This is a genomic window from Xylophilus sp. PBN-3R, from assembly GCF_057747805.1.
On the sequence record NZ_CM173225.1, the window covers coordinates 1,396,794 to 1,839,631 of the forward strand.

At 64.4% G+C, this 442,838-nt stretch carries 441 protein-coding genes, 8 tRNA genes, 3 rRNA genes, 3 pseudogenes and 1 riboswitch (2 of these 456 cut by a window edge); of the genes and pseudogenes, 231 read left to right on the forward strand and 224 right to left on the reverse strand.

The features are described from left to right. Positions 1 to 354, reverse strand: partial view of a phage Gp37/Gp68 family protein gene (locus AC3ANW_RS06325; protein WP_488344341.1) — the 5' portion only. 561 nt of this gene lie to the left of the window's left edge; the window shows 354 of its 915 coding nt (coding positions 1–354); the start codon lies at positions 352 to 354; its stop codon lies off the left edge, out of view. A 638-nt stretch (positions 355 to 992) separates the two neighbouring features. Continuing rightward, positions 993 to 1,154: pseudogene (locus AC3ANW_RS06330) on the reverse strand (DNA cytosine methyltransferase); the annotation flags it as partial. 146 nt (positions 1,155 to 1,300) lie between these two features. Between AC3ANW_RS06330 and AC3ANW_RS06335 the strand changes: the two are divergent. After that, positions 1,301 to 1,558 carry a hypothetical protein gene (locus AC3ANW_RS06335; protein ID WP_488344342.1) on the forward strand — a complete coding sequence of 86 codons (258 nt, stop codon included), beginning with the start codon at positions 1,301 to 1,303 and terminating at the stop codon, positions 1,556 to 1,558. Between the two features lie 99 nt (positions 1,559 to 1,657). Continuing rightward, complete coding sequence (locus tag AC3ANW_RS06340) at positions 1,658 to 1,936, forward strand: hypothetical protein (protein ID WP_488344343.1); 279 nt, start codon at positions 1,658 to 1,660, stop codon at positions 1,934 to 1,936. 38 nt (positions 1,937 to 1,974) lie between these two features. Here AC3ANW_RS06340 and AC3ANW_RS06345 read toward each other — a convergent pair whose 3' ends face one another. From AC3ANW_RS06345 to AC3ANW_RS06385, 9 genes are read right to left on the reverse strand one after another with little or no spacing between them, the layout of a single operon-like run. After that, the gene (locus AC3ANW_RS06345; protein ID WP_488344344.1) at positions 1,975 to 3,780 is read right to left on the reverse strand and encodes a YqaJ viral recombinase family protein; all 1,806 of its coding nucleotides are present in this window, start codon (positions 3,778 to 3,780) and stop codon (positions 1,975 to 1,977) included. A gap of 10 nt (positions 3,781 to 3,790) precedes the next feature. Then, a complete protein-coding gene (locus AC3ANW_RS06350; RefSeq protein WP_488344345.1) occupies positions 3,791 to 4,849 on the reverse strand; it encodes a RecT family recombinase in 1,059 nt (352 codons plus the stop codon). Further along, complete coding sequence (locus AC3ANW_RS06355) at positions 4,846 to 5,142, reverse strand: hypothetical protein (RefSeq protein WP_488344346.1); 297 nt, start codon at positions 5,140 to 5,142, stop codon at positions 4,846 to 4,848. The genes AC3ANW_RS06350 and AC3ANW_RS06355 overlap by 4 nt, the downstream gene beginning before the upstream one ends. After that, positions 5,139 to 5,312: a hypothetical protein gene (locus AC3ANW_RS06360; protein ID WP_488344347.1), complete on the reverse strand. Its 174-nt coding sequence runs from the start codon at positions 5,310 to 5,312 to the stop codon at positions 5,139 to 5,141. Before AC3ANW_RS06360 ends, AC3ANW_RS06355 begins: the two co-directional genes overlap by 4 nt. Then, positions 5,312 to 5,581: a hypothetical protein gene (locus AC3ANW_RS06365; protein WP_488344348.1), complete on the reverse strand. Its 270-nt coding sequence runs from the start codon at positions 5,579 to 5,581 to the stop codon at positions 5,312 to 5,314. The genes AC3ANW_RS06360 and AC3ANW_RS06365 overlap by 1 nt, the downstream gene beginning before the upstream one ends. A gap of 23 nt (positions 5,582 to 5,604) precedes the next feature. Beyond that, positions 5,605 to 5,805, reverse strand: coding sequence for a hypothetical protein (locus AC3ANW_RS06370; protein WP_488344349.1), 201 nt, complete (start codon positions 5,803 to 5,805; stop codon positions 5,605 to 5,607). Further along, complete coding sequence (locus tag AC3ANW_RS06375; RefSeq protein WP_488344350.1) at positions 5,802 to 6,206, reverse strand: hypothetical protein; 405 nt, start codon at positions 6,204 to 6,206, stop codon at positions 5,802 to 5,804. The genes AC3ANW_RS06370 and AC3ANW_RS06375 overlap by 4 nt, the downstream gene beginning before the upstream one ends. Next, on the reverse strand, positions 6,203 to 6,637 hold the full coding sequence (locus AC3ANW_RS06380; RefSeq protein WP_488344351.1) for a hypothetical protein: 435 nt from the start codon (positions 6,635 to 6,637) through the stop codon (positions 6,203 to 6,205). Before AC3ANW_RS06380 ends, AC3ANW_RS06375 begins: the two co-directional genes overlap by 4 nt. Beyond that, entirely contained in the window at positions 6,634 to 6,876 is a 243-nt protein-coding gene (locus tag AC3ANW_RS06385) for a hypothetical protein (protein WP_488344352.1), read from the reverse strand. Before AC3ANW_RS06385 ends, AC3ANW_RS06380 begins: the two co-directional genes overlap by 4 nt. A 188-nt stretch (positions 6,877 to 7,064) precedes the next feature. Between AC3ANW_RS06385 and AC3ANW_RS06390 the strand changes: the two genes are divergently transcribed. Continuing rightward, the gene (locus tag AC3ANW_RS06390; protein WP_488344353.1) at positions 7,065 to 7,244 is read left to right on the forward strand and encodes a hypothetical protein; all 180 of its coding nucleotides are present in this window, start codon (positions 7,065 to 7,067) and stop codon (positions 7,242 to 7,244) included. 183 nt (positions 7,245 to 7,427) lie between these two features. On the opposite strand, the gene AC3ANW_RS06395 is transcribed toward AC3ANW_RS06390, so the two are convergent. From AC3ANW_RS06395 to AC3ANW_RS06405, 3 genes are read right to left on the reverse strand one after another with little or no spacing between them, the layout of a single operon-like run. After that, positions 7,428 to 8,222 (reverse strand): DUF3800 domain-containing protein, encoded by a 795-nt coding sequence (locus AC3ANW_RS06395; protein ID WP_488344354.1) that lies wholly within the window; start codon positions 8,220 to 8,222, stop codon positions 7,428 to 7,430. Between the two features lie 32 nt (positions 8,223 to 8,254). Next, the gene (locus AC3ANW_RS06400; RefSeq protein WP_488344355.1) at positions 8,255 to 8,497 is read right to left on the reverse strand and encodes a hypothetical protein; all 243 of its coding nucleotides are present in this window, start codon (positions 8,495 to 8,497) and stop codon (positions 8,255 to 8,257) included. Beyond that, positions 8,497 to 9,213 (reverse strand): LexA family transcriptional regulator, encoded by a 717-nt coding sequence (locus AC3ANW_RS06405; RefSeq protein ID WP_488344356.1) that lies wholly within the window; start codon positions 9,211 to 9,213, stop codon positions 8,497 to 8,499. Before AC3ANW_RS06405 ends, AC3ANW_RS06400 begins: the two co-directional genes overlap by 1 nt. Positions 9,214 to 9,279: 66 nt before the next feature. Here AC3ANW_RS06405 and AC3ANW_RS06410 point away from each other — a divergent pair, with 66 nt between their 5' ends. The 15 genes from AC3ANW_RS06410 to terL all read left to right on the forward strand — a co-directional run bounded on the left by AC3ANW_RS06410 (position 9,280) and on the right by terL (position 17,212). Then, the gene (locus AC3ANW_RS06410; RefSeq protein WP_488344357.1) at positions 9,280 to 9,588 is read left to right on the forward strand and encodes a YdaS family helix-turn-helix protein; all 309 of its coding nucleotides are present in this window, start codon (positions 9,280 to 9,282) and stop codon (positions 9,586 to 9,588) included. A gap of 3 nt (positions 9,589 to 9,591) precedes the next feature. Continuing rightward, positions 9,592 to 9,717, forward strand: coding sequence for a hypothetical protein (locus tag AC3ANW_RS06415; protein WP_488344358.1), 126 nt, complete (start codon positions 9,592 to 9,594; stop codon positions 9,715 to 9,717). Between the two features lie 132 nt (positions 9,718 to 9,849). Further along, complete coding sequence (locus AC3ANW_RS06420) at positions 9,850 to 10,074, forward strand: hypothetical protein (RefSeq protein WP_488344359.1); 225 nt, start codon at positions 9,850 to 9,852, stop codon at positions 10,072 to 10,074. A gap of 262 nt (positions 10,075 to 10,336) precedes the next feature. Next, a complete protein-coding gene (locus tag AC3ANW_RS06425) occupies positions 10,337 to 10,696 on the forward strand; it encodes a hypothetical protein (RefSeq protein WP_488344360.1) in 360 nt (119 codons plus the stop codon). Continuing rightward, positions 10,693 to 11,673 (forward strand): hypothetical protein, encoded by a 981-nt coding sequence (locus AC3ANW_RS06430; protein ID WP_488344361.1) that lies wholly within the window; start codon positions 10,693 to 10,695, stop codon positions 11,671 to 11,673. The genes AC3ANW_RS06425 and AC3ANW_RS06430 overlap by 4 nt, the downstream gene beginning before the upstream one ends. Continuing rightward, a complete protein-coding gene (locus AC3ANW_RS06435) occupies positions 11,660 to 12,310 on the forward strand; it encodes a DUF6475 domain-containing protein (protein ID WP_488344362.1) in 651 nt (216 codons plus the stop codon). Before AC3ANW_RS06430 ends, AC3ANW_RS06435 begins: the two co-directional genes overlap by 14 nt. Further along, positions 12,307 to 12,645 (forward strand): hypothetical protein, encoded by a 339-nt coding sequence (locus AC3ANW_RS06440; protein ID WP_488344363.1) that lies wholly within the window; start codon positions 12,307 to 12,309, stop codon positions 12,643 to 12,645. Before AC3ANW_RS06435 ends, AC3ANW_RS06440 begins: the two co-directional genes overlap by 4 nt. Next, on the forward strand, positions 12,642 to 13,163 hold the full coding sequence (locus tag AC3ANW_RS06445) for a DUF1367 family protein (RefSeq protein ID WP_488344364.1): 522 nt from the start codon (positions 12,642 to 12,644) through the stop codon (positions 13,161 to 13,163). Before AC3ANW_RS06440 ends, AC3ANW_RS06445 begins: the two co-directional genes overlap by 4 nt. After that, on the forward strand, positions 13,160 to 13,669 hold the full coding sequence (locus AC3ANW_RS06450; protein ID WP_488344365.1) for a nuclease domain-containing protein: 510 nt from the start codon (positions 13,160 to 13,162) through the stop codon (positions 13,667 to 13,669). Before AC3ANW_RS06445 ends, AC3ANW_RS06450 begins: the two co-directional genes overlap by 4 nt. After that, positions 13,666 to 14,070, forward strand: coding sequence for a hypothetical protein (locus AC3ANW_RS06455; protein WP_488344366.1), 405 nt, complete (start codon positions 13,666 to 13,668; stop codon positions 14,068 to 14,070). Before AC3ANW_RS06450 ends, AC3ANW_RS06455 begins: the two co-directional genes overlap by 4 nt. Then, complete coding sequence (locus AC3ANW_RS06460; RefSeq protein ID WP_488344367.1) at positions 14,070 to 14,213, forward strand: hypothetical protein; 144 nt, start codon at positions 14,070 to 14,072, stop codon at positions 14,211 to 14,213. The genes AC3ANW_RS06455 and AC3ANW_RS06460 overlap by 1 nt, the downstream gene beginning before the upstream one ends. A gap of 68 nt (positions 14,214 to 14,281) precedes the next feature. After that, the gene (locus AC3ANW_RS06465; RefSeq protein WP_488344368.1) at positions 14,282 to 14,704 is read left to right on the forward strand and encodes a hypothetical protein; all 423 of its coding nucleotides are present in this window, start codon (positions 14,282 to 14,284) and stop codon (positions 14,702 to 14,704) included. Positions 14,705 to 14,742: 38 nt separating this feature from the next. Continuing rightward, the gene (locus tag AC3ANW_RS06470; RefSeq protein ID WP_488344369.1) at positions 14,743 to 15,330 is read left to right on the forward strand and encodes a putative metallopeptidase; all 588 of its coding nucleotides are present in this window, start codon (positions 14,743 to 14,745) and stop codon (positions 15,328 to 15,330) included. 17 nt (positions 15,331 to 15,347) lie between these two features. Beyond that, positions 15,348 to 15,815 carry a DUF2280 domain-containing protein gene (locus AC3ANW_RS06475; RefSeq protein ID WP_488344370.1) on the forward strand — a complete coding sequence of 156 codons (468 nt, stop codon included), beginning with the start codon at positions 15,348 to 15,350 and terminating at the stop codon, positions 15,813 to 15,815. Next, positions 15,812 to 17,212, forward strand: a complete 1,401-nt coding sequence (terL, locus tag AC3ANW_RS06480; RefSeq protein WP_488344371.1) for a phage terminase large subunit — start codon at positions 15,812 to 15,814, stop codon at positions 17,210 to 17,212. The genes AC3ANW_RS06475 and terL overlap by 4 nt, the downstream gene beginning before the upstream one ends. Here terL and AC3ANW_RS06485 read toward each other — a convergent pair. Beyond that, complete coding sequence (locus tag AC3ANW_RS06485) at positions 17,183 to 18,094, reverse strand: hypothetical protein (RefSeq protein ID WP_488344372.1); 912 nt, start codon at positions 18,092 to 18,094, stop codon at positions 17,183 to 17,185. The genes terL and AC3ANW_RS06485 overlap by 30 nt on opposite strands. Before the next feature lie 52 nt (positions 18,095 to 18,146). On the opposite strand from AC3ANW_RS06485, the gene AC3ANW_RS06490 reads away from it, so the two are divergent. After that, positions 18,147 to 19,541 carry an anti-CBASS protein Acb1 family protein gene (locus AC3ANW_RS06490; RefSeq protein WP_488344373.1) on the forward strand — a complete coding sequence of 465 codons (1,395 nt, stop codon included), beginning with the start codon at positions 18,147 to 18,149 and terminating at the stop codon, positions 19,539 to 19,541. Continuing rightward, a complete protein-coding gene (locus AC3ANW_RS06495) occupies positions 19,538 to 20,470 on the forward strand; it encodes a phage minor head protein (RefSeq protein WP_488344374.1) in 933 nt (310 codons plus the stop codon). The genes AC3ANW_RS06490 and AC3ANW_RS06495 overlap by 4 nt, the downstream gene beginning before the upstream one ends. A gap of 5 nt (positions 20,471 to 20,475) precedes the next feature. Here the strand turns inward: AC3ANW_RS06495 and AC3ANW_RS06500 are convergent, their stop codons facing one another. Continuing rightward, positions 20,476 to 21,123 carry a hypothetical protein gene (locus AC3ANW_RS06500; protein WP_488344375.1) on the reverse strand — a complete coding sequence of 216 codons (648 nt, stop codon included), beginning with the start codon at positions 21,121 to 21,123 and terminating at the stop codon, positions 20,476 to 20,478. Positions 21,124 to 21,184: 61 nt separating this feature from the next. Here AC3ANW_RS06500 and AC3ANW_RS06505 point away from each other — a divergent pair, with 61 nt between their 5' ends. From AC3ANW_RS06505 to AC3ANW_RS06570, 14 genes are all read left to right on the forward strand, one after another. Then, on the forward strand, positions 21,185 to 22,498 hold the full coding sequence (locus tag AC3ANW_RS06505; protein ID WP_488344376.1) for a hypothetical protein: 1,314 nt from the start codon (positions 21,185 to 21,187) through the stop codon (positions 22,496 to 22,498). A gap of 3 nt (positions 22,499 to 22,501) precedes the next feature. Continuing rightward, positions 22,502 to 22,960, forward strand: a complete 459-nt coding sequence (locus tag AC3ANW_RS06510) for a hypothetical protein (protein WP_488344377.1) — start codon at positions 22,502 to 22,504, stop codon at positions 22,958 to 22,960. Between the two features lie 9 nt (positions 22,961 to 22,969). Continuing rightward, positions 22,970 to 23,968 (forward strand): major capsid protein, encoded by a 999-nt coding sequence (locus tag AC3ANW_RS06515; RefSeq protein WP_488344378.1) that lies wholly within the window; start codon positions 22,970 to 22,972, stop codon positions 23,966 to 23,968. Between the two features lie 10 nt (positions 23,969 to 23,978). Next, the gene (locus AC3ANW_RS06520) at positions 23,979 to 24,425 is read left to right on the forward strand and encodes a hypothetical protein (RefSeq protein WP_488344379.1); all 447 of its coding nucleotides are present in this window, start codon (positions 23,979 to 23,981) and stop codon (positions 24,423 to 24,425) included. Further along, positions 24,422 to 24,790, forward strand: a complete 369-nt coding sequence (locus AC3ANW_RS06525; RefSeq protein ID WP_488344380.1) for a DUF7370 family protein — start codon at positions 24,422 to 24,424, stop codon at positions 24,788 to 24,790. Before AC3ANW_RS06520 ends, AC3ANW_RS06525 begins: the two co-directional genes overlap by 4 nt. Positions 24,791 to 24,806: 16 nt before the next feature. Beyond that, a complete protein-coding gene (locus tag AC3ANW_RS06530; protein WP_488344381.1) occupies positions 24,807 to 25,109 on the forward strand; it encodes a hypothetical protein in 303 nt (100 codons plus the stop codon). Continuing rightward, positions 25,109 to 26,512 carry a hypothetical protein gene (locus tag AC3ANW_RS06535; RefSeq protein ID WP_488344382.1) on the forward strand — a complete coding sequence of 468 codons (1,404 nt, stop codon included), beginning with the start codon at positions 25,109 to 25,111 and terminating at the stop codon, positions 26,510 to 26,512. Before AC3ANW_RS06530 ends, AC3ANW_RS06535 begins: the two co-directional genes overlap by 1 nt. A 676-nt stretch (positions 26,513 to 27,188) precedes the next feature. Then, positions 27,189 to 27,530, forward strand: a complete 342-nt coding sequence (locus AC3ANW_RS06540) for a hypothetical protein (protein WP_488344383.1) — start codon at positions 27,189 to 27,191, stop codon at positions 27,528 to 27,530. 24 nt (positions 27,531 to 27,554) lie between these two features. Then, entirely contained in the window at positions 27,555 to 27,926 is a 372-nt protein-coding gene (locus tag AC3ANW_RS06545; protein WP_488344384.1) for a hypothetical protein, read from the forward strand. Next, a complete protein-coding gene (locus tag AC3ANW_RS06550) occupies positions 27,923 to 28,270 on the forward strand; it encodes a phage tail termination protein (protein WP_488344385.1) in 348 nt (115 codons plus the stop codon). Before AC3ANW_RS06545 ends, AC3ANW_RS06550 begins: the two co-directional genes overlap by 4 nt. Positions 28,271 to 28,280: 10 nt before the next feature. Then, a complete protein-coding gene (locus AC3ANW_RS06555) occupies positions 28,281 to 28,736 on the forward strand; it encodes a phage tail tube protein (protein WP_488344386.1) in 456 nt (151 codons plus the stop codon). Between the two features lie 8 nt (positions 28,737 to 28,744). Next, complete coding sequence (locus AC3ANW_RS06560; protein WP_488344387.1) at positions 28,745 to 29,089, forward strand: hypothetical protein; 345 nt, start codon at positions 28,745 to 28,747, stop codon at positions 29,087 to 29,089. Between the two features lie 3 nt (positions 29,090 to 29,092). Then, a complete protein-coding gene (locus AC3ANW_RS06565; RefSeq protein WP_488344388.1) occupies positions 29,093 to 29,653 on the forward strand; it encodes a DUF6246 family protein in 561 nt (186 codons plus the stop codon). Beyond that, on the forward strand, positions 29,646 to 32,495 hold the full coding sequence (locus AC3ANW_RS06570; protein ID WP_488344389.1) for a tape measure protein: 2,850 nt from the start codon (positions 29,646 to 29,648) through the stop codon (positions 32,493 to 32,495). The genes AC3ANW_RS06565 and AC3ANW_RS06570 overlap by 8 nt, the downstream gene beginning before the upstream one ends. Here the strand turns inward: AC3ANW_RS06570 and AC3ANW_RS06575 are convergent. After that, positions 32,492 to 32,767 carry a hypothetical protein gene (locus AC3ANW_RS06575; protein WP_488344390.1) on the reverse strand — a complete coding sequence of 92 codons (276 nt, stop codon included), beginning with the start codon at positions 32,765 to 32,767 and terminating at the stop codon, positions 32,492 to 32,494. The two genes, AC3ANW_RS06570 and AC3ANW_RS06575, sit on opposite strands and share 4 nt — an antisense overlap. 137 nt (positions 32,768 to 32,904) lie before the next feature. Between AC3ANW_RS06575 and AC3ANW_RS06580 the strand changes: the two genes are divergently transcribed. From AC3ANW_RS06580 to AC3ANW_RS06630, 11 genes are all read left to right on the forward strand, one after another. Continuing rightward, the gene (locus AC3ANW_RS06580) at positions 32,905 to 33,300 is read left to right on the forward strand and encodes a hypothetical protein (RefSeq protein ID WP_488344391.1); all 396 of its coding nucleotides are present in this window, start codon (positions 32,905 to 32,907) and stop codon (positions 33,298 to 33,300) included. Beyond that, on the forward strand, positions 33,300 to 33,782 hold the full coding sequence (locus tag AC3ANW_RS06585; protein WP_488344392.1) for a DUF1833 family protein: 483 nt from the start codon (positions 33,300 to 33,302) through the stop codon (positions 33,780 to 33,782). The genes AC3ANW_RS06580 and AC3ANW_RS06585 overlap by 1 nt, the downstream gene beginning before the upstream one ends. 20 nt (positions 33,783 to 33,802) lie before the next feature. Then, a complete protein-coding gene (locus tag AC3ANW_RS06590) occupies positions 33,803 to 34,216 on the forward strand; it encodes an NlpC/P60 family protein (RefSeq protein ID WP_488344393.1) in 414 nt (137 codons plus the stop codon). Continuing rightward, entirely contained in the window at positions 34,201 to 36,660 is a 2,460-nt protein-coding gene (locus tag AC3ANW_RS06595; RefSeq protein WP_488344394.1) for a host specificity factor TipJ family phage tail protein, read from the forward strand. Before AC3ANW_RS06590 ends, AC3ANW_RS06595 begins: the two co-directional genes overlap by 16 nt. Before the next feature lie 85 nt (positions 36,661 to 36,745). Further along, complete coding sequence (locus tag AC3ANW_RS06600; RefSeq protein ID WP_488344395.1) at positions 36,746 to 38,605, forward strand: hypothetical protein; 1,860 nt, start codon at positions 36,746 to 36,748, stop codon at positions 38,603 to 38,605. Positions 38,606 to 38,613: 8 nt separating this feature from the next. Then, the gene (locus AC3ANW_RS06605) at positions 38,614 to 38,943 is read left to right on the forward strand and encodes a hypothetical protein (RefSeq protein WP_488344396.1); all 330 of its coding nucleotides are present in this window, start codon (positions 38,614 to 38,616) and stop codon (positions 38,941 to 38,943) included. Then, positions 38,940 to 39,149, forward strand: coding sequence for a DUF7940 domain-containing protein (locus AC3ANW_RS06610; protein WP_488344397.1), 210 nt, complete (start codon positions 38,940 to 38,942; stop codon positions 39,147 to 39,149). Before AC3ANW_RS06605 ends, AC3ANW_RS06610 begins: the two co-directional genes overlap by 4 nt. A gap of 37 nt (positions 39,150 to 39,186) precedes the next feature. Continuing rightward, a complete protein-coding gene (locus AC3ANW_RS06615) occupies positions 39,187 to 39,645 on the forward strand; it encodes a lysozyme (RefSeq protein ID WP_488344398.1) in 459 nt (152 codons plus the stop codon). After that, positions 39,642 to 40,001, forward strand: a complete 360-nt coding sequence (locus tag AC3ANW_RS06620; protein WP_488344399.1) for a hypothetical protein — start codon at positions 39,642 to 39,644, stop codon at positions 39,999 to 40,001. The genes AC3ANW_RS06615 and AC3ANW_RS06620 overlap by 4 nt, the downstream gene beginning before the upstream one ends. Positions 40,002 to 40,361: 360 nt before the next feature. Next, entirely contained in the window at positions 40,362 to 40,736 is a 375-nt protein-coding gene (locus AC3ANW_RS06625; RefSeq protein ID WP_488344400.1) for a hypothetical protein, read from the forward strand. Beyond that, positions 40,733 to 41,623 (forward strand): hypothetical protein, encoded by an 891-nt coding sequence (locus tag AC3ANW_RS06630; RefSeq protein ID WP_488344401.1) that lies wholly within the window; start codon positions 40,733 to 40,735, stop codon positions 41,621 to 41,623. The genes AC3ANW_RS06625 and AC3ANW_RS06630 overlap by 4 nt, the downstream gene beginning before the upstream one ends. A gap of 37 nt (positions 41,624 to 41,660) precedes the next feature. Here the strand turns inward: AC3ANW_RS06630 and AC3ANW_RS06635 are convergent, their stop codons facing one another. Together AC3ANW_RS06635 and AC3ANW_RS06640 are read right to left on the reverse strand one after the other, a co-directional pair. Further along, positions 41,661 to 42,122 (reverse strand): hypothetical protein, encoded by a 462-nt coding sequence (locus AC3ANW_RS06635; protein ID WP_488344402.1) that lies wholly within the window; start codon positions 42,120 to 42,122, stop codon positions 41,661 to 41,663. Beyond that, on the reverse strand, positions 42,104 to 42,331 hold the full coding sequence (locus AC3ANW_RS06640) for a hypothetical protein (protein WP_488344403.1): 228 nt from the start codon (positions 42,329 to 42,331) through the stop codon (positions 42,104 to 42,106). Before AC3ANW_RS06640 ends, AC3ANW_RS06635 begins: the two co-directional genes overlap by 19 nt. Positions 42,332 to 42,756: 425 nt before the next feature. Between AC3ANW_RS06640 and AC3ANW_RS06645 the strand changes: the two genes are divergently transcribed. Both AC3ANW_RS06645 and AC3ANW_RS06650 read left to right on the forward strand, forming a co-directional pair. Next, positions 42,757 to 42,999: a hypothetical protein gene (locus AC3ANW_RS06645; protein WP_488344404.1), complete on the forward strand. Its 243-nt coding sequence runs from the start codon at positions 42,757 to 42,759 to the stop codon at positions 42,997 to 42,999. A 101-nt stretch (positions 43,000 to 43,100) separates the two neighbouring features. Next, positions 43,101 to 43,190, forward strand: a tRNA-OTHER gene (locus AC3ANW_RS06650). A 59-nt stretch (positions 43,191 to 43,249) separates the two neighbouring features. On the opposite strand, the gene AC3ANW_RS06655 is transcribed toward AC3ANW_RS06650, so the two are convergent. After that, positions 43,250 to 43,480, reverse strand: a complete 231-nt coding sequence (locus AC3ANW_RS06655; RefSeq protein WP_488344405.1) for a hypothetical protein — start codon at positions 43,478 to 43,480, stop codon at positions 43,250 to 43,252. A 31-nt stretch (positions 43,481 to 43,511) separates the two neighbouring features. Here AC3ANW_RS06655 and AC3ANW_RS06660 point away from each other — a divergent pair, with 31 nt between their 5' ends. From AC3ANW_RS06660 to AC3ANW_RS06670, 3 genes are all read left to right on the forward strand, one after another. Further along, a complete protein-coding gene (locus tag AC3ANW_RS06660) occupies positions 43,512 to 43,718 on the forward strand; it encodes a hypothetical protein (RefSeq protein ID WP_488344406.1) in 207 nt (68 codons plus the stop codon). Between the two features lie 30 nt (positions 43,719 to 43,748). After that, positions 43,749 to 43,824, forward strand: a tRNA-Gly gene (locus AC3ANW_RS06665). 216 nt (positions 43,825 to 44,040) lie between these two features. Next, positions 44,041 to 44,673 carry a DUF6806 family protein gene (locus AC3ANW_RS06670; protein ID WP_488344407.1) on the forward strand — a complete coding sequence of 211 codons (633 nt, stop codon included), beginning with the start codon at positions 44,041 to 44,043 and terminating at the stop codon, positions 44,671 to 44,673. A gap of 49 nt (positions 44,674 to 44,722) precedes the next feature. Here AC3ANW_RS06670 and murI read toward each other — a convergent pair whose 3' ends face one another. Both murI and AC3ANW_RS06680 read right to left on the reverse strand, forming a co-directional pair. Further along, positions 44,723 to 45,565, reverse strand: a complete 843-nt coding sequence (gene murI, locus AC3ANW_RS06675; protein ID WP_488344408.1) for a glutamate racemase — start codon at positions 45,563 to 45,565, stop codon at positions 44,723 to 44,725. Between the two features lies 1 nt (position 45,566). Further along, a complete protein-coding gene (locus tag AC3ANW_RS06680) occupies positions 45,567 to 47,129 on the reverse strand; it encodes a fumarate hydratase (protein ID WP_488344409.1) in 1,563 nt (520 codons plus the stop codon). Between the two features lie 120 nt (positions 47,130 to 47,249). On the opposite strand from AC3ANW_RS06680, the gene AC3ANW_RS06685 reads away from it, so the two are divergent. From AC3ANW_RS06685 to AC3ANW_RS06700, 4 genes are all read left to right on the forward strand, one after another. Then, a complete protein-coding gene (locus tag AC3ANW_RS06685) occupies positions 47,250 to 47,624 on the forward strand; it encodes a hypothetical protein (protein ID WP_488344410.1) in 375 nt (124 codons plus the stop codon). Between the two features lie 106 nt (positions 47,625 to 47,730). After that, on the forward strand, positions 47,731 to 48,069 hold the full coding sequence (locus AC3ANW_RS06690; RefSeq protein WP_488344411.1) for a hypothetical protein: 339 nt from the start codon (positions 47,731 to 47,733) through the stop codon (positions 48,067 to 48,069). Between the two features lie 141 nt (positions 48,070 to 48,210). Next, complete coding sequence (gene fumC, locus AC3ANW_RS06695) at positions 48,211 to 49,596, forward strand: class II fumarate hydratase (protein ID WP_488344412.1); 1,386 nt, start codon at positions 48,211 to 48,213, stop codon at positions 49,594 to 49,596. Between the two features lie 125 nt (positions 49,597 to 49,721). After that, complete coding sequence (locus tag AC3ANW_RS06700; RefSeq protein WP_488344413.1) at positions 49,722 to 51,527, forward strand: hypothetical protein; 1,806 nt, start codon at positions 49,722 to 49,724, stop codon at positions 51,525 to 51,527. Between the two features lie 32 nt (positions 51,528 to 51,559). Here AC3ANW_RS06700 and AC3ANW_RS06705 read toward each other — a convergent pair whose 3' ends face one another. Beyond that, a complete protein-coding gene (locus tag AC3ANW_RS06705; protein WP_488344414.1) occupies positions 51,560 to 52,162 on the reverse strand; it encodes a TIGR00645 family protein in 603 nt (200 codons plus the stop codon). Positions 52,163 to 52,331: 169 nt separating this feature from the next. On the opposite strand from AC3ANW_RS06705, the gene acs reads away from it, so the two are divergent. Together acs and AC3ANW_RS06715 are read left to right on the forward strand one after the other, a co-directional pair. After that, the gene (gene acs / locus AC3ANW_RS06710) at positions 52,332 to 54,329 is read left to right on the forward strand and encodes an acetate--CoA ligase (RefSeq protein ID WP_488344415.1); all 1,998 of its coding nucleotides are present in this window, start codon (positions 52,332 to 52,334) and stop codon (positions 54,327 to 54,329) included. A gap of 91 nt (positions 54,330 to 54,420) precedes the next feature. Then, positions 54,421 to 54,912 (forward strand): LapA family protein, encoded by a 492-nt coding sequence (locus AC3ANW_RS06715; RefSeq protein ID WP_488344416.1) that lies wholly within the window; start codon positions 54,421 to 54,423, stop codon positions 54,910 to 54,912. 15 nt (positions 54,913 to 54,927) lie between these two features. Here AC3ANW_RS06715 and AC3ANW_RS06720 read toward each other — a convergent pair whose 3' ends face one another. Further along, entirely contained in the window at positions 54,928 to 55,257 is a 330-nt protein-coding gene (locus tag AC3ANW_RS06720; RefSeq protein WP_488344417.1) for a c-type cytochrome, read from the reverse strand. Positions 55,258 to 55,314: 57 nt separating this feature from the next. Here AC3ANW_RS06720 and AC3ANW_RS06725 point away from each other — a divergent pair, with 57 nt between their 5' ends. The 3 genes from AC3ANW_RS06725 (at position 55,315) to AC3ANW_RS06735 (ending at position 57,294) form a co-directional block, all read left to right on the forward strand. After that, positions 55,315 to 55,554, forward strand: coding sequence for a TIGR04438 family Trp-rich protein (locus tag AC3ANW_RS06725; protein WP_488344418.1), 240 nt, complete (start codon positions 55,315 to 55,317; stop codon positions 55,552 to 55,554). Between the two features lie 19 nt (positions 55,555 to 55,573). After that, entirely contained in the window at positions 55,574 to 56,485 is a 912-nt protein-coding gene (locus AC3ANW_RS06730) for an EamA family transporter (protein ID WP_488344419.1), read from the forward strand. Positions 56,486 to 56,592: 107 nt separating this feature from the next. After that, positions 56,593 to 57,294: a glycosyltransferase family 2 protein gene (locus tag AC3ANW_RS06735; protein WP_488344420.1), complete on the forward strand. Its 702-nt coding sequence runs from the start codon at positions 56,593 to 56,595 to the stop codon at positions 57,292 to 57,294. Positions 57,295 to 57,301: 7 nt separating this feature from the next. Here the strand turns inward: AC3ANW_RS06735 and AC3ANW_RS06740 are convergent, their stop codons facing one another. From AC3ANW_RS06740 to ilvD, 4 genes are all read right to left on the reverse strand, one after another. Further along, positions 57,302 to 57,904 (reverse strand): methyltransferase domain-containing protein, encoded by a 603-nt coding sequence (locus tag AC3ANW_RS06740; RefSeq protein ID WP_488344421.1) that lies wholly within the window; start codon positions 57,902 to 57,904, stop codon positions 57,302 to 57,304. Then, entirely contained in the window at positions 57,901 to 58,677 is a 777-nt protein-coding gene (locus AC3ANW_RS06745; RefSeq protein WP_488344422.1) for a PIG-L deacetylase family protein, read from the reverse strand. The genes AC3ANW_RS06740 and AC3ANW_RS06745 overlap by 4 nt, the downstream gene beginning before the upstream one ends. After that, positions 58,665 to 59,603 (reverse strand): acyl-CoA dehydrogenase family protein, encoded by a 939-nt coding sequence (locus AC3ANW_RS06750; protein ID WP_488344423.1) that lies wholly within the window; start codon positions 59,601 to 59,603, stop codon positions 58,665 to 58,667. Before AC3ANW_RS06750 ends, AC3ANW_RS06745 begins: the two co-directional genes overlap by 13 nt. A 197-nt stretch (positions 59,604 to 59,800) precedes the next feature. Continuing rightward, positions 59,801 to 61,483, reverse strand: coding sequence for a dihydroxy-acid dehydratase (ilvD, locus tag AC3ANW_RS06755; RefSeq protein ID WP_488344424.1), 1,683 nt, complete (start codon positions 61,481 to 61,483; stop codon positions 59,801 to 59,803). 122 nt (positions 61,484 to 61,605) lie between these two features. Here ilvD and AC3ANW_RS06760 point away from each other — a divergent pair, with 122 nt between their 5' ends. The 5 genes from AC3ANW_RS06760 to AC3ANW_RS06780 all read left to right on the forward strand — a co-directional run bounded on the left by AC3ANW_RS06760 (position 61,606) and on the right by AC3ANW_RS06780 (position 68,544). After that, positions 61,606 to 62,535, forward strand: coding sequence for a LysR family transcriptional regulator (locus tag AC3ANW_RS06760; protein ID WP_488344425.1), 930 nt, complete (start codon positions 61,606 to 61,608; stop codon positions 62,533 to 62,535). Between the two features lie 33 nt (positions 62,536 to 62,568). Then, positions 62,569 to 63,414, forward strand: a complete 846-nt coding sequence (gene lgt / locus AC3ANW_RS06765; RefSeq protein WP_488344426.1) for a prolipoprotein diacylglyceryl transferase — start codon at positions 62,569 to 62,571, stop codon at positions 63,412 to 63,414. Positions 63,415 to 63,577: 163 nt separating this feature from the next. Next, positions 63,578 to 64,873, forward strand: coding sequence for an HD-GYP domain-containing protein (locus AC3ANW_RS06770; protein ID WP_488344427.1), 1,296 nt, complete (start codon positions 63,578 to 63,580; stop codon positions 64,871 to 64,873). Next, a complete protein-coding gene (locus AC3ANW_RS06775; RefSeq protein WP_488344428.1) occupies positions 64,870 to 67,296 on the forward strand; it encodes a putative bifunctional diguanylate cyclase/phosphodiesterase in 2,427 nt (808 codons plus the stop codon). The genes AC3ANW_RS06770 and AC3ANW_RS06775 overlap by 4 nt, the downstream gene beginning before the upstream one ends. A gap of 120 nt (positions 67,297 to 67,416) precedes the next feature. Then, positions 67,417 to 68,544, forward strand: coding sequence for an acyltransferase family protein (locus tag AC3ANW_RS06780; protein ID WP_488344429.1), 1,128 nt, complete (start codon positions 67,417 to 67,419; stop codon positions 68,542 to 68,544). A 267-nt stretch (positions 68,545 to 68,811) separates the two neighbouring features. Here the strand turns inward: AC3ANW_RS06780 and AC3ANW_RS06785 are convergent, their stop codons facing one another. Next, positions 68,812 to 69,126: a cell division protein ZapA gene (locus AC3ANW_RS06785; protein WP_488344430.1), complete on the reverse strand. Its 315-nt coding sequence runs from the start codon at positions 69,124 to 69,126 to the stop codon at positions 68,812 to 68,814. Then, on the reverse strand, positions 69,123 to 69,359 hold the full coding sequence (locus AC3ANW_RS06790; protein ID WP_488344431.1) for a DUF904 domain-containing protein: 237 nt from the start codon (positions 69,357 to 69,359) through the stop codon (positions 69,123 to 69,125). Before AC3ANW_RS06790 ends, AC3ANW_RS06785 begins: the two co-directional genes overlap by 4 nt. A 79-nt stretch (positions 69,360 to 69,438) precedes the next feature. Further along, positions 69,439 to 69,686: riboswitch (cobalamin riboswitch) on the forward strand. 96 nt (positions 69,687 to 69,782) lie between these two features. Between AC3ANW_RS06790 and AC3ANW_RS06795 the strand changes: the two genes are divergently transcribed. The 18 genes from AC3ANW_RS06795 (at position 69,783) to AC3ANW_RS06880 (ending at position 88,691) form a co-directional block, all read left to right on the forward strand. Next, positions 69,783 to 71,618, forward strand: a complete 1,836-nt coding sequence (locus AC3ANW_RS06795; RefSeq protein ID WP_488344432.1) for a TonB-dependent receptor domain-containing protein — start codon at positions 69,783 to 69,785, stop codon at positions 71,616 to 71,618. Beyond that, positions 71,603 to 72,955 carry a cobyrinic acid a,c-diamide synthase CobB gene (locus AC3ANW_RS06800; RefSeq protein ID WP_488344433.1) on the forward strand — a complete coding sequence of 451 codons (1,353 nt, stop codon included), beginning with the start codon at positions 71,603 to 71,605 and terminating at the stop codon, positions 72,953 to 72,955. Before AC3ANW_RS06795 ends, AC3ANW_RS06800 begins: the two co-directional genes overlap by 16 nt. Next, entirely contained in the window at positions 72,952 to 73,521 is a 570-nt protein-coding gene (locus AC3ANW_RS06805) for a bifunctional adenosylcobinamide kinase/adenosylcobinamide-phosphate guanylyltransferase (RefSeq protein ID WP_488344434.1), read from the forward strand. The genes AC3ANW_RS06800 and AC3ANW_RS06805 overlap by 4 nt, the downstream gene beginning before the upstream one ends. After that, positions 73,518 to 74,390, forward strand: a complete 873-nt coding sequence (locus AC3ANW_RS06810; RefSeq protein ID WP_488344435.1) for an ABC transporter substrate-binding protein — start codon at positions 73,518 to 73,520, stop codon at positions 74,388 to 74,390. Before AC3ANW_RS06805 ends, AC3ANW_RS06810 begins: the two co-directional genes overlap by 4 nt. After that, positions 74,390 to 75,388 carry a FecCD family ABC transporter permease gene (locus tag AC3ANW_RS06815; protein WP_488345371.1) on the forward strand — a complete coding sequence of 333 codons (999 nt, stop codon included), beginning with the start codon at positions 74,390 to 74,392 and terminating at the stop codon, positions 75,386 to 75,388. The genes AC3ANW_RS06810 and AC3ANW_RS06815 overlap by 1 nt, the downstream gene beginning before the upstream one ends. Next, entirely contained in the window at positions 75,385 to 76,158 is a 774-nt protein-coding gene (locus tag AC3ANW_RS06820; protein WP_488344436.1) for an ABC transporter ATP-binding protein, read from the forward strand. The genes AC3ANW_RS06815 and AC3ANW_RS06820 overlap by 4 nt, the downstream gene beginning before the upstream one ends. 25 nt (positions 76,159 to 76,183) lie before the next feature. Beyond that, complete coding sequence (gene cobO, locus AC3ANW_RS06825; protein ID WP_488344437.1) at positions 76,184 to 76,753, forward strand: cob(I)yrinic acid a,c-diamide adenosyltransferase; 570 nt, start codon at positions 76,184 to 76,186, stop codon at positions 76,751 to 76,753. Further along, the gene (gene cbiB, locus AC3ANW_RS06830; protein WP_488344438.1) at positions 76,750 to 77,697 is read left to right on the forward strand and encodes an adenosylcobinamide-phosphate synthase CbiB; all 948 of its coding nucleotides are present in this window, start codon (positions 76,750 to 76,752) and stop codon (positions 77,695 to 77,697) included. The genes cobO and cbiB overlap by 4 nt, the downstream gene beginning before the upstream one ends. Then, a complete protein-coding gene (locus tag AC3ANW_RS06835) occupies positions 77,694 to 78,692 on the forward strand; it encodes an aminotransferase class I/II-fold pyridoxal phosphate-dependent enzyme (RefSeq protein WP_488344439.1) in 999 nt (332 codons plus the stop codon). The genes cbiB and AC3ANW_RS06835 overlap by 4 nt, the downstream gene beginning before the upstream one ends. 11 nt (positions 78,693 to 78,703) lie before the next feature. Next, a complete protein-coding gene (locus tag AC3ANW_RS06840; protein WP_488344440.1) occupies positions 78,704 to 79,507 on the forward strand; it encodes an NYN domain-containing protein in 804 nt (267 codons plus the stop codon). Further along, complete coding sequence (locus AC3ANW_RS06845) at positions 79,504 to 80,952, forward strand: cobyric acid synthase (RefSeq protein ID WP_488344441.1); 1,449 nt, start codon at positions 79,504 to 79,506, stop codon at positions 80,950 to 80,952. Before AC3ANW_RS06840 ends, AC3ANW_RS06845 begins: the two co-directional genes overlap by 4 nt. Before the next feature lie 40 nt (positions 80,953 to 80,992). Further along, positions 80,993 to 82,030 (forward strand): nicotinate-nucleotide--dimethylbenzimidazole phosphoribosyltransferase, encoded by a 1,038-nt coding sequence (gene cobT / locus AC3ANW_RS06850; protein ID WP_488344442.1) that lies wholly within the window; start codon positions 80,993 to 80,995, stop codon positions 82,028 to 82,030. 409 nt (positions 82,031 to 82,439) lie between these two features. After that, a complete protein-coding gene (locus AC3ANW_RS06855; RefSeq protein ID WP_488345372.1) occupies positions 82,440 to 82,997 on the forward strand; it encodes a GspH/FimT family protein in 558 nt (185 codons plus the stop codon). Further along, positions 82,997 to 83,554: a type IV pilus modification PilV family protein gene (locus AC3ANW_RS06860; protein ID WP_488344443.1), complete on the forward strand. Its 558-nt coding sequence runs from the start codon at positions 82,997 to 82,999 to the stop codon at positions 83,552 to 83,554. Before AC3ANW_RS06855 ends, AC3ANW_RS06860 begins: the two co-directional genes overlap by 1 nt. Beyond that, positions 83,551 to 84,282 (forward strand): PilW family protein, encoded by a 732-nt coding sequence (locus tag AC3ANW_RS06865; protein WP_488344444.1) that lies wholly within the window; start codon positions 83,551 to 83,553, stop codon positions 84,280 to 84,282. Before AC3ANW_RS06860 ends, AC3ANW_RS06865 begins: the two co-directional genes overlap by 4 nt. Then, positions 84,279 to 84,914 (forward strand): pilus assembly PilX family protein, encoded by a 636-nt coding sequence (locus AC3ANW_RS06870; protein WP_488344445.1) that lies wholly within the window; start codon positions 84,279 to 84,281, stop codon positions 84,912 to 84,914. Before AC3ANW_RS06865 ends, AC3ANW_RS06870 begins: the two co-directional genes overlap by 4 nt. Positions 84,915 to 84,922: 8 nt before the next feature. Continuing rightward, positions 84,923 to 88,198 carry a pilus assembly protein gene (locus tag AC3ANW_RS06875; RefSeq protein WP_488344446.1) on the forward strand — a complete coding sequence of 1,092 codons (3,276 nt, stop codon included), beginning with the start codon at positions 84,923 to 84,925 and terminating at the stop codon, positions 88,196 to 88,198. 19 nt (positions 88,199 to 88,217) lie between these two features. Then, positions 88,218 to 88,691, forward strand: a complete 474-nt coding sequence (locus tag AC3ANW_RS06880; RefSeq protein WP_488344447.1) for a type IV pilin protein — start codon at positions 88,218 to 88,220, stop codon at positions 88,689 to 88,691. Positions 88,692 to 88,706: 15 nt separating this feature from the next. Here the strand turns inward: AC3ANW_RS06880 and AC3ANW_RS06885 are convergent, their stop codons facing one another. Next, complete coding sequence (locus AC3ANW_RS06885; protein ID WP_488344448.1) at positions 88,707 to 88,994, reverse strand: hypothetical protein; 288 nt, start codon at positions 88,992 to 88,994, stop codon at positions 88,707 to 88,709. On the opposite strand from AC3ANW_RS06885, the gene AC3ANW_RS06890 reads away from it, so the two are divergent. The 3 genes from AC3ANW_RS06890 (at position 88,983) to AC3ANW_RS06900 (ending at position 91,959) form a co-directional block, all read left to right on the forward strand. Further along, on the forward strand, positions 88,983 to 89,702 hold the full coding sequence (locus tag AC3ANW_RS06890) for a hypothetical protein (protein ID WP_488344449.1): 720 nt from the start codon (positions 88,983 to 88,985) through the stop codon (positions 89,700 to 89,702). The two genes, AC3ANW_RS06885 and AC3ANW_RS06890, sit on opposite strands and share 12 nt — an antisense overlap. A gap of 123 nt (positions 89,703 to 89,825) precedes the next feature. After that, positions 89,826 to 90,680, forward strand: a complete 855-nt coding sequence (locus AC3ANW_RS06895; RefSeq protein WP_488344450.1) for a class I SAM-dependent methyltransferase — start codon at positions 89,826 to 89,828, stop codon at positions 90,678 to 90,680. Positions 90,681 to 90,747: 67 nt separating this feature from the next. After that, complete coding sequence (locus AC3ANW_RS06900) at positions 90,748 to 91,959, forward strand: PrpF domain-containing protein (RefSeq protein ID WP_488344451.1); 1,212 nt, start codon at positions 90,748 to 90,750, stop codon at positions 91,957 to 91,959. Here the strand turns inward: AC3ANW_RS06900 and AC3ANW_RS06905 are convergent. Further along, the gene (locus AC3ANW_RS06905; RefSeq protein ID WP_488344452.1) at positions 91,943 to 92,944 is read right to left on the reverse strand and encodes a tripartite tricarboxylate transporter substrate binding protein; all 1,002 of its coding nucleotides are present in this window, start codon (positions 92,942 to 92,944) and stop codon (positions 91,943 to 91,945) included. The two genes, AC3ANW_RS06900 and AC3ANW_RS06905, sit on opposite strands and share 17 nt — an antisense overlap. Before the next feature lie 155 nt (positions 92,945 to 93,099). Between AC3ANW_RS06905 and AC3ANW_RS06910 the strand changes: the two genes are divergently transcribed. Beyond that, positions 93,100 to 93,870 carry a class II aldolase/adducin family protein gene (locus tag AC3ANW_RS06910; RefSeq protein WP_488344453.1) on the forward strand — a complete coding sequence of 257 codons (771 nt, stop codon included), beginning with the start codon at positions 93,100 to 93,102 and terminating at the stop codon, positions 93,868 to 93,870. A 21-nt stretch (positions 93,871 to 93,891) separates the two neighbouring features. Here the strand turns inward: AC3ANW_RS06910 and nth are convergent, their stop codons facing one another. After that, positions 93,892 to 94,548: an endonuclease III gene (nth, locus tag AC3ANW_RS06915; RefSeq protein ID WP_488344454.1), complete on the reverse strand. Its 657-nt coding sequence runs from the start codon at positions 94,546 to 94,548 to the stop codon at positions 93,892 to 93,894. Between the two features lie 86 nt (positions 94,549 to 94,634). On the opposite strand from nth, the gene AC3ANW_RS06920 reads away from it, so the two are divergent. Together AC3ANW_RS06920 and AC3ANW_RS06925 are read left to right on the forward strand one after the other, a co-directional pair. Further along, positions 94,635 to 95,822, forward strand: coding sequence for an aminotransferase-like domain-containing protein (locus AC3ANW_RS06920; protein WP_488344455.1), 1,188 nt, complete (start codon positions 94,635 to 94,637; stop codon positions 95,820 to 95,822). 22 nt (positions 95,823 to 95,844) lie between these two features. Beyond that, on the forward strand, positions 95,845 to 96,174 hold the full coding sequence (locus tag AC3ANW_RS06925; RefSeq protein ID WP_488344456.1) for a DUF6172 family protein: 330 nt from the start codon (positions 95,845 to 95,847) through the stop codon (positions 96,172 to 96,174). Here AC3ANW_RS06925 and AC3ANW_RS06930 read toward each other — a convergent pair whose 3' ends face one another. After that, the gene (locus tag AC3ANW_RS06930; RefSeq protein WP_488344457.1) at positions 96,175 to 97,449 is read right to left on the reverse strand and encodes a DEAD/DEAH box helicase; all 1,275 of its coding nucleotides are present in this window, start codon (positions 97,447 to 97,449) and stop codon (positions 96,175 to 96,177) included. 194 nt (positions 97,450 to 97,643) lie between these two features. Between AC3ANW_RS06930 and AC3ANW_RS06935 the strand changes: the two genes are divergently transcribed. The 8 genes from AC3ANW_RS06935 to AC3ANW_RS06970 all read left to right on the forward strand — a co-directional run bounded on the left by AC3ANW_RS06935 (position 97,644) and on the right by AC3ANW_RS06970 (position 109,274). Continuing rightward, complete coding sequence (locus AC3ANW_RS06935) at positions 97,644 to 98,942, forward strand: Glu/Leu/Phe/Val family dehydrogenase (RefSeq protein ID WP_488344458.1); 1,299 nt, start codon at positions 97,644 to 97,646, stop codon at positions 98,940 to 98,942. Positions 98,943 to 98,984: 42 nt separating this feature from the next. Beyond that, complete coding sequence (locus AC3ANW_RS06940) at positions 98,985 to 99,893, forward strand: EamA family transporter (protein WP_488344459.1); 909 nt, start codon at positions 98,985 to 98,987, stop codon at positions 99,891 to 99,893. Positions 99,894 to 100,289: 396 nt separating this feature from the next. Continuing rightward, a complete protein-coding gene (gene apbC, locus AC3ANW_RS06945) occupies positions 100,290 to 101,387 on the forward strand; it encodes an iron-sulfur cluster carrier protein ApbC (RefSeq protein WP_488344460.1) in 1,098 nt (365 codons plus the stop codon). Positions 101,388 to 101,460: 73 nt separating this feature from the next. After that, on the forward strand, positions 101,461 to 102,402 hold the full coding sequence (locus AC3ANW_RS06950; protein ID WP_488344461.1) for a LysR substrate-binding domain-containing protein: 942 nt from the start codon (positions 101,461 to 101,463) through the stop codon (positions 102,400 to 102,402). A gap of 170 nt (positions 102,403 to 102,572) precedes the next feature. After that, positions 102,573 to 104,207, forward strand: coding sequence for an OFA family MFS transporter (locus AC3ANW_RS06955; RefSeq protein WP_488344462.1), 1,635 nt, complete (start codon positions 102,573 to 102,575; stop codon positions 104,205 to 104,207). A 42-nt stretch (positions 104,208 to 104,249) separates the two neighbouring features. Continuing rightward, complete coding sequence (locus AC3ANW_RS06960; RefSeq protein ID WP_488344463.1) at positions 104,250 to 106,580, forward strand: FdhF/YdeP family oxidoreductase; 2,331 nt, start codon at positions 104,250 to 104,252, stop codon at positions 106,578 to 106,580. Positions 106,581 to 106,855: 275 nt separating this feature from the next. Continuing rightward, positions 106,856 to 107,716: a formate dehydrogenase accessory sulfurtransferase FdhD gene (gene fdhD / locus AC3ANW_RS06965; protein WP_488345373.1), complete on the forward strand. Its 861-nt coding sequence runs from the start codon at positions 106,856 to 106,858 to the stop codon at positions 107,714 to 107,716. 79 nt (positions 107,717 to 107,795) lie between these two features. Next, the gene (locus tag AC3ANW_RS06970; protein WP_488344464.1) at positions 107,796 to 109,274 is read left to right on the forward strand and encodes a methyl-accepting chemotaxis protein; all 1,479 of its coding nucleotides are present in this window, start codon (positions 107,796 to 107,798) and stop codon (positions 109,272 to 109,274) included. An 11-nt stretch (positions 109,275 to 109,285) separates the two neighbouring features. Here the strand turns inward: AC3ANW_RS06970 and AC3ANW_RS06975 are convergent, their stop codons facing one another. Continuing rightward, positions 109,286 to 110,203: a LysR family transcriptional regulator gene (locus AC3ANW_RS06975; protein WP_488344465.1), complete on the reverse strand. Its 918-nt coding sequence runs from the start codon at positions 110,201 to 110,203 to the stop codon at positions 109,286 to 109,288. Positions 110,204 to 110,464: 261 nt separating this feature from the next. Here AC3ANW_RS06975 and AC3ANW_RS06980 point away from each other — a divergent pair, with 261 nt between their 5' ends. From AC3ANW_RS06980 to AC3ANW_RS06995, 4 genes are all read left to right on the forward strand, one after another. Further along, positions 110,465 to 111,349 (forward strand): alpha/beta hydrolase, encoded by an 885-nt coding sequence (locus AC3ANW_RS06980; RefSeq protein ID WP_488344466.1) that lies wholly within the window; start codon positions 110,465 to 110,467, stop codon positions 111,347 to 111,349. 204 nt (positions 111,350 to 111,553) lie between these two features. Next, entirely contained in the window at positions 111,554 to 112,762 is a 1,209-nt protein-coding gene (locus AC3ANW_RS06985; RefSeq protein WP_488344467.1) for an efflux RND transporter periplasmic adaptor subunit, read from the forward strand. A gap of 49 nt (positions 112,763 to 112,811) precedes the next feature. Beyond that, positions 112,812 to 116,057, forward strand: a complete 3,246-nt coding sequence (locus AC3ANW_RS06990) for an efflux RND transporter permease subunit (protein WP_488344468.1) — start codon at positions 112,812 to 112,814, stop codon at positions 116,055 to 116,057. Positions 116,058 to 116,075: 18 nt separating this feature from the next. Beyond that, complete coding sequence (locus AC3ANW_RS06995) at positions 116,076 to 117,485, forward strand: efflux transporter outer membrane subunit (protein WP_488344469.1); 1,410 nt, start codon at positions 116,076 to 116,078, stop codon at positions 117,483 to 117,485. Positions 117,486 to 117,503: 18 nt separating this feature from the next. Here the strand turns inward: AC3ANW_RS06995 and AC3ANW_RS07000 are convergent, their stop codons facing one another. Continuing rightward, the gene (locus AC3ANW_RS07000) at positions 117,504 to 117,803 is read right to left on the reverse strand and encodes a hypothetical protein (protein WP_488344470.1); all 300 of its coding nucleotides are present in this window, start codon (positions 117,801 to 117,803) and stop codon (positions 117,504 to 117,506) included. 133 nt (positions 117,804 to 117,936) lie between these two features. Between AC3ANW_RS07000 and AC3ANW_RS07005 the strand changes: the two genes are divergently transcribed. After that, positions 117,937 to 120,492, forward strand: a complete 2,556-nt coding sequence (locus AC3ANW_RS07005) for an ABC transporter permease (RefSeq protein ID WP_488344471.1) — start codon at positions 117,937 to 117,939, stop codon at positions 120,490 to 120,492. A gap of 33 nt (positions 120,493 to 120,525) precedes the next feature. Here the strand turns inward: AC3ANW_RS07005 and AC3ANW_RS07010 are convergent, their stop codons facing one another. The 5 genes from AC3ANW_RS07010 to hemA all read right to left on the reverse strand — a co-directional run bounded on the left by AC3ANW_RS07010 (position 120,526) and on the right by hemA (position 125,225). Further along, positions 120,526 to 121,419 (reverse strand): hypothetical protein, encoded by an 894-nt coding sequence (locus AC3ANW_RS07010; protein WP_488344472.1) that lies wholly within the window; start codon positions 121,417 to 121,419, stop codon positions 120,526 to 120,528. A 107-nt stretch (positions 121,420 to 121,526) separates the two neighbouring features. Further along, complete coding sequence (gene grxD / locus AC3ANW_RS07015) at positions 121,527 to 121,844, reverse strand: Grx4 family monothiol glutaredoxin (RefSeq protein WP_488344473.1); 318 nt, start codon at positions 121,842 to 121,844, stop codon at positions 121,527 to 121,529. Between the two features lie 48 nt (positions 121,845 to 121,892). Then, complete coding sequence (gene prmC, locus AC3ANW_RS07020; protein WP_488344474.1) at positions 121,893 to 122,729, reverse strand: peptide chain release factor N(5)-glutamine methyltransferase; 837 nt, start codon at positions 122,727 to 122,729, stop codon at positions 121,893 to 121,895. Continuing rightward, positions 122,729 to 123,817: a peptide chain release factor 1 gene (gene prfA, locus AC3ANW_RS07025; RefSeq protein ID WP_488344475.1), complete on the reverse strand. Its 1,089-nt coding sequence runs from the start codon at positions 123,815 to 123,817 to the stop codon at positions 122,729 to 122,731. Before prfA ends, prmC begins: the two co-directional genes overlap by 1 nt. 109 nt (positions 123,818 to 123,926) lie before the next feature. After that, complete coding sequence (gene hemA / locus AC3ANW_RS07030) at positions 123,927 to 125,225, reverse strand: glutamyl-tRNA reductase (RefSeq protein WP_488344476.1); 1,299 nt, start codon at positions 125,223 to 125,225, stop codon at positions 123,927 to 123,929. Between the two features lie 108 nt (positions 125,226 to 125,333). Between hemA and AC3ANW_RS07035 the strand changes: the two genes are divergently transcribed. Continuing rightward, the gene (locus AC3ANW_RS07035) at positions 125,334 to 125,606 is read left to right on the forward strand and encodes a hypothetical protein (RefSeq protein WP_488344477.1); all 273 of its coding nucleotides are present in this window, start codon (positions 125,334 to 125,336) and stop codon (positions 125,604 to 125,606) included. On the opposite strand, the gene AC3ANW_RS07040 is transcribed toward AC3ANW_RS07035, so the two are convergent. Genes AC3ANW_RS07040 through ugpB form a run of 6 tightly spaced genes read right to left on the reverse strand, consistent with a single transcriptional unit; the run spans position 125,607 to position 131,088 of the window. Next, the gene (locus tag AC3ANW_RS07040) at positions 125,607 to 126,239 is read right to left on the reverse strand and encodes a GDSL-type esterase/lipase family protein (protein WP_488344478.1); all 633 of its coding nucleotides are present in this window, start codon (positions 126,237 to 126,239) and stop codon (positions 125,607 to 125,609) included. A gap of 21 nt (positions 126,240 to 126,260) precedes the next feature. Next, positions 126,261 to 127,010: a glycerophosphodiester phosphodiesterase gene (gene ugpQ / locus AC3ANW_RS07045; RefSeq protein ID WP_488344479.1), complete on the reverse strand. Its 750-nt coding sequence runs from the start codon at positions 127,008 to 127,010 to the stop codon at positions 126,261 to 126,263. Further along, positions 127,007 to 128,023: a sn-glycerol-3-phosphate import ATP-binding protein UgpC gene (locus AC3ANW_RS07050; RefSeq protein WP_488344480.1), complete on the reverse strand. Its 1,017-nt coding sequence runs from the start codon at positions 128,021 to 128,023 to the stop codon at positions 127,007 to 127,009. Before AC3ANW_RS07050 ends, ugpQ begins: the two co-directional genes overlap by 4 nt. Before the next feature lie 12 nt (positions 128,024 to 128,035). Next, positions 128,036 to 128,887 carry a sn-glycerol-3-phosphate ABC transporter permease UgpE gene (ugpE, locus tag AC3ANW_RS07055; RefSeq protein WP_488344481.1) on the reverse strand — a complete coding sequence of 284 codons (852 nt, stop codon included), beginning with the start codon at positions 128,885 to 128,887 and terminating at the stop codon, positions 128,036 to 128,038. Continuing rightward, positions 128,887 to 129,774 carry a sn-glycerol-3-phosphate ABC transporter permease UgpA gene (gene ugpA, locus AC3ANW_RS07060; RefSeq protein ID WP_488344482.1) on the reverse strand — a complete coding sequence of 296 codons (888 nt, stop codon included), beginning with the start codon at positions 129,772 to 129,774 and terminating at the stop codon, positions 128,887 to 128,889. Before ugpA ends, ugpE begins: the two co-directional genes overlap by 1 nt. A 3-nt stretch (positions 129,775 to 129,777) precedes the next feature. Further along, positions 129,778 to 131,088 carry a sn-glycerol-3-phosphate ABC transporter substrate-binding protein UgpB gene (gene ugpB / locus AC3ANW_RS07065; RefSeq protein ID WP_488344483.1) on the reverse strand — a complete coding sequence of 437 codons (1,311 nt, stop codon included), beginning with the start codon at positions 131,086 to 131,088 and terminating at the stop codon, positions 129,778 to 129,780. A gap of 261 nt (positions 131,089 to 131,349) precedes the next feature. Here ugpB and serA point away from each other — a divergent pair, with 261 nt between their 5' ends. From serA to AC3ANW_RS07095, 6 genes are all read left to right on the forward strand, one after another. Beyond that, the gene (gene serA / locus AC3ANW_RS07070; RefSeq protein ID WP_488344484.1) at positions 131,350 to 132,597 is read left to right on the forward strand and encodes a phosphoglycerate dehydrogenase; all 1,248 of its coding nucleotides are present in this window, start codon (positions 131,350 to 131,352) and stop codon (positions 132,595 to 132,597) included. A 118-nt stretch (positions 132,598 to 132,715) separates the two neighbouring features. After that, positions 132,716 to 133,243 carry a 2,4'-dihydroxyacetophenone dioxygenase family protein gene (locus tag AC3ANW_RS07075; protein WP_488344485.1) on the forward strand — a complete coding sequence of 176 codons (528 nt, stop codon included), beginning with the start codon at positions 132,716 to 132,718 and terminating at the stop codon, positions 133,241 to 133,243. Then, positions 133,240 to 133,971 carry an SDR family NAD(P)-dependent oxidoreductase gene (locus AC3ANW_RS07080; RefSeq protein ID WP_488344486.1) on the forward strand — a complete coding sequence of 244 codons (732 nt, stop codon included), beginning with the start codon at positions 133,240 to 133,242 and terminating at the stop codon, positions 133,969 to 133,971. The genes AC3ANW_RS07075 and AC3ANW_RS07080 overlap by 4 nt, the downstream gene beginning before the upstream one ends. Positions 133,972 to 134,025: 54 nt before the next feature. Then, positions 134,026 to 135,030: a tripartite tricarboxylate transporter substrate binding protein gene (locus tag AC3ANW_RS07085; RefSeq protein WP_488344487.1), complete on the forward strand. Its 1,005-nt coding sequence runs from the start codon at positions 134,026 to 134,028 to the stop codon at positions 135,028 to 135,030. Positions 135,031 to 135,034: 4 nt separating this feature from the next. After that, complete coding sequence (locus AC3ANW_RS07090; RefSeq protein WP_488344488.1) at positions 135,035 to 135,760, forward strand: SDR family NAD(P)-dependent oxidoreductase; 726 nt, start codon at positions 135,035 to 135,037, stop codon at positions 135,758 to 135,760. A gap of 78 nt (positions 135,761 to 135,838) precedes the next feature. Continuing rightward, the gene (locus tag AC3ANW_RS07095; protein WP_488344489.1) at positions 135,839 to 136,690 is read left to right on the forward strand and encodes an IclR family transcriptional regulator; all 852 of its coding nucleotides are present in this window, start codon (positions 135,839 to 135,841) and stop codon (positions 136,688 to 136,690) included. A 303-nt stretch (positions 136,691 to 136,993) separates the two neighbouring features. On the opposite strand, the gene AC3ANW_RS07100 is transcribed toward AC3ANW_RS07095, so the two are convergent. The 4 genes from AC3ANW_RS07100 to AC3ANW_RS07115 all read right to left on the reverse strand — a co-directional run bounded on the left by AC3ANW_RS07100 (position 136,994) and on the right by AC3ANW_RS07115 (position 141,606). Beyond that, positions 136,994 to 138,607: a GGDEF domain-containing protein gene (locus AC3ANW_RS07100; RefSeq protein WP_488344490.1), complete on the reverse strand. Its 1,614-nt coding sequence runs from the start codon at positions 138,605 to 138,607 to the stop codon at positions 136,994 to 136,996. A gap of 102 nt (positions 138,608 to 138,709) precedes the next feature. After that, a complete protein-coding gene (locus AC3ANW_RS07105; RefSeq protein ID WP_488344491.1) occupies positions 138,710 to 139,522 on the reverse strand; it encodes an IclR family transcriptional regulator domain-containing protein in 813 nt (270 codons plus the stop codon). A 5-nt stretch (positions 139,523 to 139,527) separates the two neighbouring features. Next, a complete protein-coding gene (locus AC3ANW_RS07110) occupies positions 139,528 to 140,505 on the reverse strand; it encodes a Bug family tripartite tricarboxylate transporter substrate binding protein (protein WP_488344492.1) in 978 nt (325 codons plus the stop codon). A 57-nt stretch (positions 140,506 to 140,562) separates the two neighbouring features. Continuing rightward, positions 140,563 to 141,606, reverse strand: coding sequence for a CDP-6-deoxy-delta-3,4-glucoseen reductase (locus tag AC3ANW_RS07115; RefSeq protein WP_488344493.1), 1,044 nt, complete (start codon positions 141,604 to 141,606; stop codon positions 140,563 to 140,565). A 61-nt stretch (positions 141,607 to 141,667) separates the two neighbouring features. Here AC3ANW_RS07115 and AC3ANW_RS07120 point away from each other — a divergent pair, with 61 nt between their 5' ends. Further along, positions 141,668 to 142,582 (forward strand): SDR family oxidoreductase, encoded by a 915-nt coding sequence (locus AC3ANW_RS07120; RefSeq protein WP_488344494.1) that lies wholly within the window; start codon positions 141,668 to 141,670, stop codon positions 142,580 to 142,582. A 9-nt stretch (positions 142,583 to 142,591) separates the two neighbouring features. Here the strand turns inward: AC3ANW_RS07120 and AC3ANW_RS07125 are convergent, their stop codons facing one another. Then, the gene (locus tag AC3ANW_RS07125) at positions 142,592 to 145,204 is read right to left on the reverse strand and encodes a chemotaxis protein CheW (protein WP_488344495.1); all 2,613 of its coding nucleotides are present in this window, start codon (positions 145,202 to 145,204) and stop codon (positions 142,592 to 142,594) included. Between the two features lie 142 nt (positions 145,205 to 145,346). Here AC3ANW_RS07125 and rlmD point away from each other — a divergent pair, with 142 nt between their 5' ends. After that, positions 145,347 to 146,915 carry a 23S rRNA (uracil(1939)-C(5))-methyltransferase RlmD gene (rlmD, locus tag AC3ANW_RS07130; RefSeq protein ID WP_488344496.1) on the forward strand — a complete coding sequence of 523 codons (1,569 nt, stop codon included), beginning with the start codon at positions 145,347 to 145,349 and terminating at the stop codon, positions 146,913 to 146,915. Between the two features lie 10 nt (positions 146,916 to 146,925). Here the strand turns inward: rlmD and AC3ANW_RS07135 are convergent, their stop codons facing one another. Next, positions 146,926 to 147,300, reverse strand: coding sequence for a hypothetical protein (locus AC3ANW_RS07135; RefSeq protein WP_488344497.1), 375 nt, complete (start codon positions 147,298 to 147,300; stop codon positions 146,926 to 146,928). A 125-nt stretch (positions 147,301 to 147,425) separates the two neighbouring features. Further along, positions 147,426 to 148,091: a Bax inhibitor-1/YccA family protein gene (locus tag AC3ANW_RS07140; protein WP_488345374.1), complete on the reverse strand. Its 666-nt coding sequence runs from the start codon at positions 148,089 to 148,091 to the stop codon at positions 147,426 to 147,428. Between the two features lie 322 nt (positions 148,092 to 148,413). On the opposite strand from AC3ANW_RS07140, the gene AC3ANW_RS07145 reads away from it, so the two are divergent. Beyond that, complete coding sequence (locus AC3ANW_RS07145; protein WP_488344498.1) at positions 148,414 to 148,821, forward strand: GlcG/HbpS family heme-binding protein; 408 nt, start codon at positions 148,414 to 148,416, stop codon at positions 148,819 to 148,821. Positions 148,822 to 148,980: 159 nt separating this feature from the next. On the opposite strand, the gene hemP is transcribed toward AC3ANW_RS07145, so the two are convergent. From hemP to AC3ANW_RS07170, 5 genes are all read right to left on the reverse strand, one after another. Continuing rightward, positions 148,981 to 149,214, reverse strand: coding sequence for a hemin uptake protein HemP (hemP, locus tag AC3ANW_RS07150; protein WP_488344499.1), 234 nt, complete (start codon positions 149,212 to 149,214; stop codon positions 148,981 to 148,983). A gap of 128 nt (positions 149,215 to 149,342) precedes the next feature. Beyond that, the gene (locus AC3ANW_RS07155; protein WP_488344500.1) at positions 149,343 to 149,756 is read right to left on the reverse strand and encodes an ExbD/TolR family protein; all 414 of its coding nucleotides are present in this window, start codon (positions 149,754 to 149,756) and stop codon (positions 149,343 to 149,345) included. Position 149,757: 1 nt separating this feature from the next. Continuing rightward, positions 149,758 to 150,471: a MotA/TolQ/ExbB proton channel family protein gene (locus tag AC3ANW_RS07160; RefSeq protein ID WP_488344501.1), complete on the reverse strand. Its 714-nt coding sequence runs from the start codon at positions 150,469 to 150,471 to the stop codon at positions 149,758 to 149,760. 31 nt (positions 150,472 to 150,502) lie between these two features. Continuing rightward, positions 150,503 to 151,228, reverse strand: coding sequence for a TonB family protein (locus AC3ANW_RS07165; RefSeq protein ID WP_488344502.1), 726 nt, complete (start codon positions 151,226 to 151,228; stop codon positions 150,503 to 150,505). An 89-nt stretch (positions 151,229 to 151,317) separates the two neighbouring features. Then, the gene (locus tag AC3ANW_RS07170; RefSeq protein ID WP_488345375.1) at positions 151,318 to 151,590 is read right to left on the reverse strand and encodes a (2Fe-2S)-binding protein; all 273 of its coding nucleotides are present in this window, start codon (positions 151,588 to 151,590) and stop codon (positions 151,318 to 151,320) included. Positions 151,591 to 151,785: 195 nt separating this feature from the next. Between AC3ANW_RS07170 and AC3ANW_RS07175 the strand changes: the two genes are divergently transcribed. Beyond that, the gene (locus AC3ANW_RS07175; RefSeq protein WP_488344503.1) at positions 151,786 to 152,196 is read left to right on the forward strand and encodes a hypothetical protein; all 411 of its coding nucleotides are present in this window, start codon (positions 151,786 to 151,788) and stop codon (positions 152,194 to 152,196) included. A 12-nt stretch (positions 152,197 to 152,208) separates the two neighbouring features. Here AC3ANW_RS07175 and AC3ANW_RS07180 read toward each other — a convergent pair whose 3' ends face one another. The 13 genes from AC3ANW_RS07180 to AC3ANW_RS07240 form a co-directional block, all read right to left on the reverse strand. Next, positions 152,209 to 152,415, reverse strand: coding sequence for a hypothetical protein (locus AC3ANW_RS07180; protein ID WP_488344504.1), 207 nt, complete (start codon positions 152,413 to 152,415; stop codon positions 152,209 to 152,211). Between the two features lie 93 nt (positions 152,416 to 152,508). Beyond that, positions 152,509 to 153,795, reverse strand: a complete 1,287-nt coding sequence (locus tag AC3ANW_RS07185) for an amidohydrolase family protein (protein WP_488344505.1) — start codon at positions 153,793 to 153,795, stop codon at positions 152,509 to 152,511. A gap of 80 nt (positions 153,796 to 153,875) precedes the next feature. Beyond that, positions 153,876 to 156,611 carry a polysaccharide deacetylase family protein gene (locus AC3ANW_RS07190; protein WP_488344506.1) on the reverse strand — a complete coding sequence of 912 codons (2,736 nt, stop codon included), beginning with the start codon at positions 156,609 to 156,611 and terminating at the stop codon, positions 153,876 to 153,878. 76 nt (positions 156,612 to 156,687) lie between these two features. Beyond that, positions 156,688 to 157,614, reverse strand: coding sequence for an ABC transporter permease (locus AC3ANW_RS07195; protein ID WP_488344507.1), 927 nt, complete (start codon positions 157,612 to 157,614; stop codon positions 156,688 to 156,690). A 4-nt stretch (positions 157,615 to 157,618) separates the two neighbouring features. After that, positions 157,619 to 158,689, reverse strand: coding sequence for an ABC transporter permease (locus AC3ANW_RS07200; protein ID WP_488344508.1), 1,071 nt, complete (start codon positions 158,687 to 158,689; stop codon positions 157,619 to 157,621). Next, positions 158,686 to 160,260 carry an ABC transporter ATP-binding protein gene (locus tag AC3ANW_RS07205; RefSeq protein WP_488344509.1) on the reverse strand — a complete coding sequence of 525 codons (1,575 nt, stop codon included), beginning with the start codon at positions 160,258 to 160,260 and terminating at the stop codon, positions 158,686 to 158,688. Before AC3ANW_RS07205 ends, AC3ANW_RS07200 begins: the two co-directional genes overlap by 4 nt. A 15-nt stretch (positions 160,261 to 160,275) precedes the next feature. Next, positions 160,276 to 160,509: a phosphorylase family protein gene (locus AC3ANW_RS07210; protein WP_488344510.1), complete on the reverse strand. Its 234-nt coding sequence runs from the start codon at positions 160,507 to 160,509 to the stop codon at positions 160,276 to 160,278. Next, positions 160,455 to 161,030 carry a hypothetical protein gene (locus AC3ANW_RS07215; protein ID WP_488344511.1) on the reverse strand — a complete coding sequence of 192 codons (576 nt, stop codon included), beginning with the start codon at positions 161,028 to 161,030 and terminating at the stop codon, positions 160,455 to 160,457. Before AC3ANW_RS07215 ends, AC3ANW_RS07210 begins: the two co-directional genes overlap by 55 nt. Continuing rightward, positions 161,030 to 162,031 carry a BMP family protein gene (locus AC3ANW_RS07220; protein ID WP_488344512.1) on the reverse strand — a complete coding sequence of 334 codons (1,002 nt, stop codon included), beginning with the start codon at positions 162,029 to 162,031 and terminating at the stop codon, positions 161,030 to 161,032. The genes AC3ANW_RS07215 and AC3ANW_RS07220 overlap by 1 nt, the downstream gene beginning before the upstream one ends. A 71-nt stretch (positions 162,032 to 162,102) precedes the next feature. Then, the gene (upp, locus tag AC3ANW_RS07225; protein WP_488344513.1) at positions 162,103 to 162,732 is read right to left on the reverse strand and encodes a uracil phosphoribosyltransferase; all 630 of its coding nucleotides are present in this window, start codon (positions 162,730 to 162,732) and stop codon (positions 162,103 to 162,105) included. A gap of 30 nt (positions 162,733 to 162,762) precedes the next feature. Continuing rightward, positions 162,763 to 164,019, reverse strand: a complete 1,257-nt coding sequence (locus tag AC3ANW_RS07230) for a URC4/urg3 family protein (protein ID WP_488344514.1) — start codon at positions 164,017 to 164,019, stop codon at positions 162,763 to 162,765. Next, positions 164,016 to 165,335 carry a GTP cyclohydrolase II gene (locus AC3ANW_RS07235; RefSeq protein WP_488344515.1) on the reverse strand — a complete coding sequence of 440 codons (1,320 nt, stop codon included), beginning with the start codon at positions 165,333 to 165,335 and terminating at the stop codon, positions 164,016 to 164,018. The genes AC3ANW_RS07230 and AC3ANW_RS07235 overlap by 4 nt, the downstream gene beginning before the upstream one ends. 70 nt (positions 165,336 to 165,405) lie before the next feature. After that, the gene (locus AC3ANW_RS07240; RefSeq protein ID WP_488344516.1) at positions 165,406 to 166,953 is read right to left on the reverse strand and encodes a helicase HerA-like domain-containing protein; all 1,548 of its coding nucleotides are present in this window, start codon (positions 166,951 to 166,953) and stop codon (positions 165,406 to 165,408) included. A gap of 139 nt (positions 166,954 to 167,092) precedes the next feature. On the opposite strand from AC3ANW_RS07240, the gene AC3ANW_RS07245 reads away from it, so the two are divergent. From AC3ANW_RS07245 to AC3ANW_RS07290, 10 genes are all read left to right on the forward strand, one after another. Then, positions 167,093 to 167,818, forward strand: a complete 726-nt coding sequence (locus tag AC3ANW_RS07245) for a YebC/PmpR family DNA-binding transcriptional regulator (RefSeq protein WP_488344517.1) — start codon at positions 167,093 to 167,095, stop codon at positions 167,816 to 167,818. An 8-nt stretch (positions 167,819 to 167,826) separates the two neighbouring features. Then, entirely contained in the window at positions 167,827 to 169,107 is a 1,281-nt protein-coding gene (gene purD / locus AC3ANW_RS07250) for a phosphoribosylamine--glycine ligase (protein WP_488344518.1), read from the forward strand. Then, positions 169,104 to 170,036 (forward strand): oxygen-dependent coproporphyrinogen oxidase, encoded by a 933-nt coding sequence (gene hemF / locus AC3ANW_RS07255; RefSeq protein WP_488344519.1) that lies wholly within the window; start codon positions 169,104 to 169,106, stop codon positions 170,034 to 170,036. Before purD ends, hemF begins: the two co-directional genes overlap by 4 nt. 17 nt (positions 170,037 to 170,053) lie before the next feature. Beyond that, a complete protein-coding gene (gene nadD, locus AC3ANW_RS07260) occupies positions 170,054 to 170,647 on the forward strand; it encodes a nicotinate (nicotinamide) nucleotide adenylyltransferase (protein ID WP_488344520.1) in 594 nt (197 codons plus the stop codon). Continuing rightward, a complete protein-coding gene (rsfS, locus tag AC3ANW_RS07265) occupies positions 170,647 to 171,501 on the forward strand; it encodes a ribosome silencing factor (RefSeq protein ID WP_488344521.1) in 855 nt (284 codons plus the stop codon). Before nadD ends, rsfS begins: the two co-directional genes overlap by 1 nt. A gap of 24 nt (positions 171,502 to 171,525) precedes the next feature. Beyond that, positions 171,526 to 171,993, forward strand: a complete 468-nt coding sequence (rlmH, locus tag AC3ANW_RS07270; RefSeq protein ID WP_488344522.1) for a 23S rRNA (pseudouridine(1915)-N(3))-methyltransferase RlmH — start codon at positions 171,526 to 171,528, stop codon at positions 171,991 to 171,993. Positions 171,994 to 172,098: 105 nt separating this feature from the next. Further along, entirely contained in the window at positions 172,099 to 172,482 is a 384-nt protein-coding gene (locus AC3ANW_RS07275) for a hypothetical protein (protein ID WP_488344523.1), read from the forward strand. After that, positions 172,379 to 172,984, forward strand: a complete 606-nt coding sequence (locus AC3ANW_RS07280) for a Maf family protein (RefSeq protein WP_488344524.1) — start codon at positions 172,379 to 172,381, stop codon at positions 172,982 to 172,984. Before AC3ANW_RS07275 ends, AC3ANW_RS07280 begins: the two co-directional genes overlap by 104 nt. Before the next feature lie 57 nt (positions 172,985 to 173,041). Continuing rightward, the gene (rng, locus tag AC3ANW_RS07285) at positions 173,042 to 174,523 is read left to right on the forward strand and encodes a ribonuclease G (protein ID WP_488344525.1); all 1,482 of its coding nucleotides are present in this window, start codon (positions 173,042 to 173,044) and stop codon (positions 174,521 to 174,523) included. A gap of 44 nt (positions 174,524 to 174,567) precedes the next feature. Next, positions 174,568 to 175,605 (forward strand): sterol desaturase family protein, encoded by a 1,038-nt coding sequence (locus tag AC3ANW_RS07290; protein WP_488344526.1) that lies wholly within the window; start codon positions 174,568 to 174,570, stop codon positions 175,603 to 175,605. Between the two features lie 16 nt (positions 175,606 to 175,621). On the opposite strand, the gene msbA is transcribed toward AC3ANW_RS07290, so the two are convergent. Next, the gene (gene msbA / locus AC3ANW_RS07295; RefSeq protein ID WP_488344527.1) at positions 175,622 to 177,460 is read right to left on the reverse strand and encodes a lipid A export permease/ATP-binding protein MsbA; all 1,839 of its coding nucleotides are present in this window, start codon (positions 177,458 to 177,460) and stop codon (positions 175,622 to 175,624) included. Positions 177,461 to 177,690: 230 nt separating this feature from the next. Between msbA and tolB the strand changes: the two genes are divergently transcribed. From tolB to AC3ANW_RS07325, 6 genes are all read left to right on the forward strand, one after another. Next, positions 177,691 to 178,956, forward strand: coding sequence for a Tol-Pal system beta propeller repeat protein TolB (tolB, locus tag AC3ANW_RS07300; RefSeq protein ID WP_488345376.1), 1,266 nt, complete (start codon positions 177,691 to 177,693; stop codon positions 178,954 to 178,956). An 81-nt stretch (positions 178,957 to 179,037) separates the two neighbouring features. Next, positions 179,038 to 179,568: a peptidoglycan-associated lipoprotein Pal gene (pal, locus tag AC3ANW_RS07305; RefSeq protein ID WP_488344528.1), complete on the forward strand. Its 531-nt coding sequence runs from the start codon at positions 179,038 to 179,040 to the stop codon at positions 179,566 to 179,568. Continuing rightward, the gene (gene ybgF, locus AC3ANW_RS07310; RefSeq protein ID WP_488344529.1) at positions 179,568 to 180,347 is read left to right on the forward strand and encodes a tol-pal system protein YbgF; all 780 of its coding nucleotides are present in this window, start codon (positions 179,568 to 179,570) and stop codon (positions 180,345 to 180,347) included. The genes pal and ybgF overlap by 1 nt, the downstream gene beginning before the upstream one ends. Further along, complete coding sequence (locus AC3ANW_RS07315) at positions 180,344 to 181,138, forward strand: tRNA threonylcarbamoyladenosine dehydratase (protein ID WP_488344530.1); 795 nt, start codon at positions 180,344 to 180,346, stop codon at positions 181,136 to 181,138. The genes ybgF and AC3ANW_RS07315 overlap by 4 nt, the downstream gene beginning before the upstream one ends. Positions 181,139 to 181,183: 45 nt before the next feature. Next, positions 181,184 to 181,259: transfer RNA gene (locus AC3ANW_RS07320), tRNA-Lys, on the forward strand. 483 nt (positions 181,260 to 181,742) lie between these two features. After that, positions 181,743 to 182,060 (forward strand): hypothetical protein, encoded by a 318-nt coding sequence (locus AC3ANW_RS07325; protein WP_488344531.1) that lies wholly within the window; start codon positions 181,743 to 181,745, stop codon positions 182,058 to 182,060. Positions 182,061 to 182,189: 129 nt separating this feature from the next. Here AC3ANW_RS07325 and AC3ANW_RS07330 read toward each other — a convergent pair whose 3' ends face one another. Then, complete coding sequence (locus AC3ANW_RS07330) at positions 182,190 to 182,438, reverse strand: hypothetical protein (RefSeq protein WP_488344532.1); 249 nt, start codon at positions 182,436 to 182,438, stop codon at positions 182,190 to 182,192. Positions 182,439 to 182,563: 125 nt separating this feature from the next. On the opposite strand from AC3ANW_RS07330, the gene AC3ANW_RS07335 reads away from it, so the two are divergent. Both AC3ANW_RS07335 and AC3ANW_RS07340 read left to right on the forward strand, forming a co-directional pair. Beyond that, the gene (locus AC3ANW_RS07335; RefSeq protein ID WP_488344533.1) at positions 182,564 to 182,773 is read left to right on the forward strand and encodes a hypothetical protein; all 210 of its coding nucleotides are present in this window, start codon (positions 182,564 to 182,566) and stop codon (positions 182,771 to 182,773) included. Positions 182,774 to 182,779: 6 nt separating this feature from the next. Next, positions 182,780 to 182,947 carry a hypothetical protein gene (locus AC3ANW_RS07340; protein ID WP_488344534.1) on the forward strand — a complete coding sequence of 56 codons (168 nt, stop codon included), beginning with the start codon at positions 182,780 to 182,782 and terminating at the stop codon, positions 182,945 to 182,947. Between the two features lie 320 nt (positions 182,948 to 183,267). On the opposite strand, the gene AC3ANW_RS07345 is transcribed toward AC3ANW_RS07340, so the two are convergent. Continuing rightward, entirely contained in the window at positions 183,268 to 183,732 is a 465-nt protein-coding gene (locus AC3ANW_RS07345; RefSeq protein WP_488344535.1) for a hypothetical protein, read from the reverse strand. A 128-nt stretch (positions 183,733 to 183,860) separates the two neighbouring features. Then, the gene (locus AC3ANW_RS07350; protein WP_488344536.1) at positions 183,861 to 184,148 is read right to left on the reverse strand and encodes a hypothetical protein; all 288 of its coding nucleotides are present in this window, start codon (positions 184,146 to 184,148) and stop codon (positions 183,861 to 183,863) included. 541 nt (positions 184,149 to 184,689) lie between these two features. On the opposite strand from AC3ANW_RS07350, the gene AC3ANW_RS07355 reads away from it, so the two are divergent. Then, on the forward strand, positions 184,690 to 184,896 hold the full coding sequence (locus AC3ANW_RS07355; RefSeq protein ID WP_488344537.1) for a hypothetical protein: 207 nt from the start codon (positions 184,690 to 184,692) through the stop codon (positions 184,894 to 184,896). A gap of 384 nt (positions 184,897 to 185,280) precedes the next feature. On the opposite strand, the gene AC3ANW_RS07360 is transcribed toward AC3ANW_RS07355, so the two are convergent. Next, positions 185,281 to 185,520: a hypothetical protein gene (locus AC3ANW_RS07360; protein WP_488344538.1), complete on the reverse strand. Its 240-nt coding sequence runs from the start codon at positions 185,518 to 185,520 to the stop codon at positions 185,281 to 185,283. 128 nt (positions 185,521 to 185,648) lie between these two features. Between AC3ANW_RS07360 and AC3ANW_RS07365 the strand changes: the two genes are divergently transcribed. Beyond that, a complete protein-coding gene (locus AC3ANW_RS07365) occupies positions 185,649 to 186,053 on the forward strand; it encodes an RNA-binding protein (RefSeq protein ID WP_488344539.1) in 405 nt (134 codons plus the stop codon). A gap of 19 nt (positions 186,054 to 186,072) precedes the next feature. Here AC3ANW_RS07365 and AC3ANW_RS07370 read toward each other — a convergent pair whose 3' ends face one another. Genes AC3ANW_RS07370 through AC3ANW_RS07380 form a run of 3 tightly spaced genes read right to left on the reverse strand, consistent with a single transcriptional unit; the run spans position 186,073 to position 187,885 of the window. Further along, positions 186,073 to 186,558, reverse strand: a complete 486-nt coding sequence (locus tag AC3ANW_RS07370; RefSeq protein ID WP_488344540.1) for a tripartite tricarboxylate transporter substrate-binding protein — start codon at positions 186,556 to 186,558, stop codon at positions 186,073 to 186,075. A 28-nt stretch (positions 186,559 to 186,586) separates the two neighbouring features. Continuing rightward, positions 186,587 to 187,519 (reverse strand): YihY/virulence factor BrkB family protein, encoded by a 933-nt coding sequence (locus AC3ANW_RS07375; RefSeq protein WP_488344541.1) that lies wholly within the window; start codon positions 187,517 to 187,519, stop codon positions 186,587 to 186,589. Positions 187,520 to 187,522: 3 nt separating this feature from the next. Continuing rightward, positions 187,523 to 187,885 (reverse strand): DUF6321 domain-containing protein, encoded by a 363-nt coding sequence (locus AC3ANW_RS07380; protein ID WP_488344542.1) that lies wholly within the window; start codon positions 187,883 to 187,885, stop codon positions 187,523 to 187,525. Between the two features lie 326 nt (positions 187,886 to 188,211). Here AC3ANW_RS07380 and AC3ANW_RS07385 point away from each other — a divergent pair, with 326 nt between their 5' ends. Both AC3ANW_RS07385 and AC3ANW_RS07390 read left to right on the forward strand, forming a co-directional pair. Then, on the forward strand, positions 188,212 to 190,362 hold the full coding sequence (locus tag AC3ANW_RS07385; protein WP_488344543.1) for a TonB-dependent receptor: 2,151 nt from the start codon (positions 188,212 to 188,214) through the stop codon (positions 190,360 to 190,362). Between the two features lie 172 nt (positions 190,363 to 190,534). Then, positions 190,535 to 191,110, forward strand: coding sequence for an ATP-dependent Clp protease proteolytic subunit (locus AC3ANW_RS07390; protein ID WP_488344544.1), 576 nt, complete (start codon positions 190,535 to 190,537; stop codon positions 191,108 to 191,110). A gap of 13 nt (positions 191,111 to 191,123) precedes the next feature. Here AC3ANW_RS07390 and cls read toward each other — a convergent pair whose 3' ends face one another. Next, the gene (gene cls, locus AC3ANW_RS07395; protein ID WP_488345377.1) at positions 191,124 to 192,374 is read right to left on the reverse strand and encodes a cardiolipin synthase; all 1,251 of its coding nucleotides are present in this window, start codon (positions 192,372 to 192,374) and stop codon (positions 191,124 to 191,126) included. Between the two features lie 251 nt (positions 192,375 to 192,625). On the opposite strand from cls, the gene AC3ANW_RS07400 reads away from it, so the two are divergent. The 3 genes from AC3ANW_RS07400 to AC3ANW_RS07410 all read left to right on the forward strand — a co-directional run bounded on the left by AC3ANW_RS07400 (position 192,626) and on the right by AC3ANW_RS07410 (position 194,206). After that, positions 192,626 to 193,030, forward strand: a complete 405-nt coding sequence (locus tag AC3ANW_RS07400) for a hypothetical protein (protein WP_488344545.1) — start codon at positions 192,626 to 192,628, stop codon at positions 193,028 to 193,030. Between the two features lie 98 nt (positions 193,031 to 193,128). After that, a complete protein-coding gene (locus AC3ANW_RS07405) occupies positions 193,129 to 193,341 on the forward strand; it encodes a hypothetical protein (protein WP_488344546.1) in 213 nt (70 codons plus the stop codon). Positions 193,342 to 193,417: 76 nt separating this feature from the next. Then, positions 193,418 to 194,206, forward strand: a complete 789-nt coding sequence (locus AC3ANW_RS07410; RefSeq protein ID WP_488344547.1) for an ankyrin repeat domain-containing protein — start codon at positions 193,418 to 193,420, stop codon at positions 194,204 to 194,206. 3 nt (positions 194,207 to 194,209) lie between these two features. Here AC3ANW_RS07410 and AC3ANW_RS07415 read toward each other — a convergent pair whose 3' ends face one another. Genes AC3ANW_RS07415 through AC3ANW_RS07465 form a run of 11 tightly spaced genes read right to left on the reverse strand, consistent with a single transcriptional unit; the run spans position 194,210 to position 206,809 of the window. After that, positions 194,210 to 195,142 carry an electron transfer flavoprotein subunit alpha/FixB family protein gene (locus tag AC3ANW_RS07415; protein ID WP_488344548.1) on the reverse strand — a complete coding sequence of 311 codons (933 nt, stop codon included), beginning with the start codon at positions 195,140 to 195,142 and terminating at the stop codon, positions 194,210 to 194,212. Continuing rightward, the gene (locus tag AC3ANW_RS07420; protein ID WP_488344549.1) at positions 195,142 to 195,891 is read right to left on the reverse strand and encodes an electron transfer flavoprotein subunit beta/FixA family protein; all 750 of its coding nucleotides are present in this window, start codon (positions 195,889 to 195,891) and stop codon (positions 195,142 to 195,144) included. Before AC3ANW_RS07420 ends, AC3ANW_RS07415 begins: the two co-directional genes overlap by 1 nt. Positions 195,892 to 195,925: 34 nt before the next feature. Continuing rightward, the gene (locus AC3ANW_RS07425; protein ID WP_488344550.1) at positions 195,926 to 196,900 is read right to left on the reverse strand and encodes an NAD(P)H-dependent flavin oxidoreductase; all 975 of its coding nucleotides are present in this window, start codon (positions 196,898 to 196,900) and stop codon (positions 195,926 to 195,928) included. A 7-nt stretch (positions 196,901 to 196,907) separates the two neighbouring features. Further along, on the reverse strand, positions 196,908 to 197,909 hold the full coding sequence (locus AC3ANW_RS07430; protein ID WP_488344551.1) for a Bug family tripartite tricarboxylate transporter substrate binding protein: 1,002 nt from the start codon (positions 197,907 to 197,909) through the stop codon (positions 196,908 to 196,910). 34 nt (positions 197,910 to 197,943) lie between these two features. After that, positions 197,944 to 198,951, reverse strand: a complete 1,008-nt coding sequence (locus AC3ANW_RS07435; protein ID WP_488344552.1) for a Bug family tripartite tricarboxylate transporter substrate binding protein — start codon at positions 198,949 to 198,951, stop codon at positions 197,944 to 197,946. 51 nt (positions 198,952 to 199,002) lie between these two features. Then, on the reverse strand, positions 199,003 to 200,250 hold the full coding sequence (locus AC3ANW_RS07440; protein WP_488344553.1) for a CaiB/BaiF CoA transferase family protein: 1,248 nt from the start codon (positions 200,248 to 200,250) through the stop codon (positions 199,003 to 199,005). 49 nt (positions 200,251 to 200,299) lie between these two features. Then, positions 200,300 to 201,106, reverse strand: coding sequence for an oxepin-CoA hydrolase, alternative type (locus tag AC3ANW_RS07445; RefSeq protein WP_488344554.1), 807 nt, complete (start codon positions 201,104 to 201,106; stop codon positions 200,300 to 200,302). Then, a complete protein-coding gene (locus AC3ANW_RS07450) occupies positions 201,103 to 202,242 on the reverse strand; it encodes an acyl-CoA dehydrogenase family protein (protein ID WP_488344555.1) in 1,140 nt (379 codons plus the stop codon). The genes AC3ANW_RS07445 and AC3ANW_RS07450 overlap by 4 nt, the downstream gene beginning before the upstream one ends. A gap of 10 nt (positions 202,243 to 202,252) precedes the next feature. Further along, positions 202,253 to 203,449 (reverse strand): acyl-CoA dehydrogenase family protein, encoded by a 1,197-nt coding sequence (locus AC3ANW_RS07455; protein ID WP_488344556.1) that lies wholly within the window; start codon positions 203,447 to 203,449, stop codon positions 202,253 to 202,255. Positions 203,450 to 203,463: 14 nt separating this feature from the next. Next, the gene (locus AC3ANW_RS07460; RefSeq protein ID WP_488344557.1) at positions 203,464 to 204,645 is read right to left on the reverse strand and encodes an acetyl-CoA C-acyltransferase; all 1,182 of its coding nucleotides are present in this window, start codon (positions 204,643 to 204,645) and stop codon (positions 203,464 to 203,466) included. A gap of 31 nt (positions 204,646 to 204,676) precedes the next feature. Beyond that, the gene (locus AC3ANW_RS07465) at positions 204,677 to 206,809 is read right to left on the reverse strand and encodes a 3-hydroxyacyl-CoA dehydrogenase NAD-binding domain-containing protein (protein ID WP_488344558.1); all 2,133 of its coding nucleotides are present in this window, start codon (positions 206,807 to 206,809) and stop codon (positions 204,677 to 204,679) included. Between the two features lie 133 nt (positions 206,810 to 206,942). Here AC3ANW_RS07465 and AC3ANW_RS07470 point away from each other — a divergent pair, with 133 nt between their 5' ends. Then, a complete protein-coding gene (locus AC3ANW_RS07470; RefSeq protein WP_488344559.1) occupies positions 206,943 to 207,833 on the forward strand; it encodes a LysR family transcriptional regulator in 891 nt (296 codons plus the stop codon). A 15-nt stretch (positions 207,834 to 207,848) separates the two neighbouring features. On the opposite strand, the gene AC3ANW_RS07475 is transcribed toward AC3ANW_RS07470, so the two are convergent. Beyond that, on the reverse strand, positions 207,849 to 208,757 hold the full coding sequence (locus AC3ANW_RS07475) for a LysR family transcriptional regulator (RefSeq protein WP_488344560.1): 909 nt from the start codon (positions 208,755 to 208,757) through the stop codon (positions 207,849 to 207,851). 118 nt (positions 208,758 to 208,875) lie between these two features. On the opposite strand from AC3ANW_RS07475, the gene AC3ANW_RS07480 reads away from it, so the two are divergent. From AC3ANW_RS07480 to AC3ANW_RS07495, 4 genes are all read left to right on the forward strand, one after another. Beyond that, positions 208,876 to 209,553, forward strand: a complete 678-nt coding sequence (locus tag AC3ANW_RS07480) for an RraA family protein (RefSeq protein ID WP_488344561.1) — start codon at positions 208,876 to 208,878, stop codon at positions 209,551 to 209,553. Beyond that, complete coding sequence (locus tag AC3ANW_RS07485; protein ID WP_488344562.1) at positions 209,553 to 210,614, forward strand: hydroxyacid dehydrogenase; 1,062 nt, start codon at positions 209,553 to 209,555, stop codon at positions 210,612 to 210,614. Before AC3ANW_RS07480 ends, AC3ANW_RS07485 begins: the two co-directional genes overlap by 1 nt. 77 nt (positions 210,615 to 210,691) lie before the next feature. Next, positions 210,692 to 211,702 carry a tripartite tricarboxylate transporter substrate binding protein gene (locus AC3ANW_RS07490; RefSeq protein WP_488344563.1) on the forward strand — a complete coding sequence of 337 codons (1,011 nt, stop codon included), beginning with the start codon at positions 210,692 to 210,694 and terminating at the stop codon, positions 211,700 to 211,702. Continuing rightward, positions 211,699 to 212,685: a Bug family tripartite tricarboxylate transporter substrate binding protein gene (locus AC3ANW_RS07495; RefSeq protein WP_488344564.1), complete on the forward strand. Its 987-nt coding sequence runs from the start codon at positions 211,699 to 211,701 to the stop codon at positions 212,683 to 212,685. Before AC3ANW_RS07490 ends, AC3ANW_RS07495 begins: the two co-directional genes overlap by 4 nt. Before the next feature lie 7 nt (positions 212,686 to 212,692). On the opposite strand, the gene AC3ANW_RS07500 is transcribed toward AC3ANW_RS07495, so the two are convergent. Further along, entirely contained in the window at positions 212,693 to 213,052 is a 360-nt protein-coding gene (locus AC3ANW_RS07500; RefSeq protein ID WP_488344565.1) for a hypothetical protein, read from the reverse strand. Between the two features lie 36 nt (positions 213,053 to 213,088). Then, entirely contained in the window at positions 213,089 to 214,954 is a 1,866-nt protein-coding gene (locus AC3ANW_RS07505; RefSeq protein WP_488344566.1) for a sigma-54-dependent Fis family transcriptional regulator, read from the reverse strand. 251 nt (positions 214,955 to 215,205) lie between these two features. On the opposite strand from AC3ANW_RS07505, the gene adh reads away from it, so the two are divergent. Beyond that, positions 215,206 to 216,726 carry an aldehyde dehydrogenase gene (gene adh / locus AC3ANW_RS07510; RefSeq protein WP_488344567.1) on the forward strand — a complete coding sequence of 507 codons (1,521 nt, stop codon included), beginning with the start codon at positions 215,206 to 215,208 and terminating at the stop codon, positions 216,724 to 216,726. A gap of 14 nt (positions 216,727 to 216,740) precedes the next feature. Then, complete coding sequence (locus tag AC3ANW_RS07515) at positions 216,741 to 217,112, forward strand: DUF779 domain-containing protein (protein WP_488344568.1); 372 nt, start codon at positions 216,741 to 216,743, stop codon at positions 217,110 to 217,112. Between the two features lie 34 nt (positions 217,113 to 217,146). Here the strand turns inward: AC3ANW_RS07515 and AC3ANW_RS07520 are convergent, their stop codons facing one another. The 5 genes from AC3ANW_RS07520 to AC3ANW_RS07540 all read right to left on the reverse strand — a co-directional run bounded on the left by AC3ANW_RS07520 (position 217,147) and on the right by AC3ANW_RS07540 (position 223,182). Next, complete coding sequence (locus AC3ANW_RS07520; RefSeq protein ID WP_488344569.1) at positions 217,147 to 218,223, reverse strand: NAD(P)H-dependent flavin oxidoreductase; 1,077 nt, start codon at positions 218,221 to 218,223, stop codon at positions 217,147 to 217,149. Between the two features lie 35 nt (positions 218,224 to 218,258). Beyond that, the gene (locus AC3ANW_RS07525) at positions 218,259 to 219,392 is read right to left on the reverse strand and encodes a glycosyltransferase family 4 protein (protein WP_488344570.1); all 1,134 of its coding nucleotides are present in this window, start codon (positions 219,390 to 219,392) and stop codon (positions 218,259 to 218,261) included. A 123-nt stretch (positions 219,393 to 219,515) separates the two neighbouring features. After that, complete coding sequence (locus AC3ANW_RS07530; protein WP_488344571.1) at positions 219,516 to 221,150, reverse strand: GMC family oxidoreductase; 1,635 nt, start codon at positions 221,148 to 221,150, stop codon at positions 219,516 to 219,518. After that, positions 221,147 to 221,725, reverse strand: coding sequence for a sugar dehydrogenase complex small subunit (locus tag AC3ANW_RS07535; RefSeq protein ID WP_488344572.1), 579 nt, complete (start codon positions 221,723 to 221,725; stop codon positions 221,147 to 221,149). Before AC3ANW_RS07535 ends, AC3ANW_RS07530 begins: the two co-directional genes overlap by 4 nt. 17 nt (positions 221,726 to 221,742) lie before the next feature. Then, on the reverse strand, positions 221,743 to 223,182 hold the full coding sequence (locus tag AC3ANW_RS07540) for a c-type cytochrome (RefSeq protein WP_488344573.1): 1,440 nt from the start codon (positions 223,180 to 223,182) through the stop codon (positions 221,743 to 221,745). Between the two features lie 325 nt (positions 223,183 to 223,507). Between AC3ANW_RS07540 and AC3ANW_RS07545 the strand changes: the two genes are divergently transcribed. Beyond that, positions 223,508 to 224,065: a PEP-CTERM sorting domain-containing protein gene (locus AC3ANW_RS07545; RefSeq protein ID WP_488344574.1), complete on the forward strand. Its 558-nt coding sequence runs from the start codon at positions 223,508 to 223,510 to the stop codon at positions 224,063 to 224,065. A 5-nt stretch (positions 224,066 to 224,070) separates the two neighbouring features. Here AC3ANW_RS07545 and AC3ANW_RS07550 read toward each other — a convergent pair whose 3' ends face one another. Continuing rightward, on the reverse strand, positions 224,071 to 225,855 hold the full coding sequence (locus tag AC3ANW_RS07550; RefSeq protein WP_488344575.1) for a putative bifunctional diguanylate cyclase/phosphodiesterase: 1,785 nt from the start codon (positions 225,853 to 225,855) through the stop codon (positions 224,071 to 224,073). A gap of 185 nt (positions 225,856 to 226,040) precedes the next feature. On the opposite strand from AC3ANW_RS07550, the gene AC3ANW_RS07555 reads away from it, so the two are divergent. Both AC3ANW_RS07555 and AC3ANW_RS07560 read left to right on the forward strand, forming a co-directional pair. Then, positions 226,041 to 226,841, forward strand: coding sequence for a DNA/RNA non-specific endonuclease (locus tag AC3ANW_RS07555; RefSeq protein ID WP_488344576.1), 801 nt, complete (start codon positions 226,041 to 226,043; stop codon positions 226,839 to 226,841). 116 nt (positions 226,842 to 226,957) lie between these two features. Next, positions 226,958 to 227,344: a DUF3597 domain-containing protein gene (locus tag AC3ANW_RS07560; RefSeq protein WP_488344577.1), complete on the forward strand. Its 387-nt coding sequence runs from the start codon at positions 226,958 to 226,960 to the stop codon at positions 227,342 to 227,344. A gap of 22 nt (positions 227,345 to 227,366) precedes the next feature. Here AC3ANW_RS07560 and AC3ANW_RS07565 read toward each other — a convergent pair whose 3' ends face one another. Beyond that, a complete protein-coding gene (locus AC3ANW_RS07565) occupies positions 227,367 to 227,693 on the reverse strand; it encodes a hypothetical protein (protein ID WP_488344578.1) in 327 nt (108 codons plus the stop codon). A gap of 132 nt (positions 227,694 to 227,825) precedes the next feature. Between AC3ANW_RS07565 and AC3ANW_RS07570 the strand changes: the two genes are divergently transcribed. Then, positions 227,826 to 228,512 carry an SOS response-associated peptidase gene (locus tag AC3ANW_RS07570; protein ID WP_488344579.1) on the forward strand — a complete coding sequence of 229 codons (687 nt, stop codon included), beginning with the start codon at positions 227,826 to 227,828 and terminating at the stop codon, positions 228,510 to 228,512. A 9-nt stretch (positions 228,513 to 228,521) separates the two neighbouring features. Here the strand turns inward: AC3ANW_RS07570 and AC3ANW_RS07575 are convergent, their stop codons facing one another. From AC3ANW_RS07575 to paoA, 5 genes and pseudogenes are all read right to left on the reverse strand, one after another. Beyond that, the gene (locus tag AC3ANW_RS07575) at positions 228,522 to 229,619 is read right to left on the reverse strand and encodes an ATP-binding protein (RefSeq protein ID WP_488345378.1); all 1,098 of its coding nucleotides are present in this window, start codon (positions 229,617 to 229,619) and stop codon (positions 228,522 to 228,524) included. A gap of 36 nt (positions 229,620 to 229,655) precedes the next feature. Beyond that, positions 229,656 to 229,964, reverse strand: a pseudogene (locus AC3ANW_RS07580) (PAS domain-containing protein); the annotation flags it as partial. Positions 229,965 to 230,313: 349 nt separating this feature from the next. After that, entirely contained in the window at positions 230,314 to 232,530 is a 2,217-nt protein-coding gene (gene paoC / locus AC3ANW_RS07585) for an aldehyde oxidoreductase molybdenum-binding subunit PaoC (RefSeq protein WP_488344580.1), read from the reverse strand. A gap of 4 nt (positions 232,531 to 232,534) precedes the next feature. Next, positions 232,535 to 233,488 (reverse strand): FAD binding domain-containing protein, encoded by a 954-nt coding sequence (locus AC3ANW_RS07590; RefSeq protein WP_488344581.1) that lies wholly within the window; start codon positions 233,486 to 233,488, stop codon positions 232,535 to 232,537. Then, positions 233,485 to 234,174, reverse strand: coding sequence for an aldehyde dehydrogenase iron-sulfur subunit PaoA (gene paoA / locus AC3ANW_RS07595; RefSeq protein WP_488344582.1), 690 nt, complete (start codon positions 234,172 to 234,174; stop codon positions 233,485 to 233,487). The genes AC3ANW_RS07590 and paoA overlap by 4 nt, the downstream gene beginning before the upstream one ends. 971 nt (positions 234,175 to 235,145) lie before the next feature. Between paoA and AC3ANW_RS07600 the strand changes: the two genes are divergently transcribed. The 5 genes from AC3ANW_RS07600 to rrf all read left to right on the forward strand — a co-directional run bounded on the left by AC3ANW_RS07600 (position 235,146) and on the right by rrf (position 240,476). Beyond that, positions 235,146 to 236,678, forward strand: a 16S ribosomal RNA gene (locus tag AC3ANW_RS07600). A gap of 92 nt (positions 236,679 to 236,770) precedes the next feature. After that, positions 236,771 to 236,847 (forward strand) — tRNA-Ile (locus tag AC3ANW_RS07605). Positions 236,848 to 236,890: 43 nt separating this feature from the next. Then, positions 236,891 to 236,966, forward strand: a tRNA-Ala gene (locus AC3ANW_RS07610). Between the two features lie 385 nt (positions 236,967 to 237,351). After that, positions 237,352 to 240,230, forward strand: a 23S ribosomal RNA gene (locus tag AC3ANW_RS07615). Positions 240,231 to 240,363: 133 nt separating this feature from the next. Further along, positions 240,364 to 240,476: ribosomal RNA gene (rrf, locus tag AC3ANW_RS07620) — 5S ribosomal RNA — on the forward strand. The 16S, 23S and 5S rRNA genes sit together here with 2 tRNA genes alongside, the layout of an rRNA operon. 78 nt (positions 240,477 to 240,554) lie before the next feature. Here the strand turns inward: rrf and AC3ANW_RS07625 are convergent. After that, the gene (locus AC3ANW_RS07625) at positions 240,555 to 240,806 is read right to left on the reverse strand and encodes an oxidoreductase-like domain-containing protein (RefSeq protein WP_488344583.1); all 252 of its coding nucleotides are present in this window, start codon (positions 240,804 to 240,806) and stop codon (positions 240,555 to 240,557) included. A gap of 82 nt (positions 240,807 to 240,888) precedes the next feature. On the opposite strand from AC3ANW_RS07625, the gene AC3ANW_RS07630 reads away from it, so the two are divergent. Further along, the gene (locus AC3ANW_RS07630; protein ID WP_488344584.1) at positions 240,889 to 241,128 is read left to right on the forward strand and encodes a hypothetical protein; all 240 of its coding nucleotides are present in this window, start codon (positions 240,889 to 240,891) and stop codon (positions 241,126 to 241,128) included. Positions 241,129 to 241,140: 12 nt separating this feature from the next. Here AC3ANW_RS07630 and AC3ANW_RS07635 read toward each other — a convergent pair whose 3' ends face one another. Next, positions 241,141 to 242,127 (reverse strand): tripartite tricarboxylate transporter substrate binding protein, encoded by a 987-nt coding sequence (locus AC3ANW_RS07635; RefSeq protein WP_488344585.1) that lies wholly within the window; start codon positions 242,125 to 242,127, stop codon positions 241,141 to 241,143. Positions 242,128 to 242,263: 136 nt separating this feature from the next. Here AC3ANW_RS07635 and ylqF point away from each other — a divergent pair, with 136 nt between their 5' ends. After that, positions 242,264 to 243,199, forward strand: a complete 936-nt coding sequence (ylqF, locus tag AC3ANW_RS07640; protein WP_488344586.1) for a ribosome biogenesis GTPase YlqF — start codon at positions 242,264 to 242,266, stop codon at positions 243,197 to 243,199. On the opposite strand, the gene AC3ANW_RS07645 is transcribed toward ylqF, so the two are convergent. From AC3ANW_RS07645 to AC3ANW_RS07660, 4 genes are read right to left on the reverse strand one after another with little or no spacing between them, the layout of a single operon-like run. Further along, the gene (locus AC3ANW_RS07645; RefSeq protein WP_488344587.1) at positions 243,183 to 244,223 is read right to left on the reverse strand and encodes a Rieske 2Fe-2S domain-containing protein; all 1,041 of its coding nucleotides are present in this window, start codon (positions 244,221 to 244,223) and stop codon (positions 243,183 to 243,185) included. The two genes, ylqF and AC3ANW_RS07645, sit on opposite strands and share 17 nt — an antisense overlap. Before the next feature lie 3 nt (positions 244,224 to 244,226). Further along, positions 244,227 to 244,481 carry a DUF1653 domain-containing protein gene (locus tag AC3ANW_RS07650; RefSeq protein WP_488344588.1) on the reverse strand — a complete coding sequence of 85 codons (255 nt, stop codon included), beginning with the start codon at positions 244,479 to 244,481 and terminating at the stop codon, positions 244,227 to 244,229. Positions 244,482 to 244,520: 39 nt separating this feature from the next. After that, positions 244,521 to 244,919: a hypothetical protein gene (locus AC3ANW_RS07655; RefSeq protein WP_488344589.1), complete on the reverse strand. Its 399-nt coding sequence runs from the start codon at positions 244,917 to 244,919 to the stop codon at positions 244,521 to 244,523. Between the two features lie 26 nt (positions 244,920 to 244,945). Then, positions 244,946 to 245,803, reverse strand: coding sequence for an SDR family oxidoreductase (locus AC3ANW_RS07660; RefSeq protein ID WP_488344590.1), 858 nt, complete (start codon positions 245,801 to 245,803; stop codon positions 244,946 to 244,948). Positions 245,804 to 245,964: 161 nt separating this feature from the next. Between AC3ANW_RS07660 and AC3ANW_RS07665 the strand changes: the two genes are divergently transcribed. The 4 genes from AC3ANW_RS07665 to AC3ANW_RS07680 all read left to right on the forward strand — a co-directional run bounded on the left by AC3ANW_RS07665 (position 245,965) and on the right by AC3ANW_RS07680 (position 250,135). After that, positions 245,965 to 246,357 (forward strand): winged helix-turn-helix transcriptional regulator, encoded by a 393-nt coding sequence (locus AC3ANW_RS07665; protein WP_488345379.1) that lies wholly within the window; start codon positions 245,965 to 245,967, stop codon positions 246,355 to 246,357. Positions 246,358 to 246,439: 82 nt separating this feature from the next. Next, positions 246,440 to 247,510: an AbrB family transcriptional regulator gene (locus AC3ANW_RS07670; protein WP_488344591.1), complete on the forward strand. Its 1,071-nt coding sequence runs from the start codon at positions 246,440 to 246,442 to the stop codon at positions 247,508 to 247,510. Positions 247,511 to 247,551: 41 nt separating this feature from the next. Then, positions 247,552 to 248,790, forward strand: a complete 1,239-nt coding sequence (locus tag AC3ANW_RS07675) for a GAF domain-containing sensor histidine kinase (RefSeq protein ID WP_488344592.1) — start codon at positions 247,552 to 247,554, stop codon at positions 248,788 to 248,790. A gap of 46 nt (positions 248,791 to 248,836) precedes the next feature. Continuing rightward, positions 248,837 to 250,135 (forward strand): ATP-binding protein, encoded by a 1,299-nt coding sequence (locus AC3ANW_RS07680; protein ID WP_488344593.1) that lies wholly within the window; start codon positions 248,837 to 248,839, stop codon positions 250,133 to 250,135. A 3-nt stretch (positions 250,136 to 250,138) separates the two neighbouring features. Here the strand turns inward: AC3ANW_RS07680 and AC3ANW_RS07685 are convergent, their stop codons facing one another. Both AC3ANW_RS07685 and AC3ANW_RS07690 read right to left on the reverse strand, forming a co-directional pair. Then, positions 250,139 to 250,834 (reverse strand): response regulator, encoded by a 696-nt coding sequence (locus AC3ANW_RS07685; RefSeq protein ID WP_488344594.1) that lies wholly within the window; start codon positions 250,832 to 250,834, stop codon positions 250,139 to 250,141. Continuing rightward, positions 250,831 to 253,557, reverse strand: a complete 2,727-nt coding sequence (locus tag AC3ANW_RS07690; RefSeq protein ID WP_488344595.1) for a DUF4118 domain-containing protein — start codon at positions 253,555 to 253,557, stop codon at positions 250,831 to 250,833. Before AC3ANW_RS07690 ends, AC3ANW_RS07685 begins: the two co-directional genes overlap by 4 nt. 128 nt (positions 253,558 to 253,685) lie before the next feature. On the opposite strand from AC3ANW_RS07690, the gene AC3ANW_RS07695 reads away from it, so the two are divergent. Continuing rightward, the gene (locus tag AC3ANW_RS07695) at positions 253,686 to 254,153 is read left to right on the forward strand and encodes an Lrp/AsnC ligand binding domain-containing protein (protein WP_488344596.1); all 468 of its coding nucleotides are present in this window, start codon (positions 253,686 to 253,688) and stop codon (positions 254,151 to 254,153) included. Positions 254,154 to 254,166: 13 nt separating this feature from the next. Here AC3ANW_RS07695 and AC3ANW_RS07700 read toward each other — a convergent pair whose 3' ends face one another. Genes AC3ANW_RS07700 through AC3ANW_RS07720 form a run of 5 tightly spaced genes read right to left on the reverse strand, consistent with a single transcriptional unit; the run spans position 254,167 to position 260,566 of the window. Beyond that, positions 254,167 to 255,903 carry an ABC transporter ATP-binding protein gene (locus AC3ANW_RS07700; RefSeq protein WP_488344597.1) on the reverse strand — a complete coding sequence of 579 codons (1,737 nt, stop codon included), beginning with the start codon at positions 255,901 to 255,903 and terminating at the stop codon, positions 254,167 to 254,169. 13 nt (positions 255,904 to 255,916) lie between these two features. Further along, positions 255,917 to 256,822 (reverse strand): ABC transporter permease, encoded by a 906-nt coding sequence (locus tag AC3ANW_RS07705; protein WP_488344598.1) that lies wholly within the window; start codon positions 256,820 to 256,822, stop codon positions 255,917 to 255,919. Between the two features lie 11 nt (positions 256,823 to 256,833). Continuing rightward, complete coding sequence (locus AC3ANW_RS07710) at positions 256,834 to 257,820, reverse strand: ABC transporter permease (RefSeq protein ID WP_488344599.1); 987 nt, start codon at positions 257,818 to 257,820, stop codon at positions 256,834 to 256,836. Beyond that, positions 257,817 to 259,505 carry a rhodanese-like domain-containing protein gene (locus AC3ANW_RS07715; RefSeq protein ID WP_488344600.1) on the reverse strand — a complete coding sequence of 563 codons (1,689 nt, stop codon included), beginning with the start codon at positions 259,503 to 259,505 and terminating at the stop codon, positions 257,817 to 257,819. The genes AC3ANW_RS07710 and AC3ANW_RS07715 overlap by 4 nt, the downstream gene beginning before the upstream one ends. 38 nt (positions 259,506 to 259,543) lie before the next feature. Next, the gene (locus AC3ANW_RS07720; protein WP_488344601.1) at positions 259,544 to 260,566 is read right to left on the reverse strand and encodes a tripartite tricarboxylate transporter substrate binding protein; all 1,023 of its coding nucleotides are present in this window, start codon (positions 260,564 to 260,566) and stop codon (positions 259,544 to 259,546) included. A gap of 232 nt (positions 260,567 to 260,798) precedes the next feature. Here AC3ANW_RS07720 and AC3ANW_RS07725 point away from each other — a divergent pair. Beyond that, positions 260,799 to 262,376, forward strand: a pseudogene (locus AC3ANW_RS07725) (rhodanese-like domain-containing protein); the annotation flags it as partial. A 29-nt stretch (positions 262,377 to 262,405) separates the two neighbouring features. Here the strand turns inward: AC3ANW_RS07725 and metC are convergent. The 18 genes from metC to andAc all read right to left on the reverse strand — a co-directional run bounded on the left by metC (position 262,406) and on the right by andAc (position 279,541). Further along, positions 262,406 to 263,629, reverse strand: a complete 1,224-nt coding sequence (gene metC, locus AC3ANW_RS07730) for a cystathionine beta-lyase (RefSeq protein ID WP_488344602.1) — start codon at positions 263,627 to 263,629, stop codon at positions 262,406 to 262,408. After that, entirely contained in the window at positions 263,626 to 264,276 is a 651-nt protein-coding gene (locus AC3ANW_RS07735) for a cysteine dioxygenase family protein (RefSeq protein WP_488344603.1), read from the reverse strand. The genes metC and AC3ANW_RS07735 overlap by 4 nt, the downstream gene beginning before the upstream one ends. A gap of 28 nt (positions 264,277 to 264,304) precedes the next feature. Next, positions 264,305 to 265,141, reverse strand: a complete 837-nt coding sequence (locus AC3ANW_RS07740) for an amino acid ABC transporter ATP-binding protein (RefSeq protein ID WP_488344604.1) — start codon at positions 265,139 to 265,141, stop codon at positions 264,305 to 264,307. Then, a complete protein-coding gene (locus tag AC3ANW_RS07745) occupies positions 265,128 to 265,952 on the reverse strand; it encodes an amino acid ABC transporter permease (RefSeq protein ID WP_488344605.1) in 825 nt (274 codons plus the stop codon). Before AC3ANW_RS07745 ends, AC3ANW_RS07740 begins: the two co-directional genes overlap by 14 nt. Further along, on the reverse strand, positions 265,942 to 266,685 hold the full coding sequence (locus AC3ANW_RS07750) for an amino acid ABC transporter permease (RefSeq protein ID WP_488344606.1): 744 nt from the start codon (positions 266,683 to 266,685) through the stop codon (positions 265,942 to 265,944). Before AC3ANW_RS07750 ends, AC3ANW_RS07745 begins: the two co-directional genes overlap by 11 nt. Continuing rightward, a complete protein-coding gene (locus AC3ANW_RS07755; RefSeq protein WP_488344607.1) occupies positions 266,682 to 267,950 on the reverse strand; it encodes an aminotransferase class I/II-fold pyridoxal phosphate-dependent enzyme in 1,269 nt (422 codons plus the stop codon). Before AC3ANW_RS07755 ends, AC3ANW_RS07750 begins: the two co-directional genes overlap by 4 nt. After that, positions 267,947 to 269,410, reverse strand: coding sequence for an FAD-binding oxidoreductase (locus AC3ANW_RS07760; protein ID WP_488344608.1), 1,464 nt, complete (start codon positions 269,408 to 269,410; stop codon positions 267,947 to 267,949). The genes AC3ANW_RS07755 and AC3ANW_RS07760 overlap by 4 nt, the downstream gene beginning before the upstream one ends. A gap of 8 nt (positions 269,411 to 269,418) precedes the next feature. Continuing rightward, entirely contained in the window at positions 269,419 to 270,255 is an 837-nt protein-coding gene (locus tag AC3ANW_RS07765; protein WP_488344609.1) for a transporter substrate-binding domain-containing protein, read from the reverse strand. Positions 270,256 to 270,259: 4 nt separating this feature from the next. After that, on the reverse strand, positions 270,260 to 271,123 hold the full coding sequence (locus tag AC3ANW_RS07770) for a transporter substrate-binding domain-containing protein (protein WP_488344610.1): 864 nt from the start codon (positions 271,121 to 271,123) through the stop codon (positions 270,260 to 270,262). Next, complete coding sequence (locus AC3ANW_RS07775) at positions 271,120 to 271,962, reverse strand: transporter substrate-binding domain-containing protein (RefSeq protein ID WP_488344611.1); 843 nt, start codon at positions 271,960 to 271,962, stop codon at positions 271,120 to 271,122. Before AC3ANW_RS07775 ends, AC3ANW_RS07770 begins: the two co-directional genes overlap by 4 nt. A gap of 891 nt (positions 271,963 to 272,853) precedes the next feature. After that, on the reverse strand, positions 272,854 to 273,570 hold the full coding sequence (locus AC3ANW_RS07780) for an ABC transporter ATP-binding protein (protein ID WP_488344612.1): 717 nt from the start codon (positions 273,568 to 273,570) through the stop codon (positions 272,854 to 272,856). After that, a complete protein-coding gene (locus AC3ANW_RS07785; RefSeq protein ID WP_488344613.1) occupies positions 273,567 to 274,325 on the reverse strand; it encodes an ABC transporter ATP-binding protein in 759 nt (252 codons plus the stop codon). The genes AC3ANW_RS07780 and AC3ANW_RS07785 overlap by 4 nt, the downstream gene beginning before the upstream one ends. Beyond that, positions 274,322 to 275,278 (reverse strand): branched-chain amino acid ABC transporter permease, encoded by a 957-nt coding sequence (locus AC3ANW_RS07790; protein WP_488344614.1) that lies wholly within the window; start codon positions 275,276 to 275,278, stop codon positions 274,322 to 274,324. The genes AC3ANW_RS07785 and AC3ANW_RS07790 overlap by 4 nt, the downstream gene beginning before the upstream one ends. A gap of 9 nt (positions 275,279 to 275,287) precedes the next feature. After that, a complete protein-coding gene (locus AC3ANW_RS07795; protein WP_488344615.1) occupies positions 275,288 to 276,208 on the reverse strand; it encodes a branched-chain amino acid ABC transporter permease in 921 nt (306 codons plus the stop codon). A 7-nt stretch (positions 276,209 to 276,215) separates the two neighbouring features. Further along, entirely contained in the window at positions 276,216 to 277,400 is a 1,185-nt protein-coding gene (locus AC3ANW_RS07800) for an ABC transporter substrate-binding protein (RefSeq protein WP_488344616.1), read from the reverse strand. A 53-nt stretch (positions 277,401 to 277,453) separates the two neighbouring features. Continuing rightward, positions 277,454 to 277,771 (reverse strand): anthranilate 1,2-dioxygenase ferredoxin subunit AndAb, encoded by a 318-nt coding sequence (gene andAb / locus AC3ANW_RS07805; protein ID WP_488344617.1) that lies wholly within the window; start codon positions 277,769 to 277,771, stop codon positions 277,454 to 277,456. Between the two features lie 23 nt (positions 277,772 to 277,794). After that, complete coding sequence (gene andAd / locus AC3ANW_RS07810; RefSeq protein ID WP_488344618.1) at positions 277,795 to 278,271, reverse strand: anthranilate 1,2-dioxygenase small subunit AndAd; 477 nt, start codon at positions 278,269 to 278,271, stop codon at positions 277,795 to 277,797. 4 nt (positions 278,272 to 278,275) lie between these two features. Further along, entirely contained in the window at positions 278,276 to 279,541 is a 1,266-nt protein-coding gene (gene andAc, locus AC3ANW_RS07815; RefSeq protein ID WP_488344619.1) for an anthranilate 1,2-dioxygenase large subunit AndAc, read from the reverse strand. A gap of 166 nt (positions 279,542 to 279,707) precedes the next feature. Here andAc and AC3ANW_RS07820 point away from each other — a divergent pair, with 166 nt between their 5' ends. Then, positions 279,708 to 280,457: an SDR family NAD(P)-dependent oxidoreductase gene (locus AC3ANW_RS07820; RefSeq protein ID WP_488344620.1), complete on the forward strand. Its 750-nt coding sequence runs from the start codon at positions 279,708 to 279,710 to the stop codon at positions 280,455 to 280,457. Positions 280,458 to 280,555: 98 nt separating this feature from the next. Next, the gene (msuE, locus tag AC3ANW_RS07825; protein WP_488344621.1) at positions 280,556 to 281,122 is read left to right on the forward strand and encodes an FMN reductase; all 567 of its coding nucleotides are present in this window, start codon (positions 280,556 to 280,558) and stop codon (positions 281,120 to 281,122) included. Here the strand turns inward: msuE and AC3ANW_RS07830 are convergent. The 10 genes from AC3ANW_RS07830 to AC3ANW_RS07875 all read right to left on the reverse strand — a co-directional run bounded on the left by AC3ANW_RS07830 (position 281,119) and on the right by AC3ANW_RS07875 (position 289,321). Then, positions 281,119 to 282,042 (reverse strand): cation diffusion facilitator family transporter, encoded by a 924-nt coding sequence (locus AC3ANW_RS07830; RefSeq protein WP_488344622.1) that lies wholly within the window; start codon positions 282,040 to 282,042, stop codon positions 281,119 to 281,121. The two genes, msuE and AC3ANW_RS07830, sit on opposite strands and share 4 nt — an antisense overlap. Positions 282,043 to 282,215: 173 nt before the next feature. Further along, positions 282,216 to 282,740 (reverse strand): Spy/CpxP family protein refolding chaperone, encoded by a 525-nt coding sequence (locus AC3ANW_RS07835; protein ID WP_488344623.1) that lies wholly within the window; start codon positions 282,738 to 282,740, stop codon positions 282,216 to 282,218. A gap of 84 nt (positions 282,741 to 282,824) precedes the next feature. Further along, on the reverse strand, positions 282,825 to 283,190 hold the full coding sequence (locus AC3ANW_RS07840) for a GFA family protein (RefSeq protein WP_488344624.1): 366 nt from the start codon (positions 283,188 to 283,190) through the stop codon (positions 282,825 to 282,827). A gap of 4 nt (positions 283,191 to 283,194) precedes the next feature. Then, a complete protein-coding gene (locus AC3ANW_RS07845; protein ID WP_488344625.1) occupies positions 283,195 to 283,776 on the reverse strand; it encodes a TetR/AcrR family transcriptional regulator in 582 nt (193 codons plus the stop codon). A gap of 114 nt (positions 283,777 to 283,890) precedes the next feature. Beyond that, complete coding sequence (locus AC3ANW_RS07850; RefSeq protein ID WP_488344626.1) at positions 283,891 to 285,288, reverse strand: GntP family permease; 1,398 nt, start codon at positions 285,286 to 285,288, stop codon at positions 283,891 to 283,893. 98 nt (positions 285,289 to 285,386) lie between these two features. Beyond that, entirely contained in the window at positions 285,387 to 285,860 is a 474-nt protein-coding gene (locus AC3ANW_RS07855) for a GNAT family N-acetyltransferase (RefSeq protein ID WP_488344627.1), read from the reverse strand. 27 nt (positions 285,861 to 285,887) lie between these two features. Further along, positions 285,888 to 287,486, reverse strand: coding sequence for a rhodanese-like domain-containing protein (locus AC3ANW_RS07860; protein ID WP_488345380.1), 1,599 nt, complete (start codon positions 287,484 to 287,486; stop codon positions 285,888 to 285,890). Between the two features lie 298 nt (positions 287,487 to 287,784). Next, positions 287,785 to 287,875: transfer RNA gene (locus AC3ANW_RS07865), tRNA-Ser, on the reverse strand. A 46-nt stretch (positions 287,876 to 287,921) separates the two neighbouring features. After that, complete coding sequence (locus tag AC3ANW_RS07870; protein ID WP_488344628.1) at positions 287,922 to 288,836, reverse strand: SPFH domain-containing protein; 915 nt, start codon at positions 288,834 to 288,836, stop codon at positions 287,922 to 287,924. Between the two features lie 38 nt (positions 288,837 to 288,874). Further along, positions 288,875 to 289,321 (reverse strand): NfeD family protein, encoded by a 447-nt coding sequence (locus tag AC3ANW_RS07875; protein WP_488344629.1) that lies wholly within the window; start codon positions 289,319 to 289,321, stop codon positions 288,875 to 288,877. A gap of 183 nt (positions 289,322 to 289,504) precedes the next feature. Here AC3ANW_RS07875 and AC3ANW_RS07880 point away from each other — a divergent pair, with 183 nt between their 5' ends. Then, complete coding sequence (locus AC3ANW_RS07880) at positions 289,505 to 291,865, forward strand: Orn/Lys/Arg family decarboxylase (protein ID WP_488344630.1); 2,361 nt, start codon at positions 289,505 to 289,507, stop codon at positions 291,863 to 291,865. Between the two features lie 24 nt (positions 291,866 to 291,889). Here AC3ANW_RS07880 and AC3ANW_RS07885 read toward each other — a convergent pair whose 3' ends face one another. Both AC3ANW_RS07885 and fabI read right to left on the reverse strand, forming a co-directional pair. Then, a complete protein-coding gene (locus tag AC3ANW_RS07885; RefSeq protein WP_488344631.1) occupies positions 291,890 to 292,768 on the reverse strand; it encodes a DNA ligase in 879 nt (292 codons plus the stop codon). A gap of 5 nt (positions 292,769 to 292,773) precedes the next feature. Continuing rightward, positions 292,774 to 293,574: an enoyl-ACP reductase FabI gene (gene fabI / locus AC3ANW_RS07890; protein ID WP_488344632.1), complete on the reverse strand. Its 801-nt coding sequence runs from the start codon at positions 293,572 to 293,574 to the stop codon at positions 292,774 to 292,776. 46 nt (positions 293,575 to 293,620) lie between these two features. On the opposite strand from fabI, the gene AC3ANW_RS07895 reads away from it, so the two are divergent. The 13 genes from AC3ANW_RS07895 to typA all read left to right on the forward strand — a co-directional run bounded on the left by AC3ANW_RS07895 (position 293,621) and on the right by typA (position 310,030). Then, complete coding sequence (locus tag AC3ANW_RS07895; RefSeq protein ID WP_488344633.1) at positions 293,621 to 295,417, forward strand: extracellular solute-binding protein; 1,797 nt, start codon at positions 293,621 to 293,623, stop codon at positions 295,415 to 295,417. Positions 295,418 to 295,447: 30 nt separating this feature from the next. After that, positions 295,448 to 296,482 (forward strand): microcin C ABC transporter permease YejB, encoded by a 1,035-nt coding sequence (locus tag AC3ANW_RS07900; protein ID WP_488344634.1) that lies wholly within the window; start codon positions 295,448 to 295,450, stop codon positions 296,480 to 296,482. Next, entirely contained in the window at positions 296,448 to 297,509 is a 1,062-nt protein-coding gene (locus AC3ANW_RS07905; RefSeq protein ID WP_488344635.1) for an ABC transporter permease, read from the forward strand. Before AC3ANW_RS07900 ends, AC3ANW_RS07905 begins: the two co-directional genes overlap by 35 nt. Next, complete coding sequence (locus AC3ANW_RS07910) at positions 297,506 to 299,128, forward strand: ABC transporter ATP-binding protein (protein ID WP_488344636.1); 1,623 nt, start codon at positions 297,506 to 297,508, stop codon at positions 299,126 to 299,128. The genes AC3ANW_RS07905 and AC3ANW_RS07910 overlap by 4 nt, the downstream gene beginning before the upstream one ends. A 7-nt stretch (positions 299,129 to 299,135) precedes the next feature. Then, positions 299,136 to 299,831: a c-type cytochrome gene (locus AC3ANW_RS07915; protein ID WP_488344637.1), complete on the forward strand. Its 696-nt coding sequence runs from the start codon at positions 299,136 to 299,138 to the stop codon at positions 299,829 to 299,831. Then, complete coding sequence (locus AC3ANW_RS07920; protein ID WP_488344638.1) at positions 299,828 to 301,120, forward strand: c-type cytochrome; 1,293 nt, start codon at positions 299,828 to 299,830, stop codon at positions 301,118 to 301,120. Before AC3ANW_RS07915 ends, AC3ANW_RS07920 begins: the two co-directional genes overlap by 4 nt. Before the next feature lie 45 nt (positions 301,121 to 301,165). Further along, on the forward strand, positions 301,166 to 301,528 hold the full coding sequence (locus AC3ANW_RS07925) for a thioredoxin family protein (protein WP_488344639.1): 363 nt from the start codon (positions 301,166 to 301,168) through the stop codon (positions 301,526 to 301,528). Positions 301,529 to 301,706: 178 nt separating this feature from the next. Then, positions 301,707 to 302,348, forward strand: coding sequence for a ribosome maturation factor RimP (gene rimP, locus AC3ANW_RS07930; protein WP_488345381.1), 642 nt, complete (start codon positions 301,707 to 301,709; stop codon positions 302,346 to 302,348). Between the two features lie 72 nt (positions 302,349 to 302,420). Beyond that, positions 302,421 to 303,905, forward strand: a complete 1,485-nt coding sequence (nusA, locus tag AC3ANW_RS07935) for a transcription termination factor NusA (RefSeq protein WP_488344640.1) — start codon at positions 302,421 to 302,423, stop codon at positions 303,903 to 303,905. Between the two features lie 25 nt (positions 303,906 to 303,930). Next, positions 303,931 to 306,822, forward strand: coding sequence for a translation initiation factor IF-2 (infB, locus tag AC3ANW_RS07940; RefSeq protein ID WP_488344641.1), 2,892 nt, complete (start codon positions 303,931 to 303,933; stop codon positions 306,820 to 306,822). 21 nt (positions 306,823 to 306,843) lie between these two features. Then, positions 306,844 to 307,215 (forward strand): 30S ribosome-binding factor RbfA, encoded by a 372-nt coding sequence (gene rbfA, locus AC3ANW_RS07945; protein WP_488344642.1) that lies wholly within the window; start codon positions 306,844 to 306,846, stop codon positions 307,213 to 307,215. 2 nt (positions 307,216 to 307,217) lie between these two features. Further along, complete coding sequence (gene truB / locus AC3ANW_RS07950; RefSeq protein ID WP_488344643.1) at positions 307,218 to 308,216, forward strand: tRNA pseudouridine(55) synthase TruB; 999 nt, start codon at positions 307,218 to 307,220, stop codon at positions 308,214 to 308,216. Next, positions 308,213 to 310,030, forward strand: a complete 1,818-nt coding sequence (gene typA / locus AC3ANW_RS07955) for a translational GTPase TypA (protein WP_488344644.1) — start codon at positions 308,213 to 308,215, stop codon at positions 310,028 to 310,030. The genes truB and typA overlap by 4 nt, the downstream gene beginning before the upstream one ends. A gap of 76 nt (positions 310,031 to 310,106) precedes the next feature. Here the strand turns inward: typA and AC3ANW_RS07960 are convergent, their stop codons facing one another. Further along, on the reverse strand, positions 310,107 to 311,432 hold the full coding sequence (locus tag AC3ANW_RS07960; protein ID WP_488344645.1) for a PQQ-dependent sugar dehydrogenase: 1,326 nt from the start codon (positions 311,430 to 311,432) through the stop codon (positions 310,107 to 310,109). An 80-nt stretch (positions 311,433 to 311,512) separates the two neighbouring features. After that, the gene (smpB, locus tag AC3ANW_RS07965) at positions 311,513 to 311,992 is read right to left on the reverse strand and encodes an SsrA-binding protein SmpB (RefSeq protein WP_488344646.1); all 480 of its coding nucleotides are present in this window, start codon (positions 311,990 to 311,992) and stop codon (positions 311,513 to 311,515) included. 78 nt (positions 311,993 to 312,070) lie between these two features. Between smpB and AC3ANW_RS07970 the strand changes: the two genes are divergently transcribed. Together AC3ANW_RS07970 and AC3ANW_RS07975 are read left to right on the forward strand one after the other, a co-directional pair. Further along, on the forward strand, positions 312,071 to 312,514 hold the full coding sequence (locus AC3ANW_RS07970) for a type II toxin-antitoxin system RatA family toxin (protein ID WP_488344647.1): 444 nt from the start codon (positions 312,071 to 312,073) through the stop codon (positions 312,512 to 312,514). Next, complete coding sequence (locus AC3ANW_RS07975) at positions 312,504 to 312,809, forward strand: RnfH family protein (RefSeq protein WP_488344648.1); 306 nt, start codon at positions 312,504 to 312,506, stop codon at positions 312,807 to 312,809. The genes AC3ANW_RS07970 and AC3ANW_RS07975 overlap by 11 nt, the downstream gene beginning before the upstream one ends. Here AC3ANW_RS07975 and AC3ANW_RS07980 read toward each other — a convergent pair. Continuing rightward, the gene (locus AC3ANW_RS07980; protein ID WP_488344649.1) at positions 312,806 to 313,336 is read right to left on the reverse strand and encodes a DUF4124 domain-containing protein; all 531 of its coding nucleotides are present in this window, start codon (positions 313,334 to 313,336) and stop codon (positions 312,806 to 312,808) included. The two genes, AC3ANW_RS07975 and AC3ANW_RS07980, sit on opposite strands and share 4 nt — an antisense overlap. 84 nt (positions 313,337 to 313,420) lie before the next feature. Here AC3ANW_RS07980 and guaB point away from each other — a divergent pair, with 84 nt between their 5' ends. The 11 genes from guaB (at position 313,421) to AC3ANW_RS08035 (ending at position 327,439) form a co-directional block, all read left to right on the forward strand. Further along, a complete protein-coding gene (gene guaB / locus AC3ANW_RS07985; protein ID WP_488344650.1) occupies positions 313,421 to 314,890 on the forward strand; it encodes an IMP dehydrogenase in 1,470 nt (489 codons plus the stop codon). A gap of 89 nt (positions 314,891 to 314,979) precedes the next feature. Next, complete coding sequence (gene guaA, locus AC3ANW_RS07990; protein WP_488344651.1) at positions 314,980 to 316,599, forward strand: glutamine-hydrolyzing GMP synthase; 1,620 nt, start codon at positions 314,980 to 314,982, stop codon at positions 316,597 to 316,599. A gap of 694 nt (positions 316,600 to 317,293) precedes the next feature. Beyond that, the gene (locus tag AC3ANW_RS07995; RefSeq protein WP_488344652.1) at positions 317,294 to 317,788 is read left to right on the forward strand and encodes a type IV pilin protein; all 495 of its coding nucleotides are present in this window, start codon (positions 317,294 to 317,296) and stop codon (positions 317,786 to 317,788) included. Between the two features lie 2 nt (positions 317,789 to 317,790). Next, entirely contained in the window at positions 317,791 to 320,379 is a 2,589-nt protein-coding gene (locus AC3ANW_RS08000) for a putative bifunctional diguanylate cyclase/phosphodiesterase (RefSeq protein ID WP_488344653.1), read from the forward strand. 280 nt (positions 320,380 to 320,659) lie between these two features. After that, positions 320,660 to 320,821, forward strand: a complete 162-nt coding sequence (locus AC3ANW_RS08005) for a hypothetical protein (RefSeq protein ID WP_488344654.1) — start codon at positions 320,660 to 320,662, stop codon at positions 320,819 to 320,821. Positions 320,822 to 321,078: 257 nt separating this feature from the next. Then, positions 321,079 to 321,507 carry a GtrA family protein gene (locus AC3ANW_RS08010; protein ID WP_488344655.1) on the forward strand — a complete coding sequence of 143 codons (429 nt, stop codon included), beginning with the start codon at positions 321,079 to 321,081 and terminating at the stop codon, positions 321,505 to 321,507. Then, positions 321,500 to 322,309: a glycosyltransferase family 2 protein gene (locus tag AC3ANW_RS08015; RefSeq protein WP_488344656.1), complete on the forward strand. Its 810-nt coding sequence runs from the start codon at positions 321,500 to 321,502 to the stop codon at positions 322,307 to 322,309. The genes AC3ANW_RS08010 and AC3ANW_RS08015 overlap by 8 nt, the downstream gene beginning before the upstream one ends. After that, complete coding sequence (locus tag AC3ANW_RS08020) at positions 322,306 to 323,073, forward strand: NTP transferase domain-containing protein (RefSeq protein ID WP_488344657.1); 768 nt, start codon at positions 322,306 to 322,308, stop codon at positions 323,071 to 323,073. Before AC3ANW_RS08015 ends, AC3ANW_RS08020 begins: the two co-directional genes overlap by 4 nt. A 10-nt stretch (positions 323,074 to 323,083) precedes the next feature. Further along, positions 323,084 to 325,027, forward strand: coding sequence for a lysylphosphatidylglycerol synthase transmembrane domain-containing protein (locus AC3ANW_RS08025; RefSeq protein ID WP_488344658.1), 1,944 nt, complete (start codon positions 323,084 to 323,086; stop codon positions 325,025 to 325,027). Further along, positions 325,020 to 325,613: an HAD family hydrolase gene (locus AC3ANW_RS08030; protein WP_488344659.1), complete on the forward strand. Its 594-nt coding sequence runs from the start codon at positions 325,020 to 325,022 to the stop codon at positions 325,611 to 325,613. Before AC3ANW_RS08025 ends, AC3ANW_RS08030 begins: the two co-directional genes overlap by 8 nt. Continuing rightward, entirely contained in the window at positions 325,610 to 327,439 is a 1,830-nt protein-coding gene (locus AC3ANW_RS08035) for a hypothetical protein (protein WP_488344660.1), read from the forward strand. Before AC3ANW_RS08030 ends, AC3ANW_RS08035 begins: the two co-directional genes overlap by 4 nt. Here AC3ANW_RS08035 and AC3ANW_RS08040 read toward each other — a convergent pair whose 3' ends face one another. The 4 genes from AC3ANW_RS08040 to AC3ANW_RS08055 all read right to left on the reverse strand — a co-directional run bounded on the left by AC3ANW_RS08040 (position 327,440) and on the right by AC3ANW_RS08055 (position 332,236). Next, entirely contained in the window at positions 327,440 to 328,735 is a 1,296-nt protein-coding gene (locus tag AC3ANW_RS08040; RefSeq protein WP_488344661.1) for a TRAP transporter large permease, read from the reverse strand. Positions 328,736 to 328,748: 13 nt separating this feature from the next. Beyond that, positions 328,749 to 329,261, reverse strand: coding sequence for a TRAP transporter small permease (locus AC3ANW_RS08045; protein WP_488344662.1), 513 nt, complete (start codon positions 329,259 to 329,261; stop codon positions 328,749 to 328,751). Between the two features lie 121 nt (positions 329,262 to 329,382). After that, positions 329,383 to 330,324, reverse strand: coding sequence for a TRAP transporter substrate-binding protein (locus tag AC3ANW_RS08050; RefSeq protein WP_488345382.1), 942 nt, complete (start codon positions 330,322 to 330,324; stop codon positions 329,383 to 329,385). 208 nt (positions 330,325 to 330,532) lie between these two features. Then, positions 330,533 to 332,236 (reverse strand): electron transfer flavoprotein-ubiquinone oxidoreductase, encoded by a 1,704-nt coding sequence (locus tag AC3ANW_RS08055; RefSeq protein WP_488344663.1) that lies wholly within the window; start codon positions 332,234 to 332,236, stop codon positions 330,533 to 330,535. Between the two features lie 239 nt (positions 332,237 to 332,475). Here AC3ANW_RS08055 and AC3ANW_RS08060 point away from each other — a divergent pair, with 239 nt between their 5' ends. From AC3ANW_RS08060 to AC3ANW_RS08070, 3 genes are all read left to right on the forward strand, one after another. Next, positions 332,476 to 332,988 (forward strand): sigma-70 family RNA polymerase sigma factor, encoded by a 513-nt coding sequence (locus tag AC3ANW_RS08060; protein WP_488344664.1) that lies wholly within the window; start codon positions 332,476 to 332,478, stop codon positions 332,986 to 332,988. Then, positions 332,985 to 333,959, forward strand: coding sequence for a FecR domain-containing protein (locus AC3ANW_RS08065; RefSeq protein WP_488344665.1), 975 nt, complete (start codon positions 332,985 to 332,987; stop codon positions 333,957 to 333,959). The genes AC3ANW_RS08060 and AC3ANW_RS08065 overlap by 4 nt, the downstream gene beginning before the upstream one ends. Positions 333,960 to 334,051: 92 nt before the next feature. Continuing rightward, positions 334,052 to 336,559, forward strand: coding sequence for a TonB-dependent siderophore receptor (locus AC3ANW_RS08070; RefSeq protein ID WP_488344666.1), 2,508 nt, complete (start codon positions 334,052 to 334,054; stop codon positions 336,557 to 336,559). 12 nt (positions 336,560 to 336,571) lie between these two features. Here AC3ANW_RS08070 and AC3ANW_RS08075 read toward each other — a convergent pair whose 3' ends face one another. The 6 genes from AC3ANW_RS08075 to AC3ANW_RS08100 all read right to left on the reverse strand — a co-directional run bounded on the left by AC3ANW_RS08075 (position 336,572) and on the right by AC3ANW_RS08100 (position 341,785). After that, entirely contained in the window at positions 336,572 to 337,384 is an 813-nt protein-coding gene (locus tag AC3ANW_RS08075) for a M90 family metallopeptidase (protein WP_488344667.1), read from the reverse strand. Next, positions 337,381 to 338,154 carry a UDP-2,3-diacylglucosamine diphosphatase gene (locus AC3ANW_RS08080; RefSeq protein WP_488344668.1) on the reverse strand — a complete coding sequence of 258 codons (774 nt, stop codon included), beginning with the start codon at positions 338,152 to 338,154 and terminating at the stop codon, positions 337,381 to 337,383. Before AC3ANW_RS08080 ends, AC3ANW_RS08075 begins: the two co-directional genes overlap by 4 nt. Continuing rightward, the gene (locus AC3ANW_RS08085) at positions 338,144 to 338,650 is read right to left on the reverse strand and encodes a peptidylprolyl isomerase (RefSeq protein ID WP_488344669.1); all 507 of its coding nucleotides are present in this window, start codon (positions 338,648 to 338,650) and stop codon (positions 338,144 to 338,146) included. Before AC3ANW_RS08085 ends, AC3ANW_RS08080 begins: the two co-directional genes overlap by 11 nt. A gap of 34 nt (positions 338,651 to 338,684) precedes the next feature. After that, on the reverse strand, positions 338,685 to 339,281 hold the full coding sequence (locus AC3ANW_RS08090; RefSeq protein WP_488344670.1) for a peptidylprolyl isomerase: 597 nt from the start codon (positions 339,279 to 339,281) through the stop codon (positions 338,685 to 338,687). A gap of 42 nt (positions 339,282 to 339,323) precedes the next feature. Continuing rightward, entirely contained in the window at positions 339,324 to 340,568 is a 1,245-nt protein-coding gene (locus tag AC3ANW_RS08095) for a L,D-transpeptidase family protein (protein ID WP_488344671.1), read from the reverse strand. Positions 340,569 to 340,663: 95 nt separating this feature from the next. Beyond that, positions 340,664 to 341,785, reverse strand: coding sequence for a L,D-transpeptidase Cds6 family protein (locus AC3ANW_RS08100; protein WP_488344672.1), 1,122 nt, complete (start codon positions 341,783 to 341,785; stop codon positions 340,664 to 340,666). A 222-nt stretch (positions 341,786 to 342,007) separates the two neighbouring features. On the opposite strand from AC3ANW_RS08100, the gene cysS reads away from it, so the two are divergent. The 7 genes from cysS to AC3ANW_RS08135 all read left to right on the forward strand — a co-directional run bounded on the left by cysS (position 342,008) and on the right by AC3ANW_RS08135 (position 349,417). Next, positions 342,008 to 343,384, forward strand: a complete 1,377-nt coding sequence (cysS, locus tag AC3ANW_RS08105; protein WP_488344673.1) for a cysteine--tRNA ligase — start codon at positions 342,008 to 342,010, stop codon at positions 343,382 to 343,384. Positions 343,385 to 343,590: 206 nt separating this feature from the next. Further along, positions 343,591 to 344,274, forward strand: a complete 684-nt coding sequence (locus tag AC3ANW_RS08110; RefSeq protein ID WP_488345383.1) for a DNA-3-methyladenine glycosylase family protein — start codon at positions 343,591 to 343,593, stop codon at positions 344,272 to 344,274. A gap of 82 nt (positions 344,275 to 344,356) precedes the next feature. Further along, the gene (locus AC3ANW_RS08115) at positions 344,357 to 345,340 is read left to right on the forward strand and encodes an acetyl-CoA carboxylase carboxyltransferase subunit alpha (protein WP_488344674.1); all 984 of its coding nucleotides are present in this window, start codon (positions 344,357 to 344,359) and stop codon (positions 345,338 to 345,340) included. Positions 345,341 to 345,457: 117 nt separating this feature from the next. Beyond that, entirely contained in the window at positions 345,458 to 346,390 is a 933-nt protein-coding gene (tilS, locus tag AC3ANW_RS08120) for a tRNA lysidine(34) synthetase TilS (RefSeq protein ID WP_488344675.1), read from the forward strand. Between the two features lie 78 nt (positions 346,391 to 346,468). After that, positions 346,469 to 347,734 carry an aspartate kinase gene (locus tag AC3ANW_RS08125; protein ID WP_488344676.1) on the forward strand — a complete coding sequence of 422 codons (1,266 nt, stop codon included), beginning with the start codon at positions 346,469 to 346,471 and terminating at the stop codon, positions 347,732 to 347,734. A 48-nt stretch (positions 347,735 to 347,782) separates the two neighbouring features. Continuing rightward, a tRNA-Ser gene (locus AC3ANW_RS08130) sits at positions 347,783 to 347,875 on the forward strand. 486 nt (positions 347,876 to 348,361) lie between these two features. Continuing rightward, complete coding sequence (locus AC3ANW_RS08135; RefSeq protein WP_488344677.1) at positions 348,362 to 349,417, forward strand: acyltransferase family protein; 1,056 nt, start codon at positions 348,362 to 348,364, stop codon at positions 349,415 to 349,417. Positions 349,418 to 349,519: 102 nt separating this feature from the next. On the opposite strand, the gene AC3ANW_RS08140 is transcribed toward AC3ANW_RS08135, so the two are convergent. Genes AC3ANW_RS08140 through AC3ANW_RS08205 form a run of 14 tightly spaced genes read right to left on the reverse strand, consistent with a single transcriptional unit; the run spans position 349,520 to position 365,792 of the window. Then, positions 349,520 to 350,506, reverse strand: coding sequence for an acyltransferase family protein (locus AC3ANW_RS08140; protein ID WP_488344678.1), 987 nt, complete (start codon positions 350,504 to 350,506; stop codon positions 349,520 to 349,522). Positions 350,507 to 350,549: 43 nt separating this feature from the next. Continuing rightward, entirely contained in the window at positions 350,550 to 351,779 is a 1,230-nt protein-coding gene (locus AC3ANW_RS08145) for a glycosyltransferase family 4 protein (protein ID WP_488344679.1), read from the reverse strand. Positions 351,780 to 351,792: 13 nt separating this feature from the next. Then, entirely contained in the window at positions 351,793 to 352,935 is a 1,143-nt protein-coding gene (locus AC3ANW_RS08150; protein WP_488344680.1) for an acyltransferase family protein, read from the reverse strand. Next, a complete protein-coding gene (locus tag AC3ANW_RS08155) occupies positions 352,932 to 353,555 on the reverse strand; it encodes a serine O-acetyltransferase (protein ID WP_488344681.1) in 624 nt (207 codons plus the stop codon). Before AC3ANW_RS08155 ends, AC3ANW_RS08150 begins: the two co-directional genes overlap by 4 nt. Before the next feature lies 1 nt (position 353,556). Next, positions 353,557 to 355,434: a hypothetical protein gene (locus AC3ANW_RS08160; RefSeq protein ID WP_488344682.1), complete on the reverse strand. Its 1,878-nt coding sequence runs from the start codon at positions 355,432 to 355,434 to the stop codon at positions 353,557 to 353,559. Beyond that, on the reverse strand, positions 355,435 to 356,901 hold the full coding sequence (locus AC3ANW_RS08165) for an oligosaccharide flippase family protein (protein ID WP_488344683.1): 1,467 nt from the start codon (positions 356,899 to 356,901) through the stop codon (positions 355,435 to 355,437). 1 nt (position 356,902) lies between these two features. Continuing rightward, the gene (locus tag AC3ANW_RS08170; RefSeq protein ID WP_488344684.1) at positions 356,903 to 358,147 is read right to left on the reverse strand and encodes a glycosyltransferase family 4 protein; all 1,245 of its coding nucleotides are present in this window, start codon (positions 358,145 to 358,147) and stop codon (positions 356,903 to 356,905) included. Then, a complete protein-coding gene (locus tag AC3ANW_RS08175; protein ID WP_488344685.1) occupies positions 358,144 to 359,289 on the reverse strand; it encodes a glycosyltransferase family 4 protein in 1,146 nt (381 codons plus the stop codon). The genes AC3ANW_RS08170 and AC3ANW_RS08175 overlap by 4 nt, the downstream gene beginning before the upstream one ends. Next, the gene (locus tag AC3ANW_RS08180) at positions 359,286 to 360,422 is read right to left on the reverse strand and encodes a glycosyltransferase (RefSeq protein WP_488344686.1); all 1,137 of its coding nucleotides are present in this window, start codon (positions 360,420 to 360,422) and stop codon (positions 359,286 to 359,288) included. Before AC3ANW_RS08180 ends, AC3ANW_RS08175 begins: the two co-directional genes overlap by 4 nt. Beyond that, a complete protein-coding gene (locus AC3ANW_RS08185) occupies positions 360,419 to 361,525 on the reverse strand; it encodes an acyltransferase family protein (RefSeq protein WP_488344687.1) in 1,107 nt (368 codons plus the stop codon). Before AC3ANW_RS08185 ends, AC3ANW_RS08180 begins: the two co-directional genes overlap by 4 nt. Continuing rightward, complete coding sequence (locus AC3ANW_RS08190; protein WP_488344688.1) at positions 361,518 to 362,972, reverse strand: hypothetical protein; 1,455 nt, start codon at positions 362,970 to 362,972, stop codon at positions 361,518 to 361,520. Before AC3ANW_RS08190 ends, AC3ANW_RS08185 begins: the two co-directional genes overlap by 8 nt. Positions 362,973 to 362,980: 8 nt before the next feature. Then, positions 362,981 to 363,922 carry a polysaccharide biosynthesis tyrosine autokinase gene (locus AC3ANW_RS08195; protein WP_488344689.1) on the reverse strand — a complete coding sequence of 314 codons (942 nt, stop codon included), beginning with the start codon at positions 363,920 to 363,922 and terminating at the stop codon, positions 362,981 to 362,983. Positions 363,923 to 363,969: 47 nt separating this feature from the next. After that, positions 363,970 to 365,328 carry a GNVR domain-containing protein gene (locus AC3ANW_RS08200; RefSeq protein WP_488344690.1) on the reverse strand — a complete coding sequence of 453 codons (1,359 nt, stop codon included), beginning with the start codon at positions 365,326 to 365,328 and terminating at the stop codon, positions 363,970 to 363,972. Then, complete coding sequence (locus AC3ANW_RS08205) at positions 365,325 to 365,792, reverse strand: hypothetical protein (RefSeq protein WP_488344691.1); 468 nt, start codon at positions 365,790 to 365,792, stop codon at positions 365,325 to 365,327. The genes AC3ANW_RS08200 and AC3ANW_RS08205 overlap by 4 nt, the downstream gene beginning before the upstream one ends. A gap of 574 nt (positions 365,793 to 366,366) precedes the next feature. Between AC3ANW_RS08205 and AC3ANW_RS08210 the strand changes: the two genes are divergently transcribed. The 3 genes from AC3ANW_RS08210 to epsE all read left to right on the forward strand — a co-directional run bounded on the left by AC3ANW_RS08210 (position 366,367) and on the right by epsE (position 369,827). Then, positions 366,367 to 367,338 carry an NAD-dependent epimerase/dehydratase family protein gene (locus AC3ANW_RS08210; protein WP_488344692.1) on the forward strand — a complete coding sequence of 324 codons (972 nt, stop codon included), beginning with the start codon at positions 366,367 to 366,369 and terminating at the stop codon, positions 367,336 to 367,338. Positions 367,339 to 367,707: 369 nt separating this feature from the next. Beyond that, complete coding sequence (gene epsL / locus AC3ANW_RS08215; RefSeq protein ID WP_488344693.1) at positions 367,708 to 368,922, forward strand: XrtB/PEP-CTERM-associated polysaccharide biosynthesis outer membrane protein EpsL; 1,215 nt, start codon at positions 367,708 to 367,710, stop codon at positions 368,920 to 368,922. Positions 368,923 to 369,020: 98 nt separating this feature from the next. After that, entirely contained in the window at positions 369,021 to 369,827 is an 807-nt protein-coding gene (epsE, locus tag AC3ANW_RS08220; RefSeq protein WP_488344694.1) for a polysaccharide export protein EpsE, read from the forward strand. A gap of 74 nt (positions 369,828 to 369,901) precedes the next feature. On the opposite strand, the gene AC3ANW_RS08225 is transcribed toward epsE, so the two are convergent. Both AC3ANW_RS08225 and AC3ANW_RS08230 read right to left on the reverse strand, forming a co-directional pair. Next, complete coding sequence (locus tag AC3ANW_RS08225) at positions 369,902 to 371,086, reverse strand: glycosyltransferase family 4 protein (RefSeq protein ID WP_488344695.1); 1,185 nt, start codon at positions 371,084 to 371,086, stop codon at positions 369,902 to 369,904. Positions 371,087 to 371,138: 52 nt separating this feature from the next. Beyond that, a complete protein-coding gene (locus tag AC3ANW_RS08230; protein ID WP_488344696.1) occupies positions 371,139 to 371,816 on the reverse strand; it encodes a sugar transferase in 678 nt (225 codons plus the stop codon). Between the two features lie 492 nt (positions 371,817 to 372,308). Here AC3ANW_RS08230 and AC3ANW_RS08235 point away from each other — a divergent pair, with 492 nt between their 5' ends. The 4 genes from AC3ANW_RS08235 to AC3ANW_RS08250 all read left to right on the forward strand — a co-directional run bounded on the left by AC3ANW_RS08235 (position 372,309) and on the right by AC3ANW_RS08250 (position 378,249). Beyond that, positions 372,309 to 374,510 carry a hydantoinase/oxoprolinase family protein gene (locus tag AC3ANW_RS08235; protein WP_488344697.1) on the forward strand — a complete coding sequence of 734 codons (2,202 nt, stop codon included), beginning with the start codon at positions 372,309 to 372,311 and terminating at the stop codon, positions 374,508 to 374,510. Next, on the forward strand, positions 374,507 to 376,213 hold the full coding sequence (locus tag AC3ANW_RS08240; RefSeq protein WP_488344698.1) for a hydantoinase B/oxoprolinase family protein: 1,707 nt from the start codon (positions 374,507 to 374,509) through the stop codon (positions 376,211 to 376,213). Before AC3ANW_RS08235 ends, AC3ANW_RS08240 begins: the two co-directional genes overlap by 4 nt. Before the next feature lie 45 nt (positions 376,214 to 376,258). Next, a complete protein-coding gene (locus AC3ANW_RS08245; RefSeq protein WP_488344699.1) occupies positions 376,259 to 377,854 on the forward strand; it encodes an ABC transporter substrate-binding protein in 1,596 nt (531 codons plus the stop codon). A 146-nt stretch (positions 377,855 to 378,000) separates the two neighbouring features. Next, positions 378,001 to 378,249 carry a GlsB/YeaQ/YmgE family stress response membrane protein gene (locus tag AC3ANW_RS08250; protein WP_488345384.1) on the forward strand — a complete coding sequence of 83 codons (249 nt, stop codon included), beginning with the start codon at positions 378,001 to 378,003 and terminating at the stop codon, positions 378,247 to 378,249. Between the two features lie 88 nt (positions 378,250 to 378,337). Here the strand turns inward: AC3ANW_RS08250 and AC3ANW_RS08255 are convergent, their stop codons facing one another. From AC3ANW_RS08255 to AC3ANW_RS08355, 21 genes are all read right to left on the reverse strand, one after another. Then, positions 378,338 to 379,609 carry an aspartate aminotransferase family protein gene (locus AC3ANW_RS08255; RefSeq protein WP_488344700.1) on the reverse strand — a complete coding sequence of 424 codons (1,272 nt, stop codon included), beginning with the start codon at positions 379,607 to 379,609 and terminating at the stop codon, positions 378,338 to 378,340. After that, a complete protein-coding gene (locus tag AC3ANW_RS08260; RefSeq protein WP_488344701.1) occupies positions 379,602 to 380,726 on the reverse strand; it encodes a phosphotransferase in 1,125 nt (374 codons plus the stop codon). The genes AC3ANW_RS08255 and AC3ANW_RS08260 overlap by 8 nt, the downstream gene beginning before the upstream one ends. Further along, a complete protein-coding gene (locus AC3ANW_RS08265) occupies positions 380,723 to 381,751 on the reverse strand; it encodes a histone deacetylase family protein (protein ID WP_488344702.1) in 1,029 nt (342 codons plus the stop codon). Before AC3ANW_RS08265 ends, AC3ANW_RS08260 begins: the two co-directional genes overlap by 4 nt. A 38-nt stretch (positions 381,752 to 381,789) precedes the next feature. Continuing rightward, positions 381,790 to 382,494, reverse strand: a complete 705-nt coding sequence (locus AC3ANW_RS08270; protein WP_488344703.1) for an SDR family NAD(P)-dependent oxidoreductase — start codon at positions 382,492 to 382,494, stop codon at positions 381,790 to 381,792. Positions 382,495 to 382,497: 3 nt separating this feature from the next. Next, positions 382,498 to 383,211, reverse strand: coding sequence for a GntR family transcriptional regulator (locus tag AC3ANW_RS08275; protein ID WP_488344704.1), 714 nt, complete (start codon positions 383,209 to 383,211; stop codon positions 382,498 to 382,500). After that, positions 383,208 to 384,143, reverse strand: a complete 936-nt coding sequence (locus AC3ANW_RS08280; RefSeq protein WP_488344705.1) for a DMT family transporter — start codon at positions 384,141 to 384,143, stop codon at positions 383,208 to 383,210. Before AC3ANW_RS08280 ends, AC3ANW_RS08275 begins: the two co-directional genes overlap by 4 nt. Position 384,144: 1 nt before the next feature. Then, a complete protein-coding gene (locus AC3ANW_RS08285; RefSeq protein WP_488344706.1) occupies positions 384,145 to 385,416 on the reverse strand; it encodes a Zn-dependent hydrolase in 1,272 nt (423 codons plus the stop codon). Continuing rightward, on the reverse strand, positions 385,413 to 386,468 hold the full coding sequence (locus AC3ANW_RS08290; protein ID WP_488344707.1) for a histone deacetylase family protein: 1,056 nt from the start codon (positions 386,466 to 386,468) through the stop codon (positions 385,413 to 385,415). Before AC3ANW_RS08290 ends, AC3ANW_RS08285 begins: the two co-directional genes overlap by 4 nt. Before the next feature lie 11 nt (positions 386,469 to 386,479). Beyond that, positions 386,480 to 387,859 (reverse strand): aspartate aminotransferase family protein, encoded by a 1,380-nt coding sequence (locus tag AC3ANW_RS08295; RefSeq protein WP_488344708.1) that lies wholly within the window; start codon positions 387,857 to 387,859, stop codon positions 386,480 to 386,482. A 35-nt stretch (positions 387,860 to 387,894) separates the two neighbouring features. Continuing rightward, entirely contained in the window at positions 387,895 to 388,854 is a 960-nt protein-coding gene (locus tag AC3ANW_RS08300) for a 2-hydroxyacid dehydrogenase (RefSeq protein WP_488344709.1), read from the reverse strand. 8 nt (positions 388,855 to 388,862) lie between these two features. Then, positions 388,863 to 390,509 carry a dipeptide ABC transporter ATP-binding protein gene (locus AC3ANW_RS08305; RefSeq protein WP_488344710.1) on the reverse strand — a complete coding sequence of 549 codons (1,647 nt, stop codon included), beginning with the start codon at positions 390,507 to 390,509 and terminating at the stop codon, positions 388,863 to 388,865. Position 390,510: 1 nt separating this feature from the next. Then, positions 390,511 to 391,353 (reverse strand): ABC transporter permease, encoded by an 843-nt coding sequence (locus AC3ANW_RS08310; RefSeq protein ID WP_488344711.1) that lies wholly within the window; start codon positions 391,351 to 391,353, stop codon positions 390,511 to 390,513. 15 nt (positions 391,354 to 391,368) lie between these two features. Continuing rightward, positions 391,369 to 392,343, reverse strand: coding sequence for an ABC transporter permease (locus tag AC3ANW_RS08315; RefSeq protein WP_488344712.1), 975 nt, complete (start codon positions 392,341 to 392,343; stop codon positions 391,369 to 391,371). Positions 392,344 to 392,425: 82 nt separating this feature from the next. Continuing rightward, entirely contained in the window at positions 392,426 to 393,991 is a 1,566-nt protein-coding gene (locus tag AC3ANW_RS08320; protein ID WP_488344713.1) for an ABC transporter substrate-binding protein, read from the reverse strand. Between the two features lie 74 nt (positions 393,992 to 394,065). Further along, positions 394,066 to 394,854 (reverse strand): class II aldolase/adducin family protein, encoded by a 789-nt coding sequence (locus AC3ANW_RS08325; protein ID WP_488345385.1) that lies wholly within the window; start codon positions 394,852 to 394,854, stop codon positions 394,066 to 394,068. A 203-nt stretch (positions 394,855 to 395,057) separates the two neighbouring features. Continuing rightward, positions 395,058 to 395,687, reverse strand: coding sequence for a glycerol-3-phosphate 1-O-acyltransferase PlsY (plsY, locus tag AC3ANW_RS08330; RefSeq protein WP_488344714.1), 630 nt, complete (start codon positions 395,685 to 395,687; stop codon positions 395,058 to 395,060). Positions 395,688 to 395,731: 44 nt separating this feature from the next. Next, positions 395,732 to 396,226, reverse strand: coding sequence for a Cys-tRNA(Pro) deacylase (gene ybaK, locus AC3ANW_RS08335; RefSeq protein WP_488344715.1), 495 nt, complete (start codon positions 396,224 to 396,226; stop codon positions 395,732 to 395,734). A gap of 41 nt (positions 396,227 to 396,267) precedes the next feature. Beyond that, positions 396,268 to 397,296, reverse strand: a complete 1,029-nt coding sequence (locus AC3ANW_RS08340) for a GGDEF domain-containing protein (RefSeq protein WP_488345386.1) — start codon at positions 397,294 to 397,296, stop codon at positions 396,268 to 396,270. A gap of 207 nt (positions 397,297 to 397,503) precedes the next feature. Continuing rightward, on the reverse strand, positions 397,504 to 398,241 hold the full coding sequence (gene trmB, locus AC3ANW_RS08345; RefSeq protein ID WP_488344716.1) for a tRNA (guanosine(46)-N7)-methyltransferase TrmB: 738 nt from the start codon (positions 398,239 to 398,241) through the stop codon (positions 397,504 to 397,506). 19 nt (positions 398,242 to 398,260) lie between these two features. Continuing rightward, the gene (gene gluQRS, locus AC3ANW_RS08350) at positions 398,261 to 399,157 is read right to left on the reverse strand and encodes a tRNA glutamyl-Q(34) synthetase GluQRS (RefSeq protein ID WP_488344717.1); all 897 of its coding nucleotides are present in this window, start codon (positions 399,155 to 399,157) and stop codon (positions 398,261 to 398,263) included. Further along, positions 399,157 to 400,104 (reverse strand): LysR family transcriptional regulator, encoded by a 948-nt coding sequence (locus AC3ANW_RS08355; protein WP_488344718.1) that lies wholly within the window; start codon positions 400,102 to 400,104, stop codon positions 399,157 to 399,159. Before AC3ANW_RS08355 ends, gluQRS begins: the two co-directional genes overlap by 1 nt. A 133-nt stretch (positions 400,105 to 400,237) precedes the next feature. Here AC3ANW_RS08355 and AC3ANW_RS08360 point away from each other — a divergent pair, with 133 nt between their 5' ends. From AC3ANW_RS08360 to AC3ANW_RS08370, 3 genes are read left to right on the forward strand one after another with little or no spacing between them, the layout of a single operon-like run. Further along, entirely contained in the window at positions 400,238 to 400,939 is a 702-nt protein-coding gene (locus AC3ANW_RS08360; protein ID WP_488344719.1) for a pirin family protein, read from the forward strand. Positions 400,940 to 400,986: 47 nt separating this feature from the next. Continuing rightward, complete coding sequence (locus AC3ANW_RS08365) at positions 400,987 to 401,547, forward strand: flavodoxin family protein (RefSeq protein WP_488344720.1); 561 nt, start codon at positions 400,987 to 400,989, stop codon at positions 401,545 to 401,547. Positions 401,548 to 401,551: 4 nt separating this feature from the next. Beyond that, positions 401,552 to 402,445, forward strand: a complete 894-nt coding sequence (locus AC3ANW_RS08370; RefSeq protein ID WP_488344721.1) for a pirin family protein — start codon at positions 401,552 to 401,554, stop codon at positions 402,443 to 402,445. Between the two features lie 42 nt (positions 402,446 to 402,487). Here the strand turns inward: AC3ANW_RS08370 and AC3ANW_RS08375 are convergent, their stop codons facing one another. Both AC3ANW_RS08375 and AC3ANW_RS08380 read right to left on the reverse strand, forming a co-directional pair. After that, positions 402,488 to 403,543 carry an SGNH/GDSL hydrolase family protein gene (locus tag AC3ANW_RS08375; protein WP_488344722.1) on the reverse strand — a complete coding sequence of 352 codons (1,056 nt, stop codon included), beginning with the start codon at positions 403,541 to 403,543 and terminating at the stop codon, positions 402,488 to 402,490. A 126-nt stretch (positions 403,544 to 403,669) separates the two neighbouring features. Beyond that, positions 403,670 to 405,316, reverse strand: a complete 1,647-nt coding sequence (locus AC3ANW_RS08380) for a Na+/H+ antiporter (RefSeq protein ID WP_488344723.1) — start codon at positions 405,314 to 405,316, stop codon at positions 403,670 to 403,672. 80 nt (positions 405,317 to 405,396) lie between these two features. On the opposite strand from AC3ANW_RS08380, the gene AC3ANW_RS08385 reads away from it, so the two are divergent. Then, complete coding sequence (locus tag AC3ANW_RS08385; protein WP_488344724.1) at positions 405,397 to 407,067, forward strand: MDR family MFS transporter; 1,671 nt, start codon at positions 405,397 to 405,399, stop codon at positions 407,065 to 407,067. Here the strand turns inward: AC3ANW_RS08385 and AC3ANW_RS08390 are convergent, their stop codons facing one another. Both AC3ANW_RS08390 and AC3ANW_RS08395 read right to left on the reverse strand, forming a co-directional pair. Continuing rightward, positions 407,068 to 408,318, reverse strand: coding sequence for an Hsp70 family protein (locus AC3ANW_RS08390; RefSeq protein WP_488344725.1), 1,251 nt, complete (start codon positions 408,316 to 408,318; stop codon positions 407,068 to 407,070). A 61-nt stretch (positions 408,319 to 408,379) separates the two neighbouring features. After that, complete coding sequence (locus tag AC3ANW_RS08395) at positions 408,380 to 409,168, reverse strand: sulfurtransferase (protein ID WP_488344726.1); 789 nt, start codon at positions 409,166 to 409,168, stop codon at positions 408,380 to 408,382. A 68-nt stretch (positions 409,169 to 409,236) separates the two neighbouring features. Between AC3ANW_RS08395 and dnaE the strand changes: the two genes are divergently transcribed. The 3 genes from dnaE (at position 409,237) to clpA (ending at position 415,609) form a co-directional block, all read left to right on the forward strand. Then, positions 409,237 to 412,746, forward strand: coding sequence for a DNA polymerase III subunit alpha (gene dnaE, locus AC3ANW_RS08400; protein WP_488344727.1), 3,510 nt, complete (start codon positions 409,237 to 409,239; stop codon positions 412,744 to 412,746). 74 nt (positions 412,747 to 412,820) lie between these two features. Further along, positions 412,821 to 413,195, forward strand: a complete 375-nt coding sequence (gene clpS, locus AC3ANW_RS08405; RefSeq protein ID WP_488344728.1) for an ATP-dependent Clp protease adapter ClpS — start codon at positions 412,821 to 412,823, stop codon at positions 413,193 to 413,195. A gap of 77 nt (positions 413,196 to 413,272) precedes the next feature. Then, positions 413,273 to 415,609, forward strand: a complete 2,337-nt coding sequence (gene clpA, locus AC3ANW_RS08410; RefSeq protein WP_488344729.1) for an ATP-dependent Clp protease ATP-binding subunit ClpA — start codon at positions 413,273 to 413,275, stop codon at positions 415,607 to 415,609. 120 nt (positions 415,610 to 415,729) lie between these two features. On the opposite strand, the gene AC3ANW_RS08415 is transcribed toward clpA, so the two are convergent. Then, positions 415,730 to 415,894 carry a hypothetical protein gene (locus AC3ANW_RS08415; RefSeq protein ID WP_488344730.1) on the reverse strand — a complete coding sequence of 55 codons (165 nt, stop codon included), beginning with the start codon at positions 415,892 to 415,894 and terminating at the stop codon, positions 415,730 to 415,732. 42 nt (positions 415,895 to 415,936) lie between these two features. Here AC3ANW_RS08415 and AC3ANW_RS08420 point away from each other — a divergent pair, with 42 nt between their 5' ends. The 3 genes from AC3ANW_RS08420 to AC3ANW_RS08430 all read left to right on the forward strand — a co-directional run bounded on the left by AC3ANW_RS08420 (position 415,937) and on the right by AC3ANW_RS08430 (position 419,052). Then, positions 415,937 to 416,227 carry a hypothetical protein gene (locus AC3ANW_RS08420; protein WP_488344731.1) on the forward strand — a complete coding sequence of 97 codons (291 nt, stop codon included), beginning with the start codon at positions 415,937 to 415,939 and terminating at the stop codon, positions 416,225 to 416,227. A 93-nt stretch (positions 416,228 to 416,320) separates the two neighbouring features. After that, complete coding sequence (gene sbcB / locus AC3ANW_RS08425) at positions 416,321 to 417,790, forward strand: exodeoxyribonuclease I (RefSeq protein ID WP_488344732.1); 1,470 nt, start codon at positions 416,321 to 416,323, stop codon at positions 417,788 to 417,790. Between the two features lie 23 nt (positions 417,791 to 417,813). Beyond that, on the forward strand, positions 417,814 to 419,052 hold the full coding sequence (locus tag AC3ANW_RS08430) for a cystathionine gamma-synthase family protein (protein ID WP_488344733.1): 1,239 nt from the start codon (positions 417,814 to 417,816) through the stop codon (positions 419,050 to 419,052). Positions 419,053 to 419,132: 80 nt separating this feature from the next. Here AC3ANW_RS08430 and AC3ANW_RS08435 read toward each other — a convergent pair whose 3' ends face one another. Beyond that, a complete protein-coding gene (locus AC3ANW_RS08435) occupies positions 419,133 to 419,474 on the reverse strand; it encodes an SWIB/MDM2 domain-containing protein (protein WP_488344734.1) in 342 nt (113 codons plus the stop codon). Between AC3ANW_RS08435 and AC3ANW_RS08440 the strand changes: the two genes are divergently transcribed. From AC3ANW_RS08440 to AC3ANW_RS08490, 11 genes are all read left to right on the forward strand, one after another. After that, positions 419,359 to 420,048, forward strand: a complete 690-nt coding sequence (locus AC3ANW_RS08440) for a gamma-glutamylcyclotransferase family protein (RefSeq protein WP_488344735.1) — start codon at positions 419,359 to 419,361, stop codon at positions 420,046 to 420,048. The two genes, AC3ANW_RS08435 and AC3ANW_RS08440, sit on opposite strands and share 116 nt — an antisense overlap. Positions 420,049 to 420,292: 244 nt before the next feature. Continuing rightward, the gene (aceA, locus tag AC3ANW_RS08445) at positions 420,293 to 421,612 is read left to right on the forward strand and encodes an isocitrate lyase (RefSeq protein WP_488344736.1); all 1,320 of its coding nucleotides are present in this window, start codon (positions 420,293 to 420,295) and stop codon (positions 421,610 to 421,612) included. A 255-nt stretch (positions 421,613 to 421,867) separates the two neighbouring features. Then, positions 421,868 to 423,775 (forward strand): threonine--tRNA ligase, encoded by a 1,908-nt coding sequence (gene thrS, locus AC3ANW_RS08450; RefSeq protein ID WP_488344737.1) that lies wholly within the window; start codon positions 421,868 to 421,870, stop codon positions 423,773 to 423,775. Positions 423,776 to 423,947: 172 nt separating this feature from the next. After that, the gene (gene infC / locus AC3ANW_RS08455) at positions 423,948 to 424,475 is read left to right on the forward strand and encodes a translation initiation factor IF-3 (RefSeq protein ID WP_488344738.1); all 528 of its coding nucleotides are present in this window, start codon (positions 423,948 to 423,950) and stop codon (positions 424,473 to 424,475) included. A gap of 177 nt (positions 424,476 to 424,652) precedes the next feature. Beyond that, the gene (gene rpmI, locus AC3ANW_RS08460; RefSeq protein WP_488344739.1) at positions 424,653 to 424,856 is read left to right on the forward strand and encodes a 50S ribosomal protein L35; all 204 of its coding nucleotides are present in this window, start codon (positions 424,653 to 424,655) and stop codon (positions 424,854 to 424,856) included. A 26-nt stretch (positions 424,857 to 424,882) separates the two neighbouring features. Then, positions 424,883 to 425,242 (forward strand): 50S ribosomal protein L20, encoded by a 360-nt coding sequence (gene rplT, locus AC3ANW_RS08465; protein WP_488344740.1) that lies wholly within the window; start codon positions 424,883 to 424,885, stop codon positions 425,240 to 425,242. Positions 425,243 to 425,348: 106 nt separating this feature from the next. Continuing rightward, the gene (pheS, locus tag AC3ANW_RS08470) at positions 425,349 to 426,401 is read left to right on the forward strand and encodes a phenylalanine--tRNA ligase subunit alpha (RefSeq protein ID WP_488344741.1); all 1,053 of its coding nucleotides are present in this window, start codon (positions 425,349 to 425,351) and stop codon (positions 426,399 to 426,401) included. A 38-nt stretch (positions 426,402 to 426,439) separates the two neighbouring features. Continuing rightward, positions 426,440 to 428,878, forward strand: coding sequence for a phenylalanine--tRNA ligase subunit beta (gene pheT, locus AC3ANW_RS08475; RefSeq protein ID WP_488344742.1), 2,439 nt, complete (start codon positions 426,440 to 426,442; stop codon positions 428,876 to 428,878). Next, positions 428,875 to 429,219 carry an integration host factor subunit alpha gene (locus AC3ANW_RS08480; protein ID WP_488344743.1) on the forward strand — a complete coding sequence of 115 codons (345 nt, stop codon included), beginning with the start codon at positions 428,875 to 428,877 and terminating at the stop codon, positions 429,217 to 429,219. Before pheT ends, AC3ANW_RS08480 begins: the two co-directional genes overlap by 4 nt. Before the next feature lie 97 nt (positions 429,220 to 429,316). After that, complete coding sequence (locus AC3ANW_RS08485; RefSeq protein ID WP_488344744.1) at positions 429,317 to 429,808, forward strand: MerR family transcriptional regulator; 492 nt, start codon at positions 429,317 to 429,319, stop codon at positions 429,806 to 429,808. A 17-nt stretch (positions 429,809 to 429,825) separates the two neighbouring features. Further along, a tRNA-Pro gene (locus AC3ANW_RS08490) sits at positions 429,826 to 429,902 on the forward strand. 101 nt (positions 429,903 to 430,003) lie between these two features. On the opposite strand, the gene AC3ANW_RS08495 is transcribed toward AC3ANW_RS08490, so the two are convergent. Genes AC3ANW_RS08495 through AC3ANW_RS08525 form a run of 7 tightly spaced genes read right to left on the reverse strand, consistent with a single transcriptional unit; the run spans position 430,004 to position 433,820 of the window. Beyond that, a complete protein-coding gene (locus AC3ANW_RS08495; protein WP_488344745.1) occupies positions 430,004 to 431,140 on the reverse strand; it encodes a site-specific integrase in 1,137 nt (378 codons plus the stop codon). Then, positions 431,118 to 431,303, reverse strand: a complete 186-nt coding sequence (locus AC3ANW_RS08500) for a hypothetical protein (RefSeq protein WP_488344746.1) — start codon at positions 431,301 to 431,303, stop codon at positions 431,118 to 431,120. Before AC3ANW_RS08500 ends, AC3ANW_RS08495 begins: the two co-directional genes overlap by 23 nt. A gap of 38 nt (positions 431,304 to 431,341) precedes the next feature. Continuing rightward, entirely contained in the window at positions 431,342 to 431,713 is a 372-nt protein-coding gene (locus AC3ANW_RS08505) for a DUF4326 domain-containing protein (RefSeq protein WP_488344747.1), read from the reverse strand. Continuing rightward, on the reverse strand, positions 431,706 to 432,002 hold the full coding sequence (locus AC3ANW_RS08510) for a Lar family restriction alleviation protein (RefSeq protein ID WP_488344748.1): 297 nt from the start codon (positions 432,000 to 432,002) through the stop codon (positions 431,706 to 431,708). The genes AC3ANW_RS08505 and AC3ANW_RS08510 overlap by 8 nt, the downstream gene beginning before the upstream one ends. Further along, positions 431,999 to 432,328 (reverse strand): Lar family restriction alleviation protein, encoded by a 330-nt coding sequence (locus AC3ANW_RS08515; protein ID WP_488344749.1) that lies wholly within the window; start codon positions 432,326 to 432,328, stop codon positions 431,999 to 432,001. Before AC3ANW_RS08515 ends, AC3ANW_RS08510 begins: the two co-directional genes overlap by 4 nt. Next, entirely contained in the window at positions 432,325 to 433,350 is a 1,026-nt protein-coding gene (locus AC3ANW_RS08520; RefSeq protein WP_488344750.1) for a hypothetical protein, read from the reverse strand. Before AC3ANW_RS08520 ends, AC3ANW_RS08515 begins: the two co-directional genes overlap by 4 nt. Next, on the reverse strand, positions 433,347 to 433,820 hold the full coding sequence (locus tag AC3ANW_RS08525) for a hypothetical protein (RefSeq protein WP_488344751.1): 474 nt from the start codon (positions 433,818 to 433,820) through the stop codon (positions 433,347 to 433,349). Before AC3ANW_RS08525 ends, AC3ANW_RS08520 begins: the two co-directional genes overlap by 4 nt. A gap of 26 nt (positions 433,821 to 433,846) precedes the next feature. Here AC3ANW_RS08525 and AC3ANW_RS08530 point away from each other — a divergent pair, with 26 nt between their 5' ends. Then, positions 433,847 to 434,173, forward strand: coding sequence for a hypothetical protein (locus AC3ANW_RS08530; RefSeq protein ID WP_488344752.1), 327 nt, complete (start codon positions 433,847 to 433,849; stop codon positions 434,171 to 434,173). Positions 434,174 to 434,181: 8 nt separating this feature from the next. Here AC3ANW_RS08530 and AC3ANW_RS08535 read toward each other — a convergent pair whose 3' ends face one another. Next, on the reverse strand, positions 434,182 to 436,662 hold the full coding sequence (locus AC3ANW_RS08535) for a DNA cytosine methyltransferase (protein WP_488344753.1): 2,481 nt from the start codon (positions 436,660 to 436,662) through the stop codon (positions 434,182 to 434,184). 71 nt (positions 436,663 to 436,733) lie between these two features. On the opposite strand from AC3ANW_RS08535, the gene AC3ANW_RS08540 reads away from it, so the two are divergent. Together AC3ANW_RS08540 and AC3ANW_RS08545 are read left to right on the forward strand one after the other, a co-directional pair. After that, positions 436,734 to 436,931 carry a hypothetical protein gene (locus AC3ANW_RS08540; RefSeq protein ID WP_488344754.1) on the forward strand — a complete coding sequence of 66 codons (198 nt, stop codon included), beginning with the start codon at positions 436,734 to 436,736 and terminating at the stop codon, positions 436,929 to 436,931. Positions 436,932 to 437,009: 78 nt separating this feature from the next. After that, positions 437,010 to 437,234, forward strand: coding sequence for a hypothetical protein (locus AC3ANW_RS08545; RefSeq protein WP_488344755.1), 225 nt, complete (start codon positions 437,010 to 437,012; stop codon positions 437,232 to 437,234). An 82-nt stretch (positions 437,235 to 437,316) separates the two neighbouring features. Here the strand turns inward: AC3ANW_RS08545 and ssb are convergent, their stop codons facing one another. The 10 genes from ssb to AC3ANW_RS08595 form a co-directional block, all read right to left on the reverse strand. Continuing rightward, positions 437,317 to 437,787 carry a single-stranded DNA-binding protein gene (gene ssb, locus AC3ANW_RS08550; protein ID WP_488344756.1) on the reverse strand — a complete coding sequence of 157 codons (471 nt, stop codon included), beginning with the start codon at positions 437,785 to 437,787 and terminating at the stop codon, positions 437,317 to 437,319. Then, positions 437,787 to 439,592, reverse strand: coding sequence for a YqaJ viral recombinase family protein (locus tag AC3ANW_RS08555; protein WP_488344757.1), 1,806 nt, complete (start codon positions 439,590 to 439,592; stop codon positions 437,787 to 437,789). The genes ssb and AC3ANW_RS08555 overlap by 1 nt, the downstream gene beginning before the upstream one ends. A gap of 10 nt (positions 439,593 to 439,602) precedes the next feature. Continuing rightward, complete coding sequence (locus AC3ANW_RS08560) at positions 439,603 to 440,661, reverse strand: RecT family recombinase (protein WP_488344758.1); 1,059 nt, start codon at positions 440,659 to 440,661, stop codon at positions 439,603 to 439,605. Then, positions 440,658 to 440,954 (reverse strand): hypothetical protein, encoded by a 297-nt coding sequence (locus AC3ANW_RS08565; protein WP_488344759.1) that lies wholly within the window; start codon positions 440,952 to 440,954, stop codon positions 440,658 to 440,660. Before AC3ANW_RS08565 ends, AC3ANW_RS08560 begins: the two co-directional genes overlap by 4 nt. Next, a complete protein-coding gene (locus AC3ANW_RS08570; RefSeq protein ID WP_488344760.1) occupies positions 440,951 to 441,124 on the reverse strand; it encodes a hypothetical protein in 174 nt (57 codons plus the stop codon). The genes AC3ANW_RS08565 and AC3ANW_RS08570 overlap by 4 nt, the downstream gene beginning before the upstream one ends. After that, complete coding sequence (locus AC3ANW_RS08575) at positions 441,121 to 441,420, reverse strand: hypothetical protein (RefSeq protein ID WP_488344761.1); 300 nt, start codon at positions 441,418 to 441,420, stop codon at positions 441,121 to 441,123. Before AC3ANW_RS08575 ends, AC3ANW_RS08570 begins: the two co-directional genes overlap by 4 nt. After that, a complete protein-coding gene (locus AC3ANW_RS08580; RefSeq protein ID WP_488344762.1) occupies positions 441,417 to 441,740 on the reverse strand; it encodes a DUF6197 family protein in 324 nt (107 codons plus the stop codon). Before AC3ANW_RS08580 ends, AC3ANW_RS08575 begins: the two co-directional genes overlap by 4 nt. Further along, positions 441,737 to 441,976: a hypothetical protein gene (locus AC3ANW_RS08585; RefSeq protein WP_488344763.1), complete on the reverse strand. Its 240-nt coding sequence runs from the start codon at positions 441,974 to 441,976 to the stop codon at positions 441,737 to 441,739. The genes AC3ANW_RS08580 and AC3ANW_RS08585 overlap by 4 nt, the downstream gene beginning before the upstream one ends. 152 nt (positions 441,977 to 442,128) lie before the next feature. Further along, positions 442,129 to 442,737, reverse strand: coding sequence for a hypothetical protein (locus tag AC3ANW_RS08590; RefSeq protein WP_488344764.1), 609 nt, complete (start codon positions 442,735 to 442,737; stop codon positions 442,129 to 442,131). A 4-nt stretch (positions 442,738 to 442,741) separates the two neighbouring features. Beyond that, positions 442,742 to 442,838 carry the 3' end of a LexA family transcriptional regulator gene (locus AC3ANW_RS08595; protein WP_488344765.1) on the reverse strand. The gene runs 620 nt beyond the window's last position, so the window shows 97 of its 717 coding nt (coding positions 621–717); its start codon lies beyond the right edge, outside the window; the stop codon is at positions 442,742 to 442,744.

A 442,838-nucleotide genomic window follows, 5' to 3' on the forward strand; every position in this document is an offset into this window, starting at 1 on the left:
CAGCCAGTCGAGATTCGGCGTGGTGCGGATCAGGTCGAACAGGTCGGCGCGCCAGGCCGGATCCACGGCGTTGTCGAACACATCGGCCAAGCTGGCACAGAACACCCGACGGCGCCGGCCGTGCTGGGCGAAGAACTCGGCATGCTCGCGGTCCCAGCGCTTCGGCAGGTTCCAGTTCGACACGCTGGTGCGGCGCCGCGGGGCACCTGGCCCCCAGTTGACCGCGACACCACCGCCGAAGCGGGCGTTGCGGGTCTCGGCGTAGCAGTGGTCACAGCCCGGGCCAACCTTCTGGCAGCCTTCCCACGGGTTGAACGTGGCGTCGGTCCATTCAATGGCGGTGGTTTCGCTCATACTGCGCCCCCTAGGGAGATGCGGACATGAAGAACGTGTGGGGGTGGGTCTGCGAAGGTCGCTGGTGGATTGGTCTTGGCGTTGGCGTTGGTGTGCTCGGGGCCGGCTATTGGGCCTGTATTGATGCGAAATTGGACGCGCAAGCATGGGCTGCTTGGGTGCAAGCCTTTTTTTCTGTAGTCGCTGTTGCTGGCGCTGGCGCGGGCATATGGTGGCAAGTTCGCGCGCAGCAAATCCAGACGAAAACCGGGCGCGCTGACCAAGCCATTTTGATTTTGACCGCCGTTGCTTCTTGCCGAGCAAGCGCGATGGCGATGAACATTACTGGCCAGTTGATGCCCAATAGTGGATTCGGAGTTGACGAGCTGAAAGGCTGGGCGAATTTGCTGCGCGGGGTACCGCTGCTTAGCTATCCGGATGCCGCTGTGCTTGGAGCAGTAAATCTCACGCTTGAGAAAATCAACTGGGTCGAATCGCTTGAGCGTCCTAGCGTCGACGAACTCCACGAGTTGCAGTGGCATGTCACAGAGCGAAATGCCGCCCTTATCGAACGTTGTGACGTAACGGAGCTGATGATCGAGGCGTGGCTTAAAAAACAGGGTGTCGACGGCGGCATCGTGCGAGGCGGGAGCAAATTCGTGCCGCACCGTGGCCGCCGATAGTTGCAACGGAGTGGTGTTATCCACCGGGCGGCCGAACGCGGCTTCCAGGCCCGTCGACGTGCCGCCGCCGCCGGCGAAGTTGTCGATGATGAGTTCGTCGGCAAAGGGTAGGCCGAGCGAGATGAGGTCGCGCTTCATGCCGCGCCTTTCTCCAGGCTAACCAGAAGCCTGAATGCGGACGAGCGGCTTAGTTTTTTTCCTACGAAGCAGGCAATGTGTGAGTAACTACTGTTCGCGCAAACATGTGGAGCGCAGCGGTGGAAACGAGAACAAAGTTCGAGGGCATGATGAAAGACGAGGCCGGGACTGATGTCCGCTTTGTGGTGTTTTTGACTTTCGATAAAGGCGTTGGCCGATGGCACGGACAGACCGAAACAGCGGACGGCAAGTGGCTTCCGTTGATTGGCGGTGAGGTTGTTGGGGACAGTGAGGCAGCCATGCGCGAGGCGGCAATGACGGACTTCCAGACCCGTTTCAAGTTGAGGCTGATCGATCAGACGTTCACGAATTGGCGTGGAGAAGAGACCGAACACCTTCGTTGATTGGCCTCTGGTGATTGCCAAGGCGCTGACAACGGCAGTTACGTCGCTCGGATGAGCCGGTGCTACGGTGCGTTCATCCCCTATTTGCGTACATCCGTGATGAGCAAAATTGACGAGAGCTACCGGAATTGGTCCGATGTCTACACGCGATGGCAAATTGCGAACTGCCAGGCGCGCGCGGCTCGGGCAGCCATCGTGCATGCTTACCAGGAGTTTTCGCGTGGACAGGGTGAGTTGCCGAGACCTTCCGTTCTGGATGAGTGCATTGCACTGGAGCGGTATGCGGACATGATTGCGGAGGCGCTCGGCGACCAAATTTCCGAAGTCGCTTCGGTTCTTGCCATCACGAATGCGGGATGCACCTCGCAAGGACGCTGAGCGGCTGCAGGTGTTATGTAAGGTCGTGACGTGCGCCATCAGGCCACCACCATTTCCGTGATGCGCAAGGTGTGCGCAGCGATCGCACGACCGATGCGCGGCAGGTCGCTGTCGAGGTAGAAGCGGCGGGCGCCGTCGATGCGGGCCGGCTCGAAGCCGAGCGACTTCAGAAACACCGCGCTGACGTCGTAGCCGAGACGGCGATTGATGCCGCCGATCAGCAGCGTGGCCGGGCCGGGTTCGTCGGCGGCCCGGGCAGGCGCGGCTGCGGGCCGCTGAGCGCTGGCGATGACTTGGCCGGCGTCGATTTTGGAGACGGTCTCTGCACAGACATGAGCGGCCGTGTCGGCCAGTGCCTCCAGCAGCGGCGCGGGAAGCGCGGCGGTGGCGCGCGCTTCGGCAATGCCGGCCTGGGCCCGCTTCTCCGCGTCGATAGCTTCTTGACGGGCGGTGGTTTGGCGCTGGCGCTCATCAGCTTCTTGTTGCTCCCGGGCCAGCCGGTTGGCGCGTTCTTCTTCCTCGCGGCGGATGCTGGCGCGGGTGGCGGTTTCCTTCTCTTCTTCCTGGCGCTTGTGCTCGGCGAGCCGGTTCTGCACCAGGGCAGTGAGGTCGTCGTTGGCTTTCAGCACTAGCTGCGGCGCATCGGCAAACAGTAACGGGTGCTCGGCGGCCAGCGTGCGCAGCGTGTTCAGGTTCGCCTGGATCAGGTCGGCCTTTTCGTTGGCCGCGATCTTGGCGTTGGCCAGCATTGTGTCGACGGCATCCTGCATGCTCTCGAAATTCTTCTTGCCCTTGATGGCCGAAGCGAAGTCAGCGCCTGCGGTCGCGGCCGGCATGTAGGCCTTGCCGAGTCGAGTGTTCAGGTCATCGACATGCTTGCGCAGCGCGGCTATGCCGCCGGCAACGATTTCACCGCGGCGCTGTTCCTTGCGGGTCTTGACCAGCTTGTCCAGTTCGAGGCGCACCGTGCGGGCTTCGGCCGAGATCTCATCGATGGTGCGGAAGAGGGCGTCGATGCTCTCCGTCTGGCTCAGCGCATGGTCCTTCGCGGCAGCCAGGCGCTCTTCCACGAAACCGCACCACTTCACCGTCTTCTCGGCGTCCGCGAAGTGCTGGTCTGTCACCAGCGTGCGGTTGATGCCGCCGAACACGGCCAGGGCGTGTTCCTTGAACGCCGACAGGTTGCTGGTGGTCACCGCGCCGGTGAGTTCGATGCGCAGGGCTGGCAGTGTCTCCGGCGTGCGGCCAACCGCTTCAGGCTCGGCGGTGCCCGGCAGGACATATGCGGCCAGGTCGGCGTCGAACTGCGCCCAGCCAGCCCGCAGGCGGTCGAACCATGCGCGATTGGGATACACCCACATCCACACCATGCGATCGGGCGTCCCATCGGACACGACGAAGATGAGCTTTTCAGCCTTCGTCACCATCAGCACTTGCTGGCACTGGGGCATGTGCTCGGGCGGTACTTCGCCGGCGGTCACCAGCGCAGCGATGCGCTCGTTCCACTGCTTGTGCTCGAAAGCGATGTCGCGGGCCATGGTCAGTCCGTCGCAGCTGGCCGAGATTGCGCCGTCCGAGCAGGTCACCGGGTAGAGGTCGTCGCCGATGATCGATTCGACATGCGGCAGAGCGTTGTGCTCGACCTGGTGGCCGTGGTCGAGGATGTTCCTCTGCACCCAGTCGCCGAACTCTTTGGCGATGCCGGTGTGCTTCATGCGGAGCAATTCGCTGCGCTTTGTGGTGAGAGAGAGGCCCAGCATGGCGGCTGCCTCGCTGGCGCCGTGGTGCCGCAGGCGGAATTCGTTCCAGGCTTCGGAGCCCTGTTGGAGTTGGTGGGTTTGCATGGCAGTGCCTTCAGGTCAGGTCGAATTGGCGGGCTTCGTGCTGGGCTGTCAGCTCGGCACGTTGTTCGGCGTCAGGGATTTCGCCGATGAGGTCAGCGGCCTCTGCCAGCTGATCGAGGTTGGTAGCCAAGCGGATGCCGTCGCTGACCTGGGCAAAGGTGACCTTGACCACCGCCACGGCGGTTGGCCGGAGTGCGCGGATCGTGGTCTTCTGCTCTTCGCTGAGCAGGCCTTTGCTTTCGGCGAACCGGATGATTTCTTCGTGACTGCTGCCGCCGTCGACGGCCTTCTGCCACTTCGGCAGGCGGGCCTTGAAAGACGCATCCGGCCAGGCTTCGACTGCGGCCGGGGCGGGCGGTGCCGGTGTTGCGCCGACCACTTCGGCCATACCCATAAAGCGCTCAGCGGGCTCTGCCAGTTCGTCAGGGGTATAGACGCCCAGGATGACGTCTGGTGTGAAGAGGCGGGCCCAGCGCTTTTGCGCCAGGTAGGCGATCTGCTGCTTCGGATCTTCCGTCCACAACGTGCTGTTGCGGGTGCGTGCCTGGGTCATCAGCAGTTCCAGCACACGGGGCTCGGCCTCGCCTTTTATAGTGGCCCAGACGCGAACGCCCAAGCCCTGCTCGTCGGCCTGCTGCCACGCGGGCACGATGTATTTTTTGAAGTTGCCGTTGTCGTCCTTCTTGGTCTTCGACTCGACCTCCTTGAACTTGCCGACGATCTTTTCCCACGCGCCGAACCACTCGAAATGGAAACGGTCGTGCACGGCACCGCTGCTGTTGATCACCGCGGCCACCAGCTGGGCCTCGTACCCCAACACGCCGCTAACCAGAAAGGTTTTCTGTGCGACCGCGAACGGGTTCATCCCCCACTGCATGGACTGCAAAGCGATGGCGAAGCAGTCGCCGTGGCTTCCGCGCAGGTGTTGGGGCACCGACACCTTGCCACTGGCCATGAGCGTGCCGAGGCGCTCGAGGCGCTCCATGCTCGCGCCGTCCATCAGGAGGGCGCCTGCGCTGGCGCTGCGGACGGCCAGAGCGGAGGTTTCGGTTTGAGTGATAGCGGTCATTCGGCGCTTTCTGGATGGGTAGATGGATGCCGGCGGCGTGCGGGCTGCACAGCGCTGGGGTGTTGGGAGCGGTAGGCGAGGGCGGTGGCCGGCAGCGGCTTGGCCCATGCGCTGGCGGCCATCACCAGCCCGGCAAGAAGCGCAAAGCCGACGACGACCAGCAGTCGCCAGACGACGGCGCGAAGGTGCGGGTCGACCTCCACGGCAGTCGGTGGGACGTCGGTGGGGCGGCTGATGCCCCAGCACCGGCCAGCGCAATCGCCGCCGCAGGTTTCGCAGTAGTGGCGGGTCATGGTCGGACCTCCGCAAACAGCACATCAGCCTGCAGTTGCGCCGACTCGGCAGCGCGGTCCAGCACCGTGTCGGCCGTAGCGTGCTCGGTCTCGCTGTCGTGGTTGGTCTCCCAGGCAGTCGGGAGGATCAGCGCCAGGGCGATGAAGGCGGTGAGGGTGGCGCGGTTCATTACGCGGCTCCGGCCACCATGGCGATGGCGGCAGCACGCTCGTGATAACGAGTCAGACCTTCGGGGCTGATGTCAGCCAGATCGCCACGCCGCATCAGGCGGAATTTCTGCTCGCTGGTCATTTCGGCAAGCAGGACCGGGAAGATGCGGTGAGCGGCCTTGAGCTCGACCAACAGCATGTCGCGCTGGTCTTCTGCCAGCTTGGCGCGGTGCCGGAACTGCTCAGCAGTGGCGCCCATGGCAGCCAGGTCCTGGCGGCGGTCAGCCACGCGGCGGTCTGTGTTGGCACCGGTCATGCGGCCTCCGCAGCAATTTCGGCGCGGGCGTCCAGTGCCCAGCCGCATTCCGGGCGGCTGCAAACAGCGGCGCCGGTCAGCTTCGGATGCCAGTGCAGCACGTTGTCAACGCCGCAGTTGGAACAGCGGTACACGGTCTCGTTGTGCCGGTGGCTCACGTCGTCCGGCAGTTCGCCGTGTCGAGGGGCGAAGCTCATGCGGTCACCTCATTGCGGCTGTCGGCGGTGGCTTGGACCTGCGCGGCGTACCGGTCGTAGACATCGGCGAAAGCGGTAGCCAGCCGGGCGCGGTTTTGGGGATCGGCGCTGAGCCAGGCCCGGGCGATGTGGTGAACGAAGGCACCGCCCTGTTGAACCATCAGGTGCAGAACGCGGCAGTCGTCACGAACAGGGGAGGGGGTGGCGACCACCACAGCAGCGGGCACGGCAGCCGGCGTCTGAAAGAATCGCGACGGCGACCAGTCGCAATAGGTGTCCGTCTCGGTGTGGCCGTAGATGGCCTTGCAACGGCGGATGTGCCCGCAGTCACCGCATGCGACGCCGGCCGGCAGGCGCATCTTGTCCGGGTCGGTCGGGTCGTAGTTGAGTGGCTGGCTCATGCTGCACCGCCAGTCGTGGTGATTTGTGCGGCAACCCAGGCACGCATGCGCGACCAGCGCTCGGCATCGGTCTCCTTGGGCTTGTCCCAACGCAACGCGTCGCCGGCCTCATCGTTTTCATAAACGACCTCTCGGACCAGGGCAGGAGCCACGTTAAAGGCCTTCGCCACGGCATTCCAGTCTTCCGGGTCGATGGCTTTCATGTCGATGCCGCGCACGGCACCGAGTGCGCCCAGCGTGCAGTACTGGCCGTCGGCGGTGACCAGCGATTCGAGTGCCAAGACCTTCACCGGCATCGCATCGAGTGCAGCCAGCAGATCGGTCAGCATTGCTTGTCCGCGCTTGCCCTTGAGGGCGCGGGTCACAGCACCACGCCAAAGACCGCCGGTGCCGTCTTCGTCGTAGTCGTCGGAATAACCGCTGCGGCTCATGCCACACCGCCCATCGCGACCAGGTGGCGAGCGGTGGCCGGTGCGCGGTGCGCTTCTTCAACGTGGAACGGAGCGCGGCGGGCAGCAGCGGCCAGGGCTTCCATGTCGCAGTCATCGACCGCGTGCTTCGAGCGGAAGTCAGCAGCGATCTGCGCTGCGTTGCCTGCGGCGGCAAGGATTGCCAGAGAGGCGGGGTAGGCGGCGCGGAGGGCCGGCTGGGTGCGGGTGTTGGTGTGCAAGGTGCGCTCCATCAGGTTGATAGGCGCAAGAATAAGGCGACGCCTTACTGAGTGTCAATAGGCATAGCCTTATTTATTTATGAGCAACGCCTTACTTCCGACATAGGTTCAGCTGTGGCGCGTGACACGTTGCTGAAACTTGCCCGACTCACAGTCGCGACATGTGCCCAAACCAACTTCTCCAGCGCATGACCAAGCCCGCCGGCCCGGTCTCCTATGTGCGTGACCTGCCGGCATCGCTGGCGTTCAACCTGGCGTTGATCGCAGATCGGTTGACCGAGGCAGAGCTGCAGCGCTTCATTGACCTCGGCACCGTGATCAATGAGCGGACGGCGATGATGGCGCCTCGTGTGTACGTCGCTCGGTAGACGAAAAAAAGCCGCCCCGGTGGGCGGCCTAGCTTTGCACAACTTCTTTGGCGACGTTACCTCATGGTGTAGCAGGGGCTATCGTATCCACATACAATTGCCGGGACAGTCAAGCGCAGCACCTTGTAGAGGTCGTCGAAAGACGGCAGCCCTAATGGGTGGGATCCTCGAAGCTGGGGGCTGTCACCAATTCCCAAATGCCACACCAACGTGTGGCATTTTTTCTTTCAGGTCGCCGAAGTCCGAAACAAACTTCAGGCCGTAGCCTAGCCGCCTCCCTCGGTGTCGGTACGCGTGGCCTTTTAGGATCTGTGCGTAGCTTGGTTCGGCGAAGCCGTATGGGCTGAAGTGCAAGGCGAAGAACATGCTTGAAGCCACGGCGTCAGCGACTTGTAGACCGGCCAACTGAGCGTGTGCAGCTGCTCTTATTCTTGTCGTGTCGACGGTTGGCCAATGGATATTGACCTGCCCAGATGCGGATTGAACCCTCAATAAATCGATGTACTGCTTAAGGTCTTCGTAAGACATCGCAGCCCGATCTGAAAAAATAAATTCCACACACCCATCGCCGTCGCCATCTTTTGGGTTATCGCGGCATAACCATGAAACGCGCTCGAGAAGAAGTCTGGTGAGGTAATGATACAGCATGCTTTTTTGCTGCTGAAATTTTTCGGGGTCTGGAATATCCGGCTTGTAGCTGATTATGGTTATTGTGCGAAATGGATATTTCGCAAGGGTGTTGACGTATGCAACACGATGCTCGTGTCTCAGATCCCTAAAGTGCAATGCTTTTTTTGCGTCTTTATTTAATAGAATTCGGCTCTCTTTGAGCGCCTCTACTGGCGCAAGACGCGCGCTTGATCTGAATACTGCAGCGGAAAGAACAAACCACCGGGAGCTACCCTTGTGATCTGGCAAAAAAGTAAAGCCCTCATCCCCTGATTCATCGATATAAGCGGTAAAACTCGCCGATGTCATCGTGGGTCCGCGATTAAATCAACATGCAAGGTTCATGACTCCCGCCGGTCCAGCAGGGCGGCTAACGATTTCCGCTGCTCGTCTGACGACCGTGCTAGATGCTCCAGCGCGGCCGTTGCCTTCTTTTGCTCCGCCAATAGCTCGCGCAGGATCGGCTTGGTGCCAAAGATGGCGAACGGCAAGATGATCCAGACCACGGCAAGCACCAGGCACAGGATGAAGACCACGGGGCCGAAAAAGGCGAACAGTGGAACGCCTGCAGTTGGATCAGTCATCACATCTTCTTTCCGTTCCAGCACCAAACAACCCGGCCGTGAATTTCGACCTGGTGGTCGCCATTCAGCACATCGACCGTCTTCACATTGACGTTGTCGCTACTAATCTCGAACGAGCCGTCCATGCGCTGACGGACCCGTTTGATATAGATCCGGTCGTTGGCCTCCATAACGTAGACACCGTCGACCTTCGGATCCTTTACCCCAACATCGACAAGCAGGATGTCGCCGTCTACGAAGGTCGGGTCCATGGAGTCACCGTAACCGTGGATGAACCGCAAGTTTTTCAGGTCAGTCGGCTTGACGTGCTGCTGTGCCCACTGCGGCGAGACGGTCAGCCGGCCGCGGACAACATCACTCGGCAATGAATCCGACCCAGGACCCATTGAACCTGACTGCGCCAAGACGGGGATGCTGAGTTCTTCGAACCCAGGCAGGAATTGGGCAACAGGCGCTGCATCAGGAAATTCACGGAATGACTGCCGCTGCATCTGCCACTGTGGGTAGCGGTCCAATCCCCAATGCTCGGGACCAACAACGTCTTGGAAGTACTCCCATAGAGCCGGCAGCTTGTCTTTGCCGATGGTCCCCTTGTTCATCCAGTCCTGGATTGATGGCGGCTTCACGTCGAAAGCAAGCGCGAGCGCGCGCTGGGTCACGCCCTTTTTTTGGATGGCCTCACGAATGGCGACGCCTAGTTCTTTGCCAGTAAGCATTGCCTTACTGTCTCAGGTGAAATATCGATAAGGCAATGCCTTGACTAAGTAAGGCGACGCCTTATCATGTCGGTCATGAGCACAACCGCAATCAAAGCCGCCGCTGCAGTCGTTCTCGGCCAGGCCGCGCTGGCCCGCATCCTTGACGTCAAGCCGCCTACCGTCAACCAATGGGCGAACGGCGAGCGCCGCATCCCCGACGACAAGTGCCCGCCTACTGAGCGCGCCACCGACGGCAAGGTGACGTGCGAAGAATTGCGGCCTGACCTCAAGTGGGTCCGCGTTCAGGACGCCGGCTGGCCGCACCCATGCGGTCGACCCCTTCTCGATTTCGCGCAAGCCACCCCCGCCGAGCCCGCCAGAGCAGAGGGCTGAGCGATGGGCCCCGCCGTTGCCTTCTTCGCAAGCCTGGCCATTGGCCTGCTGCTCGGCCTGGGTCTGGGCTGTTTTGCCGGCTTGGCCATCTTCCTTTTTGCGCGCGGTGTAAGCCGCGTTGAAGGCTGAGTCGTGGCCCAGAAGCCAGTCCAGCGCCTCCGCTGCTTCTTCGTGCGCGGTGAGCCATCCCTTTCCACGCCGCCCGCCTGACGTGCCGCACCCCACCAATTTCTGCAAACCCTTTGCACCTGAAAGCAAGCCATGTATTCCGACCCAACTTTGATCCGCAAGCATTTCGTGAAGCTGAGCCTCAGCGACCGCGAGGCGGCGCTGGTCGAGGCCCTGTGCGCCTACACCGGCGAACAGAAAGCGGCGCTCATTCGAGAGATGGTTTTGCGCAAGGCTGAAGAGGTGTTGCATGTGGGCAATTCTGGTCAGTACGGCTCCGATTTGCGAGGCGCTGGACAGTCACTCATAGCGGCCTGAAGAGGCACTCGTTGGTCTCTTCTCGCCACCTCTTCGGCATCTCTGCAGCCACTTTCCGGTAACTCCTTTTGAACTCAAAAGAGACCCTTATGGCACTCACTGAACGTGAGCTTGCGCAGGTCCAACGTGTGGCTCAAGAGCGCGGCGTGACCGTGGAGGTGGCCGCATCAGACCTTTTCCATGAAGCCATGGCTCAGCGCTTCCGTCGGGGTTTGGGCCGAGGTCCTGCCAAGGTCTATCCAATTAAGGACGGGAGTTCGACATGACCACCCACCAAATGCAACTCGGCATGAGCCTGCCCATCCCAATGGACGCTGCGCATGCCGCTGGTGTTGTCGGCGCCACCCTGGCCGCAGAGAAGGCCGAGGGCATCTGCCCGAACTTCGCCGAGCGCGCCTACCGCTTCGTCCTCGACTACATCGCGGAGCACGGCCCCATCTCCGGCGAACTGGTGACCCTGGCCTGCGTGGCGGCCGGCATCGATCCTGGCGAGCGCCGGGCTTTCGGTTCTATCTACGCGCGCGCCCTGCGTGAAAAGGAAGTTCGCGTCGTGGGCTCGGTTCAACGCATGTTCGGCCACGGCACGGCCGGCGGCAGCATCTACGCGAGGAACGGCGCTTGAGCGACTGCCCCGCACCGCTAACCCCTGCCGGCTGCACCCTGCAGGACTTTCCGCACACGCCGCTGTTCCGCGCGCGCCTGTTCGGCTCATCGTTCCATGCCCAGGCCACCGATGGCGAATGGCGTGCGGGCGTGACTCTATGGCTGAAGTCGTGGGACCAGGTGCCAGCAGGCAGCCTGCCGGACAACGACATCGAACTGTGCCGCCTGGCCGAACTGGCGCGCGACACCAAGACCTGGAAAAAGCTGAAGGTAGGTGCGCTGCGCGGCTGGGTGCTGTGCAGCGATGGACGCCTGTATCACCCGGTGGTGGCCGAAGGCATCAACAACGCCATCGAGAAGAAGGCAGCCCAACGTGCCAAGACCGGAAAGGCCCGCCTCGCAGCGCTCGAAAAGCGCCTGAAGGATGCCAAGACAGACGCCGAGCGGTCGCATGTTGCAGATGAGATCAGGAAGCTTCAACAGACCCTGTCACAGACTTCAAAAGAGCCTGTCACAGACCTTGCGACTGAATCCAAGAGAAGAGAAGGAGAAGGGAAGGAGAAGGGAAATAGTTCCGTATCTGACGATACGGACGGCGGGGCGCCGTCACCAACCCCACCGGCACCGCCTCCGCCAGCCCTACCCCCGGCACCCACGCCAGCCCCCAAGCCGCCCAAGACGCCGGAGGAGTTGGCGAAGGCCGAACTCTGGCGCGCCGCCGTTTCGCTGCTGGACGGGCAGGGCATGCCGGAGCCACAGGCCCGAGCCTTCATCGGAAAACTGGTGAAGGACCACCCCCACGGCGACACGGTGATGACCGCCATCCGCAACGCCGTCGCCGAGCAGCCGGCCGATGCCCGCTCGTGGCTCACCGCGACCTGCCAGCACCTCGCCGGCGAGCGTCGCCAACCCAACAAGCAGGAGGCCCTGGAGGCGCGCGGCCAAGCCGTGGTCGACGCCTGGGCGAACCAAGGAGCAGTCGATGCAGCAGCGTGAAAAGGCCGCGTTCGGCCAACTGGTCAAAGACGTCATGGCGTACTACCGCCAGGACACGAGCGGCTTCCTGCTCGACACCTGGTGGGGCGCCTGCCAAGGCTTTGCGCTGGAGCAGGTGAAGACCGCCATGCAGCGGCACGCCACCGATGCGGAACACGGCCAGTTTGCCCCGAAGGTGGCGGACGTCGTGCGCATCCTGGCCGGCACGGCGACGGACCGCGCCGCGCTGGCCTGGGGTAAGACCCACGACGCCATGGCTCGTGTCGGCGCGTACACCGATGTCGTGTTCGATGACCCGGCGATCCATGCCGCGGTAGAGGACCTGGGCGGCTGGCCGAAGCTGTGCCGCACAGAGATTGCCGAACTGAGCTACCTGCAGCACCGGTTCCAGCAGTCCCACCGTGCCTACACCGAGCGCCGTGATTTCGACTACCCGCGCCGACTGCCGGGTGACCGCTCGCCGGACCACGAATACGAAAAGAAGGGCATTCCGCTGCCGCGCCCAGCGCTGATCGGGGATCCGGACCGGTGCCGCGTGGTCTACCAAGGCGGCGGCGCCGCGAAGACCGCCATCACCTACACGTCGGTCGCCGACTTGGCCATGCGTGGCCTGCCAACGCTTGGAGGCCGGCAGTGAAGGTGGTGGTCCCGCTCAAAACCGGAACCGGCCAGAACGACCGCGAGCATTTCCGCGCCCGGGCCCGCCGCGTGAAGCACGAGCGCCTGGGCGTTGCCTGGATGCTGGCCGTGCACAAACCGCCCGCCGGCCCGGTCACCGTGACGTTGTGCCGCGTATCGCCGGGCAATGGTCTGGACGCCCACGACAACCTGCCCGCCAGCCTGAAGGGGCCAGTCGACCAGGTGGCTGAGTGGCTGGGCCGCGACGACCGCGATCCGTCCATCACCTGGAAATACGACCAGCGCCGCGGCAAGCCCGGCGAATGGAAAGTGGAAATCGAGGTGACGCCGTGAGCGACATCACCCTTGTTCGCCAGGAAGCAATCGAGATCAGCGAGGCCGACCGCGCCATCGCCCGCCGGGTGATCTTCGGAATCATCGACGGCTTGGGCGAGACCGGCCGGCGCCAGTGGCGCGGCCTCTGGAATCGCATCTTCAAGCTGGAGCCGGGCGAGATGGTCGACATCAAGACCCACCAGGCCCGGCTGGGCTGGTTCCACCGCAAGCACATGGCGCTGGAGCAGGCCGTGTTCGAAGGACAGGAAAAGTTCGAGGCCTTCGAATCCTTCCGCACATGGCTGAAGGTCGGCAGCGGTTTTGTGGATTGGTTCCCGGGACCAAAGGGCGGGGTCATTCCCGTGCCGAGGTCGATCAGCTATTCGAAGTTGGAGCAGGGCGAGATGGAGGTTTTCCACCGGGCCGCCGTTGAGTTCCTCCGCACCGAACACGCCGGCAAGACGCTGTGGCGCCACCTCACGCCGGCTCAGCGTATCGAGTCCATCGAGACGATCTTGGGGAGTTTCCGCGAATGAGCTTCAAGCGCCCATCAGCCCGCGTACGCCAGGTCGATGAACCCGGTCGCCTATCCATCGCTTTCACGCCCGCCCAGCGTCGAGCCGTGTTTGGCCCGGCAGCGCTGCGGGCTCAGCCCAAAACCGTCGCACGCCGCAACCCGCATCTCCTGGCCATGGCACGCGGCCGCGCGTGTCTGCTGCAGGTGCCAGGCGTCTGTAACGGTGATCGCGAAACCACCGTCGCGTGCCATTCCAACCTGGCCGAGCACGAGAAGGGCGGCCACCGCAAAGCCGACGACTGCTACTCGGTCTGGGGCTGCGCCCGCTGCCACACCTGGCTCGACAGCAGCTACAGCGCCACCGGCGCCGAGCGCGAGGCCGCCTTCATGGCCGCCCACCTTCGCCAGGTGAACGTGTGGCGGCTGCTGGTCACCCTGCAAACGATTCCTGAAGCCGACCGCCGCGCCGCGCAGTGGGCGCTAGACAACCTCAACGCCACGCCCGTGGCCCTGGACCTCCTATGACCACTGCCCGCACCATGTCCTTCGCATCGGACAGCGCACAGGAAAAGCTCTGCACGATCTTGGCCGCGCTGGAGTCGCGCGACCTCGAGGCCCTGGAGTTGGCCAACACGCTTGGAGTGAGCCGGCGGCTGATCTACCTGTACCTGCATCACCTGCAAGACACCAAGCGCATTCGGGTTGCCAGAACGCTGATGCGGCAGGGTCGGGTGACCGCCGTCTACGCGCTTCTCGATGCTCCACGCGAGACTGTGCAGTCGCTCGCGGTGCAGCCTTGGCAGATGCCTACCCCCGAGGCGGTGGCTGCCGTGCGCCGGCGCCTGCTAGCGCAGCACAGCGCCAAGCCGCGGCCTGCACAACGGCACGCCTTTGACAGGATGCTGTTCGGTGAGGCCGGCGCCTGATGGATTGCGAAGACTGCGCTCAGGCCGCCCGCGAGCAGTGGGACTGCTACTCCAGCGGCTGCGCCGGCTGCGAAAAACGCATGGTCGACGCCATAGCGGCGGCACGCGCGGACGAAGGTCCGGCCGAGGAGTGCCCATCGTGAAAGTCCGCGGCCGGATGGTTATGCGCTCCTCCCTAGCATCGGCATTGCTCCGCAAAAGGACGGGCAGGATGTTCTTTGATAGCCGGCAACTCGCGTTCGATTTCGTCACCCAGGTGGAGGAGGAACGCGCGCCGGCCGCCGCAGCACAAACGCACGACGACAGCCACGACGAATGGGCCTCGGCTCCATCCATCCGCCGCATCGTCAGCGCCGCAGCCGTGAAGCGCGAGAAGTGCAGGGCGCCAGCATCGGTGTTCGATCTGGCTCACCGCCCGGTCACCGTGAAGCTGGAAGGGCACGACACCCGGGCCGTGATCTACCGCACCACCACGCACGACGGCGTGACCCGCTGCGTCAGCGTCCGCGAGCAAGACACCCAGGAGTGGCAGGAGAAGGAGCAGGCCCGCCGGGCTCGCCAGCGACCACCGCGCCCAACCAAACAACGATTCAAGATGAGGAACAGCCGGGTATGGGCCGACGAACCGAAATAAGGGCAGGGCAGAGCCGCCCGCGTCCTCCCGCATCCCTCATGGACAACCTCTACACCGCGCTGGCCCCGGCCCCTGAGGTGCTGGAGTGGATCACCCGCGAGGTGTTGAACGAGGGCGGTTCGATCTACAACCCCGACCACCGCCACATACTCGATGCCGACCTGCAGGTGCTGTGGGCCAACGGTGGTTTCGCCAAGCAGGGCCGATCCGTCATCGGTCAGACCGAGCAGGTCATGTTCCGCGCCGGCGGCTGGCAGAAGGCCCGCCAGGAGCAGCAGATGCGGGAATGGTTCGGCGACACGCCCACCTTCTTGATCACCTTCGACGGCCGGTACGCCCAAGAATGCACCGACACCGACTGGTGCGCGCTGGTCGAGCATGAGCTGTTCCACCTGGCTCACCTGAAGGATGCGTTCGGCGCTCCGTCGTTCACCAAGGACGGCCTTCCTAAGATCGGGCTCCAAGGCCACGATGTCGAGGAATTCGTTGCGGTGGTCCGCCGGTACGGTGTCGGTGATCCCAACGGCGCGATCGCGCAACTGGCAGCCGCAGCCAGGGGCATGCCTGAGGTCAGCCGCTCATCCATCGCTGGGGCATGCGGCACTTGCCTGCTGCGATCCGCGTAGGGCGACGGAAGGGATACATGGCCGTTCTCACCGAAGACGCAAAAATCACGCTGGTTCAGTCGCTGGCGTGCTTCGACACGCCCACCCAGGCCGCGGAGGCTGTATCCCAAGCGCATGGCATCAAGATCGAGCGCATGCAGGCGGGAAAGTACGACCCGACGAAGCCCGGCGGCAAAGGTCTCAGCCCGAAGCTGAAGGCGCTTTTCGAGGCGACCCGTGAAAAGTTTCTCGCCGACGCCAGTGTGATTCCCATCGCCCAGCAGGCTTTCCGGCTCCGTGTGCTGCAACGTATGCTCGCCAAGGCCGAGGAGCGCGGCAACATGGCCCTGGCTTCCCAGCTGCTCGAGCAGGCCGCCAAGGAATACGGCGGCGCGTTCACGAATCGGCGGGAGCTGACCGGCAAGGGCGGCGGTCCGATCCAGCAGGCCAACCTTACGCCGGCCGAGTTCGCCGAGACAGCGCGCCGCATCGCTGCTGAGGTGTGAGGCGCGAATTCACGGCCGGCGAATCGCTGGCGGCGGCCGAGATGGCGCGCCAGGATCTTTACTTCTTCAGCCGGTGGATGTTCCTGCGACGCAAGGGCTTCACATGGCGGCGGGCCAGGCACCACAAACTGATCTGCGACGCACTGATGCGGGTGTTCCGTGGCGAGTGCAAGCGCCTGGTGATCAACGTCCCGCCGCGGTATTCCAAGACCGAACTGGCAGTGGTGAACTTCATCGCCTGGGCGTTCGGCAAAGTGCCGGATTCCGAGTTCATCCACGCCAGCTACAGCGCCGACCTGGCCATCAACAACAGCGCGGGCGTACGCGGTGTGGTGCAGCACGAGGTCTACGCGGAAATCTTCCCCGAGGTGGAACTGGCCACCGATGCGCGCCACCACTGGAAGACGACGAAGGGCGGCGTGATGTACGCAGCCGGCACCGGCGGCACGATCACGGGCTTCGGCGCCGGCAAACACCGTGAAGGTTTCGGTGGGGCAATCATCATCGACGACCCGCACAAGGCTGATGAGGCGCGCTCGGACGTCATGCGTCAGAACGTCATCGACTGGTTCCAGAACACACTGGAGAGCCGGAAGAACAGCCCCCAGACGCCCATCATCGTGATCATGCAGCGCCTGCACGAAGGCGACCTGGCCGGGTGGCTGCTGGGAGAGGAGCCAGGCGTCAAGGCCGGGGGGAACGGCGAGGTCTGGGAGCATGTATGCCTACCGGTGTGGAATGAGGACGGCACACCGCTCTGGCCGGAGACACACAGCGCCGACGTGCTGCGCGCCATGGAGAAGGCCGCGCCCTATGTGTTCGCCGGCCAGTACCGGCAGAGCCCTGCGCCACCCGAAGGCGGGGTGATCAAGCCCGACCTGATGACGGTGGTCGACGTCATTCCGCCGGGCGTGGTGGAGTGGTGCCGCGGCTGGGACCTGGGCGCATCAGCATCCGGCGACTTCACCGCAGGGGTGAAGGTGGGGCGCATGCAGGACGGGCGATACGTCATCGGCCACGCTGTCCGCGAGCAGTTCGAAACCCACCAGCGGGACATGCTCATCAAGAACACGGCCACCAGCGACGGCCGGGCGCTGAAGCAGAGCATTCCGCAGGATCCAGGGCAGGCCGGTAAGAGTCAGGTGCTAGCGTTCGCCAAGCTGCTGGCTGGGCATGCGGTGCACTTCAGCCCGGAGTCGGGCGACAAGGTGACCCGGGCCACGCCGCTCGCCAGCCAGATCAATGCCGGCGCGGTACTGCTGTTGAAGGGAGGGTGGAACCAACATTTCATTGATGAGTGCCGGCTATTTCCGAACGGGAAATACGACGACCAGGTGGATGGGGCGGCAAGGGCGTTTAACGCGCTGCTACATCCCGCGGCCGGAATATTTATGTAAAACAGTATCTCCTATATATATTTGCACCGCGGCAGCAATAGGTGATGACTTTTGTGGTGGCGTGAAATGCTCACCTTCAACAGTGACTATAAGCTCTTTCATATCTGCGTATGTTCGGGATTCTTCAAACTTGTGAGTATGAACTATGGTTTTTTCACTGTTTCCAAGAAACATGTTTTTGTACTTTTGCGAAAAAACGATGTCTCTCGGTAGTAAAATCTGCGCGATGAAGCCATCCATGTATATTCTTGCGCGAGTGTAAGGCTTTTCCTTTGGCCCATCTAGGTCATCCACTTCAAAGTGCTCGATTATTGGCGTTCTGTTGAAGTTTGGGCCGCGTGTGCTGCATTGGTAAAGAAAAACTGGAAATTCATCTGGCGATCCAGGATCTTTTTTAATCAATTTATCCCTGATGCTCTCCTCTTCGCTAGGCAATAGCTTGAAATCTTTAAATTCTGGTCGTTTGCTTGCGGATGCTCTCCATAATATGCTAAGCAAAAATAGACGAAGTTCGACCTGTTTGCTGAATATGAGAACGCGCGGGCCGTCTGTTATGGGGAGTTGATCCCACTTCGTGGCCACTAACGCATTCGCAAGCGGATCCCAGCCGCTCCAGACCAGGTTGAGTTCGCGAAGTATCTCAATGCCGTGAGTGTCAAATCTTTCAAGAATTGACTCGCCTTCGGCTGTACAGAGTTGATCGTCATACCATGTGTCCAAGCGTTGTGATTTTCCCCCGCCTATTCTTGCTTGAATGATTTTGGATCCGTTTGTGGATATTTTGGTGAGTGCTCTCGGTAAAATGTGCGACTTCACATATTTGCCCGATTGTTTTGTTAGAGCGCAGAAGCCGAGTCGGTAGTCATCGCTTTTGGTTGACATGGTGGTTATTAAGTTGATTAGCAAAAGTTCTGGCTCCGTAGCATCGGAGTTTATGAGCAAACTAACTGTCAATGAGCATGATGTGATCCGCGCCCGCGAGAGCGCGCTTGCCGTTTGGGGCAGTCTCGACGCCAAACGCCCAACGGCATGGGCCCAGTACGGATATAGGACCGATCTCACCTTCACGGACTTTAAGCAGGCCTATGACCGAGGCGGCGCGGCCCACGGTGCCGTCCACCGCCTGCTCGATGGCTGCTGGCAAAAGCTGCCCCGCATCAAGCAGCCCAATGCCGACAAAGAGACGCCGTGGGAGACGGCGGTGGGCAAGGTCCTTCGCTCTATCAAAGGCTGGCAGAAGCTGCGTGACCTGGACCGCCGCAACCTGGTCGGCAGGTACTCCGCGCTGATTTACCGCATGGCCGACAGCCAGCCTCTTAGCGCGCCGCTGGTGACTGCTTCAAAGCTGGTCGACCTGATCCCGGTGTTCGAAGACCAGATCAAGGTGACGAAGTGGGATGAGGATGAAAACTCCGACCGCTACGGCCAGCCGGTCACGTACCAATACCTCACGCGTCCCATCGGCGCCGTCGACACCCAGGCCCAGCCGGCGACCTGGCGCGACGTCCACCACACCCGCGTGCAGATACTGGCCGAGGGCAGCGTGGGTGACATGTTCGAAGGCGTACCGCTGCTGCGGGCCGGCTTCAACAACCTTGTCGACATCGAGAAGCTCAGCGGCGGCGGGGCTGAGTCGGCGTTGAAGAACAGTGCCCGGACCATCGTCTTCAAGTACGACGCCAATTCGACGGTCCAGCCCATCACCACGGCCAACCCGGACGGCAGCGTTTCCACGCAGTCGGTGCGCGAGGTCCATGAGTCGCAGACCCGTTCCCTGAACCGCAATCAGGATTCATCCATCGTGCTGCAGGGCGGCGAGGCCACCACGCTGCAGACCATCGTATCGGACCTGTCGCCACAGTTCGAGATCGCGGCCAATCTGTTTGCCGCGTCGATCCGGGTGCCCTTCACCATCCTTTTCGGCCAGCAGACAGGCCGCCTGGCCAGCGACGAAGACAAGGCCGACTTCGGTGCGCGGTGTGCATCGCGGCAGGCCAACGACCTGACGCCCATGCTGGAAGAGTTCATCCGGCGCATGCAGGCCGCCGGGGTGATCGATGCCGGCGACTTCGAAGTGGAATGGCCGCCGGTGAATGCTCCGAGCGACCTGGACAAGCTGACCAACCTGGGCAAGGCCACGGCCGCCATGCAGCAGGCATTCCAGGCGGGCCTCTCGGAGCCATTGTTTGACGCAAATGAGTTGCGGCAAATGGTCGGCTTCGAACCTCGCGCCGATGACGGCATGCCGGAGGAGGGCGACCCTGATCCGGAAGACCCGGCAGCCAATCCCGCCGCCGACCCGAAGGGCGCCACGAAGACCAGACCGTGAGCGAGCGCGTCCGAAATCCAGTAATCCCGGGCAACCCACGCGAGCGCACCGGCAGCAGCGGCATCCTCCGCCGCAGCCTGGCCGAGATCAACCGCCGGTGGCGTGGCCTGCAGGTTGACGTGCTTGCGGTTTTCGAGCGGATCCCGGTCTACCAGATGAACGAGGACGACAAGGGGTCGGAGACGTTGCCCCCGGTGCGCTACGGCGCCACGCCCCAGGTGCTGAACCAGACCACGGCTGACCTGCAGGCGGCGCTCGATCGGTGGGTGCTGGATGGCCGCCAGGCCGATTACGTCGCCTGGTGGGATGTCTATGCGCAAGAGGCTGCCCAGCTGGGCACGGCGCAGACGGTCGCCAACCTGACCCAGCTGTCAGCCAGTTACGCCGCCACGCGGACGCTGCAGTCGGTGGTGTTCAGCCAGCCCTACCGCAACCGCGCCGAGATCGCCCGCACGCTGGCCCGCGAGCACTGGACCGGCCTGTCCAGCAAGGCCCGCACCGACCTGGCCGGCGTCATCGGCCGCGCTGTGGTGGATGGGAAGAACCCGAAAGCCGTGCGCTCGGAAATCATGCAGGTGCTGGACGTGTCGAAGTCGCGGGCGGCCTTGTATGCCCAGACTGAAATCACCGGCACGCTGCGCGAGGCGCGCTGGGCGGAAGCAGACGACGCGGAGGCCGAGCTGGGCATCAAGACCGCCATGCTGTGGACGTCGGCGCTGATCCCGACCACCCGTGCATGGCATGCCAGCCGCAACGGCAAGACCTTCAGCACTGCCGAGGTGCGTGCCTTCTATGCCACCAACGGCAACCGCTACCGGTGCCACTGCGCGCAGACCGAGGCGCTGCTGGATGCCGGCGGCGAGCCTATTCTCACGAAGGCGCTGCAGTCGGCTATGGCGAACGAACTAAGAGCCTGGAAAAAAATATAAATTCATCATCCTTTCTTTAGCGCCAATAGATATTTGTCTGTAAGCTCGTCTTTATCAATTTTTGATATCAAATATCCATTTGCGAACAATTCTTTGACGCGATTGATGGCCAATTCTGCCAATGCTTTAAATGCTGGATTTCCGATGGTTGTATATGGAGCCGCGCCCCATCCGCCATTCCATGGGGCTGGCGGATGGGCTACCAAGAAATCGCCCTGACTATCGAATGCATAACGTCGATACGGTCCTTTGCCGTTCGCCCCCCGATCTACAACACTTGCGTCATGGATCATTGCATTGCGCAGCCCGTATAGCGCCTTTGCATCGTCTGACTGCCAATGAATGCCGGCAAAATGGTGTAGCGCTCTTTTGATTGCGGGTGTTTTGGATTCGGTGATTTGCTCGCAAGTTGGGTTTTCGTATGTCGACCCCAACTGGTCTAATATTGCAAAGGTGGCCAGGATCGGTGTAATGACGTTATTGCGTCTCACGTTGATGTGGCGTAATTCTGCTAATGTGGTGCCCAGCGTGGAAAGTATCAAACCATCGGCACAGGCAAACGGTGACACGGTATGAAGATGGATCCATATCAAGTCGTTGAATGAGAGGTCGACCCAATTTGTTTTGTGGATGTCAGCCGGGGTGTAAGGCATAAAAGATTTTTAGCGGGAACACTCCCTAGCATAGCCATGCATCTCCACAAGGGGCATGCACATGGCAGGCAAGAATCAGAAGCGGGTCCACATCCGAAGCGTCGTCAACGCGGCAAACGTTTCCAAGACGGACAAGAACTACACGATCCGCGATGTTTGCGGCGCCACGGACGACATAGTGATGAACCGCCGGCTTTACCCGGCCGCCGAGCTGGCGACGGGCGCACCCAGCTTGTCCGGCAAGCCGGCGCCGGCCGGCCACCCGAAGAACGCCGCCGGTCAGCACATCAGCGCGGCTAACGGTGAAGCCCTGGCCTCGGCCTGGATCGGCGCGTACTGCACCAACGTGCGCCACGAAGCCGGCCGCACCCTCACCGATGTGATCGTGAACGCCGAGCAGGCCCAGGCATCCGCCGCCGGCCGGTCGCTGATCGAGCGCCTGGATGCCGCCATTGCCGGCACCAACGCCGAGCCCATCCACGTCAGCACCGGCGTGCTGCTGCGCGAGGTTGCCGCCAACGGCGAGAGCCGTGGCAAGAAGTACGACTCGATTGCCACGGAACTCCAGTACGACCACCTGGCCATCCTGCTCAACGAGTCAGGCGCCGGCACGCCAGGCGAGGGCGTCGGCATGTTCCTGAATTCCGCCGGCCAGCCCGAAGAGGTCGAGACGGTCGAGGTGAACGCCGCGCCGGATGACCTCCGCGGCAAGGGCTTGGCCGGCTGGCTTTACAAGCTGCTCGGCAACGGCTCCGAACTGTCTTTCGAGCAGATTGACACCGGCCTGCGCAACCTGCTGCCAGACGGCGGCTGGCCGCGCGAGGTCTATGCCCGCGAGTTCGTGTGGACTGACCGCGAAGGAAACCTGTGGAAGCAGGGCTATGCGGTCTCCGCAGACGGCTCCCTAGCATTTGTCGGCGAGGCCATGGCGGTGAAACGCAAGGTCGATTACGTCCCCATCACCAACTCCCAAGAGGATGACCAAGTGAAAGAAACCATCATCGCCGCGCTCAATCAGGCCGGCATCAGCGGTGTCGCGGCGATGACCGACGCGCAACTGCTCGCTTCGTATGAGGCCGTGAAGGCCAAGCCTCACGTTGACGCGCTCAACGCTGAGAAAGAAAAGCTGGTCGCGGCCAACAGCCAGATCGCTGGCTTCGAAGCTGACAAGGCCAAGGTCGAGAACGCGGAGCGTGATGCCCTCGCAAACAAGCTCGCCGTCAACTCCTCGCTGACCGCTGACGACTTCAAGGCCATGCCCCTGGCGCGCCTGAAGGAACTGGACGCCAAGGCCGCACCGGTGGTGATCGGCAACAGCGCGAAGAACTCGGCCAGCGAGTTCGACGCCTACGACATGAACAAAGTGGAGGCCTAAGCCATGAACCGTGTTTTCCGTTCCGGCAGCGGCGTGCCGCGCCCCCGCACCATCTCCGACAAGACCGTTTCGGGTGCGCTCCTGCCCGGCACCGCCGTCTTCATCGGTGCCACCCAGCTGACCCAGGCGACCGCCGTCAGCGGTGGTCGCCTCGCCATCCTGGGTGATCGCGACTTCTACGCTTCCGGCGGCATCGGCCTGGCCACCTCGCCGTTGCTAACCCCGTACGCATCGGGTGAGACCGGCATCGCCTACCTGCCCAAGCCGGACGACGAGTACGCCATGGCCCTGGCCGCCGGCACCTACACCACCGGCCAGGAACTGACCGTTGCCGCTGCTGGCCGCCTGGCCGCTGCTGTCTCCGGAAACATCGTGGTTGCCCACTACGACCAGGCCGGCAAGACCGTCGCCGCTGGTGAGCTGGCCGATGTGGTCATCACCAACTTCTACACCAAGGCCTAAGGGGTCAACATGCTCAAGTTCACCGAAGACCAACAGGCCCGAATCAGGGCCGCCCGTGTCAGCTTCAACGCCCGGGCGGTAGCCATGGCCGCCAACGCTGCCATGCACATCGAAGGCAACTCGCTGGCGATCCCGCTGGACGCATGGCGCCGGATCGATACCCGCGCGCAGATGCTGGCGCGCAGCCGCCTGCCGATCTTCAATAAGCTCGCCCAGGCCAGCACGATCCCGGTCAGCATCGCCGACCTGGTGAACTACTACCCGCAGATGGGCGACTCGGGCGAAGTGCTGGTGTCGATGGACGGCCGCAACGCTGCCAAGGCCGACACCCCGGAGATGACCTTCGCCGGCACCCCGGTGCCCATCCTGACGTCGAACAGCCGCATCGGCTGGCGCCAGATGGAAGTCATGCGCAAGGGCGGCGGCATGTTCGACACCGCGGCCATCGGCAACAACCAGCGTCGTATCGCCGAGAAGATGGAAGACATGGTGCTGAACGGCCTGTCGAGCATCAACGTCGGCGGCAACACCATTTACGGCCTGCGCAACCTGCCGACCCGCAACGCATTCACCCACGGCTTCACGCTGGCGACCGCCACCGGGGCGCAGTGGCTGACCATGGTGAAACAGGCAATTGCCCAGGCGCTGGGCGACAACCAATACGGCCAGATCACCCTGTTCGTGAACCAGGGCGACTACACGGCCGCAGACACCACCGATTACGCCACCAACTACAGCGGCACGATCCTGGAGCGTCTGCGCGCCATCAGCCAGATCAAGGAAATCCTGCCGGCTTCGTCGCTGCCGGTGAACGAGCTGATCGGCATCGTGGATCTGGATGCGGGCGAGTGGGGCGGCATCCTGTCGGCCATGCCGCTCACCACCCGGCCCAAGACCCGGATCGAGCCGGAAGACGATTACGTGTTCGGCGTGATCGCTGCAGCTGCGCCGCAGTTCCGCAGCGACTTCGCCGGCCAGTCGGCCTTCATCCACGGCACCCAGGCTTAAGGAGCGCGCCATGCTGTACGAAATCAAGTTTCTGAAGGCTCCTTGGCCTGCTGGCGCCAAGGTGGGCGATGTGGTCGATATGCCCTACCTGCCTGCCTGGGCGCAGGGCAAGTGCAGCATCGCTCCGGATGGTGCTCGGGCGACCGTCGAGTTTCCGGAGCCAGTTGCGCCGGACGGGGTGAATCGACCGCCGACCGGTGCCAGCCAAGCGCTGCCGACCATTGAAGCGATCGCTGCCGACATTGCCGACCTCCGCGAAAAGCTGGCTGCTGCTGAGCAGGCGAAGGACGATCTGCAGCTGCAACTGCAGGGCGCCGCCGAAGCCTTTAACGAAATGTCGGAGGCCCGTGGTGCGGCGGAAAAGGAGGCGGCTGACCTCCGCGAGAAGCTGGCTGCTGCTGAGGCTGCTGCAGTCGATGCGGCAGCCAACGGCAACACGACTGCGAAGAAGAAATGATCACGGCCACGCAGGCGCAGGCGTATCTGAGCGACTCGCTCGGCGTCAGCGTGCCGTCTTTCATCGTGGACGCGGCAGTGGCAACCGTTGCCACGGTCGAGCAGCGCATGGTCGACGCCGGCTACGACGCCACCAGGCGCCTGCTGATCCAGACCTATGCGGTGGCCATCATCGCGGCGGCTGGCGCACCCCGGCGCATCGCTTCACAGGGCGCTCCCTCCGGCGCTTCGCAGAGTTTCAAAAACTTCGACAACAGCCTGACCCAGCTGCGCCGCACGCTAGCAGGCCTCGACACCGCCGGCATCACCGGCCCACTGGTCGGCGCTGATCCAGCAACCAACACTCTTTTCATGGTGGTCTGCTGACCGCCGGAGCCTTCACATGCCTGACCTCTCTCAGGGCTCTCAAGCCAAAGTGTTCCTGCCTGCAGGCCGGGTGTTGCGGGTTGCCGCGGCCGGTGTTGCTACCGTGAAAGCGGATGGATCCGCCCTGGTGAACGTGACGTCCAACACGCAGGACTTCGGGCCGTTTGCGACGGTGATCCGCCACCGCGTCACTGCCGCCTCCGGACCATGCAGCCACCACATCGTGTCCCGTGACATTCGTGAGGTTGTCGTGGCGGCAGCAGTCCCGCCCGACGCTGACGGTCGTCCTGACGGCACTATTTACCTGCCGAGCGCGTAATGGGTGCGAGCGTTAAGAAAAACGGCGTTTATGCCGCAGTGGCCGGGATGTTCGTCAAGGCCGCAGGAGCTTACCTAGGTGTCCTGCCCTCCGTGATGGCACTTCCGGCGGGCATCTTGCGGGACTTCACAATCACTCGCACTGCTCCGGGTGTCTACGCAACTTCTGCCACGGCGGAAAACCTGAAGCCGACCGGCGGGGTCGTAAAGCAGTATTGGACGGATTCCGTCAATGGCGTGAATACAAATGCCGGCACGCAGGCGGCTCCGCTGCTGAACGTTGGCACAGCTCTTGCCAAAACCGATGCTGATGTTTTGGACATCATCATGGTGCCGCCGCCTTCCCGCATCCTGTGGTCAACACGCGGGACTGGCGGCATCAGCCCGACAAAATCGGTAATGCTGCGCGCCTCAGACGGTGGCCGCATCTGGATCAGCAAGCACACCCTGCCGGTCTGGACTAAAGACGCAACGTACAACTTCTACAGCACGCCGGGTGCCACAGGTACAGCGAACACCGGGCCGGCAATCGATCTTCGCCCGGCTGTCCTGAACGGCACGGAGGAGCTGATGCTTACGGCTGTCGCAAGTCTTGTGTCCATGCAAACCGCGCCGGCTGGTTCGTATTTCCACGACACCACCGCAGGCGTGGTGTATGTCCGTGCGCACGACGACCGGAATCTGGTGGGCGATGCGTACATGCAGGTGCAGAACAGCGCCGCGGGCAACAACGGCGCAGCAAACGTTACTGCAGCGGCCACTGCGGGATTTACCTTCTGGGCGTCTCAAGTAACGTTTGTCGGTGGCAACGCCTTTAACGCCACCAACCTGCAGACCGCAGTCGGCATTCGAGGCCGCCTGGTTATGGACCGTGTGAACTTCATAGGATCAGGCGGTTCCAACGGACTGGCAATTACGGGGGCCTATGACTACTACTCGTTCTATGAGCGTCTGTCGTGGAACTTCCGTGATGCCGAGAACATCCATGCGAATGCTTCGGGCGTGACGCATGCGAGCTATTTCTACAGCACGGTGCTCTCACGAAACGGTTACAGCGGCACCGCAACAGACAATGCGACGACGGGGCATGAAGGCTGCACCGCGCTCATGATGATGTGCAAATACGGCGGCAGTGATGGCCGTGTGGTGGCCTTCATCGACGCATCCCGTTTTGTGATGTATGGCGGTGAGGTGCGCCCATCTGCGCGGACCGATGTTGCCAGCGCCAGCGTCCAGATTGCTGGCACTGGTGCGGCATTCCTGTATGAGGTCAATGTGCTGCCAGCCCCTGGCGTACCCATCGTCCTGGATGCGAGCAGTGGCGGAACAATGGACTGCTATGGCATGGACATTTCGGCGCTGGCGAAAGCGGGCGTTGTCAACTCCAATGCGATGCCGGCCTAAGCGCGTTCCATCTCTACAAAACTCGGCGCTGGTAATCCTGCAGCGTGTTTTGTTAATGCTTCTTGACGGGGGCGTCCCGGCGCCTCGCAGAGCTTCAAGAGCTTAGACAACAGCCTGACCCAGTTGCGCCGGACTCTGGCAGGCCGGGACACTGCCGGCATCACCGGCCCGCTTATTGGCGCAGACCCGGAATCCAATATTCTTTTGCTAGTGGTCTGACTGCATTACGCACTTATGTTGCACGGGCGGCCGCATTCCGTTTCCGGGTCGCCGCAGCTTTTCGCGCGGAAGCCGATCGCTCTTCAGCTGTGCGAGCAGATGCCGCAGCACCGCCGAGCTTTCCACCCTTGTGAGCCGGTTCCTTATTTGTTGCGTGACCGACGCCAGAGCCGCTTTTACGACCGCCACCTGACTCCTTGTTTACGGTGGACCAGGCCCTTCGTTCCGCCTCATCTTTTGCCACACCGCGGGATTCGTACCCTTTTTCAATGTGTTCAGCTTCGCGTTTCTGTTTATCGGTATATGCAGTCTTTTCACCTCGTGGCATGTTGTGCTCCTTGTCGGATTAATTTGACGATCCGACAGGTTGCAACGCGGCGGGAATGAAGCTGTCGGTCTGAGCTCTACGACCATGTCAGAAATGTGCCAATGCTTGCACCTTCCTACTATTGCGGCCATGTCCGCCGCCGCACGTTTCTCGTACACCTCCCGGGCCACCATCTGGCCCAACCTTGGTCGTGACGACTGGCTGGGCACCAGCACCTACGGCCCGCCCCAGGTCTTCGCCTGCGACTACAGCGCTGAATCCGTCCGCATGACCGATGCGAAGGGCGTGGAGTTCACCACCCGCCAGATCCTGTTCACCGAACTGTCGACCGCCAAGCAGGGCGACATGGTGCTGATCGGGGAGTCGGCGGTGGTCAGCCCTATTCAGGCCGGCGCGCTCGAGGTGAGAGCCGTGACGCGGTATGCCGACACGTTCAAGAATGAAGCGGACGATTTCAAGATCATGTCGTAGGGCGGTCTTCCTAGCATTCGTTGGATGGCTTTCAACGGCGTCAACATCAACAAGGTCAAGCTGACCAACAACCTGCCGAAGTTCGTCTCGGAGGTTGAGCGCAAAGCCGCTCGGTCGGTGCTGCAGTCGCTGATTCTGGGCGGATCCGAAGCCAGCGTGCTGACGCCCATCGCCACCGGCAACCTGATCAACAGTCGATACAACCAGGTCTCAAAGGACGGTTCCAAGATCGTCGGCAGCACGGGTTACACCGCGGAATACGCCATCCCGGTCAACGACCCGGATGTGAAGCAGAAATTCCGCAGGCCCACAGCGAAGAAAGACTTCCTGCGCCTGGGCTTCGAGAACGCCAAGCCGCTGATCGATGCCGTCATCAAGGGCACGTTGAAAACATGAGCGCCGCCGACTCCATGCGCGACTTCATCGCCCCGCTGCTACCCGGTTGGCGCATCCAGTTCGGCCGCTGGGTCGACGGCGGGAAAACCGACCGCTTTGCCGTCATCAAGCCGGCGGGCGGCCTACCCGCTGAGTTGGTCCGCCGACCGAGCTTCACGCTGATTCTGGTCGGCGCCATCGATCAAGCTGCAGCAGAGGTTTCTGCCGCTGCAGACGCAGTCATCGAGGCCATGCGCGTCAGCAGTGGCGATCTGGTCTTCATGCAGCCGGCCGAGCCGGTCTTCCAGGCGACCGATGACGGCCGCCCTGTTTTCGAAATCGCCGTCTCGGCAATCACCAACTGAGGAACACACCATGTCTGGAGCTTTCACCGGCCGCGACACCATCGTTAATTTTGCAATCGCCCTGGAGGATGCCGATCCGGCCACCCTGACGTTTCGACGGCTGGGGATGATGCGTGGCAAATCCATGAAGACCAGCTGGGACACCGTCGACACGACGGCAGACCAGAGCCCCGCGTTCACCAAAACCAACCTGGTGACGTTCAAGTCGGGCGAGTTCTCCGGAGATGGTGTCACCTACGGCGACGACGTGTACAGCCAGAAGGACTTTAAGGCGCACGCCATCAGCCCCGACGTCGCCACCGGCAACCAGCCAAAAGTGTGGATTCAGCTGATCGACCCGGACGGCGACATGTACCAAGGCCCGTTCATCGTGAGCGAATGGTCTGACGACCGGCCTTACTCCGATGCGGCCACCTGGTCGATGACCGCCATGAGCAACGGCGAAATTTCCTACATCCGCGCCTAAGGAGAATCATGGCTGCCATCACCTCCATCAACGCCGCCCAGGCGGGCGTCTTCGCCTCTCCGATCGCCACACTGACCGCCGACGACACGATCACCTTCAAGTCGACCAAGAAGCAGATGCTCCTGCTGACCAACACCACGGCCGGCGCGCTCACCGCCAAGCTGGACGGTGACGGCGCCACGACGGTTGCTGTGCCGGGCCTGGGTACCGTGTCGGTCGCTGCTGGCCTGGACATCCCGCTGGCCGCCGGCGAGTCCAAGGCCGTGATTCTTTCCACCGTCAGCGCCTACTGCAAGGGCGTGGTGCACCTGCTCGGCGGCGCGGGCATCAAGGCTCAACTCTTCGACTTCTGAGCCATGTTGGTCGAATCCGGGTTCGTCCGGGCCATAACCCCGGACGGCTCGGAATTCACCTTTTGCCCTTCGTTTGGGCGCATCGCTAGCCTGGGCGCCCCGCAGGCCATCGTCTTGCTATATGCCGGTCTTTTCGGTGCCGACGCCGAGGCGAATGCCCGATATGTGCTCGGCTGCCTCTGTGAGCAGGACGACCCGACCGCTCTATTGGGTTGGGCGGCGGCAGGCGAGGGCGCGGCCTTGGAGTGGCATTCCGGGTTGATGCCGCCGGCAGAGCAAGTGCTGATCGCCCGCCACCTGATGCAGCACGGCATTGCTGGCAAGGCTAGGCCAGAAGGCAAAGACGACGGGAAGTATTCCGACCGCTTCGACGCCGCCGAATACGTTTCCGCCGCGCGCGTGCACCTGGGCCTGTCCAGCGCTGACGCCGAAGCCCTTTCGATGACCGAATTCCAGACCATGCTGGAAATGAAGTTCCCAGAGCAAAACAAGAAGCGCGACGTCCCCAGCCGCGAGGAATACGCGAAGGCGCTGGCCAACCTGCAGGAGAAACGACGTGGCTGAAAAAGTCGGGGAAATATATTACGACGTCACGCTGGACACCGGCAAGCTGCTGGTGGAGGTGCGTGTTGTCACCGATCAATTGAAGAAGGTCGGCAGTGAGGCGGACAAGCTGCCCAGCAAGTTCAACGCGATAGCTGCGGCCGCCAAGATCATGGCCGCTGCGTTCGCAGTCGTGAAAGCCGCTGAGCTTGCGGACAACTTGCGCCTGCTCGCGGCCCGGGTGCAGGTCGCCGCCGGCAGCCTGGAATCAGGCGTCACTGCAATGGCCGCCCTGATCGCCATCAGCAAGGCGACCAGCACTGCCGTAGCCGCCAATGTGGAGGTCTTCACCCGCCTCAACCAGTCGATCATTGCCATGGGCGGCAACCAGAACGACACGCTGCGCGTCACTGAGCTACTCGGCAAGGCCATCAAGGTGTCGGGCGCATCGGCGGAAGAGGCCAAGAGCGCAATGCTGCAGTTCGGCCAAGCGCTAGGTTCGGGCAAGCTGCAAGGCGATGAACTGCGCTCGCTCATGGAGAACGCCCCCTACCTGATGAAGCAGCTGGCCGATGGCCTGGGTGTGCCCATAGGTGCGCTGAAGAAGCTTGGCGAGCAGGGCAAGCTGACGTCCGACGCCGTGGTCAACGCACTTGGCAAGGCAGCCAAGCAGATCGAGGCGGATTTTTCCACCTTCCCGCAGACCGTGGCCGGCGCCTTCCAGGTGGCGCTCGATGCGGCCGGGCGTGCGACTGAAAAGCTGGATCAACTTACCGGTACCAGCACCTTCCTCACTGGTGCGGCGAAAGGCCTGGGCGAGGTACTCGAAAAGCTTGGCGACCAATTTGGTGCATCAAACGATGAGGCGGGCAAACTTGGTCGCAACACCGCCATCAAAGGCTGGGCGGACCAGACGAAGGTAGTGCTCTCGTATGTAGTGGATGCGGCTGATCTTGCTTGGCAGACCCTGAGTGTCCTGGGCCGGAACGTCGCCTTTGTATTCACGGGCATCGGTAAAGAAATCTATGGCATCGGGTCTCAGATCGCGGCCGTCATGAAAGGCGATTTCGCTGGTGCGAAAGCCATCGGCGAGGCGATGACCGCTGATTCCCAGCAACGCCGCGCGGTGCTGGATGCAGCAGACGCAAAGACCCTGGCGAAGCGGCAGTTGTTCGGCGAGCAGATGCGCGAGGCGTGGGAGAAGGGTGCCGGCGGTGGTCGGGGTAGCAAGGATCCTAAACCGGCGGCATCCAAGCTTCACGGAACAGCTGGCGCCGACGACAAGGAAGCCCGGCAACTCGCGGCTCGCGCTCAGGCTGCCCAGGCGTATTACGAAGGCTTGGTGGCTGAGAACTCGACGGCGCTTGCGAAGATCGACGCCGAGGAGCGCAAGGCGCTGGCCGAGAACCAGAAGCGCGCCGCGCTGGATCAGAACAATCAATCCGTGTACGCGAAGGCCCGCACTGAGATCCATAAAAAGTACACCCGTGAGCGCGCGAAGCTCGAGGAAAAGACCACCCAGGAGGTGGCGGACTTGAACATCGCCATCACCACCGACGAGGCGGCAAAGATTTCAGCCGTGCAGGCCGAGGCGATCCGCCGCGCTGACGCTGCCGAAAATCTGGGCACCATGTCGCATGGTGAGGCCGAGCGAGCGAAGACCTTGGCGACCTTCCAGGCCGAGCAGCAGCGTGCCGCTCTGCGCGAGAAGCTCACTCAGACGACGGCCGAGACAGTCATTGCTGCCACGGTAGACGAACTCACCCGTATCGACCTGATTCGCCAAGAGAACTTCCGCCGGGCTGATGCGGCCGCCAAGGCAGGATCGATCACCTTCGCCCAGGCTGAAGCCGACAAGGCCCGCGCCTCGGTAGAGGCGCAGAACTCCATTCGCCAAGCGCTGGCCAGTATCAACCCGGTTGCGCAACTGCAGGCGGAGTACCAACAGAAGCTTGCAATCGTGCAGTACTACGAGGCAGCGATGGCGCAGGCCGGCGTCGATGGCGCCACGTTCGTGGAGGCGAAACGCGCCCAGCTGGCCGAGCAGTACCGCTTGCAGCGCCAAGCCCTGGCCGAGCAAGAGTTCACCCAGCAGAGCGCCAGCAACAAGCTGCTGATGGACTCGCTCAACAGCATGGCCAACACGGCAACATCAGCCATCACGGGGCTGATCAATGGCACTGCCACGGCGGCGGACCTGATGCGTGGGCTGGCAAACGTAGTGCTCAACGAGACAGTAGGAGCGCTGGTGCAGATCGGCCTGCAGTACGTCAAGAATGCGATCATGGGCGCGACTGCAGAAAAAGCGCTGGCGGCTTCGAAGGCTGCCAACGGGCTGGCTTATGCGGCTGCTGTCGGCGCCCAGGTAACAGTCAACACAGCGTTGGCAGCGCAGGGCGCTTTTGCTGCGACGGCGGCAATTCCCTTGGTGGGGCCGGCGCTGGCTCCAGAAGCTGCTGCGCTGGCTGGTGCGTCCGCCGCCGCCCTTGGTGCCCCAGCTGCTGCTGCCGCACCTTTAGCTGGCGCGCGGCAATATGGCGGCTCAGCCACTGGGGGCAGCATGTACCGGGTAAACGAAACTGGCGCGCCGGAAATGTTCACGGGCAGCAACGGGCAGCAATACATGCTGCCGACCAAGTCGGGGAAGGTCACCCCGGCCGATCAAATTGGCGGAGTCAGCGCGCCGACAATCATTATTCAAAATACCGGCACGCCTCAGCAGGTGACATCCCAGAGCTATGACCAGCAGACCAACACGATGAAAATGGTGATGGCCGACCTGGCGTCTCAGTTCAGCAGCAACACAGGTCCCGTTTGGAATGCGCTGAAGGGCTCCAGCAACGTGCGGGGAGCGGGGCTTTAAATTGCTGGCCCGCCGAGGGTGCCCTTGATTTCACCGTCACGAATTGCCCGGGCCAATGTGCTGATGCTGTCGAGCGTCTTCATTGCCTCGTGCAAGACGGTCATCTGGTAGACATCGGGGTGACCCGACGACTTGGCGTCCAGGTCCACAAGCATGGCGCGGCCGATGTTGTTGAGCGCGTCCAACTGGAGCTTGTCTTGGGATGCCAGCAGCATCGCGATAGCGGTGTGCAGCCCAAGATTCTCGCCGGCCTGCTTCAACTCGTCGTCCATCAGTCTTCCTCATGTTGGTGATGGGCAGATGATAGATGCGACTCCCTAGCATCCCTCAGGTGCCAGTCGCCTACCCCTCAACCCTCCCACTTCTCCAGCGCGCGGCGAAGAGCCGAACCCAGCCGGCTGCGTTCTCGATGGCTGACCCTCGGCGTGGGCCCGGCTTTGCGCAGGCTTCGGGAACCGATACGCCCGTCTTCTGGGTCGCGCAATTCAAGTTCAGCACGGACCAGGCGGTGGCCTTCCAGCTGTGGTTCACCCAGCAGATCGCGCGCGGGCTGGACTGGTTCACGATGCCGATCAGCACCGAATTCGGCCTGCAGACCTTCCTGTGCCGTTTCCTGGCTGACGGTCTCGGCGACGCAACCGAAGACGGCGGCGTGTGGACGTACAGCGTCAAGCTGATGACGCGCAAGCAGCTGATCCCGCAGAGTTTCATCGACGCGCAAGACATCATCCTGGGCCTGCCCGACTGGCGCGGCTGGGCAGAGTTCCTCGACCGCACGGTGAACGAAGCGCTTCCGGAGGCCTGATGGACCGAAAGGAATTTTGGTCCTCGAAGAGCCCGCTGCCGGTCTATCAGACGGTGGTCTTCGAACACCCGGCCTGGGTCTCGCCGTTCCGGCTGGTTGCCGACCAGTTCGAGTCTGTCACGCTCGGCGGCCAGGTGCACCAGCCGGCGCCCATGACGATCAAGCCACCGGACCAGTCGGGCGATGCCACGGCCAAACTGACCCTGGCATTCCCCCGCATCGTGGTGGGCCGCGAGTTCAAGAAGCAGCTGCGCATGGTGCGGGCCTATGGCACGCGCGATCCCATCCGGTGCACCTACAGCGTCTACCTGGATGACCTGACCACACCGGCCATCACCTGGCGGCTGTACGTCTCCGATGCGGGCGGCGTGACGTTCAACACCGACTCGGTGCAAGTGTCGGCCACTTTGGACAATCCCATGCGTCGATCGGCCGCGGTGATCTACACGCCTGACGTCTTCACGGGTCTCGAGCTAGTCTGACGTTCGTAGCATCTGGCAGGGTGGAAGCACTACTCACACCCGACCAATTCGCCGCGCGCACCGTCGGCATCCCGTGGGTCCGCTGGCGCTCCGACTTCGACGCCTGCGACTGCTACGGGTTGATTGTCCTGTGGTTCCGCCATGTGCTGGGCGTCGACCTGGGCGCCGTGCCGCAGACCGACATTGCCGAAGGATTCAGCCAGGCCACCGGCTGGATTGAATGCCCACCCGAAGCAGGCGCCACCTGCTGGATGGCCTGGCGCGATGGTGCCCCATCACATTGCGGTGTGCTGCTCACGAGCGACATGGTTCTGCACGCGCAGGAGAACGATCGGCAGCCGCCCGGCAGCGTACGGGTAACCCGCCTCTCCATGATCGAGCGCGCGTATGGCCGCCTCACTTTCTACCGGTACGCGCCTTGCTCACCATCCTGAATGACCCGGCCGGCGCTTCCGGCCGCCACCGCCACCCGTGGGACTTCACCGTCTCCATCCAGGCCAACATAGAACGCCATCTGCTCGCTGGCGGCGAATGCAAGGTGCTGGCCAACGGCTGCGAAATCGACCCGGCCACGGATCCGTTGATGGACCGCTACCCGACGATCGCCGACTTCATCACCGTGCAACGCCGACCGGAAAGCGGCGTTGAACTCGGCTGGTGGGTGCTGGCTGCGGTGGTGGCTTCGGTCGCAGTCACCTTTGCCCTGATGCCCAAGGTCGCCGGCACCACCACCGGCAACGACAGCCCCAACAATCAGCTGACGGCCCAGACCAATCGGCCGCGCGCCTACCAGGCTATCCCAGACGTCTACGGGTTGCGCCGCGTCTGGCCCGACATCATCCAGCCGGGCACCGTCGAATACATCGACAACATCAAGTACGTCACGGAGTGGATGTGCGTCAGCCTGGGCAAGGGCACCATCACCGCAGTCAACTACGCCGAGACGCCGATCGGAGACATCGATGGCGCGAGCTACGAACTGTTCGAGCCGGTCCCGTCCGGCGGCTATCCCGAGCTGGGAGCCACGACGCTGCTCGACGTGCTGGAGACGTTCGAAAGCGACGAGGTGAACGGCCAGGAGCTGGGGTACGCCGTCCCTTATGCGAATGTCATAGCCGTCGGCAACTATGTCGCGGTCACTGATGAAGATTCTTTCACGATCACCGTCCCCAATGGGAGCCACCTCGACCAGCTGAAGAGCATGGCGCCCGACGGCACGGTGTCGGTGGCCTTCACTGTTGAAAGCGGCGGCGAAGATGGGCCCGTCATCCGCAACCTGACGGGTGTTCTGCTTTCGTATGAGGTTGTCGGCAGCTCCTGCGTTTTCACGATCTCGAGCGAGACCTGGACGGAAGACGAGACGTTCGCGGGCGTCGGCCTCACGATCACCCTCGACCGCGTTACCGAAATCACGCTCGGCCCGTACACGCTGCCGGTGACCGCCTCGCGGATGCGCTGGAACACGGTGTTTCTCCGCGGCCTCAAAGGCTCGGTCGACATCCGCGCCGAGTGGTGGCGGGTCGACAGCAATGGCGCTGAAGTGGCCGGCACCCGGCAGAGCCAGATCAACACCTATGCGGCGGACAGCTACGACCAGCAGTTCCGCACCACCGATGTGGTGCCGTTTGGCGGGAATGGCCGATACCAGATCCAGTTCACCAGGTTGACGCCACAACTTGGCGATGGCGGCACTGATGTGGCAAAGCTAGAAGAGCTATACGCGGTCCGCCACTACCCAACCAAGGTGCTGCCAGGCGTGACCGTGATCCGGGTGACCACCAAGGCCACCACCGAGGCCACGGGCTTCAGCGATCGGAAGTTCAACGTGCGGTGGGCGCGCCATGTCCGGACGCTCACGTCCGATGCTCTCAGCGCATCGCGCAACTTCGGCCGGGCCATGGCGCACATATGGACCTTGGCCGGAAACAGCATCACCGAGCTCGACACCGACAAGCTGGCGGCGATCAATGGCGAACATGGCGAGGACGCTTACGTACTGCGTTTCGACGCCAGCCTGGACGATGCCGACATGAGCCTCGGCGAGCGCATGCAATTGGCGGCCGATTCAGCCCGTTGCGCGCTGTGGCGTGATGGCCAGAAGTGGACGGTTACCCGCGACCAGGCGCGCAGCTATCCCGAGCTGCAGCTGGATTACCGAAACCTGGCCGCCGGCGGCGAATCGGCCATCAGCTATGCCGCGCATCTGCCTGCCAGCAATGACGGCGTGGAGGTCGAATATGTGGACGAGACCACACAATCGAAGAAGGCCTATGTCCGTCTGGACATATCCACCGGCGCCGTGGTCGTGGGCGAATCCGCCAATCCACTGAAGATCAAGATGGCCGGCTGCACGACGCTGTACCAAGCGAACGACCGCGCCCAACTGGAAGCCCGCAAGCTGCTGTACCAGCGCGAGAGCGTCAGCGACACTGCGCTGAACGACGCTGCATCGCTGGGCGTGGGCAGTCTGGTCCGATGGATCGACCCCAACGACTTCGCCGGGGACGACGGCCTGCAGGCGGGCGAGGTGCTCGCGATCAGCGGCAACTTCATCGCCACCAGCGAGCTGCTGGACTGGAAGGGCCAGGCGGAGGGCCGCATCTTGTTCACCGGAGCCGACGGCCGGCATATCGGATCGCCGCTGCCTTGCTATCCGGCCGGCGACCTGGTGGAAGTCGCTCCGCTGCCGGCTGGCGTCTATATCGCCGACGCCGAACGCCAGCTGGGCAGTCGCTACGCCTTCGCGGTGGGCCTGACGGATGCTGAGGTGGAGTCGGCCGGCCTGTACGTGGCCACCTCGATCAAGCCCAACTCAGCAGGGGAGTTCGCCCTGGCGCTGGCGCAATACGACGGAAGGGTTTACGCAGCGGACAGTTAGCAGCGACCCACTCCGAACCTATGGGCGACTTCCGCGATTTTCGCGGCGGTCGCTTTTGCACGCCCCTACCTAGCATCTGTTGTCCATGACGACACCAACCACTAGCCAGGTCCCGAGCACGGCTCCTCAGGACTTGCTTTTCAATGCCGAAAAGCTGGATGAGGTAGTCAATGCTCCGAGTCCAACATTTCGCGATCGGTTCGGCCGGGTTAGGCAAACGCTCTCCGGTGTTTTCACTTGGATCGTCTCCGAAGCTCAGATCGTGCTGGGCGGACTGGGGTATTTGCCGCCTGTAGCCTACGCGGCTGGCATCTTGATAAACAACTCCCGAAAGACCGTCACTTTCGGCGGTGTCACCTTTGCGGCCAATGCCGACGCGATTCCTTTCACCACTTCCGGGACTTTCGAGGCCGACAAGTTCCGCGTTGTTCAGGGCGCCACCTGGACTGATCTGGGCTTGCCAGGCGCTGCCGACCGAGTCGCTTTTGCGCGCGCCGCCGCAGGTGCTGTGCCTGGCGATGTGGGCAGCGAGCTGCGTCAGACGGTCAGCGTCAAGCAATGGGGCGCGAAGTGCAATGCGTACTTTAAGAACGATTCCGGCTTTTGGCAGGACGAAGGTTGCACGGTCCCGGCTACCGATGACACGGCTGCTGTGCGCGCTGCGGCTGTCTGGGCCATCGCAAACCGCATGGATATCGAGGTGCCAGGCAAGTGCCTGATCCGCGACAGTATTTACGTCAATCAGCCCGAGCCGGCCCGTACGTTTCTTCGATATTTCCGGGTTAAGTCGATGTCGGGTGGTGGCCTTGTCACCGACCGACCGATCAAGCTTTTTTCTTCGACAGTGGCGGGTTTTGTTGCCTCGCACCTGCTGTCGCTGGTCGATCTGACCTTTGAAACGCACATTGCGGATCTTGATGCGCACGTCTTAGACGTCGACAAAATTCTTCGGGCCGAATTCCGACACTGCGACTTCGTCAAGGTGAAGGCTTTCAAGGGAGCAAGTGACTTTGGCGTCGATGGCGGCGGCCAACCGGTCGAAGGCTACGTGCAGTCCGTTTACTTCTACGGTTGCAACGCTCGCCATTGGAAAGGTCGCTTTGCGTTCGGACCACGCTCTTACGACGTGCAAGTCATTGGCGGCATGTATGAACAAGGTGACGGGGATGCATTCGTCCTGTACGAAACCCGGGGCTGTAAGTTCTTCACCATCATCGAGGGCCTGGAGAATGGCACGGCTATCGTTGCCACGCGCGCACGCGGCATCGATATCTGCCTTTACGCCGAGAAGAACCGCTGCGACATCGACCTGCGGAGCGTTGAAGCTGGCGACACCGCCGGCAATGAGGCTCGAGCTGTGTGCATTCACGGCAGCTACTTCGTCAACAGCATGGGCCTTCCGCACATTCTATGGGGCGCCGCAACGGCCTGCGTCAGCCTGGCGAACTGGGGAACGGACGCGACCCACGTATTGCACGACCTGCTCCCCAATTCTCAGGTCGAGATCAACGACAAGATGGACGGTGGGGCGGCCACTTCCAATCGTGATGCCATCGCTCACCGCGGCATCCGCCAGAAGGCCAATTACACCGGACTCTCGGTGCGCACGACGGATTCCCCGTCTTACACCGTCTCCCAACTGGACTGCGAGTACACCACCGCTGGCAACCACGTCACGCTCTACCTGTCTTGCGTGCTGACCGCGACGGCAAATACGACGGCTGGCTATTTGTGGTTGTCCGGCTTCCCGTATGACATCAAGGCGGCGGGCCGCGCGTGTGGCACGGCTCGAATCAACGGCGTCATGTATCCGATGGCGACTGTCAGCGTGCCACCCATCAGCGCGCTTTCCATCGAACGAATCATCCCAGCTCTCACCGCCGGCCAGTCTGTGGCGGTCATGGCCGAGATTCTTTACATCTCCGCTGCGGACACCACCACCTAAGGCAAGCAATGACTATCTCCAACAACACGAGGCACCAGGTGAAATTCGACGGAACCATCAACCTGGGGCACGTCCTCAGTGCCCTGGCAATGTTGGCCGCTGGCTTCGGCGCGTACAGCAATCTCGACAAGCGAACTGACATGAACACAGCGGCAATCACGGCCGCCGCAGCAGACAGCACCGCCAGCGAGACCCGCCTGATGGCAGCAATTACCGAGGTGAAGAACGCCCAGGCTGACACCAGCAAGAAGCTGGAAACCATTCAAGTAACCGTCGCCGTGTTGCGCGACCGGACTTCCACGCCGGCACCCCCGGCCTATCACGGAGAAAAACGATGAAACTAATCGACGACTGGAAGGCCATCGCACCGAAGCTCTGGAGCGTTCGCCTGTCTCTGTTGGCCGCCGCCGGATCGGCCGCCGAGGCAGCTTGGCAGACCTATGCGACCGGCCAGAAGCCTGTCATCGCGCTCATCACCATGGCGGTGTCGCTGGGGGCTGCGGTGTCTCGCATCGTGGCGCAGCCGGGTTTGTTCGATGGCTGAGGTTCGGCAGCAGCCTAGCTTCAAGGGCAGGGCTGCCGTGGCCGCTGCGGCGGTGGTTGTTGCTGCCGCCATCGCAGCACCGGCCGAAGGCCTCTTCACAAAGGCCTACCGCGATCCCGTTGGCATCCCGACGATCTGCATGGGTTCGACCCGTGGCGTGCGGATGGGTGACACGAAGACGATGGCTGAGTGCCAGGCGATGCTGACCGTAGAGATGCGCGAGGCAATCGACCAGGTCGAACGTTGCAGGCCCGGGCTGCCGGTGGGTGTTCTGGCAGCGTTCGGTGACGCTGTCTACAACCTCGGCCCGGCCATTGCCTGCGACTCGATGAACTCGACCGCCGCCCGCTACCTGCTTGTAGGCGACTACCAGGGTGCTTGCTACCAGTTGCCGCGCTGGAACAAAGCGCGCGTCATGGGCGTGCTGGTGAGCTTGCCGGGCTTGACGAAGCGCCGCGGCGTTGAAATGGATGTGTGCCTGAAAGGGCTGGCATGACTACCGGCCGGGTCATCCTCCTTGCGTTTCTCGGCATGGCCATGGCCTTCGCCGCCGGCACTTGGTACGGCGCCGGCGTTGGCGAGGACCGCGAGTTCGCCAAGCGCGCCCGTGAGGACGCCATCGTCGCCAGGGCAGGGGAGGCCGCGCAACAGGCCGCTGCCAAGGCCATCGCCGCTAATCGACCGCGGCTGGTCACCATCAAGCAGGAGACGGAACGTGAAATTCAGACGAACACTATCTACGCTCAGTGCCGCCATTCTCCTGAGCAGCTGCAGCGCCTCAATGAAGCCCTCACCGGCCGGGCCGTCGGCGCTGGTGGTGGCGAGTTGCCCGGAGTTGGCGCCGCTCAGTGATGACAGCTTCGGGACCACGACAGCGAAGCTGATGGAGGTGGGCGGGCAGTACCGTGAGTGCCGCACCGCAGCTCTCGGAGGCACAGAAGCGTTGTCGAAATGAGATAGGCCGCAGGCGCAGCCTACATGCGGCTGTACGCACATCAATACCGCTATAAGTTTTTGATGCGCCCTACACCGTAGATTAGTGGATTGCAAGTGCGATTGCTGACGTTCGCAAGCGCGAGGCCTGCGAAAACGAGTTGATAGTGGCCTCGTCGGGCGTGTAACGCCTCCGCAGTGAACAATTCGGGATTGAATCCAGTCGGTGTATGTAAGGGATGTGTTACAACCGGGCGGTCATTGCTGCCAATTATAGATATGAAGACCCTCCAGGAATTAAGTTCTGATGGATTTACCAATAATGGCGCGTCTCGTTATCATACAATTATTAATGATTATGCTGATGAGCTTTATGAGCGCTCCCTTCGGACGGCTGATTTGGCAAAAGAAAAAGCTATGGCGAGGGAGGTTACTTTTGACCACGTTCGACAGGCTGCTGAATTAATCAAGCATAAATCTCCTGAGGTTCCCAGGCATTTAATAGTGATGCAGGTTGTTGAATCGGCATTAACTGTTGGTGTTGGAGTGACTGGTGGTTTGCTTCCTAATCTGTTTGCGATGGGGGGGTTTCTGTTTTGCTTCGTAGGTGCTAGTTGCTTGTTTATTTGGAGAACTTACGGGGGTTCAAAATGAAAATTATTTACACCGAGTCGGGTGAGGCTCAACTCAAAACGTTTTTGAAGTCGCGGCAAGCAACTTTAGAAAAAATTTTTGTAGAGAAAAAGGCGGCTCCAGGAGATAAATTTGTTGAGGTGACCGGTAAAGATGTACTTGAAGCGGTTGCGCAGCTGGGCGAGGTAAAAGCCCGCAGGCGAAGCAGTGTGTTGTTGCTTACTGGCTGGGCCTATATGAGCGGCGGCGTGCTCGCGATAACAGGTGGCTTGTTTTTCCCGTATTTGAGAGAGATGTTAAAAACAAATCCAGTCCAGTTGGGGACACTGGTTGTAGGAATTTTTTCCGTGCTTTTAGGATACTTTGCGGTACGGATGAACTCGGTAAACACGCGCCGCAGGTTGGAGGATCAGTTGGAGGTGAGTGAACAAATTGCTGCCGCTGCCGCAACAATAAATCCGTTATATTTTTCCGAAATGAGCCAAGAGTCATTGCGGATTTGGCACAAGCCTGCACACATGATGAGTCGTGAGGAGATCGAGCTTGCTACTGATCAAAGCATGGCGCAAACCTATGTAAGTCCTGGGTCCAAGAGAAGTAATAAAAATGTTGCTCCCCGTGATGGGGTTGATCTTGATAAACTAAATAAAGAAATTTTTGCGAAGTACGGCGTGTCGCCTGGCCGGCAGCATCTTCTTGCATCAGTATATCTGGCGGAACTAGGGCCGGAATTTGTAGCTTCGGCATCGGATGCTGATCTCAAATCTGCATTTGACAGTATGGTGGGGCAAGGTTACTTCAGTACTGGGTTGAGGAGCAGCAAAGTTGCATCGCCCAACGGCGAACTAACTGCTAATGGAGTCGCGACATTGAAAGAACTCGCTCAAAACTATCGAATAATCGACTAGTTCATCGGGACTTCTTTGATTTTCAAAGTAATGCCGATCAGAGGCGACGGGTGGGGGTCCGCAGCAAAGTTTGTCGCACGCTTCGCACTTCAAACCATGCACCTGGCACTGGCCCCAGCCCCTCCACGCCAGCCCCATGCGCCCGCGGCATCGCCGTCACCCACTCATCCGCCAGACGGCGCTCAGTCTCAGACAACTCTTCCGGCTCGCTTTCCCTGGCCATTGAAAAGGCACGAAACGCCTGCACCACGGCAAGCGCGCCGCCCAGTGCCCGCTCCAACGCCTTTCGATACCGCCACGTTGCCGCCGGCACTTCGTGTGTCATGTCGCCCCAGTAGTCTTCCAAGGTGATGCTGATCAGCTTGCGGGCCCAGGCGGCCTGAGCGTCACCACGGTGGTCGATCTTGTCTACCGTCCGGCCGCGCGTCTCTGCTGCAGCCATGGCGATGGCATCCAGCACGTCATCGATGTTGCGTTTGATCAGAACGGGACCGGGCATTCCACCAACTCCACGGGACCGTCGCCCTGGTAGATCACCTCACCGGTGGCCGCAACGCGAACAGACCAGCCGTCGGGCGCCCGGACCACCTGGTAGGCGTGCGGCTCGAGCGGCAGGTGATTCGCCTCCGGCCAGGTCGCCATGACATTCAGGTCGACCGTATCGCCGAGCTCTGGTGTGCGAAGGAGGGTGGGGTAGGGGACGGCCATGTCAGTTCCTTTCTGGTTTGGCTGGTGGTTGGTCTGGAGCGATCACGTTGCCGTGTGCATCGATCCTGTCGGCCCAGCACGCACCCCATCTCCAGAAGCGGCAGCGATAGTGCGTATAGCTGCTTGCCTCGTACCGGATGCGCACCATGCCCAGATCAGGCACCACGATGTCTGTGAAGCGTGGGCTTTGCGCCCGCTCGGGTTTAGGGAACCCGTTCGAGCCTGCCGATACAAAGCTGCCTGGCACGGCCGCCAACCAGCCGTTATGGGGCTGCCACCCGCTTGTCGCGGGCTCGTTAGGTGGCGGCAAGATTCTGAATTTTGGGTTCGGCACTGTTTAAATATACAGTGCTTTTTCGCCGTAGCGGTTGGTCACGTTCCAGGCCGCGCCAGGCTTCACAGTGGGCCGAACTACTGGAGCCACCATGACCTATGCCCTGCACGTTGTTGATGAAGAGCCGGACGCCTATCGCTGGGTGCTGGTGGAACTCGACGGGGACACCTTCACGCCGAACAGCCATTCGGACTGCGACTTCGGGACGTACGCCGATGCGCTGAATGCAGGCACCTTGGCGCTGGCGGCGGCCGACAGCCAGCCTTATGAGAACGAGGCGGCGGATCCGGTCGGAGATTCGGACTGCGCCGCAGCGGTTGAGCCGCTGGGTTGAGCCAGGCGGAAAACTATTCCGCAAAGCAAAATTGGGCCGCGCCGATGCTGGGTTTGCGGCCGATACCAATTCGCCGATTGCGGAACAAAACGCGGGCTAGCGCGTTGATTTGCAACGACTTATCCACGGACTTAAAATCCGCCGCTTTCCTTGATCGGAGCGTACCGGTTCGATTCCGGTTCGAGGCACCATTTGCGGTCCATGCTGCCTGGCGCAGCAGTGTCCAGATTCCGCGGCGCCCCCATTGGGGCTAGCGGTGGCCGACCTGCCCGCAGGCCTCTTGCAGAATGCGGGCAAGCACTTTCATTTCGACTCGTGCATAAGCCACGGCAATGGCTTCGGCGGGATAGCTGTTTCTGGAGCGATGTAGCGTGATGTGCCCATCGCCGGTCACCACATGAATGACGGGATACCAGCAGTCTTCGAGGTAGCAAGCCCTCGGAAAAAATGTTGAGCCATGAATGTGGATCGGGAAATACATGCCGTAAGTGTCTGTCGCTGCTGCGTTTTCGATGGCACGCAAAGCATGGGAAATTCAGGCTTGTTCAGCCTGCTGGGGCTTTCGCGCTGTGAAGCAAGTGTCGGGACATGGCGGCGGCACTTATCCGGTTTTCCGACGGGACGAGTTAAAAGTTTCGAGCAAAGTTGCAGTTGCCGTATTTCTTGGTATAGAATTCGAGTCTCTGCTGATGACGAACTGTAAAAACAACAATTCATGAAGCCAGCAGATAGGCAGCAATGCTGAAAATGCGGGAGTAGCTCAGTTGGTAGAGCGCAACCTTGCCAAGGTTGAGGTCGAGAGTTCGAGACTCTTCTCCCGCTCCACATTCGAAAAAGGGAAGCCCATCGGCTTCCCTTTTTTTCGTCCATTTTTTGACTGGATCGCGTCGTTTCCGATGTCGCCGCGGCTTTGTACCGGGCCGGGGCCGTGCGAAAATAATTGTGCGGCGATCTAGCTGACGGTCCATTCATTTCATTTCCGGTCGCGCTGCCACGATCGACCTGTCGAGGTCGGAGCGAGGCCCAAGCCAAGAAGCATTCATGTCCAGCTACAACGCTCCCTTTGAAATCCATGTCCATGGCGACGTGGTGCTGCGTCCCGATGTCACCTTCGAGCAATTGCAAGAAGCGCTCAAGCCCTTGTGGAAGTACGCGGGCGCCCGTTCGCTGGCCGACGGCGCGGCAAGTGCCTACGAAGACGAACCTGGCATCGAATTCGATGCCAAGGACCACGTGCTGCACATCTGCTGGACGGTGAATGGGGACGAGGATTTCCGTCAGAACCTCGATGAGATGTGCATGAGCCTCAACGAACTGTCCGGTCAGGGCGCGGCGATCGAGGTGAGCTTCTACGACGCAGATTTCGACGACGAGGAAGAGCCGGAAAACGCCGAGGCCCGCGACGATTTCGTGATGCTGTTCGTCGGCCCCACGCCGGCCGCCATCATGCAGGTCCAGCGGGACCTGCTGGTGGAAGACGTGGTGAACATGATGGAACGCCATTTCGACGGCGCCGAACTGGGCGGTGTGGTGTCGGAGATCGACAAGCTGTTCAGCGAACGTTTCGAAGCACTGGTCAACTCGCTCGAGATAGGCAAGCCGCCGCGCGGTACCGGCGGCAGCGGCCCGGCGGGCGGCCACGGCGGTGGTCGCCGTCCACGGCACCTGCATTGAGCCGCGCTGGCCTCCTGCTAAAGAAAAACGCGCCTGAGGGGCGCGTTTTTCATGGGGGTGTTCCGCTGCAGATACCGATGCCCAGCCAGCGGTCCGCAGCGGCTTCGAGCAAGTGTGCGTCGCCTGTGCTCTGCAGGATCACCTGCGCTTGCCCGCCGCGTCCCAGCAGCCCGCGTTGCTCCAGCAGGCGCTTGGTCTGGCGTGCGACGGCATCGCCGGTTTCGATCAACTGAACCTTTGCACCGCGCAGCGCACGTTTGATGGAAGGTTCGGCAAAGACATAGTGGGTGCAGCCCAGCACCAGGGTGTCCATCTGGTCGGGACCGTCGCCGAATTCACCCATGCCACGAATGTATTGCTCGCACAGCGCATCGGTCGCCGCGATGGATTTCAGACCGGGTTCAGAGATCTCGTCTTCGATGGCGATGGCCAGGCCGTCGCAAGGCTGCGCCACGATTTCACCCCGGGCCGACCAGGATTCGATCAGTCGCGCAAAACGTCCGCTGGCCAGCGTTCCCCGGGTGCCGATGACACCGACCCTGCCGCTGCGACTGCTGGCCAGCGCCGGCTTGATCGCTGGCTCGACCCCCACCAACGGCAGATCGGCATGTTCCGTGCGCAGCAGGTCGATGGCCGCGGTGGTGGCGGTGTTGCAGGCGATCACCAGCGCCTTGATGCCGTGCTGCCGGCGCAGATCTTCCGTCACGGCGAAGGCGCGGGCGACCGCATGTGCCTCGCCGCGTTCGCCATAGGGCGCATAGCCGCTGTCGGCGAGGTAGACGAACCTCTCGTCCGGGAGCAGGGCGCGCAATGCCCGTAGGACACTCAGGCCGCCGATCCCGCTGTCGAACACGCCGATGGGCGCATCGGCAGAAAGCGGCGGCCGTTGCATGTCAGGCCGAGGCAACCTCGATGCCCTTGAATTCGCCGGTGGCGATGCGTTTCTGCCATTCGGCAGGCCCGGTGATGTGGGCGCTGGTGCCGCCCGAATCGACCGCCACGGTAACGGGCATGTCGACCACGTCGAACTCGTAGATGGCTTCCATGCCGAGGTCGTGGAAACCGACCACTTCGGCCTTCTTGATGGCCTTGCTGACCAGATAGGCAGCGCCGCCGACGGCCATCAGATAGGCGCTCTTGTGCTGTTTGATGGACTCGATGGCGACCGGGCCGCGTTCGGCCTTGCCGACCATGGCGATCAGGCCGGTCTGCTCCAGCATCATGTCGGTGAACTTGTCCATCCGGGTCGCGGTGGTGGGGCCGGCGGGGCCCACGGCTTCGTCACGCACGGGATCGACCGGGCCGACGTAGTAGATGACGCGATTGGTGAAGTCGACGGGCAGCTTTTCGCCTCTGGCCAGCATTTCCTGGATGCGTTTGTGCGCGGCGTCGCGGCCGGTCAGCATCTTGCCGTTGAGCAGCAGCGTGTCACCGGGTTTCCAGCTGGCGACCTCTTCCTTGGTGAGCGCGTTCAGGTCGACCCGGCGGCTCTTGTTGTAGTCGGGCGCCCAGTCGATCTTGGGCCACAGGTCGAGCGAAGGCGCTTCCAGAAATGCCGGGCCGGAGCCGTCCATCACGAAATGTGCATGGCGGGTGGCGGCGCAGTTGGGGATCATCGCGACCGGCTTGCTGGCCGCGTGTGTGGGATACATCTTGATCTTGATGTCCAGCACGGTGGTCAGGCCGCCCAGGCCCTGTGCGCCGATGCCCAGGGCATTGACCTTGTCGAACAGTTCGAGCCGCAGTTCCTCGACCTGGCTGAGCTTTTCGCCCTTGCCTGCCTTTTCCTGCAGTTCGTACATGTCGATATCGTCCATCAGGCTTTCCTTGGCGGACAGCACGGCCTTTTCAGCGGTGCCACCAATGCCGATGCCCAGCATGCCCGGCGGGCACCAGCCGGCGCCCATGGTCGGCACGGTCTTCAACACCCAGTCGACCAGCGAGTCGCTGGGGTTGAGCATGACCATCTTGCTCTTGTTCTCGCTGCCGCCGCCTTTGGCCGCCACGGTGATGTCGAGTTTGTCGCCCGGCACGATCTGCGTGAAGATCACCGCGGGTGTGTTGTCGCCGGTGTTCTTGCGGGCGAACTGCGGGTCGGCCACGACCGATGCACGCAGCATGTTGTCGGGGTTGTTGTAGCCGCGCCGCACGCCTTCGTTGATGGCGTCCTCAAAGCCGCCGGTGAAGCCTTCCAGGCGCACGTCCATGCCGATCTTGACGAACACGTTGACGATGCCGGTGTCCTGGCAGATGGGGCGCTGGCCGGTGGCGCTCATCTTGCTGTTGGTCAGGATCTGCGCGATGGCATCCTTCGCCGCCGGGCTTTGCTCGCGCTGGTAGGCCCGGGCCAGGTGGGCGATGAAGTCGGCCGGGTGGTAGTAGCTGATGTACTGCAGGGCAGCGGCGACGGACTCGATCAGGTCTTCCTGACGGATGATGGTTTGGGGCGTGGTCATCGTGGTCTTTTGTGTGGGAGCGCAACGGAATTGGCGGCGGAATTATCCCCCACGAGGCCCGGAGCGGCGCCCGCCCGCTTCCCCTATGCTTGCCGACTTTTGATTTCTGAAGGGGCGGAGATGTCGCAGGCGAAGATTCGGTGGGACTGGCGGGTAAAGGACGGCAGGGCGCTTCTGGGCCGGCTTTGGGATCCGCGCCTGCGGGCCGACACCGATGCGCGGGCCATGGCGGCTGTGCAGGAGGCGCTGGACGCGGTGGAAGGTGTCTGCGGACCCAACGCCAACAAGGCCGGCCCGAACGGCGACGGCTGGTACTACTCGATCTTCCGCGAGGACGCACGGCGCGTGCCCTACGGCGTCCACCCCGATGGCGGCCTGCGCGCCGGCGATGCACACGAGCATGTGCAGTATTCCTTTCACCTCTGGCTGGTGTTCCCGACCGAGACCGAAATGCTGGCGGTGCAGGCGGCCCTGCCGGGGGAAACACGGGTGTAGGCAACCGGCGTTCCGGAAGGGTATGCGCGCGGTCGGTGAAAATGGAGGGCCGCGCTCGGATTTGTTTACGTTGTGCGTTTACTGTGTCACCATGTATCCGCGAGCCATGAACGCATTCGACCAATTACTTTCTCAGCTCGCTGTGTCGATGCGTTCGGACAGCCAGGCCTCTGCGGTCATGCAGGTCGCGTTTGAAGCCAAGGCGGCCTTCGACCAGGAGTTCGGACTGGGCAATCGCCGCTCGCGTTCCATCACCCGCCTGATGCTGCGCCTGAACCAGCCGCTGGATCGCCGCCGCCGGGTGGATACGATCTACCGCATGGCCGAACTGCTGGCAGCGACCGCCAACGACCTCAACCGCAGCCTGGGCAAACCGGTGGCCACGCGCGGTGTCGAGTTCCTGGACAGCATGCCGCACGACGAGGACGAAGGCCGCGCAGTTTGAAGGGGCACGACGGTTTTCATCCCTGCGCAGGCCACGACTTACCCGCCGGGATTAAGCTCGCCGCTGACTTTTTTTCCGCCGCGTACCAGCCGCCGCCAGTGCAAGGCTTCCTTGACCGTTCCAACAAAAGGCCAGAACCCTGTGGAATTCCGTACTGAAAAAGACACCTTCGGCCCGATCGACGTGCCGTCAGACAAGCTCTGGGGCGCCCAGACGCAGCGTTCGCTGCAGAACTTCGACATCTCCGGCGAGCGCCAGCCGGTAGAGATCATCAAGGCGCTGGCCCAGGTCAAACGTGCCTCGGCCGTAGTCAACCATGCGCTGGGCCTGCAGGACCAGAAGAAGACCGAAGCCATCGCCGCCGCCGCCGACGAAGTCATCGCCGGCCAGCATCCGGGCGAGTTCCCGCTGGTGGTGTGGCAGACCGGTTCCGGCACCCAGACCAACATGAACGTCAACGAGGTGCTGGCCAACCGCGCCAGCGAATTGCTGGGCGGCCAGCGCGGCGAATCGCGTTCGGTGCATCCCAACGACGATGTCAACCGCAGCCAGTCGAGCAACGACGTTTTTCCTACCGCCATGCATGTGGCCGCCGTCGAGGCACTGACCCACAAGCTGCTGCCGGCCATCGCAAAGCTGCGGGCCACGCTGGAGCAGAAGTCGAGGGACTTCGACGACATCGTGAAAATCGGCCGAACCCATCTGCAGGATGCGACACCGCTGACGCTGGGCCAGGAAATCTCCGGCTGGGTGGCGCAACTGGCGCATGGTGAAAAACATGTGCGCGACACCCTGCCGCACCTGTGCGAACTGGCGCTGGGCGGCACCGCGGTCGGCACCGGGCTGAACGCTCCCAAGGGTTACGCCGAACAGGTGGCTGCCGAGCTGGCCCGCCTCACCGGCCTGCCTTTCGTGACGGCTCCTAGCAAGTTCGAGGCGCTGGCTTCGGTGGACGGCCTGGTGTTCGCCCACGGCGCACTCAAGACGCTGGCTGCCAGCATGATGAAGATCGCCAACGATGTGCGCTGGCTGTCGAGCGGCCCTCGCAGCGGCATCGGCGAATTGAGCATTCCGGAAAACGAGCCGGGCTCGTCGATCATGCCCGGCAAAGTCAACCCGACGCAGAGCGAAGCGGTGACGATGCTGGCCGCGCAGGTCTTCGGCAACGATGTCGCCATCAACTTCGGCGGTGCTTCGGGCAACTTCGAACTGAACGTGTTCCGGCCGATGGTGGCGCACAACTTCCTGCAGAGCGTGCGCCTGCTGGCCGACGGCATGGTGAGCTTCAACGACCACTGCGCGGTGGGCATCGAACCCAACCGCGACCGCATCGCCGAACTGGTGTCGCGTTCGCTGATGCTGGTGACCGCGCTCAACACCCATATCGGCTACGACAAGGCAGCTTACATCGCCAAGAAGGCGCACAAGGAAGGCAGCAGCCTGCGCGAGGCTGCCGTGGCTTCGGGCCACCTCACCGGCGAGCAGTTCGACCAGTGGGTGGTGCCGGAGAACATGACCGGCCGCTGAGCCTGTCTAGCGCTGCGCCTGCCGTGCCGGGCTTGCGCATACGGAGACGGGCGCCGGGGTGGCGCAAGACTACGGTCGTGGGCATGGACTCACGATTCAACATATGCGCCGGCGGGGCTCGACCGATGGCCCCGTTTTTTCCACCTGCGCCCGGTCCGTTGCCGGTGGGCATGCCGGTACCGCAGGACGCGTCGCCGGCGGCGCTGGTGCCGTGGGCCGAGGCGGTGCATTCGGCGGCAACGCCCACCATGTTGGTCCAGCACTTCATGGTTCCTTTGCCGCCCCCGCCGCTCGCCGCCTCGCTACCTGCACCACGCAGCTTCGGCGACCTCATGGAGCAGCGGACCCCGCCCGGCGATGAAGACAATGCCCGCATCGTCGATCGGTTCAATCAGGGCCAGGCAACCATCGAAGACGTGCTGCGTGTGACCTCCTCGTGCATGAACCGGTGTGGCCCCAACTTCAATGCGGCACTTGCCTGCGTGCGGGCCCTGGACCAATGCGGCCGCCGCAACCGGCAAACCGGGCAGTGGGAATCGGTATGCCCCGACACCATCACCTACAACGTCCTGATCACTTCCTGCCAGAGGGCGAACCGGCCTGAAAAGGCGCTGGCGGTTTTCGAACACCTGTTGCGGCACGGACCGCAGATGCGCCCACCGGTCTATCCGGACACCATTACGTACAACGCGGCGATCGCGGCCTGCGGCAAGAGCGAAAACGCGGCCGGCGTGCAGAGACTGTTCGAACACCTGGTGCGGGACGGGCCGCATTTCCCGGTGCCGGCGTATCCCGACATCGTCACCTACTGCACGACGATGTCGGCATGCGAGAGGTGCGGCGAGGTAAACGAGGCGTTGGCGCTGTTCCAGCACCTGCTGGTGTGCGGTCCGCATCTTCCGTCGCCGGTGTACCCGAGCGTCGTCGTCTACAACATTGCCATCGTCGCGTCCGGCAAGGCAGGGGATGCGGATGCGGCGCAAGGGGTGTTCGACCACCTCTTGCAGTACGGTTCTCAATACCCCGAGCCGGTGCAACCCAGCTCGATCATGTACAACGCGGCCATGTCCGCCTGGGAGAAAGCCGGCAATGCAGCCCGCTCCCACGCCCTGTTCGATCACATGCTCGAAAACGGCCCGCGGCAGGTGCCTCCGGTGCTGCCGGACACCATCACCTACAACGCCCTGATCAGCGCATATGGCAACGCCGGCCGCCCCGACAAGGCACAGCAGTTTTTCGACCACCTGATGCAGCACGGCCCGCAGTCGAAGCAGCCGGCATACCCCGACACCATCACCTACAACGCCCTCATGGCGGCGTATGGCAAGGCTGGACCGGCCAGCCGGGCGCGTGTGGTGTTCGACCATCTTCTGCAATACGGCCCGTCGTTTCCCGAACCTGCCTACCCGGACGCCATCAGCTACAACGTGGTGCTGTCAGCCTGCGCCAAGGCCGGCGACACCCATTGTTTTGCGGCCTTGCTGCGCCACGGCATCGACGGCTTCGGCGGTCTGCAAGGTACGCGTGCGTTCCATCCGTCGCTGGGTTTCGATGCCGGGCGCAACCAGCTCGACCTGCACCAGTCGGCCGTCCTGATGCAGCAGACCAATCCGCAGGGGCGCAGCCCCGTGGTCAATACCGCGCTGGCCCGGGCAATTTTTCATTGCCTGATTTCCGACCCCGCCGACGTGTGCGGGCAGGGCGCCACGGGTATCGATATGAACACCGAGTTCGTGGTCGGCCAGCACGGTAGCAATGCAGTGAAGGACTGCATCGCGGAGTGCATGCGTGAACAGGGCTGGACGCCGGTCGAATGCCAGCTGAATCCCGGCCGCCTGCGAGTGTTGCCGCCGTCGGGGGCGCCGCTGTCCGACAACGGTGCGGCGGGGCCCGCGCTCAACCCGCTCGCCGCGGTGTTCATGCCGCGGTGAGCGCACGGCGCCTCCGTGGCGTCTCAATGGTGTCAGTGACTCTTGTCGCTGTGGCTGTACATCAGCTTGTCGGTATAGGCGATCGCCATCGCCGACAGCAGGAACGCGATGTGGATGCCGGTTTGCGCCAGCAGCACCTTGTCGGTGTAATTATCGGCGTTGATGAAGGTCTTCAACAGGTGGATGGAGCTGATGCCGATGATCGACATCGCCAGCTTCACCTTCAGCACCGAAGCGTTCACATGGCTCAGCCATTCGGGCTGGTCGTTGTGGTTTTCCAGGCCCAGCCGGCTGACGAATGTCTCGTACCCGCCGACGATCACCATGATCAGCAGGTTGCTGATCATCACGACGTCGATCAGCGCCAGCACCACCAGCATGATCACCGTCTCGTTGAGGGAAGTCGGCGGAGTGTCGACCTTGTAGCCGATGCTGCCGACCAGCGCCTGCAGTGCCGTCTGGTTGCCGAAGGCGGCTTCGACCAGGTGGGTCAGCTCGACCAGGAAATGCACCACGTACACCATCTGCGCCACGATCAACCCCAGGTACAGGGGCACCTGCAACCAGCGGCTGGCGAAAATCAGCGCGGGCAGCGGGCGCAACGGGTTGGACGTCTTCTTCACCGGATCGGTCATAGGGTTAGCTCTGTTGTCGCGACTTCGTTGGGGGGGCTTTCGATTTTAGGGGGCGGCCCTCTGGCGGCTCTGCAAGAATGACCTTTGCCGATTGGGCACAAATGGTCAGTGACGCGTAAGTGGCACTGGTCACAGTCGCCCGCGAAATGCAATGTTCAGGAGACTAGAAATGAGCGCCGTTCCATCCGCCATCGAATCCGTATTGGTCGAAAACCGGGTCTTCCCGCCACCGTCCGCCGCCGTGCAGGGTGCACGCATTTCCGGCATGCCGGCCTACCAGGCGCTGCTGGACGAAGCGCGAACCGACCCCGACGGTTTCTGGACCCGGCTGGCGACCGAGAACCTGCAATGGACCCGGCCATTCACCCGAACGCTCGACGAGTCGAAGGCCCCTTTCTTCGAATGGTTCGCCGACGGTGAACTCAATGCCTCGGCCAACTGCCTGGACCGCCACATGGGCACGCCGGTCGAACACAAGACCGCCATCGTCTTCGAAGCGGACGACGGCAGCGTCACCCGCCTCAGCTACCGCGAACTGCTGACCCGCGTAGGCCGTTTTGCCAATGGACTCAAGGCGCAGGGCGTGAAGAAGGGCGACCGCGTCGTCATCTACATGCCGATGGGCATCGAAGGTGTCGTGGCCATGCAGGCCTGCGCCCGGCTGGGCGCCACGCACAGCGTGGTATTCGGCGGCTTCTCGGCGAAGGCCCTGCAGGAACGCATCGTCGACGTCGGCGCGACCGTGGTCGTCACCGCCAATTTCCAGATGCGCGGCGGCAAGGAACTCCCGCTGAAGGCCATCGTCGACGAGGCCCTGAACCTGGGCGGCTGCGAGGCCGTCACCACGGTGCTGGTGTACGAACGCACCACCAGCGCCTGGCCGCGCACGCAAGGCCGCGACAAGACCTTCGCCGAAGCGCTGTCGGGCGTGGCCGACGAGTGCCCGCCGGTGCCGGTCGGCGCCGAGCATCCGCTGTTCATCCTCTATACATCGGGTTCCACCGGCAAACCCAAGGGCGTGCAGCACGCCACCGGCGGCTACCTGCTGTGGGCCAAACTGACGATGGACTGGACCTTCGACCTGCGCGCCGACGATGTGTTCTGGTGCACCGCAGACATCGGCTGGATCACCGGCCACAGCTACGTGGCCTACGGCCCGCTTGCGGCCGGCGCCACGCAGGTGGTGTTCGAGGGCATCCCGACCTTTCCGGATGCCGGCCGTTTCTGGAAGATGATCCAGCAGCACAAGGTCAGCATCTTCTACACCGCACCGACGGCCATCCGTTCGCTGATCAAGGCGGCCGAGGCAAACGAACAAGTCCATCCCGACCGTTACGATCTGAGCTCGCTGCGGCTGCTCGGATCGGTCGGCGAGCCGATCAACCCCGAAGCCTGGATGTGGTTCCACCGCCATATCGGCGGCGAACGTTGCCCCATCGTCGACACCTTCTGGCAGACCGAAACCGGCGGCCATGTCATCACGCCGCTGCCGGGCGCGACGCCGCTGGTGCCGGGTTCCTGCACGCTGCCGCTGCCGGGCATCGATGCGGTGATCGTGGACGAGACCGGCAATGAAATGCCGAACGGCGCTGGCGGCATGCTGGTCATCCGCCGGCCCTGGCCTTCGATGATCCGCAACATCTGGAACGACCCGGAGCGGTTCAAGAAGAGCTATTTCCCGCCGGAACTGGGCGGCAGCGTCTACCTGGCCGGCGACGGCGCGGTGCGCAGTGCCGACCGTGGCTACTTCCGCATCACCGGACGTATCGACGACGTGCTGAACGTGTCCGGCCACCGCATGGGCACCATGGAAATCGAGTCGGCTCTGGTTTCCAAGACCGATCTGGTGGCCGAAGCCGCAGTGGTCGGCCGGCCGGACGACATGACGGGCGAGGCCATCTGTGCGTTCGTGGTGCTCAAGCGTCCGCTGCCCACCGGCGAGGAGGCCAAGGCCATCGCGAAGCAGTTGCGTGACTGGGTCGCGCAAGAAATCGGTCCGATCGCCAAACCCAGGGACATCCGTTTCGGCGAGAACCTGCCCAAGACCCGCAGCGGCAAGATCATGCGGCGCCTGCTGCGCAGCATCGCCAAGGGCGAGGCGATCACCCAGGACACGTCGACGCTGGAGAACCCGGCAATCCTCCAGCAACTCGGCGATGCCTATTGAGGCGGACTAAGCCGGAGGCATCCGGCTTACGTCCTGGTCCCGGCTTTGGGGTTAAAAACGGTCGTTGTCCATTCATTGCAGGAACCGTCCCATGGCCCGAACTCTCTCGCTGCTTGTCATCGCCTTGCTCATCGTGCTGCTGGCGGCCCTCAACTGGACCACGCTGGCGACGCCGACGCTGATTTCGCTTGGCGTCACTTCGGTGACCGCTCCTCTCGGCCTGATCATGCTGGGCCTGACCGTGTTGCTTGCCATCTTCTTCGTGGCCTATGTGCTGACACTGCAGGGCACGGTGCTGCTGGAAACCCGTCGCCATACCAAGGAACTGCAAGTGCAGCGCGACCTGGCCGACAAGGCCGAAGCTTCGCGCCTGGCCGAGTTGCGTACCAGCGTCGATGCCCAGTTGCAGCAGCATGCGCTGGACGCCCGGGTCGCCCGCGACGGCGTCTTGTCGCGCATCGACCGGCTGGAGCAGACGCTGGCGCAGCGTCTGGAGCAGTCGGACAACACCACCGCTGCCTACATCGGCCAGATCGAAGACCGCATGAGCCGTGGCGGGCCTGCAGGTGGCGGCTTGATCTGAGCTTTGCTGCACAGGCTACTTCTGCTGCAGCACCCATCGGGCCAGCGCCTGGGCTTCAGTCTCGCTGATCTGGGGGTTCGCCGGCATCGGCACCGGGCCCCACACGCCCGATCCACCCTTGCGGATCTTGGTCGCCAACAGCGCTTCGGCTGCCGGATTGGCGGCATATTTTTTTGCCACGTCCTGGAATGCCGGGCCGACGACCTTGCGGGTGACGTTGTGACAAGCCATGCAGGTCTTGGCCTTTGCCAGGTCGGCACCTGTATCCGCGGCACCGGCCGGCAGGGCCTGGAGGCCTGCGGCCAGCACCAGGAAGAACGGCAGGAAAAAGGCTGTGCGTTTCATCGTAGGGAAGGTGCGTCGACGCACGTTAAAGTCGCGGCATTGTATTGAGGGTGTCGCATGCTCTTCTTCCTGGTCGGTCTCGTCTTGCTGGCGCTGAAATTCTTCGAAGTGGCGCCGGTGGCCGGCTGGAACTGGTGGGTGGTGCTGCTGCCCTTTGCGCTGGCCGCCGCCTGGTGGACCCTCGCGGACCGCCTGGGCTACACGGCACGCAAGGCTGCCGAAAGGGACGAGGCGCGTAAAAAGAAGCGCATCGACAACCAGCGCGACATGCTGCGCAACCGTCCGCCGCGCAAGTAGCCAAAAATCGGCTCGCGGCATGACCAGACTTCTCGCCTTCACACCCCGTGACCTGCTCGCCGCACTGGCGGTGGTGGTGATCTGGGGTTTCAACTTCGTGGGCATGAAACTCTCGCTGCGCGAATTCACGCCGTTTCAGCTGGGGGCATTGCGATATGTGTTCGCCGCCTTGCCGATGGTGCTGGTCGTCCGGCCGCCCGCCTTGCGCTGGACCTGGGTGGCTGCCGCCGGCCTGACCCAGTTGGCGCAGTTCGGCTTGTTGTTCCTGGCGCTTCGGATGGGCATGACGGCGGCCCTGGCCTCGGTGCTGATGCAGACGCAGGTGTTCTTCACGACCTTGCTGGGGGTGCTGCTGCTGGGTGAACGCCTGAGCGGGCCGCTGCGTTTCGCCCTGGGCCTGACCGCCGTCGGCCTGTGTTTCTTTGCCATGCATTTCGTCGGCGATGTGGCGGAGGGCGGCATCACCTTGCTGAGTCTGCTGCTGAGCCTGATGGCCGCGTCGATGTGGGCTGCTTCCAATATCGTGGCACGACGTGCACAGGCTGTGCAGCCGGGTTTCGATGCGCTGCGGTTCATCGTCTGGATGGCGCTGGTGCCCATTCTTCCTTTCCTGGCGATGTCCTGGTTTTTCGACCCCGTGGCAAGCCGCTCGAACTGGTTCCACGCGAGCATCGGTGCATGGGTCGGTGCGGCCTATCTGGGATGGTTCGCGACCGTCATCGCCTACAGCCTGTGGACCTGGCTGCTGACCCGTCATCCAGCCAATCGCGTGGCGCCCTTCAGCCTGGGCGTGCCGGTCATCGGGCTGGTGGCGGGGATGGCGCTGCTGGGCGAGTCGGTGTCGCCCTGGCAGTGGGCAGGCAGCGTGTGTGTCTTCGCCGCGCTCGGTGTGGTGATGTTCGGTGGCCGGCTGGCGCAACGCTGGCGTTGAAGCTTTGCTGAGGCCTACGCCTACATGGCGTGGCCCTCCGAGACGACGACGCAACAAGGGCGTTCGACCTAGTTTGTCGGCTCAGCCACCCGACGAAAGCAGCCACCATGATCGGCATCGTGATTCCAGCGCACAACGAAGAGCACACCATGGCCGACTGCCTTGCGGCTGCGCTGACGGCAGGCCGGAACCCTCGTCTGCAAGGCGAGCCGGTGACACTGGTGGTGGTGCTGGACAGCTGTTGTGACGGAACGGCATCCATTGCCGGGGCGCACGGCGTCGAAATCCTCCGCGTCGACGCCCGCAACGTGGGTGTGGCCCGCGCGGCAGGCGCGGAATGGCTGCTGGCGAAGGGCGCCCGTTGGCTGGCCTTTACCGATGCGGACACCTGCGTGTCGCACGACTGGCTGGCCGAACAACTTGACCTCGGGGCCGACGCCGTCTGTGGCACGGTCGGTGTCGATGACTGGACACCACATGGGGAAAACGCGGGCCTTATCCAGATGCATTTCAGCGAAACCTATTTTGACTGTGACGGCCATCGCCACATCCACGGCGCCAACCTCGGGGTTTCCGCCGACGCCTACCTGCGTGCGGGCGGCTTTCCCCGGCTGGCTTGCAGCGAAGACGTCGCCTTCGTCGACGCGTTGCAGGCCTGCGGCGCCAGCATCGCGTGGAGCGCGCGGCCGCGTGTCACCACCAGTGCCCGATGCCATGCCCGCGCGGTCGGAGGTTTTGCCGATGCATTATTGGACGCAGTCGCGCAGAGACTGGCTGCTTCCACCGTCATACGGCCGCTGGCGATCTGAGGCCGACTCAGCGGATGCCTTCGCGCTGCGCGACCGAACGGCCGTCCCTGCACCAGACCTGCAGCAGAAAATCCGACTCCTCGTGGAGCACCAGACGGTGCAGGCCCAGCGAGGCCAGCGCTTCGTGGACGACCGAGGTGGACGATGCCCTTTCATCGAAATCCGGCCGCCAGTCGCAGGCCACCAGCGTGCCGTCCGCCCCCAGTGATCGCCCGCAGCAACCTGCCAGTTCCTGCACACCGGTTTCGTCCAGGAAGTACGCGACCTCGCTCAACACGATGAGATCGAAGGGCGGCGTCGCCTGCGGCCAGTCGGCCGGCAGCGTATGGCGCTCGACCTGTACCTGGGGCATGCCGCTGGTGCGTCGCCTGGCCATCTGCACGGCCTGATCCGAAAAGTCGGCAGCCAGCACCAGATCGCACCGGCCCGCCAGGTCGACAGTGAGTTCACCCACACCGCAGCCCGGTTCGTACGCACGGCGATAACGTGCCTGCGGCAGCGCAGCCATCAGCACCGCGCGTTTGCGTTGTTCGTACCACCGCGTCCGGACCGAATAAGGGTCGTCGTTTGCGCCATACATGTCAGCGAAATACGTATGTTTGTCGGTCACAGGAACATCACCTCGAAAGGGCGCGCAGCACGGGCCACTGTGGTGTTGCGCAGAATGGGTGCAGCGCCGGTGGTGGCATCGGCCTCCAGCTGGCTGCGAAAAGCCTGCACCGCATGGCGTTTGCGCTGCTGCGCCTGCGACGACAGGTCGAGCCGGCGAGCACTGTCCCAGGGCCAGCGGCGGTCGGCGGGGTGTGCCCAATGCCAGGCCCATACCGGCACCTCGATCAGCCTTGCGTCTGCTTCTGTCACGGCAGCTACGCATGCGCGCGCTGTTGCCTCGTGGTCGGGATGGCCATCCAGCCGCCAGGTGCTGAAGACGACGTCGCTGTCATTCAGGTGGCGGGCGAGCTGCCGCGCCACATGTTCGGTGGCGTCGGCCACGCCGCCGTCGGGCACACCCAGGCGCAGCAGGACACCCGGCCCAAGACCGAGCCGGTCCAGCGCGGTCAGTGTTTCGGCGCGTCGCACGGCGGCCAGCCCATCGGGAGACCACAGGCCGGAACCCGGGTGGCTCGCATCGCCATCGGTCACCGCCACGACCGACACCGCATGCCCTCGCCCCGCCAGCTCGGCCAGCATGCCGCCCACGGACAAAACTTCGTCATCCGGATGCGGGGCTACGACCACGGCCCGCGAGCCAGGCGGCAGCAGGTCGTCCAGCGATATGCGGGGCAGGGCGTCGATGGCGGGCCAGCTCAACCATTCGGACTCCGGTGTTCCGTCGCCCTCGCCGATGTGGCGGGATTCGGTAAACGTGTTCACAGCCGCCATGGGGGTTCCCCTGCCAGGTCTTGTTTGCCCAGTGCCGCCAGATCGCGTTCCGCATGGCTTTGCCGCAGATACACCGGCAGGTCGGCTGCCACCCGGGCGAAGCGGGCGTCACGGCACAGCGGCCCGGCGCCTACCGCGCGGGTGGCATGGCGCAGCACTTTTTCGGCTGCCGCCTCGACCGCCAGACGGCTACGAAGCGCCAGCGCCGGAACGGCACTCGCCGCGTCGGCATCGATCGCTGCAGCCGCTTCCCTCAGCAGGGCGGCCGCACCTGCCATCGCGATGTCGATCTCGCCGAGGTGGGCCAGGCGGTGAGGGTCTCCGGTTTCGATCGACAGGCTCCGTGTCATGTCGGCCAGCGCGGTTGCGCCACCGAACCAGCAGGCCGCCACACCGATGCCGCCGTGCCAGAAGCCCGGCCGCGCGGTGTAGTCGCCGGGGCGGCCGAGGGGCAGGCCCACTGCATCGTCGAACCGCACGTCGACGCTGGCGCTGCCCGCCATGCCGACCGCCCGCCAACCCGTATCGGTCACGGATATGCCGGGCTGCTTCATGTCTATGGCCGCCAGGCAGGGTTTGCCGGCTTCGTCCCAGCCGCTGACCACCGCATGGGTGACAGTCGCGGCGCCGGAACACCATGCCTTGGTTCCCTGGAGGCGGAACGAACCGTCGGGCCGCGGCGTAAATTCCAGCCGCGCATCGGGCGGCTCGGCGCACCAGGTTCCCCACAGGCTTTTCGGCGGTTGCGCGGCGCCCTGCAATTCGGCCAGGATCGCCAGTGCATCGGTGTGTCCTTCGAAAAGCTTCACCAGACTCAGGTCGTGTGCGGCGACTGCGGCCAGTGCCTGCCAGCGCTCCAGCGTCCTGCCGCTCCCCGGCAGTGGCAACCGGTCCAGCCCTGCGGCGACCAGCTCCGCCAATGTCACGATGAGGCAGTCGTGCTGGCGAAGCCAGTCGTGAATTTCGTTTGGAGCACTTGTGGATTTTTGCAGCATCCGGAAATGGTGCATGCGCCGGCACGTCCGGACCGTCGGCGCGCGGCGGTGCCGGCTGTAGGAATGCGGGGCCCATGAAAAAAGCCCATCCAGGGATGGGCCTCGATGCAGCGCGCGGCCGGACCGGGTCAGTAGTCGTCCAGCACCGCGCCCTTGCTGGCGCTGGCCGCGTTGAAGGCGAACTTGGCTTGCACTCCGCGGTTGTAGCGTGGGGCGGGCGGGGTCCATCCTTCACGGCGTTTGGCCAGTTCGGCTTCCGGCACGTTGAGCTCCAGCTTCAGTGTCGTCGCGTCGATGGTGATCGAGTCGCCTTCGTTCACGAAGGCGATATTGCCGCCCGCAGCCGCCTCGGGGGCGACGTGGCCGACCACCATGCCCCAGGTGCCACCGGAGAACCGGCCGTCGGTGATCAGGCCGACGCTTTCACCCAGGCCGGCGCCGATCAATGCGCCGGTGGGAGCCAGCATCTCGGGCATGCCGGGGCCGCCCTTGGGTCCCAGGTAACGCAGCACCATCACGTCGCCGGCGACGATCTTGCCGGCCAGGATGGCCGCCAGCGCCGACTGCTCGTCATCGAAAACCCGCGCCGGGCCGGTGATGACCGGGTTCTTCAGGCCGGTGATCTTGGCGACCGCGCCTTCGGGGCTGAGGTTGCCCTTCAGGATGGCCAGGTGGCCCTGCTCGTACATCGGGTTGTCGATGTTGCGGATGACGTCCTGGTCGGCACGCGGTACGTCCGGCACGTCCGCCAGCACTTCGGCGATGGTCTGGCCGGTGATGGTGATGCAGTCGCCGTGCAGCAGGCCGGCCTTCAGCAGGATCTTCATCACCTGGGGAATGCCGCCGGCCTTGTGCAGATCGACCGCAAGATACTTGCCCGAAGGCTTCAGGTCGCAGATGACCGGCACCTTCTTGCGCATGCGCTCGAAGTCGTCGATGGTCCATTCGACGCCCGCCGTGTGGGCGATGGCCAGGAAATGCAGCACCGCGTTGGTCGAGCCGCCAGTGGCCATGATCACCGCCACCGCGTTCTCGATGGCTTTCTTGGTGACGATGTCGCGCGGCTTGATGTCCTTCTTGATCGCCTCGATCAGCACCCGGGCCGACTCTTTTGCGGAGTTGGCCTTTTCGTCGTGCGGGTTGGCCATGGTCGACGAATAGGGCAGCGAGATGCCCAGCGCCTCGAACGACGACGACATGGTGTTGGCGGTGTACATGCCGCCGCACGAACCGGTGCCGGGGATGGCGCGCATCTCGATCTCGCGCAGGTCTTCGTCGCTCAGGTTGCCGGCGGCGTTCTGGCCGACGGCCTCGAACACGCTGACGATGTTGAGGTCCTGACCCTTGTAGCGGCCCGGCAGGATGGTGCCTCCGTACACATAGATGGCCGGCACGTTGGCGCGCAGCATGCCCATCAGGCCGCCGGGCATGTTCTTGTCGCAGCCGCCGACGACCAGCACGCCGTCCATCCACTGTCCGCCCACGCAGGTTTCGATGCAGTCGCTGATGACTTCACGGCTGACCAGGCTGTATTTCATGCCTTCGGTGCCCATGGCCATCCCGTCCGAGATGGTGGGCGTGCCGAAGACCTGCGCATTGCCACCGGCTTCCTCGATGCCGGCGATGGCCGCATCGGCCAGCTTCTGCAGGCCCGAGTTGCACGGAGTGATGGTGCTGTGGCCGTTTGCCACGCCGACCATCGGCTTCTTGAAATCGCTTTCCTGGTAGCCCATGGCATAGAACATGGAGCGATTGGGAGCGCGCGACTTGCCCTGTGTGATGTTGTCGCTGCGCAGCGTCTTTTCGGTCATCGTGGAGCCTCTTCGATTTCTGCTGATGGGTGGCGGTGGGGCCGGAAAACTGCCGGGCAGTATGCGCTAGTCGATTGATATATTCCAATCCATTTCATGATGTCGATTGATATGCTGCGCGTATGAAAACCCTTGTTTCGACGGCCATCGAGCTGCGTTCGTGGCGGCAGTTCGTCGCTGTGGCCGAAGAGCTTCACTTCGGCCGGGCAGCCCTGCGTCTGCACATGACCCAGCCGCCGCTGACGCAGGCCATCGGGCTGCTGGAACGCGCGCTGGGCGTGCCTCTGTTCCACCGCACCAGCCGGAAGGTGTCGCTGGCGCCGGCGGGCGAGGCCTTGTTGCCGGAAGTGCGTGAATTGCTGGCGCGAGCGCAGGCGCTGCCCGAACGTGCCAGGGCAGCCGCGGGCGGGCACATCGGCCGGCTTCGGCTGGGTTTCGTCTCGACCGTGGGATTCGAATTGCTGCCGCAGTGGGTTCGGCGGTTCAGGGAACTGCGTCCCCAGGTGGCGCTGGAACTGCTGGAAGCCACCGGCGATGTGCAGCTGCTGGCGCTGGCCCAAGGCGAGCTGGACGCCGGCCTCATGCTGCATGCGCCGGGCCTGGCGCCGCCTGCGCTGGCCCATCTGAGCGTCGCCACCGAGCCTCTGGTGCTGGCCTTGCCGGCCGACCACGCCCTGGCCAACGAAGAGCATCCGCACTGGGATGCGGTGCTGCAGCAGCCGCTGGTGGTGTTTCCGCGGCGCATCCTGCCGTCTGTGCACGACGCGGTTTTCGCCCTCTATCACGAAGCCGGACGGTTGCCGCCAGTGGTGCAGGAAGCCATCCAGATGCAGACCATCGTCAACCTGGTGTCCGCCGGCATCGGCGTGGCCTGGGTGCCCGAAAGCGTCACCCGCTTCCGGCGCGAGGGTGTGGTCTACCGGGTGCCGCGCAAGACCGGTGGAAAGGCATTGCCACGTTGCGAGACCAGCCTGGTGTGGCCGGCCGACGGCGCCAATCCGGCCTTGTCGGCGTTCGTCGATTTCGTACGTCAGCGGGTACCGGTGCGCTGAATCGCCATCGGCCGCCGGGCACAATACCGCCCCATGCTGATGTACCCCACGATCGACCCGGTAGCGCTGAGCATCGGCCCGCTAGCCATCCACTGGTATGGCCTGACCTACCTTGCCGCCTTCGGGCTTTTTCTATTTTTGGGGAACCGCCGTTTGCGGCACGAACCCTACGCATCGTCATCGTTCGACTTCATGTCACCAGGGAGAACCGCCTGGACCCGCAAAGACGTCGAAGACGTGCTGTTTCTGGGCGTATTGGGCGTGGTGCTGGGCGGACGGCTCGGTTACTGCCTTTTCTACAAGCCCGGGTTCTATCTGACACACCCGCTGGACATCTTCTACGTCTGGCAGGGCGGCATGAGTTTCCACGGCGGATTGTTGGGTGTCATCGCCGCGATGGTCTGGTTTGCACGTTCGCGCCATCGCTCTTGGGTGGAAGTGGCCGATTTCGTCGCACCCTGCGTGCCCACCGGGCTCGCGGCTGGGCGTGTCGGCAATTTCATCAACGGCGAACTGTGGGGCCGCTTCTGCGACCCCTCGCTGCCGTGGGGCATGGTTTTTCCGCAGAGCGGCTCGATGGCTCCGCGCCATCCGTCGCAGGTGTATCAGTTTCTGCTCGAAGGCCTTCTGCTGTTCGTGGTGTTATGGCTTTATGCACGCAAGCCGCGCCGGCTGGGTGAAGTGTCGGGCGCGTTCCTGCTGGGTTACGGCATCCTGCGTTTCACGGCCGAGTTTTTCCGTGAACCCGACAGCTTCCTGGGCCTGCTGCCGCTGGGCATGAGCATGGGGCAATGGTTGTGCCTGCCAATGGTGGCGGGCGGTGTGGCTTTTATGGTGTGGGCGCGCCGTCGGCAGCCGCTGCCTGCTCGCACGGCTTAGTAAAAACCCGTTGTGCGACACGCATGAAAACGTTTCCACTTCATCCAATTTCAGAGAATTCGCACGGAAGTTGCGATGTCCGTTGCTTCTTCGCCTGTGACTGACTGTTTCGTGATGGGTTTTGTGTAACATGCCTCCACCGGCACAAAGCCAAAAGCAGGTCATGGAAGAGGCTCCATCCAAAGTCATCGACGTTCGAATGCTGCGCAAGGGCATGTTCATCCAACTCGACCTGGGCTGGATGGATCATCCGTTCCCCTTGAGCAGCTTCAAGGTTACGACCGACGAACAGATGCAGACCATCCTGGCGCTGGGGCTGCAGAACATCCGCTGGTTTCCCGCCAAGAGCGATATCGAGCTTGAAACGGCTCCCGGCAGCGATGCTGAAGATGGCTCCGAAGGCGTCGAGGCGCAGGAAACCGAAACGCCCGCGGTGGAGGTGCTGGACCCCGCGGCCCGCCGGATCCGCGACAACGAACAGCACGCCCGCAGCCTGGTGTATTGCGAGCGGCGTTTCACGGAGTCGGCACGTCGCCTGCGCAAGGTGACCGACAACGTGCTGCAGAACCCGATCCTGGCCCGCGACGAAGCGGCCGACATGGTCAAAGGCTGCGTCGACGACCTGATGGTCGACGGCGAATCCATCATCAGCCTGCTGTCAGAAAGCGTGGGTGAACGTAGCGCCCAGCATCCGGTCAACGTGATGGTGCTGTGCCTGCTGCTGGGCCGGGCGCTCAACCTGCCGCGCGAGGCGCTCGATTCGCTCGGCATCGCGGCCCTGCTGCACGATGTCGGCAAGCTCGAACTGCCACTGCGCTACCGCATGGTCGACGAGAGTTTCTCGACCTCCGAATACCGGATCTACCAGGACCATGTGGCCCGCGGCGTGGCGCTGGCCAAACGCATGGGCCTGTCGCCAGAGGCCATCGCCGCCATTTCCCAGCACCACGAGATGCTGGACGGCAGCGGTTTCCCGTCGAAGCTGCAGGGTCCGCAGATCCATACCTGCGGCAAGATCCTCGCGCTGGTCAACCGCTACGACAACTTCTGCAACCCGCCGCGCACCGCATTGGCCCTGACACCGCACGAGGCCCTGTCGGTCATCTTCGCGCAGATGAAACCGCGCTTCGACGCGACGGTGCTCGGTGCCTTCATCCGCATGATGGGTGTGTATCCGCCGGGTTCGGTCGTGCAACTGGGCAATGACCGTTATGCGATGGTGGTGTCGGTCAACTCAAGCCGGCCCTTGCGACCGCGGGTGATGGTGCACGACCCGGCGGTGCCGCGTGCCGAAGCCGGCGTGCTCGATCTCGAAACAGCGCCCGAACTGGGCATTCGTCGCAGCCTGAAGCCGGCGCAACTGCCGCGCGCCTCGCTCGAATATCTTTCTCCACGGAGTCGCATCTGCTACTTCTTCGAACGAGCGGTGGAACCGAGCGCGGTCGGGGCGCCACTGTGAATTTCGCTGCTTCGGCAGCGTGGATCGACGGACTACTCGAAGCCGTCTGGATCGTCGAAGGAGCGGAGCTGAATGTTCGCGTGTCCAATGCCGCTGCACAGCAGTTGATGGCACGTTCGGCCGAGTCCATGGCGGGCCTGCCGATCACCGATCTGTTCACCGATCCCGAGGATGCGGCTTTCTGGATGTTCGCCGCCGACGACCCCTCGGCCCAGTTGCAGTCGCGCACCCGGCTGCTGCGGCCCGACGGCAGCGTGCTGCATGTCGAGCGCCGCATCAGCCGGATGCAGGCGCTCGACGGCAGCGGTCCCGGCGACTGGCTGGTCGGCGTGGTGGACTGCAGCCGGCAGCAGCGCAACGAGGACGAACTGGAACGCCTGCTGGCCGAATCGCGTGCCACGCTCGAGTCGACCGCCGACGGCATGCTGGTCTGCGGGCTGGACGGAACCATCCGCGCCTTCAACCGTCGTTTTGCGCAGATCTGGGAGATTCCGAAGGAAATCCTGGTGCGCCGCGACGACGCCGCGGTGCACGCGCTGGTGGGCGAACAACTGATCGATTCCGACGGCTACCGCAGCCGGCTGACCGAGGTCTTCGCGCACATCGACCAGAACGCCAGCGATGTGATGCTGCTGCGCAGCGGCCGCGTGGTGCAGCGGCAGTCGTTGCCGCAGTTCAGCCGGGGCCGGGTCATCGGCCGGGTTTTTTCGTACCAGGACATCACCGAACGCATTTCGGCGGAACAGGGCCTGCGGCTGGCCGCGCGGGTGTTCGAATGCTGCCCGGACGCGGTCTTCGTTGCCGACCCGCAGCACCGCATCGTCACCGCCAATCCGGCCTGCTGCCGGCTCGCCCGCCAGACGCCGGACCGACTGAACGGCAGCATCGCCAACGACCTGTTCGAGGACCAGGACGCGGGCCGGCTCTTCACCGACATCCGCAGCGCCTGGGAAAACAGCGGCATGTGGGAAGGCGAGGTCTGGCATCGCCGCGGCGACGGCAGCATCTGCCCGGTGCGGCTTTCGTGGGTGGTGCTGCGCGACGTCCACGGCAACATCAGCCAGACCATCGGTTTCTTCCGCGACCTGTCCGGCCAGCGCGAAGCGCAGCGGCGTATCGAGGAACTGGCCTTCAGCGATGCCCTGACCGGCCTGCCGAACCGGCTGCTGCTGGCCCGCCGGGTGGACCGACAGCTGGCGCCGGGAAAACGCGAGAAGACACCGTTCGCCGTGCTTTTCCTCGACCTGGACCGGTTCAAGAACATCAACGATTCGATGGGCCACCAGTTCGGCGACCGGGTGCTGGTGAAGGTGGCCGAACGGGTGAAGGCCTGCCTGCGACCGTCGGACACGCTGTGCCGCATGGGCGGAGACGAGTTCGTGGTGCATCTGCACGATGCCGACGCTCCGTCCGCCGAGATGGTCGCCCAGCGCATGCTGCATTCGCTGGCGTTGCCGTTTTTGCTGGAAGACATGCGTTTCTCGGTCGGCGCCAGCATCGGCATTTCGCTGTATCCGCAGGACGGCAATTCGCTGGACGACCTGGTGCGCCATGCCGACACGGCGATGTTCCGGGTGAAGGAGCGCGGGCGCGGCAATTACCGTTTCTACGAACCCGAGATGAACGTCGACCTGCGGGCCCGCATGTCGCTCGAACACGCCATGCGCGAAGCCCTGTCGCGCCGGCATTTCGTGTTGCATTACCAGCCACAGCTGAGCGTGCGCACCGGCCAGATGGTGGGTGTGGAGGCTCTGATCCGATGGCACGACGAAGAGCGCGGCAACGTGCCGCCTTCGGCTTTCATTCCGCTGGCCGAAGAATCCGGGTTCATCGTGCAGATCGGTGCCTGGGTGCTCGAAGAGGCAGTGCGCCAGGCGGCTGACTGGCAACGCCGCGGCCGGCCGGTGGCGGTTTCGGTCAATGTCTCGCCGCTGCAGTTCCGCCAGGCCGACTTCGTCGACCGGGTGGAATCGGCGATTCGTATTGCCGGCGTTTCGCCGGAACTCATCGAGCTCGAACTCACCGAGTCCATCCTGGTGCAGGACGCCGACGAAGCCCTTCAGCGCCTGCACGAGCTGGTACGGGTGGGCGTGCGGCTGGCCATCGACGATTTCGGCACCGGATATTCCAGCCTGGCTTACCTGAAAAAATTCCCGATACACCGGGTGAAGATCGATCAGTCCTTCGTGCGCGGCCTTCCAGGCGACGCCAGCGATCACGCCATCGTCACCGCCATGCTGGCGATGGCCCGCGCCCTGCGTTTCGATACGGTGGCAGAGGGTGTCGAAACCGAAGCACAACGGCAATGCCTGCTGGCGCTGGGCTGCGTGAATTTCCAGGGTTTCCTGTGTTCACCGGGCGTGCCTGCCTCGGCGATCGATGTGCTTCTGGATTCGGATCCCGATTTCCGTTCGGTTGCCTGAAACCGGCAGGTCCGCGTCTGCGGGTACTTGATTTCTTAGGCCGTAGGGGCCGGTGCGACGTCGGCTGGACTGGGGGCTGCGTGCCTACATTGACACGTATCGAAACAAGATACGTGGGCCATGGCACAAGAGCATTGGATTCGGGCAGGGCTGCGGTCGCAGACGATCACGCAGCGTTACCGGGCGGTGGGCGGTTTTACCCATGGGTTCGATTATCTCCGGCTGGTATTGGCGGTCGCCGTGATCTGGCACCATGCGGTATTGACATCCGTTACAGACTTGGCGACAGCCGATATATGGGGCGGCTGGCACCGGGTGGTGTTGGCGCCGATCCTGCTGATGTTCTTTGCCTTGAGCGGTTTCCTGGTGGCCGGCAGCCTCAAGAAAAAACCGACGTTGACCGCCTTCGTGACCTTGCGCGCCATTCGCCTGTTGCCTGCCTTGACGGTGGAGGTATTGCTTTCCGCACTGGTGATCGGCCCCTTGATGACAGCATTACCGTGGTCGGATTATTTCTTCCGACCGGAGTTCTGGAAATACTTCCTGAACATTTTCGGCTATGTGCATTTTTATCTGCCAGGTGTCTTCCTGGACAATCCGTTTCCGAAAATGGTGAATCTGTCGCTGTGGACGGTGCCGGTCGAACTGGAGTGTTACCTGCTGCTGGTCGTCCTGTGGCTCAGCGGGATCCTGCGGCGGCGCGGCTGGGTGGTCGCCGTGCTGCTTGCCCTGGCTGTTTTCGGTACTGCTTATGCTGCCACCCATTTTGAGATGAGGTGGGCAAAATCCGCGCCCTTGCCGCGATCGCTGATCGCGGCCTTCGTTGGCGGGATTTGCCTCAGCCTTTTCGGTGACCGGATAAAACTCGATATACGGTGGGCCCTGCTGGCGACAATCGGCCTGATATGTGCGAACCTGCAATATCAGACCGCCTATCTGTCCGCCGTCTTTGCGGCATATCTGGTGGTGTATCTTGGCATGATGCATCCGCCCAAAAAAGGTTTTTTGTTGCGCGGCGATTATTCGTATGGGCTTTATCTTTTTGCCTTTCCCATACAGCAGGCCTATACGCAGCTTTTTCCGCATTATCGCTATTGGTATCTGAATGCCGTGTTCACCCTGGCGGCCGGCCTGGTCTATGCCGGATTTTCCTGGTGGGTCATTGAAAAACCGGTGCTGTCGCGCAAAAAAGAAATTGTCGGCTGGGTGGAAGGCAGGATTGCCTTCTGGAAACAGAAAAGCCGCTGAACTCCAGCGGCTTTTTCAGGGGGAAATCGAGGTGTCTGCGGTTAGCTACCGAGCCGGCATCCTGAACCGGGGTTCAGGTGGGCCAGGGCAGCCATGCATTGGGTTCATCTGACGCGAGACGATCACGCCTGCATGGAAATTTACCTAGCCCGTGCTCGTGGAGCATTGGTACAAGGAATATAAAGCCCGGCATGCGCCGCAGACACGCATCCATTGTATGCCCGACATGCGTCTTGCGGTAAACCCTGAAGCGGCTTGCTGTGACTGTTACAGCAGGCGACCGTCTTCGGCGAGAGCGTCGTCCAGGCGGTGCAGCAGGTGCTGCCAGCGGGCAGCTTCGTTGTCGTCATCGCCGGGTACGGTGACCGCCAGCGGGACGGGCGGGCGCTCCGCGGCGTCGAACGCCAGGTTGAGCGCGGCCAGCACCGCGATGCGGTCGCGTGCGCGGATCTTGCCGGCATCGCGGATGCGCGTCATGGCGGCGTTCACCCGTTCAGCGGCATCGCGCAGGCGGGTTTCGCCGCCCTCGGGACAACCCAGTAGATAACCCTGGCCGAGAATCTGTACTTCGATCTGGTTCATGTCGCACCTTCGGTTTCGCCGTCTTCCTCGAGCGCCAGGGGCAGGCGTTCCAGGACGGCATCGACACGTACCCGGGCAGCGTGCAGCCGCACCTTCAAGGCATCGCGTTCGCGGGTGAGGTTTGCGACCTGGTCGGCGAGCAGGGCGTTGGTGCGGCGCAGTTCGGCATGGCGCAGCAACAGGCGCTCGACGCGTTCGGCAACCTGCTCGAAGGGGACGGGTGTTGGAGCCATGTGCCGGCGATTGTAGGGTTTTGCAACTGCGCCTGGCCTGCATTGCCAGCATTCATCGGCAACCGGCCCACAACACCCGCTTACAATCGCCGGTGTTGGTGCTCGCGTGGCCCGTTCTGGGTGACGCAGTTCAACGGGAAGCAGGAGGGCCGTCCGCCGACGGGCATGCCCGACCTGCGCTGCCCCCGCAACGGTCGGCGGAAGAGCCTGCATCCAGAGCAGCCTCGTGTTTTCCTCATACAGCCACTGGGCGCTTTTCGGCGCCTGGGAAGGCGGGGAAAACGGGTTCCGCCCAGCCCGGATACCGGCCAACGACGTGGCCCTCGTGTGTTCGCCCATCGCTGGATGACGAACATGCCGGGCCGTTCAGGTCCAAGCCGGCGGGGAAGCCGGCACGGACCGACATACCCGTTATCGCTCCACATGAATACTCGTTTCTCCGCCCTGGCACTGGCCGCGCGCGCCGTCGTCTGCCTGTCGCCGCTGGTCGTGTCCTCGTTTGCCTTCGCCCAGGCCGCGCCGGCATCGCTGACCACCACCGTGGTCACCGCCAACCGTACCGAACAGCCGATTTCCGACCTGCTGGCGGATGTCTCCATCGTCGACCGAGAGACCATCGAACGCAGCGGCGCCACCGGCGTGGCCGATGTCCTGGCCCGCCTGCCCGGCGTCGAAATGACCCGCACCGGCGGCCCCGGCAACGCCACCAGCGTGTTCCTGCGTGGTGCCGAATCGCGCTTCACCGCCGTGTACATCGACGGCGTGCGCATCGATTCGCAGTCCACCGGCGGCGCGAGCTGGGAGCAGATTCCCCTGTCGCAGATCGACCGGATCGAAGTGCTGCGCGGACCGGCGGCTGCCGTGTATGGATCGGACGCCATCGGCGGCGTGATCCAGCTGTTCACCCGCAAGGGCGAAGCCGGTTTCCACCCCTATGTCGGCGTGGGCGTGGGCAATCAGGGCACTCGCAAACTCGAAGCCGGCGTCAGCGGCGCGACTGGCGTGGACAACGTGTTCGACTACTCGGTAGGCATCGCCCGCGAGATCAGCGACGGTTTCAACGTGCGCCCCATCGCCACCCAGAACCCCGACAAGGACGGTTATCGCAGCACCTCGGCCAACGCACGCCTGGGCCTGCGCATCGATGCCCGCCAGCGCATCGACGCCACGCTGCTGGCCAGCGACATGAATGCGCAATACGACGCATCGCTGCGCGCCAACGACCTCAGCCGCAATTCGCTGCGCACCGGCGGCCTGACCCACACCGGCCAGTGGACCGATTTCTGGAAGACCACTCTCCAGGCCACCGCCTCGACCAGCCGTTACGAAACCACGCCGTCGGTCTACCTGACCCGCACCGAACTGCACAATTACCTGTTCCAGAACGAATTCCGTTTCGGCGAACACCGGGTGACCGCCGCGCTGGAGCGTCGCGAGGACAAGCTGCAAAACACCCCGATCGACCGCGACCGTGCGCAGAACGCGTTGTCGCTGGGTTATGCGATCAAACACGATGCCCACGCACTGCAACTGCACGTGCGCCACGACGAGGACAGCGAGTTCGGCGGCAAGAACACTGGCAGTGCCGCCTACGGCTACACCATCAACGCCAACTGGCGTGCCACCGCTTCGTTGGGCACCGCCTTCCGCGCGCCCACTCTGTATCAGCGCTTTTCCGAATACGGCCTGGGCAGCCTGTCGCCCGAAACTTCGCGCAACGTGGAAGCCGCGCTGCACTGGACGCAGGGCAGCAGCAACGCCAGCGTGACCGTGTACCGCAACAAGGTCGAGAACCTGATCAGCTTCGGCGCGGCCGGCGGTTGCGCTTCCAGCTTCGGTTGCTACCGCAATACCGCCCAGGCCCAGTACGAAGGCGTGACCTTTGCCGGCGCGCAGCGTCTCGGCGCATTCGCACTGCGCGGCTCGCTCGACCTGCAGGACCCGAAGGACGAAATCACCGGCAAACAGCTGGCCCGCCGCGCCAGGCAGCACGGCGTTCTGGGTGTCGATACCCGCGTCGCCGACTTCAACCTGGGCGCCGAAATGCAGGCGTCGGCCCATCGCTGGGACAATGCGGCCAACACCACACGCCTGGGCGGCTACACGCTGTTCAACCTGTATGCCAGCACCCGTATCGCCCGCGACTACACGCTCATCGCGCGTGTCGACAACCTCGCCGACAAGTCCTACCAGTTCGCCAACACCTATGCGACCGCGGGCCGGGTGGTCTACGTCGGCGTGAAATGGGCACCGCTGTAAATACCGCGATCACCTCCGCAGAACCCGCCCGTTGTGCGGCTCTGCTGGTCGCCGCTCCGGCGTCCGGCCAGGGCAAGACCACCGTGGCGGCCGCGTTCGCGCGGCTGCACGTGCGGGCCGGCCGCAAGGTGCGGGCCTTCAAGGTCGGGCCCGACTTCCTCGACCCGTTCTGGCTGGAGGTCGCCACCGGCGCGCCGGTGCATGCACTGGACCTCTGGATGGTGGGCGAGGGCGGCTGCGCTGCCCAGCTGCATGCCGCCGCGGCCGAGTGCGACCTGCTGGTGATCGAAGGCGCCATGGGCCTGTTCGACGGAACCCCCAGCGCGGCCGACCTGTCGCAGCGTTTCGGTGTGCCTGTGCTGGCTGTCATCGACGCCGGCGCCATGGCCGGCACCTTCGGCGCGCTGGCTTTCGGCCTGCGCCACTATCGCGCCGACCTTCCGTGGGCCGGTGTGTTGGCCAATCGGGTCGCCAGCCTGCGCCACGGCCACATGCTGCGAGAAGGTCTGCGCGAAGACGCCGACTGGCTGGGATCGCTGCCCAAGGGCGCCGAATGGGCCTTGCCCGAGCGTCATCTGGGCCTGGTCGCCGACCTGCCGAAGGAGCAGGCGCTGGCCCGCATCGACGCCGCTGCCGACGCCCTGGCGGCGACTCCTCTGGCCGGCATTCCGCTGGAGCGCTGGGCCACCGGCTTCCCTGCGCCGGAAAGCCTGGCCGACATCCCGCCGCTGCTGGCCGGCCGTTGTGTCGCCGTGGCGCGCGATGCGTCGTTCGCCTTCGTCTACCGCGCCAACCTGGACGTGCTGCATGCCCTCGGCGCGCGGGTCGAATTCTTCTCACCGCTGGCAGGCGATGCCTTACCCGACTGCGATGCCGTCTGGTTGCCCGGCGGCTATCCGGAGCTGTATCCGCAGCAACTGGCCGCCGCCACCGCCAGCCGCGACGGCCTGGCGGCGCACATCGACGCCGGCAAGCCGGTTTGGGCCGAATGCGGCGGAATGATGGCGCTGATGGACGAAATCTGCGACATGGACGGCAACAGCCATCCCGGCTGGGGGCTGCTGCCCGGCAGCACCCGCATGCAGCGCCGCCTGGCAGCCCTCGGCCCGCAGCAGCTGCAATTGCCGGCCGGCACGTTGCGCGGCCATACCTTTCACTATTCGACCGCCGCATCGCCGTTGCCGGTGGTCGCCCGCACCGCGCGGCCCGACACCGAGCCCCAGCCCGATGCGGGCGAGGCGGTGTATGCGCACGAAGGTATTCGGGCAAGCTATTTCCACGCATGGTTCGCCTCGTCGCCGGCCGCCATCGCATCGTTGCTGGGCGGCGGCACATGAGCACCGCGACCGCACCGACCGTGGCGCGCAGCGAGCTGGTGCTGGGTGGGCAACGCAGCGGCAAGTCGCGTCGTGCCGAGCATCTGGCGGCTGCCTGGCTGGCCGCCGACGCCGCGCATCACGCGCTGTTCATCGTCACCGCGCAGCCGGGCGACAGCGAGATGCAGTCGCGCATCGAACGCCACCGCGCCGACCGTGCCGAACGCCTGCCGCGCGCCGGCACGTTAGAGGCGCCGCTGGCGCTGGCCGGGGCTGTCACCGGGCATTCGGACGCATCCACCTTGCTCGTCATCGACTGCCTGACCCTGTGGCTGGCCAACCGGTACCCCATCGACGGAACGGCGCTGGAGGCGGCGACCGAAATCCTGGCCATGGCCATTGAAAACGCCGCCGGTCCGGTGGTACTCGTCTCCAATGAAATCGGCCTGGGTGTCGTGCCCCTGGGCAGCGAAGTCCGGGCCTATGTCGATGCGCTGGGCAGGCTCAACCAGCGCATCGCATCGGCCTGCGCGCGGGTCACGCTGGTCGCGGCCGGCCTGCCGTTGACCTTGAAGGACATTGAATGAAGAGGTTGTTCACGACGGTCGCGCTGACTCTTGCAGCATTGGCCGCCCATGGCGCAGACGTGCCTGTCGGCATCACCGACGGCCGCAACCGCGTCATCACGCTGGCCAGGGTGCCGCAGCGCATCGTCACGCTGTTGCCTTCGCTGACCGAAAGCGTATGCGCGCTGGACCAATGCCAGCGCCTGGTCGGCGTCGACCGTTATTCCAATGCGCCCGCCTACGTGCGCGGCCTGCCGCAGGTCGGCGGCGGGCTGGATCCGAACATCGAATCCATCGTCGCCCTGAAACCCGACGTGGTGCTGCTGGCCGTGTCGTCGCGTGCCAGTGCGCGGCTGGAAGCGCTGGGAATTCCGGTGGTCGCGCTGGAGCCCAAGACCCATGCCGACGTGCGACGGGTGCTGGGCCAGATCGGCACGCTGCTGGGCCTGCCGGCTGCCGCGTCCGACAGGTTGTGGCGCGAGATCGACGCCGGCGTGCAGGCGGCAGCGCAGTCGCTGCCGGCCAGGGCGCTGGGTGCGCGGGTGTATTTCGAAGTCAGCCGCGGCCCGTATGCGGCGGGTGAATCGTCCTTCATCGGCGAGACGCTGACCCGCCTGGGCGCGCGCAACGTGGTGCCGGCATCGCTGGGTCCGTTTCCCCGGCTGAACCCCGAATTCGTGGTGCGCGCCGATCCGGACGTGATCATGGTGGGCAACCGCAGCATGCAGTCGATGGCGGCCTATCCGGGCTGGCAGAGCATGCGGGCGATGAAGACCGACAAGGTCTGCGTGTTCGGCCCCGAGGTGTCGGACGTCGTGGTGCGCCCCGGTCCGCGCATGGCCGAGGCCGCGCGTGCCATGGCATCGTGCCTTTCCGAAAAAATTCGATGATGAGGGGCCGTGTCTGTTTGCTCGGCCTGGCATTGGCGGTCGCCGCGATGCTGCTGCTGGCGCTGGGTTCGGCCATCGGCAGCACCGGGCTCGACAGCCTGGTCGAGATGCGGCGCGATGCGGTGTCCTGGCAGATCGTCTGGGACATCCGGCTGCCGCGCACCGCGGGCGCATGGGTGTGCGGCGCGCTGCTGGGGCTGGCGGGAGCGGTGGCGCAAGGCCTGTTCCGAAACCCGCTGGCCGAACCGTATCTGCTGGGCAGTGCCTCCGGCGCATCCCTCGGCACCGCACTGGCTCTGCTGATGGCCGGCCAGTCGCCGTCCAACGCCATGGCCGCCAACTGGCTGGTGCGGCTGGGCGTGACCGGTGCGGCGTTCGTCGGCGCGGTCATCGCGGTGCTGCTCACGCTGACCCTGGCACGCGGGGCGCAGCATACGCTGCGCCTGCTGCTGGGCGGGGTCATCGTCGGTGTCGTGTTGGGAGCGGCTAAGGACCTGGTCACGCTCGCCGCACCGCGCATCCTCGAGGCCATGCAGGGTTTCACGCTGGGCAGCACGGCCTTCCTCGGCTGGCAGGCGGTGGTGTTGATGGGCGGCATATTGCTGGCCTGCCTGGTGGTGACGGCATTGCTGGCACCGGTGCTGGACGGTCTGGCGCTGGGTGAATCCACTGCCGCCAGCCTGGGCCTGGCGCTGCCTGCGTTGCGCGCGGCGCTGGTCGCGGTGCTGGCGCTGTGCACCGCCACGGCGGTGGCGCACACCGGCCTGATCGCTTTTGTCGGCCTGGCGGCACCGCACCTGGTGCGCCCGCTGGTGCGCAGCACGCATGCCGCGCTGCTGCTGCTGTCCGCCGGCATGGGCGGGCTGCTGCTGATGGCTTCCGACCTGCTGGCGCGTGGCCTGTTTGCGCCGCAGGAATTGCCTGTCGGGGTGCTGACCGCCTTGCTCGGCGGTGGTTACCTGCTGTGGTTGATGCACCGTCGCGGGGGACGCCGATGACCGCACTGCTGGCCCAACAGCTGTCCGCCCGCCTCGGCAACAGCGAAGTGCTGCACCGCATCGACCTGGCCCTGCCCGCCGGCCGCTGGACCAGCGTCGTCGGCCCCAATGGCGCCGGCAAGTCGACTTTGCTGAAAGTGCTGGCCGGCCTGTTGCCGCACAGCACCGGACAGGTCGAACTGCTGGGCCGCAGGCTCGCCGCCTGGCCGAGCCGCGAACGTGCCCGCGCCATGGCCTGGCTGGGGCAGGGCGAAGGGGCCGACGGCGGCGCCGACGACCTGACCGCCTGGGATGTCGCGATGCTGGGCCGACTGCCGCACCGGCCCTGGCTGGCGCCGCCCGCGGCGGCCGACATCGAAGCCGTCATCCGCGCGCTGCGACAGACCCATGCATGGGAATGGCGCGATCGCCCGCTGGGCGAATTGTCCGGCGGCGAACGCCAGCGGGTGCTGCTGGCCCGCGCCCTGGCGGTTCAGGCGCAGGTGCTGCTGATGGACGAACCCCTGGCCAACCTCGACCCGCCGCACCAGAGCGACTGGCTGGCCACCGTGCGCGGATTGACCGCCGCCGGAACCACCGTGGTCAGCGTGCTGCACGAAATCGGTTTCGCCCTCCATGCCGACCATGTGGTGGTGCTGCGCCAGGGCAGTGTGCTGCATGCCGGCGCACCGCACGACGCGGCCACCCACGAAGCCCTGCAGGCGGTGTTCGACCACCGCATCGCCATCCGGCCGCTGGACGACGGCTGGGCCGTCGTTCCCAGGGATTGACCCCGCATTTTTTCGAGACACCGTCATGCAGATAGAAACCCCGCCGAGCGAAAAACCCTACGAGAAACCCGAGGGCGAACGCCGTGGCCTGCTCATCGTCAATACCGGCGACGGCAAGGGCAAGAGCACCGCAGCCTTCGGCCTGGCGCTGCGGGCGCACGGCCGCGGCAAGGCGGTGAAGATCTACCAGTTCATGAAGGTGCCCAGCGCGCGTTTCGGCGAACACCGCATGTTCGAGCAGATCGGCATTCCCATCGAAGGCCTGGGTGACGGTTTCAGCTGGAAGAGCCAGGACCTGGAACACAGCGCCCGGCTGGCGCGCGACGGCTGGCAGAAGGCGCGCGCCGCCATCCTGTCGGGCGAGTTCTTTTTGGTGGTGCTGGACGAGATTACCTACCCGCTGATCTACGGCTGGCTGCCGCTGCAGGACGTGCTCGACACCCTGCGCGCCCGGCCGAAGGAAGTCCATGTGTGCCTGACCGGCCGCCGCTGCCCGCCCGAAATCATCGAGCTTGCCGACACCGTCACCGAGATGGCCATGGTCAAGCATGCCTTCAAGGCCGGCATTCCCGCCCAGCGGGGGATCGAGGATTGAACGGTCTGTCGGTCTCGTCGGCTGGCGGCGCGGTGCTGCTGGCGCTGCTGGTCGACCGGCTGTTCGGCGAGCCACGCCGCTGGCATCCGGTAGTCGGCATGGGTCGATATCTGGGGTGGTTTGGCAGACACATCGCGCCGGCGGGCGAGGGGGGCGGGCGCGATCTGCCGGCTTTTTTCGCCGGGGCCGGCGCTTGGCTGATCGGCGCTGTGGCTTGCGCCGGCCTGGCCTGGGCCGCGCAGTCCGCCTTGTTGCGACTGCATCCGCTGCCGAGCGTAGTGGTGCTCGGCCTGCTGCTCAAGCCGATGCTCGCGTGGCGCATGCTGCGCGACGAGACTGCGGCCGTCGAAGCCGCTCTCGGCGATTCGCTGCAAGCCGGCCGTGACCGGCTTTTGCGCCTGGTCAGCCGTGAAACCTCGGCCCTGACCGCCGCCGAGGTCCGCGAATCGGCGATCGAAAGCCTGGCCGAGAATTTCAACGATTCAGTGGTCGCGCCGCTGTTCTGGTTCGTGCTGCTCGGCCTGCCGGGCGCGGCGGTCTACCGCTTCGCCAACACCGCGGACGCCATGTGGGGTTACCGCGGCAGCCGCAACGGCCGCTGCTGGGAATGGGCCGGCAAGTTCGCAGCCTGGGCCGACGATGTGCTGTCGTGGGTTCCGGCGCGTATCTCGGCGGTGCTGATGCTGATCGGCGCTCCCTCGCGGGCCTGGAGCGGTCTGCCTGCTGTCGCCCGCCTGACACCGTCGCCCAACGGCGGCTGGCCGATGGGAGCGATGGCCCTGCGCCTGGGTGTGCGGCTGGGCAAGCCGGGGGTGTATGTGCTGCTCGCGGCCGGCCGTGTGCCGCAGGCCGGCGACACCGCCGCGGCCTTGCGGATCACCGGCCGCATCGTCTTCTCGCTCGCGGCGCTGGCTGCGTTTTCGTTGACGGTGGCGCTGGCATGAACCTTTCCCTGCGCCATCACGGTGGCCCCGACGCCTTCGGTGACGTCGCCTTCGATTTCTCGACCAATGCCAACGCCTGCGGCCCCAACCCGCTTGCCCTGCAGGCGGTGCAGCAGGCCGATGCGCGCAGCTATCCGGATCCGCAATACCGGGCGCTGCGCGAGGCGCTGGCTGCCCGCCACGGTGTATCGGCGGACCGCATCGTGCCGGCCGCCAGCGGCAGCGAGGCCATCCAGCGGCTGACCGCCCGCGCCATGCAGCGCGGCATCAAGCGGGTGGTGGTGCCGCAGCAGGCCTATGGCGACTACCGCCACGCCGCCGCGGCCTGGGGCCTGTCGACCATCGCAGGCGAATGCGGCGGCACCGACACCCTGTGCTGGTTGTGCGACCCGTCGAGCCCGCTGGGCCAGGCCAGTCATCCGCCGGGCCGTTATCCATCGAAGATGGTGGCGCTCGACCGTGCCTATGGCCCGCTGAGGCTGGAAGGCGTCGACCCGTGGAGTGCCGGCGCGCTGGACCGTGTCTGGCAGCTCCATACGCCCAACAAGGCGCTCGGCCTGACGGGCATCCGGGCCGCCTATCTCGTCGCGCCGTCGAATGCCGGAACCTGTGAAGTCGCCGCCCTGGACCGCATGGCCGCATCGTGGTGCATCGGCAGCCACGGCGTGGCGATGCTGACTGCCTGGTGCCGTCCAGAGATCGATGCCTGGCTGGCCGCCTGCCGCGACACCCTGCGCGGCTGGAAGGCCGCTCAGGTGCAAATGTGCGAAGACATGGGCTGGATGTGCCTGCCGTCGGAAGCCAACTTCTTCGTCGCCAGGTTGCCGGCGGATGCACCGGCCGACCTGCCGGAACGGCTGAGGCGGCAGGGCGTGCGGCTGCGCGATTGCGCTTCCTTCGGCCTGCCGGGCCATGTGCGCCTGGGCGTGCTGGCTCCGGCCGCTCAGCAGGCACTGCACGCCGCCGCGACTACCATCGGCGCCTCCCTGAATTGAAGGACTCCGCCATGGCGCGACCCGACCCGCAAGATTACCGATCCGTCGCCCTGTACTGGGACTTCGAGAACCTGCATGCAGGCCTGGTCGAAAGCCGCTACGGCGAAGGCACCTACGGCAAGCCCGACACCCGGTTCAAGGTTCAGGAACCGCTGGTCGATGTGCAGGCCATCGTCGAGCTGGCGGCATCGTTCGGGCCGGTCGCCATCAACCGGGCCTATTGCAACTGGCAGTACTACGGCCGCTACCGCGATGCGCTGCTTCAGGGCGGCGTCGAACTGATCCAGCTGTTTCCGCCGGGGGCGTCGGCCAAGAACGGCGCCGACATCAAGCTGTGTCTGGACGCCGCCGAAGACATCCAGCGTTTCGGCCACATCGGCACGGTGATCATCGTCGGCGGCGACAGCGACTTCATGCCGGTCTCGCAGAAGATCAAGGCGAACGGACGCACCCTGGTCGGCGTCGGTACCCGGCCCAACACCAACCGTCACTGGGCCAAGAGCTGCCACGAGTTCCGCTACTACGAGAGCCTGGTCGCTCCGCACCCCGAGCCCGAAACGCATGCGCCGGCCGAAGCCGTCACGGCACTCGACCCCGCCGCCGACATGCTGCGACGCGCGGTGCGTCTGCTGGTCGAGACCAACGGCGATGCCTGGGTGAACAAGGGCGCCATCTTCCACATGATCAAGCGCCTGGATCCGACCTTCGACTTCAAGGAACACGGCCATGCCAACTTCCCGGCGATGGTCAAGGCACTCGGTCATGTCGTCGAAGTCCGCAAGGGCGACACCGACCAGCAGGTGCGATTGTTGTGACGGCCAGATGCGTGATGGTGCTCGGCACCACCAGCGGCGCCGGCAAGAGCTGGCTCACCACCGCGCTCTGCCGCCGGTATGCGGACCGTGGCCTGAAGGTCGCGCCCTTCAAGGCGCAGAACATGAGCAACAACGCCCGTGTGGTGTGCGGCGGTGAAATCGGCAGCGCACAGTATTTCCAGGCCCTGGCCGCCCGCGCCGTGCCCGATGTGCGCATGAACCCCGTACTGCTGAAACCCGAGCACGACACCGCCAGCCAGGTGGTGCTGATGGGCCGTGTCGACACCGCGCTGACACGGCTGCCCTGGCGTGAACGCAGCGCCCATGTCTGGCCGCATGTGGCGTCCGCGCTGGACGCCCTGCGGGCCGAGAACGACGTGGTAGTGATCGAGGGCGCGGGCTCGCCGGCGGAGATCAACCTGAGCGCCAGCGACATCGTCAACATGCGGGTCGCCCGCCATGCCGACGCCCGCTGCCTGCTGGTCACCGACATCGACCGGGGCGGCGCGTTCGCCCACCTCTACGGCACCTGGGCCCTGCTGCCCGAGGCCGACCGCGCCCTGCTGCGCGGTTTCGTGCTCAACAAATTCCGCGGCGATGCCCGGCTGCTGGAACCCGGCCCGAAGATGCTGCAGGACCTGACCGGCGTGCCCACCGTCGCCACCCTGCCCATGTGGTGGCGCCACGGCCTGCCCGAGGAAGACGGTGTGTTCGACGACCGGCCTTCCGCGGCCTCGGCGGGTATCGGACGGGTATCGCGCACCGTGGCCGTGGTCGCCTATCCCCGCATCAGCAACCTGGACGAATACCAGCAACTCAAGAACATCGACGGCCTGCGGCTGGTCTGGGCGCGAACCCCGGCCGACCTTCAGGCCGCCGACTGGATCGTGCTGCCCGGCAGCAAACACACCAGCGGCGACCTGGCCTGGCTGCGTGCCCAAGGCCTGGATGCCGCGGTCGCCGGCCACGCCGCCCGCGGCCTGCCGGTGTTGGGCATTTGCGGCGGCCTTCAAATGCTGGGCGAGGCGTTGGTCGACACCCACGGCATCGACGGCAACGCGCCCGGCCTGGGCCTGCTGCCGCTGGTCACCCGCTTCGAGCCCGAGAAGACGGTGCGGCATACCGGGACCCGCTTTGCCGAGGTGCACGGCGCGTGGTCCGCGCTGTCGGGCGTCGCCCTTGCCGGCTATGAAATTCACCAGGGCCAGACCCTGCCACGGCCCGATCTGCCCGCGCCACGGGCGGTGTTGCCGGGCGGCCTGGGCTGGCAGAACGAAACCGGCAATGTGATGGGCATCTACCTGCACGGCCTGTTCGAGGACCCGGCCGTACTGGCGGCGCTTTTCGGAGCCGGTGTCCGCACGCTGGACAGCGTGTTCGACGGCCTGGCAGCCCATGCCGGCCAGCATTTCGACGCCGGTGTGCTGGATGCGCTGGTTGCCTGAATCCGGCTTTTTCAAACCCTGTTTTTCCCCCGAGCCCGCCATGAGTTTCGAAATCCCCGCCATCCCCGCCATCGACGAGCCGGACCTGGCCGCCCGACTACGCCACAGCATCGACCACAAGACCAAGCCGCTCGGATCCCTCGGCCGGCTGGAAAACCTGGCGCTGCAGATCGGCCGCATCCTGGGCAGCGAGACGCCGGAACTCACATCGCCGCAGATGGTCGTCTGTGCGGCCGACCACGGCCTCGCGGCCCGCGGTGTCTCGGCCTATCCGAGCGACGTCACATGGCAGATGGTGCAGAACTTCCTGGCCGGCGGCGCGGCGGTGAGTGTGCTGGCGCGCCAGCACGGCATCGCGCTGACCGTGGCCGACTGCGGCGTGGCGCACGACTTCTCTCCGCGTGCCGGGCTGGTCGACTGCAAGGTGGCCGCCGGCACCGCGGATGCGTCCGTCGGCCCCGCCATGACGGCCTTGCAGCGCGACCGGGCGCTGGCCAACGGCCAGGCCCTGCTGCGGTCCTTGCCCGGCAACGTGGTGCTGCTGGGCGAGATGGGTATCGGCAATACCTCGTCCGCCTCGATGCTGCTGGCACGGCTGAGCGAAGTGCCGCTGACTGATTGCGTCGGTGCCGGAACCGGCCTGGACCGGACCGGCATCGCCCGCAAGCTGGCGGTGCTGCAGGAAGTCATGGCGCTGCATGCCGATGCGGCTTCGCCACTGGATGCGCTGGCAGCTTTCGGCGGCTTCGAGATCGCGACGCTGGTCGGGGTGGTGCTGCAGGCGGCCGCCGAACGCAGGGTGGTTCTGGTCGATGGGTTCATCACCTCCTCGGCGGTCCTGGTGGCTTCGAAACTGAAACCCGAAGTGCTGCAGCGCTGTGTGTTCGCCCACCGCTCCGGCGAGCGGGGGCATGGCGCGATGCTGGCCCAGTTCGACGCCGAGCCGCTGCTGGAGATGGGCCTGCGTCTGGGAGAAGGTTCGGGCGCCGCGCTGGCCTGGCCCCTGCTGGTTTCCGCTTGTTTGGTGTTGCAGGAGATGGCCAGTTTCGCATCGGCAGGAGTGGCGACCGCCGGTTGAGTCCTTTCCGTTCAGAGCACCTCGCCCGGTCCCCGGCACGCCGGCCGCACGCAGCCATTTAGAGCCGGTTTCCCCACGTGCGATGCCTGCATACGGGCCTGTTCGTGCAATGGAGCTGATCGCCAGCGCTCGGCACAGGTGTGCGGCTTTCGCCGGGCGTCGGCGCACCGGTCCTCATTTTGGGGTTTCCAATGCGCTCGATAAATAACCGAATGTCGATTCGAGTAAATCGGCAAAGGTGAATAAACACCTGTTGCCAGATTTTAAAATATTAAGTGTTGGTGCGTTTGCGTTGAATCGCCCCCTGCGTCGTTGATTATCGGATCGCTGAATGGGTCAGCTTCCTTCAATCAAATCAGGCGCGGGAAAGTCAATGGGCGAGCAAGAGGGTGTCACTCTCGTGGAAATGATGGTGAGTATGGCCATATTGGCCATACTTGCCGCCATCGCCGTGCCGTCCTATCGGTTCGTCATCAACAGCGGCCAGGTCTCGGCCGACATGAGTGCCCTTGTCGGCACCCTTCAACTGGCACGGGCCGAAGCCATCAAACGCGGCTTGACCGTCGCTGTCTGCGCCTCGAACACCAGCACGAATGTCGCCACGAATGTGGGCACGAATGTCGGAACGAATGGCAAATCCAGCGTCAACCCGCCCGCCTGCACCGGCGTGAACACCTGGCAGGTCGGCTGGTTTTCCTTCGTGGACTTCAACAACAACGGCAGTTTCGACGGCACCGATACCCTCGTCGCGGTGCAAGGCCCGCTGGCTTCCGGCAACACGCTGGTGGCCGATAACGGCATTTCGATCGTCAGGTTCAACCGCGAAGGTTTTGTGTCGGGCCTGGCGGCCAGCGCGGTCACGCTCACGCTCAGCCCCGTCAGCAATGCGGCTTTGCAGAAACGCTGCCTTTCCATCGGCTCAGCCGGTCGGCTGGCGGTGTTGCAGCCGGCTCCCGGGGTGTGCTGATGCCTGCGTTCTTGCCAGCCAGGGTCGTGCGAGGTGTCGGACTGATCGAGGTGATGATCAGCCTGGTCGTGATCTCCATCGGGCTGCTGGGGGTCGCCAAGCTGAATGCACTGTCGATCGGCAACAGCCGGGTTTCCGGCTCGCGCTCGCTGGCGGCGGTCTATCTCGGCAGCCTGTCGTCGGCGATGCATGCCAACGGCAAATACTGGCAGGTGCCTGCGACCGTTTCCACCGCAAGGATCACGCTGACCGGCCGCATCCTGGGCGGTGACGGCGGCCTGTCTGCCAGCATGGCGGATTGCAGTTATTCGTCGGACAACACCGCCCCCGCTTGCGGCCCGGCGGAAATGGCGGCTTACGACCTGCGGACCTGGGGCACCAGCCTCGAACAATTGCCCTCCGGCGCGGGTTCCGTGCTGTGCGCTAACGCCATTCCTGTCAGTTGTGTCGTCACGGTGTCGTGGGCTGAAAAATATATCGCCCACAACGCCGCTACCGCCGGGGCGCCGGCCCAGCAGGTGGTCACCCAGACCTTGAGCGCGACGGTCCAGCCATGACGCACATCCAACGCGCTGGCAAGGCTGGCAGGCAAGGCGGTTTCAGCCTGCTCGAACTGCTCATCTCGGTGACCATCGGTGTGTTCCTGCTGGCCGGCATTGCCGGAGTGCTGGCCATCACCCGTCAGAACTTCAATGCCCAGGCCGGCATGGGCCAGTTGCAGGACGACCAGCGCATCGCCGTCAACATGTTGGTGTCGGTCGTGGAACACGCGGGCTATTACTACGACGTGCAGAAAGAAACGGCCGCCACGTCCTTTCCGCTGGCGGCCCCCTTTGTGGACGAGGGCCATTCCGTCGTCGGTTCCAGCGGCTCGGGCGGTTCCGGTTCCGGTGCCGATTCGATTTCAGTCCGCTACGTGCAGTCCCCTGCCGGTACGGCCAGCTCGGATTTCCTGCAGGACTGCACCGGCATCAGCAACGCCGGCAACACGCCCTTGCTGTCGGTGAACACCTTCACGCTGGACAACCTGCACCAGCTGACCTGCGCGGTCGGCAGCAATGCGGCCAAACCGCTCGCGGGCGGCATTTCGTCCTTCATCGTGTTCTACGGCATCGACCGGGACAAGGACCGGTCGGTCGACTTCTACCTGCCCGCCCAGGCCATGCCGCCGTCGTACTGGGCGCTGGTCGGCTCGGTGCGGGTCGACATCGTTTTCGTCAACCCGCTCGACCGCGACAAGCCCATCACGGTGAAACGTGTCATCAACCTCATGGGCCGGGCATGAACTCGGCCGTCCCCGGTTTCCCATCCATGCAACTGTGTTTCCATCCCGCGCGCCGCGAGCGCGGCATCTCGCTGCCGACCGCGATGATCATCCTGCTGGTGGTGAGCATCCTGGCGGTGAGCATGCTTCGCAGCTTCGGCAACTTCGAACGTATCGCCGACAGCACCCGCGACAAGCAGCGAGCCTTCAACGCCGCCCAAAACGCCCTGCAATACGGCGAGTGGTGGTTGACGCAGGGCCACGCCACGCCCGGCGCACCCTGTGACCAGGCCTACAGCGCCGACATCACACCCGGCACTTCCAAGGTCTGCACCAACGCGCTCGTCAGCACGGCTTCGACCGCCACGCAGGCACAGGTGTCGGTGGTGCCCTGGAAGACATCGGGCGGCGTGCCGTTCGGCAACTATTTCACCCCACCGGGAATGATCGGAAAGATCAGCACCAGCGGTGGCGCAGACACCTACTCGGCGGTGCCGCGTTTCTATGCGACAGCGCTGGGGGTGGACCCCACCGCCACCCAGCAGCTGTACCGCGTCAGTGCCATGGCCCAGGGAGGTTCACCCGATTCCGTGGCGGTGGTGCAGAGCGTGTTCGGCGTGAAGAGCGACATCACCGATGCGGGTGCCTTATGAAAAAAACCGTGTCCCATGTTTCCGACCGGGGGGCTCTTGCAGCACTGCTGCTGTCGCTGTCCTCGATACTTGTGCTGGTTGCTCATCCGGCGGCAAGCGCCCAGAACATCGTGGTCAGCGAGGACTTCACCGGCGCCAGCTCCGCAACCAACTGGCTGGTGTTCGACGGTGCCTGCCTGACGGCTGGCAACGGCTCCGGCTCGATACCCCCCTGCAGTGGCAACCCGTACTACAGCGGCCTGTTCCTGGGCGGCGGGGAGACCGGTGCGCTGCCCGACCCTGTCGGCAGCGGCGCGCTGCGCCTGACCAACAACTCCACCGGCCAGAAAGGCGGCATCGTCTCAGGCTCCACCTTCCCGTCGGGTAGCGGCATCGCCGTGACCTTCTCGACCGTGACCTACGGCGGCAGCGGCGCGGACGGCATCAGTTTTTTCCTGATGGATGGAAGCGTTACGCCAACAGCGCTCGGTGTGGCGGGCGGTGGGCTCGGCTACGTCTGCGCCGGCTCGGACTCCAGTACGCCCGATGGGCTGCAGGGGGCCTACCTCGGACTGGGCATAGACGAATACGGCAATTTCATGAACACCGGCGGCGGATACAGCCGAGGTGTCGATGGTTATGGATTCCAGGCCAACCGTATCGGCTTGCGGGGCGCCGGCAACGTCAACTGGCGCGCGCTGAACGAACGGTATCCAGGCTATTACCCCGGCTCCTTTTCGGCGGAAAAAAGGGCGCAGGCGGTGTCTGCCACCTGCCGCGACCGCACCATCTACGACTTCTCTCGCGACATCAACAACCCGATAGCCAAGTCGAGCTTTGCGTTCAACTACAACGCGATCGGCGGAGGCACCGTCACCCTGCCGGGCTCTACGCCCCTCTTCACTTCGGCCGGCACACGTCCGACCGCCCGGCCCGTCACCTACCAGCTGAAGATCACCCCGGACAACCTCCTGAGCCTGTCCTTCAGCTACGACGGCGGTACCTTCCAGCCGGTGCTGGACAAGCAGTCGATCACTGCAGCCAACGGTCCGGTACCGGGCAGCTTCCGTTTCGGCTTCAGCGCTTCCACAGGTGGCGCCACCAACTTCCACGAGATCACCTGTTTTCGCGCGGCTCCCGCCGTCCAGTCGGGCAGCGCCGCAAGCGTCAATACCCAGCCCAACCGGCAGGTCCGGACCGGCACCCAGGTCTACCTGGCAGGCTACGAAAGCACCAACTGGTCGGGGCAGATCACCTCGCAGAACCTGCTCTACACGCCGTCCACCGGCATGGTCTCCACCAATCCGGTGGCCAACTGGGACGGCGCATGCACACTGACCGGCGGCAGTTGCGGCACGACCGGCAGCACCACCCAGGTACAGCCGCCGAATGCCCGGACCATGATCACCTGGGACGGCACCGAAGGCATTCCGTTCCAGTACACCAGCTTCAGCGCCGCGCAAAAAGCCGTCATCAACCAGGGCGACGGCACGCCCAACGGAGACCGCACCGCCTTCCTGCGCGGCGACCGGTCCAACGAAATCAACGGCGGCGGCAGCAACCAGTTCCGCACCCGCAAGAAAGTGCTGGGAGACATCATCGATTCGGGTCCCGCCTGGCTGGGACCGCCTTCGGCTGGATATGACGACATCTGGGCCGACGCCCTGGCCACCAGGGGAGCCCTTCCGGAAAACGGCGCCAGCGTCCAAAGATATTCAGCTTTTTCCCGTGCAGCAAGAACCCGGCTGAACGTGGCCTTCGTCGGCGCCAACGACGGTTTCCTGCATGGCTTCCGCACCGGCGCCTACGACGCAGCAGGCGGCTACCTCGACAACGCCGCCCATCCCAACGACGGCAAGGAAGTCATCGCCTACATGCCGTCCGCGGTATTCGCCAATATCCACAGCCCGACGGTGGCGCTTGACTACGCCCATCCCCTTTATTCGCATGCCTACGGCGTGGACGCCGTCCCTTACATCGGTGACCTGTTCTACGGCAACGCCTGGCACAGCTGGCTGGTCAGCGGGCTGGGTCCCGGCGGCAAGGGCATCTTCGCGCTGGACGTGACCGACCCCGCGCAGTTCTCCGAGGGCAACGCCGCCGCACTGGTGAAGACCGACCTCACGGCCGACAGCATCGTCTGCGCCAACGTCAAGGCCTGCGGCGATTACCTGGGCAACACCTACGGCACACCCCAGATACGCCGGTTCCACAACGGGCAGTGGGGTTTTGTCTTCGGCAACGGACTCGAAAGCAAGAACGGTGTCGCCGGCATCTTCGTGCTGATGATCGACCCCGGCACCCAGGTGCAGACGGTGTACTTCCTGGGCACCGGCAGCGGCGGCGCAAGCGCCGCCGCCAGCAACGGAATCACCTATGTGACTCCTGCCGACCTCGACGCCGACCATGTCGTCGACTACCTCTATGCCGGCGACATCAAGGGCAACATGTGGCGTTTCGACCTGCTGGGCGCCAGTCCGGCGACATGGGCCGTGTCGAAGTTCGGAAGCGGCGCCGCCAGGCCGCTGTTCTCCGCCGGTGCCAAGCAGCCGATCAGCACCAGGCCTGTCGTCGCCATCGTGCCGGCCAAAACCGGTTTCCCGCGGGTGATGGTGGACTTCGGCACCGGCAACAAGACGCCGCGCACCACGTACTCGGCCGTCACCTACGCCACCGACCCGCAAAGCCTCTACGGCATCTGGGACTGGGACATGGCCGGCTGGAACGCCAAGGCCGCCAGCGGCTCGATGCGCGCCGCACTGCCGGGGGCGGTCAGCGTGTCCAGGTCGGACCTGCAGCAGCAGGTCATCTCTACCATCGGCGGCACCACCATCTACCGCACGGTGACCAGCAACCCGGTGTGCTGGGACGGTGCGACCGACTGTGCCGGCGCCAACGACAAGCGTGGCTGGTACATCAACTTTCCGGCAGCGTCCGAACAGCTGATCTACAGCCCGGTTCTCTACCAGGGGGTGCTCACGCTCAGCAGCACGATTCCAGCCAACAACACCCCCATCAATTGCGCGACGGCCATCGACAGGGCGGGCGACCTGGCCATCTCGCCATCCACCGGCGGATCGTTCAACCAGTCCTCGTTTTCCGATGCCAGCGGCAATTTCGTGACCTACGGCGGCGCCGTGGTGAGCGGCGTGCTGACCAGCGGCGTCGGATCGCCTTCTTTCGTGATCGCCGGCGGCAACACCTTCCTGCTGCAACAGACAGGCGACGGCACCGGCCTGGTGCTCAAGTACAACCCGGCAGGCGGCAACTCCGGTACGCGCGTGACATGGCAGCAGATCCGATGAACAACCCTGGTATCGCCCTATGAAAATGATCCGGACTCTGCGAATCGATAAAGCGCTGAAGCAAAACGGCTTCACGCTGATCGAACTGATGATGGTCGTCGTGATCGTGGGCATCATTGCCGCCGTCGCCTTGCCTTCCTACACCAACCAGGTTCGCAAGTCGCGAAGGGTGGAAGCCAAAAGCGCACTGCTCGACATGGCGGCTCGGGAAGAGCGCCACAACACAGTGAACTTCGTCTATTCGGTCTCGGAGAAGGACCTTGGCTACGCGATGCCGATGCCCATCGGCGTGCCTTCTGTCGCGAATGCCTATTACCGGATACAGCCCGTTCTGACCACCGGTCCGGCCGGTTATCTGCTCACCGCCACCCCGGTGGGCGATCAGGTGAACGATGCTTGCGGCGCTTTCACGCTATCCGACCTCGGCGTGCAGGCGCTCATCGTCAATGGCGCCGCGGGCAGTGCGGCCCAGGTCGCGGATTGCTGGAAATGATCCGCAGCATGGCTTTCAGGGCTTGTACGCCGCTTCGGGTCCGCCGTCCTTCAGATATAGGTCGGCCGTCGTCAGCACCCCTGCAGCCTGCTTCAGCTGCGACATCAGCACGCCGTAACGTGCCTGCGCAAGGTCACGCCGGGTCTGGAACAACTGGCTCTGCGCGTTCAGCACATCGATGTTGATCCGCTGCCCCACCTGATATCCCACCTGGTTGGCCTCCAGTGCCGCCAGGCTGGAGCGCTCTGCGGTGCGCAATGCGGCCGCCTGCTCGAAACCCGACAGAGCCGCATGGAAAGCCACCCGCACCTTCTGGGCCGCTTCCCGTTGCGCGGCGCTCAGGTCGGCCTCGGCCTTGTCGCGCAGTGCCAGCGTCCCTGGAAGCAGGCAGTGCCGGCCGGGCCTGCTGAGACGGCGTTGCGAGCCATCGCGGCGAAGCGGCAGCTCGTCGGTGGGCCGCGCCGCATGTCGGCCTGGTTCGCGACCAAGCAGGCCGATTTCGCTCCCGACCTGTTGTCGATCCAGGAGCGCCCGCCGGCGCGCCTGCCGCGAACGGTGGCTTGGGTCACCGGCGGTCTATTCGGGGTGATGCTGGCCTGGGGCATGTTCGCCAGGCTGAACATCATCGCCAGCGCCGGGGGCGGCACGGTTGAAACGGTGGGCGCTGACAGTTCCGCGAGAGATCCGCAGAAGGCGGTGGCGATGGGGCAGAGTCCGCAGAGCTACAAGGCCCTGGTCCCGCCTGGACGACCAGCGGTTGGTGGCGGCCGATGGCGGGGTGCTACGGCTGGCGCCGGGCATGGTGGTTCAGGCCGAAATAGAACAGGGCCGCAGAACGGTGCCGCGGCTTCCATGCGCAAACTCAGGCGGCCAGGCGATCCGAGATTTCAGGCCGGCGACAGCAGTCAGTCCTCGGCCGTGGCCAGGGTCCCGCTGCTGCCCGGATGCCGGTCTCCCAGGTCCGCGATGCAGGCGATCTGGCCGACAAGCGTGCGCAGGGCCTGGATCTAGCCCAAGCCGCTTGATCGGAGCCATCGAAGGCGCCTCGGCCTGCACACCATGGGGAGAATGAAATAGATTGAGAATTTTGAAGCGCGGCGACATGCCGTGATTCTCCCTAACCAGGCCACCACCATGTCCCTGAAGTTTCCCCGCCGCCACTCCTTCATGGCCGTTGTGGCCGCGTTGGCCGCATCCATGCTGTCCCTCGCGGCCTGCACCACGGCCCCGGCCGACCCACCGAAGACTCCCACGCTGACCTCCGCCCGCATCGCCGAGATCCTCGCCAGCCCCGACCGCAGCGAGGCAGACCGCCGCACCGATGTGCGCCGCAAACCGCAGGAGGTGCTGGCCTTCATCGGTGTGCGGCCCGGCATGGTGGCGCTGGACCTCAGCGCTGCCGGCGGCTATACGACCGAGCTGATCGCCCGCGCCGTAGGCCCGACCGGCACGGTCTACGGCCAGAGCCCGCCGCGGCCACCGGTCAGCCATGCCGCCCGGTCCGAAAGCGGTGCGGCCGCACAGCCGGCCGGTGTGGTGCGGACGCCTTCACCCGTGGCCCTGGCCGAGCGGGCGAAGAATCCCGGCGCGGCGAACATCGTGCCGCTGGTGCAGCCGTTCGAAAACCCGGCCCCGCCCGCGCTGGCATCGAACGGCCTCGATCTGGTCACCATGATGTTCGACTACCACGACTTCGGTCATCTGGAGGTCGACCGGGCCGCCATGAACCGCGCCGTCTTCGCGGCCCTGAAGCCCGGAGGCATCTATGTGCTGGCCGACCATGCCGGCCGGCCGGGCACCGGCATTTCGGAGTCGGGCACGCTGCACCGTATCGAGCAGTCCTTCCTGGTCGATGAAATCGAGAAGGCCGGTTTCAAGTACGTGGGCGAGGGTGGTTTCCTGCGCAACCCGGCCGACCCGCGTGACCGCAACGTACCCGAACCGCCGCAGCCCAAGGACCAGTTCATCGTGAAGTTCGTCAAACCCTGAACGTGTTTCTCGGGCTTTCGAAAAGCATTAGTCTTCTATAAGACATAACACTTCAAGACAGCACTTCATGCCCGACCAGATGCTTCCGCGCCTTCGCCGCGACGTATGGGAATTTCCTGTCCACCACATGCGCGGCGGCACCTCCACCGGCCTGGTGATCGACGAGCGGGTGGCGCCCGGCCGGCTGGAACTCCGCGAGGAACTGCTGCGGCACCTGATGGGTGTGCCATTGCACGGCGAGGTGCCCGGCAACCGCCAGAACACCGGCCTGGGGCGTGGTTCGGCAACCAGCAACAAGGTCTTTTTTGCGGCGATGGAAGACAGCGCCGACGGGCCGTGCCTGGTCAGCACGCTCGCGCAACTGGCGGCCGACCACGGGCGCATCGACTGGGGCGTCAACTGCGGCAACATGTCTTCTGCACTGCAGATGTGGGCGCTGCACACCGGCCGGGTCGAGGGCGGTTCGGCAGGTGCGCAGAGCCTGGAGATCCGCAACACCAATACCGGGGTGAGGACCACCTCACGCATGGTGATGGACGCGGACGGCCGGTTCGCGACGGCGGAAATCCCTGGGGTGATGGGCGCCCATCCGGCGGTCGACCTGTTTCTTCACCATCCGGCCGGCGCCAAGACCGGAAAGCTCCTGCCCACCGGAAACGCGGTCGACGTGATCGGCGGTTTCCAGGCCAGCTGTGTGGACGTCGCGGTGCCGATGGTGATCCTGAAGGCATCCGAATTCGGCAAGAGCGCACATGAGTCCATCGGTGAACTCGCGGGCGATCGCGGCTTTCTTGAGAGATTGAAAACCGTCTGGGTCGAGGCCGGCCTGCTGATGGGACTGCGCAGAAAGGACGGCTCGCCGATGACCCGAGAAGACATCGGCCGCAGCGAGACCATCCCCAAGGTCTGCATCGTCGGCGAACCGCGCGGCGAGGGCGACATCGCGGTGCGCTACTTCACGCCACAGACGGTCCATGCGTCGATGGCGGTGTCGGGTGGGTGTTGCCTGGCCGCTGCCACGCTGATCCCGGGTTCGGTCGCGCACCAGTTGGCGCCCCGTCAGGCACCGGTGCAGGTGGGTGAGATCAAGGTCGGCATCGAGAACCCGGCCGGTGTGCTGGGCACCACCGTGGTGGCGCGAATGGAAGACGGTCTGCCGGTGATCCGGTCCGCCGCCTACCAGCGCAGCGCACAGGTGTTGCTGGCCGGGCACGTGCCCTTGTACGCGGCCTCCGATGCGCTGCGGGCAGCGCTCGAGGAATCTAGCCGTCTACCTTGATGTTCGCAGCCTTGATCACTTTCGCCCACTTGGCGGTTTCAGCTGCGATATAGGCATCGAACTCGGCCGGTGTTCCGCCGCCGGGCAGGGTGCCCATGGCGTCCAGGCGCAGCTTCATTTCGGGGCTGCGCATGATGGTGGTGATCTCTTCGGACAAGCGCTGCACGATGGCAGGCGGCGTGCCGGCCGGTGCCAGCAGTCCCGCCCAGGTGCTGCCGTTGAAACCCGCGAAACCCTGTTCGATGAACGTCGGTACCTCCGGGATGGCGGGCAGGCGCTGGTCGCCGGCCACGCCGATCAGCCGGATCTTGCCTTCCTTGCCGTTCGGCATGAGCCCGGTGGCGGCGTCGAACAGCAGCTGGATCTGGCCGCCGATCAGGTCCGCCAGCGCCGGTGCCGCGCCGCGGTACGGGATATGAACCATGCTGGTGTGGGTCTGCAGCTTAAGCAACTCGGTGGTGAGATGCGCTGCCGAGCCATTGCCTGACGAGCCGAAACTCACCTTGCCGGGGTTGGCCCTTGCATAGTCGACCAGTTCGCGGGCGGTCTTGAAAGGCGCGTTGTTCGACACCGCCGCCAGCAGCGGCGACACACCCATCAGGCCGACGCCGCGCAGGTCTTTCGCCGGGTCGTAGGGCAGCTTGGGGTAGAGGGTGGTGTTGGCCGAATAGGCCGCGATGACTACCGCGAAGGTATAGCCGTCGGGCGGCGCCTTGGCCACCGCATCGACGCCGATGATGCTGTTGGCGCCGGGCTTGTTGTCGATGATGACCGGCTGGCCCAGCCGGACGCTGAGGCCGGCCTGCAGCAGCCGGGCCATCTGGTCGGTGAAGCCGCCGGGGGTGTAGGGCACCACCATGCGGATGGGGCGGGCGGGCCAGGCGGGAGCCTGGGCCTGGGCCCGGGCGTGCGATGCCAGTCCGAGGGTGGCGGCGGCGCCCAGCGAGAACTGGCGGCGGTTGAGGGACGAGGCGGAAGTACGCAAGTGTGTGTCTCTGGTTTGGTCAGTGCCTGCATGCTGGCTTCTGCGCGGCAATCGCGCAGCAGGAATTTCCCTATCGGCCGAGGACTGTTTTGCCGCCACCATGCGGTTCACCGCATTCCCCCTCCGACAAAAGAGACACGAGAGACACCCGCCCCATGACAGACCGAGCCCTCCACATCCCCAGCGTACGCGACCGGGTCTCCGCAGAAGAATGGCAGGCCCGCGTGGACCTCGCCGCTGCCTACCGGCTGGTTGCCCTGTTCGGCTGGGACGACCTCATCTTCACCCACATCACCGCCAAGGTGCCCGGCACCGAACACTTCCTGATCAACCCCTACGGCCTGATGTTCGAGGAGATCACCGCGTCCAGCCTGGTGCTGATCGACCTGGCCGGCAACAAGCGGATGGACTCGCCTTTCGAAATCAACCCGGCGGGTTTCACCATCCACAGCTGCATCCACGCGGCCCGCCACGATGCAGCCTGCGTGATGCATACGCATTCGGTGAACGGCATGGCGATCTCGGCGCAGCGCGAGGGGCTGTTGCCCATTTCGCAGTTCGCTTTCTCGGTGCTGCATTCGCTGGCGTATCACGACTACGAAGGACTGGCGCTGAACGAAGCCGAGAAGCCCCGGCTGGTGGCCGACCTGGGCACCAGCAACTTCCTGATGCTGCGCAACCACGGACTGCTGACCATCGGCAGTTCGGTGGCCGAAGCCTTCCAGGCCATGCACCGGCTGGAGGCCGCCTGCATGGTGCAGGTGCGGGCGCTGGCAGGTGGAAAGGAACTGATCGACATTCCCCGGCCCATCCTCGACCAGGCCGCGCAGCAGCTCAAGGCGGTGCGGCTGGGCAAGGGCGCTTCGCTCACCTGGCCGGGCCTGCTGCGGCGTCTGGACCGCGTGAATCCCGGCTTCGACCTGTAGCCGAAGCGGCCGACCAGCGGCTCAGCGGGCTTTGCGTTCCGGCGGCGCCGGCGTCTTCGGCTTGAAGTCGCAATAGCGCGCAACCGCACAGTCCCAGCACCGGGGCGTTCGCGCCACACACACATAACGGCCGTGCAATATCAGCCAGTGGTGGGCATGCAGCATGTAGGGCTTGGGGATGCGTTTGAGCAGCTTCATCTCGACCGCCACCACGTCCTTGCCGGGCGCCAGCCCGGTGCGGTTGGACACCCGGAAGATGTGGGTGTCGACCGCCATGGTTTCCTGGCCGAATGCCACGTTCAGCACCACGTTGGCCGTCTTGCGGCCCACGCCGGGCAGTGATTCGAGCGCCTCGCGGGTCTCCGGTACTTCGCCGCCGAACTGGTCCACCAGGATGCGGCAGGTGGCCAGCAGGTTCTTCGCCTTGTTGCGATACAGGCCGATGGTCTTGATCGAGTCTTCGACCTTTTCCAGCCCCAGGTCCAGCAGGCCCTGCGGCGTGTTGGCGATGGGCCAGAGCCGCGCCAGCGCCTTGTTCACGCCGACATCGGTGGCCTGCGCGGACAGCAGCACGGCGGCCAGCAGCTCGAAGGACGAGGTGTATTCCAGCTCGGTCTTCGGCTCCGGATTGGCGGCCTGCAGGGTGGCGAAGAAGGGGGCGATGTCGGCGACTTTCATGGGGCCGAAGTCTAGGGCGGTTGGCGGCGCCTGCGAGACGAGGCGACAATTGCGGATTACCGTCCAGCGACTCCGAGACACCAGCCATGCAATTCGCCGACCGCCTTCAGAACGTCGAAACCTCCGCCATCCGTGAACTCTTCAAGATGCTGGGCGTGCCCGGCATCGTCAGTTTTGCAGGCGGTTTTCCGGACAGCGCCATGTTCGACGTGGAAGGCATCCGCGAAGCCAGCAACCGCGCGCTGGACGAAGAGGCCGGCGGCGCGCTGCAATACGGCGCCACCGAGGGCTACCAGCCGCTGCGCGAGCAGCTCAGCACCTTCATGGGAACCAAGGGCGCGACCGTGGCGCCCCACGAACTCATCGTCACCACCGGCAGCCAGCAGGCGCTCGACCTGATCGGCAAGACGCTGATCAGCCCGGGCGACAAGGTGATCGTCGAGGGCCCGACCTTCCTGGCCACCATCCAGTGCTTCCGCCTCTACGGTGCGCAGCTGGTCAGCGCGCCCATCGACGGCGGCGGCGTGAAGACCGACGAACTCGAAGCCCTGATCGCCGAACACAAACCCAGGTTCGTCTACCTGATCCCCACCTTCGGCAACCCCAGCGGCGCGCTGCTCGACCTGGAGCGGCGCAAGAAGGTGCTCGAGATGGCCGTGCGCCACGGCACGGTCATCGTCGAGGACGACCCGTACGGCGACCTTTACTTCGGCGCCAAGCCACCGCCGAGCCTGCTGGCCCTGAGCGAGCAGGTGCCCGGCAGCCGCGAGCTGCTGGTGCATTGCGGCAGCATGAGCAAGGTCTTGAGCCCGGGGCTGCGAGTCGGCTGGATGATCGCGCCGCCGGCGTTGCTGGCCAATGCGGTCATGTGCAAGCAGTTCAGCGATGCCAACACCAGTACCTTCGCACAGGCTACGGCGGCCCAGTACCTCAAGAGCGGCCGCATGCCCGCAACGCTGGACAAGGTGCGCCAGGTCTACGCCGAACGCGCGCTGACCATGGGTGAATGCCTGAAGAAGGAACTGGGCGACGCCATCGCGTTCACCCAGCCGCAGGGCGGCCTGTTCTTCTGGGCCCGGCTGACCGGTGCCGACGGCGGCCCGACCGACGCCAATGTGTTTGCCAAGAAGGCCATCGAGCAGCTGGTGGCCTTCGTGCCCGGCGCACCGTTCTTCGCCGCCCACCCGGATGTGTCGACCCTGCGGTTGAGCTTCGCCACCGCCGATGTCGCCAAGATCCGCGACGGCATCGCCCGCCTGGCCAAGGCCCTCTGACGTCCGTCCGCGATAATCCGGCATGAAGAAAACTTATTCGCTTGCCATCGAAGGCAAGAACCGCGACCGACTGCTGGAAGCGGTCAAGCACGACATCCGTAAATACCTCAAGCGTGAACGCCGCCGCGACCTGCCCAAGGGCGTCGATTTCTGGGACTTCGATTGCCGCTTCGGCGCTACCCAGGAGACCTCCGAAGGCGTGCACCTGGGCAGCCTGATGGAGCTGGTCAATGCAGCCGCTGCCAAGGGTGACGATTCTTTCTACGTGGAAATCATCGCCACGCACGGTGTCCGCAAAGCGCGCGAACCCGGTTCGGCACCAGACTCGGACAGCGTGCATTTCGACGACTGATCAGTCGAGCTTCGGCTTTTCTTTCGGGCGTGCTGCCAGGGCGGCAGCGGCCCGCAATTTATCCTTTTTGCTCGGGCGTTTGCCCTTGACGCCACCGGTGCCCTGCGGATCCTGCGGCGTCGTTTTTACTTCCACTTCCGTCGGTTCGAAACCGGCGATCTGCTCCCGCGGGATGCTCACGCCATTGCGTTTCTCGATCAGGCGGAAATGCGCTTCGGTGTCGGCGCTGACAAAACTCACGGCACTGCCGCTGGCGCCCGCGCGACCGGTGCGGCCGATGCGGTGCACATAGTCGACGGCCGAGCGCGGCAGGTCGTAGTTGACGACGACGCCCAACAGTTCGATGTCGATGCCACGGGCGGCCAGGTCGGTGGTGATCAGCAGGTCCCAGCGGCCCTCCTTGAATTCGTCCAGCACCTGCTGGCGCGCACCCTGGCTCAGTTCGCCGTGGAAGGAAGTGGCGAAAATGCCGTTCTTGTAGAGCTTGTCGGCAATGGTCTCGGCGGCGTGACGGGTGGCGACGAAGACCAGCGCACGTTTCCAGCCGTGTTCGGTCGCGAGGTGCTTGAGCAGCATGGTTCGTCGGACCGGATCCACGGCGATGGCGCGCTGCTGGATGTCGGGCTTGCCGGTTTCGGTGGCGGCCACCGCGACCCGCACCGGGTCGCGCAGCAAGGTGTTGGCCAGCGCCTCCACGGCGGGCGGGAAGGTGGCCGAAAAGAACAGGTTCTGGCGGCGTTCAGGCAACAGGCCCAGCACCGTCTGCAGCTCGTCGGCGAAACCCAGGTCGAGCAGCCGGTCGGCTTCGTCCAGCACCAGGCATTCGACGGTGTTCAGGCGCAGGGCGTTGTGTTCGACCAGGTCGATCAGCCGTCCGGGCGTGGCGATCACCACTTCGGCACCGCCGCGCAAGGCCATCATCTGCGGGTTGATCGACACACCACCGAAGACGATGGCGACACGGGGTTTGCCGGGCAGATCTGCCGCCAGGTCCTTGATCAGTTCACCGGCCTGGACCGCCAGTTCACGTGTGGGCACCAACACCAGGGCGCGCACCGGCCGGCGGCGGTCGGCGGCAGCGCCGGGCAGTCGCTGCAGCAGTGGCAGGGCGTAGGCGGCGGTCTTGCCGGATCCCGTCTGCGCCGAGCCCAGCACATCCGATCCGGCAAGTGCCGGGCCGATGGCCTGCGCCTGGATGGGAGTGGGCACGGTGAAGCCCAGGGTGCCGATGGCGTGGACGAGTTCGGGCGACAGGCCGAGGGCGGAGAAGGGCATGGGGCGGGGAGCGGCGGACGCCCGTGGTTCGACAAAAAAGGACGCCGAGTTTGTCACATGCCCGGCCGCAGGCAGAGATATGGCCTGTCATGCATAACCTGCATACCGTTGCGGCATGAGTCCTTTGGCATTCGGCGGCTAAGCGCTATCGTGCGTTTCATCGCTTTTTGTCCTACCGGAAGGTCCTTGTCGTCATGAGCACATCCACCACCAATGCCACGCAGCTGAACGCGCTGTCCTTCGTGCAGCCCACGCCCACCAGCGCATGGGGCACCTACCTGTCGCAGGTCGACCGGGTGATGCCTTACCTGGGTTCGCTGCAGCGCTGGTCCGAGACGCTGAAGCGCCCCAAACGCGCGCTGATCGTGGACGTGCCGATCGAACTCGACAACGGCACCATCGCCCATTACGAGGGCTACCGGGTGCAGCACAACCTGTCGCGCGGCCCGGGCAAGGGCGGAGTGCGTTTCCACCCCGACGTCACGCTCGAAGAAGTGATGGCCCTGTCGGCCTGGATGACGGTCAAGTGCGCGGCGGTCAACCTGCCGTACGGCGGTGCCAAGGGCGGCATCCGTGTCGATCCCAAGCTGCTGTCGATGAACGAACTCGAGAAGATGACCCGCCGCTACACCAGCGAGATCGGTCTCATCATCGGCCCGCAGCAGGACATCCCGGCGCCCGACGTGAACACCAATTCGCAGATCATGGCCTGGATGATGGACACCTATTCCATGAACACCGGCGCCACCAGCACCGGCGTGGTCACCGGCAAACCCATCCATCTCGGCGGATCGCTCGGCCGGGTGAAGGCCACCGGACGCGGTGTGTTCGTCACCGGTCGCGAAGCCGCCCGCCGCATCGGCCTGGACCTGCGCGGCGCCCGTGTCGCGGTGCAGGGTTTCGGCAACGTGGGTTCCATCGCAGCCGAACTGTTCGCCGAAGCCGGCGCCAAGGTGGTGGCGGTGCAGGACCACACCGGCACCGTGTTCAACGGCGAAGGTTTCGACATGCCGGCGCTGATGGCCGCCGCCAAACGCAATGGCGTGATCAGCCTCGACGGTGCCGAGCGCATCGACAACGAACATTTCTGGGACGTCGAGTGCGACATCCTGATCCCCGCCGCCCTGGAAGGCCAGGTGACCGCCGAACGCGCCCGCAAGACCAAGGCAAAGTTGGTGCTTGAAGGCGCCAACGGCCCGACCGTGCCCGAGGCCGACGACATCCTGGCCGAGCGTGGTGTGCTGGTGGTGCCCGACGTGATCTGCAACGCCGGCGGCGTGACGGTTTCCTACTTCGAATGGGTCCAGGATTTCTCTTCGTTCTTCTGGACGGAAGACGAGATCAACCAGCGCCTGGACCAGATCATGGTGAACGCCCTGAACCACATCTGGGACACGGCCGACCAGCATAAGATCGGCCTGCGCACCGCGACCTTCGCCGTCGCGTGCGAACGTATCCTGGCGGCTCGCCAGGAGCGTGGTCTCTACCCCTGATCGATCCCCGAATTTTGGAACCTCCGTGCCGGTGAGTCTTTCTTGATCGAAGCGCCTGGCGCTTCCACCGAACACCGCGGCGCCCCTTGGGCCGCGGTGTTCGCATTGGTGGGCTCGATGGCTTCGCTGACCGCCGGGGCCTCGTTTGCTACACAGCTTTTCGGACGGGTCGGAGCGTCGGGCACGACGCTTTTGCGGGTGGGTTTTGCGGCCATGCTCCTGCTGATTTTCTGGAAGCCCTGGCGGGTGCGCTGGGCAAGGCAAGAACTGCTCGGCGTCGGGTTTTTCGGCGTGGCGCTTGGTGGAATGAACCTGACGTTCTATCTCGCCCTGCGTACGGTGCCGCTGGGGGTGGCGATTGCCATCGAGTTGTTGGGACCGCTGTGTGTGGCGGTGGCGTATTCGCGGCGCGTTCGCGATTTTCTATGGATCGGATTGGCGGCGTTCGGCATTTTTCTGCTGCTGCCGCTGAATGGGTTCGCGACTGCACTGGATCCGTTGGGGATCTGTTTTGCGCTGACCGCCGGAGTTTTGTGGGCTGCCTATATCTTGCTGGGAAAGCGGGCGGCTCGGCGGCATCCGGGGCCAGCCCTGGCACTGGGCCTGTCTGTAGCGGCTGTTCTGGCCTTGCCGTTCGGGGTGGCCTCTGCGGGAGGCGGGCTTTTGCATCCTGCAATGCTGGTTTCCGGTCTTGCGCTTGCGCTGCTTTCGAGTGCCTTGCCTTATTCGCTGGAGATGTTTGCCCTGCGGCGCTTGCCGGAGCAGACGTTCGGGGTTCTTTTGAGTCTTGAGCCTGTGTTGGGGGCTGTTTGCGGATTTTTGTTCTTGTCGCAGGATTTGTCGGTCTTGCAGTGGGCTGCTATCGGGTGTGTGGTGGTCGCTTCTGGCGGGGTGGCGGCGGGAGCGGCTCGGAGGCCTTCCGGTGCGGTTATCGGGGTGGAGCCGCCTTGATTATCCGGGTTTGATTATTTGTTTTGATTGCTGGTTATCTTCGCTTCGCTGGCGGATTTCTTCTTTCACGCCGTGGGTAAGGTCCGTTTGTCGTGTGGAGACGAGTAATTTTCTTTTCGCAAAAAATAAAGTCACCAAAGAAATTGCTCGGGAGGACCGAAAACAAAATGTGCGCCGGTTTCGCTCTGGACCAAGGTGTGGTGGTTGATCAAACCAGGTGGATTGCAGAGCGTGAAGCTTTTGGTGAACGGACGTCCCGACCATCGCTCATGCGATTTCCCGATCCCGAGGTAACTTTCATTGGGCAGAAGAAACGACCAGAGCGAAGCGAAGATAAAACCGCCCCCGCTAAAATCCGCCCAGCAAACCCGCCCCAGCCAAACCAAAGACAAAAACATGCAAGCCACCGACCAGCAGGTCCGCACAGCCCTGAGCGCAGTCACCGACCCCGCCACCGGCCAGGACTTCGTCACCAGCAAGTCGATCCGCAACGTCGCCATCAGCCCGGAAGGCCACGTGACGATCACGGTGGACATGGCCTACCCGGCAGCCAGCCAGCACCAAACGCTGGGCAACCTGATCGCAGCGGCAGTGCTTGCCCTGCCGGGCGTCAACAATGTCTCGGTAGGCTTCAACCTCAAGGTGGTCGCCCACTCCGTGCAACGCGGTCTCCAGCCGATGCCGGAGGTGCGAAACATCATCGCCGTAGCCTCCGGAAAAGGCGGCGTAGGCAAGAGCACCACGGCCGCCAACATCGCCCTGGCCCTGGCCGCGGAAGGTGCAAAGGTCGGCCTGCTCGATGCCGACATCTACGGCCCGAGCGTGCCGACCATGATGGGCATCGCCGGCGAAAAACCGGCCAGCACCGACGGCAAGAGCATGGAACCGCTGGTCGCCCATGGCATCCAGGTGATGTCCATCGGTTTCCTCGTCGAGCCGGGCCAGGCGATGATCTGGCGCGGCCCCATGGCCACCCAGGCGCTGGAACAGCTGCTGCGCCAGACCAACTGGAGCGACCTCGACTATCTGGTCGTCGACATGCCGCCGGGCACCGGCGACATCGCGCTGACGCTGTCGCAACGCGTGCCGCTGGCCGGCGCGGTGATCGTCACCACCCCGCAGGACATCGCACTCATCGACGCCATCAAGGGCGTGAAAATGTTCGAAAAGGTGGGTGTGCCGCTGCTGGGCGTGGTCGAGAACATGGCGGTGCACGTGTGCAGCCAGTGCGGCCACGCCGAACACGTCTTCGGCGAGGGCGGCGGCCACCGCATCGCAGCCGACTACGGCATGGACTACCTGGGCGCACTGCCGCTGGCGCTGGCCATCCGCCAGCAGGCCGATGGCGGCATGCCTACCGTGGCGGCAGAACCCGAAGGCGCCAACGCGGCCATCTACAAGGACATCGCCCGCAAGGTAGCGGTCGCCATCGCCGGCAAGGGCAAGGACTTTTCCTCGAAGTTCCCCACCATCACGGTCAGCAAGGACACCTGAGCGGCGTCGGCCGGACAAAGCCGATACACACGTCCGAGGCCCCGCGCGGCGCCGGGTCGGTATGCTCGTCGGCATGAATCTGCTGGCCTCCATGCGTTACCTGCTTGCGCTCGACGAACACCGCCATTTCGGCCGGGCCGCCCAGGCCTGCCACATCACCCAGCCGGCGCTGTCCAACGCGCTGCGCAACCTCGAGCAGGAATTCGGTGTGGTGATCGTGCGCCGCGGCCGCAGCTATGGCGGCCTGACCCATGAAGGCGAGCGCGTGCTGGCCACCGCCCAGCGCATGCTGCACGAACACGAGGTGCTGCAGCAAGAGCTGCACAGCAGCGCCGAGGTGGTGCGGGGCAATCTGCGGATGGGCGCGGTGCCTACCGCCACGCCGGTGCTGGCCCGGTTCGCCGCGCTGCTGCAACGCAGCCAGCCGGGCATCGTGCCGACCGTGCTGTCCATGAGTTCGCAAGAGCTCGAACGCGGACTCGATTCACTCTCGCTGGACATCGGCCTGGGCTACACCGACCGCGTGGATGCGCGGGAAACCAGGCTGCAGAGCTGGCCGCAATACACCGAGCACTATTACCTGGTGCGCCGAAAACTGGTGGCCGATGCGCCGTCCATCGGCAAGCCGATGGCCTGGAAACAGGCGGCTGCCTTGCCGCTATGCCTGCTGACGCCCGACATGCACAACCGTTTCGTGGTCGACCAGGCATTCGCCGCTGCCGGTGCCGACGGCGTGAAGCCGGCCATCGAGACCAATTCGGTGCTGACCCTGGTGCATTCGGTGCTGGCCGGGGATGTATGTTCGATCATGCCGGGCGCCATGGCCGCGACGGTGCGGGTGCATGCCGACCTGCAGGCCCTGCCGCTGCAGGAGCCGGAAGTGCTTACCGAGATCGGGTTCATGACCCCCATGGGCGGCCGGCCATCACGCGCATTGCAGGCCGCGCTGGCCATGCTGGAAACTGCCGACTGGGGTGCGCAACTGGCCGACCACAGCGGCGTGCTGCACGGCTGACCTGGCGGCAAACCGTCAGGCATACCACGACCGGTCTCATATCTTTTGCGAATGAACCCATGTGTCGATGCAATTTGACACATTCGCGGCGACCCAACGACACTCCGCCGCCCAAAGGTGACTGCTCACAAGCAAGCGGTCGTCCCATTCATTCGCAGGAGATATAACCAATGCCCGGATTCCTGGACAAGGAACGCACCATCGCCGGCCCCGGCTTCAACCGCTGGCTGGTTCCGCCAGCGGCGCTTGCCATCCACCTCTGCATCGGCATGGCCTACGGTTTCGCCGTTTTTTGGCTGCCCTTGTCGAAGATGCTGGCGACCGCCGGCACCGGCGCCGTGGCCTGCGCCAAGGACATGAGTTTCTTCACCGAACTGTTCGCCTCCGACTGCGATTGGCGCATCGCCACGCTGGGCTGGATGTACACCCTGTTCTTCGTGTTCCTGGGGTGTTCGGCGGCACTGTGGGGCGGCTGGCTCGAGCGGGCCGGCCCGCGCAAGGCCGGCGTGGTGGCGGCTTGCTGCTGGTGCGGCGGCATGCTGCTGTCTGCGCTGGGCATCCACACCCATCAGTTCTGGATGATGATCCTGGGCTCCGGTGTCATCGGCGGCATCGGCCTCGGACTGGGTTATATCTCGCCAGTCTCGACCCTCATCAAGTGGTTCCCCGACCGTCGCGGCATGGCCACCGGCATGGCCATCATGGGCTTCGGCGGCGGCGCGATGATCGGTTCGCCCCTGGCGGTCGACCTGATGAAAAGCTTCGCCACGCCCACCGACGTCGGCGTGATGCAGACCTTCGTGGTGATGGCCGTCGTGTATTTCGTCTTCATGATGGCCGGCGCGCTGGGTTACCGCGTGCCGCCCTCGGGCTGGAAACCGGCCGGCTGGACGCCACCGGTCGCGCAGGCCGCCAACGCGATGATCACCAAGCGCCACGTCCACGTGAAGAAAGTCTGGGGCATTCCCCAGTTCTGGCTGGTGTGGGTGGTGCTGTGCATGAACGTCAGCGCCGGCATCGGGGTGATCGGCATGTCCTCGCCCATGCTGCAGGAGGTCTTCGGCGGCAACCTGATCGGCGTGGCCAAGCGTTATGCAGAACTCGACAAGACCCAGCTGGCGGCCATCGCCGTGGTGGCGGGCGGTTTCACCGCGCTGCTGTCGCTGTTCAACATCGGCGGCCGTTTCTTCTGGGCCACCTTTTCCGACAAGCTCGGCCGCAAGCTGACCTACGTGGTGTTCTTCGTGCTGGGTGGCCTGCTGTACGCCAGCATCCCGGGCTCGGCCAGCGCCGGCAACAAGCTGCTCTTCGTGGGCGCCTTCTGCATCATCCTGTCGATGTACGGCGGTGGTTTCGCCACGGTGCCGGCCTACCTGGCCGACCTTTTCGGCACCCAGTTCGTGGGCGCCATCCACGGCCGCCTGCTGACCGCCTGGGCGACCGCCGGGATCCTGGGCCCGGTGGTGGTGAACTACATGCGTGAATACCAGCTCGGCCTGGGCATCCCGCGTGAGCAGGTCTACAACCAGACCATGTACATCCTGGTCGGCATGCTGGCCGTGGGCCTGGTGGCCAACCTGCTGGTGCGCCCGATCGCCGACAAACACTTCATGACCGACGCCGAACTGGCCGTCGAAAAGCAGCTGGCCCACGAAAAGGCAGCCGCGTCGGAAGTCGGCGCCGGCAGCGGCGCAGGAGGCACCACGAGCCCGGTGGTGATCGGCTTCGCCTGGCTGGCCGTCGGCCTGCCGCTGGCCTGGGGTGTCTACCGCACGCTGCTGAGCGCCGCCAAGTTCTTCAATTGAAAGCCGCGCCACACGCAGTGGGCAAGCCTGGGGGGAAACCCAATGACTGAGCAGAAAATAGAGTTCTATAGCGGCCCGGCGGGCGGCTGGGGCGCCCTCAGGTCGGTGGGCCTGGCCCTGAAGCGCCAGGACATCGCGGTGAAGGGTGCCAAGACCCTGCTGTCGGCCAACCAGCCCGACGGCTTCGACTGCCCCGGCTGCGCCTGGCCGGACCGCAACCATGCGTCGACCTTCGAGTTCTGCGAGAACGGCGCCAAGGCCGTCGCCGCCGAGGCCACCGCGCGCCGCGCCGGCCCGGAACTGTTCGAGAAATACAGCGTGGCCGAGCTGGCGGAGCAGAGCGACTTCTGGCTGGAAGACCAGGGCCGGCTGACGCATCCGATGGTGTATGACGCCGCCACCGACCATTACAGGACCATCGAGTGGGACGCGGCCTTCGCCCTGATCGCCCGCCACCTGAACGGCCTGCAGGACAAGAACGAAGCCATCTTCTACACCTCGGGCAGGGCCAGCAACGAGGCGGCCTTTCTGTACCAGCTGTTCGTGCGCGAGTACGGCACCAACAACTTCCCGGACTGCTCGAACATGTGCCACGAGCCGAGCGGCAGCGGCATGCGGCCGCAGATCGGCGTCGGCAAGGGTACGGTGTCGCTGGAAGACTTCGAGCATGCCGATGCCATCTTCATCTTCGGCCAGAACCCAGGCACCAACCATCCGCGCATGCTGGGCGAACTGCGCGAGGCACACAAACGCGGCGCGAGGATCGTCAGTTTCAACCCCTTGCGCGAGCGCGGGCTGGAGCGTTTCCAGGATCCGCAAAGCAAGATGGAAATGGCCACGCTGGGCTCCACGCCGATCAGCACCCATTATTTCCAGCTGCAGGTCGGCGGCGACTTCGCGGCGGTGAAGGGAATGATGAAACACCTGATCGAACGCGAAGACGCGGGCGAGCAGGTTCTCGACCATGCCTTCATCGCAGAACACACCACCGGCATCGATGCCCTGCTGGCCGACCTGCGAGCCGAAAGCTGGGCCGCGCTGGAACGTGAATCGGGCCTGAGCATCGAACAGATGCGCCAGGCCGGCGAGGTCTACCGCAACGCGAAAAGCGTGATCGCCTGCTGGGGCATGGGCATCACCCAGCACCAGCATTCGGTGGCCACCATCCAGCTGATCGTCGACCTGCTGCTGCTGCGCGGCAACATCGGCCGCGAAGGCGCAGGTCCGTGCCCCGTGCGCGGCCACAGCAACGTGCAGGGCGACCGCACCATGGGCATCTGGGAAAAACCGCCCGCAGCCCTGCTGGACAAGCTGGAACAGGTGTTCGGTTTCACCGCGCCGCGCGAGAACGGCTACGACGTGGTCGAGGCCATCGCAGCCATGCGCGACGGCAAGGGCAAGGTGTTCTTCGCGCTGGGTGGCAATTTCGCCGCCGCCACGCCCGACACCTTCGAGACCTGGAAGGCGCTGCGCAATTGCGACCTGACGGTGCATGTCACCACCAAACTCAACCGCAGCCACATCGTGCACGGCAAACAGGCGCTGATATTGCCCTGCCTGGGCCGTACCGAGATCGACATGCAGGCCGGCGGTGCGCAGGGCGTCACGGTCGAAGACTCGATGGGCATGGTTCACATGTCGAAAGGCATCAACCCGCCGGCGTCCGAGCATCTGCTGTCCGAACCGGCCATCGTGGCGCGGCTGGCGCATGCCACGCTGGGCGACCGCAGCCGCATCGACTGGCTGGCCGCCATGGACGATTACGGCGTGGTGCGCGACATGATCGAAAAGGTGTTCGTCGATTTCCACAACTTCAATGCCCGGGTGTCCGTGCCGGGCGGCTTCAAGCTGCGCAACACCGCCAGCGAACGGGTGTGGACCACCGACAGCAAACGAGCCAATTTCTACGCACACCCGTTGCCGACCGACACGCCCATGCACCGGGCGCGCGCCCGCAACCTGGACACGGTGGTCTTCAACCTGGGCACCACCCGTTCGCACGACCAGTACAACACCACCATCTACGGCATGGACGACCGCTACCGCGGCGTCTTCGGCCAGCGGCGCGTCGTGTTCATCCATGCCGATGACATCCGCACGCTGGGCCTGAGGGAAGGCGACTGGGTCGATATCCACACCGTCTGGGACGACGGCCAGCAACGCCGCGCCGACCGTTTCAAGCTGGTGCCGTACGACATCCCGCGCGGTTGCCTGGCGGCTTATTACCCGGAGACCAATCCGCTGGTGCCTTTGTCGGCAGTCGCGGAAAATGCGGGCACTCCGACGTCCAAGTCAATTCCGGTGGTGCTGGTGGCGCACGAGGCCTCGGCGCCCGACCTCACCCAACGCGAAGCCGAAGCCGCCCTGGCCTGATGAACCTCACCCCACCGTCACCCCCGCCCGAATCACTCGCCGCAGCCTTGCTGCTGGCGCTGGCCGAAGAAGGCGTGGGTCGAGCGGTCTCGCTGCCGCGCCTGGGCAAACGCCTGCAGCAGGGCGTGAGTGTGCTGATGCGCGAACTGACGATGATGGGCAGCGCCCGCATCGGCCCGCGCACTGGCCCGGGCTGGGTGGCGGTGGAGCAGGACGGCGAGCGCTGGCTTGCCAGCCTCACGCCGGCGGGCGCCGCGGCCGCCGCCGACCTCGAAATGCCTCACTGCGACGAACCCGACGAAGCGCTGCCGCCACCGCTGGTGCGGGTGCCGGTGCTGCGTGAATCGCGCATCGACCCAGGTGAATCGACCTCGGTGGAAGACAGCGACTGGATCGCTGCCGAGGTGCCGGTCGCGTTGGTCTTCAACGGTATTTCGCATGCGGTGATGATGGCCACGCCGCAGGACCTGGAAGACTTCGCGCTGGGTTTCGCGCTCAGCGAAGGCATTCTGGACGAAGCCGCCGATTGCCGCGGGATCGAGTTGCGCACCGTGTCGCTGCCGACCGCGGCCGAAGATGACCCGGAGGCGCCGGCCATCGAACTCCACCTGGACATTTCCAGCCGCGCCTTCGCCCGCCTGAAAGACCGCAAACGGTCGCTCGCAGGGCGCACCGGCTGCGGTGTCTGCGGCATCGACAGCCTGTCGGCGCTCGACCTGCTGCCGGCATCCGGCGGCGCGGCGCCGGCGGCCGGCATCGACGTGCGCTGCGTGCTGGCGGCCTTCGATGCGCTGTCGCAGCGCCAGCCGCTGAACGCCCGGGCCGGCTCGCTGCATGCCGCCGGCTGGGCCTTGCCGGACGGCACGCTGGTCGAGGTGCTGGAAGACGTCGGCAGGCACAACGCACTCGACAAGTTGCTGGGCCGCCTGGTCCGGCTTGGCCTGCTGCGCGCGCCCGGGTTCGTGGTGATGTCCAGCCGCGGCAGCTACGAACTGGTCCGCAAGTGCACTCGCCTGGGTGTGGGTGCGATGGCATCCATATCGGCTCCGACCGCGCTGGCGGTGCGTATCGCCCGCGAAGGCGAACTGGCACTGTGGGGCTTGGCGCGGCGCGACAAGGCGGTGCGTTACGCCTGACGCCCGCCGCCGGATTCGGTGGCCGGAAACCCGTCTTTTCGGACGATGGAAAGCGGATGAACGCGAGTCCAATCGTGGAATGACTACCGCTTCGACCTCTGTCCATCCCATTTCACGCGCCCTGAGTGCGTCCAACCTTGCCGCTACCCGGCAGCTGGCGGGGCAGGACGAACACCAATCCCTGCGCCAGGCCGACCGGGTGATGCTGTTCGCCGTCGCGGTCAGCCTGGCCGGAGCAGCGGCGCTGGCCCTGCAGCATCCGGCCACCGGAACGGCGTTCACGGTTTCCGTGCTGATGGCGCTGGCGGCGGTCGGCGCTTATCTTCTGTTCGGCGGCACGCTGGTCTCGCGCCTGGTGATCGCGACCGTGCAGGTGGCGCTGGTGGCCATGCATATCCAGCTGGCGGCCGGTGCCATCGAACTGCATTTCGGTGTGTTCGTCACCCTCGCGCTGCTGATGGTCTACCGCGACTGGCGGGTGGTGGTCTTTGCCGCCGCGCTGTTCGCCGTTCACCATGTGCTGTTCGACCGGCTCCAGGCGGCGGGTTTCGGTGTCTTCTGCACCACCCATCCGGACTTCGAGCGTGTGCTTCTGCATGCGCTCTACGTGGCGGTTCAGACCGGCATCGAAGTGGTGCTCTGCCGGCGCATGCAGGCCATGGTGCGTGCCGGTCAGGAACTGACCCGGCTGGTGGTGGCGATGAATGCCGGCAACGGCATCGACCTCGACCTGCAGGCGATACCGGTGCGCATGGCCAAGCCCCGGGCGCTGGCAGAAACCGTCGGCCGCATCCGCCACGCGGTGGACGAGGTGCGGCAGGTGACGAGCGCCATGGAGCACACCGCCACCGGCGTGGCGGACGGCAGCGAACGCCTGCGCGAACGCACCGGCCGGGTTACCGCCCAACTGGAGGAGGCCGCGGCCAGCCTGGAGCAGATCGCCTCGACCTCGCGACTGTCGCGCGACGCGGCGCACGCGGCCAACGATGTCGCGTCGGCCGCCACGCGTGACGCCACCAGCGGCGGCGAGGTGATGTCGTCGATGGTCGCCACCATGGACGCCATCAGCCAGAGCTCGCGCCGCATCGGCGACATCGTCGGCATGATCGACAGCATCGCTTTCCAGACCAACATCCTGGCCCTGAACGCGGCGGTGGAAGCCGCGCGCGCAGGCGAGCAGGGTCGCGGTTTCGCAGTGGTGGCCGCCGAGGTGCGCAACCTGTCGCAGCGCAGCGCCCAGGCGGCACGCGAGATCAAGGAACTGATCGAGAGCTCCAGCGCGCAAGTGAACGCCGGTTCGGCGCTGGTCGCCAGTGCCGGCGAGGCGATGGCGCGCATCGTCGGTTCGGTCGAAAAGGCGGCCAGCCTGATGGAGCAGGTGAACACCGCTACCGCCGAGCAGCAGGTCGGTATCGACCATGTCAACGACACCGTGTCGGCGATCGAATCGCTGACCCAGGAAAACGCCGAACTGGCGCATGCCTCGGCCGATGCCTCGCAGGAAATGCGCGGGGAGATCCAGCGCCTGTCGCATGCCATGGGCGCCTTCGTGCGCTGAGCGCGGCCCGGCTACCGCCCCTGCAGCGTCGGCGACCGGCCGAACACCTCGGCGGCCCAATCCACGAAGGCCCGCACCTTGGCGCTCAGGTGCCGGTTGGGCGGATACACCACATGCACCGGAAAAGGAGCGGTGGTCCATTCCGGCAGGACTTCTACCAGCTCGCCACTGGCCAGCAGCGGTGCCGCGTTGAAGGTGGCCATCTGCGAGATGCCGAGGCCGGCCAGCACCGCCGACGTGTGCGCATTGGCCTCGTTGGTGGCGAGCTGGTAGCGCATGGTCAGTTCCACCCGCTCTTCTCCCTTCACGAAGTCCATGGGATAAGGCCGGCCGGTGCGGCTCGACAGGTAATGCACCACGCGGTGGCGCTCCCCTTCGAGTTCGCTCGGGTGCTGCGGCAGGCCGAAGCGCCGCAGGTAGCCGGGCGATGCGACGTTGACGAACGCAATGCTGCCGATCCGCCGCGCCACCAGGAACTGCTCCGTCAGGTCGCCACCGCGGATCACGCAGTCGACGTTCTCGCCGATCAGGTCGACCGAACGGTCGCCCACGCCCAGGTCGAGCTGGATGTCGGGATAGCGGTCATGGAACTCGCGCAGCGCAGGAATGATGATGAGCCGAGCCACCGACGACCCGATGTCCACCCGCAGCCGGCCGCGCGGCGTGGCCTGGGCGTTGGTCATGCTGGCTTCCATGTCGTCCAGGTCGCTGAGCAGCCGGCTGGCGCGTTCGTAATAGGCTGCACCGTCGGCGGTGACGGTGACCCGGCGGGTGGTCCGATTCAACAGCCGCACCTGCAGGCGCGATTCCAGGGCCTGGACCTGTTTGGTGATCGACGCCTTCGGCATCGACAGCGAGTCGGCGGCCTTGGTGAAGTTGCCGGTTTCCACCACACGGGTGAAAGCGCGCATTGCCTGGATCTGGTCCATGGATTCCCTCGTCTGACGCTCAGATGCTCGTTGCTTTTATGAAAGGCCGCCGCTGTTGCCAGCGGTTGCGGCTCGCCTTCGGCGAGACCGCTGCCAGTGGGAGAATTCTGACCGCGGCAAGGCCCTTCATTGTTGGCAATGCGGAAACAGAGCAACGCCGTGAGGCCTGTTTATCGAACGCTGGCAACACTCTACAGTTCGTTTCACGTTGCGATGAGTTGCTCTTGCGCTTCAGCGACAACCCCTTCGGGAAAACACACCATGTCCAACACCGTTTTAAATGCTGCTGCCGATGTCGATGCCGCCCAGAGCGATTGCATCGTAGGCGGCCTGGACGACACCCTGGCGCTGCCGGGCCGCGAGCCGGTCGGCGTGCGCTGGTACGGCAAGGGTCAGCGGGCGGCATCGGGCGGCACGCCGCTGATCCTGCATTTCCATGGTGGCGCCTTCACCTCGGGTTGCCTGGAAAGCGGCGCCCTGGTGCCGCGCCTGCTGGCCAGCACCGGTGCGGTGGTGGCTTCGCTGGCTTATCCGCTGGCGCCGACCCATCCGTTCCCGGCCGGCATCGAGACCGGATATGCGGCGCTCGACTGGCTCTACAAGCACCGGGTGAAGCTGGCCGGCCGCGGTGCCCGCATCTACCTGGCCGGTGAAGAGGCCGGCGGCAACCTCGCCGCAGCCGTGGCCGCCATGGCACGCGACCGCGCGCATCCGCCGCTGGCGGGGCAGATTCTCCTGTCGCCCATGCTCGACCCCTGGAGCAGCACGGCTTCGTTGCGCGACGCAGCCTGCAAGGAGACCGGCAAATGCAAATGGTCCGAAGGCTGGCTGGCCTACCTGCGGGGTCCGAGGGATGCCGAGCATCCCTATGCAGTGCCCAGCGCCTCCTGCCGCATGTCGGGCATCGCGCCCACGCTGGTGATGTCGGGCGTGACCGACCCGATGCACGACGAAGCCAAGGCCTATGCCGAAAAGCTGCGTGCCGCCGGTGTGCAGGTGAGCTGGCAGCCGCTGGTGCAGGCCGAGGGCTGGCCCGATGCGCTGGCCGTCGACCAGGTCAACGAATGTGGCTGTGCCGGCGCCGTGCGTGAACGGGTGGCCGCATTTTTTGCCGAAACCGTGCAGTTGCCCAAACCGCCGCACTAGGCCCGGTCGGCCCGGTCGACCCGGACGGGCCTGCTACCGCTGAACCGCTTTTCCCCGGCATTGCCGTGCCGGGCGAGGGCGCTTTTTTCTCCGTTTTTCCTGCTTGCCGATTTCGACCGCGTTGCGCGCGGGCGCTGCTTCCGTTCGTCTTTTTTTGCTTTCGTCTTTCTTTTCGTTTCCTTTTCTTTTGCGAGGACACACACCATGACCGCCTCTTCCAACATTCCGACCTCCAGCCGCAAGACCCGCCGCTACGGCATGGCGCTTTCCGCCGTCACGGTGGCCGCCGCCCTGGTCGCCGCCCTGATCGGCCTGCCGGGAACTGCCGCCAGCGCGGATGCCGGCGCCGCTGCGCCACCGCCCGCCACGCCGGTCTCGGTGGCGACCGTGGCCGAGCGCCAGGTCAATATCTGGGACGAATATTCCGGCCGGCTCGAAGCGGTGCAGCGGGTGGATGTACGGTCGCGCGTGGCGGGTGCGGTGCAGTCGGTGCATTTCCGCGAAGGCGCGCTGGTCAAGGCCGGCGACCTGCTGGTGACCATCGACCCCGCGCCCTACCAGGCCGCCGCCGACGGCGCCGCCGCCGACGTCGCCGCCGCCCAGGCCCGCCTCAACTTCACCCGCAGCGAACAGGCCCGCGCCCAGCGTCTCTGGGACGACCACGCCATCGCCGAACGTGAACTCGACGAACGCAAGAACGCCGGCCAGGAAGCCGATGCCCGCCTGCGCGCCGCCACCGCCGCCCTGCAGACCGCGCGCCTGAATCTGGGCTACACCCAGGTGCGTGCGCCCGTAGCCGGCCGCATCGGCCGGGTCGAGGTGACGGTGGGCAACCTGGTGGCGGCCGGCCCCGGTGCGCCGGTGCTGACCACGCTGGTGTCGGTCAGCCCGATCTACGCGAGCTTCGATGCCGACGAACAGGCGCTGGACCGCACCGGCGCACGCGCCGCGCAGGGCAACATCGCCGTGCGTATGGGCACCGCCGGGCAGGACGACACGCCCTATGCCGGCAAGCTGCAACTGGTCGACAACCAGGTGGACGCCCGCAGCGGCACGGTGCGGGTGCGCGCGGTGTTCGACAACGCCGACGGCCTGCTGGTGCCCGGCCAGTTCGCCCGCATCCGCATGGGCCACAGCAAGACCAGCAACGCCCTGCTGGTCAGCGAACGTGCGGTCGGCACCGACCAGAGCAAGAAGTACGTGATGGTCGTCGGCACCGACAACAAGACCGAATACCGCGAAGTGAAGCTGGGCGCGCCGATCGACGGCCTGCGGGTGGTCGATTCGGGCCTGAAGGCCGGTGAACGCATCGTCGTCAACGGCCTGCAGCGGGTCCGCCCCGGCTCGGTGGTGGCGCCGCAGGAAGTGCCGATGCAGCAGGCCAGGGCCGACGCAGCGGCGCGCAGGTCCTGATCGGCGGCCACGCCAGTCAAACCAATAAGAAAAAACCAAGAGCTCAGCCATGAACATCTCAAAATTCTTCATCGACAGGCCGATCTTTGCCGGCGTGCTGTCGCTGCTGATCTTCCTGGGCGGCCTGATCGCCGTCGGCGGCCTGCCCATCTCGGAGTACCCGGACGTGGTGCCGCCATCCGTCGTCATCCGTGCCAACTACCCCGGCGCCAACCCGAAAGTGATCGCCGAGACGGTGGCCACGCCGCTCGAAGAGGCCATCAACGGCGTCGAGAACATGCTCTACATGAGCAGCCAGGCGACCACCGACGGCCTGATGACCCTGACCGTGACCTTCAAGCTGGGCACCGACCCGGACAAGGCGCAACAGCTGGTGCAGAACCGGGTCTCGCGCGCCGAGCCGCGCCTGCCCGAGGAAGTTCGGCGCCTGGGCATCACCACCATCAAGAGCTCGCCCGACCTGACCATGGTGGTCCACCTGGTTTCGCCGAGCGGCCGTTACGACATGGCCTACCTGCGCAACTACGCGGTGCTTAATGTGAAGGACCGGCTGGCCCGGGTTCCCGGCGTCGGCGACGTGCAGCTGTTCGGTTCCGGCGACTACTCGATGCGTGTCTGGCTGGACCCGCAGAAGGTGGCGCAGCGCGGTCTGTCGGCATCCGACGTGGTGACCGCCATCCGCGGCCAGAACGTGCAGGCCGCGGCCGGCGTGGTGGGTGCTTCGCCAGGCGTCAACGGCATCGACGTGCAGCTGTCGGTCAATGCCCAGGGTCGCCTGCAGAGCGAGGAATCGTTCGGCGAGATCATCGTCAAGACCGGCGCCGACGGTGCGGTCACCCGCCTGCGCGACATCGCCCGCATCGAGCTCGGCGCCGCCGACTACGCGCTGCGCTCGCTGCTGGACAACCGTGATGCGGTGGCCGTGCCGGTGTCGGCCGCCCCGGGCTCCAACGCCATCGCCATCAGCGACGGCGTGCGGGCCGTCATGACCGACATCAAGAAGAACATGCCCGAAGGCGTGGACTACGAGATCGTCTACGACACCACCCAGTTCGTGCGCGCCTCCATCGAGTCGGTGGTGCACACGCTGGTCGAGGCCATCCTGCTGGTGGTGCTGGTGGTGATCGTCTTCCTGCAGACCTGGCGCGCTTCGATCATCCCGCTGCTGGCGGTGCCGGTGGCGGTGGTCGGCACCTTCGCAGTGATGAAGATCTTCGGTTTCTCCATCAATGCGCTGAGCCTGTTCGGGCTGGTGCTGGCCATCGGCATCGTGGTGGACGACGCCATCGTGGTGGTGGAGAACGTCGAGCGCAACATCGAGGCGGGTTTCAGCCCGCGCGAGGCAAGCTACCGCGCCATGCGGGAAGTGTCCGGGCCCATCATCGCCATCGCACTGGTGTTGGTGGCGGTCTTCGTGCCGCTGGCCTTCATCAGCGGCCTCAGCGGCCAGTTCTACAAGCAGTTCGCGCTGACCATCGCCATTTCGACCGTGCTGTCGGCGATCAATTCGCTGACGCTGTCGCCGGCCCTGGCAGCGCTGCTGCTGCGCCGCCACGATGCGCCCAAGGACCTGCTGACACGTGGCATGGAAAAGGTGTTCGGCCGCTTCTTTTCGGCATTCAACCGGGTCTTCCACCGCGGTTCCGAAGCCTATGGCGGCGGTGTGCGCCGCGCCATCGGCCGCAAGACGCTGATGGTGGCGATGTACCTGGCCATCGCCGCGCTGACGGTCGGTGTCTTCAAGGCAGTGCCGGCCGGTTTCGTGCCGGCCCAGGACAAGCAGTACCTGATCGGTTTCGCCCAGCTGCCCGACGGCGCCACGCTGGACCGCACCGAGGCGGTGATCCGCCGCATGGGCGACATCACGCTGAAGCAGCCCGGCGTCACCCACGCCATCCAGTTCCCCGGCCTGTCGATCAACGGCTTCACCAACAGCTCCAACTCCGGCATCGTGTTCGTGGCGCTGGATCCGTTCGAGAAACGCAAGGGAGCCGACATGAGCGCCGGCGCCATCGCCGGCCAGCTGAACGCCCAGTTCGCGCAGATCCAGGATGCCTTCGTGGTGATGTTCCCGCCGCCGCCCGTGCAGGGTCTGGGCACCACCGGCGGTTTCAAGCTGATGCTGGAAGACCGTGCCTCGCTGGGCTACGAAGCGATGGACGGCGCGTTGAAGGCCTTCATGGCCAAGGCCTCTCAAGCGCCCGAACTGACCGGGCTGTTCAGCAGCTACCAGGTCAACGTGCCGCAGTTGTTCGCCGACATCGACCGCACCAAGGCGCGGCAACTGGGTGTTCCGCTGACCGATGTGTTCGAGACCATGCAGATCTACCTCGGCAGCCTGTATGCCAACGACTTCAACCGATTCGGCCGGACCTATTCGGTGCGGGTGCAGGCCGACGCCGCGTATCGGGCCCGTGCCGAGGACATCGGCCTGCTGAAGGTGAAGTCGAACACTGGCGAGATGGTGCCGCTGTCGGCCCTGATGAGCGTGACGCCGACCTTCGGGCCGGAACGTGCCATGCGCTACAACGGCTTCCTGGCGGCCGACGTCAACGGCGGCGCCGCGCCCGGTTATTCGAGCGGCCAGGCGCAGGACGCGGTGAAGCGCATCGCGGCCGAAACCCTGCCGCCCGGCATCGACTACGAGTGGACCGACCTGACCTACCAGGAAATCCTGGCCGGCAATTCCGCCGTGCTGGTGTTCCCCATCGCCATCCTGCTGGTGTTCCTGGTGCTGGCCGCGCAGTACGAAAGCCTGACGCTGCCGATGGCCATCATCCTGATCGTGCCGATGGGGCTGTTCGCCGCCATGACCGGTGTGTGGCTGGACAAGGGCGACAACAACGTGTTCACCCAGATCGGGCTGATCGTGCTGGTGGGGCTGAGTGCCAAGAACGCCATCCTGATCGTGGAATTCGCCCGCGAGCTGGAGTTCGCCGGACGCACGCCGATAGAGGCCGCCATCGAGGCCGCCCGCCTGCGGCTGCGCCCGATCCTGATGACCTCGCTGGCTTTCGTCATGGGTGTGCTGCCGCTGGTGCTGTCCACCGGCGCCGGCGCCGAGATGCGCAAGGCCATGGGTGTGGCGGTGTTCTCCGGAATGATCGGCGTGACGGCTTTCGGGCTGTTCCTGACACCGGTGTTCTATGTGCTGCTGCGCCGCATGGCTGGCAACCGGCCGCTGAAGCAGAGCGGCGAACACGAATCGCCGGTGGGCCATCCGCCCGTCATCGAATCGCACGGCGGCGGTGACGCCCGCCTGCTGCCGGCCGCCCCGCGCGGCGTGCACGACTAAGCCCCAAGGAGCCATTTCATGAAAAACAAGAACCTCCTTTCCCTGCTCCCGCTGGTGGCTGCCCTGGTGCTGGCCGGTTGCGCCACCGCACCGTCGGTCGACACGCAGGCCCTGGCGGCCGCACCGGCCCGGTTCAAGGAAGCCGCCGCTCCCGCTGGCTGGACCCAGGCCCTGCCGGCCGAGGCGCAATCGCGCGGCGAATGGTGGCTGGTGTTCCAGGACCCGACCCTGGACGCACTCGTCGAAAAAGCCGGTGCCCGCAACACCGGCATCCAGGAAGCCGCCGCCCGGCTGGCCCAGGCGCGCGCCTTGCTGCGTAGCGCCAATGCCGACCGGCTGCCGCAGATCGGCTTGAACGGCGGTGTCCAGCGCCAGGCCGGCGCCAACACCATCAACGGCATGACACCGGCCACCATCACCACGGCGGGCGCCGCGATCTCGTGGGAAATCGACCTGTCCGGCCGGCTCGCCCAGGTGCGTGACGCCGCATCTCTGGACGCCGATGCGCGCGAGGCGCTGCTGCAGAGCACCCGGCTGGCGGTGCAGGCAGAGACGGCTCAAACCTATCTGTCGCTGCGTGCGCTCGACGACGAACGCACCCTGGTGCGCGAGACGGTGGAGGCCTACCGAGGCACGCTGGACCTGACCACCCGGCGCTGGCGTGGCGGCGACGTGGCCGAACTGGAAGTCGTGCGGGTGCAGACCGAAATGGCCGCCACCGCATCCGATGCGCTGGCCCTGGACCGTCGCCGGGCCGAACTCGAACACGCGCTGGCGGTGCTGGTGGGCGAGGCAGCATCGAACTTCAGCCTGCCCGACGGCAACTGGAACACCGCGCTGCCCGTCGTACCCGCCGGTGTGCCGGCCACGGTGCTGACACGGCGTCCGGACGTGGCGGCGGCGCAGGCCTCGTTGCTGGCCGCGCAGGCACGTGTCGGTGCCGCGCAGAAGGCCTGGTTCCCCAGCCTGAGCCTGACCGGCTCGGGCGGCTATGCATCGCCTGAACTGGGCGACCTGCTGCAATGGTCGGCCCGTGCCTGGAGCGTCGGTGCGCTGCTGTCGCTGCCGATCTTCGACGGCGGCCGCCGCGATGCCGGCATCGCGTCGGCGCAGGCACAGTTCGACGCCGCCACGGCGGGCTATCGCGGGCAGGTGCTGGGCGCTTTCCGTGAGGTCGAAGACCAGCTGTCGGGCCTGCGCCTCCTGGCCGAACAATCCCGGGTGCAGGACCAGGCGGTGACCTCGGCCACCCGCGCCACCACGCTGTCGGACACCCGCTGGCGCAACGGCCTGGTCAGCCAGCTGGATCTGCTGGACGCGCGCCGGGGTGAGTTGCGCAATCGCCGACTGGCATTGCAGTTGAAGGCTGCGCGTTACCAGGCCACGGTGGGCCTTATCCGCGCCCTGGGCGGCGGCTGGAGCGCCTGACCCGATGCTGCAACCGGGTCAGCCGCCGCAGGCCCAGCTGTCGCCCGGCATCCGCTTGACCTTGCCCGGCAGGGCCACGCCGAGCTGCCAGCGGCCCCAGCCGACGAAGCGGTAGCCGATTTCCTGCAGCCGCTTGCACAACAGCGGCTGCAGGTCGCGGCGACACAGCACCACGCCCACGCCGTAGAACAGGCAGCGCACCATGCCGTAGGGTGCCTGGCCGATCCGGGCCGGCAGTCCGGCGCCGACCAGCAGGACCAGCGCGGCCACGATGTCGGTCCAGCCGAGCCAGTACGCGAGGGTGTCCAGATACTGCATTGCGGCGTCTTTCCTGAAGGGGATTGGAGGTCGAAGGGAGAATGGCGAGCAGAAATTCTGTCGGCGGACGGCTCCGGTCGCCGAACGCTGCGACGAACCCCCCAGAATCGGGATGAACTCTATGAATTCCGGCGTGAAACGTATTTCCCAGCGCGTGACCCCTTCCTCTGCACCCCGTTTCTGGAGCCTCGGCTGGCGCGCCTTGCTGCGCGATCTGCGCGGCGGCGACCTGCGGCTGCTGGTGGTGGCCGTCACCCTGGCGGTGGCAGCGCTGACGTCGGTGGGTTTCTTTTCCGACCGGCTGCAGGCCGGCCTGCAGCGCGATGCCGGCCAGTTGCTGGGAGGCGATGTTGTGGTCGCCAGCGATAACCCCGCGCCCGCCGCCTTTGCCGAACAGGCCCGGAAAGAAGGGCTGAAGAGCAGTACCACGGTGACCTTTCCGACCATGGCCCGGGCCTCGGACGAACAGGGCGGCGCCAGCAAGCTGGTGGCCTTGAAGGCGGTGGATGCTGCCTATCCCCTGCGCGGCAGCCTGCGAGTCGCCGAACAGCCCGGCGCGCCCGACGGCGCGACCCGCGCGGTGCCCGGGCCGGGCGAGGTGTGGGTCGATCCGTCCCTGCCCGAAACGCTGGGCTTGAAGATCGGCGATACGTTGCTGCTGGGCGACAAGTCCTTTCGCATGACACGGGTGATCGCCATCGAGCCAGACCGCGGCACCGGTTTCCTGAGTTTTTCGCCGCGTGTGATGCTGAACGCCGCCGACCTGGAAGCGACGCGGCTGGTGCAGCCGGCCAGCCGGCTGAACTGGCGTTTCGCCGTGGCCGGCGCCGACGCACCGGTCAGGCGTTACGGCCAGTGGGCTGCCTTGCAGGCCGAGCAACCTGGCGTGCGTGGCCTGCGGGTCGAATCCCTCGAAACCGGCCGGCCGGAGATGCGCCAGACGCTGGACCGCGCCGGCAAGTTCCTGAACCTGGTGTCGCTGCTGGCGGCATTGCTGTCGGCCGTGGCGGTGGCCCTCGCGGCGCGCGGTTTTGCCGCCCGCCATCTGGACGACTGCGCCCTGTTGCGGGTGCTGGGCCTGAGCCAGGGCGTCATCGCCCGCAGTTATGCATTCGAGTTCGCGCTGGCCGGAGTGGCGGCCAGCCTGCTGGGCGTGGCGATCGGTTTTGTCGTGCATCACGTCTTCGTCTCGCTGCTGGCAGGACTGGTCGAGACGAGCCTGCCGCCGCCCGGCGTGTGGCCTGCGCTGCTGGGCCTGGGCATGGGCATGACTTTGCTGCTGGCCTTCGGCCTGCCGCCGGTGCTGCAGCTGGCGCAGGTGCCGGCGCTGCGGGTGATACGGCGTGATGTCGGAGGGCTCAAACCGGCATCTGCCGGTGTGCTTGCGCTGGGCGTGGCGGGATTTGCCGGTCTGCTGGTGGTGGCCAGTCGTGACCTCACGCTGGGGCTGATCGCGGTCGGCGGATTCGGCGGGGCGGTATTGCTGTTCGCCGGCCTGGGCTGGCTGGCGGTGAAGCTGCTGCGGCGCAGCGTCAACGAAAGCACCGCGCCGCGCTGGCTGGTGTTGGCCACCCGGCAGATTTCGGCCCGGCCGGTGTATGCGGTGGTGCAGATCAGTTCGCTCTCGGTCGGCCTGCTGGCGCTGGTGCTGCTGGTGCTGCTGCGCACCGACCTCATCGGCAGCTGGCGCGCCGCCACGCCGCCGGACGCACCCAACCGGTTTGTCATCAACGTGCTGCCCGACCAGGCAGAAAGCTTCCAGGAAGCGCTGCGTAGTGCGGGCATACAGAAGTACGACTGGTATCCGATGGTGCGCGGCCGGCTGGTGGCCATCAACGGCAAGCCGGTGACGGCAGCCGACTATTCGGTCGACCGGGCACGGCGCCTGGTGGAGCGTGAATTCAACCTTTCTTACGCCAGCGACGAACCCGCCCACAACCAGACCGTCGCGGGTGCCTGGACACCCGATGAGGCCGGCGCGATCAGCGTCGAATCGGGCCTGGCCGACACCCTGGGCCTGAAGTTGGGCGACCGGCTGCAGTTCGACATCGGCGGTGCGCAGAACGAGGCGCGCATCACCTCGTTGCGCAAGGTCGACTGGGGTTCGATGCGGGCCAATTTCTTCGCCATGTATCCGGTAGGCAAGCTGCCGGAAGATGTGCCGGTGACCTACCTCGCCGCCTACAAGGCTCCGGCCACGGCGGGTTTCGACAACCGGCTGGTACGCGAGTTTCCCAACATCACCAGCGTGGACCTGGGCCAGACGCTGGCGCAGATCGAAAGGGTGCTGGACCAGGTGATCCGGGCGGTTGAGTTCCTCTTCGGTTTCACGCTGGCGGCGGGTGTCGTCGTGCTGTTTGCCGCGGTGACGGCCACGCGCGACGAACGGGCACGTGAATTCGCCATCATGCGGGCGCTGGGAGCGGGTTCTTCGCTGCTGCGCCAGGTGCAGCGGGCCGAACTGGCCGGCGTGGGTCTGCTGGCCGGTTTCCTGGCATCCGCGGTGGCGGTGGCGGTCGGCTGGGCGCTGGCGCGTTACGCGTTCGACTTCGCCTGGACGGCTTCGCCTCTCGTGCCCCTGCAGGGTGCACTGGCCGGTGCGGTGCTGGCCCTGGCGGCGGGATGGTGGGGTCTGCGTGACGTGCTGCGCCGCCCGGTGGTCGAGACCCTGAGGCGCGCCGCGGAATAAGGCTCTGGGAACTGGGGCGCGGCGCACCGCTGCTTATCGGCCGGCGTTGCCCATCGCTGCCAGCAGGTGCTGCGCAACCTGCGGATTGAGCATCGGAGCCAGGGCCACCGCGGCCCGACGCCTTGCCTGCCACTCGGCACTGGTGGCGGGCGGAAGTTCTGCCAGTCGCCGATCCCAGTCGCGCTGCTGCCTGGCGACGCTGGTGTTGGGCTCCGGTTCGATGAACAGGCGGCAGAAATCATCGACACCGGCCAGTTGCTGGCGTTCGACGATTTCCGAAACACGGCCGAGACGATGGGTGTAGTCGGCCAGTTGCCATTCCATGGTCGACGGAACCACCGAACGGCCGGCCAGCGTTTCCAGGATGCGGCGCATGTGCGGCAGATAACCCGCCAGCGTGTGATGGAACGCAGGATGGCCGAGCGGCAGCACCCGTCCCTGTTGCCGGATCGAGGCCAGCAGGGTGTCGACCAGGGACCGGCTGCGCACGGCCGCCGGTCCCGGGCCATCATTTCGCATGTCGCCGACGGTCAGGCGTCCGCTGGCCAGCAGTGCGCTGGCGGCGTCGAGAGGAACGCCCCGCTCGCGGCAGGCCTGGAGAAAGTCCAGCAGGAACCGTTCGCCGCATTCGGTCGATTCAAACGCCGGCAACTGGCGCTCCGCTGCTTCCACCCGGTCGGCAAAGGTCGGCGTCTGGTTGCGTGGCGGCGCCAGTTCGCGCCATCGGACGCAGGCGTCGACCGGTCGTTCCTGGAGCAGGTAACCCAGCGAGTGCTGGGTGGAACGGGTCAGTGCGTAGCGGGTGAATTCCGGCATGGAGCCGTAACCACGCAGGGTGTCTTCCTGCGCGAATGGCGTGCTGGATACCGATGCGCCGCGAGTCGCGTCATGTGGCGCGAACCATGGTTTCGAAAGAGGGAGCGACATACATGAATCTCCGGTCGGGTGGGGGATTCATGGTGGTTCGGAGCCCGGACGCCGGCCTTGTGCGAGGCGAAACGGCCGGGTTCAAAACGATCTTTCGACCGCAAGGCTCAGCTGGACAGCACTTTCTGCAGTTCGCCCGATTCGTACATCTCCATCATGATGTCCGAGCCGCCGATGAACTCGCCGCGCACGTAGAGCTGCGGGATGGTGGGCCACTGGCTGAAAGTCTTGATGCCCTGGCGGATCTCGTCGTCCTCCAGCACGTTGACGGTCTTCACCGACTTGGGATCCACGCCGCAGGCCTTCAGCACCTGGATGGCACGGCCGGAGAAACCGCATTGCGGAAAACTGGCGTTGCCTTTCATGAACAGCACCACTTCGCTGGACTGGACGATATCGGCAATACGTTGATGGGCTTCGCTCATAAGAGACTCCTCGCAGGGGGCGGAAAATTGGAAAGACAGTGGGCGGAATTATCGGTGCAGCGGCATGCGGCCGCCCGAACAGCGTTGGTTCCCGCCGAGATCGGTACGGTTTTGTATTTCTTCAAGCCCTGCGGCTGCAAGCAGTGCGCTCACTGCTCCGGCTTGGTCCCAGCCGTGTTCGAGCAGCAGCCAGCCGCCGGGCGACAGGCGGTCGGGCGCGCCGGCCACGATGGCTCGCAAATCATCCAGCCCGTCGGCGCCGGCGGTCAATGCCTGCAGGGGTTCGTGGCGCAGGGCGGGCAGATGGCTGTCGCCGTCGGCGATGTAGGGCGGGTTGGATAGGATCAGTTCGTAGCGAACGCCTTCCGGCGCACCGCCGAACCAGCTGCCGGCGAAAAACTGCACCGGCAGGGCCAGCGCCGCTGCGTTGGCCCTTGCGACGGCCAGGGCGTCGTCGCTGGCATCCACCGCATCGATCTGCGCGGATGGGCGACGGGATGCGACCGCCAGGGCGATCGCACCGCTGCCGGTGCCGAGGTCGAGCACCCGGGCGGCATGGTCTTCAGGCAGCAGTTCGAGCGCCCAGTTCACCAGGGTTTCGGTGTCGGGTCGAGGCACCAGTACGCGCGCATCGACCTGCAACGAAAGGCCGAAGAATTCCTTTTCCCCGAGCAGGTAGGCGACCGGCTCACCGTCGGCGCGGCGCTGCAACAGTCGCTGGAATCCGGCCTGGGCGGCGTCGTCCGGTATATCGGCATCGTGGGCTAGCAACCACGCGCGGTCACCGATGTCGCGGCCCATTGCATGCAGCAGCAGCATCTGGGCATCGAGTCGGTCGACACCTCGGGCCGCGGCGGCTCGCAGGGTTTCGGTGATGGTCGGCATCAGCTGGCGGCTCCCACTTCGAGTTCGGCCAGCTGTTCGGCTTCACGGGCGTGCTGCAGGGCGTCCAGCACCTCGGTCAGGTCGCCTTCCATGATGAAACCCAGCTTGTAGAGCGTCAGGTTGATGCGGTGATCGGTGAGTCGGCCCTGAGGGAAGTTGTAGGTGCGGATACGGTCGCTGCGGTCGCCGCTGCCGATCAGGCCCTTGCGCATGGCCGCGTCCTTGGCGGCGCGTTCGCTGCGGTCCTTTTCCTGTATACGCGCGCTCAGCACCTGCAGCGCCTTGGCCTTGTTGCGGTGCTGGCTGCGGTCGTCCTGGCATTCGGCCACGATGCCGGTCGGGATGTGGGTGATACGCACCGCCGAGTCGGTCTTGTTGATGTGCTGGCCGCCGGCGCCGCTGGCCCGGTAGGTGTCGATGCGCAGGTCGGCCGGGTTGATCTGCACCGCCACCGCCTCGTCGGGCTCGGCCAGCACGGCGACCGTGCAGGCGCTGGTGTGGATGCGGCCCTGGGTTTCGGTGGCGGGCACCCGTTGCACCCGGTGGCCGCCGGACTCGAAACGCAGGCGGCCGAAGGCGTTTTCGCCTTCCACGCGAAACACGATTTCCTTGTAGCCGCCGATTTCGCTGTCGCTGGCGCTGACGACCTCGCACTTCCAGCCGACCCGCTCGAAATACCGGGTGTACATGCGGGCCAGGTCACCGGCGAACAGGGCCGATTCGTCGCCGCCGGTGCCGGCGCGGATTTCGATGAAGGCGTTGCGCCGGTCGTCGGGATCCTTGGGCAGCAGCAGGCGCTGCAACTCGGCTTCGAGCTGGCCGAGCTCGGTTCCGGCGGATGCGATTTCTTCCGTCGCCATCTCGGCCATGTCCGGGTCGGCCAGCATTTCGCGAGCCTCTGCCAGGTCGGATTCGCGCTGCCGGTAACGGGCGAATCGTCCGGCGATCTGGGTCACTTCGGCGTGTTCGCGCGACAGCACGCGGTACTGCAGCATGTCGCCCATGATGTCTTCGCGCGACAGCAGGAAGTCGAGCTCTTCGAGCCGGACGGAATAACGGTCGAGCTGGTGACGGAGAAAGTCTTTCAAGGCGCGATGGCGTGCTGGGCACGCTAGGTAATTCTGGGGAAGGCCGATGCGGCCCGGGGCGGTGGCCGCCCCAACCATGCAGGCGGCCGAAGACAGTCGGCGAGCGCCGCTACCGCTTGGTTTCGCTGCGCAGGAAGATGCGTGAAACGGTCTGCGCCGTGGCTTCACGCTGGCTGGCGTCGCCGGCATGCAGTTCGGCCATGGCGCCGTGCAGCATTTTTTGTGTGAGCCCGCGGGAAAGGGCTTCGAGCACGGCCTCTACATCGTCGCCGCGTGCCAGGTTCTTGCGCGCACGGGCGATTTCAGCCGCGCGCCAGGCGTCGGCCCGGGCGTTCAGCTGACGGATCAGCGGCACGGTGCCGTTGACCGGATTGCGTTCGTCCATCCAGTGCAGAAAACTCTGCACGCCGGTGTCGATGATGGATTCGGCCTGCGCCACCGCGGCCTGGCGGTGCGCCTGCGCGGTCTGCACCACGCCGGCCAGGTCGTCGACGGTGTAGAGGTAGACGTCGTCGAGCGCCTTGACTTCGGGTTCGATGTCGCGAGGCACCGCAAGGTCGACCATGAACATCGGGCGGTGCTTGCGTTTCTTGAGCGCCCGTTCCACTGCGCCCAGCCCGATCAGCGGCAGCGAACTGGCGGTGCAGCTGATGACGGCGTCGAACTCGTGCAGCCGTTCGGGCAGGTCGGTCAGGCGCATCACCTGGCCGTTGAAACGGGTCGCCAGGCGCTCGCCCCGCTCCATGGTGCGATTGGCGATGACGATGGACCTGGGGTTCCTGGCGGCGAAGTGGGTGGCCGCCAGTTCGATCATCTCGCCCGCGCCCACGAACAGGATGCGGATCTGGCCGAGATCTTCGAACAGCTGGCCGGCCAGGCGTACCGCGGCGGCGGCCATGCTGATGGAATGCGCGCCGATCTCGGTGGAAGTTCGGACCTCTTTGGCGACCGCGAACGAACGCTGGAAAAGCTGGTTGAGGGTGGTGCCCAGCGCTCCAGCGCTTTCGGCGGCACGAACCGCGTCCTTCATCTGGCCGAGGATCTGCGCCTCGCCCAGCACCATCGAATCGAGTCCGCTGGCGACACGGAAGGCATGCCGGGCCGCGAGGCCGCCTTCGAGGGAATAGGCATGTGACCGGAGCAGGGCCGGCGAAACGCCACCGGCCCGGGCCAGCCATTCGAAGGTGTGTTCGAGGGCGGCGGTGTCGCCGGCGCAATAGACCTCGGTGCGGTTGCAGGTGGAAAGGATGGCCGCTTCCACCGACGGATGGCGCTGGCCGCCGGACACCTGGAAAGACTGGCGCAGCCCTTGCAGGGTGGGCGCGATGCGGTCGAGCGCAAACGCAAACCGCCCACGCAGATCGAGCGGGGCGGTAGTGTGATTGAGACCGAGAGCCCAGACTGCCATCCGCGGATTATAAAATTTGTGGGAATTTGTTGGTGAACCTTGGTGTATGTCCGAGGCTATTACCGTGATAAGTGCATTCCCGTTTCCTTTTCAGGCAATCCCCGTCGCATGACCGCTACAAACCTGCTGGGCCATTTGGCCAATTTCTGCCTGCCGGCTTTGTGGATGGCGGCGGCCGCCGTGTTGTGCGGCGGAATGCTGGCTCCGGCGCGAGGCGCCCGCTGGCCGAAACGGCTGGCCTGCGATTTCGGCGTGGGGCTGGCGGTCATGCTGCTCGGCTGGCTGCTGCTGGGCAGCGACGGAAAGATGGCCACGTGGGGCGTGTTGGTCGCTGCCGTCGCCCTCAGCGAATGTGCGTTGCGCCAGGCCTGGAAAAGCTGATCAGGGCAGCAGCAGTTGCATGCCCTTCAACTGGGAAAACCAGGCCTCGTAGCCCGCCTGGTTCAGATGCAGTCCGTCGACGGTGAAGCCGGGCTGCAGCTGGCCGGCCGGCGCCAGCACGAAATTCAGGTCCAGGTAGATGCAGCGCCGTGACTGTTCGCAAAACTGGCGCATCGCGACGTTCAGCGCGGCGACCCGTTCGTTGACCGCCAGCGGCATCGGCGGCGCGACATAGAAGGTCGACTGCACATAGATCTTGCTGCCCGATGCCGACAGTTCCGTCAGCAACTGCCGGTAGGTCGCTGCGACCTCCTGCGGAGCCCGGCCACGCAGCAGGTCGTTGATGCCCGCCAGCACCAGGATCTTGTTGGGCCTGGCGGCCAGCACCGGCCCCAGCCGGCCCAGCATGCCTTCGGTGCCGTCGCCCGGGATGCCCTTGTTGGCGATGTTCTGGCCCCGGAAGTTGTTCGACCACCAGCCGCCGAAAGTGATGCTGTCACCCAGCACGACAGTGGTCGTCTTGGCCGGATCGAAGGCCACGGCAGGCTCGCCCTGGGCCTGGCAGGCGCCGTATCCGAAAGTGGCCGCCAAAAGGGCGGCTACGGAGCGGGAAACAAAGCTGGATTTTTTCATGCTGGTGGCCCAGCCGGCGGGTCAGGCCTGCGCGGGCGCGAAGAGTTCGATGCGGTCGGTGATGATGCCATCGACGCCGAAACCCATGACCCGTCGGGCGGCTTCTTCGTCGTTGACCGTATAACAAAGCGCCCGCATTCCGGCGGCCTGGGTCGCTGCCACGGCCTGTGCGGTCCACTCGGTATGCCGGCAGACCACCGCGACGCATTCGAGCGATTGGGCCTGGTCCAGCCAGCCTTCGTACAGTTCGGTGAGCAGCAGGCCGCGCGGCAGATGCGGTGCGCTGGCGCGCGCGCCTTCGAGCGCATAGGGCTTGAAGGAGGTGAGCAGCGGCGGGATGGGTTCGCCCTCCCAGAGCTTCGACGCCAGGGCCGCCACGGTTTCGCCGGTGGTGCGCTCCACGCCGGGCGTGGGCTTGATCTCGATGTTCAGCAGATAGCCGTTGCGCAGGCAGAAACGCGCCACGTTTTCGAGTGTGGGCAGCGTCTCGCCGGCGTAGCTGCGCGAATGCCAGCTGCCGGCGTCGAGTTGCGAAAGGGCCGACCAGGCCAGGCTGCCGCCCACGCCGTGGCCATTGCTGGTGCGCTCCAGTTCGCTGTCGTGCATGAGGAAGGGCACACCGTCGGCACTGAGCTTGGCATCGCACTCGAACATGCGCCAGCCGTATTCAGCGCCGAGCCGGAAGGCCGCCAGGGTGTTTTCGGGCGCCAGCTTGCCGGCCCCACGATGGGCGACCCAGAAAGGAAAGGGCCAGGCTGCAGCGGTTTTCACAGGCGTTTACCGGTGTCGGCGTCGAAGGCATGCAGGCGGTCGGCGCGGGGCAGGATGAAGCAGTTGTCGCCGGTGGCCGGCACCGGCGCGTTTTCCTCGATGCGCACGATCAGCGGGTCGTCGCCGACGCGTCCGTACACGAGGCGTTCGGCGCCCAGCAGTTCGACGGTGTCGACCTGCAGCGTCCACGCGCCGGGCGTGCTGGCCGGCACCATGTCCAGGTGTTCGGGGCGGATCCCGGTGATGCTGCCCGCCACGCCGCCGGGTGCGTTCTTCATCAGGTTCATCGGTGGTGAGCCGATGAAACTCGCGACGAAGGTCGATGCCGGCCGGTGGTACACCTCTTCGGGGGTGCCGAACTGCTCGGCACGGCCGCCGTTCATCACCAGCATGCGTTGCGCGAGGGTCATGGCCTCGACCTGGTCGTGCGTGACGAACAGCGAGGTGATGCCCAGTTCACGGTGCAGTTTCTGGATCTCGATGCGGGTCTGGGCGCGCAGCTTGGCGTCCAGGTTGGACAGCGGTTCGTCGAACAGGAACACCTGCGGCTGGCGCACGATGGCGCGGCCCATGGCGACACGCTGGCGCTGGCCGCCGGACAGTTCGCGCGGCCGGCGTTCCAGCAGATGCCCGAGTTCCAGGATGCCGGCAGCGCGGTCGACACGCTGCTTAATTTCTTCCTTCGACTGGCCGGCGATCTTGAGGCCGTAGGCCATGTTGTCGTACACGCTCATGTGCGGGTACAGGGCGTAGTTCTGGAAAACCATCGCGATGTCGCGCTGGGCCGGTTCCAGGTCGTTGACGACCTTGTCGCCGATGCGGATCTCGCCGTCGGAGATGTCTTCCAGGCCGGCGACCATGCGCAGCAGCGTGGATTTGCCGCAGCCCGAGGGGCCGACGATGACGATGAATTCGCCATCGGCTATTTCGGCATCGATGCCGTGGATCACCTGCAGCGACTTGGTGCCGCGGCCGTAGCGCTTGATGACGTTGCGAAATGAGAGATTTGCCATGTGATTCGGAGCTTATTTTTCTGTGTCCACGAGTCCGCGCACGAACCATTTCTGCATCGCCACCACCACGATGGCCGGCGGCAGCATGGCCAGCAATGCGGTGGCCATCACGATGTTCCATTCGTTCTGGGCATCGCCGCCGCCGATCATGCGTTTGATGCCGATCACGACCGGGTACATGTCCTCGGTGGTGGTGGCCAGCAGCGGCCACAGGTACTGGTTCCAGCCGTAGATGAACTGGATGACGAACAGCGCGGCCATGGCGGTGCCCGACAGCGGCAGCAGCACGTCGATGAAGAAACGCATCGGGCCCGCGCCGTCCATGCGGGCAGCTTCGACCAGTTCGTCCGGCACGCTCATGAAGAACTGGCGGAACAGGAAGGTCGCGGTCGCCGAGGCGATCAGCGGCACCGTCAGGCCGGCATAGCTGTTGAGCATGTTCAGATCGGACAACACCTGGTAGGTCGGCAAGATGCGCACTTCGACCGGCAGCATCAGGGTGATGAAGATCATCCAGAACACCAGCTTCTTGAACGGGAAACGGAAGTACACGATGGCGAACGCCGACAGCAGCGAGATGGCGATCTTGCCGATGGCGATCACCAGCGCGGACACCAGGCTGATCCACATCATGCGGGCCACCGGCGCATGCGAGCCGGCGCCGGTGTCGCGGCCGAACAGGGCGGCCTTGTAGGTTTCCCACAAGTAGTCGCCGGGAATCAGCGGCATCGGCAACTGCACGATTTCTTCCGGACGATGGGTCGAGGCGATGAAGGCCAGGTACAGCGGGAATGCCACGATCAGCACCCCCAGCACCATGACCAGGTGCGACAGGACCGTGAGGGCAGGGCGACGGTCGACCATCAGTAGTTCACTTTCTTTTCAACGTAGCGGAACTGGAACACCGTGAGCACCACCACGATGAACATCAGCACCACCGACTGCGCAGCCGAGCCGCCCAGGTCCATGGCCTTGAAACCGTCGTAATACACCCGGTAGACCAGGATGGAAGTGTCCTTGCCCGGGCCGCCCTGAGTGGCTGCGTCGATGATGCCGAAGGTGTCGAAGAAGGCGTACACCACGTTCATCACCAGCAGGAAGAAGGTGGTCGGCGACAGCAGCGGCAGCTGGATGCTCCAGAAGCGGCGCCACGGTCCGGCACCGTCGATGGAAGCCGCTTCGATCAGCGACTTTGGAATCGATTGCAGGCCGGCCACGAAGAACAGGAAGTTGTACGAGATCTGCTTCCACACGGCAGCCAGCACCACCAGCGTCATGGCCTGCCCGCCGTTGAGCAGGTGGTTCCAGTCGAAACCGAGCTTGCCCAGCCAGTAGGCCACCACACCCAGGGCCGGCGAGAACATGAAGACCCACAGCACGCCGGCCACGGCCGGCGCCACCGCGTACGGCAGGATCAGCAGCGTGCGGTAGGCCGTCACGCCCTTCACCACCCGGTCGGCGAAAACCGCCAGCAGCAGCGACAGCGTGATGCCCAGCGCGGCCACCAGGACGGAGAACATCGCGGTGGTCTTGAAGGTGTCGAGGTAACCCGGGTCGGTGAACAGGCGCTGGAAGTTCTCCAGGCCCACCCACTCGGTCGAGGTGCCGAAGGCGTCCTGCTGCTGCAGCGACTGCAGCAGCGCCTGGCCCGCAGGCCAGAAGAAGAACACCAGGATCACCGCCATCTGCGGTGCGATGAGCGCCCAGGGAAGCCAGGAAGACTTGAACTGGACGCGTTTTTCACTCGCCATCGGTCAGCCCTTGTTGGCCTTCTGGAAACGCTCCAGCTGCTCGTTGCCGCGCTTCACGATCGAGTCCAGGGCTTCCTTGGCGGTTTTCTTGCCGCCCCACACCTGTTCGAGTTCTTCGTCCTCGATGGTGCGGATCTGCACGTAGTTGCCCAGGCGGATGCCGCGGCTCTTGTCGGTCACCTTGCGGATCATCTGGGTGACGGCCACGTCGGTGCCGGGGTTCTGCTTGTAGAAACCCGATTCTTCGGTGAGTTTGTAGGCTGCGGTAGTCACCGGGAGGTAGCCGGTGCGTTTGTGGCTGGCCGACTGGATCTCGGGCTTGGAGATGAAGTCGAAGAAGGTGGCGATGCCCTTGTACTGGGCAGGCTTCTTGTTGGCCATCACCCACAGGCTGGCACCGCCGATGACGGTGTTCTGCGGCGCGCCGGCGACATCGGGGTAATAGGGCAGGGGAGCCAGGCCGTAGGCGAACTTGGCGTTCTTGGCCACATTGCCGTAGAAGCCGGAAGACGTGTTGATCATGGCGCACTCGCCCGACACGAAGCTGGCCTCGGGCACGTTGCCCCGGCCCTTGTAGACGAACAGCCCCTGCTTGGCCATGTTGGCCAGGTTCTCGATATGGCGCAGGTGCAGCGGCGAATCGACCTTCAGGCGTGCATCCAGGCCCTGAAGGCCGTTGCCCTTGGTAGCGTATTCGACGTTGTGCCAGGACGAGAAGCTTTCCAGTTGCGTCCAGCCCTGCCAGGCGGTAGTGAACGGGCAGCGGTGGCCGCTGGCCTTCAGCTTGGCAGCTGCGGCGACCACTTCGGGCCAGGTCGACGGCGCCTTGTCGGTCGGCAGGCCGGCCGCCTTGAAGGCGTCCTTGTTGAAATAGAAGATGGTGGTCGAGCTGTTGAGCGGGAAGCTCAGCATCTGGCCGTTGGGTGCGGTGTAGTAACCGGCCACGGCGGAGACGTAGGCGTTCGGGTCGAACTTGTAGCCCGCGTCGGTCATGATCTTGGTGACCGGCACGATGGCGTTCTTGCTGGCCATCATGGTGGCGGTGCCGACTTCGAACACCTGCAGGATGTCGGGCGCGTTGCCGGCGCGGAAGGCGGCCACGGCAGCGGTCATCGACTCGTCGTAGCTGCCCTTGAAGGTCGGCACGACCTTGTATTCCTTCTGGCTTTCGTTGAACTGCTTCGCCAGGTCGTTGACCCATTCGCCGTTCACGGCGGTCATCGAATGCCACCACTGGATTTCGGTCTGGGCCTGGGCGCCCGTGGCCAGGGTGGCGGCCAGCGCAGCGGCGACGGCGAGTGTCTTGGTCGTCATGATGAAAAGTCTCCTGGATGAGGATGAAGCAAACCGAACATGTTGGCGGGCACCTGTGACGGTTCCGTGTAAATGACGATTGCGTGTAAATTTTGTGACCGTCATTTTGCCGCTTTCCGGAGGACATTCCGAAGCGGGCAAACCCTTCGCGTGCAAGACCCTGCCGCGGCTGTTGATGCATCTCGATGCCGGCCGTTTGCTGCGGTGCCGCATGCTAGGATTTCCGCCCTCTCCGGGCCACCGGCAACCTTTGCGGACATCATGACCAAAACATCGCCAACGTCGCTGACCTCACTGGACAAGGCCAAGATCAAGATCCTGCTGCTCGAGGGTGTGCACCCTTCGGCAGTCGAAACGCTCAAGAACGCCGGTTACAGCCAGATCGAGACGGCGCCCAAGGCCTTGCAGGGTGAAGAACTCAAGGCGCGCCTGCAGGACGTGCATTTCCTGGGCATCCGCTCTCAGTCGCAGCTGACCGCCGACGTGCTGGCCCACGCGCCCAAGCTGGTGGCGGTGGGTTGTTTCTGCATCGGTACCAACCAGGTCGACCTGAACGCCGCCCGCGAGCGCGGCATCGTGGTGTTCAACGCGCCTTATTCCAACACCCGCTCGGTAGCCGAGCTGGTACTCGCCGAAGCCATCCTGCTGCTGCGCGGCATTCCCGAAAAGAACGCCATCACCCACCGCGGCGGCTGGCTCAAGTCGGCCGCCAACTCGTACGAGATTCGCGGCAAGACGCTGGGCATCGTCGGCTACGGCTCCATCGGTACGCAGCTGTCGGTGCTGGCCGAAAGCCTGGGCATGCACGTGGCTTTCTACGACGTCGTCAGCAAGCTGCCGCTAGGCAATGCGCGCCAGGTGCCGACGCTGCGCGAACTGCTCGCTACCAGCGACATCCTCACCCTGCACGTGCCCGAGACGCCGGCCACGCAATGGATGATCGGCGCCGCCGAGATCGCCGCCATGAAACACCATTCGATCCTGATCAATGCCTCGCGTGGCACCGTGGTCGACATCGAATCGCTGGCCCAGGCGATACGCGACAAGAAGCTGCTGGGCGCTGCGCTCGACGTATTCCCCAAGGAGCCGGGCAGCAATACCGAGGAGTTCGAGTCGCCGCTGCGTGGGCTGGACAATGTGATCCTGACTCCGCACATCGGCGGCTCGACCATGGAAGCCCAAGCCAACATCGGCCTGGAAGTGGCGGAGAAACTGGTGCGCTACAGCGATACCGGCACCACCACCTCATCGGTGAACTTTCCTGCAGTGGCGTTGCCGGCCCACCCCGGCAAACACCGGCTGCTGCACATTCATGAAAACCGCCCGGGCGTGCTCTCGGAAATCAACCGCATCCTGTCCGAGAACCAGATCAACATCGCGGCGCAGTTTCTGCAGACCGACGAAAAGATCGGCTACGTGGTGATCGACATGGACGGCGCATCGTCCGAAGTGGCCCAGCAGAAGCTGGCCACCGTGCCAGGCACCATCCGCAGCCGCGTGCTTTTCTAGTCCGCTCCGGCGCTGATTGAAAACCCTCGGTCGAGGTTCGACCGAGGGTTTTTGCCATTCTGGAGCCTGAATCCGGCTGTCTATCATGTGGACATATATCCACGATATGGACAACTAGATGCCGCTCGAAGCTACGGATTCCAACCCGATGACGCCTTACCAATATCCGAACCCGCCGGATGCGCGGCCGGAAATCGTCATCCCCAACGCCATTCCGACCGACGAGCGCCTGTGGGTTCCGCAGGGCGAGAACGTCTGGTTCCGTCCGCTCTGCCTGAACGCCAGCCAGGGCTACTGGATGAACCTGCTGAAGGTGCGCAAGTCGGGTGTGCTCAGCAGGCATCGCCATCCGCAGGCGGTGCACGGTTTTGTTCTGAAGGGCCGCTGGCGTTACCTGGAACACGACTGGGAGGCGACCGAAGGCAGTTATGTGTTCGAACCGCCGGGCGAGACCCACACGCTCTACGTGCCGGAAGACGTGGAAGAAATGATCACCTACTTCCAGGTGAACGGCGTCATGTATTACACCGATCCCTGGGGCAAGGGCATGGGTTACGAGGACGTCTTCACCAAGATCGACATGTGCCGCAAGCATTTCGAGGCGGTGGGCCTGGGCGCTGACTACACCCAGCAGTTCATCCGATGACCTCTCCCTACGGCCATGCCCGCTACGACTTCACCGGCGCGGTGGCGGTCGTCACCGGCGGACTGAGCGGCATCGGTGCCGAGGTGGTCGACCAGTTGCGTCGGCACGGTGCTCGGGTGGCGTCGTTCGACACCGCGTCGGCAGAGGACGATGCCTGGCAGCTCGACGTGACCGACCTGCCTGCCGTGGAGCGGGCGACGGCCGGGGTCGTCGGCCGCTTCGGACGCATCGATTTCGTGGTCAACAGCGCCGGTTTTGCCGGGCCGACGGTGCCGCTGGATGCCTACGACCCCGGCACCTGGCGCCGCATCGTCGAGGTCAACCTGGTCGGCACCTTCAACGTCTGCCGTGCGGCGGTGCCCCACCTGCGCGCGTCGGGCCGCGGCCGCATCGTCAACATCGCCTCGCTGGCCGGCAAGGAAGGCACGCCCAACGCATCGGCCTACAGCGCGGCCAAGGCCGGTGTGCTGGCCCTGACCAAGTCGCTGGGCAAGGAACTGGCGACGACCGGCGTGCTGGTGAACGCCATCGCACCGGCGGCGGTGAACACGCCGATCCTGGCGCAGATGTCGGCGGCGCATGTGCAGAACATGGTCGACAAGTCGCCCATGCGGCGGCTGGGCGAGAGCAGCGAAGTCGCCGAGATGGTGGCCTGGCTGTGCTCGGGTTCGTGTTCCTTCAACACGGGTGCGGTGTTCGACCTGTCGGGAGGGCGCGCCACCTATTGATCAACGTCGTTTCTTCTGCCCCGCAAAAAACCCAGACCAACAGAGACAAACCGAATGAAAACACTGACCTCGAATCTGCGCCGCCTGGCGACGCTGGCCCTGCTGCCCGCCGCCTGCCTGATGGCTGCCGGCCCCGTCGCCGCCCAGACGGCGACAAGCGCGACGAACCACGGCTATCCCAACAAACCGATCGAACTGGTGGTGCCTTTCCAGCCGGGCGGCGGCACCGACGCCCTGGCTCGCGCCTATGCCGACGCTGCCCGCAAATACATCCCTCAGACGGTGCTGGTGGTCAACAAGCCCGGCGCCAGCGGTGCCATCGGCTGGCAGGACGTGATCAGTTCGCGTCCCGACGGCTACCGACTGGCGGTCATTACCGTCGAACTCATCACGCTGCCGCCGCTCGGCATGGCCAAGTTCAACTACGAAGACCTGACGCCTGTCGCCCGCCTGAACGCCGACCAGGCCGCCATCACCGTGCGCGCCGACGCACCGTGGAACACCATCGAGGAATTCCTGGCCGCAGCAAAAAGCGAGAGCGGCAAGATCAGCGTCGGCAACGCCGGCAATGGATCCATCTGGCATCTGGCCGCTTCCGCGCTGGAAGACAAGACCGGCGTGAAGTTCAATCACACGCCTTTCCAGGGTGCAGGCCCGGCGGTGCTGGCGCTGATGGGCGGCCATATCGACGCGGTGGCGGTCAGCCCCGCGGAGGTCACCACCTTCGTGCAGGCCGGAAAACTCAAGACGCTGGCGGTCATGGCCGACCAGCGCATCAAGGGCCTGTTCGAAAAGGTGCCGACGCTGAAGGAACGCAACATCGACCTGGTGATCGGCACCTGGCGCGGCATCGCGGCACCCAGGAACACGCCGCCCGAAGTCATCGCCTTCCTGAAGACCGCCAGCGAGAAGATCGCCAACGAAGCCAGCTTCCGCGAAGTACTGGACAAGCAGAACCTGGGTTTCGCCTATGCCGACGACGCCACCTTCAAGACGGTGATCGCCAAGGACAGCGCCTATTTCAAGACACTCATCCAGAAACTCGACATCAAGAACTGAGCACATGACCGCTACCTATCAGCCAGGACTCTTCGCAGGCAAACGAGCGCTGGTGTCCGGTGCCACGCAAGGCATCGGCGCCGTCATTGCCAACCACCTGGCCGAACTGGGTGCCGAGGTGACCGCCATCGGCCTGGGTGGCGGCGACGGCAGCCTGCATGCGTCCGTCGACGTTCGCCAGGCCGATGTCACTTCGGCGGCCAGCCTGCAGGGCGCCATCGGCGACATCGACCGGCTGGACATCGTCTTCAACTGCGCCGGCATCATCCAGCGCGGCGCGGAGCACGACCTGGAAGTGTTCGAGCGGGTGCTGGCCGTCAACCTCACAGGCACCATGCGGGTCTGCAGCGCCACCCGTGAACGGCTGAAGGCCAGCGGCGGCTGCATCGTCAACACGGCATCCATGCTCAGCTTCTTCGGCGGCGGGCTGGTGCCGGCCTATGCGTCGAGCAAGGGCGGCGTGGCGCAACTGACCAAGTCGCTGGCCATCGCCTATGCGCCGGACGGTATCCGTGTCAACGCGGTGGCACCCGGCTGGATCGCGACCCCGCTCACCAGGGCCTTGCAGGACGACCCGGCCCGCGCCGGCCCCATCCTGGCCCGCACGCCGCTCGGCCGATGGGGCCTGCCGGACGATGTGGCCAGGGCGGCGATGTTCCTGTGTACGCCGGCAGCCTCGTTCATGACCGGTGTGATCCTGCCGGTCGATGGCGGTTACATGGTGAGCTGAAGGCTGCGCGTGGAGTGACCGGAGGGCTATGGATAATGGGCCGCCGGCCGCCCCTGCCGCCGCCGGGCCTTCTTTTTCATGCGCGCCTCAAAACCTCCCCAGCCTTCCTTGCCAGCACTTCCATCGCTCCAGCCCGCGGCAGTCGCGGGCACCGCGGCATTCTCCAAGTTCATGCACGTGCTGCAGCTGGTGGCCGATGCGGAAGGGCAGGTCACTGTCGCGTCGCTGATGCGGGCCAGCGGTTACCCGCGGCCGACGGTGCACCGCATCGTGGCCGCGCTGATCGCGGAAGGACTGCTGGGCGAGAACGAACGCGGCGCCACGTTGGCGCTCGGCCCCCGCCTGATCCAGCTGGCGAGTCGCAGCTGGGGGCGTTCGGAGCTTCGGCTGGCAGCCGTCGACGAACTCAAGCAGCTGCGCGACATCACCGGCGAGACGGTGCACCTGGCCGTGCCGAGCGGCCGCCACATGGTGTTCATCGAGAAGCTCGAAAGTACGAGTGCGGTGTGCATGAGTTCGCGTATCGGCACCAGCGTGTCGCTGCATTCGACCGCGGTCGGAAAGGCCTATCTGGCCGCGCTGGACGACGCTGCCTGCGCCGAACTGCTGGCCGGCCTTCCGTCGCCGCTGCCGCGCCATACCGAACACACGACGGTCGACCCGGCAGCGCTGAAAACCCAGATCGACCGGGTGAAGAACGATGGCTGGGCGACGGACGACGAGGAGAACGAAGCCGGTGTCCATTGTTTCGGCGCGGCCATCGTGAATGCCCAGGGAAGACCGGTAGCCGCCATCAGCGTCAGCACATTGCTGTTCCGCCAGAAGGCCGATCCACAGACGGCCTACGTGAAGCCGCTGCTGGAGGCCTGCCGGATCATTTCGGCGCGCATCGCCCAGGCGCCATCGCTGTCCGACGGCCAGGCGCTCTGACGCCGGCGCCGTGGATCGAAATTCTCGCCACGTTCGACTTCGAGCATCGCGGGCACGGCAGGCGGTCGCCGGCTTGCAGCCGTACGAATGGTTTTGCCGGCATGCGCCTTGTTTCCCGGCATGAGCTCGAGGTGGCCGGTCAAGAGGCTGCGAACGGATCGGGGAGGGTGGTGGAATGGCATGCGGAGCTCGGTGACGCTCATCGACGCACTTGGAGCTTCATGACGATCCCTCGATCGGAGGCCTTCTGACCGAGGGTCGGACATGTTCCTGCCTTTCCCGACACCGCCTTCGGCCAGGCGCCTAGGCCCGCACCACCCGGTTCTTGCCGGTGCGTTTGGCCAGATACATGGCCTGGTCGGCCCGCTTGACCGCATCGAAAGGGTCTTCCTGGGCGGCCACCTGCGCCACGCCCGCACTGAAGGTGATCATCACCTTGTCGTTGTTCTGCATGAAGAACCGGCGAGTCAGTTCGCGTTGCAGGCGCTGCATGGCTTCCACGCCGGCGTCCACGGCGGTGTCGGGCAACAGCAGCACGAACTCTTCGCCGCCGTAACGGGCCAGCACGTCCTGTGGCCGCATGGCTTCACGCGCGACCCGCGCCAGATGCACCAGCGCCGCGTCGCCGCCGTCGTGGCCGATGCGGTCGTTGAGAAGCTTGAAGTTGTCGATGTCGAGCAGGGCCACGCACAGGGGCGAAATGGCTTCGCCGTTATTGGCGCCGGCGCGGCGGGCACGCGAGATTTCGCGTTCCAGGGCCTCGTCCATGCCCTTGCGGTTGAGTGCGCCTGTCAGCGGGTCGTGGCGCGCTTCGGCGCTGGCTTTTTCGAGTGCCAGTTGCAGCCGGCCCATGTCTTCCTGTGCCTTTTCGCTGCGTTCGCGCAGCGTCAGCAGGTCGTCGTGGTTGATCTGGCTGTCGAGCGCCATGGCTCGGGTGGCACCGATGACGTCGTGCAGCACCGGCGTGATTTCCTCGATGGTGCGGGCGCTGCCCAACTGCTCGGCGCAGGCTTCGATCTTGTCGTGGTAGACGCCGCTTTTCTCGCTCATGTTGGAGAGGCGGTCGATGAACACCGACAGCATCTGTTTCATCTGCTCCTGGGCTTCCATGCTGCGCGTGCGGGTTTCGCCCTGCTTGAAGATGACGTCTCGCAGGCGTGTCTGCAGGTCGTCCAGCTTGCGCAGCTCGAGCGGCGGCGTGGCGGCCGCCAGCAGGGCTTCGGCCTGGCCGCGCAGCCAGTTGTCGTCGACGCTCAGTACCGAGATGTTGCGGAACAGTTCATGCAGCGCCATGAGAAGGGCGCTGCGGATGGCGGCCTGTTCTTCGGTGGCGAAGGAAAGCCGGAAACCGAAGTTGGCCAGCAGCGACTTGATGGCCGCCAGGTCTGGCGCCGGCGAACGAAGCGCCTGGGTGAGCGTGGCGGCCTGCTCGCTCAGTCGCGCGCTGTCGCTGGAGGCGGAAGGAAGGGAATGTTCGACCAGCCGGGCGACCTGTTCCAGCAACGCACCCGGCAGCGCAGCCGCGACGTCGTCGGCGATGGTCGGAATGCCGACGGCCGGGTCCGCCTTGCGCGCCGGGGAGGCGATGTCGTCCGAACCCTGAACGGGGCCCTGCTGGCCCGCACTCTGGCCGAGGCCCAGGTTGGCGTAACCGACGATGCAGCGTTGCAGTTCGGTCCAGCTCTGTTGCTCGATCGCACCTTCGAACAGGGTCAGCAGGCGTTTCTGCGCAGCGGTCTGTGCCGGCAGCACCCGCAGCATCTGGCGCAGCGGCTGGACGGGGAAGAACGGCGTCGATCGCGCGCCTGCGAGCTCCTCGTAGATCGCACGGTAGTTGTCCGGCGTCGGCTGGAGACGGCGAAGTGCCAGCTGTTTGAATGTTTCGCGAGCGAATTCAGATGCGTTGCGGTCGGGCATGGTGGCGGGGTGCCGGTTGGTGGCGCGCCGGGCTGGCAAACGTGATTCTATTTGTATCAAGGACGGCTTGCCAAAGACGAAATGCGGCGTTGCCGGGGTGCGTCAGGTGCGCTGCAGCAGGGCCGAAATATCGCGTGCCGCCACCTGCAGTTCGGGCAGTACGTCCTGCCGCAGGCGTTCGATGCTGCCGCTGGAATAGGGCGCGCCGACGTTCAGCGCGGCGACCGTACGGCCGGCACGGTCGATGATGGGTGCGGCGATGGAAACCAGGCCGGTTTCCAGTTCGCGGTCGATCACCGCGAAACCCTGGCGACGGGCTTGCTGGATGGCCGCCATCACGGCGCCGGGTTCGGTCAGCGTGTGTTCGGTCAGCGGCTGCGGCGGATGGCGCTGCATCAGTTCCGCCAGCGTGGCGTCCGGCAGGTCGCCCAGCAGCACACGCCCGAGCGAGGTCGAAAAAGCCGACAGCCGGCTGCCGGCACCCAACGTCACCCGCATCACCTTGCGGGTCGGCACCCGCAGCATGTAGACGATCTCGTGGCCGTCCAGCACCGCGATGGAACTGGAGTCCTTGACCCGGCTGACCAGCGCTTCGACGATGGGCTCGGACAGGTGCCACAGCGGCTGAGAGGAGAGGTACGAAAAACCCAGGTCGAGGATCTTGGGCGTGAGCCAGAACAGCTTGCCGTCGCTCGCGGCATATCCCAGCGACAGCAGGGTCAGCAGCACCCGGCGTGCACCGGCGCGGGTGAGCCCGGTGGCGGCGGCCACCTGGGTGATGTTCTGCCGCGGCGCGTCCGCGCTGAAGCTGCGGATGACACCCAGGCCGCGTGCGAACGACTGCACGTAGCCGTCGCCCGGCACCGGGTTTGCGGAGATCTCCTGGCCGCCCTGGCCGGCTTCGTCGGGTGACACGCCCTTCAATCGACGCTGGCGCCGCTCGACTTGACCACCTGCTGGTACTTCGCCAGTTCGGCCCGCATGAAGGTGTCGAATTCTTCGGCTGTGGTGGGAACCGGCTCGGCCAGCAGGGTGGCGAAACGGGCTTTGGTGTCGGGTGCGTTGAGCGCCTCGACAAATGCATGGTTCAGGCGCTGGATGACATCGCGCGGCGTATGTGCCGGTGCGACCAGCCCCCACCAGGTGTCGATGGCGAAACCCTTCAGGGTGTCCGAAACAGGCGGTACGTCGGGCAACTGCGGGCTGCGGTGGGCGGTAGTGACGGCGATGGCCTTGAGTTTGCCGGCACGGATGTTGGGTGCGGCGGTGGACAGGTTGTCGAAGTTGAAGTCGACCTGGCCCGAGAGCAGGGCCAGCTGCGCCGGGCTGCCGCCGGCGTAGGGGATATGCACAGCGAAGACACCGGACTTCTGCTTGAACATTTCACCGGCCAGATGGCCTGCACTGCCGTTGCCGCCGCTGCCGTAGTTGAGTTTGCCGGGGTTCTTCTTCCCGTAGGCGATCAGGTCGGCCACGGTGCGGATGCCGAGGTGCTGCGCGTTCTCCGCGTTCATCACCAGCACGTTGGGCACCCGAACCATCTGCGTGATGCCGGCGAAGTCCTTCGCGGCGTCGTAGGGCATGCGTTTGTAGAGCCAAGGATTGACCGCGTGCGTCGCGGTGGCGGCCAGGCCGATGGTCAGGCCGTCGGGCGCCGCCTTGGCGACCACGTCCGCCCCGATGTTGCCGCCGGCTCCGGGCTTGTTGTCGACGATCACCGGGCCCAGGCTGTCCTTGACCTTTTCGGCCAGGATGCGCGCGGTGGCGTCCAGCGGGCCGCCGGCGGGGTAGGGCACCACCAGCCGGATCGGCCGTCCGGCCATCTGGGCAAAGCTCGCCGGCGCTGCCAGCGCGGCAGCCGTGGCGGTGACGGAAAGGATCAGTTGGCGACGTTGCATGCGGAGGTTCCTGGGATGTCTTTGTTTTTCAGGCGGCGGCTGCGGATCGGGTCCGCATCAGACCGGCTGCTGTTTGTCGGCTTCGCTGGTGAACGCATCCGCATAGAACTCCTCGGCCGGCAGCGCGCGTTGTTCCACATAGGATTTCTGGGCCGATTCGACCACGATGGGCGCACCGCAGGCATAGACCTGGTGACCCGACAGGTCGGTGAAATCGTCGAGCACCGCCTGGTGCACGAAACCGGTCCGGCCGGTCCAGCCGTCGTCCGGAAGAGGGTTCGACACCACCGGCACATAACGCAGGTTCGGCAGTTCGGCGGCCTGCTGTTGCATCCAGTCATGCAGGTACAGGTCGGCCGGGCGACGGCCGCCCCAGTAGACGGTGACGGCACGGTCGCTGCCCTTGAAACGCAGTTGTTCCATCAGCGCCTTGATGGGGGCGAAACCGGTGCCCGAGGCCAGCATGACGATGGGTTTGTCCGAGTCTTCGCGCAGGTAGAAGCTGCCGAACGGGCCTTCGCAGCGCAGGATGTCGCGCTCTTTCAAGGTGCCGAACACCTGGTCGGTGAACTTGCCGCCGGGCATGTGACGGATGTGCAGTTCGACCATCGGGCCGGTTTCTTCCTGGCGATGGGGCGCGGTGGCCATCGAATAGGCCCGGCGGCTACCGTCGCGCAGGATGAACTCGAGGTACTGGCCGGCGTGGTAACGCAGGTGTTCGGTGGCCGGCAGTTGCAGGCGCACCAGCATGACGTCGGCCGATTTCTTTTCCAGCAGCGACACCCGCGTCGGCATCTTGCGCACCGGAAACGCGCTTTCGTCTGTGACCTGGCGCGATTCCAGTGTCACGTCGCTCAGGGCGGTGGCGCGGCAGGTGAGGATGAAACCCTGGGCCTGTTCTTCGGCGGTCAGCGCCTTGGGCTGGTGTTCGCCCATCGCCACTTCGCCGTCGATCTTCCTGCACTTGCAGGAGCCGCAGGCGCCGTCCTTGCAACCGTAGGGCAGGCCGATGCCCTGGCGGATGGCAGCCGCCAGAATGGTTTCGTCGTCCTGGGTGTTGAAAGTGCGGCCGCTGGGCAGCACGGAGACAGTGAGGCTCATCGCTGGGTATCCTCGGGGGTTTTGGTCTGACCCCCCTTGTGTTCGGGTCGAACTCTCGATTTTGCCTGCAAACCTGTCCTCCCATTCCGGCGCCCTGCCAGCGCGCTTCCGGCGTACGCGCCTGCTGATCGTCGGTTGTGGCGATGTCGGCTTGCGTGCCGCGGCCGCCAGCCCGGCTTCGATCCGGGTGCTGGCGTTGACGTCGTCGCCGGACCGCGTTTCCGGACTGCGCGAGCGGGGCATCGTGCCCCTGACCGGCGACCTCGACGACGCCGCCACCCTCAAACGCCTGGCCGGACTGGCGCAGCGGGTGCTGCTGCTGGCGCCGCCGCCGGGCGTCGGCGAAGGCGATCCGCGCACCCGGGCGCTGCTGCATGCGCTCGCCGCCCGCCGTCGGCCGCATTCGCTTGTGTATGGCTCGACCAGCGGCGTCTACGGCGACTGTGGCGGTGCGCTGATCGACGAAACCCGGACACCGCGGCCGGCCTCGGCGCGGGGCCGGCGCCGGGTGGCGGCCGAGCAGGCGGTGCGGCGCTTCGGCCTGGGCGGCACCCGGGTGGCGATCCTGAGGATCCCGGGCATCTACGCACCCGACCGGGAAGGCGGCACGCCACGCACCCGGCTGGAACGCCGCACGCCGGTGCTGTGCGACGAAGACGATGTGTACACCAGCCACATCCACGCCGACGACCTGGCCCGCGCCTGCCTGGCGGCGCTGTGGCGTGGCGGCCCCCAGCGCATCTATCACGCGGCCGACGACACCCGGCTGAAGATGGGCGACTATTTCGAGCTGGCGGCGCGCCTGTACGGAATGCCTGCGCCGCCACGCCTGCCGCGCAGCGAACTGGCGGCATTGCTGTCGCCGATGCAGCTGAGTTTCATGGGGGAATCGCGCCGGCTCGACAACCGTCGCCTGAAGGTCGAACTGCGCCTGGTCCTGCGCCACCCGACGGTGGAGCAGGGCCTGACCGGCTGAGTCAGGCGCTCAGGCTGCCTGCCGGCCGGCGTACTGCTGTTCCAGTTCGGTCTCGTCGACGCCCGGTGCAATGCCGTCGATCAGCCAGGCGAACAGGCGCTCGACATTCACCGCCTGGATGAGCAGCTCGCCCTGGTTGGCCTTGATCACCTCGGTGACCAGCATCGACTGGCCGGTCGCCCGCAACGGGGTGCGGATGATCTGGCCGGGCTCGAATTGCGGCACGGCATGCAGTTCGTCCACCAGCAGGCCGATGGTCTGTCTGCCCAGCCGCAGCACCATCACCTGGCTGTTGCCGGTGACGCGGGTGGCGCTGGCGCCGATCAGCTGGCCGAGGTCGTAGACCCACATGAAACGCTGGTTCAGGTCGGGACGCTGCATGCCCAGGATGCCGACGCGGCCGCCGCCGCCGAGCGGAGTCGGGCGGACATCGGAGAACGGCACGGCTTCGAGTACGTGCAGGGCCGGGACCGCATACAGCGAATCGCGGCAGAAGAAGGTGGCGAACTCGGTGCCCTCGGTGCCGGCCTGCGCCTCGATCTGCAGCGCGCCGCGGCGGGTCAGTGCATTGCTGGCGCGCATCTCGCCGAAGCGCTCGTAGACAACCGCGATCACGTCTTCCCGGTAGCCGTCGACGGTCTTGAATTCGCGGTAGCCGCTGGAAGCGGTGCAGGCGACGATGGCGTAATGGCCGTCGTGCAGGGTGACATGGGCCGCACCCTGGCCGTTGGCCAGTCCACGCAGGTCCTCGTCGATCTCGAGCGTGCTTCCGACAGGCCGGGACGGGTCGGTGCTGGCCAGGACGCGGCCGTCGCGGTCGATGTAGAAAGCCGTCGCCTGCGCTTTGCCGACAATGCCGGCCGCCAGCATGTCGTGGAATTCCGGCGTTGCGTCGAAAACGATGCCGATGCCGCCCACCACCTGCTGCAGGTCTTCCAGATGGCGGACGGCCGCGTGGTAGACGTAGGTCGCGGCATCGCCGTAGAGCGCAGTGGTCTCGAAGGGACTGACGTGGTAGTCCTGGGGGCCGGCCAACGACACCACCCTTGCCAGTGTTGCCGTGTCGATGCGGCTGCCCACCACCGCGCCGTCGCCGGTCGACGCGACGATGGTGCCGTGGCGGTCGTAGACGTACAGCCTGGTGTAGACGGTGTACAGGCCGTTGATGTAGCTCAGGATCTCACCGATCCTTCCGGCGTCGGCGGCGTCGATATCGGTCTGGCCCAGGCCCGCGCGCAGTTCGGGTGTCAAAGCCCACCAGCGGCAATCGGCCGAGCGTTCGTACAGGTTGCGGTCCAGCAGGTCGACCAGCAGGTGCGAGCTGAACTGCGTATTGCGCAGGCTCGACGCCAGCACCGTCTGGTACAGGTCGCGAATGGAGCGGGCGAAGAGTTCGTTGCTGCGGTTGCCGGTTTCGCTGATCTGGTCGAGAACCGTCTTCAGCCTGGTGACGTCGCCTTCCTGGCCGACCGTCATCACCTGCCCGTTCCAGACGATGCGCTGGATGGTTCGTGCGGCGCTCATGATGTCGTGCAGCGGCGGACAGAAGGAATCGGCGTGCGACAGCAGGCCTTCGGCCATGGCGGGTGAGAGCGCGGCCAGCACGTCCTCGTTTTCGGCACCATTGCCGCGGAAGGCGATGTCCACCGGAATCATCACCTGGCCCTGCCAGCCGGCGGGGCCGGGGTAGCCCTGGTAGCCCTCGGAGCGGAAGGTGCGCACCAGGTATTCGCGGCCGCCGAAGACACGCGGTACCGACGACGCCTCCACGTTCACCGGCACCTTCGTGCCGGGCGGCATCCACAGCGGGTCGGCGCTGGCGATGACCCGGTCGTCGGCGTCCAGCAGAAGCAGGTTCGAGCGCTCGTCACCATCGCGGTGAGTCTCGAAGATGCCCTGCATCTCCTGCTGCAGGTTGAAGCCCAGGCACAGCAGCCCGACCACCGCGCCGGTGTCCGGATGGTGCATGCGCCGGGAGTACATCAGCGCACGTGGCAGGCCGGGACGCAGGTCGCTGGCACGGAAGGTTTCGACAAAGGTGTCGCTGGCCAGGGTCTCGGCCACCAGAGCGTCGGCGCTGCGCCGGAGCGACGCGGATTCGTCGAGTTGCAGCAGCACCCGGCCCTGCGTGTCCAGCAGCAGGATCTCGTCGTAGACGGTGTATTTGCTGCGGTAGTCGAGCAGGCGCTGGCGCACCGCGGCGCGTTGTTCGTCCTGCGTGGCTGTGTCGGCGACGAAGCGGCACAACACGCGGTCGGTGGCGAGAAATCCGACGTCCGCCGTGCGTTCGAACAGGTTGCGCACCACGATGTCGATCACGTATTGCGCCTTGGTGCCGATGCCCGCCATCACGTTGCGCACCTTTTCCTGGACCAGGCTGGCGACGAGTTCGTGTTCGAGCCTGGCAAAGCCGTGGCGGGTGGCCGCGATGGTGGGCAGGATGGTCTTGGCTTCGACCGGGCAGTTCATCTTGGCGGACGACTCGATGATCCGCCACATGATGTTGAGTTCCTGCAGCGACTGCTCGCAGCGGCTGACATCGCGGAGGTAGGGCAGAAACACTTCGGTGTTCGTCACCACGGTGGAAGTCGGTGCTGCGGCGGTTTTCGATTCGTTGCGCATGGTTCTCCAGAACGGGGGGACGAAAAACGGGCGAATGGCCGGGCGGCCATGGTCAACATGAGCGGTTTAGCAATAAGTGAGCCGGGCTCGTGTCCAACCCGTCGCTGCGGGTGGCGTTGCGCGGGCTGAGACAATCGGGGCCATGACCCACGAAATCTCCCACACCGAAAGCCGTGCGACCGACACGGCAGCCGATGGCCCGGCCGATCCTCTCCAGCATCTTTTCCCCAACGCACTGCGCGTCGAATCCATCGACCTCGAAGCCCAGGGCGTGGCGCGCCGCGCCGACGGAAAAGTGGTCTTCATCGAAGGCGCCTTGCCGACCGAACTGGTGACGGCCAACGTCCACCGCAAGAAGAACAATTGGGAATCGGCCAGCCTGGTCGAGGTGCACCGTGAATCGTCGCAGCGGGTGCGTCCCGGCTGCCCGCACTTCGGCCTGCATGCCGGCGCATGCGGCGGCTGCAAGATGCAGCATCTGCACGCCGGTGCCCAGGTGGCGGTGAAGCAGCGTGTGCTGGAAGACAACCTCTGGCACCTGGGCAAGACCCGGCCCGAGATGCTGCTGCGCCCCATCGAAGGCCCGACCTGGGGATACCGCTGGCGCGCCCGCCTGTCGGTTCGGCATGTGGTCAAGAAGGGCACGGTCCTCGTCGGTTTCCATGAACGCAAGAGCCGCTACATCGCCGACATGAAGACCTGCAAGGTGCTGCCACCGCATGTCGATGCCCTGCTGATGCCGCTGCGCGACCTGATCGCATCGATGGACAGCCGCGACACCTGCCCGCAGATCGAGCTGGCCTGCGGCGACGAGGTGACCGCCCTGGTGCTGCGCCACCTGGAGCCGTTGTCGGCTGCCGACCTGGGACGCCTGCGCGCATTCGCGGCAGAACATGTTTCCGCTGGCGTTCAGTGGTGGCTGCAGCCCAAGGGTCCGGACACCGCTCATCTGCTCGATCCCGAAGGCGCCTTGCCGCTGGCGTATTCGCTGCCGGAGTTCGGCATCGACATGCCCTTCAAGCCGACCGATTTCACCCAGGTCAACCCGCACATCAACCGGGTGCTGGTCGGCCGAGCGCTGCGGCTGCTGGATGTTCAGGCCGAGGAGCGGGTGATCGACTGGTTCTGCGGACTGGGCAATTTCACCCTGCCGCTGGCCACCCGGGCGCGCCAGGTCCGTGGCATCGAGGGCAGCGACACCCTGGTGGCCCGTGCCCGCGCCAACTACGCCCGCCATCAGGCGACCGGCCCGGTACGGCCGCTGGCGCCGGCCGACTTCATGGCCCGCAACCTGTTCGAAATGACACCCGCCGTGCTGCTGAAAGACGGCGTTGCCGAAAAGTGGCTGGTCGATCCGCCGCGTGAAGGCGCTTTCTCGCTGACGCGTGCGCTGGCTGATCTGTGTCGCCAGCAGGCGGGCCTTCCGCCGGTGGGCAGCGGCGAAGGCGAGGGCGGCGAAGACACCAGGAACACCAACGCACCGGTGGCGCCTGAGGCGCTGGCGCAATGGAGTCCGCCGAAACGTATCGTCTACGTGAGCTGCAACCCGGCGACGCTGGCGCGCGATGCGGGTCTGCTGGTACACCTGGGCGGTTATCGGTGCAGCGCGGCCGGCGCGGTGAACATGTTTCCGCATACGGCACACGTCGAAAGCATCGCGGTGTTCGACTATGTGGGGTTCGCGGAAGCGCCCGTGACACCGGACGCGTGAAATCGGGAAACTAGAGCGGGGCTGCCTTGGCCCTGTTCTTGTTGCGGGGAGCGACGACCTTCTCGGTGTCCTTGTCGATGCTGGCTTCGGCCTCGACCACCGGGGCCGGCGCGCCGGGCACGATGGCGGACGCCTGGCCTGCAATCTTGTTGTCCCGCATGTACTGGTCCATTTCCTTCCAGCCGGCAAAAACGGCCGACTTGCTGGCCTTGGCGTTCAGGGCGTAGCAGTCCTCGATGCCGCGCAGGCTGTAGCGGCAGGCACTGCCGATGGCCTTGGAGTCGGCTTCGCGCTGGGCGATGCGCGGATCGGGCTCCATGCCCGGAATCTCGCAACCTGCCAGCAGCAGGACGAGTAGACAGGGGGCGATCAGGCGGGATGACATGGTGGTGTTTGTGCGGACGGTTCAACTGATTATCGGCAGCCTGCCGAATAAATGAAGTCAAACCCCCTCGGCTGGAAACGGAAAAAGGCCCCGAAGGGCCTTTTTTGGTGGAGCGCCGGCTGAAATCAGTCGCGTTCGCCGCCGACGATGCCCAGCAGCGCCAGCAGGCTCTGGAACACGTTGAACAGGTCCAGGTACAGGGCCAGGGTGGCGCTGATGTAGTTGGTTTCGCCGCCGTCGATGATCTGCTTCAGGTCGTACAGCATGTAGGCGCTGAAGATGCCGATGGATGCCACCGAGAGCGCCAGCATGGCGCCGGTCGACGGCACGAACATGGCGATCACCGAGGCGATCAGCAGCACGATGACGCCGACGAACAGGAACTTGCCCATGCCCGACAGGTCGCGCTTGATGACCGATGCCAGCGTAGCCATGGCGAAGAAGACGCCTGCGGTACCGGCAAATGCCGTCATCACCAGCGATGCGCCGTTGCTGAAGCCCAGCACCATGGCGATCATGCGCGACAGCATGATGCCCATGAAAAAGGTAAATGCCAGCAGAACCGGCACGCCGGCTGCGGAGTTCTTGGTCTTTTCGATGGCGTACATGAAACCGAAGGCGCCCGCAAGAAACACCACCAGGCCCAGTCCGCCGTTGAGCGAGCGGGTGATTCCGGTGGCCACGCCCATCCAGGCGCCCAGCACGGTTGGCAGCAGGCTCAGGGCGAGCAGCCAGTAGGTGTTGCGCATGACCCGCTGCCGCTGGTCGCGCTGTGCCGTTTCCCAGCCGATGGCGGTGGTGGCGGCGTTGAAGGTCTGTAGTGGTTCGCTCACGGTGTTACTCCCAGAGTGATCGTTCGATTTCGTTGAAGTGACCAGGGTGCGCATTCGATCTGCCGCCACCCGTGCGCCCCGAATGGGCGTCTCGGCAAATTCTAGGTGTTGTGTGTTGCCGGGCGGTGGAAACCTCATGAGCGCCTGTGAATGCTTCAGAAGGATTTGCCGCCTTTTTTGGAGAGCAATCATTCGTACAAGGTTCCAATGCACGCGTAACTGCCCGTTATGCTTTCGGCTTGCGCCGTCGCACGCGCTGAACCTTACCACTGGAAGACGCATGAAAACCAAATCCGTACTCGAACTCGCAGACGTCAAGAAGATCGCGGCAGCCGCCGAAGCCGAAGCCCTGCAAAACGGCTGGGCCGTGACCATCGCCATTGCGGACGACGGCGGTTACCCCCTGTGGATCCAGCGCCTGGACGGAGCCGCGGCCACCTCGGCCAGCATCGCGCCGGCCAAGGCCCGCACCGCCGCTATCGCACGTCGTGAAAGCAAGGCCTTCGAGGACATCATCAACAACGGCCGGACCGCCTTCCTGACCGCGCCCGGAATGGACGGTCTGCTCGAAGGCGGGGTACCGATCGTCAAGGACGGCCAGGTGATCGGCGCAGTCGGCGTCAGCGGTGTCAAGTCGACCGAGGACGCACAGATCGCCAAGGCGGGCATCGCCGCACTCGGCCTGTAATCCAGTCGCCCAAAGAAAAAGCCGGCTCATCGAGCCGGCTTTTTTGTGGGTGATCGTGAAGGGAAAAAATGCGTGGCTGGAAGGAAAACCTTTTGGCTGGCAAAAACGACCCTGGGAGATTTCCGGGGAAATCTCTTGGTCGCCCCACGATGAAACGGATTATTTGGTCAGGATCAGCTTTCCCAGGCGGGTGGCCTGCAGGCGGTAGATTGATCCGTTGTGGCGGATGGAAACCGCCTTTTGGCCGCGCAGCAGGTCGGAACTGAGGATGGAAGCCAGCGAGATCTCGACCTGGTCCTGCTCGTCTTCATGGTCTGTCACTGCGTGCAGCGAGAGAATCTGGCGGACCTGGCCGAGTTGGCGGGCCGGAGCGGTGTGGGCTTGAGCTGGCATATCGCTGAATCTCCTGACGCGTTGTCGATTGAGTAATGATAACTATTCTCAAAAGCAAGTCAATCGACCCGATTGAAATAATTTGTTGGACGGCCGCGCTGGGCGATTGCGGCCGTCCAGGGATCCGGTCAGGAGCCTTCCGGATCGGTGACGAAACCGATCTTCTTGATACCAGCCTGCTGCGCTGCAGCCATGGCCTTTGCCACACGTTCGTAACGCACACTCTTGTCGCCCTTGATGTGCAGTTCCGGCTGCGGCTCATGGGTGCCCTCGCTGGCCAGTCGTGGCTGCAGCTGGTCGTCAGGAATCTGCGTGTCGTTCCAGAAATAGGCGCCGTCCGCCGCCACGCTCAGGCGGATGGTCTCGGGCTTGATGTCCTCGGGCTGCGCGGTGGCGCGCGGAAGATCGATGGGCACCGAGTTCTTCATGACCGGCACTGTGATGATGAAAATGATGAGCAGGACCAGCATGACGTCGACCAGCGGCGTCATGTTGATCTCGTTCATCACCTCGTCGGTGTCGTCCTGGGTACCGAAGGCCATCTCAGTTTCCCTTCTTGAGCGGCAGCACCGTTCCGGGCGTGGCGCTGACACGTGCACCGGTCACGAAATAGGCATGCAGGTCGTGGGCGAAGCTGTTGAGCTTGTTCAGGATGGATTTGTTGCCGCGCACCAGGGCGTTGTAGCCCAGCACCGCGGGAATGGCGACTGCCAGCCCCAACGCGGTCATGATCAGCGATTCGCCGATGGGGCCGGCCACTTTGTCGATGGTGGCCTGGCCGGCGGTTCCGATGCTCATCAGCGCGTGGTAGATGCCCCAGACGGTACCGAACAGGCCGATGAACGGTGCGGTCGAGCCTACCGAAGCCAGGATGGCCAGGCCGGCCTGCATGCGGGCGGTGGTTTCGTCGATGCCGTTGCGCAGGGTGCGGGTGATCCAGTCACTGACGTCCAGGCTGTCGTGCAGGTGGGCCTTGGTGTTGCGGTGGTGGGCAGTGGCTTCGCGACCTTCCAGCGCCAGTTGGCGAAAGGGGTTGGAAGCGTCCGCGCCCAGCTTGGCCATGGCGGCGGCGAAGTCCTCGCTGTGCCAGAAATCGTCCGAGTGGCGGGCGAACGCCTTGTAGCGGATGACGTCGAGCGTCTTGATCAGGATGACCATCCAAGAGGCCAGCGACATGCCCAGCAACATGATGGCGACCGCACGGGTGACGAAGTCACCCTGGGTCCAGACATTGGCGATGCCGAATTGCGATTCCATAGAAAAACACTCCCGATGCGGATGGCTTGAATTAATTGAGTACGAAATTGAACGGCGCGCGCAGCAGGAATACGGTCTCTGCATTGGCGGCTGCGCGCCGGATCGGCGTGACCTGGGCCTTGGCGGCTGCGTCCAGGGCGGCCTTGTCGAGGCGCTCGTAGCCGCTGGTCTGTTCCAGGGTGACACGTTTGGCGTAGCCGTCGGCACTGAAGTAGATGCCGACGATGACCTTGCCGGTTTCGCCCAGCCGGCGGCTCACGGCCGGATAGCTGACGGCCGGTTCGCGGATGTATTGCACCTGGCCTTCGGTGACCTCGATCAGCTTGGGCGCGGGCGGTGCCGGAGGAGCCGGCGGTGCAGGCGGCGCGACGGGTGCCGGAGGCGCAGGCGAGGGTGGCGCGGGAGCGGGGGGGGGCGGCTCGATGGCTCCCACGGGTGCGTTGGGCGTCGGAATCGGGTCGCGGATGGCGATCGGCTTGGGCGTGACCGTCTTCTTGGTGACCACTTCCTTCTTCGGCTGTGGCGGCGGAGGCGGCGGTGGTGCCGGTTTGGGCGGCGCGATGATCTGGCTGAGGATTTCAACCGGAACCACCACTTCCGCCACCTTTCGCACCAGTCCGCTCTGGATGGCCCACAGCGCGGCGGCATGGAACAGGATCACGCCGCCGGCAATGGCGACGTTGCGACTGACGCGCGGGAAAGGCGGAAGTCTTGAAGCCGTGGAGGACGAAGGAGCGGGAGAGTGGACTGCTGTCATTTCAAAGGGCGCACACCGAGGTGAAGCGCCTGCGGAGCACAGGCGCGGCTACTTCCGGAAAATCCACCAGGCCGAGCCGACGACGAGGATCAGGCAGCCACCGAGACTTGCGAAGATTTCCATGCCTTGCTCTCCGAGATGGATCTGGCGAGCTGGACCGTCTGGATGCCCGAATCGCATTGCAGCGCGGCGACAGGATGCGATGCACTGCACTGGGCGACCACGTCGCGTGCACAGGTTTCGCACTGACCGCACTGAGTGGCGACACCCAGTTCGAACTGGATTTCGTCAAAGCCCATGCCGGCACGCACATGGCGCGCAATCTCGCGATCCGAAACACGGTGGCAAACGCAGACGATCATGGCAACGAGCGGGTGGCTGGCTGGTTGGAAAAAGTCAGTATAAATGCGAATTCGTCGCATTACTAGCCTGCCGACGCTTTTCGTCGCGAATGGAAGGGGTTTACAACCCTGCATGGCGGTCTATGCTGATGCGCTGCATCCGTAAGTTGGTGCATGCTAAAAACTATCCGTAATGTTTCTACTTGCAATATGCGCATGGCTTTGAAATATGGGCGACTTCTTGAGACGCTTGGCTGCGTATGCTGCTTGCTGGTTACCTTGCCGGCCCAGGCTGCCACTCCCACGCAGCCCCCGATTCCCCTGTCGGTGGAACTCCAGCAGGAAATCGACGCCTACCGGCTCTGCGGTCGGCTCAACCTGCCACCGGATTTCAAACGTGTGAAAGATGCGGCGTCGGCTGCCAGCGTGGCACTGGACAAGTGTCGAAAGCAGCGGTTCGCCGTAGCCGGGCAGTTTGCGCTTGACTATCCCGGCACTGTAAGGACGAAGTCGTTCATCGACAGCCTGACGCTGGATCTGGTCCACGAACTCTCGGGTTGGCTGGAAGACGTGGACGCAAGGCGTGTACCGCCCCAGATGCCCTTGCCGGAGCGGCGAAATCGCTGAGGACTGGTGCCGTCAGCGAGCCCACTTCTTGGACGGACGGGGCTGCAGCTTGATTTCCACCGCCTTCTGAACCACCGGCGCTCCGGTCCGCGGGTCGGTATCCACCATGTCTTCCAGGCCAATGTCGCGGACATCGCTGGCAGTCTTGGTTTCGAGGTCGTCCAGTACCGCACCGATGGCCTTCTGCGCTTCGATGACGGCAGTTTGATTGTTGGTCATGTCGCGGTCGGCAAGCCGAAAAGTTGTAGACAGGCCGCATTTCATGTTCCCGGCCAGATGCCGGCTGTCGGCTGACGCCGACAGCGGCTGCCGTCAGTTGTCGGCACCGCGATGCAGGCAGTCCACCGCGGGCGTCCGGCCTGCAAGGGCCAGCGTGGCCACTGCGGACGGGCTGCTGGCCAGCAACCTGCCGCGACGCCGCACCTGCAGCCGGGTGGCACGCAAACGCAGGGCTTCCACCGGATCCCGTGCCTGCAGCAGCACGAAGTCGGCATGGCAGCCGGCTTCGAGGCCATACGCCTGCAGTCCCATGATCGCAGCCGGAGCGCAGGTCACCGCGTCGAAGCACCGGCGCATGGCGGCCTGGCTGGTCATCTGCGCCACATGCAGACCCATGTGCGCGACGTCCAGCATGTCGCCCGAACCGAGGCTGTACCAGGGATCCATGCAGCAGTCCTGGCCGAAAGCCACCCGCACGCCTTGCGCCATCAGTTCGGGCACGCGTGTCATGCCGCGGCGTTTCGGATAGCTGTCGTGCCGCCCTTGCAGCGTGATGTTGATCAGGGGGTTGGCGATGATGGAAACCTGTGCTTCTGCGATCAGCGGCAGCAGCTTGCTGACGTAGTAGTTGTCCATCGAATGCATGGAGGTGCAGTGCGAGCCCACCACCCGGCCCTGCAGGCCCAGCCGCTGGGTTTCGAACGCCAGGGTCTCGATGTGGCGCGACAGTGGGTCGTCGGTTTCATCGCAGTGCATGTCGACCGGCAGGCCGCGTTCGGCGGCCAGTTCGCACAGCAGCCGCACGCTGTCCGCGCCTTGGCCCATGGTGCGTTCGAAGTGCGGGATGCCGCCGACGATGTTCACGCCCATGTCGAGCGCGCGTCTGAGGTTGTCGAGTCCGCCGGCCGAACGCAGCACGCCGTCCTGTGGAAACGCCACCAGCTGCAGATCCATATAAGGAGCGACACGCCGTTGGACATCCAGCATGGCCTCGACGGTGACCAGGCGCGGGTCGCTGGTGTCCACATGGCTGCGGATCGCCAGCAGGCCCCGTGACACGGCCCAGTCGCAGTAGGCCAATGCCCGCTCGACCAGCGCTTCGTGGGTGAGTTGAGGCTTGAGTTCTCCCCAGAGCGTGATGCCCTCCAGCAGCGTGCCGCTGGCGTTGATGCGCGGGATGCCATAGGACAGGGTGGCGTCGAGGTGGAAATGCGCATCGACGAAGGGCGGTGAAACCAGTTGGTCGCCTGCGTCCAGCGTTTCATGCGCCGGCGCCTGCAGTCCTTGCGTGACCTCCACGAACCGGCCGTCCTGGACGGCCAGCGACATGCCGGTGCGGCCGTCGGGCAGGGTGGCATTGGTGACGAGCAGATCGAGCATCGGGGGTCCTGGGCTTGAAAATGGGGTGGCGAATGCCCCCCGAGCATAGCCAGCCGCAGCAACAAATGCGCCCGGTGAAGCTAGCCGCTGTCCGGCAGATGTGGGCGGGCCGCGCTGTCCGGCGCGCCGATCCACAAATGCAGGGCAGCCGCGCGTGCATGGCGGGGCGCCAGCGCCACAAAACTCGAATATGCAGCCAGTGCCGCCAGCTCATCGCCCGCCTTCAGCTGCGCGTCGCCCAGGTTGAGATAGGCCAGGGAGCGGCTGCCATCCATGTCTATGGCTTTCTGGAACCAGCGTGCCGCCTCTTTCGGCTGGCCGCGCCGGTAGAACACGAAACCCAGGTTGTTGGCCGCCAGGGCGAACCGGGGCTGCTGTTTCAGCGCGTCGAGAAAGGCGGCTTCCGCCTCGTCGTAGCGGCGCTCGCGATAGAACGCCAGCCCGCGGTCGTGCGCTAGCTGGGCAGCGGCGCGAGGTGATGCCGCCAGCGGCGCCGGCCTCTGTAGGGTGCTGTTGCCACCGTCGAGGTTCTTCACCACCACTTCTGCAGAGCCTTCCTGGGCCTGGTCGATGCGGCGGTTGAGGCGCCCGGCTTCGGCGTCCAGCTGCGGGCTGTCGCCGCTGAGGGCCTCGCGTTCGACCGGCAACTGAAACACGAACTCCCCGCCTTCCGAGCCGGGCAGGCTGCCGAAGGCGGGCGTCTGCCGGGCGATGGCTGCCACCGCCGGCGCGACGTAGGCGGCCAGTTCTGTGCCGGTCATCACCCCGTCGCCGTTGAGGTCGCCTTTGCCGGACAGCGCCTGAAGGACCGTCCAGGTGAACACCGAATGGCCGCCCGGGCCGTCGTCGGCCACCGGCTGGTCGGCGCCGCCCGCCGTCATCATCTGGCGGCCGATGCGTTTTGCGTTGTCGTCCAGGAAACGGCCCGACGCTGGCGCGCCGCCGCGGGTCAGACCGAGACCCGAATAACAGGCGTCGACGATGAAAAGCACATGTTTGGCCACCAGCGCCTCGGCGGCTTCCTGTAGCTGGGGCATGGAAATGGCGTCGGCCGCCAGGTCGCCCACCGACGCATCGACCGGAACGATGTAGCCCACGTCGCGGCCGCTGGCCAGCCTGCGGGTGCCGCCGTGACCGGCGAAGAACACCATCACCCGATCGTCACGCCGCACCCTCGCCGGGTCGGCGAGGCGGTCGTGCATCACTCGCAGTATGGCGGCGCGGGTGGCCTCGCCGTCGAGCAGCGTGGTGATGTTTTCGGGCTTGAAGGAAAACCGCTCGATCAGCACCTGCCGGATGGCGCTGGCGTCGGCCACCGCATGGCGCAGGCCGGGCCAGTGGGCATAACGATCGATGCCGACGACCAGCGCATGGCTGTCGCGATAGAGCGCGCCGCCCGACGCGGCCAGAGCGGCCTCGGGCACGGCGGGCGCCTTCACCGGGCTGAGCACGAAAGCGTCGCCGCGCCACAAGGCGAACCGCCAGCCGTCGGCCGCGAGCTGGTCGAGCACCAGCGGCAGGGCCTTGACCGTTCGCGCCTGGATGTCATGGAACAGCACCACGCCGCGCTGCGCCTTGTCGAGCTCCTTCAGCACCCGGTCGGCGATGGAGCGCGGCACCGGGTCTGCCCAGTCGAGCGAATCGACGCTCCACATCATCGAGCGCAGGTGGAGGGTCTCGATGGCCGAAAGGCTGGCGGCGTTGCGCGCACCATAAGGAAAACGGAACAGCAAGGGGCCGTTGCGGCCGGCTGCATCGAGCAGGCTTTCGGTATCGGTCGCTTCGCGGTGTACGGCGGCGTCGGCCAGCCTGGACATCTGCGAGTGGCTGAAACTGTGGTCCGCCAGTTGATGGCCGGCGTCGCGCACCCGTTGCGCCACCGCGCCCCTGGGGCCCAGCCGGGCCTTGCCGTCCGGGCCCACCGTGCCAAGATTCTGGCCGAGCATGAAGAAGGTGGCCGGTGCGCCATAGCGTTTGAGGATCTCCAGGATTTCGTCGGTATGGCTGGGACGCGGCCCGTCGTCGAAGGTCAGCAACAAGGTTTTGGGCGGCAGGGTGGAGCCGAAGATCTCGCGGGACTCGACCCGGGGTGCGCCCGACCGTTGGATGCGTATCTGCGCGTTGCCGCCAGGCGGGTTGGGCACCGGGGCCGGGGGCGCCGCCGCGGGCAGCGACACGCCATGATCGAGCAGGATCTCTTCGCGTCTGTAGATGGAACCCAGCTTGGCCAGGTAGTCGTCCCATTTTTCGCGCTGCGGCCGTATGCCTCGCTGGGCAAAACGGCCGAATACGTCCTTCAGTTCACGGTCGTAGGCCTGTTCGATGTCGGCCAGCACGGCCAGGTCGTCGCGGGCCCGCCTGGCCAGGCGCAGGCCGGCGATGGACTGCGAGCCGATGTTGCGTGCGGCGACGTCCTCGAGAAACTCCTTGAAGGCCAGCCGGTCGGCGTCGAACCAGCCGGGTTCCGTTTCGATGCGGTCCATCAGCGAGGCCAGCTCTGCCGTGGCGGCCGGCTCGGCGGCCAGCATGACCAGCGCCTGCTGCCGCTGCTGCATCGAATGGAACAGCATCTGCCCGACGGTGCCGAGCGCCTCGCGCTGCGGTGGTGAAAGGTCTTTTTCACCCTGCATCAGGACGATGGTGCGGCGGTAGTCGGCCAGCAATTCATCGGCCTGCTGGCGCAAGGCCGATAGCGCCGGTGTCGACTGTGTCGCCGGCGCATCGGGGCGAGCCGGTGCGGGTTTGTGGCAAGCGCTCAACGCCAGCAGGGCGAAGGCAAGAAAAGGCGTGCACACACGCAGTCGGATGGAGGGCATCCGGCGAGCCTAGGCAGCTGAATCGCTGCAGCTGGCCGCCTGTCGGGCCGTTGTGCCCGTTCGTCGTTTCCGGCTCCTAGCGCTCGCCCTTGCGGTACGGTTTCATCAGCGCCTGCGGATACGCTGCCTTGCGTGCCACCAGCGCCAGTGCCAGGATCGACAGCAGGTAGGGCAGCATCAGATACACCTGGTACGGCAGGGCGGCGTCTCCCGACTGCTGCAGCCGCAGTTGCAGCGCATCGAAGAAGGCGAACAGCAAGGCCCCCAGCAGTGCCTTGCCCGGCCGCCACGACGCGAACACCACCAGTGCCACGCAGATCCAGCCACGGCCATTGACCATATTGAAATAGAACGCGTTGAAGGCCGACAGCGTGAGGAAAGCACCGGCAACCCCCATCAGCGCCGAACCCGCCACCACCGCGCCGGTGCGCAAGGCCAGCACCGGCACGCCCTGGCTTTCGGCTGCCTGCGGGTTCTCGCCGACCATGCGCAGCGCCAGGCCCAGCGGGGTGCGCAGCAGCCCTGCCAACAGCGGCACCAGCAGCAGCGCCACCAGGGTGGGCGCGGTCTGGTCCGAAAGAATGGGAATGCCCAGGCCGGTCAGCGGCTGGAAGGGCTGGATGGTCGGCGGCGTCGCCACCTGTCCGAAGGCGATGCGGTAGGCGTAATAACTCAGCGCGGTCGCCAGCAGGGTGATGCCCAGTCCGCAGACATGTTGCGACAGCGCCAGCCCCACGGTCAGCGCCGCATGCAGCAGGCCGAACAGCGCGCCCACGCAGGCGGCGGCCAGCATTCCGATCCACAGCGGCGCACCGTGATAGACGGCCAGCCAGCCCGCCAGGGCGCCGGCCACCATGATTCCTTCGATGCCCAGGTTCAGCACGCCGGCGCGCTCGCACAGCAGCACACCCAGCGTGCCCAGCAGCAGCGGCGTGGCTATGCGCAGCACCGCGCTCCAGAACGACGGGTTGGCGAGGATGTCGGCAATGTCCTGGAAGTTCATGCTTTCAGCCTTTCCAGCGGACCCGAATCCGGTACTGCGCCAGCAGCGAAGCCACCAGCACCGCCAGCAGCGAGGTGGCGACGATGACATCGGCGATGGCGCTGGGTACACCCACGGCGCGGCTCATGCTGTCGGCACCGACCAGCACACCGGCGGTGAAGATCGCCGCCGCCACCACGCCCAGCGGATGCAGCGCGGCCAGCATGGCGATGACGATGCCGCTGTAGCCATAACCGGGCGACATGTCGAGTGTGAGGTAACCGGTGCGGCCCGCCACCTCGACCGCGCCGCCCAGGCCGGCCAGCGCGCCCGACATCAGCGCCACGGTCACCAGCGTGCGGGTGACGGGCACGCCGGCAAAGGCGGCGGCGCGGCTGTTGGCGCCGACGGCACGGATGTCGAAGCCCAGCCGCGCCCGCTGCAGCACCGCCCACAGGACCACCGCCAGCGCGCAGGCGCCGACCAGGCCGCTGTGCAACCGCGTCTGCGGCCACAGCTTGTCGAGCGAAAGTTCGTCCTGCAACGCGACGCTCTGCGGCCAGCCCATCGCTGCCGGGTCCTTCATGGGGCCGTCGAGCAGGGCCGACACCGCCAGCAGGACGATGAAGTTCAGCAGCAGCGTGGTAACCACTTCGTCCACACCCAGGCGGCTTTTCATCAGCGCCGGACCCAGCAGCAGCAGCGCGCCGGCCACCGCCGCGGCGGCGAACATCAGACCGGACAGCGCCCAGACCGGCAGGTCCCAGCCGGCGCCGTCGTGCAGGCCGCCGACCGCCACGGCGGCCAGGGCGCCGGCATAAAGCTGGCCCTCGGCGCCGATGTTGAACAGCCGCGCACGGAAGGCCACGGCCGCTGCCAGCCCGGTGAAGATCAGTGGCGTGGCGCGGGTCAGGGTTTCGCTCCAGGCGAAGGTCGAGCCGAAACCGCCTTCGAACAGGGCCGCGTACGTGCGGCCGACCGGCGCGCCGGCTGCGACCACCAGCAGGGCGCTGACCAGCAGGGTGAAGATCAGCGCGCCCAGCGATGCGGCGGCGATAGCGAGCGGCGACGACCGGGCCCGGCGTTCGAGTCTCATGGGGCCTCGGCTTTCACCGTCGTGGTGTGCGCCGCCATCGAATCGGGCGCATCGCCCGCACCCGCCATGGCCAGGCCCAGGGCTTCGCGGGTCCAGGCGGCGCCCGGAAGGGCGGCGGTGAGCCGGCCCTCGTGCAGCACGGCGATGCGGTCGCCCAGCGCCGTCACTTCGTCCAGGTCATCGGATATCAGCAGTACCGCGGCCCCGGCGATACGCGCCGCGATGATTTCGGTGCGGATGCCGGCCACGGCGCCGATGTCCAGGCCCCAGGTCGGCTGGTGCGCCACCAGCAGGCGCACGGCCTGCCGCTGGCCCGGCGCTGTCAGCAGGGCCCGGCCCAGCAGCAGCTTTTGCAAATTGCCGCCGGACAGGGACCGGGCGGGCGCATCCAGCCCGCCGCCACGCACATCGAAAGCCTTCAAGATGTCGGCCGCATGTCGTCGCGCCACGCCGCGCCGCACCCAGCCCCAATGGCAGAAAGCCGCATTGCGCAGGCGTTCGGACACCGCGTTTTCCCAAATCGGCAGGTCGCCGACCGAACCCACGCCATGGCGGTCTTCCGGAATGCGCGCCACGCCGGCGCGCACCAGCGATGCCGGGTCGCGGCGCAGTGGTTTGCCCAGCAGGCTGACGCTTCCGCCGACCAGTCGGCGGGTGCCGCACAGAACCTCTGCCAGGGCCGCCTGGCCGTTGCCCGACACACCTGCGATGGCCACTATTTCACCCGCCGCCAGCGTCAGCGAGACACCCTTCAGCCGGTCGCGCGGACCGCCCTCCGATACGGCAGCCCGCAAGGCGCAGACGGTGTCGCCGGTCTTGGCCGCCGACGCCCTTCTGGGCATGGCCACCGGCCTGCCCACCATCCAGTCGGCCAGCTGCGCCGCGCTGGTGCCGGCAGCAGGCGCCTGCGCCACCACCCTGCCGCCGCGCAAGACCACCAACCGGTGCGCCACTCGCAGCACTTCTGCCAGCTTGTGGCTGATGAAGACCACCGAAAGTCCTTGCGCCACCAGCAGCGCCAGCGTGGCGAAAAGCGATTCGCTCTCCTGCGGCGTCAGCACTGCGGTGGGCTCGTCCAATATCAGGATGCGGGCGCCGCGGTACAGCGCCTTGAGGATTTCCACCCGTTGGCGTTCGCCGACCGACAGGCTGCCGACACGGGCGTCGGCATCCACCGGCAGGCCGAAGCGGTCGGCCACGGTCGTCAGCTTCTGCCGCGCGGCGGACCGCCGGCTGAAGGGTCGCCATAGCGGCTCGGTGCCCAGGATCACGTTGTCCAGCACGCTCAGGTTGTCCGCCAGCGCGAAATGCTGGTGCACCATTCCGATGCCGGCGGCCAGTGCGGCGCGCGGCTGGCCCGGCGGCAGCGGTCGGCCGAACACCTCGATGCTGCCGCTGTCGGCGGTGTAGTGGCCGAACAGGATGGACATCAGCGTCGATTTGCCGGCGCCGTTCTCGCCGAGCAGGGCCAGCACTTCGCCGGCCTTCAGGTCCAGCGAGATGTCGTCGTTGGCGACCAGCGGGCCGAAACGTTTGTGGATGCCCCGCAGCTGCAGCACGGTTTCGTCCATGTTTTTTCAGGTTTTTCAGCGGTTCAGGAAAGCCACCAGCACCCGCGCCGAGTTCTCGGCGGCCAGCGACAGGAACAGCTTCATCTCGTTTTCGCCGTCACCGCCGCCGGCCAGGTCGCTGAGCGACCGGAACACGATGAAGGGCACGCCGTTGCTGGTGGCGACCTGGGCGGTGGCGGCGCTTTCCATGTCGATCACGTTCGCGCCGAAAGTGGCGAATGTGTATTGGCGCAGCGCGGCGTTGTCCATGAAGGACGCACCGAAACACCGTTCCCGCCGAGGGTCAACTGCGGCTGCCTGCGCAGGCAGCGGCCTGCCGGATCGCAGGACGCCAGCGTGACGCCGCCATCCGCTTTCAACCGCTGCGCGGCGGCCAGCATGCCGGCATCCACCGGAAACCAGAACTGCTTGCGTAGCCGTGGGTCGGCAGCGGTGCGCACATCCACCGGCCGCGGATAGAACATGCCGAAAGGCGGGAAGGGCAGCTCGCCCATGCGGCTCGGCGGGCTGAAATTGCCCGGCGAGGTCTCGCGCGCCGCCAGCACCTCGAGGTATTGGCCGACGCCTTGCACCGAATAGCGGCGCGGCCGGTCCACCTGCTGGCGCAACAGCACCAGTTCGGGTTCGAAGGCGGACACCACGGCGATGCGCGGCGTGTCGTCCAGCCGGCCGGCGGCCGGCTGGACCGCCTTCGTTGCGCAGGCCCCCAACAGCAGCGCAGCAGCCGCGCAAAGCCCGGCCTTCAGCAACCCGGACACCCGGAAACGCATCACTTAGGTGAAGACTTCGGTGTGTTGTTGTCCACCTTCACGGTGAACTTGCCCGACAGGATCTCGGCCTCGCGCGCCTTGACACGGGCCGCGATGTCGGCCGGCACCTTCTTCTCGAACGTGCCCAGCGGCGCCAGCGAAGAACCCTTGTTTTTCATCAGCGACCAGGAACCGTAGTCTTCGGCGAGAAACCTGCCGGCCTTGACCCGGGCGATGGCCTCGTCGATGGAAGGCTCCATCGCCCACAGGGCCGAAGCCACCACCGTATCGGGATATTGCGGCTGGGTGTCGACCACGTTGCCGATGGCCAGCTTGCCGCGCTCCCTGGCGGCATCGGAAACACCGAAGCGCTCGGCATAAAGCACGTCCGAACCCGCGTCGATCATGGCGAAGGTGGCTTCCTTGGCCTTCGGCGGGTCGAACCAGCTGTTGATGAAACTCACGGTGAAGACGGTCTTGGGATCGACCTCGCGTGCGCCAGCCATGAAGGCGTTCATCAGGCGGTTGACCTCGGGAATCGGGAAGCCGCCCACCATGCCGATCCTGTGGGTCTTCGACATGCCCGCGGCAATCATGCCGGTCAGGTAGGCCGGCTCCTGGATGTAGTTGTCGAACACCGAGAAGTTGGGCGACTGGGGCTTGCCGGAAGAGCCCATCAGGAAGGCCGTCTTGGGGAAGTCCTTGGCCACCTTGCGCGCAGCGGTTTCGACGGCGAAGGCCTCGCCGACGATCAGTTGGTTGCCGCCAGTGGCGTATTCACGCAGCACCCGTTCGTAGTCGGCATTCCCGACGTTTTCGGTGGACTTGTATTCGATTTCGCCACGCGCCTCGGCCGCCTTCAGCGCCTTGTGGATGCGGCTCACCCACTGCTGCTCGTAGGGCACCGTGTAGATGGCGGCCACCTTCAGCCTGGCCTGTGCAGAAGCCAGGCCGGACGCACCGGCCAGTGCGGCGGCGGCCAGCGCCATCGACAGGGTGATCAGGGAACGACGTGCGGTCAAGGTTCTCTCCTCGTTGACGAATGGGTCTCAAGGAAACCTAGCAAGAATGCGGCCCGTTGCCTGGGCCGGGTTCACTTGGTTCCGAAAATCCGGTCGCCGGCATCGCCCAGGCCCGGTCGGATGTAGCCGTGGCTGTCGAGTTCGCGGTCGATGGCCGTCGTGTAGATATCCACGTCCGGATGCGCTGCCTGCATCGCGGCTACGCCTTCCGGGCAGGTCAGCAGGCAGACGAACTTGATGGACTTGGGTTTGAGTTCCTTCAGCCGCTCGACCGCCGCGATGGCCGAGTTGCCGGTGGCCAGCATCGGATCGACCACCACGATGTCGCGCTCTTCCATTTCGCTGGGCATCTTGAAGTAGTACTCGATGGCGGTCAGCGTCTTGGGGTCGCGGTACAGGCCGATGTGGCCGACACGGGCGCCGGGCACCACGGACAGCATGCCGTCCAGGATGCCGTTGCCGGCGCGCAGGATGGAGACGAACACCAGCTTCTTGCCGTCGATCACCTTGCCGGTGGTGGCCTCCAGCGGGGTCTCGATGTCGATGTCCTGCAGCGCCATGTCGCGGGTCACTTCGTAGGCCATCAGCGACGACATTTCGTTGAGCAGGCGGCGGAAGCTGTTGGTGGACGCGTCCTTGCGGCGCATCAGGGTGAGTTTGTGCTGGACGAGCGGATGGTCTAGGAGATGGACTTTGGACATGGATTCTGTGGGAAGGGAGTCGTGAAAATGCTAGAAGACGGTTCCGTCGCTGATGATGTTCAGGGGCGGCATTCCGTCACGCAACTGCTGTGCCAAAACCCGGCCGGCGGCCCAGGTGCCGCCTTCCAGCACGCAGGCGAGCGGCATGGTTTCGGCGGTGGTGCCCAGGCGCTTGCGCACCAGCGGCGCCAGCTCGTCGAGCAGGGCCACCGTCAGTGCGCGCCATTCGACGATGAGCGGATCACCCGCGGTGTAGCTGAGGCGGGGCGCGGCCTGGTGGCGCAACTGCAGCGCGCCGCTGTCCAGCATCAGGCCGCCGTTGCGGTATTCGGGCAGGCCGGTCAGGGCATCGATGCCGCGCACCGGCACACCGGCCCACTGGAAGGGCTCGATCAGCGAATAGGTGAGCCACTGGCTGAGTTTGTGGAAGGGCATCCAGCCGTCGGACAAGCCGGGTCCGGCGGCGGCTGGCAGCGGCCAGCAGTCGCCCAGTGCTTCGCCGTCGATGGCGTTGGCCGATGGCCAGATGGGCGACAGCGTGTCGAGCAGGGTCGAGAAGATATCGTGCGCGCCGACTTCGGCCGTGGGTGGAATGGCGTGGTGCTCGGTGCCGGTCAGCAGGTCGAAGATGCCGGCCGGACGGCCCGCATCGCCGAAGGTTTCGTGCCGGGCCGCCAGCGTTTCGCCCAGGCGTCGCAGCAGCATCGCGCGGCCCTCGATGCCGACCAGCGGATTGGTCGGCCCCACCTGGAAAGCCTGCGCCAGGTGTTCGGTGACCAGGCCGCGCAGGCCGGCGGCGTCCACCTGCAGCGGGTGAGCCGCATCGCTCGAGAAAAGCCCGGCGGTAAAGGCGTGGTAACTGGCTACGCCCAGACCTTCGGAGCGAACGAATCGCTGGCCGCTGGCCGACTCGGTGTAGCTCCAGTCCGGTCCCGAGCCGGCGTCGAGCAGCACGCTGACCAGCGCCAGGTCGATCTGCGCGCGGGCGCGGCCTGCCTTGTCGACCGGGCCGAGCAAGGTGTCGAGTTGCGCCGCACGGTCGACGCCGCCGGCCGAGAAATGGCGCCAGCGGCTGTGGAACGGAACACCTCCGCGGGCGTAAGCCGGATAGCGGTCCCGGGTAAGTGCGGCCACCAGGTCGGCGGCGTCTTCCAGCGCGCTGCCGTCCACCGTGAAAAATGCCGATTCACCGGCCCGGGCCCGGGCCAGCAGAAGCTGTGCACGGCGGCGGATCTCGGTGGTGGAACGCAGCAGCCGTACTGCGTGTGCCTTGTCTTCCGTACTCATGTGTCGAGCCCCCGTCCCTTGGCTTTTTTCAGTTCTTCGGCGTCGGGCACCGCACCGGGCGTGAAGTATCCGGCGGCCATCTTGGCGTCCATTTCCACCCGGGCATCGGCGGGGATGAGTTCGTCCGGCAGGTTGATGCGGGCGTCGACCCGGATGCCGGCGTTGGTGATGGCGTCGTATTTCATGTTGCTCATCGACACCAGCCGGTGGATGCGGGTGATGCCCAGCCAGTGCAGCACGTCGGGCATCAGTTCCTGGAAACGCATGTCCTGCACGCCGGCCACGCATTCGGTCCGGGCGAAATACTGGCCGGCGGTGTCGCCGCCAACCTGCCGTTTGCGGGCGTTGTAGACCAGGAACTTGGTGACCTCGCCCAGCGCCCGGCCTTCCTTGCGTGAATAGGCCACCAGTCCGACGCCACCGCGCTGCGCGCCCTGGATGCATTCTTCGATCGCGTGGGTGAGGTAAGGCCGGCAGGTGCAGATGTCGGAGCCGAACACGTCGGATCCGTTGCATTCGTCATGCACCCGCGCGGTCAGCTCGATTCGCGGGTCGGCCAGGTCGGCGGCATTGCCGAAGATATAGAGCGTCTGCCCGCCGATGGGCGGCAGAAACACTTCCAGGTCGGAGCGGGTGACCAGCTCGGGGTACATGCCGCCGGTTTCTTCGAACAGGGTACGGCGCAGGTCGGTTTCGCTGCAGCCGAAACGCCGGGCGATCTCCGGGAGGAACCACACCGGTTCGACCGCCACCTTGGTGACCAGGGCGGCGCCCTGCGCGGTGAGGAACTTGCCGTCGGCCTTGAGTCTGCCGGAGATCAGCGCTTCCAGCACCTCCGGCAAGATGACGTGCGCCTTGGTCACGGCCACGGTCGGCCGGATGTCGTATCCGGCCGCCAGTTCGGTGGCATAGGCCTCGGCCACCACCGCGCCCCAGGGGTCCATCGACACGATCCTGCCCGGCTCGCCCCACTGCGGGTAGGGGCCGATGCGGTCGGTCGGCATGGTGTTGGTGAGGTCGGCGCGGTGCTTCGATGAAAGCGCCCCCGACGCCACAGCCAGTGCGCGGTACACGCTGTATGAGCCGCTATGGGTGCCGATGACGTTGCGGTGCGCCCGGTTGGTGGTGGTCGCCACCACCGGTCCGCGTTCGGCAGCGGTGGCCGCGCCCCAGTGCACCGGCAGGGCGCCGAAACCGCCGCTGTGCGAGGTCAGCCGGATGTGCCTGGACGGCGGGATGGGCGCCTGGGTGGGAAGGGCCGCGGGCACATCGGCGGGATGCTCCGGCGTTGGTGTGATGACAGAGGTTTCGGGCATGGAAACGTCCTCTTCAAAAGTCCAATGTAGCCCTGGGCATGGCGGCTGACAATGGTCCGCGGTCTTCGGTTCAGCGCTTCTTTCCGCCAAACAGGCTTCCCAGCACGCCTCGCACGATTTCGCGTCCGACACTGGTGCCGATCGTGCGGATGGCGGCCCGCGCCGCCGTCTGCGCCAAGCCGTCGTGCTGGCCTCCGCGCGGGCCGGTATGGCCGAAGACCAGATCGTTGAGGCTGTCGAGCATGCCGCCGCCGGAACCGGACGGCGCCTTGGGCGCCGTGGTGCCCGGTGTCGCGCTCGGCGTGGTCGGCATGGTCGGCGCGCCGGGGGCCGTGGCCGCCGCCCGGCCGCGCAGCACCTCGTAGGCGGACTCGCGATCGACCGTCGTTTCATACGCTCCGGCGACCGGCGAATCCTTCATGGTTCCGGCCCGCTCGGCCGGCGTCACCGGGCCGATACGGCTGGCCGGCGGAATCACGAACGCACGTTCGGTCGGCGAGGGCCGGCCCTTTTCATCCAGCAGGCTGAAAAGAGCCTCGCCGGTGGCCAGTTCGCCGATGGCGGCCATCACGTCCAGGCCGGGGTTGGGCCGCATGGTCTCGGCCACCGCCCGCACGGCCTTCTGGTCGCGCGGCGTGAAGGCCCGCAGCGCATGCTGAATGCGGTTGCCAAGTTGGGCCAGCACGCTGTCGGGTATGTCGAGCGGGTTCTGGGTGACGAAATAAATGCCGACGCCCTTGGACCGCACCAGCCGCACCACCAGTTCGATGCGGCTGACCAGTGCCGGTGGCGCTTCGTCGAACAGCAGGTGGGCTTCGTCGAAGAAGAAGACGAGTTTGGGTTTTTCGGGGTCGCCGATTTCGGGCAGGTGTTCGAACAGCTCCGACAGCAGCCACAGCAGAAAGGTGGCGTAGAGCCGCGGCGATTGCAGCAGCTTGTCGGCGGCCAGCAGGTTGATGATGCCCTTGCCGGTGGCCGGGTCGGTCTGCAGCAGGTCGTCGATTGCGAGCATGGGTTCGCCGAAGAACTGGTTGCCGCCTTGCGCCTCGATCTGCAGCAGGCCTCGCTGGATGGCGCCCACGCTGGCCGGGCTGACGTTGCCGTACGCGGTGCGGAACTCGGCGGCGTTTTCGCCGACATGCTGCAGCAGCGCGCGCAGGTCCTTCAGGTCGAGCAGCAGGAGGCCGCGGTCGTCGGCCACCTTGAAGACGATGTCGAGCACACCGGACTGTGTGTCGTTCAGGCCCAGCATGCGGCCGAGCAGCAGGGGGCCCATGTCGGAAATCGTGGCCCGTACCGGATGGCCCTGGTTGCCGAAGACATCCCAGAACACGGTGGGGCAGGAGGCGGGCGAGGGCGGGTCGATGCCGCGTTCGGCCAGCGTGGCGGCCATCTTCGGGCTGGTGCTGCCGGGCTGCGAGATGCCGGCCAGGTCGCCTTTCACGTCGGCCATGAAGACCGGTACGCCGATCCGGGAGAAACCTTGCGCCAGGCTTTGCAGGGTGACTGTCTTGCCGGTGCCGGTCGCGCCGGTAATGAGTCCGTGGCGGTTGGCCAGGGCGGGCAACAGCGCCAGCGTGGCATGGGAATTTCGGGCGATGGGCAGCTCGGCGATCATGCTTTTCGGGCCCCGGCGAGGGCCTTCTGGACGGTATCGGTCCAGTGTATCGTCGCCGCCACGCTGTCACCGCTAAAATCGCCGGTTGCCTGCATCGGGCATGACCGAAGAGAAATCAGCGAATCGAGGCGAACAGAGTATGGCTGGACACAGCAAATGGGCCAACATTCAGCACCGTAAAGGCCGCCAGGACGACAAGCGCGGCCGTATCTGGACGCGCGCCATCCGTGAAATCATGGTGGCGGCACGGGCCGGCGGCGGCGACCTGGGCATCAACCCGCGCCTGCGGCTGGCCGTCGAAAAAGCCAAGGCGGCCAACATGCCCGCCGACACCATCAAACGCAATATCGACAAGGCCACCGGCAACCTCGAAGGCGTCCACTACGAAGAGATTCGCTACGAGGGCTACGGCATCGGCGGCGCGGCGATCATCGTCGACACGATGACCGACAACCGGGTGCGCACCGTGGCCGACGTGCGCCACGCGTTCAGCAAGTACGGCGGCAACATGGGCACCGAAAACTCGGTTGCCTTCCAGTTCAAGCATCAGGGTCAGATGCTGTTCGCTCCCGGCACCGACGAGGACAAGCTGATGGAAGCCGCCCTCGAGGCCGGTGCCGAAGACGTGATCACCGGCGACGACGGCGCCATCGAGGTGCTGACCGCGCCGTTCGACCTGGAAAAAGTGCGCGACGCATTGGCCGCGGCGGGTTTCGTTCCCGAGATCGCCGAAGTCACGATGCGGGCGGAAAACACGATCGACCTCGCCGGCGAAGACGCCGCGAAGATGCAGAAGCTGCTCGACGTGCTCGAAGACCTGGACGATGTCCAGGAAGTGTTTCACAACGCGGCGTTGTCCGAGTGAGGGTCGGCATGAAGGTATTGGTCATTGGTGGCGGCGGACGTGAACACGCGCTGGCCTGGAAACTCTCGCAATCGCCCAAGGTGCAGAAGGTGTTCGTCGCTCCCGGCAACGGCGGCACGGCACGCGATTCGACTTTCGAAAACATCGCCGTCACCGACGTCGTTGCGCTGCGCGAGTGGGCGCAGGCCGAGAAGATCGGCCTGACCGTGGTCGGCCCCGAGGCACCGCTGGCAGCCGGTGTGGTCGACGAATTCCGCGCCCACGGCATGAAGGTGTTCGGCCCGACGAAGGCAGCGGCCCAGCTCGAAAGCTCGAAGGCCTTCAGCAAGGCCTTCATGCAGCGCCACGGCATTCCCACTGCCGAATACGAGGCCTTCACAGACGCCGCCGCCGCTCATGCCTATGTGGACGCCAAGGGTGCGCCCATCGTCATCAAGGCCGACGGCCTGGCTGCCGGCAAGGGTGTGGTCGTCGCCATGAACCTGCAGGAGGCACACGAAGCCATCGACTTCATGCTGGTCGACAACAAGTTCGGCGTTTCGCACAACGACGGCGGCGCACGGGTCGTCATCGAGGAATTCCTGACCGGCGAGGAAGCCAGTTTCATCGTGCTGTGCGACGGCAAGAACGTGGTCGCGCTGGCCACCAGCCAGGACCACAAGCGCCTGCTCGACGGCGATGCCGGTCCGAACACCGGAGGCATGGGTGCGTATTCGCCTGCGCCGGTGGTCACCGCCGACGTGCACGCCCGCGCCATGCGCGAAATCATCATGCCGACCATCCGCGGCATGGAAAAGGACGGCATCTCGTACACCGGCTTCCTGTATGCCGGCCTGATGATCGACGCGGCCGGCCGCCTGAAGACGCTGGAGTTCAACTGCCGCATGGGCGACCCGGAAACCCAGCCCATCATGATGCGGCTGAAGAGCGATCTTTCCGACGTTCTGCTGGCCGGTGCCGAAGGGCGACTTGACCAGGTCGAACTGCAATGGGACCGTCGTGTGGCGCTGGGTGTGGTCATGGCCGCGCACGGCTACCCGCTCGACCCGCGCAAGGGCGATGCCATCCAGGGCCTGCCCGCCGATAGCGAAGACGCCATGGTGTTCCACGCCGGCACGGTGCTGAAAGACGGCGTCGTGCTGACCAGCGGCGGCCGGGTACTGTGTGTCACCGCGCTGGCCGACAGCGTGAAGCAGGCGCAGCAGAAGGTCTACGACGTGGCGCGCGGCATCCATTTCGACGGTGCGCAGTACCGCCGCGACATCGGTTACCGAGCCGTCAAGGGATGACGGAATCCGCGGCCGGCGACATGCGCGGCTACCTCACCGGACTGCAGCAGCGGATCGTCTCGGCCCTCGAAGCCATCGAGGCGGCGGCCGGCGGCACCGCCGCGTTCGTCACCGATCCCTGGACCAAGCCGGCCGGTGAAAAACTGCAGGGCGAAGGCATCACCCGCATCGTCGAGGGAGGCGCGGTGTTCGAGCGCGCCGGCTGCGGTTTTTCGCACGTCAGCGGACCGCAGTTGCCGCCGTCCGCCACCGAACACCGGCCGCAACTGGCCGGCGCGCCTTTCGAGGCCATGGGCCTGTCGCTGGTGTTCCATCCGCGCAATCCGATGGTGCCGACGGTGCACATGAACGTGCGCATGATTTCGGCCGGTCATCCGGGCCAGGAGCCGATGCACTGGTTCGGCGGCGGCATGGACCTGACGCCGGTCTACGGCTTCGAAGAAGACGCGGTGCACTTCCACACCGTCTGCCGCAATGCGCTGGCACCCTTCGGCGACGACAAGTACCCGCGTTTCAAGGAATGGTGCGACCGTTACTTCGTGCTGCGCCACCGCAACGAGGCCCGTGGCGTGGGCGGCATTTTCTTCGACGACTTCGCCGAGCTCGGCGCCGGCCGCGACATGGCGATGGTGCGGTCGGTGGGCGACGCCTTCCTGGGCGCGTACCTGCCCATCGTTGCGCGCCGCAACCATTTGCCTTATGGCGAACGCGAGCGCGACTTCCAGGCTTATCGCCGCGGCCGTTACGTCGAGTTCAACCTTGTGTGGGACCGCGGCACCCACTTCGGCCTGCAATCGGGCGGGCGCACCGAGTCCATCCTGCTGTCCATGCCGCCGATGGCCGCCTGGCGTTATCAACACCAGCCGGAACCGGGTTCGCCCGAAGCCGCGCTGACCGAGCGTTTTCTGCCGCCACGGGACTGGCTCTGAAACATCTAGACCATCCGATGCGAATCGGCATCTTCGGCGGCGCCTTCGACCCTCCGCACCACGCCCATGTGGCGCTGGCCGGCGCAGCCGTGGCCCAGTTGCATCTCGACCGACTGCAGGTGCTGCCGACCGGATCGGCCTGGCACAAGGTGCGGCCGCTTTCGCCCGCGGCTGACCGCCTGGCGATGGCCCATGCGGCTTTCGACGGTGTTTCGGGGGCTCTGGTCGACGACCGCGAGATGCGCCGCAGCGGCCCCAGCTACACCACCGACACCCTGCAGTCGCTGCGCCTCGAAATGCCGGCGGCTGAATTCTTCCTGATTCTGGGCGGCGACCAGGCCGCCTCGCTCCTCGGCTGGCATGGCTGGCGGGAGTTGCTGGACGGCGCGACCATCGCCATCGCACGGCGGCCGGGAGCCGGCGTCGACGACGCCGGCCCGCCCTGGCGCGACGAACCCGGCGCCCGTTGGTGCTGGATCGACATGCCCGCCGTGGACACCAGCGCCACCGACATTCGTGACCGCGCCGCGCGCGGCGAAGACCTGCACCCCCTGGTTCCACCAGGCGTGGCGCGATATATTGACCAACACCACCTCTACCGAACTGCCTGATGACCACCACTCCCAAAACGGAAACCGCCGCCAAGAAAGACGTTCAGAAACTCCAACGCGCCATCGTTGATGGCCTGGAGGACGTCAAGGCGCAGGACATCCGGGTGTTCAATACCGAGCACCTGTCGCCGCTGTTCGAGCGGGTCGTCATCGCATCGGGCACGTCCAACCGCCAGACCAAGGCGCTGGCCACCAGCGTGCGAGACGCCGTGCGCGAGGCCGGCTTCGACAAGCCACGCATGGAAGGTGAAGACAACGGCGAGTGGATCATCGTGGACTGCGGCGCTTGTGTCGTGCATGTCATGCAGCCCGCCATCCGCCAGTACTACCACCTCGAAGAACTGTGGGGTGACACGCCGGTGCGCCTGAAGGGTCCGTCAGGCAAGTCGGCCGACGCCGCCAAGGCCGCCAAGGAAGCCCTTGCAGAAGCGCTGGCCGCACAGCCCAAGGTTCGCAAGGCTGCCGCCAAGAAGGCGACCGACGACGTGAAACCCGGTTCCGCCAAGGCCGCTGCCGCCGCGGGCCCTGCCCGGCGCGCCAAGAAGGCCGAAGCCGAGCAAGCCTCGGAAGTTCCGGCACGCATGCCCGGCCGTACCCGAACTCCGGCGAAGGCCGCGGCTGGCGCATCGGCCGCTCCGGCAAAGAAGGTCGCCGCCAGGAAGGTCGCCGCCAAGTCGGCACAGGTGGAGACCGCGGCCGTCAAGACCGCGGCAACCAAGACGCCGGCCGCCAAGCCGCGTATCAAGACCGTCGTCGTCGGCGCGCCGGCCAAGAAGACCGTGGCCGCAGCCGGAAAGCCCGCCGATAGCCGGGCGCCAGCGCGCAAGGCGCCGGCCCGCAAGAGCTCGCGTTGAGCGTCGGCTGACCGATCGGCGGCAGTGAAACTGTCCATCGTGGCCGTCGGCCAGCGGGTTCCGGGCTGGGCACAGACGGCTTACGACGACTACGCCAAACGTTTCCCGCCGGAACTCAAGGTCGACCTGAAGGCGGTGAAGACCGAACCCCGCGGGTCGAAAACGCTCGAAACCCTTTACCAGGCCGAGCGCGCCCGCATCGAGGCGGTGATCCCGCGCGGCACCCGCATCGTAGTGCTCGACGAGCGCGGCACATCGTTGACCACCAACGCCCTGGCCGCCCGCTTGAGCGCGTGGCAGCTCGAGGGCGACGACGTGGCGCTGGTCATCGGCGGGCCGGACGGGCTGGAACCCGCTTTTCGTTCCGCTGCGCATGAACGCATCCGGCTGTCCGACATGACCTTGCCGCACGCATTCGCACGGGTGCTGCTGATCGAGCAGTTGTACCGTGCCTGGTCGGTCAACGCCGGCCATCCTTACCACCGCGAATAGGCGGCACCGACAGGTTTCGGCTGCGTTGCCGGCGTTGCGGGTTTTCTGCCCGCGCGCCGATGCCACTGGCAACCATCGTTCACCCCGAACCATGGAGCCCGCCAGATGAACAGCCAACCACCGGGCGAATTGGCCCAACTGACAGCACGATTCGCCGCATTTCGTGAAACCTACGCACGCCTGGTCGCAGTCCAGGACGAATCTGCCTGCGACATGCTCCTCGTGCTGGAGCAATGGGCCGGCCACATGACGGCCGCACAGGAGGCCGCGGCACGCGCCCCGGAAACCGATCGGGTGCTGGCCCGCGCATGGGGCGCACGGCTGGTGGACATCATGACGGACGCCCGCCGGGTGCTGGAGGATTCGCCCGTTAGCATCGGCCACCATGAAACCGGAATTCCTCTATCTCGCATCGCAAAGCCCGCGCCGCAGCCAGTTGCTCGACCAACTGGGCGTCGTCCATCGCATCCTCGTCGCCGACGCCGATGAAGACGCCGAATCGCTGGAGGCGGTTCGCCCCGGCGAAGCGCCGCGCGCTTATGTGCAGCGGGTCACCGCGCTGAAGCTGGATGCCTCGGTCGCACGACTTGCGCGCCGCCGCCTGCCCGATGCGCCCATCCTCTGCGCCGACACCACGGTGGCGCTTGGCCGCGATATTTACGGCAAACCCGCGGACGCCGCCGATGCCGCCCGCATGCTGGCGGACCTCGCCGGCAGCACCCACCGCGTACTGACCGCGGTGGCGGTGCAGTCGGGCAGGAACCGCTGGTCTGCGGTCAGCGAATCGCGGGTCAGCTTCGCCCCCATGACCACGGCGCAGATCCAGCGCTATGTCGACAGCGGCGAACCGCTCGGCAAGGCCGGTGCCTACGGTATCCAGGGCGCGGCGGCGGCACACATCCGGCAGATATCGGGCAGTTACACCGGCATCATGGGCCTGCCGCTGTTCGAGGCCGCCCAGCTCCTGGGACATTGCGGTTTTGTGGTCTGAAACGGAACGGTGGTCTGGCATCATCAAAAGTCACCCCGGGTCCATGAGAACAAAACAATGCAGCAAGACATCCTGATCAACTGGTCGCCACAAGAGACTCGTGTCGCAGTGGTGGAACACGGAGCGGTGCAGGAGATCCATGTCGAGCGCACGCTGGAACGCGGCCTGGTCGGCAATATCTACCTCGGCAAGGTGTCGCGGGTGTTGCCCGGCATGCAATCCGCATTCATCGACATCGGCCTGGAACGCGCGGCCTTCCTGCATGTGGCCGATGTCTGGCATGCCCACGGCGACGGCGAGGTGCCGCATCGGCAGGCGCAGCCGCTGGTGCCCATCGAACGCCAGGTGTTCGAGGGCCAGGCGCTGATGGTGCAGGTCATCAAGGACGCCATCGGCACCAAGGGCGCGCGGCTGTCGACCCAGGTCAGCATCGCCGGGCGACTGCTGGTGTATCTGCCGCAGGACGACCATGTGGGGGTTTCGCAGAAGATCCCGCCCGACCAGCGCGACGCTCTGCGCAACCGGCTGCAGGCGCTGATCGGCGAGCGGGCCACCGGTGGCGGCGGCGGTTTCATCCTGCGCACCAACGGAGAGGACGCCAGCGACAACGAACTGGCCGACGATATCGCCTACCTGCGCAAGACCTGGGCTCGTATCCGCAGTGCCGCCCTGCAGCAGCCACCCAAGTCGCTGCTGCACCAGGACCTGAACCTGCTGCAGCGGGTGCTGCGAGACCTGGCGGGCGAAGAAACCCAGAGCATCCGCATCGATTCCGGCGAGCAGTTCCAGAAGCTGGCCGCATTCGGCGAGGAATTCATGCCCGCGGCAGTGCCCAAGCTGCAGCGTTACCAGGGCGAACGGCCGATCTTCGACCTGTACGCAATCGATGAAGAGATCGCCCGGGCGCTGGGTCGGCGGGTTGACCTGAAATCGGGCGGTTATCTCATCGTCGACCAGACCGAGGCGCTGACCACCATCGACGTCAATACCGGCGGTTATGTCGGCGCACGCAATTTCGACGACACCATCTTCAAGACCAATCTCGAAGCCGCGCAGGCCATTGCCCGGCAGCTGCGGCTGCGCAACCTGGGCGGCATCGTCATCGTCGATTTCATCGACATGCTGCGCGAAGACCACCAGACGGCGGTGCTGGCCGAATTCCGCAAGCAGCTGGGGCGTGACCGCGTGAAGACATCGGCGGGCAGCTTCTCTCCGCTGGGCCTGGTGGAGATGACCCGCAAACGGACCCGCGAATCGCTGGCCCACATGCTGTGCGAACCCTGCCCCTGCTGCCAGGCGCGCGGTGCGGTGAAGACTCCGCGCACCGTCACCTACGACATCCTGCGCGAGATATTGCGCGAGGCCCGGCAGTTCAATCCGCGTGAATTCCGTGTGGTGGCGTCGGCCAGGGTGGTCGAACTGTTCCTTGACGACGAAAGTCAGCATCTGGCCGGGCTTTCCGACTTCATCGGCAAGCCGATTTCGCTGCAGGCCGAGGTGGCGATGGGGCCCGAAGACTACGACATCGTGTTGATTTAGCCGGAAGTCAGGTGATTTTCAGGTCCCGCCGCGACAATCGCGGTGTGACCAACCTTATTGTTTCCCTGGGCCAGTCCGCTGTCGACTGGACTTCCGTCCATCTGGTCGTGCCGGTGCTGGACCACCTGCCCGCGATGCTGCGTTCCGGGGCAGGGGAGCCTGCCGACATCGCCGAGGGCCTGCTGATCGCGCTGGTCCAGATCGCCATCATCGCTTTCGTGATGCGGCCCCTGGAATCGCTGGCGCCGGCCGAACGATGGGGCGACCGCAAGCTGGCCGCCCTGGACCGCACCTACACCCTGGTGATGCTGCTCGGCCTGTTCCCGCTCTTCAGTTTCATCGTGCTGACACCGTTGGCGCACCTGCTGGGCGGCGCGCCAGCGGCGTCGGGTGCCCAGGAAGGGCCTTCGGGGCTGCTGCTGTGGGTGCCGTGGTTCGGCTCGCATCCGCTGTTGCTGTTCGCCCTGTACTACGTCGTCTATGACCTGGCGTATTACTGGATGCACCGGCTGCAGCACGAACTGCCCTGGTGGTGGGCAATGCACAGCATGCATCACAGTCAGCGGCAGATGAGCTGCTGGGCCAACGACCGCAGCCATTACCTGGACGGCATGCTGCAGTCCGTGATCCTGGCGGTGGTGGGGTTGGTGATGGGTGTTGACACCGCGCAATTCGCGCTGCTGGTGATGGTCAGCGAACTGATGCAGAGCCTGTCGCATGCCAACGTGCGCTGGGGTTTCGGCCGCTGGATGGAACGTCTTTTCGTCGACCCGCGTTTCCACCGGCTGCACCACATGATCCGCGACCCCGAGCGGCCGGCGCTGCACAACTGCAATTTTGGCCAGGTGCTGCCCTGGTGGGACCAGCTGTTCGGCACGGCGCTCTATGGTGAACCGCTGCGGGCTACGGGCGTCAGCGACCCGGTGGTGGATGCCGACAATGGCATGGGTCTGGTGCAGCAGCAGTGGTACGTCCTGAAGCGTTTCTGGGCGGCGGTGCGTTGCCGCGACGGCTGGAAGCTGGGCGAGGTTTCCTTCGACGAGAACCTGCGGCCGGTGCGCGCCGAGCCTGACAAACACTAGCGCCGCACGGCTGAATTCACGTCTCTCGTGCACTGCCCGCCGGTGTATGCAGGCGGGCGTAAAGGCCGTCGGCCGCCAGCAGCTGCCGGTGCGTGCCCTGTTCGACGATGCGTCCGTGCTGCATCACCACCACCCGGTCCGCATGCTCGATGGTCGACAGCCGGTGCGCCACCACCAGCGTGGTGCGGCCGACCATCACCCGTTCGAGCGCCTGTTGCACCAGGCGTTCACTGTGGGTGTCCAGCGCCGAGGTGGCTTCGTCGAGGATGAGGATGGGCGCGTCCTTGTAAAGCGCGCGGGCGATGGCCAGCCGCTGGCGCTGTCCGCCGGAGAGTTCCGCCGCGTTGTGGCCGACGGGTGTGTCCATGCCCAGCGGCATGGCGGCCACGTGTTCGGCCAGGTTGGCGTCCTCTAGGCAGCGCTGCAGGCGTTCGCGGTCCTGCGGCTGTCCCATGGCGACGTTGGCGGCCACGGTGTCGTTGAACATCACCACATCCTGGCTGACCATGGCGAACTGGTCGCGCAGGGCCTGCAACTGCCAGTCGGCCACATCGTGGCCGCCGACCTCGACGGAGCCGTTGCTGGGCAGCACGAAGCGCGGCAGCAGGTTGACGAGCGTGGTCTTGCCGGAACCCGACGGGCCGACAAAAGCCACGACTTCGCCCTGTCGAATCGACAGGCTGACGCCGTCCAGCGCGGGCGCGGTACCTTCGCGGTAGGCCACCTGCACGTTGCGCCATTCGATCAGCGGCGCACCGGAAGCGAGGGGCGAGGCCGGTTTCCAGTTGCCGCCGGTCTCGGTCTTCACCTCGCCCAGCAGGGCCAGGCCACGTTCCAGCGCCGCCACGCCTCGGGTGACCGGATTCGCGATCTCGGCGAGCCGGCGGATCGGCGCGATCAACATCAGCATGGCAGTGATGAAGGCGACAAAACCGCCCACCGTGACGCCCTTGGGGTCGTCGCCGATACGGCCCTGCCACAGCGCGATGACGATCACCGCGGACAACGCTGCGGCTGCCAGCATCTGCGTCAGCGGTGTCATGGCGGCCGACGCCACGGTCGACTTGATGGCCAGCTTGCGCAGCTTGCCCGCCAGATCGTTGAAACGTTGCTGCTGCCCGCCTTGGGCGCCGTGCAGCCGCACCATGCGATGGGCCAGCACGTTCTCTTCAACCACGTAGGCCAGGTCGTCGGTGGCCTGCTGGCCTGCCTTGGTGACCTGGTACAGGCGGCGCGAAAGCGTCTTCATGATCCAGGCGACACCCGGGATGACGATGCCCACCACCAGCGTCAGTTGCCAGTTGAGCCACAGCAGGTAGCCGAGCAGGGCGACCATGGTGAAACCGTCGCGCGACAGCCCCAGCAGGGCCTGCACGACCAGCGTGGCGCCGGTCTGCACTTCATAGACGACGGTGTTGGACAGGGCACTGGCCGACTGCCGCGAGAACAGGGCCATCTCAGCCTGGAGCAGCCGGTTGAAGAGGTCGCGACGCAGGGCGATCATGCCTTCGTTGGCGATCTGCGCCAGCGCATATTGAGACGCGAACTGGGCCAGCCCGCGTACCGCGAACAGGCCGATCACCGCGATCGGCACCGCCCACAGGGCGAGCCGGCCCTGGGTGAAACCACGGTCTAGCAAAGGCTTCATCAGCGCGGGAATCAGCGGCTCGGTAATGGCGGCCACCACGGTGGCGCAGATGGCGAGTGTCCAGGCCGCCTTGTGCAGCCCGAAATAGGCGGCAAGCCTGCGCAGCCGCCCCAGCAGGGTGGGCGGCGTGGCGGAAGGGGTTGGCGAGGCCGACGCGTCCGTCGTCGAATCTTTGGCCGACCGGCCCGTGTCTTGGGAACTCTGCATGTTCCGGGGATTCTACGTTTGCGTCTTGTTGCGAAGCTTTGCAGTTTTTGGTCACACCTTTTGTTTCAGGCGACGGTCGGCAATGTGTAACATCCGGCTGCGTGCCGGCTTGACGCCGTTGACTTGCGCACGCAAGAGCGTGCATGCCCTCTTTGCTTTTAATGAATCATCCTATCGCCGTGCTGCCGACATCCAACCGACTCCTGTCTTCCCTCCAGCGCCGTACGGTGATGGGCGCCGCCGCCGGTGTGCTGGCCCTGGCACCGGCCATCCCGGCACTGGCCCAGTTCCGCGTCGAAGTCTCCGGCGTCGGCCTGACCCAGGCGCCCATCGCCATCGCGGCCTTCAAGGGTGAAGCCCAAAGCCCGCAGAAGATCGCTTCCATCATCCAGGCCGACCTTGAACGCAGCGGCCGTTTCCGCGCCATCGACCCGGCCGGTGTGGAATTGGACGAGAACTCACGCCCGGATGTCAGCCTGTGGAGACAGAAGGGCGCCGATTCGCTGGCCGAAGGTAGCGTCACCCGTCTGGCCGACGGCCGCTACGACGTGCGTTTCCGCCTGTGGGACGTCGTGCGCGGAGAAGACCTCGGCGGCCAGAGTTTTGTCGTGCCGCAGATCGACCTGCGGCTGGCAGCCCACCGCATCGCCGATTTCATCTACGAAAAGCTCACTGGCGAGAAGGGCGTGTTCTCGACCCGCATCGCCTACGTCACCAAGGCCGGTACCCGTTACACCCTGTGGGTAGCCGATGCCGACGGAGAGAATTCGCAGGCCGCGTTGACCAGCCCCGAACCCATCATCTCGCCCGCCTGGTCGCCTAGCGGCAGCCAGCTGGCCTATGTGTCCTTCGAGTCGCGCAAGCCGGTGGTCTATGTGCATGAGATCACCAGCGGCCGCCGCCGGCTGATCGCCAATTTCCGCGGTTCGAACAGCGCACCCGCATGGTCGCCGGATGGCCGCACCCTGGCCGTCACGCTGAGCCGCGACGGCGGTTCGCAGCTGTATGTCATCGACGCGGCCGGCGGCGAGCCGCGTCGCCTGATGCAGAGCGCCGGCATCGACACCGAACCGACTTTCTCGGCAGACGGCCGCAGCGTTTATTTCGTCAGCGACCGGGGCGGCGCACCGCAGATCTACCGCATGCCGGTGGGCGGCGGAAATGCCGAGCGTGTCACCTTTACCGGGGCGTACAACATTTCCCCGACCGTCAGTCCGGACGGGCGTTATCTTGCCTACATTTCCCGGATCGGCGGCGCATTCAAGCTGCAGGTCATGGAGCTAGCCGGCGGTACGGTCACATCGATCACCGACACATCGAACGACGAAAACCCCAGTTTTGCGCCCAACGGCCGGCTGATCATCTATGCCACGCGCCAGCAAGGCCGCGAAGCGCTGATGACCACCACGGTCGACGGCAAGATCAAGGCGCGCCTGGCAGGCCAGGGCGGTGATATCCGGGAACCCGACTGGGGTCCGTTCACCAAGCAGCCTTGACGAATCCCTGGCGTTTTTCAGTTTCCGCGTTTCAGTCTTTTTCTGCATTCAAACCAAACCAATAGGTTCTCAGGAGGTCTCATGTTCAAGCAAATTTCCCTGGCGCTGGCCGCCACAGCCCTCATCGCGGGTTGCAGCTCTCCCGTCAAGCTCGACAATCCGCCGGTCGAAGACCGCGGTGCCAACTCGACAGCGGGCGCCGGTGCCAACAGCGGCCGCATGGGCCAGACCGGCGTGACCCCCGTCGACATCAACGCCACCGCCACCGCACAGGGCCCGGTCGGTGTCGCCCGTATCGTGTATTTCGATTACGACAGCTTCACCATCAAGGCCGAGTTCCAGTCGCTGATCGAATCGCATGCCCGTTTCCTGAAGGCCAACCCCAACCGTCGTGTTTCCATCGAAGGCAACACCGACGAACGCGGCGGCCACGAATACAACCTGGCGCTCGGCCAGAAGCGTTCCGAAGCCGTGCGTCGTGCCCTGACCCTGCTTGGCGTGTCCGACAGCCAGGTCGAAGCCGTCAGCTTCGGCTCGGAAAAGCCGGCGTCCACCGGCCGTGACGAAGCGTCCTTCGCGCAAAACCGTCGCGCCGAGTTCTCGTACCGCTGATGAACGCACGTCACCCGCAACTCCGCGTGGTTTCGTGGGTGGCACGCGCTGCCGCGGTTGCCCTGGTGGCGTCCGCGTCGGTAGCGCATGCGGGCCTCTTCGACGACGACGAAGCCCGCCGCGCCATCCTGGAAATCCGCCAGCGCATCGATACCAATGCACAAAGCATCACGCGCCTGGCAGGCGAGAACACCGAACTGCGCCGTAGCCTGCTGACGCTGCAAAGCCAGATCGAATCGTTGCGCGCCGACCAGGCGACCATGCGTGGTCAGAACGAGCAGTTGCAGCGCGATCTGTCCGACCTGCAACGCCGGCAAAAGGACATCGCCCAGGGCGTGGACGAACGCATGCGCCAGTTCGAGCCGGCAAAGGTCACTGTCGACGGCGTCGAATTCAATGCCAAACCTGCAGAAAAGACCGACTACGAAGCTGCGCTGGCCGTGTTCCGCCAGGGAGATTTCAACGCCGCGCAGAACGCATTCAGCGGTTTTGTCCTGAAATATCCGCAGTCGGGTTACCTGCCTTCGGCGTATTTCTGGCTGGGAAACGCGCAATACGCCAACCGTGCCTACAAGGAAGCCATTGTCAGCTTCAAGGCATTGCTGAGCCTGGCGCCCACCCATGCACGCGCACCTGAAGCCGCACTTGCCATTGCCAACTGCCAGGCCGAACTGAAAGACACCAAGGCCGCCCGGAAGACGCTCGAAGACCTGATGAAGGCCTTCCCGCAGTCTGAAGCTGCCGCGGCAGCGCGTGAACGCCTCGCGCGCCTGAAGTGAGCGAACCGGCCGACGCCGCCCGCCGTTTCGGTGGGCTGGAAAGACTGTATGGCGTGACGCCGGCCGCACGGTTGCGAAATGCCTGTGTGGTGGTCGTCGGCATCGGCGGTGTCGGTTCGTGGGCAGCCGAGGCGCTGGCCCGCAGCGGCATCGGCCGCCTGGTGCTGGTCGACCTGGACCACATTGCGGAGTCCAACATCAATCGCCAAATCCACGCCCTGACCGCTACCGTCGGCCAGGCCAAGGTGCTGGCCATGCAGGAACGCATCGCGCAGATCAATCCGGATTGCCGGGTCGATGCCATCGACGAATTCGTGGATGCAGAAAACTGGCAGACCATGTTTCCGGCCGAGGCCGATGCAGTCATCGACGCATGTGACGATGCAAGGGCCAAGATGGTCCTGGCGCGATGGGCCTTGCAGGCGCGCAGGCAGAAGCAGGCCCGGAAAGTCGAATTCGTCACTGTCGGCGCCGCCGGTGGCAAACGCCGTGCGCAGGCGGTCGAGGTGGCGGACCTGTCTCTGACCACTCACGATCCGCTGCTGGCGCAACTGCGTTACCGGCTGCGCAAGGAGCATGGTGCGCCGCGTGAAGGAAAGACCATCGGCATCAGCTGCGTGTTCAGCCGCGAAGCCGTGGCGCCGCCCGATCCGTCGTGCGCGATCGAGGGCGACGGCAGCTTGAACTGCCACGGTTTCGGGTCGCTGGTCAGTGTCACAGCGACGTTCGGCATGGTTGCGGCAGGCCATGTGATCGAGAAGCTTGCGATGGCATCAAAAATTACCCTATAATCGTGGGCTTCGCTACATGCGCTAATCAAAGCGTGTGAAGTGGATGGGACGTTAGCTCAGTTGGTAGAGCAGCGGACTTTTAATCCGTTTGTCGTGGGTTCGACCCCCGCACGTCCCACCAGTGAATTCAAGGGCTTAGCCGCAAGGCTAGGCCCTTTTTCTTTGGCTGGACCGCGTTCATATTCCCACGGTGGGAATACTCGGTTTTCCCAATCCCTTCCGATTCACCGTTTCGAGCGGTCATAGACCCGTGCCGTGGTGCCGCATTGGCATGCAGATCGGGCAGCGCTCCATACTGCTCCTTGTACGGGTTGCCGTCGCGGGTCGTGAATACGTAGGGTCGGTCGGCTGATCTGGGCAACTCACGCCGCGGCCGGGCCACGCCCAAGGCAAAGACTTTCATCGGAAAGCTCCTACACGAAGCTGTCGCGTCTCTTCACCGGCTGGCGAGGAAGCGACCGAGACAATTCTCCGAATGACATCCGGAGACGACCTTCCCCGAAAACGCCCGAGCCTCTCACCTCCCGCTCGGACCCAACGGAACGACTTTGCTGAATCAATAAACGCCCTGCATCGAGAGCAAGAGGCCGTTTCCCGCCGCCGTTTGGATGCAATGAAACATGCATTACGAAACCGCGGAATTACTTCGGATCCGGATGGGTCGCAGTTCATGGCGGCACGCGCCAGGGCAATCGCGGCCCGTCGTTTAGCGAACGAACAACTCGAGCGCGAAACCGCGTTCCATCTCCCCGTTGATTTGTCAGGAGAACCTGCAGGGAATGCCCCGCCCCGCAGAGAGAAGACGATTTGGGAAAAGCATCCACTGGCTGCACCGGCATTGGTCTCGCTTGTGGTGCTGTCCGGCATCTGGGTGCTGGGGCCGCTGGTCGTTGCCGCAAAAATGTATTTCGACGAACGCTGACTCATTGGCGCACCCCTCTCGCGGAAGGCATCCCATTGAGTTGCACCAATTCGCTCGCTTCGCCAGGACAGCCTTCTGCCGTAGCAGTCGCGATAGCCGGCTTCAGGCCCTCCAGCGTAGGCGGCACCTTCACATAGCCGATAGCGGCGTCCCGCGCGGTAGGGTGTGCAGCTGAACCTTCAGCTTGGCCTCAGCGGCGTATTTGCTGCGCAGTTCGGCGCTCATGCCGACGGCCCCCTGCGGGCGTTGCACCTTCGACGGCGGGAGTTTGGCGGCACACAGGACGGCGAATTGCCGAAGCCTCGGCGGAAACTGCTTATGCTTTTCATGGCACTGCCGGAGCGCCGCCTTGATCACGTCGGCATCGAAGGGGCGCACGCCGTGCGACCAGATGCGCCGAGCGTTGCCGATGGCCTGGTCCTCTTCGAGTTCCTTGCCGCCGGGAGCACGCCGCCCTGGCGCACGTCGAAGCCATCGTGGGCGGCGGACCTCTACCCGGTAACTTGCTCGGACGGCGCATCTCGGCCAGCTGCGACGGCCTGACCATGGCCCGCGACATGGCCTTCGAGCGCATTGCCGCGCTGACGCCGTCGACGATGCTGGCCAACGCCAAGATCGCAGCCAACGAAAAGGCCGACCTGATCCAGGCCAACCTGACGACGCTCCGCACGCTGGCCGCTGCCTACCCGTTCCTGTTCGCCGATGCGCCGTGACCGCCCTTGTCCAGAAGCGACAACGGGGCGGACGATCGTTTCGATGCAGGCGTCATCGCAGCCCTCGCCCTGGTTCGTGCCCACGATCAGGAAGCTTGCTGGAATGAAATCGCAGACAGCGTCGGCCGCGACGAGTTGATGCAATATGCGGCGCACGTTGAGCCTGAGGACTGAAAACGGCCCGGCTTCGACCGCTACGTGAAGCGCAAACCGAAGCGGGCCGCGAGGGTCCCCTCTCCGCTTCGCAAGCGCGCGGCAAAAGCGAGGTGCTTGGCGATTTTGGCAGAGGCGGAAGGCTTGCCGCCTGACCGGTCGCAGGGTCACCAGCCGTGCCGCGCCGTGGTGCACCTCGCCCCGGGCGTGGCCCAGGTGGCTCGACCCGATATCCGGAGCCGCACAAGAACGATGGCCGTTGATGGCACCACATCCAGCACCAGCCAATCCGCTGGCGATAGCGTTCGGGTGGAGTACGAACGATCTTCCGCTGATCCAGGCTACTTCTTGACGACAGTCGTCGTCGATGCATCACCGGCCCGCACTCGCTGGGCGAGTGGTAAAAGATCGCTGATCTGCTCCTGTTGTGCAAGACGTTGCACGGCGTGGGCGACGTAGTAGTTGGCCTTGTATCGCTCATCCCGGACGAAGAGAAGAACGTAATCGTCCATCTGCCTTGTGCAGCCGCGCACCGCCGTGTAGATCATTGCTTGGACATCGGGGATCTTGTGCGGAACGAGCGAGCGAAGCTGCAGTTCAGTACACATCCGATAGGTCGCAAAGGTATCGGCATAGGTCTTGTCGCCGGATGTCTGTTCCAGCATGCGTGCCGCTTGCGAAAAGTCGCGGATAGTCGGTTCGTTGACGATCGTGGGCCAAGGCATCGGACCCCAATCCTGTGCGGGCTCACTGTGCGCAGCAGGAAACACCGACATGGCGGCCGCAGCCAAAAGCAGATTCTTCATTTATTCGTACGTTGAGTGGCTAATCCGCCGACACACTGGCATTACGCCACTCTTATGGCGTGGAGTAAATAAATGCCGACTTGAATGCCGACGCAGGCACCTACCAGTTGCGATGTATGTTAAGGGTCTTACATCAATCTGCCGAACGATTGAGTGAAGCCGATTTCCATTTGTTTGCATCTCTCTGGGCGCGCAAACCGGCCATTCAAACCATCAGGTTGCTCCGCCACGTCTTCCCAGCACTGAGCGATCACTCTCAGTGCGACATCCTTTTCTTTTTCGCCAGTGCCTTTTTGCGACTGAACTATGACCAGGAAAAGAATTAAAACGATGGTCACGATTACCATGACGTCGCGGCTGCGCGTAGCTTCATTTTTTCTTATGGATTGAGCCATACAAGTAAGTGCGTTCGTCATTGTTTTAGATCAGTCTAGTGTCATCCATTAGCGAAAGCTATGGCGTATGTGAGCACCTAATTTTTTGTGGGAATGGTCCTACAATACGTTGAGGATTCATTCGGGCCGGAACCGTGCGCCGAATGCATTTGCGGATCTTCGACCGACACCGCTAGAAATAGAAAGCGCCAGGTGTTATTCGATTAACGCGAAAGCGGATGCCCACTTCTAAATCTGGGATTCGATTTTAATTACCCGGCATGGATCTGCGCGTGGTTTTCAGCGAGCCCCGACTAGGTGCCCTCATGCCCCCCCGCCTGCACCGCGCGACGCGCCGGAACTGTTGCCAGCATCTGCAGCCAGGGTCGATAAAGCGCCGCCCTCCGCACCCATTCTCGAACCGCCGGTGCGCGTGCAAACGGATCGGCTCATGCGACAGTCGGCGGACCAACACGTCACAAAAATAAGCGTCTCTTGCTGATCCGATTCGGAAAGTAAGAGCTTCCCCGCAAAACGCTTTCACAAATCAGACTAGGCGCCACAAACTGCTCGAAAGACTGTGATGCCGAAGTTCCAGGTCCGCGTGATTCCTGATTCCCCAGGTACTTATCGATGGTTGATCCTTGACCATATATGGGACGGGATCTCGGCTCCGATTGCCGTTGCTCCAACGAGCTATGCGTCCGAATCCGACGCGGTCGCTGCCGGCAATGCCGAAATGGAAAGGATCGAAGTGGGCCCCGCACGGGATCATCCGCTTGGCGATTGATCGGCGCCGGCCGGCGCTCGCAAGCCGGTGCGAATCAAAGTCTGATCAGCAACTGGACAGCTTCAGGAAACACGACGGACGCCCATACCGCGCTGGTCGACAGCGCGATCGCACCGACTGCCCAGCGGCCGCGATGTGCCGCCGGCCGGACCCGTCGGCGGGGTGCCAGGTCGTGCCACGCGTCCAGTCCGGTGGAGGGCTCGTCGTGTTGCTTTGCGGGGGTCAATCCCCATGACCGGGCATAGGTGGGTATTTCAGCCATTGCTCACTCCTGTTGCTGCGTTGCAAGCAAGATTTGTACGCGCGTCTGTACGCCGGTGATCCTGGGGCTTGCCCGATGAAGTTGCCATCTCGCCACGCATCGGGCGGATGCGCATCTCACGTTTATTGTTTGCCGGTGCCGTCCCGCAAGGCGTTCTGGTTCATGGTGGCGTTGCCGGTGCGCCGGACCGGCTTCTTTCTTTTTCCCTGCCGCGCCTTCACGCTGGATGAGCCTGAATCGAAGTGGATGGTGCCGGGCAGGGTATCGGGCGGCGGCGGTGCGGCATAGGCGGCGGTACCCAGTGCCAGTGATGCTGCGAGTGCGAGGGTGCGCATGAAGTCCTCCTGGAGTGATGCATTCATCTTCTTTCGCCGTGGCGGCGGGGGTGTCCCAGCTTGTTACCTGAGTCTGTCGTGTCCTACAAATCATCCGGGCATCGTTGCCTAAGCTGCGCAGCCAGCGCCGCCGCGGCGCGATAAAGGAGCCGACGATGAGAGAGTTCGTACCCGACGAGAAGATGCGCACCATGAGCGGCACCTTCTATCCCACAGGCCACGTGGTCATCTTGTTTCCAGAAAAGGCGGATGCCGAACGTACCGCCCAAAGTTTGGTGGCCGACGGCGGGTTTCCGGCCGACCAGGTGATGGGTCTGGCGCCGGCCACGGTTCTGCGGGAAATCGCACCGCACGGCGACGCGGATATTCCGTTGCCGTCTGTGGGCACCGAAGGCGCCACCGCGCGCTCGTTCGAGGAGTTGGCTCGCAAGGGACATCACGGCCTGGTCGTGGTTTCCGATTCGCGTGATGACACCGAGCGGCTGATGGCAATCGCGCGGCGTGTCCCATTTTCATTGGCGCAGCGTTACCGCACGCTGGTGATCGAAGACCTGGACTGACCTCCCGGCCCGACCGCGCTTATTCGGCCTTGATGCCGTTGTCCTTGACCACTCTGGCCCAGCACAGCGCCTCCGCCTGTTCCCAGTCGGCGATCTGCTGGCGGGTCATGTCAGATGGCTCGGAACCCAGATCCTGCAGGCGTTTCGCAACGTCGGGTCGGGGGACGATGCGCTGGATGGCGGCCTGGATTTGTCTCGCACGGCCGGCGGCGTACCGGCAGGGGCGAGCATTCCTTGCCACGAGCCGGTCATGAAATCCGGGATCTGTGCCGCGACCGTCGGCACGCCGGGCACCGCGGCGAACGGTTTGGCACTGGTAACCGCGATGGACCCTGCCGCCCTGCACCAGGGGATTGATGGCCAGCACGCTGGCCTTGGCCGAATCGAACTGAGAGCCGGCCAGGTCGGCCAGGGCCTGGGCGCCGCCCTTGTAGCCGATGACGTTGAATTCGAAACCCAGCTTCTGCGCCATCAGGATGCCGGCCAGTTGGCTGATCGACGCCAACGGCGTTCCGGAACTTCGGGTGGAACGGCTAGAAGGTGCCAGCGGCGGTCGCCGCCGCGACCGGTGTCTCGTCCGGCCCGTGGGCACTTTTTCGCATCAGTTTCTTGTGCATTACGCCGTTAACTTCAGCGCCGAAAATCAACGTGGTGGCACTGGCGTAGAGAAATACGAGCGTCGCCACCAGCCCCGCGAAACTGCCGTAGACCAGAGTCAGCTTGCCGGCCGAACGCAGTGTGTAAGACAAGGTGGCCGCGCCCGCGACCCATAGCGCGGCGCCCACCAGCGCGCCCGGCAACACCGTCCGGAAATGCAGCCGCGTGTCGGGCAGCCAGCCGTACAACAGGCTGTACAGAACACTCAGCACCACGAAGGCTGACCCGTATCGCACGCCGTCGCGCAGCCAGGCGATGTCCCGGCCGGCACCGACGTTGTCCTCCAGCAAGCGCCAGAGATAGGGCATGACGACCACCGAACTGAAGGTCGCCAGCACGCCGGCACCGACCACGATGGTGAACAGCGTGACCTTGATTCGCGCCTTCCAGAAGGGCAGGCCCTTGTGGATGCCATATGAGCGGTTCATGGCCGTACGCACCGCCTGCATGCCGGACGACGCGGTCCAGAGCGTCACCAGCAGGCCGATCGTCAGGAGCGCCTGGTTGCGTTGCGCCAGCACCTGATCGACCACCGGCTGCAGCGCTTCGCGGACCACCGGCGGCGCATAACCCAGCACGCGGCTGGCCAGCGCCGCCACATCGCCCGGACCTCCGATGTAGCCGGCCGCAGATGACAGCAGCAGCAGCAGCGGGAACATGGATAGCACCGACGAAAACGCCAGGCTGCCGGCCTGATTGGCGCTCTGATGCAGCACGTAATTGCGGATGGCGCGCAGCAACACGTTCAGGCCCGGCGCAGCCATCGCGCCGTCCGCGAGTCGCCGCCACACCGCGCGCAACTTTTCCATCGGCTACTTTGCCGCTTTGGCCTGTATGCGGCGATAACGGTCCAGCAGCCGACGGCCCTTTTCGGCGATCCGCCGCGCCGCGGCCTCGGTGCGCGGAACCGGTTCACCCCAGGCATGCGCCGAGAGGGCGAAGCGGGTCGGCTTCCCTTTATCGTCCTTCAAGGGGGGCAGCGGGTCGCGACCGTAGAAGCGTGTTGCCCAACTGCCTTTGCGGCGCATTTCCTCGGGGGTCATCTCGCTGACTGGTTTGGTCACGCCGGGCTTGAGGTGAGAGCCCTGTTTGTCGCGGAACTCTGCGCGGCCGGCAGGTGTGAGGCCGCCCTCGGGATCCTTGGTTGCGGCGCGGTGCGGTGTGGAAGAACTCATGGGTCGCCTTTCTTCATTCGACGGCCACTGTGGCGCAGCGCGGCTCCGCAGGGCGGTGCCGGCCAGCGCATCCGTCTGTAGGAGTTCGTCGCCGCGATGCGTTGCCACGTTGGCGGGTGATGGCGGTGGGGGGGGGATGGATATCTGAAGGGAAGCTGAACGGCAGGGCGCTTTCTGGTCCTGTGTGTATCCGGCGTGGTGTGGCGACAACAGTTTGTCACATTGGATCCATATAATGCGAACGGTTCGTATTGCTGTTTGAAGTTGGCGCTTCTTCTCTCGACGGCATCTTTTCCGCGCCGCCTGTCTTCCATTTCCATCCGCACATGAAATTCGCACCCTCCGCCCGCTTCGCCCGCACACCCGTCGCAACCCTCGCCCGACAGATGGTCGGTTTCGGTGTGCTGATCGCAGCGGCCTCGGCCGGCGCACAGACCGTAGATACCAAAATCAATCTGAGCGATGTCGAAGTCGCCGAGCAGGCAGAGGCCATCGGCGGCCTGCAAAAAACGTATTCGGGTGGCCAGCTGGCACGTGGCGGCGACCTGGGTGTCCTCGGCAAGACCGACCTGATGAACGTGCCGTTCAGCACCACCAACTACACCTCCGAACTGATCGACAACCAGCAGGCGCTGACGGTCGCCGACGTGGTCATGAACGATGCATCGGTCCGCACCCTGCAGGCCCGTGGCGGTTATGGCGACGACTTCCAGATCCGCGGTCTGCAGGTGGGAACCCGCGACACCGCGATCAATGGCCTGTACGGGCTGTCGCCCGCCACCCGGATACCGCTCGAGATGATCGAGCGGGTGGAAGTGCTGAAGGGACCCGGCGCATTCACCAACGGCACCGGCCCGGCGTCCAGCATCGGCGGCGCGATCAACGTGGTGACCAAACGCGCCAGCGACATTCCCTTGACCCGCCTGACCACCACCTACATGGGCAAGGCACAGTTCGGCACCCACCTCGACGTCGGCCGCCGTTTCGGCGAAGACAACCAGTGGGGCGTGCGCGCCAACGCCGTCTGGAGAAACGGCGAAGGCAACGTCGACGGAGGCCGCCAGCGCGTGGGCCTGGGTTCGTTGGGCGTCGATTACGCCGGTGCGGGCCTGCGCTGGTCCGCGGACCTGCTCTACACCGACAACAAGACCACCGAGTTCCGGCCCCAGGCCACGTTCGCGACCGGCGCAGGCATCACCGCGCCGCCCGCAGTGTCGGACCCGCGGCGCACCTACTACCCCGGTGCGGTGTTGACCGATACCGCGAAGACCGCGCTTTCGCGTATCGAATACGACCTGAACGAACGCACGACGGTCTACGGCGGCATCGGTTACAGCGAAACCGACAGCGAGCAGAACTTCCCGCGTACGCCCGGCGGCATCAACCGGCTCGGTAACTTCACGCTGCAGAACGGCTATTACGACGAATACAACAAGACCTCGTCGGCCGACGTCGGCCTGCGTACCCGCTTCAAGACCGGCTCGGTCGGCCACAGTCTGGTCGTCTCCGCCAACACGCTACAGCGCGAAACCGGGTATTTCTATGCACTCGGCGCCAACACCGTGGCGTCGAACATCTACAACCCGTCGCCGCTGCCGGCACTCACCATCGCCCGCAACGACCCCGCACTGAGCGCCAAGCTGGCGCTCTACAGCGTGGCTATCGCGGACACGATGAGCCTCTTCGACAATCGTTTCCTGCTGACCCTCGGCATGCGTGACCAGACGGTCAACCGCAAGAGCGTGAACGGCTCCACGGCATACAAGGAAAGCGCGATCACGCCGCTGGTCGGCATGGTCTTCAAGGCCGACCGCAACACTTCGGTGTTCTACAACTACACCGCCGGCCTGGGAGCAGGCGGCCAGGCGGCTGCGACCACCGCCAACGCAGGTGAGGTGTTTGCACCGCAGAAATCCAAGCAGCATGAAATCGGCCTGAAGCGCGACTGGGGCACCCTGCTGACGCAGGCCGCCCTGTTCCAGATCGAGCAGCCCAACAGCTATACCGACCCGGTGACCAACATCTTCAGCTACGGCAGCAAACAGAAGAACCGCGGCCTGGAACTGTCCGCGTACGGCGAGGTGCAACGCGGGCTGCGCCTGATGGCCAGCGCGACCTACAACGACGCCAAGCTGGGCGCTGGCGCCAACAAGGGCAAGGATGCGGCCGGTGTCCCCGACAGCACCTACAACCTGGGCCTGGACTGGGACACGCCGTGGGTGCGGGGCCTGAGCCTGAACGGCCGGGTCATCAATACGTCGTCGTTGTGGTACGACGCTGCCAACACGCTGCGCATGCCGTCGTGGACGCGTGTCGACCTGGGCGCCCGTTACACCACGCAGGTTGCCAACAAGAAGGTCGTCTTCCGTGCCAGCCTCGAGAACGTGGCTGACAAGGCCTATTGGGTGACCGCCAGCGGTTATGTCACCGTCGGTGCACCACGGACCCTGATGCTGTCCGCCGCGATCGACTTCTGATCGACAGCGGGCGCGGCGCCAGCCGCACTGGTTGATGACGGCGGCCCGCGAAGCCGCCGTTTTCATTGGCTCGACCGAAATAAAGGACGTCTTCCTACAGCGTTTGGCGGTGGACCGGGTCACACCGTGCAGGCTGTTCGAAGGGATGTTCCGTGTTTCCCCCATATGCCCCATGAAACACATAACCATGCTCGACAACGAACTTCTGAAGCGGCCCGCTATTCGACTGCACGGCAAAGTCGATGACGCGATGCTCAACAATTTCCTGCAGCAGATGGACGCCGCGCTGGATATGAAACGGCCCGTTCTCGTGGAATTGACGACTACCGGCGGCGATGCCGAAACCGGTCGTCGCATCGCCACCGACATCCTGCTGGCGCGTGAACGTTTCGGTCTCGACATGGTCTTCCTGGGCAAGTCGGTGGTCTATTCGGCCGGCGTTTCCATCATGTCCGGCTTCCCGCCGCCAAAGCGTTTCCTGACGCGGGACTGCATGTTGCTGGTCCACGAGCGCCGCCTCGACAAGACCCTCGAACTGAAGGGCGCCATGCGTGGCATGCAGGCTCTGGTCAAGGATGCCCTGGCAGAAATCGAAAGCGCCATGAAGATGGAGCGCACCGCGTTCGAATACCTGGTCGAAGGCTCGGACGTCAGCCTGGACGAATTGATGGAAAGGATCGGCCAGTCCGACTGGTACATCTCCAGCGCCGATGCGGTGCAGAAAAGGCTGGTCGCCGGCGTACTTTGAAACGCCGCGCGGCTCAGAGCTGCGTCGAGATCACCCGCGCCAGCCTTTCGGCAAGCCGCTCCTTCAGCGGCCGGTTCTGCCACTGTTCCAGGCTCACCTGCCTGGAGCCCTTGAGGTCGTCCTCGAACACCCGGGTCTGGTCGGACGCGAACGCGGTGTCGTAGATATTCAGGTTGGCTTCGTCGTTCAGGCGGAACGAGCGGTCGTCGAAGTTGGTGGAACCGACCGACACCAGCATGTTGTCCAGGATCAGCACCTTGCAGTGATACATGGTCCGCTGAAATTCCCATATCTCGATGCCGCCAGCGATGAGCCGGCCCCACATCGCGCGCGAGGCTGCCTGCACCGTCTTCGAATCCATGACCGGCCCCGGCACGATCACCCGGATACGCACACCGCGCGCACGGGCGTCCAGCAAGGCTTTCACCGTCAGTTCGTCGGGCACGAAATACGCGCTCGACAGGTCGATGCTGTGCTCCGCCGCGGTGATGGCGGCGAGGTACATCAGGTGCATGCTTTCGCTGCCACCGGAAGGCGAACTGCTGAACATCTGGGCCTTGCCGGTGTCGCCGGGAGCCAGCGCCTCGATGGGCGGAAAGTATCGGGCGCCGTGCAGCACCTGGCCTGACGTCTTGGTCCAGTTGTCGACGAACACCGCCTGCATCTGCGCCACCACCGGGCCCTGTACTTCGAAATGGCTGTCGCGCCAGTGGTCGGCATCCTGCGAATGGCCGGTCCATTCGGGGGCGATGCCGACACCGCCGGTAAACCCGGTCTTGCCATCGACCACGAGCAGCTTCCGGTGGGTGCGATTGTTCAGCCGGCCCAGGCTGTACCAGGCCAGCGGGTGGAACTTCTTCATGTGCACACCGGCGCGCTCCATCTGGTCGAGATAGGACTGCTCGATCTTCTGGCTGCCGACCCAGTCGAGCAGCACATGCACCTTCACACCTGCCTGCGCCCGCTCACTCAGCGCCTGGGCGAACTGCTGGCCGATGTCGCCGGACCAGTAGATGTAGGTCTCGAAGGTGATCGACTTCTGCGCGCCGCGGATGGCCTCGAGCATGGCCGGAAAGATGGCGTCGCCGTCGATCAGCGCCCGGTAGCGGTTGCCGGGCAGCACTGGCGGGCCCAGCAAAACGCCCATGGTTCTTTCGAACTGCGTGTCGGACGTTCCGTAAAGCCGCGGCAACTGCTGGTCCAGCCGCTTCTCGCCAGGCGAAAAATTGAGCACCAGCAGGGTGGCGACAATGGTCGCCAGCATACTGATGACGACGGCTTTCCAGGGGAATTCGCCTGGGCCGGCAGACCGGGCGCGGGACCACGGCGGGTTGCGGTCACGCCAGGCGCGTTCGTTCTTGTCGTTCATGAGCGGGAAGTTTCCTCCGGCGGCCATTAAACCGGAGCCACCCGACACGGGGAAAGCAGTCGTAACGCCGCTGAGCGATGTAGTACGCCTGTAAACGGGTGTGACCGCGGCGAAATGGACGCGTGTCGCATGGCTATCGTCGCGCCATGCTCGATACAAACCGACAAAACCGTGCAAACACGCACGAATTGACCGGCAGTTTTCTCGACCACCAGAGCGGGCTGTCGTTTCCCTATGTGGTGCGATACCTGGTGGCCGCCAACGACGTCCGCTGGGCTGCGCACATCAGGCTCGCGTCCACCTGGCATCCGGTCGATGCCAGCCTCGCCAGCTACCCGGCCGACCGTGGCACGCCGCGGCTGAGAAACGCCGAAGACGTCCGCGACGCGGCGCTTTCCGCCATGTGCGGCATGGACATCCAAGCGGCGCTGGATGCCGCCCTGGCCGACCGGCAAGGCCGCCTCACCAAGCGGCTGCTGGGCCTTTCCCTACTCGTCCTCGCCCTGGGTTCCGGAGCCTGGTGGTGGGAGTCCCATGGGTTCATCAGCTGAGTCCGCCGAGTCAGGTCTCGGACAGGACGCCCGGCAGAAACTCGTCCAGCCGATCCGGCTGATTTCAACAGGAGGCCACATTGACTGCTGAATATCTTGTGAATCTCGGAGTCGCCCAGGTGTATTTCGACGCCGAGGGAAATCGTTGCAGGGCGCCCGGCAGCGGGCCGGACGAAGCGGCGAAGACGGTGCACTTCGTGCAGGTGGGCGAGGGTGGTGAACTGCTCACCAGGACCTGGGACATCGGCCTGGCCGAATTCACATCGCAGCAGCGCGAGCGGGCCAGGCTCTACAGGAAAAGTACCGGCTGAGGCCGGGCGGAAATGAAAACTAACGACGGTCTGCCTGCATCGTTCTCTAATCGGTAAACGACGGAGGAAAAACACCATGCAGACCCACCAACCGCCCGAGCCGACCGCCACCGAACAGGATGTGCTGGACTTCGCGCACCGCATGTTCCAGCTCGCCCGCGAGGGCGATGCAGAGGCTCTCAGGCCCATGCTCGAACGCGGCCTGCCACCCAACATGACCAACCACAAGGGCGACACCCTGGTGATGCTGGCGAGCTACCACGGGCAGCTCGAAGCCACCCGGCTGCTGCTGGAAAAGGGGGCCGATCCGAATCGATCCAACGACATGGCGCAGACGCCGCTGGCAGGCGCCGCCTTCAAGGGCAACCTGCCCATGGCCGAGTTGCTGATGGCCCATGGCGCGGACGTCAACCTGATGCCGCCAGGCGGCAAACCGCCGCTGATGTTCGCGGCCATGTTCAACCGCTGCGAAATCCTGGATTTGCTGATCCGGCGGGGCGCCGATCCACACGCCGTGAGTTCGGACGGCAAGACCGCGCTGGCGCTGGCCGAGGCCATGGGAGCGGCCGACACGGCCGCGCAACTTGCGGCGCTCAGCGGGCGGTCAATTCCTACGCCGCCGGGCGATGTCGCGGTTCATGCTGATGCCATGAAAAACACCATCTTACCCAACCCGTCCGACAAACCCGACGACGCCATCGACAACGGCGAACACAAGGGTGCCAAGACGGTCGAGAACCCGGGTCCGGGCACTCCAGGCAATGCCGAGGGCGCCATCGACGGCGGCGGCAGCGAAAGCATTGCCGAAGAGAAGGCCGAACAAAGCACCGTGTCCAGCCCGTCCCCTGCTTCCTCCGGGGGTTGAGGCCTAGAGCAGCTTGACCATCTCAGGAACGATGCTGAACAGGTCCCCCTCGATCCCGTAATCGGCCACACCGAAGATCGGAGCCTCGGGGTCCTTGTTGATCGCCACGATCACCTTGGAATCCTTCATGCCGGCCAGATGCTGGATCGCACCCGAGATGCCGGCGGCGATGTACAGGCTGGGCGCCACGATCTTGCCGGTCTGGCCCACTTGCCAGTCGTTGGGCGCGTAGCCCGCATCGACTGCCGCACGCGATGCGCCCAGCGCCGCACCCAGCTTGTCGGCCAGCGGCGTCAGCACCTCGTTGAACTTGTCGCTGCTGCCCAGGGCCCGGCCACCGCTGACGATGATCCTGGCCGCGGTCAGTTCGGGCCGGTCGCTCTTGGTCACCTCGCGGCTGACGAACCTGCTCTTGCCGCTGTCGGCCACCGCTTCGATCTTTTCGACCGATGCGCTGCCGCCTTCTGCCGCCGCGGCGTCGAAGCCGGTGGTGCGCACGGTGATGACCTTGGTCGCATCCGCGCTCTGCACGGTGGCGATCGCGTTGCCGGCGTAGATCGGCCGCTCGAAGGTGTCGGGTGCGTCGACCCTGGTGATGTCGCTGATCTGCGCCACGTCCAGCTTCGCGGCCACGCGCGGCGCGGCGTTCTTGCCGGCAGCCGTCGCCGGGAACAGGATGTGGCTGTAGGCCGGCGCCAGCGCCAGCACCTGCGCGGCGACGTTTTCTGCCAGGCCTTCGGCCAGGCTGGGACCGTCGGCCAGGATCACCCTGGAGACACCGGCGACCTTGGCCGCCGCATCGGCTGCGCCCTGGGCGTTCTGGCCTGCGACCAGCAGGTGCACGTCGCCGCCGATGGCGACAGCTGCGGTCACGGTGTTGAGGGTCGCGGGCTTGATGCCGGCGTTGTCGTGTTCGGCAATGACGAGGACAGCCATCAGATCACCTTCGCTTCGGTCTTGAGTTTGGCCACCAGCGTGGCGGCATCGGGCACCTTGATGCCGGCGCCGCGCTTGGGCGGCTCGCTGACTTTCAGAGTCTTCAGGCGGGGCGCCGCATCGACGCCCAGGTCGGCCGGCGTGACCGTGTCGAGCGTCTTCTTCTTGGCCTTCATGATGTTGGGCAAGGTGACGTAACGGGGCTCGTTCAGGCGCAGGTCGGTGGTGACGATGGCGGGCAGGGTGAGTGCCAGGGTCTCCATGCCGCCGTCGACTTCACGCGAGACGGTGACGCCGTCGGCAGCCAGGTCGACCTTGCTGGCAAACGTCGCCTGCGGCAGGTCGGCCAGCGCGGCCAGCATCTGGCCGGTCTGGTTGCTGTCGTCGTCGATGGCCTGCTTGCCGAGGATGACCAGGCCGGGTTGTTCCTTGTCGACCAGGGCCTTGAGGATCTTGGCGACGGCCAGGGGCTGCAGTTCGACATCGGTCTGGACCAGGATGGCGCGGTCGGCGCCGATGGCCAGGGCCGTGCGCAGGGTTTCCTGGCACTGAGCGACGCCGCAGGACACGGCGATGACTTCGGTGACGATGCCTTTTTCCTTCAGGCGAACCGCTTCTTCGACGGCGATTTCGTCGAAGGGGTTCATGCTCATCTTCACGTTGGCGATGTCCACACCCGTGCCGTCCGACTTGACGCGGACCTTGACGTTGTAGTCGACGACCCGTTTGACGGGGACCAGTACTTTCATGATCGGTTCCTTTGGATAGATTGAATGTCGGTGCTCAGCGGACCAGGCCGGCCAGGCGCCGGTTGATGAGGGAATGGGCCTCGGCCATGATTCGGTCGATCAGCTGGCGCACCGTCGGCACGTCGTGGATCAGCCCCGCGACCATGCCGCAGGACCATGCGCCGGCTTCCATTTCGCCGGCCTGCATGATGCGCGGATAGACACCGGCGACCTCCGGCAGGATGTCCTGGAAGGTGATGGCGTCGCCCAGTTCGCGCTCTTTCTGCAGCAGCCGCTCGACCGCCGGGTTGGACAGCACCCGTTCGGTGTTGCGCAGCGGGCGCATCACCAGCCGGGTGTCGAGTTCGCTGGCCGCCACGATGGCCCGCTTGACGTTCTCGTGCACCGGCGCCTCTTGCGTGGCGATGAAACGGGTGCCCATGTTCACGCCGTCGGCACCCAGCGCCAGTGCGGCCACCAGCGAACGCCCGTCGGCCATGCCGCCGGAAGCGACGAAGGGGATCGTCAGCGTTTCGGCCGCACGCGGCAGCAATATGAAGTTGGGCACGTCGTCTTCGCCCGGGTGCCCGCCGCATTCGAAACCGTCCACGCTGACGGCGTCGCAGCCGATGCTTTCGGCCTTCAGCGCATGCCGGATCGAGGTGCATTTGTGGATGACCTTGATGCCGTGTTCCTTCAGCGCCGGCAGCCACTTCTGCGGGTTGTTGCCAGCCGTCTCGACCACCTTCACGCCGCCTTCGATGATGGCGCGCACGTAGCCCGGATAGTCCGGGGGGCTGACCGACGGCAGAAAAGTGAGGTTCACGCCGAAGGGCTTGTCGGTCATGCGGCGGCAACGTGCGATCTCGGCAGCCAGCAACTCGGGTGTGCGCTGGGTCAGGCCGGTGACGATGCCCAGCCCGCCCGCGTTCGACACCGCAGACGCCAGTTCGGCCAGGCCGACATGGTGCATGCCGCCCTGGATGATCGGGTGTTCGATGCCGAACAGTTCGGTGATGCGTGTCTTCATGCCGCGGTCATTCCGAAACGATGTTCTTGTCGTGGATCACCTTGCCCCACTTGGCGTAGTCGTTCTGGATATGCGCAGCCATGGCTGCCGGGTCCTCGAACTTCGCGATGGCGCCCGCCTGCAGCAGCCGGTCCTGGGTGTCCTTCTCGGCCAGGATCTGGCGCACTTCGCCGGCGATGCGGTCGGCCACGGCCTTGGGAGTGCCTGCCGGTGCCAGCAGACCGCCCCACGACACCGCGTCGTAACCCTTGAAGCCCTGCTCTGCGATGGTCGCGACGTCGGGCAGCATGGCGACCCGCTGCGGCGAGCCGACCGCGATGGCGCGCAACTTGCCGGCCTTGATGAAGGGAAGGGCGGCGACCAGGTCCGAATACATGACGGGCACCTGGCCGCCGATGGTGTCGGTGATGGCCGGCACGCCGCCCTTGTAGGGCACGTGGTTCATGTCGAAGCTGCCCATCTGCTTGAGCAGTTCCATGCTCAGGTGGCCGAAGCTGCCGACACCCGAGCTGGTGTAGGCCATCGGGTCCTTCTGCGCCTTGGCATGGGCGATGAGTTTGCGCAGGTCGGTCACTTCCGGCAACAGGGTCGGGTTGACCACGATGACGATGGGCAGGTCGTAGACGGTGGCGACCGGGGTGAAGTCCTTCACCGTGTCGTAGCCGGTCTTCTTGTAGAGGTGCGGCGCCAGCAGGGTGGGGGTGGCCAGCATCATGAGGGTATAGCCGTCGGCTTCGGACTTGGCGACCTGCAAGGCCGCGATGGAGCCGGAAGCACCGGGACGGTTGTCCACCAGCACCGGTTGTTTCAGGCGTTCGCCCAGCTTCTGGCCGACGATGCGTGATGCGGTGTCGGTCGGGCCGCCCGGCGGAAAGGGGACGATCAGCTTGATCATCTTGGCGGGCCACGCGGCGGTGGTCTGCGCCACGGCGGTGCCGGCCAGCAAGGGTGCGGCGGCAAGCGCCAGCAGGGCGCGGCGGCTGGTCGAAAGGCTGGAAGTCAGGGTCACGTTGTCTCCGTTCGGTCGTTCTTGAAAATCAGGTTCAGTCCAGCTTCGCGCCGGCGGCCTCGACCAGGGCCTTCCACACCGGCATGTCGTGGTTGTAGGCATCGCGGAATTCGGCGGGTGTGTTCATCAAAGGCATGAAACCGGCGGCCTCGATGCGTTCCAGCACCTTGGGGTCCTTGCCGATCTCGCGCAGGTGGCCGTACAGCGCGTCGACAATTTCCTTCGGCACGCCGGCCGGCGCGCCCATGGCGACCCAGCCGAAGATCGAATAGGCCTCGTCGGTCACGCCCTGTTCATGGATGGAAGGCAGCTTCGGCAGGATGGCCATGCGCTGCTTGCCGGTGACGCCGATGGCCTTCAGCCGGCCTGCGTCGATGAAGGGTTTGGTGTTGAGTGCACTCGAAAAACACAGCTGCAGCTGGCCGCCGATCAGTTCCTGGATCATCGGCGCCTCGCCCTTGTAGGCGATGTGGGTCATGTCGGCGTCCATGGTCTTGCTCATGTAGGCACCGGCCAGATGGCCGTATGAACCGACGCCCCAGGAGCCGTACGAGAGCTTGCCCTTGTTGGCCTTCACATAGGCCAGCAGTTCCTTCATGTTGCTGGCCGGCACCGAGGGATGCACCACCAGCGTGACCGGCGCCGCCGAGATCTGGGTGATCAGCGTGAAGTCCTTTGTCGGGTCGTAGGGCAGCTTGGTATAGAGGAACTGGTTGATCAGCATCGAGGTGCTGAGCGACACCATCAGCGTGTGGCCGTCCGGCACGGACTTGGCGACCGCGTCGCTGCCCAGGATGCCGGCCGCACCGCCACGGTTGTCGACCACCACCGGCTGGCCGACCCGTTTGGACAGCGCCTCGCCGATGGTGCGGGCGATGATGTCGGTGGCGCCGCCCGCGTTGAAGGGCACGATCAGGCGGATGGGTTTGCTGGGCCACGCAGCCTTTGATGTCTGTGCCAGGACCTGGCCCATCAGGCCGGCGCCGCCCAGAGCGACCATGCCTTGCAGCAGTCCGCGTCGTGCGTTGGTTCTTGTCGTCATGTCATTGTCTCCGTCGTTCCTTGTCTTCCATCACCCCATGGCGGCGCCGTGTCAGTCAGGCGTCTGCGGCTCCGGCAGCGTCAGCACACCGCGTTGCTGCAGGTCCTTGAGCTGTTCGTCGCTCATCGACAGCAGGCCCTGCAGGATCTCGCGGGTGCCTTCGCCGAGCGTGGGCGGTGCATGGCGGATCGGCAGGCGCTGGCCGTCCAGCCGATAGGGCGGCGCGAACACCGGAGTCGTCCCGACGACGGGGTGCGGCATGTCCTGCAGCAGGCCGCCACGGCGGGTGCGTTCGCTGGTCAACGCTTCATGCAGGCCGGCCACCCGGCCGCAGGGAATGCCGGCGGCGCTCAGGCGCTGCAGCAGCACATCGCGGGGGAAGGCGCGGATCAGCTCGGCGATCAGTGGACCGATCTCCAGCCGGTTCCTGGCCCGGTTCACGTTGGTCGAGAAACGCGCGTCTTCGACGATGTCGGGGCGGTCGATGACCAGGCGGCAGAACTTGTCGAACTGGGCGTTGTTGCCGACCGCGATGATCAGCGGGCCGTCGGCGGCTTCGTACATGCCGTAGGGCACGATGGACGGGTGGGCGTTGCCGTAGCGTGCCGGGTCGCGGCCCAGCTGCATGGCGTCAAGGCCGTAGTAGCCGGTCACCATGATCCCGCAGTCGTACAGCGCCATCTCGATGAACCGGCCCTTGCCCGAACGCTCGCGGCGGAACAGTGCGGCCAGCACGGCCTGCGCGGCATACATGCCGGTCATCAGGTCGACCACCGCGACACCGAACTTCAACGGCGGCTGGCTGGCCTCGCCGTTGATCGCCATCAGGCCGGTCTCGCCCTGGATCACCAGGTCGTAGCCGGGGCGTTTGGCCTCGGGGCCGCTGGTGTCGTAGCCGGAAACGCTGCAATAGATGAGGTCGGGTCTGATCGCCCTCAGCTGCTCGTATCCCAGGCCCAGTTTCTCGGCGCCGCCCGACTTGAAGTTGTGGATCACCACGTCGAACTGCGGCAGCAGGTCACGCACGATCTGCAGGCCTTCCGGGCTCTGCAGGTCCAGCGTGATCGACCGCTTGTTGCGGTTCATGCTGTTGTAGTAGGTGGTCTCGGTCTTGCCGATGCGGATGCCCCAGTCGCGGGTGTCGTCGCCGCGGCCGGGGTGTTCGACCTTGATGACCTCGGCACCGAAGTCGGCCAGCACCTGGCCGCAGAGCGGGCCGGCGAACACACGCGACAGGTCGAGTACCCGGATGCCGTCCAGCGGCAGGTCGGCGGTGTCCGGTTTTTCTGCGGTGCTCATCTTCTTTTGTCTCCTTGAATGCTTTTATCTGGGGCCGCGGCAGCCTTGGTCAGGACGAGGCTCGCAGCCTGGTGAAGTCCGGCCGGCGTTTTTCCAGGAACGCGCTCATGCCCTCGCGGGATTCATCGGTCTCCTGCGACAGCACCATCAGGCCGGCTTCGGCTTCGAGCTGTTCTTCGAGCGTGGCCCGCGGTGCGCTGCGGCACAGCGACTTGATGCGGGCCATGGCAAGGGTCGGGCCGTCGGCGATGCTGGCGGCCAGCGTGATCGCCATCGCCAGTGCCTGGCCGCTGTCGGCCAGCCGGTTGACCGCGCCCAGGGCATGCAGGCGTTCGCCGGAAATGCGTTCGCCGGTCAGGCACAGCTCGGTCAGCACCTGGCGCGATACGAACTCGGCCAGGAAGGCGGTGGCGCCGCCGTCGGGTGTCAGGCCCACCTTCACATAGGCCACCGAGAACACCGCATCACGAGCGGCGACCAGCATGTCGCAGGCCAGGGCGAGCGACAGGCCGGCACCTGCGGCCGCGCCTTCGACGGCGGCGACGACCGGTTTGCCGCTGTCGCGCACGGCCCGGATCAGGTCGTGCAGGCCTTCGAGCAATGCGCGGCGTTCATGCACCGGCAAGTCGCGGCGGGTGGCCAGCTTGCGCAGGTCGCCGCCGGAGCAGAAATGGCCGCCTTCGCCGGTCAGCACGATGGCGCCGACGGCCGGGTCGGTCTGTGCGTCCTTCAGGGCCTGGGTGAGCGCCGTGTAGAAACCCACCGACAGCGCATTGCGCGCGGCGGGGTTGTTGTTGCTGAGCACCAGCACCGCGCCCTCGCGCCGCTGCAGGAGCGGTTGCGCCGCGTCGGTCATGCCGATTCGCCCAGCGCCATGTAGCGCGCCAGGTGGTGGTCTTCGTCGCCCAGTTGATGGTCGATCATCACAAGGCGTTTGGCGTAATGCGCCATCGGCAGTTCCCAGGTCATGCCGATGCCGCCATGCATCTGGATGCTTTCTTCGGCCACCAGCGTGCCGATGCGGCCGATGCTGTACTTGGTCGCCGACAGGGTACGTTCACGCTGCACACGGTCGTTGCCTTCGACGGCGGCTGCGGCGTTGATGACCGCCGAACGGGCCTGCTCGACTTCCAGCAGCAGGTCGGCCATGCGGTGCTGCAGGGCCTGGAAACTGCCGATGGGCACGCCGAACTGCTTGCGGGTCTGCAGGTATTCGAGCGTGAACTGCTTGGTGACATCCATTGCGCCGACGGCTTCGGCGCTGAGGGCCAGCAGGCCCCAGCCGACAATGCCTTCGAGCAGCGCAGCGCCTTCGCCTTCAGCGCCCAGCAGCGCGTCGGCGCCGACGGTCACGCCCTTCAGTTCGATCTCGGCGACCCGGCCGCCGTCGATGCGGCCGATGCCCCGGCGGGTCAGGCCGCCAGCGGTGCCGGGCACCAGGAACAGCGAGATGCCGTGGGCATCGAAAGTGCCCCCGGCGGTGCGGGCCGAAACCAGCAGCCAGTCGGCCGTGTCGCCGAACAGCACCACGGCCTTGGCGCCGTCGAGCACCCAGCCGTCGCCTGAGCGTGTGGCGGTGGTGGTGACACGCGATAGTTCGTAGTGGCTGCCCGGTTCGTCGTGCGCCAGGGCGGCCACGGTTTCTCCTGCGATCAGCGGTGCCAGCAGCGATTCCTTCTGCCCGGCGGTGCCTCCGTCAATCAATGCGCGGCCGACCAGCAGCGCACCCAGCAGGGGTTCGGCGACCAGGCCGCGGCCCAGGCTCTCGAACACCACACTCACGTCGAAACCGGCGCCGCCGAAGCCGCCGTCGGCTTCGGGGAACAGCGCGCCGATGACACCCAGGTCGGCGAACTGCCGGTACAGGTCGGGGCTGTGGCCCTGCTCGCCATAGGCGAGGTGGTTGCGTTTCTCGATGCCGTATTGCTCGGAGACGAAACGGTTGAGGGTGTCCGCCAGCATGCGGCGGTCTTCGGTGTGCTCGAAATTCATGGCATCGACCTCACAGGCCCAGAATCATCTTGGAGATGATGTTTTTCTGGATTTCATTGGAGCCGCCGAAGATCGACAGCTTGCGGTGGTTGAAGTAGCTGGCGGCCGCACCGGCTGCGCCGTCCGGCCCCACGGCCAGGTCTTCATGGCCGGCGTGCAGCGCCTCTTCGTCGAAGGGAAGGGCGTATGGGCCCATGGCACGGCGTGTGAGCGACAGGATTTCCTGCCGGATTTCCGTGCCGCGGATCTTCAGCATCGAGCTTTCCGCGCCCGGCACACCGCCGCCGGCCACCGCCGCGATCACCCGCATGTTGGTGGTCTTCATGTTCTCCAGGTCGATCTCGACCTTGGCGACGCGGGTGGCGAACAGCGGGTCTTTTGCCAGCGGTTTGCCGTTGCACTGCACCGTGGCGGCGATCTGCTTCAGGCGCGCCAGCGCTGCCACCGAGAAACCTACGCCCGCGATGTTGGTGCGTTCGTAGGTCAGCAGGTACTTGGCGTAAGTCCAGCCCTTGTTCTCTTCGCCGACCAGGTTCTCGACCGGCACCTTGACATCGGTGAAGAAGACTTCGTTGACTTCGTGTTCGCCGTCCAGCGTGATGATGGGCCGCACCTCGACGCCGGGAGATGTCATGTCGACCAGCAGGAAACTGATGCCGGCCTGTGCCTTGGCTTCGCGGTTGGTGCGCACCAGGCAGAAGATCATGTTGGCGTGCTGGCCCAGCGTGGTCCAGGTCTTCTGGCCGTTGACGATGTAGTGGTCGCCGTCACGCACCGCCGTCGTCTTGACCGATGCCAGGTCCGAACCCGCGCCGGGTTCCGAATAACCCTGGCACCACCAGTCGGCGCCGTTCAATATGCGTGGCAGCCAGTAGTTCTTGTGTTCTTCGCTGCCGTACTTGATGAGCACCGGGCCCAGCATGCTGACGCCGAAAGGCACGATGCGCGGCGAACCGGCCAGGGCGCATTCGTTCTCGAAGATGAACTTCTCGATGGGTCCCCAGCCCGGACCCCCGTACTGTTCGGGCCAGTGGTTGGCCAGCCAGCCGCGTTCATTCAGGATGGCGTGCCAGCGTTCCAGGTCGGCCTTGCTCAGTCGCAGGCCGTTCCTGACCTTGTGCGAAAGGTCGGCGGGCAGCTTGTCTTTCAGGAAGGCCCGCACTTCGTCGCGGAAAGCCTGCTGTCGGGGAGTGAATTGCAGATCCATAAGAGAGCCTGACTTCAGAAGATTTCAAACAGGCCGGCGGTACCCATGCCGCCGGCGATACACATGGTCACCACGCCCCAGCGGGCCTTGCGGCGCTGGCCTTCGAGCAGGATGTGGCCGGCCAGGCGGGCACCGGTCATGCCGAAGGGGTGGCCGATCGAAATCGCGCCGCCGTTGACGTTCAGGCGCTCGTTGGGGATGCCCAGCGTGCGTTGGCAATACAGGGCTTGCGAGGCGAAGGCTTCGTTCAGTTCCCACAGGTCGATGTCCTCGACCTTCAGGCCGTGGCGGGCCAGCAGTTTGGGCACGGCGAACACCGGGCCGATGCCCATCTCGTCCGGCTCGCAACCGGCCACCGCCATGCCGCGGAAGGCCCCCAGCGGTTGCAGGCCGAGTCGCTCGGCTTCCTTGGCTTCCATGAGCACGCAGGCCGACGATCCATCGGAAAGCTGCGACGCATTGCCGGCGGTGACGAAGTTGCCCGGGCCTTTCACCGGCTCCAGCCTGAGCAGGCCTTCGAGCGTGGTGGAAGGGCGGTTGCAGTTGTCGCGGGTGGCGACCACGTCGCGGTAGGTGACCTCGCCGGTGTCCTTGTTCTTCTCGGCCATGCGGGTGGCGCAGGCGATGATTTCGTTGTCGAACAGACCCTTGTCCTGCGCGGCGGCGGTGCGTTGCTGGCTCTGGAGCGAAAACGCGTCCTGGTCTTCGCGGCTGATGTCGTAGCGCTTGGCCACGATGTCGGCCGTGTCGATCATGGCCATGAACAAGTCAGGCTTGTGTTCGACCAGCCAGGGATCCAGGTCGGTCGGCAGGTTGTTTCCGGGGCGCAGGCCCGAGATGGTTTCCACACCGCCGGCGATCATGGCCGGTACACCTTCGGCGACGATGCGGCCGGCCGCGATGGCGATGGCCTGCAGGCCCGACGCGCAGTAGCGGGTGACGGTGGTGCCGGCAACACTCAGCGGCAGTTCGGCCCGAATGACGGTCTGCCGGCCGAGGTTGCGGCCCTGGAAACCGTCGGGGTTGCCGCAGCCCAGGATCAGGTCTTCGAACATGTTCGGGTCGATGCCCGAACGCTCGACCGCCGCCTTGACAGAGAACGCCGCCAGCTGGGCCGCCGGCGTCACGTTGAACTCGCCCCGGTGGGACTTCGCCAGCGGTGTGCGGGCGGTGGAAACGATGACTGCTTCACGCATTTTCTTGTCTCTTTTCTTGTCTTTGGCTGGGTTACTTGTCCGATGCCGCCTGGTTCAGGCTGTCGAAATTCCGTCCTTCTGCGACCAGCTTTTCGAGCAGCGCAGCCGGTTTCCAGAACAGCGGGTCTTCTTTCGAGAATTCCTGGATGTCGGCCAGGATCTTCGGCAGGCCGACGGTGTCGGCGTACTTCATCGGGCCGCCACGGAAACGCGGGAAACCATAGCCGGACAGGAAGGTCACATCCACATCCAGCGGCCGCAGGGCGATGCCTTCGTCGACCACCTTGGCGCCTTCGTTGACCATCGCGGCCATGTAGCGCCGCATGATTTCTTCCGCCGTGAAGGTCTTCGGCGTGACGCCCTTGCGGGCACGTTCGGCGTCGACGATGGCCAGCACTTCCGGGTCTGGCTGGCCGGTGCGGGCGCCTTGCGGGTAGAGGTAATAGCCGCGTCCCGTTTTCTGGCCGAACCAGCCGTTCTCGCAGATGCGGTCGCCGATCTCGACGTAACGCGCCTTCGGATCACGGGTGGCGGCCTTGCGTTTGCGGGTCGCCCAGCCGATGTCGCCGCCGGCCAGGTCGGTGACCTGGAACGGGCCCATCGGGTAACCGAAGTCGCGCACCGCGGCGTCGATCTCATAGGGGCTGGCGCCGTCTTCCATCAGGTAGTCGGCGGCCTGTTTGTAGACCGCCAGGATGCGGTTGCCGATGAAACCGTCGCAGACGCCGGCGCGTACCGGCACCTTCTTCAGTTTCTTGGCCAGCTCGAAGGCGGTGGCCACCACGTCGGCACTCACCTTGGCGGGCACCACGATCTCCAGCAGCTTCATGATGTTGGCGGGGCTGAAGAAGTGCAGGCCGATGACATCCTGCGGTCGCGACGTGGCCGCGGCGATGGCGTCGATGTCCAGATAGGAGGTGTTGGTCGCCAGCACCGCGCCGGGCTTGCAGACCTTGTCGAGCTGCTGGAACACACCCTTCTTGACCTCGATGTCCTCGAACACGGCTTCGATCACCAGGTCGGCGCCGGCCACGTCTTCATAACGGGTGCTGCCGGTGTAGCGGGCCATGACGGCGGCTTTGGCTTCGGCGGTCATGCGGCCCTTCGTGACCAGGCCGTCGTAGACTTTTTCGACGAAACCGCGGCCCCGGGTGATGGAGGCCTCGTCGCGCTCGATCATGGTCACCGGGAAACCGGCATCCAGCGCAGCCACGGTGATGCCGGCGCCCATGGTGCCGCCGCCGATGACGGCGATGGATTTCAGGACACGTGGCGCGGCGGCCTTTGCTTCGGGGATCTTCACCACTTCGCGCTCGGCGAAGAAGGCGTGGATCAGGCCGGCGCGTTGCGGGCTGTCGATGCAGGCCAGGAATTGGGCGCGTTCGAAGTCCATGCCCTGTTCGAAGGGCAGGTCGATGGCGGCCTGGATGCAGTCGACGATCTTCATCGGCGAGAACAGGCCGCGTGCCGACTTGGCTGTGGCGGCGCGCACCGCGTCGAGTTCGGCCTGGGCGGCGGCCTTGTCGGCCAGCTTGCCCGGCGTTGCGCTGGTCACCCGCAGTGGCGCCTTGTCGGCGAGCAATTGCCGGACGTAGGCCAGGCCGGCGGCGACCGGGTCGGTGCCTTCCACCAACTGGTCGACCAGGCCTGCGGCGAGGGCTGCCGTGGCGTTCAGCGGTTTGCCGCTCAGCATCATGTCGGCGGACGCCTTCACGCCCATCAGGCGAGGCGTGCGCTGCGTGCCACCGGAGCCGGGCAGCAGGCCGAGCGCGACTTCCGGCAGGCCGAGTTGGGCGGCCGGCAGCGCCAGGCGGTAATGGGCGGCCAGCGCCACTTCCAGGCCGCCACCAAGCGCCGCGCCGTGGATCGATGCGACGACCAGGCGGGAACAGGATTCGATGCGTTTGCAGACTTCCGGCAGCGAGGGCGGGACCCGTGGCTTGCCGAATTCGCGGATGTCCGCGCCACCGATGAAGACCTTGCCTTCACCCACGATCAGAACGGCCTTCAGGCCGGCGTCGGCATCGGCCTGATCCAGCGCGGCCATCAGGCCCTGGCGCACGGCGGCACCCAGGGCATTGACCGGCGGGTTGTCGATGCTGACCACCAGAACCTGGTCTTGCACGCGGGTGCGGACGGGCGAAGTTGTTCCTTCAGCGGACATGCACGGTCTCCTTTATGTGTCTCTATTGCCTGGATTTGCATTGTTGCGTGGACAATGACTTTTAAGAATCCCATGAATCATTGACAAACTGTCAAAGGATTTCTACCAATGCGTTTCTCGGATCTTTGAAGACATGGACTCCCAATCACTCACGTTGCTGATGGAAATCATCGACAGCGGCAACCTGAGCCAGGCTGCCCGCAAGCTGAAGATGACCCGCGCCAACGTCAGTTACCACCTGACCAAGCTCGAAAAGGACGTGGGCGTGCAGCTGGTGCAGCGCACCACCCGCCGCATGGAGCCGACCGAGATCGGCATGCGCCTGTATGAACACGGCCGCGCCATCCACAACGAAATGCTTGCCGCGCAAGAAGCCGTCAGCACGCTCGGCGAGGGACTGCACGGCCGGGTCGGCATCAGCGTGCCCAGCGGCTACGGGCAGATCGTGATGAGCGACTGGCTGATCGAGTTCAAGCGCAGTTACCCCGACATCGTGCTGGACGTACTGTTCGAGAACCGGGCCGACAACCTGCGAGACGAAGTCGACATCGCCATCCGGGTGATGCACGAACCGCCGCTGTCGATGGTGGCGCGCAGCCTGGGTACCGTGCGTTACCTGGCCTGCGCGTCGGCCGACTACGCGCGGCGGCATGGCCTGCCGGGCACCTTGCACGACCTGCGCGGCAGCCCGCTGATCACCGCGGGTGTCACCGGGCGGCAGTTGAGGCTGACGGCCTACCAGGGCGAAGAAAGGCAGGAGGTTTCGCTGGAGCCGACCATGATCTCGGAGCACTTTCCCTTTTTGCGGCAGGGCATCCTGGCCGGGTTGGGCGTCGGCCTGGTGCCGGACTACGTGGTGCAGGACAAGATCGAAAGCGGCGAAATATTGACCACGCTGGGCGAGTACCGGTTGAGCATCTTCGGCACCCACATGTACCTGCTCTATCTGCCCAACCGGCACCGGACGCGGGCGGTGCGGACCTGCATCGACTTCCTGATGGAAAAGGCCAGGCCGAAGCCCTGACACGGCCGGCCGGACTCATGCGCGGGGCACGAAACAGCGCGGCGCATCGAAGGCGATCACCTCCTTGATCATTCGCCGCATTTCGGTGATCAGGGGCCGTGCATCGTCCCGCCGCCACTGCACCGTGTATTGCAGCGGCGGCAGCGGCGAGCCCCTGCCGATGATGGTCAGCACCGGGCCTTCGGCCGCCTCCGCCCACTTGCGTGGCATGAACGCGAAACCCAGCCCCTCGGTCACCATGCCCACCACCGCGCCCCAGCTGTTGCACATCAGGCGCTGCTGCAGCATGAGATTCCTGCCCTCCAGCCACTGGTCGAGGATGCGGTTGCTGCCGGAACCTTCGGGCAGGGTGATGAGGCGCTGTTCGGCGATCAGGCGCTGGGGCTGGTCGGTGCGGGCTCGGGCGATGAAGTCGCGGCTGGCCACCCACACGAAGTCGACCTGGGCGATGCGCTCGACCGCCAGCCCGCCGCGCGACGACGGCCCGGCGATGACGATGCAGTCGAGCGCGCCGGTCTCGGTACGTTGTTCCAGCACCTGGCCGATGTCGACCTGCGGCGATACCTGCAGGTCGGGGTGTTCGTTGGCAGCCGTCATCAACAGCCGTGGCAGCCAGGTCAGCCCGCTGAGTTCACCCACGCCCAGCCGGCAATGCCCCTGCAGGCCACGCGACACATTGACCGATGCCTGCAGTTCGGCGGCGGAATGCAGCAGGCGGCGGATGCCGGGCAGCATCTGTTCGCCCTGCGGCGTGATGCGTGCGCTGCGCCCGGAGCGGTCGAACAGCACCACACCCAGCGACGACTCCAGTTCGGCCACCCGTTTGGAGAGTGATGAAAGCGACAGGTGCAGGCGTTCGGCGGCCACGGCGAAGCTGTTGCAGGTGGCGGCCCAATAAAAGGCTTCCAGCTGTTTGAGGGTCATGGTCGGGCTCCATCGGGGGTTTCGTTTTGGTGGAATCAAAGCTCCACTATTTGTCGCTTTCATTCGCAAGCGACCGACGATAGATTGGCCGGGAAATCCGAACAAGGAGACAAACCAGATGGCCCATATTCCCGGCTTCCACATCCATCCACGGCCCGAGGCAGCGGTGCCGGACGCGCTGATCGAGCGCTATCGCGATTACCCGGTAGCCAATGTCAGCGACGCCATGAGCCGCACGACCGGCACCAGCGCGCTGCGGCCTTTCCACCGGCGCGAAGCCGCGCTCGTCGGCCGTGCGCTGACGGTGCGCACCCGGCCGGGCGACAACCTGATGGTGCACAAGGCCATCGACATCTCGGGCCCCGGCGACGTGATCGTGGTGGACGCCGGCGGCGGCGGCCAGAACGCCATCATCGGCGAGATCATGCTGGCGCTGGCCATCGCACGCGGCGCTGCCGGATTCGTGATCGACGGCAACATCCGCGACAGCGACACCATCGGCCGGAACACGTTGCCGGTGTATGCACGCGGCGTGGCGCATCGCGGCCCCTACAAGGACGGCCCGGGCGAGCTGCATGTGCCGGTTTCCATCGACGGCATGGTGGTGCGGCCGGGCGACCTGGTGCTGGCCGACGGCGACGGCGTGCTGGTCGTGTCGCCGGACCAGGCTGCCGATATCGCCGACCGGGTCGACGCGGTGCAGCGTACCGAAGCCGAGATGCTGAAGGCCATTGCAGAAGGCCGTGCCGACCGCAGCTGGGTCGACCGCAGCCTGAAGGAAAAGGGCGTGCTGTGATGCCTTCGAAAAACGTCGTTCGTTTCGACTACTGGCTGGACCCCGCCTTCGACCGCATCGTCTCCGGCTCGCCGGGCGTGAGCCTGCAGACCTGCGCGATGGAAGGCGACGACGCCGTGGCCTGGCAGGCGCTGGCCGCGGCGCAGGTCTACCAGATCACCGCTGCCAAGGACGAGATTCCGCGCCGCTGGTTCGCCGGGGAGGAATTGCTGGCGCGCTGTCCCCGACTGCTGGCGGTGTCGACCAGCGGATCGGGCTTCGACACGGTGGATGTCGCGGCCTGCACCCGGGCCGGCGTGGCAGTGCTGAACCAGGCCGGCGGCAACGGCGATTCGGTCGCTGAAATGGCCATCGGCCTGACGCTGGCGGTGCTGCGCCGCATTGCGGAGTCCGACCGTGCCCTGCACAGCCGGCGCGGCATGTCGCGTGAAGACCTGATGGGCCACGAACTGCGCGGCCGAACCATCGGACTGGTCGGCGTGGGGGAGGCCGGCCGTCGGGTGGCGGCGCTGGCGGTCGCGTTCGGGCTGGAGGTGCTGGGTTGCGACCCGGCGCTCGATGCGGCGCAGATGGCCGCACGCGGTGGGCAGAAGGTGTCCTTCGAAGAACTGTTGGCGCGTTCCGACATCGTCTCGATGCACTGCCCGCGCGATTCGACGACCCTGGGCCTGATGGACGCCCGAGCCTTCGCCGCGATGCGGCCGGGCGCGGTCTTTGTCAGCACCGCCCGCGGCGGCATTCACGACGAAGCCGCGCTGCATGCTGCGCTGGTGTCCGGTCATCTCTCGGGCGCCGGCCTGGACGTGTGGGACCAGGAGCCGCCGCCGCTGGACCATCCGCTGCTGGGCCTGCCGAACGTGGTCGCAACCTTCCACACGGCAGGTGTCACCCACGAGGCCAGGCGCAACAACGCAGAGTTGGCGGCGACCCAGATCGTGGCCTTGCTGAACACCGGCCAGCGTCCGCCCCGGCTGGTCAACCCGGAGGTCTGGCCGCACGCCCGGCAACGCATCGCCGCGGCGCTGCAACTGGAAACGGCCGTCCGCGCCGAGGAGAACTGACAACCGGATCAGCCGACGAGGCATTGAGTGACAGCGTTCGTAAAAAAGGCTCCCGAAGCCGATAACAGGAGACAGACATGCGTGAATCATCCAGGCCGTCGAACCGACGGACGGCATTGCGGTGCGGGGCGGCTTCGCTGCTGGCCATGGCGGCCTTGCCCGCCCTGGCGCAGCCGGAAGCCGGCTACCCCAACCGGCCCATCGAGATGATCGTGGCCTATGCGCCCGGCGGCGGCACCGACCTGGTGGCGCGGCTGGTCGCCCGGCATCTCGAAAAGCAGCTGGGCGGTACGGCGGCCGTGGTGGTGCAGAACAAACCCGGCGCGGGCGGCGCCATCGGTTTTGCCGAGCTGGCCAAGGCGGCGCCCGACGGCTACACCATCGGTTTCATCAACACACCGAACCTGCTGACGATTCCCATCGAACGCAAGACGAGCTTCACCTGGCGCAGTTTCGACCTGCTGGGCAACTTGGTGGACGACCCGGGTGGCTTCACCGTCTTCAACAACAACCCCATCGATTCGCTGGCCGGGCTGGCGGCCTATGCGAAGGCGCATCCGGGCGAAGTGACGGTCGGCACCACCGGCACCGGTTCGGACGACCACCTGGCGATGCTGCTGTTCGAGAAGGCCTCGGGCACCCGGCTGAACCATATTCCCTACAAGGGCGCGGGCGAAGTGCGGGCCGCGCTGGCCGGCCAGCAGCTGACGGTGGGCGCCATCAACGTCGGCGAGGCCCTGCAGTTCCAGAAGGGCGGTACGCCGATGCGCCTGCTCGGGCAGATGGCCGGCAAACGTTCAGCCCTTGCACCCAGCGTGGCGACCTTCAAGGAACAGGGTTTCGACATCGAGCTGGCATCGCTGCGCGGCCTGGGTGCGCCCAAGGGTTTGCCGGAAGGCATCCGCAAGAAGCTGGTGGATGCGGTGGCGCGGGTGGCCGCCGATCCACAGTTCCAGCAACAGGCCGAGGCCATGTTCGCTCCGCTGCGTTACCTGCCGCCGCCGGCCTATGCGGTCGAGCTTGAGAAGGCCGAGGCCGGTTTCCGCCAGCTCTGGAAAGACATGCCCTGGCAGGAGGCGAAGCCATGACCGGGACAACTTCAGGAACCCTGGCCCGACGCCAATTGCTGGCGCTGGGTGCCGCCGCCACCTGCGCCGCCGTCCAGCCCGTGTTTGCGCAGCCGGCGGCACCCATCACCATGGTGGTCGGCTGGCCGGCGGGCGGACCGTCGGACAACGTCGCCCGGCTGGCGGCATTGCACATGGGGGAGGCATTGAAGCAGCCCATCGTCATCGACAACCGGGCCGGTGCCGGCGGCAACATCGGCTCGGACCTGGCGGCCCGCGCAAGGCCCGACGGCAGCACCATCATGCTGGCGACGGTGGCTTCGCACGGGCTCAACTCGGTGCTGTATTCGAAGCTCAACTACGACCCGCTGAAAGACTTCGCGCCCATCGGCATCATCACCAGCTCGCCCAGCGTGCTGCTGGTGCCGGCGGATTCGCCGATCCGCAGCGTGCGGCAGCTGATCGACAGCGCAAAGGCCCAACCCGGAAAGCTGAACTACGGTTCGGGCGGCGTCGGTTCCAGCCAGCACCTGGCCGGGGCCAGCTTCAACAAGCTGGCGGGGGTGGACATCACGCACATCCCCTACAAGGGCACCGCGCCGGCCATGACCGACCTGATGTCCGGCCGGGTCGACCTGGTGCTGAGCACCGGCGCGTTGCCGTTCATCCGGTCCGGCAAGGTGCGGGCGCTGGCGGTGGCGTCACGCCAGCGGCTCGCGGCATTGCCCGATGTGCCGACCTTCGACGAAGCCGGGGTGAAGGGTTTCTACACCGACTCCTGGTACGGCCTGGTGGCACCGGCCGGCACGCCGCGACCTGTCCTGGAGAAGTACAACGCGGCCCTGGCGACGGCTTTGCGCAACCCCGACGTGCAGAAACAGTTCGCCGAGCAGGGCGCGGTCGCGGTCGAGCCGATGGGCGTCGACGCCTTCTGGTCCTTCGTGAAGAAACAGATGCCGGAGGCTGCCGAGCAGGTGCGGGTTTCGGGCGCCAAGGCGGAATAGGCCGTAGCTACCGAAGCGCCAGCGCCAGCCCGCAGGCCGTGCCCCACAGCAGGGCTGCAGCCAGCAGGCCGGCCACCGCAAGGGCGGCCGGCGACCAGGGCCTGTCCGTATGGGTTTTCGTATCCGGGCCTGCGGCGTGGACGCTGAAACGCGGCAGGTGCCGGTGTGTTTCGACCGTCGGCGTCGGTTGGGGCTGCATCTTTTGCATGACCAGGCGCATGGCCATGCTGGCCTGCAGAGCTGCGAACTCCCGCACTTCTTCATCGGTCAGCGGCGCGACCGTTTCGAAAAAATCCTTGCGCGGGCGCATGCGGCGCAATGTCGGCCGGTGCACCGGATGTCGCCTGAGCTGGTGACGGAAGTCCATGCCGCGAATTGTCACGACTGGACCCGTGCTCACCGATCAACTATTTTTCTGTTTCCCCGAATTCGCCCGAGCCTGGGCCAGGTGACGGTACAGCGTGCTGCGATGCAGTCCCAGCTGGCGGGATGCCTCGCTCACATTTCCATGGCTGGTTTTCAGCGCCTGCTGCACGGCCGCCTCGGTGAGCGCCGATAGCAGGCCGTCGGCCGGCCGGGCAATGCCAGCCGTGGCCGGTGCGGCCGCGGCGGCGGTGTCCGGCTGCAGGTCATGCAGATCCACGGTGCTGCCGTCGTCGGCCAATGCGACCAGGCTGCGCAGCACACTCATCAGTTCACGGACGTTGCCGGGCCATGGGCGGATTTCGAGCGCGTGCAAGGCGGCATCGGTCAGTCGCAGGCCGCGCGCCGCGCCGCCGCAATCGTCGAACAGGCGCTGGATCAGCTGGCGCCGGTCCGGCCGGTCGCGCAGCGGGGTCATCGCCACGGTATAGCCCTGCAGCCGGTACAGCAGGTCTTCGCGGAAGAAGCCCTGCCGCACCATCTGCCGCAGGTCGCGGTGGGTGGCGCAGACCAGGTCGAAGTCGACCGCAACGTCGCGCTGGCTGCCCAGCGGCCGCACCACCCGTTCTTCCAGCACCCGCAGCAGGCGGGTCTGCAGTGCCAGCGGCATATCGCCGATCTCGTCGAGGAACAGCATGCCGCCGTCCGCTTCACGCAGCCGGCCCGGCATGCCGCGTCGGCGGGCGCCCGTGAATGCGCCGTCCTCGTAGCCGAAGAGTTCGGCCTCGATCAGGTTTTCTGGCAGGGCGGCGCAGTTGACCGATACCAGGGGGCCTGCGGCGCGCCGGCTTGCCCGGTGCAGGCGACGAACGAAGACTTCCTTGCCGCTGCCGGTTTCGCCGGTGACCACGATGGGAATGCCTTGCGCGACCACCCGCACTGCCCGTGCAAGCTGGGGGTCGGTGGTGTCCTGCTGCCCGGTCGGCGTGGTGGAAACCGGCCGGCGGCGCGGCGTTTCGTGCCGGCCGGGTTCCATCGCCACCGCCCACTGCCGGCCGTCCGCCGACGCCACGAGACCGGGCGCGTTCTGCAGGCGCTGCCAGTGGTCGCCGAAAATACTGCCGGCCGGCGCGCCGATGGCCTGGCCCCAATCCATGCCCAGCAGGCCGAGCGCCGTGCGGTTGGCGCCGACGATGACACCGTCCCGCACCGACAGCAGCCCTTCGCGCGGTGTGTTGAGCAGGCCCGGCCGCGGATGGAAACGCAGCAGCTGGCCTTCGTTGCGGCTGCTCATCAGCCGGTGTTCGAGCTGCGCGGCGGCGAGCCGCACCAGGCCCAGCGCATGCACGTCGACGCGCACCGATTCCCCGGAGATGTCCAGCACGCCGAGCAGTTCACCGCTGGCGTCGAAGATCGGGGCCGCGGCGCAACCCAGCATGCCGTTCTGCGCGAGGAAATGTTCGCCGCCCAGCACCATCAGCGCTTCGCGTTCCATCAGCACGGTGCCGATGGCGTTGGTGCCGCGCCGGGGTTCGGACCAGTCGACGCCGGGTGTCAATGCCACCCGCTGGGCCTTGGGCAGGAAGTCCGGACAGCCGACCTCGTCGAGGATCAGGCCGCCGGCGTCCGACAGGATCACCACACAGCCCTGCTGCAGTGCATGTTCGGTCAGGCCGTCCAGCTCGGGCTGGGCGCATCGGCGCAGCCAGTCGGCGGCTTCGCGGCGCTGCGACAGTTCGATGCCGGTCACCGGTTCGGCCATCGGCAGCACATGCGGCAGGGCGGAGCAACGCCGCCACGAACGCCGGATATAGGGCGCGAGTTCCGCGCCCGGGTCGGCTCCCTCGACGAAGAACAACTGCCGTGCCCGTTCGACGACGTACGACGGCGGCGGCTGATAGCGCATGTCTGTCTCCTTGCCCTGGCCGATCCGCTGGTGTCGCCGGAAGCGACAGGGTCTGCGACGGATTCTCGGCCAAATGTCGCGAATCGCGCCACATCCATTCCCTGACAAAGGCCGTTCAGAAGCGGGCCGGCCCTGGGGAAAATCCCCATGCCGGCAGGCCCGCGAATTGCGCCCCTCGCCAGCGGAGCGCCGCAATGTCGCGGTGCTGCCCTGGCGCATCAGACGCCGATCAATCGCAACGGAGACACAAGATGGACATGCTCGAGCCCGGCAAATTCGGCACCACGGTCAACTTCAAGAAACGTTACGGCAACTACATCGGCGGCGAATGGGTGGCCCCGGCCACCGGCCAGTATTTCGAGAACATCACGCCGATCACCGGCAAGGCCTTCTGCGAGATTCCGCGTTCCACCGCGGCCGACGTGGAACGTGCCCTGGACGCCGCTCACAAGGCCAGGGCGGCCTGGGGCAGGACCTCGCCGACCGAGCGCGCCAACATCCTCAACAGGATCGCCGACCGCATGGAGCAGAACCTGCCGATGCTGGCCGCTGCCGAAACCTGGGACAACGGCAAACCCATCCGCGAGACCACGCTGGCCGACCTGCCGCTGGCGATCGACCACTTCCGGTATTTCGCGTCATGCATCCGCGCGCAGGAAGGCGGCATCAGCCAGATCGACCACGACACCTACGCCTATCACCTGCATGAACCGCTGGGCGTGGTCGGCCAGATCATCCCCTGGAACTTTCCCATCCTGATGGCAGTGTGGAAACTCGCCCCGGCGCTGGCCGCCGGGAACTGCGTGGTGATGAAACCGGCCGAACAGACCCCGGTTTCCATCCTGGTGATGACGGAACTGGTGGGCGACCTGCTTCCGCCCGGCGTGCTGAACATCGTCAACGGTTTCGGGCTGGAAGCCGGCAAGCCGCTGGCGTCGAGCAACCGCATCTCCAAGATCGCCTTCACCGGCGAAACCACCACCGGCCGGCTGATTTCCCAGTACGCCAGCCAGAACCTGATACCGGTCACGCTGGAACTGGGCGGCAAGTCGCCCAATGTTTTCTTCGCCGACGTGATGGCCAGGGACGACGCATTCTTCGACAAGGCGCTGGAGGGGTTTGCGATGTTCGCGCTGAACCAGGGCGAGGTGTGCACCTGCCCGTCGCGGGTGCTGATCCAGGAATCCATCTATGAACAGTTCATGGAACGTGCCCTGAAGCGGGTGGCCGCCATCACCCAGGGCAGCCCGCTGGACATGAACACCATGATCGGCGCCCAGGCCTCGAGCGAACAGCTCGAAAAAATTCTGTCGTACCTGGATATCGGCCGGCAGGAAGGCGCTCAGGTGCTGATCGGGGGTGAACGCAACGTGCTGCAGGGCGAGCTCGAAGGCGGCTACTACGTCAAGCCGACGGTGTTCAAGGGCCACAACAAGATGCGCATCTTCCAGGAGGAAATCTTCGGTCCGGTGGTGTCGGTCACGACCTTCCGGGACGAGGAAGAAGCGCTCGCCATCGCCAACGACACGCTCTACGGCCTGGGGGCCGGCGTTTGGAGCCGCGACATGAACACCGCCTTCCGCATGGGCCGGGGCATCCAGGCTGGTCGGGTGTGGACCAACTGCTACCACCAGTACCCGGCGCATGCGGCTTTCGGCGGCTACAAGAGTTCGGGCATCGGCCGCGAAAACCACAAGATAATGCTGGACCATTACCAGCAGACCAAGAACCTGCTGGTCAGCTACAGCGAGAACAAGCTGGGTTTCTTCTAAACCGGGCGCGCAGCATGAACGACACGGTTGCCAGGGTCGTCGCCACCGACGCAGCGCTGGCGCTCATCGACCGGCTGCGCGAGCAGCACGGGCCGCTGATGTTCCACCAGTCGGGCGGCTGCTGCGACGGCAGCGCGCCCATGTGCTACCCGCTCGGCGAGTTCATCGTCGGCGACTACGACCGGCACCTGGGCGACATCGGCGGCGCGCCGTTCTACATCAGCGGGCCGCAGTTCGAATACTGGCAGCACACCCAGCTGATCATCGACGTGGTGCCGGGGCGGGGCGGCATGTTCTCGCTGGAAGGCAGCCACGGACAACGTTTCCTGACCCGTTCTCGGCTGTTCACCGATGCGGAATCGATGGCGTTGGCGGCCAGGGGCTGAAGCCAGGCCCCCAGCTCGCCAGGTCGGCCGCGGCTCAGGCGGCGGCCAGTTCTTTCACCAGGGCCAGCATCAGGGCCTCGGCGCTCATCGACCGGATGAACGGTGCGCCCTGGCCGGACCAGTAGGCGCCGTAGCCGGATTCGCCCGCCTTGAGTGCGCCCTGATGCAATGCCTTGCCTGCGTCGTAAGCCAGCGGGTAATCGGGTATCGCCGCGGGATCGACGCCCAGGCCGAGGGCGGTGAAACGGTTGGCCAGGCAGCGCGCCGGCCGGCCGGAAATCGCGGAGGTCATCACCGTGTGGCGCGCGGTTTCGGCGGTCAGCAAGAGCTTGCGGTGGTGCGGGTCCGCCGCGGATTCGTCGGTCGCCAGGAAGGCAGTGCCCAACTGTGCCCCCGCCGCGCCGCATCGCAGCACTGCGGCAATGTCGCCGCCCGTCATCAGACCGCCAGCCGCGATGACCGGTGTCTTCAGGCGTTGAACCAGCAGCCGCACCAGCACCGAAGTCGGGTATGCCTCGTCGCGCGCCCGAGGATCGAACATTCCGCGGTGGCCGCCTGCCTCGATGCCCTGCGCCACGATGACGTCGACACCGGCGGCTTCCAGCGCCAGCGCCTCGTCGAGGCTGGTGGCGTTGGCCAGCAGCAGGACGCCGGCCTGTTTCAGCTGCGTGATGAAGGCGGCGGGCGGCAGGCCGAAATGAAAACTCACCACCTCCGGCCGTGTCTCGAGCAGGACCGCGAGCATGGACTCGTCTTCCACGAAGCTGCGGTAGATCTCGTTCAGGGTCTGGAGCTGCGGAATCTCCAGCGCTTCGAATGCGGGTCGCAGGGTCTGCAGCCAGGCCGCGGCCTTGACGGGTTCGGCCACGGCCGGCCGATGGCAGAACAGGTTGATGTTCAGCGGACCGGGCGACAGCTCACGAAACGCCAGGATGGTTTTCCGTGCGGCGGTCGGGTTCATGGCACCGACGGCCAGCGAACCCAGCCCGCCCGCGTCCGATACCGCCGCCGCCATCCGCGGTGTGGAGTTTCCCGCCATGGGCGCCTGGATGATCGGGTGGCGGATGTTCAACCGGCGGGTCAGGGCGTGGGCGGCGTCTGTCAGCTGCATGTGGAGGGGGCCCGGGCTGCGGGCCTTGTGGCGGATCAATGGAGGGGTTGCAGCATGCGCTCGTAGATGCCATGCCACTGCCACGCGATTCTGCGGGATTCGAAGCTCTCCCGGATGGTGTGCAGGCATTGGGCCGACATGGCGGCGTAGTCGTCGGGTGTGTCGATGAACGGCTCGACGGCCGCCACGACCTGCCGCGCCAGCTGGTCGAAGGTGCCGGCCAGCCGCGACCGGTATGCCGGCGACAAACGTTGTTCGCGGCTGGTCGGCAGGTGCAGCCAGCGGCCGATGGCGTCGACCGGCAGTTCAAGCAGCATGCCGTTCTTCCGATGGGTGATCACCTCGGGGATGGCGCACACATCCGATGCGATCACCGGGACCGCGAGCGACATGCTTTCCAGCATGCTGAAACCGAAAGAATCGTCGAGAGTCGGCAGCAGGGTGAAGGTGCTGCCGGCCAGCAGGCGCATCACGTCTGCATTGGGCAGCCGCCGGTAATGCCTGACATTATCTTCGGCCATGTTTTCGACATAATTCCGGTAGAAATCCCGGTCGGTGTCGGTATAGACGCTGTCGCCATAAACCATCTGCGAAACGATATTGATCGTCACCTTCCGGCTACGCGACTTGAACAGCCGGGCGGCCAGTGCCGCGACAGCGCCGCCCTTGCGTGCCCAATGTTTACCGACGAACGTCAGCACGATGTTGTCGGGGTCCAGCGTTCTGGGTGTGCAGGCCGCGACCGCGATACTGGGATAAACCACCTCGCCGGGTATTTCGTCCAGCCGGAGATATTCGTTGCGGGCTGCGAACAGAAATGCCAGCCGCTGCGAGAACTGGCTGATCGGGAAGATTCCCCGGCAGCGGGAAGACCTCAGCGCGGCGTGGCAGGCCTTGCCGACGGCAGCCTTGCCCCAACCCTCGTGGACGCGCGGCATTTCGCCTTCGTAGCTCACCAGAAAAGGTTTCAGGCTCAGCGGCACGGTATTGAAAGTGTGCAGTAACTGGTGATTTTCGCCAGGCCTGGCCAGCGCCAGCGAAACTGCCTGCAGCGGCGCCCAGATTCTCTTGCCCGATTTGAACGGCACATGCTCGATCTCGTCGAATGCACTGGAGCGTGGAGTATTGAAACGGTAGGGGTAGGAGTTTCCGGTGAGTATTTTGGCCATCGGCGCCTTGCAGGTGGATCATCCGGCGAACCCTGAGCCTAGGGTGCGCAACGGTGACCCGCAATCGCCATGGGGACTAATCCATGGCGATTCGCCGACCTGAAAATGCTTGACGGCCGCGCGTCAGATTTCCTTCAGAAGTCGATCTGCGATGCGTACGCTCAATGCGGCGCCGGTCAGCGTGGGGTTCATGCAGCTTGCCGACGGCATGACACCGGTGCCGGCGATGAACAGATTGGGATGGTCGTGGGTGCGGCAGTCGCGGTCGACCACCGAATCCCTGGGGTCGTCGCCCATGATGGTGGTGCCCATGATGTGCTGCCGATCCTGGTGTTTGGTGTCCATCTTCAGGATGTCGGCGTTCATCAGGCCGGCCATCTTGTTGAGATCCTTCACCGCGAAGTCGCGGCCGGCGTTCCAGTAGTCGTTCACGCTGTAGTAGATCTCGGGCACCGGCAGGCCGATGCCGTCCGTCCTGGTCTTGCTGGGCACGATGCGGTTCTGCGGCTGGGCTTCGGTTTCCAGGTCGACCGCCACGTTCAGCGAACGGGCCGACTGGCGGCGGATCTCGGCGTCGAGCTTGCTGCCCAGCACACCCTTCGAAATCAGGTCGGATGCGATCTGCGACGACGGCACGGTGTTGCGGAACTTGGTCTTGTAGCTCGGGATGTCCTTGCGGAATTCGCCGTCCCGGTAGTTCAGGTAGACCAGCAGCTCGGTCGGCCCCTGGCCCGGCCAGACGTCCTCGTTCATCATCACGTTCATGCTGATGCCGGTGTGGCCCATCAGGTTGCGGCCCACCTGGTCGGACGAATTGGCGATGCCGTTCGGGAATTTTTCCGAAGTCGACATCAGCAGCAGTTTGGGCCCTTCGATGGCATAGGCGGCCAGCACGAAATGGCGGGCCGTCAGGCGGTGCGAGGTGCCGTCGGGCTTCTTGTAGTTGACCGCGGTGATCCGGTTGTCGGCACCGTGCTCGATCTTGTAGACCACCGCGTTGTCCAGCAGCCTGGCGCCGGCGCGTTCGGCCACGTCGATGTGCTGCGAGCCGTCGTATTTGGCACCGATCGGGCAGACCGGGTTGCAGTTGTTGTTGCCGCCGCAGACCGGCCGGTTGTTGTACGGACGGGTGGCGCGGCCGTGCGGCTCGATCACCGGGTTGTAGCCGCCGGGCCGCAGCATTTCGTCCATGCGCTGCATGAAGTACGGCTCGTTCAGGCCCTTCATCGGGAAGGGCTTGGAGCGCGGCGGCCAGGCCTGGCCGCCGTGGCCGCTTTCGTCCTGTCCGTCGACACCGGACACGCCCAGTTCGGCTTCAGCCTCGCAGTAATAGGGTTCGAGTTCGTCGTAGCCGATGGGCCAGTCGCGGCCTCGGCCGTAGAGCGTCTTCAGCTTGAAGTCGTTGGGGATCATCCGCCACAGCGCCGAGCCGAAATGCCAGGTCGTGCCGCCCACCACCCTCAGGTATTTGGTCGGGTAGCTCACCGGGCCGGTCTGCACCAGGTACTTGCCGTAGGTCGATGGAATGTGCGGAGGGTTGGGGAAAGGCGAGCCGCTGCCCTGGGCCTTCATGTTGGCCAGCGACAGCTTGACCGGCGCGTTGCGGTAGGTCTCGACGATGTCGGCGCGTTTCACCCGCGGGCCGGCTTCCAGGATGATCACGGACTTGCCGGCCTTGGCCAGGCGGCTGGCGATGATGCCGCCCATCACACCCGACCCGATGACGATCAGGTCTGCGTCAAATTCTTTCGTGCTCATGATTTCTTCTTCTCGAGGGCGGCTGTCAGGACGGCGTTCGGCACGGTGGAGACCGGCGGTTTCTCACCCCACGAATCAGGTCCGCGGCCGTAACTGGGCACCACGATCACATCGTTGGTGGGCCGGTACATCAGCGCTTCTGCATAGCTCACCAGCTCGGCGTCGGTGTCGTTGCTGACGATGCCCAGGTACCAGGCCGACACGATCTGGGTGATGCTTTTCTTCAGCGGTTCGGTCAGGTCGTCGCGGGCCAGCAGTTCGTCGATGTCGGCTGCCTTGGCGCCCGCCACATAGCTTTGCAGCGCGGCTGCGTTGGCCAGGAACGTCGGATCGAGCTTGGCCAGCGATGCCTGGAATCGGGTCGCCAGCCCGGCCGCCAGGGGTTTGCCGCCGGTCAGGAATTCGGACAGCTGCAGGAAGGCGGACGAATCGGCGGCCGCGGCGAAGGCATTGCTGCTGCCCAGCACGGTGCCGCCGCCGAATGCCAGTGCGGTGCCGGCGGCGACAGCGCCGGCCAGCACGGTCCGGCGCGATACGGCAGCCTGTTTTTCAGGCGAACCTGCGGAGGTTTTCATGGGGGTCCTTGTCATGTTCAGGCTCCTTGGCGGGCGCGGCGGCGGCGGGCCGCCAGCACGACGAGTGCGATCAGGATCAGCACCACCAGCACCATGCCGGGCAGCATGAAGGGCTGCAGGCGCGCCAACAGCGGCCGCGGTCCGCCCGCGCGCTGGACGGCGACCTGGGCTTCGGTCACCTTGACGTCGGGATTGCCGTACTGCGTCAACACGTAGTTGCCGACGGCGGCGATCTCGGAGTCGCTCAGGCGTTCGGTGAACGAGCCGTCGTCGCCGAAGGGCGGCATGAAATGGTGCTTGCCCTGAACCGTGCGGTCCACGCCGTGCAGGATGGCGGCGACCAGGTTGTCGGCGCGGTCGGCACCGGTGGCGGTGTTGTGAAACAGCGAGGGATATTCGCCGTTGTCTGTGCCACCGGCACTGGCCTGGTGGCAATGCGCACAGCTACCGCTGAACACGCGCCAGCCGACGTCCACGCCGGTGGCCAGGCCGCGCTGGTCGATCTCGGACACCGACGGCTTGCCATAGGAAAAGCGCGGCTTGCTTTCGCCGCCGGCAATCGCCGGGGTCTGTTTCAGGAAGACGGCGATGGCCTTCAGGTCGGCGTCGGGCAGATGCTGCAGGCTGTGCTCGATGGCTTCTGCCATGGGGCCCGCGGCCTGGGCCTTGCCGGCCACGCCCCCCGTCTTCAGGTACTTGACGAGCTCGGCTTCACTCCACGCGCCGATGCCGTTGTCCATGTCAGAGGTGATGTTGGGCGCATACCAGGCGCCGACCGATCCGCCGGCCAGGAACGCGCTGCCTTCCTGCTCGGCCATCAGGGCGTTGCGGGGTGTGTGGCAGGTGCTGCAGTGGGCCAGTGCTCCGGCCAGGTAGGCGCCGCGGTTCCATTCGGCCGATTTCGACGTGTCGGGCGCGAAACGCCGGTCTTGCAGGAACAGCGCGTTCCACACCGCCATCGAATAACGGATGTTGAAGGGGAAGGGCAGTGCGGTGACCGGCGCTGCCTGGTCGACCGGCGCCACGCCGTGCATGAAGTAGGCATACAGCGCTGCGGTGTCCTCGTCACTCAGCTGGGTGTAGCTGGTGTAGGGCATGGCCGGGTAGAGGCGGGCGCCATCCTTGCGGACACCTTCACGCAGCGACCGGGTGAAGTCCTCGAGGGTGTAATTGCCGATGCCGTCGGCCTTGGACGGCGTGATGTTCGATGCGTAGATGGTGCCCAGCGGGCTCTCGATGGCATACCCGCCGGCAAATGCCGCGCCGCCTTTGGGGGCGGTGTGGCAGGCGGCGCAATCGGCGGCGACCGCCAACTGCCGGCCCTTTTCGACCTGCATCGCCTGTGCGGCGTCTGGACGCGCTTCCTGGGCGCCGGCCGTGCCGACGCACGCTGCCAAACCCAAACCGATCGCCCAGGCCAAAACCGAGGCAGAAAACCCTGACTTGCGTATACGCATCGTGCCGAACCCTGTGTTGTTGTAAGCGTGGTCCCCGCTCCGAAAAGCGTGACATGCCATGTATCTCCCTGGATTTTCGTTTCGATATGTGAAATACGTCTTGAATATTTGTCTTACCCGTCTGATTTACTCGCGTTTTCACCGATGTCGGGCGAGTGTTCTTGGGATATGCAACGCGCTCGTGGGTGCGGACGGGCTAACGTCCCGCCTGTTTTCAATGTGTCCCGCCGGCTCGCCTTGGCGTCCAATTTCTCCTGTGCAATCCGCATGGTGGAGAAAAGACGCTATGAACATATCGAAACTTTTAGTGGTGGCTTGTTGCTCGATGTCGGCAATTTCGGCGCATGCGACGCTACTGACGGCGGACTTTCGGACCGAGTCCAACCTGTTGCCGAGCAGCGGGCCGCTGGTCTATCAGGCCCTCGGACAGGCAGTGGGAGCAGGCGACGAGCTTGCCGCGCCAGCGCTGTTCCAGAACCCTGCCTTTTTCACCGGGGGCGTGGTCTATGTCGACTACAACCCCACCAGCATGCTGCTCACCCTGAAGTCGCGTGACACCGGCGATTTCGACACGTTCAACGCCTATCTGTCGGGTGCTTCCTTCAGCACTGCGGGTGAGCATTTCTCAGGCCTGTCGCTGCTCAGTGGACAGCTGACGAATGGCAGCGCGCCCACGTTGTCCTTCACCGACGACACGCTGCACATCAGCTATGCCGGGGCGCAGGGTTTCGCCTTCACTGGCGGCACGGCGGTGTACCAGGTTTCCACCACGCTCAGGGCGGTGCCGGCCGTGCCCGAACCCGAAACCTGGGCGATGCTGCTCGGAGGTATGGGTTTGCTGTCGGCGCGGCTGGGTCGCCGAAAGGGTTCGCCGAAAGTGTGAAGCAGTCAGAGCTGCAGCAGGAACACGTCGTTCTGCCGCTTCATTTTGGCGAAAGCCAGCGCCGGCAGCAGCGGCCGGCTGACGTAGTAACCCTGGATCTCGTCGCAGCCGATCTCGATCAGCAGGTCGAAGATCGCGGCGGTTTCCACCCCTTCGGCCAGCATGCGGTAACCCAGCGTGTGGCCGAGCCGGATCATCGACTTCACGATGTCGAGCGCGCGTCCGTCGGTGTCGATGGGGCGGATCAGCGACTGGTCCAGCTTCAGCACCTCGGCCGGCAGGCTGTAGAGCGAGCCGAAATTGCAATAACCGCTGCCGAAATCGTCCAGTGCGATCTGGATGCCCAGGGCGCGTGCCTCATTGATGGCCTTCAGCGTCAGCTCGCCGGTCAGCGCCACGTTTTCGGTGCATTCCATCTGCAGTCGGGACGGCTGGATCTGGTGCAGCGTGAGGGCGTTCTGCAGCATCCGGATGAAGTCCGGGTCCTCCAGATTGCGCGCCGAGATGTTGATCGCGACACTCATCGTCAGTCCCTGGCCTTCCCATTCCTTCAGCTGCGCCAGCGCGGTGTGCAGCACCCATTCGGTGACAGGATGAATCAGCGACGTGTTCTCGACCAGCGGAATGAATTCGCCGGGCGGAATGTTGCCCATCGTCGGATGTTTCCAGCGCAGCAGCGCCTCGGCGCAGCGGAAACCCAGTGAATTCCGGTCGAGCTGGGGCTGGTAGACCAGCGAGAACTCACCGTGCGACATGGCATGCGGAACGGCCCGCAGCAGGCTGTATGAACGCTGGTGGTGGCGGTCGGCGTCGGCGTCGAAACGCGACACCTTGCCAGGCCGCGATTCGCGGTGATACAGCGCCGCCGTAGCCTGCCGCAGCGCGTCGTCGGCCTCGCCGGGCCGCAGGCGGAAAGACGCTGCGCCGATCCGCGGCTGCTGCTCGATCAGGAAGTCGTCCTGGCTTTCGAAGGGCTCGCGCACCTCGCGCAGCAGAGCCTTCAGAAAGGTTTCCTGGTCGTCTTCACCGGCATGCCGGATCAGCAGGGCCAGCCGCGTGATGCCCACGTGATAGACGGGCGAGACACCTTGCGCGAAATGCTGCAGGCGGCGGCCGGCGCTGCGCATCATGGCTTCGAGCGGCCTCATGCCCACCGCCCGCATCACGCTCAGCTGGGGCGCCGGGCCCATCAGTTCGAGCATCACCAGCATGCAGGGCGCGTCGGGTTCGGTCTGGCACAGGGCGTCCAGGTCGACGGCCAGCTGGGCCTGGTTGGGCAGGTGCGTAACGTCGTCCACCCGGCCGACCGCGCGCTGCAGTTCGATCTGCGTCACCACCAGGTCGGCCAGTTCCCGCAGCTGTTGCTGCTGCTTGTCGCTGAATCTGCGCGGCTTGCGGTCCAGCACACACAAACTTCCGACCACGTGCCCCGAACTCAGCCGCAGCGGCGCACCAGCGTAGAAACGAATGCCGCCCTCTGCGGTGACCAGCGAGTTGGCTACGAACCGCGGGTCGACCCGGGCATCGGGCACCACCAGTACGTGTGACGAACGGATGGTGTGGTCGCAGATGGCGTCTTCTCGGCAGGTGTCCGGGACGGTCACGCCCACCCGCGACATGAACCACTGACGCTCGGTGTCGACCAGGCTGATCAGTGCGATCGGCATGTTGAACAGGCTGGCTGCCAGTCGGGTGATCCGGTCGAAAGCCTCGGTCGGAGCGGTATCCAGCAGATTCAGGGAATGAAGGGCCTGCAGACGTTCTTGTTCGGATGAGAGCGCGTTCATCATTTCCGGATTATCTGGTGTGTTGCCAGACTAGTGACTGACCGTCACAACTTTCAAAGCTTAATCACATCGCTAGTGGTTTGTAAAACTCACCGCAGTTCGTGAGAGATGATCACGAGATGGCGAGTAAAAAAACACGGGCACACAGCCCGAAGGCGTGGATACGCAAGACAGCACTGGTTTTGGTCATGGGAGTGGTGGGGGCGCTGCAGGTGCCCGGTTGCAGCGTGATGCCATTCGATGCATCACCGGCCAACCCGACGGTGGCTATGAGGCAGGGCGCAGCGCCCGGCAGCGGCACCACCCGGAACTCCCGGAACATGCGGAACACCGGCACGGCCGCCGATTTTTCGGCCTGTCCGCAACATTTCCCGGGTTATGTGCCCGCCGTGCCCTGGCCGGGCCGGCAGCGCGCCCTCTGTTTCGACAGTTTCGCCGTGCTGTATTCGGGTGACAGCAAGACACCCGTGTACACGGTGGAGCGCCTGACCGCACGAACCGTGGCCGCGGCAAGGGACATCAAACGCATCGACAGGTTCTATCCCGAAGCCCGGTTGCCGTCGGCCGACCGTGCGCAACTGGCCGACTACGCCGGCAGCGGATACGACCGTGGCCACATGGCTCCCGCCGGCGACATGCCGACCGATGCCGCCAAGGCGCAGTCCTTTTCGCTGGCCAACATGGTTCCTCAGGCGCCCCAACTCAACCAGCACGACTGGAGCCAGATCGAACAGGCCACACGCAAATATGCGGCGCGGGCAGGTGGCGACCTGTTCGTTTTCACCGGCCCGGTCTTCGACCAGCAACCCGCAACCATCGGTACCGGCCGTGTATGGGTGCCCAGTCATACCTGGAAGGTGGTGATCAGCCGCGCCGCCGACCGGGTGTGGGCCTACTGGATGGAGAACAGCAACGGCAAACACAGCCTGCAGCCGATCTCCTATGCCGAGTTCAGCCGCAGGTCCGGGCTGGTGCTGTTGCAGGATTGAAGCCGGGTCGAATGGATTAGTGCGGACTAACGCCGCAGCTACGACTGGATGCATGGAAAGGACGTCCAGCGCCTAAGCTGAGCGTTCACCAACACGACTTTTGAAGGCAATCATCCATGGGCATTCTTTCGAACATCTTTTCCAAGATATTTCCGTCGGCACACGCAGCGCCGGCACCGGTGCCGTCTGCACCCACCCAGGTGGATGCAGTGCCGAATGCCGGCGCGGCCCCCACCGCACTCAATCAGGTCGACGTCGAGCAGGTTCTGAACGACATGGCTTCGAAGAACCCTGAAAAACTCAACTGGCGCACTTCCATCGTCGACCTGATGAAACTGCTGGGCCTGGACAGTTCACTCACCGCCCGCAAGGAACTGGCCAAGGAGCTGAATTACACCGGCGACACCAACGACTCGGCCAGCATGAACATCTGGCTGCACCGTCAGGTGATGAACAAGGTGGCGGCCAATGGCGGCAAGGTACCGGCCGACCTGAAGGACTGAGTTTCCTTGGCAGACGGGTGGGTTATTCGCCCATCGCAATCGCCTGGCCGACTGGGGCCAGGCGATTGATTTCGGTTTTGTGAGCGATGGCGACGCTTTCCATCTGCTGACATGCGACCCGCATCGCATGAAGCGTGTCGCCCGCCGGCTGCGATTGTTCGATGGCGTCCCAGCATTCGGCGACGGCCAGCCTTTCATCCACCAGCCGGCCGCCCGGGTGGTGGCCGGCCGCCCACATGAACACTGCGGTCGCCAGTCCGCACATCCCCGCCGTCACCAGAGACCGATGCCACAGCGGAGCGTCGGGTTCGAGCAAGGCATCGGCGCTGGTGTCGTTGACGGTGCTCATGGACTTCTCGTGGCGTGTTGTAGGGAATGGCGGAAATTTCGCCGCGCCGGCATGCCTGAAAAGTAGGCGAACTTCGCATGCGCGCTAAGGTGAATCGGAATTCCGGAATTCGGCTCGTCGACAATCGCTGCCATGTGTTCTCGCTACGAAGCCCCGCTCCGGCAATTGCTGCAATCGCGTTATCCGTCCGCCGCCATGCCGGAAGCCTGGGACGAGGTCGACATCTGGCCCGGTTATGTGGCGCCCTTCGTACGCCGCCCGCCAGAGCAGCGCACCGGCGGCGAAGCCGTGCCGGACCTCGAAGTGAAGGTGGGTAATTTCGGCCTCATCCCCGCCTGGTCCAGGGACGACACCATCGGTCGCCGCACCTATAACGCCCGCAGCGAAACTGTCGCCGAAAAACCCGCCTTCCGGGATGCATGGCGAAGGGCGCAGCACTGCATCATCCCGGCGGTCGGCATCTACGAACCCGACTGGCGCAGCGGCAAGGCAGTGCCCACCCGCATCAGCCGCACCGATGGCGATCTGCTGGGCATCGCCGGCCTGTACGAAATCCGCACCACGGCCGACGGCGAACTGGCCTACAGCTTCACCATGCTCACGCTGAACGCCGACACCCACGCAGTGTTCAACCAGCTGCACAAACCCGATCCCGCGCTACCCGCCGACCGGCAGGACAAGCGGATGGTCGCCATCCTGCCGCGCGGCCTTTATGCGGCGTGGCTGGACGCGCCGGCGTCACAGGGCATGGACTTCATGAAGATGTTCCCGGCCGCACGGCTGGTGTGCCACCAGCACGTATCGCCATTGGTGGGCTGAATCGACTGGTCAGGTGGGCAGGCCGCCAGATGCCGGCAGCAATATCGTCGCGGTGGTGCCCGCGCCCGGCGCGCTTTCGAGCAACAGAAGGCCGCTGGCCTTATCGGCAAACGCCCGCACCATCGCCAGGCCCATGCCGGCGCCCGGCCGGCCGGCCTTGGTCGTGAAAAAAGCCTCGCGGGCGCACAATAGGGTGTCGGCATCCATCCCGCAGCCGGTGTCGCTTACCCGGAAACCTACCATCGGCCGCGATGTCGGCAGCGCCGCCAGTTCGCTTCGGCGGGTATCGACCAGACCCAACACCAGGGCTCCGCCCTGGGGCATCGCTTCGCAGGCGTTGGCCAGTAGTTGGCGCAAGGCCATCTTCAAGCCGTCGGGGTCCACCTTCGCCCAGGCCATTTCGCCGGATGGGTCGGTGTCGAGCAGCAGCGTGACGCCGGGTCGGTCCGCCGTGCGTATCTCGTCGGCGCAGGCGTGCAGCATCAGGGCCAGGTTGACCAGGCGAGGCGCCGCCTGCGCGCTTTGCACCGCCGCCGACTGCGCATGCACCAGCGCCACCTCGAGCTCGGCGATGCGCGTCCTGGCGGCCAAAAGTGTTTTTTCAAGGTCGGCAATACGCGCTGCCTGCACGCTGGATTCACGGCTCAGCCGCTGCGCCGTGATGTCGTGCGCCGTGCCGTGCAGTGCGATCAGACGGCCGGAAGCCGGGTCGCGTTCGGCATTGGAGCGCGTCTCCATCCAGCCCTTGCGTCCGCTGCTGTGGATGTATTCCAGTTCGAGCGCATACGGTTCGCCGGTCGCCAGCATCCGGTTCACCGCCCGCTGCAGCAGCTTCCAGCTGGAAGGTGTGTACAGCCCGGGATGCTCGGCAAAACTCGGCGGCATCAGGCGCCGGTCGCGGCCAAAGATTTCGTACAGCGTGTTCGACCAGCTGGTGACGTCGGTGTCGATCTCCCATCGCCAAGTGCCCATCTCCCCGTATCTATGGGCCGGAAGGGCATGGAAATCCGGGTTCCGCTCCAGGGTGCTGATGCGACTGAACTGGTCCGCCAGCTGCCTGAAGGATTCCCAGGTGGTGGCATGTTCGGAGATTTCCGAGATCTGCATGGTGAATCCCACAACATCGCCATCGACGAGATGTGGCAGATAACACGTCATGCTGGTGCGGGCCACGCCGTCCGGGTGAACTGCAATACCCTCGAAATGCTGGGGTGCACCGCCGAGTGCAGCGCGAATATACGGCTCGTTCTCCCTGAAAAGGGTAGGCCCCAGAAGGTCTTTCAGGGAAGTGTGTATCAACTGCTCGAGACTAATGCCGAACCATCGGCTGAAGCCATTACCGGCAAACCAGCACTTCAAATCGGTGTCCCAATAAGCGTGCATGGACGCTTCTCCATTCCCGGCAATCCAGGGCGCGCCTGCTTGCGGGTCTGGATGGGGACGGATGGACATGGAAGCTCCGGAGCAATTCAGAAAAATCGGGTGCCGGAGTTTGCTGCGCACTGGCCGTTAGGGCAAGTTCATCCTTGCTTCAAGGCCCGCCCAACCCATTTTTGCTGAGTACTACGCACATCAGTCGAATGCCGTCGTGTAAATCCTCGGTGCCTCGTCGACATTCACGGCGGAGCGGCCAACTGTTAATCGCCATGAACCAGCGAACATATTTTCCACCGGAGGGTTTTGGCTCGGGTTCCGGCGTTGTCCGGCTCGGGCACAAAGTGTTGAACGGGACGCCGAACCCGGCTGAGCTTTTCCTGCGCGGCGGCGGAATTTGTTTCATAAACCCCGCCGCGACCTTCCGTCAGGCAGCCCTTTTGGTCGGCTGTCCCAGTTGTCCGATGATCTTGTCCAGCGTCAGCGGATATTCGCGGATCCGTACCCCGCAGGCGTTGTAGACCGCGTTTGCAATCGCCGCCGCACTTCCGCACAGGCCCAGTTCGCCGATGCCCTTGGCCTTCATGGGCGAGGACTTGTCGTCCACTTCGTCCATGAAAAACACGTCCTGCGCGGGCACGTCGGCATGCACCGGCACCTGGTATTCGGCCAAGTCGTGGTTGACGAAATAACCGAACCGTTTGTCGACGACGGCTTCCTCCATCAGCGCCGCACCGAGACCCATGGTCATCGCGCCGATCACCTGGCTGCGTGCCGTCTTGGGATTCAGGATGCGGCCAGCGGCAAACGCCCCGCTCATGCGGCGCACGCGGATTTCACCGGTCGCGGAATCCACCGCCACTTCGGCGAAATGCGCGCCGAAGGTGGACTGTGCATATTTCTTGTCCAGGTCGCCGAACTCGATGGAATCTTCGGCCGACATGCCTTCCTTTCCTGCCAGGTCGGCCAGCGACATGGCCTTCCCGTCGTGCAGCAGCTTGCCGGATTCGAAAATGGTGTCTTCAGGCTTGAAACCCGCCTTTTTCGCCAGCGCCTCGCGCAGCTTGAAACAGGCGGCGTAGACACCGGAGGTGGAGCTGTTGCCGCCGAACTGGCCGCCCGAACCGGACGACACCGGATAGGCCGAATCGCCGAGTTTCACCTGCACCTGCTCCAGGGGCACACCCATCATTTCAGCGGCGGTCTGGCCGATGATGGTGTAGCTGCCGGTGCCGATGTCGGTCATGTCGGTCATGACGGTGACGGTGCCGCGTGCATCGACGGCCACCTTGGCGCCGGACTTGACGACCAGGTTGCCTCGGAAAGCGCTGGCCATGCCGTAGCCGATGAGCCAGCGGCCTTCGCGCACCTGGCCGGGCGTTGCCTTGCGGCGGTCCCAGCCGAAACGCTGGGCGCCCACCTTCAGGCAACCGATGAAGTCGCGGTGCGAGAACGGACGCTCGGGTTTCTCGGGGTCGACCTGCGTGTCGTTGGCAATGCGCAAGTCGACCGGATCCATGTCCAAGGCGACGGCCAGTTCGTCCATGGCGATCTCGAGCGCCATCAGGCCAGGGGCCTCGCCGGGTGCGCGCATCGAGTTGCCTTCCGGCAAGTCGAGCGTGGCCAGCCGGTGCGACGTCATGCGGTTGGCGCCGGCATACAGCAGACGGGTCTGCATCGATGCGGTTTCTGGTTTGCCCTTGGGCAGATTGCCGGACCAGGTCTCGTGGGCGATAGCGGTGATCTTGCCGTCGTTGCCGGCGCCGATACGGATGCGCTGGATGGTGGCCGGCCGGTGGCTGGTGTTATTGACGATCTGCGGACGGGCTAGCGCCACCTTCACCGGGCGGCCGGCTGCGCGCGCGGCCACGGCAGCCATGATCGAATCGCTGCGGATCCACAGCTTGCCACCGAAACCGCCGCCCACGTAAGACGAGATGACATGGAAATGGCTCTTGGGCAGGCCGAAGATCTCCGCCAGATCGCGGCAGGCCCAGGCGATCATCTGATTCGAAGTCCACAGCGTGAGCTTGTCGCCTTCCCAGCTGGCGATGCTGGCGAAGGGTTCCATCGCGCTGTGGCTCTGGTCGGGTGTTGTGTAGGTGTGGTCGACCTTCACCGAGGCCCGGGCAAAGGCGCCGTCGAAGTCACCGACGGCGGTGTCGGCCGGATCCTTGCCCATGTCGGGCTTGACGGCGGAAGCCTTGGCGAAGGCCAGGTCGAACTTGCCTTGCGCAGTTTCGTACTGCACGTCGATCAGCTTGGCCGCGGAGCGGGCCTGTTCGAAGGTTTCGGCGACCACGATGGCGACAGCCTGATCGAAGTGGTCGACCTCGGGGCCGGCCATCAGCTTGGCGGGAATGGCCTTGGCGGTGCCGACCTTCATGGCGTTTTGATAGGTAACGACCTGCAGTACGCCAGGCGCCGCCTTGGCGGCGGTGAAATCGATGCTCTTGATGCGCCCTTTGGCGATGGCTGCGCCCAACACCACGCCGTAGGCCTGGTTGGGCACCACGTCATGGCGTTCGTAGGCGTAGGGGGCGGTGCCGGTGGTCTTGCGCGGGCCGTCGATGCGGTCGTGCGGATGGCCGATGACCCGCAGGCGGTCGATCGGGTTTTGAATGGCGGGGGTATCGAATTTCATGGCTTCAGGCCCTCGCTGCGTTGGCTTCGTTCAGTACGGATTCAAGCGTGCGCTGCACCAGCACCGGCTTGTAGGCGTTGTGGGCGCTGGTGCGTGCGCCGGCCAGCGTAGCGTCGGAAATGGCTTGCGAACCGCGCAGCTTTTCAGCAGCTTCGACACGCCAGGGTTTGGCGGCCAGGCCGCCATAGGCAAAACGGCCGCTGCCGTCGGGCTGCACCACGGCGGCTACGGATACCAGGGCGAACGCATAGCTGGCCCGGTCGCGCACCTTGCGGTAGATATGCTGGCCGCCGAGCGGGGCGGGGAGGGTGACCGAGGTGATCATTTCATCGGCCTGCAGGTCCGTCTCTATATGCGGGGTGTTGCCGGGCAGGCGGTGGAAGTCGGCGATGGGGATCGTGCGTTGACTGCCATCGGCACGCACGGTCTCGACCTTGGCGTCCAGAACCCGCATGGCGACGGCCATGTCGCTCGGGTGTGTGGCCAGGCAATCCTTGCTGGTGCCCATGACCGCCAGATTGCGGTCGAAGCCGCCCATGGCGGCGCAACCGGTGCCGGGCCGCCGCTTGTTGCAGGGTTTGGTGGTGTCGTAGAAATAAGGGCAACGTGTGCGCTGCAGCAGGTTGCCGGCGGTGGTCGCCTTGTTGCGCAATTGACCTGATGCACCGGCCACCAGCGCGCGCGTGAGCACGCCGTATTGCTGCCGCACACGGCTGTGCGATGCCAGGTCGGTGTTGCGTACCAGTGCGCCTATGCGGATGCCGCCGTCGGCCGTGTCCTCGATGCGGTCCAGACCCAGGCGGTTGATGTCAATCAGGTGGGTGGGCGTCTCGATCTGCAGTTTCATCAGATCGAGCAGATTGGTGCCGCCGGCAATCAGCTTGGCGTTGGGCTTGGCCGCCAGCGCGGCTGCGGCTGCGGCGGGGGAGGCTGCACGTTCGTAGGTGAAGGCTTTCATGCTTGCGCTCCCGACACTTCCTGGATGGCGTCCAGGATGTTGGAATAGGCGCCACAGCGGCAGATGTTGCCGCTCATGCGCTCCTTGATCTCCTCAGGGCTTGCTTTCTGCAGGCCGGTGATATCGACCGTGACGTGGCTGGGTACACCGGCCTTGATTTCCTTCAGGGTGCCCACGGCCGAGCAGATCTGCCCGGGCGTGCAGTAGCCGCATTGAAAACCGTCGTGCTTGACGAACGCAGCCTGCAGCGGATGCAGGTTGCCAGGACGGCCCAAACCTTCGATGGTGGTGACTTCGTCGCCTTCGTGCATCACTGCCAGCGTCAGGCAGCTGTTGATGCGCGTGCCGTTGACCATCACCGTGCAGGCTCCGCACTGGCCGTGGTCGCAACCTTTCTTGGTGCCGGTGAGCTGCACATGTTCACGCAGCGCATCGAGCAGGCTGGTGCGCGGATCGAGTTTCAGCGTGTGGTTACGCCCGTTGATGGTCAGGGTGACCGGCATGCTGGGGACGATGTCGAGGTCGGGGACGGCGGGGTTTTTTGTCATGGCGCTGCTGGTGTTGGGGGCGAGCGACTGCGCTCGGGCGGGTGCTGACACCACCATAGCGCCGGCTGCAGTGCCGACACCGGAGGCCAGCACGGTGCGTCGCGAGACTTCCGTGCTCAGGGTTTCGTGCGGGGTCATCGTGGGGTCCTTTCTAGGGCCGCTGGTTGTGCAAGGACTCTATGGGCCTGAAGCGCGCGCGGATGTAGGACGCTTCCCAGCGGTGCCCGAAGCCAAAAACCCGGCGCTGACGGGTGCAGATTGGCTGAACGGCGCGCCGCGGCAGATAAAAACCGTCGCATTGATCTCAAGGCCCGGGGCCGCTGCCGCAGGGGATCGGAGGACCACGGTGGGCGTCAAACAGGAAAGCGAAGGGATGCGCTGCCGGCTGCGCTTGTCGCCCCCGATTGCCTGTCGACCGAAAGCCGCCCCGGCGAACCCCACACCACAGGCCATGCCGCGCAAACATGTTTTTGATCGACAACCGCATCAACCTGGAAACTGGATCTTGGCGCCGGAGATGCCAACCAAGCTGGGATGTATGTCGGGCGACCGCGCGCTGTCTTCGTAAGGCATCAAGAGTTTCGGAGCGCGTCTAACGCTACTAGAGGATGACGGTGTGAGAAGTTGTGTTATAGTCGCCGGCTCAGCTGCTGAGGGGCGTTCTCAACGACGCCGCTTTGCCAGCAGATTCGATCGGCCCCTTGGGGCTGGGTTGCGGATTTCGGTTTGATGGTTTTGGTGGTGGTTCAAAAAGAATTTGCTGCCAAGTTGACCGGATCGAAAAAAGCGGTATAGAATTCGAGGCTCTGCTGAAAACGGTAACTGTCAAGTTGCTGCTTCGGTAGATCAAAAAAAGTTTGACACTCTTTTAAAAAACGTGTTAGAATTTGAGGCTCAGCTGATCGCAGCTAAGCAAGCAAAACAAATCACTTCGGTGGTTTTGTTTTGAGGATCCTTAAAAAATTACAGCCGATAAGCGTGGGCGTTTGAGAGGCAGGTTTGCCAAGGTTCACAGAACCAGAGACTCTTTGTTGAGTCTCATCAAACGCTCATGAGAATAGAAGTGAAGTCACTTCAATTCCGTTTTTATGAGTAAAACAATCAAGATCGAACTGTAGAGTTTGATCCTGGCTCAGATTGAACGCTGGCGGCATGCCTTACACATGCAAGTCGAACGGTAACAGGTCTTCGGATGCTGACGAGTGGCGAACGGGTGAGTAATACATCGGAACGTGCCCGATCGTGGGGGATAACGCAGCGAAAGCTGTGCTAATACCGCATACGATCTACGGATGAAAGCGGGGGATCGCAAGACCTCGCGCGGACGGAGCGGCCGATGGCAGATTAGGTAGTTGGTGGGGTAAAGGCTCACCAAGCCTTCGATCTGTAGCTGGTCTGAGAGGACGACCAGCCACACTGGGACTGAGACACGGCCCAGACTCCTACGGGAGGCAGCAGTGGGGAATTTTGGACAATGGGCGCAAGCCTGATCCAGCCATGCCGCGTGCAGGATGAAGGCCTTCGGGTTGTAAACTGCTTTTGTACGGAACGAAAAGGTCTGCCCGAATACGGTGGGCCCATGACGGTACCGTAAGAATAAGCACCGGCTAACTACGTGCCAGCAGCCGCGGTAATACGTAGGGTGCAAGCGTTAATCGGAATTACTGGGCGTAAAGCGTGCGCAGGCGGTAATGTAAGACAGATGTGAAATCCCCGGGCTCAACCTGGGAACTGCATTTGTGACTGCATTGCTGGAGTGCGGCAGAGGGGGATGGAATTCCGCGTGTAGCAGTGAAATGCGTAGATATGCGGAGGAACACCGATGGCGAAGGCAATCCCCTGGGCCTGCACTGACGCTCATGCACGAAAGCGTGGGGAGCAAACAGGATTAGATACCCTGGTAGTCCACGCCCTAAACGATGTCAACTGGTTGTTGGGTCTTCATTGACTCAGTAACGAAGCTAACGCGTGAAGTTGACCGCCTGGGGAGTACGGCCGCAAGGTTGAAACTCAAAGGAATTGACGGGGACCCGCACAAGCGGTGGATGATGTGGTTTAATTCGATGCAACGCGAAAAACCTTACCCACCTTTGACATGTACGGAACTCGCCAGAGATGGCTTGGTGCTCGAAAGAGAGCCGTAACACAGGTGCTGCATGGCTGTCGTCAGCTCGTGTCGTGAGATGTTGGGTTAAGTCCCGCAACGAGCGCAACCCTTGTCATTAGTTGCTACATTCAGTTGGGCACTCTAATGAGACTGCCGGTGATAAACCGGAGGAAGGTGGGGATGACGTCAAGTCCTCATGGCCCTTATAGGTGGGGCTACACACGTCATACAATGGCTGGTACAGAGGGTTGCCAACCCGCGAGGGGGAGCTAATCCCATAAAGCCAGTCGTAGTCCGGATCGCAGTCTGCAACTCGACTGCGTGAAGTCGGAATCGCTAGTAATCGCGGATCAGAATGTCGCGGTGAATACGTTCCCGGGTCTTGTACACACCGCCCGTCACACCATGGGAGCGGGTTCTGCCAGAAGTAGGTAGCCTAACCGTAAGGAGGGCGCTTACCACGGCAGGGTTCGTGACTGGGGTGAAGTCGTAACAAGGTAGCCGTATCGGAAGGTGCGGCTGGATCACCTCCTTTCTGGAAAAACTAGCAAGCTTTTGCGTTATTGAACGCCCACACTTATCGGTTGTTGGAAGAAGTCGAGGAATCGACGTCGAGAGTAGACAAATGGGTCTGTAGCTCAGCTGGTTAGAGCACTGTGTTGATAACGCAGGGGTCGTTGGTTCGAGCCCAACTAGACCCACCATTGTTTGCGGCGGGCGTGGATTTGAGACGAGGAAAGAATACCCGGGGGATTAGCTCAGCTGGGAGAGCACCTGCTTTGCAAGCAGGGGGTCGTCGGTTCGATCCCGTCATCCTCCACCATTGGGTGATCTGGTGTACAGGTGACTCAGGGGTGATTCGAAGTAAAAGCCAACAGCGGTACTTGTTTAGTTTGAATATATAATTCAACACCAAAGCAGCTTTGCGAGAGGCTGTTTTGTTGTTGATCGCGATAGTGCGATTGATCGGCTGTTCTTTAAAAATTCATAGAGTCGAATCAGCGCTGCTGATGGAAAGAAGGACCGAGGTTCTTCACCGTGCCATCAGCAGCATGAATTTTTGATTGCGTCAAAACGAATATTCAGACCAAGTCTGGAATTCAAATGTATCGATCCGCAAGGGTCATACGGCATAACGCGCCAGGTGAAAGACCTGGCAATTCCTTGAAACGACGGCGGTGTTTCGATAAGAAACGTCAAAGTTATAGGGTCAAGTGAATAAGAGCATGTGGTGGATGCCTTGGCGATGATAGGCGAAGAAGGACGTGATAGCCTGCGATAAGCTTCGGGGAGCTGGCAAATTAGCTTTGATCCGGAGATTTCCGAATGGGGAAACCCACCCTTTTAGGGTATCGCATGATGAATACATAGTCATGCGAGGCGAACCGGGTGAACTGAAACATCTCAGTAGCTCGAGGAAAAGACATCAACCGAGATTCCGAAAGTAGTGGCGAGCGAAATCGGAAGAGCCTGTCAGTGATAGCACGACTGTTAGCAAAATGATCTGGAAAGGTCGGCCATAGCAGGTGATAGCCCTGTATGCGAAAACAGACGTGTGGTACTAAGTTGACGACAAGTAGGGCGGGACACGTGTAATCCTGTCTGAATATGGGGGGACCATCCTCCAAGGCTAAATACTCATCATCGACCGATAGTGAACTAGTACCGTGAGGGAAAGGCGAAAAGAACCCCGGGAGGGGAGTGAAATAGATCCTGAAACCGCATGCTTACAAAAAGTAGGAGCCCGCAAGGGTGACTGCGTACCTTTTGTATAATGGGTCAGCGACTTACATTCAGTGGCAAGGTTAACCGAATAGGGAAGCCGTAGAGAAATCGAGTCCGAATAGGGCGTCCAGTCGCTGGGTGTAGACCCGAAACCAAGTGATCTATCCATGGCCAGGATGAAGGTGCCGTAACAGGTACTGGAGGTCCGAACCGACTAGTGTTGCAAAACTAGCGGATGAGCTGTGGATAGGGGTGAAAGGCTAAACAAACTTGGAAATAGCTGGTTCTCTCCGAAAACTATTTAGGTAGTGCCTCGCGTATTACCTTCGGGGGTAGAGCACTGTTTTGGCTAGGGGGTCATGGCGACTTACCAACCCAAGGCAAACTCCGAATACCGAAGAGTACAGCGCGGGAGACAGAGCACCGGGTGCTAACGTCCGGACTCAAGAGGGAAACAACCCAGACCGCCAGCTAAGGTCCCTAAAATTGGCTAAGTGGGAAACGAAGTGGGAAGGCTAAAACAGTCAGGATGTTGGCTTAGAAGCAGCCATCATTTAAAGAAAGCGTAATAGCTCACTGATCGAGTCGTCCTGCGCGGAAGATGTAACGGGGCTAAGCCAGTTACCGAAGCTGCGGATGTGCAATTTATTGCACGTGGTAGGAGAGCGTTCTGTAGGCCTGTGAAGGTGTCTTGTAAAGGATGCTGGAGGTATCAGAAGTGCGAATGCTGACATGAGTAGCGTTAAAGGGGGTGAAAAGCCCCCTCGCCGTAAGCGCAAGGTTTTCTACGCAACGTTCATCGGCGTAGAGTGAGTCGGCCCCTAAGGCGAGGCAGAGATGCGTAGCTGATGGGAAACAGGTCAATATTCCTGTACCGATCAATAGTGCGATGTGGGGACGGAGAAGGTTAGCTCAGCCAACTGTTGGACATGTTGGTTCAAGCCTGTAGTCGTGCCTGGTAGGCAAATCCGCCGGGCTTAGATGAGGGGTGATAACGAGTCTGCTTACAGACGAAGTGAGTGATACCCTGCTTCCAGGAAAAGCCACTAAGCTTCAGCTATTGACGACCGTACCGCAAACCGACACTGGTGCGCGAGATGAGTATTCTAAGGCGCTTGAGAGAACTCGGGAGAAGGAACTCGGCAAATTGACACCGTAACTTCGGAAGAAGGTGTGCCTTTAGTAGGTGAAGGGATTTACTCCTGGAGCTGAGAAAGGTTGCAAAAAATCGGTGGCTGCGACTGTTTATTAAAAACACAGCACTCTGCAAACACGAAAGTGGACGTATAGGGTGTGACGCCTGCCCGGTGCTGGAAGATTAAATGATGGGGTGCAAGCTCTTGATTGAAGTCCCAGTAAACGGCGGCCGTAACTATAACGGTCCTAAGGTAGCGAAATTCCTTGTCGGGTAAGTTCCGACCTGCACGAATGGCGTAACGATGGCCACACTGTCTCCTCCCGAGACTCAGCGAAGTTGAAATGTTTGTGATGATGCAATCTCCCCGCGGAAAGACGGAAAGACCCCATGAACCTTTACTGTAGCTTTGTATTGGACTTTGAACGGATCTGTGTAGGATAGGTGGGAGGCTTTGAAGCAGGGTCGCTAGATCTTGTGGAGCCAACGTTGAAATACCACCCTGGTGCGTTTGAGGTTCTAACCTAGGTCCATTATCTGGATCGGGGACAGTGCATGGTAGGCAGTTTGACTGGGGCGGTCTCCTCCCAAAGCGTAACGGAGGAGTTCGAAGGTACGCTAGTTACGGTCGGACATCGTGACGATAGTGCAATGGCATAAGCGTGCTTAACTGCGAGACTGACAAGTCGAGCAGATGCGAAAGCAGGACATAGTGATCCGGTGGTTCTGTATGGAAGGGCCATCGCTCAACGGATAAAAGGTACTCTGGGGATAACAGGCTGATACCGCCCAAGAGTTCATATCGACGGCGGTGTTTGGCACCTCGATGTCGGCTCATCTCATCCTGGGGCTGTAGCCGGTCCCAAGGGTATGGCTGTTCGCCATTTAAAGAGGTACGTGAGCTGGGTTTAAAACGTCGTGAGACAGTTTGGTCCCTATCTTCCGTGGGCGCTGCAGATTTGAGGAAGCCTGTTCCTAGTACGAGAGGACCGGAGTGGACGCACCTCTGGTGTATCGGTTGTCACGCCAGTGGCATTGCCGAGTAGCTAAGTGCGGAAGAGATAACCGCTGAAAGCATCTAAGCGGGAAACTCGTTTCAAGATGAGATCTGCCGGGGCCTTGAGCCCCCTGAAGAGTCGTTCTAGACCAGGACGTTGATAGGTCAGGTGTGGAAGCGCAGTAATGCGTTAAGCTAACTGATACTAATTGCTCGTGCGGCTTGACCCTATAACTTTGATAGCCCCCCCCAAAGGGAAACAGCTTCAAGGTGTTATGCCAAGACGTAATCAAAATATAAGCTGATTCCAAACTCTATGAATTCGCCGTCCTGAACTCAACAGCAGGACAGCAACCCTTTATGCCTGATGACCATAGCGAGTTGGTACCACTCCTTCCCATCCCGAACAGGACAGTGAAACGACTCCGCGCCGATGATAGTGCGGGTTCCCGTGTGAAAGTAGGTCATCGTCAGGCTCTTACAGCCAGCAATACCCCTCAGTCGAAAGATTGAGGGGTTTTGTCTTTGGGGGAACGGAAAGTCTAGGTTTGTGGTTATCGGCTTGATGCAAGCCGCGATATCGCATCTTCTTGCCACCACCCTACTGCGGCAAAATATCCTTCCCATACGCAGCCATTGCAGCCACGCCCACAGCAACTGGTGGGCTCGGGCGGCGCTTCTCGAAAATCGCCAACGCCAGCCGTCTCTAATTGCTGAGACAGGTGGCGGATCATGTCTCGCGCAGACTGCGCGTCAGTTATCAAAAAGAGGTTCACCCGAGGAATCTTAAAGGACGTGTTACGCATATTCAGCGGTGCGCTACACCATGGTCAGCCAACGTTCAGCCGTTTCAAGGGATCCTTCGTCCATGTTTTCAGGACTCCCACCATGACCGACACCCGATATGCCTACCTGCTGAGCAAGACTTTCGAAGCGCTGCAAGGCAAACCGTGCTGGGACCTGCAGAGCGAACTGGACAAGGTGGCCACCGCGATCGTTCTGAATCGCACCGACTGGCTCGGCGAAATTGATTACACGCTGCTGGAAGCCACTTCCCGTATCGGTCCGGAGTGGATGTCCTTGCTGCCGCGCGTGGCACAGGCGGTGATGTCCGCCCAGGTAGCCTGAAGACCGCCTGGATCAGTCCATCCGGATATTGCCCGCCTTCACTACGGCAGCCCATTTAACGATCTCGCTTCGCAACTGTTTTCCGAATTCGGCCGGCGTGCCCGGCCTGGCCTCCGCGCCGGCGTCGTACATGCGTTGCCGAACGACCGGGTCACCCATCGCCCGGCCCATGTCCACGCTGATTTTTTGAACGATTTCGGCCGGCGTACCACGTGGCGCCAAAAATGCCGCCCATGAATAGGCTTCGTACTCCGGAAGTCCGGACTCGGCCATGGTCGGAAGGTCCGGCTGCAGGGTCGATCTCTGCAGGCTTCCCACCGCCAACGCTTTCACTTTGCCCGCCTTGATTTGCGGAAGCGCCGTCGGCGCATCGCTGAACATCAGCTGCACCTGGCCACCGAGCAGGTCGGTCATGGCGGGCGCGCTGCCTTTATAGGGGATGTGCTGAAGGCTGGTGCCCGCCTTCATGTTGAAAAGTTCGCCGGCCAGATGGGTTCCGCCACCGTTGCCGGCCGAACCGAAACTCAGTTTGCCCGGCGCGCGTCTGTCGAGTGCGATCAACTCGGCCACGGTGTTCGCCTGCACCGACGGGTGGGCTACCAGGAAGATCGGGAAAATGGCCCCGAAGCTGATCGGCACGAAGTCTTTTTCGATGTCGTAGGGCAGCGGCGCCTTGAGTGCCGGCAATACCGAATGATGGATGCTGCAGACAAAGACGTTGTAGCCGTCCGCTGCCGATTTCGATGCGATGTCCGCGCCCACGATGCCGCCCGCGCCGGCACGGTTGTCGACTACGACAGCCTGCCCCCATATTTCTGCCAGTTTCTGTCCGACCGCCCGACCGGTGATGTCCACCGGACCGCCGGCCGGAAAAGGCACGATGAACCGCACCGAACGGTTGGGGTAGGGCGTTGCCTGCGCCGACGCGGGCAAGGCGCTGACGGCGGTGGTCCAAACGATTGCCTGGCGGCGGTTCACCACGCGGTCGATGTGCTGCATATCGGTCTCCTGTTCGTTGTTGTCGTTCCAAAAAAAGTTTAGGTGGCCCCTGTCGCGCCATGAAGGGTGATAACCATGGCGGAAAATGCATATTCATTACGTTTTTGAATTTCGTCTGCAGAAAGCCTTCCGTCCTATGTCGATCCAGTGGTTCCCCGGCCATATGCACCTCACCCGCAAGGCCATCACCGAACGGGTGAAAGACATCGACGCGGTGATCGAGGTGCTCGATGCCCGCATGCCGGGCTCGAGTGCCAATCCCTTGCTGGCCGAACTGACGGCCGGCAGGCCTTCGCTCAAGGTGCTGAACAAGCAGGACGTGGCAGACCCGGAGCGCACGGCGCTCTGGCTGACCCACTACAACGGCCGACCCGGCACCCGCGCCATCGCGCTCGACGCCAGCCAGCCGACGCCGGCACAGCAGATCGTCTCGACCTGCCACCTGCTGGCGCCCAACCGCGGTGGCATGGCCAAACCGATGCGGGTGCTGATCTGCGGTGTGCCCAACGTGGGAAAGTCGACCCTCATCAACACGTTGACCGGCGTGAAGAAAGCCAAGACCGGTGACGAGGCCGGCATCACCAAACTCGAACAGCGCATCGTGCTGGAGGACGATTTCTACCTGTGGGACACACCCGGCATGCTGTGGCCCCGCATCGCCGTCGACCAGGTCGGCTATCGGCTGGCGGCGGGTGGGGCGGTCGGCCGAAATGCCTACGACGAGGAACTGGTGGCACTGGAGTTTCTGAATTACGTCAAGCAGCCCTACGCGGAGTTGCTGAAGGCACGTTTTCGACTGCCTGAAAGCCTGGAAGAAATCAGCGCGCTGAAGGACGAGGACGTGCTGGAAACCGTCGGCAGACAACGCGGCGCGCTGCTGGGCAAGGGCCGCATCAACCTGCAGAAGGCGGCGGAGATCGTGATCCAGGAATTCCGCAGCGCCACCCTGGGGCGCATCACGCTCGAGACTCCGGTCGAGTTCATGGCCTGGCAGGCCGAAGGCGAACGCATCGATGCCGAGCGTGCGGCCAGGAAGACCGCACGCAAGGACCGCATCAAGAACCGGGAATGACCGGCTGCGCGACCTGGGCCGGCGGTATGACGCCGTAGGTCAGGGCGGCATCACGCAGGTAGCGCCGGTAATGGGCCGACAGCAGATCGGCCCGCTGCGCCTGCTCTGCGCGCATCTGAAGCGGCAGTCTTTTGGGGCGTTGCGATTCGAGAATGGGTTTGTCCTGCGCGAACACCGTGTCCTGAAACTGCCGAACCGCGTGGTCGGGTTCGGGTGACCGGACTCCCGAGAACACCATCCACACCCGCGATGCCTCTTCGCTCACCGGCTGGATGAACAGGGTGATCGCCTCCGCCACATCGCTGCCGACGATCTGCTTGGTCAGAATGGCCGACAGCGGGCGCGAGATACGGTAGCCATATTCCACCTCCGACGGTCCGGCGGCCTGCAGGTTGGCGTGGGGCTGGGTGACACGCATTCCCACCGCCCGCACGCCCGGCTGGCCGCTGCCGTCGATGAAGTCCTCTACCGTGTATTCCGGGATTTCGGTGGTGCTTTCGTCACCCAGGATTCCGTTGTGGACAAAACCGAAATGCGCCATGTCGATGAAGTTCTCGACCACACGCGGCGCGCAGGCGGCGACGTCGTAAGGTCCGGCCATGATGTTGCGCAGGCGCTCGTCGGCGAACTCATCAAAGGGGATCACGTCGCGTGTGGGCGTGCCCAGGCACACCCAGACCAGGCCGTGCCGTTCCTGCACGTGGAAGGCCTGCGTCATCGGCTCGGCCGGCACCGGCAGCGAGGGCTGCGCGGGTTTCAGGGTGCAGCGCCCTGCGCCGTCGAAACGCCAGCCGTGGTAAGGGCATGTCAGGCGGTCATCGACCACCTTGCCCAGCGACAGCCTGGCACCGCGGTGCGGGCATCGGTCGTCCCAGGCCATCACGCGGCCGTCGGCGTTGCGCCACAGCACCAGGTCCTCGTCCAGCAACTGGACGGCCTGATGCTGGCCGGGCAGCAGTTGTTCCGAGAAAGCGACCGGATGCCAGTCGTTCCAAAGCAGGGTGTCGCGGTGGTCGGGCGCCATCGCTCAGTGCTGGCCGGGCAGGTAGCGGAAGCGCGGCTGCCACTCGCCGTTGAATTCGGCCTGTTCGAGGAACATGGCCAGCGGGCGGATCCACATGCCGCTGGCGTTGTACAGCGGACGGTACATCACATAGGCATCGAGCGATTCGCTGTGGCGGGCGACGCCGATGACTTCGTATTCGCCGCCCTTGTAATGGCGGTAGCGGCCCAGGGGCAGTGTCGGCAGGGGCGGCAGGTCGGGGGACAGAACGGCGGACATGACAGATTCTCGAAGGGCGAAACCCTCCATTTTCACCGCCTAGGGCAGGGTTGCGTCAACCACCCGTGCCGGGTCCAGTTCACGGATGCGGTCTTCGACGTAATAACCACCCGCCTCGGTGTAGCGCAGGAATGGTTTGGCGCAGGTGATGCAGGTCCAGACCTCGCTCTGGTTGTACGGAAAGAAACGCGGCGCGATGGGCGCATCGGGCGACCAGAAGGAGGTGCCGTCCGGGTGGTATTCGGCCAGCACCTCGGGTGCATGTTCTTCAGGATTACGCAGGCTGCCGACGGCACGGAACTGCGCCGGATCGAACGACGCGGGCAACGATTCCCAGCCCGGTGCCCGCACATAGGCGCAGCAGGCCGGGCGGGGTGTGTGGGGCGTGACAGGAATTGCCTTCAGGTCTGAAGCAAGAAGATGGGGCAGGTTGGGCATCCGCCGATTTTGCCCCCCGCTGGCTTTCAGGCCTTCTTCAGTGCCGCGGCGACCGTTTCGGTCCAGGGCGTGGTCGGCCGGCCGATCAGGCGGCTGAGTTGCCGCTGGTCGTCGAACAGGCCGCCCTGCGCGGTGCCTGCATCGGAATCCGCCAGCAGTTCGGCGAGCGGTTCCGGCAGGCCGACCTGCAGCAGCACGGCCTTGAATTCCGCTTCCGGCAGGTCCTGATACGCAACCGGTTTGCCGACCAGCCGTGTAACTTCGGCCGCCAGCTGGGGCAGGGTGTAGGCGGCATCGCCGGCCAGTTCGTAAACCTTGCCCGCATGTCCGTCGGTCGTCAGTACCAGGGCGGCGGCTTCTGCATAGTCGGCTCGGCTGGCGGATGCCGTCAGGCCATCCCTGGCCGACCCGACCAGCGCGCCGTGTTCGACCGCCGACGGAATGCTGGCGGTGCGGTTCTCGGTGTACCAGCCGTTGCGCAGCAGGACATGGTGCAGGCCGGACGCCCTCAGGGCGGTTTCGGTCTGCAGATGTTCGGCGGCCAGGCCCAGTGGCGAAGTGTCGGCACGGAGCAGACTGGTGTAGGCCAGCAGTTTCACGCCGGCAGCGCGAGCGGCGTCGATCACCGCCTGATGCTGGGCCACCCGCTGGCCGATCTCGCTGGACGAGATGAGCAACAGCTTGTCGACGCCGTCGAAGGCGGAGGCCAGAGTGGCCGGCTGCGAATAGTCGGCCCGGCGCAGCTGCACGCCGCGGGCGGCCAGGTCCTGTGCTTTTTCAGGGCTGCGCACGGCCGCCACGATCTGGCCGGCGGGCACCTTCTTCAGCAGCGATTCGATGACCAGGCGGCCGAGTTGGCCGGTGGCTCCAGTGATGGCGATCATGAAAATTCCTTGCTTGGCATGTTGTTCGTCGAACTGACGCCGTGCAGAATATCGTCCAAGCAAACTTTTCGTAAGTACGCACCTAAAGGTTAGCTAGCATGAACCACCACGCCACCCCTCTGTCCGAACAGCCATCCGGCACCAACCAGCGCGGTCTTGCGATGGCCCTGCAGCGCGGCGAACTCTTTTCTGCCGACTGCCCGTCACGTGAAGTCCTGCAACACATCACCAGCCGTTGGGGCGTGCTGTTGCTGGTCGCCTTGCTGGGCGGCACTCATCGGTTCAGCGACCTGCGGCGCAAGGTCGGCGGGGTGAGCGAGAAGATGCTGGCGCAGACCTTGCAATGGCTGGAAGGCGACGGTTTCGTGCTGCGCAAGTCGTACCCGGTGGTGCCGCCCCACGTCGAATACAGCCTGACACCCATGGGCCTGGAAGTCGCCAAGCAGGTGGAAGGGCTGGCCGACTGGATCGAGGGCAACCTGCCGCGAATCATGCAATTGCGTCGTTCGCGAGAAAATCCGGCCGGCGAAGCCCGGCTGCCCGCTACTGCTTGAAGTCCGCTGCTGCCCCACTCCTTTTCTTGTTGCTTCCCCTTCGTCTGGTGTCGATGTTTTCTGAATTCGCAGGCTCTGCCGCATGAGCCGCTCTCCCATTCCGCAGTCGCTGCAAACCACGTTTGTCGTCCTGTTCGCCCTGGCGGTGTCTTTCGTGCTCTACCTGGCTGCTTCGCCCGCGCCGTTCCTGCTCGGATCGATCCTTGGCGCGGCGCTGCTCGGCATGCTCAACCTGCGCGCCAGCGTGCCCAGCCCGCTGCTGCATCTGTCGCAGGCCCTGCTGGGCGTGCTGATCGCGGAGAAGATCGCCACCGGTTTCAACCTGCAGGTCGTCGCGCTGATCCCGGCTTTCATCGGCGTGTCGCTCGCCACGCTGGCCCTGTGCGGCGTGCTGGGCGTGGCGATTGCCCGCACCGGCGCCATTCCGGGCACCAGCGCCATCTGGGGTGTTTCGCCGGGGGCCGCGAGCGCGATGGTGATCATGTCCGGCAGCTACGGCGCCGACCCCCGCATCGTGTCGCTGATGCAGTACACCCGTGTACTGTTCGTCTCCATGACTTCGGCGGTGGTGATCGGCTCGACCTCACACCCGAGCATGGAAGCGTTCGTCCTGCAGCTCCACACGGTCGATGCCGGCTCCAGCGCCGGAGCATTCGCCATCGCCCTCGGCGGCATGGCGCTGACCCGTGTCATCCCCATGCCGGCCGGCAACCTGATGCTGCCGATGATCCTGGGGGCAGTGCTGATGGCGGTGTTCGAGGTCAGCCTGACGCCTTCGCCCGTCTTCCTGCTGGGTGCCTATCTGTTGCTGGGCGTGCGTATCGGCGGTGGGTTCTCGCGCCAAACCCTGACGCAGTTCCGTGCCGTGCTGCTGCCGCTGGTGGGCTCGGTTCTGCTGCTGATCGCCATTTCGCTGGCGGTGGCCTTCGCGTTCTCGCGCTGGTTCGGCATCGGTTTCCAGACTTCCTACCTGGCCCTCAGCCCCGGCGGGCTGGACACCGCCGCCATCATCGGTGCGTCCGGCGGCGTGGACATGCATGTGGTCATGGTTTCGCAAACCCTGCGGATGATCATGGTGACCGCCTTCGGGCCCCTGATGGTGCGAATGCTCTCCCGTCGGGTCGAGGCGCGGGAGGCCCTGAAACTGCCGTGAAAAGATGATCTGCCGGCAAGATTCGGCTATTCTGTTTCGCGATGAAAGATTCTGTTCTTTTTGTTCCTGCCGCTCCCAGCAGCGATGATTCGCCCGAAGCCGTCGAGAGAAGCATAGACGCTATCGCCCGCATCGGCTCGGTGCCCGCCATCCTGCGGCTGATGTGTGACCTGACGGGAATGGGTTTCGCCGCCGTGGCACGGGTGACCGACGGCACCTGGACCGCCTGTGCCGTACAGGACAACATCAATTTCGGCCTGGGGGTGGGCGGCCAGCTGGCCATCGACACGACGCTCTGCCATGAAGTGCGCATGGGCGGCAAGACCATCGCCTTCGACAAGGCCAGCGACCACCCGGTCTATAAGGACCACCACACTCCGCGCATCTACGGCATCGAGAGTTATGTGTCGATACCGATCACGCTGAAGAACGGCCGTTATTTCGGCAACCTTTGCGCCATCGATCCCAAGCCGGCCCGGGTCAGCGACCCCCGCACCCTGCTGCAGATGGAGATGTTCGCGGAACTGATCGCCGCCCAGTTGCAGAACGACGACCAATACCTGGCCGCCGAAATGGCCCTGACCGACGAACGCGCGGCAGGCGAGCTGCGAGAACTTTTCATCGCGGTGCTGGGCCACGACCTGCGCAACCCGCTTTCGGCCCTGGTCGCATCGACCGAATTGCTGGCCCGCCGTGCAACCGATCCCGACGTGGTGCGCATCGCCACGGTGATGCGTTCGGCCACCCGACGCATGAGCGCGCTGATCGCCGATGTGCTCGACCTGGCGCGTTCACGCCTGGGCAAGGGCGGCATAGGGGCCCGCATCGCGCCGGTCGAACAACTCGACCTGTCGCTGCGTGAGGTGGTCGGCGAGTTGCGCACGGCTTTCCCCGGAAGGGAGATCGACGAGCACATCGTCATCGACGTGCCGGTGGTCTGTGACCGGGGCCGTGTTCAGCAACTGCTCTCCAACCTGCTGGGCAATGCCATTTCGCACGGTGCCGCCGACCAGCCGGTCACGGTGGACGTACAGGTCTCCGACCGCTGGCTGGAAATCGTGGTGACCAACGGTGGCGAACCGATGGCCGAGGAAACCCTGGCCAAGGTGTTCGAGCCCTTCTGGCGACCCGCCACCAGCGCGCCGGGCGGCGGCCTGGGGCTGGGCCTGTACATCTGCTGGGAAATCGCCCAGGCACACAGCGGCAGCATGAACGTGGTGTCGAACACGGGTTTCACCCGCTTCACGGCCCGCCTGCCGGTGGCCGGCCCTTCGAATTGAGGCAGCTCCGGGCCGGGTCGCAAACGCCAGCCTTCTAGAATTCAGCATGAACGCTCGTGTATCGGTATTCCAGGACCTGTCGGCCCACCTCAAGCGCCGCCGCAACGATCTTCTGCAGCGCTGGCGCGCATCGGTGCTGGCCGATCCCGGCCTGACAACCGGCAACGCCTTGCCCCGCGCCCAGCTGAACGACCATGTGCCGGCGGCCCTCATCGCCTTCGAACGCCAACTGGCGGACGGCGCTGCGGACGCCGGCGAATGCGGCACCGACGGCACCATCGAGGCCGCCAACGCACACGGCAAGCACCGCTGGCAGCAAGGCTACGACCTGCGGGAGGTGGTGCGGGAACTGGGCCATCTCAACCAGGTGCTGGTCACGGAGCTCGATGCTTTCGCCCTGGAGTCGTCGGCGCCGGCCGACACCATGAGCGCCGCCCGCAGCGCGTGGGCGGCGAGCTACGCAGCCGGTATCGAGCAGAGCACGAGCCAGTTCTACCAGCTGCGCCAGATCGAGGCTGCCGGCCATGTGCTCGACCTCGAAAACGCCCTCCAGGAAGTCTCCGAATTCGACCGACAGCGCGCCACGCTGTGGGAACAGCTGGCCCACGACCTGCGCGGCAACGTCGGTGTGGTCGCCGCCGCCACCCGCGCCCTGCAATTGAAGAGCACGCCGGACGATCCGCGTGAACGCTTCACCCGCATGCTGGACCGAAATGTCGAGTCGCTGCGCCACCTGCTCGACGATGTCACCAGCCTGACCCGCCTGCAGGCCGGCACCGAGCAGCGGCAACTCGCCGAATTCGACGTGACCGCCTTGCTGGAGCCGATGTGCGACGGCCTGCAGTCGCTGGCGCTGCAACGCGGCATCTATCTGCGCACCCATCGGCCGGAGTCGGCGCTGCTGGTGCAGGGCGACGCGGTGAAGGTGCGGCGGCTGGCCCAGAACCTCATCATCAACGCCCTCAAGTACACCCTGAGCGGTGGCGTCGATGTGCACTGGGCGCCTTGCACTAAGGCCGACGGCAAACGCTGGTTGTTGACGGTGGCCGACACCGGCCCGGGCCTGCATGCCGGCCCTGGCGCACCGCTGGCCACCGCACTGCAGAACGCCACCGACGTAGCGCATGAAAACGACGCCACCTCGTCCGGCGGCGTGCGGCCGGCCGCGATCCACGCGCCCGACCTGCGCCCCGTGCGCCAGACGTCGGGCGAGGGCATTGGCCTGTCCATCGTCAAGCGGCTGGCCGAATTGCTCGACGCGACGGTGGAACTCGAATCCGATCCCGCATCGGGCACGATTTTCAGGATACTGCTGCCCAAACGCTACGACGCCGCTGCCGCCTGAGCGTCACGGAACCAGCCGGTACCCGACCGCGTTTTCGCTGAGAAAGTGTTTCGGCTGGGCCGGATCGGCTTCCAGCTTGCGCCGCAGGTTGCCCATGTAGATGCGGGTGTAGTGGCTCTGTTCGGCATGTGCCGGGCCCCAGACCGCCAGCAGCAACTGTCGATGTGTCAGCACCCGGCCGGCGTGGGCCGCCAGCGTGGACAACAGGCGGAACTCGATCGGCGTCAGGTGGACCTCGACACCGGCGCGCCGTACGTGACGGGCGGCCATGTCCAGTTCGACATCGCCGAAACGCAAAACCGAGGATTCGCCCGCAGGCGAGGCATTCACCCGTTGCTGGCGCCGCATGCTGGCCCGCACGCGAGCCATCAGTTCGCCGATGCCGAAGGGCTTGGTCAGGTAGTCGTCGGCGCCGGCATCCAGCGCCCGGATCTTGTCGGCCTCGTCGCTGCGGGCCGACAACACCAGGATGGGCACCGCCGACCAGCCGCGCACCGCCTCGATCACCGAACAGCCGTCGGCATCGGGCAGCCCGAGGTCCAGCACGAGCAGGTCCGGCTTGCGGGTGCCTGCCTCGACGATGCCGCGCTCGGCGGTGCCGGCCTCGTGCACCGTCCAGCCCTCGCGTTCCAGCGTGCTGCGGATGAATCCTCGGATGTGCGGTTCGTCTTCGACGACCACGGCGACGGGTGTGCTCATGGTTGCAATGGTAGATCGGCCAGTACCGAAGGCTCCGGCCTGCGCGGCAGCACGATGGTGAATTCGGCGCCGCCGCCGGCCGCGTTGGCGGCAGAGATGCGGCCGCCGTGCGCGAGCACCACCTCGCGGCAGATGGCCAGGCCGAGGCCGACGCCCGGCAGGCCGGATTCGGTCGCGCCGCGGGTAAACATGTCGAACAGGGATTCGCCGGCACCGTCCGGCAGCCCCGGGCCGTGGTCGCGCACCACCAGCCGCAGTTCGGCATCGCCTGCACGCGCGCCGACGACGATCGGCGGCCGGCCGTATTTGGCGGCGTTTTCCAACAGGTTGACCAGCACCCTCTCCATCAGCACCGCATCGAATTCGACCAGCGGCAGGTCGGCCGGAATGTCGGTGCTGACGGTGGCCTGGCCCAGGGCCGGCGCCGCTGCGCGGATGGCCGTGCCCACCGCCTCTTCGACCGACTGCCAGTCGCTGCGCAGAGTGACCGCGCCGCTCTGCAGGCGCGCCATGTCGAGCAGGTTCACCACCAGGCCGCTCATCTGGCGGGCGCTCTGCACGATTCCGTCTAGCAACTGCGCATGGGCTTGCGGAGCAAGTGTTCCGGCATCGGCCTTTAGGGTCTCTGCCAGCCCCACCAAGCCGGCCAGCGGCGTGCGGATGTCGTGCGACATGGCGGCCAGCAGCACGCCACGCAGCCGCTCGGATTCCATCTGCACGACGGCATGGCGCGCGACGTCCACGTAATGCACCCGCTCGAGCGCGATGGCCACCTGGCGGGCCAGCGTGTCGAGCAGTTGCTGCTGGCCGGGGATCAGCAGCCAGCGTGCGTGTTCGGGCCGGCAGGCCAGCACGCCGCGGATCCGCATGGGCGCGGCCAGCGGCAGGTAATGCCAGGCGTTGGCCGACAGCGTGGCGGTCGCCAGGCCTGCCGGCTGGCCGTTGCGGTAGACCCAGTCGGCCACGCTGGCGTCCAGGCCGGGCGGAAGGTCGGCCACGGTGGGCAGGCGGTCGTTTTCGTCGGCTGCCAGCACATGGGCCTGGCCGCCGAAACTGCGGCGTACCGCGGCTTCGCCCAGTTCGGCAACCTGCTGCGGCAGCAGCGCTGCCGACAGGTCGCGGGCCAGCTCGAAGAGGCTCTGCGCCCGGCTTTCGCGGCTGCCCGCGATACGCGCCTGGAAACGCAGGCCGGCCGTCAGCTGGCCGATCAGCAGGCCCACGCCCAGCATCACCACGAAGGTCACCAGGTACTGCACGTCGCTGACGGTGAACGACAGGCGCGGCGGTACAAAAAAGAAATCGAATGCCAGCACGTTGAGCAGCGCGGCCAGCGCGGCCGGCCCGCGGCCGAAGCGCAGCGCCACCAGCACCACGCCGAGCAGGAACAGCATCACGATATTGGCCAGTTCGAATGCGCCGCTCAGCAGGTGCAGTACCAGCGTCAGCGCCACGCTTACCGCGCAGGCCCAGGCGTAACCCGGCCAGCGGCGCGGACGATCGTCTCGGTCGGCCAGTTCGCCCGACATCGCGCTGGCCAGCCGACGGGTGCTGGTGGCGGCACCCACTTCCAGTATGTCCAGCGTCGGCGCCAGCCGCGCCAGCCGGGTCCGAAGTCCCGCACCGGCCATGCGGCGCAGCAGACCGCGCCAGCCCTCGGCCGCTTCGGTCCGGCCCATGACCAGTGTGTCCAGCCCGTGCAGGGTGGCATGTTCGACCAGGGCCACGGCGACATCGGCACCGGTCAGCACGGCGGTACTGGCGCCCAGTTCGGCGGCCAGTTTCAAAACGGCCAGAGTGCGATCGCGTTCGGCTGGCGGCAACTGCTGCAGCCGTGGCGTTTCGACATACACCGCGGACCAGTGCTGGTTGCGCTGGCCGGCCAGCCGGGCTGCGGCACGCACCGCCTGTTCGGCGCCGGCCTGCGGCCCGACGCAGCAAAGCAGCGCGTCGGAACCCGCGTCCCGGCCCGATACGCGGCCGGTGCGCGGGGTTTCCACACGCCAGTGCTGCATGTCGTCGCCCACGCGTTCGGCGGTGCGGCGCAGAGCGATCTCGCGCAGCGCGATGAGGTTGCCCTTGCGGAAGAAATTTTGCGCAGCGCGTTCGGCCTGCTGCGGCAGGTACACCTTGCCGGCTCGCAACCGGGCTACCAGTTCGTCCGGTGTCACGTCGATCAGCACCAGTTCGTCGGCCGAATCGAACACCGTGTCGGGCACCGTCTCGTGAACCCGGATGTTGGTGATGGCGCCCACCGTGCCGTTCAGGCTTTCGAGGTGCTGCACATTCAGCGCGGTCCACACGTCGATGCCGGCGTCGCGCAGCTCCTGCACGTCCTGCCAGCGTTTTTCATGGCGCGAGCCCGGCACGTTGGCATGGGCCAGTTCGTCGACCAGCAGCACCTGCGGCCGGCGCGCCAGGGCCGCGTCGATGTCGAACTCGGGCAGGGTGCGGTCGCGGTACGGTAGCTGGCGGGGCGGCAACTGTTCGAGGCCGGTCACCAGCGCGGCGGTCTCGGCGCGGCCGTGGGTTTCGACCACCCCGATCACCAGGTCGCGACCGGCAGCCCGTTCGCGTTGCGCGGCGCCCAGCATCGCGAAGGTCTTGCCGACACCCGCGTTCGCACCGAAGTAGATACGCAGCCGGCCCCGGCTCGCGCGGTGTTCGTCGTTTTTCAGCTGTACCAGCAGGGCGTCGGGATCGGGGCGGGGCGGGTGGGCGGACACGTTCGAAGGGCGCTGAAAGCCGCTGGGCAAGGGCTGCGACGGTAACGCAATTTCTGAATTTCCATCAAGCGGCCGCACTTGATAATCGGCTCAACCAGGCCCTCAATACCGTGCCCGCCGACAAAACAATGTTCGAACCCGACCGAATCGATCTGAAGATCCTCGACCTGCTGCAACGGCAGGGTCGCATGTCCATGACGGAGCTGGCCGAGCAGATCGGCCTTTCGGCCTCGCCGTGTACCGAAAGGGTGCGTCGCATGGAGCGCGAAGGGCTGATCACCGGTTACCACGCACGGGTGTCGCCAGAGGCGCTGGGCAAAACCCTGCTGGTATTCGTGGAGATCAAGCTGGCCGCCAAGTCCGGCGACGTTTTCGAGAAGGTGCGGCGCGAACTGCTGCACATGCCCGAGGTGATGGAATGCCACCTGGTTTCGGGTGATTTCGATTACCTCGTGAAATTCAGGCTGCGCGGCATGGGTGAATACCGGCACTTGCTGGGTGACATCCTCAAACGGCTGCCGGTGTCTGCCGAATCCAGGAGTTATGTGGTGATGGAAGAGGTGAAGGAAAGCCTGTTTTTGCCGACCGATCGCTGACCGGCCGCCTGCATCAGGCCGCCTTGCGGTTCTCGCCGCGCGGCACGGCTGCGATCAGGCTGCGGGTGTAGGCGTTGCGTGGTGAATCCCATATCTCGTCGTGCCGGCCCGATTCGACGATCTTGCCCTGGTTCATCACCAGCACCCGGTCGGCAAAATAACGCACCACCGACAGGTCGTGCGACACGAACAGATAGGACAGGCCGAAGTCTTCCTTCAGCTCGGCCAGCAAGTTCAATATCTGCGCCTGCACCGAGACGTCCAGCGCGGAAACCGGTTCGTCCAGCACCACCAGTTCCGGCCGCACCATCAGCGCACGCGCGATGCCGATGCGCTGCCTCTGGCCGCCGGAGAATTCGTTTGGATAGCGGTCGGCCGAACCGGCAGGCAGTCCCACCCGGTCCAGGATCGTGGCGATGCGCCTGCTGCGTTCGGCACGCGGGCCGATGCCGTGCACGACCAGCACCGTGTCCAGGATGTCGCCCACGCTGCGGCGCGGGTTCAGAGATGCATACGGGTCCTGGAACACCATCTGGATGCGCCGCCGCCAGGGTTTCAGGCCACGTTCCGATAGGGGCGCCAGGTCGGTGCCGTCGAACAGCACCTGCCCGCCGGATGGCTGGGTCAGCTTCAGCAGGGCGCGCGAAAGGCTGGATTTTCCGCAGCCCGATTCACCGACCAGGCCGACGGTTTCACCGGCGCCGATGTCGAAGTCCACACCGTCCACCGCAACCACCTGGCCGCCGTCGCGGGATGCGTATGAAACCCGCAGCCCACGCACCGACAGCAGCGGTGAGCGGAGGTCCACGGCCAGCGGGTTCGAAGCCTCGCGATGCCTGGGCGGTGCCGGCTGGTGCAGTTCGAATCCGGCAGGTTCGCCCGCGCCGGACGGCACCGTCCGGATCTCCGGCAGCCGCGCTTCGGTGTAATGCGGATTGCCGCCCTGGTGCAACGACGCACCGAGCAGCCCGCGGGTATAGGCATGACGGGGTGCTGCGAACAGGCGCTGGGTCGTGGCTTCTTCCACTTTCTCGCCGGCGAACATCACCGCCACCCGATCGGCCCACTGCGCCACCAGGCCCAGGTCGTGGGTGATCAGCAGCAGCGCCATGTCGAACTCGCGGCGCAGGCCGTCGAGCAGTTCGAGGATCTGCGCCTGGATGGTCACGTCCAGCGCGGTGGTGGGTTCGTCGGCCACCAGCAGGCGCGGCCGGCAGGCGACCGCCATGGCGATCATCACCCGCTGGCGCTGGCCGCCGGACAACTGGTGCGGATAGTCGTCGATCCGCCTCTGCGGTTCGGGGATGCGCACCAGGTCCAGCAGCTCGACAGCGCGACGGCGGGCCACCGCGGCGCCGATGCCTTCGTGATGCCGCAACGTCTCGGCGATCTGCGCGCCGATGGTGTGCACCGGGTTGAGGGATGTCATCGGCTCCTGGAAGATCATCGCGATCTGCTTGCCGCGGATCCGCCGCAATTCCGACGCCGGCAAGGCCAGCAGGTCGCGGCCGTCGAACAGCACCTGGCCGCCGAGCCTGGCTCCCGGCGCCAGCAACTGCAGCAGCGCCAGCGCGGTGGTCGACTTGCCGCAGCCGGATTCGCCGACCAGCGCCAGCGTTTCGCCGCGCTGCAGGATCAGGTCCAGGCCGCGAACCGCATGGATGGGGCCTTGCGATCCGGGAAAGGCGATGTCCAGGCCGCGCACGTCGAGCAGCGGTGTGGGCAGGTGGGGTGTGAGGTTCGGGGCCATGGCGGGCTGCTTCCTAACGTCCGCGCAGGCGCGGGTTGAGTGCATCGTTCAGGCCGTCGCCGACCAGGTTCAGGGCGAGCACCGTCAGCACGATGGCCGCACCGGGCAGCGCGGTCAGGTACCAGGCGGTGCGCAGCAGTTCGCGACCGTCGCCGATCATGCTGCCCCACGAAACCGCGTTGGGGTCGCCCATGCCCAGGAAGGACAGCGCCGACTCGATGAGGATCGCGCTGGCCACCAGCACCGAGCTGGTGACGATGACCGGCGGAAGTGCATTGGGCAGCATTTCCTGCAGCACGATGCGCAGGTGGCCGGAACCCTGGGCCCGTGCGGCCAGCACGAATTCGGTCTCGCGCAGGGTGCGGAACTCGGCCCGCACCAGCCGGGCGATGACCGGCCATGAAGCCAGTCCGATGGCCGTCACGATGACCGGCACCGACGGCTGGCCGATGGCCACCACCACGATCACCAGCAGGAAGGTCGGGATGGTCTGGAACAGTTCGGTCACCCGCACCAGCAAGTCGTCGACCGCGCCGCCGAAGTAGCCCGCGGTCGCACCGACCACGATGCCGATGCCCAGGTTCAACAGCGCTGCGACCACACCGACCGCCAGCGAAACCCGCGCACCGTGTGCGATGCCGGCGGCCACGTTGCGGCCCAGCGAATCGCTGCCCAGGGGAAAGGCCGCGTTCTCGAAAGGCCACAGCAGCGGCGAAGCCACCATGTCCAGCGGATCGCCCGGGAACAGCCAGGGCGCGGCCAGTGCCAGTGCGGCGACGGCGGCCAGCAGCACCAGGCCGGCCATCGCGGACGGGTTGCGCAGGAAGGCGCGCAGCGCGGCATTGGGCCGGCGCGGGGCGGCAATCGCAGGGATGGCGGCCGGCGGCGCAGCCAGCCTGTCTTCGAAGGGGACGGACATCGGCGGAAGCCTCAACGTTGATGGATGCGGGGATCGAGCGCCGCATGCAGCAGGTCGACCAGCAGGTTGGCGACGATCACCAGCAATGACGACATCAGCAGGATGCCCAGCAGCACGGTGTAGTCGCGCGCCATCACCGACTCGAAGGTGAGCCGTCCGAGGCCGGGCCAGTTGAAGACGGTCTCGACCACCACCGCGCCACCCAGCAGCGTGCCGAAATGCATGCCGGCGACCGTGGTCACCGGCAAGAGCGCATTGCGCAGCACATGGCGGAAGGTGACGGCCAGCGGATGCAGGCCCTTGGCACGGGCGGTACGCACGAAATCCTGGCGCGCCACTTCCAGCATCGAAGCACGGGTCAGCCGCGAAAAGATGGCGATGTAGAAACCCGCCATCGCCAGCGCCGGCAGGACCAGGTGGCGGGCCTTGTCGGCCACCAGCGCCCAGCCGTGCAGCGTGACGCCGATGGTGCCGCTGCCGCCGGTGGGCAGCCAGCCCAGGTGCACCGAGAACAGCACGATGGCCATCAGCCCGAGCCAGAAACCCGGCACCGAATACAGCAGCAGCGCGACCAGGGACAACACCCGGTCAGGCCAGCGGCCGGCAAAACCCGCCATCGCCGTGCCCAGCAGCACACCCGCCGCCAGCGCTCCGCCCAGGGCGGTGAACATCAGCAGAAGGGTGTTGCCCAGCCGTGCGCCGATGAGTTCGGTGACCGGCAGGTTGTAGCGCGGAGAGGTGCCCAGGCTGAAATGCGCCAGGTGGTTCAGGTAATTGCCGAACTGCTGCACCACCGGCTGGTCCAGCCCGAAATGGCTGCGGATCTGCGCCATGCTTTCGGCAGTGGCAGATCCCGATTCCGCGGCGATCACATCGGCCGCATCCCCTGGCACCAGTTGCAACAGGCAGAAATTGACCACCAGCAGCGCAATGATCGTCGGCAGCGCCTGCCAGGCCGTGCGGCCCAGTTGGCGCGCGATGCGCAGCGGACCACTCATGCGGCGGCCCGCGCCCTTGCCTGCGTGGGTGTGCCTGGCGGCAGGCGGAAGGTCGCCAGTTCGTCGGCGGTGCATTGCGCCAGCAGGCCGGTTTCCCATTCGAGGTAACGACGCGCGGCGTCCAGGTTGCCGTCGTGGCGGTCATGCACGAACAGCAGGTAGTCGATGGCGTGCGCGTCGGTAGGCGATTGCGGTGTCGCATCGCTGGGCCAGCCAGCCTCGGCGGCTTGCGCGGCCAGTACGGCGGACACGTCGGTCCAGCCGGCTTCGTGCAGGTCGAGGGCCGCCAGTGCGGCGACATCGGGTTCGTCGAACACGAACAGCACCGACCGCGCGGTGTCGCCCTGCGTGGCCTTGCGTACATCGGCCACCAGGCGCGGGCGGATGCTCCACAGGGCGCCCCGCGGATGGCCGCGCCGGTGGATTTGCGAGCCCCGCAGGTCGACCAGCAGCGGTGGCGTACGGCCGTCGGTGCCGGCCCGGATGGCGGCCAGTTCGGCGGTATGCCGCAGCGGCAGAGGCGTCGGCTGGAACCGGCGCTGTTTCGGCAGCGACAGGCGCGCGGCGATGCCGCCTTCTACCAGCGCGGCGTCGAAACCCAGGCGACGCAGCCACAGCGCCACCAGCGGCGCGCGCACGTTGTCGTCGTCCAGCACCAGCACCCGGCTGCCGCGCACGCCGATGGAAAGGTCGGTGGCCTGCAGCAGCTGGCCGCCCGGCGCGCTGACCGAGCCCGCCAGGTGGCCGGCCTTGAACTCGGCGGCGGTACGAACGTCCACTGCGTAGGTGGTGCGATGCGCGTCGTCGACCCAGGCCTGGGCCGCGGCGACGGCCAGTGTCGCGACACCCTCGCGTCGGGCGGCGGTCTCGGCGTCGATGCGGGCGGCTTCACGGGCCGCGGCGTCGGGTGCGTCGGGCAGCTTCCGGTCGCTGCCGTGTTCGAGTGCGAAACCTGCCAGTGCCCAGCCCTGCGTACCGTTCTCCAGAGCGATCACCGGGTTGGGCAGACCCAGGTCGCGCAATATCTGCGCGCCGACGATGCTGCGGGTGCGGCCTGCGCAGTGCACCACGATCGGCACCGTGTCGTTCGGCACCACGCTGCGCCAGCGCAGGGGCAGTTCGCCGTTGGGCACCGGCAGGGCGCCGGGGATGGTCATCTTGCGGTGCTCTTCGAGCGTGCGGCCGTCCAGCAGCACCAGCGGTTCGCCCGACTGTTGGCGGGCTTTCAGTTCCGAAGCCGAGATATGCGGCACATGCCAGGCGATTTCGGCCTGTTCACCGAAAGTCTTCGACGGCAGGTTGACGCCTTTGAACAGGGCCGCCCCGGTGCCTGGCCAGGTCGCCACGCCGCCCGCCAGCTGGTGGACGCCGCTGTAGCCCAGTGCCCGCAGCCGGGCGGCGGCGCGCTCGGCCAGATGGCTGTCGTCTCCGTTGTCCAGCAGCACGATGCGCGTGTCGAGCCGTGGCACCAGTCGGCCGATGTCGAGCTCGAGCCGGCTATAGGGCAACGACACCGCCAGGAAGGGATGGCCTTCGCCGTATTCGCCATGCTCACGCACGTCTAGCAGGGCGATTTCGGTGCCGTCCTGCAGCCAGCGGCGCAGGTCGGCCGCCTTCACGGTGCGCGGTTCGACCGGGGTCGGGACGCGGGGGACGGAGCGGGTCTGGGTGACGGTGGTGGGCATGGTGTTTCGCCTGTTGGGCCTGGTTGGGTTGGCAGGGTTCAGCGCAGCGAGATGCCCGCCGTCTTGATGGCCTGGGAATAACGCGGGCGTTCCACACGCAGGCTGCCGGCCAGTTCGGCCGGGCTGCCGCCGGCAACCTTGAAGCCCATGTCTTCCAGCTTGGCGCGGATGTCCGGGGCACGCAACACCGAGGCGATGTCGCGGTTGATCTTGTCGACGATGGGCTGCGGGGTGCCCGCCGGCGCAAAGAAGCCTTGCCAGCTTTCCACCGCGAAACCCGGCAGGCCGGCTTCTGCCATCGTCGGCACGTCGGGCAATGCGGGCGAGCGATAGGGCGTGGTCACGGCCAGCGCACGCAGCTTGCCGGCACGCACGTATTCGGTGACGGCCGCCAGGGTGATCAGAGTGGCGTTGGTGTGGCCGGCCAGCACGTCCAGCGTGGCCGGGCCACCGCCCGGGTAGGGGATGTAGTTGACCTTGGCGCCCGTCTGCTGGGTGATGATTTCATGCGCCACGTGGGCGATGCCGCCGTTGCCCGGCAGGCCCAGGCTGATGGACTCTGGCTGGGACTTGGCGCGGGCCAGATAGTCGGCAAAGGTCTTGATGCCGGTGTCGGGGTTGACCACCAGGATCTGCGGGTTGACCACCGCCTTGATGACCGGCACGAAAGCCCGGTCGGTGTCGTAGGGCAGGTCGCGGTAGAGGATGGAATTGAGGGTCAGGCCCTCGCCCTGTTCCATCAGCGTATAGCCGTCGGCCGGCGCCCGGGCGACACGGGTGGCGCCGATGGTGCCGCTGGCGCCCACCACGTTCTCGACCACCACCGCCTGGGCCCATTTCTCGGTCAGCTTTTCGGCTACCAGACGGGTGAGTTTGTCGGCGCTGCCGCCGGCCGCCACCGGCACCACGATCTTCACCGGCTTGTTGGGAAAGCTCGCCACATCGGGCTGGGCATAGACCCACAGGCCCTGCAGCAGCACCAGGCCGGTGAGCAGGTTGCGGGCGATGTTGCGCAGCTTGAAGGGTGCTGCTGGCTGAGGCGGGCGCTGGGCGATGTGCATGGGATATCCGGAAGTTCAGGGGCAGAAGACGAATGCCCGATGGACCGGAATCTAGAAGCCGCAACCGTCCGCGCCAACGAACGAGTCCGGATATGCATGCACGAAAAAGTTCGTGGCCCGCGTCTGTCGTGCGGCCTAGCCTGCGGCTCCCTTCACCGAACTTCTTCGCCCGCCGGAGCTGCCCATGAGCCTGACCGAATCCTTGATATCCGCGACCTTTTCACCCGCCACGCTGTCGCCGCAGGACTTGAAGTCGGCGCTGTTCGACGGCCATGAAATCGCCGTGCTCGACGTGCGCGAAACCGGTGTCTTCACCCACCGCCACATCCTCTTCGCCACGTCTGCGCCGCTTTGGCGCCTGGAGGTGCTGATCGACCGCCTGGTGCCCCGGCGGGACACCCGCATCGTGCTGGTCGACGCCGACGAATCGCTGGCGCACGAGGCCGCGGAAAAGCTGTCCCGCCTGGGCTGGCGCAACCTGTCGGTGCTGAAAGGCGGCACCGACGGCTGGGCTGCCGCAGGCTTCGAGATATTTACCGGCAGCAACGTTCCCAGCAAGGCCTTCGGCGAAGTCATCGAGCATGAGAAACACACGCCCTGGGTATCGGTCGAAGATCTGCACGAGCGCATCGAACGCGGCGACAACCTGGTGGTGGTCGACAGCCGGACGCCCGAAGAATTCGCCGACTTCAGCCTGCCTTTCGCCCACAGCCTGCCGGGCGCCGAACTGGTCTACCGCATCGGCGAGATCGCGCCCGACCCGAACACGCTGGTGGTCGTCAACTGCGCCGGCCGCACCCGCAGCATCGTGGGTGCGCAGACGCTGATCGATGCAGGCATCCCCAACCCGGTGGTGTCCCTGAAGGACGGCACCATGGCCTGGCTGCTGGCCGGCAAGAAGCTGGCTTACGGCCGCACAGCGCCGCTGCCCGAGCCCGGAGAAAAGGCCCTGGCCGATGCCCGCTCGCAGGCGGCGGCCGTGGCCCGGCGAGCCGGCGTACGCCGTATCGACGCGGCGCAACTGGCCGCTTTCGAGGCCGAGGCAGGCAAACGCTCGCTCTATCGTTTCGACATCCGCAGCCGCGAGGAATACCGCGCCGGCCACCTGGACGGCTGGCGCTGGGCACCCGGCGGCCAACTGGTGCAGGCCACCGACGAGTACCTGGCCACCCGCCGTTCGCGCATCGTGCTGGCCGACTGGGACGGCGTGCGGGCCCTGACCACCGGCGCCTGGCTGGCGCAACTGGGCGGGCACGAGGTGTTTGTGTTCGCACCGGCCGCCGACAGCGAACTGATCGTCGGTCCGGAGCCGGTGAAAGTGCTGCCCGGACGCGGCCCGGCGCGGCTGGTGTCGGTGCAGCAGGCCGCCGGCTTGCTGTCCGCCGGCGCCGCGCATCTGTTCGATGTGGACAGGCGTGCCGCCTTCGAAAAGCGGCATGCGCAGGGTGCGCGCTTCAGCGTGCCGGACCGTCTGGAGACGTTCGTGGCCGCCTTGCCGGCCGGCCATGCCGTGCTGCTGACATCACCGGACGGCGTGCTGGCGCGGGTGGTGGCGGCCGAACTGGCCCTGCGTTCGGGCCGCGATGTGCGGGCGCTGGTCGGCGGCACCGACGCATGGGTGGCCGCCGGCTTGCCGGTCGAGACCGGTGCCGAAGGTGTGCTGAGCGGCGACGACGACCACTGGTTCAGCCCCTATCACCACGCGGACCTGGGCTTGCGGGACGCCGGCTTCCGCGCCTACCTTTCCTGGGAGCTGGGCCTGGTGGAGCAGTTGGAGAGGGAAGGGGAGACGGGTATCCGCCTGGTCTGACGGCGATCTGCCGGGGTGTCGCGACAGGCTCAATGAATATCAAGGCATTTGTGAGTCGCGACCTCCAGCGAGCGGGATATGTCCACAAGCAGATCAGAGACATCCTCCAGGCCGATATGCAGTCGCACCACCGGCACGCCCGGCTTCGAATAGTAGGAATGCTCCGCCAGGCGCTCCGGCGCAGCAATCAGGGCAAGGCTCTCATACCCGCCCCAGGAAGCGCCGATCCCGAACAGCTTCAGGGAATCCACGAACACCTCGGCCTGTCGCGCATCGATCCCGGCAGCGAATGAAAACGAAACCAGGCCGCTCGCCCCTGAATAATCCCGCTTCCACAACGCATGCCCCGGATGCGATGGCAAGGCGGGATAAAACACGCGGTCCACGGCCGCATGCGACTGCAGATGCAGCGCCACCTCCGTTGCATTGACCTGGTGCTGGGCCAGCCGCACCGGCAGGGTCCGAATGCCCCGCAACACCAACGAAGCATCGTCGGCCCCCACCGTCAGGCCCAGCGCCTCATAAGCCGTGCCGACGATGCCCGACAGACGCGCATTGCCGGTCACCACCACGCCCTGCATGACATCCGAATGGCCCGCCAGGTATTTGGTCGCCGCCTGGATCGAGATGTCCGCGCCCAGCGACAGGGGCTGGTAGAACCATCCGCCGCTCCAGGTGTTGTCGACCGCCACCGTCACGCCCCTTGCATGGGCGACGGCCGAAAGTGCCGGCAGGTCCAGCACCTCGTACAGCAGCGAGCTCGGCGATTCCAGGTACAGCAGCCGGGTCTCCGGCCGGATCAGGGCCGCCAGGTCGTCCTGCGACGGTGAAAAATATTCCAGCGTGATGCCCAGGCCCTTGAGCAGCGTGGCGTCCACCCGGCGCACCGGCGAATACACGCTGTCGGCCACCAGCGCATGGTCGCCGGGCTTCAGCAGGGCCAGCAGCACCAGGGTGATGGCCGACAGGCCCGAGGGCGTAAGGAATGCGCGGTGTCCGCCCTCCAGCCCCAGCACCGCGTCTTCCAGCGCGCGGTGGGTGTCCAGCCCGTGGCGGCCGTAGGTGGCCAGGCGTTCACCTGCGGCGCGGCGGTGATGATGTTCCGCATGCGCCTGCACGTTGGCGAACCTCACCGTGCTGGTCCTCACCACCGGCACATTGACCGGTCCGGATCCGTCGCGCAGTGCGGGCGCGCCCGCATGCAGCAGCCGGGTGCTCGGCCGCAGGGCGATGTTCGACTCGGCGCCGCTCATGCCGCAGCCTCCTCGCTGGGTTTCATCTGGGTGGCGTTGTAGTTGACGACGGCTCCGGTGTCGGGATCGATGCCGATTCGGCCGGTCAGGGTTTCCAGCGGGCGGCCGTAGAGGTGGAAATGCAGGGTGGGTTTGTCGCCTGTGACGTGGATGCTGTGAACGTCCTGCGGCAAAAATGCGATGGGCGTGCCGGGCTCGACGGTGACCTCGCGGTCGACGGCCAGATGGATCACCTGCGGGTCGCTGGCGTTGCCGACGCGGCGATAGACGCGATTGAATTCCTGTCCCTCGATGGCCACGATGACCGCCCAGGTGTCGTGGTTGTGCGGGATGGTTTTCTTGCCCGGATTGATGGAGTTCAGGTACAGCGCGATGTCGCCGTCGCCGTCCGACGGGTTGAGGCGATAACGTGTCGAGGCTCCGACTCCGGCGTCTGCCGCAGGCGGCGGAAAGTCGGCGCGGCTGAAGAGTTCGGGGCGATCGGCCAGGGCGGACAGCCGGGCGGCGACCTGGGTCAGCGCCGCGCGGTCGACGGGTTGCGACTTCACCAGTTGGCGGATGTCGGCCAGGGCTTCGGCGACCGCGGCGCGGCGCGATTCGGCGTAGGCACTGATGGAGGGAGCGGTAGCAGTGGCAGCGGATGTCATCGTGGTCTCCAGTAAAAAATCGACGGGGTCAGTAAGAAAAACGCACCTGGCCGAACGCGACGCCGGCAAAGGCCGGATCGGCGACCGGCGGCCGGCGGGCGTGATCGCCCAGCGCACGATGCAGGAAGGCGCGGGTGCGTTCGTGGCCCGGGTTTTTGAACAGTTGCGCGGGCGGCCCGTGTTCGACGATTCGGCCGGCCTCGGTGAAGTACACCGCGTCGCTGACCTCTTCGGCAAAACGCATCTCGTGGGTGACCAGCACGCAGGTCAGCCCTTCGTCGACCAGTTCGCGTATGACGGTCAGCACCTCGCCGACGGTCTCCGGGTCCAGCGCGGAAGTGACTTCGTCGAACAGCATGAGTTCGGGCCGCATGGCCAGCGCACGGGCGATGGCCACGCGCTGCTGCTGGCCGCCGGACAGTTCGCCGGGGTAGGCGTTTTCCTTGTGGCCCAGCCGCACCTTGTCGAGCAGGCGGCGGGCTTCGGCGGTCGCCTCCGCGCGGTCGCGGCCGTTGACGCGGGTCGGTGCGATGACCAGGTTTTCCAGCACGGTGAGATGCGGGAAAAGGTTGTATTGCTGGAACACGAAACCCACCCGCTTGCGCAGGGCAATGAGCGAGGTCTCGCTGCGCTGCCGGTCGACGCGGGTGTCGGCGACGCGGATCTCGCCGCGCTGCGGCCGTAACAGCCCGGTCAGGCAGCGCAGCAGGCTGGACTTTCCCGAGCCGGACGGCCCGATGACGGATACGGCCTGGCCGCGCCGCACGTCCAGGTCGATGCCTCTGAGCACGGCGTTGGCTCCGAAGGAAAGGTGCACGTCGCGCAGTTCCACCAGCGGCGGCGACGGGTTTTCAGTGACGGTCATGGCGGCGCTCCAGTGCGCGGGTGGCACGTGCGATGGGGTAGCAGTAGGCGAAGAACAGCAGCAGCAGGCTGAGGTAGACCAGCACGGTGAAGTCGGTGCGGGCCACGGTGTTGCTGGCGACCTGTGCGGTGTCGACCAGGTCGTGCACGCCGACCAGCGAGGCGAGCGAGGTGCTCATGGTGATGCTGGCGTACAGGTTCATCCACGGCGGCAGCATGCGGCGCACGCACTGCGGCAGCACCACCAGCCGGAACACCTGGCTGCGACGGAAAGCCAGCGACTGGGCGGCTTCCCACTGGGCGGAGGGGATGGACTGGATGGCACCCCGGAAGATCTCCGCCACGTTGGCGCTGGCCGGCAGCGCCAGGCCCAGCACCACCTTGATCCAGTCCGGGAAGGGGAAGGTCCAGGACACCAGCCGGATCTCGAACGGAAACACGTAGGTGGTGAAGTAGATCAACACCAGGATCGGCGCGTTGCGGAACGCCAGCACGTACCAGCGCACCGCCAGCCGCACCCAGGCCGCGGGCGACAGCGCCAGGGCGCCGATCACCAGTCCGCCGGCGGTGCCGAGGGCGATGGCCAGCACGCTGATCTCGATGTTGACCAGCAGGCCGCGCAGCAGCACCGGCGACCAGGTCCACAGGTGCCGGAAGGCGGCGGGTGTGCCGTCGCCGACCCGCCAGTAGAGCAGCAGCAGGGCGACCGCGGCCGCGCCGACGAGCCATGGGTTGAGCAGCGTTGCGGCCCAGCCCGGGCGGGTTTCTGGTGGCGCTTCGGCCCGGGCCGGCAATGTCAGGTCAGCGGCCATAACCGGGCATCCTCAGGCGCTGTTCCAGCTGCCGGCCGGCCAGAGAAACCAGCCAGGTCAGCAGGCCGAAATACAGCAGGATCAGCAGCAGCAATTCGAGCACGTTGTCGCGCTGCGTCCAGATCATGATCGACTCGTAGGTGACGTCGCCGACCGCGATGGCCGAGGCGACGGCCGTCATCTTCACCAGGTCCACCAGATTGTTCACCAGGGCGGGCAGCGAGAAACGCACGGCCAGCGGAAGCTCCACCCGCCACAGCAGTTGCGAACGCGAGAAGCCCAGCGAGCGGGCGGCTTCGAGCGTGACGGCGGGCACGGCCTGGATGCCGGCGCGCAAGGCCTCGGCATGGAAGGCCGCCTTGTGCAGAGACACCACGATCACCACCCAGACGAAGGGCGTCAGCGGGTTGCCGCCGTGGCTTTGCAGCTGCTGGCTGATCAGCATGTTCAGGACCAGGAAGGCGCAGTAGAGCTGGACCAGCGTGGGTGTATTGCGTGTCACTTCCACGAAGGCGCGGGCCGGGCCGGCGAGCCAGGGTCGGTGCGACGTCAGCCCGGCGGCCACCACCACACCCGCGGCCAGGCTGCAGGGAATGGTCGCCAGGCACAGCTGCAGGGTGACCCACAGGCCGTGCAGGAACGCGCCGCGTTCGCTGGCATCGAGCACGAAGCTGTAGTTCAGGCCGAAGGTCTTCAGCCAGGCCACGGCCTGAAGGGCGATGTTGTCGTTCATCCGCCCGCCGTTTCCAGCACGGTGCCGGCGGACGCCCGGCGGGCGGCCGGCTGCAGGGCCTCGACCGCCCGGCGGATGCGGCCGGCGGCATCCGCCAGCACCGCGTCGCTGGCGGCGAAGGAGATGCGGAAATAGGGCGACAGGCCGAAGGCGCCGCCGTCCACCGCCACAAGGCCCTGCGAGTCCAGCAGCCACTCCACCACGTCATGGTCGGTGGCCAGCGGACGACCGTCGGGCCGCAGCCGGCCTATGAGCCCCGCCACGTTGATGAAGGCGAAGAAAGAGCCCTGCGGTTGCCGCAGGCTCAAGCCCTCGACCGCATTGACGGCGCGGTGCACGAAGGCGGCGCGCTCGGCATAGGCCTGGCGGGCCTGGGCGACGAATGCCTGGTCGGTCGATTCCAGCGCGGCCCGCACGGCGGCCTGGGCGATGCTGTTGGGTCCGGACGATGCCTGCGACTGGATGACCGTCATCGCCTCGATCAGCCACTGCGGGCCCAGGCCGTAGCCGATGCGCCAGCCGGTCATGGCGTAGGTCTTGGATGCGCCGTTGACCAGCAGGGTGCGGGGCGCCAGCGCGGGCGCGAGGTGCAGCAGGTGGGCGGGTTCCTCCGGTGTGAACCAGATGTGTTCGTAGATCTCGTCGAGCAGCACCAGCACATGCGGATGGCGCTCGAGCACTTCGGCCAGGGCCAGCAGTTCGTCGGCCGAATAAACCGCGCCGCTGGGGTTCCCCGGCGTGTTCAGCACCAGCCAGCGGGTGTCGGGGCCGATGGCTTTTTCGAGTGCCTCGGCGCTCAGCTTGAAGCCGGTCGCTTCGGTGCAGGGCACCACCACCGGGGTGCCGTCGTTGACCAGCACCATGTCCGGGAAGGACGGCCAGTAGGGCGCCGGCAGCACGACTTCGTCACCCGGGTTCAGCGTGGCGGCGAAGGCGTTGTAGATGACCTGTTTGCCGCCGTTGCCGACGATGACCTGCTGCAGCGGGTAGTCCAGCCGGTTCTCGCGGGCGTACTTGGCGGCGATCGCCTGGCGCAGCGCGCGGGTGCCGGGCGTGGGTGTGTATTTGGTCTCTCCACGGGACAGGGCGGCGATGGCCGCCTGCTTGATGGCTTCGGGTGTGTCGAAGTCGGGTTCGCCCGAGTTCAGCGCCAGGATGTCGCGGCCCTCGGCCTTCAGGCGCACCGCGCGTTCACCGGCGGCGGCATTGGGCGACAGCTTCACACGCCGCACGCGGCTCGACAGGGCGGGTTCAAAACGGCTCATGGGTGGGTTTCCGTGATGCGGGATGGGATGGCGGCGGCGGCCGGCGACAGGGCCAGCACCTTGCCGGGGTTCAGCAGGCCCAGCGGGTCCAGCGCCTGCTTCACGCGGCGCATCAGGTCGAGTTCGACGGCACTCTTGTAGAGCGGCAACAAGTCGCGTTTGACCTGGCCGACGCCGTGTTCGGCGCTGATCGATCCGCCGTGGGCATGGGCCTGGTCGTGCACCAGCCGGTGGATGGCTTCCTCGTGGGCGAACACCTCGGCAGATGTGCCGCCCGACGGATGCGAAACGTTGTAATGCAGGTTGCCGTCGCCCAGGTGGCCGAATGCCACCGGACGCACGCCGGGGAACGCCGCCTCGAGCGCCGCGGCGGTGTCTCGAAGAAAGGCCGGAATGCGCGAAATGGGCACCGACACGTCGTGCTTGACATTGCGTCCGTCGCGCTTCTGGGCCTCGCCCAGGGCCTGGTCGCGCAGCCGCCAGAGCGCCTCGCCCTGTTCGATGGTTTCCGCCACGGCCGCGTCGGCGACGATGCCGTCCTCGAAGGCGCCGCCGACCACCGTCTCGAAACGTTCGCGGGCATGTCCGGCGCTTTCGTTGTCGCTCAGTTCGATCAGCGCATACCAGGGCTCGGAGAGGTTCGCCAGCGGTATCGGCTGCTCCGGCACATGCCGGGCGATCAGGCCCAGCGCGGTGTCCGACATCAGTTCGAAAGCCGTCAGCGATGGGCCGAAGCCGGCCCGTGCGATCGACAGGAAGGCGATGGCGTCGCCGATGCAGTGGAAGGCGAGCAGGGCGGTCTGCTGCGCCACCGGCAGCGGGTACAGCCGCAACGTGGCGGCGGTGATGATGCCCAGCGTGCCTTCGCTGCCGATGTAGAGGTCGCGCAGGGCGTAACCGGTGTTGTTCTTTCGCAGGCCCGACAGCGACCGCCAGATCTCGCCTTCCGCCGTCACCACCTCGATGCCGAGTGTCAGCTCCCGCGTATTGCCATAGCGCAGCACCTGCGTGCCGCCGGCGTTGGTGCCCAGGTTGCCGCCCACGGTGCAGCTGCCTTCGGAACCCAGGCTGAGCGGAAACAGCCGTCCGGCGTCGGTCGCGGCCTGCTGCACGGCGGCCAGCACACAACCGGCCTGCACGGTGATAGTGTCGTTGTCGGTATCCACCGCCAGCACCCGGTTCAACCGCGCGAGCGACAGCAGCACCGCGCCGCCGTCGGCCTGCGGCGTGGCGGCGCCCACCAGGCCGGTGTTGCCGCCCTGCGCCACGATGGGCGTGCGGTGTTCGCGGCACAGGCGCACCACCCGGGCCACCTGTTCGGTGTCGGCCGGCCGGACCACGGCCAGCGCACGGCCGGTGAGCCGCCGGTGCTGGTCGGTGAGATAGGGCGCGGCGTCGTCGCCGGTCAGCACCTGGCTGTCGCCGACGATGTGGCGCAGGGCCGTGAGCAGGTCAGACATCGGCGGCCTCAGGCGGGAAGTTTCGAGAACTTGTCGTGCAGCTGGTGCAGCAGCGGCGTCGGTGTCATGCCGTTCTGTTTCTCGACCTCGATCAGCCAGCCGCTGCGGTGCCATTGCTGCACGATGCGGTCGAGCGCGGACTGGATGTCCGACTCGCCGCGCCGAACCCAGATGACGGACGGCGAAGGGATGATGTCCGAGGGCGAGACGATGGCGTAGTCCTTCCAGTCGGCGTTGTCGGCGACCAGCTCACGCAGCGTCGGGCTGACATGCACCGCGGCCACGCAATTGCCGCCCTTCAGCGCCAGCAAGGATTCGGGCTGGCCGCGGAAAGCCTTGATGACCGCGCCGTAGGTGTCGGCCAGCGGCCTGGTGAAATTGCTGCCCTGCGACACGCACACCGGTTTGCCGCGCAGGTCTTCCCAGCGTTTGATGCCGCCGGCCTTGGGTGCGATGGCTGCGCCGCCGACCTCTTCGAAGGGCGTCGGCACGAAGCTCAGGATCTCGCTGCGCTCCTGCGTCCACTGCATGTTGGCGATCAGCAGGTCGACCTTGCCCTGCTGCAGGAACTGCACCCGGTTCGACGGCTGCACCTGCACGGTCTCCACCGGCACCCCCAGGCCCTTTCCCACGCCTTCGGCCAGGGCGACGTTGTAGCCCAGGTGCCTGCCGGTCGCAGGGTCGATGGTGCCGAACGGCGGGCCGGACAGCACCACGCCGACGACGACCTTGCCGCGCTGCCGGATCTTGTCGAGGGTGGCGTCGGCATGGGCAGCGGTCGCGCCGGACAGGGCTGCGGCTGCGAGGGCCGCGGCGGCGATGCGGTTCAGGACTCGGCTTTTCATGGGGTCACTTCTGCGGCTCGAATGGCGCATGGTCGAATTGGCCCTTCAGGGCACGTTCATGGGTCTTGGCGATGTAGCCGTCGGGCACGCCGAATTTGCGGGCGGTGGCCAGCAGCAGGCCGCTGCGATGCCAGTCCTGGACGGCCTTGTCGACGAAGGCCTGAGTGTCGGTTTCCCCGCGCCGGGTCCACACCACGGTGGGCGAGGGGATCAGCTGGTCTTCGGTCGCCAGTTCGAACCCCTTCCACTCGCCGGCGCTGTCGCCGTGCAGGGTGTTGTAGAGCGCCGGCTGGATGTGGACCGACGCCGCGCAGGTGCCGCCCTTGAGCGCCAGCAGCGACTCGGGAATGCCGCGCAGGCCCTTGACGATGGCGCCGTACTGCTCCTGCAGCGGCCGCGCGAAATTGCTGCCCTGCGATACGCAGGCCACCTTGCCGCGCAGGTCTTCCCAGCGGTGGATGTTGCTGCCCCTGGCGACCATGGCGGCGCCGCCGATGAGGTCGTAGGGCGTGGGCGCGAAGCTCAATATCTCGCTGCGCTCCTGGGTCCACTGGATGTTGGCGATCAGCAGGTCGACCTTGCCGGCCTGCAGAAACTGCACCCGGGTGGCTGCGGTGACCGGCACGGTTTCCAGCGTCGCGTTCAAGCGCCTGGCGATGTCCTGGGCCAGCGTGGTCTGGTAGCCGCCGGTCTTGCCGGTGGCGGGGTCGAGCAGGCCGAAGGGCGGGCTCGGGCCGTCGATGCCGACGGCGAGTTTTCCGCGCTGCCTGATCTTGTCGAGCGTCGCGTCGGCATGGGCCGCCGACGCTGCCAGGGCCGCGGCGACCAGTGCGGCCGCCAGGCGCGCGGCGGAGCGGGCGAGTTTCATGCGGGTGCCTTGAAGCGGGCGCGCAGCTCGGGCAGCAGCGGTTGCGGCGGGGCGATGCCGATGCGTTTCTCGGTGTCGATCAGCCAGCCGCTGCGGTGCCATTCCTGCACCACCTTGTCGACCGCGGCGATGGTGTCGGTCTCCCCCTTGCGGGTCCACACCACCGACGGTGCCGGCAATATCTCTTCGGTCAGTGGCGCCTGGTAGGCGGCCCATTCAGGGTTGGTGCGCAACAGCGGATGGATCAGCGTGGAGTCGTGCACGGCGGCCACGCAGTTGCCGCCGCGCAGGGCGAGCAACGATTCGGAAGAGGTCTTGAAACCGCGCACCTGGGCGCCGTATTGCTCCTGCAAAGGTTTGGTGAAGCTGCTGCCCTGCGATGCGCAGACGGTCTTGCCGCGCAGGTCTTCCCAGCGGGCGATGCCGCTGGTCTTCAGGGTCAGCGCGGTGCCGCCGACGCGGTAGAAAGGGGTCGGCGCGTAGCCCAGGATCTCGCCGCGGTCGGGGTTGTATTCCATCGACGCGATGAGCAGGTCGACCTTGCCGGACTGCAGGAACTGCACCCGGGTGGCGGGCTGCACCTGCACCAGTTCGACTTCCGCGCCGAGGCGTCTGGCCAGGTCGCGGGCGAGTTCGGGGTTCCAGCCGATCAGTTGCTGGGTGGCGGGGTCGATGCCGCCGAACGGACCGCCGTTGACGATGACGCCGATGGCCACCTTGCCGCGCTGGTGGATCTTGTCGAGCGTGGCGTCTGCCTTCGCCGGGAGGCTGGCGCAGGCCAGGGCGACAGGCGCGAGCGTGAGCGCCAGATGGCGGGCCAGGGAGGTTCGGAAGGACATCGGGGAGCCGTCGGATGAGCTGTTGATGTGCTCATCTTCTGGTGGGCCTGCGGTTGGGCCAACTAAGGATTCCGGATATGCAAAGGCGCTGGGGGGCGCATTTGGTCATGCGGAAAACGATGGTTGGGGTGGCTTGGTGCTGCTCTCCGCTTTGCTCTGTGTTTTTCTTCTATTACTTTGAGGGGTGAGCCGCTTATGCGCGGGGCAGTCACTTTCTTTTCTGGCAAAAAAGAAAGTAACCAAAGAAAGTTGCCTTCGGGAACGGGGAATCGCATGAGCGATGGTCGGGACTTCGATCCGCTTCGCTCCCCTCTCGTCCTCACGGTGGCATTGATTACCGCACCCGGAAAGCCATTGCACGAGGTTTGGGACGCTCTTTCACCAAAAGCTTCACGCTCTGGCATCGGCCATATTCGACCAACCGCCGCCGTACTACTTCGGCGAAAACACCGCTTGGAGCGGGTTTGTGCGCACTGCCGATTTGCTGGCAATGGTGGATGGTGGGACGGAAAAATCGGTCAATCAGGATGGGTCGTCGGCATCACCCCAGGTAGTCGTTCTGGCGCCAAGCTGTATTTCCCACACAAGCCGTACAGCGGTATTCGATCAAAAAAGGCCGATGCCAGAGCGTGAAGCTTTTGGTGAACGGGCGTCCCGATTCGCGAGCATTGAATACGGCTGGGTGATCAATTCGTCTAGGCCAGGACGAGAGGGGAGCGCAGCGGAACGAAGTCCCGACCATCGCTCATGCGATTCCCCGCTCCCAAGGCAACTTTCTTTGGTTACTTTCTTTTTTGCCAGAAAAGAAAGTGACTGCCCCGCGCATAAGCGGCTCACCCCTCAAAAGCAATAGAAGAAAAACCAGAGCGAAGCGGAGAGCAGCACCCCCTCTCAAACCCCGAGGTAAGCCTTCCACAACCCCCGGTCGCCATCCAGTGCGGCGGAATCCCCCTCCCACACCACTCTGCCGCGTTCGAGGATCAGATGGTGGTCGGCCAGCCGTAGCAGCCGCTCGACATACTTGTCGACGACCAGAATCGTCTGCCCCGCCTCGCGAAGCAGGGCCAGGCATTTCCAGATCTCCTCGCGGATGACGGGGGCCAGTCCTTCGGTGGCCTCGTCCAGAATCAACAGCCGCGGATTGGTGGAGAGAGCCCGCCCGATGGCCAGCATCTGCTGCTCCCCGCCAGACAACTGGTTCCCCATGTTCTGCGCCCTCTCCGCCAAGCGAGGAAACAGCGCATAGATCCGCTCGAGGGTCCACGCATCCTTCTGCCCGTTGCGGCTGTCCGCGAAGGCCACCAGATGCTCCTTCACCGTCAGGTTGGGGAAACACTGGCGTCCCTCGGGCACCACCGCGATGCCGAGCCGGGCGATGGCATCCGGCCGAAGTCCGTTCATCGCCTTGCCGCCGAACCGCAAGGACCCCTTGCGCACGGCGAGCCCGCCGATCAGCGTCTTGATCGTCGTGCTCTTGCCCATGCCGTTGCGGCCCAGCAGGGTGACCACCTGGCCCGCACGGATGTCCAGGTCGATACCGAACAGCACCTGGCTGCTGCCATAACCGGCCTCGATGCCGGAAGCCTGCAAAAGGGGAGCGGCGCTCATGCGGCCTCCGCGACGGTTTCGGTACCGAGGTACACCGCCTGCACCTGCGGGTCGTTGCGGATGGCGTCCACCGAGCCGGCCGTCAGCACACGGCCGTAGACCAGCACGGAGATGCGGTCGGCCAGTGCGAACACCGCCTTCATGTCGTGTTCGATCAGCAGGATGGCCATGTCTTTTTTCAGGGTAGCGATGAGGGCGGTCATGCTTTCGCTGTCTTCCGGACCCATGCCGGCCATCGGTTCGTCCAGCAGCAAGAGCCTGGGTTTCGCAGCCAGCGCCAGGGCGACATCCAACTGACGTTGTGCGCCGTGGGGCAGCGCGCCGGCGATGCGGCCGGTGGCTTGTTGCAGGCCGACCCGTGCGGCCAGCGCGTGAGCGGCGGCGATCAATTCCTGATCCTGGTTGCGCCGGCCCCACAGGCGCAAGCTGCTGCCCGCCTGTGCCTGCACCGCCAGCAACAGGTTGTCCAGCACGGTGGCTTTCGGAAAGATGCTGGTGATCTGGAAGCAGCGGGACAGGCCGGAGCGGATCCGCTGGTCCATCGGCATGCCTGTGAGGTCGACGCCATCCAGCACGATGCTGCCTTCGTCGGCCATGGACAGGCCCGAAATCAGGTTGACCAGGGTCGACTTGCCGGCGCCGTTGGGGCCGATGAGCGCGTGGATTTCACCCGGCTGAACTTCCAGCGAAACATGGTCGGTGGCGGTCAGCGCACCGAACCGTTTCACCAGCTTGTTGACGACGAACAGGCTCATGCGACCGCTCCATTGCCGGCAGCAGCCTTGCGCACCAGCCGGATGCCGGCCAGGCCGCGCGGCGCGAGGAACACGATGGCGATCAGCAGCAGGCCCAGCGGCAGGTGCCAGTAGTCGGTGAACTGCTTGAAGATTTCTTCCAGCCCGATCCACACGCCCGCGCCGACGGGCCCGCCCCAGCGCAGGCCGACACCGCCGATGACCACCATCACCAGCAGGTTGGCCGACTGTGTCCAGTGCATGGCCGACGGGCTGACGAATGCGTTGTGGGTGGCCAGAAGCGCACCGGCCAGGCCCGCGATGGCCCCGGCCAGCACGAATGCCGCCAGCAGGATGCGTTGCACCGGATACCCCATGGCGCGCATGCGGACTTCGTTGTCTCGGATGCCCGTCAGGGCATGGCCGAAGCGGGAATCGGTGGCCCGGTTGAGCAGCAGCATCACGCCGGCCAGCAGCACCAGCACCACCCAGTAGAAACCGGCCTCGCCCAGCGAGTCGATGCCCAGGCCCAGCAGCGGGCGTTCCATCAGGTTGTAGCCGTCGTCGCCGCCGTATACCCGCAGCGACACGGCCACGTAATACAGCATCTGCGCGAACGCCAGCGTGCTCATGATCAGATACACGCCCCGGGTGCGAAGCACGATCAGCCCGATGAGGGCGGCCACCGCGCCGGCCGCCAACATGGCAAAGGCCCACATCACCCAGGCAGACTGCAAGCTGGCATCGGCCAGGGCCACCAGCGCATAGGCGCCGACACCCACGAAGCCCGCATGGCCCAGGGCGGCCAGGCCGCCGAAACCGAGGATGAAATTGAGGCTGGCGGCAGCCATGGCAAAGACCATGGCGCGACGCACGAAGCCGATGTAGAAATCCAGCCCCACCAGCGGGGCCATCAGCGGAAAGACCGCCAGCAGGCCCGCCGCCAGCCAGGGTGCCCAGTGTTTGATTTGCATAGCTTTGAATCAGCCCCGAGCCGGGAACAGGCCGGACGGCTTGAAGGCCAGCACGGCGGCCATCAGCGCATAGGTCGCCAGGCCGGCGATGGCCGGTGCCAGGTCGGACACCAGCGTCGGTGAAAGAAAGGACTTGAGGACCAGCGGCACGAAGGCCCGGCCGATGGTGTCGACCATGCCGACCACCAGCGCCGCCACGAAGGCACCGCGGATGGAACCGATGCCGCCGATGACCAGCACCACCAGCGACGGGATGAGGATCTCTTCGCCCATGCCGACCTGCACCGCGGTCAGCGGACCCATCAGCGCACCGGCCAGCGCCGCCAGCGCCGCACCCAGCAGGAACACGAGCGAAAACACCTGGCCGACCCGCACACCCATGAACTCGGCCATGCGGCGGTTGGACGCACCGGCCCGCACCAGCATGCCCATCCGCGTGTGGTTGACCAGCAGATAGAGGCCCAGCGCCACGGCCACGCCGGCACCCAGGATCAGCACCCGGTACGACGGATACAGCAGGCCGGGCAGCAACTCGACCGGCCCGGACAGCGCGGCCGGTGCCGACGCCATCAGCGGCGCAGCGCCCCAGATCATCTTCACCACGTCGTCGGCCACCAGGATCACGCCGAAGGTGGCCAGAACCTGGGCCAGGTGGTCCCGGCCGTAGAGCTTGCGGAACAGCAGCACCTCCAGCACCAGGGCCAGCACGACGACTACCGCCACCGCCACCGCCACGCCGGCCACGAACGAATCGGTTCTGGAATGCACATGGGCGGCCACGTAGGCGCCCGCCATGAACAACGAGCCGTGGGCCAGGTTCATCACATCCATGATGCCGAAGACCAGGGTGAGGCCCGCGGCCAGCAGGAACAGCACGAAGCCGTAGCCGAGACCGTTGAGGATCTGCTCGACAAAAAGAATCGTCGTCATGCCGGGCTCAGGACTTCATGCGGCACTGGTCGTGGTACGCATCGCGGTGCGCCTTGAGCGGCGTGCCCACGGTCTTGTTGGTGATGCGGCCGGTGGCGTCCTTGCCGACCACCCGCAGGTAGTAATCCTGGACGGGGAAATTGTTGTTGTCGTACTTGAACGGGCCACGCACCGATGCGAAGTTGGCCGCCTTCAGGGCCTTCAGCAGCGCCGGTTTGTCGGACACGTTGCCCTTGACGTCACGCACCGCGCCGTCCATCGCCAGGATGCTGTCGTAGGCCTGGGCGGCGTAGAAAGTGGGGTAGCGGTTGTAGGCCTTGCGGAACTCGGCGACGAACTTCTGGTTGGCCGCGTTGGGCAGGTCGTGCGACCACTGCGAGCCGCTGAACAGGCCCAGCATCGGTTCGCCGACGGCCGCGATGGTGTCTTCGTCGGCCGAAGCCGGTGTGGTCACCAGCACGGTGTCCTTCGACAGGCCCGAGGCCACGAACTGCTTGATGAAGTTGATGCCCATCGCGCCCGGCAGGAAGAAATAGACCATCGCCGGCTTGGCTGCGCGCACCTGCGCCAGTTCGGCTGCGTAGTCGAGTTGGCCGACCTTGGTGTAGACCTCGTTGCCGACGTCGCCCTTGAAGCGGCGCTTGAAACCGGTCAGGTGATCGCGGCCGGCGGGGTAGTTGGGGGCGATGATGAAAGCGGTCTTGTAGCCCTGGTCGGTGGCGTGCTGGCCAGCGGTTTCGTCCCAGGTGTCGTTCTGGTAGCTCAGGCCGAAGAAATAGGGGTTGCACTGCGCGCCGGCGTACTGGCTGGGGCCGGGGTTGCTGGTGATGTAGGGCACCTTGGCGGCGAACAGCGACGGGCCGACGGCCAGCGCCACGTTCGATGGCGTCGGGCCGCTGAACAGGCTGATCTTGTTCTGCTGCACGAAGCGGTCGACCACCTGCTTGGCCTGGTCGGGGCTGCCGGCGGTGTCGGCCTGGATGAACTCGGCCGGGTAGCCGCCGAGCTTGTTGTCGAGCAGCTTGATGGCCAGGTTCATGCCGTCGCGTGTCTCTGCGCCGCCGGCCGCGAACGGGCCGGAAATGTCCAGCGCCAGTCCCACCCTGATGGGATCGGCGGCGAGTGCCGGCGAGGCGACGAGGACGGCCAGCGCGGCGGTCATGAGGGACGAAACGGTCAGGCAGGTTTTCATGGCGTCAGTGATGGGCGTTTGAATGAAAGGAGCAATGCAAAAAACGGGCGCGGTCAGACTTCCACTTCGACCCGGCCTGCGACGACCCGCACGGGAAAGGTGCGGACCGGCTCGGTGCAGGGCGCCTTGCAGGCCGCGCCGGTGCGGATGTCGAAGGTGCCCTGGTGCAGCGGACACTCCACCTGGCCGTCTTCCACCCAGCCGTCGGACAGCCTGGCGGCACCGTGGGTGCACAGGTCGTGCAGGGCGAAGATGTCGTCGCCCTGCCTGAACATGGCGATGGCCTTGCCACCGGCCACCACCGGCCAGGCGGCCTCTTCGGAGAAGTCTTCGGGCTCGCCGACATCGTGCCAGACGCTGTTGTTTGTCATGCTCGGTGTTTCCATCAGATCGGTCATATCGGGGTGGCCAGCAGGGTCTGCACACGCAGGGTGTCGAAGACGACGCGTTTCTTGCGGTAGCGCAGTTCGCCGTCCTCGCGCACCAGTTCGTCCTGGTAGGTGCCGGCCTGGTAGACGTTGGATTCACCGGTCTGCCCGGTGATCACCACCACGTAGCTGCTGGTGGTGGTGATGGTGTGGCCGTCGTTCGACGTGACCACCAGGCCCGACGTCATGTGGCGGTAGGTGTGGCCTTCGAAGATGTTGGCGTGGCGCAGTGACAGCACCCGGTCGCGCAGCATCTTGCGGTTGCGGCAATAGATGACCGGAGCCGGCAGGCCGGCATCGACGTTCTCTTTCGGAATGATCTCGTAGCGGCAGTCCTCGGTGAAGAACTGCGTCCAGCCTTCGAGGTCGTCGTTGTCCAGTGCGCTGACGTAGCGGGCCTGCAGCTCGCTCAGTTCCAGCCAGAGTTGAAGTTTCTCGTTCATGTTTTCAGTACCCCATCAGCTTCTGGTAACCCATCCAGAAACGGCGGATCAGGTTTTCGGTGATCAGGGTTTCCTGCTGGTCGGGCGCGTCGCGCGCCATGTCCAGCACCGACAGTGCGTCGGCGTCGCGGAAGGTGCCGCGCTGCACCAGTTCGGTGGCTTCGGTGTCTTCCATCGAGATGTAGCCGGCCGGGCCCACCAGGTTGGCCTGCAGCAGCCGCAGTTCGCGCATCTCGGGGGTGTCGTCGGCATAACCGAAGAAGTGGAAGACCAGTTCGAAGTTGCTCGGCCCCTTGGGCAGCAGTTGCCGCGCCACCAGCGTGTTGTGGATCTGCTGGATCACCAGCTGCGGAAAGATCGGCTGGATGTGGTTGGTCGTGAGTTCGTCGAACTCCTTGATCTGGCCGAGCAGCTCCGGATCCTCGAGCGCGAAACCGTCGTCCATCGAGCGGATGTTCTGCGCGTTGTAGGCGGCGGCGGTGTCTACAGCCTCCTCGATCTTGGTGGCCGTGATGATGCTGTGCAGGCCGTGCGTCGCATCGGGGATGGAACGCGCCTTCATGCCCACCCGGAAGATGTTGAAGGTGGTGTGGAACAGGTGCAGCAGGCTGGCGTGATAGGGGTCCTTCACGTTTTCCAGGTAGAGCTTCCAGTTCGACTTCGAATACTGGCGGGTGCAGCCGAGGTATTCGATGGGCTTGTGGAACAGCCGGTCGATCCAGGGGCGCATCTCGGGGCCCAGGTATTCGGGCAGCGGCGGAGTCTCGTCGCTGAAGGTGGCGAAGAGCAGGCCCTTGTAGCTGTCGACCCGCAGCTTGTGCAGGCCGTTGCCTTCCGGGGTGAAGCTCTTGGGCATGCCGGCCTGGCCCTTCTGGCCGCGCCGGAAGGGCACTCCCTGCAGGTCGCCTTCGCAGGTGTAGCTCCACTGGTGGTACACGCAGGTGTGGCTGGCGGCGTTGCCGCGTTTTTCGCGGCAGACCATTGCGCCGCGGTGGGCGCAGCGGTTGACCCAGCAGGCGAAACCGTCGGCGGTGCGGGTGACGACCACCGGGGTGTCGCCGACGAAGGTGCTCTTGAAATCGTTGACGTCGGGTATCTCGGCTTCCAGTCCTAGGAAGTTCCAGGTCGGTCCGCGGTAGATGCGTTCCTGCTCGCGTTCGTACACCTCTTGCGAACTGAACACGCGGTAGGGCACACGCGAGCCGTCGGCCTGGGGAAAATGCACGGCGCGGCCGACGGGGGCCGGCGGGCTGATGACTTGGTCGGACATGGGGCAGTTCCTGCAGTGATCTTCTTGCGACCGAGTCTAGGAACGGGGGGCGGTGGCCGCTATCCGAATCACGCATCGCGGCGGTGCCGGCCTATCCAGTTCTGGCGGTCTGCGGCCCTGCCGCTTCCATCGCGCAAAATCTGCAAAAACACCTGGAGCCGTGAATATGTTGATTCTTGTGACCGGAGCTTCCGCCGGGTTCGGCGAAGCGATTTCTGAGCGCCTGATCGGCGATGGGCATCGTGTGGTGGGTGTCGCCCGCCGCAAGGACCGGCTGGACGCGATGCGTCAAAAACTGGGGCCCGCCTTCCATCCGCATGTGCTGGACCTGGCCGACGAAGCGGCCACGCTGGCCTTGCTGGAATCGTTGCCGGAAGAGTTCCGGGCGGTCGACGTGCTGGTCAACAACGCCGGCCTGGCGCTGGGCATGGACAAGGCGCAGTCCGCCAGCGTGGAAGACTGGCGGCGGATGATCGACATCAACGTCATCGGCCTGACGCTGCTCACCCGGGCGGTGTTGCCGGGCATGGTCGAGCGCGACGCGGGGCATGTCATCAACATCGGATCGACGGCGGGCACCTATCCTTATCCCGGTGGCAACGTGTACGGCGCGACCAAGGCCTATGTGCGCCAGTTCAGCCTGAACCTGCGCGCCGACCTGACCGGCACGGCGGTGCGGGTGACCAACATCGAGCCCGGCATGGTCGGCGGCACCGAATTCAGTGTGGTGCGTTTCAACGGCGATGCCGAGGAAGCCAGAAAACGCTACGACGGTGTCACCGCATTGACCGCCGCCGACATCGCCGAGACGGTTTCGTGGATCGCCTCCCTGCCGAAACATGTCAACGTCAACACCATCGAACTGATGCCGGTGGCCCAGAGCTTCAGTGCACTGCATATCTCCCGCGGCAAATAAGCAATCCGAGGATCGATAGAAGGATCGGTCCCTTCGCCGCAGGACGCTCCGGACGCACACTGGGCGGCCAGACATCGAAGCCCCGGCAAGGACCCCCAATGACCCGCTCCCTCAACGTCGTCGCCGTCTCCGGCAGCCTGCAGCGTCCGTCCCGCACCCTCGCGCTGGTGGAACACCTGCTGGAGCTGATCGGTGACGCGATCCCCATCCAGACCCGGCTCATTGAACTGGGCGTGGTCGGTCCCGAGCTTGCTGGTGCACTGGCCAGGTCCCAGCTCTCGCCGGCCGCCGAATCCGCGGTGGCTGCGGTGGAGCAGGCCGATCTGCTGGTGGTTGCCAGCCCGGTCTATCGCGCCACTTATTCCGGCTTGTTCAAGCACTTCTTCGACTTCGTTCACCATGACGCGCTGGTCGACGTGCCGGTTCTGCTGGCAGCCACCGGCGGCAGCGACCGCCATGCGCTGGTGATCGACCACCAGTTGCGTCCGTTGTTCAGTTTCTTCCAGGCCCGGACACTGCCCATCGGTGTGTATGCCACCGACAAGCACTTCGCCGATTACCAGGTGGCCGACGAGGCGCTCCGCCAGCGCGCGCAGCTGGCCGTGAACCGCGCGCTGCCGCTGATCGGCCTGCCCAGGACCCGGGCCGTACCTGCGCTGGCCTAGTCGCCTGCTGCCAGGAAAAGCCGCCGGATCATCGGGAACTGCGACCGCACCTCGGCCTCGATGGCGGTCACCGTGCGGGCCGCATCGCTGGCCAGGGTGCCTTCGTCGAAGGACAGGTCAACGGTCACCAGCACTTCGTCCGGCCCCAGGTACATCGACAGCACCTGGCCGGCTTCGCTGACACCCGCATGCGCCGTGGCAAGGGTGCGGATGCGCTCCGCCGTTTCGGGCCGCAGGCCTTCGCCGATCAGCAGGCCGCGCGACTCGCGCACCAGCAGCACCGCCACACCGGCCAGCAGCAGGCCGATGAGGATGGAAGCCACGCCGTCCAGTTCGGGCATGTCCAGCGTATGGCTGAGATACACACCCGCAGCCGCGATGGCCAGGCCGGCGAGTGCCGCGCCGTCTTCGGCCAGCACGGTGTAGCTGGCCGGGTCCTTGCTGTTGCGGATGGCGCGCCAGAAAGGCTGGCCGCGTTTCTGGCGGATGAATTCACGCAGTGCGACGCCGAAACTGGCGCCCTCGAACACGGCTGCCGCGCCCAGCACGATGTAGTTCCAGAACGGGTCGGTCAGCGCCACCGGATGGCGCACGTGCTGCCAGCCTTCGTAGACCGACATGCCGCCGCCCAGTCCGAAGATCAGCACCGCCACGATGAGGCTCCAGAAATACAGCTCCTTGCCATGGCCGAAGGGATGTTCCTGGCTGGCCGGGCGTTTGCTCAAGCGCAGGCCGATCAGCAGCAGCACGCCGTTGAAGGTGTCGACCGCCGAGTGGATGCCCTCTGACAGCATGGCCGAGCTGCCGGTGGCCGCCGCGACGATGAACTTCGTGATGGCGATCGCGATGTTGGCGGCGATGGCCGCATAGACCGCCAGCGGCTTCTCGCCGCCCTCCGGCTTGATGTTGGGCCGGCTCATGGCGGGCAGGTCCCGTCGGTGTTGGGGCGGGGACGAGGGACGAGGACATGCATGGCAGGGGGGTCCGGAAGTTGGCCGTGCATCTTCCGCCAGCGTGCGCCCGCTGCCTGTAGGCGAAGGGCGGCGGCTGCCGTGGGTTCGGGAAGGGAGTACCCGGGTGCTGCCGCGTGCAGTCAGGGCAGGGCGCCGATCAGCTGCGGATCGGCGAGGCGCTGTTGTTCCGGCGTCAGCAGCGAATACAGCTGGTCCGTGGCGCTGCTGAGCGCCTGCAGGCGCAAGGCGGTTTCCTGTGCCTGCTGGGCACGAAGCCTGAAACCGGCCGCTGCGTTTTCACCTTCGGGCGGAGCGGCCGGCCGGATGTTCCGGTGACCGGCCAGCGCCCATACCGCGTCCGAGAAGCGGGCCCACGCGGCTGACTGAGGGGGCGTGATCATCAACTGCAGGCGAAGGTCGAGCAACCGGTCGCGCAACTGGGCGGCGGCGCCCGCGAGGTCTTGCGGCCGGGCTGTCGCGGACGGCTCGGCGCCGTCGCCCGCAGCGCGGCTCCGGCGCCCGCTGCCGCCAGCCATGCCGCCCATGCCCATGCCACCGCCGCCGCCTCCACCACCACCGAATTGGGCAAAGGCCGGGACTGAGAGGGCCAGCACCGAGCCGGCGAGGACGGTGTGGGCGAGGGTGCGGGTGATGGGGTTTTTCATGAAGGGCGCATTTCAACCGAGCGGATTCTCAAGCGTGCGTCGAGGCGGTGAACCCACGGTAAAGCCTGGATTCGCCAGGCCGCGTCAGACCTCGAAATGGTTTTCGCCGGAAGCCCGTCCGTTCACCGCCAGCACCCGTGCATGGGCGAGTGCGCTCAGGTCGAAGTTGCGCATGTTGATGCCCATCAGGCTGCCGTCGGTCGGATGCGACTTTTCCCAGTGCGTGACCACGCCGCAGGTTCGGCAGCGGAAGAAACGCAGGCCCTTGATGCCCCATGAATAGTCCTCGACCGCGGCCTCGTCGCACTGGATCCGCACGCTGCTCGACACGAAATAAGCCCACAGCGCGCCATAACGCCAGCAGATCGAGCAGTTGCAGTTGGTCAGGTGATCGGGTGCGAACGGAATCTCGATGTGGACCGCTCCGCAGTGACACGATCCGGAATGCATGGATTCAGTCCTTGGCGATCAGCTCTGCGCTGACCAGGGAAAGGAACTTGTCCGATACCTCGGAGCCGGCCGTGGCGCGCGACAGGATGAGTGCGCCGACCATCGCTGCGAGGTCTGCGAAGGCCTTCTGTTCGCCGAGACCGGCCGGCGGGTCTGCCGGCAAGGGCTGCACCGCTGCCAGCTTCTTCAGCAGCATGTCGATCGCCTTGTTGAAGACCGGTCGGGTGGGTGCGTCGGCGGGCTGCCGGGCCATGTCGCCGGCCAGGGCGGCAATGGGGCAGGCGTCGCCCGGCGTGTCGCGGTTGCGGGCGACCAGGTAGCCGCGGATCAGGCCTTCGCGTCCGCCTTGCGCGGCACGTGTTTCCCAGCGCTGCATGCCGATTTCGAGGCCGGCCTTCAGCGCTTCGGCGGCCAGCGCCTCCTTGGATTCGAAGTGGCCGTAGAAGCTGCCGTGCGTGAGTCCCGCGGCGCGTGTGATTTCGGGAATGCCGACGCCGTCGAAACCCCGTTCCCGATAAAGGCGGGCGGCCGCGGCTTTGATCGCTTCGCGGTTGAGGTCGGCTTGCTGGCGGGAGACACGGGGCATGGGAAAATCCGGAAGGGCGCTCAATAGCGTAAGGCCATCATATAAACAAGCGTCCTCCGACACCATAGGTGTGTATACCGAGAGGCCGGCGTTCGAAGTGCCGCCAGCGCGGCGTCAGGCCAGTGGCGGCAGCAGGTTGAGCAGCAGCACCATCACCAGGCCGACCAGCGCGACGATGGACTGCACCACCGAGATGGTCTTGGTTGCCTCGCCCATCGTCATGCCGAACGATTCCTTGACCAGCCAGAAACCGGCATGGTTGGCATAGTTGAAGAACAGCGATCCGCAGCCGATGGCGAGTGCCAGCAGCGGCTGGTTGACGGCCACGCCGGACGCCGCCAGCGGTGCCAGCAGGCCGGCCGCGCCGACGATGCCGACCGTGGCCGATCCGGTGGAAACCGACAGCAGCATCGAGATCAGCCAGCCCAGCAACAGGGGTGACAGCGCCAGTTGATGGCTCATGTGAACGATGGCATCGCCCACGTGCGCATCGGTCAGCACCTGCTGGAACGCACCGCCGCCGGCGATGATGAGCAGCACGTTGGCGACCGGCTTCAGGCTCTGGCTGAGCGCCTTGCGCACGGCTTCCGGCTGGCCGGGCCGAAGCGCCAGTACGGCGAAGACCACGCCCAGCAGCATGGCGATGATGGGGTTGCCGACGAAACCGGCCAGGTGCAGCAGGGCCGAGTCCTTTTGCAGCCCCATTTCGGCCAATGCGTGGAACAGCATCAGCACCGCTGGCAGCAATGCCGTCAGCAGGCCCAGGCCGATGGCGGGCGGTGCCTTGCGGACCGGTCCGTCGGCATCCGGTTTTGCGTCGGCGTCGGGCGCGTACTGCGCGACCAGCGCATCGTCGGGGCGCACCTTCATGCGCGGCGCGATGAACGAACCGTAGAGGGGTCCCGCCAGCGCGATCGCCGGGATGGCGGCGATGAAGCCGTAGATCATGGTCGCGCCGACGCTGGTCTTGAGTGTGGCGATGGCGGTCAGCGGTCCCGGATGGGGCGGCACCATGCCGTGCATGGCGGCCAGCGCGGCGATCACCGGGACACCGATGTACACGTAGGGTGAGCCGGTGCCGGGGTGCTCGGCCTCGAGCTTGCGGGCAACGCCGAAGATCAGCGGCAGCATCACGATCAGGCCGACCTCGAAGAACATCGGGATGCCGATGACAAAGGCCACGCCGGTCATGGCCCAGGGCAGTGCCTTGCGCGAAGCGCGGCTGACAATGGCATCGGCCACGCTGTCGGTGACACCCGCGTCGGCCAGGATCTTGCCCAGCATGGCGCCCAGGGCCACCACCAGGCCGACTGCGCCCAGCGTCTTGCCGGCCCCGCCGGAGATCGCCTTGACCAGTTCGTCGAGCGGCATGCCGGTGGCCAGGCCGACCGCCACCGAGACGATGAGGAGCGCCAGCAGCGGGTGCAGCCTGGGTTTGGACACGATGAGCGCGACCAGTCCGAGCACGCTGACGAGCGCGACGACCAGTAGCTGTATATCGCCTGAATTCATGTTGTTTTTAGCTGGGTGAGGGTTGCTGTTTTCCGCGATGTCGCGGGTCCCGCATACGTGCGGCATGCGCGGAGGGTCGCCATCGTAGTGGCGGAAGGTCAGTCGGCCTGCGGGAGCAGCTTCCGGTAGACCAGGAAGCCGGACTTTTCGGCAACCTTGTCGTAAAGCTTCATGGCGTGCGTGTTGGTCTCGTGGGTCTGCCAGTAGACCCGCGGCGAGCCCTGCGCGGCCGCATGCCGGCAGACCGCTTCGATCAGCGCCCGGGCAACACCCTTGCCTCTTGCCGCTTCCACCGTGAACAGGTCCTGGAGGTAGCAGCTGAGGCCTATTTGCGTGGTGCTGCGGTGATACAGGAAATGCGTGATGCCGATCAGGCCCGCGGGACCTTCCGCGACCAGGGCGAACATCGGCTCGGTCTCGTCCATCATGCGCGACCAGGTCGTTCGGGTGACGACGGGGTCGAGCGCGGTGGCGCCGCTGCGGCCGTAGAACCGGTTGTAGCCGTCCCAGAGTGGCAACCATTGCTGGAAATCGGCGGGTTCCGCGGGGCGGATGGTGAATTCTGGGGTCATGCCCCGAGCGTAAACGCTGGGTGACGTTCAGATCACCGTGAAGTGATGCGTGCCGTCGCGCTTCAGCTGCTCCACCAGGCCGAATTCCCAGTCCAGGTAGGCCTGCATGGCTTCGCGCGGTGCGTCGGTGCCTTCGTAGGGCCGGCGATAGCGGTCGGTGCGGGGCGTGGCCAGCCGGGCCTCGCCGGCTTCCAGCGGCAGGCCGGCCGCGGCCCAGGCGGCGTTGCCGCCGTCCAGCACCAGCACCTCGGCGCTGCGCCCGGCTGCCGCCAGCGCAGCCTGCAGGTCGGCCACGGCAAAACGTGCCAGCAGGCTGCTGCCGCAGGTGGCGACGTAACGGCGGGCGGCCGGCACCCTGTACAGCGCGTCGGCAGCCTGGGCACGGATGGCGAACCAGGAGCCCGGGACGTGGCCCTTCACGTGGTTGGCGCTGGCGGTGAAATCGAACACCTGCACCGCGGTCGGGTCGACCTTTGCCTGTTCGAGCCAGTCAGCCACCACCTGCGGCGTGACGGTGCGCACCTCGGGCGGGCTCGGTTGCGGTTTTTTCCAGGGGCCGATGGCATCGCGGTCAGCGCCGGCAACATCTTCGAGCAACCAGACCTCCCAGCCCAGCTGGGCCAGCCACGAAGCCGTCATGGGCGCGCGCACGCCGTCGCTGTCGTCCAGCACGATCCGGGCGCCACGCACCGGGGCATGGTGATCGGTCTCCTGCACCAGCTGGCCGCCGGGTGCGCTGGCAAAACCGGGCAGGTGACCCGACGCGTATTCCTCGGGGGTGCGCACATCCAGCCGGTACACGGTACGTTCGGGCGGCGACAGGACGGCCAGTGCGGCGAAGCTGGTGCGCCGCACTCCGGCGCGGTCGGCTACGGCGCGGGCGCGGGCCTGCGCAGTGGCCAGTGTTATATCGGCGACGGCGGGCGCGCGGCGGTCGGCGCCGTGGTCCAGCGTCTGGCCGGCCAGCAGCCAGCCGATGGTGCCGTTGCGCAAGGCCGCAACCGGGTTGGGGATGCCGGCGTTGACCAGCGATTGCGTGCCGATGATGCTGCGCGTGCGGCCGGCGCAGTTGACGATGACCCGGGTGGCCGGGTTCGGCGCCAGTTCGGCGATGCGCAGCACCAGTTCGGCGCCCGGCACGCTGGTGGCGCCGGGGATGCTCATGGTGCGGTATTCGTCGAAACGGCGGGCGTCGACCACTACGACATCGGCCTGGCCGTCGATCAGCGCCTGCACCTGTTCGGCCGCCAGCGACGGTGTGTGGCGGTGGTGTTCGACCCATTCGCCGAAAGCCTTGCTGGGCACGTTGACGTCGCGGAAGACTTCGCCGCCAGCGGCCTTCCAGCCTTCGAGCCCGCCCGCCAATGCATGCACGCGGGTGTAGCCGAGCGCTCTCAATCTTTCGGCCGCCAGCGGCACGAGGTCGCGGCCGGCATGCGTGCCGAAAAGCACGATGGGTGTGTCGCGCCGCGGAATGCGGTCCCAGGCTTCCAGTTCCAGTTTCGACAGCGGCAGGTTGGCCGCCCACAGGGGATGCTCCTGGGCGTAGGGATCTTCCTCGCGCAGGTCGAGCAGGGCGATCTCGCTGCGGTCCAGCAGCGCCTGGCGCACGGCAGCGGTCTGCATCACGGGAATGTCGTCATTGCGCGATGACTCGGCGGGGCGGTCCAGGTGGGCGGTTGCGCTCATGCGGCGGTGTCCTTTGCTTGGTCGCGGATGGGTTGAACGCAGGTAGTTTCAACGCATCGGATAGCCGGTTTCCGCATGTCGATAGAAACACCCGGCAGGCGCGCTTTTGTCGACGCAAAAAAATAAGCGCCTGGTCTTGCGATCAGGCGCTTATTCGAGCTTTTTCAGGTTCTTGATTTCGATGTTGGAGGCATCGAGCCGAGCAGTACTGGCGACTGCGTCAAACCTGTTTATCTGGCGGAACAGGCGGGATTCGAACCCGCGGAGGGCTATTAACCCTCACACGCTTTCCAGGCGTGCGACTTAAACCGCTCATCCACCGTTCCGAGCCTACGATTCTAGCACGGTGAAAATGCGGTTTTCCGCAACTCATCAACCCTTTTTGGCCGACCCCACCAGCTCCATCGCCGAGGCGATGAGGCCCGACACCTCGCCCATGCCGTGCGGCACGATGAGTGTCGTGCGGGATTCGGAAGCCACCTTGCTGAAGGCATCGACCGCCCGCTCGGCCACTTTCAGCTGTACCGCCTGTTCGCCGCCGGGCTGGCGGATGGCCTGGGCGATACGTTCGATGGCGGCCGCTGTGGCTTCGGCCACCGCGGTGATGGAGCCGGCTTCGCCCTGGGCCTTGTTGATGATCGACTGCTTTTCACCCTCGGAGCGGGCAATGTAGGCCTCGCGTTCGCCGGTGGCGATATTGATCTGCTCTTGCCGACGGCCTTCCGATGCGGCGATGAGTGCGCGTTTTTCGCGCTCGGCGGTGATCTGCGACTGCATGGCCAGCAGGATTTCCTTGGGCGGCGTCAGGTCCTTGATCTCGTAACGCAGCACTTTCACGCCCCAGTTCAGCGCGGCTTCGTCGATGGCGGCCACCACCTGGGCGTTGATGATGTCGCGCTCCTCGAAGGTCTTGTCGAGTTCGAGCTTGCCGATCACGCTGCGCAGCGAGGTCTGCGCCAGCTGGGTGACCGCCATCAGGTAGTTGGACGAGCCGTAGCTGGCGCGCATCGGGTCGGTCACCTGCAGGTACAGGATGCCGTCGACCTGCAGCTGGGTGTTGTCGCGGGTGATGCAGATCTGGCTCGGCACATCCATCGGGATTTCCTTCAGGCTGTGTTTGTAGGCCACGCGGTCGATGAAGGGCAGCAGGAAGTTCAGGCCCGGGGTCATGGTGTCGTGGTACTTGCCGAGGCGTTCTCGCACCCAGGCGTTCTGCTGCGGCACGATGCGCAGCGACTGGCTGATGAAGACGGCGACGAGCGCCAGCAGGACGATGGCAAATTCCATGCAGTTCTTTCTTTCTGAACAGTGGTTGGCTGAAGGTTTCAGTGGGCCGGAACCGGCACCACCACGAAGGTGCTGCCCACCAGGGCAACGATGCGATGGGGCCCCGGCACCAGCACGGAGCCGACCGGGTTCTCGGGCTCCACGCGCCAGCGTGCTCCACGGTGCATGACGGATGCGGTGCCATCGGCAGTCCACCGGTCGACCACCACGGTCTGGCCGATGTCCAGGTTGAGGTCGGGACTGGACTGCGCGGCCACGGCTGCACGTCTTGCCGGTGCACGCAGCCGCCACCAGAGAAGCACCAGCGCCGAGCCGATGGCGGCTGCGGTGACGATCTGCAAGGTGAGCCCGAAACCCAGGTGCGCGGCCAGTGCCGCGGCCACCAGGCCGGCGGCGATCAGCAGCAGGTAAACGGTTCCGGACAGCATTTCTGCAATGACGGCAACGCCGGCCAGCAGCCACCAGAAAGTCGATAAAGCCAACATGGCAGGTCTCCTTTTATGTGCCTCGATCCAGGCCTCGGCCTGCGCCTCGGTCGGGTCATTCTGGGGGTAAAAAGCAGCTTGTCACGGGGCCGCCTCCGCGATTACTTACACTCGCGCGTCTTCACGGCCGCACGACGGCCGCCCGCCCCGATTCCTCTAGCCCCGCATCCCCGGAGCCGCAGCATGAAATTCCGTTTCCCCATCGTCATCATCGACGAGGACTTCCGTTCTGAAAACACCTCCGGCCTGGGCATACGCGCCCTGGCCCAGGCCATCGAGACCGAGGGTTTCGAAGTGCTGGGCGCCACCAGTTACGGCGACCTGTCGCAGTTCGCCCAGCAGCAGAGCCGGGCCAGCGCCTTCATCCTGTCGATCGACGACGAAGAATTCACGCCCGGCCCGGACCTGGATCCGGCGGTGTTGAACCTGCGCACCTTCATCACCGAAGTGCGCCGCAAGAACACCGAAGTGCCGATCTACATCTACGGCGAAACCAAGACCTCGCGCCACATTCCGAACGACATCCTGCGCGAGCTGCACGGGTTCATCCACATGTTCGAGGACACGCCGGAGTTCGTGGCCCGCCACATCATCCGTGAATCCAAAAGCTACCTGGAAGGCGTGAAGCCGCCTTTCTTCAAGGCGCTGCTCAACTATGCGGAAGACGGTTCGTACAGCTGGCATTGCCCGGGGCATTCTGGCGGCGTGGCATTCTTGAAGAGCCCGGTCGGCCAGATGTTCCACCAGTTCTTCGGCGAGAACATGCTGCGCGCCGACGTCTGCAATGCGGTGGAGGAACTGGGCCAGTTGCTGGATCACACCGGCCCGGTGGCCGAGAGCGAACGCAATGCGGCGCGCATCTTCAATGCCGACCACTGCTTCTTCGTGACCAACGGCACCAGCACCAGCAACAAGATGGTCTGGCACCACACAGTGGCGCCAGGCGACGTGGTGGTGGTCGACCGCAACTGCCACAAGTCCAACCTGCACGCGATCATCATGACGGGCGCCATTCCCGTCTTCCTGAAGCCCACCCGCAACCACTTCGGCATCATCGGCCCCATTCCGCGGTCGGAGTTCGACATCGAGACCATCAAGGCCAAGATCCGCGCCAATCCGCTGCTGAAGGGCGTCGACGCCGACAAGGTCAAGCCGCGCATCCTGACCCTGACGCAGTCGACCTACGACGGTGTGGTCTACAACACCGAGACCATCAAGAAGGCGCTCGACGGTTATGTCGACACGCTGCACTTCGACGAAGCCTGGCTGCCGCACGCCGCCTTCCATCCGTTCTACGGCCCGTACCACGCGATGGGTAAAAAGCGCGCACGGCCGACCGAATCGCTGGTGTTCTCGACCCAGTCCACCCACAAGCTGCTGGCCGGCATCAGCCAGGCCAGCCATGTGCTGGTGCAGGACTCGGTCAACCGCAAGCTGGACCGCCACCTGTTCAACGAGGCGTTCCTGATGCACACCTCGACCAGCCCGCAGTACGCGATCATCGCCAGCTGCGACGTGGCAGCCGCGATGATGGAGCCGCCCGGCGGCACCGCGCTGGTCGAAGAGTCCATCCTGGAAGCGCTGGACTTCCGCCGTGCCATGCGCCAGGTCGAAGCCGAGTTCGGCGACAACGACTGGTGGTTCAAGGTGTGGGGCCCCGAAAAGCTGGCCGACGAAGGCATCGGCGAGGCCGACGACTGGATCATCAAGGGCGAGGAACGCGACGCCAAGTGGCACGGCTTCGGCACCCTGGCCGACGGCTTCAACATGCTGGACCCGATCAAGGCGACCATCGTCACACCGGGCCTGGACATGGACGGCAAGTTCGCCGAAACCGGCATTCCGGCCAGCATCGTCACCAAGTTCCTGTCGGAACACGGCGTGATCGTCGAGAAGACCGGCCTGTACAGCTTCTTCATCATGTTCACCATCGGCATCACCAAGGGCCGCTGGAACACGCTGCTGACCGCGCTGCAGCAGTTCAAGGACGACTACGAGAAGAACCAGCCGATGTGGCGGATCCTTCCCGAGTTCTGCCAGCAGCACAAACGCTATGAACGCATGGGCCTGCGCGACCTGTGCCAGCACGTGCACACGCTGTACGCCGAATACGACATCGCCCGCCTGACGACCGAGATGTACCTGTCGGACCTGACGCCGGCCATGAAACCCAGCGATGCCTATTCGTACATCGCGCACCGCCGCACCGAACGCGTGCCGATCGACGAACTGGAAGGCCGCATCACCACCAGCCTGGTGACGCCTTATCCGCCGGGCATCCCGCTGCTGATTCCCGGCGAAGTCTTCAACAAGAAGATCGTGGACTATCTGAAGTTCGCCCGCGAATTCAACGCCAAGTGCCCGGGTTTCGAGACCGATATCCACGGACTCGTCGAACTCGAAGGCGAAGACGGCAAGGTGCGTTATTACGCCGACTGCGTGGCCCTGGCCAATATGCCGGCGAAGGAACAGGCCCAGCCGCTGGCGACCGAGGAAAACCTGGTGCAGGTGGGGGCCGACGGCCCGTTCGGCCGGACGATGTAAACGTGGCGCGGCGCCCGGTCCGATTCAGTTGAGGTCGGGGCGTTCGCGCAGGTAGGTCGCGAACCTGGGCAGGCCGCTGTCGGTGCGGCCGCGGTAGCGGTAGTTGACCCAGCTCCCGATGGCGGGCGGGTTTTTGCGCAACGCATCGCTCAGGCCCGAGCCGATGCGGAAACGCTGGCCCTCGGGCGATTCGACTTCGAGCGCGCCGGTCAGGCCTGCATATTTTCCGTGGCCGCCGATGTGGCCGACCACACGCGCATCGGCGTCGTCGAAGGGCTTGACCTTCAGCAGGTCGTCGCTGCGGCCCGCCTGGTAACGCGAGGCGCCGCGGTGCAGCACCAGGCCTTCTCCGCCGTTCCTGACAGTGGTGCGCATCAACTCCATCAGGTCGGTGTGTGTTTCAACCTTCGACTGCGCGACGGGCCGGGCCCAGGTCGAATCCGGCTGGGCCAGCAGGCCGTTGAGCACGGCCAGGCGTTCGGTGAAGGTGCCGGGCTGCCCGGGGAGGTCGAAAACCATGAACCGCATGCCGCGCCAGGCGGTGTCGTCCGGCTTCTGCTGCCGCACGATGGAGACCGACTTCTGGAACTGGCCGCGACCGGCCCACAGTTCACCGTCCATCGGCCGGGCCGGCCAGCCGGAGGTGAACCAGGCGGGTGCGAAGACCTCTTCGCCGCCGCGGGTCCAGAGGCGTTTGCCGTCCCAATAACCTCGTGTGCCGTCCATTTTTTCGCTGACCCAGTAGTCGGCCAGCGGTATGCCCTGGTGGTATGCGTTGGCCAGCATGAGCGGCGGCGGATTGCCTGCCCGCACGGTGACGGGCAGCAGGTCGGCGAAGGCGACGATGCCCAGCGCCAGCCAGGTGCGGCGCCGCTGTCCGGCAAAGGTCGGGGCGGCGCTCAAACGCGTCAGGCCGAGGGTGCGGCCGGCTCGGCCATGCCGCCGACTGCGTTGCTGAAGCCGCCGTCCACGTAGGTGATCTCGGCGGTGACACCACCGGCCAGATCGCTCAGCAGGAAGGCGGCGACGTTGCCTACGTCCTCGATGGTCACGTTGCGGCGGATGGGCGCGGTTTCGGCCACCACCGACAGGATCTTGCCGAAACCCTTGATGCCGCTGGCTGCCAGCGTCTTGATGGGGCCGGCGCTGATGCCGTTGACCCGCATGCCCTTGGGGCCGAGCGATTCGGCCAGGTAACGCACGGAAGCTTCGAGCGACGCCTTGGCCAGGCCCATGGTGTTGTAGTTGGGGACATTGCGGATGGCGCCCAGGTAGGTCAGCGTCAGCAGCGCGGACTTGTCATTGAGGTAGGGCAGGGCGGCCTTGGCCATGGCCGGGAAGCTGTAGGCGCTGATGTCGTGGGCGATCTTGAAGCCCTCGCGCGACAGGCCTTCCAGGAAGTCTCCTGCGATGGACTCGCGCGGGGCGTAGCCGATGCTGTGGACGAAACCGTCGAACCTGGGCCAGGCCGCCGAGAGGTCGGTGAACAGCTTTTCGATCTGGGCGTCGTCACCGACATCGCAGTCGAACACCAGCTTGGAGCCGAAGTCGGCCGCAAATTCGGTGATGCGGTCCTTGAACCGTTCGCCCTGGTAGCTGAAGGCCAGCTCGGCGCCTTGTTCGTGGCAGGCACGTGCGATGCCGTAGGCGATGGAACGGTTGCTCAACACACCGGTGATGAGCAGCTTCTTGCCGGCGAGAAAACCCATTTTTCTATTCTCCGAAAACGCTTGAAAAATCCCGCAGAATTGTCTCATGCGCGTTTGTTTGCTCTGGTTGCTGTTGTTCGTGGATGTTCCTTCCTGGGCGGCTCATGCCTATGCCCAGTTCGGCGATGTCAAATACCCGCCGGGATTCACCCATTTCGACTACGTGAACCCCGATGCGCCGAAGGGTGGCGAAATCAGGCTGGTGCCCGGCACCACGTCATCCAACTTCGACAAGTTCAACCCGTTCACCCTCAAGGGCACACCGCCGCCGGGCATCGCCGGGCTGATGTTCGAAACCCTGCTGACCGGCAACTCCGAAGAACCGACCACTGCCTACGGCCTGCTGGCGGACGATGTCGAAGTGGCCACCGACCGGCTTTCGGTCACCTTCCGCATCAACGCCGCTGCCCGCTTCAACGACGGTTCGCCGGTGCTGGCGGACGACGTCAAGTTCTCTTTCGACACCCTGACCGGCAAGCTCGCCGCGCCGCAGTTCCGCACTATCTTTGCCGAGGTCAAGGGCGTGACGGTTGTTGCTCCGCGTACGGTTCGTTTCGATTTCGCCAGCCCCAACGCCGAACTGCCGCTGGTGGTGGGAGGCATGCAGGTCTTCAGCCGCAAGTGGGGCGGCGGCAAACCCTTCGACCAGGTGACGACCGACCTGCCCATCGCATCCGGCCCCTACCGCCTGGCAGACAACCGGCTGGGACGCGACATCACCTACCGGCGCGATCCGAAATATTGGGGCGCGGACCTGCCGGTGAGGCGCGGCCAGTTCAACTTCGACCGCATCAGCTACAAGCTCTACCTGGATGAAACCGCCCAGTTCGAAGGCTTGAAGGCGGGCGAGTTCGACTTCAAGCGCGAGTTCATTTCGCGCAACTGGGCCCGGCAATACAAGGGCAGGCAGTTCGACCGCGGCGAATTGCGCAAACAGGTTTTCACCGCCCGCAACCCGGGCGACTTCCAGGGTTATGTCTTCAACCTGCGCAACCCCAAGTTCCAGGACGTGCGGGTGCGCCGCGCCATCGGGCTGGCGATGGACTTCGAATGGCTGAACCGCCAGCTTTTCTTCAGTCTCTACAAGCGGGTCGAGGGCTATTTCCCGAACAGCGAATTCCACGCCGAAGGCCTGCCCAAGCCCGACGAACTGGCCTTGCTGGAGCCGTTGCGCAAGGACCTGGATCCGTCGGTTTTCGGCGCCGTGCCGCTGGCACCCGTCACCACGCCGCCCTCCAGCCTGCGCGACAACCTGCGCCAGGCGCGCGACCTGCTGGCCCAGGCCGGCTGGACCTACCGCGAAGGCGCATTGCGTAACGCCAAGGGCGAGCCGATGGAGATCGAGGTATTGAACGCCCAGGGCTCCCTGGCACGGGTCATCGCGCCGATGCAGGGCGCGCTGGGCAAACTGGGCATCACGCTGGACATCCGCAACGTCGACAGTTCCCTCTACCAGCAGCGCATGGACAACTTCGAATTCGAGATGTCTTCGCTGCGCCTTCCGGCCAACACGGCGCCGGGCGGCGAGCTGTTCGAATACTTCGGTTCCAAGGCGGCAGACACCAACGGATCGGCCAACCTCTGGGGCATTCGCAGCCCGGCCGTCGACGCCTTGCTCGGCAAGGTGGTGCAGGCCACCAGCCGCGCCGAGCTCGCCACCGCCATGCGGGCACTGGACCGGGTGCTGACCAGCGGTTATTACTCGATTCCCCAGTGGTACAGCGACAGCTTCCTGATCGGCTACCGGCCCGGCCGTTTCGTGCTGCCGAAGGTGATTCCGCCTTACTACCAGGCGGACGGCTGGGCGATGTCGACCTGGTGGGCCTCGCCCGAAAATCGTTGACCCACTGACTATCCAAAGGCACCCCACCACATGCTGGTCTATGTCCTGAAACGCCTTCTGCTGATGGTGCCGACGCTGTTCGGTGTGCTGCTGCTGACGTTCGCCGTGGTGCAGTTCGTGCCCGGTGGTCCGGTCGAGCAGATGGTGTCCCAGTTGCAGGGCCGCGATTCGGGTGGTGAACGCGCCGCCAGCGCCGGCGCCGGTTATCGCGGCCGGCAGGGGCTGGACGCCAGGCGCATCGAAGAGATCAAGGTGCTGTACGGCTTCGACAAGCCGCCGGTCGAGCGTTTCTGGCTGATGCTGAAACAGTTCGCGCGTTTCGACCTGGGCCAGAGTTTTTATCAGCGCAAGGACGTGTGGGGCCTGATGGTCGAGAAGCTGCCGGTTTCGGCCAGCCTGGGGCTTTGGACGTTTTTCATCAGCTATCTGATCGCAGTGCCGCTCGGGGTGAGCAAGGCGGTGCGGGCCGGAACCCGTTTCGACTTCGTCACCAGCCTGATCGTGCTGGTGGGTTATGCGATTCCGGGGTTTGTGCTTGGTGTCGCGCTGCTGGTGATATTCGGCGGCCAGTTGCAGTGGTTTCCATTGCGCGGGCTGACTTCGGCGAATTGGGAAACCCTGAGCTGGCCGGCACGAATCGCCGATTACCTGTGGCATATCGTGCTGCCGGTGACAGCCATGGTGTTCGGCAGTTTTGCGGTGACCGCCATGCTGACCAAGAACGCATTTCTGGAAGAGATCCGCAAACAATATGTGCTGGTGGCGCGGGCCAAGGGCCTGACCGAGCGCCAGGTACTTTGGCGGCATGTGATGCGAAATGCGCTGATCCCCATCGTGACCGGTTTCCCGGCCGCCTTCATCGGCGCGTTCTTTACCGGTTCCCTGCTCATCGAAACCCTGTTCTCGCTCGACGGCCTGGGCCTTCTGAGTTATGAGAGCGTGATCCGCCGCGATTACCCGGTGGTGCTGGGAACGCTGTACTTCTTTACGCTGATCGGTTTGTTGACCAAGCTCATCGGCGACCTCTGTTATGTCTGGGTCGATCCGCGTGTCCGTTTTGACTAATCCCACCGCTGCTGCTTCCCCGAGCGTCCGTGCCTGGCGGCGTTTCCGTCGCAACCGGCTGGGCTTCTGGAGCCTGGTGCTGTTCATCTTCATGGTGGTGGCCAGCCTGTTTGCCGAGGTGCTGTCGACCGATCGGCCGCTGGTGGTGCATTACCAGGGACAGACCTACTTTCCGGTGCTGCGGAATTATTCGGAAAAGACCTTCGGCGGCGACTTCGAAACCCCGGCCGATTACCTCGACCCCTTCATCCGCGACCGCATCACCACAGGCCAGAACTGGGCTGTGTATGCGCCCAATCCCTATGGCCCGCGCACGCTGAATTACTTCGCCAGCCAGCCCAATCCGGCGGCACCATCGGGCGAGAACATCCTGGGCACCGACGACCGGGGCCGCGACCTGCTGGCCCAATTGATCTACGGCTTCCGGCTGAGCGTGCTTTTCGGCCTGGCGCTGACGGTGGTGGGGGTGTTGCTGGGTGTGGCGACCGGGGCGCTGCAGGGGTACTTCGGCGGCAAGACCGATCTGGCATTCCAGCGTTTCATCGAGATCTGGGGTTCCATGCCGGAGCTGTACCTGCTGATCATCTTCAGCGCCGTCTTCGCACCCAGCGTGGCGCTGCTGCTGGTGCTGCTGTCGCTGTTCGGCTGGATGGGGCTCTCGGATTACGTGAGGGCCGAGTTCCTGCGCAACCGGCAACTGGACTATGTGCGATCCGCCCGCGCCATGGGCCTGTCGCACTGGCAGATCGTGTGGCGCCACATATTGCCCAACAGCATGACCCCGGTGGTGACCTTCCTGCCTTTCCGCATGAGTGCTTCCATCCTGGCGCTGACCTCGCTGGACTTCCTGGGCCTGGGTGTGCCGGCCGGTACGCCGTCGCTGGGCGAACTGCTGAACCAGGGCAAGGCCAACATCGACGCCTGGTGGATTTCACTGACCACTTTCCTGGTGCTGACCGTGACACTGCTGCTGCTGACCTTTACCGGCGACGCCTTGCGCGACGCACTGGACCCACGGAAATCATGAGCGAATCCCCCAACCAAGCGCTGCTGGAAGTGCGCGGCCTGCGCATCACCTTCGGTGGCAACGAAGTCGTGCATGGCATCGATTTCACGGTGGCGTCCGGCGAAAAGCTGGCGCTGGTGGGCGAATCCGGTTCCGGCAAGACCATCAGTGCGATGAGCTTGCTGCGGCTGGTGCCCGACGCGGCGTGCAGCGGCTCGGCCATGCTGCAACCGCGAGATGGCGGTGCACCACGCAACCTGCTGGCGCTGCCGGAGCGTGAGCTGCGTGGCATCCGCGGTGACGAGGTCGCGATGATCTTCCAGGAGCCGATGACCGCGCTGAACCCTCTGTTCACCGTCGGCGCGCAGATCGCAGAGGTGCTGCAGGTCAAGCGCGCCATGCCCGCCCGCGATGCATGGACCACCGCCGTCTCGCTGATGGCCGACACCGGAATCCCCGAGCCGGAACGGCGTGCGCGCAGCTATCCGCATCAGCTGTCGGGCGGCCAGCGGCAGCGCGCCATGATCGCCATGGCGCTGGCCAACCAGCCACGCCTGCTGCTGGCCGACGAACCCACCACGGCCCTGGACGTCACCCTGCGCGGCCAGATCCTCGACCTGCTCGGTGACCTGCAGCGCAGCCACGGCATGGCGGTCTTGCTCATCACCCACGATCTGCTGATGGTGCGTCGGTTCGCCGACCGTGTCGCGGTGATGGAGCGAGGGCACATCGTCGAGCAGGGGCCGGTGGCCGAGGTCTTCGCCCGTCCACAGCACCCTTACACCCGAAAGCTGCTGGACAGCGTGCCACGCCGGGCGGTGGACGAATCACCCGCGATCGAAGCCGTGCCGCTGATCGAGGTGAAGGACCTGAGCGTTGCCTATCCGGTGCCGCGGCCCGGTTTTTCTGGCTGGTTCCGCAAGGACGCGTTCGTCGCGGTGAGGGGCGTGAACCTGCGGTTGCTGCCGGGCCGCACGCTGGGCGTGGTCGGCGAGTCCGGCTCGGGTAAGTCGACCCTGGCGCTGGCGGTGTTGGGCCTGCAGGCCTTCACCGGCAGCTTGCATATCGACGGCAAGGCGTGGAGCGGCAGGCTGGCCGAAGACCGTGCCCTGCGCCGCATCGTGCAGGTGGTTTTCCAGGATCCGTTTTCTTCGCTGTCGCCACGCATGACGGTCGGTGAACTGGTGGGCGAGGGCCTGCGGGTGCATGCGCCCGGACTGGACGGGCCGTCGCGCGAGAAACAGGTGCGTTCCGCGCTGGCCGATGTCGGCCTGGAAGAAAGTCAGTTCCCGGGCCTGCTCGACCGTTATCCGCATGCGTTTTCGGGCGGTCAGCGGCAGCGCCTGGCCATTGCCCGTGCGCTGGTGGTGCAACCTCGCGTGCTGGTGCTGGACGAGCCCACCAGCGCGCTCGACGTGACCATCCAGAAGCAGGTGCTCGACCTGCTGCAGCGCCTGCAACGCGAACGCGGCCTGGCCTACCTGCTGATCACCCACGACATGGACGTGGTGCGCGCCATGGCACACGACGTGATGGCCATGAAGGACGGCGTGGTGGTCGAGGCCGGCCCGGTGGCGCAGGTGCTGGATGCGCCGACCCATGCTTACACCCGGCGATTGGTTGCAGCCGCGACGACCTGATCCGCCCATGAAAACCCGTGGGCGTCGCTGGATGTGGGGTGCCTTCCTGGCGATGGCCGCCATGTGCGGCGCACGCGCGGAGGCGCAGCCGGTCGCCCTGGCCGCCAGGGCATGCAGCGTCTGCCACGGAGCAGCGGGCATCGCTACCAATCACGGCTACTTTCCGCGCATCGCCGGCAAACCCCAGGGCTACCTCTACCACCAGCTGCTGAATTTCCGCGACGGACGGCGTCACTACGCGGCGATGTCGCAACTGCTGCAGGTGCTGGGCGACGACTACCTGATGGAGATCGCCGGCTACTTTGCATCGCAGCAACTGCCGTACCCGCCGCCGCAGACCGTCGGCGCGGCCCCCGAGGTGCTGGCGCTGGGCGAACGACTGGTGCGGCGAGGCGATCCGATGCGGCAGATTCCCGCCTGCGTTTCCTGCCACGGCGTCGCCATGACGGGAGTCCAGCCTTTCGTGCCCGGCTTGTTGGGTCTGCCGCGCGACTATCTGAATGCGCAGATGGGCGCCTTCCAGACCGGCCAGCGCAAAGCCCTCGCGCCCGATTGCATGGCGCAGGTGGTGCGGCAGCTGACGCCCGCCGATGTGACCGCCATTTCCACCTGGCTTTCGTCCCAGTCGCTGCCCGCCGATACGCGGCCTGCGACCTCGCATCCGCTTTCCATGCCGATGCCGTGCGGGAGTGTCGTGCGATGACGCTTTCTGTCGTCCGCTGGGTCAAGCGGCTATCGTGGCTGCTGCTGGTCGTGGTTGCGTTGGCCATCCTGGTCTGGCGGCTCAACCTGCTCGACGAACAACCCCTGCCGGAAACCCCGACGCCTTTCGTGCCGACCGCGGAGCAGAAGGCGCGTGGCGCCTACCTGGCGCTGGCGGGTAATTGCGCCGGTTGCCACACCACGCCGGGCGGCGCGGCCTATGCCGGCGGTCGGGCCATCGGCACGCCTTTCGGACTGCTGTATGCGGGAAACCTGACACCGCATGCGGCAGGCCTGGGCGGCTGGTCGCCCGACCATTTCTGGCGCGCGCTGCACAACGGGCGGTCGCGCGACGGGCGCCTGCTGTATCCGGCGTTTCCCTATCCGCATTTCAGCCGCATCGGCCGCGATGATTCGGACGCGCTGTTCGCCTGGCTCACGACCTTGACCCCGGCAAGCGACCGGACGCCAGCGCATGCACTGCGTTTCCCGTTCGACCAACCCGCGGCGCTGGCGGTGTGGCGTGCGCTGTTTTTCAGGCCTGCCGTATATCGGACGCAGCCGGCACAGTCGGCGGAATGGAACCGCGGCGCGTACCTGGTGGCCGGTCTGGGCCATTGCGGTGCCTGTCACAGTCCACGTAACGCGCTGGGCGCGACGGTTGCGGGCGATACGCTGGCCGGTGGCCTGATCCCGTCCCGGAACTGGTATGCGCCATCGTTGCGATCCGCTGCCGAAGCCGGCTTGGCAGGGTGGTCGCAGGCCGATGCGGTCAGCCTGTTGCACACCGGCATTGCGGCCGGAACCAGGGCCGGCGTGGAAGGGCCGATGGCCGAAGTGGTGTTTCGCAGCCTGCAATACCTGAGCGAAGGCGATGTCGGCGCCGTGGCGACCTATCTGCGAAGTCTTCCTCAGGCGGACGCGCCTGAAACCGCTGGTCTTGCGCCGCCCTCCGCCACGGTTCTGGACCGAGGAGGTCGTTTGTACACGCAGAACTGTGCGAGCTGCCACGGCCGGAGCGGGGAGGGCGACGGAGCCTATCCGCCGCTGGCCGGCAATCGTGGCGTGACGATGGTGTCGCCAGCCAACGTGGTGCAGATGATCCTGCACGGCGGCTTCGCGCCGTCCACGGCCGGCAATCCGCGACCCGCCGGCATGCCGCCGTTCCTGCAGGAACTCGACGACACCGAAGTCGCCGCGGTCGCCACCTACATCCGCAACGCCTGGGGCAACCGGGCGGCGACGGTCGATCCGCTGGAAGCCTGGCGCTTGCGCGGCAATGCCCGATAAGGCGCTAGCATCGAACTTTTGCGGCCCGCGGGCCAGAGGCTGAAAATGCAGGATCTGCTGGTGGTGAGTCTGTGTGCCGAATGGTGCGGCGTCTGCCGCGACTGGCGTACGGCTTTCGAAGGCGTGGCGCAACGACACACCGACGGCAGTTTCCGCTGGCTCGACGTGGAAGACGAATCCGAAGTAGCCGGCGACATCGACGTCGAGACCTTTCCGACCGTCATGGTCGCGCGTGGCGGCCGGGTTCTTTTTCTCGGCCCGATCCTCCCGCAACCGGCGCTGCTGGAACGAATGTTGTCCAGCCTGCAGTCGGATGCGGCCGAAATACCCGGTACAGCTGGTTTATTGCAGCGCGTTTTGGCATCTTCTCCCGGAGATCGCATTGCGCAGAACTTGCCGGCGGAGTAGAATTCAAGGCTGACGACCAAATGGGCGGATACCAACCGCCCTTTTTTTATGGTCGATCGGTTTTTATCCGGTCCCGACTTGCGGCCTTGATGTTCGACTCCATGGTGTTCCAGGGGCCGGGCACCAAGGGCATTGCATCCGGGGCCGGCAGCGTTTTTTGGGTGACTTTTACAGCAACGTGGCACTACAGCAGATTGTCGAGACGACCGTCATCGGTCTTGGTTATGACCTCGTGGAGATTGAACGCTCCGCGGGTGGATTGCTGCGCATCACGATCGATCTGCCATGGCAGGGTCATCCGACGCCCGAACAGGTCGCCGCAGGCCTTCCGGAGCAGTTCGTCACGGTGGAAGATTGCGAAAAAGTAACCCGCCAGCTGCAATTTGCGCTGGAAGTCGATGGCGTCGACTACAACCGGCTCGAGGTTTCCTCGCCGGGTATCGATCGCCCTCTGCGCCACCAGCAGGATTACGAGCGATTCGAAGGCGAGATCATCGATCTCACGCTGCGCCAGCCCATCGGTGCTGCCGCCGCCGGCCAGGTGTCGGCCAATCGCAAGAAATTTCGCGGTCGCCTGGAGCGTGCGCCCGAGGGCGGTGAGGCCGTCTGGCAGATCGTCTGGAGCGAAGTCCCCGAGGCAAAGCCGGGTGCCCGCATCAGTCAGAAGCGCATCGATGCCGCCCCGCTGCATGCGATGGCCTTCACGCTGGCCGAGTTGCGCGAGGCGCGACTCGCCCCCATTGTGGATTTCAAGGGACGCAAGTCGCGTGGTGACACCGACGCAGCGGCCGACGCGACCGATCCCGGCGCAGAAGAATGAGCGCCGGCGCGGCCACCCTGGCGAAGGGCGGCCGGTGCCGGATGAAAAAGTACAGGACAGGAGTGTTGTGGCATGAATCGCGAATTGTTGATGCTGGTAGAAGCGATTTCGCGCGAAAAGAACGTCGAGCGTGACGTCGTCTTCGGCGCAGTCGAATCTGCGCTGGCGCAGGCAACCAAAAAGCTCTACAGCGGCGAAGTGGACATCCGCGTGGCGATCGACCGCGACACTGGCGTGTACGAGACTTTCCGCCGCTGGCACGTGGTCCCGGATGAGGCCGGCCTGCAGTTGCCCGAACAGGAAATCCTCCTGTTCGAAGCCAAGGAGCAGATCGCCGACATCGAGGTGGACGAACACATCGAGGAAGCCGTCGAATCCGTGCCCATCGGCCGTATCGGCGCGATGGCGGCCAAGCAGGTCATCCTGCAGAAGATCCGCGACGCTGAGCGCGAAATGCTGCTCAACGACTTCATGTCGCGCGGCGAACGCATCTTCACAGGAACCGTCAAGCGCATGGACAAGGGCGACATCATTGTCGAATCCGGCCGTGTCGAAGGACGCCTGCGCCGCGGCGAGATGATCCCCAAGGAAAACCTGCGCAACGGCGACCGCGTGCGGGCCATGATCATGGAAGTCGACCTGACCCTGCGCGGCGCTCCCATCATCCTGTCGCGCTCGGCTCCCGAGTTCATGATGGAGCTGTTCCGCAACGAAGTGCCCGAGATCGAACAAGGCCTGCTGGAAATCAAGTCCTGCGCCCGCGACCCGGGCAGCCGCGCCAAGATCGCGGTGCTGTCGCACGACAAGCGTGTCGACCCGATCGGCACCTGCGTCGGTGTGCGTGGCACCCGTGTCAACGCGGTCACCAACGAACTGGCCGGCGAACGTGTCGATATCGTGCTGTGGAGCGAAGACCCGGCACAATTCGTCATCGGCGCACTGGCTCCGGCCAATGTGTCCTCCATCGTGGTCGATGAAGAAAAGCACGCCATGGACGTGGTGGTCGACGAGGAAAACCTCGCCATCGCCATCGGCCGCGGCGGTCAGAACGTGCGCCTGGCGTCCGACCTGACAGGCTGGAAGATCAACATCATGGATGCGGCCGAATCTGCCCAGAAGCAGGCTGACGAGACCCAGGCGGGTCGCGCGCTGTTCATGGAAAAGCTAGACGTCGACGAAGAGATCGCAGACATCCTGATCCAGGAAGGTTTCACCAGTCTGGAAGAAGTGGCCTACGTGCCCATCCAGGAAATGCTGGAGATCGAAAGCTTCGACGAAGACACGGTCAACGAACTCCGTTCCCGTGCCAAGGACGCCCTGCTGACGATGGAAATCGCCCGCGAGGAAAATGCCGGCGGTGTTTCGCAAGACCTGCGCGACCTCGAAGGCCTGACGCCCGAACTGATCACCAAGCTGGCGGAAGCCAACGTGAACACCCGCGACGATCTTGCCGACCTCGGCGTAGACGAACTCACTGAAATTACCGGCCAGTCCGCCGACGAGGCCAAGGGCCTGATCCTCAAAGCTCGCGAACATTGGTTCGTGGGCCAAGAGTAAGGGTCGTGGGAGGACCGCAAAGAATATGTCCAGCACAACCGTAGCCGAGTTCGCAACCGAACTCAAGAAGTCCACTGAAACCCTGCTCGATCAGCTCCGGTCCGCCGGCGTGAGCAAGGGGGCTTCGTCCGACGTCCTGACCGAAGGCGACAAGCAGAAGCTCCTGGGCTATCTGCAAGCCAGCCACGGCACCGTCGCCGCCGACCGCAAGAAGATCACCCTGGTGAAGAAATCCACCAGCGAGATCAAGCAGGCCGATGCCACCGGGCGAGCCCGCACCATCCAGGTGGAAGTGCGCAAGAAGCGCACCTTCATCAAGCGCGACGACGGCACCGAAGCCGCCGTCGACGGAGACGTCGAGGTCGAAGTCGTACACGAGGCCGTCCCGCCGGAGCCGACTTATTCGGCAGCCGAAATCGAACTGCAGCGCCGCGAGGAAGAAGCCCGCGGCCAGGCAGACGAGATCCGCGTGCAGGAAGAGGAACTCGCCGACAAGCGCCGCACCCGTGAAGAACGCGAGCAGCGTGAGCGTGAAGCCGAAGAGCGCGCCGCCGCCTATGCCGCCCAGGAACAGGCCAAGAAGGCTCAGGCCGGCATGGAAAAGGCCGAACTGGCCCGCGAGCAGGCTGAAATGAACGCCGCTCGCGCCAAGGCCCAGGCCGAGGCCCGCGAAGCGGCCGAAGCCGAGTCGCGCGCCCGTTCCGCCGAGGAAACCGCCCGCGCCAGCGATCTGGACGCCCGGCGCCGCAAGGCCGAGGCCGAGGCGGCCGCCATCCGTTCGATGATGGCCACCCCCAAGAAGGTGCTGGTCGCCGCCAAGCCGGTCGAGGCCCCGAAACCCGCGGTCAAGCCCGCCGATGCGAAGCCTGGTGTCAAGGGAACGCTGCACAAGCCGGCCGTCGGTACCGGCACCGGTGCACGTCCGGGTGCGCCTGCCGCTCCTGGCACCGGCCCTGGCGCCGGCAAGGAAGTCAAGTCTGCCAAGCTGTCGTCCAGCTGGGCCGGCGATCCTGCCAAGAAGAAGGAAATCAAGACCCGTGGCGACACCTCGGGTGGCGTCGGTCGCAACAGCAACTGGCGCGGTGGGCCTCGTGGCCGCCGTGGCGACAACCGTGGCGATCAGCGCGACGACTTCGCTCAGCAGCAGCCTGTCGAGCAACGTACGCTCGAAGTGCATGTGCCCGAGACCATCACCGTGGCCGAACTGGCCCACAAGATGTCGGTCAAGGCTGCCGAAGTCATCAAGCAACTGATGAAGCTCGGCCAGATGGTCACCATGAACCAGCCGCTGGACCAGGACACCGCGATGATCGTCGTGGAAGAGTTCGGCCACAAGGCTGTGGTGGCGGCGCTGGACGATCCGGAAGCCTTCAGCGAAGAAGACGTCGGCGCACACACGGGTGAATCCCTGCCGCGCGCTCCTGTTGTCACCGTCATGGGTCACGTCGACCACGGCAAGACCTCGCTGCTCGATTACATCCGCCGTGCCAAGGTCGCATCCGGTGAAGCCGGCGGCATCACCCAGCACATCGGTGCGTACCACGTGCAGACTCCCCGCGGCATGGTGTCGTTCCTCGACACCCCCGGCCACGAGGCATTCACTGCGATGCGTGCCCGTGGTGCTCAGGCGACCGACATCGTCATCCTGGTGGTGGCAGCGGACGACGGCGTCATGCCCCAGACCAAGGAAGCCATCAAGCATGCGAAAGCTGCCGGTGTGCCGATCGTGGTCGCGGTCAACAAGATCGACAAACCCGATGCCAACGCCGACCGCGTGAAACAGGAACTGGTGGTCGAACAGGTCGTGCCCGAGGAGTACGGCGGTGATTCTCCGTTCGTCAGTGTCTCGGCCAAGACCGGCCAGGGCATCGACGACCTGCTCGAGCAGGTGCTGCTGCAGGCCGAAGTGCTCGAACTCCGCGCGCCGGTCGATGCCGCCGCCAAGGGTCTGGTCATCGAAGCGCAGCTGGACAAGGGCCGTGGCCCTGTAGCCACCGTGCTGGTGCAGTCCGGTACCCTGAAGACCGGCGACATCGTGCTGGCCGGCCAGACCTACGGCCGCGTGCGTGCCATGGTCGACGAAAACGGCAAGACCACAAAGTCCGCCGGCCCGTCGATCCCGGTCGAAATCCAGGGCCTGACGGAAGTGCCGCAAGCCGGTGACGAATTCATGGTGCTGGGCGACGAACGCCGTGCCCGTGAAATCGCCACCTACCGTGCCGGCAAGTTCCGCAACACCAAGCTGGCGAAGATGCAGGCTGCGAAGCTGGAGAACATGTTCGCCGACATGTCCGGCGGCGAAGTGAAGACCCTTCCGGTCATCATCAAGGCCGACGTGCAGGGTTCCCAGGAAGCGCTGGCCCAGTCGCTGCTCAAGCTGTCGACCGAGGAAGTCCGCGTGCAGATCGTGTACGCAGGCGTCGGTGGCATCAGCGAGTCCGACATCAACCTGGCCATCGCTTCCAAGGCCGTGGTCATCGGCTTCAACGTGCGTGCCGATTCCGGTGCGCGCAAGACGGCCGAAGGCAACGGCATCCAGCTGCACTACTACGACATCATCTATGACGCAGTGGACGAGCTGAAGGCAGCCATGTCGGGCATGCTGGCTCCGGAGCAACGCGAGGAGATCATCGGTACCGCCGAGATCCGCACCGTGTTCGTGGCGTCGAAGATCGGCACCGTGGCCGGTTCGTACATCACCTCCGGCCAGGTCACCCGCAACTGCCGTTTCCGCCTCTTGCGCGAAAACGTGGTCATCTACACCGGCGAAGTCGAATCGGTGAAGCGTCTGAAGGACGACGTGCGCGAGGTCAAGGAAGGCTTCGAGTGCGGTATCAAGCTGCGCAACTACAACGACATCCGTGAGCTGGATCAGTTGGAATTCTTCGAAATCAAGGAAATCGCCCGGACGCTGTAAGGCGGCCCTGCGATCCACGAGATGCCCAAGAAGAAATCGTCAGTCCCCAACCGCGGCTTCCGGGTTGCCGACCAGATCCAGCGCGATCTGTCGGAACTCATCGCCCGCGAGTTGAAGGATCCGCGTGTCGGCATGGTCACGATCCAGGCGGTCGAGGTCACGCCGGACTACGCGCACGCCAAGGTGTTCTTCAGCGTGCTGACGGGCGACAAGGAAGCTGCGCTGGAGGGCTTGAGCCAGGCAGCCGGTTTCCTTCGTGCCGGCCTGTTCAAACGCCTGCACATCCACACCGTGCCCACCTTGCACTTCCAGTTCGACCGCACGCCTGAGCATGCGTCCGACATGAACGCTCTCATCGCGCAGGCTGTCGCTTCGCGTGCCAAGGACGACTGAGCATGAACGCGCCGCGCACCAGGGTGCAACGGCGCCCTGTGCACGGGGTGCTTTTGCTAGACAAGCCGCTGGGGTTCTCCAGCAACGACGCCTTGCAGAAGGCGAAGTGGTTGTTGCGTGCCGAGAAGGCCGGTCATACCGGCACCCTCGACCCGTTGGCGAGCGGCGTGTTGCCCTTGTGTTTCGGCGCGGCCACCAAGTTCAGCCAGCTGCAGCTCGACGCTGCAAAGCGCTACGAAGCGACACTGAAGCTCGGCATTCGCACCAGCACCGCCGATGCGGAAGGCGAGGTCATCGAGGAGCGTCCGGTGCCCCACGTCAGCACCGAGCGGCTGGCCGAGGTGGCTCGGCAATTCACCGGGCCCATCGCCCAGGTGCCGCCCATGCACAGCGCCTTGAAGCGCGACGGCAAGGCTCTATATGAATACGCTCGCGCCGGCATCGAAGTCGAACGCGAGGCACGGCAGGTCACCATCCACGCGCTGGACCTGTCGTTCACGACCACCACGGATGGCTTGCCGGCCATCCGTATGGAAGTCACCTGCAGCAAGGGCACCTACATCCGCACGCTCGGTGAAGACGTGGGACAGGCGCTGGGCTGCGGAGGACATCTGGTGATGCTGCGGCGCACCGGAACCGGGCATTTCGATGTTTCGCAGGCGATCAGCCTGGCCGAACTCGAAGCGCTGGATCCCGAGCAACGCCTGGACAGCCTGCTGCCGACCGAGTCGCTGCTGGCCGACCATGAGCGCGTCACATTGGGCACGGAAGATGCGGTTCGTTTTCTGTCGGGCATGCGCCGTCGTGGTGCCTGGCCGGATGCAGACCGCGTCGCCGTCTTCGGCACGGAGCCGCCCGCGCTGCTGGGTGCCGCCCAGATCCGCGGCGGCGAACTGATCCCCAGCCGCCTGCTGAGCCCTATCGAGATCCAGCAAATTTTGCAGAAAGAGAGAACGCCCGGAGCCGTCGTCTTGGCCGCGGGCATCGAGGAAACCTTATGAGCAAGCAAATCCGCAACATCGCCATCATCGCCCACGTCGACCATGGCAAAACGACCATGGTCGACCAACTGCTGCGTCAGTCGGGCACCTTCGCCGACCATGAAAAGGTCGTCGATACCGTCATGGACAACAACGCGATTGAAAAGGAACGTGGCATCACGATCCTGGCCAAGAACTGCGCCGTGACCTGGGAAGGCACCCACATCAACATCGTCGACACCCCGGGCCACGCGGACTTCGGCGGCGAAGTCGAGCGCGCCCTGTCGATGGTCGACGGCGTCGTGCTGCTGATCGACGCGCAAGAGGGCCCCATGCCCCAGACCCGTTTCGTGACCAAGAAGGCACTGGCCCTGGGCCTGAAGCCGATCCTGGTGGTCAACAAGGTCGACAAGCCGGGCGCCAACCCCGACAAGGTCGTGAACCAGGCTTTCGATCTTTTCGACAAGCTCGGTGCAACCGACGAACAACTGGATTTCCCGGTCGTGTACGCCTCCGGCATCAACGGCTGGTCTTCGCTCGAAGAAGGCAAGCCCGGCGAACAGTGGGGCCCTGACATGTCGGCCCTGTTCAACACCATCCTGAAGCACGTGCCTTCGCAAAAGGGTGACCCGGCCGCACCGCTGCAACTGCAGATCTCGGCGCTGGACTTCTCGACCTTCGTCGGCCGTATCGGCGTGGGCCGCATCAGCCAGGGCACGCTGAAGCCCATGCAGGACGTGGTCGTCATGGAAGGTCCGGACGGCAAGGCCGTCAAGGGCCGCATCAACCAGGTGCTGACATTCCAGGGCCTGGAGCGCGTGCAGTCCACCGAAGCCGGCCCTGGTGAAATCGTGCTGATCAACGGCATCGCCGACATCGGCATCGGCGTCACCGTGACCGACCCGGCCAACCCGGCACCTCTGCCGATGCTCAAGGTGGACGAACCCACCCTGACCATGAACTTCTGCGTCAACACCAGCCCGTTGGCCGGTCGCGAAGGCAAGTACGTCACCAGCCGCCAGATCTGGGATCGCCTGCAGAAGGAACTGCAGCACAACGTCGCGCTGCGCGTCAGCGAAACCGACGAAGAAGGCATTTTCGAAGTGATGGGCCGCGGTGAACTCCACCTGACCATCCTGCTGGAAAACATGCGCCGCGAAGGCTACGAGATGGCTGTGTCGAAGCCGCGTGTGGTGTTCCGCGACATCGACGGCGTTCGCCACGAACCCATCGAACTGGTGACAGCCGACCTGGAAGAAACCCATCAGGGCGGCGTGATGCAGGCCCTGGGCGAACGCAAGGGCGAACTGGTCAACATGGAGTCCGACGGCCGCGGCCGCGTTCGCCTCGAATACCGCATCCCGGCCCGTGGTCTGATCGGTTTCACCAATGAATTCCTGAACCTGACCCGTGGTTCCGGCCTCATCAGCAACATCTTCGACAGCTACGAACCCCACAAGGGTGACATCGGCGGCCGCAAGAACGGCGTGCTGATCTCCATGGACGACGGTGAAATCTTCACCTATGCCCTGGGCAAGCTGGACGACCGCGGCCGCATGTTCGTGAAGGCGAACGATCCTGTATACGAAGGCATGATCGTCGGCATCCACAGCCGCGACAACGATCTGGTGGTCAACGCTACCCGTACCAAACAGCTGACCAACTTCCGTGTCAGCGGCAAGGAAGACGCGATCAAGATCACGCCCCCGATCGACTGCACGCTGGAATACGGCGTCGAGTTCATCGAGGACGACGAACTGGTCGAAATCACGCCCAAGTCGATCCGCCTGCGCAAGCGTTTCCTGACCGAAAGCGAACGCAAGCGCAACAAGTAAGTCCTGCGCTGCCGGCACGGAAAAGCCCCGCACGCGGGGCTTTTTTTCGTCTGCGCGGAACGCAGGTGAGGTTGCTTCAGCGCGCCGTGCCGACCACACGCCAGACGGTGTTGCCCACATCGTCGGCTACCAGCAGGCCGCCTTTCGTGTCGATCACCACACCGACCGGACGGCCGCTGGCGTCACCGTCCTTGTCGACGAAGCCGGTGAGCACATCGACCGGGCTGCCCGACGGCTTGCCGTTGGCGAACGGCACGAACACCACCTTGTAGCCGCTGCGGGGCTTGCGGTTCCAGGAACCGTGCTCGCCGATGAACACGCCGTTGGCGAACGGTGCCGGCAGCTTGTTGCCGTTGGCGAACGTCATGCCGAGAGGCGCCACATGGTTGCCCAGGCCGTAGTCCGGGGCGATCGCCTTGGCGACCATGGCCGGGTTGGCCGGCTGGGCGCGTTCGTCCACATGCTGGCCCCAATAGCTGAAAGGCCAGCCGTAGAAGGCGCCGTCCTTTACCGATGTCAGGTAATCGGGCACCAGGTCGCTGCCCAGCTCATCGCGTTCGTTCACCACGGTCCAGAGCGCGCCGGTGGTGGGCTCCCATCCCATGCCGTTCGGGTTGCGCAGGCCGCTGGCGAAGATGCGATGGCTGCCGCTGGCGCGGTCCACTTCCCAGATGGCGGCCCGGCCTTCCTCCTTGTCCAGGCCGTTTTCGCCGACGTTGCTGTTCGAACCCACCGACACATACAGCTTCGAGCCGTCGGCGCTGGCGATGACGTTCTTGGTCCAGTGGTGATTGATTTCGGAAGGCAGATCGACCACTTTCGTCGCCGGCGCGCTGATGGAGGTCACGCCCTCCTGGTAGGGAAACTTGACCAGCGCGTCTGCGTTGGCCACGAACAGCTCGTTCCCCACCAAAACCATGCCGTAGGGCGAGGTGAGGTTCGCCAGGAAGGTGGTCCTGGTTTCCGCCACGCCGTCGCCGTTGGCGTCACGCAGCAGGGTGATCCGGTCGGCGCTGGGCACCTTGGAGCCTGCGCGTTTCATCACCAGGCCCTGCACCCAGGCCTTGGGACCGCCCGATTTCTCTTTTTCGCCCTTGGGTGGCGCATCGCTCTCGGCGACCAGCACGTCGCCGTTGGGCAGCACATACAGCCAGCGCGGATGCTGGAGATTGTCCGCGTACTTGATCACCATCGTGCCGGCCGCTGCCTGCGGCATGGCACCGTCGCGCCAGCCCTTGGCCGGCGCGATGTTCAAGGTGGGGATGAGGGATTTTTGCGGTGCCGGAATGGTGGGGCTGGGGCCGACACCGGCGGATTCCGGCAAAAGCGACTTGTCGCCGCAAGCCGCCAGGGCGCAGGCGGCGATGATCGAAAGGGTGATGCGGGTGAGGCGGATGGACATGGCTTCTCCTTGGGATTTTTGTATCCCGGCCAATGTCTCATCGTAAAAACGCCGTGTTTGTAGGCGACCGGCGCAACCGTTTAGCGGCTGTGCACTTTCATTGCCCGCTCGACCTCGCGTTTGCCTTCGCGGTCCTTGATGGTGTCGCGTTTGTCGTGTTCGGCCTTGCCCTTGCCCAGCGCAATCTCGCATTTCACCTTGCCGGCCTTCCAATGCAGGTTGAGCGGCACCAGTGTGTAGCCCTTCTGTTCGACCTTGCCGATGAGGCGCCGGATCTGTTCCTTGTGCAGCAGCAGTTTCTTGGTGCGCACCGCGTCGGGCGAGACATGGGTGGAAGCCGAGTTGAGCGGATTGATCTGGCAGCCGATGACGAACATTTCGCCGTTGCGGATGACCACATAACCATCGGTCAGCTGGACCTTGCCTTCGCGCAGGGCCTTCACTTCCCAGCCTTGCAGCACCATGCCTGCCTCGAAACGTTCTTCGATGAAGTAGTTGAAGATCGCCTTCTTGTTCTCGGCGATGCGACCGTCGGTGGTGGTGGATTTCTTGGTGGCCATGGATTCGTATATGGGGGCGCGTCGCCAAATTCTTGAAGTTTCTACAATCGGCCGGCAAGACACTGAGCCAGCGATTCTATGAAAACCGTCACCAAGTCCGTACTGATCTGGTACAGCCCCGAAGAGATGTTCAACCTGGTCACCGATGTGGCCAGCTATCCGCAGTTTCTGCCATGGTGCGATCGCGCCTCGGTTCTCTCACAGGATGGCACCGGCATGACCGCCCAGGTCGGCATTTCCTTCAGCGGCATACGCCAGTCCTTCACTACCCGAAACACCCACGTTCCCGGCCGGGAGGTGCATATGCAGCTCATCGACGGACCGTTTTCGCAACTGGAGGGCCAGTGGAAATTCCAGCCGGTGGGCGAGGGCGACCAGCGCGCCTGCCGCATCGAATTCGAACTTCGCTACGGGTTTTCCAATATCGCGCTGGCCACGCTCGTCGGCCCGGTGTTCGACCGTATCGCCGGCAGCATGGTCGATGCCTTCGTCAAGCGCGCCGAAGAGGTCTATGGCGGCTGAGCTGAACCTGGTCGTCGCCATCGACCGCGGCCACCGGCAGGTCGAAGAACGGAGTCTGTCGCTGCCGGCTGGCTGCTGCCTGGCGGATGCCTTGCGGGCCGCTGCCTGCGCGCCCGATAGCGACGCCGGCATCTGGGGCCGCACGCAGCCGGCGAAGACACTGCTGGCGGACGGAGATCGTGTCGAGGTCTATCGCAGCTTGCGGGTCGATCCCAAGACCGCCCGCCGCGAGCGGTTTCGCCAGCAGGGCAAACGCGGTACCGGCCTGTTCGCCCGAAAGCCGCCTGAAAACTAGCTGCAGTCGCTGGAGATGATCGCGCGGGTGCGCTGCGATTCGGTCTGGCGTGTCTGTTCGTCCATGAAACTGCGTTCACCCTGCGCGTTGATTTGAGCGATGCGCACGCCCGAATCGAGCGAAGCCTGGGCCTGGCGCGCGCGTTGGCAGTTGTCGGCGCGGGCCGCCGCCTGCCGGGCTTCGTCCGCGGTCTTCTTCGAGGTCTCGGCAGCTTCTGCCTGCTTGCGTTTTTCTTCCAGTTCGCCGTCCTTGCCGGGCAGCTTCGGTGGCGTCAGCGCGGCGCTGCCGGGCACTGCCGGGACCACAGGTGCATCGGGCCTGGTGGGAAGGCCGGGTGAACGTGGCATGCCGGGCTGCCGCAGGATGCTGCGTTCCGGCACGTCCATCGGCGGCGGACGGTCGCTGAAGACCTTGCGACCGTTCTTGTCCGTCCAGATGTACTGAGCCAGGGCTGGCGACGCGGCGCCGGCCAGCAGCAGCAGGGCAGCTCCAGCAATGAGTACGCGGGCTGGGCGGTCGGTTTTCATCGCGCCAGTGTAGCCCGGCGAAACACCGGCGCGACAAACGGTAACCGTCGGGCGGGTACAATCGTTTTTTTGGAGCTTTGAGACATGCGCCTCCTCGGCAAAGCGCTCACCTTCGACGATGTGTTGTTGGTTCCCGCGTACTCCCAGGTCCTGCCCAAGGACACCACCCTCGCCACACGGTTCTCCCGCAACATCATGTTGAACATCCCGCTGGTCTCAGCGGCGATGGACACCGTGACCGAAGCGCGCCTGGCCATCGCCATCGCGCAGGAAGGCGGCATCGGCATCGTTCACAAGAACCTGACGCCGGCCGAGCAGGCGGCGCAAGTCGCCAAGGTGAAGCGATACGAATCCGGCGTGCTGCGCGAACCGGTTGTCATCACCCCCTCGCATACGGTGCTGCAGGTCAAGCAGATGTCCGAAGAACTCGGCATCTCGGGATTCCCGGTCATCGACGGCGGCCGGGTGGTCGGCATCGTCACCGGCCGCGATCTGCGTTTCGAGACCCGCCTCGACATCCCGGTGCGAGACATCATGACGCCGCGCGAAAAGCTCATCACCGTCGGCGAAGGCACCTCGCCGGCGGACGCCCGCGCGCTGCTGCACAAACACAAGCTCGAACGCCTGCTGGTGGTCGACGATGCCTGGCAGCTCAGCGGCCTGATCACCGTCAAGGACATTACCAAGCAGACCAATTTCCCCAACGCCGCACGCGACGCCTCCGGTCGTCTGCGGGTGGGTGCCGCGGTCGGCGTGGGCGATGGCACCGAGGAACGCGTCGAAGCACTGGTCAAGGCCGGTGTCGACGCCATCGTGGTCGACACCGCCCACGGCCACAGCAAGGGCGTGATCGACCGTGTCCGCTGGGTCAAGCAGAACTATCCTCAGATCGACGTCATCGGCGGCAACATCGCTACCGGTGCCGCGGCTCTGGCGCTGGTCGAAGCCGGTGCCGATGCGGTCAAGGTCGGCATCGGACCTGGCTCCATCTGCACCACCCGCATCGTCGCCGGCGTGGGTGTGCCGCAGATCATGGCGGTCGACAGCGTCGCTACCGCCCTGCGGGGCACCGGCGTGCCGCTGATCTCCGACGGCGGTGTGCGTTATTCCGGTGACATCGCCAAGGCCATCGCGGCCGGTGCGGGCACCGTGATGATGGGCAGCATGTTCGCCGGCACCGAAGAGGCACCGGGCGAAATCGTGCTCTTCCAGGGTCGCAGCTACAAGAGCTACCGCGGCATGGGTTCCATCGGCGCCATGCAGCAAGGCAGCGCCGACCGCTACTTCCAGGAATCCACCACCGGCAACCCCAATACCGACAAGCTCGTTCCGGAGGGCATCGAAGGCCGTGTTCCCTACAAGGGTTCCATCGTGTCGATCCTGTTCCAGCTGGCCGGCGGCGTGCGCGCATCCATGGGCTATTGCGGCTGCGCCACCATCGAAGAGATGCAGGACAAGGCCGAGTTCGTGGAAATCACTTCCGCCGGCATCCGTGAAAGCCACGTCCACGACGTGCAGATCACGAAAGAAGCTCCCAACTACCGCGCTGGCTGAACGTCATCGCACAGTGACCACAGCCGCCGCGAACCGTTCGCGGCGGCATTCTTTTTTCTGACGTACCGCCCACCACGAGGCAGCCCGCCATGCACCAGAAGATCCTCATCCTCGACTTCGGCTCCCAGGTCACCCAGCTCATCGCCCGCCGCGTGCGTGAAGCCCATGTGTACTGCGAAGTCCATCCCTGCGACGTGACCGAAGACTGGGTGCGCGAATACGCTGCCGACGGCCACCTGAAGGGCGTGATCCTCTCCGGCAGCCATGCAAGCGTCTACGAGGACTACACCGACAAGGCGCCCCAGTGCGTGTTCGACCTGGGCATCCCGGTGCTGGGCATCTGCTACGGCATGCAGACCATGGCGCACCAGCTCGGCGGCAAGGTCGAAGGCGGCCATACGCGTGAATTCGGCTTCGCCCAGATCCGCGCACACGGCCACACCAAACTGCTCGAAGGCATCGAGGACAGCACGAATGCGGAAGGGCACGGCCTGCTCGACGTCTGGATGAGCCACGGCGACAAGGTCACCGAACTGCCGCCCGGCTTCAAGTTGATGGCCAGCACCCCCAGCTGCCCCATCGCGGGCATGGCCGACGAGGCGCGCGGTTTCTACGCGGTGCAGTTCCATCCCGAAGTGACCCACACGCGGCAGGGCCAGGCACTGCTGAACCGCTTCGTGCTGGACATCTGCGCCACCCGCCCCGACTGGGTGATGGGCGACTACATCGAAGAGGCCGTAGCCCGCATCCGCGAGCAGGTGGGAGACGAGGAAGTCATCCTGGGCCTGTCCGGCGGCGTCGATTCGTCGGTGGCCGCAGCACTCATCCATCGCGCCATCGGCGACCAGCTGATCTGCGTCTTCGTCGACCACGGCCTGCTGCGCCTGAACGAGGGCGACATGGTCATGGACATGTTCGAAGGCAAGCTGCACGCCAAGGTCGTGCGGGTCGATGCCGCCGACCAGTTCATGGGCAAGCTCGCCAGCGTGGCAGACCCCGAAGCCAAACGCAAGATCATCGGCCGCGAATTCGTCGAGGTCTTCAAGGCGGAAGCTGCGCGGCTGAAAGCCGGCGGCGACGGCGCCATCAAGGGCGCGACCTTCCTGGCGCAGGGCACCATCTATCCGGACGTCATCGAATCCGGCGGCGCCAAGAGCAAGAAGGCCGTCACCATCAAGAGCCACCACAACGTCGGCGGCCTGCCGGAACAACTCGGCCTGAAGCTGCTCGAACCCCTGCGCGAACTGTTCAAGGACGAAGTCCGTGAACTGGGCGTTGCCCTGGGCTTGCCGACCGAGATGGTGTACCGCCACCCGTTCCCCGGGCCGGGCCTGGGCGTGCGGATCCTGGGCGAAGTGAAGAAGGAATATGCCGACCTGCTGCGTCGGGCCGACGCCATCTTCATCGAGGAGCTGCGCAACTTCGTCGACGCCGAAACCGGCAAGACCTGGTACGAGCTAACCAGCCAGGCCTTCACCGTCTTTTTGCCGGTGAAGAGCGTTGGGGTGATGGGCGACGGCCGCACCTACGACTATGTGGTGGCCCTGCGTGCGGTGCAGACCAGCGACTTCATGACTGCCGACTGGGCCGAACTGCCCTACGCGTTGTTGAAGAAGGTTTCGGGCCGCATCATCAACGAGGTGCGTGGCATCAACCGGGTGACCTACGACGTGAGCAGCAAGCCGCCGGCGACCATCGAGTGGGAATAATTCTGGAATGGGAATTAACCGGAAATTTTCGCTGAGCTGAAACACCCAAGCCCCTGTCAGCAGGGGCTTTTTTCTGCCTCGACATAGAAATGAGCAGAAGGGCCCCGAACCGAGAAGAAGCCCGTCTGTATTGGGATACGCCCATCTGGTGACCGACATCCAGAATCTGGATAACGCCGCCGCCGTGCGTCGGCCCGAGCGCGGCGCGAATGCCACCTGCCAAAAAACGAACTGAATGACCTGCCATCGCCAGATGCAGCAGCGGCCTCAGCTTTGCCCACCTGCGCTCTGTTCTGACGGTCTGCCGGCCCCAGAACGCCACTGCCGCCCGACGCATCGCTACGAGCGCCCCCGCCCACGTCGTAACGTCCACGACTGCCCTTGGTCCGTATTCAACGGTTGCCGCACGGCTGTTGTCGACATGGCTGGCAAGGATCAAGGGCAATCGGCTGATGTCCGCCTTACCGGTGACGCCTGGCCGGGGACATGCTCTGATGTCTTCTCGGCAGTGAGTTGAACGCTGAGAAGTGCACATTCAAGACATTTTTTCATGGCGTGTGCTTTTCTTTGCGTTACATATATCGCATTTGCTTTGCAATTTTGTATGCTTGGATATTCCTCAGCGGGTCGAGATCAGGCCTGCGGTTATATGACTGAGAATTGTTTGCATTGCGTGTATTCGGTTTAACCAAGAATGTCAGTCCTGAATATTTCACAAAAAGCTTATAGGTTGTTCTTCGCCGAAAGACGGCGGATGCTAGGGTTTACCATTATCGAGTTGATGCTGGTGCTGGGCGTTCTAGGAGTGTTGAGTGCAATAGCGGTTCCCAGTTATCGTTCCTACGTGGCGCGTGCAGAAATGGCGCAAGTCATTCTTGATATGAGCGCAATTGACATTCTTATAAAAGCATATGAAATGGAATACGGGAAGCTGCCCGACACATTGGAAGAAATTGGTTGGACGAAGCCTGATAAATGGGGGAATCAATACTATTATTTGAATATGGATGGGGCATCCGTTGGACAAAAGAGAAAGGACCGGTCCTTGCATCCCCTCAACAGTGATTATGACTTGTACAGCGCTGGACCTGACGGCAAGACGACCACCCCTTTGACCGCGAAAATAAGTCAGGATGATATTATCCGTGCCAATAATGGCGCTTATATCGGTGTCGCTAAAGATTATTAATAATGTCTGACGCTGGTCGGTTATTTGTCAAGAGCCGCATTGGCAAAAAGATTTTCCTTACCTTTTTGTTCATCGTAGCCCTGCCATTGGTCGGGATTTCGTTGCTTTCGCGGGAGATCAGCGAATATGTGCTAACAAAATCAACCGATCAGCTTCTAAAAGATTCCACCAAAGCTGTGGGTCTTAATTTGCTCGACCGTCTGCGCGGCGGCGAAGCCATCCTGAGGGTCGTCACTTCAGAAAATGGCGTAGGCAGTACAAATGCGGATGCGACCAGGCGTGCACAGATAATATTCTCTGAAATAAAATTTCAATCCGAATCGGAGCGTGTCAAACCTGGCACCTCGATCATTCGTGTGATTCCAAGCGGGTCGTCAGGTCTTCAGGATGTCGAGATAATCATCTCCGACCATACTACCGGTAAAGTTGCGATTGGCGTATTAAATCAAGATTTCTTATGGGAAAATTTGGAGAGTGCGTTCTACACCTTATGCGTTGAAGGCAAAGAATGGCGTGCTGCTCACTGCCATGGACCCCAGCTGCCGGATGTCGCCACAGTTATAAGTAGTCGGCCACTTTATTTCCGGCCATACATGGAAGGCGAGCCCTGGCAGCTTCAGGCAATTGCCGCTCCAAATGTGGCTGATTATCTACCGGTCAAACTGGGTGCAATCTTTGCGTATGCTGCTGCGTTGTCCTTGCTGCTTGCCCTAAGCGTAAGCGCCTTGTTTATAAGAAGGGCGACCAAGCCCCTGGATGCATTGATTACTGCAACGGACGCGGTGAGGCGCGGCGAATTTTCACATCAGATTCCCTTGGCCGGATTAAGGGATGAATTTATAGATGTGGCTCACTCGTTTAATTCAATGGCATCAACCATTGGCGATGACATTGCATTCATGAAATTGCTCTCCGACATGGATACGGCGATTTTAGCGCGCAGCCCGATCGGCATCACAATCTCGTTGGGTCTTTCACATTTCATGAGGCACGCCGCATGCAAGGAATGGAGTATATATGTGTTCCGCGAAGGCCGGAATACTGCCGAAATTTATTCATTGGCGGGCGGTGGAGCTGTTCAGCGGTCGACCGACATTCTTATCGAAGGTGGTTATCGCGCCATCGGATCAGCCGGTACACCCATTGCGATTGTCGATACGACGGCAGTCATTTTGGTCGGCGTGAAAAATTTAGATTTACTTCCAGAGCTGGGGCAAGATCTGGAAGCGGTGAAATCGAAAATTGCCATTGCTGTCAGTTCCGAGCAGCACGAGCAGATTCTGGTTTCCAGGGCTGCGCACGATAGTTTGACTCACCTTCTGAATCGTTTGGGGCTTGTCGATAAACTGAACGGTTTAGTGGCCCGGCCTTATGCTGCACCTCATTTTGCAGTGGTATATCTGGACCTCGATGGATTCAAAGAGGTGAATGACGCGTATGGTCACGATGTAGGCGATCGATTGTTGAAAAAAGTCGCGGATAGGATTTCTGCCTCACTGGAACGTTCGGAGCTTGCATTGGCACGCATGGGTGGTGACGAGTTCGTATTTTTGCTACCCATAGATGAAGGAAATTCATACGCGAAGCGTATCGACGCTGTGCTGCATGATTTGCAGCTGATATTTGATATTGACGAGTTACAGATTCAAGTTGGTGCAAGTATGGGAGTGGCACGTTTTCCTGCAGATGCCGGCAACCAAAGCGACTTATTGAAATGTGCCGACCTGGCCATGTATGCAGCAAAATCGAACGGCCGTAATCAGACCATATTTTTTGAAAGTTCATTAAATAGTGCGGCAGCGGAGCGAATTGAGCTTCGCCGGGATTTAAGCAGTGCACTGATCCGACGTCAATTTTATGTCGTTTATCAGCCGCGTGTGAGCTGCAAAGATCTCGCGCACGAGTCGGCAGAAGCTTTGATTCGTTGGCAGCATCCCACGCATGGGAATATTCCGCCAGACAAATTTATTTCCCTCGCGGAAGAGTCGGGGCAAATCCTGGAAATCGGATATTGGGTTTTGAGCGAGGCGGCAAACCAGATGAATGAGTGGCAATTGGATAGTTCTGTAGCAATAAGAAAGGTGTCTGTCAATATTTCGCCAATCCAGTTAATGGCGGATGATTTTTTACATACAGTGCAAAAAATCGTCGAAAGAAGTGGTGCCGCAGTTTCAAGCATCGAACTGGAAGTCACCGAGGGGGCGTTGATCAAGGATATTGACAAGGCGACCAGGAAACTAAATCGGCTTCGAGAGATTGGTTTCTCAATCGCCCTGGACGATTTTGGTGTTGGATATTCTGCTATGAGCTATTTAAGCGTGCTGCCGTTTGACACGTTAAAAATTGACAAAAGTTTTGTAAGCCGGCTGGGTTTGGATGACTCGGCCTATGCAATTGCATCTGCAATTGTTGCGCTCGGAAAAGCGTTGGGAAAAAACATTGTGGCGGAGGGCGTAGAAACTCGAGAGCAGGCGCAAACGCTGATAGATCTTGGAGTGGATGAATTGCAGGGTTATTTGTATAGCAAGCCGTTGCGGCCGAAAGATCTATCAAGTCTGCTCAGTAACGCACCGGTCAACCGGCTGCATTAAGTTTTGAAGTGGGCGCGATGACAACTTTCATGTTCGGAAAAGTCCTGCGTGTCTGACACACGTTGGAAACGGGATCGACGAACCGACTGCCGAGAAAATACGCCCCGACATCAACGCAGACGATGTGTTAAGGCTGTTTTTGACCTTCAGCCTCGCCGGTGTCCATGCACTCGACATGGCGGTACAGCGTAAGCAGCTTGGTTCCCCAACGGTTTCGCCGATGGCAACGAGGGAGGTCACCACCTGAGTCGCCGCGCCCACTCGTGGGTTTTTGGGGCGTGTGCTGTACAGCACCGGGCTGACCATCGGTAATGTGTGGGGTGGCCGGACGACCGACCTGGCCGCCGACCGTACGCTGATCGTGTTCGTCGGCGTGTCGGCGCTGATCCTGCCGGGCTTCGCGGTCGTCGTGAGACGGCGGCGCTGGGGGCCAGCGCGCTAGTCCTGAGCCTGCCGCTGATGGCAAGAAGGCGGCGCACCGGCTTGCCTGATTCGGCCGGGCGCGCCAACCGGGCCGCGTCCTGCATTCCGTCCATGCCATGGCGGGAAATCGTGGGTTTTAAATGCGATAGTCCGATGGGACCCGCTGGCGCTAAAACTTGCGCCGCGGTTTTCTTGATACCGCACATAACATGCAGACACTCAGTCGCAATGTAATGCTGGGGTTATTTCATCTGCCGGGTCTGCACCACCGCCTTCGTGAAAAATTTCATTCGTTTTGCCACTCTTTCTGGTGGTGGCTGGTTGCTGGATTGCGTGTTGCTGCTGCTATTGGTCCGACTGGAAACTTCGCTGGGCGCCGCCAATTTCATGAGTTCGATGGCCGCAAGCCTGGCGGTTTTTCTGGTATCTCGCCGTCTGATATTCGATGCGTCTGAAAATCCGGTGTGGGGCAGTGCCCTGTTTTATATGGCATACCAGGTTGTCAATATTCTGGTCGTGTCCTTGCTCATCGGGCCGGTTGCCATCAGTGCGAGGGAGGGATTGGAAGCATCTGGAGTTTTCCCGGATATTGCCTGGACTTCATTCCTCGGCAAGGTGTTGTTGACGCCGCCGCAGCTGCTTGCAAATTTCCTGCTATCCCGGTGTCTTGTCAAATATTGGAGGCGTTCGTCAACCCATGTCTGATCGTATCCTGGTACTTATTCCCTGTTATAACTGCGCGCGACAGATTCCCCGGGTCCTGACGCAGTTCCGGTCACCAATCGCTGCTTATATCGAAACCATCCTGGTGCTTGACAACGGAAGCACGGACGGAACCTGCGAAGCGGCCATCGCGGCGGCCCTCGACCTGCCCGGCCTGGATATACGGGTAGCGCGTAACCGAAAGAACTTCAACCTGGGCGGTTCCCACAAGGCGGCATTCGGTTTTGCCCTGCGGCGCGGGTATTCACATGTAATGGTATTACACGGCGACGACCAGGCCGACGTAATGGACATATTGCCGGCGCTCCAAAAACAATGGCATCAAAAATACGATGCCTGCCTGGGTTCGCGGTTCTCGACCGGCTCCCACCTACAGGGCTATTCGGCCCTTCGCATTGTCGGCAACCGGGTGTTCAACAAGCTCTTCAGCTGGGCGACGCACCGGCGGGTGGAAGACCTGGGGTCGGGCCTGAACATTTTCAGTGCGCGGGCCATGCGGTCTCCGGAGATCGTCCGGTATTCGGACGATCTCCGGTTCAACATATTTCTGTTCATGGGGATGTTCGAAAAAAAACTACCGGTGGTTTATTTTCCGATCTCGTGGCGCGAAGACGACCAGGTGTCCAATGTGCGGTTGACATCGCAGGCTTGGCGTACCGTTGCCATATTGTGGAGTCGCCTGCTCCATCCGGCGAAATTCGCGATGACCGACCAGCGGACGATTCGCCACGCGGAATATCGGTTCGACGTGATATTCCCCTTGCTGGCCCAGGGAATCGCATGAACCGGCTTTCGATGGTGATGCCGATGGCGGGTCGCGGCTCCCGGTTTTCCAGCGCGGGTTTCGAGCTTCCCAAACCTTTGATCCCTTTGTTCGGTCGACCATTGTTCTGGTGGGCCACGGAAAGCCTGCGACGGCAGACCGCTCTGCGGCAAATGATTTTTGTGGTGCTCGAAGAGCATTGCCGCATATTCGGCTTGGACGATGCTGTGCTTTCCTATTATCCCGATGCAACGGTCGTGCGGATCCCGGATATAACCTCTGGCGCAGCCGAAAGCGCGTTGATCGGCGTTCGGCATGTCGCTGGTGACGGCCCGCTGGCCGTGAACGATTGTGACCATGCGTTCGAAGTGGATGACCTGGAAAAGCCACTCGCGCAGTTTGGTCATCATTCAAACGCCAGCCTGCAAGGTTCGCTCCTGTGTTTCCGGTCGCACGACCCGGCATATTCATACGCCGAGATCGAAAAAGCCGCGGGTGGCGGCGAACTTGTGGTTCGGACCGCCGAAAAGAAACCGGTCAGTCCGCACGCCATTGGTGGCTGTTATTTCCTTTCCAGTGCCGCGGAGTTTCAATCGGTCTTCCTGGATTATTCAAGATACTGCCCTTACGACGAGTTGTTCATGAGCGGCATATTCAACCTGCTGATTCAACGCAGGCGCCGCATCGGAGTGCTGCACGCAAGGACCCATCGGTCCTTCGGCACGCCGGACGAACTCCAGGCCATGACGGCGGGACGTTTCGCACCGCTGTTGGGCTGGGTCTAGGTCGATGTCGGTGCCGACGTTCTCCGCGTTCGCGGTCTGCTACCTCCTGGCGGCGACGGCTGCGCTGTTGCTGGCCCACGTGGTGCGGGCGGCGCGCTGGGCGGTGTTGTTTTCGCCGGGCGACCTGTTGAAGCGGTTTCATCTGCTGCTCGGCCTGGCGGTGGGTTATGCGGCCAATGCGGTGTTGCCGTTTCGCCTGGGCGAGCTGCTGCGTGCCTGGTTCGTCAGCCGCCGCACTTCACAGCGCCTGCCCTATGTGGCGGCGACGGTCGTGGCCGAGCGTCTCAGCGACGTGCTGGTGGTGTCGCTGCTGTCGGGGTTGGTGGCGTGGGATGGAAGCCGCAGCCGGGCCTGGCCGTTTTCGGTGCTGGGGTTTGTGCTTGTGTTCGTGACGGTCTTGTTCTGTGTGGGTGTGCAGCAGTCGCAAAGGGTGCGACGGGGCATCTGGAACCTGGCTTCGGTCTTCAACAACACCGTTCGTTTCAGGCTCGTCGACTTTGCCTGGACGCTGGGCGAACTGGTGGCGGGCGGCGCGTTGCTGCGCATGCGTTTCCTGGTGGCGAGTGTGCTGATGTGGGCGCTCTACCTGCTGTCGTATTTGCTTTTCGCGCACGCCGTGAACGCCCGTTTCGACCAGACCTTCACCGAGATGATGGGCGCGCCGCTGCGCTCGCGGCTGGTGCCGGACGGCGAGGGCCAGTGGCTGCATGCATCCGCGCTGGCGCTTTTCGCCGGTCTTCCGGTGCTGGCGGTGATCGCCTATGGCGGGCTGAAACAATGGCCGCGTTTCTTCCGGCTGATGCAGGGACGGCGGCGTTACGGCTGGTACGCCGGCCGGGCGGTGCGGGGCGGGGCGCGGCGCCGCTTCAAGGCCGAGGCCGAATACGACTATTTTCTGGCCTCCCTGTTCAGCGGCGACAACAAGGGCGCCTCGCGTTTCGGGCTGGAGGCGCTGGAGCAGGGCACGGTGCACAAGTTGTACGACGGTGGTTCAGAGGCCATCACCGCGCTGGTCGAACAGGCCGATCGGCTGGTCATCCGCAAGTTCGCATCGGGCGAGGCCGGCCAGAAACTGAAGGCACAGCAAGACTGGCTGCTGCAGCACCGTACCGCAGACCTGTCTCTGGTGCAGGTGCTTGCCGGGCACGCCAAGCCGAACGCCACGCCTAACGCCTCTCCTGACGCCTATTTCTACGACATGCCGCTGGTGGTGCCGTCCAACGACTTCTTCGACTTCATCCATTCAACTCCCTTCGAAGGCAGCCGGACGATCCTGGGCGAAGTGCTGGCGCAGGTGTCGGCGCTTCATCTGCGCCACCGCCAGGAACACACGGACCGCGCCACCATCGATAACTACCTGCAGCAGAAAGCGGCGGCCAATGCTGACCGGGTGCTGGCCTTTGCCCGCACCCTGCTGCCGGAAGGGCGCTACCAGATCAACGGCAGCCATTTCCACCTCGACGACTGGAACCGCCTGCTCGACCCGGCCTGGTTGTCGCGCCAGGTGACGCTGGAATCCTCTACCGTGGTCCACGGTGACCTGACCGTCGAAAACATCATCGTGGCGCCTGGCGTGGGGCCGGGCTGGTACCTCATCGACCCCAATCCGAACAACGTGTTCAACAGCCCGCTGATCGACTGGGCCAAGATGTTGCAGTCGTTGCATCTCGGCTACGAAGGGCTGAACCGGCACCACCACTGCACGCTGGACGGTTGCCGCATTGGCCTGCCTTTCACCCGGTCTCAGGTCTACACGCAGTTGCACCAGTTCGTCGACGGCCTGCTGCTGCAGCAGTCGGGCGAGAGAGCGGTTCGCGAGGCGTATTTCCACGAACTGGTGCATTACCTGCGGCTGGTGCCCTACAAGATCCGCCAGAACCCGCAGAAGGGGCTGGCTTTCTTTGCCTGCGCCAGCGTGCTGCTGCACGAATACCGGGAGCGCTGGGATGCTTGAACACGGCAACTTCAAGGCCTGCCTGGTGGACCTCGACGGCACCCTGGCGGACACCGCAGAAGCCAACTTCCGCGCCTATTCCCGGGCCCTGGCCGAATGCGGCGTGGCGGTGGACCGCGCCACTTTCCAGCGCGAGGCGGTCGGCCGCAACTGGCGGCAGTTCCTGCCATCCATGCTGGCCCGGGTCGGCGGCGACGCCACGGCAGCGGGAGTGGCGCACCGCAAGCGGCAGCTGTACCGCGAGACCACCGCACACACCCTTTTCAACGATCCGCTGGTCATGCTGCTGCAGCAGCTCCGGCGTTCGGGGGCACAGCTTGCCCTGGTGACGACCGCGTCCGCCGCCAACGTGGCAGTTGTGCTGGCGAGCCGGCCGGACATTGCCGCGCTGTTCGATCTGGCGGTCACCGGCGACGACGTCAGCCACCACAAACCGGACCCCGAGGCCTACCGCCTGGCGGCGCGACGCCTGGGGTTCGAACCCCACGAATGCCTGGTGATCGAGGATTCCGATATCGGCCTGGCGGCAGGACGGGCCTTCGGTGCGGCGGTGTTGCGGGTGAGCATGGACGGGCTGCGGGCATGACGACGGGCAGGCGTCGGCGGCTGGGCCGGGGTCTGGCGCTGTGCCTGTCGGCCTGGCTGTTGTCGCCGGCGCTGACCTCGGTGCATGTCGAGGGGTTTTCGGCACAGATCCAGTTCCTGGCTTTGGTGCTGGCGCAGCAGGGTTCCATTGCCGGCCACGACCTGGCGCGACCGGTGATCAGCCAGTACATCTTCCTGACCCGGCCCGGCGTGGTCGACATTCTGGCGCTGGCCGACGCGGTCTTCGGTCTGGGCGGGGACGCGGGTTTCCGGACGCTGGTGGCGGTCAGCGTCGCGGTGCTGGTCTGGGCCTCGGCACAGGCTGCGCGGCAGATGGGCGGCGTGCCTTTGCGTGTCGGGCTTTTCGTCTGTGTGCTGACGCCCGGGCTGGTCGAACTGGGTTTCTATTTCAACGACAACCTGGTGTCAGCGGCGTTCTCGACGCTGGCGGTGTGCGCGGTCTGGCGCACCGGCAGCCGGCGCGCGGTGTCGGCCCACGCCTGGGCCGCGGCCACCGGCGTGCTGGCGGTCTGCACGGTGCTTTGCCGCATCGACGGACTGCTGGCGCTGCCTCTGGTGGCGCTGCTGTTCGTGCTGCGGCAACGCCGGCCCGCGATGGCGATTTCCTGCGGAGCGACCTTGTTGGCGGCCGGCGTGCTGACGCATCTTCTGGCAGCCCATTTCAACGGCGGCAGCCCCTGGGATGCCAGGCCCCTGCTGCGCCATTTCAGCAGTTTTTCAGGCGACCACGGGAGGTTTCCCGGAAAGGCGTCGGTGATGTATTTCCTGGGCGCGATCACGCCCTTGCTGCTGCTGCCCGGCATCTGGCGTTTCTGGCATTCCCGGCGATATCGGCCGCAGGGCTGGCGCTTCCAGGTCTGGCTGGCTGCCTTCTGGCTGTATCCGCTGGCGCTGCTGTTCCATTCGATGCGCAGCGCTGGCGAGATCCGCTATTACCTGCCGCTGCTTGCGCCGCTGGTGGCCTTGTTCGCCGGCCAGGGCTGGCGGATGCTGCGCGCGTGGCATCGACGCGGCACCCGGTGGCAGAAAGGCGCAGCGGCCGCGCTCGCCGCGGCGGGGGTGTTGTCGATGGCGCTGCCGCCGCTACTGCCGGCCATGAAGGACGGCCCCCGGGTGATGTCCGGACGGCTTTGGTCGCCCTTCCTGTGGCAACGCTGGCAAGGGGCGGTCGATGCCAGCATGGCGCAGGTCCGGAAGGTCGTCCGCGGCGTGGACGCCCGGGACGCCTGGAATGCGGAAGGAAGCGGGCATGCGGCCACCGTCATGACGCTGCACTGGAACGACGAGTTCTACCTGCGCCTGCGCCTGTTCGAGGCCGGTTTCCGCGAGGTGCCGGCCGGCGCCGACTGCCGGCCCCTGTCCCGGTACCAGAGGGCGTCGCAGGTGCTGTGGCATGTACGGCTGTATCCGCAATACCGGCTGCAGCCGTTCGAGCCCGAACTGTCCGCGGCCCTGACGCTGTCGGCCCTTGCACGCTGCGGCGATTGGCAGGCGGGCCGGCCCGCATGGGTCACCAGCTTCGAGGCGCCGTTGCCCTATGCGGTGGCCAGCGGCATCCGGCCTTCGGATCTTCCGGGGCCTTTCCGTTCCGTGATCGATCGTCCGCTGGTCGACGGCTGGATGAGCCGGCCGCAAGTGGACCCGGTGCTTGTTTACGGCTTGCTGGGCGCCACGCCGTTTTCATCGGAGCGCCTGCAGGAAATGGCACGCCAGGCCGCGGTGCGGGTGGCGCACGAAAGCTCGCTGTCCGGCTGGTCGCAGGCCGCCCTGCTGGACCGCTACGAGCAGGCGTACCGTTCGCCCTGATCAGCGGATGAAGCCCCAGACCCGCGGCAGCCAGGTGCTCAGCGCGGGCACGAAGGTCAGCAGGATCAACACCACGCCGTGCGCCCAAAGGAACGGCACCAGTTCGCGCACCAGCTTGCTCATCGGCACCTTGGACACATTGCAGGTGACGAACAGCAGGCCGCCCACCGGCGGGGTGATCATGCCCAGCGTCAGGTTGACGATGACGATCATGGCGAAGTGGGTCGGGTCGACGCCCAGCTTGAGTGCGACCGGCGCCAGGATGGGCGCCAGCACCATCACGCCCGGCAACGGCTCGATGAAGATGCCGAACAGCAGCAGGAAGATGTTGACCGCGATCAGGAACATCCACGGCGACAGGTTCATGCCGATCAGCCAGTCGGCCATCTGCTGCGGCACGCCCTCGATGGTCAGCACCCAGGCGAACGAGGCCGACAGGCCGATGATGATCAGCACCGATGCCGACAGCAGGGCCGAGCGGGCGAGGATGTCCGGCACCGCCTTCCAGGCCAGCGTGCGGTACACGTACTTGCCGCACAGCAGCGCATAGAACACCGCCACCACCGATGCCTCGGTCGGCGTGAACCAGCCGGCCCGCATGCCGCCCAGGATGACCACCGGCAGCAGGATCGCGGGAATGGCCTTCCAGGTGGTGGCGAGGATTTCGCGCAGCGGCGGGAGGCTGCCCGAGCCCCGGTAGTTGCGCTGTTTCGACACTCGGTAATTCACCACGCACATGGCCGCGGCGATCAGCAGGCCGGGCAATATGCCGGCCGCGAACAGTGCGCCCACCGATACCGAATCGTCCTGCAGCGCATAGATGATCATGATGATCGACGGCGGGATGATCGGTCCCACGATGGCGGTCGACGCGGTCAGCGCGGCGGCGTAGGCGCGGTCGTAGCCGGCCTTGTCCATCATGCGGATGAGCATCGAACCGGGGCCGGCCGCATCGGCCAGCGCCGAACCCGAAATGCCCGAGAAGAAGGTCAGCGCCACCACGTTGGTGTAGCCCAGGCCGCCGCGCTTGTGGCCGACGAACTGGCCGGCGAAACGTAGCAGCACCTCGGTCAGCGAGCCGCCGCTCATCAGCTCGGCGGCGAGGATGAAGAAGGGCACGGCCATCAGCGGAAAACTGTCGATGCCGGTGAAGGTTTCCTTCAGCAGCACCAGCAAAGGGAAGGTGGTCGAAAGGATGAGCGTGGCCACGGTGGCCATGCCCAGGGCAAAGGCCACCGGCACGCCGATGGCGAGGAACAGGCAGGCCGAGACGATGAGGACGAGACTGGGGTTCATGGTTTTTCAGTCCTCAGAGCGATGCACTGGCCGTTGCATCGAAATGCTCATCGGACGGGAAGCTGCGGTCCATCACGTAGCCCTTGACCACCAGCAAGAAATGCACGATCAGCAGGACCCCGCCGATGGCCATCGCGCTGTAGATGTAGGCGAACGGAACCTGGGTGACGGCAGTCAGCTGGAACATGGTGCGCTGCATGTACATCCAGCCGTACCAGACCATGAAGCCGAAGAAGGCGAAGAGCAGGGCGGCGACCACGGCGCGCATGGCGATGGCGCCGGCGCGGGGCAGGGCGTCCTGGAGGTTCTCGACGGCGATGTGGCCGCCGTAGCGCAGCACCGGGCCGGCGCCGAGAAAGGTCAGCCAGATCATCATGTGGCGGGCCACTTCTTCCGACCATTCGATGGACTGGCTGGTGAGGTAACGCATGGCCACGTTCACGAAAATGATGACCGACATGGCCGCCAGCAGGGCGATCAGCGCCCAGCGGTTGGCGGCCAGGAAATAGTGCTCGAATTTCTGCATTTGGTTTTCCGCTCCCGATTCTTGTTGTTCTCGCTGGCGTGATGCGCGCTTAAAAAAGCACCGCCCGAGCCGTTGTCGGCCAGCGGGCGGTGCGAGCCCCCGGAAAGGGGGCCGGGCGGGCTTATTGCACGTCCTGGATCTGCTTGATCTTGTCGGCGCCGAATTCCTTGGCGTAGCTGACATAGGCCGGTTTGATGGCCTCCCGGAACGCAGCGGAATCGACGTTGCGGGTGACCGTCATGCCGGCTTTCTCGAGCTGTGCGATGCCCTGGTCCTCGTCGTCGTTGACCTTCTTGCGCTGGGCGGCGGCGCCCTTCCGGGCGGCTTCCAGGAACACGACCTTGTCGGCGGCCGACACCTTGTCCCAGGTGCGCGGCGAAATCAGCAGCAGCGAGGGCGAGTAGACATGGTTGGTCATCGACAGGTGTTTCTGCACCTGGGCGAACTTGGCCGACAGGATGACCGGGATCGGGTTTTCCTGGCCGTCGACGGTGCCCTGTTGCAGCGCGCCGAACAGTTCGGGGAAGGCCATCGGCGTGGGCTGGATGCCGAAGGTCTTGTAGCCCTCCATGTGCACCTTGTTTTCCATGGTGCGCATCTTCAGGCCGGCCGCATCGCCGGGCTTGACGATGTCGCGTTTGCTGTTGGTCATCTGGCGGAAGCCGTTTTCGGTCCAGGCCAGGGCCACCAGGCCGTGCTTGGGAAACTGCGCCAGCATGTTCTGGCCGATCGGTCCGTCGAGCACCTTCCGGGCGTGTGCATAGTCGCGGAACAGGAAGGGCAGGTCGACGATGCGCATCTCGGGCACGAAGTTGCCGACCGGGCCGGTGGAGGTGTTGAGCAGGTCCTGTGTGCCCAGTTGCAGCGCCTCGATCTGCTCGCGTTCGCCGCCCAACGCCGAGTTGGCGAAATGCTGGCACTTGTATCGGCCCTGGGTGCCGCGTTCGACCTCGTCGCAGAACGTGCCCGAGCCGACGCCGTAGTGCGAGTCCCGGGCCGTGGCGTAGCCGATCTTCAGCACGGTCTGGGCCTGGACCCCGGCAGGTGCCAGGGCCACCAGCATCGCCGCGGCGGCAGCGGACAGCAGGGCACGTTTGGCGCTTCTTGCGCTCTCGACGCTCATCATCTCGGGCATGGGTTTGTCTCCTTGTTTGCCTGCGAGTCATTATGGAAAGCGCAATCCCGGGTGCCATCGGGGTTTTTGTGGAGCGGCCGGCGCACAGGCATAAAAAAAAGCCGGGGACAAACCCCGGCTTTTCATTCGATCAGGCCTACATGCCCGAATAGTTCGGCCCGCCACCGCCTTCGGGCGTCACCCAGACGATGTTCTGCGTCGGGTCCTTGATGTCGCAGGTCTTGCAGTGCACGCAGTTCTGCGCATTGATCTGCAGGCGTTCCTTGCCGGCGTTGACTTCGTCGGGCACGAACTCGTAAACACCGGCCGGGCAGTAGCGCTGCTCGGGACCGGCATATTCGGGCAGGTTGATGCGCACCGGCACCGTAGGGTCCTTCAGCGTCAGGTGCGCTGGCTGGTCTTCGGCGTGGTTGGTGTTGCTGATGAACACGCTCGAGAGCCGGTCGAAGGTCAACTTGCCGTCGGCCTTGGGATATTTGATGGGTTTGAAGCCTGCGGCCGGCTTGAGGCGCTTGTGGTCGGGCTCGGTGCGGTGCAGCGTCCAGGGAATGTTGCCCTTCAGCAGGTATTGCTCGACGCCGGTCATCAGGGTGGCGATGTTGCGGCCCTTCTTGAACCACTGCTTGAAGTTGCGCGCCTTGTTGAGCTCGGTCCACAACCAGCTCGCCTTGAAGGCTTCCGGGTAGGCGGTCAATTCGTCGTGCTGGCGGCCTGCAGCCAGGGCCTCGAAGGCGGCCTCTGCAGCCAGCATGCCGGTCTTGATGGCTGCGTGGCTGCCCTTGATGCGGCTGGCGTTCATGTAGCCGGCTTCGCAGCCGATCAGCGCTCCGCCCGGGAACACCGTCTTGGGCAGGGCCAGCAAGCCGCCGGCCGTGATGGCGCGGGCACCGTAGCTGATGCGTTTGGCAGGCTTGACGCCCTGGGCTTCGTCGCCCTCGAAATACCAGCGGACGTTGGGGTGCGTCTTGAAACGCTGGAATTCCTCGAACGGGCTCATGTAGGGATTCTGGTAGTCCAGGCCCACCACGAAACCCACCACCACCTTGTTGTCTTCGGCGTGGTACAGGAAAGAGCCGCCGTAGGTGTCGGCGTCCAGTGGCCAGCCCGAACTGTGCAGGGCGAAACCCGGCTGGTGGCGCTTGGGGTCGATTTCCCAGAGTTCCTTGATGCCGATGCCGTAGCTCTGCGGATCGCTGTCCTTGGCCAGCGCGAACCGGTCGATGAGCTGGCGGCCCAGGTGGCCGCGCGAACCCTCGGCAAAGATCGTGTACTTGCCGTGCAGTTCCATGCCGATCTGGAAGTCCGGGCCGGGTTCGCCGTTCTTGCCGATGCCCATGTTGCCGGTGGCGACGCCCTTGACCGAGCCGTCCTCGTTGTAGAGAACTTCGGCCGCCGGGAAGCCGGGAAAGATCTCCACGCCCAGCGCCTCGGCCTGCTCGGCCAGCCAGCGGGTGACGTTGCCCAGGCTGACGATGTAGTTGCCTTCGTTGTGGAAACACTTGGGCAGCAGCCAGTTGGGGGTGCGAACCGCGCTTTTTTCACCCAGGAACAAGAAGGCGTCTTCGGTCACCGGCTGGTTCAGCGGAGCGCCGCGTTCCTTCCAGTCGGGGAAGAGTTCGGTGATGGCGATCGGGTCCATGATGGCGCCCGACAAAATGTGCGCGCCGGGTTCGGAACCCTTTTCCAGCACCACCACCGAGACCTCGGTGCCGGCAGTGGCGGCTTGCTGTTTCAGGCGGATGGCGGCGGACAGGCCGGCCGGGCCGCCGCCCACCACCACCACGTCGTATTCCATGGCCTCGCGGGGGCCGTAGGTGCTCAGGATCTCTTCAGGCGTCATGGGCGCGTGTACTCGTCTCATCGGGGTCAAGGCGGCCGGCGTCGGGGAGCCGGGTGATGTCGCAGGCGGCTGTTCCTCACGGGTAAGCCACCGCATCGGATGATTTTATGCGGGGTCGGCATGGGTCGATGCCGGTCGATACCCGGAGTTTTACCGCGACGGCCTGCGTCGTGTGGATAGAATGAGAACTATTCTTATCGACAGGACCCCACCCGGGCTGCCTGTCACATCTTTTTTCCATGTCCGCACCCTTGTCCCCGTCGGCGCCGGTTTCGGTGGAGACGATCTACCGCGATCACCACGGCTGGCTGAAGGCGTGGCTGCAGCGCCGCCTGGGCAACGCCCACGGCGCTGCCGACCTGGCGCACGATACCTTCGTGCGGATGATGTCGTCGCCGCAGTTGCCGGCGCTGCAGGAGCCACGCGCGTTTCTGCGAACCATCGCCCACGGCGTGGTGGTCAACCACTGGCGGCGGCAGGACCTGGAGCGGGCCTGGATGTCCGCCCTGGCCGGCCTGCCCGAAAACCTGGCGCCTTCTCCTGAAGACCGGCTGGTGGCGCTGCAGACCCTGCAACTCGTCGACGCCATGCTCGACCGGATCAATCCCAAGGCGCGTTCCGCATTCCTGCTGTCGCAACTCGACGGCCTGACCTATGCCGCCATCGCCGCTCAGCTGGCGGTGTCCGAACGCATGGTCAAGAAATACATGGCGCAGGCGATGCTGCAGTGCCTGTTGCTGGAGCACGCATGAGCGGCAGGCTGGACGACGGCGCGGCCGGTTTCGACGACCTGCGACAGGCCGCCGAGTGGTTCGCGGTGCTGCAATCCGACCACCCGAGCGAAGGCGACCGGCAGGGCTGGCAACGCTGGCTGGAAACCGGCCCGGGCCCGCAGGCCGCCTGGCAGAGGGTCGAGACGCTGGCCACTGGTTTCTCCGGCCTGTCGCGCCTTCCGGCCCGTGCCGCGCTGGAGGGCAGGGCGCGAATCTCGCACAGCCGGCGCAACCTGCTGCGGGCGCTGGCGCTGTTGCCGGTGGCCGGCCTGGCCGGCTGGCTGGCGGAAAGCCAGCCGTCGTGGCGCGGCTGGAACGCCGCCTACCGCACCCGCACCGGCGAACGGCGCGAGGTTCTGCTGGCCGACGGCGGTCGCTTCTGGCTCAACACCGACAGCGCCGCCGATGTCGACTATTCACCCGCCCTGCGCCGCATCGTGCTGCATGCCGGCGAACTGCTGCTGACCAGCGGCCACGACATCCGGAAACGGACGCTGGTGGTCGATGTCCCCTTCGCTCGCCTGCAGGCGCTGGGCACACGGTTCGCGGTGCGGCATGAAGCCGGCGAATCGGTGCTGTTGACCGTGTTCGAGGGGGCGGTGCGGGCACAACCCGCCTCTTCGAGCGACGCGCTGGTGATCGCTGCCGGCCAGCAGGCACGGGTGCGGCAGGACCGGGTCGAGCCGCTGGGCGCCATACCGCCGCAGGCCGATGGCTGGACCCGCGGCGTGCTGGTGGCCGACGGCATGCGGCTCGGTGATTTCGTGGCCGAACTGGGGCGCTATCGGCGCGGCGTGCTGTTGTGCGCCGATGCGGTGGCCGACCTGCGGATCGTGGGCGCCTATCCGCTGGCAGACACCGACCGGGTGCTGGACGCGCTGCAGGCAACGCTGCCGGTGCGTCTGCATCGGCCGCTGCCGTGGTGGGTGATGGTCGGAGCCGGCGATTGAAATATTCCGGCCGGGCCGGTTCCCTTTTCCGAGGCTCGGCTGGCATGGAGGTAACCGCTTTTGGTTTTCTTCCTTTTCCCGACCACCGTTCCATGAAATCCGCCCATCACCGCGCCCATCGCCGCGCCCTGCGTGTGTCCCGTAGCCACCTGGTGCGCGCCCTGAAGGCCGCACCCAGCCTGTTGTCGATGGCCGCGGCGCTGACCGTCACCAGTGCGATGGCGCAGGTAGTCCACGACTACGCCGTCGCGCCCGGTCCGCTCGCCGCGGTGCTGGGCCGTGTCGCCGCCGAATCGGGCGTGATGCTGTCGGCCGAGGCTTCTTTGACGCAGGGCATCGAAAGCCCGGGCGTGCGTGGACGGTTCACTGCCGAGGAAGGCCTGGCGCGTGCCCTGGCCGGCAGCGGCCTGCAGCTGGCGCGTGGGGCGGGCAACGTCTATACCCTGCGCCGGGCGCCTGCGGGTAACGGCGGCACGACCGGTCCGAGCGCCGCCGCGACCCTCAGCACGGTGATCGTGCAGGCTCCGGCCGCGACCGAATCACCGGTCGGCCCCGGCACGCGGTTCGTGGCCGGCCGCAGTGTGTCGGCCACCAAGACAGACACGTCGATCCTCGAAACACCGCAGTCGATTTCGGTCGTCACCCGCGAACAGATGGATGCCCAGGGCAGCACCACGCTGATCGAAGGCCTGCGCTACACACCGGGCATCGTGGCGCAATACGGCAACACCGATCTGCGGCTGGACTGGCTGACGCTGCGCGGTTTCACGCCGCCGGCGCGTTACCTCGACAACCTGCGACTGCCTTTCGGTGCCCGCGGTTATTCGCAGCCGCGCATCGAACCCTGGGGCCTGGAACGGGTCGAGGTGGTAAAGGGGCCGTCTTCGGTTCTCTACGGCCAGACGACACCCGGAGGTTTGGTCAACATGGTCAGCAAACGGCCGACCACCGAGACCATCCGTACCGTCGAGGTACAGGCCGGCAGCCACAACCGCAAACAGGCGGCTTTCGACCTCGGCGGCGCGCTGGACGATGACGGCACGCTGAGCTATCGCCTGGTCGGCCTGCACCGCGAAGCCGACACCAGCTACGACTACGTGTCGGAGCGCAAGAGCTACCTGGCCCCTTCGCTGACCTGGCGCCCGTCGGACGCCACGAAGGTGACGGTGATGGCGCACTGGCAGAACCTCGACTCGCCGGGCGGCGGCGGCGCACCCGCACTGACCGCGGCCGGCACGCTGGACACCACACGTTTTGCCGCGCTGCCCACCCGCACCTTCGTGGGCGAACCCGGCTACGACCGCTTCACCAACCGCCAGAACTTCATCGGCTACGAGGCCGAGCACAAGCTGGACGAAACCTTCACCCTTCGGCAGAACCTGCGCTACGGCAAGGTGACCGCCGAGACCCGGCGTATCCAGGCCTTCTGCCTGGCAGCCTGCAATCCGTCGTCGCTGCTGCGGTACGCGTGGGCCTTCCCGGAACAGGCCGAACTGTTCACCGTGGACAACCAGGCGCAGGCCGATTTCAATACCGGCGCGGTTCGCCACAAGGCCCTGGTCGGCGTGGATTTCTCCAACGAAAAGTCGAAGTTCGACGAAACCAGTCTGCGCATCATCACCACGCCATTCAACGCCTACAACCCGGTCTTCGGGCTGGACAGCGGCATGGTGCCGGGGGTCGCCACGCACATCGACCAGAAGCGCCGCCAGATCGGCCTGTATGCACAGGACCAGATGAGCATCGACCGCTGGACGGTGGTGCTGGGCGGGCGTCACGACCGGGCCGACACGGCCACCCGCACGCTGACCACCTCGACCGGCCGCACCGCGTCGGCCGACCAGAACGACGGCGAATTCACCGGCCGTGCCGCGCTCATGTACGCCTTCGAAAACGGTGTCGTACCCTACGTCAGCTATTCGACATCGTTCCAGCCGGCCGCCGGCACCGATCGCAACGGCAACGTGTTTTCACCGACCACCGGCAAGCAGTCGGAAGCCGGCGTGAAGTACCAGCCGGCCGGAACCAAGGCTTTGCTGACCGCATCGGTGTACGAACTCACCCAGCAGAACGTGCTGACCCCCGATCCGCTGAGCCTGGCCTTCAGCACCCAGACCGGCGAAGTGCGTGTGCGCGGCCTGGAACTGGAAGCGCGTGGCCCGCTGATGCGCGGCCTGGACGCCATCGCCTCGTACGCCTACACCGACAGCCGCGTGACCCGCGCCAACCCGAACGCCAGCGGCGCCAGCACGCTGGGCAAACGATTCGCCTACGCGCCCGAACGCACCGCCGCGCTGTGGCTGGACTACAGCTTCCAGTCCGACGTCGCGCCGGGTCTGGCCGTCGGTGCCGGCGTGCGCCACACCAGCGCCAGCTTCGGCGACGTAGCCAACCTGTACCGCTCACCTGGCGTCACGCTGGTCGACGCCGCCATCCGCTGGGACCTGGGCCGCCTGACGAACTCGATGAAGGGCGTGCGGCTGGCGCTGAACGTGGCCAACCTGGGCGACAAGAACTACGTCGCGACCTGCCTGGCATCGGCCGGTTGTTATTACGGCGAACGCCGCAGCGTGTATCTCACCGGCCGCTACAGCTGGTAAGGACGCGGACCCTCAGTCCGGCCGGTTGAAGAACCGGTCTAAGAGCGGCAGCAGCGTCGGGAATTCGGTGCCGAAGCGCTGGCGCCGGGTGAAATACGCCTCGCAGGCGACCGGCAGGAATTCGCTGAGCGACTGCGCGCCGTAAGGGTCGAGCCAGGTGGGCGCGCCGCCGAACCGTTCGGCCACGATCACCTTTTCGCGGAAGTGCTCATAGGCCGGCTCGATCACCGACAGCCAGGCGGCGCGGGCCTCGCGCGCATTGCGGCTGCCCATGAAACCGGGCGGCAGCGGCGGCAGGCCGTCGGCACCGCCGGTCCGCATGTCCATCTTGTGGATGAACTCGTGGATCACCACGCTGTAGCCGGATTCGCCGCTGCCGGCCGATGCCTCGATGTCGGCCCAGCTGAGCATCACCGGGCCACGCTCCATGGCTTCGCCGACCAGCGCCTCGCGGTAACGGTGGACGATGCCGGCTTCGTCGGTCACCTCGCGTTGTGCGACCGCTTCGCCCGGCTGGACCACGATCACCACGAAGTCGTCGTACCAGCGCAGCGCCTGGGCCGGAGCGCCGAAATGCAGCAGCGGCAGGCAGGCCTGCGCGGCAATGGCGGCGGCCATGGCGTCGCTCACTTCAAGGCCGTGGGCGCCGTGGAACTGCTTGCGGCCCAGGAACGCTTCGGCCAGTTTTCGAAGTCGCACCCATTCGGCCGGGCCGCGGCCCTCGGAAAGGAACGCCCAACGCCGCAGGGTTTCGGCCCAGAGTGTGTCGGGAATGGGGCGGGGCGCCGGCTGCCACAGGCCGGCCAGCCGCTGCCAAAGACTCATGTCAGCGGGATCCGCCGGGCCACGCCGTCGAATCCGAGGCGCAGCACTTCGGCGCGCGGCGGGGTGGCAGCCATGTCCCAGTCGGACAGCACGATGCGGCGGCGGCCATCGGGCAGCGTATGGTCGGCCGGTTTGTGGGTGTGACCGTGGATCAGCGTGGCCGCCTGCGCGCGGTCGAGCCAGCCGGCGGTCATCAGCGGATCGGCATCGGCGTATTCGGCATCGGTGGCCTTGCGTGCCTCACTCGCCTTGCGCAGTCCGCAGGCGATGGCCCGGCGTTCCTCTAGCGGCCTGGCGAGGAAGGCCGATTGCCAGGCCGGCCCGCGCACCTGGGTGCGGAACTGCTGGTAGTCGATGTCGCCGAGGCACAGCGCGTCGCCGTGGCTCAGCAGCCAGTTGCGGCCCTGCCATTGCAGGACGCACGGGTCTTCCAGCAACCTGACCCCGGCATTCGTGAGATAGGTCTGGCCCACCAGGAAATCGCGGTTGCCATGCAGGAAGAAGAGGGCGTGCGTTTGCGACGCGATGTGCAGAAGCCCGGCGATGCGGGACTCGAAACTGCCGGTATGGGCAGCATCGTCGCCGATCCAGACTTCGAAGATGTCGCCCAGCAGGAAAACCGCATCTGCGGGTGTCTGCCGAAGATAGGCGGCAAAACCGGCCACGGTGGCCGGTTCGTCGGCCTGCAGGTGCAGGTCGGAAATGAAGTCGACCGTGCGCCACGCGGCAGGCGCAGCGACGGTCGACAGGGCTGCCAGCTTAGATGGCAACGGCCTTCTCGATGATCACGTCTTCGACGGGCACGTCGTCATGGAAACCCTTGCGGCCGGTCTTGACGCCTTCGATCTTGTCGACCACGTCGGTGCCGCCGACCACCTTGCCGAACACGGCATAACCCCAGCCCTGTGCGGACGGGGCCGTGTGGTTCAGGAAGGTGTTGCCCTTTGCATTGATGAAGAACTGCGCGGTGGCCGAATGCGGTGCATTGGTACGCGCCATGGCGACGGTGTACTTGTCGTTCTTCAGGCCGTTGTTGGCTTCGTTGTCGATCGGGCCGTCGGTGGGCTTCTGGTCCATGCCGGGGGCGAAACCGCCGCCCTGGATCATGAAACCGGGGATCACACGGTGGAACACGGTGTTGTCGTAGTGGCCCTTGGCGACGTAGGCCAGGAAGTTGGCGACAGACTTGGGCGCTTTGGCTTCGTCGAGTTCGAGCGTGATGACGCCGAAATTCTTGATGTGCAGTTCGACTTGCGGGTTGCTCATGTGTTGGGGCTCCTGGATGAAAAGAGTGGTTGATTTAGGGCAGCACGGCAGCCGAGCGGATCAGCACCGGTTCGACCGGCACGTTCTGGTGCGGGCCCTTGCTGCCGGTGGCGACGGCGCGGATCTTGTCGACCACGTCCATGCCGGAACTCACTTTGCCGAAGACCACGTAGCCGTAGCCATCGGGGCTGGGCGGGTTGAGCATGGCATTGTCCTTCACGTTGATGAAGAACTGCGCGGTGGCCGAATTGGGATTGCTGGTACGCGCCATGGCAATGGTGCCACGGTCGTTGGTGAGACCGGTGGTTTCGAAGGCGATGGGTGCGCGGGTCGGCTTTTCCTTCATGTCCGGGCCGAAACCCCCGCCCTGGATCATGAAGCCGTCGATCACCCGGTGGAACACGGTGCCGTCGTACTGGTTTTCCTTCACGTATTGCAGGAAATTGGCGACCGTGTGGGGCGCCTTGCGTGCATTGAGCTCGATGACGATGTCACCCTGGCTGGTGCTCAGCCTGACCTTCGGGGATGCGGGCGTGGCGGCCGGGGCTTGCGCCATGGCGCTGCCGGCAGCTATCAGGGCGCCGACCAGGAAGGCGCAGGTGCGGCGGGAAAGCAGGTTTGTCTTCAGCATGTTCGTCCGTTTGAGGTTGCCTGAAAGGTGCCTATGGAACGATCAACCGATCGTTCCCTCGAAAATGATTTTCCATTGACCCTGCAGCAGCAGCCAGTACTGGCGTCGCACCGGTCCGGTGGCGGCGCCGTCGGGCACCTCGCCGAAGGTGACCACCATGCTGTTCACGGTGCCGGATTGCCAGTGCAGGAACGTCAGGTCCTTGGATTGCAGCGGGCGATGCGCATTGCGCACCATGTCCTGCTGCACCACGATCGACCAGTCGGCAAGAGTCTTGCCGTAGCTGTTGAAGTCGGGCGCGTAGTAGTTGAGGGTGCGCACCATGTCGCCTGCCGCCTTGGCGCTGCGCCAGTTGTTGAAGGCGGCCTCGAAGGCCTGGGCAGCGGCGGCAGAAGCCTGCGGCGGCACCCATTGCAGCCGTTCGGCGATCACCACCGGCGTGGAGCGCGGCTCGACCGTCTGCAGGATGCGGCGCAGGTCGGGGTTGGCGACCACCACACAACCGTCGGTGGCCAGCGGCGGGCGCGAGAACTGCTCTGACGGCGTGCCGTGCAGCCAGATGCCGCCGCCGGTCTTGCCCTGCCGGGTGTCGAGCGGGTTGGGGTAGTTGATGGGCAGCGCGCCGACGCCGTAGAAAGCCTTCAGCGTGCGCGGGTCGAGACTGCCGGTGATGTAGTACACGCCCAGCGGTGTGCGCATGTCGCCCTCGACCGCCTTCTCGATGCCGGACTTGCCGACCGAGATGTAGTAGTCGGCGATGAGTTTCATGCCGGCTGCGCTGTTCTCGAACAGGTACAGCCGTGAGCGGGACGCATCGACCGCGATGGCGTGTTTGCTGCTGGGTGCCAGCCTGGCGAACTGCGAAGGCACGGCGCCGGCGGGCGGCCTTTCACGCAGTGCCTTCAGGCGCATGGCGGATTCGAGGCGCAGCGCATCGAGGGCGGGAGCGTCGTGCTGGTCGGCATCGGGCAGATCGCCCAGCATGCGCACAGGGCGCACACGCAAGGCCAGCAGGTCGCCGTAGACCAGTTGTCCCAGCTGGAACTGCGGATAGTCGGCCACCAGCTTTTCGGCCATGGCCAGGGCCTTCGAACCCTCGCCTTCACCGACCAGGCGGTAGACGTGGATCAGCCGCGTTTCGGCATCGCCGTCCTTTCGGAGGTCTTGTGGCACGGCGGTGCGTGCCAGGCCGCGCTCGCGTTTGGCTGCAAAGGAGGAGGTCGGCGCGATCAGCAGCGCCGAAGCGCATGCCAGGCACAGGGACGCACGGATGGCGCTCGTCGGCATGAAGGCAGAAATCAGGAATCAGGAATCAGGAAATGAAAACCGGGGCGCCGAGCCCGTCGACGGATCGACGAGCTCGATATCGACCGCAGGAAGGGTCAACCGGTTGACTCGCGAACGATCACCCAGTTCCCGCCGGCCTTCACCATTTCGAGGGTCTTGCGGCTGGTCACGTTGAGCGAGTCGGCGCTGTATTCCTGGCGGAAACGTGCGGTGGCCTTGTTGCCGTCGACGGTGATCTCGAAATCGCTGATGGCGACCTTGATGCGCGACTTGCCGACGATGCGGGCACGGCGTTCTTTTTCCCAGGCGTCGCGGCTTTGTTTGCCGGCCGGTTTGAAGTCGCGCCCGTAGGCGGCGAGGTATTCCTTCATGTCCTTGCCGGCCCAGGCCGCGGCCCATGCCTTGACGGCGGATTCGACTGCCTCGCGGCTTTCGGACGATGCCGATGCAGCCGGTGCCGGCGTCGGGGCCGGGGCCGGGGCGGGTGCAGGCACCGGAGCGGGGGCGGGGGTGGGCACCGGGGCCGGGGTGGGTGCCGGAGCTGGCGCGGGGACGGGCGCCGGGGCCGGCGGCGCGGGGGCGGGCTTGGGTGCCGGAGCCGGAGCAGGTGCCGGTGCCGGTGCAGCGGGAGCCGGTGCGATCGGTGCCGCAGCAGCGACATTGGTCTTGCCGCGGGTGGCCGTGACGCTCGGCGTGAACAGGTCGCGGATCAGGGCCAGCTTGGGCGGCACGTTGGTGTTGCCCGAATCCAGCTGCAGTGCGCGTGCATAGGCCTGGCTGGCCAGCTTGGCGTACACGTCGCCCATGTTTTCATGGGCGGTGGCGTAGCTGGGATTGGTGCGGATGGCCATTTCCAGGGCGGTGCGAGCCTTGTCGTACTGCTTCTGGTTGGCGTAGAGCACGGCCAGGTTGTTATACGGCTCCGGCAGTTCCGGGTATTCCTGGGTGAGAGCGGCGAACGTGGCGATCGCGTCGGGCTGCTTGCCGGACTCGGTCTGGATCACGCCCTTCAGGAAACGCATCTGCGGGTCGCGCGGATTGCCTGCCAGGTATTTATCGGCACGCGCCTGAGCGTCGGCCAGCTTGCCGGATCGGATCAACTGGTTGACGTCCGAATAATCGTCGGCATAAGCCTGTCCGACCATGAGGGTGCTGGCGACCAGTGCTGCTGCCAGGCATCTGAAGAATGGTGGGAGTACGGCGGCGCCAGGGTACATAGAACCTCGAGAGGGAAGCCAAAATGAGAAAAAGAACCGGCTGAATCGCCGGTTGTAAGTTAAAGCTGACAGGCTGCAGGGCTTTATACTGGCGCGGATTGTAGCCGTTGGGGCCATACACACAGGTGCCCGGCGGGCGCGGCGTTTGCGATGATGGCAAGCGTTCGACGCAACGCGGAAAAACGGCCAGCACCGCCGCCCCGTGTACCGAAATAATTTCCCATGAGTTTGCGCATCTACAACACGCTTTCGCGTGCTTTGGAGGAGTTTTCCCCCATCGAGCCTGGCCATGTCCGCATGTATGTCTGCGGAATGACGGTCTATGACCTCTGTCATCTGGGCCACGCCCGGTCCATGGTCGCCTTCGACGTGGTGCAGCGCTGGCTGCGTGCCACCGGCCTGCGGGTGACTTACGTGCGCAACGTCACCGATATCGACGACAAGATCATTCGCCGCGCACTCCAGAACGGCGAAAGCATGCGGTCGCTGACCGACCGCATGGTCGACGCGCTGCACGAAGACGCCGACGCCCTGGGCATCGAACGCCCCACCCACGAACCGCGCGCCACCGATTACGTGCCCCAGATGCTGTCGATGATCGGCACCCTGGAGCAGCGCGGCCTGGCCTACCGGACCGACGGCGGCGACGTGAACTACGCGGTGCGCAAGTTCGCCGGCTACGGCAAGCTGTCCGGAAAGTCACCCGACGAACTGCGTGCCGGCGAGCGTGTGGCGGTTGCCGGCGGCAAGCAGGACCCGCTGGATTTCGTGCTCTGGAAGGCCGCCAAGGCCGACGAACCCGACGAAGCCAAATGGGACGGCCGTTACGGCATGGGTCGCCCCGGCTGGCACATCGAATGCTCGGCCATGTGCTGCGCCTTGCTGGGCGAGACATTCGACATCCACGGCGGTGGTGCCGACCTGCAGTTTCCGCACCACGAGAACGAGATCGCCCAGAGCGAAGGCGCCAACGGCCAGGCCCTGGCGCGGGTATGGATGCACAACGGCTTCATCAACGTCGATGACGAGAAGATGTCCAAGAGCCTGGGCAACTTCTTCACCATCCGAGACGTGCTGAAGGTTTTCGATGCCGAGACGATCCGTTTCTTCATCGTGCGCAGCCATTACCGCAGCCCGCTGAACTACAGCGACGCCCACCTGCGCGATGCACGGGCTTCGCTGCGACGGCTGTATACCGCGCTGGGCGCGGTCGAGGCCGTGGTGCCGCCGGCCATCGACTGGGCCGACCCGTTCGCTGCGCGTTTTCAGGCCGCCATGGACGAGGACTTCGGCACGCCCGAGGCGCTGGCGGTTCTGTTCGACCTGGCCACCGCCGTCAACCGCAACCCCACGCCGGAACAGGCGGGCCTGCTGAAAGCGCTGGGCGGCATGCTGGGGCTGCTGCAATCCGACCCGCGGGTATATCTCACCGCCGGCGCCGCGCTGGACGAGGCGGCCATCCTGGCGCAGATCGAGGCCCGCGCCGCAGCCAAGCTGGCACGCGATTTCTCCGAGGCCGATCGCATCCGCAAATCACTGCTGGAAAGCGGTGTGGTGCTCAAGGACACTCCGGCCGGCACGACCTGGGAAACCGCGTGAGTCCGGTCGCCGAAAAGACCGCGGTCGCCGCGAAGGAAGTTGTCGCCAAGAAAGCGGTCGCGAAGAAAGCCGCCGCAAAAAAAGCGACCGTCCGCAAGGCGATTGCGAAGGTCGACGCCGCTGTGGTGACCGCGGTGGAGCAGGGCGCGCCATCCGCTGCTGCCAGGGTCGCCACCAAGGCCGTCGCCAAACCCGCCGCCAAAAAGGTGGCAGCCGCCGCACCGGTCGCGAAGAAGGCCGCCGCCAGGAAAGCCGAGGCCGAAACGCCCGTTTTCACGCCCGAGTACTGGCAGGCCGCATGTGAGCATCTGCAGGCCAAGGACCGTGTGATGAAACGCCTCATTCCGCAGTTCGGCAATGCCTGCCTGCAGACCCGCGGCGATGCCTTCACCACGCTGGCACGCAGCATCGTCGGCCAGCAGATTTCGGTGAAGGCGGCGCAGGCGGTGTGGGAACGTTTCAGCGCGCTGCCGCGTCGAATGACGGCCGCCAACGTGCTCCGGCTGAAGGTCGACGACATGCGCGCCGCCGGCCTTTCCGCCCGCAAGGTCGAATACATCGTCGACCTGGCGCTGCACTTCGATTCCGGCACGGTGCACTTCAAGTCCTGGGAGTCGATGGACGACGAGGACATCATTGCCGAGCTGATCGCCATCCGCGGCATCGGACGCTGGACCGCCGAAATGTTCCTCATCTTCCACCTGATGCGGCCCAATGTGCTGCCGCTGGACGACCTGGGCCTTATCGCCGGCATCAGCAGCAACTACTTCTCGGGCGAATCGGTCAGCCGCAGCGATGCGCGCGAGGTGGCCGCTGCCTGGGCCCCTTACTGCAGCGTGGCAACTTGGTATATTTGGCGGTCGCTAGACCCCCTGCCCGTCGAATATTGATTGACATTTGCGGCTGTTTCTTGATGAACACCGCGCCTGCCCGACAGCCTTGACGGGGCAGGACCTAAGGAGGACCAAAGCCTTGGCCAAAAAAACATTCCTGGACTTCGAGCAGCCGATTGCGGAACTCGAAGGCAAGATCGAAGAACTGCGATACGTGCAGACCGAATCCGCGGTTGACATCTCCGAAGAGATCGACCAGCTGAGCAAGAAGAGCCTTCAGCTCACGAAGGACATCTACAGCGACCTGACGCCGTGGCAGATCACCAAGATCGCCAGGCACCAGGAGCGCCCTTACACGCTGGACTACATCCGAGAGATCTTCACCGACTTCGTCGAACTGCATGGCGACCGGCATTTTGCGGACGACCTGTCCATCGTCGGCGGCCTGGCGCGTTTCAACGGCAACGCCTGCATGGTGCTGGGCCACCAGAAGGGACGCGACACCAAGGAACGCGGGCTGCGCAACTTCGGCATGAGCAAACCGGAGGGTTACCGCAAGGCGCTGCGCCTGATGAAGACCGCCGAGAAGTTCAAGCTGCCGGTGTTCACCTTCGTCGATACGCCCGGCGCCTATCCCGGTATCGACGCCGAAGAACGCGGCCAGTCCGAAGCCATCGGCCGCAACATCTTCGAGATGGCGCAACTCGAAGTGCCCATCATCACCACCATCATCGGCGAGGGTGGCTCAGGCGGCGCACTGGCCATCTCGGTAGCCGACCAGGTGCTGATGCTGCAGTACTCGGTGTATTCGGTCATCAGCCCCGAGGGTTGCGCATCCATCCTCTGGAAGACCAGCGACAAGGCACAAGACGCAGCCGACGCGCTGGGCATCACCGCCCACCGCCTGAAGGCGCTGGGCCTGGTCGACAAGATCGTCAGCGAACCGGTGGGTGGCGCGCACCGCGACACCAAGCAGATGGCGGCCTTTTTGAAGCGCGCGCTGGGCGACGCATTCCGCCAGGTACACGACCTGAAGACACCCGACCTGCTGGACCGCCGATACGAACGCCTGCAAAGCTACGGCCGCTACACCGACACCAAGGCCGACGTCGTCGCCAAATAAGCGGGCAGCCATCCGACCGGTTCACCCTGTTCGCCCCGGCGCGCTTCATGCGGCCGGGGCGTTGTGTTTTTCATGAGCCCTGTCTTTTCCGATCCTGTCGCGGCTGCCGTTGCTGCCATGTCGCCTGTATTTCCTTTGGCCGTGGCCCTGAGCGGCGGTGCGGACTCGACCGCGTTGCTGGCCGCCTGCGCACGCCGCTGGCCGGGGCAGGTGAGGGCGGTGCATGTGCACCACGGACTGCAGGCGGCAGCCGATGGATTTGTCGCGCATTGCGAAGCCTTGTGCGCCCGGCTGGGAGTGACGCTGACCGTGCAGCGCGTCGATGCCCGTCATGCGCCCGGCGACAGCCCGGAAGACGCCGCACGCCGCGCCCGATACGAAGCGCTGGACGCATACGCACAGGCAGAAAACATCGCCAGCATCGCCCTGGCCCAGCATGCCGACGACCAGGTCGAAACCGTGTTGCTGGCCCTGTCCCGCGGCGCCGGGCTGGCAGGTCTGGCGGGCATGCCCGGCCGCTGGCGACGCGGTGATGTCGAATTCTTGCGCCCCTTGCTCGCCGTCAGTGCCGACATGATCCGCGCGACTGCCCGTGCCGAGGGACTGCAGTGGATGGAAGACCCCACCAACATCGACGAGCGCTACACCCGCAACCGCATCCGCGCCCGTCTGCTGCCGGTACTGGCGGCCGCGTTCCCCCATTTCCGCAGCACTTTTGCCCGCAGCGCCCGCCACGCGGCCGAGGCGCAATCGGTGCTGGACGAAGTCGCCGCCGCCGACTTGCAGGCCGTCGGCTCGCCGCCCCGCCTGTCGGCCTTGCAGGCCCTGTCCGCCGGACGCCAGGCGATGGTCGTGCGCCTGTGGCTGCGTCGTTCGCACGGTACTACCCCCGAGGCCGCACAGCTGTCTGAACTGCTGCGGCAGGTGCGCGCGTGCACCACCCGCGGGCACCACATCCGCATCAAGGTCGGCACAGGGTTCGTCCTGCGTGATGGCCCCTTTCTCGGTTGGTACAATCCCGCGGTTTTGCCCGCCGATGGAGGCGGGTGATACCGCTCCCGCCGACCGGCCTCATCAGGCCCGGACCGGCGAATCTTTCCAGTCGCTTCGCGGCGTTTTGTTTTCCCGATGGCATTAATCGTTCACAAATACGGCGGCACCTCGATGGGGTCGACCGAGCGCATTCGCAATGTGGCCAAGCGCGTAGCCAAATGGGCCCGAGCAGGGCACCAGATGGTGGTCGTCCCCAGCGCCATGAGCGGCGAGACCAACCGCCTGCTCGGCCTGGCCAAGGAGCTGGCTCCCAGCAAACCGGGCGACGCCTACAGCCGCGAACTCGACATGCTGGCATCCACCGGTGAGCAGGCATCGTCCGCACTGCTGGCCATCGCGCTGCAGGGCGAGGGCATGGAGTCGGTCAGCTATGCCGGCTGGCAGGTGCCCATCCGCACCGACAGCGCCTTCACCAAGGCGCGCATCGAATCCATCGACGACGTGCGTGTGCGTGCCGACCTGGCCGCCGGCAAGGTGGTCATCGTCACCGGTTTCCAGGGCATCGACGGCGACGGCAACATCACCACGCTCGGCCGTGGCGGCAGCGACACCTCGGCCGTGGCCGTGGCTGCTGCCATGAAGGCCGCCGAATGCCTGATCTACACCGACGTCGATGGCGTCTACACCACCGACCCGCGGGTAGTGCCCGAAGCGCGCCGGCTGCTGAAGGTGAGCTTCGAGGAGATGCTGGAAATGGCGTCGCTGGGCTCCAAGGTGCTGCAGATCCGCTCGGTGGAGTTCGCCGGCAAATACAAGGTGCCCTTGCGGGTGCTGTCCAGTTTCACCGACTGGGACATCGACATCGAGACAGAAGCCAAGTCAGGCACGCTCATCACTTTCGAGGAAGACGAAAACATGGAACAAGCCGTCGTATCCGGCATTGCCTTCAACCGCGACGAGGCGAAGATTTCCGTCCTCGGCGTGCCGGACAAGCCAGGCATCGCCTATCAGATCCTGGGCGCAGTGGCCGATGCCAACATCGAAGTCGACGTCATCATCCAGAACCTGAGCAAGAACGGTTCGACCGACTTCAGTTTCACGGTGCACCGCAACGATTTCGCCAAGGCGGTCGATCTGCTGAAGGACAAGGTCCTGCCAGCGCTGGGCGGCAATTCCGAAGTCGTCGGCGACGCCAAGATCTGCAAGGTCAGCATCGTCGGCATCGGCATGCGCAGCCACGTCGGCGTGGCCGCGACGATGTTCCGATCGTTGAGCGAAGAGGGCATCAACATCCAGATGATCAGCACCAGCGAGATCAAGACATCGGTCGTGATCGACGAGAAGTACATGGAGCTGGCGGTCCGAGCCTTGCACAAGGCATTTGGTCTCGAACAGGTCTGATCGAACGTAAAAAATGCCTCAGAAATGAGGCATAATTGAGGGCTTGAAGGAAACGTGACCGAGTGGCCGAAGGTGCTCCCCTGCTAAGGGAGTATGGGGTGTAGAGCCTCATCGAGGGTTCGAATCCCTCCGTTTCCGCCAAACAGATGCCCCGCTAGTTGTGAGACTGGCGGGGCTTTTTGTTTTCTCTGCTTCTGCAGGTTTTTGTCGCTACGGAAGCATTCCACGGTACTCAACGCGGAAGTCTCAAGACTCATACACTTTTGCAAGTGAGTAGCGGCGCGGAGACGATGAGCAATAACTACTGACTTGTAAGTTGCTCTTTTTGTACTGGTCCGAATCCATGGGCGACTACGAATCCTAGGAGCCGATTCTTGAAATCGTCCGCCGGTCACGGCCGTAGACTGCATCTTGCGTTGGTGAATAAAACCCTGTGGAGTTGAAATTATTAAAGATATCATCGAGATCTTATTTTCAGACCGTAGTGAACTTGGCTCGTATCTTGCTAATGGCCGTGACGGCTGGTCCGGAGTCATCGACTTCCGTCAAGATTGGTCGACCAATCGAATTTGAATATCGTTACCTAAAACTGCCCGCATTTTGGGTTATTGAACAGTGGAGTGAGCATTGACGTCCGGCACAAAGCACTATCTATACAATTTGCAGGCGCTGCGTTTCGTGGCCGCAGCGTTAGTGCTTTTTGGACATGCCCAGCACGAGGCTCTGGACCTGCGAATCGCGGGCGCAAAGAACTTTCAACCGCTTGACTTTATCGATTGGGGCTTTGGCGTCGATATCTTTTTTGTCATTAGTGGGTTTGTCATGTATTACCTGATGCATGCGAAATTCGCCATGCCCGGATCTGCGTCATCATTCTTGCGCCGACGTTTTGCTCGTGTCGTGCCGATGTATTGGTTGTTCACAACGCTAATGATTGTCGCATCGCTGGTATTCGTATCCCATGTCGCACCCAGCACGGCAAAAATAGGTAATGTCCTTCCCTCATACCTGTTTATTCCCTGGATGAGAATTGACGGCGGCGTTTTCCCCGTGTTGGCGCTCGGCTGGACGTTGAATTATGAAATGTTCTTTTACGCCGCATTTGCTTTGGCGTTGCTTGCCCGCCGCAGGGTGGGTCTTTCGGTATTGGTTGGTGGATTCTTGATATTGGTTCTCGTCGCCGCTGTCGCCCCTGCGTCGTTTTATATGCTGAAGTTTTGGGGCGATCCGATTATTCTCGAGTTTCTGGCCGGCATCGGTCTTGCCGCGCTCTTCATAGGCGGATACCGGCTGGGCGGAGCACAAGCATGGATCTTGATCGCAGTCGGGTTTGTGATCGCGATCGTCATGGTGTCATTTCATGCATTGCAATATGTGCCGCGCGTGATTGCAGGTGGTATTCCTGCTCTCATGGTCGTGACCGGCATCGTGCTCATGCGGGGCGGGGAGGTCGAGGACCTGCGTTTTGGCAAGTTATTCGTGCTGGGCGGCGATGCGTCTTATGTTCTGTATTTATCGCACCCGTTTTCTATTAATATCGTCGTGCTGATCTGGCAGCGCTTCGGCCTGCCTTATCTTTGGGCGTTTGTTATCACGTCGGTGACCGTGTCCATCATCGCTTCCCTGGTGATTCACCTTGTGTTGGAGCGGCCCATGTTGAGGTTGTTTTCATTGCGACGTTGAGCGTCGTATGAGTCTTGGTATCAGCTGATATGGCGACTCAGCGGTATAAAATGTGCGCGAGGCTTTGCGTGGCAAAATGCGCCAGGTCGCTGCAGGACCATGTCATGCGGGCGCAATATGCTTGGGTTTAGAGAAAATTCCCCGGCTCGCAGGAAGCCCCAGACGCGCCTCGATATGCAGTTTGGCAAAAGCCCAATAAGCGACTATCGGAAATACAAGGCCGGCTAATAATCCCAAAGCCACGTGCAGTGCGATGGAGTGAACGCCAAACTTGATTAACAAGATCCGAGTTCCACTGCCGGAAAGAATGTGCATGACATAAATTGGCATCGACATGAGGCCAAGCAACTCGATTATTATGAGTTTTCCTGAAGTTGCCAAAATGCGGGAAGTCTGAAGAACAAGCAGAATTCCCAGAAAAGCAGATGGCAGCGCGGTGGGCGCAGAATAATCACCAGCCAGGGAGGCTGCATAGGTCGCTATCAAAAACGCTGCACAGGTGGCAATGACCCAAGGCGCGGTCGTGGTCCTTTCCAGAATTTTCGGTACTTGAGGTGCCAGAATGAGGCCGAATGCGTAGAATATAAAATATATGAATGTGCTGGACAGAATGCCAAGGTCAAAAAGTTGCCCGATGCAATAAATGACCGTCGCTACGACAGCAAGCCGCACTTTCAAGTCGCCCGTTAACACAATGATGACGTGGCAAAGAAACAATGCGTAAAGGAACCAGAATTGCCCAGTAGGCTTGTAGAGCAGAATCTTCGGAAGGTCCGTGAGGTGCATGGGTTGGTTTGTGCTGCCAGATAGCGTGATTTGCACGACTGCCTGCAATAATGACCACACGACAAACGGGAACAAGATCGTCCTTACTTTACCAGCAATAAATCGAGCTTTTGCCGGATTGACATTCATCCCTGCAAGCAGGAAGAACAGCGGCATGTGGAACGTATAGATCAGGTAATCCGAATGTAATATCCAATGTGTTGTGGGAATGACGTTTGCTGCCGCCAGGCCTCGCAAGACATGCCCATAGACTACGAGAATAATGCCGATGCCTCTTGCATAATCCCAGGTCGACTGTCTCATTTAGATCCCTGAATGTTTGAGAGAAGGCTTGCGGCTTCCGATCTCATACAGCACGCCTACTTGTTTTATCTGCCCTAGCGTGCCTCAACCCTCGTTCGTAAACCGCGTCGTACGAGCGGGCCACAAATGCGAGTCGCGTCCGCTGCATCACTTGCTCGCGTGCGGTCTGCGGTATGTCGCGCGGGCCGTCGCGCATGACCTCCGCCATTTTCTTGGCCAACGCTCCAACATCGCCTGGCGCCACCAATGCGGCGAGGTCAACAGCACCGACGATCTCCGCCACGCCCGCAGTGTTCGAACCAATCACCGGCACACCTGCCGCGTAGGCTTCGATGATCGTCAATCCAAACGGTTCTAGCCAAATCGATGGGACGATCAATGTGTCGAGTCCTGCAAGAAAGCTTGAAGGTTCCACATAGCCGACCAACTCCACCGGAAATCCATCGATGAGCGTTTGAATCTCGGCTGCCTGATATTCATCGAGTCGTCCGGCAATGCGCAATCGCCATCCTTCCGAAGGCAACTGACGGCAGGCCGCAAGCAAGGTATGCAAGCCTTTTTCTGGAACCAGGCGGCCAATGAAGCCGAAAGTGAACGGGAGGTTGGCTGCGGGCTTCCAAGGCGTTCGAACGCCAGCCGGTGGCGCATCGACTGGGTTCCAGATGACATGTTTGTCCTCCCGCCCCAGATGCGGAAAACAACCTTCAGCCAGGTGTCGGTCCAGGATTGCCTGAGACACGCCGACAACCTGGTCGATGTAGCCATGCTGCGTCAGCTTTACCCGGGAGAACAGGCGGCAAGCTGTGTGGCGAGGTGCGCAGTGGGCACCGTCCTTGAACAAAGACGAACGAATGCACAGCAGGTCGTAGTCATGCAATGTATGCACCACTGCGCAGCCCCGCCTGGCGGCGACCTGCCATACCCAGGGTGGCAACTCGACCATCGAATGCGTATGCACCACGTCGGGTCTGAAGTCACGTAGCACGCGGTCGAAGTCGGCGGTCGTCAAGACGTTGAAAAGCGTCGCAACCTTGTTGGCCTGGCGCAGCAGCGGATGACGGCCCGTGTCACCGATCCATAGCGGATTGCGGTGGCGCAGGGGGTGCACCGACACGCCATCGCATTCATGGACTGGAGCCGGTTCTGGCGCGATGTGCGCCACCGCCACTTGGTGGCCCATCGCGGCACCTTGGCTGGCGAGCATTTCCACCACCTTCTCGGCGCCGCCGACACGCTGGGGTGCATATACGGAACTCAGGTGAAGAATCTTCAAGACGGCGCTTTCGTTATTTGGAGGGTTGCAGCCGCCAGGCGCGCCGCTCGCGCCAGCGTCGATTGAGCGATGCCGTCATCGGCTGATCGACCTTTCGATGAACAAACGCGGCGAGCACCACGCTTCCCACGATGAACGCGGCAGCCAGCCAGGGCAGGCCCGGGCGCATCGATGGATCGAGCTTGAGCCAAGCTCGCGTCAATCCCACAAGTGCGAAGGGGTGCAAAAGGTAAAGGGCGTACGACCAGTCGCCTAGATGCACCAGCGGCTGGATGGGCCAGCGGCGCACCCGTTCCGGCTGCCCACGTTCGTAAGACGTCAGGGCAAGCAGCAAGCCACTCGCGGGAATGCCCCAGCCGAGCAGGCGGAAGATGTCGTTCGGAGTCGACTGACCGCGTGGAAGCTGCATGAGGCCGGCCGGGTCCACGCAGAGCCAGGCTATCGCGAGGGACGCAAGCATCAGCGCAAACGGCATCGATAAGCGAAAACCGCGGCGCCACATCATTCCCGCAAGCATGCCTACACCAAACTCCAGCACGATGGTTTGTGTCCAGAAGCGCAATGCCACCCCATCCGGGTGAAATGCCACCCCCACTCCCAAGAGGATGACCAGCAACATCCAGGTAACACAGACGGCACGCCCGATGGGCCAGACGAGCGCGATGGAGAACAGCAGGTAGAAAAGCACTTCGTAGTTGAGCGACCAGCCGAGCGACAAAAGGGGAAACGCGAGGCCGTCCTGTAGTCCGAAAGCGGGAAAGGGCCAAAACAGCAGCGAGGTGACCAGGGCGGTTACGGGCTGGGCAGGTAGTCCCTTGGAGCCAAAGGCCAGCACGAACAGATACAGCAAGGTTGCCAGCCAATACAACGGCACCAGCCGTATGGCACGGCGCACTAGGAATTCGCGCGCTGCACCTGCCTGCCCTGCAAGCCGTGCGGACGTCACGACCATGATGAAGCCCGAGATGCAGAAAAACAGGTCTACGCCGAAGCCGCCTGGCCAGACAAAATGGGGGAGGAAGGCCATGCCACTTTTGAATGCGGCGGTGGCCAGCTGTTCCTGGCAGTGCCCCACCAACACCAGCAGCGCGGCAAGTCCGCGTAAGGCCTGCACAAGGACGATGGTGTTGGAGCGGCTGCCGTTGGCATCCGTCATGCTGGCGAATCCTTTTTTTCCTGTTCACCGCCTTGCGAGCTATCGACTTGCCTGATTACCCGTGCAGGATTTCCCGCTACGACGACGCCTGCGGGCAGGCTTTTGAACACGACCGATTGCGTGCCAACCGTCACACAATCATCAATGACGACAGAACCGATGATGGTCGCGCCCGGATAGAGGGTCACGCCGTTTCCTAGCCGCGGATAGCCTGTATCTCGCAAGTTGCGTCCTAAAGTGCAATGTTGATAAAGCGTGACAAACTCGCCCAGCATCACGCCGGCACCGACAACCACACCGGTCGGATGCGGAAGATAGAGGCCTCCGCCAATGTGCGCATCCAGGTGCAGATGGCAGGACGTGAGCGATGTGTTCATGCGCCAGACGAGCTTGGCCAGGCGTTTCCATCCACGGGCCTGGAGGTGCTGGGCTAGACGGTGCCACGCAATGGCGGAAAAAGACGAGTCGTACACGAGTGCTGCAAACATCGCTTTCATACCGGTGCGGCCGTTGCATGCGTGCAGGTCCATGGACAGCAGCCCACGCAGGCCGAGGGTGCCCTGGGGCGGCGGCGCATTGACGGTGGTCTCGGCGTCGATGATGGGTAACGAATCCGACATATCAGTAGTTGGTTTGGGCCCGCACGTCGGGACCGTTGGTCGAATCCACATCAAGGCCGCCGGTCGAACGACCGCTGCGCACGTTGCCGATCACTTGGACGCCGTCGCTCATGGTGAAACGCATGCTCGGGCCGGATCTGCCGCGGTTGGTGTCCTTGCAGCGGTTGTTGACAACCTGCACTCGCCAAGTGCTCGTCACCGCGATGCAGGCTTGATCCGTGCCATCGACACTATTGTCCTTGATGGCGATGTCGGTGTTGGTGGGACCGTCGTGCAATTTGCCAGGACCCAGGCCATACACGTTGATGGCACCCCAGTCTCCGCTGCCGAGGCGAGTGCCAAGGTTCATGCCCGATTCCCGGATGCTGTTTTTCTCGACCAGCACGTTGAACGCACCCGTTCCTTCCTGGAAAGAACCCGTGTTGCTCAGCAGCTTGATTCCCGCATGGCTCACACCCTTGATGCGATTACTGCGAATGAGCCCGTGCGCCGCCTGCACCAGCACCGCGTTGCAGGCACACGGACCAATGTCGTTGCCCTCGATGGCGTATCGCAGCGTGGACATCTGCAGATCGCGCACAAATATCGGACCGGCCGTGTCGGGCAGGACACCTTGCACGCGGACGGAGAAGTCGAGGCCGCCCAGAGCGACCGGATCGCCATCTGCACGGACATTGGCCAGCCAGTGGTTTTCCTTGTCGAACAATGCAAGGGTGTCCTGGGCCCGGATGAACCGCGAGTAACGGCCAATGCGCAGCTCACTGTCGCTGGTGCGGCTCACGACTGGGCTTACCGGGCTGGCGACGTTGATGGCGTCGTCGCCGCTGCAGGCCAAGCGGTTGTTCTTGATCAGGATGTCCCCGGTCACGATCTGGACATGGATCGCATCCCAGGCGGTGGAAAGCTGTTCGCAACGGTCGCCCGCCGGTCCGATACGGGAGTCCAGCACCGCGAACCCCCGGCGCACGCCATAACCCACGATGCCCATGCCCGGCGTGTTATCGATGTTCAGCCGCTGAAACATCAGGTCTTCGTCTTGGTTGGGTCCTACCGTGTCGAGCGCCCGCACGGCAATGCCGCCATACCACTGGTGATGAATGCTGAAACGCATCCCGGCCGGGAGCGGAGCGAAAGCCTCCGCGCTGTAAAGGCCCTGCGCCACACGCCTGGGCGTTCGGGCATCGCCCGTGGGAAACAAAAATCGCTTGCCCGTCGATGGCCAGCGTCCGAGCGCCGGATCGAACTCCACCATCTGACGGATTTCATCTTCCGGATCACCGCCCGAGTCCAACTGCAGAAGCTTGCGGCCGTCCTGCTCCACCATTTTCCCGATGGACGACGTGCGCAACGCATATCGCAGAGACAGTCCGCTGATACGAATGCGCTGACTGCGCGAGATCACGATCCCGTCGCTGTTCTTGCCGAAGACAAACTCGGCACCGTCGCCTTCGATGGACACGTCATGCAGGTCTTCGATGCACAGATGGCAGGCCTTCACGCGATCCACCTGGTTCAGGGTGTAGCGCCCCGGCGCCAACACCAGCCGTCCGCCGCCTGCAACCCGCAGTTGGGCGAGCGCCTTGTCAATCACCGGCCCCGCTTCTTCGCCAGTGGGCGGGGGACGCACTTCCACACGCAGGGCGTTAGCGGATAGGCGCGGCACTTGCACGACCACGTGCACGGGCCGACCTGTCGGGCCTTGCCAAGTCGCCTGCGCATCGGCTGCAAGAGGCGTGACCGGACTCTGGGCTTGCAGGAGCAGGGGCGCCGCCCATGCAGGCTCGCCCGCGGTCTGAGCGCCGGCCGAACAGGCCGCACCGATCAGCATCGCGGCACCAAGCCCAGAGATGAGACGGCGAATATTGAGGGAATCGAGCATCTAAGCCTTTGCTAAACCTTCGTGGACCGGAGCGTCATTCCGTTTTACCAGGCTGGTCGAGACATGCCGCAGGTCTGCAATGGACTGGCGCAGCCGCTGCCGGTTGAATGCAAGGGCGATCACCTGAACCAGCAGGAACAGGCTCAACGCACCTGTCCACTGGCCCCAGTGATCGAGGGTCGTGCCGAAGGCCGCGACGGCCAGGACGACGCCGACGACAGCCGCTGCCGCCGGCACCGCCAGCAAACGCGGCAACTCGCCGATGCCGATCCCAAACTGCCGCATGGAGACGACCAGGAAGATGATCGACACCAGCGACATCGACAACGAATAACTCATTGTCATGACTTCGATACCGGCCCATACCGATGCCAGAAAACACAGGGACGCCACCGTACAGTTGAAGATCGAAAGTCGCATGTTCATGCGCGTCTCCTTCCGGCTGATCAACAAGGCGCCGGTGTAGGCCGCCAGAGACTGCAATGCGCCTGCCGGGGCCAGGATCGCAATCAACAAACTGGCGCCGTCCCAGCGGTCACCAAAAAAGGCGCGGATAGGCAGATCCAGCGCGAACGTCATCGTGGCCATCAATGGGAATGTCAGCGTAGCCGTCAGAAGCACCACGGACCGTGCCAATGCCGCGCCCATCTCGCGCTGTCCGTGCAGGCGGGAAAGCACTGCCAGCAGCACGCCACTGGCGGGCCAGGTCAGCAGCACCAGCGGCAAGGTCATGAACTGGTAGGCGAATGCATACAAGCCGAGGCTTGTGGAGCCCAGAACCGCCGCGATCACCAGCCGGTCAAGGTTGCGTGCGCCGAAAGACAGCAGGTTCGCAACAAAAACCGATCCGCCCACATGCACCATTTCTCGCAGTCCTCGTGTCCGGAATCCAAGACGCATGGCGCGGTGGGAAAACGCCAGAAAACCGACCATGCGCGTGCCTTGGAGCACGGCATGAAAAGCCACCAAGCTCAGGATCCCGGCCTGCGCCCAGGCTGCCAACTCGAAAGCGGCAAATCCCGACACCATCGCCGCAAGCTCGATGCCCGACACCGTACCGTAGGCCAGTCGCCGCTCAAGCATCGCCCGCGGCACCACGGCGATGATCGAGCACGCACACACGATCGCGAATCCATGCAGTACCTGGGACAGCCCAGGCATCGCCAGCACCCGCTCCAGGGTCGATGCGGAAATCGCCAGCACAAGCCCGGACAACAATCCGCCAACGCCTAGCAGGCTCAGTGCGGCGCCCGCCTGATCGGCGTCCAGATTCGGCTGCCGAACCACGGCGCTGGCCAGCCCAAGGTCCGTCAGCAGCATCAACAAGGTCAGCAGCGTCACCGCCAGCGCGACCAGGCCATACGCACCCGGCGGCACCAGCCGCGCGATCAGGATCGACAGCAGCAATGACAGGCCTGCCTTGGCCACATTGACCAGGGTCATCAGGGCAACACCGCGCAGCACCATGTCAGGCCAATGCGTCGCTGACGTTTGCAATTGCCCGCGCGGCGGGATCCTGGCGCACGTGATCGTAAAGGTCGAGATATCGTGCAGCGACCTTCGCCGGGGTCGTCGCCTCGACGATGTGCGTGAACGCGGCACGGCCGGGCAGGGCGGCGCGGCCTTGCGAGATGACGGCAGCCATGCGCTGGGCCAGTGCTGCGTCGTCGCCCGGCGGGTACAGCCATTCGCTGTTGTCCTTGCCGATCAGGTCCGGGATACCGCCCGAGTCTGCGCCGATGACCGGCACGCCTGCGGCATAAGCCTCGAGGATGGTGCGCGGCAACGGTTCCGACCAGATGGACGGCACCACCAGCACATCGATCTGGTCGAAGAGCTCGCGCGGCGTTATGAAGCCCTTCCAGTCGACCGGCAGTCCGTCGGCCAAGGGCTTGAGCGCCTCGGATTCCGATCCTTCCTTGCCGGCGATCAACAGCTTCCATTGGCCTTCGCGCAGTTTGGCGCAGGCGTCGAGCAGCGTGCCCACGCCCTTCTCGACGTTGATGCGGCCCAGGTATCCGAAGGTGATCGGCTTGCCTTCCAGCGAGGGTTTGACGTAGTCCGCATCGATGCCTTCCACGATGGCCGGGTTCCAGATCACGCGGCGCCGCACCTCGGGCACCTGCTGGAAGTAACCCATGTCCAGGTGCGTCTGCAGGATGCCTGCGCCGACGCCCACGACGGCGTCGACCGACCGGTGATGGACTTCCTTCATGAAGGTGAATGCCTTGCACTTCAGGTGCCGCTTTTCGCAGCGTTTGCCATGCAGGAACATTGCGGCGTTGCCGCAGGCCAGGTCGAAGTCGCGCAGGGTGTGCACCACCGGCAAACCTCGGGCCTTGGCGGCAAGCCACACCCGCGTGGACACGTCCAGCAGCGAATGCGTGTGCACGACATCGGGTTTGAAATCGTCGATCACACGGCCGAAGTGCGCCTCGATGCGGCGGTTGAACTGCTGCTTGAAGCGGCGCACGCCGCGGGCCAGCACGCTGTGTTCGGGCCATTCCTCGGGCCAGAAGTCGGTCTCGTGCGGCATGCGGTAAACCTTCACGCCGTTGCGCACTTCTTCTTTCCAGCCGGTCGGGGTGATGCAGGCGGCGGCCACCTCGTGGCCGGCGGCGACGAGCGCCTCGGACAGGAGCGCGACCGAACGTTCCGCGCCGCCCATGATGTGGGGCGGGTACAGCATGCTGAGATGGAGGATGCGGGTCATCGGGGATTTTTCTGTCGAAGGTGGGAAGAAAGCGCCGGCGGCGGTGCCATGTGGCGGACGGCGTCCAGCAGCAGCAACGCGCTCTTGTGCCAGCTGTAATGCTGCAGTTGTGCCTGGCCGCGCGCGCGCAGCTGGTCGAGCAGGGCTGGGTCTTCGATGGCGCGAAGCATTGCCGCGCTGATGGCTAGAGGATCACGCGGGTTGAAGAACAGGGCGGCGTCGCCGCAGACTTCGCGCACCACCGGGATGTCGGCGGCCAGCACCGGGCATCGGTAGAGCATGGCCTCCAGAGGTGGAATGCCGAAACCTTCGTAAAGACTCGGAAAGACCAGTGCGCGGGCGCCGGCCAGCAGGCCCGCGACCTCTGCATCGGTGAGCCGGCCAGGCATCAGCACGTTGGCAGGAGCCCCGGCCACGCTGCGACCGAAGACGGCGTTGTCAAGCTTGCCGACAATCACGAGCCGCTCGTCGGGCAACCCGAGTTTCAGGAAACCTTCAATGGCGCGCGGCAGATTCTTGTTGGGGGCAGGGGAGCCGATGGCCAGGAAATACCGCCCGGTCTCCAGCCCCAGCCGACCGACGATGCCCCGGTCGGGTTGGACCTCTGCCAGGTGCTCCCAGGCATTCGGGATGATCGGAACCTGCGAACGATCGATCTTCAGCACCTCGCAGAGCTCGTCCCGCGAGAAGGCCGAGACGGTGGCGATGCGGGCGCGCAGAGACAGCAGCCGACCGAGAGTCTGGTGAAGACCGCGATAAAGCCGGGTGAAATTGCCCGGCGTCCGATAGACCGCCGCGTCGTGCAAAACCGAGAGGCTGTTGCCGCGGAAGATACAGCCGCCGTTGGTCAGATTGACCAGCACCGTCCTGGCATTGCAGTGCCACCGCAGCCGCTGGTCCCAAAGGTGGCCGCCCCTGCCTTCGATGCGGCGTACGCGGATGATCTTCAGCGGCGGCGGATCGCCTGCGTCGTCCGGCACCACCAGTTCGATGAAAGGTGGGGGCACGCTGCCATCGGTCGCGTGTGTCGCCGACAGATGCGCATCGAGCGCGCGAACCAGTTCAAGTGCGAAGCGCTGCACGCCGCTGGCGGTCTGGGCGAGAAAACGCCCGTTGATCGCAATGTCTGGAAAGTCGGTCATGCGTGTCCCTTTGGAGCGGCGGGGACGCTGCGCATGCTGTCGAGTGCTGAGGTGGATTTCGGTCGGCCCAGCACGTCTGCGTAGAGGTTCATCAATTCGTCGTGAGTCCGTTGGCTCGTGTAGTTCGCCATGAAGCGCTCGCGACCGGCAACACCCTGGCGTTCCAGCTGGTCACGATTCAGGCCGCCAATGATGCTTCGCAACGCGGCGGGATCGTCAGGCGGACATAGATGACCGGTCGCCGGGTCCAGCACGATCTCGCACAGGCCACCGACCGCGCTTGCAATCACCGGCTTGCCTGCACGCATCGCTTCTACTGCCACCAGGCCGAAACCTTCCCAACGTGACGGCATGACCACGACATCGCTGGCATTGATCTGGGCGGCTACCTCGTCTAGGGACAGCCAGCCCGTGAAGCTGACGTGAGGCAGGTCTGGCAGTGTATTGCCCGCATGCGCATGAACCCGCTCGCCTACGATGCGCAGGCATACGAGGTCCGCCAGCGGGGTGATCGCCTCGAGCAAGGTATCGACGCCTTTCTGGCGGTCCAGACGGCCGACGAAGAGCAGGCGCAGCCGGGTGTCGGGCCAGTCGGCGCGAATGTCACTGGCAACTGCCGCCACGCCGTTGCGGACGAGGGTCATGCGCTCGGCCGCAATCCCGGCTTCGAGCCCCTGTTGCCGCTCCGCCTGGGAGATCGCCACGATGCGTGCGCATCGGTTAGAAAGCCAGCGTTCGGTGAGTCGGGTCAACCTGCCCATCGGTGCAGGCAGCGGCACGTCGAACACCCAGCCGTGAGGGCAATAGATCACCGGCGGCATCGGCATGACGAGCGACAGCGAACGAACGATGGCTCCGGCGAAAGTGGAATGCGCGTGGATCAGGTCCGGCTTCCATTCCCGCACCATGCGCCGCACCGCACGGATCAATGGAATTTGACCGCGCAAGCGACTGGGCCGGTCGAAAACGTCTAGCATGTCGCCCGGCAAACGTGACAACTGGTCGATATGCTGACGCGGCGCGATGCAGCGCAGATTGCCAGATCCCAGTGCTTCGATCTGCAGCGGCAGCATCTCGCTGAGGTAGGTGCCACAGCCACCCCGCGCGGTCTCTGTCACGTGCAGAACCTTCATGCGCTGCGGTCCTGGACGCGGGGAATATCCGCGAGACGGTCACTTAGTCGTCGGCCGAGACGGATGGCGGGCTGCTCGAGAAATTGAAGCATCAGGTAGGCCGCAACCAGCGTAGTCAGCAGCGTAAGCACTGCCCGGATCGGCAGATTGTCCAAGCTTCCGACCGGCCCGACCAGAAACAACGCCAGCGCAATAGGGTGGATCAGATAGATGCCGTAGCTGATACGCCCGAGGCCGCGCAGAGCCACCTGTCCGAACCAGCGCCAAAGTACGCAGGCAACGAAAATCCATACGCCCAGCACGAAGGCAGTGCAATCGGCGAGGACGGATTCCTTGTGGCTGGAATCGTCGTAGGCCAAAGACCAGGCCAGCGGGATCATGACCGTCAGTGCGAGCATCAACCAGCGCCATTGGCGCAGTGCAAAGGGATTCCTTTCGATATGTGCGAGCCGCATTTGATGGCCGAAGAGCATGACGGCGATATTGATCGGCAGTCCGACCGGCACGAAGCCATGACCGCCGCCTCGCGTCACACCGGCACCCACGGCGAAGATTAAAAGTGCCAAGGCCAGGCAGTGTGTAGCGACGGAAGATTTCAGCCAACCGGCACTGAAGAGCACCAGGCACAGGCCATAGAAAACCCATTCGATTCGCAGCGTCCAGAAGATGCCGAGGATGTCTTCCTGGTGCCATAAGCCGGGCGCCATGGTCAGATTGGCAAAAGTCTGACGGCTGGAGACCGGCTCCCCGGACATTGCCGGCAACACCATTGCAGCGAGCAATACTGTCAGCCAGTAGGCAGGGAAGAGTCGGAACAGCCGCGACAGGAGGAATGCCCGTCTCGGGGATTCGCCGCGAAAACTGACCGTCACGACAAAGCCACTTAGTGCAAAAAAGATCACCACGCCCAATTTGCCCAGGTCATGGTAAGTAAACAGCCAGGTCGGTTGAGTTTGCATGAACCCACCAGGAGTGACTGCGACCCAGTGCTCCACGAGATGCTGGTAAAGCACCGATAAGGCTGCGATACCGCGCAGGCCGTCTGGGTGGCCAAGTCGGTGTGCCATCGAAGACGTAACAGACGCCAGTTTGATTTCACCCATGCGCAAAGGCCATTCGACGAGGCGCCGTCAACCGCAGCCAGGTCCAGACGAGATATTGCAGGCCCAAAAAGGCCACGTAGGCTTTGGCAGCGCTGGGGCTGACGAGATTGGAAAGAGACGCCTGGGACATGAGGTAGAACGTCTGGATCAGAATGAAAGAAGGCAGCAGCACATCCACAACCTGACCTTTCAACATCCGGTATTGCAGCCACCAAACGATGGAACCGATAAAAATGCCTGCCAGCACCGTAACGATAATCAGACCCGTACCCCCAAAAAGCACGAGCGAATAACCTTCGAACAGCATGGTGGGCGTGACTACTCCATTGTTGTGGAGAAAGGACAGGTGCATTGCCGGCAGCGAATAACGCTCGACAAAGTAGAAGGCGAGCAGCCGATGTTCAAAAACATAATTCGCAGGGGCTGCGGCGGTCAGGCTGCCCAGATTGGCGGTCAGGGCTTCAGAGTCGAAATGAAACCATTCACTGTTGTCGCGCACCGCTATCCACCATAACTGGCCTTGCCCTGCCACCCGGTCGGCAAAGCGGTCAAGGGTCTGAACCGGGCTGAGGGTTCCCTGGTTGGAATAGGTGTATAGAGTCACACCAAGAACCACCAAAACGAAAAATATCGCTAGCGGCATCCATCGTCGCATACCTTTCGGAAGTCGAGGCTGCGCAGAGAAGGCTGGCATGATGTAAACCAATGTCGCGATGAGCACATTGAAGAATTTGTCCCCGAACATGAAGGACATCAGCAAATAGCAGACGAACATCGCGTGATGCCAGCGGCGCAATGCTTTGCTGCGGGCAGCCAACGCTCCTGTTCCCAAGGCCGCAGCCCATATAACCTTGAGGTTGAGCAGATTGAGCGTAATCACGTCGGTACTGGACCTGAACTGAAAACGATCGCCACCATGCAGGAGTGGAAAGCTGCTTGTAAGGCCGACCATGAGCAGATATAGGTTCACACCGGCACCGAGCACCAATGCTGCATGAGTCAACAAGCGAGGCCAGTGGGCACGGGTCGTATCGACGTCGCCTGCCAGCGCATTGCGCTGCGGGGCGCGGCGCTCCCAGAATGTGTGGGCTGCCACCGCCATACCGATAAACAGAAACGACACCATCGGGTACAGAACGCCCGCCATCGACGGTGCGCCATTCATGCCTATTTCAAGCATGTAGGCGCCTCGCTCGATGGCCACCAGCGAAACCATCACTGAAAACTGGATCAGCAGAAACGGGGTCAACATGATCATCGCCTTCATGCGGCGCTTGGCGACCCGCATGATCGCAACCAGCCAGATGATGGCTGCCGCCGCACTCAGCAAGGGCGATGGGTCGACCACCGCCAGCAATAGCAGCAGCAACTGTGCAGCGCCCAGCGCGAGCAGGTCGAGCGGCAAGACGCGACCGGTGCGCGCCAGGGGCGGGGCTGTTGGTGTCATCGCTCAGGTCAGCGTGTGTTCATCACGATGCCCGCTAGGCGTGTTGCGGTGCGCGTCAAAGCTGACCCCAGCGCTTGCAGCTCTGACACCTTGCTGTGCTGGCGGCGCCCGACGATGAGCGCCGAGCCGCATTTGGCTGCAAGCAGCCGTGCGTCGGCGCCCATGCTGGCGGCCGGCGTATCGACGATCACGTGGTCGAATCGCGTCAGCAACTCGGCCATCAGCAAAGTGAAAGTCGGGCGCTGCACCAGTTCCTGCGGGTTGGGCGGCTCGCCGCCGGCCAACAATACGGCGAGGCTGGGCAGGTCGGGCACGGCCTGGATCGCGTCTGCCGCGGAGTGGTGACCGGCAAGCACACCACCGAGCCCGCCTTGGCTATCCATGCCGAACATCCTGTGCAGCGCGGGCTTGCGCAGGTTGGCATCCACCAGCAGGGTGCGCCGGCCGAGCTGGCTCAGCGAGATCGCCAGGTTGGCAGCGCAATAACTCTTGCCGTCACCAGGCGAGGTGCTGACCACCGCCAGCGCATGGTGCGGATGCGGCGGGTCCATATGTTCCAGCAGCAACCGGGTCCGCAGGTCACGAAACACGTCGGCCTGGTCACCGAACGGATCGATGGCGGTGACGAGATCGGAACTCAGACTGCACTGGGTCTGCGTGGCATAGGGAAAGTCGAACTGTTGAGATAGAGCGCGGCGCACTTCGTCTTCGGTTGCGAGCTTTAGCGCTACGGCGGAATCGCCGAAGCGCAGGCCGTTCTGGCGTTGGTGGAGCAGGATCTGCTCGATCTGCTGATCGGTTAGCGGGCGCACGTTGCGCAGGCGCTGGCCGATGCTTTCAAAATGCTCGACCGCGGTGGATTCGGAGGTGGCTGCCTCGTCGGGCTCCACGCTGCGTGCATGCGCGCTGACGAAGATCGGAGCGCTGAGCGAAGTTGGTTGGGTAGTCATCGAGAATGCCTCGGTTCAGCCGTTCGTGCGGGTGGGGCTCAGATGGATCAGCCGGCCGATGCGGGCCGGAAGGGCAACTGCACGAGCAGCGGCTGCGAAAGAAGCAGTGCTACGTCGTCCTCGCTTCGCAGGCGGCGGTCGAGCAGTTCGCGCACCAATGCAACGACGACGCCCAGCAGCAGGCCCATCAGCGTTGCCAGCACCATGGTCAGCGCCGGTCGCGGACGTGACGGCTTCACCGGCAGGCTGGGGGCCTGCACGACGGACGCGTTGGTCAGCGCCGCCTGACTTTCCATGCTGGTCTGGCGCGCCCGCGTGGCCGTGTCGACAAACGCCTGGTTAGCGTTTTCGAAGTCGCGCTGCAAGATGCCTGCGCGGTCGCGCATGCTCTTTAAGCGCGCGAGCTTCTCGCGCTGCTCGTCGTATGCACGCTGCAGCTGCGCGACATTGGTGACCTGCACGCTGTTGGCCATTTGCAGGCTCTTGCCGATGCGGTCGGTCGCCAGCGCGATTCGGCGCTTGAGCGCCGCTACGTTGGCACGGGCTTGCTGGAGCTCGGGATGCTCCTCGCCCAAACGCGCGCTGAGTTCGTCGACACGGGCTTCCTGACGACCGAGGTCCGCGGTCATGGCGGAAATAGCGGTGTTGTTCAGTGCTTCCGGCGTACTGTCGACCTGCTCGCGCGAGGCCCGGCTGCGGCTGCCGGTGTCGCCTTCCGCCATGCGCGCGGTCAGGAGCTGGTTGGACAGTTCCGTGAGCCGTGCGTTTTCGACATCCAGGCGTTCGTCGTTGGCCAGCACGCCGGCTTCTCGCTGGAAGTCTGAAAGCCTGGCTTGCGCCTGCGAGAGGGTTTCACGCAGCTGTTTCAGCTGGCCTTCGAAGAACACGTTGTTTCGCGCGGCGACTTCGGTGCGCAGGTCGATGTTGATGGCGATGTAGCTGTCCAACAATGCGCGCAGAAAATCAGTAGCCCGCTGCGGATCGGTATTGCTATATGCCAGCTTGATCATGCTGGACTCGCGCGCGGGGGTGACGATGAGCTTTTTCAGTAGCCGCTCTTCCAGCCAATCGAGTTTGTCACCCTGGCCTTTGGTGTCCTTGCGCCAGGCTGCATCGATCTCCGGATCCGTATCGAGGTGCACGGTCTTCAGGGTGCGCGCCAATACGCGGGAGCTGCGCATCAGGTCGCTCTGGGTTGCGATGTAGTTGCTGATGCCCAAAGCAGGAATTGCCGCCCCGCCGACCGGGTCGGCAGTCTTGATGTCCAGCATCACGGTTGCGTCGACCGTGTATTCCGGTTTGAGTACGAGCAACAGGGCGACGCCAATGGCCAGGCAAAGTGCCAGCACACCTGCCAACGTGCGCCAACGGGCGCGCAGCGCCTGGATCAATTGTTTGAAGGTCATGATGCGGTTCCTATGGATGAACGCGTTTCGGCGGTGGCGACAGCGGCGTCATGGCGTGATGCGCAATGTGAGCAACGAAGAGATGAACGATTGCTGCAGAACGAAAGAGAACGTGCGAACCGCGCCGTTCGATGGACCCGGGAGGCAGGAGCCATTTGACCGGTTGCCGCAGGTATATCGATATTCCCCGAGCGTGCGCCGAGCGCATATGCCACGGCCAGGGTAATAGAACGGGTTATGGTCAGACAGATTTGCTTCGTAATCGGATTGACATCGGACTGGTTATTCAACGGGGCAATTACATGGCTCGTCAGGGCGGGGCTTTCAGAACGCGCGTAAATCATGGCGTCGATTGCCACGTGCTCTCCAATGCTCATTTTTGGAATCCCCCTGAAGATTTCGCTGTGCCAAGCAACTTGCAGGCCACTTTCCGATATGCCGTGATCGTTCTTTGAGAATTGCAAGAACTTTGTATGCTACTACATGTTACAAGAGTGTTCTAATTTTATTCTATGGCCTAATTCGGGGTTTGCTCCAGCCTGGGAGATCTTGCCCAGCGGAAAGGGCTTGGCGGCGTCTTTTAAGTAACGGTTTTGGTAAGTTTGCGCTCGCTGCTTCTTGATGGCAGGTTGCAATTCGCGGTGTTTCGGCGTGTTCGGCGTATCGCCCGAACTTTGCTCCGGGGCTGCGCGGCCGGATGTGCAGCCGCGCAGCCCTTGCTGTTCTGCAAGGGCGCTTGCTGCGATATGGTGCAACGCGCACCGCGAAAGCGCAGCCAGTTGCGTCGGCCGGGGAGTCTTACCGGTAATTGGGTGCCTGACTGGCGCGAGGATAGATCACGAGTCGCAGTCCATATGGCTTACAGTCTATTGCATCATCGCGAGATGGAGTCGTGTGTAAAGTGGGTCATCAGGCCCGATTTCCACTGGAATCAATACCGCTGGCGCGTGCTTTCATGCGTCTTGTGCGCCCGGTTTCTATCGCACTACATTCGCTAGGCGTATTCAATCTCTTTTCATTCAATCTGACAGGGCAGGCATGAAAGTTCCTATTATTCTGACCGGTGCGGCGGGTTTCGTCGGTTACCACGTTGCGCAGCGTCTGCTTGGTCGTGGTGAAATTGTGATTGGTGTCGATGTATTCAACGCCTATTATGATCCGGCATTGAAAGAAGGCCGCGCAGCATTATTGGAGGCCCAGAACGGTTTTCGTATGGTGCGGATGGATATTGCTGAAAACCAGGCATTCGCTGAATTGGTGAAGGCTTCAGGTGCTACGCGGGTCATACATCTGGCCGCGCAGGCCGGCGTACGGTATTCGATCGAAAATCCATTCGCCTATGAGCGCAGCAATCTCGCTGGCCATCTGTCGGTGCTCGAAGCCTGCAGGCACTCCAAGGTCGAGCACCTTGTCTACGCGTCTTCGAGCAGCGTCTACGGCGACCGCCCATTGAACGGAGACGGTTTCCGTGAATCCGACTCGGCGACCGACCCGGTTTCGTTGTATGCCGCCACCAAGCGTTCTTGCGAACTTCTCAGCCAGAGTTATGCCCGGCTCTATGGATTTCCTCAATCGGGTCTGCGTTTCTTTACTGTCTATGGTCCCTGGGGACGTCCGGACATGGCTTATTTCAGCTTCACGGAAAAGATACTGAAGGGGGAGCCCATCGAGATCTACGGCGAAGGGCTGATGTCGCGCGACTTCACCTATATCGACGACATCGTCGACGGCATCCTGGGCGTGCTCGACCATCAGCCGACGCAGGGCAGTCATGAGGTCTACAACATCGGCGACAACGACCCCGTGGGTTTGATGGAGATGATCACCACGCTGGAAGCTGCCTTGGGTGTCGAGGCCCGGAAAATCATGCGGCCCATGCAGCCTGGCGACGTGTCGGCCACGTTTGCCAACATCGACAAGCTTCAGGCGCTTTGCGGCTACAAACCGAAGATCAAGTTGGCCGAGGGGCTTGCAAGGTTTGTCGAGTGGCGAAGGCAATACGGGGCATGAAGCCTTCTCGGGCTGGCGACAGTCCGCCCGTCGGTGCCGGACCGTGGGCCTGGGACTTGCTTGACCTTAGTTACATGGCTGTGATCTTTTCGCGCACGCAAGTGCGGCGCGCGCTCAATTGCATGCTCCGAAAAGGCCGATCTGTCAAAAAATTTGAGGCGCTTTCGGCGTTTTCACGTGTAAAATTGTGCAACCATATTTGGCGGTTTAGGCTATTTCTTACGCGCACGTTATGTCGTTTAGATCCAGCTTTGATTTTTGACGGCGGTTTTCGAAAATCAGACCAATGCTTCGAAAATTTTCGCCTACACCAGATCCCATGACGTACCTCTCTACTAACGCGGTTTTTGTCTGCGCAGGAGTTTTCTGGTGAAAAGTCAAGGCTACAGCTTTCGTGCTGGCTGCGTTCTGTCCCTGATGCTGACTGCGGGAATGGTCAAGGCCAACCCTAATGACTCCTTGCAATTTTTTGCAGGATATGGGGTCGTCCACGACGACAACCTGTTTCGACTTCGCCCGGGAGCGAATGCGACTCAAACCATCGGCAGGGATTCTCCGGCCGAAACGATCAAGACCGCGACCGCTGCCATTGGTTTCGACAAGGAATATGGTCTGCAGCGTATTCAGGCTCGAGTGACGGCGGTTGACTACCGTTATCAAAATTTCGATTACCTGAGTTTTACGGCATTGAATTTTCTGGGTTCCGTCAATTGGAGTTTTACGCCTAAAGTGAAGGGTGTGCTGGCGGCTGAGCGTCAACAACTGCCAGGCGGATTTGAGGACTTCAAGCGTTATACGATCAGCAATGAAACCACCCTTATAAATGCCCGCGCTGAGGGTATCTATGAATTGGATGGCGCGTGGCAGCTCACGGGCGCACTGCTTCATCTCGACGTCAAAAACGCTGCGACTATCATTCAACAGCGCGCGTTCACCCGTGAGTCGGTTCAAGTCGGTGTCAGAAGGGCGTTTGGATCGGGATCGGAACTGGTTTACCGGATCCGCTCCGGCTCGGGCGATTACACCGATACGGATACCTCGGCTACCGCGTTTTTGCCGAACGGTTTCGACGATACCGAGAACGAAGTTCAGCTCAAATGGGCCATCACACCCAAAAGCGCGTTAAACGCGCGTTTGTCTTATCTCCAGAAGAAATTCAATAATTTTACGTTCCGCGATTACAGTGGCGTCAATGGCGATGCGACGCTGACCCTGGGGCTTACGGACCGCACTTCGGTCCAGTTAATTGCCTCCAGTCTGCTGTCGGATTACCAGACAAATTACTCCAACAGCGTGCGGGCGGTTCGATACGCCGTCGTGCCGACCTTGCAGCTCAAGGAAAAAGTTGTGCTCAAACTCCGCCAGGAATATACCCAGCGTTCATTCGACGGCTCGGTTCCAGGTGGCGGCTCAATCCTGAAGCGTGATGACAATACCCACCTCACACGACTGAGTGTGGACTGGGACCCGCGCGAACAATTAGGCTTTAGTTTGTGGCTCCAAAAGGAGCGGCGCGAATCTAACTATGGTGATTTCAGCTATTACTCGAAGAGTATCGGTGTTTTGGCACGGACCTCCTTCTAGTCCGCCGCAGTCTATTGATTTGTTGAACTACGTAGTAATTGGCTAATTTCCCATCAGGCAGCATGCCTCAATCTAATCGAGCAGATGGAGTTTGAAAAATGATCAAAATACTTAAGAAGTGCCTTGCGGTCTGCGTGATTGCGGCATTCAACATGACAGGCGCTGGCGCGCAAACCACGACCGATTATCGGTTGGGTGCCGGCGATGACATTCGCATCCTGGTGTTCCAGAATCCCGATCTGACCGTCGAGACCCGCGTTCCGGATTCCGGTGTCGTCTCGTACCCTCTGATCGGTGAAGTCAAGCTCGGTGGCCTGAGTGTCACCGCGGCACAGAAGGCTATTGCCGATGCCTTGACCAAAGGTAATTTTGTCAAGAACCCGCAGGTGACCATTTCGCTGGGCATGGTCCGTGGCAACCAGGTTTCAGTGCTGGGCCAGGTCACCAAGCCGGGTCGATTTGCCCTCGAAAATAATACTGCCCGTCCGAGCGACATGATTGCTGCCGCCGGCGGTGTCATCCCGACCGGTTCTGACGTCGCGGTTCTCGTCGGTGTTCGTGACGGAAAGGTTTTCCGCAAGAGAATCGATATTCCAGCGTTGTTCATGAACGACGACCTGGATGCGCAAATGGCCTTGCGTGACGGTGACACCATCTATGTCGACAAGGCACCGGTCTTTTATATCTATGGCGAAGCCCAGAAGCCCGGTGCTTATCGTATCGAGCGTGACATGACCATCATGCAAGCACTTGCGCAAGGCGGTGGCCCGACCCCGCGCGGTAGCGAGGGTCGCCTGCGGCTGAGCCGCAAGAATGCAGATGGCACCGTCGTGCAGACGACGCCTGCACTGACCGATCTCATCCAATCCGGCGACGTGCTGTACGTCCGCGAAAGCCTTTTCTAAAGCGCTGTATCAAGGCCTTTTCGGAGGCCGTCTATTTCCGCCGCGGTCAGGCAGACGATGTTCTTGGCCGCAGGTCAGGGTGCAATGCCCGGATCCAGATGGCTTTCTGGCCATTCCGATTCTTCGTAGGGGGCAAGTACGACGTCCGCACCATAAGCAGAAATCACCGCGCTTTTATTTGCAGTGATATCGAAGCGGCTCATGGCTTCCTGTCGCGCATTCGTTCCCAGCTTGAGTCGCCGTTCAGGTGACTCGATCAGGTCGGTGACATAGGCGAGCATTTGTTCATGCGAATCGCAGAGCAACCCGGTCCGGTCGTGCTTGATAAGTTCACGGTGCTCTGCGGTATTCCAGGCGATACAAGGTAATCCCGTGGCCATGGCTTCAGCCAGAAAAACCGGAAATCCTGAAGGACCGCCAAAGTCGACGTACATCCAGCTTGCAGAAAGATGTTTTGCCCGATCAACGGGTTCCACAACGTCGAAGATCTTGACTTCGGAGGCGTGCAGACGGGCAGCCGACTCCTCGTCGGTCGTGCCGAGAAAATGGCAGGTGAGAGGGGGCGATTTACCATTCAGCAATACCGCCAGTTGGGAGAAAAGAGACGCAGCGGTTTGATTCCGGGTTCGACTGCTCATCGAAACCAGCGGTCTGCGGGCACGTTTGCCTTGCGGTTGAAAAAATACCGGGTCGACGGCGTGGGGGACCACCTGCGTGGGAACACCGCCCAATTTGCGCATGGCTGAGCCGTTTGCAGTGCCGGATGTAATAGCCATACGAAGAGGGGTGGCGGAAATCCATTGCGCGGCATTCAGCAGGGCGCCGTGGGCCAACCTCGACCAGCGAGTATGTGCTTCCGCTTCGTGCCGTGAACCATAGAGGACGGATTTCAGGCCGAGCAGGCGGGTGGCAGACAGGCCGGAAAAGATCGGGGCCACGCCGTGCAAATGAACCACTGCGCTGGAGCGGGATGCCTTGATGCGTTTCATCGCACTGAAAGACGTCGCTATTTTTTTGAGCAAGCCATTCGAGTGCGGTAAAAAAACCAGCTTTACTTCTGGATGGAAGCGCGCCAGCAGGTGTCTGGCGGCCGGGTCGTCTTCCAATATGACAGTCTGTTTGACACCGTGTTCCGCCATTGCGGCGGTAGACATTCCGAGAAAGCTGAAAACTGCATCGTCCAGCTTGCCGACCACATGAATCAACCCGCCTTGAACGATTGTCTTCGTAATTGAGTCCGGAGAATTTGATACGGTCATTCTCTATTCACCCGCATGCGGGAGCTAGGATATACATATTGGTGCAGGCAAATCATCGCGCCCCATCTTTGGTAATCACGACCTTGACCGTTTTCGTGAGAATGCTGGCATCCATCCAGAAAGAGCGGCTCTCGACGTATTCCCGGTCCATTTCGACCCGCTCTTCATACGTCGTGTTGTTCCTGCCGCTGACCTGCCACAAACCGGTTATGCCGGGATATACGCTCAGGTAATGCCAGCGCACTTCGCCGTATCGGGTGAGTTCGCCGGCGGTGACCGGCCGAGGTCCGACCAGCCGCATTTCGCCGCGCAAGACGTTGAAAAGTTGCGGGATTTCGTCAAGGCTGGTCTTCCGCAGGAAATGACCGATCGGCGTGATACGTGGATCGTCGGTCAGTTTCTGATCCCGTAGCCATTCTTCTTTCGCTGCCGGATCCGACGCCAGAAGATCGGCCAGCATCTGGCTCGAGTTCCTGAACATGGTTCTAAATTTAAAGCAGCGAAACAACCGGCCCTGGAAACCTACGCGATAATGGCCGAATATAATAGGGGCGCCATCACGGCGCCAAATCAATACCGCGATGGCGAGAAGCACCGGCGCGATGGAGACAATCAGCACCAGCGCAGCGACCTGGTTGAACCACTTGGTGAACAAGCGCCCGATAACCTTGTTCCGGTCGTTGTATGTGAGCGCATACGTGGTGTCGGCAAAAGTTTGCACTGACTTCATTAGACGCTTTCCGGAGTATGGAGCCGCTCGCATGCAAAGCCTGTGCCAGTGCAAGGGCGCGTAGATGTGGGTTCGGTAAGAAAAAGCAACTTCTTTCCGAGATACCTGAATTATGCCCTGATCCGATTGCAGCGATTGTTACGTCTAGAAATGCGCTGGCACGCCGCGCCATCCGTGAAAGTTGTCATGAAGCTGTAGGCTTTTTGCGCAACTGGATCGCCTTATTCATGTCGCGATTATCTAAATCAAAAAATATGCGAACGCGACGCCATGCATGCGGCCAACCTGAAAGCGCGTCGACCTTCGAAGATCGTGCAGATGAGGGAGGCGGCGCCTGCCTCTGCTCTCGTAGGTCGTCATGCTGAGCGAAGGGCGCACGTGGCGATTCGAAACCCGAATATCCATCCTCCGAATCCGTCTTTGTGAAGGCGGCCACGCACTTCGATGATCCAGCGCCCGCACCGTCCGGTTGCGTTTCCCTGGATCATCCGCATGGCCTCGCCAACTACCACCGCTACGTCTCACAACGCACCGTCCTCCGCCGTTTCCGAAGAACCTGTCCGGGTAGCGGTGGACGTCGGCGGCACTTTCACCGATCTGGTGCTCCTGCATGGGGCCGAAGGCAGGCAGGTCCAACACACCGCCAAGGTCCTTACCACCCCGGCGGCGCCGGAACAAGCCGTCCTCGACGGCATCGACGAGATACTGAAAAACGCCGGCCTCGCCTGGTCGGACATCGACCAGCTGGTCCTTGGCACCACCTTGGCGACCAATGCGCTGATCGAGCGCAAGGGCGCACGCACCGCGCTCATCACCACCACCGGTTTCCGCGACCTCGTGGAGATAGGCCTGGAAGACCGCTTCGCCCAATACGACGTCTTTCTTGAAAAAGCGGAACCGCTGGTGCCGCGTCCCTGGCGCCACGGTGTGGCAGAACGGGTGGACGGAAAGGGCAGGGTGCTGACGGCGCTCGACGAAACGCAGGTCGAACGCCTCGCCCGGCAATTGCTGGCCGACGGCGTCGAAAGCGTGGCCGTGTGTTTTCTCCACGGCTATGCCAACCCGGCGCATGAGCGGCGCGTGCGCGAATTGCTGACCCTGCACGCGCCCGGTTTGTGGGTGTCCCTGGCCTCCGACGTCTGCCCCGAGATCCGCGAATACGAACGCCTCTCCACCGTTTGCGCAAATGCCTATGTGCAGCCACAGGTCGCCGGTTATCTGCGCCGCCTGCAGCATGGCGCTTCCGCACGAGGCCTGCGGGCCGAGCCGTTTCTGATGACCTCCGGCGGTGCCATCACCACGCTGCAATCCGGCATCGAGGAGCCCGTGCGGCTGGTCGAGTCCGGCCCGGCCGGCGGTGCGGTGCTGGCGCGCCAGGTGGCGGAGCAGATCGGCGCCCGCAAGGCGCTGTCTTTCGACATGGGTGGCACCACGGCCAAGATCTGTTTCATCGACGATTTCCAGCCGCAGATCAGCCGGAGTTTCGAGTTCGGCCGGGTGCATCGGCATCTGAAGGGCTCGGGCCTGCCGATCCGGATTCCGGTCATCGAGATGGTCGAGATCGGTGCCGGCGGCGGCTCCATCGCCCGGGTCAACCATCTGGGGGTCGTGCAGGTCGGGCCCGACAGCGCCGGGTCCAGCCCCGGTCCGGCGGCCTACGGTCTGGGCGGCGAACAGGCCACGGTGACCGACGCCCATGTGGTGCTGGGCACGGTCGATCCGTCGCGTTTCGCCATCGGCAAGGTGGCGCTGCAGCCCGATGTTGCCCGTCGCGCGCTGGTGCAGGGGCTGGTCGCGCAGACCGGCCTGGATGTCGAGGCCGCCGCGCAGGCGGTGATCGACATCGTCACTGAAAACATGGCCAATGCCGCCCGTGTGCATGCGTCCGAACTGGGCAAGGCGGCCGATGAAAGCACGCTGATCGCCTTCGGTGGCGCCGCGCCGCTGCACGCGGCACTGCTCGCGCGCAAGCTGGGCATCGCGCGGCTGGTGATTCCGGCATCGGCTGGTGTGGGTTCGGCCGTCGGTTTCCTGTGGGCGCCGGTCGCCTATCAGACGGTGCGCAGCCTGCATCAGCGCATCGACCGCATCGATCACGTCGCCGTCGATTCGCTGTTGGCCGAGCTGACCGCCCATGCCGACGACATCGTGCAGCGCGCCGCGCCCGGTGCAGCGCTGGAGCGGGAAAGACTGGTCTATATGCGATATGCCGGCCAGGGCCATGAGATTGCGGTCGACCTGCCGTCCGGCATTTTCGACAGCGCGGCGAGTGCGGCCCTGCACCAGCGTTTCGAGCAGCGTTATGCGCTGCTGTACGGCCGTAGCCTGTCCCACATCGCCGCGGAGGCGGTCAGCTGGTCGGTGTCGGTCCGGGCCGCCGGCGCACGCACGCCGCCGCCGGACGATGTGCCGGCCGACACCGGGCGCGCAACACCGCAGGGCACCCGCCGTGTCTTCGATGCCGACCGTTCCGCCTGGCGCGAGGTACCGGTGTACGAACGCAGCCAGTTGGTGCCCGGCCAGTGGCTGCACGGCCCCGCGCTGGTGGTCGAGGACGAGACCACCACCCATGTCATCGACGGTTTCGAAGCCCGTGTCAGCCGCCTCGGTGCGCTGGTGCTGGACGACAGCCTGAGCCTCGATTTTTCCACCCGCACCCACTCCGCCATCGCCGCCCAGGAGGTGACCGCATGACCACGCCAGCCACTCACGCTCAACACACGGCCATCCGCCAGCAACTGGTCTGGAGCCGGCTTCTCGCAGTGGTCGAAGAGCAGGCGCAGGCGCTGATCCGCACCGCGTTCGGCACCTCGACCCGGGAGGCCGGCGACCTGTCGGCCGGCGTGTTCCTGCCCGACGGCCGGATGGTCGCCCAGGCGGTGACCGGCACGCCGGGCCATGTCAATTCGATGGCCGATTCGGTGCTGCATTTCCTGCGCGCCTATCCGGCGGACACGATGCGCGACGGCGATGTGTTCATCACCAACGACCCGTGGAAAGGCACCGGCCACCTCTACGACATCGTGATGGTGACGCCGGTCTTCCATGGCGGCCGCATCGTCGCGCTGTTCGCCTCGACCGTGCATGTGGTCGACATCGGCGGGCTGGGCGCCGGGCCCGACGGGCTGGAGATTTATCACGAAGGCCTGTTCCTGCCGCTGCTGAAGTTCGTGCGCGAGGGCGTGCTGGACGAATCCATCCTGGCCATCGTGCGGTCCAACGTGCGGGAGCCCGATCAGGTCGAAGGCGACCTGCATGCGCTGGTGGCCTGCAACGCGGTGGGCGCCAGGCGCCTGCAGCAACTTCTGCGCGAATTCAGGCTGACCGACCTGCAGGCGCAGGGCGACTACATCGTCGAACGTTCGGCGCTGGCCATGCGCGAGGCGCTGCGCGAATGGCCGCGCGGCACCTGGACTCACGAGATGACGGTCGACGGATACGACACGCCGTTGCTGCTCAAGGCCGCGGTCACCATCTCCGACGACGGTGTGCTGGTCGATTTCGCCGGCACCTCGGGCACGGTGGCGCGCGGCATCAACGTGCCCAAGGCCTACACCGATGCCTACACCTCGTTCGGCATCCGCTGCCTGGTGGGGTCGGACGTGCCCAACAACTCCGGTTCGCTGGCCGCCATCCAGGTGGTCGCCCCGGAAGGCGCCATCGTCAATGCGCTGCCGCCATGCGCGGTGACGGCCCGTTCGGCCATTGGCCAGATGCTGCCGGACCTGGTGTTCGGAGCGCTGCGCCAGGCCCGGCCCGACCGGGTGCCAGCCGAGGGCGCGTCATCGTTGTGGAACATCCACCTGGTAGGCGGGCGCCCGTTTGCCGGTGGGCCGAACGAGGCGCTGGCGCGTGCCACCAGATTCAACATCACCAGCTTCACGACCGGCGGCACCGGTGCGCGGCCTCAGCAGGACGGGCTGTCTTCCACCGCCTATCCGAGCGGCGTGCGCAACGTGTCGCTGGAAATCCTGGAAACCCAGGCCCCGCTGCTGTTCCGGCGCAAGGAATACCGGGTCGATTCCGGCGGCCCAGGCCGGCAGCGCGGAGGGCTGGGGCAGGTCATCGAGATTGAGAACGCCGAAGGTGCTCCGATGGTGCTGGCTGCCGCGTGGGACCGGGTGCGGTTCCCGGCGCGCGGTGCGCTCGGCGGGCATGACGGTGCGCGCGGCGTCGCCCGACTGAAGAAGGCCGGCACCGTGCTGGTCGGCAAGGGTCGGCAGCTGGTGCCGGCCGGTGATGTGCTGATCGTCGAGACGCCCGGTGGCGGTGGCCTGGGCGACCCGGTGCAACGCGACCCGGCGCGCCTGGCCAGGGACCTCGAAAAAGGCCTGCTGACCGATGCCGGTGCTGCGGCATACAGCCCGGCGGCAGCGGCCGTTCCTGCGGCCGCCTGAGTCTGTTCGGCTGCCTTGTCTTCCTTATTCCAAGTCCATTTCGCCATGACATCCACCGCCTTCCCGTACCGCCGCAGCCTGTTGGCCGTAATGCTTTCCGCCACGCTGCTGGCACCGGCCGTCGCCGCGCCGCCGGACCACAACGGCACGCTGACCATGCTGGTCAGCACCGAGCCGACCGCGCTGGTGACCGTGTCCAACGTGGCCACGCCCATCCTGAGCGTCAGCGCCAAGGTGACCGAAGGCCTGCTGAAGTACGACTTCGACGTGAACCCCCAGCCGCAGCTCGCCACGAAATGGGTGATCAGCCCCGACGGCCTGACCTACACCTTCACCCTGCGCCAGGGCGTCAAGTGGCATGACGGGCAGGACTTCACATCCGCCGACGTGGCCTATTCGATCGGCCTGCTGAAGAAGATCCATCCGCGCGGCCGCAACACCTTCGCCAACGTAACCGCCATCGACACACCCGACCGCTACACCGCGGTGCTGCGGTTGTCGAAGCCGGCGCCTTACCTGATCCGCGCGCTGGTCGCGAGCGAAACGCCCATCGTGCCCAGGCATCTCTACGAGGGCACCGATGCTGCAAGCAACCCGCACAACGCGGCGCCCATCGGCACCGGGCCGTTCAGGTTCAAGGAGTGGGTGCGTGGCAGCCACATCGTGTATGAACGGAACGCGGATTATTGGGACAAACCCAAGCCGTATATCGACCAGCTGATCGTGAAGTTCGTCAACGATGCGGCGGCGGCTTCGGTCGGTTTCGAGACAGGAAATATTGATTTGGGTTACCGCACCCCGGTTTCCCTGGCGGACCTGGATCGTTTGAAGAAACTTCCGCAATTGCGTTTCGAGACCAAGGGCAATAGTTATTCGTCGAACGTGACCCGGCTCGAGTTCAATCTCGACAATGAATTTTTCAAGAACGAGAAAGTACGCCAGGCCGTCGCGCATTCCATCGACCGCAATGTCATTCTGAAGGTGGTGAACTACGGTTACGGGCAGGTCAGTTATTCACCTATCGCTCCCGGGCTGAAAGCTTTTCACGACCCGGCGCCGTCACCTTACGGGTTCGATCTGAAGGCGGCCAACGCCTTGCTCGATGCCGCCGGTTATCCCCGCAAGGGCGGCGGAGTGCGGTTCGCATTACCGCTGGACTTCAACCCGGTGAGTTCGGACGGCAACCGGCTGGCGGACTACATTCGCACCGCATTGGCGCGTGTGGGTATTGCGGTGACGGTGCGGTCGCAAGATCCCAGCGCTTTCATCAAACGCATCTATACCGACCGTGATTTCGCCTTCACCACCAACGGTGCAAGCAACCTGTTCGACCCGACGGTCGGAGTGCAGCGCCTCTACTGGTCGAAGAACTTCATCAAGGGAGTGCCTTTCTCGAACGGAACCCATTACACCAATGCAGTGGTCGACAAACTGCTGGAAGATGCGGCAGTGGAAAACGATCCGGTCAAACGGGTCAGGCTGTTCAAGGATTTCCAGGATGTGGTCGCGCGTGACGTGCCCGACCTGAACCTCTACCAGCCGCTTTTCATCACCATCGCCAACAAGCGGGTGCACGACCACTCGGTGACGGCGGATGGGGTGGAGGGCAACCTGGCCGACGTTTGGGTGGACGCGAGGTAAGCCCTACCGTGCAACCGTCGCCACGACATTTGCATTAAATGTCCGGTAGAGGCCGATACCGGGCAGGAACAGGAGGCTTGCTCCTACCTGTTGCCTGCCTGCCCGACCCTAAAGTCGGGTTTTTGTCACCTTCTCAAGGACTTTCTGTGGGCATTATCTCGACCATCATCGTGGGCTTCGTCGTCGGTCTCATTGCCCGTGCATTGTTGCCCGGCAAACAGGCGATGGGTTTTATCCTCACCACGATTCTCGGCATCGTGGGTTCCGTGCTGGCTGGATATATCGGACAGGCGCTTGGCTGGTACACGGCGGGTGAGGGTGTCGGTTTTATCGGTTCGATCGTCGGTGCCATTATCGTCCTGCTGATTTACGGCATGGTGGCGCGCCGACGTTAATCGTCGGAGGCCCCGGTTGGGCCTGAAAGAAATCGGCCCGGCGGGTGGAAAAATTCCACGAGCCGGGCCGATTTTTTTAATTAGGGATTCAAAGGGCGACCAGCACCGAATCCAGGCTCGCCACCAGCAGATCGGCATTTGCCTTGGAAAACACCAGCGGCGGGCGGATCTTCAGCACATGGGCATCCGGGCCGGTAGCGCTGAGCAGCACGCCGTTGCGCCGCAGATCATTGACGACCTTCGACGCAACGGCTGTGGCAGGCTTGCGTGAAGCGCGGTCCAGCACCAGTTCGAGGCCGATGAACAAACCGGCGCCGCGCACCTCGCCCACCACCGGGTGCCTGTCACCCAGCGCAGCAAGCCCGGCGCGCAGATAGGCGCCGACCTCCAGTGCGTTCTGCTGCAGGCCGTCCTTCTGGATGACATCCATGACCGCAGACGCCGCGGCCATCGACACCGGGTTGCCGCCGAAGGTGTTGAAATAACGGCACTGCCTGCCGAAAGCCGCCATCACTTCCGGCCGGACCGCCAGGCCCGCCACCGGATGGCCGTTGCCCATCGGTTTGCCCATGGACACCATGTCCGGCACCACGCCGTGCCGCATGAACCCCCAGAACGCATCGCCCGTGCGGCCAAAACCCGGCTGCACCTCGTCCGCGATGAAAACGCCGCCGGCCGCGTGGATCACCTCTACCGCCTCGCGCAGGAAACCCGGCGGATCGGTGAAAACACCGTCACTGGAAAACACCGTGTCGACCATCAGCGCGGCCGGCTTGATGCCGTTCGCCAGAAGGTCGGCCATAGCGGCGCGAACGCCGTCGGCGAACACACGGCCGGCTTCTTCTGCCGACCGGCCGCGGGCATCCGGCGCGGGCACCGTCCGTACATTCGCGCCTAGCACGATGTGCTGGCCGAGCGACGGCGAGGCTTCCGCGATGGCCGACGTGACGCCGTGGTACGCCCAGTTCGTCACGATGATTCCGGTGCCGCCGGTATGCGCCCTGGCGATGCGCATCGCCAGGTCGTTGGCTTCGCTGCCAGTACAGGTGAAGGTGGCATGGCCCAGTTCGGGCGGCATGGTCGCCAGCAGGCGTTCGGCATATTCGAGGATGCCGTCGTGCAGATAACGGGTGTGGGTGTTCAGCACCAGTCCCTGGCGTGCGATGGCCTCTACCACTTCGGGCCGGGCATGGCCCACACACACCACGTTGTTGTAGGCGTCCAGCCAGGGTTTGCCGGCTTCGTCGTACAGCCACACGCCTTCGCCGCGCACCGGGTGGAAAGGCTCTTCGTAGAACAGGCGATAGGCGGGGCCCAGCAAGCGCGCGCGGCGCTCGACCATGGCTTGGGTGTCAGACATTCGATGGTTCCGGCGAAGAGCAAACGGCGGCGCAGGCGGCCGCGATGGCGTCGTGCGCCTGTGCGGACGAACAGGCGGCGCAGGCCGCCAGACGCGCCCAGGACACCGCGTTGTTGCGCAGCAGGTAGGCGGCGTTTTCGGGGTGCCGGGCGGCGCGCCAGCCGCTGATGGCGACCACCATCGCCAGGCGGGCGCGGATCATGTCCATCAGCAGCGCCATTTCGCTGTCCTGCAGGGGCGAAACCGCGTGATAGGCCGCCGCGAAGTCTGCGATGGTGGCCAGCGCGTTGCCGCCTTCGTCGAGTTGGTAGGACGCCGCCACCGCCAGGTCGTTCAGCACCGGGGCCTGCACCATGTCGCCGAAGTCCAGGATGCCCGACACGACGTCGGTCGCCGCCGGGTCCACCAGCAGGTTGTAGATGTTGAAGTCGTTGTGGATCGGCTGGCGGCGCAGTTTGGCCATCCACCCCTGGGCGCGGCCCTCGAAATTGTCGAGGGCGTCACTGGCCAGCCTGCGGCGGTCCGGTTCGGTGATGTACGAGAGCAGGGGCCGCACCCGCTCGGCGCGCTGGATGTCCCAGGGCAATTCGAGTTGGCCGGCGGGGTGTTTCAGTCCGGACAGGGCGATGTCGAGCCGAGCCAGCAGCCTTGCGGTGCCCGTGCGTTGCGAGGCCGAACGCGGCGCCTGCGGCATCGGCAGGCCTTCGAGATAACTGAACAGCCGCACCACACGCGGACGGCCTTCTGCATCGGGCAGCAGCAACGATGCCGCGCCGTCGAGCGCGGGCAGCAGGCGCTGCACCGGCAGGCCGGGGTCGGTACGGGCGATGTGCTGCAGCGCCTGGGTCTGGAAGTCGGCCACCACCGGGTCTTCGTCCGGATGCGAGACCTTGAACATGCAGCGGCTGCCGTTGTCGCCGTCCGTGCCGTCGAGACGGAAATTGGAGTCGCGTTCGCCGGTCAGCAGGCTCAGTTTCCCGTCGCGGCCGAAATGCTGTCGCAGCGCCTGCTGCGCCCATTCGACCGATACCGGTGCGGCAGCGGAGGTGAGCACGCCGGCTTCCGGCAGGGCGGCGCGGATCGCCGCATCGTGGTCTGCGTTGTGGGCCGCGCTCATGCCGCGCCCGTGAAACCGCGCAGCGCGCTGGCCAGGTTGGGGCCGAGGTCTTCCGACAGGTAACCGCCTTCCTGCACCAGCACGGTGGGCAGGCCCAGTTTGGCGATCTCGGCGAGGATGAGGGCGAAACCGCCGGTCGTCACCGACAGCGCCTGGTAAGGGTCGTTTTCATGGGCGTCCAGGCCCAGGGCGACCACCAGCGCGCCGGGCGCGAAGGCGCGGATGGCTTCGTGCGCCGTGGCCAGCGCCCGCAGGAAACCGGCGTCGGGCGTGCCCTTGGCCAGCGGCAGGTTCAGGTTGTAGCCCCGGCCTTCGCCTTCGCCCTCTTCATGGGCATGGCCGGTGAAGAAGGGCGTGCAGAAATGCGGGTCGCCATGCAGGGAGACGGTCAGAACATCCTTGCGACGCCAGAAGATGCCCTGGGTGCCGTTGCCGTGGTGCACGTCGATGTCCAGGATGGCGACCCGGTCGTGTTTCTGCCGCAGATGCTGGGCGGCGATGGCGGCGTTGTTGAGGTAGGTGAAACCGTTGGCGCGGTCGGCGTAGGCATGGTGACCGGGCGGGCGGCACAGGGCGTAGGTGGCGCGTTCGCCGTCCATCACCAGTTGGGCCGCGTGGGTGGCGACATGCGCCGACCAGGTGGCGGCTTGCCAGGTGTTGCGGCCGACCGAGCTCGCCATGTCGGCCAGGTGCCAGCCGGCCTGGCCGACCAGGCTGTCGGGGTAGCTGGCGGGCTGGTCGGGGAAGGGGTGGATGTTGGGCATCACCTCTTCGGAAGCGTTGTCCAGCAACTGCCAGCGTTCCCATGCGGTTTCCAGGAACCGCAGGTAGCGCGGGGTGTGGATGGCGGCGCGCGGGCCGGCGCCGAAATCCTCGGGTGCGACGACTTCATGGCCCAGGGCGGTGGCCGATGCCAGCAGCAGATGGGCGCGCTCGGGCTGTTCGTTGCTGCGTTTCATCCGGCCGCGCACGATGAACTGTTGCGGGTCGTGGCCGATGTGGTGTTCGCTGTAGATGACTTTCATGAGGCGCTTCTCTTGCTTCTCTTGCTTGAAATAAGGGCTCAGTACTGGGCTTCGACCGTCCAGCTGATGGGGATCTCCGCCACGCTGGCGGTGGCCGGAAGTTCCAGCACCAGGCGTGCGATGCGGGCGATGTCCTCGGGCCGGGTGAGTTGCGGCTGCAGTTCGGCCGGCACCGCGGCCGCCATGTCGGTGGCGACGAAACCGGGACACAGCGCCGTGCTGCGGATGCGGCTTTCGGCGCCGCAATGGCGGATGCCGTGGGCCAGGGCCAGCACGGCCGCCTTGCTCAGCGCGTAAAGCGATGCGCTGGCGGTGCGTATGCGTTTGCCGGCCAGCGACGCGATGACGACCACCTTGCCTTCGTCGGCGGCCAGCAGGTGCGGCCAGGCCTTCTGTGTCAGGCGCAGCGGCGACTTGACGTTGACTTCGAACAGCCGGTCGACCTCTTCGGCGCTGGCCTCGATCACCGACGAGGTGCTGAGGATGCCCGCGTTGTGCACCAGCGCGTCGATGCCGCCGAAGTCGGCGACGGTGGCGGCCACCCAGTCGGTTTCGGACTGTGCGTCCAGGGCGTCGAAGCGATACACCCGCAGCTGTCCGGGCGGCACGCCGTCGAAGGTCACCGGGCCGCGCGCCCCCACGCTCACCCGCCAGCCGTGGGCCAGCAATTCGGTGACGATGGCCCGGCCGATGCCGCGGCCGCCGCCGCTGACCATCGCCACTTTCCCGTTCGTCGTGTTCATGGTTCAGGCTTTCTCGAACAGGCCGCGCACGTGGATACGCGCCACTTCCAGGTGAAACGTCAGCGCCGCCTGCACCCGGGGCACGTCGCGCGCCAGCAATGCCAGCGCGATGGGGCGGTGGGTCTCGGCCAGTTCGTGGCGGTCGCCGTAGGTGTCTTCGGTCAGTGCCAGGAACATGCGCACCTCGGTCTGCATGTTGTCGAACAGCTTGCGCAGGTAGTCGTTGCGTGACAGCTCGCAGAGATAGGCATGGAAGGCGAGGTCCAGCGCCACCCGTTCCGCCTGGTCCAGCACGTCGGCCTGGGCGACCATTTCATCGACCTTGGCGACCACCTCGGCCAGTTCGGCGTCGGTGGCGTTTTCGCAGGCCAGCGCGGCGCTCATCAGTTCGAGGGTGAGGCGCACGCGGTACAGGTCGTCGACCTGTTTGGCGCTGATGGTGCGCACCGCGAAACCGTGGCGCGGCCGGGACACGAGCAGGCCCAGGCTTTCCAGCCGGCGGGCGGCCTCTCGCACCGGCGCCCGGCTGACACCCATCTGCCGCGCCAGTTCCGCCTCGACGATACGTTCGCCCGGCGCGATGCGGCCGGCCAGGATGGCCTGCTGCAGCTGCGCCTCGATGACGCCGACCAGGTCGGGCACTTCTATCGACTTGAAGGCAGGCGACCTGCCGTCCAGCGGTGCGAACAGCGGTGGCCCGCCAGGGGTGTTGGTCATGTCGTCTCCTGAATCTTTTGCAGGTTGGCGCGGGGCGTGCGTCGCGCCGTCGCCAGGTAGGTGCCGGCCGCCAGGATCAGGGCGATGCCGGCCAGCGCCAGGCCGTCGGGCGGGCGCTGGAACCATACGGTGCTGATGACCAGTGCCATCAGCAGTTGCAGGTAATTGAGCGGCGCCAGCGTGGCCGCGCTGACCCGTCGGAAGGCGGCGAGCAGCAGCAGTTGCGCCAGCCCGCTGATACCGCCGCCCGCCAGCAGCAGCAGGGCGGTCGGCAGGTCGGGCAGGGCGGGTTGCGACACGAAGAACCCGGGCACGCTGGTGATGACCAGGCAGAAGAACGCCATGTAGGCGAACTGCACCGGCGCCGGCACCAGGCCGGAAAGGCGGCGGGTAAGAATCTGGAACATGGCGTAGCAGACGGCTGACAGGCCCATCGACGCCGTGCCCCACAGCGGCAGCTTGCCGCCGGGCCGCACGATCAGCAACATGCCGGCGAACCCCAGGCCGACCGCGATCCACTGCACCCTGCCCACCCGCTCGGACAGCAGCCAGGGCGACAGCGCCACCATGAACAGCGGCGCGGTGAAATAGATGGCGGTGGCTTCGGCCAGCGGCATCACCACCAGGGCGGTCATGAAGCTGGTGGCCACGGTGGCGAGCATCAGCGAACGCAGGATCAGCAGGCCCTGGTGCGGCTGTTTCCACGGTGCGATGGCAGCAGCGCCCTCGGCCCGCAGGTGGCGCAGCAGCAGCACCACGGCCATGGTGCCGATGGCGGTGTAGCGCCCCAGGTTGACCATGGTCGGCGCGGTGGTCGCCAGCATGTGTTTGGCAAACGCGTCGTAGCTGGCGAAGGCGACCAGTGCGCCCAGGAACAGCAGCATGCCGTCGCGTGTGTCCCTGCCTTCCCTGCGTTTGCCGGTGGACGTCATTTCAGGCGACCACTCCCGAGTGGGTCAGCATGGCGCCCAGCAGCACGTTGGCGCCGGCTTCCAGATGGCGCGGTTCGGCATCCTCGATCTCGTTGTGGCTGATGCCGTCGCGGCAGGGCACGAAGATCATGGAAGTGGGCGCGATGCGGGCCATGTACACCGCGTCGTGGCCGGCGCCGGTGACGATGTCGCGGTAGCTGTAGCCGCGCCTGGCGGCTTCGTCGCGCACCGCGTCGACCATGTCCCGGGCGAATGGAGTCGGCGGGAATTCCTGCACGTCCTTCACGTCGAACGTCACGCCGAAACGGGTTGACAGGTCGGCTGCGGTCTTGCGGAACCGTTCTTCCATGCGGTCGAGCAGGGCGGCGTCCTGGTGGCGCAGGTCGACGGTGAAGCTGACCTTGCCGGGGATCACGTTGCGGGAGTTGGGGAACACGTTCACCGTGCCCACCGTGCCGCGGCCGTGGGGCGCGAATTCGGGAGCATTTGCGATGTCGATGATGGCCTGCATGAGATAGGTGGCGGCATACAGCGCGTCGCGCCGCATCTCCATCGGCGTGGGGCCGGCGTGCGCCTCCATGCCGGTCACGGTGACGTCCCACCAGCGCAGGCCCAGCGAACCGGTGACCACGCCGATGACGGTGTCCTCGGCTTCCAGGATGGGGCCTTGCTCGATGTGGGCCTCGAAATAACTGCCGAGCTTGACGGTGCCGATGGGTGCGCCCTTGCCGTAGCCGATGGCCTGCAATTCGTCGCGCACCGACAGGCCGTCCACATCGACCGCCGACAGTGCGGTCTCCAGCGGAAAGACGCCGCAATGCACACCCGAGCCCATCATCACCGGCACGAAACGGGTGCCTTCCTCATTGGTCCAGATGACCAGGGCCAGCGGGGCCTCGGTCTCGATGTTCTGCTGCTGCAGCGTGCGCATCACTTCGAGCCCGGCCATGACGCCGTAGCAGCCGTCGAACTTGCCGCCGGTCGGCTGGGTGTCGATGTGGCTGCCGGTGGCGACCGGCGGCAGCGCCATGTTGCGGCCAGGGCGCACGCCGAAGATGTTCCCGACCTCGTCGACGGTGACGGTCAGGCCGGCTTCGCGCATCCAGCCGCTGACCAGGTCGCGTCCCTGGCCGTCGAGCGCTGTGAGCGCCAGGCGGCAGTTGCCACCCTTGGGTGTGGCGCCGATCTTTGCCAGTTCCATCAGGGCCGACCACATGCGGTCGCTGTCGATGGAAAGGGATGGTTTCAGTGTCGTGGTGTTCATGTCGTTCATGGCTGAAGCCCTTCGAGGAACGCATCGAGTGCGATGCCGATGGCGTCGACCATGTAGCCGCCTTCCTGCACCAGCACGGTGGGGATGCCGAGTTTCCTGACCCGCTCGCCGGCCAGGCGGAAGCATTGGTAATCGAAGCCGAGCAGGGCGGTCGGGTCGCCCTTCAGTCCGTCGAACCCCAGCGGCAGCACCAGGGCCTGGGCGCCGAACGTCTCGATGGCCGCGAAGGCGGTGTCCAGCGCGGCGGTGAACTCGGCGATGCCGCTGCCGTTGGCCAGCGGCAGGTTGAGGTTGAAACCTTCGCCAGCACCGGATCCGGTTTCGTGTGCGTAGCCGGTGTACCAGGGGTACTGGCCGGCCGGGTCGGTGTGGGTGGAGACGGTCAGCACATCCGAGCGTTCGTAGAAGATGTGCTGGGTGCCGTCGCCATGGTGGGCGTCGATGTCCAGTACCGCGACCCGGTCGAATTCCTGGCGCAACCGGGCGGCGGCCGCCGCGCTGTTGTTGGCGTAGCAGAAGCCGCCGGCCCGGTCGAAATAGGCATGGTGGCCGGACGGGCGGCACAGCGCGTAGGCGACGTTGTCGCCGGCCAGCACCGCGTCGGCCGCTGCCGCTGCGGCATGCGAAGAACGCAGGATGGACTTCCAGCTGTTGGGGCCGATGGGGCAGGAAAGATCGGTGATGTAGTAACCGGTCTGCGCCACGATGTGCGGCGACGGGCAGGGACCGCGTTTGTGGCCGGCCGCATAACTCACGCCATACGGCGAACCGTTGGGCAGCACCTCGATGCCGGGGTCCTTGCCTTCGGTGCGCAGGGCCTCCCAGCGTTCGTAGGCGGTTTCGAGATAGTCCAGGAAGTCGAGGCTGTGCACCTGCTCCAGCGGGCCGCGGCCGAGATCGGGTGACTCGGTCACGGTGATGCCGCGTGTCTTCAGCGCCGCCATCAGCGCCTCTGCGCGGGCGGGCAGGTCGGTGGGGTGGACGATGCGGCCCAGCCGCATGAACTGCTGCGGGTCGTGCAGCAACTGATCGTTGGAAAAGAAGGCCTGCATCGTTGGGTTCCTCAAACGGCGGCTGCCATTTCGGCCTCGAGCCTGTCGAAGGCGCGGCCAAGGCGGGCGAACAGGTCGGTGAGTTCTTCTGCGGTGATGATCAGCGGCGGGCACAGGCCGATGGCATCGCCCATGGCACGCACGATGAGGCCTTCTTCGAGCGCCAGCGCAGCCAGTCGGTAACCCACCTTGCGGTCGGCGGCAAAAGGCTTGTGGGCGGCCTTGTCTTCCACGATCTCGATGGCGCCGATCAGGCCGACACCACGGCATTCGCCCACCAGCGCGCGGCCGGCAAACGAGCGGACGGCAGCCTGGAATTGCGGTGCCAGCGACTGCACGTGGCCGAGGATGTCCTCTTCCTCGTAGACCTTCAGGGTCTCGAGTGCGACGGCGCTGGCCACCGGATGGCCCGAGTAGGTGTAGCCGTGGCCGAAGGTGCCGATCTTGCCGCTGTTGGCGGCGATGGCCGCATGCACCTTGTCGTTGACCATCACCGCCGAAATGGGCACGTAGCCCGACGACAGCGCCTTGGCACAGGTCAGGATGTCGGGTTTCATGCCGAAGGTGGTCGAGCCGAACATGTTGCCGGTGCGGCCGAAACCGCAGATCACTTCGTCGGCGATCAGCAGCACATCGTGTCTGGCCAGCACGGCCTGCACTTTTTCGAAATAGGTGGCGGGCGGGACCACCACGCCGCCGGCACCCATCACGGGTTCGGCGATGAAGGCGGCAACGGTGTCGGCGCCTTCGGCCAGGATCTGCTGCTCCAGCGATTCTGCCAGGCGGGTAGCGAAGTCTTCCTCGCTTTCGCCGGGCTTGGCGTTGTAGTAATGGTGCGGCGTGTCGGTGTGCAGGAAACGGTCCAGCGGCAGGTCGAAGTCGCGGTGGTTGGCGTCCAGGCCGCCCAGGCTGGCGGCGGCCACTGTCACGCCGTGGTAGGCGCGCTTGCGGGCGATGATCTTCTTCTTGGCCGGCTTGCCGATGGCGTTGTAGTAGTACCAGACCATCTTCACCGCGCTGTCGTTGGCCTCGGAGCCCGAGTTGGCGAAGAACACCCGCGCCATCGGCACTGGCGCGAGGGCCAGCAGGCGCTCGGCCAGCTGCACCACGGCGGGGTTGGTGCGCTGGTTGAACGTGTGGTAGTAGGGCAGCGTGTTCAGGGCCTCGGCCCCGGCTGCGGCCAGGCGTTTGTTGCTGAAGCCGAGCGAAGCGCACCACAGGCCCGACATGCCTTCGAGGTAGCGTCTGCCGGTGTCGTCCTTCACGTAGATGCCGTCACCTTCGACGACCACCAGCGGCGGCGTGGTGGGCAGGGCGGCCAGGTTGGTGTAGCTGTGCAGGTGGACGGCGACGTCCTGTTGGCCGATGGTTCCGGTATGGGTGTTTTGCATTTTTCGGTTCCTTTGGATGGATGGCGAGAGGGCGTTCAGTAGCCGCGTGCGAAATCGAGCGCGTGCAGGGCGGCGTCGGGCTGGTCCAGCCGGTCCAGGTTCTGGAAGGTCTGGCGGGCGATGACGGCCGGGTTGGTGCGGGTGGCGATGTGCGGCGTGACGATCACCTTCGGGTGGTGCCAGAAGGGATGGTCGGCGGCCAGCGGCTCGACTACGAAGGCGTCGAGCGTGGCGAAACCCAGGCGGCCGTCGTCCAGCGCGGCCAGCAGGTCGGCGTCGACCACGTGCTGGCCGCGGCCGGCGTTGACCAGGTGGGCGCCGCGCGGAAGCTGGTCGAAAAGGTCGCTGTTGAGCACACCCTCGGTCTCTTCGGTCAGTGGCAGCAGGCAGACCAGGGTGTCGCAACCCGACAGGAACTCGGCCCGGCCTTCGGTGCCGTGGAAGGCCTCGATGCCGTCGGGCAGGTCGGTCTTGGCGGTGCGGCTCCAGCCACGCACCTGGTAGCCGATGGCCAGCAGCGCCTGCGCTGCGGCCATGCCCAGCGTGCCCAGTCCGGCAATGCCGACGGTGTGGGTGACCGGCGGGATGATGGGCAGCAGCTGGTCCCATTTGCCCAGGCGGCTGTTGGCCGCATAGGCACCCAGCTTGCGCTGGTGGTTGATGACGGCCCAGGCCACATAGGCGGTCATGCCGCCGGCCATGTCGCTGTCGACGATGCGGCAGATCGGCACCCGCGGCAGGGTCGGGTCGACCGTCAGGTGGTCGATGCCGGCGCCCAGCGACTGCACCATGCGCAGGTTCGGCATGCTGGCCAGCAGGCCTTCGGGCGGGGCCCAGCAGACGGCGGCGTCGATGTCGGCGCGGTCTCCCAGGTTGTCGCCGCGGGTGTCGTGGGTGCGGAATTCGGCATCGGGGCGTTCGGCCTTCAGGGCCTTGACCAGGTAGTCGACCTGGACGGTGGTGCTGACGACGGCGATAACGGGTTTCTTGCTCATGGCTGGGCTCAGGCTGCGGTTTCGATGGTTGTCTCTGTTTGCGGTGCCTGCGTCAGGCGCGGCACCGCTTCGATCAGCGTGCGGGTGTAGGCATGCTGCGGATCGGCGAGCACCTTGGCGGTCTCGCCGTATTCGACGATCCTGCCGCGCTGCATCACCGCGATGTGGTCGCACATCTCACCGGCCACACGCAGGTCGTGGGTGATGAAGACCATGGCCAGTTGGAACCGTTCGCGCACCTCGGCGAACAGCTTCAGCACCTGGGCCTGCACCGACACGTCGAGGGCGGATACCGGCTCGTCGGCCACCAGCAGCTCCGGTTCCATGGCCAGCGCCCGGGCGATGCCGATACGCTGGCGCTGGCCGCCGGAAAACTGGTGCGGGAACCGGTCCAGCGCCTCGGGCCCCAGGCCCACCAGTTGCAGCAGTTCGGCCGCGCGTTTCAGCGCTTCGGCCTTGGGCACGCCCTGGGCGATGGGGCCTTGCGAGATGGCCGCGCCGATGCGGTGGCGCGGGTTGAGCGATGCATACGGGTCCTGGAAGACCATCTGGATCTTGCCGCGCGACTGGGCGCGGAACTCGGCGCCGTTGGTGGCGAGGATCCTGCCCTTGAACATGATCCGGCCGCTGTCGAACGGCGCCAGGCCGACCATGCAGCGACCCACGGTCGACTTGCCCGAACCGGACTCGCCGACGATGCCCAGCGTCTGGCCGCGCCGCAGTTCGAAGTTGAGCCCGTTGCAGGCGTGCACCTTGCGGCCGGCCTTGAACAGGCCGCCGCCGGTGATGTAGGTCTTGTGCAGGTCCTGCACCTGCAGTACGAAGGGCTCTTCGCTGGCCTTTTCAGGCTCGCGCATGGTGCCCTGCGGAATCGCGGCGATCAGCTTCTGCGTGTAGGCGTGTTGCGGGTTGCGCAGCACGTCGGCGGCGGCGCCGGACTCGACCACCACACCGGTCTGCATCACCACCACCTGGTCGGCGATTTCGGACACCACACCGAAGTCGTGGGTGATGAACAGCACGGCGGTGCCCTTGCGCTGCTGCAGGTCCTTGATGAGCTTCAGGATCTGCGCCTGGGTCGTCACGTCGAGCGCAGTGGTCGGCTCGTCGCAGATCAGCAGGGCCGGTTCCATGGCCAGGGCGCAGGCGATGATGACCCGCTGGCGCTGGCCGCCGGACAGGCGGAACGGGTAGCTGTCGATCAGCACTTCCGGCTCGGGCAGGCCGACGTCGGTCAGGGCGGCGATGATGCGCTGGCGTTTCTCGGCGGCGCTCAAACTGATGTGGGCGTCGAACACCTCGGCGATCTGGTCGCCGATGCGCATCACCGGGTTGAGCGCGGTCATCGGCTCCTGGAACACCATGCCGACACGCCGGCCGCGCAGGGTGCGCAGCTGGTTCTCGTCGAGCTTGAGCAGGTCCTGGCCGTCGAACAGGATGGTGCCGGCCACGGGTTCCACATGCGGCCGGGGCAGCAGGCCCATGATGGCGTTGGCGATCATCGACTTGCCGGATCCGGATTCGCCGACCACACACAAGGTCTGGCCGGGCAGCAGCGTCAGGGCGGCGCCCTTGACGGCCAGTTCGCGGTCCGCACCCTGGGGCAGGCGGATGTCCAGGCCGGTGATTTCCAGTACAGGGTTCACGGGGTTCATTTCAGCGGCCCTTTCCGTCGGAACGTGCGTTGAGGCCGTCGTTGAGGCCTTCACCGACGAGGTTGAGTGCCAGCACGGTCAGCAGGATGGCGACACCGGGGAACAGCGCCATCCACCAGGCCTGGCGCAGCACGGTGCGGGCCGATCCGACCATGTAGCCCCAGCTCATCTGGTTGGGGTCGCCCAGGCCGAGGAAGCTCAGGGACGACTCGAGCAGGATGGCGGTGGCGATCATCAGCGAGGCCATCACCACGATGGGCGAGGCGGCGTTGGGCAATATCTGCGTGAGGATGATGCGCGGCGTGGACTGGCCGGCAAGCTCGGCCGCAGCCACGAAATCGCGCTGGCGCAGGGTGAGGAATTCACTGCGCACCAGTCGCGCCACGGGCGGCCACGACACGACGGCGATGGCCACCACGATGGACTTGACCGAAGGCTCGAAGATGGCCACCAGCACGATCGCCAGCGCGAAGCTGGGGATGGCCTGGAACAGTTCGGTGAAACGCATCAGCGCCGCGTCGATCCAGCCGCCGAAGTAGCCGGCGACCGCGCCGATGGTCACGCCGATCAGCAGCGAGACCACGGTCGACACGAAGCCGATGAGCAGCGACACACGAGCGCCGCCGACGATGCCCGACAGGATGTCGCGGCCCATGGTGTCTGTGCCCAGCGGCAGTTCGTGGTCGGCCAGGGGATGAACGAAAGGCGCGCCCACCATGTCCCACGGACTGTTGGTGGCCAGCCAGGGACCGAAGGCCACCACCAGGCCCACGAGGGCCAGCACGAAGAGGCCGAAGACGGCGCCCTTGTTGCGGCAGAAACGCTGCCAGAAAGTGCTTTTCATGATTCTTTCCTGTGCTTAGGAGAGTTCGATGCGAGGGTCGACGAGCGTGTAGACCAGATCGGTGATCAGGTTGAACAGCACGGCCATGGCCGCGGTGAACAGGAAACAACCCAGCAGCAGGTTGTAGTCGCGCTGCAGCAGCGCATCGAACATCAGCCGGCCGATGCCGGGCCAGGCGAATACGGTTTCGGTCAGCACCGCGCCGCCGATCATCCCGCCGGCCTGGATGCCGGCCAGGGTGACGACCGGCAGCAGGGCGTTGCGCAGGATGTGCCTGCGCTGGATTTTTCCGGGCGCCACGCCCTTGGCGCGAGCGGTTTTCACGAAGTCCATCTGCGCCACTTCGAGCATCGAGGCGCGGGTCATGCGGGCATACACCGCCATGTAGAACAGGGCCAGGGTGAGGGAGGGCAGCAGCAGGTGCTGGAAGATGTCCCATGCCTTGGCGAAGCCGTGCAGGTCGGCGCCGACGGTGAAGTATCCGAAGGCCGGCAGCCAGTCGAGCTGCACGGTGAACACCAGCACCGCCATCATCGCCAGCCAATAGAGCGGCGTGGCATAGAAGATGAGCGCCACCACGGTGATGACACTGTCGATCCAACTGCCCACATGGCGGCTGGCCAGTGCCCCCAGGGCCACGCCGAAGATGAGCGACATGACGAAAGCCGAGCCGGTCAGCAGCAGGGTGGCCGGCAGGCGGTCGAGGATGAGTTTGACCACCGGCTGCTGCTGGCGGTACGAGTATCCGAGGTCGAGCTGGGCCACGTGCTTGAGATAGGTGCCGAGCTGTTCGGGGAGGGACTTGTCCAGGCCGAACTGCTGGCGCAGCTGGGCCACGAACTGCGGGTCGGAAGCACCCGCTTCGCCGGCCATGATGGACACAGGATCGCCGGGCGCTGAGTGCACCAGCATGAAGTTGACGGTGGCGATCAGCATCAGGGCCAGCAGGCCTTGAAGTATTCGCACGGACATGAACTGGAGTCTTTTCATGGGGGGCTTCGGGTAATGCGGCGGCTGCGGCCCCTGCCTGTGCGGCAGGGGTCGTCAGTCGGTTGCGGGAGACGCGGTGGCGTCAGGCGATAGACGCGCGGCCCAGGCTGTCGTTCAGGCCGATGCCTGACGAGACCGGGTTCTTGACCTTGGTGCGGTAAAGCGTCGGGAAGTTGATCTCGTGCAGCCAGGCGACCGGCACGTCGGTGACCAGGATCTTCTGGACTTCGAGGTAGATCGCCTTGCGTTTTTCAGGGTCGGCTTCCTTGGCGCCTGCGGCGAACAGCTCGTCGACCTTGGGATTGCTGTAGCCGGACACGTTGTTGAAAGGCGAACCCTTGGCGATGTTGTCGCTGGTGTAGTTGCGGCTGACGCCGAGTGCCGGGTCGCCGTACTGGTACACGTAGGTGAAGGCCAGGTCGAAGTCCCATTCGTTGCAGCGCTGGTTCCAGCCGGCGACGTCGGTGGCGACCATGTCGACCTTGATGCCGGCCTGCGTCAGGTTCTGGCGCACGATCTCGGCCTGGCGCTGCCACGACTCGCCGTAGGGCAGGGGCAGCAGGCGGATGGTTTCGCCCTTGTAGCCGGCTTCGGCCAGCAGTGCCTTGGCCTTGGCGATGTCGCGCGGGTACTTCGGCACGTCGGCGCTGGCAAAGCTGATGTGGCTGTTGAAGGGACCGGTGGCCGGCTTGGCGAAACCGTACCAGGCGATCTTGGCCATGGCGTCGCGGTCGATGGCCGTCCAGATGGCCTGGCGGAATTTGACGTTGTCCATCGGCTTGGTGCGGTTGTTGATCCACAGCCACGAATGCGGCGCGAAGAACTCCCAGCCCTTGGTGGTGACGGCGGTGCCTGGCAGCTTGCTCAGGCGATCGACGTCGAAGTATTCGACCGCGCCACCCGGAGCGATGTCGATCTTGCCGGACTCGAAGGCGGCGGCGCGTGCTGCGGCGTCGGGGATGACGTGAAAGTACACGTTCTCCACGCCGACGGCGCCGGCCTGGTGGTATTCGGTGTTGGCGACCAGCTGGATATAGGTGCCCTTGACCCATTCCTTGAACTTCAGCGGACCGGTGCCGATCGGCGTGGCATTGGCCGGGTTGGTGGCGAAATCGGTGTTTTCGTAGATGTGTTTGGGCACCATCGGCATGGTGCCGTTCTCGAAGATGCCGAGGAACGGGCCGAAGGGTTGCTTGAGGGTGAACTGCACCGTCAGCGGATCGAGCGCCTTGATCGACTCCACCTGGGCCAGCGATGCGCGGAAACGTGCGTGCATCTTGCGCAGGAACACGTCGCACGAGAACACCACGTCGGCCGAGGTGAAGGGCTTGCCGTCATGCCACTTGACGCCGGGCTTGAGCTTGAAGGTGTAGACCTTGGCATCCGGGCTGACCGTCCACGAGGTGGCCAGTTGCGGCTGCGGCTTCAGGTTTTCGTCATAGCGCAGCAGGCCTTCATAGATGTTGCCTGCGATCAGCTGCGTCGGGCCGTTCTGCACGATGCCCATCATCAGGCCCGGCGGTTCGGGCTGGACCAGCACGTTCAGCGTGCCCTTCTTGGCCTGTGCCAGCGCATGGAGCGGCACGCCGGCAATCGACAGGCCCAGGGCGGCGGCGGGTACCGCTTGAATCAGATGACGACGTTTCATGGTGAGCTAGTCCCTTTCTGGGGAGATGAAGGTTCGGAACGCTGGAGAAAAATCGGGCGCGGGTCAGCCTCGGATCAGCTGCGGTAGGGAGTGGAAGTCGCGGGTTCGAGGCGCTGCAGCATGGCGCGCCATTCGCGGGCGTAAGGGTCCTTGCCGCCGTTCGCCAGCCGGTTGGTGTCACCGCTTTCATATTGGCGGGCGGTCAGCTCGCACACCTCGTGCGGCACCGGATTGACGGCCTGGCCGGTGCTCTGCAGGGCGACCTGCACCTTGCAGGCACGCTCCAGGTTGTGCATCAGGATGAAGGCCTCGGCCACGCTGCGGCCGGTGGTCAGCAGTCCGTGGTTGCGCAGGATCATGGCGCGGGCGGTGGAGCCGAGGTCGGCCACCAGCCGCTCGCGCTCTTCGTGGTTGAGGGCGATTCCCTCGAACGTGTGATACACGACGCGGTTGTAGAACTGCAGCGCCCACTGGTTGCAGGGCTGCAGGCCGCCGGCCATGGAGGCCACCGCCACGCCTGCGACGGTGTGGGTGTGCAGTACGCAGACGGCATCGTGGCGGGCCGCGTGAACGGCGCTGTGGATGGTGAACCCTGCCGGGTTCACATCGTGTTCGGTCGGCTCGACGATGTTGCCGTCCAGGTCGATCTTGACCAGCGACGATGCGGTGATGTCGCGGTAGAGCGTGCCGAACGGGTTGATCAGGAACTGGTCTTCACGGCCCGGCACGCGTGCCGAAATGTGAGTGTAGATGCCGTCGTCCATGCCGAACTCGGCGACCAGGCGGTAGCAGGCGGCGAGGTCTTCTCGCAAGCGGCGCTCCGCGTCGGTGATGCCCGGCTGGAAACCGCTGGTGCGGCGGATCGGGACGGCGCCCGCGTTGGCAGTTCTTTCCACGTTTTCTCCATGCAACCAGACCGCGCGGCGATCTTGGTGTTGTGATCTGTCAGCTGTCGACAGATGACATTACGCATAGAGCGTGCCTGGGTTTCTAAGAGGAAAAACCCGGGAGCGTCAAAGAAAACGTCGGTTTTGGTGCTTGGGTTGCACCAAACGCGGGTGCGGTGTCAGCGTTTGCGGCCCAGGCGTGATTCTTCACCCGCCAGCAGGCGCCGGATGTTGAGACGGTGGCGCCAGACCAGCAGCAGCGCCATGGCGGCGATGGCCGCGCTGACGGATGTGGAGCGCGGCCAGGCGATGCCGCCGCCCAGCACTGCGAAGAAAGGCGCGAACACGGCCGCGACCAGGGATGCGAGGGATGAATAACGGAAGAACACCGCGACGATGAGCCAGGTCAGCGCCGTTGCCAGACCGAGCAGCGGAGCGATGCCGAGCAGCACACCGAGCGCCGTCGCGACGCCCTTGCCGCCCTGGAAACGGAAGAACACCGGATACAGATGACCGAGGAAAGCGGCGAGCCCTGCCAGGGCGACGGCGCTGTCGTCGAGGCCGTGGGCCGGCCCGAAGACACGCACCAGGAAGACCGGGAGCCAACCCTTGGCGGCGTCAAGCACCAGCGTGGCGATGGCGGCCTTCTTGCTGCCGGAGCGCAGCACGTTGGTGGCGCCGGGGTTGCCGCTGCCGTAGCTCCGCGGGTCTGCCAGGCCCATGGACCGGCTGACCAGCACGGCGAACGACAAGGAACCGACGAGGTAGGCGGCCAGCGTGGTCAGCAGGGTGAGGGTCAGGGGTGTCATGGCGGCTGTCTGTCTTTATGGGAGTCGGGGGCGGGAGGCGGCGGCTATTCTGCCAGCGCGCAGTGCACCGGTTTTGCTCCGAGCAGCTGGGTGCAGACCTTGGGGTCTATGCCGACGAGGTAACCGCGGCGGCCGCCGTTGATGCAGATCCTCGGCAGGGCGAGGATGGTTTCTTCCACATAGACCGGCATGTCGCGTTTCGTGCCGAATGGAGAAGTGCCCCCTACCTGATAACCGCTATGGCGATTGGCCACCTCCGGTTTACAGGGCTCAACCGATTTGGCGCCTATCTGCCTTGCAAGGTTCTTGGTGGAGACGGTGCGGTTACCGTGCATCAGGACAAGTAATGGTCTGGCGTCCTGGTCCTGCATTACCAGCGTCTTGATGACCGTGTAGGGGTCCTGGCCGAGTTCTTTGGCGCTGTGCTGAGCCCCGCCGTGTTCCAGGTATTCGTAGGGATGCTCGGTAAAATCTATCTTGTGTTTTTTCAGGAGTTGTGTGGCGGGGGTCTCGCTGATGTGGACTTGTTTTTTCGCCATTAATCAAAAAGCTGCTGAAGCAAACCGAAGAACCACAAAGCCTAAAACAATTCGACGTCATCATGCGCAACATCCGCCGCATGCAATTGCCCGCTTTTCATCAGTTCCTCGTAATAACAAACCTGGTTCCGACCATTCTCCTTGGCGTGATAAAGCGCCTGGTCCGCATGGCCCATGATTTCGACCGGTGCGCCGCGGCCGGCACTGGTGAACCCGACACTGACCGTCACCTGTCCGACCTGCGGAAAGGCGAACTGCTCGATATTCATGCGGAACCGGTTGAATATCAGCTGGGCCTGTTCGAGCGACGCCTGACGCAGCAGCACGACAAACTCCTCACCACCGAACCGGAAAATCCGGTCCTGGCTGCGGAAGGAGGACTTCAGCAGGTTGGCGACCAGAATCAGGACCTCGTCGCCATACACATGGCCGAAGCGGTCGTTGACCTGCTTGAAATGGTCGATATCGACAACCGCCAGCCATTGCGCGTCAGGCGCTTCGCCAGTCAGCGACACGGCCGGCGTGTCACGCGCATGCCGCGAAAACTGCTCGTCGAAAGTCTTGCGGTTGAAGAGGCCGGTCAGCGCGTCACGTTCGCTGTAATCCAGCAGGCTCTGATAATTTCGGTAAACCTCGACGATGCCGTTGATGACATCCAGCGTCTGCTGGGTATAGGGCGTGTCGTTGGCAATTTCCAGGCAGGCGACGATGCGGTCGTCCAGCCGCACCGGCAACCACAGCCGGTAACTGCCATCGGGTTCGGTATGGGAAATGCTGTTGGACCGCTGCTCCAGACCACGCACCAGATCGGTGTAGCTTGTCAGCGGGAGGCATTGGCTGTCGGGCACTGCCGCGGCATCGCCGGGCAACATCTCGCCGTCCACCAGAAGGACGTAGGGCCGTACATAACTCACGTCCTTCATCAGGAAGAACTCGAGTTTGCGGACTTCGCGCATGCCGACGAGGTGACGAAGCGCAGAGATCACCGAGAATTCCAGTCGCGTGTGATCGCGGTGACCGGTGATCTCGACAAGGTGCTGGAGGATCGGGGACGGGTTAGTTTGTGTCATCAACTGTGATGCAAGTTCGGTGAACGCCAAGCCATCGAATCAGGTGTTTCCGTCTCCAAGCGCTTTTCGTAGCTGCTTTAGCCTTGCCAATAACTCATGTGAGTAACGCAACGGCAGATGATCGCATGCACCTATGACCCCCGGCAAGTTTGCAACTACTTACCGGTGGTCGATAGTTTCCATAACCGTAGTAACCGCCAGTACGTGTCAGACCTTGCGAAATACCAGGTCCCAGACGCCGTGGCCCAGGCGCAAGCCGCGGTTTTCGAACTTGGTGAGTGGGCGATAGCCGGGCCGCTCCGCATAGGTTTCCGAAGTGTTGGCCAGTTGTTGTTCGGCTGACAGTACTTCCAGCATCTGTTCTGCATAAGGCTGCCAGTCGGTCGCGCAGTGCAGATAACCGCCGGGCGACAGGCGGCTGGCCAGACGCGAGATGAGTGCGGCCTGCACCAGCCGCCGTTTGTTGTGGCGTTTCTTGTGCCACGGGTCGGGGAAGAAAATGTGCACGCCCGCCAGCATGCCGGGCTCGAGCATGTGATCGATGACCTCTACCGCGTCGTGTTTCAGGATACGGATGTTGTGCAGGTTCTGCTCGCCGATGCGTTTGAGCAATGCGCCGACGCCCGGGTCATGGACCTCGCAGCAGAGGAAGTTTTCGTCCGAGCGCAGCGCCGCGATGTGCGCGGTGGCCTCGCCCATGCCGAAGCCGATTTCGAGAATCAGCGGCGCTGTGCGGCCGAAGGCGGCGGATGGATCGAAGGCTCCGGGCCGGTACGGCAGAAGGAACTTTCCGCCCAGCTCGGCGAATGCCCGTGTCTGGCCGGTCGTCGTGCGACCGGTTCGCAGCACGTAACTCTTGATGGTCTTGCGAAAGACGGGTGCGCCCTCCGCCGGAAGTTCGGCGGCGGGCGATTCGGTGGGGGTAGGGTCTGGGAGCTGGCTCACCCGTGAATTGTAGAAGGGGTCAACCGGCCTTCGTCCAGGCGTCGCGCCAGGGCGTTATCCACCGTGCCAGCAACTCTGCCGGAGGCCTTTGCGGATCGCCCGTCGGCAGCCCGAGGTGCGCTGCCGCGGCGCACAGGGCCAGTGCGGGACGGGTCTCGTCGAAGGCCTGCGCACCGTTCTGTTTGGACAGCTTTTCGCCGCCGGCCGCTACCACCAGCGGCGTGTGCAGGTAGCGCGGCGTGCCGACGCCGAGTGCGCGTTGCAGCACGATCTGCCTGGCCGTGTTGTCCATCAGGTCGAGGCCGCGGACGACATCGGTCACGCCTTGCGCAGCGTCGTCCGCGACGACTGCCAGTTGATAGGCCCAGAGGCCGTCGGCACGCCGCAGCACGAAGTCGCCGACGGTGTGTTCGACGTCCTGCGACTGTGCGCCGGCGTGGCGGTCTTGCCAGTCGACCGGCGAGGCTTGCAGGTCAGTCCGCAGCCTCCAGGCGCGCGGTGCGAGACCGTGGAGTCCGTGGCGACAGATGCCCGGATAGGGCAGGGCCGCGTTCCGTTCGCGTGTGATGCCGCGTTCGGCCTGCGCACGGGCGATGTCCTGCCGCGAGCATCCGCAGGGATAGGCGAGTCGGTCGGCGAGCAGGCGGTCCAGCGCCATGCGGTAGGCGTCGCCGCGCTGCGACTGGAACCAAGGCGTCTCGTCCGGCAGCAAGGCACAGGCCTGCAACTGGCCGAGGATGCGTTCGGCCGCGCCGGGCACGCAGCGCGGTGTGTCGACGTCTTCGATGCGCACCAGCCAGACACCGCCGTGGGCACGCGCGTCGAGCCAACTGGCCAGCGCGGCGACCAGCGATCCCGCATGCAGCGGGCCGGTCGGCGACGGGGCGAAGCGCCCGATGTAACCGTGCCGATCCATCACGAGCCCACGGGCCCATGCGGCCGATCCAGCAGGGCCGCGCGGGTGGTCGGACTGTCCAGTTGTTGAAGCCACCAGGCGAGTGCCCGACCTGGCGTGGTGTTCGAGCCGCGCCATGCGTAACCCACGCGGTAGATGCGGGGCGGGCGGTCCAGTTTCTTCTCGACCAGGTGGCCGGCCGCCAGGTAAGGCCGGGCCATCGGCAGCGGCACCGCTCCGGCGCCCAGGCCGCGCAACTGGGCGTCGAGTTTTGCCTGCATCGACGGCACGGTCAGCACGTCCTGCCCGGCGAACAGGCCGACCGTCGCACCGCCGCCGCGCTGGACCGAATCGGCCACGGCGACCGCGCGGTGCTTGCGCATCTCGATGTCCGTCAGCGGGCCGGCCACCTTCGCCAGCGCATGGTGCGGTGCGACGACGTAGATGAATTCGACCTCGCCCAGCGGCCGGTAATGCAGGGCGGAAGTCGCCGGGTTTTCGACACTCACACCGAGCGCCAGGTCGGCCTGGCCGCTGTTGAGCGCTTCAAGCGTACCGGTCAGGATTTCGTCGCGCAGCTTGAGTTGCGTGGGCGGCGCCAGGGTGAAGAAGGCGGCGGTCAGCTCCAGTACTGTGGTGCGTTCGATCAGGCCGTCGATCGCGATGGTGAACTGCGGTTCCCATCCGGTGGCGACGCGCCGCACCCGGTTGGCCACCGCGTCGATTTCGTCGAGCAGGCGCGCGCCTTCACGCAGCAGTTCGCTGCCGGCGGTGGTCAGGCGTGCCTGGCGAGAGCTGCGATCGAACAGCAGTGCATCGAGCGCATCCTCGACCTGACGCACCCGGTAGGTCAGGGCGCTGGGCACCAGCCCCAGGCTGCGCGCGGCGGCGGCAAAACTTCCTTCGCGGGCGATGCGCTGCAACAGCGCCAGGGTGTCGGGGGTCAGGACGTCCCGGGGAGTTTGCATATCAAAGGCGTGACTGTTCGAATAATTTGAATGATGACATCAAATGCACCGCACCGCGAGGTTCAGGCAGGAGCCTAAAGTTGCTCCATCGCCTCTCGCACACATTGCAGCGAAGGCCCCCAGGAGATTCACGATGCTGACCATTCGTCCCTCGCAAGAACGTGGCTATGCCGATCACGGCTGGCTCAAGTCGTTCCACAGCTTTTCCTTCGCCGGTTATTACGACCCGAAGCACATGGGTTACGGCAACCTGCGGGTGATCAACGAAGACCGCGTGGCGGCCGGCGGCGGTTTCGGCACCCATGCCCACCGCGACATGGAAATCATCAGCTACGTCCTGGACGGCGAACTGGCGCACCAGGACAGCATGGGCAACGTCAAGGGCATTCCGCCGGGTGACGTACAGCGCATGAGCGCCGGCAACGGGGTGCAGCACAGCGAGTTCAACCATGCGCAGGGCAAGGCGACCCACTTCTTGCAGATCTGGATTCAGCCCAACGTCAAGGGCATTCCGCCGAGCTACGAACAGAAGGCGTTCGGCACCGAAGAAAAACGCGGCAAGCTGCGGCTCGTGGCCTCGCCGGACGGTGCCGACGGCTCGGTGCTGATCCATGCCGATGCCTCGCTGTACGCCGGCCTGTTCGACGGCGCCGAAACCGCCCGGGTATCAATCGACCCGAAACGCAAGGCCTATGTGCACCTGGTGCGCGGCGAGGCCAGCGTGAACGGTGTCGAGCTGCACGGCGGCGACGCCGCGATGATCGAGGCCGAATCGGCCATCACCATCGACCGCGGACGTGATGCCGAAGTGCTTGTGTTCGATCTGGCCGCCTGATTTCGTTGTTATCGTCCCGTTTTTTTCTGTCCCATAGAAAGTTATCCATGACCCGCACCGTTGTCGTCTACCACTCCGGCTATGGCCATACCCAACGCCTGGCCCAATCCGTCGCCGAAGGCGCATCGGCCGAGCTGATCGCCATCGATGCCGAAGGCAACATCAGCGAAGCCGACTGGGCCACGCTGGCTGCCGCCGATGCCATCATTTTCGGCTCGCCGACCTACATGGGCGGCGCCAGCTGGCAGTTCAAGAAGTTTGCCGACGCCTCGTCCAAGCCCTGGTTCGGCCGCGCCTGGCAGGACAAGATCTTCGGCGGCTTCACCAACAGCGCCAGCCTCAACGGCGACAAGGGTTCGACCCTGGCGTACTTCGTCACGCTGGCTTCGCAGCACGGCGGCATCTGGGTGAGCCTGGGCAAGCTGCCGTCCAACGCCAAGGCCGCTCAACGCAACGACGTCAACAACCTGGGCGGCTCCATCGGCGCGCTGGCCCAGAGCCCGTCGGACGCCAGCGTGGCCGAAATGCTGCCGGGCGACCTGGAAACCGGCCGCCTCTACGGCGAACGTGTAGCCGCCGTGGCGGCACGACTGGCCAAGGCGGCCTGAGAACATGGGCGCCGCACCGCAAGACCACCTGACCCTGAAGCCGCACGACCGTGACCTGGGTGGCGGTTTTGTGGTGCGCCGCACCCTGCCGGCCGCTGCCAGACGCTCGGTCGGGCCATTTGTCTTTTTCGACCACTTCGGTCCTTCGGACGAGCGTCCGGAAAATCTTCACGACGTACGCCCGCATCCGCATATCGGGCTGGCGACCGTGACCTACCTTTTCGAAGGTGCCATCCACCACCGGGACAGCATCGGTTCCGACCAGGTGATCGAACCCGGCGCGGTCAACTGGATGAGCGCCGGCCGCGGCATCGTGCATTCCGAGCGCCGCCCGGAGCGCTTGCGGGGCAGCGTCTACCGCAACCACGGCCTGCAGCTCTGGGCCGCCCTGCCGGCCGAACTGGAGGAATCCGATCCGTCGTTCACCCACGTGGCGGCGGCGGACATCCCGGCCTCTGGCCAGGGTGGCGCAACGGTTCGGGTGCTCATTGGCGAGGTGTTCGGTGCCAGGTCGCCGGTGCCGGCTGCTGGCGGCACCGTTTTCCTGGATGTCGAAATGCCTGCCGGAAGCCGGCTGGAGTTGCCGGCCCTCGCCGAAGAGCTTGCGGTCTACCCGGTCGACGGCGCGGTATCGGTCGATGGTGAACTGCTGGCGCAGGCTGAAATGTCGGTGCTGTCCGCCGGCAGCGGCTGCGTGCTGGAATCCGATGGTCCCGTGCGCCTGGTGGTGGTGGGAGGCAATGCGCTGGGCGAGCATCGTTTCCTGTGGTGGAACTTCGTATCAACACGCAAGGAGCGGGTGGCCCAGGCCGCACGAGACTGGGCGGCGGGCGCGATGGGCGGAGTTTCGGGCGACGACGAATTCATACCGTTGCCCGACCGGCCGCTGCCCGGCTGAGAGCCGATCGCATCGCAAGGCATCTGGTGGCTCGCGCGCGCTTCAGAGCCCGCGTGCGTCCAACCTCTGGATGACGTATTGCGCGAACAGCGCATGCAGCCGGGTCGATGGATGCAGGTCGTCGGCGAACATGAAGTTCTGGTCGGCGTCCGGCTCGGTCAGAGTGGCGGCCGAACACAGCAGGGCGGTGCCGTTTTCAAGGATGAACGTTTCAGGAAACGCCAGGCCCTTCGCTCTCGCGAGCGCCAGGATCTTGTCGGCGCTGCAGGCCACGCCCCGGTTGCCGACCTTGAATCCGTTTTGCCGGTAATTGGCCACCATGTCGCCGCTCCAGCGGAAGGAGTCGATCAACACCAGTTCGGCCGGACGCGGCCGGCTGTTGACCCGGCCCAGCAGAACATCGTTGAACAGTGCCGACATGGCGGACAAATCTGTCGCCAGGTCGTCGGATGCGCTGGCCAACGGTGTCGAGCCGATGTCGGAAACATTGACCAGCACGATCTTCCTCCCGCCGTTTGCCACGACGCGGTCGAGGACATCACCCATGTCGTTGGCGGCCTGGGTCACCAGGCCCGGGACGTTGGCGGGGTGGAGCGCGCCATTATGGGCTGCCAATACCGCGTTGATAATGTCATTGGAGCCGGCGTTCAACAGGATGACCTGGTTGGCATTGAATGTGCCGCGGCTGGATAGGTAATCGTTAATCTGTCTTGCGACCGGCTGCGCCAATACCGATCTGTAATTTTGAACGATATATTCCGAGACGCGTGCGCCGCCTTGCGCATATCCGAGTCCGCCGCCTGCGATGGGTGGAAGTCCGAAACCGCCACGGACCGCAGGTTTGAGCGTGTCGCCGTAGTGCTGTGCGACGATTTCTGTCCACACATGGCCGGGATTGGTGGTGTAGCGGCCGCCGTTGAAAACCAGTGGCCCGGTGGATGGCGACCCATTGACTTCGTATGTTCCGACGTCCGAAAGGCTGTCACCGAAGGAAACGACCTGCTGTGGCGTGGTGAACCCATAGTTGCCTTCGCTGCCACCGCCGCAGCCCGATATGACGATGGCGGCGATTAATGCTGATGTGATCAATGATTTCATCGGCAAACAATATCACCGCCCGAATTCACTCTCCTGTCGCGCGTCAGGTAATAAATATGTTCTTGATTGAGGGTGTATGAATCAAGTTAAATAATGTGTCAGAGAGTGGCACAACGGCGAGGAGCGTCAGCGCATGCGGGCTTCCTGCAGATCCAGCTGCCTGACCGCATCGCGGCAGACTTCATCCGATATCTCGCGGGCACGCGCCAAGCGGAAAAGCTCGTCGCGCGATGCGTTCAGCGCGGCGAAACGAAGGGCTCGCGCAATGGCTTCCTGTTTGTGCCGATGGGCTGCTTCGGTTTCGTTCTCCGCAGGCGGCGCCACGCCACCCTGCAGCGCAAAGCTCTCGATCAGGCGGCCGGCCACATCGCTGTAGATCTGCGGATCCACTGCCGGATTGGCCTCCACCAGCTTGCGCAGCCTGGCTTCGATGGCCATCACGCCGGCCCGGCGCGATGCCTGGCGGGCCAGGTCTTCCTGGGCATGGTGTTCGGTCTCGGGCGGCACCTCCAGGCCGTCGAGCAGGCGCGGCAAACCCACGCTGGCGACCACCAGCGAAAGGATGATCACGGTGGCGGCAAGAAAGATCGCGAGATCCCGCGCCGGGAATGGCGTTCCGTCGGCCAGCACGACCGGCAGCGTGAGCACACCCGCCAGCGTGATGGCGCCCCGAACGCCGGCCAGCGAGACCGCGCCGATCATGCGCAGGCTGGCCTCTGGCGCGCGACGGCCGCGGCGCACCGCGATGTGCGAAACGATCTGCAGCGACACCCAGACCCAGGTGAACCGCAGGGCGGCCAGCACCGCGTTGATCACCAGCGCATAGGCCAGCAGCCACCACGGGTTCTGGTGGCCGGTCTCTTCGACGACCCGCACCGCGCCCAGGAAGATGTCCGGCAACTGCTCGCCCAGCAGCACGAACATGATGCCGTTCAGGGCGAACTGCAACGTGTTCCAGACTGCCGCGCGTTGCACCCTGGTGGCGGCGGCGGCACGGCCTGAAAGTTCGACATAACTCATGGTCACACCGGCGGCAACCGCGGCCAGGATGCCGGACGCACCGACCGCCTCGGCCAGTTCGTAAGCGCCGAAGGGCACCAACAGGCTCAGCAGGATCTGCGACCCGGGTTCCTCGCCGTAGCGCTGGCTGAACCAGTCCCGCGCACCGAACACCAGCCAGGTGAAGGCCGCGCCGATAGTCACGCCCGCCACCGATACCCAGACGAAGGACAGCGCAGCCGACGCCAGCGAAAAACCGCCGGTCACCGCTGCCGCCACCGCGAACCGGAAAGCTACCAGGCCGCTCGCATCGTTGAGCAACGATTCGCCTTCGAGGATGTGCATCACCCGGCCCGGGATGGGCACCCGCGCGGTGATGGCCGAAACCGCCACCGGATCGGTCGGCGACACGATGGCGGCCAGTGCGAAGGCGACCGGCCAGGGCATCGCCGGAATCATCCAGTGGATGAGCGCACCCAGGCCCAGAACCGTGAAGAACACCAGGCCGAAGGCCAGTTCGACGATGGTGGTGCGGTCGCGCAGCAGGCCGTCCTTCGGAATGCGCCAGCCGTCGAGAAACAGCAGCGGCGGCAGGAACAGGATGAAGAACAGCTCGGGGTCGAGTTCCACGCCGCGCCTGAACACGCCCGCGATCAGCGCACCCATCGCAATCTGCACCAGCGGTACCGGTATGGCCACCGGCAGCACCCTCACCGCGAACGCGCTGGCGACCACCGCCAGCAGCATCGCAAAACTGATTCCCAAAGCATCCAAACCCGGCGTCCTCCCCGATCGAAACCGTCAGGCTACACCGCGTCGCGGATGGCAGTTCGAACCGATACGAGTTGTTTACCGTGCCGTTCGACAATGCCGTTTTCGCCTTCTTGTGCGCCACGGCGCATTTCGACATGACAGACGCCCTGACCCCACAGGTCTTCACCCCATCGGAGCGACGCATCACCGTGGCCGCGCTGATGATCGTCTTCCTGCTGTCCGCACTGGACCAGACCATCGTGTCGACCGCCATGCCGCGCATCGTCAGCCAGCTTTCAGGCCTGGACCTCTACGCCTGGGTGACGACCGCCTACCTGCTGGCTTCGACGGTGATGGTGCCCATCTACGGCAAGCTTTCGGACATCTACGGCCGCAAGCCGGTGCTGGTAGCCGGCATCCTGATCTTCATCCTCGGGTCTGGCCTGTGCGGGCTGGCCGGGGAGTTCGGCCCGCTGCCCTTGCTGGGCGGCGGCATGGTGCAGCTGATCGTGTTCCGGGCGGTGCAGGGCCTGGGCGGCGCGGCGCTGATCACCTGTGCCTTTGCGGTCATCGCCGACCTCTATCCGCCCCGCGAACGCGCCAAGCTGGGTGGATTGTTCGGATCGGTGTTCGGCCTGGCGAGTGTCATCGGGCCGCTGATCGGCGGCTTCTTCACCGACATGGGTGACGGCCATCTGCTGGGCTACACCGTGGCCGGCTGGCGCTGGATCTTCTACATCAACCTGCCGCTGGCGGCACTGGCGCTGTTCATGATCCTGGTGAAGACACCAGAGCTGACCCACCGCATCGGAGGGCGCATCGACTTCATCGGCGCGGCGCTGCTGCTGGTCACTTTCATTCCCTTGCTGCTGGCGCTCAGCTGGGGCGGCACAGCCGGCTGGTCATCGAAGCCCGTGCTGGGCCTGTTCGCCCTGGCGGCGGTGGGTTTCGTGCTGCTGCTGATGGTCGAGTCGCGGGTGGACAACCCCATCGTCACGCTGTCGCTGTTCCGCAACCGCACCTTCGCCACGTCGGCACTGTCGTCCTTGCTGATCTTCATGGCCTTCATGGGCCTGGTGGCGTTCCTGCCGCTGCTGATCCAGCTGGGACAGGGCATGCCGGCGACGACCAGCGGCCTGGTGATGCTGCCCCTGACGCTGGGCCTGATCGCCTCGGCGTCGCTCAGCGGCCTGCTGGTCAACCGGATCGGGCGATACAAGGCGGTGATGGTGGGCGGGGCGGCAGTCACGGCGCTGGGTGCATTTCTGCTTTCGCGCCTGCCGGTGGACGCCGGCCTGTGGGGATTGGTGTGGCGGGTGGCTCTGCTCGGGCTGGGGCTGGGGCCGGCGCAGAGTGTGTTCAATCTGGCGATGCAGAACGCGGTGTCGCCCGGCCAGATCGGCGTGGCGACCAGCGCGGGGCAGTTCTTCCGGCAGGTGGGCTCGACCATCGGGGTAGCCGTGTTTGGTGCGGTGCTCACACACAACCTGGCTACGGGCAGCGCACCCCAGCCGCAGGCCGCCGGGGCACCGGCTGCCATCGTCCAGCACCTGTCGCTGGCGGACCTGGAGCGCATGGCGGTGATGTCTCAGGTCAGCGGCCAGCAGGCCGCGCCGGGGGTGGACATCGCCGTACGCCACACCGTCACCGAGGCGGTGAAGGGCGTGATCGCCGTCGGGACGCTGGTTTGCCTGCTGGCGTTTCTGGCGACGCTTTTCGTGCCGGAGTTGCCGCTGCGTTCGGCAGCGGAACGGGCCCGAAAACCCGATTGATCAATGGCCCGTCGCCACCGCCAGCCCCGCAGCGACGCCACCGAACAGGTCACCCTCGACCAGCGCGACGCCCGGGAAGGCATGGCGCAGCACATCCTGGAAAGGCCGCAGCGCAGACGAGCCGCCGGTGAGGTACAGGGCATCCGGCATGACGCCTGCCAGGTGGGCGCATTCCTTGGCGTTGCCTGCCACCTTTTCCAGCAGCGAATGCAGGTCGAGCGCCAGTTCCGGCGGCTCGATGGTGGCGAACAGGCCGGCTTCGGCTGCCGAAAGGTCGATGGCGGCGGCATGGCCGGTGCTCGACGCTGCGATCTTCGCGGCTTCGACCGAGTGTGCCAGCCGATGGCCGTGGCGGCCTTCGACGACCGACATCAGCCGTTCGTGCAGCTGGCGGTCGGTATAGGAGAAACGCAGGTCGCGGGCCGCACGGACGGCAGCCGGCGTCGACTGGCGGTGGATCAGGTGCCAGGTCGACAGTTCGAAGAACGCGGTACTGGGCACTTCGCGGCCGGTCGGGCCATGGTGGCGCAAACCCAGCAGCGGCATGACCCGCGCCAGGTTCAGCGCCCGGTCGTAGTCGGTGCCGCCGATGTGGATGCCCGAAGTGGCCAGGATGTCGCTGCGGCGGTCGACCTTGCCGAAACGGTCCGGGCCGAGGCGCACCACCGTGAAATCGGATGTGCCGCCGCCGATGTCGACCACCATCACGCGGGTTTCCTTGTCGATGCGGCGTTCGTAGTCGAAAGCGGCGGCGATGGGTTCGAGCTCGAAACGCACTTCGTCGTAGCCGGCCGCGCGTGCGCAGGTTTCGAGTGCAGATTGGGCGGCGGCGTCGCGGGTGTCGTCGTCATCGACGAAACGCACCGGCCTGCCCATCACCGCACGACGCGGCCGGGAGCCGAGGGCGCTTTCTGCACGGTTGGTCAGTTCGATCAGAAATCGGGTGACGATGTCTCGGAAAGGCACCGATTCGCCATGGACGGCGGTGCGTTCTTCGATCAGTGAACTGCCCAGCAGGCTTTTCAGCGAACGCATCAGCCGGCCTTCTTCGCCGGTCAGGTAACGCTGCATGGCGGCGCGGCCGAAGAGGGTCAGCCGGTCTTCGTCCTGGAAGAAGAGGGCGGTGGGCAGGGTGGTGTGCTCGCCTTCGATGGGCAGGAGACGGCCCGAACCATCGGGCTGTGCGGCAGCGACGGCGGAATTGGAGGTGCCGAAGTCGATACCGACGGCGGGTGCTTTGGAAGAAGACAAGGGGAGAGGACCGGATACGAAAAAGCGGCCGGCGAGTCTATCAGCCCCTTCCGGGCTCCCATCAATCGCGTTTGCGCCGTTCGCCGGGTTCGATGAAACCGCGGTGGTCGGCCGATTCGGCCAGCGGTGCCAGCCCGGCGTCGAGGGCCACACGGTCGTCGAAGACGAAACAGCGGCCGTCGTAGAAGGCGCCGCCGGTTTCCTCGAAGTATTTGAGGATGCCGCCTTCGAGCTGATAGACGTTTTCCACGCCTTCCTCGGCCATCAGGAGGGCGGCTTTTTCGCAGCGGATGCCGCCCGTGCAGAAGCTGACGACCGTCTTGCCTTCGAGCGCTTCACGGTTCTTGCTCAGCGCATCGGGGAACTGGGTGAAACGTTCGATGCGCCAGTCGATGGCATTCTTGAAGGTGCCGTGATCGACTTCGAAGGCGTTGCGGGTGTCGAGGGTGACCACCGGGCGGCCGGCGTCGTCGTGACCGGCTTCGAGCCAGCGTTTCAGTGTTTTTGCATCCACGGCCGGCGCCCGGCCCGATTGCGGCTGGATGGCCGGGTGGTCCATGCGGATGATTTCCGGCTTGACCTTCACCAGCATCTTCTTGAAGGGTTGGGCGTCGGACCAGCTTTCCTTGACCTCCAGGCCGGCAAAACGCGGGTCTTGCCGCAACCCGTCTAGAAAACCGCGCACATTGTCGGCCGCGCCGGCCAGAAAAAGATTGATGCCTTCGGTGGCGATGAGGATGGTTCCGCGCAACCCGCGTGCCTGGGCGGCCTCGAGCAGGGGCTGGCGGAGATCGTCGGCGTCCGGCAGGGCGACGAAACGGTAGGAAGAGATGTTCAGGATGTTGTCCACCCCCCCGATTCTAGAAACTGCTGCCGACCAATCCGTGGGGTCGGACCGGAGGTTCTTAAAATGGACGCATGTTCGTTCACCTCCGCCTGCACACCGAGTACTCCGTCGTCGACGGCACCAACCGAATCGACGAGGTGGTCAAGGCCGCCGCCCGCGATGGCCAGCCGGCGCTGGCCATCACCGACCTCAGCAATCTGTTCGGCGCCGTCAAGTTCTACAAGGAAGCCCGTGGCAAGGGCATGAAGCCGGTCATCGGTGCCGAAATCTTTCTGGAGGGCATGGGCAGCGACCCGGCCCAGCTGTGCCGTGTCGTCCTGCTGGTGCAGAACTGGCAGGGTTACCTCAGCCTGTCGGAACTGCTGGCCCGCGCCTGGACCCGCAACGTTTCCAAGGTGCAGGCCGTCTGCAAGCTGGAATGGCTGGAAGAGTTGAATGCCGGTTTGATCATGCTCGCCGGCGCCCAGGCAGGGCCGGTGGGCCAGGCGCTGGTGCGTGGCGATGAATCAGCCGCCGCCGATTTCGCACTGCAGCTGGCCGGGATCTATCCACACCGTTTCTACCTGGAAATCCAGCGCGCCGGGCGTGTGGACGACGAGGTCTGCACCATCGCCACGGTGCAGCTGGCTGCCCGGCTCAAGCTGCCGGTGGTGGCCACCCAGCCGGTGCAATTCACCGAAGTCGACGACTACGAGGCACACGAAGCCCGGGTATGTATTTCGGACGGCGAGATATTGGGCAACCAGCGCCGGGTGCGGAAGTTCACCCGCGAGCAGTACTTCAAGACGGCGGCGCAGATGGAGGCGCTGTTCGCCGATGTTCCGAGCGCCATCGCCAACACGGTCGAGATCGCCCGCCGATGCAGCCTGGTGCTGGACCTCGGCAAACCGCAGCTGCCGGACTTTCCGACGCCCGACAGGATGCCGATGCCGGACTATTTCCGGTTGACATCGTTCGAGGGTCTGGAGCACCGGCTGGAGCATCTCTACCCCGATGCGGCCAAACGCGACAAACAACGCCCGCGATATGTCGAGCGCCTCGAGTTCGAGATCAACACCATCCTGAAGATGGGTTTCCCCGGTTACTTCCTGATCGTGGGCGACTTCATCAACTGGGCCAAGAACAACGGCTGTCCGGTGGGCCCGGGCCGGGGGTCCGGTGCCGGCTCGCTGGTGGCTTATGCGCTGAAGATCACGGACCTGGATCCGCTGGAATACAACCTGCTCTTCGAGCGGTTCCTGAACCCCGAGCGGGTTTCGATGCCCGACTTCGATATCGATTTCTGCCAGGGCAACCGCGACCGGGTGATCGACTACGTCAAGGACAAATACGGCAAGAACGCGGTCAGCCAGATCGCCACCTTCGGCACCATGGCCGCCAAGGCCGCCATCCGCGACGTCGGTCGTGTGATGGACATGAGCTACACCTTCGTCGACAGCATTTCCAAGCTGGTGCCGGCAAAACCCGGCATGTCGTACACGCTGGCCTATCCGCCGGAAGTGAAGAAGGACGGCGACAAGAACAACTACGCGCTCGAGCTTGAACCGATGCTCTACGAGCGGGTGCGCAAGGAAGAGGACGTCAAGACCGTCATCGAGATGGCGCAGAAGCTCGAAGGCATGACCCGGAACATCGGCATGCACGCGGGTGGAGTACTGATCGCGCCGGGCAAGCTGACCGATTTCTGCCCGCTCTACCAGCAGCCGGGCAGCGAGTCTGCGGTAAGCCAGTACGACAAGGACGACGTGGAGGCCATCGGCCTGGTGAAGTTCGACTTCCTGGGTCTGGCCACGCTGACCATCCTGGAAATCGCGCGCGAATTCATCATGAAGCGCCACAAGGGCCAGGAGAAGTTTGCCTACGAGAACATTCCCATCGACGACGCGGCTACCTACCGGCTGTTTTCCGATGGCAAGACCGAGGCGGTGTTCCAGTTCGAATCGCGCGGCATGCAGGGCATGTTGCGGGACGCCAAGCCCAGCCGGCTCGAAGACCTGATCGCCCTGAACGCGCTGTACCGTCCGGGGCCGATGGACCTGATCCCCAGCTTCGTGGCCCGCAAGCACGGCCGCGAAACGGTGGAATATCCGCATCCCCTGGTAGCTGAAATGCTGTCGGAAACCTACGGGATCATGGTCTACCAGGAGCAGGTGATGCAGACCGCCCAGATCCTGGGCGGCTATTCGCTGGGCGGCGCCGACTTGCTGCGCCGGGCCATGGGCAAGAAGAAGCTCGAAGAGATGGCCATGCACCGCGAGATCTTCCGCAAGGGAGCCGCGGTCAATGAGATCCCGCAGGAAAAGGCCGACGAGATCTTCGACCTGATGGAGAAGTTCGCAGGCTACGGCTTCAACAAGTCGCATGCGGCCGCGTACTCGCTGCTGGCGTATCACACCGGGTGGCTGAAGGTGCATTTCCGCGCCGAGTTCTACTGCGCCAACATGACGGTGGAAATGGACGACACCGACAAGTTGCGGGTGTTGTTCGAAGACGCGCAGAAGCTGGGCATGACCTTCGAGCCGCCGGACGTCAACCGCGGCCGTTACCGTTTCGAGCCGGTCACCAACACCGTCATCCGCTACGGACTGGGCGCCGTGAAAGGCACCGGCCAGGCGGCCATCGAGGCCATCGTGGCGGCGCGCGAGGCGGGCGGGCCTTTCACCAGCCTGTTCGACTTCTGCAACCGGGTTGACCGGCAGCGGCTGAACAAACGCACGGTCGACGCGCTGATCAAGGCCGGCGCTTTCGACTCCATCCACCAGAACCGGGCCGCGCTGGTGGCGTCGATCGACCGGGCCTTCGAATACGCCGCCGCTCAGGCCGCGAACGTCAATCAGGGTGGCCTGTTCGACATGGCCGACGATGGGCATGGCTCCAGCACACAGGAGCCCGACTTGGTCGAGGCCCGGCCGTGGGGCATCAAGGAACGGCTCACTTTCGAGAAGCCGGCGGTCGGTTTCTACCTGTCGGGCCACCTGTTCGACGAGGTGTCGCGCGAGGTGCGGCAATTCGTCCGGCGCGAGATCGCCGAGCCGGGCGACAGCCGCGATGCGGTGGTGCTGGCCGGAATCATCACGGAGTTGCGGATCATCAATGGCCAGCGCGGCAAGCTCGCACTGATGAAACTCGACGACAAGTCCGGCGTGATCGAGGCGACGGCCGACGAAGGCGTGCTGAACACCTATCGCGCACTGCTGAAGGACGACGAACTGGTCATCATCAACGGCAAGCTGCAGCCCGACCGTTTTACCGGTGGCGTTCGCCTGAAAGTGGAGCAGGTGTGGGACCTGGCCACCGCGCGTTGCCGTTTCGGCAAGTTCCTGCGGGTGGCGGTCAACGGCAAGGCGCCGGACATCCAGCGCATCGTGCGAGACTTTCCACCTGTCAGGGAACAGGCGGAAGAGGGCGAATTGCTGCGTGGACTCGAGGTCCGCCTGTCGCTGAAACGGGAAACCGGCGGAATGGAAGTGGGCGTGGACTTGAGGCTGGACGAACGCTCGCTCTTTTTTCCGACCGATGCAGCCCTGTCCAGCTGGGTGGCTCAGGCAGACCATGGAAAGGCGATGATCGTGTATGAGTGAAACTAAGCCCCTTGAAGTTGCCGAATCGACACCAAAATCCCTGCTTGCTGCAGTGCGCAACTCCCCTCGATAGAATGAAATTCATGGCGACCAAGCCCCCTCAGAAATCACCCGTGGCCCCGGGCGCTTCGCCTGCGCCGTCGCGGGACGACGGCGACTCGGTGGTAATGGAGCGCCGCACACAAAAAGTGCAGCCGCCCCAGATGTACCAGGTGGTCATGCTGAACGACGACTACACCCCCATGGAGTTTGTCGTGATGGTCATCCAGGAGTTTTTCAGCAAGGATCGCGAGCAGGCGACGCAAATCATGCTCAAGATCCATCTCGACGGAAAAGGTGTCTGCGGCGTTTATTCGCGCGACGTGGCCGCCACCAAGGTCGATCAGGTCATGGACGCGGCCAGCAAGTCTGGCCATCCTCTGCAGTGTGTGAGTGAACCGGTTGAATAAACCCGGATCGAACCCCAAGTCCAGTACCAGATCAGTACTTACTGGCCATATTTAACCCGCTCGGCAAAGGAAATTTCATGATTGCCCAGGAACTGGAAGTCAGCTTGCACATGGCCTTCGTGGAGGCCCGGCAGCAACGCCATGAGTTCATCACCGTGGAGCATCTGCTGCTTGCGCTGCTGGACAACCCGAGTGCCGCAGAAGTTCTGCGTGCCTGCTCGGCCAACATCGACGACCTGCGCAAGTCGCTGGCCAATTTCATCAAGGACAACACTCCGCAGGTGGCCGGCACCGACGAGGTGGACACTCAGCCGACGCTGGGCTTCCAGCGCGTCATCCAGCGCGCCATCATGCATGTGCAGTCCACCGGCAACGGCAAGAAGGAGGTCACGGGCGCCAACGTGCTGGTGGCGATTTTCGGCGAGAAGGACTCGCATGCCGTGTATTACCTGCACCAGCAGGGCGTCACCCGTCTGGACGTGGTGAACTTCATCGCCCACGGCATCAAGAAGGGCGAGCCGCCGGAGCCCACCAAGTCCGGCGAACCGCAAGCCGAAAGCGAAGAGGCTCAGGCCGAGAAGAACGAAAAGGCATCTCCGCTGGAACAGTTCACCGTGAACCTCAACCAGCAGGCCAAGGACGGCAAGATCGACCCGCTGATCGGCCGCGAATACGAGGTCGAGCGGGTCATCCAGATCCTGTGCCGCCGCCGCAAGAACAATCCGCTGCTGGTGGGTGAGGCCGGTGTGGGCAAAACCGCGATCGCAGAGGGCCTGGCCTGGCGCATCACCCAGAAGGACGTTCCCGAAATCCTGGCTGATTCGCAGGTGTTTTCGCTCGACATGGGTGCACTGCTGGCCGGTACCAAGTACCGCGGCGACTTCGAGCAGCGTCTGAAAGGCGTGCTCAAGGCACTGAAGGACCGGCCGAACGCCGTGCTGTTCATCGACGAAATCCACACCCTGATCGGCGCCGGAGCGGCATCGGGCGGCACGCTGGATGCGTCAAACCTGCTGAAGCCGGCGCTTTCGTCTGGCCAGCTGAAGTGCATCGGCGCGACCACCTTCCAGGAATATCGCGGCATCTTCGAAAAGGATGCGGCCCTGTCGCGTCGTTTCCAGAAGGTCGATGTGGTCGAGCCCACCGTCGAGCAGACTGTCGAGATCCTCAAGGGACTCAAGTCGCGCTTCGAAGAACACCACAGCGTCAAGTACGCAGCCGCCGCGCTGCAGGCTGCCGCCGAGCTGTCGGCCAAGTACATCAATGACCGTCACCTGCCCGACAAGGCCATCGACGTCATCGACGAAGCCGGTGCTGCGCAGCGCATCCTGCCGCCGAGCAAACGCAAGAAGACCATCACTAAGGCCGAAGTCGAGGAAATCGTGGCGAAGATCGCCCGCATTCCGCCCGCCAATGTCAGCAATGACGATCGCGGCAAGCTCGCCACCATCGAACGCGACCTGAAAAGCGTCGTGTTCGGCCAGGACAAGGCACTCGAAGTGCTGGCCTCCTCGGTCAAGATGGCACGTTCGGGCCTGGGCAAGGGCGACAAGCCAATTGGCGCATTCCTGTTCAGCGGTCCCACCGGCGTCGGCAAGACCGAAGCGGCGAAGCAACTCGCCTACATCATGGGCATCGAGCTGATCCGCTTCGACATGTCCGAGTACATGGAGCGCCATGCCGTCAGCCGGCTGATCGGTGCGCCTCCGGGTTATGTCGGTTTCGACCAGGGCGGCCTGCTGACCGAGGCCGTCACCAAGAAGCCGCATTGCGTGCTGCTGCTCGATGAAATCGAGAAGGCGCATCCGGACATCTTCAACGTGCTGCTTCAGGTGATGGACCACGGCACGCTGACGGACAACAACGGACGCAAGGCCGACTTCCGCAACGTCATCCTGGTGATGACGACCAATGCGGGTGCCGAGACCATGAACAAGGCGACCATCGGTTTCACCAACCCGCGTGTGGCGGGAGATGAAATGGCCGATATCAAGCGCCTGTTCACGCCCGAGTTCCGCAACCGCCTGGATGCCATCGTCAACTTCAAGCCGCTGGACGAAAACGTCATCCTTCGGGTGGTCGACAAGTTCCTGCTGCAGCTGGAGCAGCAACTCGCCGAGAAGAAGGTTGAAGTCACCTTCACCGATGTTCTGCGCAAGCATCTGGCCAAGAAGGGTTTTGATCCGCTGATGGGTGCACGGCCGATGCAGCGCCTGATCCAGGACACGATTCGCCGTGCTCTGGCAGACGAACTGCTGTTCGGTCGGCTTACCGAAGGCGGTCGCCTGACAGTGGACCTGGAAGACCCGGAGGCCGAAAAGCCGGAAGTGAAGCTCGACATTACCCCGTTGCCCAAACGCGAGCGGGGGCAAAAGTCGGAGCCGGCCGAGCCGGAAGAAGCGACTGCGGACTAAGCGACCGTTCGGCGCCAAGGGGCGCGCTCGAAAAGGCCAAGGATACAAATCCTTGGCCTTTTTACTTTGGGGCGCGCGATGAACTTCACATTGCAAAAATGTCAGTCTATTTGTGTGTGCTCACACTTCATATTCGACCTCCTTCCACAAGATGCTGAAATCCATGATTTTCGAGAAATCAAACCCGGCCCTGCTCTTCCGCGCCAGGGCGGTGGATCGGAATACAGAATCGTGACGGGCACCTTTTCCGACTTGAACTACGGCAGCGGCAATGCCGTCGTTCAATACAGGGCCTTCGGTTCAGATGGCGTCTGCTAGGACCCGTCTTTGGTTTTCCACGTCACTGCAGGCTTTGATGTTTCACCCGTTATCGCGACCAAGAATATTGCTGCAGCAACCCCGCAGAACCCGCTGACCGGCGCCGCGAGCGTGGCCGAGGCCACGCTTCGCAGCCTCACCTTGTCGAAAGGTATCTTCACGGGTCGTGTGCCCACCCTCGGAATCACCACCAAGGTCGGGTACCTGCCCAACAAACCGAATCTGCATTTTCTGGCGGGTCATTGTGATGCTGATGGTTTGGGACGCTATATCTCAAGCTTGGAATTGAAGAAGATTTAACGAGACTACGCGCCCGGGGAAGGCCACCCCGGGCGAAGATTCGAACCGCGCCTCCTGTACATTGCGTCGCTTCGCGGTAGCGCAAAACAACCAATGTCCGAACTCACTTTTCTCTGGCACGACTACGAGACCTTCGGTGTCAATCCCCGCCGCGATCGGCCCTCGCAGTTCGCCGCCATCCGCACCGATGCCGAACTGAACGAAATCGGCGAGCCGATGATGTTCTATTGCAAGCCTACGGACGACTATCTGCCGGACCCGCAAAGTTGCCTGATCACCGGTATCGTGCCCCAGACCTGCCTCGAGCGGGGAATCAGCGAAACCGAGTTTGCCGGTCGCATCGAAGCCGCCTTCGCCCAGCCCGGCACGGTCGGTGTCGGCTACAACACCATCCGTTTCGACGACGAGGTGACGCGGCATTTGTTCTGGCGCAACCTGATCGATCCGTATGCGCGTGAATGGCAGAACGGTTGCAGTCGGTGGGATTTGCTCGACGTCGTGCGCCTTGCCTACGCTCTGCGGCCCGAAGGCATTCGATGGCCCCTGAAGCCTGACGGTAAACCAAGCTTTCGTCTGGAGGACCTGACACGTGCCAACGGACTGGTGCACGAGGCTGCGCACGATGCCCTGTCGGATGTGCGGGCAACCATCTCCATGGCGCGGTTGCTGCGTGACAAGAACCCCAGGCTTTTCGAATTCGCGCTTGGCCTGCGGAGCAAGGACCGCGTCGCACAGGAGCTGAATCTGCCGACCACGCAGCAGACCGCGCGGGCTTTTTTACATGTATCCGGCATGTTCCCGGCCGAGCGAGGCTGCCTGGCCGTGATGTGGCCGCTGGCAACGCACCCGATGAATCGCAACGAGCTGATTGCGTGGGATCTGTCGCAAGATCCGCAGCAACTCGCGGGGCTGAGCGTCGATGAAATACGCCAGCGCCTGTTCACTCGAACTGCGGAACTGCCGGAAGGTATGACACGGTTGCCCGTCAAGAGCGTGCATCTGAACAAGTCGCCCATGGTGGTTGCCAACCTTCGTACGCTGCGGCCCGAAATGGCGGCTCGCTGGCAGCTGGATCTGGAAGCGGCCGCCCGCCATGCCCTGTCTGCCCAGGCCATGCCCGACATGACTGCGATCTGGACAGAAGTCTTCAAGCGTCCTGCTGGCGGCGATGCACCCGATGTAGAGGAGGACCTTTACGGCGGACTTGTAGGTAACGACGATCGCCGCAAGCTGACCCATCTGAGGTCACTTGCGCCTCAGAAACTGGCAGATGCCCGTACCGGGTTCGATGATCCAAGGCTGGAAGACATATTTTTCCGCTTCCGTGCCCGCAATTTTCCTGAAACGCTCAGCGAAGCCGAAGGCGAGCGCTGGTCTTTGCATCGTGCCGCACGTTTGTTCGACGGTGCGGGTCAGGCCCGAACCGTCGACGAGTTCCTGGCGTCGCTCGACGTGTTGGGCGAACAGGCCGGCGAATCGGAAGATGGGCCGGACGAGCGTACCGAAGCCATCTTGTCGGCGCTCTACGATTACGCCGAAGCCATCGTGCCCGAGCGCGACTGAACCATTCAATCTTGAGACCGAACATGAGTAGCAACCGCGGATTCACCACCGATATCGTGCACGCCGACCGGGCCTTCGGGACCGAGGACGGCGCAGTGCACAAACCCGTCCATACATCCACCCAATACGGTTTCGAAAAGGTTTCCGACCTGATCGGCGTTTTCCAGGGCACCAAAAAAGGCGCTTATGTGTATTCGCGCCAGGGCACGCCCACAACCGCTGCACTCGAGGCCAAGCTGACCAGCATGGAGCAGGGCGTTGGCACCGTGAGTTTCGCCACTGGAATGGCTGCCATCAGCGCGGTGTTCCTGACGCTGCTGAAGGCTGGAGATCACCTGGTGGCGAGCAGGGCGGTATTCGGCAACACCAACAGCATCTTCGGCACGCTCAATGACCTGGGCGTGGCGGTGTCCCGCGTGGATGCCACTGACGTTGCACTGGTGGCTGCGGCCATCACGCCGGCAACCCGCATGGTGTTCGTCGAAACGCTGGCCAATCCGGGAACACAGATCGTCGACCTCGAAGGCATTGGCGCCTTGTGCCGTGAAAAAGGCCTGCTGTTCGTGGTGGACAACACCATCCTGTCGCCCTGGCTGTTCCGGCCGGGCCAAGTGGGCGCCGGGCTCGTGGTTCATTCCCTCACCAAGTCGATATGCGGCCATGGCAATGCGCTGGGTGGCGCGGTGGTTGACACGGGTTGCTTCGACTGGACCCACTATCCCAATATCAGCGAGACCTATCGCAAGGGCGACAGCCGTCAGTGGGGCCTGATGCAGGTTCGCAAGAAGGGTTTGCGCGACATGGGCGCTTCCTTGTCCTCGCAGCATGCACATGCCATTTCAGTCGGTGCGGAGACGTTGGCGTTGCGCATGAATCAGTCCAGCGCCGCCACTCTGGAACTCGCGCAATTCCTGGAGGCGCATCCGGCCATAGGCAGGGTCTATTACCCCGGGCTGCCGTCGCATCCTCAACATGCCATTGCGAAGAGACTCTTTCGTTCGGCCGGTTGGTTGTTGTCGTTCGAGCTGCGCGATCCGGACGACTGCCTGGCTTTCATCGATCGCCTGCAACTGGCGGTCAAGGCCACGGGCCTGGGCGATACACGTACCTTGGTGATCCCTGTCGCCCACACCATCTTCTGGGAAGCGGGCGCGGCGGTCCGTGCGGAAATGGGTATTTCGGACGGCATGGTGCGGCTGTCGGTGGGGCTGGAAGAAACAGCCGACCTGATCGAAGATTTCAGGCAGGCGCTGGAGGGCTGAAAAAACCGGGGCGGCATCAGGGCCGCCCAATAGAAAAAGGCCTCCATGCGGAGGCCTTTTTCATGCGGATCGCGCAGCGATCAGCTCAGGTGCTTGCCGATCAGGGCAGCCAGTTCGAACATCGAAACCTGGTCCTTGCCGAAGATGGCTTTCAGCTTGGCATCGGAGTTGATGTTGCGCTTGTTGGCTTCGTCCTGCAGCTTGTGTTCCTTGATGTACGTCCACAGCTTGCTGACGACTTCGGTGCGTGGCAGCGGGGTGCTGCCGACGACTGCAGCCAGCTGGGCGCTGGGGGTCAGGGCCTTCATGAAAGCGGCGTTCGGGGTGCGCTTGGCGGCGACCTTCTTGGCCGGTGCTTTGGCTGCAGGAGCGTCGGCCTTTGTCGCCGGTGCTTTAGCCGGCGCTTTTTTTGCAGTTGCCATGATCTTCTTCCTAAGGAAAGTTGGAGTCTTACCAGTGGGAAAACCATCTCTCCACTGGCTGCGCGCATGCTACTGGAGAAAAAACGGGTTTCCAAGCAAGACACTGATTTTTTCAGACGAGGACATGGCAATGTTGCGTCCGGGCGGCGGCCTTGTGGTGCCATCCGCCTCGAATCAAGCAAAAGGAAGAAACATGCGGTATGTCTTCGTGTACGGAACGCTTCGGCGCGGTGAGGTAAACGACATCAATCAGCAGGAGCCTGCGCCGCGGTTCATCGGCGAGGCATCGGTCGAAGGGCGGCTGTATCCGCTGGGTTGGTATCCGGGCCTGGTGCTGGGCGGGCCGGGCAGGGTGGTCGGCGAGGTCTATTCGGTCTCGGCGGAACTGGAAACCAGGCTCGACGAGATCGAAGGCCTGTTGCCAGAGCCGAGCGGTGAATACATCAAGCAATGCCTCGTGCTCGAAGTCGCTGGCCAGTCACTCGAATGCTTTCTTTATGAGATCGCACCGGCATTGGTCAGCCATCTTGCGCCGATGGCCGAAGGAGACTGGCTGCGGCGTCCGAGTGCCTGATTTTTTGCCTGCGCGATATTGTTTTCACATGATAAAAATTCTTTCTGCTGCATTGCAGCAATATTTCTCAATATGAGAATTGGAGTTTCTCATCGTGGAAATGTTCAGGCAAGTTGTTGATTTTAATGAATTAAATTCTTGTCTTCTATAAGACCGAAGAGATGATTGTTCGGCGGTGAGTGCCTAAAGTGGATTCCAGCGCGCCATGTCGGCGTAGCAATCCAGAAACCGAAGGAGTCCAACCATGCCGCACACCATCACTGAACAATTGAGCCGTGAACAACAGGTCGCAGCCCTCGAGAAGGACTGGGCTTCCAACCCGCGCTGGAAAGGTATCAAGCGCGGTTACAGCGCCGCTGATGTCGTGCGCCTGCGCGGGTCGTTTCCCATCGACTACACGCTGGCCCACCGCGGTGCCGAAAAGCTGTGGGATCTGCTGCACGACGAGAGTTACGTCAACTGCCTGGGTGCCCTGACCGGCGGACAGGCGATGCAGCAGGTCAAGGCCGGAATCAAGGCCATATACCTTTCCGGCTGGCAGGTCGCGGCGGACAACAACGGTTATGCAGCCATGTATCCCGACCAATCCCTGTACCCGGTCGACTCGGTTCCGCTGGTGGTGGAGCGCATCAACAACAGCTTCCGCCGTGCCGACGAAATCCAGTGGGCGAGGGGAAGCAACCCGGGCGACGACGGACACGTCGATTATTTCGCGCCCATCGTGGCCGATGCCGAAGCGGGTTTTGGCGGCGTTCTCAACTCGTTCGAACTGATGAAGGCCATGATCCGCGCCGGTGCTGCCGGCGTGCATTTCGAGGACCAGCTGGCTTCTGCAAAAAAGTGCGGCCATATGGGCGGCAAGGTGCTGGTGCCGACCAGCGAAGCCGTACAGAAGCTGGTGTCGGCCCGTCTGGCGGCCGACGTCTGCGGTGTGCCCGCGCTGGTCATTGCCCGTACCGACGCCGAAGCTGCCAACCTGCTGACCAGCGACCATGATGAAAACGACCGCGAATTCCTGAAAGGTTGGCGCACGGACGAAGGTTTTTATCGGGTCACCAACGGCATCGAACAAGCCATTTCACGCGCCGTCGCCTATGCCCATTACGCCGACCTGGTGTGGTGTGAAACCGGCACGCCCGACCTCGTGTTCGCCAGGAAATTCGCCGACGCTGTGCACAAGGTGCATCCGGGCAAGATGCTGGCGTACAACTGCTCGCCGTCGTTCAACTGGAAGAAGAATCTGGACGACGCCACTATCGCCAGGTTTCAGCGCGAACTCGGTGCCATGGGCTACAAGTTCCAGTTCATCACGCTGGCCGGCATTCATTCGATGTGGTTCAACATGTTCGACCTGGCGCAGGACTATGTTCAGCGCGGCATGTCGGCTTATGTCGAAAAGGTGCAGCAGCCGGAATTCGAAGCCCGCGAACGAGGCTACACGTTCGTATCGCACCAGCAGGAAGTGGGCACCGGTTACTTCGATGACGTCACCACCGCGATCCAGGGCGGCAAGTCGAGTGTGACGGCCCTGAACGGATCCACCGAGGAAGAGCAGTTCCACTGAGCGGTGGCGTAATTCCCCGGGTGATAAACTCGGGGGCTACGATTTCCATATCAGCAGCAAGAGCGAGAAAGGCAAACTGGTTATGACACCGCGAACTCCCTCGGAGATTTCCACCGGCCGCTAGGCCGAAGGTTCGCGCCTGCCCGTTTCCAAGCCTTCGTCGGCTGACATCCAAAAAGCGCGGACTTCCGCGCTTTTTGCTTTTCAGCCCTTTTGTGATTCTTTCCTGCTTCTTCACGAGAAGCCTCAAACGCCATGATCCAGATCACGCTTCCCGACAATTCGCAGCGCAACTTCGACGGCCCTGTGTCGGTTGCCGACGTCGCCCGGTCCATCGGCCCAGGCCTGGCCAAGATGACAGTCGCCGGCAAGGTCGATGGGCGCCTGGTCGACGCCAGCGACGTCATCGACCATGACGCCAGGCTGCAGATCATCACGCCCAAGGACGCCGAGGGCGTGGAGATCATCCGCCACTCGACGGCCCACCTTGTCGGCCATGCGGTCAAGCAGTTGTATCCGACGGCCAAGATGGTCATCGGCCCGGTAATCGACGACGGTTTCTATTACGACATTTCGTACGAACGCCCATTCACGCCGGACGATATGGCGGCCATCGAGGCACGCATGAAGGACCTGATCGCGCAGGACTACGACGTCGTCAAGAAGATGACGCCGCGCGCCGAAGTGATCGAAGTCTTCAGCGAGCGCGGTGAAGACTACAAACTGCGCCTGGTCGAGGACATGCCCGACGAGCAGTCGATGGGCCTCTATTACCACCAGGAATACGTCGACATGTGCCGCGGTCCGCACGTGCCCAATACGCGTTTCCTGAAGGTCTTCAAGCTGACGAAGCTGGCGGGTTCGTACTGGCGCGGCGATGCCAGGAACGAACAACTGCAGCGCATATACGGCACAGCATGGGCCGACAAGAAGGATCTGGAGGCTTACGTCCGTCGCATCGAGGAGGCCGAAAAGCGCGATCACCGTCGCCTGGGCAAGGAGCTCGACCTGTATCACATCGACGATGTGGCGCCGGGCGTGGTCTTCTGGCATCCCAAGGGTTGGGCTGTGTGGCAGGAGGTCGAGCAGTACATGCGCCAGGTCTACCGCGACACCGGCTACCAGGAAGTCAAGGGACCTCAGATCCTCGACCGCAGCCTGTGGGAAAAGACGGGTCACTGGCAGAACTACCGCGACAACATGTTCACGACCGAGTCGGAGAAACGCGATTACGCGCTGAAGCCGATGAACTGCCCGGGCCATGTGCTGATCTTCAAGAGCGACCTGCGCAGCTACCGTGATCTGCCTTTGCGTTACGGCGAATTCGGCCAGTGCCATCGCAATGAGCCCTCTGGTTCGCTGCACGGCATCATGCGTGTGCGCGGATTCACGCAAGACGACGGCCACGCCTTCGTGACCGAAGACCAGATACTGGACGAGGTGGTGGATTTCACGGCCAAGCTGCAGGCCGTCTACCGGGACTTCGGTTTCACCGACATCCTCTACAAGATCGCGACGCGCCCGGAGCATCGTGTCGGGTCGGACGAGCTTTGGGACAAGGCCGAACATGCTTGCGTGGAAGCGCTCAAGCGTTCCGGTGTCGACTTCATCATCTCGCCGGGCGACGGTGCTTTCTACGGCCCGAAGATCGAATACACGCTGCGTGACGCCATTGGCCGCCACTGGCAGTGCGGCACCATCCAGGTGGACTTCAACACGGCGGAGCGCCTGGGCGCCGAGTACGTCACCGAATCGAACGGCCGTGCCCATCCGGTCATGCTGCATCGGGCAATCGTCGGCAGCCTGGAACGTTTCATCGGCATGCTGGTCGAACACCACGCCGGTGCGATGCCTTCATGGCTGGCACCGGTGCAGGTTTCGGTGCTCACGATCACCGACAACCAGGCGGAATATGCCCGGGATGTTGTCAAAACACTGCGCAATCAAGGGCTTAGGGTTCAGCTTGACCTGCGCAATGAAAAGATTACGTATAAAATACGGGAGCATTCATTGCAGAAGCTGCCGTACATCCTGGTCATTGGTGACAAGGAAATGGCAGCTGGTGCCGTTGCAGTGCGCGCCCGGGGCGGTGTCGACCTCGGTGTAATGTCGGTGGCGGCCTTCGCCGAAAAGGTCGTTTCGGACGTTGCTCTCAAGAGCTGATTTTTTCTCCCGGCTGCTTCGTGCAGCCGGTAAAGACAGCTTTTGCCGTGTGTCTGCTGCCGGTTATTGCTACGGTTGTCGTAGCGTCTTTAAAAGGATATGAGCCATCGCTACTGAATTTCGTGACCGTCGCCATCGCGAGGAACGCAAGCATCGTCTGAACCGTGAAATCATGGCGCCTGAAGTGCGCCTGTCCGGTCCTGAGAACGAGCCCCTGGGTATCGTCAGCCTGTCCGAAGCCTTGCGCATGGCAGGTGAGCTTGACGTCGACCTGGTTGAAATTGCTGCCACGGCGAATCCGCCGGTCTGTCGTTTGATGGACTACGGCAAGTTCAAGTACCAGGAGCAGAAGCGTGCTGCCGAAGCCAAGGCCAAGCAGACGGTTATCGAGATCAAGGAAATCAAATTCCGTCCGGGTACCGATGACGGCGACTACAACATCAAGATGCGCAACATTCGTCGTTTTCTCGACGAAGGCGACAAGTGCAAGATCACGTTGCGTTTCCGCGGTCGCGAAATCACGCACCAGGAAATCGGCATGGCGTTGCTGAACCGCATTCGTGCGGACTTGGCCGACACCATCCTGATCGAGCAGTTTCCCAAGCTCGAAGGCCGGCAGATGATCATGATGATCGCTCCCAGCCGCAAGAAGGCGGCTGCTGCCAAGTCGGCAGCCGAAACGTCCTCGGCTTCGGCCTGAGGCTTTGTATTTTCAGAATTTGCCTGATGGAGACATCGGGCAATCGGGCGGTTGGCTGGCCTCCAGCGAATCGACCGGTGCGGTACTTTCGGGTACTGCAAAACAAGTGGCTCGGGGCAGCCAAGTCCGTGAAAAGTTTTCGCGGCGCCTCACGAGCACATATAGAAGGAGCATTTCATGCCCAAAATGAAGACCAAGAGCAGCGCAAAGAAGCGCTTTCGCGTTCGTCCAGGCGGTACCGTCAAGCGCGGTCAGGCCTTCAAGCGTCACATCCTGACCAAGAAGACCACCAAGAGCAAACGCAATCTGCGTGGCTCCGTAGCAGTGCACGAGACCAATATGGGCCACATCGCCCAGATGCTCCCGTTTGCTGGCCTGTAATCAACTGACGAACAAGGAGTAATTCAATGCCTCGCGTCAAACGTGGTGTAACGGCTCGCGCCCGCCACAAAAAGGTTCTCAAGCTCGCCAAGGGTTTTCGCGGTCGCCGCGGTAATGTCTTCCGTATCGCCAAACAGGCGGTGATGAAGGCAGGCCAATATGCCTACCGTGACCGTCGTACCAAGAAGCGTGTCTTCCGTCAGCTGTGGATCGCCCGTATCAACGCTGCTTCGCGTGAACTGGGCATGACCTACAGCCAGTTCGCCAACGGCCTGAAGAAGGCTGCCATCGAGATCGACCGCAAGATGCTGGCCGACCTCGCAGTGCACGACAAGGCTGCTTTCGGCAGCATCGTGGAACAGGTCAAGGCCAAGCTGGCGGCTTGATTGTTCGACGACGGACCGGCCGCTTGTGCGATCGGTCCGGACACAACATTTGAGGGCTAGGGCTGTCACAAGCACTAGCCCTTTTTCATTCCTAGCAAAAGCATCTATGAACGAGTTGGACGCGCTGGTCGCCAGTGCTGCACAGGCTTTCTCCGCCGCCGCCACGCCCGTGGACCTGGAAAATGCCAAGGCGCAGTTCCTGGGAAAGTCGGGCCGCATCACCGAACTGATGAAGGGCCTCGGCGCATTGCCGGTCGATGAAAAGAAAGCGCGCGGCGCTGTCATCAACAGTGCCAAGCAGGCGATCGAGGCTTCGCTGACCGAGCGCCGCCAGGCGCTGGCCGATGCCGAACTCGCACTCCAGTTGCGGGCCGAAGCGCTCGACGTGACGCTGCCTGGCCGGCAGCGCGGCGAAGGTGGCCTGCACCCGGTGTCGCTGACGCTGGAACGCATCGAAGGCATCTTCGGTTCGATGGGTTTCGACGTCGCCGAAGGACCCGAGATCGAGACCGACTGGTTCAATTTCACCGCGCTCAACACGCCGGCGGACCATCCCGCGCGTTCGATGCACGACACCTTCTACGTCGAGGGCGGCACTGCCGATGCGCCGCTGCTGCTGCGCACCCACACCAGCCCCATGCAGATCCGACATGCGGTGCAGCATGTCAAACGCCACCGTGCGGCCATCGACGCCGGCCACGGCATGCCCGAGATACGCGTGATCGCCCCCGGTCGTACCTACCGCGTCGACAGCGACGCCACCCACTCTCCGATGTTCCACCAGTGCGAAGGCCTGTGGATCGGCGAGAACGTCAGCTTCAAGGATTTGAAGGTCGTTTTCACCGACTTCTGCCGGACGTTTTTCGAAAGCGACGACTTGGTTCTGCGTTTCCGCCCCAGTTTCTTCCCTTTCACCGAACCCAGCGCCGAGATCGACATCCAGTTCAGCAGCGGGCCACTGGCCGGTCGCTGGCTCGAGGTCGCCGGCTCGGGGCAGGTGCATCCCAACGTGGTCCGCAACATGGGGCTGGACCCCGAGCGTTACCTGGGATTTGCCTTCGGCATGGGCCCCGACCGGCTCACCATGCTGCGATACGGCGTCAATGACCTGCGACTGTTCTTCGATGGCGACATGCGGTTCCTGCGTCACTTCCAGTAAACCGCGTTGCCCGACAGAAACACCGAAAGAAGCGACAGATGCAATTCCCGGAATCCTGGCTGCGCGAGTTCTGCAGCCCATCGCTGAGCACCCAGGCGCTCGCCGACACCCTGACCATGGCCGGCCTCGAAGTCGAAGAACTCGAGCCGGTCGCCAAGCCTTTCACCAACATCGTCGTCGGCGAGATTCTCTCGACCGAACAGCATCCCAATGCCGACCGCCTGCGGGTATGTCAGGTCGAGGCGGGGCAGGGCGCTCCGCTCACCATCGTCTGCGGCGCACCCAATGCGCGCCCTGGCATCAAGATTCCCTGTGCACTGGTCGGAGCGGCCTTGCCGCCTGGCGCTGACGGCAAGCCTTTCCTGATCAAGGTCGGCAAGCTGCGCGGCGTCGAGAGCCACGGCATGCTGTGTTCCGCCAAGGAACTGGGCATCGGCGAGGGCAACGAAGGCCTGCTCGAACTCGCGGCGGATGCACCGGTCGGCACCGATCTGCGTAGCTACCTTCAGCTCGACGACACCCTGTTCACCCTGAAACTCACGCCCAATCTGGCGCATTGCCTGAGCCTCTACGGTATCGCCCGCGAAGTGGCGGCCCTGACCGGTTCGCCGCTGCTGACACCGGCCGTGCCCGTGGCGGCCATCGCCCATGATGCGACGCTGGCCGTCGACATCCAGGCCACCGATTTGTGCGGTCGCTTCAGCGGCCGCGTGTTGCGCGGCGTAGATCCGAAAGTCGCCACGCCGGCTTGGATGGTCGAGCGCCTGGCACGTTGCGGCCAACGCAGCGTGTCGCCCCTGGTCGACATCTCCAACTACGTGATGTTCGAATACGGACAACCGACGCACATCTTCGACCTCGACAAGATCCAGGGCGGTCTGCAGGTGCGCTGGGGCCGCGAGGGCGAAAGCCTGAAGCTGCTCAACGGCAACACCGTCACCATCGACGCACAGGTCGGTGTGATCGCCGACGGCAGCCAGGTCGAGTCGCTCGCCGGCATCATGGGCGGCAACGCCACGGCTGTGTCCGACGACACCACCAACATCTACATCGAAGCGGCCTTCTGGTTCCCGCGGGCAGTTGCCGGTCGATCCCGCCGCTTCAATTTCTCGACCGATGCCGGTCATCGTTTCGAGCGGGGCGTCGATCCCGGCCGCACGGTCGAAGCCATCGAACGCATCACCGCGCTGGTTCAATCCATCTGCGGAGGCCAGGCCGGCCCGATCGCCGACCTGACGCCCAATCTGCCGCAGGTCAAGCCGGTCAGCATGCGACCCGCACGCGCCGCCAAGGTCATCGGCATGCCGCTGACCGCGCAGCAATGCGCAGACGCGCTGGCCTCGCTGGGCCTGCCGGTGGAGGCCGGTGCCGACGACACGCTGGTCGTCACGCCGCCGTCGTGGCGTTTCGACATGGCCATCGAGGAAGACCTGATCGAAGAGATCGCGCGTATGGTCGGTTTCGACAACCTGCCGACCACTCCGCCGCAGGGCCCCATCACGCCCAAGCTGCGTGCCGAGGCGCGCCGCAGCCCGTTCGCCGTGCGGCGGTCGCTGGCAGCGCGCGGTTATCAGGAAACCATCAATTTCAGCTTCGTCGAAGAAAGCTGGGAACGCCAGTTGGCAGGCAATTCCGATCCGATCCGCCTGCTGAACCCCATCGCCAGCCAGATGAGCGTGATGCGATCGTCGCTGCTGGGATCGCTCCTGCAGGTGCTGAAGTTCAACCTGGACCGCAAGCAGACCCGTGTGCGAGCCTTCGAACTGGGCCGTGTCTTCCTGCGCGATGCCAAGGCGGTCAATACCGACACGACGGTGCAGGGGTTCGACCAGCCGATGCGTGTCGCAGGAGCCGCCAGCGGCCCGGCCGATGCCATGCAATGGGGTCACGCCGAACGTGCCGTCGATTTCTTCGACGTGAAGGGCGATGTCGAATCCTTGCTGGCGCCACGTCAGCCGACGTTCGAGGCGGCGGAACATCCCGCACTGCATCCCGGCCGTTGCGCCCGCGTGCTGGTCGACGGTGTGGCCGTCGGTTTTGTCGGTGAACTGCATCCCCGCTGGCGCCAGTCCTGGGGATTCGCCCAGGCACCGGTGCTGTTCGAACTCGACCTCGCGGCAGTCATGCAACGTGGCGTGCCCGCACCGGTCGGTGTCGCCAAGCAGCAGGACGTCGAACGTGACATCGCCGTCGTCGTGGCCGAAGACCAGGGCTGGGACCGCATCCGCGCCGCAGCCCTCGGCGGTGACGCAGACGCCGTTTTGCGCCGGATTGAACTGTTCGATGTATACCGTCCGAAGCCTGCCAAGGACGGCAGCCTGCCGGCCGGCGGACTGGCTGCCGGCGAGAAAAGCCTGGCCCTGCGCCTGACCCTCAACGGCGGCGATTCGGCCCTGACCGACGAACAGATCGAGCAGACCGTGAAGGCTGTGCTGGCCCGCCTCTCCTCGGACACCGGCGCACGACTGCGCGCATGAAGGACCTGATCACCATGGACGCCAACGCGGAAGATTTTGTCGTCGAGAGCCTGGAAACCCCGGCCCTCACCAAGGCGCAACTGGCCGAGATGCTGTTCGACCGCATCGGCCTGAACAAACGCGAATCCAAGGACATGGTGGACGCGTTCTTCGACCTGATCTGCAGCAGCCTCATAGAAGGCAACGACGTGAAGATCTCGGGTTTCGGCAACTTCCAGATCCGTACCAAGGCGCCGCGCCCGGGACGCAATCCGCGCACCGGCGAATCGATTCCGATCCAGGCGCGCCGTGTGGTCACTTTCCACGCCAGCCACAAGCTCAAGGAACAGTTGCAGGACTGACCGACGGGGTCGGCGGAAACGCTGAACCTTGCTGGCAAGGCTTGTCGCTGCGACGAGCCTTGCGTTAAATTCGCAGCCCCTTCTTCAAAGCGCATTCATGGGCAGCACCACCCTTCCGGCCATCCCCGCCAAACGCTACTTCACCATCGGCGAGGTCGGCGAACTGTGCGAGGTCAAGCCGCATGTGCTCCGTTACTGGGAACAGGAATTCACCCAGTTGCGCCCGATGAAACGACGCGGCAACCGACGTTATTACCAGCACCATGAAGTGTTGATGATCCGGCGCATCCGCGACCTGCTTTACGAGCAGGGCTTCACCATCAGCGGTGCACGCAACAAGTTGCAGGAGTGGGTTCAGGCGGAACGCGGGGCGCGGTCGTCGGTAACCGCGGGTTTCGGCATCGCGTCTTCGGCAGTGGACATTTCCGATGAAGGCGACGACTTGGACGACAGCGCATCCGAACCCGTGGGAACTGCGGCAGGGTCCGTCGATGCGCCCACAGTCGACGTGCGGCCGCTGTCGCTGGCATCGGTTCGAAAAGAACTTTTGGCAATTCGTCTGTTGCTGTCCGAACCAGTGCAGGTTTGATGCTAGAATTCGAGGCTCGGCGTGTAGCGCAGCCTGGTAGCGCACTTGCATGGGGTGCAAGGGGTCGTGAGTTCGAATCCCACCACGCCGACCATATATTCCGCAAGGAAATCAAAGGGTTAGGACCAAAAGTCCTGACCCTTTTTGTTTTGCGTCTGACAAATCCGAATGGCCGCCTGACAAACGCGCCGGCTTTTAGGCCTTGTTTCGGCCTCCGATCGCTGATGGTAGAGGCATCGAGCTCGGCACCTTTCGGCGGTAAACGCGCTTCGTGACTTTGACGTCTTCATGGTGCAGCAGATCCTGCGCATCACCATCTGAATTGCTGTCCGAGGCAGCCTTTGCTCGCATGTCGTGGAAGGTAATCTCACGCGGGCCCAGGCCCAGCTTTTCTCGCACGTTCGCCCACAACCGCTTAAACGACTCTTTGCTGTACGGCTTTCCCTGCTTGGTGATAAAGAGGTAATCGCTCGGCAGACTGGCCGCTCCGCCGCGATTCGCTTTACGCAGTTCGACGGCAGCCGTCAGCGCGCGCCATAGGTCGGGTGTCATGAGATACGGCTTTGCAACGTGGCCGCGCTCGTTTCGCTTTTTGGTGACGCGCAATTCGAGCTGCTGCTCATTGAAGTCCTGCAGCCGGATATCGAAAATCATGCCGACCCGTGCGCCGGTCTGCGTGGAGATTTCAAGCATGCACCGCAATATCGGGCTTGCGGCTTCATAAATGTCGCTGTACTTCGTGTCGCTCACGTATTGGTCGCGCGGGCTCTCCGGCAGATATTCGATGGCCTCGCACGGGTTGTGTGTCGTCAGGCCCCAGCGGACACGCGCCAGCCGGAACATTCGCGACAGCAGCTGAATGTCTTTGTTCGCTGACGATCCCCGGTCCCGGTTATCGTGCAGGTGCTTTGTGATGGTGACGGCCCGCAGCCTGGTCGGTTGCAGCGCTTCAGTGTCGTTGCGGGCATACCGCATGGCGCCGAACTTCTCACGCAGTCGGCGGATGCGCCCCTCGTATTCGACGCGCGTCAGTTCGCGCTTGAAACCCGGTAGGTCGTCTGCTTCATATTTCTGCAGGATCTCTTCGACGGTGCCGGCCACGTCATCAGCGGGCAGCAGGGCTGCCAGCGCAGGAGATACGTGCTTCTCCCACCATAGGCGCGCCTCGATGGGCGTGACGCCGCAAAACATCTTCATGCCCCGGGCGCGAAGAGTTGTCTCTATTTCCTTGGTAGCCAGGTCGGTTCCTCGCCAGTACCAGCGGTCACCGTCTTTTCGCATGCCCCGCGGCAGATCGGGGATCTTCCGGTTAACCGAGCGCGGTCGCGCCATCGCTGATTTCTTTCGAGAGGGTGGCAAATGCGCGCACGGCGTCGACAGCCGATTCCATGCGGGCCAGGTTGGAGGCGTCGAGTTCGACCGTTGTCCAGCGGTGGCCGCAGGCACCACAGCAGCGCAGGCGGCTGATCTTGGCGCTCCCGGACCGGGAAGTCATCACGCGGTTTTCACCGCTCGTGCATGCTGGGCATTTCATCAGGCGCCTCCTTTCTTTGGTTCTGCGTTTGCCAACTCGATCAGCACATCCGCATGGCACGGCGTGCCTGGTCGGCACCAGCAGGCCAGCGACTTGCCGCGCAGCTCGCGCTGCAGGTCTCCAACCGAAACGAAGACATTGCCGTGGCGGGTACGGCCCGGGAAGCCGCCATCACGCGATACAAGGTCGCGAAACAGCATCACGGCCATGGCCTGATCGGTGATTGGAAACGTTCCGTCGACAGTGGTTACGCTCTCGCCCACGCGGTATGGGTTTCCCCAAACCGTCGTACGGTCGACCTTGACTGTGTTGGCCGGCATCCGCCAGCCCTTCGCACGGCTCAGCTGCACGCGAACAGGTAAATCAGCCATATGGAAACCCATCCTCTCCCGGCGCCCGGTCGGGCCTGGAATATCGTGAGACGTCAGCAGCGGTGGGGGAGGGTGCCTGGTCTTCCCGCTCGGCCCGGCAATTCCAGGCTGCAATAGCGCCGCCTTCAGTCCGGTGGGTTTGCGCCCGCAGGTATGCCGGACAGGTTTGTGCGCCAGCACAGCCCACCGCATGCCATCCGCCAGCGCTCGACATGCGAGCCGCGCCGCCGCAGAAGGGGCATGGCAGCAGCTCGCCCTTGGCGTCCTTTTCGTCGTGGTCGTGGCTCATGGCGATTCCTTGATGAACATGGCCCGTGTGTTCCAGCCGTTCGCAGCGTTGAAACGTGCTTGAGCGTGCAGGTTCTCGCAACGGCCACGCGAACGAATTTGGCCGCCCGCATATCCATTCGGCAAGACGCCGTGCTTTTCAGTGCCGCAGTTGTCGCACTGCACCCAGTAGCTCGGCGTGTGGGTGTTGCGCACATGCAGGTCGTTGGTGGTGCCGCAAAAGGGGCATGGCAAAAGCGGAGGTGTCGGGTTGTGCCCGTCCTGACCGTCTTCTTCGTAGGAGCCGCTGAAGCCCATCTCCTTGCTGCCGAAAATTTGAAGGCTCATGACTGCGACCCCGCTGCCGGTGCTGCTTGCTGGGCCTGCAAGGCGGTATCGATGGCTGCATCGCGCATGGGGAAAACTTCTGGTACGTCACGCCAGGTGTTCCACCCGATGCGTTTCCAGGTATCGAACGGTTGTTTGCGCAGCCATCGATACCGCGCCGCATCCCTCTCATCACCCTCCGCCCGAACGCTATCGCCGGTGGATTGGCTGGGGTTGGAAGCCGCACTCAGCGCATGCATCAAGCGGCGCCCCACCAAGTCTATTAAACGTTCGTCATTGGTTTCAGCAAGTGCTTCCGCCAGACCTTCATGATCTGCCGCCTCGTAGCACCCGACCACTTCGCTCAAGGCGTCCGCAGCTTTACGGTACATGAGCTGCAGGCCATGGTTGCAGTCTTTCAACTGCATGTTCTCGCGGACCATATTGGAGGGGTCAACATTTGCCACCAGCTGGTGGATGTAGTCCCGCGCTGCTGCCGGCAGAGCATTCACCTCGGCCGCCGTCATTCTCGGCACCGCCTCGCTCTTGCCGTGCGCTTGCGATGCGGAGAGGGCTGCGATGGCCTTCTCGACCCTTTCGGTGGCGCGCGCGTGGGCGGCATCAGCCTTGCCCATCGCGTAGTCCTTTGCGCGGCAGTGCCCCTGTGTGCGCTCCTCCTGCGCCAAATCAGCGATGGCTGCACGCAACTCGCTCACCGTCCCGTTGTCGCTCACGGGTTGCGCTTTGCGCTCCACAAGCTGCGGAGCGGCGAACCGAGCGGCAATCTCCTTGGCCTCGGCCAGCTTGCCCGGCACGATATAGCCGGCGGTTTCGAGCAACTGCAGCACGTAGGTTGCATCGCTCGGTGCTTGGTCTCCACTGGTTTCGGTGGAGGGGGCGGAAAGTGCCTCTTCAGCCAACCGGACGCGCCAGTCAAAGGTTTCGAATTCAGCCTGCGAGTCTGCCTTGCTGCGATAAATCACCATCAGTTCGCACGCTTCTTTAAGCGCCGCGCGCAGTTTGGTTCCGTTGGATTCGCTCACGATGCTTCCTTCGGTGAGGGGGTGGTGATGGGGGAGACCAACTTGGCAACGACTGCGCGGGCCGCGTCGAAAGTTGCGCACCGCGGGTCGTCGATCCGCACGTTGACGACGGCAAGAACAGATTGCAGGGCGGCCAGCAGCTCGGGCGCGGTGGCGATCAACACCATGTCAGGGTGCGTCACGTTCATCAGCCATCGGGCGTGGTGTTCTCGGCCGGGGAAAGGTGCGCGCCAGTCGTCGCGTTCATGCAGCTTGTTCAGCAGGTTCATGCCGGCTTCTGATGTATCGCGCAGACGGATTCCTGCACCCGCCATGCCCCACCGGGTGAAATCCATGACGGTCAGGTCAAACTGAGGGCGGAGTCCGCCCACCAGCTGTACTTCCCTGCTCGATGCGTTGAACTCCCAGCGCCAAGGCCCGGGCGTGTGTGTCGCCACTTTGTCTGCCGCTATATCGGGAGTGGCGTTCATACTGGACCTCCAACATGGAGAACGAAATGACCCGACGCGTTACCGACGGCGCCCTGTCCGCCGAAGAATTCGAAGCCCTGACCCCGAAGGAACAGCTGTTCGCGCTGCTCGGCATGATCGACCGCTATATCGACGGGACGCCGGGCCACACGATGGACGCTTGGCATGCGGCCAAGATCAGCGAGGCGCTGGAAAAAATCGAAGCGGGCGAGGTGATGGCTGCTGCCCACGACCTGGCGCTGGCCGATCAGGCGGAACACGGCAGGCCGGAATTGGTGGCTGAAGACGTCTCGGTTGACGCGCTGCGAAAGGAAGCGCACTCGGCGCGCAAGCGCGTGATGGCCTCTGCTTAAAAGATTCGTCATGCTGCGGCCCTCCCGGCGATTTGCATTTCGTGGCGGAAGTTCGCGCGGGCCAGCGCTTCGGCCTGTGCCGGCGCCACGCTGTTGCCGCACATCCGCACCTGGGCCGTGGCCGTCAGCGGGATGCGGGGCACCAGCAACGGCTCGCTGGCCTGCATGCCGCCCGCGAACAGCAGCGCCGGGTTCGGGATCTCGTGGATCACGTAGCCGCGCGGGAAGCTCTGCGCCCTGAAGAGTTCCGGTGCCTTCAGCATCCGCAGCGTGATGTCGACCAACACCCAGTCGCCCACCAACACCAGGTCGGCCGGCTCCGGGAAATGCTCGGGCAGGTACTGGTGCAGCAGCTCGGCGCATTGCTTTGCGCGGGCCTGCAGTTCCGGCGCCAGGCAGTCAGCCGAGACCTGCACTACCTGCACCAGACCCATGCGGCCCTTCGTCGGCAGCGTGTGCATCGGCTCGGCCAAGCCCTGCCACTGGCCGCCGCTGCTGTAGTACTTCACGCAGTAGGCGGTTATCAGCCGCTGGTTGCTGCCGGCGGCCGTGATCGTGGACATCGGCGCATCGGCGGCCCGGCCGTCGCCGTCGTAAAACCCGCCGTTTGCCTGCTCCAGGCATGCCGCCACCAGGGCTTGTTCGCCGCGGTGCGCGCCAGTGATGGTGCGCAGCGGCTCGGCCGCATCGTTGCCGGCCCGCTCGCCGTGGTGGGTGAGGTGCGTCAGGTGCACCGCCGTGACCGCGCTGGGTACGCTGCTAGCCGTGATGGTGTTGAGCGGGACATCGAGGCTGCGCGCGCCGTCGCTCCAACGCTTCGCACCGGTTGAGCAGGATTCACCATGGCCCATGTCCACCAGGTGTGCGGCGATCAGCGCGGACTTCCCGCCGCCGCCGGCTGTGGTGGTGGCCAGGGGCTCGTCCACGCCATGGCCAATGCTCTTGCCCATGTCGCGCTGGATGTGCGCGGTGACAAGCTGGGCCTGGGATACCGCATGCTTTACGCCGCCAGCCACCACCGTGCCGAGCGGCTGGTTGATGTCCAGCGCCCGGGGTTCCTGCCCTGGCCGCTCGCCGTACCCGATGGTGATCAGGTGCGCGCCGGAAAGGGCGTGATGCGTCCCGCCGGCGGAGATGGTCGACAGCGGTGCGGCGATGTCGTCACCGTTCAGGTGGGTCTCTTCGGTGCCGCGCATCGGGTGCAGGGTCGGTGCCACCACAGAGAAATGCCCGCCTTTCACCTGGGCGCAGATCGTACGCAGTGGCTCGCCGGCCGCCATGGTCCGCTGGGTGCTGCTGTTGGCGTGTTCGGTGATGAAAGGTGCGAGAGCTGCACCGGTCAGCGCGTGGTGTCCGCCGGTTGTGATCGTCGGGACCGGGTGGTCCACGGCCGCGCCGCTGTGGCCGGTGGTGTTGGTCACCAGCAGTGGAGCCAGTGCGCCAGTGGCGACCGCGCGATGGTTCTCGGTTGTCAGCGCGCCGAGCGGGCGGTCCACCGGCACTGGTTTGCCGGAATAAGCGGGCCCGCCGGCACCCACGATCAGCGGGGCCATGGCCGGCGCCACAGCTGCAAAGCCGTTTGACGACGTGATGGTCCGCAGTGGTTCGTCAGCGCTCCAGGCGTTGGGCCCGCGGCCTGTGGTCTTGCCGTTGGCGGTGTTGACGATGAAAGGCTTCGGACTGGTCAACACATGGCGCCACAGGCCCTTTGCCACCCGACGCAGGGTGTTGTCGGCCAGGGCCTTCTTGCGGTCGAACACGCTGCGCGCTGGCAGGTCAAAGTCGATGCATTCGGCCGCTGAGCGCCAAGGCAGCAGCTTGCCGGCCAGCACGGCCGGGCTCGCGGGATCGCCATGGGTGGCATCCGGCCAGACGATGGGCAGCCCGTCGCGCCGCGCGACCATGAAGAGGCGCTTGCGGATGGTCGGCGCACCGTTGTCGCAGGCCCGAAGCTCTTTCCATTCGACCTGGTAGCCATGACCACGCAGCTGGCGGACGAAGCTGTCGAAGGTCTTGCCGCGCTTCGCCGGGTCCGGCATCCAGACTTCTTTGCCGTCCACCGTGACCAGCATCAGCGGGCCCCAGGTGGTGAATTCTTCGACGTTCTCCAGCATCATCACGCGAGGCTTGCAGCGGGCGATCCAGCGCATGCCGACCCAGGCCAAGCCACGGATGTGTTTCGCCACCGGCGTGCCGCCCTTGGCCTTGGAAAAATGCTTGCAGTCAGGCGATAGCCACACCAGACCGACCGGCTGGTTCTTCGTCACCTTGATCGGATCCACATCCCACACGCTCTCCAGCAAGTGAAGCGTGTGCGGGTGGTTGATGGCGTGCATCGCTAGCGCTTCGGGATCGTGGTTGATCGCGATGTCCACCGGGCGGCCAAAGGCGGCTTCCAGCCCGGTCGACGTGCCGCCGCCCCCGGCGAAGTTGTCGATGATGAGTTCGTCGGCGAAGGGCAGGCCGAGCGAGATGAGGTCGCGCTTCATGCCTCTTCTCCATGTCGCATACCGTTGGGGATGGCGAGGGCGTACAGTGCGCACGCTACCCAAAAAGGCCTATGAATCCCCTGACGGTCGAGCAGATGCGGGAAATTCGCAGGCTGATCATTCGAGAACGACGGCGCATTCTTGAGGAAGCGCGCGTTACGTCTGAGCGTCTGGCCCAGGTGGTGGAAGAACTTCGCGTGGAGATGGCCGTGAGGCATGGACTCGCCTCGCGCGTACTTGCGGAGATCCGGCTTCGCGAGAGGCGTTGAGCTGTTACATAGGTCAGCGCGTGCTGCGGGCAGAGATTGGTGATCCAATCCGCCTCCACTCCAGGAGCCACCATGTGTGTGGAATATCTCGTTAACTTCGGAACCGCCCAGGTGTATCTCGATGTCGAGGGCAACCGCTGCGCGCCGCCTGGTAGCAGGCCCCCCGGCCACGAGCAGACCGTGCATTTCGTTCAGATAACGAACGACGGAGCGGTTTTGACAAAGACCTGGGACATTGGGCTTGCAGAGTTTTCCGAACAGCAGCGGCAAACGGCGAAGCTGTATAAAAAAACGATCTACTGATCGCGCGGTTAGCTGGCGGGCCTGGCCAGTGGTGGTGCAGGCCTGATAGGTGCTGCGAGCGTTGGAATTCATCGTTCGACCCTCAAAACGGGATGTCGTCGTCCATGTCATCGAAGCCGGTCGACGGCGGATGAGATGGAGCGGGTGCGCGCGGTGCAGCAGCAGGGCGGCGTGCGGCAGGCGCGGGGGCTGGCGGCGGGCCGGCGCCATCGGAGCCTTGGCGACTTCCCAGCATCTGCATCTGGTCGGCGCGGATCTCGGTCGAGTACTTTTCGACGCCGTCCTGCCCAGTCCACTTGCGGGTGCGAAGGGAGCCTTCGACGTAGATCTGCGAGCCCTTGCGCAGGTACTGGCCTGCGATCTCTGCGAGCTTTCCGTTGAACACGATGCGGTGCCATTCGGTGGCTTCGCGCATTTCGCCGCTGGTCTTGTCGCGCCAGCGGTCGGTGGTGGCCACCGTGACATTGGCCACCTGGTCACCGCTCGGGAAAGAGCGCATTTCTGGATCGCGGCCGAGGTTGCCGACCACGATGACTTTGTTCACGCTCGCCATCACGCCTCCGCCATTTCGGTGACACGCAAGGTGTGCGCGGCGATGGCGCGACCGATGCGCGGCAGGTCGCTGTCGAGGTAGAAGCGGCGGGCGCCGTCGATGCGGGCCGGCTCGAAACCGAGCGACTTCAGAAACACTGCGCTGACGTCGTAGCCGAGACGGCGGTTGATGCCGCCGATCAGCAGCGTGGCCGGGCCGGCTTCGTCGGTGGCCGGTGCTGGTGCCGCTGCAGGACGCTGCGCACTGGCGATGGCCTGGCCGGCGTCAATCTTGGAGACGGTCTCTGCCCGGACGTGCGCAGCCGTGTCGGCCAGCGCTTCCAGCAGCGGCTCGGGCAGCGCGGCGGTGGCGCGCGCTTCGGCAATGCCGGCCTGGGCCCGCTTCTCCGCGTCGATAGCTTCTTGGCGGGCGGTGGTTTGGCGCTGGCGCTCATCAGCCTCTTGTTGCTCCCGGGCCAGCCGGTTGGCGCGTTCTTCTTCCTCGCGGCGGATGCTGGCGCGGGTGGCGGCTTCCTTCTCTTCTTCCTGGCGCTTGTGCTCGGCGATCCGGTTCTGCACCAGGGCGGTCAGGTCGTCGTTGGCCTTCAGCACCAGCTGCGGCGCATCGGCAAACAGGAACGGGTGCTCGGCGGCCAGCGTGCGCAGCGTGGTCAGGTTCGCCTGGATCAGGTCGGCCTTTTCGTTACCCGCGATCTTGGCGTTCGCCAGCATCGTGTCGACGGCATCCTGCATGCTGTCGAAGTTCTTCTTGCCCTTGATGGCCGAAGCGAAGTCGGCGACTGCGGTCGCGGCCGGCATGTAGGCCTTGCCGAGTCGAGTGTTCAGGTCATCGACATGCTTGCGCAGCGCGGCGATGCCGCCGGCCACGATTTCACCGCGGCGCTGTTCCTTGCGGGTCTTGACCAGCTTGTCCAGTTCGAGGCGCACTGTGCGGGCTTCGGCCGAGATCTCATCGATGGTGCGGAAGAGGGCGTCGATGCTCTCCGTCTGGCTCAGCGCATGGTCCTTCGCGGCAGCCAGGCGCTCTTCCACGAAACCGCACCACTTCACCGTCTTCTCGGCGTCGGCGAAGTGCTGGTCAGTCACCAGCGTGCGGTTGATGCCGCCGAACACTGCCAGCGCGTGTTCCTTGAACGCCGACAGGTTGCTGGTGGTCACCGCGCCGGTGAGTTCGATGCGCAGGGCCGGCAGTGTCTCCGGCGTGCGGCCGACAGCTTCAGGCTCGGCGGCAGTCGGCAAAACATAGGCGGCAAGATCGGCGTCGAACTGCGCCCAGCCGGCCCGCAGGCGGTCGAACCAGGCGCGGTCGGGATACACCCACGTCCACACCATGCGGTCAGGCGTCCCATCGGACACGACGAAGATGAGCTTTTCAGCCTTCGTCACCATCAGCACCTGCTGGCACTGGGGCATGTGCTCGGGCGGTACTTCGCCGGCGGCCACCATCGCAGCAATGCGCTCGTTCCACTGCTTGTGCTCGAAGGCGATGTCGCGGGCCATGGTCAGTCCGTCGCAACTGGCCGAGATCGCGCCGTCCGAGCAGGTCACCGGGTAGAGGTCGTCGCCGATGATCGATTCGACATGCGGCAGAGCGTCGTGCTCGACCTGGTGGCCGTGGTCGAGGATGTTCTTCTGGACCCAGTCGCCAAACTCTTTGGCGATGCCGGTGTGCTTCATCCGCATGAGTTCGCTGCGCTTCGTCACCAGCGACAGGCCCAGCATGGCTGCTGCCTCGCTGGCGCCGTGGTGCCGCAGGCGGAATTCGTTCCAGGCTTCGGTGCCCTGTTGGAGTTGGTGGGTTTGCATGGCAGTGCCTTCAGGTCAGGTCAAATTGGCGGGCTTCGTGCTGGGCTGTCAGCTCGGCACGTTGTTCGGCGTCGGGGATTTCGCCGATGAGGTCAGCGGCCTCTGCCAGCTGATCGAGGTTGGTAGCCAAGCGGATGCCGTCGCTGACCTGGGCAAAGGTGACCTTGACCACCGCTACGGCGGTTGGCCGGAGTGCGCGGATCGTGGTCTTCTGCTCTTCGCTGAGCAGGCCTTTGCTTTCGGCGAACCGGATGATTTCTTCGTGGCTGCTGCCACCGTCGACTGCCTTCTGCCACTTCGGCAGGCGCGCCTTGAAAGACGCATCCGGCCAGGCTTCCACTGCGGCCGGGGCGGGCGGTGCCGGTGTTGCGCCGACCACTTCGGCCATACCCATAAAGCGCTCAGCGGGCTCTGCCAGTTCGTCAGGGGTGTAGACGCCCAGGATGACGTCTGGTGTGAAGAGGCGGGCCCAGCGCTTCTGCGCCAGGTAGGCGATCTGCTGCTTCGGATCTTCCGTCCACAACGTGCTGTTGCGGGTGCGGGCCTGGGTCATCAGCAATTCCAGCACACGGGGCTCGGCCTCGCCTTTTATAGTGGCCCAGACGCGGACGCCCAAGCCCTGCTCGTCGGCCTGCTGCCACGCGGGCACGATGTATTTTTTGAAGTTGCCGTTGTCGTCCTTCTTGGTCTTCGACTCGACCTCCTTGAACTTGCCGACGATCTTTTCCCACGCGCCGAACCACTCGAAATGGAAACGGTCGTGCACGGCACCGCTGCTGTTGATCACCGCGGCCACCAGCTGGGCCTCGTAGCCCAACACGCCGCTAACCAGAAAGGTTTTCTGTGCGACCGCGAACGGGTTCATCCCCCACTGCATGGACTGCAAAGCGATGGCGAAGCAGTCGCCGTGGCTTCCGCGCAGGTGTTGGGGCACCGACACCTTGCCACTGGCCATGAGCGTGCCGAGGCGCTCGAGGCGCTCCATGCTCGCGCCGTCCATCAGGAGGGCGCCAGCACTGGCGCTGCGGACGGCCAGGGCCGCGGGTTCGGTTTGGGCAATAGCGGTCATTCGGCGCTTTCTGGATGGGTAGATGGATGCCGGCGGCGTGCGGGCTGCACAGCGCTGGGGTGTTGGGAGCGGTAGGCGAGGGTGGTGGCCGGCAGCGGCTTGGCCCATGCGCTGGCGGCCATCACCAGCCCGGCAAGAAACGCAAAACCGACGACGACCAGCAGTCGCCAGACGACGGCGCGAAGGTGCGGGTCGACCTCCACGGCAGTCGGTGGGACGTCGGTGGGGCGGCTGATGCCCCAGCACCGGCCGGCGCAATCGCCGCCGCAGGTTTCGCAGTAGTGGCAGGTCATGGTCGGACCTCCGCAAGCAGCACATCAGCCTGCAACTGCGCCGACTCGGCAGCGCGGTCGAGCACCGTGTCGGCCGTGGCCTGCTCGGTCTCGCTGTCGTGGTTGGTCTCCCACGCAGTCGGAAGGATCAGCGCCAGGGCGATAAAGGCGGTGAGGGTGGCGCGGTTCATGACGCGGCTCCGGCCACCATGGCGATGGCGGCAACACGCTCGTGGTAACGAGTCAACCCTTCGGGGCTGATGTCAGCCAGATCGCCACGCCGCATCAGGCGGAATTTCTGCTCGCTGGTCATTTCGGCAAGCAGGACCGGGAAGATGCGGTGAGCGGCCTTGAGCTCGACCAACAGCATGTCGCGCTGGTCTTCTGCCAGCTTGGCGCGGTGCCGATACTGTTCCGCGGTGGCGCCCATGGCGGCCAGGTCCTGGCGGCGGTCAGCCACGCGGCGGTCTGTGTTGGCACCGGTCATGCGGCCTCCGCAGCAATTGCACGGTCCCAGGCAGCCAGGACCTCGGCGTGGCTGTGGTGATCGTTGAAATGGGCAACGTCGTCGGCCATCGCGGACTTCAGGGCATGCGCAGCCGGGCAGTGGCCGGCATCGCCTTCCGGTAGACCGGTCACCTTGGCGATCGCACCCAGGGAGCAGAAGCACGATGCCTTTTCGCTCAGCGGGTCGATGTCAGCACCTTCTGCATCCCGGGCGAAGGCGTCGATGGTCCAGGTCTCAGGAACGGCAATGACCGCGCGGCCCTCCACAAGTACCTGCAGGGTGGCCTTGTCGGCGCTCATGCCTCACCGCCCATCACGACCAGGTGGCGAGCCGTGGCCGGGGCGCGGTGCGCTTCTTCAACGTGGAACGGAGCGCGGGCAGCAGCTGCCAGGGCTTCCATGTCGCAGTCATCGACCGCGTGCTTCGAACGGAAGTCAGCAGCGATCTGCGCTGCGTTGCCGGCAGCAGCAAGGATCGCCAGAGAGGCGGGATAGGCGGCGCGGAGGGCCGGCTGGGTGCGGGTGTTGGTGTGCAAGGTGCGCTCCATCGGGTTGATGGGGCAATACTAGCGGCACTTGTTTTAAAGATCAAGAGCGGCGCTTGTTATCTTTAAATATTTACAAGTGGTGCTTTTGCCGACCCGTGTCCATGGGGCGGCGCTCCAGCCAAGACTGGCGCTGCTCCTGCCTAATTTTGAATGCTGGTCAACACTCCGTTGACGTAATACAGGTAGTTGTGGCCGCCGTAGACCCACTGCTCGCGCGTGCCGGATGCTGTCGTGGTGGTGTTGATGTGCGACGGCCGACCCCACATGCTGTCTAGGGCATCTTGCTTGGAGGCCCCTAAGCTGACGCCCTCCTTCTTTTTCTGAGCCTTTAGGGCCGCTTCCGCCTTGGCCGCGGCGGCGACACGAACGCGCTCTGCCTTGTCGGCTTCAATCTTTGCTGATGCCGCCTTCTTTTTGTCATCAGCTTCTACTAAAGCTGACATTTGCGCAAAAAAGTCTCTGTTTGCCGCTCCGCCAACACTATCCCGACATGGATAGAGTGAGGCGAGGGCGGTGCGCGGATCGCCTTTGGCGTGGGCCGCTTTAGCCTCCGCCAGCACAGTTTCATATTCATTGGCACAACGGGCTTTCACTGCAGCTGCTTTTGCCCTGACTGCCGCCAACTGTGCTTCCCCAGCCTTCTCCGCTTTCTCTCTGTCGCTTTCCTTGCAGCCGGCCAAGCTGGCGCAAAGCAGCAGCGCAGAAGCTAATTCGAAAGAGGGAAGAGCAAAGTTTCTTGGCAAGTTCATAAAATCAAAGCTCAGAGGCTTTCCACATTACTCGGCCAATCAGTTCGAAATCAATGTCGGCATTATGTATGAGTATGTCTGGATATTCCTCGCGATCAGGA

What these genes read in the sequence shown, in the direction of transcription:
- AC3ANW_RS06335 (WP_488344342.1), top strand. Translation starts at nt 1,301, where the DNA reads ATGATGAAAGACGAGGCCGGGACTGATGTCCGCTTTGTGGTGTTTTTG.
- AC3ANW_RS06340 (WP_488344343.1), top strand. Translation starts at nt 1,658, where the DNA reads ATGAGCAAAATTGACGAGAGCTACCGGAATTGGTCCGATGTCTACACG.
- AC3ANW_RS06345 (WP_488344344.1), bottom strand. Translation starts at nt 3,780, where the DNA reads ATGCAAACCCACCAACTCCAACAGGGCTCCGAAGCCTGGAACGAATTC.
- AC3ANW_RS06350 (WP_488344345.1), bottom strand. Translation starts at nt 4,849, where the DNA reads ATGACCGCTATCACTCAAACCGAAACCTCCGCTCTGGCCGTCCGCAGC.
- AC3ANW_RS06355 (WP_488344346.1), bottom strand. Translation starts at nt 5,142, where the DNA reads ATGACCCGCCACTACTGCGAAACCTGCGGCGGCGATTGCGCTGGCCGG.
- AC3ANW_RS06360 (WP_488344347.1), bottom strand. Translation starts at nt 5,312, where the DNA reads ATGAACCGCGCCACCCTCACCGCCTTCATCGCCCTGGCGCTGATCCTC.
- AC3ANW_RS06370 (WP_488344349.1), bottom strand. Translation starts at nt 5,805, where the DNA reads ATGAGCTTCGCCCCTCGACACGGCGAACTGCCGGACGACGTGAGCCAC.
- AC3ANW_RS06375 (WP_488344350.1), bottom strand. Translation starts at nt 6,206, where the DNA reads ATGAGCCAGCCACTCAACTACGACCCGACCGACCCGGACAAGATGCGC.
- AC3ANW_RS06380 (WP_488344351.1), bottom strand. Translation starts at nt 6,637, where the DNA reads ATGAGCCGCAGCGGTTATTCCGACGACTACGACGAAGACGGCACCGGC.
- AC3ANW_RS06390 (WP_488344353.1), top strand. Translation starts at nt 7,065, where the DNA reads ATGACCAAGCCCGCCGGCCCGGTCTCCTATGTGCGTGACCTGCCGGCA.
- AC3ANW_RS06395 (WP_488344354.1), bottom strand. Translation starts at nt 8,222, where the DNA reads ATGACATCGGCGAGTTTTACCGCTTATATCGATGAATCAGGGGATGAG.
- AC3ANW_RS06400 (WP_488344355.1), bottom strand. Translation starts at nt 8,497, where the DNA reads ATGACTGATCCAACTGCAGGCGTTCCACTGTTCGCCTTTTTCGGCCCC.
- AC3ANW_RS06405 (WP_488344356.1), bottom strand. Translation starts at nt 9,213, where the DNA reads ATGCTTACTGGCAAAGAACTAGGCGTCGCCATTCGTGAGGCCATCCAA.
- AC3ANW_RS06410 (WP_488344357.1), top strand. Translation starts at nt 9,280, where the DNA reads ATGTCGGTCATGAGCACAACCGCAATCAAAGCCGCCGCTGCAGTCGTT.
- AC3ANW_RS06415 (WP_488344358.1), top strand. Translation starts at nt 9,592, where the DNA reads ATGGGCCCCGCCGTTGCCTTCTTCGCAAGCCTGGCCATTGGCCTGCTG.
- AC3ANW_RS06420 (WP_488344359.1), top strand. Translation starts at nt 9,850, where the DNA reads ATGTATTCCGACCCAACTTTGATCCGCAAGCATTTCGTGAAGCTGAGC.
- AC3ANW_RS06425 (WP_488344360.1), top strand. Translation starts at nt 10,337, where the DNA reads ATGACCACCCACCAAATGCAACTCGGCATGAGCCTGCCCATCCCAATG.
- AC3ANW_RS06435 (WP_488344362.1), top strand. Translation starts at nt 11,660, where the DNA reads ATGCAGCAGCGTGAAAAGGCCGCGTTCGGCCAACTGGTCAAAGACGTC.
- AC3ANW_RS06450 (WP_488344365.1), top strand. Translation starts at nt 13,160, where the DNA reads ATGAGCTTCAAGCGCCCATCAGCCCGCGTACGCCAGGTCGATGAACCC.
- AC3ANW_RS06455 (WP_488344366.1), top strand. Translation starts at nt 13,666, where the DNA reads ATGACCACTGCCCGCACCATGTCCTTCGCATCGGACAGCGCACAGGAA.
- AC3ANW_RS06460 (WP_488344367.1), top strand. Translation starts at nt 14,070, where the DNA reads ATGGATTGCGAAGACTGCGCTCAGGCCGCCCGCGAGCAGTGGGACTGC.
- AC3ANW_RS06465 (WP_488344368.1), top strand. Translation starts at nt 14,282, where the DNA reads ATGTTCTTTGATAGCCGGCAACTCGCGTTCGATTTCGTCACCCAGGTG.
- AC3ANW_RS06470 (WP_488344369.1), top strand. Translation starts at nt 14,743, where the DNA reads ATGGACAACCTCTACACCGCGCTGGCCCCGGCCCCTGAGGTGCTGGAG.
- AC3ANW_RS06475 (WP_488344370.1), top strand. Translation starts at nt 15,348, where the DNA reads ATGGCCGTTCTCACCGAAGACGCAAAAATCACGCTGGTTCAGTCGCTG.
- AC3ANW_RS06485 (WP_488344372.1), bottom strand. Translation starts at nt 18,094, where the DNA reads ATGTCAACCAAAAGCGATGACTACCGACTCGGCTTCTGCGCTCTAACA.
- AC3ANW_RS06490 (WP_488344373.1), top strand. Translation starts at nt 18,147, where the DNA reads ATGAGCAAACTAACTGTCAATGAGCATGATGTGATCCGCGCCCGCGAG.
- AC3ANW_RS06500 (WP_488344375.1), bottom strand. Translation starts at nt 21,123, where the DNA reads ATGCCTTACACCCCGGCTGACATCCACAAAACAAATTGGGTCGACCTC.
- AC3ANW_RS06505 (WP_488344376.1), top strand. Translation starts at nt 21,185, where the DNA reads ATGGCAGGCAAGAATCAGAAGCGGGTCCACATCCGAAGCGTCGTCAAC.
- AC3ANW_RS06510 (WP_488344377.1), top strand. Translation starts at nt 22,502, where the DNA reads ATGAACCGTGTTTTCCGTTCCGGCAGCGGCGTGCCGCGCCCCCGCACC.
- AC3ANW_RS06515 (WP_488344378.1), top strand. Translation starts at nt 22,970, where the DNA reads ATGCTCAAGTTCACCGAAGACCAACAGGCCCGAATCAGGGCCGCCCGT.
- AC3ANW_RS06520 (WP_488344379.1), top strand. Translation starts at nt 23,979, where the DNA reads ATGCTGTACGAAATCAAGTTTCTGAAGGCTCCTTGGCCTGCTGGCGCC.
- AC3ANW_RS06525 (WP_488344380.1), top strand. Translation starts at nt 24,422, where the DNA reads ATGATCACGGCCACGCAGGCGCAGGCGTATCTGAGCGACTCGCTCGGC.
- AC3ANW_RS06530 (WP_488344381.1), top strand. Translation starts at nt 24,807, where the DNA reads ATGCCTGACCTCTCTCAGGGCTCTCAAGCCAAAGTGTTCCTGCCTGCA.
- AC3ANW_RS06535 (WP_488344382.1), top strand. Translation starts at nt 25,109, where the DNA reads ATGGGTGCGAGCGTTAAGAAAAACGGCGTTTATGCCGCAGTGGCCGGG.
- AC3ANW_RS06540 (WP_488344383.1), top strand. Translation starts at nt 27,189, where the DNA reads ATGTCCGCCGCCGCACGTTTCTCGTACACCTCCCGGGCCACCATCTGG.
- AC3ANW_RS06545 (WP_488344384.1), top strand. Translation starts at nt 27,555, where the DNA reads ATGGCTTTCAACGGCGTCAACATCAACAAGGTCAAGCTGACCAACAAC.
- AC3ANW_RS06550 (WP_488344385.1), top strand. Translation starts at nt 27,923, where the DNA reads ATGAGCGCCGCCGACTCCATGCGCGACTTCATCGCCCCGCTGCTACCC.
- AC3ANW_RS06555 (WP_488344386.1), top strand. Translation starts at nt 28,281, where the DNA reads ATGTCTGGAGCTTTCACCGGCCGCGACACCATCGTTAATTTTGCAATC.
- AC3ANW_RS06560 (WP_488344387.1), top strand. Translation starts at nt 28,745, where the DNA reads ATGGCTGCCATCACCTCCATCAACGCCGCCCAGGCGGGCGTCTTCGCC.
- AC3ANW_RS06565 (WP_488344388.1), top strand. Translation starts at nt 29,093, where the DNA reads ATGTTGGTCGAATCCGGGTTCGTCCGGGCCATAACCCCGGACGGCTCG.
- AC3ANW_RS06575 (WP_488344390.1), bottom strand. Translation starts at nt 32,767, where the DNA reads ATGGACGACGAGTTGAAGCAGGCCGGCGAGAATCTTGGGCTGCACACC.
- AC3ANW_RS06580 (WP_488344391.1), top strand. Translation starts at nt 32,905, where the DNA reads ATGGCTGACCCTCGGCGTGGGCCCGGCTTTGCGCAGGCTTCGGGAACC.
- AC3ANW_RS06585 (WP_488344392.1), top strand. Translation starts at nt 33,300, where the DNA reads ATGGACCGAAAGGAATTTTGGTCCTCGAAGAGCCCGCTGCCGGTCTAT.
- AC3ANW_RS06600 (WP_488344395.1), top strand. Translation starts at nt 36,746, where the DNA reads ATGACGACACCAACCACTAGCCAGGTCCCGAGCACGGCTCCTCAGGAC.
- AC3ANW_RS06605 (WP_488344396.1), top strand. Translation starts at nt 38,614, where the DNA reads ATGACTATCTCCAACAACACGAGGCACCAGGTGAAATTCGACGGAACC.
- AC3ANW_RS06610 (WP_488344397.1), top strand. Translation starts at nt 38,940, where the DNA reads ATGAAACTAATCGACGACTGGAAGGCCATCGCACCGAAGCTCTGGAGC.
- AC3ANW_RS06620 (WP_488344399.1), top strand. Translation starts at nt 39,642, where the DNA reads ATGACTACCGGCCGGGTCATCCTCCTTGCGTTTCTCGGCATGGCCATG.
- AC3ANW_RS06625 (WP_488344400.1), top strand. Translation starts at nt 40,362, where the DNA reads ATGAAGACCCTCCAGGAATTAAGTTCTGATGGATTTACCAATAATGGC.
- AC3ANW_RS06630 (WP_488344401.1), top strand. Translation starts at nt 40,733, where the DNA reads ATGAAAATTATTTACACCGAGTCGGGTGAGGCTCAACTCAAAACGTTT.
- AC3ANW_RS06635 (WP_488344402.1), bottom strand. Translation starts at nt 42,122, where the DNA reads ATGCCCGGTCCCGTTCTGATCAAACGCAACATCGATGACGTGCTGGAT.
- AC3ANW_RS06640 (WP_488344403.1), bottom strand. Translation starts at nt 42,331, where the DNA reads ATGGCCGTCCCCTACCCCACCCTCCTTCGCACACCAGAGCTCGGCGAT.
- AC3ANW_RS06645 (WP_488344404.1), top strand. Translation starts at nt 42,757, where the DNA reads ATGACCTATGCCCTGCACGTTGTTGATGAAGAGCCGGACGCCTATCGC.
- AC3ANW_RS06655 (WP_488344405.1), bottom strand. Translation starts at nt 43,480, where the DNA reads ATGTATTTCCCGATCCACATTCATGGCTCAACATTTTTTCCGAGGGCT.
- AC3ANW_RS06660 (WP_488344406.1), top strand. Translation starts at nt 43,512, where the DNA reads ATGGCACGCAAAGCATGGGAAATTCAGGCTTGTTCAGCCTGCTGGGGC.
- AC3ANW_RS06670 (WP_488344407.1), top strand. Translation starts at nt 44,041, where the DNA reads ATGTCCAGCTACAACGCTCCCTTTGAAATCCATGTCCATGGCGACGTG.
- murI (WP_488344408.1), bottom strand. Translation starts at nt 45,565, where the DNA reads ATGCAACGGCCGCCGCTTTCTGCCGATGCGCCCATCGGCGTGTTCGAC.
- AC3ANW_RS06680 (WP_488344409.1), bottom strand. Translation starts at nt 47,129, where the DNA reads ATGACCACGCCCCAAACCATCATCCGTCAGGAAGACCTGATCGAGTCC.
- AC3ANW_RS06685 (WP_488344410.1), top strand. Translation starts at nt 47,250, where the DNA reads ATGTCGCAGGCGAAGATTCGGTGGGACTGGCGGGTAAAGGACGGCAGG.
- AC3ANW_RS06690 (WP_488344411.1), top strand. Translation starts at nt 47,731, where the DNA reads ATGAACGCATTCGACCAATTACTTTCTCAGCTCGCTGTGTCGATGCGT.
- AC3ANW_RS06700 (WP_488344413.1), top strand. Translation starts at nt 49,722, where the DNA reads ATGGCCCCGTTTTTTCCACCTGCGCCCGGTCCGTTGCCGGTGGGCATG.
- AC3ANW_RS06705 (WP_488344414.1), bottom strand. Translation starts at nt 52,162, where the DNA reads ATGACCGATCCGGTGAAGAAGACGTCCAACCCGTTGCGCCCGCTGCCC.
- acs (WP_488344415.1), top strand. Translation starts at nt 52,332, where the DNA reads ATGAGCGCCGTTCCATCCGCCATCGAATCCGTATTGGTCGAAAACCGG.
- AC3ANW_RS06715 (WP_488344416.1), top strand. Translation starts at nt 54,421, where the DNA reads ATGGCCCGAACTCTCTCGCTGCTTGTCATCGCCTTGCTCATCGTGCTG.
- AC3ANW_RS06720 (WP_488344417.1), bottom strand. Translation starts at nt 55,257, where the DNA reads ATGAAACGCACAGCCTTTTTCCTGCCGTTCTTCCTGGTGCTGGCCGCA.
- AC3ANW_RS06725 (WP_488344418.1), top strand. Translation starts at nt 55,315, where the DNA reads ATGCTCTTCTTCCTGGTCGGTCTCGTCTTGCTGGCGCTGAAATTCTTC.
- AC3ANW_RS06730 (WP_488344419.1), top strand. Translation starts at nt 55,574, where the DNA reads ATGACCAGACTTCTCGCCTTCACACCCCGTGACCTGCTCGCCGCACTG.
- AC3ANW_RS06735 (WP_488344420.1), top strand. Translation starts at nt 56,593, where the DNA reads ATGATCGGCATCGTGATTCCAGCGCACAACGAAGAGCACACCATGGCC.
- AC3ANW_RS06745 (WP_488344422.1), bottom strand. Translation starts at nt 58,677, where the DNA reads ATGGCGGCTGTGAACACGTTTACCGAATCCCGCCACATCGGCGAGGGC.
- ilvD (WP_488344424.1), bottom strand. Translation starts at nt 61,483, where the DNA reads ATGACCGAAAAGACGCTGCGCAGCGACAACATCACACAGGGCAAGTCG.
- AC3ANW_RS06760 (WP_488344425.1), top strand. Translation starts at nt 61,606, where the DNA reads ATGAAAACCCTTGTTTCGACGGCCATCGAGCTGCGTTCGTGGCGGCAG.
- lgt (WP_488344426.1), top strand. Translation starts at nt 62,569, where the DNA reads ATGCTGATGTACCCCACGATCGACCCGGTAGCGCTGAGCATCGGCCCG.
- AC3ANW_RS06770 (WP_488344427.1), top strand. Translation starts at nt 63,578, where the DNA reads ATGGAAGAGGCTCCATCCAAAGTCATCGACGTTCGAATGCTGCGCAAG.
- AC3ANW_RS06780 (WP_488344429.1), top strand. Translation starts at nt 67,417, where the DNA reads ATGGCACAAGAGCATTGGATTCGGGCAGGGCTGCGGTCGCAGACGATC.
- AC3ANW_RS06785 (WP_488344430.1), bottom strand. Translation starts at nt 69,126, where the DNA reads ATGAACCAGATCGAAGTACAGATTCTCGGCCAGGGTTATCTACTGGGT.
- AC3ANW_RS06790 (WP_488344431.1), bottom strand. Translation starts at nt 69,359, where the DNA reads ATGGCTCCAACACCCGTCCCCTTCGAGCAGGTTGCCGAACGCGTCGAG.
- AC3ANW_RS06795 (WP_488344432.1), top strand. Translation starts at nt 69,783, where the DNA reads ATGAATACTCGTTTCTCCGCCCTGGCACTGGCCGCGCGCGCCGTCGTC.
- AC3ANW_RS06800 (WP_488344433.1), top strand. Translation starts at nt 71,603, where the DNA reads ATGGGCACCGCTGTAAATACCGCGATCACCTCCGCAGAACCCGCCCGT.
- AC3ANW_RS06805 (WP_488344434.1), top strand. Translation starts at nt 72,952, where the DNA reads ATGAGCACCGCGACCGCACCGACCGTGGCGCGCAGCGAGCTGGTGCTG.
- AC3ANW_RS06810 (WP_488344435.1), top strand. Translation starts at nt 73,518, where the DNA reads ATGAAGAGGTTGTTCACGACGGTCGCGCTGACTCTTGCAGCATTGGCC.
- AC3ANW_RS06815 (WP_488345371.1), top strand. Translation starts at nt 74,390, where the DNA reads ATGAGGGGCCGTGTCTGTTTGCTCGGCCTGGCATTGGCGGTCGCCGCG.
- AC3ANW_RS06820 (WP_488344436.1), top strand. Translation starts at nt 75,385, where the DNA reads ATGACCGCACTGCTGGCCCAACAGCTGTCCGCCCGCCTCGGCAACAGC.
- cobO (WP_488344437.1), top strand. Translation starts at nt 76,184, where the DNA reads ATGCAGATAGAAACCCCGCCGAGCGAAAAACCCTACGAGAAACCCGAG.
- AC3ANW_RS06835 (WP_488344439.1), top strand. Translation starts at nt 77,694, where the DNA reads ATGAACCTTTCCCTGCGCCATCACGGTGGCCCCGACGCCTTCGGTGAC.
- AC3ANW_RS06840 (WP_488344440.1), top strand. Translation starts at nt 78,704, where the DNA reads ATGGCGCGACCCGACCCGCAAGATTACCGATCCGTCGCCCTGTACTGG.
- cobT (WP_488344442.1), top strand. Translation starts at nt 80,993, where the DNA reads ATGAGTTTCGAAATCCCCGCCATCCCCGCCATCGACGAGCCGGACCTG.
- AC3ANW_RS06855 (WP_488345372.1), top strand. Translation starts at nt 82,440, where the DNA reads ATGGTGAGTATGGCCATATTGGCCATACTTGCCGCCATCGCCGTGCCG.
- AC3ANW_RS06860 (WP_488344443.1), top strand. Translation starts at nt 82,997, where the DNA reads ATGCCTGCGTTCTTGCCAGCCAGGGTCGTGCGAGGTGTCGGACTGATC.
- AC3ANW_RS06865 (WP_488344444.1), top strand. Translation starts at nt 83,551, where the DNA reads ATGACGCACATCCAACGCGCTGGCAAGGCTGGCAGGCAAGGCGGTTTC.
- AC3ANW_RS06870 (WP_488344445.1), top strand. Translation starts at nt 84,279, where the DNA reads ATGAACTCGGCCGTCCCCGGTTTCCCATCCATGCAACTGTGTTTCCAT.
- AC3ANW_RS06880 (WP_488344447.1), top strand. Translation starts at nt 88,218, where the DNA reads ATGAAAATGATCCGGACTCTGCGAATCGATAAAGCGCTGAAGCAAAAC.
- AC3ANW_RS06890 (WP_488344449.1), top strand. Translation starts at nt 88,983, where the DNA reads ATGGAAAGCCACCCGCACCTTCTGGGCCGCTTCCCGTTGCGCGGCGCT.
- AC3ANW_RS06895 (WP_488344450.1), top strand. Translation starts at nt 89,826, where the DNA reads ATGTCCCTGAAGTTTCCCCGCCGCCACTCCTTCATGGCCGTTGTGGCC.
- AC3ANW_RS06900 (WP_488344451.1), top strand. Translation starts at nt 90,748, where the DNA reads ATGCCCGACCAGATGCTTCCGCGCCTTCGCCGCGACGTATGGGAATTT.
- AC3ANW_RS06910 (WP_488344453.1), top strand. Translation starts at nt 93,100, where the DNA reads ATGACAGACCGAGCCCTCCACATCCCCAGCGTACGCGACCGGGTCTCC.
- nth (WP_488344454.1), bottom strand. Translation starts at nt 94,548, where the DNA reads ATGAAAGTCGCCGACATCGCCCCCTTCTTCGCCACCCTGCAGGCCGCC.
- AC3ANW_RS06920 (WP_488344455.1), top strand. Translation starts at nt 94,635, where the DNA reads ATGCAATTCGCCGACCGCCTTCAGAACGTCGAAACCTCCGCCATCCGT.
- AC3ANW_RS06925 (WP_488344456.1), top strand. Translation starts at nt 95,845, where the DNA reads ATGAAGAAAACTTATTCGCTTGCCATCGAAGGCAAGAACCGCGACCGA.
- AC3ANW_RS06930 (WP_488344457.1), bottom strand. Translation starts at nt 97,449, where the DNA reads ATGCCCTTCTCCGCCCTCGGCCTGTCGCCCGAACTCGTCCACGCCATC.
- AC3ANW_RS06935 (WP_488344458.1), top strand. Translation starts at nt 97,644, where the DNA reads ATGAGCACATCCACCACCAATGCCACGCAGCTGAACGCGCTGTCCTTC.
- apbC (WP_488344460.1), top strand. Translation starts at nt 100,290, where the DNA reads ATGCAAGCCACCGACCAGCAGGTCCGCACAGCCCTGAGCGCAGTCACC.
- AC3ANW_RS06950 (WP_488344461.1), top strand. Translation starts at nt 101,461, where the DNA reads ATGAATCTGCTGGCCTCCATGCGTTACCTGCTTGCGCTCGACGAACAC.
- AC3ANW_RS06955 (WP_488344462.1), top strand. Translation starts at nt 102,573, where the DNA reads ATGCCCGGATTCCTGGACAAGGAACGCACCATCGCCGGCCCCGGCTTC.
- AC3ANW_RS06960 (WP_488344463.1), top strand. Translation starts at nt 104,250, where the DNA reads ATGACTGAGCAGAAAATAGAGTTCTATAGCGGCCCGGCGGGCGGCTGG.
- fdhD (WP_488345373.1), top strand. Translation starts at nt 106,856, where the DNA reads ATGCCTCACTGCGACGAACCCGACGAAGCGCTGCCGCCACCGCTGGTG.
- AC3ANW_RS06970 (WP_488344464.1), top strand. Translation starts at nt 107,796, where the DNA reads ATGACTACCGCTTCGACCTCTGTCCATCCCATTTCACGCGCCCTGAGT.
- AC3ANW_RS06975 (WP_488344465.1), bottom strand. Translation starts at nt 110,203, where the DNA reads ATGGACCAGATCCAGGCAATGCGCGCTTTCACCCGTGTGGTGGAAACC.
- AC3ANW_RS06980 (WP_488344466.1), top strand. Translation starts at nt 110,465, where the DNA reads ATGTCCAACACCGTTTTAAATGCTGCTGCCGATGTCGATGCCGCCCAG.
- AC3ANW_RS06985 (WP_488344467.1), top strand. Translation starts at nt 111,554, where the DNA reads ATGACCGCCTCTTCCAACATTCCGACCTCCAGCCGCAAGACCCGCCGC.
- AC3ANW_RS06990 (WP_488344468.1), top strand. Translation starts at nt 112,812, where the DNA reads ATGAACATCTCAAAATTCTTCATCGACAGGCCGATCTTTGCCGGCGTG.
- AC3ANW_RS06995 (WP_488344469.1), top strand. Translation starts at nt 116,076, where the DNA reads ATGAAAAACAAGAACCTCCTTTCCCTGCTCCCGCTGGTGGCTGCCCTG.
- AC3ANW_RS07000 (WP_488344470.1), bottom strand. Translation starts at nt 117,803, where the DNA reads ATGCAGTATCTGGACACCCTCGCGTACTGGCTCGGCTGGACCGACATC.
- AC3ANW_RS07010 (WP_488344472.1), bottom strand. Translation starts at nt 121,419, where the DNA reads ATGTCGCTCCCTCTTTCGAAACCATGGTTCGCGCCACATGACGCGACT.
- grxD (WP_488344473.1), bottom strand. Translation starts at nt 121,844, where the DNA reads ATGAGCGAAGCCCATCAACGTATTGCCGATATCGTCCAGTCCAGCGAA.
- prmC (WP_488344474.1), bottom strand. Translation starts at nt 122,729, where the DNA reads ATGCCGACCATCACCGAAACCCTGCGAGCCGCCGCGGCCCGAGGTGTC.
- hemA (WP_488344476.1), bottom strand. Translation starts at nt 125,225, where the DNA reads ATGGCAGTCTGGGCTCTCGGTCTCAATCACACTACCGCCCCGCTCGAT.
- AC3ANW_RS07035 (WP_488344477.1), top strand. Translation starts at nt 125,334, where the DNA reads ATGACCGCTACAAACCTGCTGGGCCATTTGGCCAATTTCTGCCTGCCG.
- AC3ANW_RS07040 (WP_488344478.1), bottom strand. Translation starts at nt 126,239, where the DNA reads ATGAAAAAATCCAGCTTTGTTTCCCGCTCCGTAGCCGCCCTTTTGGCG.
- AC3ANW_RS07050 (WP_488344480.1), bottom strand. Translation starts at nt 128,023, where the DNA reads ATGGCAAATCTCTCATTTCGCAACGTCATCAAGCGCTACGGCCGCGGC.
- ugpE (WP_488344481.1), bottom strand. Translation starts at nt 128,887, where the DNA reads ATGGTCGACCGTCGCCCTGCCCTCACGGTCCTGTCGCACCTGGTCATG.
- ugpA (WP_488344482.1), bottom strand. Translation starts at nt 129,774, where the DNA reads ATGGCGAGTGAAAAACGCGTCCAGTTCAAGTCTTCCTGGCTTCCCTGG.
- ugpB (WP_488344483.1), bottom strand. Translation starts at nt 131,088, where the DNA reads ATGACGACCAAGACACTCGCCGTCGCCGCTGCGCTGGCCGCCACCCTG.
- serA (WP_488344484.1), top strand. Translation starts at nt 131,350, where the DNA reads ATGACCAAAACATCGCCAACGTCGCTGACCTCACTGGACAAGGCCAAG.
- AC3ANW_RS07075 (WP_488344485.1), top strand. Translation starts at nt 132,716, where the DNA reads ATGCCGCTCGAAGCTACGGATTCCAACCCGATGACGCCTTACCAATAT.
- AC3ANW_RS07080 (WP_488344486.1), top strand. Translation starts at nt 133,240, where the DNA reads ATGACCTCTCCCTACGGCCATGCCCGCTACGACTTCACCGGCGCGGTG.
- AC3ANW_RS07085 (WP_488344487.1), top strand. Translation starts at nt 134,026, where the DNA reads ATGAAAACACTGACCTCGAATCTGCGCCGCCTGGCGACGCTGGCCCTG.
- AC3ANW_RS07090 (WP_488344488.1), top strand. Translation starts at nt 135,035, where the DNA reads ATGACCGCTACCTATCAGCCAGGACTCTTCGCAGGCAAACGAGCGCTG.
- AC3ANW_RS07095 (WP_488344489.1), top strand. Translation starts at nt 135,839, where the DNA reads ATGCGCGCCTCAAAACCTCCCCAGCCTTCCTTGCCAGCACTTCCATCG.
- AC3ANW_RS07100 (WP_488344490.1), bottom strand. Translation starts at nt 138,607, where the DNA reads ATGCCCGACCGCAACGCATCTGAATTCGCTCGCGAAACATTCAAACAG.
- AC3ANW_RS07110 (WP_488344492.1), bottom strand. Translation starts at nt 140,505, where the DNA reads ATGCAACGTCGCCAACTGATCCTTTCCGTCACCGCCACGGCTGCCGCG.
- AC3ANW_RS07115 (WP_488344493.1), bottom strand. Translation starts at nt 141,606, where the DNA reads ATGAGCCTCACTGTCTCCGTGCTGCCCAGCGGCCGCACTTTCAACACC.
- AC3ANW_RS07125 (WP_488344495.1), bottom strand. Translation starts at nt 145,204, where the DNA reads ATGCGCAACGAATCGAAAACCGCCGCAGCACCGACTTCCACCGTGGTG.
- rlmD (WP_488344496.1), top strand. Translation starts at nt 145,347, where the DNA reads ATGACCCACGAAATCTCCCACACCGAAAGCCGTGCGACCGACACGGCA.
- AC3ANW_RS07135 (WP_488344497.1), bottom strand. Translation starts at nt 147,300, where the DNA reads ATGTCATCCCGCCTGATCGCCCCCTGTCTACTCGTCCTGCTGCTGGCA.
- AC3ANW_RS07145 (WP_488344498.1), top strand. Translation starts at nt 148,414, where the DNA reads ATGAAAACCAAATCCGTACTCGAACTCGCAGACGTCAAGAAGATCGCG.
- hemP (WP_488344499.1), bottom strand. Translation starts at nt 149,214, where the DNA reads ATGCCAGCTCAAGCCCACACCGCTCCGGCCCGCCAACTCGGCCAGGTC.
- AC3ANW_RS07155 (WP_488344500.1), bottom strand. Translation starts at nt 149,756, where the DNA reads ATGGCCTTCGGTACCCAGGACGACACCGACGAGGTGATGAACGAGATC.
- AC3ANW_RS07160 (WP_488344501.1), bottom strand. Translation starts at nt 150,471, where the DNA reads ATGGAATCGCAATTCGGCATCGCCAATGTCTGGACCCAGGGTGACTTC.
- AC3ANW_RS07165 (WP_488344502.1), bottom strand. Translation starts at nt 151,228, where the DNA reads ATGACAGCAGTCCACTCTCCCGCTCCTTCGTCCTCCACGGCTTCAAGA.
- AC3ANW_RS07170 (WP_488345375.1), bottom strand. Translation starts at nt 151,590, where the DNA reads ATGATCGTCTGCGTTTGCCACCGTGTTTCGGATCGCGAGATTGCGCGC.
- AC3ANW_RS07175 (WP_488344503.1), top strand. Translation starts at nt 151,786, where the DNA reads ATGGCTTTGAAATATGGGCGACTTCTTGAGACGCTTGGCTGCGTATGC.
- AC3ANW_RS07180 (WP_488344504.1), bottom strand. Translation starts at nt 152,415, where the DNA reads ATGACCAACAATCAAACTGCCGTCATCGAAGCGCAGAAGGCCATCGGT.
- AC3ANW_RS07185 (WP_488344505.1), bottom strand. Translation starts at nt 153,795, where the DNA reads ATGCTCGATCTGCTCGTCACCAATGCCACCCTGCCCGACGGCCGCACC.
- AC3ANW_RS07190 (WP_488344506.1), bottom strand. Translation starts at nt 156,611, where the DNA reads ATGCCCTCCATCCGACTGCGTGTGTGCACGCCTTTTCTTGCCTTCGCC.
- AC3ANW_RS07195 (WP_488344507.1), bottom strand. Translation starts at nt 157,614, where the DNA reads ATGAACTTCCAGGACATTGCCGACATCCTCGCCAACCCGTCGTTCTGG.
- AC3ANW_RS07200 (WP_488344508.1), bottom strand. Translation starts at nt 158,689, where the DNA reads ATGAGACTCGAACGCCGGGCCCGGTCGTCGCCGCTCGCTATCGCCGCC.
- AC3ANW_RS07205 (WP_488344509.1), bottom strand. Translation starts at nt 160,260, where the DNA reads ATGGACGAAACCGTGCTGCAGCTGCGGGGCATCCACAAACGTTTCGGC.
- AC3ANW_RS07210 (WP_488344510.1), bottom strand. Translation starts at nt 160,509, where the DNA reads ATGGACAACGCCGCGCTGCGCCAATACACATTCGCCACTTTCGGCGCG.
- AC3ANW_RS07215 (WP_488344511.1), bottom strand. Translation starts at nt 161,030, where the DNA reads ATGCGTTTCCGGGTGTCCGGGTTGCTGAAGGCCGGGCTTTGCGCGGCT.
- upp (WP_488344513.1), bottom strand. Translation starts at nt 162,732, where the DNA reads ATGTCCAAAGTCCATCTCCTAGACCATCCGCTCGTCCAGCACAAACTC.
- AC3ANW_RS07230 (WP_488344514.1), bottom strand. Translation starts at nt 164,019, where the DNA reads ATGAGTACGGAAGACAAGGCACACGCAGTACGGCTGCTGCGTTCCACC.
- AC3ANW_RS07235 (WP_488344515.1), bottom strand. Translation starts at nt 165,335, where the DNA reads ATGCCCGAAACCTCTGTCATCACACCAACGCCGGAGCATCCCGCCGAT.
- AC3ANW_RS07240 (WP_488344516.1), bottom strand. Translation starts at nt 166,953, where the DNA reads ATGATCGCCGAGCTGCCCATCGCCCGAAATTCCCATGCCACGCTGGCG.
- AC3ANW_RS07245 (WP_488344517.1), top strand. Translation starts at nt 167,093, where the DNA reads ATGGCTGGACACAGCAAATGGGCCAACATTCAGCACCGTAAAGGCCGC.
- purD (WP_488344518.1), top strand. Translation starts at nt 167,827, where the DNA reads ATGAAGGTATTGGTCATTGGTGGCGGCGGACGTGAACACGCGCTGGCC.
- hemF (WP_488344519.1), top strand. Translation starts at nt 169,104, where the DNA reads ATGACGGAATCCGCGGCCGGCGACATGCGCGGCTACCTCACCGGACTG.
- nadD (WP_488344520.1), top strand. Translation starts at nt 170,054, where the DNA reads ATGCGAATCGGCATCTTCGGCGGCGCCTTCGACCCTCCGCACCACGCC.
- rsfS (WP_488344521.1), top strand. Translation starts at nt 170,647, where the DNA reads ATGACCACCACTCCCAAAACGGAAACCGCCGCCAAGAAAGACGTTCAG.
- AC3ANW_RS07275 (WP_488344523.1), top strand. Translation starts at nt 172,099, where the DNA reads ATGAACAGCCAACCACCGGGCGAATTGGCCCAACTGACAGCACGATTC.
- AC3ANW_RS07280 (WP_488344524.1), top strand. Translation starts at nt 172,379, where the DNA reads ATGAAACCGGAATTCCTCTATCTCGCATCGCAAAGCCCGCGCCGCAGC.
- rng (WP_488344525.1), top strand. Translation starts at nt 173,042, where the DNA reads ATGCAGCAAGACATCCTGATCAACTGGTCGCCACAAGAGACTCGTGTC.
- msbA (WP_488344527.1), bottom strand. Translation starts at nt 177,460, where the DNA reads ATGCAGAGTTCCCAAGACACGGGCCGGTCGGCCAAAGATTCGACGACG.
- tolB (WP_488345376.1), top strand. Translation starts at nt 177,691, where the DNA reads ATGGGCGCCGCCGCCGGTGTGCTGGCCCTGGCACCGGCCATCCCGGCA.
- pal (WP_488344528.1), top strand. Translation starts at nt 179,038, where the DNA reads ATGTTCAAGCAAATTTCCCTGGCGCTGGCCGCCACAGCCCTCATCGCG.
- ybgF (WP_488344529.1), top strand. Translation starts at nt 179,568, where the DNA reads ATGAACGCACGTCACCCGCAACTCCGCGTGGTTTCGTGGGTGGCACGC.
- AC3ANW_RS07345 (WP_488344535.1), bottom strand. Translation starts at nt 183,732, where the DNA reads ATGAAGAATCTGCTTTTGGCTGCGGCCGCCATGTCGGTGTTTCCTGCT.
- AC3ANW_RS07350 (WP_488344536.1), bottom strand. Translation starts at nt 184,148, where the DNA reads ATGACGAACGCACTTACTTGTATGGCTCAATCCATAAGAAAAAATGAA.
- AC3ANW_RS07355 (WP_488344537.1), top strand. Translation starts at nt 184,690, where the DNA reads ATGCCGAAGTTCCAGGTCCGCGTGATTCCTGATTCCCCAGGTACTTAT.
- AC3ANW_RS07360 (WP_488344538.1), bottom strand. Translation starts at nt 185,520, where the DNA reads ATGAATGCATCACTCCAGGAGGACTTCATGCGCACCCTCGCACTCGCA.
- AC3ANW_RS07365 (WP_488344539.1), top strand. Translation starts at nt 185,649, where the DNA reads ATGAGAGAGTTCGTACCCGACGAGAAGATGCGCACCATGAGCGGCACC.
- AC3ANW_RS07375 (WP_488344541.1), bottom strand. Translation starts at nt 187,519, where the DNA reads ATGGAAAAGTTGCGCGCGGTGTGGCGGCGACTCGCGGACGGCGCGATG.
- AC3ANW_RS07380 (WP_488344542.1), bottom strand. Translation starts at nt 187,885, where the DNA reads ATGAGTTCTTCCACACCGCACCGCGCCGCAACCAAGGATCCCGAGGGC.
- AC3ANW_RS07385 (WP_488344543.1), top strand. Translation starts at nt 188,212, where the DNA reads ATGAAATTCGCACCCTCCGCCCGCTTCGCCCGCACACCCGTCGCAACC.
- AC3ANW_RS07390 (WP_488344544.1), top strand. Translation starts at nt 190,535, where the DNA reads ATGAAACACATAACCATGCTCGACAACGAACTTCTGAAGCGGCCCGCT.
- cls (WP_488345377.1), bottom strand. Translation starts at nt 192,374, where the DNA reads ATGCTGGCGACCATTGTCGCCACCCTGCTGGTGCTCAATTTTTCGCCT.
- AC3ANW_RS07400 (WP_488344545.1), top strand. Translation starts at nt 192,626, where the DNA reads ATGCTCGATACAAACCGACAAAACCGTGCAAACACGCACGAATTGACC.
- AC3ANW_RS07410 (WP_488344547.1), top strand. Translation starts at nt 193,418, where the DNA reads ATGCAGACCCACCAACCGCCCGAGCCGACCGCCACCGAACAGGATGTG.
- AC3ANW_RS07415 (WP_488344548.1), bottom strand. Translation starts at nt 195,142, where the DNA reads ATGGCTGTCCTCGTCATTGCCGAACACGACAACGCCGGCATCAAGCCC.
- AC3ANW_RS07420 (WP_488344549.1), bottom strand. Translation starts at nt 195,891, where the DNA reads ATGAAAGTACTGGTCCCCGTCAAACGGGTCGTCGACTACAACGTCAAG.
- AC3ANW_RS07425 (WP_488344550.1), bottom strand. Translation starts at nt 196,900, where the DNA reads ATGAAGACACGCATCACCGAACTGTTCGGCATCGAACACCCGATCATC.
- AC3ANW_RS07435 (WP_488344552.1), bottom strand. Translation starts at nt 198,951, where the DNA reads ATGACGACAAGAACCAACGCACGACGCGGACTGCTGCAAGGCATGGTC.
- AC3ANW_RS07440 (WP_488344553.1), bottom strand. Translation starts at nt 200,250, where the DNA reads ATGAGCACCGCAGAAAAACCGGACACCGCCGACCTGCCGCTGGACGGC.
- AC3ANW_RS07445 (WP_488344554.1), bottom strand. Translation starts at nt 201,106, where the DNA reads ATGACCGACGCGGCGCAACCGCTCCTGCAGCGGCGCGAGGGCGCGGTG.
- AC3ANW_RS07450 (WP_488344555.1), bottom strand. Translation starts at nt 202,242, where the DNA reads ATGAATTTCGAGCACACCGAAGACCGCCGCATGCTGGCGGACACCCTC.
- AC3ANW_RS07455 (WP_488344556.1), bottom strand. Translation starts at nt 203,449, where the DNA reads ATGGATCTGCAATTCACTCCCCGACAGCAGGCTTTCCGCGACGAAGTG.
- AC3ANW_RS07460 (WP_488344557.1), bottom strand. Translation starts at nt 204,645, where the DNA reads ATGCGTGAAGCAGTCATCGTTTCCACCGCCCGCACACCGCTGGCGAAG.
- AC3ANW_RS07465 (WP_488344558.1), bottom strand. Translation starts at nt 206,809, where the DNA reads ATGTCCGCTGAAGGAACAACTTCGCCCGTCCGCACCCGCGTGCAAGAC.
- AC3ANW_RS07470 (WP_488344559.1), top strand. Translation starts at nt 206,943, where the DNA reads ATGGACTCCCAATCACTCACGTTGCTGATGGAAATCATCGACAGCGGC.
- AC3ANW_RS07475 (WP_488344560.1), bottom strand. Translation starts at nt 208,757, where the DNA reads ATGACCCTCAAACAGCTGGAAGCCTTTTATTGGGCCGCCACCTGCAAC.
- AC3ANW_RS07480 (WP_488344561.1), top strand. Translation starts at nt 208,876, where the DNA reads ATGGCCCATATTCCCGGCTTCCACATCCATCCACGGCCCGAGGCAGCG.
- AC3ANW_RS07485 (WP_488344562.1), top strand. Translation starts at nt 209,553, where the DNA reads ATGCCTTCGAAAAACGTCGTTCGTTTCGACTACTGGCTGGACCCCGCC.
- AC3ANW_RS07490 (WP_488344563.1), top strand. Translation starts at nt 210,692, where the DNA reads ATGCGTGAATCATCCAGGCCGTCGAACCGACGGACGGCATTGCGGTGC.
- AC3ANW_RS07495 (WP_488344564.1), top strand. Translation starts at nt 211,699, where the DNA reads ATGACCGGGACAACTTCAGGAACCCTGGCCCGACGCCAATTGCTGGCG.
- AC3ANW_RS07500 (WP_488344565.1), bottom strand. Translation starts at nt 213,052, where the DNA reads ATGGACTTCCGTCACCAGCTCAGGCGACATCCGGTGCACCGGCCGACA.
- AC3ANW_RS07505 (WP_488344566.1), bottom strand. Translation starts at nt 214,954, where the DNA reads ATGCGCTATCAGCCGCCGCCGTCGTACGTCGTCGAACGGGCACGGCAG.
- adh (WP_488344567.1), top strand. Translation starts at nt 215,206, where the DNA reads ATGGACATGCTCGAGCCCGGCAAATTCGGCACCACGGTCAACTTCAAG.
- AC3ANW_RS07515 (WP_488344568.1), top strand. Translation starts at nt 216,741, where the DNA reads ATGAACGACACGGTTGCCAGGGTCGTCGCCACCGACGCAGCGCTGGCG.
- AC3ANW_RS07520 (WP_488344569.1), bottom strand. Translation starts at nt 218,223, where the DNA reads ATGCAGCTGACAGACGCCGCCCACGCCCTGACCCGCCGGTTGAACATC.
- AC3ANW_RS07525 (WP_488344570.1), bottom strand. Translation starts at nt 219,392, where the DNA reads ATGGCCAAAATACTCACCGGAAACTCCTACCCCTACCGTTTCAATACT.
- AC3ANW_RS07530 (WP_488344571.1), bottom strand. Translation starts at nt 221,150, where the DNA reads ATGAGCACGAAAGAATTTGACGCAGACCTGATCGTCATCGGGTCGGGT.
- AC3ANW_RS07535 (WP_488344572.1), bottom strand. Translation starts at nt 221,725, where the DNA reads ATGAAAACCTCCGCAGGTTCGCCTGAAAAACAGGCTGCCGTATCGCGC.
- AC3ANW_RS07540 (WP_488344573.1), bottom strand. Translation starts at nt 223,182, where the DNA reads ATGCGTATACGCAAGTCAGGGTTTTCTGCCTCGGTTTTGGCCTGGGCG.
- AC3ANW_RS07545 (WP_488344574.1), top strand. Translation starts at nt 223,508, where the DNA reads ATGTCGGCAATTTCGGCGCATGCGACGCTACTGACGGCGGACTTTCGG.
- AC3ANW_RS07550 (WP_488344575.1), bottom strand. Translation starts at nt 225,855, where the DNA reads ATGATGAACGCGCTCTCATCCGAACAAGAACGTCTGCAGGCCCTTCAT.
- AC3ANW_RS07555 (WP_488344576.1), top strand. Translation starts at nt 226,041, where the DNA reads ATGGGAGTGGTGGGGGCGCTGCAGGTGCCCGGTTGCAGCGTGATGCCA.
- AC3ANW_RS07560 (WP_488344577.1), top strand. Translation starts at nt 226,958, where the DNA reads ATGGGCATTCTTTCGAACATCTTTTCCAAGATATTTCCGTCGGCACAC.
- AC3ANW_RS07565 (WP_488344578.1), bottom strand. Translation starts at nt 227,693, where the DNA reads ATGAGCACCGTCAACGACACCAGCGCCGATGCCTTGCTCGAACCCGAC.
- AC3ANW_RS07570 (WP_488344579.1), top strand. Translation starts at nt 227,826, where the DNA reads ATGTGTTCTCGCTACGAAGCCCCGCTCCGGCAATTGCTGCAATCGCGT.
- AC3ANW_RS07575 (WP_488345378.1), bottom strand. Translation starts at nt 229,619, where the DNA reads ATGCAGATCTCGGAAATCTCCGAACATGCCACCACCTGGGAATCCTTC.
- paoC (WP_488344580.1), bottom strand. Translation starts at nt 232,530, where the DNA reads ATGAAATTCGATACCCCCGCCATTCAAAACCCGATCGACCGCCTGCGG.
- AC3ANW_RS07590 (WP_488344581.1), bottom strand. Translation starts at nt 233,488, where the DNA reads ATGAAAGCCTTCACCTACGAACGTGCAGCCTCCCCCGCCGCAGCCGCA.
- paoA (WP_488344582.1), bottom strand. Translation starts at nt 234,174, where the DNA reads ATGACCCCGCACGAAACCCTGAGCACGGAAGTCTCGCGACGCACCGTG.
- AC3ANW_RS07625 (WP_488344583.1), bottom strand. Translation starts at nt 240,806, where the DNA reads ATGCGTAACACGTCCTTTAAGATTCCTCGGGTGAACCTCTTTTTGATA.
- AC3ANW_RS07630 (WP_488344584.1), top strand. Translation starts at nt 240,889, where the DNA reads ATGACCGACACCCGATATGCCTACCTGCTGAGCAAGACTTTCGAAGCG.
- AC3ANW_RS07635 (WP_488344585.1), bottom strand. Translation starts at nt 242,127, where the DNA reads ATGCAGCACATCGACCGCGTGGTGAACCGCCGCCAGGCAATCGTTTGG.
- ylqF (WP_488344586.1), top strand. Translation starts at nt 242,264, where the DNA reads ATGTCGATCCAGTGGTTCCCCGGCCATATGCACCTCACCCGCAAGGCC.
- AC3ANW_RS07645 (WP_488344587.1), bottom strand. Translation starts at nt 244,223, where the DNA reads ATGGCGCCCGACCACCGCGACACCCTGCTTTGGAACGACTGGCATCCG.
- AC3ANW_RS07650 (WP_488344588.1), bottom strand. Translation starts at nt 244,481, where the DNA reads ATGTCCGCCGTTCTGTCCCCCGACCTGCCGCCCCTGCCGACACTGCCC.
- AC3ANW_RS07655 (WP_488344589.1), bottom strand. Translation starts at nt 244,919, where the DNA reads ATGCCCAACCTGCCCCATCTTCTTGCTTCAGACCTGAAGGCAATTCCT.
- AC3ANW_RS07660 (WP_488344590.1), bottom strand. Translation starts at nt 245,803, where the DNA reads ATGATCGCCATCACTGGAGCCACCGGCCAACTCGGCCGCCTGGTCATC.
- AC3ANW_RS07665 (WP_488345379.1), top strand. Translation starts at nt 245,965, where the DNA reads ATGGCCCTGCAGCGCGGCGAACTCTTTTCTGCCGACTGCCCGTCACGT.
- AC3ANW_RS07670 (WP_488344591.1), top strand. Translation starts at nt 246,440, where the DNA reads ATGAGCCGCTCTCCCATTCCGCAGTCGCTGCAAACCACGTTTGTCGTC.
- AC3ANW_RS07675 (WP_488344592.1), top strand. Translation starts at nt 247,552, where the DNA reads ATGAAAGATTCTGTTCTTTTTGTTCCTGCCGCTCCCAGCAGCGATGAT.
- AC3ANW_RS07680 (WP_488344593.1), top strand. Translation starts at nt 248,837, where the DNA reads ATGAACGCTCGTGTATCGGTATTCCAGGACCTGTCGGCCCACCTCAAG.
- AC3ANW_RS07685 (WP_488344594.1), bottom strand. Translation starts at nt 250,834, where the DNA reads ATGAGCACACCCGTCGCCGTGGTCGTCGAAGACGAACCGCACATCCGA.
- AC3ANW_RS07695 (WP_488344596.1), top strand. Translation starts at nt 253,686, where the DNA reads ATGTTCGAACCCGACCGAATCGATCTGAAGATCCTCGACCTGCTGCAA.
- AC3ANW_RS07700 (WP_488344597.1), bottom strand. Translation starts at nt 255,903, where the DNA reads ATGGCCCCGAACCTCACACCCCACCTGCCCACACCGCTGCTCGACGTG.
- AC3ANW_RS07705 (WP_488344598.1), bottom strand. Translation starts at nt 256,822, where the DNA reads ATGTCCGTCCCCTTCGAAGACAGGCTGGCTGCGCCGCCGGCCGCCATC.
- AC3ANW_RS07710 (WP_488344599.1), bottom strand. Translation starts at nt 257,820, where the DNA reads ATGAGTGGTCCGCTGCGCATCGCGCGCCAACTGGGCCGCACGGCCTGG.
- AC3ANW_RS07715 (WP_488344600.1), bottom strand. Translation starts at nt 259,505, where the DNA reads ATGCCCACCACCGTCACCCAGACCCGCTCCGTCCCCCGCGTCCCGACC.
- AC3ANW_RS07720 (WP_488344601.1), bottom strand. Translation starts at nt 260,566, where the DNA reads ATGCACATCGCCCAGCGCCCGCCTCAGCCAGCAGCACCCTTCAAGCTG.
- metC (WP_488344602.1), bottom strand. Translation starts at nt 263,629, where the DNA reads ATGAGCGGCGCCGAGTCGAACATCGCCCTGCGGCCGAGCACCCGGCTG.
- AC3ANW_RS07735 (WP_488344603.1), bottom strand. Translation starts at nt 264,276, where the DNA reads ATGACATCCGCTGCCACTGCTACCGCTCCCTCCATCAGTGCCTACGCC.
- AC3ANW_RS07740 (WP_488344604.1), bottom strand. Translation starts at nt 265,141, where the DNA reads ATGACCGTCACTGAAAACCCGTCGCCGCCGCTGGTGGAACTGCGCGAC.
- AC3ANW_RS07745 (WP_488344605.1), bottom strand. Translation starts at nt 265,952, where the DNA reads ATGGCCGCTGACCTGACATTGCCGGCCCGGGCCGAAGCGCCACCAGAA.
- AC3ANW_RS07750 (WP_488344606.1), bottom strand. Translation starts at nt 266,685, where the DNA reads ATGAACGACAACATCGCCCTTCAGGCCGTGGCCTGGCTGAAGACCTTC.
- AC3ANW_RS07755 (WP_488344607.1), bottom strand. Translation starts at nt 267,950, where the DNA reads ATGAGCCGTTTTGAACCCGCCCTGTCGAGCCGCGTGCGGCGTGTGAAG.
- AC3ANW_RS07760 (WP_488344608.1), bottom strand. Translation starts at nt 269,410, where the DNA reads ATGTCTGACCTGCTCACGGCCCTGCGCCACATCGTCGGCGACAGCCAG.
- AC3ANW_RS07765 (WP_488344609.1), bottom strand. Translation starts at nt 270,255, where the DNA reads ATGAAAAGCCGAGTCCTGAACCGCATCGCCGCCGCGGCCCTCGCAGCC.
- AC3ANW_RS07770 (WP_488344610.1), bottom strand. Translation starts at nt 271,123, where the DNA reads ATGAAACTCGCCCGCTCCGCCGCGCGCCTGGCGGCCGCACTGGTCGCC.
- AC3ANW_RS07775 (WP_488344611.1), bottom strand. Translation starts at nt 271,962, where the DNA reads ATGTCCTTCCGAACCTCCCTGGCCCGCCATCTGGCGCTCACGCTCGCG.
- AC3ANW_RS07780 (WP_488344612.1), bottom strand. Translation starts at nt 273,570, where the DNA reads ATGAGCGCCGCTCCCCTTTTGCAGGCTTCCGGCATCGAGGCCGGTTAT.
- AC3ANW_RS07785 (WP_488344613.1), bottom strand. Translation starts at nt 274,325, where the DNA reads ATGAGCCTGTTCGTCGTCAACAAGCTGGTGAAACGGTTCGGTGCGCTG.
- AC3ANW_RS07790 (WP_488344614.1), bottom strand. Translation starts at nt 275,278, where the DNA reads ATGCAAATCAAACACTGGGCACCCTGGCTGGCGGCGGGCCTGCTGGCG.
- AC3ANW_RS07795 (WP_488344615.1), bottom strand. Translation starts at nt 276,208, where the DNA reads ATGACGACGATTCTTTTTGTCGAGCAGATCCTCAACGGTCTCGGCTAC.
- AC3ANW_RS07800 (WP_488344616.1), bottom strand. Translation starts at nt 277,400, where the DNA reads ATGAAAACCTGCCTGACCGTTTCGTCCCTCATGACCGCCGCGCTGGCC.
- andAb (WP_488344617.1), bottom strand. Translation starts at nt 277,771, where the DNA reads ATGACAAACAACAGCGTCTGGCACGATGTCGGCGAGCCCGAAGACTTC.
- andAd (WP_488344618.1), bottom strand. Translation starts at nt 278,271, where the DNA reads ATGAACGAGAAACTTCAACTCTGGCTGGAACTGAGCGAGCTGCAGGCC.
- andAc (WP_488344619.1), bottom strand. Translation starts at nt 279,541, where the DNA reads ATGTCCGACCAAGTCATCAGCCCGCCGGCCCCCGTCGGCCGCGCCGTG.
- AC3ANW_RS07820 (WP_488344620.1), top strand. Translation starts at nt 279,708, where the DNA reads ATGTTGATTCTTGTGACCGGAGCTTCCGCCGGGTTCGGCGAAGCGATT.
- msuE (WP_488344621.1), top strand. Translation starts at nt 280,556, where the DNA reads ATGACCCGCTCCCTCAACGTCGTCGCCGTCTCCGGCAGCCTGCAGCGT.
- AC3ANW_RS07830 (WP_488344622.1), bottom strand. Translation starts at nt 282,042, where the DNA reads ATGAGCCGGCCCAACATCAAGCCGGAGGGCGGCGAGAAGCCGCTGGCG.
- AC3ANW_RS07835 (WP_488344623.1), bottom strand. Translation starts at nt 282,740, where the DNA reads ATGAAAAACCCCATCACCCGCACCCTCGCCCACACCGTCCTCGCCGGC.
- AC3ANW_RS07840 (WP_488344624.1), bottom strand. Translation starts at nt 283,190, where the DNA reads ATGCATTCCGGATCGTGTCACTGCGGAGCGGTCCACATCGAGATTCCG.
- AC3ANW_RS07845 (WP_488344625.1), bottom strand. Translation starts at nt 283,776, where the DNA reads ATGCCCCGTGTCTCCCGCCAGCAAGCCGACCTCAACCGCGAAGCGATC.
- AC3ANW_RS07850 (WP_488344626.1), bottom strand. Translation starts at nt 285,288, where the DNA reads ATGAATTCAGGCGATATACAGCTACTGGTCGTCGCGCTCGTCAGCGTG.
- AC3ANW_RS07855 (WP_488344627.1), bottom strand. Translation starts at nt 285,860, where the DNA reads ATGACCCCAGAATTCACCATCCGCCCCGCGGAACCCGCCGATTTCCAG.
- AC3ANW_RS07860 (WP_488345380.1), bottom strand. Translation starts at nt 287,486, where the DNA reads ATGCAGACCGCTGCCGTGCGCCAGGCGCTGCTGGACCGCAGCGAGATC.
- AC3ANW_RS07870 (WP_488344628.1), bottom strand. Translation starts at nt 288,836, where the DNA reads ATGGAATTTGCCATCGTCCTGCTGGCGCTCGTCGCCGTCTTCATCAGC.
- AC3ANW_RS07875 (WP_488344629.1), bottom strand. Translation starts at nt 289,321, where the DNA reads ATGTTGGCTTTATCGACTTTCTGGTGGCTGCTGGCCGGCGTTGCCGTC.
- AC3ANW_RS07880 (WP_488344630.1), top strand. Translation starts at nt 289,505, where the DNA reads ATGAAATTCCGTTTCCCCATCGTCATCATCGACGAGGACTTCCGTTCT.
- fabI (WP_488344632.1), bottom strand. Translation starts at nt 293,574, where the DNA reads ATGGGTTTTCTCGCCGGCAAGAAGCTGCTCATCACCGGTGTGTTGAGC.
- AC3ANW_RS07895 (WP_488344633.1), top strand. Translation starts at nt 293,621, where the DNA reads ATGCGCGTTTGTTTGCTCTGGTTGCTGTTGTTCGTGGATGTTCCTTCC.
- AC3ANW_RS07900 (WP_488344634.1), top strand. Translation starts at nt 295,448, where the DNA reads ATGCTGGTCTATGTCCTGAAACGCCTTCTGCTGATGGTGCCGACGCTG.
- AC3ANW_RS07905 (WP_488344635.1), top strand. Translation starts at nt 296,448, where the DNA reads ATGTCTGGGTCGATCCGCGTGTCCGTTTTGACTAATCCCACCGCTGCT.
- AC3ANW_RS07910 (WP_488344636.1), top strand. Translation starts at nt 297,506, where the DNA reads ATGAGCGAATCCCCCAACCAAGCGCTGCTGGAAGTGCGCGGCCTGCGC.
- AC3ANW_RS07915 (WP_488344637.1), top strand. Translation starts at nt 299,136, where the DNA reads ATGAAAACCCGTGGGCGTCGCTGGATGTGGGGTGCCTTCCTGGCGATG.
- AC3ANW_RS07920 (WP_488344638.1), top strand. Translation starts at nt 299,828, where the DNA reads ATGACGCTTTCTGTCGTCCGCTGGGTCAAGCGGCTATCGTGGCTGCTG.
- AC3ANW_RS07925 (WP_488344639.1), top strand. Translation starts at nt 301,166, where the DNA reads ATGCAGGATCTGCTGGTGGTGAGTCTGTGTGCCGAATGGTGCGGCGTC.
- nusA (WP_488344640.1), top strand. Translation starts at nt 302,421, where the DNA reads ATGAATCGCGAATTGTTGATGCTGGTAGAAGCGATTTCGCGCGAAAAG.
- infB (WP_488344641.1), top strand. Translation starts at nt 303,931, where the DNA reads ATGTCCAGCACAACCGTAGCCGAGTTCGCAACCGAACTCAAGAAGTCC.
- rbfA (WP_488344642.1), top strand. Translation starts at nt 306,844, where the DNA reads ATGCCCAAGAAGAAATCGTCAGTCCCCAACCGCGGCTTCCGGGTTGCC.
- truB (WP_488344643.1), top strand. Translation starts at nt 307,218, where the DNA reads ATGAACGCGCCGCGCACCAGGGTGCAACGGCGCCCTGTGCACGGGGTG.
- typA (WP_488344644.1), top strand. Translation starts at nt 308,213, where the DNA reads ATGAGCAAGCAAATCCGCAACATCGCCATCATCGCCCACGTCGACCAT.
- AC3ANW_RS07960 (WP_488344645.1), bottom strand. Translation starts at nt 311,432, where the DNA reads ATGTCCATCCGCCTCACCCGCATCACCCTTTCGATCATCGCCGCCTGC.
- smpB (WP_488344646.1), bottom strand. Translation starts at nt 311,992, where the DNA reads ATGGCCACCAAGAAATCCACCACCACCGACGGTCGCATCGCCGAGAAC.
- AC3ANW_RS07970 (WP_488344647.1), top strand. Translation starts at nt 312,071, where the DNA reads ATGAAAACCGTCACCAAGTCCGTACTGATCTGGTACAGCCCCGAAGAG.
- AC3ANW_RS07975 (WP_488344648.1), top strand. Translation starts at nt 312,504, where the DNA reads ATGGCGGCTGAGCTGAACCTGGTCGTCGCCATCGACCGCGGCCACCGG.
- AC3ANW_RS07980 (WP_488344649.1), bottom strand. Translation starts at nt 313,336, where the DNA reads ATGAAAACCGACCGCCCAGCCCGCGTACTCATTGCTGGAGCTGCCCTG.
- guaB (WP_488344650.1), top strand. Translation starts at nt 313,421, where the DNA reads ATGCGCCTCCTCGGCAAAGCGCTCACCTTCGACGATGTGTTGTTGGTT.
- guaA (WP_488344651.1), top strand. Translation starts at nt 314,980, where the DNA reads ATGCACCAGAAGATCCTCATCCTCGACTTCGGCTCCCAGGTCACCCAG.
- AC3ANW_RS07995 (WP_488344652.1), top strand. Translation starts at nt 317,294, where the DNA reads ATGTCAGTCCTGAATATTTCACAAAAAGCTTATAGGTTGTTCTTCGCC.
- AC3ANW_RS08000 (WP_488344653.1), top strand. Translation starts at nt 317,791, where the DNA reads ATGTCTGACGCTGGTCGGTTATTTGTCAAGAGCCGCATTGGCAAAAAG.
- AC3ANW_RS08015 (WP_488344656.1), top strand. Translation starts at nt 321,500, where the DNA reads ATGTCTGATCGTATCCTGGTACTTATTCCCTGTTATAACTGCGCGCGA.
- AC3ANW_RS08020 (WP_488344657.1), top strand. Translation starts at nt 322,306, where the DNA reads ATGAACCGGCTTTCGATGGTGATGCCGATGGCGGGTCGCGGCTCCCGG.
- AC3ANW_RS08030 (WP_488344659.1), top strand. Translation starts at nt 325,020, where the DNA reads ATGCTTGAACACGGCAACTTCAAGGCCTGCCTGGTGGACCTCGACGGC.
- AC3ANW_RS08035 (WP_488344660.1), top strand. Translation starts at nt 325,610, where the DNA reads ATGACGACGGGCAGGCGTCGGCGGCTGGGCCGGGGTCTGGCGCTGTGC.
- AC3ANW_RS08040 (WP_488344661.1), bottom strand. Translation starts at nt 328,735, where the DNA reads ATGAACCCCAGTCTCGTCCTCATCGTCTCGGCCTGCCTGTTCCTCGCC.
- AC3ANW_RS08045 (WP_488344662.1), bottom strand. Translation starts at nt 329,261, where the DNA reads ATGCAGAAATTCGAGCACTATTTCCTGGCCGCCAACCGCTGGGCGCTG.
- AC3ANW_RS08050 (WP_488345382.1), bottom strand. Translation starts at nt 330,324, where the DNA reads ATGCTGGTGGCCCTGGCACCTGCCGGGGTCCAGGCCCAGACCGTGCTG.
- AC3ANW_RS08055 (WP_488344663.1), bottom strand. Translation starts at nt 332,236, where the DNA reads ATGACGCCTGAAGAGATCCTGAGCACCTACGGCCCCCGCGAGGCCATG.
- AC3ANW_RS08060 (WP_488344664.1), top strand. Translation starts at nt 332,476, where the DNA reads ATGTCCGCACCCTTGTCCCCGTCGGCGCCGGTTTCGGTGGAGACGATC.
- AC3ANW_RS08065 (WP_488344665.1), top strand. Translation starts at nt 332,985, where the DNA reads ATGAGCGGCAGGCTGGACGACGGCGCGGCCGGTTTCGACGACCTGCGA.
- AC3ANW_RS08070 (WP_488344666.1), top strand. Translation starts at nt 334,052, where the DNA reads ATGAAATCCGCCCATCACCGCGCCCATCGCCGCGCCCTGCGTGTGTCC.
- AC3ANW_RS08075 (WP_488344667.1), bottom strand. Translation starts at nt 337,384, where the DNA reads ATGAGTCTTTGGCAGCGGCTGGCCGGCCTGTGGCAGCCGGCGCCCCGC.
- AC3ANW_RS08085 (WP_488344669.1), bottom strand. Translation starts at nt 338,650, where the DNA reads ATGAGCAACCCGCAAGTCGAACTGCACATCAAGAATTTCGGCGTCATC.
- AC3ANW_RS08090 (WP_488344670.1), bottom strand. Translation starts at nt 339,281, where the DNA reads ATGCTGAAGACAAACCTGCTTTCCCGCCGCACCTGCGCCTTCCTGGTC.
- AC3ANW_RS08095 (WP_488344671.1), bottom strand. Translation starts at nt 340,568, where the DNA reads ATGCCGACGAGCGCCATCCGTGCGTCCCTGTGCCTGGCATGCGCTTCG.
- AC3ANW_RS08100 (WP_488344672.1), bottom strand. Translation starts at nt 341,785, where the DNA reads ATGTACCCTGGCGCCGCCGTACTCCCACCATTCTTCAGATGCCTGGCA.
- cysS (WP_488344673.1), top strand. Translation starts at nt 342,008, where the DNA reads ATGAGTTTGCGCATCTACAACACGCTTTCGCGTGCTTTGGAGGAGTTT.
- tilS (WP_488344675.1), top strand. Translation starts at nt 345,458, where the DNA reads ATGTCGCCTGTATTTCCTTTGGCCGTGGCCCTGAGCGGCGGTGCGGAC.
- AC3ANW_RS08125 (WP_488344676.1), top strand. Translation starts at nt 346,469, where the DNA reads ATGGCATTAATCGTTCACAAATACGGCGGCACCTCGATGGGGTCGACC.
- AC3ANW_RS08140 (WP_488344678.1), bottom strand. Translation starts at nt 350,506, where the DNA reads ATGAGACAGTCGACCTGGGATTATGCAAGAGGCATCGGCATTATTCTC.
- AC3ANW_RS08150 (WP_488344680.1), bottom strand. Translation starts at nt 352,935, where the DNA reads ATGACGGATGCCAACGGCAGCCGCTCCAACACCATCGTCCTTGTGCAG.
- AC3ANW_RS08155 (WP_488344681.1), bottom strand. Translation starts at nt 353,555, where the DNA reads ATGTCGGATTCGTTACCCATCATCGACGCCGAGACCACCGTCAATGCG.
- AC3ANW_RS08160 (WP_488344682.1), bottom strand. Translation starts at nt 355,434, where the DNA reads ATGCTCGATTCCCTCAATATTCGCCGTCTCATCTCTGGGCTTGGTGCC.
- AC3ANW_RS08165 (WP_488344683.1), bottom strand. Translation starts at nt 356,901, where the DNA reads ATGGTGCTGCGCGGTGTTGCCCTGATGACCCTGGTCAATGTGGCCAAG.
- AC3ANW_RS08170 (WP_488344684.1), bottom strand. Translation starts at nt 358,147, where the DNA reads ATGACCCGCATCCTCCATCTCAGCATGCTGTACCCGCCCCACATCATG.
- AC3ANW_RS08175 (WP_488344685.1), bottom strand. Translation starts at nt 359,289, where the DNA reads ATGACCGACTTTCCAGACATTGCGATCAACGGGCGTTTTCTCGCCCAG.
- AC3ANW_RS08180 (WP_488344686.1), bottom strand. Translation starts at nt 360,422, where the DNA reads ATGAAGGTTCTGCACGTGACAGAGACCGCGCGGGGTGGCTGTGGCACC.
- AC3ANW_RS08185 (WP_488344687.1), bottom strand. Translation starts at nt 361,525, where the DNA reads ATGGGTGAAATCAAACTGGCGTCTGTTACGTCTTCGATGGCACACCGA.
- AC3ANW_RS08190 (WP_488344688.1), bottom strand. Translation starts at nt 362,972, where the DNA reads ATGACACCAACAGCCCCGCCCCTGGCGCGCACCGGTCGCGTCTTGCCG.
- AC3ANW_RS08195 (WP_488344689.1), bottom strand. Translation starts at nt 363,922, where the DNA reads ATGACTACCCAACCAACTTCGCTCAGCGCTCCGATCTTCGTCAGCGCG.
- AC3ANW_RS08200 (WP_488344690.1), bottom strand. Translation starts at nt 365,328, where the DNA reads ATGACCTTCAAACAATTGATCCAGGCGCTGCGCGCCCGTTGGCGCACG.
- AC3ANW_RS08210 (WP_488344692.1), top strand. Translation starts at nt 366,367, where the DNA reads ATGAAAGTTCCTATTATTCTGACCGGTGCGGCGGGTTTCGTCGGTTAC.
- epsE (WP_488344694.1), top strand. Translation starts at nt 369,021, where the DNA reads ATGATCAAAATACTTAAGAAGTGCCTTGCGGTCTGCGTGATTGCGGCA.
- AC3ANW_RS08225 (WP_488344695.1), bottom strand. Translation starts at nt 371,086, where the DNA reads ATGACCGTATCAAATTCTCCGGACTCAATTACGAAGACAATCGTTCAA.
- AC3ANW_RS08230 (WP_488344696.1), bottom strand. Translation starts at nt 371,816, where the DNA reads ATGAAGTCAGTGCAAACTTTTGCCGACACCACGTATGCGCTCACATAC.
- AC3ANW_RS08235 (WP_488344697.1), top strand. Translation starts at nt 372,309, where the DNA reads ATGGCCTCGCCAACTACCACCGCTACGTCTCACAACGCACCGTCCTCC.
- AC3ANW_RS08240 (WP_488344698.1), top strand. Translation starts at nt 374,507, where the DNA reads ATGACCACGCCAGCCACTCACGCTCAACACACGGCCATCCGCCAGCAA.
- AC3ANW_RS08245 (WP_488344699.1), top strand. Translation starts at nt 376,259, where the DNA reads ATGACATCCACCGCCTTCCCGTACCGCCGCAGCCTGTTGGCCGTAATG.
- AC3ANW_RS08255 (WP_488344700.1), bottom strand. Translation starts at nt 379,609, where the DNA reads ATGTCTGACACCCAAGCCATGGTCGAGCGCCGCGCGCGCTTGCTGGGC.
- AC3ANW_RS08260 (WP_488344701.1), bottom strand. Translation starts at nt 380,726, where the DNA reads ATGAGCGCGGCCCACAACGCAGACCACGATGCGGCGATCCGCGCCGCC.
- AC3ANW_RS08265 (WP_488344702.1), bottom strand. Translation starts at nt 381,751, where the DNA reads ATGAAAGTCATCTACAGCGAACACCACATCGGCCACGACCCGCAACAG.
- AC3ANW_RS08270 (WP_488344703.1), bottom strand. Translation starts at nt 382,494, where the DNA reads ATGAACACGACGAACGGGAAAGTGGCGATGGTCAGCGGCGGCGGCCGC.
- AC3ANW_RS08275 (WP_488344704.1), bottom strand. Translation starts at nt 383,211, where the DNA reads ATGACCAACACCCCTGGCGGGCCACCGCTGTTCGCACCGCTGGACGGC.
- AC3ANW_RS08280 (WP_488344705.1), bottom strand. Translation starts at nt 384,143, where the DNA reads ATGACGTCCACCGGCAAACGCAGGGAAGGCAGGGACACACGCGACGGC.
- AC3ANW_RS08285 (WP_488344706.1), bottom strand. Translation starts at nt 385,416, where the DNA reads ATGAACGACATGAACACCACGACACTGAAACCATCCCTTTCCATCGAC.
- AC3ANW_RS08290 (WP_488344707.1), bottom strand. Translation starts at nt 386,468, where the DNA reads ATGCAGGCCTTCTTTTCCAACGATCAGTTGCTGCACGACCCGCAGCAG.
- AC3ANW_RS08295 (WP_488344708.1), bottom strand. Translation starts at nt 387,859, where the DNA reads ATGCAAAACACCCATACCGGAACCATCGGCCAACAGGACGTCGCCGTC.
- AC3ANW_RS08300 (WP_488344709.1), bottom strand. Translation starts at nt 388,854, where the DNA reads ATGAGCAAGAAACCCGTTATCGCCGTCGTCAGCACCACCGTCCAGGTC.
- AC3ANW_RS08305 (WP_488344710.1), bottom strand. Translation starts at nt 390,509, where the DNA reads ATGAACCCCGTGAACCCTGTACTGGAAATCACCGGCCTGGACATCCGC.
- AC3ANW_RS08310 (WP_488344711.1), bottom strand. Translation starts at nt 391,353, where the DNA reads ATGAAAAGCACTTTCTGGCAGCGTTTCTGCCGCAACAAGGGCGCCGTC.
- AC3ANW_RS08315 (WP_488344712.1), bottom strand. Translation starts at nt 392,343, where the DNA reads ATGAAAAGACTCCAGTTCATGTCCGTGCGAATACTTCAAGGCCTGCTG.
- AC3ANW_RS08320 (WP_488344713.1), bottom strand. Translation starts at nt 393,991, where the DNA reads ATGAAACGTCGTCATCTGATTCAAGCGGTACCCGCCGCCGCCCTGGGC.
- plsY (WP_488344714.1), bottom strand. Translation starts at nt 395,687, where the DNA reads ATGACACCCCTGACCCTCACCCTGCTGACCACGCTGGCCGCCTACCTC.
- ybaK (WP_488344715.1), bottom strand. Translation starts at nt 396,226, where the DNA reads ATGGCGAAAAAACAAGTCCACATCAGCGAGACCCCCGCCACACAACTC.
- AC3ANW_RS08340 (WP_488345386.1), bottom strand. Translation starts at nt 397,296, where the DNA reads ATGACACAAACTAACCCGTCCCCGATCCTCCAGCACCTTGTCGAGATC.
- gluQRS (WP_488344717.1), bottom strand. Translation starts at nt 399,157, where the DNA reads ATGGATCGGCACGGTTACATCGGGCGCTTCGCCCCGTCGCCGACCGGC.
- AC3ANW_RS08355 (WP_488344718.1), bottom strand. Translation starts at nt 400,104, where the DNA reads ATGCAAACTCCCCGGGACGTCCTGACCCCCGACACCCTGGCGCTGTTG.
- AC3ANW_RS08360 (WP_488344719.1), top strand. Translation starts at nt 400,238, where the DNA reads ATGCTGACCATTCGTCCCTCGCAAGAACGTGGCTATGCCGATCACGGC.
- AC3ANW_RS08365 (WP_488344720.1), top strand. Translation starts at nt 400,987, where the DNA reads ATGACCCGCACCGTTGTCGTCTACCACTCCGGCTATGGCCATACCCAA.
- AC3ANW_RS08370 (WP_488344721.1), top strand. Translation starts at nt 401,552, where the DNA reads ATGGGCGCCGCACCGCAAGACCACCTGACCCTGAAGCCGCACGACCGT.
- AC3ANW_RS08375 (WP_488344722.1), bottom strand. Translation starts at nt 403,543, where the DNA reads ATGAAATCATTGATCACATCAGCATTAATCGCCGCCATCGTCATATCG.
- dnaE (WP_488344727.1), top strand. Translation starts at nt 409,237, where the DNA reads ATGTTCGTTCACCTCCGCCTGCACACCGAGTACTCCGTCGTCGACGGC.
- clpS (WP_488344728.1), top strand. Translation starts at nt 412,821, where the DNA reads ATGAAATTCATGGCGACCAAGCCCCCTCAGAAATCACCCGTGGCCCCG.
- clpA (WP_488344729.1), top strand. Translation starts at nt 413,273, where the DNA reads ATGATTGCCCAGGAACTGGAAGTCAGCTTGCACATGGCCTTCGTGGAG.
- sbcB (WP_488344732.1), top strand. Translation starts at nt 416,321, where the DNA reads ATGTCCGAACTCACTTTTCTCTGGCACGACTACGAGACCTTCGGTGTC.
- AC3ANW_RS08430 (WP_488344733.1), top strand. Translation starts at nt 417,814, where the DNA reads ATGAGTAGCAACCGCGGATTCACCACCGATATCGTGCACGCCGACCGG.
- AC3ANW_RS08440 (WP_488344735.1), top strand. Translation starts at nt 419,359, where the DNA reads ATGAAAGCGGCGTTCGGGGTGCGCTTGGCGGCGACCTTCTTGGCCGGT.
- AC3ANW_RS08435 (WP_488344734.1), bottom strand. Translation starts at nt 419,474, where the DNA reads ATGGCAACTGCAAAAAAAGCGCCGGCTAAAGCACCGGCGACAAAGGCC.
- aceA (WP_488344736.1), top strand. Translation starts at nt 420,293, where the DNA reads ATGCCGCACACCATCACTGAACAATTGAGCCGTGAACAACAGGTCGCA.
- thrS (WP_488344737.1), top strand. Translation starts at nt 421,868, where the DNA reads ATGATCCAGATCACGCTTCCCGACAATTCGCAGCGCAACTTCGACGGC.
- infC (WP_488344738.1), top strand. Translation starts at nt 423,948, where the DNA reads ATGGCGCCTGAAGTGCGCCTGTCCGGTCCTGAGAACGAGCCCCTGGGT.
- rpmI (WP_488344739.1), top strand. Translation starts at nt 424,653, where the DNA reads ATGCCCAAAATGAAGACCAAGAGCAGCGCAAAGAAGCGCTTTCGCGTT.
- rplT (WP_488344740.1), top strand. Translation starts at nt 424,883, where the DNA reads ATGCCTCGCGTCAAACGTGGTGTAACGGCTCGCGCCCGCCACAAAAAG.
- pheS (WP_488344741.1), top strand. Translation starts at nt 425,349, where the DNA reads ATGAACGAGTTGGACGCGCTGGTCGCCAGTGCTGCACAGGCTTTCTCC.
- pheT (WP_488344742.1), top strand. Translation starts at nt 426,440, where the DNA reads ATGCAATTCCCGGAATCCTGGCTGCGCGAGTTCTGCAGCCCATCGCTG.
- AC3ANW_RS08480 (WP_488344743.1), top strand. Translation starts at nt 428,875, where the DNA reads ATGAAGGACCTGATCACCATGGACGCCAACGCGGAAGATTTTGTCGTC.
- AC3ANW_RS08485 (WP_488344744.1), top strand. Translation starts at nt 429,317, where the DNA reads ATGGGCAGCACCACCCTTCCGGCCATCCCCGCCAAACGCTACTTCACC.
- AC3ANW_RS08495 (WP_488344745.1), bottom strand. Translation starts at nt 431,140, where the DNA reads ATGGCGCGACCGCGCTCGGTTAACCGGAAGATCCCCGATCTGCCGCGG.
- AC3ANW_RS08500 (WP_488344746.1), bottom strand. Translation starts at nt 431,303, where the DNA reads ATGACTTCCCGGTCCGGGAGCGCCAAGATCAGCCGCCTGCGCTGCTGT.
- AC3ANW_RS08505 (WP_488344747.1), bottom strand. Translation starts at nt 431,713, where the DNA reads ATGGCTGATTTACCTGTTCGCGTGCAGCTGAGCCGTGCGAAGGGCTGG.
- AC3ANW_RS08510 (WP_488344748.1), bottom strand. Translation starts at nt 432,002, where the DNA reads ATGAGCCACGACCACGACGAAAAGGACGCCAAGGGCGAGCTGCTGCCA.
- AC3ANW_RS08515 (WP_488344749.1), bottom strand. Translation starts at nt 432,328, where the DNA reads ATGAGCCTTCAAATTTTCGGCAGCAAGGAGATGGGCTTCAGCGGCTCC.
- AC3ANW_RS08525 (WP_488344751.1), bottom strand. Translation starts at nt 433,820, where the DNA reads ATGAACGCCACTCCCGATATAGCGGCAGACAAAGTGGCGACACACACG.
- AC3ANW_RS08530 (WP_488344752.1), top strand. Translation starts at nt 433,847, where the DNA reads ATGACCCGACGCGTTACCGACGGCGCCCTGTCCGCCGAAGAATTCGAA.
- AC3ANW_RS08535 (WP_488344753.1), bottom strand. Translation starts at nt 436,662, where the DNA reads ATGAAGCGCGACCTCATCTCGCTCGGCCTGCCCTTCGCCGACGAACTC.
- AC3ANW_RS08540 (WP_488344754.1), top strand. Translation starts at nt 436,734, where the DNA reads ATGAATCCCCTGACGGTCGAGCAGATGCGGGAAATTCGCAGGCTGATC.
- ssb (WP_488344756.1), bottom strand. Translation starts at nt 437,787, where the DNA reads ATGGCGAGCGTGAACAAAGTCATCGTGGTCGGCAACCTCGGCCGCGAT.
- AC3ANW_RS08555 (WP_488344757.1), bottom strand. Translation starts at nt 439,592, where the DNA reads ATGCAAACCCACCAACTCCAACAGGGCACCGAAGCCTGGAACGAATTC.
- AC3ANW_RS08560 (WP_488344758.1), bottom strand. Translation starts at nt 440,661, where the DNA reads ATGACCGCTATTGCCCAAACCGAACCCGCGGCCCTGGCCGTCCGCAGC.
- AC3ANW_RS08565 (WP_488344759.1), bottom strand. Translation starts at nt 440,954, where the DNA reads ATGACCTGCCACTACTGCGAAACCTGCGGCGGCGATTGCGCCGGCCGG.
- AC3ANW_RS08570 (WP_488344760.1), bottom strand. Translation starts at nt 441,124, where the DNA reads ATGAACCGCGCCACCCTCACCGCCTTTATCGCCCTGGCGCTGATCCTT.
- AC3ANW_RS08575 (WP_488344761.1), bottom strand. Translation starts at nt 441,420, where the DNA reads ATGACCGGTGCCAACACAGACCGCCGCGTGGCTGACCGCCGCCAGGAC.
- AC3ANW_RS08580 (WP_488344762.1), bottom strand. Translation starts at nt 441,740, where the DNA reads ATGAGCGCCGACAAGGCCACCCTGCAGGTACTTGTGGAGGGCCGCGCG.
- AC3ANW_RS08590 (WP_488344764.1), bottom strand. Translation starts at nt 442,737, where the DNA reads ATGAACTTGCCAAGAAACTTTGCTCTTCCCTCTTTCGAATTAGCTTCT.